A 459,030-nucleotide genomic window follows, 5' to 3' on the forward strand; every position below is an offset into this window, starting at 1 on the left:
TTGATGATACAGATCTTTGGCACTCCGTGCCTACGAATCCGCACGGAGTGCCAACATTCAGCCTGTGTTTATTCGGCCGACATGTGGCTCAACCACAGCGTCACGCCGCTTGACAGCCGGTTACGCGTCCTGACGTCCCGTACGTCTGGGTTTGGCCTTCTGCGGGGGCTCCTGCGGGCCGCCCGCGCCCAGCCAGCCCGCGAGCTTGCCGCCCTGGCCGACCGCGCGCAGCCGGGACTCGGCGGCGTCGCGCACCGGGTCGGTCGCGACCACCAGGAGTTCGTCTCCGTGGCGCAGCATGGTCGTGGGCCCCGGCACGAAGCTCGTGCCGTCGCGCACGACGAGGGTGACGGCGGCGCCGGGCGGCAGCCTCAGCTCGTGCACCTCGACGCCGTGCATCCGCGACTTCGCCGGGATCGCGACGGACAGCAGGTGGCCGCGCAGCCGCTCCAGGGGGGCGGATTCCACGCCCAGGTCCGCGGCCTCGTCGGAGTCCGAGAGCTGGAGCTTGCGCGCCAGCCAGGGCAGCGTCGGCCCCTGGATGAGGGTGTAGACGATGACCAGGATGAAGACGATGTTGAAGATCTTCTCGCTGCCCTCGATCCCGGCGACCATCGGAATGGTGGCGAGGATGATGGGCACCGCGCCGCGCAGGCCCGCCCAGGACATCAGGGCCTTCTCCTGCCAGGGCACCCGGAAGGGCACCAGGCTGAGCAGGACCTCCAGCGGCCGGGCCACCATCGTCAGGACGAGGCCGATGATCACGGCGGGCCAGAAGTCGGCGGCCAGGTTGTGCGGGGTGACCAGCAGGCCCAGCAGGACGAACATGCCGATCTGGGCGAGCCAGCCGAGCCCGTCGGCGAAGCCGCGGGTGGCCGGCCAGTGGGGGAGCTTGGCGTTGCCGAGCACCATGGAGGCGAGGTACACGGCGAGGAAGCCGGAGCCGTGGGCGATGGCGCCCGCCGCGTAGGCGCTCACCGCGATCGCCATCACGGCGATCGGGTAGAGGCCGGAGGCGGGCAGCGCCACGTGACGCAGTCCATACGATCCGAGCCAGCCCACCGCGAGCCCGATCGAGGCGCCGATGGCCAGCTCCAGGGCTATCTTCCCGACCAGGAGGTACCAGGAGTCGACCGGGCCGGGCGTCGAGAAGGCGACGACCAGGATGACGACAGGGGCGTCGTTGAAGCCGGACTCGGCCTCCAGGACACCGGTGACGCGGGAGGGGAGCGGCACCTTGCGCAGCACGGAGAAGACGGCCGCCGCGTCCGTGGACGACACCACCGCGCCGATGATCAGCGCCTGCCGCCACTCCAGGCCCACCAGGTAGTGCGCCCCCGCCGCCGTCACGCCCACGCTCACCGCGACGCCGACGAGCGACAGCACCACGGCCGCCGGCAACGCCGGTTTGATCTCCTTCCACTTGGTGCCCAGGCCGCCCTCGGCCAGGATCACCACCAGTGCGGCATAGCCGATCACCTGCGTCAGTTCGGCGTCGTCGAACCGGACGTTGAAGATGCCGTCCTGCCCTATCGCGATCCCTATGCCGAGATACAGGAGCAGGCTGGGAAGCCCGCTGCGCGAGGAGATCCGCACCGCCGCCACGGCGATGAGCAGAACGAGCGAGCAGATGAGCAGGAGTTCGTTGAGCTGGTGGACAGTCAGTGGCCGATCCTTCCCCTCAGGCGCCGCAGGCACCCCATGAAAATCGTGCATCCCCAGGCACGTGGTGCGCATCCGGGGGCTCCCTCGGACGCACCTGGTGAAACGTTCCGTCGCCCAAGGTACTTCGTTACCTTACCTAATCTTTGACGCTTTCTTTACGCGCGGGATCCCCTGTTTGCCGTCCCGGTATGTGAACGCCGACACCGCGTCAGGGGCTCTCGGCGGCTGCGCCTATGGTTGCTCCCAGTACTCCTGGACCACCCTGCCCCTCGAAGGACAGCGATGCCCGCCACCACAACCGCCCCTTCCGCCGGTACGACGGCCGGCAAGACGAGCAGGAAGAGGGGACGCCGCCTGAGGCTGTTCGTCCTCGTCCTGGTGCTGGCTCTGGTCGCGGGCGTCGCCTACGGCGCGTACTGGGGAGTGAGCACCGTGCGTGCCTCCTTCCCGCAGACGACGGGCACCCTCAAGGTCCCGGGCCTCGCCGGCCAGGTCGAGGTCAAGCGAGACGACTACGGCGTTCCGCAGATCTACGCGGACAGCGACGCGGACCTCTTCATGGCCCAGGGCTACGTCCAGGCGCAGGACCGCTTCTACGAGATGGACGTCCGCCGGCACATGACCTCGGGCCGCCTCTCCGAGATGTTCGGCAGCGGCCAGGTCGACACGGACGCCTTCCTGCGCACACTGGGCTGGCGCAAGGTCGCGCAGCAGGAGTACGACACCAAGCTGACGCCCGCCACGAAGAAGTACCTCCAGGCGTACTCGGCGGGGGTGAACGCGTACCTCAAGGGCAAGGACGGCAAGGACATCTCCGTCGAGTACGCGGCGCTCAACCTCACCAACGACTACACGCCCGAGGCCTGGACGCCGGTCGACTCGGTGGCCTGGCTCAAGGCGATGGCCTGGGACCTGCGCGGCAACATGCAGGACGAGATCGACCGCTCCCTGATGACGAGCCGGCTCAGCCCGCAGCAGATCAAGGACCTGTACCCGGCCTACCCGGCGGCCACCCACCGACCCATCGTGGACCAGGGTTCGTACAACAAGGCGACCGGCAAGTTCGACCCGCAGCGTGCCTCCACCGCGTCCGACGGCACCTCGGGGACCGCGCAGGGCGCCCTCCAGGGCATGCAGAGCCAGCTCTCCTCGCTCTCCGACACCCTCGACAAGATCCCGGCGCTGCTCGGCCCCAACGGCAGCGGCATCGGCTCCAACTCCTGGGTGGTGTCGGGCAAGTACACGACGACCGGCATGCCGCTGCTCGCCAACGACCCGCACCTCGCGCCGATGATGCCCTCGCTCTGGTACCAGATGGGCCTGCACTGCCGGACGCTCTCCAGCACGTGCTCCTACGACGTGGCGGGCTACACCTTCTCCGGCATGCCCGGCGTGATCATCGGGCACAACCAGGACGTGTCGTGGGGCTTCACCAACCTCGGCGCCGACGTGACCGACCTGTACCTGGAGAAGATCTCCGGCAACAACTACCTCTACGACAGCCAGGAGAAGCCCCTCGCCACCCGCGAGGAGGTCATCAAGGTGGCCGGAGGGTCCAGCAAGACCATCACCATCCGCGAGACCAACAACGGCCCCCTGATCTCCGACCGCGACGACGAGCTGGAGAAGGTCGGCCAGAAGGCGCCGGTCAACTCGGCGGCCCCCGACCGGGGCACCGGATACGCGGTCGCCCTGAGATGGACGGCGCTCGAACCCGGCAAGTCCATGGACGCCGTGTTCGCGCTCGACAAGGCCGACGACTTCAAGTCCTTCCGGGCCGCCGCCAAGGACTTCGAGGTGCCCTCGCAGAACCTGATCTACGCCGACACCAAGGGCAACATCGGCTACCAGGCGCCCGGCAAGATCCCGGTGCGCGCCGATGGCGTCGACGGCACCATGCCGGCGCCCGGCTGGGACTCCAAGTACACGTGGAAGAAGGGCTACGTCCCCTTCGACGCGCTGCCGTACGAGTACAACCCCAAGCGGGGCTTCATCGTCACCGCCAACCAGGCCGTGATCGACGAGAAGAAGTACCCGTACCTGCTCACCAAGGACTGGGGCTACGGCACCCGCAGCCAGCGGATCAACGACCTCATCGAGTCGAAGATCAAGGGTGGCGGGAAGATCTCCACCGAGGACATGCAGAAGATGCAGATGGACAACAGCAGCGAGATCGCCGCGCTCCTGACGCCCGCCCTGCTGAAGATCGACGTGTCCGACCCCTCGGTGCGCGAGGCGCAGAAGCTGCTCGAAGGCTGGGACTACACCCAGGAGAACGACTCGGCGGCAGCCGCCTACTTCAACTCGGTGTGGCGCAACGTCCTGAAGCTGGCGTTCGGCAACAAGCTGCCCAAGGAGCTGCGTCCCAAGGGCGAGTGCCTGTACGTGACGCCGCCGATCGGCACCGGGCCCGTCGACGACCCCGACAAGAAGGTCCAGGAGTGCGGCGAGCGCGACGGCGACTCGGCGCAGCCCGACGGCGGTGACCGGTGGTTCGAGGTCGTGCGCAAGATCTTCAACGACCAGAACAACAGCTGGTGGAAGTCGCCCGCGACCCGTCTGGACAAGGCCACCACCACCCGCGACCAGCTGCTGGCGCGAGCCATGAAGGACGCACGCTGGGAGCTGACGGCCAAGCTCGGCAAGGACACCACGACCTGGACCTGGGGCCGGCTGCACCAGCTCATGCTGAAGAACCAGACCCTCGGCAAGGAGGGTCCGGGCGTCCTTCAGTACATGCTCAACCGGGGCCCGTGGAACCTGGGCGGCGGCGAGGCCGCGGTCGACGCCACCGGCTGGAACGCCGCGAGCGGCGACTACGGCGTCACCTGGGTGCCCTCGATGCGCATGGTCGTCAACCTCAAGGACCTCGACAAGTCCCAGTGGATCAACCTGACCGGCGCATCGGGCCACGCCTACAGCGCGCACTACTCGGACCAGACCGAGAAGTGGGCCAAGGGCGAACTCCTGGACTGGTCGTTCAGCGGCAAGGCGGTCGACGCGTCAACCGTCGACACGCTGAAGCTCACGCCGTAGTACGGCCGCTCACGCGGTAAAGCGCGTTACCCCGGCCGGGGTGACGACAGCCTGCACGGGGTGGTCGTGCGGTTCCTCCGGGACCCGCGCGACCACCTCGTTCGCGTACAGGAGCACCACCAGGGCCGGCGCGCTGCCGGACGTCTCGATGCGGGCGAGGACCCGGTCGTAGGAGCCGCCGCCGCGGCCGAGCCGCATGCCGCGCGCGTCCACGGCGAGGCCGGGCAGCAGCACGGCGTCCGCGGCCGTCACGGCGGACCGGCCGAGCCGTTCGCCGTCGGGTTCCAGGAGGCCGCGCCCGGCCGGCAGCAGGTGCTCGGGCCCGGCGTAGACGGCCCAGTCCAGGTCGTTGTCGGGCAGCAGCACCGGAAGCAGCACCCGTACACCCCGGGCGTACAGCGTGTCGACGAGGGCGCGGGTGCCGGGCTCGCGGCCGACCGAGATGTACGCGGCCACCGTGCTCGCCCCGGCGAGTTCGGGCAGCGCCAGAGCCTGGTCGGCGAGGCGCGGGGACGCGGTGCGCAGCTCGTCGTCGCTCAGCTGCTTCCTGGCGTCCAGAAGGGCGCGCCGCAAGAGGGCCTTTTCGGACATGTGATCACACACCGTGCTTCTGTAATCCCCTCAAATGCGTGGATAAGAGAGCGAATTCACCCGAGAATAATCTTCCGCACATACGCAACGGATAGGGTGCCCGCATGACTCAGTCGCCCCCACGGATCACCAAGGCTGTCATCCCCGCCGCCGGGCTCGGCACCCGGTTCCTTCCGGCCACCAAGGCCACACCGAAGGAAATGCTGCCGGTGGTGGACAAGCCCGCCATTCAGTACGTGGTGGAGGAGGCGGTCGCGGCGGGTCTGTCCGACGTCCTGATGGTCACCGGCCGCAACAAGCGTCCCCTGGAGGACCACTTCGACCGCAACTACGAGCTGGAGTCGGCGCTGACCCGCAAGGGCGACGCGGACCGGCTCGCCAAGGTGCAGGAGTCCAGCGACCTGGCGGCCATCCACTACGTACGCCAGGGCGACCCGCGCGGCCTCGGCCACGCGGTGCTGTGCGCGGCGCCGCACGTGGGCGAGCAGCCCTTCGCGGTCCTCCTCGGCGACGACCTCATCGACGAGCGCGACCAGCTCCTCTCGCGGATGGTGGAGATCCAGGAGCACGAGGGCGGCAGCGTGATCGCTCTCATGGAGGTCGACCCCGAGCAGATCCACCTCTATGGCTGCGCGGCCGTCGAAACCACCGCCGAGAGCGACGTCGTGCGGGTCACCGGTCTCGTCGAGAAGCCGGAGCCCGCCGAGGCGCCCTCCAACCTCGCCGTCATCGGGCGCTACGTCCTCGACCCCGCCGTCTTCGGCGTGCTGCGCACCACCGAGCCCGGCCGGGGCGGCGAGATCCAGCTCACCGACGCCCTCCAGCACATGGCGGCGGACGAGTCGATCGGCGGCCCGGTGCACGGAGTCGTCTTCAAGGGCCGTCGCTATGACACCGGTGATCGCGGAGACTATCTGCGAGCCATTGTCAGACTGGCGTGCGAACGTGAAGACCTGGGCCCGGACTTCAAGGCCTGGCTTCGCCGGTACGTCACCGAGGAGATGTAGGCACCCGTGAGCAACACGACCTGGTCGGTGGACGAGCACCTCGACGACATCCTCGCCGCGGTCCGCCCGCTCGAACCCATCGAGCTGCAACTGCCCGACGCCCAGGGCTGCGTCCTGGTCGAGGACGTCATGGTGCCGGTCGCCCTGCCTCCCTTCGACAACAGCTCCATGGACGGCTACGCGGTACGGGTCGCCGATGTCGCGGGCGCCAGCGAGGAGTACCCGGCCGTGCTCACCGTCATCGGTGACGTCGCGGCGGGCAGCGGCGACCTGCCGACGGTCGGCCCCGGCCAGGCCGCCCGGATCATGACCGGCGCCCCGCTGCCGCCCGGCGCCGAGGCCGTCGTCCCCGTCGAGTGGACCGACGGCGGCAGCGGCCGGGGCGCCGCCACCTCCATGCGCCCGGCGGGCTCCGCCCCCGAAGGGGCGAGCGGCGAGGTGCGGGTGCACCGCGCCGCCGAGGAGCGTGCCCACGTCCGTGCCCGGGGCAGCGACGTCCAGGCCGGCGACCTCGCCCTCGCGGCGGGCACCGTGCTCGGCCCGCCCCAGATCGGGCTGCTCGCCGCGATCGGCCGCGGCACCGTCACCGTACGGCCGCGCCCGCGCGTGGTGGTGCTCTCCACCGGCAGTGAACTGGTGCAGCCCGGCGAGCAGTTGGGCGAGGGCCAGATCTACGACTCCAACAGCTTCGCGCTGGCCGCCGCCGCCAGGGACGCGGGCGCCATCTCCTACCGGGTCGGCGCCGTCACCGACGACGCGGCGGTGCTCCGCGACACCATCGAGGACCAGCTGATCCGCGCCGACCTGCTCGTCACCACCGGCGGGGTCAGCGTCGGCGCGTACGACGTCGTCAAGGAGGCGCTGTCCTCCGTGGGAGACGAGGACGAGCCGGGCAGCGGCATCGACTTCCGCAAGCTGAAGATGCAGCCCGGCAAGCCCCAGGGCTTCGGCTCGATCGGCCCCGACCACACTCCGCTGCTCGCGCTGCCGGGCAATCCGGTCTCCTCGTACGTCTCCTTCGAGCTGTTCGTGCGCCCCGCGATCCGCACCCTGATGGGCATGGCCGACGTGCACCGGCCCGTCGTCCGCGCCGTCCTGAAGACCGGCAAGGCCCTCTCCTCGCCCGCCGACCGGCGCCAGTTCCTGCGCGGCACCTACGACCAGGAGGCGGGCACCGTCGCCCCCGTGGGCGGCTCCGGATCGCATCTGATCGCGGCGCTCGCGCTCGCCGACTGCCTCATCGTCATCCCCGAGGACACCACGTCGGCGGAGCCCGACAGCGAGGTGGATGTGGTCCTGCTCGGCTGAGTGTCAGTCGATGGGGGTACGGTGTCTGCCCACAGAAGCCGTACCGGGAGCGCCACCGAATGAGTACGACGCAAGGCAGGCTCACGCACATCGACGAGGCGGGGGCGGCCCGCATGGTCGACGTCTCGGAGAAGGACGTCACCGCCCGCACCGCCCGCGCCAGCGGCCGCGTGCTCGTCTCGCCCCGCGTGGTGGAGCTGCTGCGCGGCGAGGGCGTGCCCAAGGGCGATGCCCTCGCCACCGCCCGCATCGCCGGGATCATGGGTGCCAAGCGCACCCCCGACCTCATCCCGCTCTGCCACCCCCTCGCGGTCTCCGGCGTGAAGCTCGACCTCGCGGTCGCCGACGACGCGGTGGAGATCCTGGCGACGGTGAAGACCACCGACCGCACGGGCGTCGAGATGGAGGCGCTGACGGCGGTGTCGGTGGCCGCGCTCACCGTCGTCGACATGGTCAAGGCCGTCGACAAGGCCGCCGTCATCACCGACATCCGCGTCGAGGAGAAGACCGGCGGCAAGTCCGGCGACTGGAACCGGCCCGGGGCGGACGCGTCATGACGCCCCCTCAGGCCGCCGGCGCCCACCGGCCCCCCGAGCCGCCCCGGCCCGACGCCGCCCCGGCCCGGCCGGGACCGCAGGCCGAGGTGCCCTTCCCGCAGGGCGGCGAAGGCCTCGGCGAGGCGCTGCGCGCGCCCTACGCCGCGCTCGTCGTCACCGCGTCCAACCGCGCGTCCGCCGGGGTGTACGCGGACCGGGGCGGGCCGCTGCTCGCCGAGGGCCTGGCCTCGATCGGCTTCGCCGTGGACGGCCCGCTGGTCGTGCCCGACGGCGACCCCGTCGAGCAGGCGCTGCGCGCGGGGACGGCCGCCGGGTACGACGTGATCGTCACGACTGGCGGCACCGGCCTCTCGCCCACCGACCGCACCCCCGAGGTCACCCGCGCCGTCATCGAGTACGACGTGCCCGGCATCCCCGAGGCCATCCGCGCCGAGGGCCTGGCCAAGGTCCCCACCGCCGCCCTCTCCCGAGGCCTGGCCGGGGTGGCGGGCGGCCGCACTCTGATCATCAACCTGCCGGGCTCCACCGGCGGAGTACGCGACGGGATCGCCGTCCTGGAGCGGATCCTGCGGCACGCCGTGGACCAGATCCGCGGCGGCGACCACCCCAGACCGGGGAGTTCGAGCTGAACGTTCCTTCGTGGCCGGTCGTGCTGGCGGAGGGCGACGTGGTCCTTCGCCCCATAAAGGTGCGCGACCAACGGGCCTGGCGCGAGGTCAACCGGCGCAACCGCGACTGGCTGCGGCCCTGGGAGGCGACGATCCCGCCGCCCGCCCCCGGCGCGCCCTTCCCGCAGCGCCCCACGTACCGCCAGATGGTCCGCCACCTGCGCACCGAGGCGAGCGCCGGCCGGATGCTGCCCTTCGTCATCGAGTACCAGGGGCATCTGGTGGGCCAGTTGACGGTCGCCGGAATCACCTGGGGCTCCATGTGCTCGGGCCACGTCGGGTACTGGGTGGACCGTGAGGTGGCGGGCCGGGGCGTGATGCCGACGGCCGTCGCGCTCGCCGTCGACCACTGTTTCCGCGCGGTCGGACTGCACCGCATGGAGGTGTGCATTCGACCCGAGAACGGGCCGAGCCGCCGGGTGGTGGACAAGCTGGGATTCCGCGAGGAGGGCCTGCGCCCGCGCTATCTGCACATCGACGGCGCCTGGCGCGACCATCTCGTGTACGCCCTCACCGCGGAGGAAGTCCCCGAAGGGCTCCTCGCCAGGTGGCGGCGGGGGCGGCAGTCCCACCCCGGTAAATAAAATAAATGTTCGAATTCTATCGGGTTCCGGTCCCTTCGTCTCGTCCAACGATCTGAGAAATCACAAAAAAAGCCGGTGATATCAGCCAGATCGTGCGACACACCGGCTCAATTGGCGTATCCCCGCGCGCCGGTCCCTCTACGGTGTGATGTGTGAGCAGCAGCGGCCTCATTTACGCAGTCATCGTCGGGGCCTGGGCCGCCTACTTGGTGCCGATGTGGCTCCGCAGGCAGGACGAGCTCAACGAGGCACGCCCGACGGAACGCTTCAGCACCGCCATCCGGCTTCTTTCCGGACGGTCGGCCATGGAGCGTCGCTACGCCAAGGAGCTGCGCCAGCGGGCCACCGGGGAGGCGGCACCGGGGGCGGAGCCTTCCGCGGACGCCCTGACGGAACCCCTCGCCGCGGCGGGGGAGTCCACGGGCGGCCGCGAGTTCTCGGTACCCCAGGCCCGCGGCAGGCGCCCGGCATCCCCGGAGCGCGCGGACCACCGGGACCACGGGGACCATCACCGGGACCACGCGGACCACCGGGACCCCAGGGATCATCAGGCGCACCCGGACTCTCAGGGACACCAGGGGCATCCGGGGCAGCACTTGGGGCACCCGGCGCACCACGGTCACCAGGGCGCGCGCCCCGACCGGCGTGACGACCGGCGCGAGCACCCGGCGGGGGAGGCCCCTCGCCGCGAGCCCGGCGCGCGCCCCGCATCCGGCGCCTCGGCCGAACGAGCCCGGCGCGCCCAGCGCAGTGCGGTGCTCGCGCGCCGCCGGCGCACCACCGTCGTCCTCTTCCTCGCCTTCACGCTGGGCGCGATCGTCGCGGCCGTCGGCGGCTTCGGCTTCCTGTGGGCGCCGGCGGTCCCGGCCGCCCTGCTGAGCGCGTACATCGTTCATCTGCGCATCCAGGAGCGGCGGCGCTTCGCCTTCACGATGGACCGCCGCCGGGCGGAGGTGGCCGCGCAACGGCTGCGCGAAAGCCGGCCGCGGGCGAGGGCGACGGCGCCGGGCGTCGAGGCCGACGACGAAGCGGAGTCCCACCAGCCGGCCCCCGTGCCCGAGCCGGCGCCCGCGCCCGCGCTCTCCCCGCAGGAGGCCGGACGGCGCGCGCTGGTCGAGCAGACCGACCACGCCGAGTGGGTCGACCAGCAGCGCGAGCGCGGTCCGGAACGCGGCGCGAGCTGGGACCCGGTCCCGGTCCCGCTGCCCACCTACGTCACCGCGCCGGTCGCCCCGCGCGCCACCGGCAGCATCGATCTGGGCGCCCCGGACACATGGTCGTCGGCCCGCTCCTCGACGGCGGACCCGACGCCGCCCGCGGAGCCGGCCCCCGCGGCCGAGGAGCCTCCGCGGCGCCGCGGAGGCTCAAGTCGCCGCCGTACACCGCTCTTCGACCAGTACGAGGGCGAGGACCGGCCCCGCGCCGCCAACGAATGAGCCCCCCGCGCGTCCCCTCTCGCTGACCAGCGAGGACCGGATTTCCAACCACTCCCATCCGGGTGCTAAAGTTTCACTCGTTGCAAGGGCCTGTGGCGCAGTCCGGTAGCGCACCTCGTTCGCATCGAGGGGGTCAGGGGTTCGAATCCCCTCAGGTCCACAACAGGTCAGAGCCCCTGTCGGAGAAATCCGGCAGGGGCTCTTTCCGTGCGCGTACAACGGCGGGCTCCCCCTCGGACGAGGGGTTGTCCCGGCCGCTCATCCTCCGGCTCGCCGGTGTCGTATAGCGATGGCCGTCCCTCGTCGCCGAGTTGGGGCACCACGGGCACCGCGAACGGTCAGGGGTTTCCCAGCGCCTTCGCGAAGCAGCGGCTCGACTCGTACGTGCGGTAGTGGCCGAACTTCTCGCAGGGCTCGTATCCCGTCGAGGTGTACAGGGCTATGGCCTCCGGCTGCTTGATGCCGGTCTCCAGGACCATGCGGGTGCGGCCGGCCGCGCGGGCGTCGGCCTCCAGGGCGGCCAGGATGCGGCGGGCCAGGCCGAGGCCCCGGGCCTCGGGGACGACGTACATCCGCTTCAGCTCCGCGTCGCCGTCGCGGTAGTTCTCCTCGTTGGCCTCCTGGCCGCGCCAGCCGCCCGTGGCCACCGGGCGGCCCGCGCCGTCGTACGCGATCAGGTACAGGCCGCGCGGGGGCAGGAACATCGCGGGTTCCAGGTAGGTGACGTCGCCGCCGTCCCCGTACCGCTCGACGTATTCGAGCTGCACCTGGTCGTTGAGCTTCCGGGCGTCGGGGTGGTCGTACGAGAGCTGGCGGATAATCATGCGTTGCATCGTACTTCTATGCGTAGGGTGGGTGGCGCCGGGTCGGTAGGGTTCCGGGATGCTCACTGTTACCTCTGTGAATGTAAACGGGCTGCGCGCCGCCGCCAAGAAGGGCTTCGTGGAGTGGCTCGGGGGCAGCGAGGCCGACGCCGTCTGCCTGCAGGAAGTGCGGGCCGAGCCCCACCAGCTGCCCGCCGAGGCCGGCGCCCCCGAAGGCTGGTTCGCCGTGCACGCCCCGGCCGCCGCCAAGGGCCGGGCGGGTGTGTCCCTCCTCACGCGGCGCGAGCCCGACCGGGTGCGGACCGGGTTCGGGAGCGCGGAGTTCGACGGCAGTGGGCGGTACGTCGAGGCGGACCTGCCCGGGGTGACCGTCGCCTCCCTCTACCTGCCCTCCGGCGAGGTCGGCACCGAGCGGCAGGACGAGAAGATCCGCTTCATGGCCGAGTTCCTCGAATACCTCAGGGAGCTGAAGGTGCGGGCCGCCGCCGACGGCCGCGAGGTCGTCGTGTGCGGCGACTGGAACATCGCCCACCAGGAGGCCGACCTCAAGAACTGGAAGGGCAACAAGAAGAACTCCGGCTTCCTGCCCGAGGAGCGGGAGTGGATGACCCGGGTCTTCGACGCCGCCGACGGCGGATACGTCGACGTCATGCGCGCCCTGCACCCCGGCGTCGAGGGGCCCTACTCCTGGTGGTCCTACCGGGGTCGCGCCTTCGACAACGACACGGGCTGGCGCATCGACTACCAGGTCGCCACCCCCGGCCTCGCCGGGCGCGCCGTCAAGGGCTTCGTCGAGCGCGCCGCGACGCACGGCGAGCGGTGGAGCGACCACGCGCCGGTGACGGTCGTGTACGAGCTCTAGGGGCCCGTTACGTGCTCCACGGCCCCGGGGCCCCAGGGCGCCGTCCCGCCCGCCGGGGCCGCGCCCGCTAGTGCTCCTCGGACAGCCTTCGGTCCAGTGCCAGCGACAGCTCGGCGTCCACCACCGCCTTGGCCAGCGGGCGCAGGCGGTGGGTGTCCTCCGGGGCCGCGTGGGTGGCCAGCAGATCCGTGAACAGGGCCGCCAGCGCCTCCGCGTGCTCGCGCACCTCCCGGCCGGCCGCGAGCACCGCCGCCAGCGGGACGCCCTCGCGCACCAGGGACGCCGAGACGTCCAGGAGGCGGCGGCTGATGTGCACGATCTCCTCGCCCGACACCGCGAGGTAGCCGAGGTCGAGCGCCGCCGCCAGGTTCTCCGGCGTGACCTGCCCCGCGAAGTGGTCGGCGAGCGCCTCCGGGGTGAGGCGGACCGGGGTCTCCTCGGTGGGCTCGACGAGGCCGAGCGCCTCGCCCGCGTCGCGGCCCGACTCGAAGGCCGAGGTCAGGTCGGCGATGCCGGACAGGGTGTGGCCGCGTTCGAGGAGTGCGGAGATCGTCCGCAGCCGGGCCAGGTGGTGGCCGTCGTACCAGGCGATCCGGCCCTCGCGGCGCGGTGGCGGGATCAGGCCGCGCTCGCGGTAGAAGCGCAGGGTGCGTTCGGTGATGCCGGCCTCGCGGGCCAGCTCCGACATGCGGTACTCACGGACACCCGGGTCGTCGTTGTCTGCCTGCTCTTCTGCCACGGGCCTCAGCCTATGCGGTGCCCGCCGGGTTGTACCGGCGGTAACTTCCCCGCCCGTACCCCTACCGCTCGGTATGTGACTGCTCTACTCTCCCAACAGTGCCAGTGATTGCTGGCAACGTTGTGGGACCGATCGTGGAGGCAGTGGCATGGCCCAGCACGAGGACGAACGCGAGCATGTACGGGTGGGCGAGCGCGAGCACGTACGTGTGGCGGTGATCGGGTCGGGGTTCGGCGGGCTCGGGGCCGCGGTCCGGCTGCGCCGTGAGGGGATCACCGACTTCGTCGTCCTGGAGCGGGCCGGCTCCGTCGGCGGCACCTGGCGCGACAACAGCTACCCCGGGTGCGCCTGCGACGTGCCTTCGCACCTCTACTCCTTCTCCTTCGCGCCCAACCCCGACTGGCCCCGCACCTTCTCCGGCCAGGAGCACATCCGGGCCTACCTGGAACACGTCGCCGACACCTTCCGGCTGCGCCCGCACATCCGCCTCGACCACGAGGTGACGATGATGCGCTGGGACGCCGAGCGGCTCTGGTGGGAGATCGAGGTCGCCAACGGCACCTCGCTCACCGCCGACGTCGTCGTCTCCGCCACCGGGCCGCTCTCCGACCCCAAGATGCCGGAGATCCCCGGGCTCGACACCTTCCCCGGCAAGGTGTTCCACTCGGCGCGCTGGGACCACGACTACGACCTGCGCGGCAAGCGCGTCGCCATGGTCGGCACCGGCGCCTCGGCCATCCAGATCGTGCCCGCGATCCAGCCCGACGTCGCCCGGCTCACCCTCTTCCAGCGCACCCCGCCCTGGGTCATGCCGCGCATGGACCGCGCGATCAGCGGTGCCGAGCGCTGGCTCCACCGCCGGCTGCCCTTCACCGGCGCCGCCCGGCGCGGACTCCTGTGGGGCATCAGGGAGTTGCAGGTCAGCGCGTTCACCAAGCGTCCCAACGAGCTCGGGCTCGTCGAGTCGATCGCCAAGTCCAACATGGCGCGCGCCATCAAGGACCCGGCCCTGCGCGCCAAGCTGACGCCGGACTACCGCATCGGCTGCAAGCGGATCCTGCTCTCCAGCGCGTACTACCCGGCGCTCGCCCAGGACAACGTGGACGTCGTCGCCGCCGGGCTCACCGAGGTGCGCGGCTCCACCGTGGTGGCGGCCGACGGCACCGAGAGCGAGGTCGACGCAATCGTCTTCGGTACGGGCTTCCACGTCACCGACATGCCGATCGCCGACCGCGTCGTCGGCGCCGAGGGGCACACCCTCGCCGAGTCGTGGAAGGACGGCATGCAGTCGCTGCGCGGCGCGACCGCGGCCGGGTTCCCCAACTGGATGACCATCATCGGGCCCAACACCGGCCTCGGGAACTCCTCCATGATCCTGATGATCGAGTCCCAACTCTCCTACATGGCCGACTACTTGAGGCAGCTGAACGTGCTGGGCGGGCGCGCCGCGCTCACCCCCAGGAGCTCCGCCGTCGGCGCCTGGAACCGGCGGGTGCAGGAACGCATGAAGCGCACCGTGTGGAACACCGGCGGCTGCACCAGCTGGTACCTCGACGCCAACGGCCGCAACACCACCGTCTGGCCGGGCACCACCGGCGAGTTCCGCCGCGCGACGCGCGAGGTCGACCTCGGTGAGTACGAGGTCGTACGGGCCCGCGCCGCCCACGCGGGGGCCCAGGCCGAGCCCGTGGCCGGCATCGCCGGCGAGGCCGCGGCGGTGTCCGCGTGAGCCGGGCCGGGGCGGGAGCCGGGTCCGGGCGGCGCGGGACGGGCGCCGTGCGGGGCGGGGTGTACGCGCCGCCCGAGCCCGACCGCGTCCTGACCGCGCACTCCGCCGACGGCGCCCCGCTCCACGTGGAGGTGCACGGGCCCGCCGACGCGCCCGCCGTCGTCCTCGCGCACGGCTGGACCTGCTCCACCGCGTTCTGGGCGGCGCAGATCCGGGAGCTGGCCGGCGAGTGCCGGGTCATCGCCTACGACCAGCGCGGCCACGGGCGTACCGCGCCCGCCGCGGTCTGCTCCACCGAGGCGCTCGCCGACGACCTCGAAGCGGTGCTCGACGCGACGCTCGCGCCGGGGGAGCGGGCGGTGCTGGCCGGGCACTCCATGGGCGGCATGACGCTCATGGCCGCCGCGGGCCGGCCGGGCCTGCGCGAACACGCCGCCGCCCTCCTGCTGTGCAGCACCGGAGCCTCGCGCCTGGTGGCCGAGTCGCGGGTGGTGCCGCTGCGGGCCGGGCGCCTGCGCACCGGGCTGACCGGGCGGGTGCTCGCGTCCAGCGCGCCGCTCGGGCCGGTCACGCCGCTCGCCAAGAAGGTCCTGCGGTACGCCACGATGGGGCCCGGGGCCTCCCCGGACAAGGTCGAGGCGTGTGCGCGGATCGTGCACGCCTGCCCGCGCCGGGTGCGCCAGGCCTGGTCGCATGTGCTGGCCGGGCTCGAAGTGGACTCGTCCGTAAGGGAGTTGACGATGCCGACCGTCGTGGTCGCCGGCAGCGCGGACCGGCTCACGCCGCCCGTGCACGCGCGACGGCTCGCGGCGGCGCTGCCCGACTGCCGCTCGCTCGACGTGCTCGCCGGCGTCGGGCACATGACGCCCGTCGAGGCGCCCGAATTCATCACCGGGAAGATCCGCGCGCTGGTGGCCGCGCATCTGGCCGCCCCGGCCACCGGCGCCACCGTCGACTCCGAGGAGAGTGCCGTATGAGCAGGTTCGGACTTGAAGGACAGGTCGCGGTCGTCACGGGCGCGGCTCGCGGTGTCGGCGAGCTCCTCGCGCGCAAGCTGTCCGCGCGCGGGGCGAAGGTCGCGCTCGTCGGGCTGGAACCGGACGAGCTGAAGCGGGTCGCCGCGCGGCTGCACACCGAGGCGGAGTCCTGGTACGCGGACGTCACCGACCACGAGGCGATGGCGCGGGTCGCCGCCGAGGTCAAGGAGCGGTTCGGCAAGGTCGACCTCGTCGTCGCCAACGCGGGGGTCGCCTCCGGCGGGCCATTCGTCGATTCCGACCCCGACGCGTGGCGCCGGGTCATCGAGGTCAACCTCATCGGCGGCGCGGTCACCGCGCGGGCCTTCCTGCCCGTCCTGATGGAGTCGCGCGGGTACTTCCTCCAGATCGCCTCGCTCGCGGCGATCACCCCGGCGCCGATGATGACGGCGTACTGCGCCTCCAAGTCCGGGGTCGAGGCGTTCGCGCACAGCCTGCGGGCCGAGGTCGGCTACAAGGGGGTGCGGGTCGGGGTCGGGTACCTGTCGTGGACCGACACGGACATGGTGCGCGGGGCGGACCAGGACGACGTGATGCGGGAGCTGCGCTCGCGGCTGCCGTGGCCGTCGAACCGGACGTATCCGCTCGGGCCCGCGGTCGACCGGATCGTCGCGGGGATCGAGCGGCGGTCCTCGCATGTGTACGCGCAGTGGTGGTTGCGGGGGATGCAGTCCGTGCGGGGGTATTTGCCGGGGGTCATCGGGGCGGTGGGGGCGCGGGAGATGCGGCGGTTCGAGCCGCGGCTGGGCTCCGTCTCGCGGGGGCTCGTCGGGGCGGGCGGCGCCGCCGACACCGAGTCCCGGACCACCCGCCCCACCCGCCCCTGAGCGAGCGGCCGGGCGCGGCCGCGTGGCTCGGTGCCGGGTGCCCTACGGGCTCCGCCGCGGTGGGTGCGGGCGGTGGGCGCGACGCCGGGTGCCCTACTAGGGGCGCGGGGAACTGCGCGAGACGCGGGCACGGTCCGCAGACGAAGGCCGGGGTTGCTGGGGCTCCGCCCCAGGCCCCGGGAGGCCCCACCCCACCCCTTCCCGAAACCCTCCGGGGGTTATGAACGGCTGAGGTTCAGGACCTGGGGCTCCGCCCCAGACCCCGTTCGCGCCTGAAGGGCGCTCGTCCTCAAACGCCGGACGGGCTGAAAGCGCGCTCGCCCTCACGCGCCGGACGGGCTGAGGGGGCGCTCGTCCTCAAACGCCGGACGGGCTGAAAGGGCGCGCTCGTCCTCAAGCGGCGGACGGGCTGAAAGGGCGCGCTCGTCCTCCGGCGGCGGACGGGCTGAAAGGGCACGCTCGTCCTCAAGCGGCGGACGGGCTGAAGCGTGGCGCCCGGCGCCGGGATGGGACCCCGGCATCGTTACGACGCGCCCTCCCTCGGGGGGAGTGGGGGGCGTTGGCGGTTGGGGGTCGTCGTGTAGCCCGGTGGGGTGGACGCGGGGCGGGTGGTCAGGAGGTCCAGGGCCAGCTGGACCGCGTCGTCCAGCTGGGCATGGCGCCCCTCCGCCCAGTCCAGCGGCGTGCGCAGGATCTCCAGATCCGGCTCGACCCCGTGGTTCTCCACGGACCACCCGTACGCGTCGAACCACGCCGCGTTCATCGGCACGGTGATGACACTGCCGTCGCCCAGCGTGTGACGGCCCGTCATCCCCACCACCCCGCCCCACGTGCGCTGCCCCACCACCGGCCCCAGCTTGAGCAGCCGGAACGCCGCCGTGATCATGTCGCCGTCCGACGACGTCGCCTCGTCCGCGAGGGCGACCACCGGGCCCCGGGGGGAGTTGGAGGCGTACGACACCGCCTGGGCGTCCCGCGTCAGGTCCCAGCCCAGGATGCGCCGGGTCAGCTTCTCCACCACCAGCTCGCTGATGTGGCCGCCCGCGTTGCCGCGTACGTCGACGATGAGTGCGGGACGGCTCACCTCCAGGCGCAGGTCGCGGTTGAACTGGGCCCAGCCCGAGCCGCCCATGTCGGGGATGTGCAGATAGCCGCACTTGCCGCCGCTCAACTGCCGTACCACCTCCCGCCGTTTGGCCACCCAGTCCTGGTAGCGCAGGGGGCGTTCGTCGACCAGCGGCACCACCGCGACCCGCCGCGAGCGGCCCTCGCCCTCGCTGGGGCGGAACGTCAGCTCCACCGTCGTGCCGCCGGCGCCCGCGAGCAGGGGATAGGGGCCCGCGACCGGGTCGACGGGGCGGCCGTCGACATGGGTCAGGGCGGCGCCCTCACGGATGCCCGCGCCCGCGAGCGGCGAACGCGCCTTGGAGTCCGAGGAGTCGCCGGGCAGAATGCGCCGGATCACCCAACTGCCGTCCCGGCAGACCAGGTTGGCGCCGAGCAGGCCCTGCGCACGCTGGTAGTGCGGAGGGCCTTCGTTGCGCCGGGCCGCGGTGACGTACGCGTGCGACGTGCCCAGTTCGCCCAGCACCTCGCGCAGCAGATCCGCGAACTCGTCGGGCGACGCCACCCGTTCGACGAGCGGCCGGTACTGGTCGAGGACGCCCGACCAGTCGATGCCGCACATCTTCGGGTCCCAGAAGTAGGAGCGGATGATGCGGCCCGCCTCGTCGTAGGCCTGGCGCCACTCCGACCCCGGGTCGACGTCGTGCAGGATGCGGCGCAGGTCGAGGTAGACCGTGGAGTCGTTGTCGCCCGGCTCGGTGGAGGGGACCGCGCGCAGTTCGCCCTCGTCGACCACGACGAGTCGGCTGGCGTCGCCGCTCAGCGCGAAGTGGTCGAGGTGGTCGACCAGTTCGGTCCTGCGCGCCTTGGAGATGTTGAAGTGTTCGAGGGTGGGGCGGCCCGAGGTGTCGGCCGGGTTGGCGAAGGTCTCGCCGAGCGCGCCGGAGATGGGCCAGCGCAGCCAGACCAGGCCGCCGCCGGCGACCGGGCGCAGGGCCGAGTACTTCGACGCGGAGACCGGGAACGGCGTCACCCGGTTCTCCAGGCCCTCCACCTCCACGGTCACCGTGCCGTCGCCCGAACCGTCCAGCGGATCGAGACCGCCCGCCGCGGGCCGGCCGTCCGGCGAGAGCGCGAACGGGGACGGCGTCGCCGAGTTCAGCGGTACGAGGTAGGGGCGGCAGCCCAGCGGGAAGGACAGGTCGCCGGTGTGCACGTCGTACACCGGGTCGAAGCCGCGCCAGGACAGGAAGGCGAGGTAGCGGCCGTCGCTGGTGAACGCCGGGTTCTCGTCCTCGAAGCGGCCGTTGGTGACGTCGACGACGGTGCGCGCTCCCGGGCCCGCGATCCGCGCCATCTTGATCTGGCGCAGCGAGCGGCCGATGCCGGGGTGCGACCAGGTCAGCCACGCCCCGTCGGGGGAGAAGGCGAGGTCGCGCACGGGTCCGTTGAGGGAGCGGATCAGCTCGGTCACCTCGCCCTCCCCGGACACGGTGACGGAGGCGGGCGGCACCGCCGCCGCAGCCGGACCGGGGAAGGGGTCCGTCGTCCCGGCGCCGGACCCCGCACCGGGCCCCGCGCCGTCCGGGGCGGAGCTCGCGCCCCTGCCGTCCGGCCCCTCGCCGGAGCCGGCGTCCCGGTGCGTCCCCCCGTCGGGGTCCCGCTCCGTGTCGAGGCGCAGCCGGGTCGCGCCGGTGGGGGCCGCGACGGCCGCCGCTTCCTCCGTCACGTCGATGAGCAGGAGCCGGCCGTCGTTGGAGGCGATCGCCAGGCGTTCGCCCGCCGGGTCGGAGACCATTTCCTGCACGCGCCCGAGCCGGCCCGCCGCGAGGCGGCGCGGGCGGCGCTCGCCGCTCGCGCGGGGCAGGAAGGCGATCTCGACCGCGTCCTCGCCGTCCGCGTCCGTGATGTAGGCGACCTGGCCGCCGCTGCCCAGCATCTCGGGCAGCCGCACCCGTACGCCTGGGGTGTCGGCGATGGTGCGGGCCGGGCCGTCGCGGTGGGTGAGCCAGTACAGGCTGCCGCGCACCACGACGGCGCTGGCCCGGCCGGTGGTGTCCACGGACAGCGCGTCGACATGGTTGGCGGCCGGCACCTGGTAGCTGCGCCGCCCGGCGCGCGGCCCGCCGAGGCGTACGTCGAGTTTGCGCGGCACCGAGCCGGGGGTGAGCGTGTCCACGATCCACAGGTCGCCGGCGCACTGGTACACCACGCGGCGGCCGTCGCTGGAGGCGTGCCGGGCGTAGAACGCGTCGTGGTCGGTGTGGCGGGTCAGTCCTGAGCCGTCCGGCAGACAGGAGTACAGGTTGCCGACGCCCTCGTGGTCGGAGAGGAAGGCGATGCGGCCGTCGACGAACATCGGCGCGTCCAGGTGGCCGCCGATGTCGGCGAGGAGCCGCTCGCCGTGCAGCCACAGACGGCCGGTCGCGCCGCCGCGGTAGCGCTTCCACGCGGCCGGCTCGTGCGGCGGCTTGCCGGTGAGCAGCAGGGTGCGGCGCTCACCGTCCACGTCGGCGACGGCGATGTCGGAGACCGGGCCCCACGGGAGCTTGCCGCCGGGGGAGCCGTCGGCGGGCACGCTGTAGGCCCAGGAGAAGTACGAGAACGGCTGGCCGTGCGAGGACACCGCGAGGATGTGGCCGTCCGGCGCCCAGCCGCACACCCGCGCGTCGGACGAGCCCCAGTAGGTGAGGCGCCGGGTCGGTCCGCCGGTCACCGGGGCGAGATGGATCTCCGGGTCGAGGCTGCGCCACGTCGTGTACGCGATCATGCTGCCGTCGGGCGAGAAGCGGGGGTGGCCGACCTTCGTGCGGTCGACGGTCACCCGCCACGCCCGCGAGGGGCTGTGCCCGGCCGGCACCAGCGGGGCGACCCACAGGTCGTCCTCGGCGGCGAAGCACAGCAGGTCGTCGTGGAGGTGCGGAAACCTGAGGTACGCGGCGTCGTCACTCACCCCCCAATGCTTTCCGCGGGGAGGGGGTGCGGCAACTTGTGGGAGGGGTTTATTCCGTTCCGACTTATCCCGTTCCGACACTTGTGGTCGAGAACACAAGCGAAACGGTTCCGTTTCGCTTCGGGCCGAGGTTACCTTCGTACGGTACGCAAAAGGAGAGGAGGTCGACATGGCCGGCAGGCTCACCCCGGAACGCGAGGCAGAGCTCTACGCAGCCGTGCTCGACCTGCTGCGCGAGGTCGGTTACGACGCCCTGACCATGGACGCCGTCGCCACCCGCACCCGCTCCAGCAAGGCCACCCTCTACCGCCAGTGGGGGAACAAGCCCGAGCTGGTCGCGCGGGCGCTGCGGCACAACAAGCCGGTCAGTCTCGCCGAGATCGACACCGGCTCGCTGCGCGGCGACTTCCAGGCGATGGTCGCCCGTGAGGACGACTGTCAGATGGAGAAGGACTCCGCGCTGATGCGGGGTCTGATGCGGGCCGTCCACGACCACCCCGAGCTGCACCAGGCGCTGCGCGAGGTACTGATCGAACCGGAGATCACCGGTCTCGACACGGTGCTGCGGCGTGCGGTGGAGCGCGGCGAGGTCAGCGCGGACAACCGCGCGCTCCCCTACGTCGTACACATGATGGTCGGCGCCTTCGCGGCCCGGCAGTTCATCGAGGACCGGCCGGTCGACCAGGCCTTCCTCGCCGACTACTTCGACGCCGTGGTCCTCCCCGCCCTCGGCGACCCGCGCTAGGCACCCCAGCAGCACCCCCGCCCGGCGCTCCCCACGCAGTACCCGCCCCACCTGACGTACGCCGCTCTCGTCGTCGGGCTGGTTCCCCATGCCCTGCTGTTCCCACGACTCGACCGGGAGTACGCCCTCGTGGCCACGTTCCTCTACCGCCTCGGCAGGTTCGCCTTCCGGCGCCGCCGCTATGTCGCCCTGGTGTGGGTGGCGCTGCTCGCCCTCGCGGGCTTCGGCGCGGCGTCCGCCACCACCGCCACCTCCTCCTCGTTCTCGATCCCGGGCACGGAGGCGCAGCGCGCCTTCGACCTGCTCAAGGAGCGGTTCCCGAACGCCACGGCCGACGGGGCCACCGCCCGCATCGTCTTCAAGGCGCCCGACGGCCAGAAGATGGCCGACCAGGCCAACAAGGACGCGGTGGAGAAGACCGTCGCCGGCCTGAAGGCGGGTTCGGACCAGGTCGCCTCGGTCACCGACCCCTACACCGCGGGCGGCGTCTCCAAGAACGGCCAGGGCCCGGTCGCGTACGTCCAGGTGTCGTACAAGGCCAACGCGATGCAGCTGACCGACTCCACCCGCGACGCGCTCAAGAAGAGCGGCGACGAGGCGAAGAAGTCGGGGCTCACCGTGGAGATCGGCGGTGACGCGCTCCAGGCCATGCCGGAGACGGGCTCCGGCGAGATCGTCGGTGTGGTCATCGCGGGACTCGTCCTGGTGATCACCTTCGGCTCGCTGGTGGCGGCGGGGCTGCCACTGCTCACCGCGATCATCGGCGTAGGCATCGGCGTCTCCACCATCACCGCGCTGGCCAACGTGCTCGACCTCGGCTCGACCACGTCCACGCTGGCGATGATGATCGGGCTCGCGGTCGGCATCGACTACGCGCTGTTCATCGTCTCGCGCTACCGTGCCGAACTCGCCGAGGGCAGGGAGCGCGAGGAAGCCGCGGGACGGGCCGTGGGCACGGCCGGATCCGCGGTGGTGTTCGCCGGTCTGACCGTGGTCATCGCGCTCGTCGGCCTCGCCGTCGTCAACATCCCGATGCTCACCAAGATGGGCGCGGCCGCGGCCGGCACGGTCGTCATCGCCGTCCTCATCGCGCTCACCCTGATACCCGCGCTGCTCGGCTTCGCCGGCCGGCGGGTGCTCGGCCGCAAGGCCCGCAAGGCGTACGACAAGGGCGAGCAGGCCGCCGAGTCCAAGCCCAACATGGGCACCCGCTGGGCGAGCTTCGTGCTGCGCAAGCCGGTGTGGGTGCTGCTCGTCGGCGTCATCGGCCTCGGCGCGATCGCGCTCCCCGCGAGCTCGCTCCAGATGGGTCTGCCGGACGACGGCTCGCAGCCGACCTCCACCACCCAGCGCCGCGCCTACGACACCCTCTCCGAGGGCTTCGGGCCCGGCTTCAACGGGCCGCTCATGGTCGTCGTCGACGGCAAGGGCAGCAAGGACCCCAAGGCCGCGGCCGACCGTACGGTGGCCGAGATCAAGAAGCTGCCGGACGCCGGTCCGGTGATGCCCCCGATGTTCAACAAGGACACCGACAACGACACGGCGACCATCACGGTCATCCCGAAGTCCAAGCCGTCCTCCACCGAGACCGAGGACCTCGTCCACTCGATCCGGGACACCAGCTCCGCACTGAAGGCCGACACCGGCGCGAAGCTCCTGGTCACCGGCTCGACCGCGATGAACATCGACTTCTCGCAGAAGATGAACGACGCGCTGCTGCCCTATCTGGCGCTCGTGGTCGGCCTCGCCTTCCTGCTCCTGATGGTGGTCTTCCGCTCGGTCCTGGTCCCGCTGAAGGCGGCCCTCGGCTTCCTGCTCTCCGTGGTCGCCGCCCTCGGCGCGGTCGTCGCGGTCTTCCAGTGGGGCTGGCTCGGCTCGCTCTTCGGCGTCCAGCAGACCGGCCCGATCATGTCGATGATGCCGATCTTCATGGTGGGCGTGGTCTTCGGTCTCGCGATGGACTACGAGGTCTTCCTCGTGACGCGGATGCGCGAGGCGTACGTCCACGGCGAGCGGCCGGGGCAGGCGATCGTCACCGGGTTCAAGCACGGCGCCCGGGTGGTCACCGCCGCCGCGGTGATCATGATCGCGGTCTTCTCCGGCTTCATCGGCTCCAGTGAGCAGATGATCAAGATGATCGGCTTCGGTCTCGCGATCGCCGTCTTCTTCGACGCGTTCGTCGTCCGCATGGCGATCGTGCCCGCGGTGCTCGCACTGCTCGGCGCGAAGGCCTGGTGGCTGCCGCGCTGGCTGGACCGGGTGCTGCCCAACGTCGACGTCGAGGGCGAGGGCCTGCGCAAGCAGGAGCAGGCCGGCGACGCCGACGGCGACCGCGAACTGGCGCGGGTCTGACCCCGCCCCCCTGAACGCCGGGGCCCCTCGAACCGAGCGGCCGAGGGTCCCGGCCGACGCCAACGGCCTGTGGGGACGGGACCGCTGGCGCCACTCGGCCCCCCGTGCGCACCGCGCGCGGGGGGCCTTCGCGTGGTCGTTGGGACGTGCTGCCGGGCTCCGCCCTCAGGGGCGGCCGGCGGCCGGTGACGGGGCGGCGCGCGCGTCGGTCGCGTAGGTGTGGCGCAGGAAACGCACCAGGGGCGAGCTGTCGAACTGGACGACGGCCACTCCGTCGGGCGAGTGGAATTCGAGCACCGTCTGGGCCCGGCCGCACGGCCAGACGCTGACATCGCCCCGGCTGGCCGGGGCGCGCAGCCCCGATTCGAGCAGCGAGCGCGGGAAGATCCACTCGTTGCCGCCGGGGAAGGCGAAGCAGACGGCGCCCGAGGTGTCGGCGGGGTCGTAGCGCATGGCGACAGGGACGGGGTTGGAGAGCGGGGCGTCCGTGACGACGCGGGCTCGTGCGTGGTCCTCGACGGAGCGGCGGCCGGCGGTGTGGTCCTCGGCGTGGTCCTCGACTGCGGGGGACATCGATCGCTCCTCACCCTTGATGCTGTCGGATACCGGAATACCGGTTCGCGCTATTTGTTCTCCAATGTCCCATATTTCCTGAGGGAACCCCCAGTGAGTCGCCTTGGCACCTGGCGTCCGGACGCTTTTGCAACCGGTTCGCAACAGGGCACTATCATCAAACGGTTCTGCGCACGCCCGCGCAGGGAAGAGGGCGCCCACGGGAAATCGGAGTCCACCCATGCACGTACCCGATGGATTCATCAACGCACCTGTATCGGCGGTCACAGGTGTGGTCGCCGCCGCTGCCGTCGCCGTCAGCCTGCGGGGCGCGCGCCGGGAACTCGACGAGAAGACGGCGCCGCTCGCCGGCCTCGTCGCCGCGTTCATCTTCGCCGTGCAGATGCTGAACTTCCCCGTCGCGGCCGGCACCAGCGGACACCTCCTGGGCGGCGCGCTCGCGGCGATACTCGTCGGCCCCTATACGGGCGTGCTGTGCGTGTCCGTGGTCCTGCTCATGCAGGGCATCCTCTTCGCCGACGGCGGCCTCACCGCGCTCGGCGTCAACATCACCGACATGGCGATCACGACCACCGTCGTCGCGTACGTCCTGTTCCGCGCCCTGGTCAAGGTGCTGCCCCGCACCCGCCGCTCGGTGACCGTCGCCTCCTTCGTGGCCGCGCTGCTCTCCGTGCCGGCCGCCGCCCTCGTCTTCACCGCGATCTACGCGCTCGGCGGCACCACCGACGTACCGATCAGCAAGGTGCTCACCGCGATGGTCGGCGTGCACATCCTCATCGGCATCGGCGAAGCCGTCATCACCGCGCTCACCGTGGGCGCCGTCATCGCCGTACGCCCCGACCTCGTGCACGGCGCCCGCGGCCTGACCGCGCCGCTCAAGCTGCGCGTGGGCGGCGCACTCATCGACGCCCCGGCCGCCCCGGCCCCGGTCCCGGCGGCGGCCCGCACCCGCTCCACGCGCAAGGTCTGGGGCTTCGGCATCGTCACCGCCCTGCTGCTCGCCGGATTCGTCTCGTTCTACGCCTCCGCCAGCCCCGACGGCCTGGAGAAGGTCGCCCACGACAAGGGCATCGACGCCAAGACCACCCAGCACGCCAGCTCCGACTCGCCGCTCGCCGACTACTCCGTCAAGGACATCGGCGACGCCCGCCTCGCCGGTGGCCTCGCCGGAGTGATCGGCGTCGGCGTCACCGTCGCCGTCGGCAGCGGCGTGTTCTGGGCGGTCCGCAGGCGCCGGGCCGAGCCGGCCGCCGACGAGCGCGCCCCCGAAAGGGTCTGACATGGGAGCGGGCCACTCCCATCGGCTGTACCGGCACGGCCACTCGCCGGTCCACGCGCTGCCCCCGCACTGCAAACTCGCGGCGGTGTTCCTGTTCGTGGTCGTCGTGGTGTCCACACCGCGCGAGGCGATGTGGGCCTTCGCGCTGTACGCCGTGCTGCTCGCCCTCGTGGCGCGGGCGGCCCGCATCCCGGCCGGCTACCTCCTCAAGCGGCTGCTCATCGAGATCCCCTTCGTGGCGTTCGCGGTGCTCATGCCGTTCGTCGTGCCCGGCGAGCAGGTGCACGTCCTCGGCCTCTCGCTCAGCGAGAGCGGGCTGTGGGGCGCCTGGAACGTCCTGGCCAAGGGCACGCTGGGCGTCGCGGCGTCCGTGATCCTCGCCTCCACCACCGAACTGCGCGCCCTGCTGCTCGGCCTCCAGCGCCTGCGGCTGCCGCCGCTCCTCGTGCAGATCGCCTCCTTCATGATCCGGTACGGGGACGTCATCACCGACGAGATGCGGCGGATGTCCATCGCCCGCCGCTCGCGGGGCTTCGAGGCGCGGGGCGTGCGCTCCTGGGGCGTCCTCGCGAAGTCGGCCGGCGCGCTGTTCATCCGCTCCTACGAGCGGGGCGAACGCGTCCACCTCGCGATGGTCAGCCGCGGCTACGCCGGGACGATGCCGGTGATCGACGAGGTGACGGCGACGCGCGGCCAGTGGACGAGGGCGGTCGCCCTGCCGGGGGTGGCGCTGGTGGTGTGTGTGCTTGGCTGGGCGGTGTGAGCGGCGGGGCGCGTTCGGCGACGGCACGGGTTGCGCGTGCGACGCCTTCACCGACTCCGACTCCGACTCCGACTCCGACCATGACGACTACGACCGCTGAGGCTCCTGTGAACGTCCCGTCCCTCGAAGTGTCCGGGCTGGCCTTCGCCTACCCCGACGGCCATCAGGCGCTGTTCGGCGTCGACCTGACCGTGGGGCGCGGCGAGCGGGTCGCGCTGCTCGGCCCCAACGGCGCGGGCAAGACGACCTTCGTCCTCCACCTCAACGGCATCCTCGAAGGCGGCGCGGGCTCGGTGACGGTGGCGGGGCTGCCCGTCGCCAAGAAGAACCTCGCGGAGATCAGGCGCCGGGTCGGGATCGTCTTCCAGGACCCCGACGACCAGCTCTTCATGCCGACGGTGCGCGAGGACGTCGCGTTCGGTCCGGCGGCGTCCGGGGTGCGCGGGGCGGAGCTGGAGGAGCGGGTGATGGGGGCGCTCGCGCGGGTCGGGATGGCGGAGTACGCGGACCGGCCTCCGCACCATCTGTCCTTCGGGCAGCGGCGCAGGGTCGCTGTCGCGACGGTGCTCGCGATGTCCCCGGAGATCCTGGTCCTGGACGAGCCGTCGTCAAACCTCGACCCGGCGTCGCGGCGTGAACTGGCGGACATTCTGCGGGAGTTGGATGTGACGGTGCTCATGGTGACCCATGACCTGCCGTATGCGCTGGAGCTCTGCGAGCGGGCGGTGATTCTGAGTGAGGGGGTCATTGCGGCGGACGGGGCGACGGGGGATGTCCTGTCGGACGCGGCGCTGATGCGGGCGCATCGCCTGGAGCTCCCCTTCGGCTTCGACCCGACCCGAGCCGCGCGCTGACCCAGCGCCCTTGGGTTGCCCTCGGCAGGGTGCCCAGCACTGGCATCCCTCCTCCCCCTTGGCAGGGTGCCTGGCATCTTCAGCCCGTCCGGCGTTTGAGGACGAGCGCGCCCTTTCAGCCGGTCCGGCGTTTGAGGACGAGCGCCTTTCGGGCGCGAACGGCGTCTGGGGCGGAGCCCCAGGCTCCTGAACCTCAGCCGTCCACAACCCCCGGAGGGTTTCGGGAAGGGGTGGGGTGGGGCCTCCCGGGGTCTGGGGCGGAGCCCCAGCAACCCCGGCTTTCGTCTGCGGACCGTGCCCGCGTCTCGCGCAGTTCCCCGCGCCCCTAGTAGGGCACCCGGAGCCGCAGCCCGCAGCCCGCAGCCCGCGCCCACCGCGGCGGAGCCGCGCGAAAGGCACAGCCCCGCGCCCCTGAAGACGTAGGGCACCCGGAGTCGCAGCCACGGCCCGCGCCCACCGCGGCGGAGCCGCGCAAACGGCACAGCCCCGCGCCCCTGAAGACGTAGGGCACCCGGCGTCGCAGCCCGCAGCCCGCGCCCACCGCGGCGGAGCCGCGCAATGGGTGCAGACCGCCCCTGGTGGGGCACCCGGCATCGGGCACCATGGTGGGGGTGCCGGATGGCGCCGCGCAGCGAGGGAGCGGATCGTGGTCGACGTACAGGGCGCCGTAGCACCGGGCTACGAACCGATCCGGGACGCCTTCGTGCGCAACTTCACGCAGCGAGGCGAGCGCGGCGCAGCCGTGGCCGCGTACCGCGACGGCCGGAAGGTCGTGGACCTCTGGGCCGGCACGAAGGACGTGGACGGCACGGCCAACTGGGCGCTCGACACCGCCCAGATCGTCCGCTCGGCCACCAAGGGCGTGGCCGCGGCCGTCCCCCTCCTCCTCCACCAGCGCGGCCGCCTCGACCTGGACGCCCCGGTCTCCACGTACTGGCCCGAGTTCAAGGCCGCCGGCAAGGACCGCACCCTCGTACGCCACCTCCTGGCCCACCGCGCGGGCGTCCCCGCACTCGACCGCCCGCTGACCCCCGCGCAGGCGGCCGACGGTGAGTCGGGCCCGGCCGCGGTCGCCGCGCAGGCCCCGTTCTGGGAGCCCGGCACCGCGCACGGCTACCACGCGCAGACGTACAGCTGGCTCCTGGCCGAACTGGTCCGGCGGGTCACCGGCCGCACCACCGGCCGCTGGGCCGCCGAGGAGATAGCCGGGCCGCTCGGCCTGGACTTCTGGATGGGCGTGCCCGCCACCGAGGCGCACCGGGTGGGCCGGGTCGGCCCCGTCGAGCCCCCCGAGGACGGCGCGGGCGCGCTCCGGCTGCGCCCCAAGCGGAACGTCGCCGAGGCATACGCCGACCCGGACTCGCTGACCCGGCGCGCGTTCGGCGCGATCGACCCGCTGCCCGACGAGAACGACCCCGCCTACCGCGCCGCCGAACTCCCCGCGTCCGCCGGGATCTCCACCGCCCGCGCCCTGGCCCGTTTCTACGCCGCCACGATCGGCGAAGTGGACGGCGGGGAGCGCCTGTTCGCGCCCGCCACGCTCACCCTGGCCCGCACCGAGGAGAGCGCGGGGCCGGACCGGGTCCTGGTCGTGAACACCCGCTTCGGCCTCGGCTACATGCTGCACGGCCCGGCGTCCCCGCTGCTCGCCCCCGGCTCGTTCGGACACCCCGGCCGCGGCGGCTCGCTCGGCTTCGCCGACCCCGAGTCGGGCATCGCGTTCGGCTATGTGACCAACGGGCTGCAGAGGGGCGTCACCGCCGATCCCCGTGCCCAGGCCCTGGTGCGGGCGCTACGTTCGACCCTATGACGCATCCTCAGACGGCCCCGGGCATCGCACGCTTCCACGGACACACCGCGCTCGTCACGGGCGCGGGGCGCGGCATCGGCGCCGCCATCGCCCGCAGACTGACCGACGAGGGCGCGCGCGTCCTCGTCGCGGACATCGACGTGGCGGGCGCGGAGGCCGTCGCGGCGGAGCTGAAGGGGGCCGTCGCCCGGCACTGCGACGTCGCGTCCCGCGCCTCGGTGGAGGCCGCGGTGGCCTTCGCGGCGGAGGAGTTCGGGCGGCTCGACGTCCTCGTCAACAACGCGTACTCCTGCACTCCGGACGCCGCGCGCTTCGAGGACGAGGACGACGGGGAGTGGGCGCGCGACCTGGATGTCACCCTCACCGGTGCCTTCCGGTGCGCACGTGCCGCGCTGCCGCTCCTGGCGGCGTCCGGGCGGGGCGCGATCGTGAACATCGGCTCGGTCAACGGGGAGCAGGACTTCGGCAACCACGCCTACAGCGCGGCCAAGGCGGGCCTCGCCTCCCTGACCCGTACGCTCGCCGGGGACGCGGCGCCGCGCGGGGTGCGCGTCAATCTCGTGCACCCCGGCACGATCCGGACGCCTGCCTGGGCCGACCGCGCGGACCAGCTGGACCGGCTGTCCGTGGCCTACCCGCTCGGCCGGGTGGGCGAGCCCGAGGACATCGCGGCGGCGGTCGCCTTCCTCGCCTCGGCCGACGCGGCGTGGGTGACGGGGACGACCCTGCGCGTCGACGGCGGTCTGCTCGCCGTCAACACGGGCTTCCGGGCTGTCGCGGAGGAGGGTTAACTCCTCCGGCGCCGGGCGGCATGCGCACCCTCAGCCTGTCCGGCGTTTGAGGACGAGCGCCTTTCGGGCGCGAACGGGGTCTGGGGCGGAGCCCCGGCCGCCCCGCTTTCGTCTGCGGATCGTGCCCGCGTCTCGCGCAGTTCCCCGCGCCCCTGAGGTACTTGGTGCCGGGCGGCACGGGAAAGCTGGGCGGGGTTATTCCCCCGTGTCGCGGAAGACCGCGTCCCGCAGCCACCCGCTGTGCGCCGCGGTCCGCAGGACCCCGCGGAACAGCGTCCGGGCCAGCCGGTTGTCGGAGGCCGCGGAGCGCGTCGTGCGCAGCGACCTCATGACCGCTTCGGCACCGTACGCGCGCATCTCGCTCTCGTACGCCGCGATCGCCCGCACCGGATCGCGGCGCCGGGCGAGGAGCCGGCTCAGGAGGCGCGCGTCGCGCAGGGCGGTGGTCGCGCCGCTGCCGCCGAGCGCGGGCATGCCGTGGATCGCGTCACCGAGCAGCGTGACGGGTCCCGGCGTCCAGGCGTCGACCGGCGCCAGGGCGAGCATCCGTACCGGCACCACCGTCTCCGGGTCCGCCTCGGCGACCAGGCGGACCAGTGCCGGATGCCAGTCGGCGATCCGCTCGGCGACCACCGCGCGCAGCGCCTTGCCGTCGAGGTGCGCCACCTCCCTGGGGAAGGTGGCGGCCTTGGCGACGTACGTCCACACCAGGTGGGAGCGGGTGCGGGCGAGCAGCGGTCCGCCCGCGTAGAGGCCGAGGTCCGCGGCGGCGCCCGCGCTCCGCGCGAAGCCCCCGCGCCACCCGGCCGCCGTGACGTGCCGGGCGGTGCAGAACATCGCGTCGGAGCGCGGCGTGAGGACGGAGGTCGACGCGGCGGTCAGGGGCTCGGGCAGTTCGTCGGCGCGCGCGCCGGTCAGTTCGAGGCTGCCGGTGACGGCGAGCACCAGGGTGTCGGCGCGCACCGCGTGCGGCAGGAGCTGGCCGCGGACCCGGGAGTCGGCTCCGTCCGCGCCGGCGAGGAGGTCGCCGTAGGCGGTCGACCCGTCGGCGAAGTGCGCGCGGATGCCGCCGCCCATGCCGCCCGCGCCGTCGCCCTCGGTGTGCTCGTACCGCGTGAACTCCCGGTCGTAGTGGACCAGATGACCGTCGAGGCCCGTCAGCAGGATCCGGCGCAGGGCGCGGGCGCTCGTCGAGTGCGTGGAGTGCTGGGGCGCGGCGCCCGCGGCCGGCTGGGGCAGGACGAGCAGCTCCCGCAGCCGCTCGGTGACGAACGCGGAGCGCCCGCCGCCCTCCGCGCCCGCGGTGAACTCCTCCCACGCCTCCGGCGGCAGGCACGCGTACAGTGCCCGCGCGCCCTGCGGGCCGATGCGGACGCGGTGGTCGTCGCCGTCGGCGTCGTCGCGGTCGTCGAGGCGGGCCGGGCCGCGCTCGTACACCGCGAATCCGAGGCCGGCCTTGCGCAGTCCCTGAGCCAGACAGAGCCCCCCGATGCCGCCGCCGATGATCAGGACGTGCGGTGTGCCGGTCATGGCGCCCCCTTCGTCGAGGCGCAACCTAGCGTGGGGCGGCCGGGTGTCAACCCGCCCGCAGCATCAGGCCGATGCCCACCACGAGCAGGGCCGCCGCGGCGATCCGCGGGGCGCCGAAGCGTTCCTTGAAGAAGACCGCGCCGATCGCCGCGCCCACGATGATCGACGATTCGCGCAGCGCGGCGACCGGGGCGAGCGGCGCCCTGGTCTGCGCCCACAGGACGAGCCCGTAGGCGATGACGGAGAGGGTCGCGCCGAGCAGGCCGCGCGCCGCGAACGGACGCAGCTGCGCGCCCAGTTGACGGCCGCGCGCGTACAGGGCGTAGGCGGGGATCGCGAGCCCCTGGAGGATCATCAGCCAGGCGATGTAGCCGAACGAGGAGCCCGAGGCGCGCACCCCGACGCCGTCGACGACGGTGTATCCGGCGATGGCGAGCCCGGTGGCGAGGGCCGCGAGGATGGCGGCCCAGGGCGGCCGCGTGCCGCGCAGACCCCACAGCGCGACCCCGACGAGCCCGGCGCACGAGACCGCCACGCCCGCCGTCTGCCAGGGGCTCGGCATCTCGTGCACGAACACCGCGGCGAGCACGGTCACCACCAGCGGCGCGGTGCCGCGCGCGATCGGGTACATCTGCCCGAAGTCGCCCAGCGAGAACGAGCGCATCAGCAGCAGCATGTACGTGACGTGCAGCACCGCGGAGACCAGCAGGTACGGCCGGGCGCCGGCGGCGGGCAGCGACACGAACGGCAGCGCGAGCAGGCCGATCAGCGCGCCGCCGCCCCCTATCAGGGTGAACGAGAGGAGCTGGTCCTTGAGGTGGTGGGCGAGCGCGTTCCAGCCCGCGTGCGTGACGGCGGCGAGCAGCACCGCGCAGGTGACGGTCACGGTCATGGGCGCCGCCCGCCTTCGCCGGCGGGGTGTTCCGATGCGTTCATGGCCCGCACGCTAGTTGTCCGTGTACGGGCCATACGATCCGGGGTTCGACGCCGCCCACCGGGCCGGGATCAGCCCGCCCGGAGCACCTGCGCCACGATGGGCCCCGCCGCGTCGCCGCCGTGCCCGCCGGACTGGACCAGGCCCGCGGCCGCGAGGTCGTCGCTGTACGCGGCGAACCAGCTGTCCGACTTGTTCTGCCCGTCCTTCTCGGCGGAGCCGGTCTTGGCGCCCTTGTCGCCGTGCACCCCGCTCATAGCCTGGGTGGCGGTGCCGTACGACGCGGTCGCGGTGAGGTGCATCATCTTGCGCAGCTGGGCGTCGATGCCCGCGGGCAGCGGGGAGGCCTGGGCCAGGGCGCGGCCGTCGAGCGACTGCGGCACGATCACCGGCTGGCGGAAGCGGCCCGACTGCGCGGTGGCGGCGATGGACGCCATGTCGAGCGGGCTCATCTGCACCTTGCCCTGTCCGATGTACGCGGCCGCCGTCTCGGCGCCCTCGGACGCGGGCACGCTGCCGTCGAAGGACGGCACGCCGACCTTCCAGTCCTGGCCGATGCCGAAGTAGCTGGACGCGACCCGGCCGAGCGCGCCGTTGTCCTTCACGTCGTCGACCTTCTTGATGAAGGCGGTGTTGCAGGACTTGGCGAAGCTCTTCGAGAACGGCTGGTCGGTGAGGGAGAAGTTGTCCAGGTTGTGGAAGGTGACGCCCTGCCACACCACGCTGGAGGGGCACTCGGCCGGCTGGTCCGCGGAGACCTGGCCCTTCTCGATCAGCATCGCCGCCGTGACGATCTTCATCGTCGAGCCGGGGGCGACCCGGCCCTGGAGCGAGGCGGGGAACGCGTCGGTCCGGTTGTCCGCCACCGCCCGTATCTCCCCGGTGCTCGGCTTCACGGCGACCACCGACGACTCGCCGAAGCGCTTCACCGCGTTCTCCGCCGCGGCCTGCACATCCGCGTCGAGGGTCGTCTTCAGCTTGCCGGGGGAGCCCTTCTGGAGGGTGATCAGGGTGCGCGCAGGGGTGTTGGCGCCCTTGATCTGGAGCTCGATGCCGGCCGTGCCGTTCACCTTCGCGCCGTACTTCTCGCGCAGACCGTCCAGGATCGCCCCGAGCGAGGGGTACTTCTCCTTGGTCAGCGGGCGGTCCTTGTAGTCGACGGCCTCGATCTCGGGGTTGGCCGCCCCGCCCGTCACCAGGTGCTCGCCCGCCTTCAGCTGCGGGTGCAGTACCGCGGGCTGCCAGTCGACCAGCGGCTTGAACGTGGACTGGCCGCGCACGACGGTCAGTTGGGAGGCGTACGACAGCGGAGCCGTCTTGCCCTCGAAGGAGACCTGGGCCTTCACCGTGTACGGCACGACCGCCCCGCTGGGCGTGCCCGGCGTGACCACGACGTCGGTGATGTGCGCGTCGTCGCGGTACCCGGTCAGGGCCGTCGCGGCCACCGACTGGTTGTTGGTCAGCGCGCCGGCGGCGGCCGTGTCCCCCTTCGCCCACGCCTGAAGGAAGGCGGTGGACGTCTCCTTGATCTCGTCCGCGCTCAGCGGGCCGGTGCGGGCCGGCGCGTTCTGGGTGCGGCTCTGCGTGGAGCCGGAGCCCCCGTCGCCGCCCACCAGCGTGTAGCCCCCGTACGCCACGCCGCCGGCGACCACCACGAACACTCCGCCTGCGATGGCGACCTTCGCTCCACTGCGCATCCCGCAGTTCCCCTCCCCAGGAGTCCCCCGAACCCCTTGAACGCGTTCAAGGGGTTACTTGCGGGTGACTCTACGGGACGACACCGACAGCGGGACCGGCAGTTGTCCCAACGGTTACCGGAACGCGACCGGTGTCACACCCAGCTGTCCAGCCACATCCGGCTGCGCCAGGCGTCCACGGGGATCGCCGCGCCGGTGTAGATCGGCCAGAAGTAGATGAAGTTCCACACGATCAGGAGCACCAGCACCCCCGCGCCGATCGCCCCCACCGCGCGCCTGCGCTCCCCGGCGCCGAACCCCGGCTCCGCCGGAGCGGCCGCGCCGCCCGTCCCCGGGGACGGCCCGATGATCGCGCCGATCATCATCGCCACCGCCAGACACAGGAACGGCACGAAGACGACCGCGTAGAAGAAGAAGATCGTCCGCTCCTGGTACAGGAACCAGGGCAGGTATCCGGCGCCGATGCCGCACGCGATCGCGCCGGCCCGCCAGTCCCGCCGGAAGATCCAGCGCCACAGGACGTACAGGAGCGCGAAGCAGCCGGCCCACCACAGCAGCGGGGTGCCGAGCGCGAGGACCTCGGAGGCGCACTTGCCGGCCGCGTCCGAGGGGCAGCCGCCGGTGCCGGGGCTCGGGCTCTCGTAGTAGTACGAGACGGGCCGGCCGTCGACCAGCCAGCTCCACGGGTTCGACTGGTAGGTGTGGCCCTCGGTGAGGCCGACGTGGAAGCTGTAGACCTCGGTCTCGTAGTGCCAGAAGCTGCGCAGCGACGCGGGCACCCAACTCATGTCGAACTGCGGCAGGTTGTTGATGGTGCCGATGACGGGGAGCTTGATGTGGTCGGGGGAGAGGCCCGCGCGGCCGTCCGCCCAGTGCCGCCCGTACCCCTTGTCGGTGACGAACCAGCCCGTCCACGACACCATGTACGTGACGATCGCGACCGGCACGGTGGAGAGGAACGCCCAGAACGCGTCCCGGCGCAGGACCGCCCGGTAGGGGCTGACCGCGCCCGCCGTGCGCCGCGCGCCCACGTCCCACAGGACGGCCATCACGCAGAAGAAGACCAGGATGTAGATGCCGTTCCACTTGGTGCCGCAGGCCAGGCCCAGCATCAGGCCGGCCGCGATCCGCCAGGGCCGCCACCCGAACCGCAGGCCCGCCGCGATCTCCGCGTCGGGGCGCAGCTGCCCGTCCTCGTCCTCGGGCAGCGCCGCCGCGAGTCTGGCTCTCGTACGGTCGCGGTCGACCAGGAGGCAGCCGAAGGCGGCCACGACGAAGAACATCAGGACGGTGTCGAGCAGCGCGGTGCGGCTCATCACGAAGTGCAGTCCGTCGACCGCGAGCAGGGTTCCCGCGAGGCAGCCGAGGAACGTCGAGCGGAACAGGCGCCGCCCGATCCGGCAGATCAGCAGCACCGACAGGGTGCCGAGCACGGCCACCATGAAGCGCCAGCCGAACGGGGTGAAGCCGAAGTGGAACAGCTTCTCGCCGATGCCGATCACGTACTTGCCGACCGGCGGGTGCACCACATAGCCGGGTGCGGTCGGCACCGGGACCTGGTCCGGATGGTCGAGGATCGCCTTGTCGACGTCCTTCGGCCAGTCGCCCTCGTAGCCGTGGTTGATGAGCGCCCAGGCGTCCTTGGCGTAGTACGTCTCGTCGAATATCACCGCGTGCGGGGAGCCGAGGCCCCAGAACCGCATGATCCCGGCGACCAGCGTGACCAGGAGCGGTCCTCCCCACGCCGACCAGCGCACGATGCGCGCCCCCCACAGCGGGGGGACGCCGAGCACCGTCCACAGCTGTCCCGGGGGCCGCGTGAACGGCGGCACCAGACGCTCCCGCAGTCCGGTTCTCGGCCGCACGACATGGCCGAACCGGCGCATGCGGTGCTGCCAGGAGGGCGGGTCTTCCCCGGCGTCGTGGCCCGGCAGGGTCGGTGGCGCAGTACTGGTCACCGCGCCATCGTAGGGAACTCACCTATGGGAGTCCCGTGGCCGGGCCCGGCGACCTCGGCCCCGGCGGGCTGCGAGGATGGTCGGTGTGACAGGAACACTCGTACTCGCAGGCACTCCCATCGGTGACACCGCGGACGCCCCGCCGCGGCTCGCCGCCGAGCTGGAGCGGGCCGATGTCGTCGCCGCCGAGGACACCCGGCGGCTTCGCCGGCTCACCCAGGCGCTCGGGGTGCACACCCAGGGGCGGGTGGTGTCGTACTTCGAGGGCAACGAGTCGGCGCGCACGCCGGAGCTGGTCGAGGCGCTCGAAGGGGGCGCGCGGGTGCTGCTCGTCACCGACGCCGGCATGCCCTCGGTCTCCGACCCCGGCTACCGCCTGGTCGCGGCCTGCGTCGAGAAGGACATCAAGGTCACGGCGGTGCCGGGCCCCTCGGCGGTGCTGACCGCGCTCGCCCTGTCCGGGCTCCCGGTGGACCGCTTCTGCTTCGAGGGGTTCCTGCCGCGCAAGGCCGGCGAGCGCCTCGGGCGGCTGCGCGAGGTCGCCGACGAGCGCCGCACCCTCGTCTACTTCGAGGCCCCGCACCGCCTCGACGACACCCTCGCCGCGATGGCCGAGGTGTTCGGCGCCGAGCGGCGCGCGGCCGTGTGCCGGGAGCTGACCAAGACGTACGAGGAGGTCAAGCGCGGCCCCCTCAAGGACCTCGCGGCGTGGGCGGCCGAGGGGGTGCGCGGCGAGATCACCGTGGTGGTCGAGGGCGCCCCCGACACCGGGCCCGCCGACCTGGACGCGGCCGAGCTGGTGCGGCGGGTGCAGGTGCGCGAGGAGGCGGGGGAGCGGCGCAAGGAGGCCATCGCGGCCGTCGCCGTCGAGACCGGTCTACCCAAGCGGGAGGTCTTCGACGCGGTGGTGGCGGCAAAGAACGCGGCACGTCAGAGCCCTGCGGACGGTAAAGGACTATCGTAAAAAGTAAAACGCAGGCCGTGCGCCAGGGCGGGTAAAAGGACGCAGCTCTAGGAAAGGCCAAGTCCACGCCAACTCTCGACAGCACCTGATGCGTTTTGGCAGCGAAAGGCGTCTCCTGGATCGGGGAACCTTTCGCCCCCGCTCGCAAGAGCGCTCGCAAGAGCTTGTCCAGCGGACAAGAGGAGCCGGCACATGAGTGAGATCGCTGAGACCACGGCACACGAGGCGTATGCCTTCGCGTGCATGAGGTGTGGATACGGCTGGGAACAGGCGTACGAGATAGAGCACCACGTAGACGCCACGGGCCAGGCGTTCGTCATATACAAGGCCAATGGCGACCGGGTGCCCTCCCCGCTGTCCTCCCCCACCTGCCTCAACTGCGGCGGACACGTGGTGCGCATCATGCGCTCCGGACGGGTGTCCTCGGCCCAGCAGGGGATGATCCAGCACCGCGCGCCCGCTCCCGCACAGCCCGCACCCGCCCCCCAGGACGGGGCCGCGCCGCACGACGGGACCGATGCCGCCGTGAAGCCGGAGCACCACTGGCACCTGTCGGACCTCCTCCACCCCTTCCACCGGAAGTAGCCCGGACGCCTACGAGGGGCGCGCGCGAGCGGCACGGCGCGCCCCTTTCGTAGGATCGGCCGTATGAGTGCCGCAAAAGATGCCCCGCCACCGCTGCCCGAGCCCCTCGGCGTGACGGTGGCCGATTCGCACACCCACCTGGACATGCAGGACGGGACGGTCGAACAGGCCCTGGATAAGGCCGCGGCCGTCGGCGTCACCACCGTGGTCCAGGTGGGCTGCGATGTGAAGGGCTCCCAGTGGGCCGCGGAGACCGCCGAGGCGTACGCGGCCGTCCACGCCGCCGTGGCCCTGCACCCCAACGAGGCGCCCCGCATCGTCCATGGCGACCCGGACGGCTGGTCCCGGCAGGGCGCGCGCGGCCCCGGCGGTGACGGCGCCCTCGACGAGGCGCTCGCCGAGATCGAGCGGCTCGCGGCGCTCCCCTGGGTCAAGGGCGTCGGCGAGACCGGCCTCGACTACTTCCGTACGGGTCCCGAGGGCAAGGACGCCCAGGAGCGGTCCTTCCGGGCGCACATCGAGATCGCCAAGCGCCGGAACAAGGCGCTCGTCATCCACGATCGCGACGCGCACGCCGATGTGCTCCGCATTCTGCGCGAAGAAGGCGCACCCGAACGCACCGTCTTCCACTGTTATTCCGGCGACGCGGAAATGGCCGAACTCTGCGCGAAATCCGGGTACTTCATGTCCTTCGCGGGAAACGTGACCTTCAAAAACGCCCAGCCGCTGCGCGACGCGCTCGCGGTCGCGCCGCTGGAGCTCGTTCTGGTGGAGACGGATGCGCCGTTCCTCACGCCGGCGCCGTACCGCGGACGGCCCAATGCGCCGTATCTCATTCCGGTCACAGTGCGCGCCATGGCGGCGGTGCGGGGCATCGGCGAAGACGCGCTGGCTGCGGCGATCGCGGACAACACCGCGCGCGCGTTTGATTACTGAGAGATAACGAATTCCGGCCGCCGCGGGGCGGCCGGAGGCGTCGCACAGGGTAGTGCCACGACACTGCGTAGTCGAGTTGCTTTGGAGAGTGACCGCCGCTCCGCTAGTGTCCCGGCCCGCACCATCGGACCGGACCCTGGAGCGTCGTGAGCAATCCGCAGGGCAGTCACCGCGCCGCACGCGGCGGTCAGGACGGTTACGCGCGTGCGTACGCCGACCTCGACACCCAGATCGCCCCTCTCCCCCTCGCCCCCCTGCCCGGCGCCTCCTTCCCCGGCGCCCCGCTGCCCGTGCCCGAGCCGCGCGCACCCGAGGGGCCGCGCCGGGGCGCGGACGGCGCCGGGCGGGCCGGGGCGCGGCGCGCCGCGCGGCGCCGCAGGTCATCGGGGGCGCCCGGACTGCGCCGGCTCATCCCGCAGGCCCTGGTCGTGGCGTTCCTCGCGGGCGGCACCTCCGCGTTCCTGGTCAGCGACAAGGCGGTGAAGCTCACCGTCGACGGCGTGCCCCGCACCATGCACACCTTCGCCGACAGCGTCGAGGAGCTCCTCGACGACGAGCACGTACCGGTCGGCGCGCACGACATCGTGGCGCCGGGCCGGGACGCCGAACTCGCCGCCGGGGACGAGGTCGTGGTCCGGTACGGCCGCCCCGTGCAGCTCACCCTCGACGGGCAGCGCCGCCAGGTGTGGACGACGGCCGACACCGTGGAGGGCGCCCTGCGCCAGCTCGGCGTGCGCGCCGAGGGCGCCTACCTGTCGGCGTCCCGCTCCTCGGCGATCGGCCGCGCGGGCCTCGCCCTCGACGTCCGCACCGAACGCTCGCTGACCTTCCTCGCGGACGGCCGCGAACACACCCTGCGCACCAACGCGGCCACCGTCGCCGAGGCGCTGGACGAGGCGGGCATCGCGCTCCAGGGCCAGGACACCACCTCCGTCGCGCCCTCGTCGTTCCCGCGCGACGGACAGACCGTCACGGTCATGCGGATCAGCGGCACCAAGGAGGTGCGCGAGGAGCCCATCCCGTTCCGGGTCGAGAAGACCAAGGACGCGACGCTCTTCGCGGGCACCCAGGTCGTGGCCCGTCAGGGCAGGCCCGGCGCGCGCCGCGTCACGTACGCGCTGCGGACCGTCAACGGCGTCCGGCAGAAGCCGAAGAAGATCGCCGAGGAGATCGTCCGGGCGCCCGTCACGCAGCAGGTCAAGGTCGGCACCAAGGCGCTGCCGGCGTCGGTGGGCGGCGCCGACCACCTCAACTGGAGCGGCCTCGCGCACTGCGAGTCCGGCGGCCGGCCGCGCGCCCTCGACCCGTCGGGGACGTACGGCGGCCTCTACCAGTTCGACCCGGGTACCTGGCACGCGCTCGGCGGCAGCGGCCGGGCGGAGCAGGCACCGGCCGGGGAGCAGACGTTCCGGGCGAAGAAGCTCTTCGTGAGCCGGGGGTCGAGTCCGTGGCCGCACTGCGGCCGTAGGCTGTATCGGTGAGCACCACTGAGCCCGACGCGCTTCTTACCCCCGCCGACGTCCGCGAACTGGCCGCAGCGCTTGGCGTACGCCCCACCAAGCAGCGCGGCCAGAACTTCGTCATCGACGCCAACACGGTCCGCCGGATCGTCCGGACCGCCGGGGTCCGCCCCGACGACGTGGCGGTGGAGGTGGGGCCGGGTCTCGGCTCGCTGACCCTGGCGCTCCTGGAGGCGGCGGACCGGGTCGTGGCGGTGGAGATCGACGACGTACTGGCGGCGGCGCTCCCCGCGACGATCGCGGCCCGCATGCCGACCCGGGCCGACCGCTTCTCGCTCGTCCACTGCGACGCGATGCAGGTCCAGGAGCTCCCGGGCCCGCCGCCCACCGCCCTGGTGGCCAACCTCCCCTACAACGTGGCGGTCCCGGTCCTCCTGCACATGCTGGGCCGTTTCCCGAGCATCGAGCGCACCCTGGTCATGGTCCAGGCGGAGGTCGCGGACCGCCTCGCGGCGAAGCCGGGCAACAAGGTGTACGGGGTGCCGTCGGTGAAGGCGAACTGGTACGCGGACGTGAAGCGGGCGGGGTCGATCGGGCGGAACGTGTTCTGGCCCGCGCCGAACGTCGACTCGGGGTTGGTCTCCCTGGTGCGCCGGTCCGCCCCGGTCGCGACGACCGCGTCGAAGGCGGAGGTCTTCGCGGTCGTCGACGCGGCGTTCGCGCAACGCCGCAAGACCCTGCGGGCGGCGCTGTCCGGCTGGGCGGGGTCGCCTGCGGCGGCGGAGGCGGCGCTGGTGGGAGCGGGGGTCTCTCCGCAGGCGCGGGGTGAATCCCTCACGGTGGAGGAATTCGCCGCCATCGCCGAAAACAACCCCGCGCGCGGTTAGCCCCGCCCCCGAACTTCTCGCTGCCGGGCGGCATGGGCATTTTCAGCCTGTCCGGCGTTTGAGGACGAGCGCCTTTCGGGCGCGAACGGGGTCTGGGGCGGAGCCCCAGGCAACCCCGCCTTCGGCTGCGGACCGTGCTCGCGTCTCGCGCAGTTCCCCGCGCCCCTGGGTGGGCTGCTCTTGGCGGGATGCCCAGCTTCGGCATCTTCAGCCCGTCCGGCGATTGAGGACGAGCGCCCTTTAGGCGCGTTCGGGGTCTGGGGCGGAGCCCCGGGCACGCCGTTTTCGCCTGCGGTCCGTGGGTGGCTGGTCGCGCAGTTCCCCGCGCCCCTGGGTGGGCTGCTCTTGGCGGGATGCCCAGCTTCGGCATCTTCAGCCCGTCCGGCGTTTGAGGACGAGCGCCGTTCAGGCGCGTTCGGGGTCTGGGGCGGAGCCCCGGGGGCTGGGTGGGGGAAGATGGGCGGGTCCGCACCTGAAGGAGTTCGCCCCGTGAAGCCCCGTACCGTCACCACCCGCACCCCCGCCAAGGTCAACGCCCAGCTCGGCGTGGGTCCCGCGCGGTCGGACGGGTTTCACGACCTCGCCAACGTCTTCCTCGCGGTCGGCCTCTACGACACCGTCACCGTGACCCCCGCCGAGACGCTCCGCGTGACCTGCACCGGACCGGACGCCGACCAGGTCCCGCTCGACCGGACCAACCTCGCCGCCCGCGCCGCCGAGCTCCTCGCCGCCCGCCACGGCATCGAGCCCCACGTGCACATCCACATCGACAAGGACATCCCCGTCGCGGGCGGCATGGCCGGCGGCAGCGCGGACGGCGCCGGCGCACTCCTCGCCTGCGACGCCCTGTGGGGTACGAACGCCTCCCGCGTCGAACTCCTCGACATCTGCGCCGAGTTGGGCAGCGACGTCCCGTTCGGTCTCGTCGGCGGCGCAGCCCTCGGCACCGGGCGCGGCGAGAAGCTGGCCCCCCTGGAGGTCGGCGGCACCTTCCACTGGGTCTTCGCCGTGGCCGACGGCGGGCTCTCCACCCCCGCCGTCTACCGCGAGTTCGACCGGCTCACCCCCGCCGCCCCCGACCCCGCCGCCTCGCCCGACCTCCTCGACGCGCTGCGCACCGGCGACGCCAAGGCGCTCGCGGCCACGCTCAGCAACGACCTCCAGGCCGCCGCACTCTCCCTGCGCCCCGCCCTCGCCGACACCCTCGCGGCGGGCACCGCGGCCGGCGCGCTCGCCGCCCTGGTCTCGGGTTCGGGCCCCACCACTGCGTTCCTGTGCGCCGACGCGGAAACCGCCGACACCGTCGCCGCCGCCCTCACGACGTCCGGCACGTGCCGCACGGCGCGGACCGCCACGTCACCGGCCCCCGGCGCCACGGTAGTCCCCGCGTAACCGAACCCCCTCTCACACGCCGAGCCCCCTCACCGCCCCAGCGCCACCAGCCCCTTCGTCGTCGTGCCGTAGACCCGGCCGCCGCCGGCCCAGATCGGGGTTCGGGTGGCGAGCACGCCGCCGCTCAGTTCGTACTTCCAGCGCGCCTTGCCGTCCTGCGCGTCAAGTGCCCACAGGATGGCGCCCGTTGTGACGTACACCGTGTCGTCGGCGTACTCGACGGCCACGTCGACGCCCGTCGTCATGGGCAGCGAACCCGCCCACCGCACCGCGCCGCTGCCCGCGTCGAAGGCATACACGAACGCGTGGAGCTTGTAGTCGGGGGCGACGCCGTAGACCGTGCGGCCGTCCGGCGCGGCCACCACGGACTGGAAGGGGACCGCGGGGGACTTCCACGCGATCTGGCCGGTGTCCGGGTCCAGGACGTACAGCCGGTCCGACAGGTAGAGGAACCGGCCCCCCGCCGAGCTGTGCCGGCCGTCGCGCCACGGGGCGAGGCCCCCCTCGATCATGACGGAGGCCTTCGCGTCCCCGTCGCCGGGCGAGGGCTGGTCCCACACCGCCTTCCCTCGCGCGGTGGTGTCGAGGCCGGCCATGGTCCGCGCGCTGCCGTCCGTGTTGCTGCTCGCCCACAGCAGTCGCTTGCCGGATGAGGGCACGTACAGCTTGCCCTGGCCGTACGAGGTGTCCGTGATCAGCGTGCGCCAGCGGATCGACCGGGTCGCCGGGTCCACGGCCCACAGGGCCATGCCCGACTTGATGGTGACGGGCGACTTGGGGTCGTTCGGCGTCGCGACCGTCGCCGACGTCTGGCCGGTGACGTACAGCAGGCCGTCGAGGACGCCGACCACCGCCATCGAGTACATCAGCTTGTCCGGTGACGGCAGGGTCCACGCGATCTTGCCGGTGTCGAGGGACACGGCCCGCAGCTCGTGCTGGAGCGCGCCCGCACCGGTCGCGGCGGCCGTGAACAGCAGCCCGTTCGCGATCGCGGCCGGGGCGCCGGTGAGGTTGGGGCCCGGCTGGGCCGACGCGTTGTCCAGCGGGCCCCATGCGGGTCGGCCCGTGGCGTCGAAGGCGGCCAGGTGTTTGCCGCCCACCGCGACCACCGTCCCCGCGCCGCCCGTTCCGCCCGCGCCCGTTCCGCCCGCCCCCGCGGCCCCGCCCCCGCCGACGATCTGCGTGAGCGGCTCCGCGACGGCCGCCGACCACAGCTCCTTCGCCACCACAGTCGTGTCCAGCGGGCGCAGCGGGTCGGTCAGGGCGGGGGCCGAGGAGGACGGCTTCGCGTCGCCCGCCGCCTTCGACGTGCCGCCGCCCAGCCACAGCCCGAGCCCCACCCCGCCGCCCGCGAGCGCCGCCGCACCCCCGGCGAGGCCGAGCACCAGCCTGCGGCGGCCGAGGAGGGAGGCGCCCGAGGGGGCGGTGGAGGGTGGAGCGTCGTCAGGAACCGGCGGCGGCAGCGGGGGAGTCGCGGGCAGGCGTACGGTCCCCGCCTCCTGGTGCGGGGTCAGCACCGCCGCCGCCCGCTCGATCGCCGCGGTCACCGCGGGCGGCAGCCACGCCCCGGCCGTCGGCACGGCCCCCTCCCGCTCCACGAACGCGACCAGTTGGCGCGGGGTGGGCCGGTCGGCCGGGTCCTTCGCGAGGCAGGCCGCCACCATCAGGCGCAGATCCTCCGGCACCGCCGACAGGTCCGGCTCGTCGCGCACCACCCGCCGCAGCACGTCCGACACATCGCCGCCACCGAAGAGCCCCGAGCCGCGCGCGGCGAACGCCAGGGTCGCGCCCAGCGAGAACACGTCGCTCGCCGGGGTCAGCGGGCGCGCCATGGCCTGCTCGGGCGACATGTACTCCGGCGTGCCGAGCACCATGCCCGTCGCGGTGAGCGCCGTGCCGTCGGCGGCCCGAGCGATGCCGAAGTCGATGACGTACGGACCGTCGAGGGCGAGCAGCACGTTGCCCGGTTTGAGGTCGCGGTGGGTGAGGCCCGCCGCGTGGATCGCGGCCAGCGACTCGGCGATCCCGGCGGTCAGCGCCCGCAGCGTGCCCGGCGGCAGCGGACCACCGGCCGCCACGGCCTCGCCCAGCGAGACGCCCGGCACGAACGCCGTTGCCAGCCAAGGGAGTTGACCGTCCGGGTCGGCGTCGACCACCGGCGCCGTGAAGGCCCCCGACACCGAACGCGCCGCCGCCACCTCCACCCGGAAGCGGTCCCGGAACCCGGCGTCACCGGCCAGCTCGGGGCGGATCACCTTCACCGCGACGGTGCGTCCGCCCGCCGACCGGCCCAGGTACACCGCGCCCATGCCGCCCGCGCCGAGCCGCCCCAGCAGTACGTACGGGCCGATCCTGGGCGGGTCGGAAGGGTCCAACTGCTCCATGGTCAGGCTCCGTTCGCGTGCAGGGCGGCGACCGTCGTGGCGGCCGTGTCGGAGATGCACAGGCGGCCGTCGCCGGCGGCCCAGGCGAGGTTCGCGGGGTCCGTTCCCCGCAGGCCCGTGTACTTCCACAGCGGTCTGCCGTCGGCCGGGTCGCAGGCCCACACCACCGCCGTGGAGTCCATCCGGTACAGGGTCTTATCGGCGTACAGGAGCCGGGCGCGCACGGTGGAGCTCTTGGTGCCGTCGAGCGGCAGCGGCGCCGTCCAGCGCTTGGTGCCGTTCGCGGTGTCCAGGGCGGCCAGGGTGAGCCCGCCGTCGCCGTCGGCGAGCAGGGCGTACAGCACGCTGCCGTCGGGGTTGGCGGCCACGACACCGCCGCGCAGGGCCGCGCCCTCCACCCCCGGCATGCTCCACACCTTCTTGCCGGTCGCCGGGTCGAGGACGGTCAGCGTGCCGGAGGTGTCCACCACGACGCCGTACCGGCCCACCGCGCCGACCGCCGCGCTCGTCACGCTCTGCGTCCAGGCCTCGGCGCCCTTCGCGTCCAGCCCCTTCAGGTGTCCGGTGTCGCCGATCAGCATCCGGTCGCCGGCCGGCGGCAGCGCGAAGTGCGCCAGGAGCGGCTCACCGCCGTGGAACCACGCGGTCTTGCGCGAGGCGAGGTCCAGCGCCCAGATGCCGTAGCCGGTGGGGGTGGCGGCGCTGCCCGCGGTACGCAGCATGACGGCCACGTACGCCTTGCCGTCCCGGATGCCGGGCAGGAACATGGCGCCCATGGTCGGCGGTGTGTCGAGCCCGGCCGTCCACACGTCCTTGCCGTCGCTCAGGCCGAGCCCGAGCACCGTGCTGCGGAAGCTCAGGTCCGCCGCCGTCGGCGCCGCCAGCGCGGCGACGTACAGCCGGCCGCCGTCGACCGCCGCGATGGCCTTGGGCGTGGGGCCCTGCACGGAGAACTGCACGCCGTGGTCGGGGCCCTTGACGCTCCACCGCGTACGGCCCTGGTCGTCGAGCCCCCAGATCTCGTTGAGGGACACGCACGCCACCACCCCGCCCGCGGAGACCACCTGCGGGCACGTCGCGGGCTGCTTCACCTGCCAGGCGACCTTGGCCTCGGTGACGTCGTTCCCCGACGGGCGGCTGCGGGCCCCCGCCGGGCGGCCCGACACCCCGGAGGACGCGCCGCCGTCCGACCCCGATCCGTCTCCGTTCAACGCGACCGCCGTGCCGACCCCGGCCGCCGCGAGCGCCCCGGCGGCCAGGCCCAGGATCAGGTTCCGCCGACCGGGCCCCCGGCCGGACGACCCGCCGCGAAGGTCCTGGGTCGGCGGGTCGAGGACCCGGGTCGGCTCGGGTGCGGGCAGCGCGGTCATGACGGCCCGCACCGCGAGGACGTCCGCCGCGACCGCCCCGGGGAGCCAGCCCTCGTGCGGGGACGTGCGGTCGCCCCGCTCCACGAAGTCGATCACCTCGCGCGGCGTGGGCCGCTCCCGGGGCTCCTTCGCCAGACACCGCGCGATCAGCGGACGCAGCTCCGGCGGCAGCGCGTCCAGGTCCGGCTCGGTGTGGACGACCCGGAACAGCACCCCGGCCGCCGCGCCGCCGTCCCCGAACGGGCTGCGCCCGCCCGCCGCGAACGCCACCGTCGAGCCCAGCGCGAACAGATCGCTCGCCGCCGTCAGCGGCTGTCCCGTCGCCTGCTCGGGCGACATGTACGGCGCCGAGCCGATGACCGCGCCGGTCGAGGTGAGCGCCGTGCCGTCGGTGGCCCGCGCGATGCCGAAGTCGATGACGCGCGGCCCGTCGAGCGCGAGCAGGACGTTGCCCGGCTTGAGGTCGCGGTGGATCACCCGGGCGCCGTGCACGGCGGTCAGCGCCTCCGCGAGCCCCGCCGTCAGCATCAGCAGCGCGTCCTTCGGCAGCGGGCCGTGCGCCGCGACCGCCTCGTGCAGCGAGACCCCGACCACGAACGCGGTCGCCATCCACGGCACGTCGGCGTCCGTGTCGGCGTCCAGGACCGGCGCGGTGAACGCGCCCGACACTCGCCGCGCCGCCGCGACCTCCCGCCGGAACCGGTCCCGGAACCCGGCGTCGTTCGCCAGCTCCGGCCGCACCACCTTCACCGCGACCGTCCGTCCCCCGGCCGACCGGCCCAGGTACACCGCGCCCATCCCGCCCGCGCCGAGCCGCCCCACCAGCGCGTACGGTCCGGCCGTGCGCGGATCGGCATCGCCAAGACGCTGCATCGAAAGCCCCACCCTCCCCCGGATCATCACAGGCTAGGGGAGACGCACCGGCCGGGGCCATCGTTCCCCGCACAGCGTCAATTCAGCTCTGCGGGGCGGGAGTTGCCGGGGAGGTCAGCCCCGGTGCGCCGCGACGAACGCGGTCCACGCCTCACTGGAGAGGGCGAGGTGGGGGCGGGCCTTGTCCTTCGAGTCCCGCACATGAACCGTGGCGGGACAGACGGCCACCTCGACGCAGCTGTCGCCTTCGGTGCCGCTGTAACTCGACTTGTGCCAGCCGAGGGCGACCTCGACGCAGTCGTCGCCTTGGGTGCCGCTGTAGCTCGACTTGTGCCATTCGAGGGCGACTTCGACGCAGCTGTCGCCCTGCGTGCCGCTGAAGCTGCTCTTGAACCAGGTGAGTTCGGGGGTGCTCATAGGGCTCCTCGGATCTGCTCCAACAGGCCCCGCGACTTGGTTGAGTTGAGAGCCTGCGATCGCAGTGTGTCATAAGCCTGCTGGAGTGGGACTACCTCTTTTCGATCGCTGATCAACCTGCCGTTGCGCTGCCCTTCCGAGTACGCATAGCGCTTTCCGTCAGGCCCCTCCAGCAGTTGCAAGGGTCCGTCCAAACATGCGTGCAGCTCGCAGCCGAGGGGCATGACCTGGAGCGTCACATTGCGAGGCTTCGTGCTCTCCAGCACGTGGTCCAGCATGCTGACCGTGATGTCCCGGCCACCCAGGCGCTCGCGGAACACGGCCTCGGACACGATGAAGCTGAACGGCACGTTCGGCCGTTCCCGGAGCAACCGCTGGCGCTCCATCCGCGCGTCGAGCTGCCTCGCGACCTGCCCGTCCGTGAGGGGCGGCACCGCGTTCTCGAACAGCGTGCGCGCATACGCCTCCGACTGCAAAAGCCCCGGCACCATCCGGCACTCGTAGGTGCAGAGGCTCACCGCCGTACGCTCGCGCCGCGCCCACTCCCTGAACCACGCCGCAAGCCCCGGCTGCCGCGTCAGATGCCCGTACGCCCGCCGAAGCGCCCCCGTATTGCCAAGGGCAACCTCCGCGCGCTCCACGAACTCCTCGTCCGGCATGCGGCGGCCCTGCTCGACCGATTCCACCGTGTGTTTGGAGAAGCGGACCAGCGTCGCGAAGGCGTCGCGCGTGAGGCCGGCGTGTTCGCGCAGGCCCTGCACGAACGCCCCGAACGTCTTGAGGCTGTCGGACGGCACGGGTTCGCCCGCACCCGCGCCGCCCCCGCCCCGTTCACAGTCGTCGGTCATGTGCCGCCGCCTTCCGGTGAGTTGATCTCCCCGCTCAACTCACCCAGGGTGACGGTTCGTGACCGTACCGTCCACCCTCCGTGTCCGTACGCTCGCTCAGCGTACGGACCGCTGCTGTCGGTAGCTGCGACTACTCTGGATGACGATCCATCCCCGCGCTCAGGAGTGAAATGGCCGTCAACCTGGTCAATGTCGAGGCAGTCAGCAAGGTGTACGGGACCCGTGCCCTGCTCGACGGCGTTTCCCTCGGCGTCTCCGAGGGGGACCGGATCGGGGTCGTCGGGCGCAACGGCGACGGCAAGACCACCCTCATCCGGATGCTCGCGCAGCTGGAGGAGCCGGACACGGGCCGGGTCACGCACGTGGGCGGGCTCCAGCTCGGCGTGCTCACCCAGCACGACTCGCTCGACCCGAAGGCCACGATCCGGCACGAGGTCATCGGCGACCTCGCCGACCACGAGTGGGCCGGCAACGCCAAGATCCGCGACGTGCTGACGGGCCTGTTCGGCGGGCTCGACCTGCCGGGGTTCGCGCAGGGGCTCGACACGGTGATCGCGCCGCTGTCCGGTGGCGAGCGGCGCCGCATCGCGCTCGCGAAGCTGCTGATCGGCGAGCCCGACCTGATCATCCTCGACGAGCCCACCAACCATCTCGACGTCGAGGGCATCAGCTGGCTGGCCCGCCACCTCCAGGCGCGGCGCTCGGCCCTCGTGTGCGTCACCCACGACCGGTGGTTCCTCGACCAGGTCTGCACCCGCATGTGGGACGTGCAGCGCGGCTCGGTCTTCGAGTACGAGGGCGGCTACTCCGACTACGTCTTCGCGCGCGCCGAGCGCGACCGCATCGCCGCCACCGAAGAGGTCAAGCGGCAGAACCTGATGCGCAAGGAGCTGGCCTGGCTGCGCCGCGGCGCCCCGGCCCGCACCTCCAAGCCGCGCTACCGCATCGAGGCCGCCAACGAGCTGATCGCCGACGTGCCGCCGCCGCGCGACACCAGCGAGCTGATGAAGTTCGCCAATGCGCGGCTCGGCAAGACCGTCTTCGAGCTGGAGGACGTGACCGTACAGGCCGGCGAGAAGCTGCTGCTCAAGCACTTGACCTGGCAGCTCGGCCCCGGCGACCGCATCGGCCTGGTCGGCGTGAACGGCGCGGGCAAGACGTCGCTGCTCCGCGCCCTGACCGAGGCCTGGAACACCGGCGGCGAGGCGCAGCCCGCCGCGGGCAAGGTCGTCGTCGGCAAGACCGTACGGCTCGCCTACCTCTCGCAGGACGTGGCCGAACTGCCGCCCGCCCTGCGGGTGTTGGAAGCGGTGCAGCAGATCCGCGACCGGGTCGACCTGGGCAAGGGCCGCGAGATGACCGCGGGCCAGCTGTGCGAGCAGTTCGGCTTCGCGAAGGAGAAGCAGTGGACGCCGGTCGGTGACCTCTCCGGTGGTGAGCGCCGCCGCCTCCAGCTGCTGCGCCTGCTGATGGACGAGCCGAACGTGCTCTTCCTCGACGAGCCCACCAACGACCTCGACATCGAGACGCTGACCCAGCTCGAAGACCTCCTCGACGGCTGGCCCGGCTCCATGGTCGTCATCTCCCACGACCGGTTCTTCATCGAGCGCACCACCGACCACGTGTGGGCGCTGCTCGGCGACGCCACGCTGCGGATGCTGCCGCGCGGCATCGACGAGTACCTGGAGCGCAGGCAGCGGATGATCGAGTCCGCGCCGGCCCCGGTGGCGTCCTTCGCCGCCAAGGCCGCGCCCGCTGTCTCCGCGCAGGACGCGCGGGCCGCGAAGAAGGAGCTCCAGAAGGTCGAGCGGCAGCTCAACAAGATCTCCGACCGCGAGACCAGTCTGCATGCGCAAATCGCTGATAACGCCACGGACTTCGGGAAGGTGGCCAAGCTCGACGCCGAGCTGCGCGAACTGATCGTCGAGCGGGACGAGTTGGAGATGCGCTGGCTCGAACTGGCCGAGGAGGCCTGACACACATACCCGTACGTACGTCTTGCGGCGCTTGCGTAGAGACGGCGTACAGAGTCCATAACGGCAGCATCACGGGCCGGTTCTCCCTTGGGAACAGGGGTGGACCGGCCCGTGGTGCGCGCTGCTCCGAGTGATAGAAAGTAGCTCCGTTCGACTGACGTAAAGACGCAAAGACGCAAATTCGGGGGTATCTCGCTGTGACCCAGCCGCCCAGTTCTCAGCCACCGCAGGGGGGCTTCGGGGCACCGCAGGACAAGCCCCAGGGCCCCCCTGCCCAGCCGCAGGGACCGCCGCCGCAGCCGCCGCAGATGCCGGCCGCGCCGCCCACGCCGCCCGCGCAGCCGCCGCAGATGCCGCCGGCCGCGCCGCAGCCCGGCTACGGAACCCCGCAGCCCGCGCCGGGTTACGGCTATCCGCAGACGGCCCCGGGCCAGCCGGGTTACGGCTACCCCCAGACGGCGCCGGGCCAGCCCGGTTACGGCTATCCGCAGGCGGGCGCGCAGGGCGGACCGTACGCCCAGACCCAGCAGGGCGGCTACGGCTACCCGGGCCAGCCGCCGTACCCGGGCGGGCCGGTGCCTCCGCAGGGTGACGGCGGCAAGAACCCCTTCAAGGGCAAGCCCGCGGTGATCGTGGCCGCGGCGGTCGCGGCCCTCCTCGTCATCGGCGGCGGCGTGTACTTCGCGACGAGCGGCAGCGACGGCGGCAAGAAGCCCGTCGCCGACACGAGCCACAGCGCCGTACCGAGCGGTTCCGCCTCGGTCGACCAGGGCGACGGCAAGGGCAACGGGCGCGGCGACGGCAGCGACGACCTCAACTCCGGGGCCAAGGCCGGCGACGCGAAGGTCTGGCTGCACGAGAACGACACCCCGCTGCCGCAGGGCGGCGCCGACCAGTACGGCCCGTGGGCGCTCGGCGACACCGTCGTCAAGGCCATGTACAAGGAGATCGTCGGCTACGCGGTGGCCGACGGCAAGCAGAAGTGGTCGGTGCCGTTGGACACCCCGATCTGCGGGGCGGCGCCGAAGCCCACCGCGGACGGCAAGGTCGTGCTCGGCGTCCAGGAGAACAACACCAAGGACGCCAAGTGCAACCAGCTCCAGCTGGTCGACCTGGCCACGGGCAAGCTCGGCTGGAAGGTGCAGGTCCAGGCCGAGGGCCTCTTCGACTCCATGGTCAGCCTCGACCTGGCCATCAGCGGCAACACCGTGGCGGTGTCCCGCATGGGCGGCGCGAGCGGCTACTCGATGACGGACGGCAAGAAGGTCTTCGGCAACCCGAAGACCGGCAACTGCCACCCCGAGGCGTACGCGGGCGGCACCAAGCTCATCGCCGTGAGCAGCTGCACCGACCCCAACAACAACGACCTGGACGCCCCGTCGTCGGAGGTCCTCCAGGAGGTGGACCCGGCCACCGGCAAGGCCAAGTGGAGCTTCCAGTACGACAAGGGCTGGACCGTCGCCCGCGTCTACTCCATGGACCCGCTGGTCGTGTACGCCACCAACAGGGACAAGAAGGCGTCGAACATCTCCGCCTTCGGCCCGGACGGCAAGCTCCGCTCGTCGGTCAAGACCAAGTCGTCGCTCACCGCCAACTGCGTGGGCCTGGGCATCGTCGAGCGTTCGCTCGGCGGCTGCTGGGGCGTGACGGCCGACGCCAACACCCTCTACATGGCGACCGAGGGCAAGGACAGCGGCGAGCTGGGTGTCGGCCGCAGCAACGAGGTCGTCGCCTTCGACCTCAACTCCGGTGCGGAGAAGTGGCACGCGGCGGCGCCCAAGGGCCGCACGATGGAGCCGCTCGCCCTGGAGAACGGCAAGCTCACGCTCTACGTGGAGCCCGGCGTCGAGGAAGCGGCCTCCATCGCGTCGCTCCCGCTGACCGGCGGCACCCCGCAGATCACGATGCAGAGCCCGACATCGGCCGGCTCGACCGAACGCAACTTCTACGACCCCGCGGCCGCGTGGGTCGGCGGACGGTTCTTCCTCATGAACACCATGGTGAAGGGCCCCAAGGGCGACAACAAGGACAACTCCATCCTGTCCTTCGGCAAGTGACGCCCCAACTCCCCGTCTCCGCGCCCTTCTTGAAGCCAGAGGTCACCACAGCATGAGCCAGCCACCCCAACCGCCCCAGCCCCCGCAGCAGCCCAATGACGCGCCCAAGGGGTTCGGCGCCCCGCAGGAGCCCCCGGCGTCCGGCTTCGGCGCGCCCCAGCAGCCCCCGGCCGGCGGCTACGGCACGCCTGCTCCGCCGCCGCCCGCCGGGCCGCCGAGCACCCCGCCGCCCGCGGGGCCCCCGGCCTACGGCTACCCGCAGACGCCCCCGCAGCAGCCGGGCTACGGCTACCCCAACACCCCGCCGCAGCAGCCGGGTTACGGCTATCCGAACGCCGCGCCGCAGCAGCCGGGTTACGGCTACCCGGGCCAGCCCGGCCAGCCGCCCACCCAGCCGATGCAGCCGGGACAGCCCGGCTACGGCTACCCGGGCCAGCCGCCGACCCAGCCCATGCAGCCGCAGTACGGAACGCCGGGCGCGCCCGGCCCCGGCGGCCCCGGAGGCGGCAAGAAGCCCAACACCCAGCTCATGATCATCATCGCGGCGGTCGTCGCGGTGGCCCTGATCGTCGGCGGCGGCATCTGGTACGCCACCGGCAAGGACGACGGCAAGAGCGAGGCCAAGACGGGCGACACCGGCGGCGCCAAGGGCGACGGCGGCAGCGCGACCGGAGGCGGCGGCAAGGAGAAGGCGCCCGCCAACACCTCCGCCAAGGTGCTCTTCCAGACCCCCCAGCCCAAGGTCACCGACCTCACCTCGGTGCACGGCTCCTGGCTCACCGACAAGGTGTACGTCAAGGCCGGCGTCAAGCAGATCGTCGGCTACGACCCCGCCAAGGGCACCCCGCTCTGGACGCTCCCGCTGACCGGCAACGTCTGCGAGGCCAGCTCGCACGCCTCCGCCGACGGCAAGACCGCGTTCGCCTTCGAGAGCACGGAGAGCGGCTCCAAGTACCCCTCCTGCACCGAGGTCGCGGCCCTCGACCTGAACACCGGCAAACTGCTGTGGCAGGCCGACGTCAAGGGCGCCAGCGGCGACCGCAAGTCCCGCTTCGACGAGATCACCGTGGGCGCCGGAACCGTCGCCGCGGGCGGACTCGACGGCGGTGCGGCCTGGGACCTGACCACCGGCAAGGAGCTGTGGAAGCCCACCACCACGGCCGACCAGTGCAAGGACGTCGGCTACGGCGGCGGTGACGCGCTCGTGGCGGTCCGCAAGTGCGGCGACTACGACAAGCCCACCATCAACGTGCAGACCCTCGACCCGAAGACCGGTCAGCCCACCTCCACGTACAAGATGATGCCGGGCATCGACTACGCCCACATCGTCTCCAGCAAGCCCCTGGTGCTCGCCGCCGACGTCGGCGACAGCGCGGGCGACGGCAGCGGGATCTCCGACTTCTTCTCCGTCGACGACAAGACGGGCAAGCTGCTCGCCCGCATCCCGGCGCCCGGCGACAAGTACTCCGCCAGCTGCGACAGCACCTCCGTCGAGAAGTGCACGATGGTCGTCGCCGGCAACGGCAAGCTGTACGTGCCGACCGAGGAGCACGACAACGCCGGCGGCACCGGCTCCATCGGCCGCACCAACGAGATCATCGCCTTCGACCTCACCACGGGCCAGCCCGTGCCCGGCAAGGCCGACGCCGGTGACGGCTACACGGCGTACCCGCTGCGCATGGACGGCAACAACGTCATCGCGTACAAGGAGGGCCCGTACGACAAGGGCAGCCAGGTCGTCAGCATCGACGGGGGCAGCCTCAAGTCGACGCTGCTCCTGGAGAACCCGGCCGAGCGGTCCGTACGCGACGCGATCCAGTCCTTCTCCGGGAAGTACGCCGACATCCTGTACGGCAACGGGCGGCTGTACCTGGGCGCCCAGCTCCTGAGCAAGCCGTACTCCGACAGCGACTCCGAGAAGAAGTTCCTGTTCATGGCGACCGGCACGAGCTGATCCGGGACCGGCGCGAGCCGCGGTCCGCACGGGGCGGGAAGAGGGCGTGCGCCCCCTTCCCGCCCCGCGCACTTCCTCAACCGGTCCCGCATGCCGGAGAATTCGGCCTTCCGGGGGCATCTCTCCGGTAAGCGGAGCGTGACGTCGAACAAGCGTGTAGCTTGCCGGGGCAAGAGGGGCGGGCCGGGGATGGGGGTAGCTCGATGGGCGTGCGGCTCATGGTGGTCGACGACCACCGGCTGCTCGCCGAGGCACTCGCCTCGGCGCTGAAACTACGAGGCCACCGGGTGCTCGCCGCGACGGCTCCGGTCGCCGGCGCGGCCGAGCTGGTGGTGAGCCGGGCGCCGGAGGTCTGCCTCCTCGGCACGGCCTCGCCCGCCGAGCCGGGGGTGTTCGACCCGATCGTGCGGATCAAGCGGGAACGGCCTCAGGTCGCGGTGGTGGTGCTGGGTCCGGTGCCGAACCCGCGGGGGATCGCGGCGGCGTTCGCGGCGGGGGCCTCCGGGTACGTGCGGCACGACGAGCGCATCGAGGGCGTCGAGCGGGCGATGGCCAAGGCTCGGGCGGGGGAGGCGGCGGTCGCGCCGCAGCTCCTCCAGGGCGCGTTCGCCGAACTCCTCAACCCCGCGGCCCAGCCGGACGACGAGGGGCAGCGGCTCCTGTCGTTGCTCACGCCTCGGGAGGTGGAGGTGCTGGTGCGGGTGGCCGACGGGGAGGATACGCGGGTGATCGCGGCGGGGATGGGGATCGCGCCCTCCACGGCGCGCACGCATGTCCAGCGGGTGCTGATGAAGCTGGGCGTCGGCTCCCGCCTGGAGGCGGCCGCCCTGGCCGCCAGAACCGGCCTCCTGGACCGAGCCACACCCTGACCCCTGACGCGGGGTGCCCTACAGGGGCGCGGGGCTGCACCTTCTGCGCGGCTCCGCCGCGGTGGGCGTGGGTCGCGGGTGCGATGCCGGGTCACCTACTAGGGGCGCGGGGAACTGCGCGGGTGCCCCAGCACGGTCCGCACCCGAAGTGCGGCGGGGTCACTGGGGCTCCGCCCCAGGCCCCGGGATGCCCCACCCCGCCCCTTCCCGAAACCCTCCGGGGGTGGTGAACGGGCTGGGGTCCAGACTCCTGGGGCTCTGCCCCAGACCCCGTTCGCGCCCGAAAGGCGCTCGTCCTCAATCGCCGGACGGGCTGGGGAGGTGCATGCCGCCCGGCACCGATCCCGCCAGGGGCGCGGGGAACTGCGCGAGACGGGGAGGGCCTTTCGGCTGGGCCGGGGTCAGGGGGTCTCGGGGTCCGGCGGAGCCAGGGGGCGGAGTTTCAGCCACGTCAGGAAGAAGACGCCGAGCGCCAGCATCCCCAGGCCCGTCCACAGGTTGATGTTGATCCCCTGCGCTTTCTTGAGGTCCGCGTCGGACGCCATCACCCCGGCCACCGTCACGATCACCCCGTACAGGGTGAACAACCCCCCGATGATCCGACGGATGTCGAACAGCCGCGCCGCAGACGCCGACTTCCGCTCCAACTCCGTTACCTCGTCGTGCAGTTCGGACATTGCGTTGACTCCAGTCAGTCAGTCAGTCAGTCAGGCGGTCAGCAGGGGGCTTCAGAACGAGTACGGGACATAGCACAGCGCGGCCAGCGCAATCGCGCCCCAGCCCAGCAGCGCCGGCCGCCGGTACCACGCGCTGTCGCCCTCGGCGGGCGGCTCCTCGATGCCGGGGGACTTCGTCCCGTACACCAGGCCCGCCAGCTCCGCCGCCGGCTTCGGCGCGGTGAAGAGCGTGACCGCCACCATCACCACCGCGCCGGCCACGAACCCGACGATCGCGGAGACGAAGTTCGCGCCCTGGTCGGTCGGGATCGAGATCACGCCCTGCTTGTAGATCCAGAAGTAGTTGACCATCGCGGCCGACGTCCCCGCGAAGAGCCCCCACACCCCGGACTTCACCGACGCCCGCTTCCAGAACATGCCGATCACGAAGACCACGAACATCGGCACGTTGAAGAAGGAGAACAGCGTCTGGAGGTAGCCCATGATGTTGGAGAAGGACGACGCGATGAAGGCCGTGCCGATCGAGGCGAGGACACCGATCGCCGTGATCAGGCGGCCGAACCGCAGGTAGTAAGCGTCCGGCCGGTCCTTCTTCACGTACTTGGCCCAGATGTCGTACGTGAACACGGTGTTGAAGGACGACACGTTCGCCGCCATGCCCGCCATGAACGCCGCGAGCAGACCGGTCACCGCGATGCCGAGCACACCGTTGGGCAGCAGGTCCTGCATCAGGAGCGGGATCGCGTCGTTGTACGTGAGCGACGAGCCCGGGGTGCCGATCTTCGGGACGAGGACGGCCGCGACCAGACCCGGGATCATCACCAGGAACACGATGAACATCTTGGGGAAGGCGGCGATCAGCGGGGTCCGCCGGGCCGCGCTGAGGTTCTTGGCGGAGAGCGCGCGCTGCACCTCGGCGAAGTTGGTGGTCCAGTAGCCGAAGGAGAGCACGAAGCCGAGGCCGAGCACGATCGTCAGCCAGTTCGCACCGAGCGGGTTGGACTCGCCGATGCCGGTGCCGCCCCACGCGGAGAGGAAGTTGTGGCCGTGGCTGGCCTTGAGCGAGCCGGTCAGGCCGTCCCAGCCGCCGACGCGCTTGAGGCCGAGGATGGTCAGGGGTATCAGCGCGGCCAGGATCACGAAGAACTGGAGCACCTCGTTGTAGATCGCCGAGGAGAGCCCGCCGATGGTGATGTAGGCGAGCACGAAGAGCCCGGCGACCACGATCGCCACCCACTGCGGCCAGCCGAGCAGCGCCTCCACGACGATCGACAGGGCGTACAGGTTGACGCCCGCGATCAGCACCGCGGCGAACGCGAAGAGCGCCGACGCCAGCAGGTGCGCCGACTTGTCGAAGCGCTGGAGCAGGAACTCCGGCACCGAGCGCACCTTCGAGCCGTAGTAGAACGGCATCATCACGAGCCCGAGGAAGACCATCGCCGGGATCGCGCCGATCCAGTACCAGTGCACGACCGCCACGCCGTACTGGGCGCTGGTCGCGGACATGCCCAGGATCTCGGTCGCGCCGAGGTTGGCGGCCACGAACGCGAGCCCGGTCACCCAGGCCGGCAGCGAACGGCCCGAGAGGAAGAAGTCGAGGCTGGTCTTCACGCTGGCGCGGGCGGCGAAGCCGATGCCCAGGACGACGATGAAGTAGATCGCCAAAATCGTGTAGTCGAGCCCATTGGTGGGGAGCCGGAGCCCCGCGGCCAGAGATTGCATGCGTACCCGCTTCGTCGCGCTTACCGATCCGGTCGTGCTGATCCGGACGTACCGATCCGGGACGGGAACCTACGCCTCGATGTTCAGAAACTGAACACTTTTGATGAGATTGTTTGTTTGATTGTGATCGGGCGTGGGTCCGCAGGTCGGCCTGCCGCCGTTCGCGTGGTCTCGTGCAGGGCCATTGACGGTGACTGTTGGCTTGTGGTTTGTTGTGTGCGATTCTGTTGGATGGTGGAGGTTCAGGTGAAGAAGACGTCGACCCGGCTCGCCGACGGTCGTGAGCTGCTCTACTACGACGCGCGGGACGACCTGGTGCGGGACGAGAGCGACCGCCGCCCGCTCGACCCGGTGTCCACCGCGTCCGAGCTGCGCCGCGACCCGCTGCTCGGCGACACCGTGGTCGTCGCCTCGCACCGCCAGGGCCGCACCTATCTGCCGCCCGCCGACGCCTGCCCCCTGTGCCCCTCGCGCGAGGGCCTCGACAGCGAGATCCCGGCCGCCGACTACGACGTCGTCGTCTTCGAGAACCGCTTCCCCTCCCTCGCCGGCGACTCCGGACGCTGCGAGGTCGTCTGCTTCACCCCCGACCACGACGCCTCCTTCGCCGACCTCACCGAGGAGCAGGCCGCCCTCGTCCTGGAGGCCTGGACCGACCGCACCGCCGACCTCGCCGAACTCCCGCAGGTGGAGCAGGTGTTCTGCTTCGAGAACCGCGGCGCCGAGATCGGCGTCACCCTCGGCCACCCGCACGGCCAGATCTACGGCTACCCCTTCACCACCCCCCGCACCGCCCTCATGCTCCGCTCGCTCGCCGAACACCGCGAGCGCACCGGCGGCAACCTCTTCGACGACGTGGTCCGGCGCGAGCTCGCCGACGGCGAACGGGTGGTTCTGGAGGGCGAACACTGGGTCGCGTTCGTGCCGTACGCCGCGCACTGGCCCTACGAGGTCCATCTGCACCCCAAGCGGCGCGTCCCCGACCTGCGCGCCCTCGACGACGGCGCGCGCACAGAGTTCCCACAGATCTACCTGGAACTCTTGAGGCGCTTCGACCGGATCTTCGGCCCCGGCGAGCCGCCCACCCCCTACATCTCCGCCTGGCACCAGGCGCCGTTCCGGGGCGAGGGAGCCGTCGACCGCGAGGAGTTCGGGCTCCATCTGGAGCTTTTCACCATCCGACGTACTTCCGGCAAGCTGAAGTACCTCGCCGGTTCCGAATCCGGCATGAACGTGTTCATCAACGACGTGCCGCCGGAGACCGCGGCCGAGCGACTGCGAGAGGTGGCAAGCACGTGAGCAAGTACCTGGTGACGGGCGGCGCGGGGTATGTGGGCAGCGTGGTGGCGGCCCACCTCGTCGAGGCCGGCCACGACGTGAGCGTCCTCGACGACCTCTCCACGGGCTTCCGCGCAGCCGTCCCGGCCGGCGCCGCCTTCATCGAGGGCCGCGTCCAGGACGCCGCGCGGTGGCTCGACCCCTCCTTCGACGCGGTCCTCCACTTCGCGGCGTTCTCGCAGGTCGGCGAGTCGGTCGCGGTGCCCGAGAAGTACTGGGCCAACAACGTCGGCGGCACCATGGCGCTGCTCGCCGCGATGCGGGAGGCGGGCGTGCGCCGCCTCGTCTTCTCCTCCACGGCGGCCACCTACGGCGAACCCGCCTCGGTCCCCGTCACCGAGACCGCGCCCACCGCGCCGACCAGCCCCTACGGCGCGTCCAAGCTCGCCGTCGACCACATGATCGCGGGGGAGTGCGCCGCGCACGGCCTCGCCGCGGTGTCGCTGCGCTACTTCAACGTGGCGGGCGCGTACGGCACGTGCGGCGAACGCCACGCGCCGGAATCCCACCTGATCCCGCTCGTCCTCCAAGTGGCCCTGGGGGAAAGGGAGTTCATCTCCGTATACGGTGACGACTACCCGACCCCCGACGGCACCTGCGTGCGCGACTACATCCACGTGGCGGACCTCGCCGAGGCGCACCTCCTCGCCCTCGACGCGGCGACCCCCGGCGACCACCTCGTCTGCAACCTGGGCAACGGCAACGGGTTCTCCGTGCGCGAGGTCATCGAGACCGTCCGCAAGGTCACCGGCCATGAGATCCCCGAGGTCGTCGCGGGCCGCCGCGGCGGCGACCCGGCGGTCCTCGTCGCCTCCGCGCTGCGCGCCCACGACCGGCTCGGCTGGCGGCCCACCCGCGCGGACCTCGCCGGGATCATCGCGGACGCCTGGGCGTTCGCACGCACCGTGCGGGGGGCCCGCGATGAGTGAGGTGGCGCTCGCCTTCCGGGAGTTGTACGGGTACGAGCCGGACGGGGTGTGGGCGGCGCCCGGCCGGGTCAACCTCATCGGCGAATACACCGACTTCAACGAGGGCTTCGTCATGCCGCTCGCGCTGCCGCACACCGCGGTGGCGGCGGTCGCCCTGCGCAGCGACGGGGTGCTGCGGCTCCACTCGGCCGACATCGAAGGCCCGGTCGTGGAGTTGCGCACCGACGAGCTGGAGCCGCGGTCGGGGGCGGGCTGGGCGGCGTACCCGGCGGGCGTGGTGTGGGCGCTGCGCGAGGCGGGCCACGACGTGAAGGGCGCGGACGTCCACCTCACGTCCACGGTGCCGACGGGGGCGGGGCTCTCGTCGTCGGCGGCGCTGGAGGTGGTGACGGCGCTGGCCCTGCGCGACCTGCTGGAACTCCCGCTCTCCATGGCGGAGTTGGCGTCGCTCGCGCAACGGGCGGAGAACGCCTTCGTCGGCGTGCCCTGCGGAATCATGGACCAGACGGCGTCGGCGTGCTGCGCCGAGGGCCACGTCCTGCACCTGGACGCTCGTGATCTGACCCGGCGTCAGATCCCCTTCGACCTGCCCGCGCACGGGCTGCGGCTCCTCGTCGTCGACACGCGGGTGCAGCACGCCCTCGGTGACGGCGCGTACGCCGAGCGGCGCGCCGGCTGTGAGCGGGGCGCGCGGGAGCTGGGTGTACGGACCCTGCGCGAACTGTCCTCCGCGCGACTGCCCGACGCGCTGCGCGAGCTGTCCTCGCCGACGGTGCGGGGCTATGTGCGGCACGTGGTGAGCGACAACGAGCGGGTCGCGCGGGTCGCGGGGCTGCTCGCCGCGGGCGACGTCCGGGGGGTGGGCCCGGTCCTCACCGAGGGCCACGCCTCCCTGCGGGACGATCTGCGGGTGTCCTGCGCTGAGCTGGATCTGGTGGTGGGGACGGCGGTCGGTGCGGGGGCGTTGGGGGCGCGGATGACGGGTGGGGGGTTCGGGGGGTCGGCGATCGTGCTCGTGGAGACGGCGGGGGTCCAGCGGGTCTCGGCCGCGCTGAACTCCGCGTTCGCCTCGGCGTCCCTGACCCCGCCCCGCCTCTTCGAAGCGACCCCGTCCCGGGGAGCCCACCAACTTCTGTGAGGGCGCTGCCCCCGGCCCCGTTTTCGTCTGCGGACCGTGCTGGCGTCTCGCGCAGTTCCCCGCGCCCCTGGGTGGGTGGGCCTTGGCAGGGTGCCGATCTCGAGCATCTTCAGCCCGTCCGGCGATTGAGGACGAGCGCCCTTAAGGCGCGACACGGGGTCTGGGGCGGAGCCCCGGGCAACCCCGCTTTCGGGTGCGGATCGTGCTCGCGTCTGGCGCAGTTCCCCGCGCCCCTAGTAGGGCACCCGGAGTCGAGCTCCCTGCTCGCGCCCACCGCGGCGGAGCCGCGCGAGAGACACAGCCCCGCGCCCCTGGGTGGGTGGGCCTTGGCGGCATGCCCAGCATCGGCAACCTCAGCTCGTCCGGCTCTTCGGCCCCGGCCTGTGGAGGCCACCTCAGCCCGTCCGGCGATTGAGGACGAGCGCCCTTAAGGCGCGACACGGGGGCTGGGGCGGAGCCCCGGGGGTTAGGGGAGGGGCTTGGTCAGGGTGTATTCGGTTACGCCCGGGGGGTAGTCGGGGATCGCCGCCACGACCTCGTACCCCCGTCTGCGGTAAAACTCCGGCGCCTGGAAGTCCCACGTCTCCACCCGGGAGAACACACAGCCCCGCTCGGAGCGCGCCAACTCCTCCGCAGAAGAGAGGAGTTGGCTGCCCAGCCCCGCCGCCCGCAACCCCGCGTCGACCCACAGCAGGTCCACATGGAGCCAACCCGCCCAGGTGCGCCCCACCAGACCCCCCGCCACAAGCCCCGCCTCGTTCAACCCCCAGACCTGAAGCGGCACTTCCCGCTCCGCCGGAGTCCCCCGCATCGCCCGCAGCACCGGCGAGCGCTCGGTGTTGGTGTCGCGCAGCCGCCGTTGCAGCTCCACCTGACGGTCCTTGTCCACTTCTGTCTCGATACGAAACATGGAACTCACCTTAAACATCTGCGTACGCCACGTAGCCGTCCGGGTTCAAACAGTTCTGCAAAGTGCCTTCCCCGCACCGCCGACGGCCCTACGCTGATGCACAACACCGGTGGGGGCCGGTGTTGATCAGGGGGCGAGACAGTCGGGTACGTCGCCCGGGGTGGGGTACTACTCAGTGCATGGCGGCGGCCGTGCGTCTGTGGTGATCCCGGCTCCGGGCGCCGTACCCGTACCGGTCCGTCCTCCGACCCTGGGGGTGTCACTTGGTACGGATCCGAGTTCTCGTGGTGGACGACCATCGCATCTTCGCCGAGTCGCTCGCCGCGGCCCTGGCGGCGGAGCCCGACGTGGACGTGGCCGCGGCCGGCAGCGGCCCCGCCGCGCTGCGCTGCCTGGAGCGGGGCGCGGCCGAGGGCCGCAGGTTCGACGTGATGCTCGTCGACGCCGACCTGGGCGCGTCCGCCACGGTCCCGGTGGCCCGCGCGGTCCCCGACGGCGGCGGCGCGGACGGGCTCGTGGACGGCATCTCGCTGGTCGCGGGCGTCCGCGCGGGCCAGCCCGCGGTGCGTACCGTCGTCCTCGCCGAGAAGGACGACCCGCGCCGCGCGGCGCTCGCGCTCCAGGCCGGCGCGTGCGGCTGGGTCGCCAAGGACTGCTCCCTGCAACGGCTGCTCGCCGTGATCCGGGGCGTCCTGCGCGACGAGACGCATCTGCCGCCCGCGCTGCTCACCGGCGTCCTGCGGGAGCTGACGGCCGCGCGCAAGCACCGTACGGAATCGGAGCGGCTCGTCGAGTCGCTCACCCCGCGCGAGCGCGAGGTGCTGCGCTGCATGGTGGCCGGGCTCGGCCGGAAGGCGGTCGCCGAGCGGCTGTTCCTGTCCCCGCACACCGTACGGACCCATATGCAGAACGTGCTCGGCAAGCTGGGCGTGCACTCCACCCTGGCCGCCGTCGCCCTGGCCCGCCGGGCGGGTGTGGGCCCCGCCGACCTAGCCGGGGATGTTGTCGAACGGGGCGGTCAACTGGCGTAGCAGCGCCGCCAGTTCACCCCGCTGCTGGCGGCTGAGCTCGCCGAGGATGGCCCGCTCCTGTTCGAGGAGGCCGGCGAGCGCCTGGTCGGCGCGGTCGCGGCCCTCGGGGGTGAGCCGCACGAGCACCCCGCGGCGGTCACTGGGGTCGGGCAGCCGCTCGACCAGGCCCTTCTTGGCGAGCCTGTCGATCCGGTTGGTCATGGTGCCCGAGGTGACCAGGGTCTGGGTCAGGAGCTGACCCGGCGAGAGCTGGTAGGGCGCGCCCGCGCGCCGCAGCGACGTCAGGACGTCGAACTCCCAGGGCTCCAGGCTGTGCTCGGAGAAGGCGAGCCTGCGGGCCCGGTCGAGATGCCGGGCCAGCCTGCTGACCCGGCTGAGGACCTCAAGCGGTTCCACGTCGAGGTCCGGGCGCTCTCGGCGCCATGCTGCGACCAGTCGGTCGACCTCGTCCTCCATGTCGATCAGTGTAGAGGGTCCCTCGACGTGAAGTCTCTTGACGTCAAGATATATATCGAGCCACCATTGGGCATGGAGGGGCCGGGACCCTGTTCCGCTTCGCTCAGCCGTACCTGCAAGGGGGCTCGAACATGTATTCCGATTCATCGTCGACCGCACCATCAGGGCCGCCGGTCTGGGACCCGCAGCAGTATCTGCGCCACGCCGGCCACCGCACCCGCCCGTTCCTCGACCTGCTCGCCCGCATACCCGACCTGCCGTCGGCCGACGGGCTCTCACCCCGGATAGCCGACCTCGGCTGCGGCCCCGGCAATGTCACCGTCCGCCTCGCCGACCGCTGGCCCGACGCCCGCATCACCGGCTTCGACCTCTCCCCGCAGATGCTCGCGCAGGCCGACAAGGACTACGCCGGCACCACCGCGGGCGGCGGCTGGCTCGACTTCCAGGTCGCCGACGCCGCGCACTGGGTGCCCGGCGAACCGTACGACCTGATCGTCTCCAACGCGGCCCTGCAATGGGTGCCCAACCACCCCGATTCCTTCCCCGCCTGGATCGACGGGCTCGCCCCCGGCGGCACCTTCGCCTTCCAGGTGCCGGGCAATTTCACCTCGCCCAGCCACGCCATCCTCGCCGAACTCTGCGACTCCCCGCGCTGGCGCAGCCGCCTCGACGACCACGGCCGGCGCTACGTCCATATCCTCGAACCCGCCGACTACCTCACCAAGCTCGCCGATCTCGGCTGCGAGACCGATGCCTGGGAAACCGTCTACTGCCAGCTGCTCACCGGCCAGGACCCCGTCCTCGACTGGGTGAAGGGCACCGCCCTGCGCCCCGTGCTCACCGCCCTCGACGGGGACCAGGAGGCCATTGACGCCTTGCTCACCGAATATCGCGACCGGCTCCGCGAGGCCTACCCGCCGGGCCCGCACGGCACGGTCTTCCCCTTCCGCCGCATCTTCGCCGTCGCCAGGAAGAAGTAGGCCGGGACGCGGGGGAGAAGGAGAGGCCCGGCGATGCTCGCCGCTGTCGACCACGTTCAACTCGCCGCCCCGCCGGGCAGCGAGCCACTGCTGAGGGCGTACTACGAGGACGTGCTCGGCATGACGGAGATCCCCAAGCCGCCGCCGCTCGCGGCCCGCGGCGGCTGCTGGTTCCAGTACGGGAGCGTCCAGCTCCACCTGGGCGTTGAGGAGGAGTTCCGGCCCGCTAAGAAGGCCCACCCCGGGCTCCGCGTCACCGCGATCGAGGCGTACGCCCGCCGTCTGGAAGGGCACGGCGCCCCGGTCGTGTGGGACGAGAACCTCCCGGGCCACCGGCGGTTCTACTCCGAGGACCCGGTCGGCAACCGCCTGGAGTTCCTGGAGCCGCTGCCGCCGTCGGCGCGGGCCTGAAACGGGGAGCGCCCCGCCCCCTCACGACGAGGGGGCGGGGCGCCCGGTACCGCTGGGGTCGGCCTAGTAGATGCCGTACTTGTAGGTGTTCCAGCCGAAGCCGATCTTCACCCGGCTGTTGAAGCCGCCGGAACCGTTGGAGTCGTAACGCCACAGGTTGCCGGAGGAGTCCACCGCGACGATGTCGGAACGGCCGTCGCCGGTCAGGTCGCCGGGAGCGGCGATCATCTTCGCGCCGTACATGTTCCAGCCCGTGCCGATCTTGACCCGGCCCTTGAACGGGGCCTTGGCGTTGCCGGTGCCCGCGTACAGGTAGAGGGTGCCGTCGGGGGTACGGGCCAGCAGGTCCGCCAGGCCGTCGCCGTTGACGTCACCGGCGCCGAAGAGCTTGTCGTACGCGTTCCAGCCGGCGCCGATGTCGATGCGCGAGTACACGCCGGTGGCCTGGCCGTTGCCCGGGTACAGGTACAGGTGGCCGTTGCCGCCCTGGCGGGCGATCAGGTCGCCGTTGCCCTCACCGGTGAGGTCGCCCACACCGATCACGGTGTTGTAGATGTTCCAGCCGCCGCCGAGCTGGTTGCCGTTGACGTAGAGCTCGCCGGCACCATCGAGGAAGAGCAGGCTGGCCCAGCGGTCGCTGACATCGAGCGAGGAGGGGGCGGCGAGGTAGGGGACGCCGTCCCAGTCACCGGCGGTGCCGGGGGAGACCGCCGACAGGTAGCCGTCGCCCTGGCCCCAGTAGTAGTTGAGGGCTCCGGCGCCGGTGAGGCCGTACAGCTCCTGCTTGCCGTAGGCCGGGTTGCCGCCCGACCCGGTGAGCTGGGCGGACTGCCATCCCTTGCCCATGGCCAGGCGGGAGTTGAGCTGGCCGTCGGAGTTCGAGCCGTAGAACCAGAGCTGCCCCGACAGGTCGCGGCCGACCAGGTCGCCCTTGCCGTCTCCGTTCAGGTCGTCGACGCCGAGGATCTGGTTGTACGTGTTCCAGCCCCAGCCGACCTTCACGCCCGCCTTCAGCGGGTCCGCGGCGTTGCCGGTGCCCGCGTAGAAGTACAGGTCGCCGCTGGGCGTACGGCCGTAGACGTCGCCGATGCCGTCGCCGTTCACGTCGTTGGCGCCGACGATCTGGTCGAACATGTTCCAGCTGCTGCCGACCTTCTTGCCGGCCGAGAACGGGGCGTTCAGGTCGCCCGTGCCCGCGTACAGGTAGAGGTCACCGCCGGGGGTGCGGGCCAGCAGGTCGTTGTGGCCGTCACCGGTGAGGTCGGCGGCCGAGACGACCTTGTTGAACATGTTCCAGCCGGAGCCGGACCAGCCGCTGGAGTAGATGCCGGAGCTGGTGACGTCCGCGTGCAGCGTCAGGACGCCGGTCGGGGACAGGTCGAGCACCTCGGGGGAGGTGCCGCCGCCCAGGTCACCGGGGAGGATCAGGTCCTTGTAGGAGCCGAGGGTGTTGTAGAACTCGGGGTTCTGGGCGCTCCGCCAGTCCTCCCAGTACAGCTTGTTGTTGGGCTCACGGGCGAGCATGTCGGACTCCCCGTCGCCGCCCAGGTCGAAGCGGGGCTTCGCCACGCCGGTGACGGCCGCGCCGGCCGCGAGGGACCGCTGCTTCGCCTTGAGCGGGGCCTTGGTGTGGGGCAGCGTCGCCGACGGGTTGATCGTGGGCTTCGGCGTCGAAACGGGGCCGTGCGGTCCCGCCGGAGCGGTGTCGGCCGAGGCCGGACCGGCGAGCAGCATGCCCGCCGACAGGACGATGGCGGTGCAGGCCGCGAGGCGGCTCGCGCGCTTGGTGCGCACAGAGGACAAAATTCCCCCCATGGGAATAAGCGGGTAGACCCGGGGGGAACCAAGTCGCTGCGTATGCGTCGTCGCGTGGGCGCGCTGAAAGGAGCGCGGCACATGCACCCCGACGGCCTGTACGGCGTTCCGTACGGCAGTCATGGGTGAGGGCACGCGAGGAAAGGCGAAAATCCCCCCCGGGATTGTGCGTGAAGACTACCGCTGATTCTTGTGCAGTTGAAGTGAAAATTGTGGCCCGAGTTGAACGATCTCGGCCGAGGAGGCATCAAAGAAGAAACGGCGGGGTAACGAATCAGCTTTTACGGTGCCCTATGAGACGCGGTTTCGGTTCAAGACCGTCCAAACCGTGCCAGGCCAGATTGACCAGGTGAGCGGCGACTTCCGCTTTCTTCGGCTTCCGCACGTCCAGCCACCACTGGCCGGTGAGCGCGACCATGCCGACCAGCGCCTGCGCGTACAGCGGCGCCAGTTTCGCGTCGAATCCACGGGCCTTGAACTCCAGGCCCAGAATGTCCTCGACCTGGGTGGCGATGTCGGAGATCAGGGAAGCGAACGTTCCGGTCGACTGGGCCACCGGGGAGTCGCGCACCAGAATGCGGAATCCGTCCGTATACGTCTCGATGTAGTCGAGCAGCGCGAATGCCGCCTGCTCCAGGAGCTCCCGCGGATGGCCCGCGGTCAGCGCGCCCGTCACGCCGTCGAGCAGTGAGCGCATCTCCCGGTCCACGACCACCGCGTACAGGCCCTCCTTGCCGCCGAAGTGCTCGTACACCACCGGCTTGGAGACCCCGGCCTTCGCCGCGATCTCCTCCACCGAGGTGCCCTCGAAGCCCTTCTCGGCGAAGAGTGTGCGACCGATGTCCAGCAATTGCTCGCGGCGCTCGGCCCCGGTCATCCGGGTCCTGCGGGTGCGCCGTGGCTTCTCGGCCGAGCCGGAGGCCCCGGCCGAGCCGCGGCCGGCGGCCCTTGCCGAGCCGCCGGTGGAACCAGTGGTGCTGGTGGTACGGGTGGTGCTGGAGTCGGTCGCCACGTCGTCCATCATGCCGCCTCGGCGGCCTTCTCCTTGCGCCGGGACCGGCCGCCCTCATTCCGCTTGGAGTCGATCCGGGCCGCGCTCGGCCAGCGCACGTCGTACGCCAGACCCAGCTGCTCGCACCAGCGGATGATCCGCGCGCTGGAGTCGAGCTGCCCCCGCATCACCCCGTGCCGGGCCGATGTCGGGTCCGCGTGGTGCAGGTTGTGCCACGACTCGCCGCACGACAGGACCGCGAGCCACCACACGTTGCCGCTGCGGTCGCGCGACTTGAAGGGACGCTTGCCCACCGCGTGACAGATCGAGTTGATCGACCACGTCACATGGTGCAGCAACGCCACCCGCACCAGGGAGCCCCAGAAGAACCCCGTGAACGCCCCCCACCACGACATCGTCGCCAGGCCTCCCACCAGCGGCGGGATCGCGAGCGACAGGATCGTCCACCACACGAAGTCACGCGAGATGCGGCGGATCGCAGGGTCGGCCAGAAGATCCGGCGCGTACTTCTCCTGCGACGTCTGCTCCTCGTCGAACATCCATGCGATGTGCGCCCACCACAGGCCCTTCATCAGGGCCGGCAGCGTCTCGCCGAAACGCCACGGCGAATGCGGGTCGCCCTCGGCGTCCGAGAACTTGTGGTGCCTGCGGTGATCGGCGACCCAGCGCACCAGCGGCCCCTCGACCGCCATGGACCCCGCGACCGCCATCGCGATCCGCAGCGGCCGCTTCGCCTTGAACGAACCGTGCGTGAAATAGCGGTGGAAGCCGATCGTGATGCCGTGGCAGCCCAGGTAGTACATGAAGACGAGGAGGCCGATGTCGAGCCAGCTGACGCCCCAGCCCCAGGCGAGCGGCACCGCCGCGACCAGGGCCACGAACGGCACCGTGATGAAGAACAGCAGGGCGATCTGTTCGATGGAGCGTTTGCTCTCGCCGCCCAGCGTCGCGGACGGAGGGGGAGATCCGTCCGGAGACTTGAGCAGATCGGGACTGGTGGTCATGGGGAGTACCCCCGGCAGGGTGAGGAAAACGAGCGGATTCGCCCGGCTACGGGTGCGTAACCTACGGCAACGTAAGTATGGCAGTGCCGTGGCCGGGGACAAGAGCCCGTGACGGCGGGGCGGAATGGGACACCTATCCTGGGTGTCGTCGGACAGCGCGGTCCGCAAGCCTCCAGAACCCTCCAGACGTGCTCAAACACTGCAAGGAGCCGCACCTGTGAGCAGTGCCGACCAGACCCCCGCCGCCAGCAACGAGCTGCGCGCCGACATCCGCCGACTGGGTGACCTCCTGGGCGAGACCCTCGTCCGACAGGAGGGCCCCGAGCTCCTGGAGCTCGTCGAGCGGGTCCGCGCGCTGACGCGGAGCGACGGCGAAGCCGCCGCCGACCTCCTCGGCGGCACCGAAGTGGAGACCGCCGCCAAGCTGGTGCGCGCCTTCTCCACCTACTTCCACCTCGCCAACGTGGCCGAACAGGTCCACCGCGGCCGCGAACTGCGCGCCCACCGCGCCGCCGAGGGCAGCCTCCTCGCCCGCACCGCGGACATGCTCAAGGACGGCGACCCCGAGCACGTCCGCCAGAGCGTCAAGAACCTCAACGTGCGGCCGGTCTTCACCGCCCACCCCACCGAGGCCGCCCGCCGCTCCGTCCTGAACAAGCTGCGCCGCATCGCCGAACTCCTGGAGACCCCGGTCGTCGAATCCGACCGGCGCCGCCACGACCTGCGCCTGGCCGAGAACATCGACCTGGTCTGGCAGACCGACGAGCTCCGCGTCGTACGCCCCGAACCCGCCGACGAGGCCCGCAACGCCATCTACTACCTCGACGAGCTGCACGCCGGCGCCGTCGGGGACGTACTGGAGGACCTCGCCGCCGAACTGGAACGCGTCGGCGTCGAACTGCCGCCCGGCACCCGCCCGCTGACCTTCGGCACCTGGATCGGCGGCGACCGCGACGGCAACCCCAACGTGACGCCCAAGGTCACCTGGGACGTGCTGATCCTCCAGCACGAGCACGGCATCAACGACGCGCTCGAAATGATCGACTTCCTGCGCGGGCTGCTCTCCAACTCCATCCGCTACGCCGGCGCGAACGAGGAACTCCTCACCTCGCTCCAGGCCGACCTCGAGGCGCTCCCCGAGATCAGCCCCCGCTACAAGCGGCTCAACGCCGAAGAGCCCTACCGGCTCAAGGCCACCGCCATCCGGCAGAAGCTCGTCCACACCAAGGACCGGCTCGCCAAGGGCACCCCGCACCAGCCCGGCCGCGACTACCTCGGCACCGCCGAGCTGCTCGCCGACCTCACCCTCATCCAGACGTCCCTGCGCGACCACCGCGGCGCTCTGTTCGCCGACGGCCGCATGGACCGCACCATCCGCACCCTCGCGGCGTTCGGCCTCCAGCTCGCCACCATGGACGTACGCGAACACGCCGACGCCCACCACCACGCGCTCGGCCAGCTCTTCGACCGGCTCGGCGAGGAGTCCTGGCGCTACGCCGACATGCCGCGCGACTACCGGCAGAAGCTCCTCGCCAAGGAGCTCCGCTCGCGCCGCCCGCTCGCCCCGGTCCCGGCCCCGCTCGACGCGGCGGGACACAAGACCCTCGGCGTCTTCGGCACCATCAAGGAAGCCTTCGAGCGGTTCGGCCCCGAGGTCATCGAGTCGTACATCATCTCGATGTGCCAGGGCGCCGACGACGTGTTCGCCGCGGCCGTCCTCGCCCGCGAGGCAGGCCTCATCGACCTGCACGGCGGCTGGGCCAAGATCGGCATCGTGCCGCTCCTGGAGACCACCGACGAGCTGCGCGCCGCCGACGTCATCCTCGACGAGATGCTCGCCGACCCCTCCTACCGGCGGCTCGTCTCGCTGCGCGGCGACGTCCAGGAGGTCATGCTCGGCTACTCCGACTCCTCCAAGTTCGGCGGCATCACCACCTCCCAGTGGGAGATCCACCGCGCCCAGCGCCGGCTGCGTGACGTCGCGCACCGGTACGGGGTGCGGCTGCGGCTCTTCCACGGCCGCGGCGGCACCGTCGGCCGCGGCGGCGGCCCCTCGCACGACGCGATCCTCGCCCAGCCGTGGGGCACCCTCGAAGGCGAGATCAAGGTCACCGAGCAGGGCGAGGTCATCTCCGACAAGTACCTCATCCCCTCCCTGGCCAGGGAGAACCTGGAGCTGACCGTCGCGGCCACGCTCCAGGCCTCCGCCCTGCACACCGCGCCCCGCCAGTCCGACGAGTCGCTCGCGCGCTGGGACGCGGCGATGGACACCGTGTCCGACGCCGCGCACTCCGCCTACCGGCGGCTGGTCGAGGACCCGGACCTGCCGGCGTACTTCTTCGCCTCCACGCCCGTCGACCAGCTCGCCGAGCTGCACCTGGGCTCGCGGCCCTCGCGCCGACCCGACTCCGGGGCCGGACTCGACGGGCTGCGCGCCATTCCGTGGGTGTTCGGCTGGACCCAGTCCCGGCAGATCGTGCCCGGCTGGTTCGGCGTCGGCTCCGGGCTCAAGGCGCTGCGCGAGGCGGGTCTTGAGGAGGTGCTCGGCGAGATGAGCGAGCGCTGGCACTTCTTCCGCAACTTCCTCTCCAACGTGGAGATGACGCTCGCGAAGACGGACCTCAGGATCGCCCGGCACTACGTCGACACGCTCGTGCCGGACGAGCTGAAGCACGTGTTCGCGACGATCGAGGCGGAGCACGAGCTGACGGTGCGGGAGGTTCTGCGGATCACGGGGCGGGATGAACTGCTCGGCGCCAGCCCGGTGTTGCAGCAGACCTTCGCGATCCGGGACGCGTATCTGGACCCGATCTCCTACCTCCAGGTCGCGCTGCTCGCGCGCCAGCGGGCGGCGGCCGACCGGGGCGAGGCTCCGGACCCGCTGCTGTCCCGTGCGCTTCTCCTCACGGTGAACGGCGTGGCGGCGGGCCTCCGCAACACAGGCTGACCCACCAGGGCGGAGCCCCCCGGGGCTCCGCCCCCCACCCCGCTCGGCGCCGTGCCGGGTGCCCCGCAGGGGCGCGGGGCTACAGGGCGATGAAGGTCCAGGCCATGGTCGCCGCGCCCAGCAGGCCCACCGCCCACGCCGTCCGCGGCATCCGCAGACCCCCGGCCACCAGCAGGGAGGCCAGCAGGAGCGCCCCCGCCAGGGGGAGCCAGGCGTACAGGAAGCCCGCCGTGCCGCTGCGTACCGCCTGGGTCGTGCCGGGCTTCAGGACCACCGGCAGGTGATCGCCCCGCTCCGCCGCCACCGACTCGGGAATCGTCACCCGCGCGTGCGGCGCCGAGTCGCCGACGGGCGCGAAGGGCCCGGCGCAGACGTCGTCCGCGCAGCCCGTCACCGTCAGCGTCCCGTGGTCGCGGCCCTTCGCGAGGACCACGTGCTGGGCCGTGCCCCACGACGACCAGAACCCGGCGACCACGAGCACCGCGACGACCAGGGCCGACGCTGCCCGCCGCACAAACATCAGGAAGGTACGGCTCCGCTTCACCATGGGGCGCGATCCTGACGCCCCTGACCGCGAACGGTCAAACCGGGGGCGCCGGTTCACCCCCCAAAAGGAGCCTTGTCAGGAGTTGTACGTCGTCTGGGCCCGCTCCAGGCCCTCGATCACCAGCGCCTCGGCCGCGTCCGCCGCCCGGTCCACGAAGTAACCCAGCTCCTTGCGCTCCGTCGAGGAGAAGTCCTTCAGGACGAAGTCCGCCACCTGCATCCGCCCCGGCGGACGCCCGATCCCGAACCGCACCCGGTGATAGTCCGGACCCAGCGACTTCGTGATCGACTTCAGACCGTTGTGCCCGTTGTCCCCGCCGCCCAGCTTCAGCCGCAGCACCCCGTAATCGATGTCCAACTCGTCATGGACCGCGACGATGTTGGCGACCGGCACCTTGTAGAAATCGCGCAGCGCCGTCACCGGACCGCCCGACAGGTTCATGTACGACAGCGGCTTCGCCAGCACCACCCGGCGGTTCAGCGGCCCCGGCGGACCGATCCGCCCCTCCACGACCTGCGCCCGCGCCTTGTGCGCCTTGAACCGGCCGCCCATGCGCTCCGCCAGCAGGTCCACGGCCATGAACCCGACGTTGTGCCGGTTCGCCGCGTACTCGGGCCCCGGATTGCCCAGGCCCACGATGAGCCAGGGCGCGTTCGCGTGGTCGGTCGTCGTCATGGGGGCTGCGTCTCCTCGGTCACGTACAGCGGGAACAACACGTACAGCAAACACGTGCACAGAAAAACGGGGCGGCGGGCCACGTGTGGCCCGCCGCCCCGTTCAAGACCCGTGCCCGGCACGGAATCTCAGGCAGAGCGTGCGGCTCAGGCCTCGGCGCCCTCGGCGGCCTCGGTCTCGGCAGCCGGCTCCTCGGCCTGAGCCGACAGGATCTGGATGACGACGGCCTCGGGGTCGGTGGCCAGGGTGGTGCCCGACGGCAGCTTGATGTCCTTGGCGTGGATCGCCGCGCCGGCCTCAAGGCCCTCGATGGAGACGGTGACCGAGGTCGGGATGTGGGTGGCCTCGGCCTCGACGGAGAGCGTGTTCAGCACGTTCTCGACGAGGAAGCTGCCCGGAGCCAGGTCGCCCTCGGTCTCCACGGCAACCTCGACCGTGACCTTCTCGCCCTTCTTGACGAGCAGCAGGTCGACGTGGACCAGGTAACCCTTGATGGCGTCACGCTGGACGGCCTTCGGGATCGCGAGCTCGGTCTTGCCGTCGATGTCCAGGGAGAGCAGGACGTTCGCCGTACGCAGCGCGAGCAGCAGCTCGTGGCCCGGCAGGGTCACGTGGACCGGCTCGGTGCCGTGACCGTAGATGACGCCGGGAACCTTGTTCTCGCGGCGGATGGTGCGCGCAGCACCCTTGCCGAAGCTCGAACGGACGTCGGCGGCAATCTTGACCTCGGACATGTGCACTCCTCGTAGAAGGTGAAACCAAAAAAAAGGGGGTCACCCGGCCACGACTGGCCTGCTACGAAGAGCGCGTCGATAACGGACCGCCGTACCTCAGGTACGGCCTCCCTCGCCGAGCAACTGCCCCAGACTACCCGGCGACCCCCCGACGACCCAATTGGATCAATCCCGGGCCGGGGGCAGGCAGCCGCCTATCGGGTCGGTACGGATAGGCATTCCCCTATCCTTGCTGCTCATGGACCTGCTGCTGCACCTCAGGTACTTCCGCACCGTCGCCGAAGAACAGCACTTCGGCCGCGCCGCCGAACGCCTGCGCGTCGCCCAGCCCTCCCTCTCGCAGCGCATCCAGCGCCTCGAACGCGAACTCGGCGTCCGCCTCCTCGACCGCGGCCGCACCGGCGCCACCCTCACCCCCGCCGGCCGCCTCGTCCTCGCCGAAACCCACACCCTGCTCGACGCCGCCGACCGGCTGCGCACCCTCGTCGGCCGCGTCCAGGGCGGCGCCGCCGGCACCCTGCGCGCCGCCGTACCGCCCCAGCTCGGCGGCGCCACCGTCGCCGCCCTCCTCACCGCCTACCGCGACCGCAGCCCCGGCGGCACCCTCGACCTGCGCGAACTCACCACCGCCGAGCAGACCGCCGAACTCACCGCGGGCACCCTCGACGCCGGCATCGTCCGCCACCCCTGCCCCGCCACCGGCCTCGGCTTCGGCCCCCAGCTCCACCAGCCGCTCGGCGCGCTCCTCGCCGCCGACGACCCCCTCGCCCAGCACCCCGAGATCGACGTACGCGACCTCGACGGCCGCGAGCTCCTCCTCTTCCCCCGCCCCACCGCCCCCGCCCTCCACGACGAAACCCTCACCGCCTGCGCCCGCCACGGCTGCACCCCCGGCGCCGTACGCGAGGTCACCGGCAGCGAGTTCACCCACGCCCTCATCCTGTCCGGCACCCACGTCGTCGCCCTCGTGCCCCGGCCCGCCCCCGAACCCGGCACCACCTGGCGCCCGTTGCGCGGCACCCCCCTCACCTGGCGCACCTCCACCGCGTGGCCCGCAGGACGCGACGGACCCGCCGTCCGCCTGTTCACCGAAGCGGCCCACGACGTCCTGCGCGACCACGCCGGGCTCGTCCCCACCGCCCCCCAACGGCGCCTGTTCCCCCGCCCCGCATCGGAGTTCCCGCTGTGACCGTGAACATCCCCGGCCCCGGCCCCGGCCCCGTACGCGGCCGCATCACCGCCGCCTTCACCGACGCCGGGACCACCGGAGCGCTCTGCGCCACCGACATCGACACCGGCGACACCGTCGCGCTGGGCGCCGACACCCCCGTCTCCACCGCCAGCGTCCACAAGCTGTGCCTCGTCGCCACCCTCTACCGCGAAGCAGCCGCCGGCCGCCTCGACCCCGCCGCGCCCCTCGACATCCCCGCCGAAGGCCGCGCCCCCGGACCCACCGGGCTCGCCGTCATGCGCGACGCCGCCCGGCTCTCCGCACGCGACCTCGCCTCGCTCGCCATCGCCGTCAGCGACAACGCGGCGGCGGACGTCCTCTGGGCGTACGTCGGCCTCGACACCGTCAACGCGACCATGCGCGCCCTCGGCCTGACCCGCACCGTCGCCGTCCACGACCAGGCGGCCCTCTACGCGACGATGCTCACCGACGCCGGCTCCGGCGGACCCGCCGCCCTCGTCGACCCCGCCGCCGTAGCCCGCCTCACCGTCCTCGACCCCGCCCGCACCAACCGCTCCACCCCGCGCGAAATGGCCGCCCTGCTCCGCGCGGTCTGGCGCGACGAGGTGTGCGGCGGGGTGTGGGGCGACGAACTCCGCGCCGTCCTCGGCGTCCAGGCCTGGAGCCACCGGCTCGCCTCCGGCTTCCCCTTCGACGACGTACGCGTCAGCGGCAAGACGGGATCGCTGCCGACGCAGCGGCACGAGGCGGGGGTCGTGGAGTACCCCGACGGCGGGCGGTACGCCGTCGCCGTCTTCACCCGGGCTGCGTCCACGGCGGCGACGTTGCCGGCGGCGGATGCGGCGGTGGGCCGTGCGGCGCGCATCGCGGTAGACGCCCTACGAGCCCGCCCCTCGCACTAGCCCAACCCCGCGGGGGCCCGCGCCCCAACCCGCTTTCGTCTGCGGGGGCGCGCCCCCAACCCCGCCTTACGTCTGCAGACCGTGCTGGGGCACCCGCGCAGTTCCCCGCGCCCCTAGTAGGGCACCCGGCACCGAGCCCATCGCCCGCGCCCACCGCGGCGGAGCCGCGCAGAGGGGGGGCAGTCCCGCGGCGCTGATAGGGCGCCCGGCATGGGGAAGGGCCGCGTCCACCTGCTCGGCGCGGCCCTTCACTCCGTACAGCTACGTGCTAGTTCTCCTCGAAGAGGCTCGTGACCGAACCGTCCTCGAACACCTCACGCACCGCCCGAGCGATCGACGGCGCGATGGACAGCACCGTGATCTTGTCGAGCTCCAGGTCCGACGGGTCGGGCAGCGTGTTCGTGAAGACGAACTCGCTCACCTTCGAGTTCTTCAGACGGTCCGCCGCCGGCCCCGACAGGATCCCGTGCGTCGCCGTCACGATGACATCCTCCGCACCGTGCGCGAACAACGCGTCCGCCGCGGCGCAGATCGTGCCACCCGTGTCGATCATGTCGTCGACCAGGACGCAGACGCGGCCCTTCACGTCACCGACGACCTCGTGCACCGTCACCGTGTTCGCGATGTCCTTGTCACGGCGCTTGTGCACGATCGCCAGCGGCGCGTCCAGACGGTCGCACCAGCGGTCGGCGACCCGGACACGACCGGCGTCCGGAGACACGATCGTCAGCTTCGAGCGGTCGACCTTCGCACCCACGTAGTCCGCGAGGACCGGAAGGGCGGTGAGGTGGTCCACCGGGCCGTCGAAGAAGCCCTGGATCTGGTCCGTGTGCAGATCGACCGTGAGGATGCGGTCCGCACCCGCGGTCTTCAGGAGGTCCGCGACCAGACGCGCCGAGATCGGCTCGCGGCCCTTGTGCTTCTTGTCCTGACGGGCATAGCCGTAGGACGGGATGATCACGGTGATGGACCGCGCCGACGCCCGCTTCAGGGCGTCGATCATGATCAGCTGTTCCATGATCCACTTATTGATCGGAGCCGTGTGGCTCTGGATCAGGAAGCAGTCCGCACCACGCGCCGACTCCTGGAAACGAACGTAGATCTCACCGTTCGCGAAGTCGAAGGCCTTCGTCGGCACGAGGCCCACACCCAACTGGTGTGCAACCTCCTCGGCCAGCTCGGGGTGGGCGCGGCCGGAGAAGAGCATCAGCTTCTTCTCGCCGGTCGTCTTGATCCCGGTCACAGCACAGTCTCCTCAGACAAGTTCGATGCTGCTGCACCCGCGCGGTCCCTCTCGCCGCGAGCCAGCCGAATATGTGCACCTATCACGGTAGCCCGTGAAAGACGCGCCCGAATCCGGTCAGTTCTCGCCAACCGGCTGCTCGGCCGCAGCCTGAGCGGCCTGCGCGGCGGCACTTCCCGGACGCTTGCGCTCCACCCAACCCTCGATATTCCGCTGCTGGCCCCGGGCCACGGCCAGCGAACCCGCCGGCACGTCCTTCGTGATCACCGAACCGGCGGCGGTGTAAGCACCGTCCCCGACTGTGACGGGCGCAACAAACATGTTGTCCGAACCCGTCTTGCAATGTGAGCCGATCGTCGTGTGGTGCTTCGACTCACCGTCGTAGTTCACGAACACACTGGCCGCGCCGATATTCGTGTACTCGCCGATCGTCGCGTCCCCGACGTACGACAGGTGCGGAACCTTGGTCCCCTCACCGATCGTCGCGTTCTTCGTCTCGACGTACGTACCGATCTTGGCCTTCACGCCGAGCCGCGTACCCGGACGCAAATAGGCGAACGGACCGACCGTCGCGCCCTCGCCCACCTCCGAGTCGTACGACACCGCGTTGTCCATCCGCGCGTCCCGGCCCACCACCGTGTTGGTCAGCCGCGAGTTCGGACCGACCTCCGCGCCGGAAGCCAGATGCGTCGTACCGAGGAGCTGCGTCCCCGGGTGCACCACCGCGTCCTGCTCGAACGTCACCTGCACGTCCACGAACGTCGTCGCCGGGTCCACCACCGTCACGCCCGCGAGCATCGCCCGCTCCAGGAGACGGTCGTTCAGCAGCCGGCGCGCCTCCGCCAGCTGCACCCGGTTGTTGATCCCGAGGATCTCCCGGAAGTCCCCCGCCAGCGACGCGCCCACCCGGTGCCCCGCCTCCCGCAGGATCCCGAGAACGTCCGTCAGGTACTCCTCGCCCTGGCTGTTGTCCGTACGCACCTTGCCCAGCGCGTCCGCGAGGAGCGCGCCGTCGAACGCGAACACACCGGAGTTGATCTCACGGATCGCGCGCTGCGCGTCGGTCGCGTCCTTGTGCTCGACGATCGCGGTGACCGCGCCCGACGCGTCGTCCCGCACGATGCGGCCGTAGCCGGTCGAGTCGGCGACCTCGGCGGTCAGCACGGTGACGGCGTTGCGCTCCGACTCGTGCGTACGGGCCAGCTCGGCCAGCGTGGCGCCGGTCAGGAGCGGGGTGTCGCCGCACACCACGACGACCGTGCCCTCGATGGACTGGCCCAGCTCCTCCAGCGCCATCCGCACCGCGTGCCCGGTGCCGTTCTGCTCGTACTGGACGGCGGTGCGCACACCGGCGTCGACGGCACCCAGGTGCGCGGTGACCTGCTCACGGGCGTGGCCGACGACCACGACGAGGTGCTCGGGGTCGAGCTCACGGGAGGCTGCCACGACGTGGCCGACGAGCGAGCGCCCGCAGATCTCGTGCAGAACCTTGGGAGTGGCCGACTTCATGCGGGTGCCCTCACCCGCGGCGAGGACGACGACGGCGGCCGGGCGGGTTGCGCTCACGGAGGTGCCCTTCGGCTTCGGGGGGTGGACAACCGAAGGATACCGGGGGGTTTCGCGGATGAAATCGGGGTGGGGGGCGGTGAAATGCGGCGGGTCCTGACGAGAATCGCCAGGACCCGAAACCACGAAGCTCCCCCGCCAGGACTCGAACCCGGACATAGGGCACCAAAAGCCCCAGTGCTGCCAATTACACCACAGGGGATGGAAACCGGCTAAACCGGACATTAGGTCAGGTCGCTGGATTGGCACTCAACACTATGCCGTACCAAGCGCCTTCCACGCGACGATAGAGGTCGGCACTCTTGGTCACATAGATCACCAAGCAGCCCTGATACGCCTCGGCGGTGTTCTTCCGCGAGGTGCGCGGGTTGTGCCTCTTGAGGGTGGCCCGCTGGAAGGCCGACGGGTCGACTCCGGCCAGACCGGCCCAGAACCGCTCGGCCCCGGCGACGTCCGCGGACTCGTGAATGCTGACCCGGAAGCGCATCCGCTCGCGCGGGACCCCCAGGAGGCCGAGCCAGTCGAGGTAGACCTTGACCATGTTCGGGTCGCTGTTGACGAACTGCAGCATCTCGCTGCGTCGGTACGTCTTGTCCTTGGCACCCTCGGCCCAGTAGAGCCCCACTCCGACGAGGAACAGCTCTCGATCCGAGAGCTCCCCTATCTCGTCCCGCGCGGCCGCCTTGATCCGCCTGCGCTCCTCCTCCTGGGACGCGCGCAGCCGCGCGAGCCCCTCGTTCATCAGGGCGCGCCGTTCCTCCTCGGAGTAGCGGGGCCGGGGCTTGGGGAGGTCGCGTACCCACAGGGATATGGAGCTCTTGGAGCAGCCGAGCTCGACCTGGATCTGGTCGTACGTCATGCCCTGGGCGCGTAATTCGCGCGCGCGGGCCCGGAGGTCGTCCCTCGCGTTCGGGCGCTTGGTCCACTCCGGCGGTGGCTCGCCCTTCACCAGCCGGTGGAGGAGGTCGTTGTTGTCGACGTGCAGCCGGTCGCGGATCTGGCGCAGGCTGAGCCCCTCGCGGCGCAGGGCGACGGCCTGGCGGCGGAGGCCCTCGAAGTCGGCGTATTTGCCGGGTGTGGTCGATGTCATACGGACACCGTTGTCCGCAATGCGGACGTCCGCTCGAAGAATCGGTGGATTCATTCCATCGTGGGATGGACGGCGATTCCCGGCGTGTTCGAGGTGATTTCGTGCTGCCTGACCTGAGGAAAAGCCGAAGGAAAAACGTTCGCGCCCGCCCGTAGGCTGGGAGCCATGACCGCAACGGGGGCTTACCAGGAAGCCACGGGGTTGACCTCCCGTGGCTGGTGGTGGTGGGAGCGCAGGCGCAGCGCGGTGCTGGACGTCTCGCTCGGGGTGTTCTCCGCGCTGGAGTGCGCGCTGGAGGGGGTGAACTTCGCCGGGGACTCGGGGCTGCCGGTGCCGGCCGGGGTGCTGCTCGGGCTCGTGGCGGGGGCGTCGCTGGTGCTGCGGCGCCGGTGGCCGATCGCCGTGGTGCTGGTGTCGATCGCGGTGACCCCGGCCAGCATGGGTTTCATGCTGAGCGTGGTGGGGCTCTACACGCTGGCCGCGTCGGAGGTGCCGCGCCGGATCACGGCGGCGCTGGCGGGGATGTCGGTGGCGGGGACGTTCATCGTCACGTTCGTACGGATGCAGCAGAGCGTGGCGGGGGGCGATTACGACCCGGGGCGCTGGTACGTGCCGCTGGTGTCGGTGGTGATGTCGGTCGGCATCTCGGGTCCGCCGTTGTTGTACGGGCTCTATATAGGGGCGCGCCGGCGGCTGATGGAGTCGTTGCGGGAGCGCGCGGATTCGCTGGAGCGGGAGTTGTCGCTGCTCGCGGACCGGGCGGAGGAGCGGGCGGAGTGGGCGCGTACGGAGGAGCGGACGCGGATCGCCCGCGAGATGCATGACGTGGTGGCGCACCGGGTGTCGTTGATGGTGGTGCACGCGGCGGCGCTGCAGGCGGTGGCGCGCAAGGATCCGGAGAAGGCCGTGAAGAACGCGGCGCTCGTGGGCGACATGGGGCGTCAGGCGCTGACGGAGCTGCGGGAGATGCTCGGGGTGCTGCGGGCGGCCGATCAGCAGCCGGCGGCGCGGGTGGACGCGGTTCCGCTGGCGGCGGTGGGGGCGGCGGCCGCGGTGGCCGCGGCAGCCGCGGAGGAGGGGCCGTGTCTGGCGGACATCGAGGCGCTGGTGGAGCAGTCCCGGGAGGCCGGGATGGTGGTGGAGCTGGCGGTGCAGGGGGAGGCGCGGGGGTGTGAGGCGCTGGTGGAGCAGACCGCGTACCGGGTGGTGCAGGAGGCGCTGACCAACGTGCACAAGCATGCGGCGGGCGCGAAGGTGAGGGTGCGGCTCGCCTACCGGGAGGCGGAGGTGGCGATGCAGGTGGAGAACGGGCCTGCGGACGGGGGGACGGCGGATGCGGGGTTGCCGAGTGGGGGGAATGGGCTGGTGGGGATGAGGGAGCGGGTGCTGGGGCTTGGCGGGGTGTTCGTGTCGGGTCCGACGGACGAGGGTGGCTTCCGCGTCTCGGCGATCCTCCCCGACCGTCGCCCCGACTAGCCCTTTCCCGCGGTTCCGCCGCGGTGGGGGCGGGTGATCCGTTCGGTCCCGGGTGCCCTACAGGGGCGCGGGGCTGTGCCGTTTGCGCGGCTCCGCCGCGGTGGGCGCGGGCGGTGGGCTGCGGTGCCGGGTGCCCTACGTCTTTAGGGGCGCGGGGAACTGCGCGAGACGCGGGCACGGTCTGCAGACGAAAGCGGGGTTGCTGGGGCTCCGCCCCAGACCCCGGGGGATGCCCCACCCCACCCCTTCCCGAAACCCTCCGGGGGCGGGAAGAGGGGGCTGAGGTCCAGGCTCCTGGGGCTCCGCCCCAGACCCCGTTCGCGCCCGAAAGGCGCTCGTCCTCAAACGCCGGACGGGCTGAAAGGGCGCGCTCGTCCTCAAACGCCGGACAGGCTGAAGCGCGCTCGTCCTCCGCCGGGCGGGCTAAAGAGGACAGGGTTCAGCCCGCTGTCAGGCGTACCGGCTGCGTGCCCGTGATCAGCGTGGACAGCGCGTGATCGATGTCCGCCCCGAGGTACCAGTCGCCCGTGTGATCGAGCGAGTACACCCGCCCCTCCGAGTCGATCGCGAGCACCGCCTGCTGATCGCCCTCCTCGCCGAGCGGAGCGATGTCCGTGTCGAGGGCCCGTCCGAGGTCGGCCAGGGTGCGGGCGAGGTGGAGGCCGGCGAGGGGGTCGAAGCGCAGGGCGGCCGGGGCGTTGCGGCGGCCGGGGCCCGGTGCGGTGAGGCGGAGGCCGCCGAATTCGGCCCAGGCCTCGACGGCCGCGGGGAAGACGGTGTGGCGGTGGCCCGCGGGCGAGGCGTGGCCGCGCAGCACGTCGGCCCAGGCCTCGGCCTGGCGGATGTCCCAGCGGCCGGGCTGCCAGCCGGCGGAGCGCAGGGCGGCGTCGACGGGGACGGGGAAGCGGGTGGTGGAGATGTCCGGCATCGGCCGCGGCCTTTCGGTGGGAGGGGGCGGGAGCGCCGGGTCTACGGTTCGACGCTGCGGACGCCGAAGTGGGCCAGGAGCGCGGTGCAGGAGCGGCAGGGCGGTGCGTAGCTGCCGTGGAGGGGGTCGCCGTCCTCGCGTATGCGGCGCGCGGTCAGCTTGGCGTGTTTGAGGGCGCGGCGGGCTTCGCCGTGGGTGAGGGGTTTGCGCTGGGCGCGTTTGGAGCGTCCCGTCTCGACGGCGGTCAAGTGCCGGGAGAGCAGGATCGCTTCGGGGCAGCGGCCGGTGAAGCGTTCGCGCTGGCCGCTGGTGAGGGTGTCGAGGTAGTCCTGGACGAGGGTGTGCAGGACGGGTGGCTGTTCGCCTTTGCCCGCGGTGCAGGTGAGGGTTTCGCCGCGTACGGAGAGCGCGGCGGCGATGGCGGGGAGGATGCCGTCGCGGCGGTGGCGGAGTAAGGGCGCGGCGGTGCCGGCCGTCGCGCTCCAGGTGAGGCGAGGATCACCGGCGGAGGCCGGGCCTCCGCGTGCCGTGCCCAGCGCCGTGCCTGACGCCGGTCCCGGTGCGGTGCCCAGCGCCGTCCCCGGCACCGGTCCTGTGCCAAGTGCCGACGCCTGCCCCGTACCCCGTGCCGTACCCGGCACCGGTCCTGTGCCAAGTGCCGACGCCTGCCCCGTACCCCGTGCCGTACCCGGCACCGGTCCCGTGCCCCGTGCCTGCCCCGGGGCCGTCCCTGGTGCCGGTCCCGGCGGGCTCGGGGTTCCCGGGGTGCCCCCCGGCGCCCCCGGCGCCCCCCGTGTCGCGGATGTTTCGTCTGCTGCGGTCTGCATGGTGCTGGTGTTCCTCCCACTGGCGGCGGCTTCAGCCGCACGTGTCAGCGCCCCCGAGTTGCGGGGACAGCCTGCCAAATGTGGGTGGTGGTACGGAAGCTGGGGCGCGATAAGCGACGTATCACCGGCGCAGGGTGATATGTGCGTGACGGTTGGTGACCGGATCGCGGGGCCGGTTCCCGGTATTGCACCACCGCATAGGCTGGTCCTCACCAGCCGGACGCAGGAGTACGCAGCAGGGGGCAACCGCCATGACGACAGGTCGGCTCGGGCAGCATGCCGCGCCACCGAACGCGGCCTACGCCGGGCAGGTCGTGCACTTCCCGGACCCGGTAAGGGCCGCCCGGCATCCCAGAGGGGTGCGGGTGGACGAGAACGGCTTCCCGGTCTTCTCCGCGTACGCCCGCGCGGCGGTGGAGATCGCCGAGCCGCCCGAGGGGTTCGGGGTGGACGAGCTACGCCTGACCGACTACGTGTCGGCGAACGCGGCGCTGGCCGCGTCGGGGCACGAGCTGTGGGACACGATCGCCGCGGTGGCGACGCCGCACGGCTGGACGTGGCACCACGTGGCGGGCGGCCGCCGGCTGGAGCTGGTGCCGGTCGAGGTGAAGGCGCTGTTGCGGCACTTCGGCGGTCTGGCGACGGCGCAGGTCGAGCACGGCAAGCGGGGCACGCGTCCGTTGCAGGAGACGCGGCCCGCGCACTTCGGTCTGCCGAAGGGTTCGGTGGCGGTGTCGGAGTCCCAACTCCTCGGTGTCGAGGAGGACTTGGGGTACCGGCTGCCGGGTGCCTACCGTTCGTTCCTGAAGGCGGCGGGCGGCTGCGCCCCGGTCGGCGCGGCGCTCGACGCGGAGCTGGGGCTCCTGGTGGACCAGCCGTTCTTCACGGTGCGCGACGAGGCGGCCGTCAATGACCTCGTCTACATCAACAAGTGTCTGCGTGATCACCTCACCAAGGACTATCTCGGCGTCGCCTTCGTGCAGGGCGGGATCCTCGCCGTGAAGGTGCGCGGGGCCGCGACCGGTTCGGTGTGGTTCTGCGCGTACGACGACGCCCGGGACCAGGACGGGCTGAGTGTGAACGAGCGGGTGGAGCGGCTGCTGCTGCCCTGCGGTGACGACTTCGACGCGTTCCTGGCGCGACTCGCGGGCAATCCGCCGGAGCTGGAGACCGTGGCGAACCTGATGGTGGACGGCGGCTTCGCGCGCGTCGTCGAGACGACCTCGGTAGGGGAGTGAGCCGGCCGATGGTGACTTTCGCTCAGGCGCAGGAGCGCGCGGAAGAGTGGATCAACGGCGATGTGCCCGCGTATCAGCACCGTGAGGTGCGGGTGCGGGAGTTCGAGCTGGGTTTCGTGGTGTGGGCCGAGGACCGGGAGAACGGGCCCTCGGTCGACGGTGGCGCGCAGCGCCTGGTGATCGCCCGGGACAGCGGGGACGCCTCGCTGTGGCCGGCGCTGCCGGTGGGTGAGGTGATCCGCCGGTACGAGGAGGAGTACGGGGTGCCCGAGAACGCGCCGGCGGCGCCGGAGCCTCCGGCACGCATCGATCTGAACCAGACGTCGTTCCTGCTGAGCCCGCCGGAGTGGTTGCAGGAGGCGGCCGACCGGCTGGGCATCCCGGACCGGCGGGGCGAGGGCGCCGCCGCCTCCGGTGCGGCCGGCAGCCCCGCGGGGCCCGTGGGCGCCGCGCCGTCGGCGCCCGCCGAGCCCGCGTGGCCGGCCGCCGCCGCTTCCCCGTCCGGTTCCGCTTCCGGTTTGGGTGCGAGTGCGGGTGTGGGTGTGGGTGCGCCGCAGGGTCCGGGTTCCGGTGCGGACGTTTCCGCCGGGGCCACTCCTTGGGCCGGCACGGACACCAACGCCGGGTCGGACGACGGCTCGGTGCCGTTGCCCGCCACGGTGTACGCGCCCGCCCTGTCCGGTTCGGACGGTGCCGACGCGGCCCCGCCCAGGGTGCTGCCCGAGGCGAAGACGGCGCTGATGTCGGGCGGCAGCCAGCTGCCCCCGACCGCGGTCGCGCCCGCCTACGACCCGCAGCAGGGCGCGCAGGGCATGCCGGGTGCTCCGGCGCAGGGTGCGACCCCGCCGCCCGCGGCGCCGTCCGCGTACGACCCGCAGCCGGGCGCGACCCCGTCGCCCGTCGGGCCCGCGGCCCCGCCCGTCGCGCACCCCGCGCCCTCGGCCGCCGTGCCGCCGGGCGCCGGGGACATCGCGGACGCCGCGACCAGCAAGGCGGTCGGTCCGCCGCCGGGTGCGCGGGCCTCGCGCGGCGGGGGTTCGACGACTCCGCCGCCGCCCGGCGCGCCGGGAACTCCGGGTGCCCGTCCGGGCGTTCCCACGGCGGGCCCGGTGCCGGGTTCGACGCCGCCGCCGGGTGCGTCGAGCGGCGGCTATCTGCCCACGCAGCTCGTGTCGCAGCTCGGGCCGGAGGGGCAGGGGGCGCAGCCGCCCCGGCCGCCCGGCTCGCCGACCCCGCCGCCCGCGCGGGGCGACGTGCACCATGCCGCGACGATGTTCGCGGACCCGAGCCTCGGCGGTCAGTCGGGCCTCGCGGCGCCGGTGCCGCCGGGTCCGCCCGGTGCCCCTGTGCCGCCCGGCCCTCCGGGGGCCCCGGGCCGGCCGGGTGCTCCGGTGCCGCCCGCGCCTCCCGGTGTGCCGCAGACGCCGCCCGGCGGTGTGCACCATGCCGCGACGATGTTCGCCGACCCCGGCCACCTGGGCCCCGCGGGTCCCGGCGGGCCGGGCGTGCCGATGCCCCCGGGTCAGCCGGGAGCCCCGGGCGCGCCGCTGCCGCCCGGTCAGCCCGGTGCCCCGGGTGGGCCCGGTGCTCCGCTGCCGCCCGCCGCTCCCGGCGCGCCGGGTGCTCCCGGCGGCGGTGTGCACCACGCGGCCACGATGCTGGCGGGCCCCACGCCGATGGGTCCCGGGCAGATGGGTCCCGGTGGCGGGGTGCCGCAGCCTCCCGGGCCGCCCGGCATGCCGCCCGGTGGCGCGGTGCCGCAGCCGCCGCCCGCGTACGGCTATCCCCAGCAGCCCCCGGCGGGGCTGCCCACGGTGGGCCCCGGCTACCAGGCGGTGCTGCGCTACCGTGCGCCCGACGGCTCCGAGCAGCAGCTCATCCGCCGTTCGGCGCCGGGCATTCCGCACCCGGAGTGGCAGATCTTCCATGAGCTGCGGTCGATGAACGTGCCCGCGGACCACGTCCTCGAACTCCACACCGAGCTGGAGTCGTGCGAGCTGCCGGGCGGCTACTGCGCGCGGATGATCCGTGAGCAGTGGCCGCAGGTGCGGATCACGCATGTCGCCCCGTACGGCAAGGACCACGGCTCGCGCCGTCAGGGCGTGCAGCATCTGCTCACCCACCAGGGCGAGTTGGCGCAGGTCGCGGACGGGCCCGCCCGGCCGCAGCCGGTGCGGGCGCCGATTCCGGCGGTGCAGCCGGTGCCACCCCTGCCGCCGGAGGGAGTGGCGCACGAGCTGGCGGGCGCGTTCGGTGCGCAGGGCGTGTTCCGTTTCGACCAGCGCGCGGTGTCGCGTCAGGGCGTGCCGGAGGTCGTCGCGGTCACGCTGGTGTGGGCGGGGCTTCCGGTGGACCTGGGCCCGTTCTTCTGGGCGCAGGCCGTGCCGGGCCAGCCGGTGCCGACGCTGGCGGAGCTCGCGCAGCAGCGCGGGGTGCAGCCGGCCGCGGACGCGGGTTCGTACCTGGTGATGGGCTCCGACTTCGGGCGGGCGATCTGTGTCCAGTACGGGACCGCGAACATCGTGGCGGTGCCGGTGGAGGCGGGGCCCGGCGGTCAGTCGGTGCCGCCGCAGTTCGTGAACTCGGGGCTGCCCGAGTTCGTACGGTCCCTCGCGCTGCTCGGCCGGATGTGGCGGCTGCGGTTCGGACTCAACCCGGAGCAGGCGGGCCGCTGGACGGTCGACTTCCAGGCGCAGCTCGCGGCGCTCGACCCGGCGGCGCTGGCGTCGCCGGAGAGCTGGTGGTCGGTGCTGCTCGAGCAGATGTGGGACGGGCTGCTCTGACCGCTGCCGCGGCCGTCGCTGCTGCCGTGGTCGTGGTCGTGTCGAGGCGCTCACCGCGCGGGTCGTGGTGGGCGCCTCGGCCGTTCCGGCGGCCGGTGCGGTGGTCGTTTCGGTGGTCGCTCCCCTCGTCCGTCGTCCCGCTTTCACGCGATGTCCCTTTCTGACGCCGATTGACGCATCCTTGACCGTGTCATGTGGGCGGAGTGTCGCCATATCGGCCCCTTCGTTTCGATCGGCCGGGGTGCGGGAGAGAGGGCTTTCGGGATGAGCGCAGCATCGGTGCCGTCGTCGGCGCGGCCGTTCGGGACCGGCCGGGGTCGTGGCTACCGTCCCGACCAGGTCGACCCCGCGGTGGCCCGGCTCGTACGGGAGGCGGAGGCGGCGCGGGAGCGGGAGGCGCGGCTCGCCGTGCTCGCCGACGAGCTGACCGAGCGTGCGGCGCGGCTGCGCGAGCAGGTCGCCGGGCTCGCGCCGCAGACGTACGAGGCGCTCGGCGGACAGGCCCGTGAGCTGTACGCGCTCTGCGCCGAGGAGGCCGACGAGCTGCGGGCCGCGGCGGAGGAGGCGGCGGCCGACGAGGTACGTGCCGCGGAGGATGCGGGCCGGGCGGCGCGGGACGCGGCGCGGGCGCACAGCGAGGCGGTGCTCGCCGACGCGCAGGAGTGGGCCGAGCGGCGGCTGCTCGCGGCCGGTACGGAGGCGGACGAGGTACGGGGCTCCGCGCGCGGCGAGGCGGAGCAGATGCGTACGGAGGCGGCCGGAGAGCTGGCCGCCGCGGTCCGCCGCTGCGAGGCGCAGCTGGCCGAGCTGGAGCGGGACCATGCGGAGGCGCTGGTCGCGGAGGAACGCGAACGGGCGGCGCGCGAGGGGCAGTTGGAGGCGCGGGTCGCGGAGCTGACGCGTGCGGCGGAGGCGGCGCTCGACGGCGCGCGGCGTGGTTTCGCCGAGGCGGAGGAGGGTGCGCGGCGCGCGGAGGAGGCGGCGCAGGCGCGCGCGGACGAGCTGCTGGCGGAGGCGGGTGCGAGTGCGGGGCGGGTTGTGGGGGAGGCGGAGGGGGTGGTGGCTGAGCATGAGGTTGAGCGGGTGGCGATGCGGGCGCACATGGCGCACGTACGCGACGCCCTGTCCTCCCTGACGGGCCGCCGCCCTTCGCCCTGACGGGCCGCCCCCCTTTGCCCTGACGGGCCGCCCCCGAACCGCTCCAGTCCCTTCGGCCCCATGCCCCCTTGCCCCCCTGCCCCTGGTCGGCACCGGCCGCAGACAGCCGACCGAGGGTGCCGGCCCGGCCCCTGAAGCTGCCTCCGCCTGCGGACCGTGCCCACGTCTCGCGCAGTTCCCCGCGCCCCTGAGGCCTCGTTTGTCTGCAGTCCGTGCGTGGTTGCTCGCGCAGTTCCCCGCGCCCCTGGCTACGCCGTGCGAACCGGCATGCACAGTGCCCGCGCCCTTGGCACGTCGTGCGAACCGGCACGCACAGTGCCCGCGCCCCTGGCACGTCTTGCGCACCCGGCGTGCACAGCGCCCGGTCCCCTCACCCCGTCGACCACCGCCAGAGCTAAGGGGCGCGGGGAACTGCGCGAGCACCCCCCACCGGCTCGCGGTCGAAGTCGGGTTTTAGGGGCGCGGGGAACTGCGCGAATGCCGGGCACGGTTCGTAGGCGTACCTGCGGCGCACCCGCACCCCCCGGACGGGAGCCCCTAGGGGGTGGGCCCTACTCCGGGGCAGGGGGCGGTCGTCCCGGCGGAGGAGGTGACGCGCCCCGCCCTCTCCTTACCTTGGTTTTAGGGGGAGCGAGCCCACCGGGCGGGGTGGGGAAAACCCCACCTCAAGACTGCGCTGGGCACCAGGGCGCAAGGCCCCGCGTTGCCCGAGACTCAAGACGTACGTCAGCGACTGGCTGAAAATGACCTAGGAGAATCACCGTGACAACGGCTGTGACCATTCCCCGGCACGGGGGCACCGGCGGCACCGGAGGACGTACGGCGGTCGCGGCTCGGGCGCGCCAGGTCGTGAAGGCGTACGGGGCGGGGGAGACCCGGGTCGTGGCGCTCGATCACGTCGATGTCGACATAGCCCGGGGGCAGTTCACCGCGATCATGGGCCCGTCGGGCTCCGGCAAGTCCACGCTCATGCACTGCCTCGCCGGCCTCGACACCGTGACGAGCGGTCAGATCTACCTGGACGAGACCGAGATCACCGGCCTCAAGGACAAGAAGCTGACCCAGCTGCGCCGGGACCGGATCGGGTTCATCTTCCAGGCGTTCAACCTGCTGCCGACGCTGAACGCGCTGGAGAACATCACGCTGCCGATGGACATCGCGGGCCGCAAGCCCGACGCGCAGTGGCTGGACCGGGTGGTGGAGACGGTGGGCCTCGCGGGGCGGCTCAAGCACCGGCCCACCCAGCTCTCCGGCGGCCAACAGCAACGCGTCGCCGTGGCACGGGCGTTGGCGGCGCGGCCGGAGATCATCTTCGGTGACGAGCCGACCGGAAACCTCGACTCGCGGGCCGGCGCCGAGGTGCTCGGCTTCCTGCGCCAGTCCGTCGACGAGCTGGGTCAGACCATCGTGATGGTCACCCACGACCCGGTGGCCGCCTCCTACGCGGACCGGGTGCTCTACCTCGCCGACGGCCGCATCGTCGACGAGATGCTCCGCCCCACCGCCGAGGCCGTCCTCGACCGGATGAAGGACTTCGACGCGCGGGGGCGTACGTCATGAGCGTGCTCAAGACCTCGCTGCGCAACTTCCTCGCGCACAAGGGGCGGATGGCGCTGTCGGGCGTCGCGGTCCTGCTGTCCGTGGCGTTCGTCTGCGGCACGCTCGTCTTCACCGACACCATGAACACCACCTTCGACAAGCTGTTCGCGGCGACCTCGGCCGACGTGACCGTCAGCCCCAAGTCGGCCACCGCGGACGGCGCCCCGTCGCAGACGGGCAAGCCCGACGCACTGCCCGGCTCGCTCGTCGCCAAGGTCGCCAAGGTGCCCGGCGTGCGCACGGCGCAGGGCGCGGTCGGCAGCACCGGCGTCACCGTCGTCGACGCCAAGAACGAGAACGTGGGCTCCACCAACGGCGCCCCGACCATCGCCGGCAACTGGACCGACAACGACCTCAAGGCGATGGAGATCACCTCGGGCCGTGCCCCGCGCGGGCCGACCGAGATGATGGTCGACGCCGACACCGCCGACAAGCACCACCTCAAGATCGGCGACGAGCTGCGCACCATCGCCGTCACCGGCGACTTCACCGCGAAGATCACCGGCATCGCCACCTTCAAGGTGACCAACCCCGGCGCGGCCGTCGTCTACTTCGACACCGCGACCGCGCAGCGTGAACTCCTCGGCGGCACCGGTCAGTTCACCCAGATCAACGTCACCGCGGCGGACGGCGTCAGCGACCCCCAGCTCAAGCGGGACGTGGCGGCGGCGCTCGGCTCGGGCCCGTACAAGCTCCAGACGGCGAAGGAGGCGGCGGACGACAGCCGCGCCAGTGTCGGCTCGTTCCTCGACGTCATGAAGTGGGCGATGCTCGGCTTCGCCCTGATCGCCTTCCTCGTCGGCATCTTCCTCATCGTCAACACGTTCTCGATGCTGGTCACCCAGCGCACCCGCGAGATCGGCCTGATGCGCGCCGTCGGCTCCAGCCGCAAGCAGGTCAACCGGTCCGTGCTGGTGGAGGCGCTGCTGCTCGGCGTGGTCGGCTCGCTCCTCGGGGTCGGCGCGGGCGTCGGTCTCGCGGTCGGTCTGATGAAGCTGATGGGCTCCATCGGCATGGAGCTGTCGACCGGCGACCTCACCGTGCGGTGGACGACGCCCGTCATCGGGCTGGTCCTCGGCGTCGTGGTGACCGTCGTCGCCGCCTACGTCCCGGCCCGACGCGCGGGAAAGATCTCGCCGATGGCCGCGCTGCGGGACGCCGGCACCCCGGCCGACGGCAAGGCGGGCGCGATCCGTGCCGCCATCGGGCTCGTCCTGACCGGCGCGGGCACCGCCGCCCTGTTCGCCTCCGCCAACTCCTCGAAGGCGGCGGCCGGTTCGGGCCTGCTCGGGCTCGGCGTGGTGCTCACCCTGATCGGCTTCGTCGTCGTCGGACCGCTGCTCGCGGGCGGTGTGGTGCGGGTGATCAGCGCCCTCGTCCTGCGGATGTTCGGCCCCGTCGGGCGGATGGCCGAGCGCAACGCGCTGCGCAACCCGCGGCGTACCGGAGCGACGGGTGCGGCCCTGATGATCGGGCTCGCCCTGGTGGCCTGCCTGTCGGTGGTCGGCTCCTCGATGGTCGCCTCGGCCACCGACGAGCTCGACAAGTCGGTCGGCGCGGACTTCATCGTCTCCTCCGGCGCCGACCAGCCGATCGTGCCGCAGGCCGCGGACGCCGTGCGCAGGACGCCGGGCCTCGCCCACGTCACCAACTACAAGTCGGTGGACGCGAAGCTGACCGCCCCCGACGGCAAGGCCGCCGACGACCAGGTCACCGCCGCCGACCCCACCTACCAGCAGGACCTGCGGCGCACGACCGTCGCCGGTGACCTGGCGGCGGCGTACGGCAACGGCGCCATGTCGGTGGGCGACGCCTACGCCAAGGAACACGGCGTCAAGGTCGGCGACACGATGACCGTCGCCTTCAAGGGCGGCAGCACCGCGAAGCTGAAGGTCGCGGCGATCACCTCGGACGACACCAACGTCGACAAGGGCGCGATGTACACCAGCATCACGACCGTCGCGCGGTACCTGCCGGCCGACCGGATGCCCAAGAACGCGATCATGTTCGCCAAGGCCGAGGACGGCGGGGCGAAGCAGGCCTACGCCGCGCTCAAGGAGTCGCTCAAGGCCTATCCGCAGTACAAGGTGCAGGACCAGACCGACTTCAAGAAGGGCCTGAAGGACCAGATCGGCCAGCTCCTGAACATCGTGTACGGGCTGCTCGCCCTCGCCATCGTCGTGGCGGTGCTCGGTGTGGTGAACACCCTCGCGCTGTCGGTGGTCGAGCGGACCAGGGAGATCGGCCTGATGCGGGCGATCGGCCTCTCGCGCCGGCAGCTGCGCCGCATGATCCGCCTGGAGTCGGTGGTGATCGCCCTGTTCGGCGCGCTGCTCGGACTGGGGCTCGGCATGGGCTGGGGCACCACCGCGCAGAAGCTGCTCGCCCTGGAGGGCATGGGGGTCCTGGAGATCCCCTGGCCCACCATCGTCACCGTCTTCGTGGCCTCCGCGTTCGTGGGTCTGTTCGCCGCGCTGGTCCCGGCGTTCCGGGCGGGCCGCATGAACGTCCTGAACGCCATCGCGACGGACTGACGCACCGCACCACCGCGGCGCCCGTCACGACTGGAGCTTCATCAGCACATAGCCCCCTGCCACCCCGGCGACCGTGTAACGGGCGCCGGGGTGCAGCGTCGTGGCGTACTCGACGGGGTCGCCCGCCCACCCGTCGGAGTTGTCGATCGCGATGTACCGCGGGGTGACCGGGCGGGCGGAGCCCACCCAGAAGACCCGGCAGCGCGAGGTGAGACGGGCGATCGGGCCGATGTCCGCCTCCACGGTCGCCCCGTCCGGGATCCGCGCCAACAGGGCTTCCGCCGCGGCCACTTGGGGCTTCTTCTGGTACGTACCCGGCTCGGTGAGCGCTTCGAGGGGCAGCGACGGGGTGAGCGCGAGGGCCGCGACGGCCGCGCACAGCGGCAGCTTCGGGGCGTGGGTGCGCAGCCAGGCGCGCGGGCTGTGGCGCGCGGTGGCCACCGCATCGGTGAGCGCGAGCGCGACGACCGGCATCAGGACGGCGCTGTAGTGCCAGGCCGTCGACCAGTAGTGGTCGTCCGACGACAGGAAGCGCCAGCCCAGGGTGGGCAGCGCGGCGAGCAGCAGCGGGGAGCGCAGGGCGAGCAGGCCGGTGGTGGGGAGCAGGATCCAGGTCAGGGTGCGCAGCTTGAGGTGCCAGGCGGCGAAGGGGCCCGCCGCGTCGCCCCCGTCCACCTTGCTCCAGTAGTCGTAGCCGCCCGTGGTGTTGAAGGAGGGGATGACGACGGTGAGGGTGACCAGCGTCGCCACCACCCCGAGGACGGCCACGGCGAGCGCCCAGCGGGCGGCACGGGGCGAGACGCGGCGGGCCCGCACCGCGACGACGACGGCGAGCGCGGCCGTCGTCATGCCCAGGTCCTCCTTCACGAGGACCAGGGGCACCGCGTACAGGAGCGCCGCGCGCCACCGGCCGCGCAGCACCGCCTCCAGGCTGAAGGCGATCAGCGGGACGGCGAAGCAGATCTCGTGGAAGTCGAAGTCGGCGGCGCGCTGGATCCCCCAGGACAGTCCGTACGCGACCCCGACCGCGAGGCCGGGGCCGCGCCCCAGCAGCCGGGCCGAGACGCGGGTCACCGGGACGGCGGCCAGCGCGAACAGGGCGGCCTGCGCGACGAGCAGGGTGACCGGGGTGGGGAAGAGCCGGTAGGCGGGCGCGAGCAGCGCGGTCACCGGGCTGAAGTGGTCCCCGAGGATGTTGGTGCCGGGCCCCTTCAGATCGGCGACCGGCGCCTGGAGGTGGGCGTAGGCGCGCACGGCCTGCTCGAAGATGCCGAGGTCCCAGGAGAGGGTCTCCATCCGTCGGTAGCGCTCGACCCCGAGCACGGTGTACGCGGCGAACAGTGCGGCGGCGAGCAGATAGGGGTCGGCTGCCCGCCGCGGGAGTATTCGCCCCCGCAGGCGGCCTTGTCGCCGGTGTTCACCCGCTCCGGAGGAGCCGTCGGCGGTCCCTTGGTCGGGCAGCGTGAGCAGGACTCCGGACATGGTGGGCTCCTCGGATCAGCGGGCGGGGAAGGTCGGGGTGGCGGTGCCGGTCGGGGTGACGGGCGGGGTGGACGCCGAGGGGGAGCCGGCGGGCGGCACGGGCCGTGAGGCGTGCACGGTGTCCGGCAGTGCGGACGACGACGGGGAGCCGCCGTCGGTTCCGGACGACGACGGGGAGCCGCCGTCGGTTCCGGGCGACGACGAGGGCAGGCCGTTCGTCCCGGGCGTGGGCGACGACGCCCCCGGGTCCGGCGACGCGGACGGCGACCCCTGCCCCGGCGCGGGCGAGGCCGACGCGGAACCCGCGCCGCTGGGTGTGGCGTCGGCCGGGACGGTGGCGGGCGGCACCGGCGCGCTCTCCTGGAGCCGTACGCCGAGCGCGGCGCCGGACCCGGCGAGCAGGCACACCGTGCAGGCGGCGAGCGCGGCGAGGTTGCGCCGGCGGCGGCGCAGCCCGCGGGCCGCGACGTGTCCGGCGGGCTCGGCCACGGCGTGCCGGGCCCCCGTCTCGGCCGCCCGCTTCAGGGCGCGGGCCAGGAACTCCTCGTCCCGGTGGACGTCAGACACCGTGTTCCTCCTCCAGGAGACGGGGCGCGAGGGCGGCCCTGGCGCGTGACAGGTGGGTCTTGACGGTGCCGGCGGAGATGCCGGTCTCGTGGGCGACCTGGTCCACGCTCAGGTCGCACACGTAGTGCAGGACGGCGACGCGGCGCTGCCGGTCGGAGAGGGTGCGCAGGGCGTCGACGAGGGCGACGGTGCCGGGGTCCGGTTCGGGGGCGGGGTCCGGGTGCGCGCGGTCGTGGCGGCGCCAGGCCTCGGCGGCCCTGCGGGTGCGGCGCCAGCGGCTTATGGCCAGGCGCCAGGCCACGGTCCGCACCCATGCGTCGGGGCCGGCGCCCGTGTCCAGGGCGGCTCTGCGGCCCCAGGCCCGCACGAATGCCTCCTGGACGACGTCCTGGGCCTCGTGGAGGTCGCCCGTCATCAGGTACACCTGGCCCACCAGCGGTTTCACGGCATGCGCGTAGAACTCCTCGAACTCCTCGTCGGTCAATGCGGCTCCCGTGGCGCTGGACAGGTCTCACGGGGTATACGCCCACCACCCCCTCCCCGGTTGACACCCCACCCCAACTTTCCCCCACCCCCCTCGGCCCCCCTCGGCCCCCCTGCGCCCGACCGGTCGACTCCGGGTGCCCTACTGGGCGTGTCCGGCCGGCTCCGGGTGCCCTACAGGGGCGCGGCAGGTCGACGCCGGGTGCCCTACCAAGGGCGCGGGCCTGTGCCGTTTGCGCGGCTCCGCCGCGGTGGGCGCGGGCGATCCGCTCGGTGCCGGGTGCCCTACCGGGCGCGACCGGTCGGCGCCGGGTGCCCTACGTCTTTAGGGGCGCGGGGAACTGCGCGAGACGCGGGCACGGTCCGCAGACGAAAGCCGGGGTTGCTGGGGCTCTGCCCCAGGCCCCGGGGGATGCCCCACCCCACCCCTTCCCGAAACCCTCCGGGGGTTATGGAACGGGCTGAGGTCCAAGCTCCTGGGGCTCTGCCCCAGACCCCGTTCGCGCCCGAAAGGCGGTCGTCCTCAAACGCCGGACCGGCTGAAGATGCCGATGCCAGGCACCCTGCTAAGGGGGAGGGATGCCGATGCCGGCCACCCTGCCAAGGGCAGCCCACCCAGGGGCGCGGGGAACTGCGCGACCGGGGCGAGGGGCAGGGGCCCAGGGGGGCCCGGGGCGCAGGGGGCCCGGGGATGCCCGGGGCGCAGGGGCCCCAGGGGTGGCCCGGGGCGCAGGGGGCCCCGGGGCGTCGTACGCTGGGAGACCCGGCCCGTACGACGTGTCGGGCAGTTCGCGTTGCCCACTCCCCGGGACGGATGCCCTCCATGAGCCTGCACGGTCTGCTGGACGCAGTTGTACGAGACCCCGCGCTCGCCGACGCGGTGAAGGCCGCCACCGACGGCCACCGGATGCACATCGACCTGGTCGGACCCCCCGCCGCCCGCCCCTTCGCCATCGCGGGCCTCGCGCGCGACGCGGGGCGCACGGTGCTCGCCGTGACCGCCACCGGCCGCGAGGCCGAGGACCTGGCGGCGGCGCTGCGCGCGATGCTGCCCGCCGACGAGGTCGTCGAGTACCCCTCCTGGGAGACGCTGCCGCACGAACGCCTCTCGCCGCGCAGCGACACCGTGGGCCGCCGCCTCGCCGTGCTGCGCCGCCTGGTGCACCCCAGCAAGGACGACCCCGCGGCGGGCCCGGTCTCCGTCGTCGTCGCACCCATCCGCTCCGTACTGCAGCCGCAGGTCAAGGGGCTCGGCGACCTCGTCCCCGTCTCCCTGCGCACCGGGCAGAGCGCCGACCTCGGCGAGATCGTCGAGGGGCTCGCCGCCGCCGCGTACGCACGGGTCGAACTCGTGGAGAAGCGAGGGGAGTTCGCGGTCCGCGGCGGCATCCTCGATGTGTTCCCGCCCACCGAGGAGCATCCGCTGCGCGTCGAGTTCTGGGGCGACGACGTCGAGGAGATCCGCTACTTCAAGGTCGCCGACCAGCGCTCCCTGGAGGTCGCCGAGCACGGCCTGTGGGCGCCGCCCTGCCGCGAGCTGCTGCTCACCGACGACGTGCGCACCCGCGCCGCCGCCCTCGCCGAGGCGCACCCCGAGCTCGGCGAGCTGCTCGGGAAGATCGCCGAGGGGATCGCGGTGGAGGGCATGGAGTCCCTCGCGCCGGTCCTCGTCGACGAGATGGAGCTGCTCATCGACGTGCTGCCCAAGGGCGCGATGGCCGTGGTCTGCGACCCCGAGCGGGTGCGGACCCGGGCCGCGGACCTCGTCGCGACCAGCCAGGAGTTCCTCCAGGCGTCCTGGGCGGCCAGCGCCGGCGGCGGCGAGGCGCCCATCGACGTGGACGCCGCGTCGCTGTGGGGCATCGCCGACGTACGGGAGCGGGCCCGAGAGCTCGGCATGATGTGGTGGTCGGTCTCCCCGTTCGCCGCCGACGCCGCGGACCTGGACGACGAAACCCTCAAGCTCGGCATGCACGCCCCCGAGACGTACCGCGGAGACACCCAGCGCGCCCTCGCCGACACCAAGCAGTGGCTCGCCGACGGCTGGCGCACGGTGTACGTGACGGCGGGCCACGGCCCGGCGTCGCGCACCGTGGAGGTCCTCGGCGGCGAGGGCATCGCGGCCCGCCTCGACCCCGAACTCGACGCGTTGACGCCCTCCGTCGTCCAGGTGACGTGCGGCGCCATCGACTACGGGTTCATCGACCCGGCGCTCAAGCTCGCCGTCCTCACCGAGACCGACCTCACCGGCCAGCGCTCCGTCACCAAGGACCTCGGCCGCATGCCGGCCCGGCGCCGCAAGACCATCGACCCGCTCACCCTGGAGGTGGGCGACTACATCGTGCACGAGCAGCACGGTGTGGGCCGCTACATCGAGATGGTGCAGCGCACGGTGCAGAACGCGACCCGCGAGTACCTGCTCGTCGAGTACGCGCCCGCCAAGCGCGGCCAGCCCGGTGACCGGCTCTACATCCCCACCGACCAGCTGGAGCAGGTCACCAAGTACGTCGGCGGCGAGGCCCCGACGCTGCACCGGCTCGGCGGCGCCGACTGGACCAAGACCAAGGCGCGCGCGAAGAAGGCCGTCAAGGAGATCGCCGCCGATCTGATCCGCCTGTACAGCGCGCGCATGGCGGCGCCCGGTCACGCCTTCGGCTCGGACACGCCGTGGCAGCGCGAGCTGGAGGACGCCTTCCCGTACGCGGAGACCCCCGACCAGCTCTCGACGATCGCCGAGGTCAAGGAGGACATGGAGAAGACGGTCCCGATGGACCGTCTGATCTGCGGCGATGTCGGCTACGGAAAGACGGAGATCGCGGTGCGCGCCGCGTTCAAGGCCGTGCAGGACGGCAAGCAGGTCGCCGTCCTCGTGCCGACCACCCTCCTCGTGCAGCAGCACTTCGGCACGTTCACCGAGCGGTACGCCCAATTCCCCGTCAACGTAAGGGCGTTGAGCCGGTTCCAGACCGACACCGAGGCCAAGGCGACGCTCGAGGGGCTCAAGGACGGCTCGGTCGACCTCGTCATCGGCACGCACCGCCTGTTCTCCTCGGAGACCAAGTTCAAGGACCTGGGCCTGGTCATCGTCGACGAGGAGCAGCGCTTCGGCGTCGAGCACAAGGAGCAGCTGAAGAAGCTCCGCGCCAACGTGGACGTCCTGACCATGTCCGCGACCCCCATTCCCCGTACGCTCGAAATGGCCGTCACCGGCATCCGCGAGATGTCGACGATCACCACGCCGCCCGAGGAGCGCCACCCCGTCCTCACCTTCGTGGGCCCGTACGAGGAGAAGCAGATCGGCGCGGCGGTGCGGCGCGAGCTGCTGCGCGAGGGCCAGGTCTTCTACATCCACAACCGGGTCGAGTCCATCGACCGGGCCGCGGCGCGGCTGCGCGAGATCGTGCCGGAGGCGCGCATCCAGACCGCGCACGGGCAGATGGGCGAGACTCAGCTGGAGCAGGTCGTCGTCGACTTCTGGGAGAAGAAGTTCGACGTGCTGGTCTCGACGACGATCGTCGAGTCCGGCATCGACATCTCCAACGCCAACACCCTCATCGTCGAGCGCGGCGACAACTTCGGCCTCTCCCAGCTGCACCAGCTGCGCGGCCGGGTGGGCCGCGGCCGGGACCGGGGCTACGCCTACTTCCTGTACCCGCCGGAGAAGCCGCTGACGGAGACCGCGCACGAGCGGCTCGCCACCATCGCCCAGCACACCGAGATGGGCGCGGGCATGTACGTGGCGATGAAGGACCTGGAGATCCGTGGCGCGGGCAACCTGCTCGGCGGCGAGCAGTCCGGGCACATCGCGGGGGTCGGCTTCGACCTGTACGTGCGGATGGTCGGCGAGGCCGTCGCCGACTACCGGGCGCAGATGGAGGGCGGCGAGCTGGAGGAGGCGCCGCTCGAAGTCAAGATCGAGCTGCCGGTCGACGCGCACGTACCGCACGACTACGCGCCGGGCGAGCGGCTGCGCCTCCAGGCCTACCGGGCGATCGCGTCGGCCAACTCCGAGCAGGACGTCAAGGCGGTGCGCGAGGAGCTCACCGACCGGTACGGCAAGCTGCCGGAGCCGGTCGAGAACCTGCTCCTGGTGGCGGGCCTGCGCATGCTGGCGCGGGCCTGCGGGGTCGGCGAGATCGTGCTCCAGGGCCCCAACATCCGCTTCGCGCCGGTGGAGTTGAGGGAGTCGCAGGAGCTGCGCCTCAAGCGGCTCCACCCGCGCACGATCATCAAGGCGCCGACCCGGCAGATCCTGGTGCCGCGCCCGACCGCGGGCAAGATCGGCGGCAAGCCGGTGGTGGGCCGGGAACTGCTCGCGTGGACCGGCGAGTTCCTCACCACGATCCTGGGGTCGTGAGACAGCTGGGGTGAACGGGTTACGAGGGGCGGTCCGCGCGGTGCGGGCCGTCCCTCGTCCGTGTCCGGGGCCGTTGACCGGCGTCCGTCCGGGTAGGAGTACCTAGGATTGCGAGGTTCCGCCAACTGCTGCCAGGATGGCCTGCTTTGATGCGTATCTACCGAATTGCCCTGCCCGCGACCGCCCTCGCGGCCTCCCTCGTCGTCACCGGCTGCGGGCCCGGCACCACCGCGAAGAGCGGCGCCCCCGGTGCCAAGGGCGCCGCCGGATCCGCGCTCGCCGCGGTCGACTCGCTCACCGTGAAGGGGCGGGCGCCCAAGACCGGGTACAGCCGGGACCAGTTCGGCAAGGGCTGGAGCGACACCGACCACAACGGCTGCGAGACCCGCGAGGACATACTGAAGCGGGACCTGACGGACGTGAAGTTCAAGGACAAGTGCGACGTCTCGTCCGGCACGCTCGCGCACGACCCGTACACGGGGGAGTCCATCACCTTCAAGCGCGGCGCCAGCAAGATCGACATCGACCATGTGGTGGCCCTGTCGGACGCCTGGCAGAAGGGCGCCCAGCAGTGGGACAAGCAGAAGCGGACGGAGTTCGCCAACGATCCGCTCAATCTGATCGCCGTCGACGCGAGCGCCAACCGCCGCAAGAGCGACGGTGACGCGGCGACCTGGCTGCCGCCGTACAAGGCGTACCGCTGTACGTACGTGGCGGACCAGGTGGCGGTGAAGAAGAAGTACGGGGTGTGGCTGACCGACGCCGAGAAGACCGCGATGAAGTCGGTCCTCGACGGGTGCCCCGACCAGAAGCTTCCGGCGGGCTGAGCGTCGTCAGCCCGCGGCGATCTGGGACTTCGGCGGGGCGACCGCGTGGACCGGCCGGCCGAAGTCCGAGAATTCGAGGGTTCCGGGCTCGTCGCCGCCCACCGTGACCATCTTCAGGAGGTAGTGCGTGCCGGTGGTCGCCACGTCGAGCGTGTAGACCGAGCCGCTGTCCTTCTCCGTGAGCACCATCGCGGGGACCCCGCCCACCGTGATGATCGGCCCCTTCTCGGCCGCGTTGTCCTCGCCCTGGTCCGCGAGGAAGGTCTTCACGTCGCACATGGGGGCCAGGTCCTTGCCCTGACCGGTCGTGGTGTCGCTCTTGATCCACTTGTGTGTGCCCGTGGGCCGCAGATAGGCGGTCTTTCCGACCTTGATCATGGCGACGGCGTCCTTGCCCGCCCCGATGGTTCCGGTGCAGTCGCCCTTGGAGTTCATGGTCAGGTCGACCTTGGTGGGGCCGTCCTTGGCGTCGGTGACGTTCGCCTTGAGGCGCAGCGAGGGGGCCATGCGGTCCGCCTTCATCGCGTCGGTGAATATCTGGCCCCCGCTGCGGCCCCCGAAGGGGTCCTTCTTCGCGGCCGGGGTCGCCGCGGCCGGCGTCTTCGCGGCGGGCGAGTCCTTCGCGGTGCTGGAGCCGGAGCTCGAACAGGCCGTCAGGGCCGTGGTGGCACAGACGAAGAGCGCGGTGGTGGTGACGATCGTGCGGCGGCGCATGGTGTGAACTCCCCCTGGGGGCGTGGTGGTGCGAGGTGGTGGTGGGGCCGGGCGGGACGGCAGGTGCGGTGGCCCGCGGCACATCAGAGCAGAGAGTTGTGAACCGGGTCAACACCAGTACATTGATCGTTATGGTTCACGGCGTGTATGGAGTGCTTCCGCGGTATTCGGTAGGCTCTGCGCACAACGCCACGAGGGGAGCGGCCAAGTGCCGGAGCACGCAGCAGAGGTGACCGCGGCCACCATCGCCCGGCTCGCGGGGGTCGGCCGGGCGGCGGTCAGTAACTGGCGGCGCCGGCACGCCGACTTCCCCAAGCCGGTCGGCGGCACCGACACCAGCCCCTCCTTCGCGCTCCACGAGGTCGAGCAATGGCTGCGTGAGCAGGGAAAACTCGTCGAAGTCCCGCTGCGTGAACGGATCTGGCAACAGCTGTCGGGCCACCCCGCGGGCGCCGTCACCGCGCTCGTGCACAGCGGCTGCGTGCTGCTTCTGCTGCGTCACCGGCCCGGCTGCTGGGTCGAGTTGGGGCCGCTGTCCGACGCGCGCCTCGCCCGTCGGCTGCCGCACCTCCTCGACGAGGTGCTGGACGAGCGGTTCGGCCGGGACGGCGCACGACGCCGCGTCCCCGGTGTTCACGGCCGCACTGTGAACACCCCCGGCGCCGCCGACCTCACCCCCTCGGTGCCGCTGCTGCGCGGGGTCGCCGAACTCGCCGCCGAGACCGGCCATCAGGACGCCTTCGAGTTCCTCCTCGGCCGCCACCTCGACGCCAACCCCCGCCAGTACACGCTCACCCCGCAGGGCCCCGCCGAGCTGATGGCCGCGCTCGCCGGCCCCGCCGCGACCGTCCTCGACCCGGCCTGCGGCACCGGCACCCTGCTCGGCGCGCTGCCCGGGGCCGACGCCCTGCACGGCCAGGACGCCGACCCCGACCTCGCCGCCCTCACCGGACTCCGGCTCGCCCTCACCGGCCCCGCCGGCATCCGTACCGCGGCCGCCGACTCGCTGCGCGCGGACGCCTTCCCCGAGCTGACCGCCGACGCCGTGCTGTGCCACCCGCCGTTCAACGAGCGGGCCTGGGGCCACGACGAACTCGCCTACGACCCGCGCTGGGAGTACGGCCTCCCGGCCCGCACCGAGTCCGAACTCGCCTGGGTGCAGCACGCGTTGGCCCGACTGCGCGAAGGCGGCACCGCCGTCCTCCTCATGCCGCCCGCCGCCGCCTCACGCCGGTCGGGCCGCCGCATCCGCGCCGACCTGCTGCGGCGCGGCGCCCTGCGCGCCGTCGTCGCGCTGCCGCCCGGGGCCGCGCCCCCGTACGGCATCCCGCTGCACCTGTGGGTGCTGCGCAGGCCCGGCGCCACCACCCGGCCCGCCGCCGAACTCCTCCTCGTCGACACCGCGGGCGTCGAGGGCGCCGCCGTCGACGGCGGCCGCGACCGGCTGCCCTGGCCCGCCCTGCGCTCCGCGGTGCTCGACGCGTGGACCGCGTTCGACCGCGCCGGCACCGTCACCGAGCAGCCCGGCGTCAGCCGGTCCGTGCCGGTCATCGAACTCCTCGACGAGGACGTGGACCTGGCCCCCGCCCGCCATCTGCCACCGCCCGCGGCCGAAGGCGGCACCGCCGCGCTCGACGCCGTACGCGAACGGCTCGACGCCACCCTGAGCCGCGCCGCGGACCTGACCCCGGCACCCGCGGCCCCCGCCCCCGGCGCCCGCTGGCCCCTCACCACCGTCGGCGAACTCGCCCGCGCGGGCGCGCTGCTGCTGCGGCCGGGCGGCGCCGGAACCGCGGGGGACGGCGCCCCGCTCCCCGTCCTCACCGAGCACGACGTGCTGGCCGGCACCGCCCCCTCGGGCGTCCTGCCCGAAGGACCCGCCGAGGAGCCGGTGCTCACCCGGGCCGGCGACGTCGTGGTGCCGGTGCTGGGCGGCGGCGCGATCGCCCGGGTCGTGGACGCCGCCCACGCGGGCGCCGCGCTCGGCCGCAACCTCCAGCTCCTGCGGCCCGAACCCGCCGCCCTCGACCCGTGGTTCCTCGCCGGGTTCCTGCGCGGCACCGCCAACAACCGCCAGGCCAGCAGCCACGCCACCACCGCCACCCGGCTCGACGTACGCCGGCTCCAGCTGCCCCGGCTGCCCCTGGCCGAGCAGCGGTGCTACGGCGAGCGGTTCCGCGCGCTCGCCGCGTTCGAGGACGCGCTGCGGCTCGCGGGGCGGCTCGGCGACCAGCTCGTGCGCGGGCTGCACGACGGGCTGACGGACGGCACGTTCGACCCGGCGGCCGAACCGGCGCGGAAGGCGCGGCCCGCCCGCTCCTGATGACGGTTGGATACCGGCCCGGGGATCGCCGGGGCCGGTGTCAGTGACGGTGTATACGCTCATGACACCGGTCGCGGCACGGCACGGCCCGCCACCCGTCCCGACCCGGTCCGAACCGATCCGTCCCAGTGTCAGGAGCAGCGATGCACGGCCCCGGCTATGGACCGCCGCAGCCCCGCCCCACGGGGGCGGTGCCGATGGCGCTCCGCGTGCTGTTCGCGGTGGTACCGCTGGCCAGTTGCGGACTGCTGTCGTGGACGGCGCTGCTGCGGCTCGCGATCGTGACGCGGCGCCGGGCGCACTGGGCGCTGTTCTGGAGCCAACTGACGCTGTACGTCGTCTTCTTCGCCTTCGTCGTGGCATCGGGCGACGACGAGAACGACTGGAAGTCGAACTTCGGCATGATCGGCCTGCTCTCGCTCGCCACCGTCACCACGGCCTACTTCCTGTACGCGGACATCCGGCACGGCGCGCGTCCGGCGCCCGCGACCGGCACCTACGGCCCGCCCGTCGGATACGCGCCGCCGCACATACCCCGCGCCACGGCCCCGCAGTTCGGTCCCTACGCCAACCCCTACGCCGAGACCCCCGTGCCGGGCGCGTCCCCGGCGCCCGCTCCGATGCCCGCCGCCCCGGCACCGGGCGCCCCCGTGCCGCCACAGCTACGCACGCCTGCCGCGCCCAGGATCGACCAGGTCAGGGCCGAGCTCGACGAACTGTCGCAGTACCTGCGCAAGGGGACCGAGGGCGAGGCCCGGTGACCGTGGGGCGGGTCGTCGCCGGACGGTACGAGCTGGCGGCGCTGCTCGGCCAGGGCGGCATGGGCCAGGTGTGGACGGCGTACGACCGCCGCCTCGACCGCCGGGTCGCGGTGAAGCTGCTGCGCCCCGACCGGGTAGCCGGATCGGGCCGGGCCGACGAGGCGGAGGAGCTGCGGCGCCGCTTCGTGCGCGAATGCCGGGTGACCGCGCAGGTCGACCACCCCGGGCTCGTCACCGTGCACGACGCGGGCAGCGACGGCGACGACCTGTACCTCGTCATGCAGCACGTCGCGGGCTCCGACCTCGCCGACCACCTCGCCGAGCACGGGCCCTACCCCTGGCCGTGGGCGGTGGCCGTCGCGGCCCAGCTGTGCGCGGTGCTCTCCGCCGTGCACGCGGTGCCGATCGTCCACCGGGACCTCAAGCCGCGCAACGTGATGGTGAAACCGGACGGCACCCTGACCGTCCTCGACCTGGGCGTCGCCTCCGTCCTCGACTCCGACACCACGCGCCTGACGCATACCGGCTCACCCATCGGCTCGCCCGCCTACATGGCGCCCGAGCAGGCGATGGGCGGCGCGGTCGGCCCGTACACCGACCTGTACGCGCTCGGGGTGCTCCTGCACGAACTGCTCAGCGGCGACGTCCCGTTCGCGGGGTCCACCGTCCTCGGCGTGCTGCACCGCCATCTGTACGAGGCGCCCGTCGCGGTCCGCGGGCTGCGGCCCGAGGTGCCCGAGCCCCTCGAAGCGCTCGTCCTGCGGCTGCTCGCCAAGGACCCGCAGGGCAGGCCGAGTTGTGCGCAGGAGGTGTACGAGGCGCTGGCGCCGCTCCTGCCGCTGCGGGGCGGGCCGGGCCCGACGGCCTCCCGCCCGCCGGGGCCGCTCGACCCGACCCGCCCCTTCCTGCGCCCGCACGCGCCCTGGCCGGACCGCGTCGCCACCCCCGCGCCCGGCCCGCTCCCCGTGGCGCCGCCCGTGCCGACGGCGCCGCCGAGGCCCGATGTGGCGGGCGCGGTCGACGAGGTCAAGCGGCTGCTCGGCGAGGGACGCATCACCCAGGCCGTCGACATCCTCGGCTCGATCCTGCCCGCCGCGGCGGCCGAACACGGCGAACGGTCGCCGGTGGTACGGATCCTGCGCAAGCAGTACGCGGCGACGCTGATGGACGACGGGCAGTACCGGCGCGCCCTGCCCGAGCTGCGCCGGCTCGCCGCGGACCGCGCGGCGGAGGCGGGCCCCGCCGACCCGCAGGCCCTCGACTTCCGCCACGACGTGGCGCAGTGCCTCGAACAACTCGGGGAGACGGCGGGGGCACTGGCGGAGTACCGGGCGGTGCTGCCCGGCTTCGAGGCGCTGTACGCGGCGTCCGACCCGTCCCGCCCGTTCGCCGTGCGGCACCGGATCGGAGACCTGCTCCTCGCGGTGGGGGAGCATGCGGCGGGGCATCAGCAGCTCCAGGGGCTGCTGTGGGACGTGGAGCGGGTGTACGGGGCCCAGCACCCCTATCCGGCGGAGCTCCGCCGCGCCCTGAGCCGCCAACGCGAGGTCCGCGGGGCGTAGCGCCGCCTGCGTGTACCCGCGCCCTCATCTCGCGCAGTTCCCCGCGCCCCCGACTACTCGATGCCAGCCCGCATGAGCCTCTTCAGCCTGTCCGGCGTTTGAGGACGAGCGCCTTTCGGGCGCGAACGGGGTCTGGGGCGGAGCCCCAGGGTTTTGGACCTCAGCCCGTTTCCCAGCCCCCGGAGGGTTTCGGGAAGGGGTGGGGTGGGGCATCCCCGGGGTCTGGGGCGGAGCCCCGGCAACCCTGCTTTCGGGTGCGGACCGTGCCCGCGTCTCGCGCAGTTCCCCGCGCCCCTGGCGGGGCTGAGCCTGGCGGCATGGGCAGTTGGGGCTACCGACCCCGGTGGCGGCGTAGGCGGGGCCAGAGGTGCAGGGTCAGGAGGGTCAGCGCGGCCAGGGCGGACACCGCCGCGCCCGAGCGCAACCCCGGCGGCCGGAAACCGCACTCCACCACCTGAGCCCCAGCAGGGAGCGAAACCGACGTCAGGCCCAGGTAATCGCCCGCGGGCGCGAATCCGCCGCCGTCCACGCGGCACGTCCACCCCGCGATCCGCGGCATCGCGAACACCGCCGTACCCCCCGCCCCGTCACCCCGCAGCTCCGCACGGATGGAGCTGTCCGAGACCGACACCCGCGCCGCCCCCGCCGCCCTCAGCCGGTCGACCGCGCGGGCCAGCGCCGCCCGGTCCAGGCATCCCAGCTCCGCCGCGCGGTCCGCGGGGGAGAGCGTCACGTGCGAGGCGCGCCCGGGGCCCGCGGACGTACCGAACGGGATCAGCGGCGCCCGCCGGCTCGGCGCACCGCCGCGCATCTCCACGGCAGGACCGCCGCCGAGCCGCGCCGTGCCGAAGTGGTCCGGAGCCCACAGGAAGATGTCGGTCCCGGCCGGGCACCCCTGCGCGAGGGTGCGGGTCGTGTACACCCGGGCGCCGAGCAGGAGTTCCTGGTTGCGGAACGGGTTGGTGCCGTACGCCGGGGGCGGCCCGGCGGCCCGGAGCGTCACCAGGGGCGGAGTCGCGGCGGCCCGCACCAGGCCCGGCGCGCCGTCCTTGCCCTCGACCCGCACCCGCGCCCCCACGGCGAAGATCGCGTCGGTCACCGGGTTGTCGAGGCTCTGGAGCGCCCGCCCCCGCGAGGTCCAGCCCCCGCCGAGCGCCGTCATCGTACGGTTCAGGACCTCCGGGGTGAGGCTGGAGTAGTAGGCGCCGCCCTCGCCGCCGAGCAGCAGGGGGTCGTTGTTGGTGATCTGGCGCTGCCCGGGGTCGGTGCGGGAGGCCGGCCAGTCGGCGGCCTCCGATGCGAGCGCGGCCCGCTCGGTGTGCGCGGAGCCCCAGGCGGGGTAGCCGTCCATGCGGGCGGCCCGCTCCCGGTCCCCGTACGCCTGCGTGACACCGGCCTGCGCGATCTGCGCCCCGGCGAGCAGGGCGAGCGCGGCGATCGTGAGCCCGCGCCGGCCCCGGCGGGCCAGCAACAGCCCGCCGACCACCGCGGCGACGCCGAGCGCGAGCAGCGGATACGTCCACGCGGAGATCAGCTCGCTGAAGGCCGCGCCCGCCGCGATCAGTGCGACGACACCGCCCCCGCCGAGCAGCGCGCGGCGCCCGGGAACCCCGTACGACAGACAGATCCAGGCGGCGATGACGAGGATGCCGCACAGGACGAACGTCTGCCGGTAGGGACTGCCGTTGGGGGTGACGAAGGCGTGCCAGGCCAGATGGGTCGGCTTCCACTGGAAGGAGAGCGCGACGGCGAGCGCGAGCCCGGACCAGGCATACCGCTCGCGGCGCGGCACCGCGCGGTGGAAGGCGAGGGCGCCCGCCAACAGCAGCGCGCCGGTGCCGAGGAAGACGGCGGGGGAGGAGAAGGAGTACGTGCCGGGCAGGGTGCGGGCCAGGTAGTCGGGCCAGGACACTGGCGCGAACTCCCGCACCCACCCCGGGTGGGCGTGCTGGGTGCCGAGGTAGACGGTGAACAGGACGGGCGCCGAGAGCCCGATGCCGATGGCCACCGACCGGCCGGCCACCAGCACCGCCCGCACTCGCGCCCGCCCGTCCAGGGCCGGGTCCACGTACAGGAGCAGGAGCAGCACGAGTCCGGCCCCGATGGTCGCCATGTACGCGGTGTAGAAGTTGGCGGTCCAGGCGAGCGCCACGACCAGCGGGCCGAGCACCGGCCGCCGCCGGCCCCTGGCCCAGTGCCCGACCAGGCACAGCAGCGGGAAGGCGATGAGCCCGTCGAGCCACATCGGGTTGTACGTGGCCTCCAGGACCGACCAGCCGCACAGCGCGTACGAGGCGCCGAGCACCCCCGCCGCCCAGCGGTGGCGGACGGCGGGGCGCAGCGCGAGCAGCAGCACCGTCATCGCGACGGCCGCCGCGGCCGTCTTCAGGACGGTGATGACGTACACCGCGAGGTCGATCCGGTCGCGCGGGAAGACGCCGACGAGGAGCGCGAACGGGCTGCTGAGGTAGGTGCCGAGGTCGGGCAGGAACGAAGTGCCGTACCCGGACTGCCAGTTGAGGAGCAGCCCGCCTTCGGCGCGGCCGTGCAGCAGGTCCCACAGGTGGGCGTGGAAGGGGATGAACTGGTTGCCCAGGTCGTTGATGCTGCGCGTGTGCCGTTGCAGCGGGCCCAGCGGGATCACCCCGGCGACGGCGTCCGCGCCGCACACCGCGATCAGGGTGATCAGCGCGGACAGGGCGGCGGCACGGGTGCGGGGGCGGCGGGCGGCCGGCGTCCGTGCGGGGGCCACCGGCGGGGCGGGGGCGGCTGCGAGGGTCGGCATGGTCGGCATCGGGGTCCTTTGCTGTGCGCTGCCGACGAATATGCCGGACCGCGGGGCGCAACACGGCGGGCCCGGACGTCAGTTCACGCGATGGACGGCACGGCTTCATCCGGCGTCACCCCCGCGACCGATGGGGGTTGCGAATCGTTGGGCGAATCAGTGGCCCCGGCCACGCCGACTGCCTACCATCGATCATCGCAAGGTCTTAGCAAGGTTCGTCGCCATGCCGCACGTATCTGCTCCGCCGGGAGGCTCCTTTGCACCGCCGTCGTCGTACCGCGCTCTCCGTCTCCGTCGTCCTGCTCGCCGCGGGTCCTTTCCTGGCCGCGTGCGGCGGTACGGCCCATCCGGGGGCCGCGGCCGTCGTCGGGGGCGAGCGGATCGAGGTCTCCGCGCTCCAGGCCGAGGTGAAGGACGTACGGACGGCGCAGCAGGGCTCCCCGCAGTCCGCCCAGCTGATCAAGGACTCGGGTCAGCTCGGCAAGGTGAAGCTCAGCAACATGATCTTCGACCGGGTGCTGGCGCGCGCCGCCGAGCAGTCCGGGGTGAGCGTCAGCCGCAAGGAGACGCAGGACGCGCGGGCCGCGATGGTGCAGCAGGCCGGCGGCGAGGACCAGTTGCGCGAGCAGGCCCTCACCAACGGCGGGCTCGCCCCGGACCAGATCGACACGTACGTCCGGCGCCAGGTCCTCGAACAGAAGCTGGCCGCGAAGATCGGCGCGCGTACGCAGCAGGATCTGCTGCCCGTCCTGGTCAAGGCGTCCAAGGACCTCCACGTGGACGTGAACCCGCGCTACGGCAGCTGGAACGCGAGCCAGATCCAGCTCGCCGACTACCAGGCGCCGTGGATCGCCAAGGCGAAGCAGCCGGCCGCGCCGCAGGCCGGCACCGACCAGCAGGGTGCCCCGCAGGACCAGCAGGGTGCGCCGCAGGACCAGCAGGACGACCCGGGGGACTCCGCCGCGACCGGCTGAGCGGGCGGGGCGGCTCTTCGGGTGGAGGTAGGTTCGACAGGTGACTGCTGTCGAAGAAACCGGCCGAATCGTTTTGCTCACGGCGAGCCACCGGGTCGCGCCGGGGCTCCTGTCGTGGCCCGCGTGGGAGACCCTGCGCACCGCCGACCTCGTCCTGTGCCCCGACCCCGCGCATCCGCAGCTGCCGTACCTGCGGGAGGCGGGGGTCTCGGTGGAGCTGTCGGAGCCGGACGCGCAGGGGCTGGTCGAGACGTGTACCGGGGGCCGCACCGTGGTGGTGCTCCCCTCCGGCGAGGGTGACCGGCGCCTGACCGACGGGCTCGCCCGGCTTGCCGGTTCGGGCCGTGTGAGCATGCCCGACCTGGAGCTGCTGCCCGGCTCCTACGACCTGCCGGGCGCGCGCCTGCTCGACCTCGTCCAGGTCATGGACCGCATCCGGCGCGCATGCCCCTGGTCCTCGCAGCAGACCCACAAGGGGCTCGCCAAGTACGCCTTGGAGGAGGCGTACGAACTCGTCGAGGCGGTGGAGGACGGCGACCGGGACGAGTTGCGCGAGGAGCTGGGCGATGTGCTGCTCCAGGTCGTCTTCCACGCGCGGATCGCCGAGGAGGACGGCGAGGAGCCGTTCTCCATCGACGACGTCGCGGGCGGCATCGTGGACAAGCTGATCCACCGGCACCCGCACGTGTTCGGCTCGGAGCGGGCGGACACGCCGGAGGAGGTCAAGGAGCACTGGCTGCGGATGAAGGCGGTCGAGAAGCAGCGGGCGTCCGTGACGGACGGGGTGCCGGTGGGGCAGCCGGCGCTCGCCCTCGCGGCCAAGCTGTCCGCCCGTGCGCGGACGGCGGGCCTCGATGTGCGGCTTCCCTCCGGGGAGGGGGTGGGCTATCGGCTGCTCGCGCTCGCGGTGGAGGCGGAGGCGTCCGGGGTCGACCCCGAGGCCGCCCTGCGGGCTGCGGCCCGCGCGTACCGCGAGGCAATCCGCGCGGCCGAGTGACCCTGGGCGGGCGGGGTCTCGCCCGCGAGTTCCCCGCGCCCCTGGGTGGGTTGCCCTTGGCAGGGTGCAGAGTCTCGGCCACCTCAGCCTGTCCGGCGTTTGAGGACGAGCGCCCTTCAGGCGCGAACGGGGTCTGGGGCGGAGCCCCAGGGGTCTGAACCTCACCCTTTACGGCCCTGGGGTGCCCCACCCCAGCCCTTTTCCCCTTCTCCCACCCCCGGAGGGTTTCGGGAAGGGGTGGGGTGGGGCATCCCCCGGGGTCTGGGGCGGAGCCCCAGTGACCCCGCTTTCGGGTGCGGACCGTGCCCGCGTCTCGCGCAGTTCCCCGCGCCCCTAGTAGGGCACCCGGCGCCGACCCCGCGGCTCGCGCCCACCGCGGCGGAGCCGCGCAGAGGGTGCAGCCCCGCGCCCCGGGGAGGGCACCCGGAGTCGCGGCGTCCGGCAATGGGGGCCGGGCGAAACCCCTCGTACCCCAGCGATCACCTGTGCCACACTGCCCACGACCGCAGGGGAGCGGTCACTACCCCCGCCGAGCCGAACCCGCCGCGCGGGTCGACGCCGCGGCCCCGAGGGGCCGTCGGCCAGGGGAGGGGACAACAGGAATGGCGCAGAGGAACCGCTCGCTCAGACGGGCCGCGCAGATCGCGACGGCCGGCACGGCGAGTCTCGCCCTGATGACCGCGTTCGCGGGCGCGGCGCAGGCCGACCCGTCCGGAACGACGTCCACGCCGCACCACGTCTCGACGCCGGCCTGGGCGCTGGCACAGGGCGGCGACACACTCGACCAGTCGCTCACCTCGGTGTCCTCGGTGGACGCCGACCACGCGTGGGCGGGCGGCTGGAAGACCGGGGACAAGGGCATGGACGGCCGCATCGCCCGGTGGGACGGCACGACCTGGTCCACCGTCACCGATCCCGCGCTGCCGCACGTCATGCAGTGGTCGGCGGTCAGCGCGGTGTCGGCCACCGACGTGTGGGCGTACGGCCTGACCGAGACCGATCAGTACCTCGTCCACTACGACGGGGAGAAGTGGACGGTCGTGCCCACCGCGGGCGCCTACGACCGGGCCTGGCCCGAGGTGCCCCTCAAGGCCGTCCCGGGCCGCCTCTTCAAGGGCGGCAACGCCCTCTATACGTACAGCGACGGCACCTGGCAGACGTTCGCCGTGCCGGAGGGAGTGGACATCCAGGGCATCGACGCCCTGTCCGCGAACGACGCGTACGCGACCGGCACGCAGTTCCAGGGAGAGGGCGGCCACCCCGTCACGTACCACTGGGACGGCACGACGTGGACGCTCATGCCACAGATCCCCGCGCCCAGCGGCGTCACCGTGTCGCACATCGCGGCCCAGTCCCCGAAGAGCGTGTACGCGGCCGGGTGGGGCCAGTCGTCGGCGCTCCCGCCGCGGCCGCACGTCGAGCACTGGGACGGGACCGCGTGGCACGACATCACCGGTGATCTCGCCGCGTTCGTCGTCCAGGCCATCCGTCCGGACGGGCACGGCGGCCTGTGGGCGGTCGGCGGTGACGACGCGACGCAGAACGCCGCGCCGGCCTTCTGGCACTACGACGGCACCTCGTGGACGAAGCAGGCCGGCGAGTCCGCGACGGAACCGACGTCGCGGAGCTACGAGTTCACCGACATCACCCCCGTCAACGGCACGGCCGGCGGCGGCCTCATCGCGGTCGGCCGGTACGTGGTGCCGGCCGTGAACCCGTCGGACCTCGACACCTCGCGGGCCCTGATCGAGCAGACCCGGACCTCCCTCGACGTCACCACCACCGACCTCACCGTCTCCTCGACGGCCACGCACACCGTGCGCGTCCACGCCGAGGGCGCGGGCCGGCTCACCGTCGGGTTCCGGCCCGAGGAGGGGCAGCCCGCGTGGGACCGGAGCGCGGTCGACCTGAAGGTGACCGCGGTGGACGGCGGGCCGCAGACGGTCTGCGACCACGCGGCCGGGCCCGTCAACGCCGCGGCCGAGGCCGTGTCGTGCACCCTCCCGGCGGGCGACCACACCCTCACCTACACGCTCGCGTCGGGCGCGTACACCGACGCCTGGCAGGTGGAGACGGACGTCCGGTTCACCGCGGCCGACGAGAACGCCGCCAGCCCGAAGGCGACCGCGGGCTTCGTCGTGAACAGCCTCTACCCCGTGCCGACCGGCAGCCGCTTCCTCGGCCGTGACGCGCAGGGGACGCTGTGGCGCTACGACGGCACGGGCGACGCCTCGGCTCCGTACCGCGGCCGCGTGGCCGTGAGCGACGGGTGGCAGGGCTACACCGCCATCACGGCGCTGTCCGGCCTGACCGTGCACGGCGCGGGTGACGTGGTCGCCCGGGACGCGAGCGGTGTCCTCTGGTACTACCGCGGCGGCGGCGACACCGTCCCGTTCGCGGCGCGCACCAAGGTCGGGGCCGGCTGGAACATGTACGACGCGCTGACCGGCGCCGGCGATCTGACCGGCGACGGCCGGGCCGACCTGGTGGCCCGTGACACGGCGGGCGTGCTGTGGCTGTACCAGGGCACGGCGAGCGCCTCCGCGCCGTTCGCGCCGCGCGTGAGGATCGGCGCCGGGTGGGACGCGTACACCGTGCTCACCGGCAAGGGCGACCTGACGGGCGACGGCCGCGCCGACCTGCTGGCGCGTGACGCGTCCGGCGTGCTGTGGCTGTACCAGGGGACGGGCAACGCGGCGGCGCCCTACGCCCCGCGCGCCAAGGTCGGCACCGACTGGAACCTCTACAACGCGCTCCTGGTCCCCGGCGACCTGACGGGCGACGGCCGGGCCGACATCCTCGGCCGTGACGCGTCCGGTGTGCTGTGGCTGTACAAGGGGACGGGCAACGCGGCGGCGCCCTACGCCCCGCGCGCCAAGGTCGGCACCAATTGGTCCCTCTACAACGGCCTGATCTGATCTGATCTGATCCGCTCCGGTCCGCTCCGCTCCGGTCGGCTCCGGTCCGCTTCGGTCCGGTCCGGTCCACCGTCCCGCCCGCCCCGCCCCGCCCCGCCCCGCACCGTGCGCGGGGCGGGGCGGGCGGGTGCGTGCGGCCCCGGCACCGGCGCCGTCGAAGGGGGAGCGCCGCCCGGGATACGGTCGGGGCGTGCAGGACGACTCCCCTCCTTCCCCCGCCCCCGAACTCTTCACCTGGGAGTTCGCCACCGACCCCTACCCCGCGTACGCCTGGCTCCGCGAGCACGCCCCCGTGCACCGCACCCGGTTGCCGAGCGGCGTGGAGGCCTGGCTCGTGACGCGGTACGGGGACGCCAAGCAGGCCCTCGCCGACCAGCGGCTCTCCAAGAACCCCGCCCATCACGCCGAGCCGGCCCACGCCAAGGGCAAGACGGGCATCCCGGGGGAGCGCAAGGCCGAGCTGATGACGCATCTGCTCAACATCGACCCGCCGGACCACACCCGGCTGCGCCGCCTGGTGTCGAAGGCGTTCACTCCCCGTACCGTCGCCCAATTCGCGCCCCGGGTGCAGGAGTTGACGGACCGGCTCATCGACGCGTTCGCGGCGAAGGGCGAGGCCGACCTCATCCACGACTTCGCCTTCCCGCTCCCCATCTACGCCATCTGCGATCTGCTGGGCGTCCCGCGCGAGGACCAGGACGACTTCCGCGACTGGGCGGGCATGATGATCCGGCACGGCGGCGGCCCGCGCGGCGGCGTCGCGCGCTCGGTGAAGAAGATGCGCAACTACCTCGCCGAGCTCATCCACAAGAAGCGCGAGAACCCCGGCGACGACCTCATCTCGCGGCTCATCGAGGCCAGCGACCACGGCGAGCACCTGACGGAGAACGAGGCCGCCGCCATGGCCTTCATCCTCCTGTTCGCCGGATTCGAGACGACCGTCAACCTCATCGGGAACGGGGTGTACGCCCTGCTGCGCAACCCCGGCCAGCGCGAGCGGCTCCAGTCCTCGCTCGCCGCGGGCGAGAGCGGCCTGCTCGAAACCGGCATCGAGGAACTGCTGCGTTACGACGGCCCCGTCGAGCTGGCGACCTGGCGGTTCGCCACCGAGGCGCTCTCCCTGGGCGGCCAGGACATCGCGGTGGGCGACCCGGTCCTGGTGGTGCTCGCCGCCGCCGACCGCGATCCGGAGCGCTTCGACGATCCGGACACGCTCGACCTCGGCCGGCGCGACAACCAGCACCTCGGATACGGGCACGGCATCCACTACTGCCTCGGTGCGCCGCTCGCGCGGCTGGAGGGCCAGGCCGCGCTCGCGACCCTGTTGCGGCGCCTTCCTGACCTGCGCCTCGCGGTGGAACCTGATGATTTGCGCTGGCGCGGCGGGCTCATCATGCGTGGACTGCGCACCCTGCCGGTCGAGTTCACCCCGCCCGCGGGCACATCCCATGACAAACGGAATCCCGGCGTCATCTGACGTTCCGTCAAGACTGTGACTTTTACGTGATCGCGGTGCCATCGACTTGTGACAGGCGTTCGAGTACGGCTACGTTCACCGTTCATTCGGCTCAGCAGTCACACGGAAGGCTTTTCGCATGCGCTCCGGGAATGGACGGCACCGTCGCCCCCGCCAGGCACCCGCTCTCGTCGTAGCGGCGGGAGTGACCGGGTCCGCGATCGCGCTTCCCCTGCTCGCCGCGACCGGCGCGAGCGCCGCGGACGCCGGCACCTGGAACCAGGTCGCCTCCTGCGAGTCCGGCGGGATGTGGAGCGCCGACTTCGGCAACGGCCTGTACGGCGGCCTCCAGCTCTCGCAGGCCACCTGGGAGGCGTACGGCGGCAACGAGTACGCGCAGCGCGCCGACCTCGCCAGCCGGGCCCAGCAGATAGCCGTCGCCGAGAAGGTGCTCGCGGCCAAGGGCCCGGACGCCTTCGCCGGCTGCGGCGCCGGCGCGGGTCTCGCCAAGGGCGGCGGCTCGGCGGACGTCGACCCGGGCGTGCCCGACACCTCCGACGGCACGCCGTCGTCCGCGCCGTCGGCCCCGGCCGACCCCGCCGCCAAGTCGCCCGACGCCACCGCGACCCCGGGGGGCGCGACCCCCGGCACCCCGGCCCCGGACGCCACGAAGCCGGGCGAGCCGGCCAAGTCGCCCACTCCCTCCGCCTCCACCCCGGCGAGCCCCGGCAAGCACCGCGGGACGCCCGCGCCGGAGGGGAGCACCGGCGCCACGCCGGGAACCGGCACGCCGTCGGCCCCGGCCGGCCAGTCCGGTGCGGGCACCCCGGGCTCCACCGGCACCTCGTCCGACTCCCGCGACGCGGGACGGCACGCCTCGCGGGGTGACGGTGCCTCACGCGAGACCGGCAACGGCCCTGCCGCGAGCGGCTCCTACACCGTCCGCCCCGGCGACAACCTCTCGGTCATCGCCGACGCGAACAAGGTCGAGGGCGGCTGGCCCGCGCTCTACCACGCCAACGAGCAGCTCATCGGCACCGACCCGAACCTCATCCTTCCTGGCCAGAGCCTGGACCTGAAGGACGCGACGGCAGCCAAGGCGGCTCCGGGAACCACCGCGGCGACCCCGGGATCCGGGTCGGCCGCCACCCCGAACTCCGTGCCGACGCAGGGTTAGTTCGCGGGTTTATGTCCGTTGTGTGCAAGTGAGACATGGGTCTCTTCGCTCCAACTGGCGTGTCCCGTCTGCCCGGTCCGTCCGTCCCGCCCCTCACCTGCGGAAACGTCCGTTCTGTGGCCGCAAGCAGGGGGGATTTCTCCCCGATGTGCGTCTTTGAACATTGGCGGGGCGTGTGTTTTCGTCGGACTCGCTCGTCACCACGAGCCCCGTCGACCGAGCACGCCGAATCCTGCCGTCGGCCGATGGGAACAGTCGACGCTTATGCGCCGTAGGCAGGAGCGGGGGACCCAAGGTAAGTGCCGGGCCCGGCAGTTCACGTGAACCGCCGAACCGGCTTGGGGTGAAGACGAGCGCATCGACGCTCGGCCGGGCAGCTCACGCCCGAACCCGACAGCTCACCTCGCAGGCGTCGGTGAGGAGAACTCCATGCTGCTTTCCGGCAAGGGCAAGCACCGCCGCCCGTCCAAGGCCGTCCGTGTCGCCACGCTGGCCGGTGTCACCGGTGCCGCCGTCGCCGCCCCGCTGATGGCGGCCGGCAACGCCTCCGCCGCCTCCGTCCAGACCTGGGACGCCGTCGCCCAGTGCGAGTCCGGCGGCAACTGGTCCATCAACACCGGCAACGGTTACTACGGTGGCCTCCAGTTCTCGAACTCTTCCTGGGCCGCCGCCGGCGGTACCCAGTACGCCTCGCGCGCCGACCTGGCCACCAAGGGCCAGCAGATAGCCGCCGCCGAGAAGCTGCTCGCGATCCAGGGCCCGGGTGCCTGGTCCTGCGCCGGCGCCGGCAACCTGACCTCGGGCGGCGCCAAGGCCGACGTCGACACCTCCGGTTCGTCCTCCTCGTCCTCGAAGTCCGCCAAGCCTTCGAAGCCGAAGAAGCAGGCCCAGCCGCAGCAGAAGTCCGAGCGCACCGAGTCCGCGCCGGCCAGCCGCAGCGAGCAGCGCAGCCAGCCGGTCAAGCAGGGCGACGGCGAGTACACCGTCAAGTCCGGCGACACCCTCGGCTCCATCGCGACGGCCAACCACACCGCGGGCGGCTGGCAGAAGGTGTTCGACCTGAACAAGGACATCGTGAAGGACGCGAACCTGATCTTCCCCGGCCAGAAGCTCCACCTGAGCTGAGACCGGGCCACCCCCAGGCCGCCCCGGCCCGGCGCGCATTCCCCCGTACGCGCCGGGCCGGGGTTTTCGCTGTTACCGGGCAGTAGTGTTGTGGTCCTTTGCCCGGGAATCGAGGTCCTTGGGCCCTTTTTCGTCCCAGGACGCGGGCACTCGGCTGGCCGGACCTCCAGAGCCGGTTAGGCTCTTGTCGCAAGGCCAACGCGACCCCGCATGTCCCTGCACCGCTTGCGTCACATCTAGCTTCACATCCCAGAAGGAGATGCTCGTGCCGTCCATCGACGTCGTCGTAGCCCGGGAAATCCTGGACTCCCGAGGCAACCCCACGGTCGAGGTCGAGGTCGGCCTCGACGACGGCAGCACCGGCCGTGCTGCAGTTCCGTCCGGCGCCTCCACCGGTGCCTTCGAGGCCATCGAGCTCCGTGACGGCGACCCCAACCGCTACGGCGGCAAGGGTGTAGAGAAGGCCGTCCTCGCCGTCATCGAGCAGATCGGCCCGGAGCTCGTCGGCTACGACGCCACCGAGCAGCGCCTGATCGACCAGGCCATGTTCGACCTGGACGCCACGGACAACAAGGGCTCGCTCGGCGCCAACGCCATCCTCGGCGTCTCGCTCGCCGTCGCGCACGCCGCCTCCGAGGCCAGCGACCTGCCGCTGTTCCGCTACCTCGGCGGCCCGAACGCGCACCTGCTGCCCGTCCCGATGATGAACATCCTCAACGGTGGGTCGCACGCCGACTCCAACGTCGACATCCAGGAGTTCATGATCGCCCCGATCGGCGCGGAGTCCTTCTCCGAGGCCCTTCGCTGGGGTGCCGAGGTCTACCACACGCTCAAGGGCGTCCTGAAGCGCAAGGGCCTGTCGACCGGCCTCGGCGACGAGGGCGGCTTCGCGCCGAACCTGGAGTCCAACCGCGCCGCCCTCGACCTCATCGTCGAGGCCATCAAGGAAGCCGGCTACGCCCCGGGCAAGGACATCGCGCTCGCGCTCGACGTCGCCGCGTCCGAGTTCTACAAGGACGGCAAGTACGAGTTCGAGGGCAAGTCCCGCTCGGCCGCCGAGATGACCGAGTACTACGAGGAGCTCGTCTCCGCGTACCCGCTGGTCTCCATCGAGGACCCGCTGTTCGAGGACGACTGGGCCGGCTGGAACACCATCACCTCGCGTCTGGGCTCCAAGGTCCAGATCGTCGGTGACGACCTGTTCGTGACCAACCCCGAGCGCCTCGCCCGCGGCATCGAGGAGGGCTCGGCCAACGCCCTGCTCGTCAAGGTCAACCAGATCGGCTCGCTGACCGAGACGCTGGACGCCGTCGAGATGGCCCAGCGCAACGGCTTCAAGTGCATGATGTCCCACCGCTCCGGCGAGACCGAGGACGTCACCATCGCCGACCTCGCCGTCGCGGTGAACTGCGGGCAGATCAAGACCGGCGCCCCGGCCCGCTCGGACCGCGTCGCCAAGTACAACCAGCTGCTGCGCATCGAGGAGATCCTCGACGACGCCGCGGTGTACGCCGGCCGCAGCGCCTTCCCGCGCTTCAAGGGCTGAGGCCATCCGGCTGAGCAGCATCAACGGCTGACGCCCTCGCCAGTCGTCCGTACGTCCCCGGCCGCGGTCCCGTACCGTGTCCGGGGACGTACGTGTGTGACGGGGAGGCGGGAGAGCGATGGGCAACGACGCCAAGGTCAAGGACCGCGACCGGTTCTCCACCGCGGCCCGGCTCAAGGTGCTCGGCGAGCAGACCGCGGCCCGCGTCTACCGCTCGCAGAACAAGCGCCAGGCCCGCCGCTCCCGGCTCACCGGCCGCGCGGCGCTGCTCGCCCTCGTCCTCTGCTCGCTGATCGTCGCGCTCGCCTATCCCATGCGGCAGTACGTGTCGCAGCGCGCCGACATCTCCGACCAGCAGCGCAAGGCCGCCGACGCCCGGACCGCGGTCGAGCAGCTGCGGGACGAGAAGGCGCGGCTCCAGGACGACGCGTACATCGAGAAGCTGGCCCGCGAGCACCTGCACATGCAGTTCCCGGGGGAGACCGGCTTCACCGTGGTCGACCCGGACGCGGCGGCCAAGCACCGCGAGGACAAGGGCGCCACCGGCCGCGCCTGGCACTCCAACCTCTGGGACGGCGTCGACAAGGCCGACCGTTCCGCCAACTGACCACCGCTAGCGATAGAGACTGACCCAGGCATGGAAACGCCCCCGCCCCAGACCGACCGCACCGAGCCCACCGACGCGGACATCGCCGCCTTCAAGCAGCAGTTGGGCCGCCCGCCGCGCGGCCTGCGCGCGATCGCGCACCGCTGCCCCTGCGGCAACCCGGACGTCGTCGAGACGGCGCCGCGCCTGGAGGACGGCACGCCGTTCCCGACGACGTACTACCTGACGTGCCCGCGCGCCGCGTCCGCGATCGGCACCCTTGAGGCCAACGGTGTCATGAAGGAGATGACGGAGCGTCTGGCGAGCGATGCCGACCTCGCCGCCGCCTACCGCGCCGCGCACGAGGACTACATCGCGCGCCGCGACGCCATCGAGGTCCTCGACGGCTTCCCGAGCGCCGGCGGCATGCCCGACCGGGTCAAGTGCCTGCACGTGCTCGTCGGCCACTCGCTGGCCGCGGGACCGGGCGTCAACCCGCTGGGCGACGAGGCGATCGCCCTGCTCCCCCAGTGGTGGGCGAAGGGCCCGTGCGTGACGCCGTGCGCCGAGGGTGAGGCGCCGTGCGCCGAGGGGGAGACCGCGTGACGCGCGTCGCCGCCATCGACTGCGGTACGAACTCGATCCGTCTACTCGTCGCCGACGCGGACCCGGCCACCGGTGAGATCACCGACCTGGACCGGCGCATGACCATCGTGCGGCTCGGCCAGGGCGTGGACCGCACCGGCCGGCTCGCCCCCGAGGCCCTGGAGCGGACGTTCGCGGCGTGCCGCGAGTACGCCGCGGTCATCAAGGAACTGGGCGCCGAACGCGTCCGGTTCGTGGCGACCTCCGCGTCGCGCGACGCCGAGAACCGGGACGACTTCGTCCGCGGGGTCCTCTCCATCCTGGGCGTCGAGCCCGAGGTGATCACCGGCGACCAGGAGGCCGCGTTCTCCTTCACCGGCGCCACCAAGGAACTCGACGGCGACGACGAGTACCTGGTCGTCGACATCGGCGGCGGCTCCACGGAGTTCGTCGTCGGCTCCAGGAGCGTCGAGGCCGCCCGCTCGGTGGACATCGGCTGCGTCCGGATGACGGAGCGTCACCACCCCGGCGATCCGGCGACGCCGGATCAGATCGACGCGATCCGCGCCGACATCGAGGCGGCCCTGGACCTCGCGGGGCAGAGCGTGCCACTGACCGAGCCGCGCACCCTGGTCGGCCTCGCGGGCTCGGTCACCACCGTCGCGGCGATCGCGCTCGGCCTGCCCGCGTACGACTCGGCCGCCATCCATCATTCACGGATCCCTTACGAGGACGTCGCCGCGGTCACCGGGCGGCTGCTCGCCTCGACGCACGAGGAGCGCACCCGCATCCCCGTGCTCCACCCCGGGCGCATCGACGTGATCGCCGCCGGAGCGCTGGTCCTGCTCGCCGTGATGGAGCGCGCGGGGGCCCGCGAGGTCGTGGTCAGCGAGCACGACATTCTGGACGGAATCGCCTGGTCGATCGCGTGATCGCGCTCCGCTGACGGCCTTCGGAGCACGTCTCCGAAGAAAGTTCGTGAAGTTCTTCACAAGGAAAAGGGGCCCTCGGGCCGAGGAATGTGGTTCCAGGACCGCTTTCTGAGGCCCGAGGGCCCCTCGCGTACACATTCCAGACGGTCCCGTCCGTGCTGTGCCTGCGTTTCCAACGGCGGTGGTCCACCATGCGCGAGGCGGGGGAGGCCAGTTCAGGAGGGGTGAACAACGTGTGCACCCCCGCCGTGGTTCCCTCGCGGCACCATGACCTCGCTCACGTGGGCCGCGCAGTGTAGCAGAGCCCCCTGCGATCCTTGTGAAGGGGCGCACGAGCAGGGGTCCACGGGCAGGGGGATACTCGATGGCATGAGCACCACGGAGCGTCCCAGGATCCTCGTAGTAGGTGGCGGGTACGTAGGCTTGTACGCAGCGCGACGCATTCTCAAGAAGATGCGTTACGCGGAAGCGACCGTCACGGTCGTCGACCCGCGCTCGTACATGACGTACCAGCCCTTCCTCCCCGAAGCCGCCGCAGGCAGCATCTCGCCGCGCCACGTCGTCGTCCCGCTGCGACGCGTCGTGCGTGGAGCCGAGGTGCTCACCGGCCGAGTCACCAGCATCGACCAGGACCGCAAGGTCGCCACGGTCGCGCCGCTCGTCGGCGAGGCCTACGAGCTGCCCTTCGACTACCTGGTCATCGCGATGGGCGCGGTCTCCCGCACCTTCCCGATCCCCGGCCTCGCCGAGCAGGGCATCGGCATGAAGGGTGTGGAAGAGGCCATCGGCCTGCGCAACCACGTCCTGGAGCAGCTCGACAAGGCCGACTCCACCACGGACGAGGACGTCCGCCGCAAGGCGCTCACCTTCGTCTTCGTGGGCGGTGGCTTCGCCGGTGCCGAGACCATAGGCGAGGTGGAGGACATGGCGCGTGACGCGGCCAAGTACTACACCAACGTCAAGCGCGAGGACATGCGCTTCGTCCTGGTCGACGCCGCCGACAAGATCCTTCCCGAGGTCGGCCCGGAGCTCGGCCGCTGGGGCAAGGAGCACCTGGAGGGCCGCGGCGTCGAGATCTACCTCTCGACCTCCATGGACTCCTGCGTCGACGGTCACGTCGTGCTGAAGAACGGCCTTGAGGTCGACTCCAACACCATCGTGTGGACCGCGGGCGTCAAGCCCAACCCGGCGCTCTCCCGCTTCGGTCTTCCGCTCGGCCCGCGCGGCCACGTGGACGCCCAGCCGACGCTCCAGGTCACCGGCACCGACTACATCTGGGCCGCCGGCGACAACGCCCAGGTTCCCGACCTCGCCTCGCGCAAGGCCGGTGTGGAGAACGCCTGGTGCCCGCCGAACGCCCAGCACGCGCTGCGTCAGGCGAAGGTCCTCGGCGACAACGTGGTCTCCGGCATGCGGGGCTTCCCGCAGAAGGAGTACTCGCACGCCAACAAGGGTGCGGTGGCCGGTCTCGGCCTCCACAAGGGCGTCGCGATGATCGTCATGGGCAAGATGAAGATCAAGCTCAAGGGCCGTCTCGCCTGGTACATGCACCGTGGCTACCACGGTCTCGCCGTGCCGACCTGGAACCGCAAGATCCGCGTCATCGCCGACTGGACGCTCGCGATGTTCCTCAAGCGCGAGGTCGTCTCCCTGGGCGCCATGGAGACCCCGCGCGAGGAGTTCTACGAGGCGGCCAAGCCCGCCCCGGCTCCCGCGGCCAAGTCCGCGGACAGCACGGACAAGGCCGAGGCGAAGGCCAAGGCCTCCTAGCACCACCCGTTTCCTCCCCGAAGGGGCCGTCCGCCATCCGTGGTGCGGGCGGCCCCTTCGGCGTACCCGGGGCGCGGCCCGCGCGCGGGGCGCACGGCCGGGAAGGGCTGCCGGAGGGCGGCCGGAAACCTCTGCCGAAAGGGCGGTTTCCGGCCAGGAAGATGGTGTATACAGACATCGTGGCGCTCCGGTGCGCGGTAGCGGGATTGCCCAGGGGGCGGGCACTGTTGTGCGGGGTGTTGGGACATTTCTGCGAAGCACGGAGGTGTGCACCATGGCCGACGCGGCGCTGCGGCTGACCGCTCTAGCCGAGGAATTGCTGGGAGAGCCTCTCCCGGTACGCATCCGCGCCTGGGACGGCAGCGAGGCGGGACCGCCCGGCGGACCGGTGCTCGTCGTACGCCACCGCCGCGCCCTGCGCCGCCTGTTGTGGAAGCCGGGCGAACTGGGGCTCGCCCGCGCCTGGGTGGCCGGGGAGATCGACGTCGAGGGAGACCTGTACACGGTCCTCGACCGGCTGGCGGGGCTCATCTGGGAGCGCGGCGGCGACCCCAAGGACGCCGTCCACCCCGTGCGCGATCCGAGGCTGCGCGCCGCGGCCAGGGCCCTGGTGAAGCTGGGCGGCGCGCTGCCCCCGCCGGCCCCGCCCGCCGAGGAGATGCGCCGCCGCACCGGACGGTTGCACACCAAGCGCCGCGACAAGGACGCGATCAGCCACCACTACGACGTCGGCAACGACTTCTACGAGCTGGTGCTCGGGCCGTCGATGGTCTACTCGTGCGCCTACTGGGAGCATCCCGGCTCGACCCTGGCCGAGGCCCAGCGCGACAAACTCGACCTGGTCTGCCGCAAGCTGGCCCTCAAGGAGGGCGACCGGCTGCTCGACGTCGGCTGCGGCTGGGGCTCGATGGCCATCCACGCCGCCCGCGAGTACGGCGCCCGCGTCGTCGGCATCACGCTCTCGCGCGAACAGGCCGCGTACGCCCGCAAGCGGATCGCCGAGGAGGGGCTCACCGACCGCATAGAGATCCGCGTCCAGGACTACCGGGACGTCAAGGACGGCCCGTTCGACGCGATCTCCTCGATCGGCATGGCCGAGCACGTCGGCTCCGTACGGTACGCGGAGTACGCGGACATCCTGTACGGACTGCTCAGAGAAGGCGGCCGGCTGCTCAACCACCAGATCGCGCGGCGGCCCGAACGCGACGAATCTGCTTACCACGTCGACGAGTTCATCGACGCGTACGTCTTCCCCGACGGCGAACTCGCGCCGCTGGGCCGCACCCTGGCCACCCTGGAGGAGGCCGGCTTCGAGGCCCGCGACGTCGAACCCATCAGGGAGCACTACGCCCTGACGCTGCGTCAGTGGGTGGCGAACCTGGAATCCGACTGGCCCCGCGCGGTGCGCCACACCAGCCCCGGCCGGGCCCGGATCTGGCGCCTCTACATGGCGGCCTCGGCGCTCTCCTTCGAGCGCAACCGGATCGGCGTCAACCAGATCCTCGCGGTGAAGACGCCGGAGAGCGGGGCCTCGGGCATGCCGCTGCGGGCCCGTACCTGGAACTGAGCGCGCGAAGGGCCCCGGAGCACTCCTCCGGGGCCCTTCGACTGCCGTGCCGGATCAGCCGGTTGCCGCCTATTCCGTCTTGATGGCGGTCAGCATGTTGAGCTTCGCGGCGCTGCGGGCCGGCCACATCGCGGCGAGCACGCCGACCAGGCCGGCGAGGACCAGGAAGATGCCGATCCGGCCCCACGGCAGCACCAGGGCGTAGTGCGGGATCGAGGTCTTGATGGTCTGGCCGATGGCCCAGGCGAGGAAGGTGCCGAGGCCCACACCGATCACCGCGCCGAACAGCGAGATGACGACGGCCTCCAGGCGGATCATGGTCTTGACCCGGCTGCGGTCCAGGCCGATCGCCCGCAGCATGCCGATCTCCTGCTGACGCTCGAACACCGACATCGCGAGGGTGTTGATGACTCCGAGGATGGCGATGATCAGGGCCATGCCGAGGAGCCCGTACATGATGTAGAGCATCGTGTTGATCATGCCGCCGAGCTCGTTGCGGATGTCCTGCCGGTCCATGATGCTGATCGCCGGGTTGTCACCGAGCGCCGCGACCAGGGCCTTCTCGTTGGCGCTCGTGGCCCCGCCGTCCATCTTGATGTAGATGTTCGGGATGTAGGGCTTGGCGTCGTGCGGAGCGAGCAGGGCCGACGGCACGAGGAAGGAGTCCAGCGCCTCGTTCTCCTTGAACGTCGCGCCGATCGTCACCCGGCCCTTCTTCTTGTCGGTGAACTCGACGGGGAGCTGGGTGCCGGGCTTCCAGCCGTGCTTGGCGGCGGTCTTCTCGTCGACGGCTATCCGCCCCTGGCCGAGCGTGGCGAGGGAGCCGGCCACCGGCTCGACGTTGATGACCTTCTCGATGTCGCCGGGCGTGACCCCGGCCACCGACTGACCGGTGCCGTCGATCTGGAGGTACGCGCTCTCGTTGGGAGAGACGGCCGAGACACCCGGAGCCTTGCGCAGCGCGGGCAGCACGTCCTTGTCGAGGCCGGAGCCGTTCGCCGCGTTCTGGACCATGTAGTCGGCCTTGATGTTGGCCGTGGTCGACTTGTCCATCGCCGTGCCGAGCGTGACACCCAGTACCGAGAGGCCGGTGACGAGGGTGAGGCCGATGGCGAGCGCGGAGGCGGTGGCGCCGGTGCGGCGCGGGTTGCGCACCGCGTTCTGGCTGGCGAGCTTGCCGGAGACGCCGAACACCTTGCTCAGGCTCGGGCGTACGAGGGCGATGACCGGCCGGGAGAGCAGCGGGATCAGGATGATGATGCCGATCAGGGCGAAGAAGGCGCCGGCACCGATGATGTACTTGCCGTCCTTGCCCGCTGCCGCGCCGGCCACGATGGCGGCGGCGCCGGCGAGGGTGATCACGCCGCCGATGGAGTTCCGTACGACCAGGGACTTGGTGGTGGCCACGCCGTGCACGCTGTTCATCGCGGCGACCGGCGGGATCTTCGCGGCGCGCCAGGCGGGCAGCAGCGCAGCGATCACGGTCACGAGGATGCCGACCGCCAGCGAGGCGATGACCGGTGTGGACGAGACGATCAGTGGGCCTGCGGGGATCTTGGCGCCGAACAGGCCGATCGCGGAGCGCAGCGCGGTGGCGAGGCCGATGCCGAGCGCGAATCCGATGGCGGAGGCGACGGTGCCGACGACGAGCGCCTCGGCCAGCACCGAGCGGCGGACCTGGCCGCGGGAGGCGCCGACGGCGCGCATCAGGGCGAGCTCGCGGGTGCGCTGGGCGACCAGCATGGTGAAGGTGTTGGAGATCAGGAAGATGCCGACGAAGAGCGCGATGCCGGCGAAGACGAGCAGCATCTGGTTGAGGCCGCTCAGCCCCCGCTCGATGTCCTTGGCCTCCTCGGCGGCGAGCGCCTTGCCGGTCTTGGCGCTCGCGTTCTCGGAGAGCAGCGGCTTGACCTCGTCGAGGATCTTCTGGGCGTCGGCGCCGGGGGTGGCCGTCACGCTGGCGTTCTGGAACCAGCCGGGCTTGAGGTAGAGCTTCTGGGCGACAGCGGTGTCGAACAGGACGAGGCTGCCGCCCGCGTTGACCGCGCCGTCCTCGGTGGTGAAGACGCCGGTGAGCTTGTAGGTCTTGACCGGCCCGTTGGTGGCGACCCGCACGGTGTCGCCGACGTGGTACTCGCCCTTGGCGGCGGTGTCCTTGTCGAGGGCGATCTGGTCGTCCTTCACCGGGCCCGTGCCCTGGGCGAAGGTGTACGAGGGGTCCTTGCCGTCCTGGCCGGGCGCGAAGTTGCCGCCCTTGTTGGCCCAGCCCTGCCCGATCAGCTTGCCGTCGGTGCCGGCGACTCCGGCGAACCCGTCGACCCGGCCGGTGACGGAGGCGACCCCGTCGAGCTTCTCCACCTTCTGGAGCGTCTGCTTGCTGACGCCGGGGTCGCGCTCGGTGTCGTCGGCGCTGCCGTACGAGGTGACGGCGACGGCCACCTTGTCGTAGCTCTTGGCCGACTGGTTGCGGAAGGCGTTGCCGAGGGTGTCGGTGAAGACGAGCGTGCCGGACACGAAGGCGACGCCGAGCATGACGGCGAGCACCGTCATCAACAGCCGGGCCTTGTGCGCGAGCACGTTGCGCAGGGCGGTCTTGAACATGGGGTTTCTCAGTCCTGGGGTGAAGGTCGCGATGGGCCTGGTGTCAGCGGGCCGGGTCCGGGGCGGAGCCGCGGCGGCTCGGGGTCAGCTGGTGCGGCCCTTCGCCTCGAACGCCTTCATCCGGTCCAGCACCCCGTCCGCGCTGGGCCGCAGCATCTCGTCCACGATCCGCCCGTCGGCGAGGAATATGACCCGGTCCGCGTAGGACGCCGCGACCGGGTCGTGGGTCACCATGACCACGGTCTGCCCCAGCTCCCGCACCGAGTTCCGCAGGAAGCCCAGGACCTCCGCGCCGGAGCGCGAGTCCAGGTTTCCGGTCGGCTCGTCACCGAAGATGATCTCCGGCTGGGAGGCGAGCGCGCGGGCCACGGCGACGCGCTGCTGCTGGCCGCCGGAGAGCTGGGTGGGCCGGTGACCGAGCCGGTCGGAGAGGCCCACCATGGAGATGACCTGGTCGAGCCACTCCTTGTTGGGCTTGCGGCCCGCGATGTCCATGGGGAGCGTGATGTTCTCCAGGGCGGTCAGCGTGGGCAGCAGGTTGAACGCCTGGAAGATGAAGCCGATCTTGTCCCGGCGCAACTGCGTGAGCTGCTTGTCCTTGAGCGAGCCCAGCTCGGTGTCGCCGATGCGGACCGCGCCGGAGCTGAACGAGTCGAGACCCGCCACGCAGTGCATCAGCGTGGACTTGCCGGAACCCGAAGGGCCCATGATCGCGGTGAACTCGCCCTGCCGGAAGTCGACCGTGACCTGGTCGAGGGCGACCACCTGGGTCTCGCCCGTGCCGTAGACCTTCGACAGCTCGATGGCGCGGGCGGCCACCGCGGTCGCGCGGTGTGCGGTGGGGATGGTGGTCACGGAGGTACTCCTGTCGAGCGGCTTTCGGGGACGTCTCCATCCTTCCGGCCGCCGGCCGCCACATCGTCAGCCCCTGTGCCCGTTCACCGGCCCTCTCGAGTCGGACGGCACGGGGCCCTCCGTCCTCCTGAGGTATGACGGCGCCCCTGAGACGCCGCCCGGAGCCGAGCCGGGGTCCAGCCGGAGCCGAGCGCCGCTCCGGCCGGGCTCCGCCGAGCCGTGCCAGCGTCTCTCACTGGGCGGAACGGGGCATCGACTTTCCGTCATTCCATAGCCGCATATCGGGGTACCCCGGACGCCCTGCCAACCGCCTCCGGCATGTGCCAACACCGCTCCGAGCTGTGCTGACACACCCTCAGGCGTCAATAAAATAAGACAACATCGGATGGTTGTTCCGCTGTTCGGGGGATGCGTCGGGCTAGGCTCGTCCCGCGAAACGCGGAGCCGCGCGCCCTGGCCCGGATGGTGGAACGCAGACACGGCGAGCTTAAACCTCGCTGGCCTTCGGGCCGTGCCGGTTCAAGTCCGGCTCCGGGCACTCCCAGCAGGATCCGGCTTCCCGCGCGTCGGGGTGCCGGACCCTTGCACCACCCTCCTCCCCGCGTGAAGATCCTCCCTAGGCAGTACGTGGTTTCTTTGCATGCCCATTACCCTTGACGGCAAGGCCGCGCAGGGCGGCCATGGAGGAGTGAGATGAGGAGCAGCAACCCGGTCTTCTCGCGACGGGGCTTCAGCCGCGACAACGGCTACGCCGGTTTCAACACCGCGCAGCAGCCGCAGGCCGGGGGCAACCCGTACGCGCAGGCGCCCAGCAACCCGTACGCGACGAATCCGTACGCCCAGCAGGACACGCAGCTCGGCGCCCCGCAGGCGCCGGCCCGTTCCGGTGTGATGACGATCGACGACGTGGTGACGCGCACCGCGCTCACGCTCGGCACCGTCGTCGCCGGTGCGGTCGTCGCCTGGCTGGCGCTGCCGGTCGACGCGGCGAACATCGGCAAGTCGTACGGCATCGCCATCGGCGCCGCGCTGATCGCGTTCGTCCTCGCGATGGTCCAGTCGTTCAAGCGCAAGCCGGTCCCGGCGCTGATCATCGGGTACGCCGCCTTCGAGGGCGTCTTCCTCGGCGTGATCAGCTCGGCCGTCACCACCCATGTGTCGGCGGGCGCGGTGCCCCAGGCGGTGCTCGGCACGATGGCGGTCTTCGCCGGTGTGCTGATCGCCTACAAGACCCGGCTGATCCGGGTCAACCGCCGCTTCACCGGCTTCGTCATGGCCGCGGCCATCGGCTTCATGCTGCTGATGCTGGTCAACCTGCTGTTCTCGGCGATCGGCGGCGGTGACGGCCTCGGCTTCCGCAGCGGCGGCCTCGGCATCGCCTTCGGCATCATCGGCATCGTCCTCGGCGCCTGCTTCCTCGCGATGGACTTCAAGCAGGTCGAGGACGGCATCACCTACGGCGCTCCGCGCGAGGAGTCCTGGCTGGCCGCCTTCGGCCTCACCATGACGCTGGTGTGGATCTACCTGGAGGCGCTGCGGCTGATCTCCATCCTGCAGGGCAACGACTGACGCCGACCCCGGCGCACGTCACGAGGGGCCCCGCCCGGCACTGCTGCCGGGCGGGGCCCCTCGCCGTGTGCGGGCCGGAGCCCTACCAGCCGATCGAGAGCGTCAGATCCGTCGGCGGGTTCGCGTTGCCCAGGATCTGCACCGACGACTGGTCATTGATGTCGTCGTACGGGAAGCCGTACGCGCGCCCCGCGAGGCCCACCGTGTGGAAGAAGGCCGCGTAGTCGTTCTTCGGGGTCGCGCCCTGGTAGTAGGCGGACGGGGTGTGCCACAGGGAGGTGTTCTGCGCCACGCCCCGGTTGAACGCGGCGCAGAACTCCGCGCCGAGCCGCTTCTCCACGTCGCCGCCCGAGGCGAGCGCCCCCGAGCAGGCCATGACCTCGCGCGAGGTCGGCTTGTTCAGGGTGTAGGGCCCCGCGCCGTTCCTGGTGAAGGTCAGGGCGGACCCCGTGACGTGCCCGGAGAACGTCTCGCCCGGTGCGCTCAGGGTGAAGGGGTGCGCGGCGTAGTAGCTCCAGGTCTGGTCGATGGCGGCGGTCAGGTAGTCGCCGGGGAAGCCGGCCGCCGAGCGCGGGGCCACGATCCGGTAGGCCGACTGGAGCGGCTTGAAGGCCGCCCCGACGCTCGACGCGTACGCCGCCATGACGTCGGCGCGCGACCGGCTGATGCCCCGGGTCGTGTCGTAGCCGCTGGAGCTCTGGCGGAGCCGGGCGGTCATCGGGAAGCCGAACTGGTCGACCTGGGTGGTGTTCCCGCCGTACGCCGCCTGCCCGTTGACGAAGGTGTACTCGTACCAGTCGTAGTAGACGTCGTTGTTGGGGTCGGTCGGGTTGTTCGGGTCGGGGCCGCCCCAGCCCTGGTCGTCGGGCGAGACCGGGATGTACAGCGGCGAACCGAGCGAGAGGTAGATCCGGCCGCCGCGGATCGAGGACGGCGACGGCACCCGGCCGCCCACCTGGGCCAGCGTGAACGACATGTTCGGGTAGTTCACGCCGTGCTTGGAGAGGTGGCCCGGCGCGGTCGCGTCGAGGTGGCTGATGTGGGCCGTGCTGCCGTCCGGCTTGAGGTACGACCACTGGCCGGGAGTGATCTGGCCGAGCACGGTGACGTAGATCCGCGCGTCGGCGTACGCGCCATGGGTGTTGTTCTGGAAGACGATCGGGAAGCCGGCCGCGTCGGCGCGCGGGGCGGTCGTGGCCGGCGGGGTGCCGGCGGCCGTCGCCGTGCCGCCGCCCGCGCCGAGGAACAGGAGCGCGCTCGCGGTCGCGGCCGCCAGGAGGAGCCGTACGGTCTTCATGTCTGTCCGCCCTCCTGTCAGTGGCCGAAGCCGAACCAGTTGACGTTCACGAAGTCGGCGCCCTGGCCGCTGGTGAAGGTCAGATAGACGTCGTGGGTGCCGGTGACGCCACTGATGTTGGCCGGGACGGTCCGCCAGCTCTGCCAGCCGCCCGTGTTGGCCACGGCGAAGCTGCCGATCGGCGCGCTGCTCCGGCTGTCCAGGCGGACCTCCACCAGACCGCTGACCCCGCCGGCCGCGCCGCTCGCCACCCTGGCGGAGAACTGCCTGGCCGCGTTCGTACCGAAGTTCACGCCCTTGTAGAGCGCCCAGTCACCGTTGGCGACCGAGCCGATGTCCTGGCCGCCGCCGCTGTCCGTGGTGGCCTCCGCGGACACGCCGGACTGCTGGTCGTACGACTCGGCCTGGACGGTGCCGTACGCGTCACGGCTGCCCGACGGCGGGGGTGTGGTGGGCGGGGTGGTGCCCGAGCCGCCGGCCTGCCGCACGGTGACGTAGTCGACGACCAGCGGGTGGCCCGGCTGGGTGCCGGCGTCGGGGCCGCCGCCGAACGCGTCGGGGAAGCCGCCGCCCATCGCGACGTTCAGGATGACGAAGTAGCCGTGGTTGGTGGCGTTGGTCCAGGTCGCCGCGTCCACCTGGTTCTGGCTCACCGTATGGAAGTTGACGCCGTCCAGGTAGAAGCGCATCTGCTCGGTGGCGCCCGAGCGGTCCCACTCGACGGCGTACGTGTGGAAGCCGCCCTGGCAGGTGGCGCCGGAGCAGGCCTGCTGGCCGCCGATGCCGGTGGTCTCGTTGCAGGGGCCGCCGGGGCTGGTGCCGCAGTGCATCGTGGACCAGTTGTTGTTCAGGCCCTGCACGTTCTCCATGATGTCGAGCTCGCCGATGCCGGGCCAGTTCCAGTAGTTGCCGCGGAACGGCGCGCCCAGCGCCCAGAACGCCGGCCAGTACCCCTTGGCGGCGGCGCCCGTCACGTCGGGCATCTGGAGCCGCGCCTCGATGCGCAGCTTGCCGCCGGCCGGGGGCTGGAAATCGGTGCGCTTCGTCTCGATGCGGCCCGAGGTCCAGTGGCCGGAGGCGTCGCGCTGCGGGGTGATGCGCAGGTTGCCGGCGCCGTCGAGGGCGACGTTGCTGGTGGCGGAGGTCATCGTCTCGACCTCGCCGGTCCCGAAGCCCGCCGGGCCGCCGGGGTAGCTGGTGCCGGTCGTGTACTGCCAGTTGGCGGTGTTGACGCCCGAGCCGGCCGGGCCGTCGAAGTCGTCGGTGAAGACGGTGGTCCAGCCGGCGGGGGGCGGCGGGGCGGAGGCGCTGGCGGGCAGCGCGACGACGGCGGCGCTCGCGGCAGCGAGGCCGAGGGTGGCGAGCACGGCGGTCAGGGCTCGCCTGGCGGGGTTTCGTCTGTGGGGTGACGGGCGCATGTGGGGGTGCCTCTCTCGGAAAGAGAGCGCTCTGAGAGCGCTCTCAACGACGGGCTGCGCGGTCACTGTGCTCCCCGGCGTCCGGAGCGTCAAGAGGTAAAACAGTGAAAGGCCTTGCGGGGAAGGGGAGTTCACGTTGTGAAGGCGGTACGGTCCGGGCCGGGCGCGGCGGGTTCCCGCATGCCGTGCTCCGCAGCCGACCGGCCCAGGCAGCACGACGCCCCGCCGACCGGGGGTCGGCGGGGCGAAGGGGCGGTGCGCTTCCCACGGGGGTGCGGGGAAGCCGTGCTATTCCTCCCGGAACTAGAGCAGGCGGCGCGCGGCGCGCCTCATGTCGTACTCATGGATGATCGCCTTGGCGTGCCCATAGGCGAGATCGTGCTCGCTCCGGAGCCAGCTGACCTTCTCCTCGAAACGGAAGAGGGAGGGGCCTTCCTCGACGGTGCGGAGCCAGTCGGACACTTCACGACCGGTGCAGTGGGGGATGCGGGAGAGCAGGTTGCGGTGGGTCTCTTCGGAGAAGACTTGGGACATCGGCGCCTCCGGAGGCGTTGCGCTGCGTGGTCCTTCACTGCACCGTGCCTCAGCGTTCGCGTATTGGCAACAGTGCGGGACGGGCGCGTAGGGTCGCGGCGTGCTCGATGTGAACCCCTTGATCTTGGCCGTGGACCGCTTCGCCGACCGGCTGCGCGCCGCCCCCGAAAGCCGCCTGCGGCGCGGCGCGGCGGCCGAAGGGCTCGCCCTCGCGCGCGAGTTGGCCCTGCGGGCGCAGCGCGTGGAGAGCCCGGAGCGCGAGCCCCTGCTCATGCCGGACGCGGGGATGTTCTCGGTGGCCGACCAAGTCAAGGTCGCGGGGCGGGACTTGGCCCAGGCCCTCCACGCGACGAAGGCTCCGCCGGCGGGGGAGCCGGAGGGGGCGGTGCGGGTGGTTGAGGCGGCGGAGGGTCGAGCGTTCGGGTAGCCCCGGGCGGCTCGGGGTGTTCCGGCCCCTCCCGGGGCCAGGCGCCACCTCAGCCCGTCCGGCTGCCCGCCGCGGGGCCGTGCGGCCACCTCCGCAGCCCCGCTTTCGGGTGCGGACCGTGCTCGCGTCTCGCGCAGTTCCCCGCGCCCCCTGGCGGGGTTGGGCCTTGGCAGGGTGTTCAGCAGAGGTCACCTCAGCCTGTCCGGCGTTTGAGGACGAGCGCCCTTCAGGCGCGACACGGGGTCTGGGGCGGAGCCCCGGGCAACCCCGCTTTCGTCTGCGGACCGTGCTCGCGTCTCGCGCAGTTCCCCGCGCCCCTGGTAGGGCACCCGGAGCCGGGCCCGCCGCTCGCGCCCACCGCGGCGGAGCCGCGCGAAAGGCACAGCCCCGCGCCCCTGTAAGGCACCCGGAGCCGAGGTCACCTCAGCCTGTCCGGCGTTTGAGGACGAGTGCCGTCAAGGCGCGACACGGGGGCTGGGGCGGAGCCCCAGGGGGGCGGGGTCAGAGGGAGGCGATTACTCGGTCCGCGAGGATGTACACGCTTTCCTCGCCGCACAGGAACGTCAGCGCATACGCACCCGACACACCCGACCCGCCGAGCAGAACCGGCGTCAGGCCGTCGCGCAGGGCGCTCGCGAGGCGCTCCGAGGTCTCGCGGTGGCCCGGGGTCATGCAGAGCGTGGTGCCGTCGGCGAAGACGTACACGTCGAGCGTGCCGAGCGGGCCGGGCCGCACGTCCGCGAGGGCGGTGCGGGACTCGGCGAGCTCCTCGAGGCGCGACACCGTGGCCTCGTGGTCGGCGACGACGGGCGTCTGGACCGGCACGAAGTCCGGGTGCGAGGGGTGGCGGCGGCGGGCCGCGGCCAGCTCGGGGGAGTCCTCGGGGAACTCCTCCACCATCTCCAGCGCTTCGGCCTCCAGGCCCACGAAGTCCGCCTGGCGGGGCAGGAAGAGCGCGGCGTCGTCGCCGAGGCCCGCGAGCCCGCCCAGCATCGGGGAGGGCGCGTCGGCGGCGTCCCTGGCCTCCTGGGCGGCCCAGAAGGCACGCGCCTCGGCCAGCTCGCGCTCGCGCTCCTCGGCGAGCGCCTCCGCGACGGCGGCCCGTATGTCGGCGGCCGGTGTCGCGGAGGAGCGGGCCTGGTGCGGCAGGCTCACGCCGTGGTCGGCGCGGTGGTCGGAACGGGCGGCTGCCAGGTCTTCGCGCAGAGCCACGACCTGCTTGCGCAGCCCGTGGGCGGCGTGCAGGGCAGCGGCGCCCACGGCCGTGGCAGCGGCCGTGGTCAGCAGCAGGGCAAGAGGCATGGCGCTCACTGACGTACTCCCGGATTCAAACGATTCCCCGACTTCCTACATCAGCTTGTCGTGAGCCCGCCCTCGGTGTCAGTGCATTACGTCACGAAATGGACAGGTCTTTGGGCCTCGGGTTTACCGGCACACCGGCCCTGACCTGGGAAAAGGGTCTCCGGGCAGGAGATACGTCACATCCTGGGGGAGATTCGGTCACGGTTAGGACGCGGAACGATTGGCTGTGAGCGCCCTGTGGGACGCGAGAGCCCAGGTCAGGGCAGCAGGGGGCGCTTTCCCCGGCCGACCGGTGGCGGCCGGGGCGTCAACGCTGCGTCGACGAAGGGTCAACGCAGCGCTCCCGGCCGCCCGGTGGGGTTTCAGCTGAGGCGCTCGATGACCATCGCCATGCCCTGGCCGCCGCCGACGCACATGGTCTCCAGGCCGAACTGCTTGTCGTGGAACTGGAGGCTGTTGATCAGGGTGCCGGTGATGCGGGCGCCGGTCATGCCGAAGGGGTGGCCGACCGCGATGGCGCCGCCGTTGACGTTCAGCTTGTCCAGCGGGATGCCGAGGTCCTGGTAGGACGGGATCACCTGGGCGGCGAACGCCTCGTTGATCTCGAAGAGGTCGATGTCGTCCACGGTCAGGCCGGCGCGCTTGAGCGCCTGGCGGGACGCCTCGACCGGGCCGAGGCCCATGATCTCGGGCGAGAGGCCCGTGACGCCGGTGGAGACGATGCGGGCCAGCGGGGTCAGGCCCAGCTCGCGCGCCTTGGTGTCGCTCATGATCACCAGCGCGGCGGCGCCGTCGTTCAGCGGACAGCAGTTGCCGGCCGTGACGAGTCCGTCGGGGCGGAAGACGGGCTTGAGGCCCTGCACACCCTCGACCGTGACGCCCGCGCGGGGGCCGTCGTCCTTGCTGACGACCGTGCCGTCGGGGGTCGTGACCGGGGTGATCTCGCGCTCCCAGAAGCCGTTCTTGATGGCTTCCTCGGCGAGGTTCTGCGAGCGGACGCCGAACTCGTCCATCTCCTGGCGCGAGATGCCCTTGAGGCGGGCCAGGTTCTCGGCGGTCTGGCCCATCGCGATGTACGCGTCCGGGATCAGACCGTCCTCGCGCGGGTCGCGCCAGCTCGCGCCCTCGGACTGCGCGACGGCGGCGGTGCGCGCCTCGGCGTCGGCGAAGAGCGGGTTGTGGGTGCCGGGCATGCCGTCGCTGCTGCCGTTGACGGAGCGGGAGACCATCTCGACACCGGCCGAGATGAACACGTCGCCCTCGCCGGCCTTGATGGCGTGCAGCGCCATGCGGGAGGTCTGCAGCGAGGAGGAGCAGTACCGGGTGATGGTGCAGCCCGGCAGGTGGTCCATGCCCATCTGCACGGCCACGATGCGGCCCAGGTTGTGGCCCTGCTCGCCGCCGGGAAGGCCGCAGCCGAGCATCAGGTCGTCGATGTCGCGCGGGTCGAGGCCGGGGACCTTGGCGAGCGCGGCCTGGATGATCGTGGCGGTCAGGTCGTCCGGGCGCAGGTCCTTGAGGGAACCCTTGAAGGCGCGGCCGATGGGGGAACGGGCGGCAGAGACGATCACGGCTTCGGGCATCACGGCTCCAAGGGATGGGAAGGCAGGACTCCTTGGGAAGTTACCCGTACGTAGTGGATTGGTCATCCGGGGTGGCGTGTGATGCGGGACTCTTTTCTAAGCGGTTGCTCAGCGGCCCCGGCGCACCCCGGGTGCCGCTGCGCGTCAGGGCCGTGTGTGCGAGCCGTTGGGGGTCGGCTCCACCGGACTGGGCAGGCGCCGCCTGCGGCGGTACTTGAGCAGCGCCCACGGCGCCCGCGCGCCCGTGACCTCCGTGCCCGCCTGCGCCGCCGCGGCCGAGGCCGCCTTCGCCACCGGCAGGATGTCCTCGTTGCGCGAGGCGTCGGGGTGGTCGGACTCGGGCCACAGGGCGAGCGAGGCGCACAGCGTGGGCAGCACGGCCATCGCCGCCGTCGCGTACCCCTCGGCCGACGGGTGGTAGTTGTCGGGTCCGAACAGTTCACGCGGATTGGCCTCGAACTCCGGGCCGAGCAGATGGCCCAGCGACACCGTGCGGCCGCCCTGCTCCACCACGACGATCGTCTGCGCCGCCGCGAGCTGGCGCGACACGCGGCGGGCCAGCCAGCGCAGCGGCTGGTAGACGGGCTCGATGGTGCCGAGGTCGGGGCAGGTGCCGACCACCACTTCGGCGCCCGCGGTACGCAGCCGGCGCACCGCTGTCGACAAGTAGCGCACCGACGTGGTGGGCGCCATGCGGGTCGTGACGTCGTTGGCCCCGATCATGATCACGCAGACGTCGGGGATCCGGTCGGGGTCGGCGAGCAGCAGGGACACCTGGCGTTCCAGATCGTCCGAGCGGGCCCCGGGCAGTGCCACGTTGCGCAGCGTGACCATGCGCTCGGCGACCGCCGCGAGCCCGGAGGCGAGCAGCGCGGCCGGGGTCTGGCCCGCCCGGCGCACGCCCTGGCCCGCGGCCGTGGAGTCGCCCAGCATGCCGAGCCTGAGCGGCGGCGTACCGTCGGCGAAGGCCGTCCCGTACAGTCCGTCCGCGTTCGGCACCTGGGGGGAGCCGCCGCCCACCGTGCGTTTAGCGAGGGCCAGCTCGGCCAGCACGACACCGACCGCGGCCCCGGCCAGCAGCCCGATGCCGCCGCCGCCGAACGCCGCGCCCGTCGCGATCCGCCGTGCCACCCTCGCCCTCGACAGAGTGCCCGCCACCGCCACCTCCCAGGAGCTTGCAGTCGTACACCAGCTAACTGCCCGGTAGCGGGTGTCGCTCAATCCAGCGCAAAGGTGAACACCCCCTCGCGGTCCGCATACGCTGGCCGTACCTAATCGGAGACCCGGAGACAACGGTGCGATTCCACGACTCGATGATCAGCCTCGTAGGCAACACCCCGCTGGTGAGGCTCAACAGTGTGACCCAGGGCATTCAGGCGACAGTCCTGGCCAAGGTCGAGTACTTCAACCCGGGCGGCTCGGTGAAGGACCGGATCGCCGTCCGCATGATCGAGGCGGCCGAGCAGTCCGGCGCGCTCAAGCCCGGTGGCACCATCGTGGAGCCGACCAGCGGCAACACGGGTGTCGGCCTGGCCATCGTGGCCCAGCAGAAGGGCTACAAGTGCATCTTCGTCTGCCCTGACAAGGTCTCCACGGACAAGATCAACGTGCTGCGCGCGTACGGCGCCGAGGTCGTGGTCTGCCCGACCGCCGTCGACCCCGAGCACCCGGACTCGTACTACAACGTCTCCGACCGCCTGGTGCGCGAGACGCCCGGCGCCTGGAAGCCGGACCAGTACAGCAACCCGAACAACCCCCGTTCGCACTACGAGACCACCGGTCCCGAACTGTGGGACCAGACGGAGGGGAAGATCACCCACTTCGTCGCGGGCGTCGGCACCGGCGGCACCATCACCGGCACCGGGCGCTACCTCAAGGAGGCCAGCGACGGGAAGGTGCGCGTCGTCGGCGCGGACCCGGAGGGCTCCGTCTACAGCGGCGGCTCCGGCCGTCCGTACCTGGTCGAGGGCGTCGGCGAGGACTTCTGGCCGACCGCCTACGACCGTACGGTCACCGACGAGATCGTCGCCGTGTCCGACAAGGACTCCTTCCAGATGACCCGTCGCCTCGCCAAGGAGGAGGGACTCCTGGTCGGCGGCTCCTGCGGCATGGCCGTCGTGGCCGCGCTCAAGGTCGCCGAGGGCCTCGGCCCCGACGACGTGGTGGTCGTCCTGCTTCCGGACTCCGGCCGCGGCTACCTCTCGAAGATCTTCAACGACGAGTGGATGGCCGACTACGGCTTCCTGGAGGAGGGCACCCACTCGGCGCGCGTCTCCGACGTGCTCGGCTTCAAGGAGGCCGGCCACCTGCCGTCGCTGGTGCACATGCACCCCGAGGAGACGGTCGGGCAGGCCATCGAGGTGCTGCGGGAGTACGGGGTCTCGCAGATGCCCATCGTGAAGCCGGGCGCGGGGCACCCCGACGTGATGGCGGCGGAGGTCATCGGCTCGGTCGTCGAACGCGAGCTGCTCGACGCGCTGTTCGCCCAGCGGGCGCTGCTCGACGACCCGCTGGAGAAGCACATGAGCGCGCCGCTGCCGCAGGTCGGCTCGGGTGAGCCGGTGGGTGACCTGATGTCGGTGCTGGGGAAGGCGGATGCGGCGATCGTGCTGGTGGAGGGCAAGCCGACGGGTGTGGTGAGCCGCCAGGACCTCCTGGCCTTCCTGGCCCGCACCCCCCAGTAGCCTCCGCCCGGCCCCGCCGACACCCGGCGGGGCCCTGGGGGCTCGCCGCTTTCGCGCAACCGGTACGCGGACGACATGTTCGCGCAGCACCGGCTTAACACGGGACGTGCACAGTGGTGGCTGTCGGCGGCCCCGGGCAGGGGACCGGCCGACGCCACCAGTGGCGCCAGGGTCTTCCGGAGCGGCTCCCGGACCTCCCCGGGCGCCCGGGACGCTCCAGTCCGGCCCACGCCGGGGGCGGCGTCCCACGCGGGGACCGTCGCACGTCCCGGCCCCCGGGCGACCGGGGGTGAGCGACGGTCCCCGCAGCCACGTCCTGCCCCGGACGCAGCGGCCCGAACAGCGAGGTCCGCACAGCCGGCGGCCGCGACCGACCGACGTTGTCCCCCGCCCGTGTGCTCAGAGCCAGCCCTTCTGGGCGGCCTTGATCCCCGCTTCGAAGCGGCTGGAGGCGCCCAGGCGCTCCATGATGGAGGCGACCTGGCGCCGGATCGTGCGGTCGGTGAGGCCGAGGCGCTGGCCGACCGCTTCGTCGGTGAGGCCGGTGCCGAGGAGCCGCAGCAGTTCGCGTTCGTGGTCGGTGAGGCCCGTGGACGGGTCGTCCGGGTGCGCCGCCCCGAGCGGCACAGCAGTGGTCCAGGCCTGCTCGAACAGCTCGATCAGCGCGGTGACGATGCCGGGCTCCCTGACGTGGAGTGCGCCCACCCGGTTGTCGGCGGGGTCGGTGGGGACGAGGGCGTGGGCGCGATCCACGATGACCATCCGCTGGGGGATGGCCGGGGCCGTGCGGACCTCGCCGCCCTGACTCAGCAGGGCGTGGCTGTAGGCGGCGATGTGGCCGTGACCACGGGCGTGGTCCTGGTAAAGGGTGCGCATCGCGATGCCGCGTCCGAGGGCGGCGAGGTCGTGCTCGCGTGCCGCGTCGAGGTCGTCGGGCCGCTGGATGCCGGGCTGCACGCTCATGATCTCGGCACGGGCGTCACGGCCCAGACGTTCGAGCCGGCTGTGGATGGCGTCCATGCCGTGCAGGCGCTCGCCATGCGTGGAGCGTTGCTGTGCGCGGTCCGCGACGATCCGGCTGACTGCGGCGCGGGATGCGGCCAACTGCACCTGACGCTCGGCCAGTTCGGCCTCCTGACGGGCCACGATGTCGGCCAGGCCGATGTCGGGGTCGACGGCCCGCAACTGCCCCGGGTACTCGCTGGAGGCGCGGATCAGCATGAGCTGACCGAGCTCGTCGAGCCCCTCATGGACCTGTGTGGGCGTCAGGCCGCACAGGCGCGCGATCTGCTCGACGCCGTGGCTGGGATGGTCGAGCATGGCCCGGTAGACAGCGGCGGCGTCGGTACTGACGCCGAGTGCTTGCAGCATGGTGGTGAAACCCCCTCCGGCACACCGCCCCCCCGGCGGTGCTTCGCGCTCATGATCGCACTCGGCCACGCCGTCCTTCAAGCGTTCGACGTGCCATCGATGCAGGCCAGGGCGTAAGTGCAGCCGATTTTGCGGGGTGTCGCGGGGTGCTGCAGGGTGCTGCCCGGTCGTGTCCGCAGGGGGACCGCGCGTGGCCCGACCGGCACCGGAGACCGCGCGCGGCGCCACCGGTTCCGGACACGCGGGCCGGCCGGTGCCCTGTCCTGATCCGGATAAGCCCTGTTCAGGACCGTCGGAAACCCTTCCACGGGCCTTGATCTGCGGCGAAGCTGTTCATCGCCGCCAGGGAACAGCCCGAACGGCAACCGGACGAAGCGTCACCCGCGGGACGTCAGACCGGAGCAGAGCCACCGCCACCTCGATCCGTAAGGGACGATCACCATGATCCGCATCCACCTCCCCCAGGCAACCGCGGCCGTCGCACTCGTGCTGGGCGCCGCGCTCCTTCCGCTGGCGGCCACGGCGCCGGCCGCCCCCCACGTGGCCGCCGGGGCGTCCACAGCGCCCTCCGCCCCGGTCGCCTCCACGGACAGCCTGAGCTGGGGTGGCTGAGGTCGCATGGACATCGTCTACGCCCACCTGGACCGCCGTGCCGGGCTCGGCGCACAGCCGTCCGGCGAGGCGTCCGAAGTTCTGGGAGCCCTGTGGGCCCACGCGATGCCGGAGGACGGCCTGGAGCACGCCTCCGTCCGTAGCCAGGGAGACCGTGTCGACCTGCTGATGTACCTGCTCACCCTCGACTCGGCGGCCCCGGACTTCCGACCCGGGACACACCGCGCGGACACCCTGCTCCGCCGCTGCTACTCCACCTCGCCGCTGCTCCGGCGCCGCTACCTGCCGCCGTCGCCGCTGGGCTAGCCGGACCGGAACCGCCACCGAGGCGCACCGGCGCCGATGGCCACCGCGATCCGTGTTGCGCGACCGCTGTACCCGCAGGGCAGCCGTCCGTATACGTCACCCAAGTCCCTTGCGTGCCACCTCCGTTGACGGCGCAGCCGAACCGAGCCGTACCGCCCACCTGGCGACAGCGCCGGCAATTCGCCGTGCCGAAGCCGCGCCACCGACACCGAATCGCCGCGCGTCATGCGTCACCGCGCCATGCGTCACCGCGCCATGCGGCACCGCGCCGCGACGCCGCCGTACCGAAGCCGCTCCAGGGCTCGCCGAGTTCCTGGCGATGGCTGTTCCTGCAGGGCAGCCACGAGCGTACGACCTCCTTGTCCTCCACCCTCCGCCCCGGGAAAGGGCCGATCCTCCATGCCTGCCATCCGCCGCCGCACCCTCGCCGTCACCGCCGTGCCGGCCGTCGCCGCCGTCGTCTTCGCCGCCCTTCAGTACGACTCCGTCTCGGCAGCCGCACCCGCCCCGGCGCCGCGTTCCGCCGCCGCAGTGGTCGGAGCACCGGCCCCCACCACCGCACCCACCCCCTCCCAAGAGGCGGCGAGACCGCACGCCGCGCCCTCCCCGACGGCTTCCTCCGCCGCGTCGGCCCCGGCCTCTGCCCGGGTCCCGGCCGGCGCCTCGGCGGCCGGGCACTCGGCACCCGCTCCTCCGCTCGCCGCCCAGCAGCTGCCCAACGCCGCCAACGCCGCCTGGAAGCCAATGGGTTCACCCGTCGGGCGTCCTGCCGTCCAGCACATCGGGCTCAACGAATGCGTCGGCGTGGACGGCGCCACGGCCTGGCTCCAGCAGGGGTGGGTCAGTGCCGCGAAGACGCCGGCGATCCAGGACGCCTTCACCTTTGCCACGTCCGGCGCGGCCGAGGAAGCGTTCGAGCAGGCCGGTGCCGGCATGAAGAACTGCGCGGCTCCGCTGATCGCCCTGCAGAAGAAGAACGGCGGCGCCGCCGACGCCTCGGTGGCCTCCACGGCCACCGCCACCGACGCCACCGCCTGGCGCTACCGCTGGAACGCGGCGCCCGGCATGTCGGCCCCCGGGCCCCAGACCCACCACGTCTACCTCGCGGTCTCCGGCAACGAGCTGACGGTTCTGCAGTACACGGACCTGGCATCGGCCCAGCAGGCCGACACCGCGACCCCGGCCTCGGACCAGCAGTTCCTGGCCGTCCTCTCGGGGCAGCTCCGCGCGGCCCGCTGACGTCGCGCCGCCCGGCACGACGTCAGCGCCCGGTCGCCGAGCGCCACGTACGCCGCGCATCACACACAACAAACCTCGTACGCAACGCACTTGACACATCAGCAGTACGCACACCACGCACCACGCACATACACACCACGCACGCGCACACCACGCATGCCCCGCAGACCACTCGCATCGTCACAGAAGGAGCCGTCATGGCCCGCACTCAACGCACTTTCCTCGTTTCACTCGCCGCCGTCACCGCGCTGACCGCTACCGGCACACTGGTCGGCCTCGCCGCCGGTCCCGCTGCCTACGCCGCGTCCTCGGCCGGTGGCACGATCAGCCGCAGTGAGGTCCTGGCCCGCGCCCAGTCCTGGGTCGACGAGGGCGTCCCGTACAACAAGGGCGGCTACAAGACCGACGCGAACGGCACGTACAGAGAGGACTGCTCCGGGTACGTCTCCATGGCCTGGCACCTGACCAGCAGCCTGGTCACCCAGACGCTGCCCGATGTGTCCAGCCAGGTCGCCTTCTCCGCCCTCAAGCCCGGGGACGCCCTCGACTACACCGCGGAGCACACCTTCCTCTTCGCGGGCTGGACGAACCAGAGCAAGGGCGACTTCACGTACTACGCGGAGTCCAACCCCAACAACCCGACTCACGGCCCCACTTCGGCGAACATCAACAGCTCCAGCCTGGAGGGCTGGCCCACCAGCTACTACCAGGGGCTGCGCTACGACAACATCGTCGACGACCAGCAGACGCACGACCTGACGGGGGACGGGAAGGCGGATCTGATCGGGCTGGAGACGGATGGTTCGTTGACGCTTGCGGTGGGCACTGGTGACGGGTTCTCCAATTACCACACGATTGCGACGGGGTTCGGTCTGCACACGAAGGCGGATCGTTTGAGTTATGTGGATGCGGATGGTGATGGGAAGGCGGATCTGATCGGTCTGGAGACGGACGGGTCGTTGACGTTGGCGACGGGTTCGGGGAATGGGTTTTCCAACTACCACACGATTTCGAGTGGTTATGGGAAGTTCGTGAACAACAGTCGTTTGAAGTTCGCTGATGTGACGGGTGACGGTAAGGCGGACATTCTCGCGGTGGAGGATGACGGGACGATCACGATGGGTGTGGGTACGGGGAACGGTTTCAAGGACTTCCACACGATTGCGTCGGGCTTTGGTGGTTACCTGACGGGGAGTCGGCTCAAGTTCGCGGATGTGACGGGTGATGGTAAGGCGGATCTGGTCGCTCTGGAGACGAATGGTTCGCTGACGCTTGCGGCAAGCAATGGTGATGGGTTCTCCAACTACCACACGATTTCGAGTGGTTATGGCTCTTACGTCAATGACGACCGGCTGCGGCTGGGTGATGTGACGGGTGACGGGAAGGCTGATCTTCTCGCGGTGGAGAGCGATGGCACGCTGACGCTCGGGGTGGGTACGGGCAACGGTTTCAAGGACTTCCACAAGGTGGCCTCGGGCTTCGGCGGCTATGTGAACGACCACCGCCTCCAGCTCGCCGGCTGAACCGATACGGCAGGGCGATCGAGCCCAGCTCCGCGTCCCCGGCCGCACCGCCGGGGGCCTGTCCCTTCCGTCCCCGGGCCACCCGGCCCGGGGCCCTCTTCCCTCCCCGACTCCGTAAAGGTGCCCTTCCGTGTCGCTTTTTCCCCGCTCCTCTCGCCACGTCTCGCTCGCTGCCGCCGCGGGCGCCGCGCTGGTCTGCACGCTGACCCTCTCCGCCACACCGGCCGCCGCCGCGTCCGTCGAGACCTGGGACAAGGTCGCCCACTGCGAATCGACCGACAACTGGCAGGCCAACACCGGCAACGGGTACTACGGCGGTCTGCAAATCTCCGCATCCACGTGGAACGCGTTCGGTGGTCAGGCGTATGCCGCCTATCCCCACCAGGCCACAAAAAAGCAGCAGATCCTCATAGCCGAGAAGATCCTGGCGGGACAGGGTGCCGGGGCATGGGCGTGCGCTCCCGGAACGGGGCTCGCCACCGACACCGCGGTGCCCTACCCGCAGGGCTACGACCTGACGGGGGACGGGAAGGCGGATCTGATCGGGCTGGAGACGGATGGTTCGTTGACGCTTGCGGTGGGCACTGGTGACGGGTTCTCCAATTACCACACGATTGCGACGGGGTTCGGTCTGCACACGAAGGCGGATCGTTTGAGTTATGTGGATGCGGATGGTGATGGGAAGGCGGATCTGATCGGTCTGGAGACGGACGGGTCGTTGACGTTGGCGACGGGTTCGGGGAATGGGTTTTCCAACTACCACACGATTTCGAGTGGTTATGGGAAGTTCGTGAACAACAGTCGTTTGAAGTTCGCGGATGTGACGGGTGATGGTAAGGCGGACATTCTCGCGGTGGAGGATGACGGGACTATCACGATGGGTGTGGGTACGGGGAATGGTTTCAAGGACTTCCACACGATTGCGTCGGGCTTCGGTGGTTACCTGACGGGGAGTCGGCTCAAGTTCGCGGATGTGACGGGGGACGGGAAGGCGGATCTGGTCGCTCTGGAGACGAATGGTTCGCTGACGCTTGCGGCAAGCAATGGTGACGGGTTCTCCAACTACCACACGATTTCGAGTGGTTATGGCTCTTACGTCAATGACGACCGGCTGCGGCTGGGTGATGTGACGGGTGACGGGAAGGCCGATCTTCTCGCGGTGGAGAGCGATGGCACGCTGACGCTCGGGGTGGGTACGGGCAACGGTTTCAAGGACTTCCACAAGGTGGCCTCGGGCTTCGGCGGCTATGTGAACGACCACCGCCTCCAGCTCGCCGGCTGAACCGCGGGCAGCGACAGCGAAGAGGCCGGCGCCCCGTCAGGGCGTCGGCCTCGGGCACGTCCGCCATCCGGTACGCCGCGACCGTGCGGCGACCATGTGCGGAAGGCGGGCTCAGTCCGTCTCGTTCGACCGCCGGTCCTTGAACCGCGGCCACCGGTGCGCCGCGTGCACCGCGTTGACCGCGACGATGCCGCACCACGTCACGACCAGGCCCTTGAGCCCGCCTTGGACCCCGCCGATCGCGGAGAGCGGCACCGCCAGGATCAGGGAGATCATGGCGAAGCCGAAGCGTTCGCCGAAGTGGCTGTCGCCGTCGCGGGCCGGCCGGCCGCCGCGGGCCACGACCATCTGCTGCTCGGCCAGTTGGCGCCGCACCCGGCGGTCCACCGAGCCGTCGACCCGCTGCTCGACCTTCTCCAGGAAGGAGTCGACCAGCGCCGACTCGTAGTCGGGGCCGAGCTCCCTGCGGGCGTGGAGGGTGGCGTCCAGTTCCTTCTTGAGCTCGGGGTCCTTCAGCAGACTGGACCGGGGCTCGGTGTCACGGGCATCCATGCCGTTCACGGTACGGAGCGCCGGCCTCCTCCACAGTGGGGGTACCCCCCGTATTGCGGCCCCGCCGCCCCACCGCGAAGTACAACCCCGCCGGCACTGCGAGGCCCACCAGCCAGGAGATGTCCGCGCCGCCGAGCGGGTCGACCAGGGGGCCGGTGTAGAAGCTCGTTGCCAGGAACGGGAGTTGGGCCAGGACGCCGATGACGTACACCGCGAGCGCGTCCCAGCGCCACGCGCCGTAGCGGCCCCGCGCGTCGAACAGGGCGGGGACGTCGTAGCGCTCGCGGGAGATCAGGTAGTAGTCGACCAGGTTGACCGCCGACCACGGTGTGAAGAAGGTCAGCAGGAACAGCAGGAAGTCCTTGAACGAGGTCAGGAACGAGTCCTTGCCCGCGAGCGCCACCGCCGTGCCGGCCAGCATGATGCCGCCGATGTAGAGCGCGCGGGCGCGCGGGCCGACCGTCCGGTGGCCCCGGAACCCGCCGATGCCGGTCACCATCGACATGAACCCGCCGTAGGTGTTCAGGACGTTGATGGTGAGCTTGCCGAGCGCGATCGTGAAGTACAGGAACGAGGCGATCAGGCCCGCGCCGCCGAGCCCGACGACGTACCCCACCTGGTCGTCCAGGAACGCGTCGCCCGCCGTCGCGGCCACCAGGACGCCGAAGGTCATCGACCACTGCGAGCCGAGCGCCGAGCCCGCGAGGGTCCACCAGAACGTGGCGCGGGTGCTGGTCGTGCGGGGCAGATAGCGCGAGTAGTCCGCGACGTACGGGCCGAACGCGAGCTGCCACGACGCGGAGAGCGACATCGCGAGCAGGAACATCGGCAGGTGGAAGGCGCGGTCGTGCAGGACCGCCGTCAGGTCGATCCGGTCGAGCAGGCGGATGCCGAGGTAGACGAAGGCCAGCGCGCAGACCGCGCTCGCCACCCGGCCCAGCGCGTGGATGACCCGGTAGCCGATCGTCGCCGTCACCGCGGTGATCACGGCGAAGATCACGATGCCCGGGGTCTCGCCGAGATGGGTCAGCTCACCGACCGCCTGGCCCGCGAGCACCGTGCCGCTGGCGAAGAACCCGACGTACATCACGATCACCAGGAGCAGCGGCACCACCGCGCCCTTCACGCCGAACTGGGCCCGCGAGGAGATCATCTGCGGCAGTCCGAGCCGCGGGCCCTGCGCCGAGTGCAGCGCCATCACGGCGCCGCCGACGAGGTTGCCGGCGACCAGGCCGATCAGCGACCAGAACGCGCCGCCGCCGAAGACCACCGCGAGGGCGCCCGTCACCACGGCGGTGATCTGGAGGTTGGCGCCGAGCCACAGTGTGAACTGGCTGAAGGCGGTGCCGTGGCGCTCGGCGTCCGGGACGAAGTCGATGGAGCGGCGCTCGACGAACAGCCCGTTCGGCCGTCCGTCGCGGTCGCCGGCTCCGGTGGGCTCGGGTGATGCGGCCATGGTGAGGATGTGCTCCTTCGAGACGAGGAGGCGTCCGGGCTTGCCCGGCTGTATATCGTCATGCAGAGTTCTGGGTGGCTGAATAATTTGTCAATGGTTCGCGCCGGAGCCATGCGTTCCGCGTCCCGAAATGGTGGTGTTCGCGCATGTTGTCGTCCCACGACGTGGACGCCTTGACGGAGAAGTCCAGGGAGAAGTCCGAAGAGAAGTCCGAGGCGAGGTCCAGGGCGTCCCGGCCTTCGCCGGGGCCGGGAGCCCAAGGTGTCGTGCTCGACGGTGTGACCCTGGCCGTCGCCGACGTCGTGCGCCTCGCGGACGGCGCCGCACGGCCCGAGGCCGCCGCCGACGCGCTGCGGCGGGTCGAGCGCGCCTGGCACACCGCGCGCGAACTCGCCGCGTCCGGGCGGGTGTACGGCCGCTCCACCGGCGTCGGCGCCAACCGCAACGAGGCCGTGCCGACCGAGGCCGCCGCCGGGCACGGCCTGCGCCTGCTGCGCAGCCACGCCGGGGCCATCGGCGATCCGCTGCCCGACCGCGAGGTCCGCGCCATGCTCGCGGTACGCGCCAACCAGCTGCTCGCGGGCGGCGCCGGACTGCGCCCCACCGTCGTCACCGCGCTGTGCGAGGCGCTCGGGGCCGGGGCGCAGCCCGTGGTCAACGAGTTCGGCTCGGTCGGCACCGGCGACATCGCCGCCCTCGCCCAGGTCGGCCTCGCGCTCGCCGGCGAACACCCCTGGCGTGGCGGGCCCGCGCCCGAGCCGCAGCCCCTCGACAACAACGACGCGCTCGCGCTCATCAGCTCCAACGCGCTCACCCTCGGCCAGGCCGCGCTCGCCCTCGACGAACTGCGCCGCCTGATCTCGGCCGCCGAGACCGTCGGCGCTCTCTCGCTGCTCGCCGTGGACGGGTCCTACGAGGCGTACGCGGAGCCCGTGCACGCCGCGCGCCCGCACCCCGGGTCCCGTGCCACCGCCGCCCGGATGCGCGCGCTGCTCGGCGCCCCCGCGCGCCCCACCCCGCCGCTCGGCCGCATCCAGGACCCGTACGGCTTCCGCTGCCTGCCGCAGATCCACGGGCCCGCGCACGACGCCGCCGACGCCCTCGAAGCCGTCCTCGCGATCGAGGTCAACGCCGCCGCCGAAAACCCGCTGATCTCCCCGGACGACCTCGCCGCCTACCACCACGGCGGCTTCTACCTCGCCCAACTCGCCCTCGCGCTCGACCACTTCAGGCTGTCGGTCACCCAGGTCGCGCGGCTCTCCACCTCGCGCCTCTCCGCGCTCAACGAGCCCGCGTACACCCGCCTCAAGCCCTTCCTCGCCGACGCCGAGGCCGCCTCGTCGGGCGTGATGATCCTGGAGTACGCGGCCGGCGCCGCCCTCGGTGATCTGCGGGCCTTCGCCGCCCCGGCCTCGCTCGGCCACGCTGTACTCTCTCGGGGCGTCGAGGAGCAGGCCAGCTTCGCCTCGCTCGCGGCCCGCCAGACCCTGCGGATCGGCGGGGCGCTGCGGCTGGTGGTGGGGTGCGAACTCGTTGCTGCGATAAGGGCGTTGCGCCAGCGCGGGCTGCGTCCGGACCCGGAGCTTCCGGTGGGACGGGCGTACGCGCTCGCCGACGCGGTGCTCGACGAGGATGTCACCGACCGGCCGCTGACCGACGACGTCGACCGGGCGGCCGCACTGCTCGACCGGTTCAAGGACGTGGACGTATGAAGGGGGACGGCATGAGCGAAGGCCCTGCCGCACGGCTGCAACAGCTCTTCGAGGGGCGCCGGCTGACCCCGACCCAGCGGCGCATCGCCCACTGCATGGTGCGCCAGGCCTCCGACGTGCCGTTCCTGTCCAGCGTCGAGCTCGCCGAACTCGCCGGCGTCAGCCAGCCCTCGGTGACCCGGTTCGCCGTCGCGCTCGGCTTCGACGGCTATCCGGCGCTCCGCCGTCATCTGCGCGAGGTGGCTCCGGCGCCGGCCGACACGGTGGCCGAGGCCTCGTACAACGAGTACCAGCAGGCGGTGCGGGCCGAGATCGAGAACCTCCAGCACCTCGCGGCGCTGCTCGCCGACCCGGGGCCGGTCGAGGACGCGGGGCGCCTCCTCGCGGCGTCCCGGCCGCTGCCCGTGCTCGGGCTGCGCGCCGCCTCCTCGCAGGCGCGCGGGTTCGCCTACTTCGCGGCGAAGGTGCATCCCGATGTACGCCTCCTCGACGAGGGCGGCACGATGCTGGCCGACCGGATCGACGCGGCGCTGCGGGCGGGGGCGTCGGCGCTGCTGTGCTTCGCGCTGCCGCGCCATCCGAGGGAGGTCGTGGAGGCGCTCGCGTACGCGCAGTCGGTGGGGCTGACGGTGGTGACCGTCGCCGACTCCGCGTTCGCGCCGGTGGCCAAGTACAGCGATCTGCTGATTCCGGCGGCGGTCGGGACGGGGCTGGCCTTCGACACCGCGTGTGCGCCGATGCTGTTGGGGCGGGTGTTGCTGGAGGCCATGTGTGACGGGTTGCCCTACGCGCAGGCCCGCCTGGAGGAATTCGACGCGAAAGCCGCGTCCCGCGGCCTGTTCGTGGAGTAGCCCCGGCCCCGCCCGCCGGGGGTGACTGCCCGATGCCGGGTGCCCTACGTCTTTAGGGGCGCGGGGCTGTGCCGTTTGCGCGGCTCCGCCGCGGTGGGCGCGGGCCGTGGGCCCGACCCCGGGTGCCCTACGTCTTTAGGGGCGCGGGGAACTGCGCGAGACGCGGGCACGGTCCGCAGACGAAAGCGGGGTTGCTGGGGCTCCGCCCCAGGCCCCGGGATGGCCCCACCCCACCCCTTCCCGAAACCCTCCGGGGGTTATGAACGGCTGAGGTTCAGGACCTGGGGCTCTGCCCCAGACCCCGTTCGCGCCCGAAAGGCGCTCGTCCTCAAGCGCCGGACGGGCTGAGGGGGCGCTCGTCCTCAAACGCCGGACGGGCTGGAGACGCCGGATGGGCTGGAGACGCCGGACGGGCTGGCTATGCCGGACGGGCTGGAGATGCCGGGAACGGGCGCCCTGCCAAAAGGCGTGAGGACGCCGAGACCAGGCACCCTGCCCAAGGGCAGCCCACCAGGGGCGCGGGGAACTGCGCAGGGCGGGCTGAGGGGTGCGTGCCGGCCGGCATCGAGGGGTGGGCCCGCTCTCACCAAGCGCTCAGATTGGGTCGTTAACCTCCGCCCGGAGACGAACAAGCGCAGGGAGGTGCGACGTGGGTCGCGGAGGGCAGGCGCTGGCGCGCGTGGCGGTGGTCGTACGGGCCGGAGCGGCCCCACTCTGGTGGCTGGGGCTGACCGCCGCCGCCCTGGGGGCCGCGCTCCCCGTGAGCCTCACCGGCCGCCGGATCGGGCTGCTCGCGGGCGCCGCCGCGTTCGTCGTCGCCGCGGCCGTCGTCCCGCTGGCCCGGCGCCGCCGCTACGCGCACTTCGCCGAGGCCGCCTCGCGCGCCGCCAAGGCCGACTTCCTCCAGGACCGCGCCGTCACCGTCCGCACCTGGCGGCGCGCCCGGCGCTGGTGGCTGCTGCTCGCCTTCCTCGCCGCTGCCGCGTCCTGCCTCGCGCTGCCCGGCGCGGCCGGCCTCCTGATGGCGGGTGCGGGCGCCGGACTCTGGCTCAAGGCCACGTGGCTCGGCCGTCTGGAGCGTACGGCCGACGCGCTGCTCTGGGTCCGTACGGACTGGGTGCCCCGGGGCGCACCGGTGGGCGGGGCGGTGCGCGGCTTCCGGGCGACCGGCCTCGGCGCCGGGGACGCGGCGCCCGGCGGATCCCGCCGCCGCTGAGCCACCCGCCCCCGCATCCCGCACGGGCCCGCGCTCAGAGCAGCGCGTCCGTGTGGTCGCCGCCCGCCTCCGCCACCAGCTCCGCCACCGGCTGCGGGCTGCGTACCGTCGCGAAGCGCACGCCGTCGGGTTCCGCCGTGAAGCCGTAAACGCCGGGCCGGACAAGGGAGTTGTACGAGTAGTGGTGGGCGAAGTAGTACGCCCCGGTGTCGAGCACCGCCGTGTGGTCGCCCTGTTCGAGCAGCGGCAGCGGCCGGTTCTCGGCGAGCAGGTCACCGGCGAAGCAGGCCGGCCCCGCGACGTCCTGTGCGACGGCGGGCCCCGGCTTGGGGCGGCCCTTCGCGTCGTACGCCTCGATCCTGAGCGGCCAGGACGCGGGCGCGTACACGGTGCGGGCGGCGATCTGCACGCCGGCGTGGGTGACCGCGATGGGCCGGCCGCCCGAACGCTTGGCGTACTCGACCCGCGCGAGCACCGTGCCGTGCTTGGCCAGCGATGAGCGGCCGAACTCCGTCACCAGCGCGTACCGCCCGTCGAACAGGCCGGGCACCGTCTCCTTGAGGACGCGCGCGTACGTGGCGTACGTGGGGGTCTCCTCGTCCGAGCCGAAGTTGACCGGGAGCCCGCCGCCGATGTCGAGGGTGTCGACCTGGCGCCGGCCCACCGCCGCGTTGATCTCCTCGGCGAGTTCGTAGGCGGCCAGGACCCCTTGCGCCATGAGGGGGAGCGCCACGCCCTGCGAGCCGGTGTGGGTGTGCAGCCGGGTCAGCCAGGGGCGCGCCGCGTACGCCTTGACGACCCAGTCGCGGGCGCCGTCGTCGAGGAGCGCGACCCCGAACTTCGACGTCGCGGTCGCCGTGGACAGCGCGTCGATCGACCCCGCGCCCACCTGCGGGTTGACGCGGAGCCCGAGCGGCGAGGAGGTGTCCGCCGACGCCACGAGCGCGTCCAGGCGGGCCAGCTCCTGCGGGTTGTCCGCGTTGACGGCGATCCCCAGCGCGAGCGCCTCGCGCAGCTCGGCCGGGGTCTTGGCGGGGGAGTCGAGCACCGTGGCGGTGGGGTCGACCCCGGCGGCCCGCGCGAGCGCCAGTTCGCCGGGGCTCGCGACCTCGGCGCCCAGGCCCTCGGCGCGCAGCAGGCGCAGCACCGGGACGAGCGGGCAGGCCTTCACGGCGAAGGCGTGCAGCACCGGCGCGTCGGTGACCTCGGCGAACGCGGCGCGCAGGGCGGCGGCGCCGGCGCGGATGCCGGTGATGTCGAGGAGGGCGACGATGGGGTCGTCGGGCCCGGTGAGGCCCTGCTCCACCGCGGCCCGCACGGCCTGTGCGCGACGCTCGGCCGCGGCGGCCCCGGCCGTGGGGGACGTTGCCTGGGAACTCATGCGATCAAGCCAATCACCGGGAGGGCCGGAGCGCAGGGGCGCGTTACGTATTGACTAGTTCTATTCAGTGACCCAGGATGTGAATATCTGGATCAGGTCACGAGGAGGCATCGCCATGTCAGGACCCCGCCCCGTACGGGCACCGCGCGGTACGGAACTGAGCGCCCTGGGATGGCAGCAGGAAGCCGCGCTGCGCATGCTCCAGAACAACCTCGACCCCGAGGTCGCCGAACACCCCGACCAGCTCGTCGTCTACGGCGGCACCGGCAAGGCCGCTCGTGACTGGCGCTCCTTCGACGCGATGGTGCGGACGCTGCGCACCCTCAAGCAGGACGAGACGATGCTGGTCCAGTCCGGCCGTCCGGTCGGCGTCATGCAGACGCACGAGTGGGCGCCGCGCGTGCTGATCGCCAACTCCAACCTCGTCGGCGACTGGGCCAACTGGGAGGAGTTCCGCCGCCTGGAGGCGCTCGGCCTCACCATGTACGGCCAGATGACGGCCGGCTCGTGGATCTACATCGGCACGCAGGGCATCCTCCAGGGAACGTACGAGACGTTCGCCGCGGTCGCCGCGAAGAAGTTCAACGGCACGCTCGCGGGCACGATCACGCTCACCGCGGGGCTCGGCGGCATGGGCGGCGCCCAGCCGCTCGCCGTCACGATGAACGACGGCGTCGCGATCTGTATCGACGTCGACCCGCGCGCCATCGAGCGCCGCATCGAGCACCGCTACCTCGACGTGAAGGCCGACTCCCTGGAGCACGCGCTCCAGCTGGCCGTCGAGGCGCGCGACGCCCGCCGCCCGCTCTCCATCGGCCTCCTCGGCAACGCGGCGGAGCTGCTGCCGCGGATGCTCGCCGAGGGCGCCCCCGTCGACATCGTGACCGACCAGACCTCGGCCCACGACCCGCTGGCCTACCTCCCCGTCGGCGTCGACTTCGACGACATGGCGACGTACGCGGCGAAGGACCCGGCGGGCTTCACCACCCGCGCGCGTGAGTCCATGGCCAAGCACGTCGAGGCGATGGTCGGCTTCATGGACGCCGGCGCCGAGGTCTTCGACTACGGCAACTCCATCCGCGGCGAGGCCCAACTTGCGGGCTACGAGCGGGCGTTCGCCTTCCCCGGCTTCGTGCCGGCCTACATCCGTCCGCTCTTCTGCGAGGGCAAGGGCCCGTTCCGCTGGGCGGCCCTGTCGGGCGAGGCGTCCGACATCCACAAGACCGACAAGGCGCTGCTCGACCTCTTCCCGGAGAACGAGTCGCTGCACCGCTGGATCAAGATGGCCGGCGAGCGGGTCCACTTCCAGGGGCTGCCCGCGCGTATCTGCTGGCTCGGCCAGGGCGAGCGGGACAAGGCGGGCGACATGTTCAACGACATGGTCGGCAACGGCACGCTCGCGGCGCCGCTCGCGATCGGCCGCGACCACCTCGACTGCGGGTCGGTGGCGTCTCCGTACCGCGAGACCGAGGCGATGCTCGACGGCTCGGACGCGATTGCCGACTGGCCGCTCCTGAACGCCATGGTGAACGTCGCCTCCGGCGCGTCCTGGGTCTCCATCCACCACGGCGGCGGGGTCGGCATGGGCCGGTCCATCCACGCGGGGCAGGTGTCCGTGGCGGACGGCACCAAGCTGGCGGGCGAGAAGATCCGCCGGGTGCTCACCAACGACCCCGGGATGGGCGTCATCCGGCACGTCGACGCCGGGTACGACATCGCGGAGCGGGTCGCCTCGGAGAAGGGCGTACGCGTCCCGATGCGAGAGGGCGCCCCCGAGTGACCCCGGACGCGACCAGCCGCCCACGGTCCGCAGCCGGGCACGTTCCCCCGGAGGGTCTCGGGAAGGGGCGGGCCGGGGAAGGACCCTCCTTCCAGGAGATGTGGCGCGAGCTCGCCCCCATCGGGCGCGACAGCGAAACCCGCGGGTACCGCCGCCACGCCTGGACCGCCGCCGACGCCGACTGCCGCGCCTGGTTCCGGGCGCAGGCCGAGTCCCGCGGGCTCACCTACGAGCTCGACCGCAACGGCAACCAGTGGGCCTGGGCCGGCGACCCGGAGGCGGGTGACGCCGTCGTCACCGGCTCGCACCTCGACTCCGTCCCCGACGGCGGCGCCTTCGACGGCCCCCTCGGCGTCGTCTCGTCCTTCGCCGCGCTCGACGAACTCCGGCGCAGGGGCGCGGAGTTGAACCGCCCCCTCGCCATCACCAACTTCGGCGACGAAGAGGGCGCACGGTTCGGTCTCGCCTGCGTCGGCTCCCGGCTCGCCGCCGGACAGCTCACCGTCGAGGCCGCGCACCGCCTGCGCGACCAGGACGGGATCAGCCTCCCGCGGGCGATGGAGCGGGCCGGGTACGACCCGGACACCATCGGCCCCGACCCCGAACGCCTCGCCCGTATCGGCGCGTTCGTCGAGCTCCACGTCGAACAGGGCCGCGCGCTCGACCTCAGCGGCGACGCCGTCGGCATCGCCTCCGCGATCTGGCCGCACGGCCGCTGGCGGTTCGACTTCGCGGGCGAGGCCAACCACGCGGGCACCACCCGCCTGGTCGACCGGCGCGACCCGATGCTGACGTACGCCGAGACGGTCCTGGCCGCCCGCCGCGAGGCCGAACTCGCGGGCGCGGTCGCCACGTTCGGCAAGATCTCCTGCGAGCCCAACGGCGTCAACGCGATCCCGTCGATGGTGCGCGGCTGGCTCGACTCGCGCGCCGCCGACCAGTCCACCCTGGACACCGTCGTCACCGCGATCGAGCGGGCCGCCAAGGAGCGCGCCGAGCGCGACGGCGTGGACCTCGCCGTCGTACGCGAGTCGTTCACGCCCGTAGTGGAGTTCGAGCACGCGCTGCGCGACGAGATCGCCAAGATCCTCGGCGGCGGCGCACCGGTCCTGGGGACGGGCGCGGGACACGACGCCGGAATCCTCTCCGGTTCGATCCCGACCGCCATGCTGTTCGTACGCAACCCGACCGGCGTCTCGCACTCGCCGGCCGAGTACGCCGGCGAGGACGACTGCGTCGCCGGCGTGCTCGCACTCGCCGATGTACTGGAGGGCCTGGCGTGCAGGTGACGTACTGGCTGGAACACGCCTGGCTCGACCCCACGGTCGAGCCGGGCGTGGTCGTGGAGGTGTCCGACGACGGCCGGATCTCCGCCGTCCGCACGGGCGTCGAGGCGCCGCCGCCCGACGCCGTGGTGCTGCGCGGATTCACCGTCCCCGGCCTCGCCAACACCCACTCGCACGCCTTCCACCGCGCCCTGCGCTCCACCGTGCAGGTCGGCTCGGGCACGTTCTGGACCTGGCGCGAGATCATGTACCAGGTCGCGTCCCGGCTCACCCCGGACTCGTACTACGCGCTCGCCCGCGCGGTGTACGCGGAGATGGCGCTCGCCGGGATCACCGCGGTCGGCGAGTTCCACTACGTGCACCACGCGCCGGGCGGCACCCCCTACGACGACCCCAACGCGATGGGCGAGGCGCTGATCGCCGCGGCCGCCGACGCGGGCATCCGGATCACGCTGCTCGACACGGCGTACCTCTCCTCCGGCTTCGGGGCCGCCCCGGACCGCCACCAGCTGCGCTTCAGCGACGGCACGGCCGAGGCGTGGGCGGAACGCTGCTCCTCGCTCAAGGAGCGGACGCACGCCCGGATCGGCGCGGCCGTCCACTCCGTACGGGCCGTCCCCGCACGGGAGTTGGCCACGGTCGCCCAGTGGGCCGAGGCGCGCCGCGCCCCGCTCCACGTCCATCTCTCCGAGCAGACCGCGGAGAACGCCGCCTGCCTCGACGCGTACGGGATGACGCCCACCCAGCTGCTCGCCGAGCACGGGGTGCTCGGCGCGCGGACCACGGGCGTGCACAACACGCACCTCACCGACGGGGACATCGCGCTCCTCGGCTCCACCTCCACCGGCACCTGCATGTGCCCCACCACCGAACGCGACCTCGCCGACGGCATCGGGCCCGCGCCCGCCCTCCAGCGGGCCGGCTCCCCGCTCTCGCTCGGCAGCGACAGCCACGCCGTGATCGACCTCCTCGAAGAGGCGCGGGCGATGGAGCTCGACGAGCGGCTGCGGACGCGGACGCGGGGGCACTGGACCGCGGCGGCGCTGCTGCGCGCGGCGACGCTGGACGGGCACGCGGCGCTGGGGTGGGGGGAGGCCGGGCGGATCGAGCCCGGTGCGCTCGCCGACCTCGCCACGATCGCCCTGGACTCCGTGCGGACGGCGGGGGCCGTGGCTCGGCTCGCCGCGGAGACGGCGGTGTTCGCGGCTACCGCCGCGGATGTGCGGCACGTCGTGGTGGGGGGCCGCCAGGTCGTCCGCGACGGCGCCCACACCCTCGTCCCCGACGTCCCGTCGGCCCTCTCCAAGGCCATGACCACCCTACGAACCTGACCCCCGGGGCCGGATGGTGCCGCCCGGCACCGAGCAGCCAGGGGCGCGGGGAACTGCGCGACCAGCCACGCACGGCCCGCAGCCCGGATCCATCCCCCGGAGGGTCTCGGGAAGGGGCGGGGCGGGGAGCGGAAAGGAATCCATGAGCACCACCCTCGTACGCAACATCGCCACCCTCGTCACCAACGACCCGGAGCGGGAGGACGGCCCCCTCGGTCTCATCCGGGACGCCGCCCTCGTCGTCGAGGGCGACCGCATCGCCTGGGCGGGCCGCACCGCCGACGCCCCCGCCGCCGACACCGCCGTCGACGCCCGGGGCCGAGCCGTCGTCCCCGGCTTCGTCGACTCCCACTCCCACCTCGTCTTCGCGGGCGACAGGACCCAGGAGTTCAACGCCCGCATGAGCGGCCAGGCCTACGCCGCCGGCGGCATCCGCACCACCGTCGCCGCGACCCGCGCCGCGAGCGACGAGGAGCTGGGGGCCAACGTCGCCCGCTACCTCGCCGAGGCGCTGCGCCAGGGCACCACCACCCTGGAGACCAAGTCCGGGTACGGCCTCACCGTCGAGGACGAGGCCCGCGCGCTGCGCATCGCCGCCGAGCACACCGACGAGGTCACCTACCTGGGCGCGCACATCGTCGCCCCCGAGTACGCCGACGACCCCGCCGGGTACGTCGCCCTGGTCACCGGCGAGATGCTGGACGCCTGCGCCCCGTACGCCCGGTGGATCGACGTGTTCTGCGAGAAGGGCGCCTTCGACGGCGACCAGGCGCGGGCGATCCTCACCGCCGGCCAGGCCAAGGGGCTGCTCGCGCGGGTCCACGCCAATCAGCTCACCTACGGGCCCGGCGTGCAGCTCGCCGTGGAGCTGGGCGCGGCTTCCGCCGACCACTGCACCCACCTCACCGACGCGGACGTCGACGCCCTCGCCAACGGCAGCACCGTCGCGACCCTGCTGCCCGGTGCCGAGTTCTCCACCCGGGCCCAGTGGCCGGACGCCCGGCGGCTGTTGGACGCGGGCGCCACCGTCGCGCTGTCCACCGACTGCAACCCGGGCTCGTCGTTCACGTCCTCGATGCCGTTCTGCATCGCCCTCGCCGTACGCGACATGAAGATGACCCCGGACGAGGCGCTCTGGTCGGCGACCGCCGGTGGCGCCGCCGCGCTGCGCCGCACCGACATCGGCCGGCTCTCCCCGGGCGCCCGCGCCGACCTGGCGTTCCTCGACGCGCCCTCGCACGTCCACCTCGCCTACCGGCCCGGTGTCCCGCTGGTGAGCGAGGTCTGGCGGGCCGGCCGCACGGTCTGAACGTGCCCGGCGTCCGTCCCGGCTTCGAGGGGGCCCGGCCTGATGGCGTGGAAGGACCGGGCCCCGGCGTGGCCGAAGGGGACGCGGGGCGGCCGTGGCGGCGGTGGCGGCCGTCGCCACTGAACGCGGTGCGGTGGCCGTCGCCACCGTGACCGCCGTGCGGTGGGCGCCGCCGGATCCGGCAAACCCGGGCGGGGTCCGGCCCGTACCGGCGCCGCACACCGCCCCGCACACACCCCGCGGGCACGGCCGCTTCTCCCACGGCTGTGCCCCCTTCGTCCGCGCGGCCCTCCCCGGACCGCTGCGCCTCCGGTTACGTGTCCAGGGACGCCGGGAACCCCCGTCGCCGGTTGCGCGGGGCGGACGGCGCTCGGGAGTGCGCCGGCCGCGCGGACCCGCGCCGCACGCCCCTGTGCCTCCCGTCGACCGCGCCCGCCCGTGCGGCCGTCAGGAGCCGGCCAGACGCTCGATCTCCGCGGTGTCACCCGTCGCGAGCACCGTGAACAGGCGCACCACCTCGTCCTTGGAGACACCGGCGATCTGGCGCGGGGACGCGTCCGGGTCGTCCAGGTTCTCCCACAGGAGCCAGAGCAGCTCGCCGCTGGGGAAGGCGCTCAGCGACCAGCCGTTCTCGTGGGTGAGGGAGACATCGGGGTGCTCGTCGTCGGCGTCGGCGAGGCCGTCGAGGATCGTACGCATCGTCGCTTCGTCGGGTGCCTCGACGGAGGTGCCCGACAGGTCGGTCATGAAGTAGCTCATACCGTGCATTAGCTCACGCACGCGCCTCCCGCGTGCCCCCGGCCCCGTCCGCCCCACCGGTCCCGTGGTCCCGGAAGGGGGCGAAGCGACATCGGTGGGGCGCCCTTCGCCGTAGGGTCACAAACTGCGGGTGGGTACCTACCGGCGGGTGAAATCGACCGGTACCGTCCTGGGGCATCGGGGGCGCGGCAGGAGACCGGGGGGTCGAGCGGTGAGCGGTCTGCGCGGGACCGGCGGCGGTGCGGACGCGCCGCGCCGGATACGAGTGGTGCGGCCCGGCGATCTGAGCGCCGGCGAGCTCCAGGTCTGGCGCGATGTGCGGTCCGCCTCGCCGACGCCGCGCAACCCCTTCATGGAGCCGGAGTTCACCCTTGCCGTCGGCCGTGTACGGGCTTCCGCGCGGGTGGCCGTGGTGCACGGGGAGAAGGAGGGGGGCGCGCCCTCGGGCTTCTTCCCCTTCCACAAGGGCGCGTTGGGGCAGGGGCGGGCCATCGGGTTCGGGGTGTCGGACTGCCAGGGCATCGTCGGACACCCCCAACCGGCGCTCACCGAGGGCGAGTTGCTGCGTGCCTGCGGAGTGTCGTCGTGGGCGTTCGACAACCTGGAGGCCGGCCAGTCGCTGTTCGTGCCGACCGCCTCCGCCGCGTACGCCTCCTTCGTGATCGACGTGGGGGACGGCTACGCGGCGTACGAAACGATCCTGCGCCGGCAGTCGCCGAAGTTCTTCAGGACCACCACCGCCAAGGAGCGCAGGCTCGGACGGCAGGCCGGGGAGGTCCGGTTCGTCTTCGACGAGCGGGACCCGGCGGCGCTCGCCCGGCTCATGGAGTGGAAGTCCGCGCAGTACCGCCGCACCGGGCGGCGCGACCGGTTCGCACGGCCGTGGATCAGCGCCCTGGTACGGCAGCTCGCGCACACCCGCGCGCCCGGCTGCTCGGGGGTGCTCTCCGTCCTGTACGCGGGGGACCGGCCGGTCGCCGCACACTTCGGACTGCGCTCGCGCACGGTGCTGGCCTGCTGGTTTCCCGCGTACGACCCGGAGTTCGCCAAGTACTCGCCCGGTCTCGTGCTGCACCTGCGGATGGCCGAGGCCGCCGCGGCGGCGGGCATCACGGTGCTGGACCTCGGGCGGGGCGCGGCCGAGTACAAGGACGCCCTGAAGACCGGCGAGGTACCGGTGTACGAGGGCGCCGCGACACGGCTCGGCGCGGGCGCGGCGCTGCACTGGATCGCCCGCGAGCCCTCGCGCCGGGCCCACGGTTTCGTACGGAACAGGCCGCGGCTCGCGGAGTTCGCGCAGCGCGGCCTCAAGCGGGCCGGGCGGTTGCGCGGCGCCGGACAGTAGCCCCGGTGGGGCGCAGCCGTCGCAAGGCCCGGAGCACGGGGGGAACGCAGTGTCGGACAGAGCAGCACACACGCCGCGTCGCACGTCGCGTACGGCGGACGGTTCGCGGGCCCGGGGGCCGGTGGGGGCGCAGGTGCGGGACGGCGCGGGGCCCGGCATCGGCGTGGGCGAACTGGATCTCGACGGGCTCGACGGGGACGTCCTGTCCCTGACCCCCGCGCCGGGCGCGCCACCGCTCGGCCCCGGCGAGGTGTACGTCCTGGTGAGGCTGCGGGGCCGACCGGTCGGCACGGTCCTCGCCCACGTCGGCGAGGGCGAGGACGCCGCGCGGACCCTCGCGGCGGCGGCCCGCGAGCAACTCGCCGGATTCGTGTCCCGGCGGGGGGAGGCCCCGGGCCCGTCCGGGCCGGGCTCCGGACCGCGGACGGAGGGCCCGGCCGCGGGGGAGGCGGAGAGGGTGGTGCGGCCCGCCCGGGGCGGCAGGGGCGCGGGGGAGCCCGGAGTGAGCATCGTGGTCGCCACGCGGGAGCGGGACGCTCAACTCGCCCGCGCGCTCGACTCGTTGCTCGGGCAGGACCACCCCGACCACGAGATCCTCGTCGTCGACAACAACCCCGCCACCGACCGGACCCGCGTCCTCGTGGAGCGGCACTACGCCGCGCGCGGCGTGCGCTACGTCGTGGAACCCGTCCCCGGGCTCGCCGCCGCCCACAACCGGGGCGTCGCCGCCGCGCGCGGCGCCGTCCTCGCGTTCACCGACGACGACGTGGTCGCCGACCCCCGCTGGCTCTCCGCGCTGGTCGCGCCCTTCGCCGACGACCCCCGGCTCGGCTGCGTCACCGGCCTGATCCTGCCCGCCCGCCTCACCACCCCCGCGCAGATCCTCCTGGAGAGCCACGGCGGCTTCACCAAGGGCTTCGCGCCCCGCCACTTCGACCCGCGCAGACCCCCGCCCGACGAGCCGCTCTTCCCGTTCACCGCGGGCCGCTTCGGCTCCGGCGCCAACATGGCCTTCCGGGCGGACGCGCTGCGCGCCGTCGGCGGGTTCGACCCGGCGACCGGCACCGGCACCCCCGCGCGGGGCGGCGACGACCTGTACGCCTTCGCCCGCATCGTCGTCGCGGGCCACCGCCTGAGCTACACGCCCGACGCGCTGGTCTGGCACCACCACCGCGAGACCTGGCAGGACCTGGAGAACCAGGCGTACGGGTACGGCGCCGGGCTCACCGCCTACCTCACCGCGATCATCGCCCGCCGCCCCGCGCTGCTGCCCGCGCTGCTCGCCCGGGTGCCGCGGGGCCTCGCGCACGCGCTCGCCATCAGCGCCCACCGCGACGCGGGCGACCAGTCCGTGCCGGGCGGGCACGGCGCCCGGAGCCACCCCTGGCCGCGCTCGCTCTCCCGCCTGGAGCGCCGGGGCATGCTGTACGGGCCGCTCGGCTACCTCCGCGCCCGGCGCCGGGTGCGCGGCCACCGGCTGCCGTGGGAGGTGGCCCGATGAGCGCCGGCGCCGCCCGCGTCCCGGTGCTGCTCTACCACGCGGTGATGGACGACCCGCCCGCCTGGATCGCCGAATTCACCGTCACACCACGGCAGTTCGCGGCGCAGCTCGACGCGATCCGCGACAGCGGACGTACGCCCGTGACCGTCGGCGCCCTCGCCGCCCACTTCGCCGGGCGGGGTCCGCTGCCGCCGAGGCCCGTCGCGCTCACCTTCGACGACGGCTTCGCCGACCTGCCGGGCCGCACCGCCGAAGCCCTCGCGGCCCGCGCGCTGCCCGCCACCGCCTACCTCACCACCGGCGCGCTCGCACCCGGCGGCACGAGCCTGCTGCCGCCCGCCCCGATGATGCGCCTCGACCAGGCGGAGCTCCTGGAGGAGTACGGGATGGAGATCGGCGGGCACACCGTCTCGCACGCCCAGCTCGACACCCTCACCCGGCGCGCCCTGCGCCATGAACTCACCACGTCCAAAGCCGTGTTGGAGGACGTGCTCGGCCACCGGATCGCCCACCTCGCCTACCCGCACGGCTACAACAGCCGCGCCGTGCGCCGGGCCGCGCGCGCCGCCGGGTACGAGACGGCCGTCGCGGTGCGGCACGCGCTCAGCTCCGAGCGCGACGAGGCCTACCGCATCGCCCGGCTCATCGTGCGCCGCGGCCACACCGTCGCCGACGTCGAGGCGTGGATGCGCGGCGAGGGGGCGCGAATCGCGCCGTACAACGACGGTTTCCGCACGGTGGGTTGGCGGCTCTACCGCCGGACCAGGGCCGCGGTGAAGGGGCCCGTCTTCGCCGGGTGACGGAAGCCGGGGGCGCCCGCGTGGTAGCCACACGGACGCGAAGAGTGTTCCTATACTTCTAATTCGCTCAACGGGACAGCCTCGGACAACAGCCAGGGGACGGCGGCGTGACGGCCGCGACCACATCTGTGGGGGGAGTCGTACTGTGCGGCAACGCGGGCCCACGCCGGTCCAGGGGAGTGAGCAGTACCCCGAGGACGCGGTGGACCGACGGTCGGCGGAAGAGCGGGGTGCGGCCGGGGCCCCGGTGAAGGGCAAGCGACGATGGCGGCCCGCGTCCTCTCCGCCCTCGGCGGCGTCGGCGCCGGACCTGATGTCCCCTCAAATCCTGTTCACCTGGCTGCCGTTGGCCGTCGCCATCGCCCTGTGGGTGTACGCCCTGCCGGGCATCGACTACCTCCACATGGGCGACTGGGGGCTGATCGACAAGCTTCCGGCCGCGTTCTACCTCTCCCTCGCCGTCCTCACCGGCGGCTTCGTGGTCAGCCTGCGGCGGGCCGGCACCGCGCCCTGGTGGCCGGGGCTCTACAGCGTCGCCCTGCTCTTCGCGCTCAAGGCGCCCACCGCGATCCTCTACAACGCGGTGCGCTACCCCTGGGCGTCCAAGCACGACGCGGTCGTCAACCACCTGCTCGCCAACCAGGAGCTGCGGCCCGGCGTCCCGCTGTCCGGCAACATGGCGGCGTACGACCAGTGGCCCGGCTTCTTCACGCTCAACGCCGGGCTCGTGCGGGCCTTCGGCGTGGACACCGCGGCCTCGTACCTCAACTGGGCGCCGCTGTTCTACGGCGTGGTCCTCATCCCCGTACTGGTCCTGATCTACCGCACCTTCGCCGAGGACTGGCGGCTCGTGTGGACCGGCGTGTGGATCTTCGAGGTCGCCAACTGGGTCGGGCAGGACTACTTCTCGCCCCAGGGCATGGCGCTGATCCTGCACCTGGCCGTGCTCGCCGTGGTCTTCCGGCACTTCGTACGCCCCGGGGCGGCGGGCGGGCTGCGCTCGCGGGCCAACCTCGACCCGGCGGCGGCCAGTGTTCCGCCGCCGACCACCGGGCGGCAGCGGGCCGTCTGCGTCGCGATCCTGGCCCCGATGATCGCCGCCATCAACTTCACCCACCAGCTGACCCCGGTGATGCTGTGCGTCGCCCTCGTCGCGCTCAACCTGACCCGGCGCTACCGCAACCCCGGGCTCCTCGTCGTGACCGCCCTGATCATGCTGATCTGGGACCTCACCATGGGCCGGCCGCTCTTCGTGGAGACGCTCGCGTCCCTCAAGGAGTCCGTGGGCAACCTCCTCAACAACTCGCGCGCCGGGTACGCCGGTGAACTCACCGGCCCCGGGCCGGTGTTGCAGGGCCGCGCCGACATCGTCATGGTCCTGGTGGTCGCGGGGCTCGCGGCGGTCGCCGTCGTACTGCGGCGCAAACTGGTCAGGAGCGCGCTGCCGCTGCTCCTGGTGTCCGTGGCGCCGGTGCCGCTCTTCGCCGTCAACGACTACGGCGGCGAAATGCTCTTCCGCGTCTACCTGTTCGGGCTGCCCGGCGCGGCGTTCTTCGCTGCGGCGGCGCTGGTGCCGGCGGCGGGGCGGGGGCGGGTGCGGGTGCGGATGGGGGTGCGTGTGCGGTGGAGGGTGCCGGCCGCCGTGCGCCGGCGGGGCGCGGCCGTCGCGCTGCCGGTGGTGCTCGTGCTGCTCGTCGCCGGGTTCGTCCCGGCGTACTACGGCAAGGAGCGGATGTACTACACGCCGCCCGCGGAGACGGCGATGGTGACCCGGGTGCTCGACAACGCGCCCAAGGGCTCGATGATCCTCGCCGTCACCGGGTCCTTCCCGCAGGCACTGCACCGCTACGACCAGCTGGAGCACTGGTACGTGGCCGAGCAGGAGGAGCCGCAGAACGCGATCATGCTGCGGGATCCGGTGGGGTATCTGGAGCCGCAGCTGCCGAAGGACGGGCGGCCGGTGTACTTCATCCTCACGCGCACGCAGGACATCTACTCGGCGGGGGAGGGGTTGCTTCCGGCCGGGGGCTTCCAGAGGCTGAAGCGGGAGCTTGAGGGGTCGGGGAGGTTTCGCGTGATCGACGCGAACGAATACGGCACGATCCTCCAATACGCCCCACCTACTCCACGGTGACCCCGACCCCCCTGGGGCTCCGCCCCGGGCCCCGCCCGCGCGTTCTCCCACCCACCTCCGTGCGGCGACACCAATGAGGCCCGGCCCCCTGGGGCTCCGCCCCGGGCCCCGCCCGCGCGTTCTCCCACCCGCCTCCCGTGCGGCGACACCGATGAGGCCCGGCCCCCTGGGGCTCCGCCCCAGACCCCGTTCGCGCCTGAACGGCGCTCGTCCTCAATCGCCGGACGGGCTGAGGTGGCCTGAACCGGGCATCCTGCCAGGGCCCAACCCACCTGGGGGCGCGGGGAACTGCGCGAGTCGCGGGCACGGTCCGCGGACGAAGGCGGGGTTGCCGGGGGTGCCGATGCTGGGCATCCTGCCAAGGGTCAGCCCACCTGGGGGCGCGGGGAACTGCGCGAGTCGCGAGCACGGTCCGCACCCGAGGGCGGGGTTGCCGGGGCTCCGCCCCAGACCCCGTTCGCGCCTGAACGGCGCTCGTCCTCAATCGCCGGACGGGCTGAGGTGGCCTGAACCGGGCATCCTGCCAGGGCCCAACCCACCTGGGGGCGCGCGAGGGGGGCCCGGGGTCGGGAAGATGGTCCGCGTCCGAGAGGAACAGCCGTGATGCTCACCCAGCCGCACACCCGCCTCACCACCGCCGCATCCGGCTGGCTGGCCCTCGCCGCCACCCAGCTCCCCGCAGGGGTCCCGCTGCGATGGATCCCGGTCCTCCTCTTCGTCTCGCTCGGCCCCGGCTTCGCGTTGCTCTATCCGCAGGCCGCCTCCCTGCGCCCCGGCGCCCGACTGGAGGCGCTCGCGCTCGTCGCGCCGCTCAGCCTGTCGTTCGGGGCGCTCGTCTCCACCTGCCTCTTCCTCGTGCACGGGTTCTCGGCGACCGCGTTCCTCGTCTCCCTGGCCGGCTTCTCCACCCTCGCCAGTGCCTTCCCGGGGCTGCCGCTGCCGGCCGCCACCCGGGGCGCAGCCGAGCGGGACAAACGGATCAAAGCCCCGTGACGGCGCGGCTACCGCCCCCGCGCCGCCCGGTACACCAGAGCCGCCCCCGTCGCCACGAACAGTCCCGCGAAGACCGGCAGCGCCACCGTCGCGAAGGTGTGCTGGGCCGCCCAGCCCGTGACCGCGAGGAGCCACACCACCACCGCGGTCACCCTCCAGTGCGCGCCCAGGGCACGCAGCAGCACCGTAGCGAGGGCCAGGCACAGCAGGTGGAGGGCCGGGGGCAGCCAGCGTCCGACGCCGCCCGGGGCGGCGAGTCCCGCGGTCTCGGAGAGGAAGCGGGTGAGCTGGGTGTGCCAGGGGCCCGACAGCGGGTCCGGCAGGACGCCCAGGATGACCGGGGCGGTGTGCAGGGCCGCCACCGTCACCCACAGCCCGGCCACCAGGAGGCCGGGGCGCGGCCGGTACAGCGACACCGCCGCGCTGCACACCACGATGAGCAGCACCCCGGCGGTCAGGCTCACCGGCGGCAGCGCGTGCAGCAGTCCCGCGCCGTTGAGGTCCGGGCCGCCGCCCACCGGGTCGGCGGCGCGCGACAGGGGTACCCAGAACAGCCCAGCCGCCAGGCCGAGCAGGAGCCACAGGGCGGTGACCAGGAGCGATTCGTCGCTCTCGGGGGCCGAGGGGTCCGGCGGCAGGCGCAGGTGCAGGGTGGTCGCCGAGCCCTGGTCGGGGTCGACCGGCCGCGCATCGCGTGCGCCCGGCGCGTACACGGGGATGCCGAGCGCGGGCGTCGCCGTGTCCATGCCGCCGCGCAGATACGCGGTCTGCGTCGCCCAGCGCGTCCCGTACTCCCGCGCCTCCTCCGTCCGTGCCGCCTGCGCCCGCATCGCCCAACTCGTGCCGAAATCAGGGGGCTTGACGGCGCTCGGCGTACGGACGGTGGCGCGGGCCGCGAGGGCGCCGCGCAGTCCCGGCACGCAGCACAGCGCCATCACCGTCATCGCGCACAGCTGCGCCCAGCCCGCGCCGGAGATGCCGAGCGGGCCGAGCAGCACCGCGGCGCTGCCGAGGACCAGCGTGCACATCGCGCCCTGGAGGAGGGCGAGCACGCCGGTGCGGCCCTGGACGCGGAGCACCCCGATGTACAGCTCGACGGCGACCCGCGGGATCGCGGCGGCGGCCAGCAACTGGAGTACCAGCGTGCCGTGTTCGGCGTAGTCGTCGCCGAACGGGCGGAGGATCTGGCGGGCGAGGACGAGCAGGAAGAGCACCACCGGGATCAGCAGCAGCGCCATCCGGCGCAGCGCGCCGCGCACCCCGTCGGCGAGCCGGTCGGGGCTGTGCGAGGAGTGCGCGGTGAGCGAGGAGGCCATGTTGATGGCCATGAACTCCATCGTCCCGCCGACGGTGTACGCGATGAAGAAGAAGCCGTTCTGGGCGGCGGGGAAGCGCACCGCGACCATCACCGGGAGCAGGTTGATCATGGCGAGGGAGAACAGCGCGCCGACCGAGTCCCCGGCCAGGAAGCGGCCGATCTCGCGCAGTTCGGGGACGGGACGGTCGCGGTCGGCGGCGGCCTGCGCGGGGATCAGCCGGCGGAAGACGAGCCAGCCGAGCGGCAGGATGGACAGCGCGGTCGCGGCGGCCCAGGAGACGAAGACGCCGAGGGCGAGCGCGGAGAAGACGGCGAGCAGGAGCAGCTTGCCGAGGGAGAAGACGGCGTTGCCGAGCGGCACCCAGATTGCCTTGCGCAGGCCGGTCAGGACGCCGTCCTGGAGGGTCAGGACCGCCCAGGCCACCGACGACGCGGTGAAGACCGCCCCGGCGGTGAGCCCGGAGAGCGGTGCGTACGAGGGGCCCCACAGCGGCAGCGTGAACAGGAAGCCGACGCAGGCCACCGTCACCACGACGGTGCTGGCCACGTAGGCGCGGCGCACCAGGAGCCCGGTGGAGCGGCCGGCCCGCGGCACGTAGCGGACCACCGCGCCGATCATGGTGGTGGCGGTGATCGAGGCGAGCAGCTTCATCGCGGCGATGGCGGCCGAGCCCTGACCGACCGCCTCCTCGCTGTAGTAGCGGGCCGCGACCAGCCAGAAGCCGAGGCCGAGCGCGGCCGACACCGCTGTCGACAGCATCAGGGCGTAGGCGTTGCGGAACATCGAGTCGCCGCCGCCCGTGGGCGGGGCGCTGTCCGTGACGGCCTGCTCGGACGGCACCGCGGCGCGGTCCTCGATCCCGGATCCGGCCGTGTCAGCCACCGGTGGGGCCGCCCCTCGCGGGCCGTACGCCCGCCGCGCGCAGCACGGCGATGGTGCGTTCGGCCTTCAACGGGTCGACGGGCAGGGCGTGCCGGGCGAACCAGCGGGCGGGCTCGGGCGCGGGGGAGGGGTCGGTGAAGGCGGCGCCCGCGTAGTCGTCGAGCGGCGGGTCGTACAGGTAGCCCACCGTGATCCGCTCGCGGGCGAGCGCCGCGCGGGCCGCGTCGCGGTCCTCGACGAGCAGCGGCACCCGGAACAGCGGCTGCACCGGCCCCGGTCCGGGCCGCGCCCACTCGGTGGCGAGCAGGGTGCGCGTGCCCGCGCGGTGCGCGTCGAGGACGGCGTCGAGCCTGCCCACCTTCCGGGCGATGCGGGCGAGCCGGCCCCGGCCGGGAGTCGCCCGGTAGTCGTGCATGTCGACGCGGGCCCAGGAGTGGAAGGCGCCGAGGTTCGGCGCGACGGAGAGGGCGCGGGTCAGGTCGGCGGGGCGCAGCGGCATGCGGATGTCGTCGCGTTCCTGCTGTCCGAGCAGGCGCAGGGCGGCCCAGGCCGCCGGGGCCAGGCGCAGCCCGCGTACGGTCGCCTCGGCGTACGGGCGGGCCCAGTAGGCGAGTTCGGCGCCGGCGCCGCGGGGTTCCAGGAGTTCGTCCCGGGCCTTGGTGAGCGCGTCGCGCAGCCCCGGGTCGGCGATGGTGAGGAAGCCGCCGGCCTTGGCCGCGGTGTGTTTGGAGAGGCTGAAGACGGAGGCCTGCCCGAAGGTGCCGACCGGGCGCCCGGCGCTCTCGCTGCCGATGGCGTGGGCCGCGTCCTCGATGAGGGGGATGTTCAACCCGGCACAGCGGGCGGCCAGTTCGGGTGCCGGGTCGGGATTGCCGTACAGGTTGGTGGTGAGGACGGCGGAGAGCCGGGGCCAGAGCTCCTCGGGCACGGCGGCCGGGTCGAGGGAGCCGTCGCGCGGGTCGAGCGGCGCCTGCACCGGGCGCAGTCCCGCCGCGAGGACCACGAAGAAGATGACGTCGTCGTTGACGGGGGACATCAGGACCAGGCCCCCGGGCGGGCACCAGTGTCTGAGCGCCACGTACAGGCCGAGCCGGCAGGACGGCACGTAGAGGCACTCGCGCCCCAGCCGTCGGCGCATCGCTGCTTCGAGCTCTTCGTACGCCATGAAGTCCCCCCGGGCGCCCCCGCGTCCCCCGCCCAATGTGGCCCAGTGCGCCCCGCCGCGTCAACAACGCGGAAGGGCCCGTTCCTTGACGGAACGGGCCCTTCGGACGGGTGTACGTCACTCTTCGACGGTCAGCCCCTTGCGGAGCTTGCGCAGGGTGCGCGAGAGCAGCCGGGAGACGTGCATCTGGGAGATGCCGAGCTCCTCGCCGATCTCGGACTGCGTCATGTTGGCGACGAAGCGCAGCGAAAGGATCTTCCGGTCCCGCGCGGGCAGCCCGGCGATCAACGGCTTCAGCGACTCGACGTACTCGACGCCTTCGAGGTCGTGGTCCTCGTAGCCGATGCGGTCGCTCAGGGCGCCCTCGGAGTCGTCCTCCTCGGGCTGTGCGTCCAGCGAGCTCGCGGTGTACGCGTTGCTCGCCGCCATGCCTTCGACGACTTCTTCCTTGGTGATGCCCAGGCGTTCGGCGAGCTCGCCCACCGTGGCCGAGCGGTCAAGCTGCTGGGCGAGTTCGTCGCCCGCCTTGGCGAGGTCCAGACGGAGCTCCTGGAGCCGGCGCGGAACCCGCACGGACCAGGAGGTGTCGCGGAAGAAGCGCTTGATCTCACCGACGATGGTCGGCATGGCGAAGGTGGGGAACTCGACGCCGCGGTCGAACTCGAAGCGGTCGATCGCCTTGATCAGGCCGATGGTGCCGACCTGGATGATGTCTTCCATCGGTTCGCTGCGGGAGCGGAAGCGCGATGCGGCGAACTTCACCAGGGCCAGGTTCAGTTCGACCAGGGTGTTGCGCACGTACGCGTGCTCGTGCGTGCCCTCTTCGAGCGAGTCGAGGCGGGCGAAGAGCGTCTTCGACAGGGCCCGCGCGTCGACGGGGCCGACTTCGGCGAAGGGCGGGATCTCGGGGAGGCCCTCAAGTCCCTCTCGTGCGTACTGTCGTGCCTGTGGGGGGCGGATGTCCTGCGGTTCCTGCTTGATCGACGTATCCGCTTGCGATTCGTCGAGCCGGGGTGACATGGGTCTCCTCCATCGTTCTCGGCATATGGCTGCCGATGCCCATACGTGTTGTCCGCGGTGTGCGGCGCCTCCGTGGCCGGTCGTGTTGAAATAACTGTCGCTACTACCCCTACCCGCTTTGAGTGGGCTCTTGCAAGGCTTCTTTGTCCCCATATGTCCGCTTTGCAGGGTTGTTTGGCTTTCAGATGTCGCAGGGAAGGCGTAGTGTTCTTGAGAAGTTACGACGAATCGGCGAAGAGGGACGGCATGGACCGCGGCACGGTCGGCAGCACGAATCGGGGCCGGCTCCGGGTCGGAGTCCGTACCGAGGGCGCCAGTGAGGTCCTGACTCCGGCGGGTGAGCTCGATCACCACACGGCGGATCTGCTCAGGGAACCTCTGGAGGCGGCCATCGCCCAGGGGCGCACCAGGCTGGTCGTCGACTGCTCGCAACTGGAGTTCTGCGACTCCACCGGACTGAACGTGCTGCTCGGCGCCCGCCTCAAGGCGGAGGAGCTGGGGGGCGGGGTGCACCTGGTGGCGATGCAGCCGGTCGTTGCGAGAGTTTTCGAGATCACAGGGGCGGAGGCAGTCTTCACCGTGCATGATTCGCTCGATACCGCTCTGCGTGACTGACCCCGATTCGTCCGGGCAGGAGAGCAGACTCAAGACATTGGCGAATCGGTGAGGTGAAGCGCTGATGAGCACCACCCGGGAGCAAGCTCCGGGCGACCGTGGGCCAGAGCCCCATGGGGCCCGGCCCGGCGCCGTGCCGTCGAAATCCGACGACACGGGCTCTGTCACGTCCGCGCGCGTACTCGCGCTCAACGGGGCGAGCGGCATCGTCCCCATGGCACGGGACTTCACCAGGCAGGCCCTCTACGACTGGGGCTGGCTCCCGGCGGCGACGGCCGAGGGCCGCGCCGCCGCCGAGGACGTCCTGCTCGTCGTCTCCGAGCTGGTGACCAACGCGTGTCTGCACGCCGAGGGGCCCGAAGGGCTGAGGGTGTCGCGCACCGCGAAGGTCCTGCGTCTGGAGGTCAGTGACCTCGGCTCGGGCCAGCCGGCGCCCCGCACCCCGCACCGCGCGGGCCGGCCGGGAGGGCACGGCATGTTCATCGTGCAGCGCCTCTGCCTCGACTGGGGCGTGGTGCGCACGCCGGGCGTGACCGGCAAGACGGTCTGGGCGGAACTCGCGGCACCCGCGTAACTCCCGTTCACGGTTACCGGCGGTTCGGACCCGCCGGTGCACTGGCATGTCCGCACCTCGATCCGCCCTGTTCTTTGTCTTCCCTCGACAAGGCCCCCGGCGTACCTTGACGCCCTATCTGATGAGCCGTCAGGAACGTGGCGGCCTCCGGCAGAACCGGCATAAGGGGAATTCGAGGTGTCGTACCCGAAGCGGACAGCTCTCGCGCTGGCGACGGCGGTGGCGGGCTCGGTGGTGCTGATCACCGCCCCGACGGCCCAGGCCTCCGTCGTCGACGTCAACTACAACTGCAAGACGCCGATCGGTGCCAAGAGCGCCGTGTCGCCCATCGACATCAAAGCGGTGCCGAGCGGCAGTTCCTACAAAGTCACCATGTCCTTCCAGAAGGGCGTCTCCTCCAGCCCGGTCGCCCTGGGCGCCGGCGCGATGAACCCGAGCGCCACCATCGTCCTCGGCGGCGCCGACAAGGGCACGGTCGCCGTGAGCGGCCCGGCCAACTCCGCGGAGATCCCCGCCAACTCCCCCATCAAGATCAGCGACTTGTCGGGCACCTACGTGCCGAAGGCCAACGGCAAGGTCACGCTCACCGCGGGCGTCCTCACCATCAAGGCGCTCGGCACCGTCACGACCTGCACCGCGAGCAACAGCCCCGGCCCCTCCCTGGAGCTCCAGGTCACCGGGGCGAGCGGCTCGACCGGCGGCGGCTCGACCGGTGGCGCGGCCCCCGCGGCGCTGCCCAAGACCGGCCCCCTCGACTCGGCCGTCGCGCTCGGCACCCTCGGCGGCACGGTCGTCCTGGTCGGCGCGGGCGGAGTGCTCTGGCTGACCCGGCGCAACCAGCGGGCCTGACCCGCCCTTTGCGTACGCCCCCGAAGGGAGCCCCTCGCGCTCCCGTACGCCCCGCAAGGGGACCCCCTCGCACCCGAGGAGCCGCCGATGCGTCCGATCCGCCCGGCCCTGCCGGTCCTGGCCCTGCTGCTGTGCGCGCTCTCGGCGCCCGCCGCGCAGGCCGCACCGCCGGCGAGCGGGGAGTGGACCGCCGCGCCCGCATCCGGCGGCGGGACCCGCCCCAGCGCCGACGGGAGGCCCTACTTCTACCTGGAGGGCGCGCCCGGCGCGGTGCTCCAGGACACGCTCTCGCTGAGCAACCCCTCCGGCACCCCCCTCACCCTGCGACTGCGCGGCGCCGCCGCCCACAACACCCCCGACGGCTCCTTCGCCGTACGCGCCGACCCCGACCCGTGGATCACGCTCGCCGCACCCGAGGTGAACATCCCGGCGCGCACCCGGGCCGACGTGCCGTTCTCGGTCACCGTCCCGGCCGGCGCGCAGCCCGGCGACCACCCCGCGGCGCTCGTCGCCACCACGGGCGGACGCGCTGTGGGCGTCCGCCTCCAAGTCCGCGTGGCGGGGCCGACGTTGAGCGCCCTGACCGTGGAGTCCGTACGCGTCGACCGGGGCCGCCACGTCATCCGCTACGCCCTGGTCAACCGGGGCAACACCACCCTCGCCCCGCGGCTCGCGGTGCACGCGGACGGCGTGTTCGGGCGCGCCGTCGAGCGCGCCGCCCGGCCGCTGCCGGTCGAACTCCTGCCGGGGCAGCGCGTCGAACTGAGCGAACCCTGGCCCCATCCGCCCGCCCTCGACCGGGTCGACGTCCGCCTCGACGTCACCGCCGAGGGCGGCGCCCGCGCGAGCGGCTCGGCCGAGGTGTCGTTCGTGCCGTGGGGCCCCGTCGCCGGGGTGGGCCTCGTGCTGCTCGGCGGCGCCGCCGCCGCATGGACCGGCACGCGCCGGCGTCGCGCACGCCGTGCCGAACCGGATGAACCGCTGCTGGAGGAACGCGAGTTGGCGCAGACAGGAGCTCTTCAGTGAAGCCACGCCTGAGGGGCGCGCCCCCGGCCCTGCCGCCGGCTCTGCTCGCCCTCATCGCCCTGCCGCCGGCCCTCCTGGCGCTGCTCGCCCTTCTCGTCCTGCCGACGGCCGGACCCTCGTACGCCGACGACGCCGGGCCCGCGGTCACCCTCTCCACGGCCGAGGCCGCCAAGGGCGCCGACGTCACCGTCACCGGCAGCGGCTGGCGGCCCGGCGCGCTGCTCATGCTCCTCGTCTGCGGGCAGTCCGACCCCACCCGGGGCGTGATCGGCGGCACCAACTCCTGCTCCAACGCCGACGGTCAGGCCGTCACCACCGACGCCAAGGGCGCCTTCACCAAGGCGCTCCCGGCGGCCCCGCCGCCCAAGCCCTGCCCCTGCGTCGTCCACGTCGCCACCGTGCAGGGCGAACCGGCTCTGGTGGACGCCGAGTTGAAGATCACCGGCCACCCGGTGGCGCCGCTGCCCGACCAGAGCGGCGACGGCAGACTCGCCGTGCTCGCCGAGCCCCGTCTGGACGGCAGCAGCTCCCTGCTGACCTGGTTCGGCGCGCCACCCGCGCGCACCCTGGTCTTCACCGTCGGCAACCTGGGCTCGGCCCCGGTCAAGGACCCCGTCTTCCAACTCGGCACCGCCCACGGCGTGTTCGCGCCGCAGTGGGAGGACCGCCAGTGGAAGGGCACCATCGGGCCGGGCCAGAAGGCCGAGATCAAGCTCGACTTCGAGCTGTCGGCGGGCGCCCACGGCGACTACCAGGTCTCGCTCCAGTACGCGAAGAAGCTGCTCGCCACCGAGCCCTGGGGCGTGGACCGGCCCTGGGGCGTCACCGTCTTCTGGATCCTGCTCTGCCTGGTGGTGCCCGCCGCGGTCTTCCGCATCGGCATGGCCGTCGTCGACCGGCTCCGCCCGCGCGAGGCGCAGCGGGCGCGCACGCCCCGCCACCGCGGCGGGGGCCTGGCCGGCCTGACCGTGCGCCTGCCGCGGCCCGGCCGCGAACGTGCCGGGCCCGTGGCGCCCGCCGCGGCCCCGGAGCACGGGCCGGGCCCGGAGGGCACCCCGCAGACCACCACGGCGCCGCTGCCGTGGTTCACCCCCGACTCCGCACCGTCAGAGAACCACCCCAACCGTCCGTACGGCCCCACGACGAAGGGAAATTCGTGACCACGCAACGGAGGATGAGCGCGGCCGGTATCGCGCTGATGCTCGGCGGCGCGGGGATCGTGCTCGCCGCAGGCCCCGCACAAGCAGCCGAAGTCTCGTACTCCACCGAGTGCATACCGCCGTCCATCTCCGGCCTGCCGCCGGTCGAGGGAACGACGAAGGTGCAGATCACGGCGCCCGCCACGGCCAAGGTGGGCGACGAGGTGGATGTCGTCTGGAAGTTCACCCAGGCCGCGTCGAACAACCCCAACGTGCTCGACCTCAACAAGGACGTCGTCCAGCCGACCGGCACCCTCAAGGCGGCGGGCGCGCAGAGCGCCGACATCGCCATGAAGGGTCCGCGGACCAATCCGCCGATCCCCAAGAACAGCCCGATGGTGCTCTCGGACATGACGGCCAAGCTGAAGCTCACCAAGGCCGGCGACGTCACCCTGACGCCCGACGCGTACAACATCAACGTCAACCAGATCATGTCGACGGACACCAAGTGCACCCCCAAGGTGGCGGTCGGCGTCGGCGCGACGATCAAGGTGACGGACGCGGGCGGCACCACCGGGGGCTCGACCACCGGCGGCACCACCGGCTCCACCACCTCCGGCGGCACCACCGGCTCGACCACGACGGGCGGCACGACCTCGGGCGGCACCACCGGCTCGACCACGTCGGGCGGCACCACCACGGCCGGCACCACCGGCGGCTCGACGTCCGGCGGGTCCACCTCGGGCGCCACCACCGGCGGCAGCGGCGGCCAGAGCGACTTCCCCGGCAAGGAGGTTCCCGTCACCTTCGCCTGCACCGCGCCGGGGCCGGCCGGCATCCAGGGCAAGGCCACCATCAACGCCAAGAAGAGCGGCGGGAGTTACGCCCTCACCGTCACCATGGGCAAGGGCGTCATGAACAGCCCGGCCGACCTGCCGGCGGGCGCGCTCAAACCGTCCATGCAGGTCGTCGTCGGCGGCGCCGACAAGGGCGCGGTGTCCGTCACCGGCCCGGCCAACCCCGACCCGATCAAGTCGGGGGCGCCGGTCAACCTGACCGACATGACCGGCACCTACAAGCCGGGAGCCTCCGGCAAGTCGACGCTGAGCCCCGGCGACCTGTCCATCGACGTCACCCTGGGCGGCGCCCCGATCCACATCCCGTGCAAGGTCTCCGGCACCGCGCCGGTCTCCCTCGAACTGGACACGGCGGCCCAGCCGGGCGGCGCGGCCGGCGGCACCGGCTCGTCCGGCGCGGCCACCACCGCGGGCTCGGCGGGCGCCGCGTCCTCCTCCGGCGGCCTCGCCCAGACCGGCGCGAGCGACACCGGCGCCCTGCGCGCGCTCGGCCTGGTCGCGGGCACGGTCGTCCTGCTCGGCGGCGCGATCTTCACCTTCACCCCGTGGCGGCGGCTGCGCGGCACGCGCTGACTCCCCGAGAACGGCGAAAGGGCCGCCGCACCGGGAGGTGCGGCGGCCCTTGACGTGCCGGGGCGGTGCTAGTGCACGCCGCCCATGAGCGGCTGGACCTTCCTGCGGTACATGAAGATCGCCACACCGGCGAGGACGGCGAGGCCGCCCTGGCTGGCGAACCAGTACGAGGAGTCGGTCGGCGCGCCGATCAGCTGGAGCAGCGCGATGACGGAGTCGCCGGCCGTGACGGCCAGGAACCAGACGCCCATCATCTGCGAGGCGTACTTCTCCGGCGCCAGCTTGGTGGTGAGCGAGAGCCCGACCGGGGAGAGCGTCAGCTCACCGACGGTCTGGATCAGGTAGACCATGCACAGCCACAGCGGGGTGACCTTGACGCCGCCCGAGGAAGCGGCCTGGGCCAGCATCATCACGAAGAACGACAGGCCGATGAGCGTGAGGCCGAAGGCGAACTTCGACAGCGTGGTCGGCTCCTGGCGGCGCTTGTTCAGGTAGACCCAGAGCCAGGCGAAGACCGGGGCGAGGGCCATCACGTACAGCGGGTTCAGGGACTGGAACCAGCTGGACGGGAAGTTCAGGCCGAACAGGCTGTTCGCGGTGTTGTCCTGCGCGAACACGCTGAGCGTCGAACCGGTCTGGTCGTAGATGCCCCAGAAGACGGCCGCGGCGACGAAGAACCACACGTACGCCGACATCCGCGACTGCGAGACCTCGTCGAGGTCCTTGTCCCGCTTGATGCGCAGCAGGTACCAGGCCGGGATGACGAGGCCGGCGATGGTCAGCGGCCAGATGGCCCAGTCGACCGTGAAGTGGCCCGACACCGCGAGGGCGCCGTAGGCGACGACCGCGACGCCCAGCCACATGACGATCTTCTTGATGATCGAGGCGCGCTCGGTCTCGGACATCGGCGTCGGGACGACGTCGCTGTCGGCCGACATGTGGCGCGAACCGAGGAAGAAGAACAGCAGACCCAGGGCCATGCCGACACCGGCGAGGGCGAAGCCGAAGTGCCAGTTGACCTTCTGGCCGACCGTGCCGATGGTCAGCGGGGCGGCGAAGGCACCGAGGTTGATGCCCATGTAGAAGACCGTGAAGCCACCGTCGCGGCGCGGGTCGTTCTTGTCCGGGTACAGGTGGCCGACCATCGTGGAGATGTTGGCCTTGAGGAGACCCGAACCGAGGGCGATGGCCGCGAGACCGATGAAGAACGAGATCTCGACCGGCACGGCCAGGAGGAAGTGACCGATCATGATGATCGTGCCGCCGACGGCCACGGTCTTGCGGGCACCCCAGGCGCGGTCGGCGAGCCAGCCGCCCGGCAGGGCGAGCAGGTACACCATCGCGTTGTAGACCGAGTAGATCGCGGTGGCCGTGGCCATGTTGAACCCGAGCCCGCCCTGGGACGCCGGGGCGACCAGGTAGAGCACGAGCAGGGCCCGCATGCCGTAGAAGCTGTAGCGCTCCCACATCTCCGTCATGAAGAGGTTGGCCAGGCCGCGGGGGTGGCCGAGGAAGGTCTTCTCGACGCCAGTGGTACTGGCCGAGTCCTTCGTCAGGCTGGACGCCATGGTCGATCCTTGCTTGCTCGGGACGCGCGCTTCGTGAGCGTTGAATCGCGCCCGGTGGGGGAAGGCCGGCACCGGCATGGCGGCTGTCCCCCCAACGCCTTTGGGGTCCGGCTCCGTGGGGGAGACCGGGAAGGACAGACCACACCGGGATCCACACCCCGTGCGCAGGTGTGCGCTGGGGCCCGGCCCGTAGGTCATTCACTGAATCTCAAGACTGGCAAAGCCGGCCCTGTGCAGAAAAGAGACCCTTGGCGCGCCAGGCAGGCCAAAGGTCCACGAGTAGTGCTATAGGCGTTGAGACACCATACGTCACGAGGACGCAGCATATGGAAGGACTTGAGAGATGGATCACAGGCTTCCATGGAACCACTCACCCTGATTCGAAGGTGTTAAACAAGATCGCGTCATAGACCCGCAGGGTGGGTGGATCACCTGACGGATTGCCTCCGCCGCGGACTACCATCACCCCCATGACCCGTGTACTGCTCGCCGAGGACGACGCGTCCATCTCGGAGCCGCTGGCCCGCGCCCTGCGCAGGGAGGGTTACGAGGTCGAAGTCCGCGAGGACGGCCCGACCGCCCTCGACGCCGGACTGCAGGGGGGCGCCGACCTGGTCGTGCTCGACCTGGGGCTTCCCGGCATGGACGGCCTCGAAGTCGCCCGGAGGCTGCGCTCCGAAGGCCACACCGTCCCCATCCTGGTGCTCACCGCCCGCGCCGACGAGGTGGACACCGTGGTCGGCCTCGACGCCGGCGCCGACGACTACGTGACCAAGCCCTTCCGCCTCGCCGAACTGCTCGCACGGGTCCGGGCGCTGCTGCGGCGCGGCGCCACCGAGCCGGCGCCCCAGCCCGCCACCCACGGCGTGCGGATCGACGTCGAGTCGCACCGGGCCTGGATGGGCGACGAGGAGCTCCAGCTCACCGCCAAGGAGTTCGACCTGCTCCGGGTCCTGGTCCGGGACGCCGGCCGGGTCGTCACCCGCGACCAGCTGATGCGCGAGGTCTGGGACACCACGTGGTGGTCCTCGACCAAGACGCTCGACATGCACATCTCGTGGCTGCGCAAGAAGCTCGGCGACGACGCGGCCAACCCGCGCTACATCGCCACCGTCCGCGGAGTGGGCTTCCGCTTCGAGAAGAGCTAGAGCACCAGGGCACATGCGCCGTCGACTGATCAACTCCACACTCGCGGTCGTTCTCGTGGTGATCGCGGTCTTCGGCGTCTCGCTCGTCATCGTCGAGACACGGACCATCAGCAGCAGCGCCCAGGAGAGCGTCGACTCCGAGGCGGTGCGGCTGGTCTCCGTCGTCGACAGCCGCACCCTGGCCAACGAGACCGTCAACGCGCAGGTCCTGGCCGAACAGATCGACCCCAAGCGGTACGCGCGCATCGCGATCCCGGGCCGGCCGGTGATCGAGCTGGGCAAGAAGCCCGAGGGCACCGTCATCAAGGGCACCGCCACCGGTGAGCGCGGCGAGTCCGTCCTGGTCCAGGAGCCCCGCTCCACGGTCACCAAGGAGGTCGGGCGCACCCTGCTGATCATCGGCGCGGTCGCCCTGCTCGCCATCGTCTCCGCGGTGCTCCTCGCCGTACGCCAGGCCAATAAGCTGGCCTCCCCGCTCACCGACCTCGCCGAGACCGCCGAACGGCTCGGCTCGGGCGACCCGCGCCCGCGGCACAAGCGGTACGGGGTGCCCGAGCTCGACCGGGTCGCCGATGTGCTCGACTCCTCGGCCGACCGGATCGGCCGGATGCTCACGGCCGAGCGCCGGCTCGCCGCGGACGCCTCGCACCAGCTGCGGACACCGCTGACCGCGCTCTCCATGCGCCTGGAGGAGATCGCCCTCACCGACGACCTCGACACGGTCAAGGAAGAAGCGATGATCGCGCTCACCCAGGTCGAGCGGCTCACCGACGTGGTGGAGCGCCTGCTCACCAACAGCCGTGATCCGCGCACCGGTTCGGCCGTGGTCTTCTCGCTCGACGAGGTCGTCAAGCAGCAGCTGGAGGAGTGGCGCTCGGCCTACCGCAGCGCGGGCCGCGCGATCGTGCGCTCCGGCAAGACCGGCCTCAAGGCGGTCGGCACGCCGGGCGCGGTGGCCCAGGTGCTCGCCGCGCTGATCGAGAACTCGCTGATGCACGGTGGCGGCACGGTCGCGGTGCGCACCCGCGTCACCGGCAACCAGGCCGTCGTCGAGGTCACCGACGAGGGCCCCGGGGTGCCGCCGGACCTCGGCGCGCGGATCTTCGAGCGGACCATCAGCGGCCGCAACTCCACCGGGATCGGCCTCGCGGTCGCCCGGGACCTCGCGGAGGCCGACGGCGGGCGTCTGGAGATGCTCCAGCAGCAGCCGGCGGTGTTCGCGCTCTTCCTCAGCAGGGAGGCGCGGGGGCGCCGCGAGCCGCAGAGCACGACGACGATCCGCTGACGCCCGAGAGGGCGCTCGGCGGACGCGGGCCGGAGCCGGAGTCAGCGCTCGGCGGGGTCGGCGCTCTGTCCGGTGCGGTCAGCGCTCGGCGGGGACGGCGGGGACGGCGGGCCGGGGGTCGCCGAGAAACGATTCGGCCGTCTGTACTGCCTCCCGGGCCGGGAGGGCGCGGAACACCCAGGTGCGGTAGGACCAGAACCGGAACAGCGTGCCGATTCCGATGCCGAGGAACTTGAAGAAGTTGTTCTGCCACGGGCTGTTCCAGCCGAAGCCGTACGTCGCCGCGTACAGGATGCCGTTCTCGATCACCGCGCCGACCGCGCTGAACAGCAGGAACAGCGTGAGCTCACGGGCCCGGCCGCTCTTCTCGCGGTCGCGGTAGGTGAAGTAGCGGAACCCCACGTAGTTGAACGCGATCGCGATGGCGGTGGCGAGCAGGCTGGCCCGCACCACCTGGAGCTCGGTCGCGTGCCGCAGCAGGTTGAAGGCGCCCATGTTCACGAGCACCCCGAGCCCGCCGACCGCGCCGAACTTGGCGACCTCGCGTACGAGCAGTCGCAGCCGCGATGGCGATGCGCCCTGTGCACTCATGGTGATCGCCCAGCCCCGTCCGAGTAGGTGTGCTTTTCGTGCCAGTCAACCCGCCCATGCTAACCACCCCCTCGCCGCGACGCCCCGTGCGAGCCCCCGAAGGCCGCCGGAACCCGGCCCCTACGGGCGGCGCGGAAGCGGCGGATACCCTGGAGGCGTGACGTTCCCGGTAGTCGGCATGGTCGGCGGCGGTCAGCTCGCCCGCATGACCCACGAGGCGGGCATCCCCCTCGGCATCAGATTCAAGCTCCTCAGTGACACCCCGCAGGACTCGGCGGCCCAGGTGGTGAGCGAGGTCGTCGTCGGCGACTATCGCGACCTGGACACGCTGCGTGACTTCGCGCGCGGCTGTGACGTGATCACCTTCGATCACGAACATGTGCCGACCGAGCATCTGCGGGCCCTGGAAGCGGACGGCATCGTCGTCCGGCCGGGGCCCGACGCGTTGGTGCACGCCCACGACAAGGGGGTGATGCGCGCCCGGCTCACCGCGATCGGCGCGCCCTGCCCCCGGCACCGCATCGTGGCCGACCCGGCCGACGTGACGCGGTTCGCCGACGAGGGCGACGGCTATCCCGTCATCCTCAAGACGGTGGTGGGCGGGTACGACGGCAAGGGCGTGTGGTTCGTGCGCTCCGAGGCGGACGCGCACGACGCCTTCAAGGCGGGCGTCGACGTCCTCGCCGAGGAGAAGGTGGACTTCGTGCGGGAGCTGGCGGCCAACGTCGTCCGCTCGCCGCACGGCCAGGCGGTGGCCTACCCCGTCGTCGAGTCCGTCCAGGTCGACGGCGTGTGCGACACGGTGATCGCCCCCGCGCCCGACCTCGACGACGAACTCGCGGGCGGGGCCCAGCAGCTCGCCCTGCGCATCGCGTCCGAACTCGGCGTCGTCGGCCACCTCGCCGTCGAGCTCTTCGAGACGCGCGACGGACGGGTCCTCGTCAACGAGCTGGCCATGCGCCCGCACAACTCCGGCCACTGGACCCAGGACGGCGCGATCACCTCGCAGTTCGCCAACCACGTCCGCGCCGTCCTCGACCTCCCCCTGGGCGACCCGCGCCCTCGGTCGAAGTGGACCGTGATGTGCAACGTGCTCGGCGGCGACTACCCGGACATGTACTACGCGTACCTGCACTGCATGGCCCGCGACCCGCAGCTCAAGATCCACATGTACGGCAAGGAAGTGAAGCCCGGCCGCAAGGTGGGCCACGTCAACACCTACGGCGACGACCTCGCCGACGTCCGTGAGCGGGCCCGCCACGCGGCCGACTACCTCAGAGGAACGATCACCGAATGAGCACCACCACTGGTCCCGTCATCGGCATCGTCATGGGCTCGGACTCCGACTGGCCCGTCATGGAGGCCGCCGCCAAGGCGCTCGACGAGTTCGAGATCCGCTACGAGGTCGACGTCGTCTCGGCGCACCGGATGCCGCGCGAGATGATCGCGTACGGCGAGCACGCCGCCGAGCGCGGCCTCAAGGCGATCATCGCGGGCGCGGGCGGCGCCGCCCACCTGCCCGGCATGCTCGCCTCCGTGACCCCGCTCCCGGTGATCGGCGTGCCCGTGCCGCTGAAGTACCTGGACGGCATGGACTCGCTGCTGTCCATCGTGCAGATGCCGGCCGGCGTGCCCGTCGCCACCGTCTCCGTGGGCGGGGCGCGCAACGCGGGCCTCCTCGCGGCGCGCATCCTCGCCACCCAGGACGCCGAACTCCTCGCCCGCATGCGGGAGTTCCAGCAGGAGCTGAACGACCAGGCCACCGAGAAGGGCAAGCGGCTGCGGACGAAGGTCGAGGGTTCGGGCGCCTTCGGTTTCGGAAAGTGAGTGCCATGAGCCACCTCGACGAAGCCCGCGACCTGCTCGCCCGCCACCCCGTGGTCGACGGCCACAACGACCTGCCCTGGGCGCTGCGCGAGAAGGTCCGCTACGACCTGGACCGCTGCGACCTCACGACCGACCTGACCGGCCGCACCCACACCGACATCCCCCGGCTGCGGGCCGGCGGGGTCGGCGCGCAGTTCTGGTCCGTGTACGTACGCACCGACCTGGCCGGCGACCAGGCGGTCAGCGCGACCCTGGAGCAGATCGACTGCGTCGACCAGATGCTCGCGCGCTACCCCTGCGACCTGGCGCCCGCGCTCACCGCGGACGACATGGAGGCGGCCCGCGCGGAGGGCCGCATCGCCTCCCTCAAGGGCGCCGAGGGCGGCCACTCGATCAACGAGTCCCTCGCCACGCTGCGCGCCCTGTACGCGCTCGGCGTGCGCTACATGACGCTCACGCACAACTCCAACCTGGCGTGGGCCGACTCGGCGACGGACGTGCCGAACGTGGGCGGGCTCTCGCCGTTCGGCCACGCCGTCGTCCGCGAGATGAACCGCATCGGCATGCTGGTCGACCTGTCGCACGTGGCGGCGACGACGATGCGGGACGCGCTGTCCACGTCGGTGGCGCCGGTGATCTTCTCGCACTCCTCCGCGCGGGCGATCTGCGACCACCCGCGCAACGTGCCGGACGACGTGCTGGCCCAGCTCCCCGCCAACGGGGGCGTGGCCATGGCCACGTTCGTGCCGAAGTTCATCCTGCCGGCGGCGGTGGCGTGGACGCAGGCCGCGGACGAGAACCTGCGGGCGCACGGGCTGCACCACCTGGACACCTCGCCGGAGGCGATGAAGCTCCACGAGGCGTTCGAGGCGACGAATCCGCGGCCCGTCGCGACGGCGTCCACGGTCGCGGACCACCTGGACCACATGCGGGAGGTCGCCGGGGTCGACCACGTGGGCATCGGCGGCGACTTCGACGGCACCGCCTTCACCCCGTCCGGCCTGGACGACGTCTCGGGCTACCCCACCCTGGTGGCCGAGCTGCTCTCCCGGGGCTGGTCCTCGGCGGACCTGGCGAAGCTGACGTGGTCGAACGCGGTACGGGTGCTGCGGGACGCGGAGTCGGTCTCGCGCGAGCTCCGCCCGCTGCGGGGCCCGTCCAACGCGACCCGCCAGACCTTGGACTCCTGAGCCCCGCGGGACGCTGCGCTTGGCAGCCCGGTTTCGTCGGGTGCGGACCGTGGTGGGGCGCCCGCGCAGTTCCCCGCGCCCCTGGCGGGATCGGTGCCGGGCAGCATGCGCATCCTCAGCCCGTGCGGCGTTGGACCCCGGTTTCGTCTGCGGGCCGTGTGGGGTTGGGCGCGCAGTTCCCCGCGCCCCTGGCGGGATCGGTGCCGGGCAGCGTGCCGGGCTGGGCGCGCAGTTCTCCGCGCTCCTGGCGGGATCGGTGCCGGGCAGCGTGTGCATCCTCAGCCTGTCCGGCGTTTGAGGACGAGGGCCGTTCAGGCGCGAACCGGGGTCTGGGGCGGAGCCCCAGGATCTTGTCCCCCCGGGAGGGTTTCGGGAAGGGGTGGGGTGGGGCGCGTGTTCCTGGAGTCCCCCGAACGGCTCGTTCGTCGCGACCCCGCCGACACCCCGTGAAACGGTGACCGTACTGCCGTCCACCGCCGATCCCGGGAGCCCGTCATGGCAGATCTGCAGGACGACCCCCAGAACACCTCGGCGATCGGGGAGCTCGATCAGCCGAGCCCCCCTCCGGCCCCCGAGCCCCCGCAGCCGCTCGACGACGACGGCCTGGACCGCGCCCGCGCGCTCCTCGCCGCACACCCCGTCGCCGACGGGCACAACACCCTGGCGAAGGCGCTCGCCGCGACCCCCTGGCACGATCTGGAGGTCGGCGAGAGCGCCCTCGACACCGACATCCCGCGGCTGCGGGCCGGCGGCGTCGGCGCGCAGTTCTGGGCGCTGACCGCCGAGCCCGACGGCACCGACCCGGCCGGCACCACCCTGGAGCGCCTCGACCGGATCCGCTCGCTGATCGCGTCGTGTCCCCAGTGGCTGCGACTCGCGCTCACCGCGGGCGACCTCGCCGACGCCCGCAACTGCGGCCGGATCGCCTCGTTCCTGGGGCCGGTCACCGCGCAGGCGCTGGGCGATTCGCTCGGCACCCTGCGGGCGTACCACGTCCTCGGGGTGCGGGCCCTCGCGCTCGGCCCGGGTACCCGCTGGACCGAGCCCGGCCTGACCCGCTTCGGCCTGGAAGTGGTGCGCGAGGCGAACAGGATGGGGATACTGCTCGACCTGTCCGGCTCCACCGAGGGCACCTGGCGCCGCACGCTCGACGCGTCCACGGCACCGTCGCTGCTCTCGCGTTCGGCGGCGGCCTCGCTCACCCGGCACCCGCTGAACGCCAGTGACGAGCTGCTCGCGGAACTCGGCGCGCACGGCGGGGTGTGCCTGGTGAGCTTCGCCCCCGAGCAGATCGAACGGAGCGGCTCCGCAGTCTCCGTACGGGACGTCGCCGATCACATCGAGCGGGTGCGGGACGTGGCGGGCCCGAGCCACGTGGGCCTCTCGGGAACGTACGGCCTGACCACCGGCGCCCCGCGCACCACCGGCCTCGAAGACGCCTCGTGCTATCCCAACCTGATCGCGGAACTCCTCGACCGTGGCTGGACCGAGACCGAGATCGCGGCGCTGACCTGGGACAACCTGGTACGGGTGGTGCGGGACGCGGAGTTCACGGCACGGGCGACGGCGACCCGCAGGGCCCCGTCGAGCGCCACCATCGAGGAGCTCGACGGGCCCTGAGCGGGCGGGGCGTCAGGCGCGCGGGCGGCCCATCGCGCGGTACGTCCAGCCGGCGTCACGCCACGTGGCCGGGTCGAGCGCGTTGCGCCCGTCCAGGATGATGCGGGACGCGGCGGCCCCGGCCAGCACGGCGGGGTCGAGGTCGCGGAACTCGCGCCACTCGGTGAGGTGCAGGACGACGTCGGCGCCGCGTACCGCGTCGAGCGCGGTGGGTGCGTAGCCGAGCGTGGGGAAGACGCGGCGGGCGTTGTCCATGCCCTTCGGGTCGTACACCGTGACCTGGCCGCCCTGGAGGTGGATCTGCCCGGCGACGTTGAGGGCGGGGGAGTCGCGCACGTCGTCGGAGTCCGGCTTGAAGGTGGCGCCCAGCACCGCGACCCGCTTGCCGAGGAAGGTCTCGCCGCCCACCGCCTCGCGGGCCAGCTCCACCATGTGGCCGCGGCGGCGCATGTTGACCGAGTCGACCTCGCGCAGGAAGGTCAGCGCCTGGTCGGCACCGAGCTCGCCGGCGCGCGCCATGAACGCGCGGATGTCCTTGGGCAGACAGCCGCCGCCGAAGCCGATGCCGGCCCGCAGGAACTTCTTGCCGATCCGCTCGTCGTGGCCGAGCGCCTCGGCGAGCTTCACCACGTCGCCGTCGGCGGCCTCGCACACCTCGGCCATGGCGTTGATGAAGGAGATCTTGGTGGCGAGGAAGGAGTTGGCGGCGGTCTTGACCAGCTCGGCGGTGGGGAAGTCGGTCACCACGAACGGCGAGCCCTCGCCGATGGGCCCCGCGTACACCTCGCGGAGCAGCTTCTCCGCGCGCTCGCTCTCGACGCCGACCACGAGCCGGTCCGGGTGCAGGGTGTCGTCGACGGCGAAGCCCTCGCGCAGGAACTCCGGGTTCCACGCCAGCTCCACGCCGTCGGGCAGCACGGCCGCGAGCCGGGCCGCCGAGCCGACCGGCACCGTGGACTTGCCCACGACGAGCGCGCCGTCGCGCAGATGTGGGGCGAGCGAGCCGAAGGCGGCGTCGACGTAGCTCATGTCACAGGCGTACTCGCCGTGCTTCTGCGGGGTGTTCACGCAGACGAAGTGCACATCGCCGAACGCGCCGACCTCCTCCCAGGAGGTGGTGAAGCGCAGCCGGCCCGTGGCGCCCTCGATGCCGGCGACGTGCTTGCCGAGCAGCTCTTCGAGACCGGGCTCGTACATGGGGACGCGGCCCTGGCTCAGCATCTCGATCTTCTCGGGCACCACGTCGAGCCCGAGCACCTCGAACCCCAGCTCGGCCATGGCCGCGGCATGGGTGGCCCCGAGATATCCGGTGCCGATCACGGTGATCTTGAGGGCCATGCGTGCTCCTGGAGGTGCGGGCTCGGAGAGGGGCGGCAAACGCGCTGCCCGAGCATAGTCGGCACCGGGCGTGGCCTCTTTTCCGGGCTGTTCCCGCGCTGTTCCCAGGTTCTTCCCGGGCTGTCGCCAAGCTCACGTATGCCTGAGGCGCCCCGGCCCCCTAAAATTAGGTTACTTAACGGTAGTTAGCGTCCCTTGGGGAGTGAGAGACCTTGGCCGGAACGGCTGGCAACTCGGATTTCGACCTGTACCGCCCGTCCGAGGAGCACGACATGCTCCGCGACGCCATCCGCTCGCTCGCCGAGGCGAAGATCGGCCCGTTCGCGGCCGAGGTCGACGAGCAGGCGCGCTTCCCCCGGGAGGCGCACGACGCGCTGGTCGCCAACGACCTGCACGCCGTGCACGTGCCGGAGGAGTACGGCGGCGCGGGCGCCGACGCGCTGGCGACCGTCATCGTGATCGAGGAGGTCGCGCGGGTCTGCGCCTCCTCCTCCCTCATCCCGGCCGTCAACAAGCTCGGCTCGCTCCCGGTGATCCTCTCCGGCTCCGAGGAGCTGAAGAAGAAGTACCTCGGCCCGCTCGCCAAGGGCGAGGGCATGTTCTCGTACTGCCTCTCCGAGCCGGACGCCGGCTCCGACGCGGCCGGCATGAAGACCAAGGCCGTGCGCGACGGCGACTTCTGGGTCCTCAACGGCGTGAAGCGCTGGATCACCAACGCCGGTGAGAGCGAGTACTACACGGTCATGGCCGTGACCGACCCGGAGAAGCGCTCGAAGGGCATCAGCGCCTTCGTCGTGGAGAAGTCGGACGAGGGCGTCTCCTTCGGCGCCCCCGAGAAGAAGCTCGGCATCAAGGGCTCGCCGACCCGCGAGGTCTACCTCGACAACGTCCGCATCCCGCTCGACCGCATGATCGGCGAGGAGGGCACGGGCTTCGCGACCGCGATGAAGACCCTGGACCACACCCGCATCACCATCGCGGCCCAGGCCCTCGGCATCGCGCAGGGCGCCCTCGACTACGCCAAGGGCTACGTCCAGGAGCGCAAGCAGTTCGGCAAGCCGATCGCCGACTTCCAGGGCATCCAGTTCATGCTCGCCGACATGGCCATGAAGCTGGAGGCGGCCCGCCAGCTCACGTACGCGGCCGCCGCGAAGTCCGAGCGCCTCGACGGCGACCTGACGTTCTTCGGCGCGGCAGCCAAGTGCTTCGCGTCCGACGTCGCGATGGAGGTCACCACGGACGCCGTGCAGCTCCTCGGCGGCTACGGCTACACCCGCGACTACCCGGTCGAGCGCATGATGCGCGACGCGAAGATCACGCAGATTTACGAGGGCACGAACCAGGTCCAGCGCATCGTGATGTCGAGGAACCTGCCGTAGCAGGGTTTTCGCAGGTCAGCTGCCTTATCGGGTAATCGGGGAGTGGCTGTCGGCTTCCGCTCCGTTCGGGTTCGTTGCCGGCTGTTCCTAGGCGTCATGCTGGGGTAATCCTGGTCGGCGACTGGGTGCGAAACGCGCGCTGACCTGCAAAACAAAGAGGCCCCCGGCATGACGCCGGGGGCCTCTTTCGTGTAGCTGTCTCAGGCAACTTCGTCTCGCTCGGTGGGGTCGTCCGCGCCGGGGGTCGGCATGCTTGCGATGGCTGCCCGTCCGCGCTGCTCGGCTCCTTCGAAGATGTAGTGGTAGTGCTCGCGAATACTGGGTGAGGTTCGCGCGGAGTACAGCGAAGGTATTGGAACTCCCAAAGAACCACGGCGTGTGGGGGCCGGAGAGCCTGTTGTTCCCGAACGTCACCCGGACCGGATGCGTGTACGCCTCGTACTTCTACCGGCAGATCTGGCTGCCAGCGACAGACCGTTCTGCGTCCCTAGTGCTCTGACCGCAAAGGTCCACCTGGTTTGCTGCACTCCTGGTGGGGTCTTTTCCTGGGCTCGTTCTCGATCTCGGCAGAGAGCACGACCATGTTGTGCAGATGCGTGTAGTACCTGGCCGCGTACTCGTCTTCGATCGATGGAATGACCTTTGCGAACGCCGACGTCAGCCTTGTCAGGCGCACGCGGGCCTGTTCGCTGCTGAACAAGCCTTCGTGGACGCAGGCGGCGTAGTCATAGGCGTCCGAGTCGAGCATCACCATGTCCCAGCCCTCGACGTCCAAGCCGCGGAAGCCGGGTGGGAACGGCCTGACCATGTGCTCTGCCATCATCTGTGCAAGAACGTCGAGCTTCTCATCAAGCATGGGGAGATCCTGCCAGGCAACTCGGCGAACCTTTGCGGGCACAGCACTAGAGAGGCCCCGCCACCCTGAGAAGAGGAAGGGTGACGGGGCCGGCCCCTCACCGCCGCAGGCAGGTACCAGCCGCCTGCGGCGGCACCCTATTGGGGCGGACCGGGCCGGGAGCTTGAGCGCGTCTTCTCAGTGAGGGGACACGACCTGTCCCTACTCCGGGTTGTCCGGTCGGGGGAATGAGGCCCGCTCCTGCCACATCGCGCCGCCGCGACCATGGAAAGAGCGGGTGTATCAGGCGCCGATCAGGTCGGCGCAGAAGTGGAGGACCCACATCACGAGGGCCCAGCAACACACCGCCAAGAGGAGTACGACACCGAGGCTGATGTGCACAACGGGGCCCGGGACGTGCTCGGCGGCTTCCTTTGCGGCCTTCTCCTCCTCCTGCTTCTCCCAACAGGAATGGCAATGGCCGGGCTTGCCAGCCTTGGGTATCTCACCGTCCATATCCACCGTCCCGATAGGCGTCCGGGATGCACAGGCACGTCCAGTAGTCCCATGCGCCCCCGTTCACCATGTCGATGAACACGCAGTTGCGGACGCCGTGGCACTTGGGGCAGTGGAGCGAGCCGCCTATGTACGCCTTCTTGAAGAACTCCACGACGTCCGCGTAGCGCGGATCAATCCATTCGGTCACGGCGCCTGGCGGTCGAGGAAGCGGACCACCACACCCCGGCGCCGAACCTCCGCCATGAACGCATACGGGCCGAGGCCACGGGCCCCGGTCGTCACCGTCGCCCCGTTCTCCTGGGCCACCTTCAACGCCAGCCGATACAACTCGGCCATCGTCTCGTCAGGACTCAACTCCTCGGGCGTGTAGGGCGCCTGCTGACTCATTAGGGCCCGATGTTGTCGAGGCTCCCGACCCTGATCACATCCGCCAGCTTCGCGGCCAGATCGGCGGGCAACTGCCCCACATCCACCCACGCCGTCCCTCGGCGGTTCACCATCGGCCGCAGATGCGTGACCTGGGTCTCTCCGGCCCCCATGTCGCTCAGGGCCGTTCTGAGCGTGTCCGTGGCGTCCTGGGCGCGATCCCACGCCGCACGCCACTCCTGCATGTCCATCATCGACGGCCCCGCTTCGCGTGCGGGTGATTGCGCACCTCCGCCGCAGCGTTGTAGGCACCGCTCCACATGTTGGCCTTCTTTGCCTCTTCCAGCTCCCTCACGAGTGCCGCGCAGACCCCGCAGCCGTCAGCCGGAGCGCAGTCGTACAGAAAGGCCTCCACCGCCCCAGGCAACTCCACTGGCGGCTGTGGGTACTTGAATGGAGTAGTCATGGCTTCCCCTCGCGCTTCGTTGCGGTGAGTCCCAGTCTGGGAGGGCCGGTCGAGCCGGAGAAGCGGTGTTGCGGGATGTTGCACGAGTCCCTTCGTTTGCGTGACCATGGCTGTCCTGCTCCGGCAGAGTGAGTGCCGTGCAACAGCACACAACGACTCTCTCCAGGGAGGCGCACTGTGGGTTACACCTTCATCGGCAAAGATCCCGAGTCGGGCGAAGAGGGCTGTCCGGCCGTGTGGGTTGGCGACGATGGGCAGTTGCTTGTCCAGGGCCGCCTTGCGGACGCTGAGGCCCAGTCGCGGACCGTATCGGACTCGCCCCGAGCTGAGGATGAGTCGCTGATCGTTCTGGAACCGAGGATGATCCCGCTTCTCAAGGAGGCTATTCGTGCCGCAGAGTCCATCGAGGTTCGCTGAACTCCTCGGCCAGACTCGCCGATATGCGCTCCATCTCGAAACCCGAGATTCCTACGCGGTGCCCGGCGAGTCGCCCCGGTTCGATGCCTGGCTGTCTGGTGAGCGCACTGATTGGGAGGACCGCGCGTCGTGGTGGGGCAACTGGCACACCATGGTCAAGGACGCGACAGAACGTGGCGTCGTTGTACGTCGCGCCAGGGTGGTCGGTGAGCCCGTATCGGACTACATCCGGTGGGAACACTTCATCACGTACGGGAACGTCGCATGTGGTGAGGAAGTCCGTTGGCTCCCGCGCCGACGGGCGTCGGACCTGTCCCTGCCGGGAAACGACGTGTGGATCTTCGACGACAAGGTCGTCCAGTTCAATGTGTTCGACGGCAATAGCCGGTGGGTGCACACGGACTTCGCCGAGGACGTGGACCTGATCACGCGGTGCACGGACATGTTCGAAGCCGTCTGGGAGCGTGCTATCCCGCACGACGAGTACAAGATCGTCTAACAGAACAGCGGCCAGTCGATGACCTCTCCACTGTCTACGTCCCAAGCGGCGCACAAGGCAGTTGCCGAACGCCTCAATCGCATGATGCAGGAGGCTGAGCTATCAGGGGCTCAACTGGCCGCTCTCTGCGGATGGCACAGGGCCAAGACGCATCGCATCATCCAGTTGAAAGTCCTGCCCAAGCCTGCCGACATCCGTGCGTGGTGCGCCGCTTGCGGGCGCCTTGGGGAGGCCGATGCGATCATCGAGACCTCACGGAACGCCAGGAACCTGTACGCCGAGTGGAAACAGGTCTACAAGGCGCGTGGCGGCATGGCTCAGACGCAACGGACCACCAATCTCTACCGCGACACTCAGATGTTCCGCGTCTACAGCGGAAACGTCTATCCGGGCACGCTCCAGACACCCGAGTACAGCCGTTCAGTCCTCCGCAAGCTTCAACGCTTCTTCCTCCTGCCCGATGAGGTGGAGGAGGCCGTCCAGGCCCGCCAGGAGCGTTCCCGCGTTGTCTTGTGCGAAGGTCGTCACGTGCTCTCTGTCGTGATGGAGGAAGCGACCCTCTACGTGTCGATCCTTCCTGGCAATCTGCACGCCGAACAACTTCGATACATGCTCTCTGTCATGGGGCGTCCGAACGTATCGATCGGGATCATTCCCTCGGGTGCGTCGCGCGAGATCTGGCCCCTGGAGACCTTCTATGCCTTCGACTCGACCGAGGTCCGTATCGAGACACTGACGGCGCAGGTGAAGGTGACCAGCGGCCACGAGGTGCAGGAATACCTTCGGGCCTTTGCCTCGCTGTCACGGAGCGCCGTCTACGGCGACGCGGCACGGGAGCTGATCCACAAGGCTGCTCAAACCGCTGAGGGAACGGTGTAGGCGTGCAAGCCAGAGCCCTAGAAGCTTGGTGGTGATCATGGGGAAATGCTGGAGGGAGCCGCGCTAGACCGAGTCGAAGAAGGGCCCGCACCCGGTATGTGCCACGGATGCGCGCCCTTCGGCCCGGGGTGGGGGCGTCAGCCCCGGTCGGCGGAGCTGCGGCGGCGGGTGGCGACGACCGCTCCCGCGCCGAGCACCACGGCCGCCGCGCCCGCGAGGGCGAGCTGCGGGGTCGCCGAGGACGAGCCCGTCGCGGCCAGGGCGCCGGTGGGCGGGGTGCCCGTGGTGGTCAGCGGGGTCGAGCCGCCCTGCGCGGTGGGCGTCGAGCCGCCGGACGCGGGCTGCGCGGGCGGCGTCGGCCGGTCCTTGTCCTCGGTCGGCTGCGGCTTCGCGGCGTCCCCGGCCGGCTTGCTCCCGGCGGGCAGCACCTTGAACTTGTAGCCCTTCATCGGGCCCAGGATGCAGGGGCTGTACGCGTCGGACGCGTCGCCCGCGATCACCGCGTCGCCGTGGTCCGCCGTGGACGCGGAGTCCACGGTCAGACGGGCCTTCACCTCGATCGAGGAACCGGGCTTGACGCCGGTCGCGGACGCGACGTGGTTCTCCATCGGCTCCAGGACCTTCCAGACCGTGCCGTCGAGCCACTGCGTCTTGGCGCCCTTCCCCGCGTGGACCTCGAACAGCGGGCGCACGTCGAGAGTGCGGTCGGTGCCGTTGGACACCTGGAACGAGAAGTCGACCGAGGAGCCGGCGACGACCTCCGCGGGCAGGCCCTTGATCTGCGAGGTCAGCCCCGTCAGGCGCACGCACTCGCCGGCCGCCCTGAGCGCCGCGTCGGCGTCCTTCTTCGCCTTCTCGGCCTTGTCCTTGGCCTCGCTCGCGGCGTTGCCCTTGCGCAGGGCGGCCATCCGCAGTTCGGTGAGGGCGTCTCCCTCGGTCTTCTTCCTGGCGTCGGCCGCCGTCAGGGCCGTGGCGGCCTCCTCGGCGGTGGCCTCGGCGTCGGTGACCGCGTTCTGCGCGGCCGCCTTCTCCTCGGCGCTCGCGCTCTCGGGGAGCGCGTCGAGCTTCGCCTTCGCCTCGGTGACCGCCTTGTCGGCGGTCGCCTTCGCCGCCTTGGCCTCCTCGGCGGCGGCGAGCGCGTCCCGGAAGGGCTTGGCCTCCGGGGCGTCGATCTTCATGAGTTGGTCGAGGACGGCCTGCTGGTCCTCGTGGGCCTTGAGGGCCGCGTCGTACGCCTTCGCCGCGTCGGCCGCGGCTTTCTCCAGCTCTGCGTACGTGGGCTTCTGCGCCTGCGCCGCGGGCTTCGCCTCGGCGGCGGACGCGGGGGACACGGAAAGCAGCACGGCCGGGGAGGTCACGGCGGCGGCGACGGTGGTGGCGAGAATGCGACGGATATTCAAGTGAGCCCTTTTCTGGGTCCGAAAAGCTGTGCCGTCAGCGCCGCGGATGAGGTCACGCCGCGCGACGGCAGTGATCGTATGGCCGCAATTGAGCGAGAGAAAAGGCAGTTGATCCGGGGGTGAAAGTGGTACCTAGCACTCCGGGGGAGTCAATAGGGACATAGGTGGACAGTTGTGCAGGGTTCCTGTGGTTCTGCTGTGAGCCATGTCATGCGCCCGGGTCCGTCGGATGCCCGGCGTACGGAAAAGGCCCGGCCCGCCGCGTGCAATGCGGCGGGCCGGGCCCGAATACCCTGCGGGGCGGCCTACTTGACCGTCACCGCGTCGTCGTTCTTCAGCTCCTTGACCAACTGCGCCACCTTGGTCTTGTCCCAGAGCAGCGAGGTCTGCGGGCCGTCGCCCGCCACCGGCATGTTCATCGAGATGCCGTCGCCGCTCGTGATGCCCTTCATCGCCCAGAACATCGACCCCAGATCGAACAGGCTCATGTCCTTGTCGACGATCAGGGTGTCGAGGCCCGCGCCCATCACCGGATACAGCTTGAAAGGATTGAGCAGGGTGGTCGGCGTCGCCGTCTGGCTGGCGAGCGCGGAGAGGAACTTCTGCTGGTTCTTCGTGCGCTCCAGGTCACCGGCGGCATATCCGTGCCGGTTGCGGACGAACGCGAGGGCCTGCTGGCCGTCGAGGGTCTGCTTGCCCTTCTTGAAGTCCGCGCCGGAGTCCTTGTCCTTGATGTCCTGCGGAATGTCGATGTCCACTCCGCCGACCGCGTCCACGATGTTCGCGAATCCCGCGAAGCCGATTTCCGCGTAGTGGTCGATGTGCAGCCCGGTGTTCGCCTCGATGGTGCGGACGAGGAGTTCGGGGCCGTCGATGGAGAACGCCGCGTTCAGCTTGTTCTTGCCCTTGGCCGGGATCATGTGACCGCTCTCGGATCCCTTGAAGTTCGGGATCGTCACCCATGAGTCGCGCGGCAGCGAAACCATGGTGTTCCCGTTGTCGCCGGTGTGCAGCAGGATCATCGAGTCCGTGCGCTTGCCGTCGGCCGAGCCGGTGTGCAGCTTCTTCTTCTCGTCGGCGGACATGCCGTCGCGGGAGTCGGAGCCGACGATCAGGTAATTGGTGCCCTTGCCCGCGTCGGGCCGGTCTATGACCTTGGACAGGTCGACCTCGCGGCGCACCTTGCCGTCCGCCCAGAAGTACGTGGCGACCGACGTGACCAGGAGCACGACCACCAGGGACAGCACGCCGACCGTGATGCGCTTGCGCCAGTTCGGCGGCGCCCCCGGCCTGCGCCCGCCCCCGCCGCCGGGGCGGCCGGGGCCGCCGGGTCCCGCAGGACCCCGGCCCGCGGGGCTGCCGTAGACGTGGCCCTCGCTGTAGCCGTTGTCGTACGAGCCCTGGGCGGGCACGCCGCTCTGGCCGTACGGGGGCTGTCCGTACCCGTCGTCGTAGCCGGGCTGCTGCTGGGGGACGGGGCGCTGGACGTGCCGCATCCGGCGCGCGCCCTCGGGCTGCGCGGCGGAGCTGCCGCGGCCGTAGGCGTCGCGGTCACCGGTTCCGCGGGCATTGCTGCCGGCGTCGGGCCAATCGTTCATACGGTCCAGCATGCACGGCGGCCCCCCGCCCCTGACAGAGCGGGGGTGATTTCGGGGCAGGGCTGTTGCAAGGCTGATGCAATGAGCCCGAAAGCGTCCGGCGCCTAAAGTAGTACGCATGACTGATCTTCCGGGCAAGCCGACCTCGGCCTCCCGAACCACCCTGAGCCACATCATGACCACCCACGACACCAACCTCCTCGGCACGGTGCACGGCGGCGTGATCATGAAACTGGTGGACGACGCCGCGGGCGCGGTCGCCGGACGCCACTCGGGCGGGCCCGCCGTCACCGCCTCCATGGACGAGATGGCGTTCCTCATGCCGGTCAGGGTCGGCGACCTGGTGCATGTGAAGGCCCAGGTCAACTGGACGGGCCGGTCCTCCATGGAGGTCGGCGTACGCGTCCTCGCCGAGCGCTGGAACGAGTCGACCCCGGCCCAGCAGGTGGGCTCCGCCTACCTCGTCTTCGCGGCCGTCGACGCCGACGGCAAGCCCCGTCGGGTGCCGCCCGTGCTCCCCGAGACCGAGCGGGACGAGCGCCGCTACCAGGAGGCCCAGATCCGCCGCACGCACCGGCTCGCCCGGCGCCGCGCGATCATGGACCTGCGCGAGAAGCGCGCCGCCGAGGGCCTGGACGACTAGTCGCCCGATCCGGTCCGAAGGCCTGCGACGTCGCAGGTCAGGGGCAGACCACCCGGTCTCCGGTCACCGTGCCGAAGTCACCCTGCGGCTGCTCCTCGGCCCGTACCGGCACGACGTCCTTGAAGTCGGCGCCCGCCGTCACCTTCATCGTGGCGCCGAGCCCCTTGACCGCACGCAGCTCGCTGCCCGGCAGGGCCAGCGCCAGGGACTTCGCCGAGCGGTCCCAGCGCGGGTCGTACTCGATGAGGGTGCGGTGCATGTCGAGGTTGGCGCTGGCCAGCGGGGCGCGGCTGGTCCGGAACCCGGTGGCGTGCAGTGCGTCGTCGACGCGGCGCCCGAGCCCGTCGGTACGGGTCCCGTTGTAGACCTGCACCCTGATCTGCTCGGGGGCGACCTCGACCACCGCGCCGGGCTCCTTGTGCGGCGGCTTGGCGTCCTTCGCGGCCGGCGGCGCCGCGGGCTTCGCCGGGGCCGGCTTCGGCGGGGCGTGCGGGGCGAGCGGCTTGTCGTCGCGCAGCAGCTGGAAGAGCTTCTTCGCCTTCGCGTCGTCCCACTTCACGGTCGACCCGACGCCCTTGACCTGGAAGCCGAGCTGGCCGAGCGGCACCGTCGTGAAATCCGACGACGAGGGCGAGAACCCCTTCATCGCGGCGGTGAAGCTCAGCATCTCCTCCACCCCGAAGCCCTCGTCGGTCCGTACGGAGGAGAGCAGGGACGAGGCGACCTCGCGGAACTTCACCGGGTTCAGGAGCACCCCGTTGCTCGTCGCCTTCTCGACGAGCGCGGCGAGGAAGCGCTGCTGGCGCTGCATCCGGCCGAGGTCGGCGGAACCGTCGGTGTGCCGGGAGCGCACGTACTGGAGCGCCTCGCCGCCGCCCAGCTGATGGGTGCCGGCCGCGAGGTCGAGGCCGGTGTAGGAGTCCTTCATGGGGCGGGCCGTGCAGATCTGCACGCCGCCGACCACGTCGACCGTCTTCATGAAGCTGGTGAAGTCGACCTCCATGTAGTGGTCGATCTTCAGGCCCGTCATGCCCTCGACGGTGCGCACGGTGAGCGAGGGGCCGCCCTCGGCGTACGCCGCGTTCAGCTTCACCGGGTGCCGGGCGTGCTTCTCGCCGGTCGCCCCGTCGGTGTGCTCGGGGACCTCGGCGTAGGAGTCGCGCGGCAGGCTCACCACGCTGACCCGGTCCCGCTCCGCCGACACGTGCACCATCATGATCGTGTCCGTGCAGTGGCAGGGCGCTCCACCGAGCCGGTACTTCTGCTTCTCCTCCGGGGTGATCTTGTCCCGCCCGTCGGTGCCCACCAGCAGGATGTTGGTGCCCCGGCTGCCCTGCGGCCGGTTCTTCATGTCGCGGAACGGATCCACCCGGCCGATGCCGCCGTCCAGGCTGGTCACCACCGCGTGCCCGACCCCGCCCGCGCCGAGCACCAGGACGGACAGCGTGGTGGCGAGCCGCATGCCCCAGCGGGGCCGCTCGTCCTGCTGTCTGCTGCGGGGCTGACCGGGTCGTACGGCTCGCTGGCGGGGCGGCGTGGGCACGGGGACCTCCGCGGGTGACAGGGGGATCTTGAGCACCGTAGGCCCATACGATCAGCTGGCCCGTGCACCGCCCCGGCCGCCGCGCGACCTTGTCCCCCGTTCGCGGTAACGTGACCACCGATGAACGCCATGCCTGCTGTCTCCGTGATCATGCCGGTCCTCAATGAGGAGCGGCATCTGCGCAACTCGGTCCGTCACATCCTGGAACAGGAGTACGCGGGCGAGATGGAGGTGGTGATCGCGCTCGGCCCGTCCACGGACCGCACCGACGAGATCGCCGCCGAACTGGTGCGGGAGACCGCATCCGATGAACGGGCCCGGGTGCACACCGTGCCCAACCCCACCGGCCGCACGCCCGCCGCCCTGAACGCAGCCATCAAGGCCTCGCGCCACCCGATCGTGGTACGCGTCGACGGCCACGGCATGCTCTCGCCGAACTACATCGCCACCGCCGTACGTCTCCTGGAGGAGACCGGCGCGCAGAACGTCGGCGGCATCATGCACGCCGAGGGCGAGAACGCCTGGGAGGACGCGGTCGCCGCCGCGATGACGTCGAAGATCGGCGTCGGCAACGCGGCCTTCCACACCGGAGGCGCGGCCGGCCCGGCCGAAACCGTGTATCTGGGTGTCTTCCGCCGCGAGGCCCTGGAGCAACAGGGCGGCTACAACGAGGAGTTCATCCGCGCCCAGGACTGGGAGCTGAACTTCCGGATCAGGGAGGCCGGCGGCCTCATCTGGTTCTCGCCCGAGCTCAAGGTCCAGTACCGGCCGCGCCCTTCGGTCAAGGCGCTCGCCAAGCAGTACAAGGACTACGGGCGTTGGCGCCATGTGGTGGCCCGCTACCACGAGGGCTCCATCAACCTGCGCTATCTCGCGCCGCCGACCGCCGTCTGCGCGATCGCGGCCGGCGTCGTGGTGGGCGCCCTCGTCACACCGTGGGGCTTCGTGATCCCGGCCGGCTACCTGGCCGCGATCGCCGCGGGCTCCCTCCCGGCCGGCAAGGGGCTCTCGCTCAAGGCCCGCGCGCAGATCCCGGTGGCGCTCGCCACCATGCACATGTCGTGGGGCTTCGGCTTCCTCACCAGCCCGAAAGCGCTGGCCCGCAAGGTCATCGCGAGCCGCCGCCCGGCCGTGCGGACCACATCCGTCTGACCCGTACGCGACGCCCGTACGCGACGCCCGTACGTGAGGCCCGTGGGTGACGAACGCGAGGGGGCGCCCGGTGCTTCCGGCACCCGGCGCCCCCTCGTCCGTACGCCCGCCGGCTAGAAGCGGTACGGCGCGTACACCTCCATGCAGGCGCCCTTGTCCGCTCCGTTGACCGTCTCGGTGTCCTTGAGCGGGTCGGAGGCCTTGGCGTTGGACTTCGGGTAGCTGTCGCCAGTGCGCCAGTCGCCGCCGACCACCAGGGTCAGGGCCTTCACGTCGGTCGCCTTGACGGCGCTCGTCGGCAGGCCGAGGGCGGTGGCGACCGACTCGGCGTCCGCCTTGCCCTGGGCGCCCGCGCCCTTGGGGTAGTCGACCTCGCTGGCGGCGGCCGGGTCGCTGGAGCCCGTCGCGGACTTGGCGAAGCCCTTGGCCTTGAGGGCGGTGACCACCTCGGTGGCGCGGCCCTTGACGGCGACCCGGCCGTTGGTGCCGGTGCCGTTGACCACGGTCACCGCGAGCGAACCGGGGGCCGCCGCGGCCGGTCCCTTGGCGGGGGTCGCCGAGGGCTTGGCGCCGCTCTTGCCGTCGTCCTTGCCGTCCAGCGGCTTGTCGTCGCGCAGCAGCGCCCACAGGGCGTCCGCCTTGATGGTGTCCGGCACCACGTGCGCGTCCGGGTCCTTGGGGTCGGGCAGCCGCGGCATGGTCAGCATGTTGATGCGGTCCATGGGGATGTCCTTGAGCTCCATGCCCAGGTCGAACAGCTTCTTGACGGTGCCGAGTTCCGAGGAGACCTGGAGCGACTTGGTCGCCGTCTCCGCGATGTCCATGAGGCGGCCCGTGTCGGTGAACGCGTTCTGGTCCTTGAGGTTGCGGATCACCGAGTTCATGTACATGTGCTGGGCCTCGGAGCGGCCGATGTCGCTGCCGAAGGCGTGCCGGGTGCGCAGCCACTGGAGGGCCTGCTCGCCCTTGACGGTGTGGTTGCCCGCCGTCAGGTGGAGGTGCGAGCCGCCGGGCTGGGCCTTGGTGGGGTGGTCGTCGATGTTCTGCTTCACACAGACGTCGGCGCCGCCCACGGCGTCCGATATCGCGACCACACCCGCGAAGTCGACCATCATCCAGTGGTCGATGTAGATACCGGTGAGCTTCTCCCAGGTGTCCAGGACACAGCCCGCGCCGCCGCGCCCGAGCGCCTCGTTGATCACGTTGTCGGTGGGCGCGTTGACCTTGTTCGTGTCGGGGTCCTTGCACTCGGGGATGTTCACCCGGGTGTCGCGCGGGATGCTCACGACCGAGGCGTTCTTGCGGTCGGCGGAGACGTGCAGCAGCATCTGTACGTCCGCGTGGGGCGCGCTGCCCCGGTTGTCCTTGGCGCCGCCGAGCGCGACGTTGGCGTCGGTGTTGCGGCTGTCGGAGCCGATCAGGAGGATGTTCAGCGGGGTCTGGCCCTGGGCGTTCGGCGCGGCCTTCTTGGCGTCGCTGCCGCCCGCACTGCGGTCGCCCTTGCGGATGTTGCCGTTGAGGTGCTGGTAGTACAGATAACCGGCGCCGGCCGTCCCGAGTATGAGCAGCGCCAGCGCGATCGCGGTCCACTTCACTATCCGGTGCTTGCGTTTGCTCCGTCTGCGGCGGCCGCCCTTGCCGGAGCGCCCGCCGTCGGACGCCGAGCCCGGTTCCGGCTCGGGCTTCGATGCCGGTTCCCTAGCGGATCGCGCCCCGGCCGCCGGCGGAGCGTCGTGGCCCCCGGCCGCGCCGGAGCCTTCCGGCCCGCCTGCCCGGCCGGGCACGCCGGGTCTGTCCGTCGCGGTCCCGCCGGACGTGTCGTCCCCGTACAGGCTCTCGTCCCAGCCGAGTTCGCCCGCGTGCTCGACACGGCCGTGCGTCCCCTCCCCGCGCACGCTGTTCTTCCCCACCCCGATACCCCCCTGTTGTTCAGACTCCCCCTGAGGCCCGGACGGGCCGTGAGTCTGCTGTGTGGCGCACGCCGGTTATTTGGCGCACACCGACTTGTCGGCTTCGACCTTCTGAATGCCCTCCGGTGCCTTGGCCGGAGGGGCGATGGGTGTTCCCGCCTGGCTGAAGTCGGGGCCGAGGGTCAGCACCATGGGCTGCTTGCCCACGGCGTCCTTCGTGCCCGGCTTCAGCGCCGACGCGGACAGACCCAGCAGGTCCGCGAGCTTGCGGGCCTGGTCGGCCTGGTTGGGCGCGTAGGCGAGCTCGGTGGCCGGCACCTTCTGCGGTGCGTTGGAGCCGTTGCTCGACTTGAGTACGCCCTGCTGGTTCTGGAGCCAGGTCAGCATGAATCCCGCCGCGCCCGCCTTCGCGCCGCCGTTGAGCACGGTGACCCGTACGTCGGAGGCCTTGGCGCGGGGGCCGTTCAGCCGGGCCGCCGTCTCGGCCTCGGCCGCGCTCTTGGACGCCGCCTCCTTCTGCTTCACCTCGGTGAGCGAGGTGTCGGCGCGCATCATCGCGAACAGCGGGTCGGCCTTCGACGGGTCCGGCACCACCGTGATGTGGTTCTTGCCCTCGGCCGGGTTGTCCATGACCGGCAGCGTGGTGAAGGTGATGTTCTTGGCGTCGATCTTGCCGAGGACCTGGGCGAGGTCGGTCAGCTTCTTGATACTGCCTATCCCCGAGTCGACCGTGAGCGCCTTGGTCGCCGCGTCCGCGAGTCCGTACAGCTTGGTCGGGCTGCCCAGGGTGTCGTCCGACTTCATCTGCCGGATCATCGAGCCGATGAACTGCTGCTGCTGCTTGATCCGGTCGAGGTCGCTCTCGTTGCCGAAGCTGTGCCGGGTGCGGACGAACGCGAGGGCCTGCTCGCCCTTGACGGTGCTCTGACCGGCGGGCAGCTTCAGATGCGACTTGGGGTCGTTGACCGCCTTGGCGAGGCAGATCTTGACACCGCCGACGGCCGTGGACAGCTGCTTGACGGCGTTGAAGTCGGCCATCATGAAGTGGTCGACGGTGAGCCCGGTGATCGCCTTGACCGTACGCATGGTGCAGCCCGGGTCGCGGCCCTCCTGGCCGAGGCTCGTGTTGAACCGTACGTTCTTCTCGCCCGCCACCGTCTTGGTGGAGCCGTCCTTCTGCTTGGTCGGGCAGGCCGGGATGTCGGTGATCATGTCGCGCGGGATGGAGAGCGCCGTCGCGTTGGTCCGGTCCGCCGAGACGTGGAAGAGGATGTTGGTGTCGGCGTGGCCCTCGCTGCCGGCGTCGCCGTACCCCTCGTTGCCCTTGCCGGTCCGCTTGTCGGTGCCGATGACGAGGATGTTGAACGCCCCGTCGGGCACCGAGCTCTTGCTGCCCGCGTCGCCCACGTCGACGGTGCTGATGTTGCCGTTGAAGTGCTGGTAGAGCCAGTAGGCGCCGCCCGAGCCGACGACGAGGACGAACCCCATCACGCCGCCCGTCCACAGCAGGACCTTCTTCTTGCGGGTCGCCCTTGGCTTGCGCTTGCGGCGGCCCTGCGCGTCGGGGGACTCCCCGGAGGGGGCCTTGCCGGAAGGGGCCTTGCCGGCCCGGCGGTTGCGCTGGCCCGGCACCTCACGGCGCCCGGAACGCCCGGACTGCCCCGGTTCCGACTCCGGTGCCCGGCGCGACGAGGGACGGCGGGGGCCGGGGGGCGACTGCGGTCCGGAGGGGTTCAGTCGCAGTTCGTAAGTGCCGGTCTCCGGGTTGAGGACCCACTGGTCTGCGGGGTCGACGTCATCGGCCCGGCCACGGCTCTGCGCATCCACGGTTGCTTCTGTCCTCCGTCGGTGCGAGTCGCTTCCCCCAAAGCGCGCTCAATCATTCGCTCCTGCAGTGCGCGGCCCGCCGGCCGGTCGCACCGGATCGCGTCACACTATCTGGCCAGTTCGTCCCGGAGCGACGGCCGTGACACATTCCACGCCCTTTATAACCGGGCATTTGACGCCAATCCGCCGCCGGTCACGCGGAATTCACAGGTCGCTCACGCCCCGGTGGCGCCTAGGCGCACGGGGATGAGGCCGCGTTCGTGCCCGGGTAGACGGGGGTCGCCGAGGCGCTGGGCGAAGGGTCCGGATCGTCGGGCTTGTCATCCCCGCCGGAGCCGGTCCCGTCCGTGCCGCCCTCCTTGGATCTGGCCACGTCCGCGGCGGGCGCCACCTTGATGGGCTGGTCCTGTCGCAGCTGGGTGAAGAGCCGGTCCGCCTCCGGTTGGACCAGTTCGTCCCGATTGCGGTCGTATACGTACGGCTGGCGCGGAACCGTGAGGAAACGGATGTTCTCGGTGGGAACGTCGCGCATCGAACTCACCAGGTCGTAGAGGTCCTTGAGGCTGTTCAGACCGGCGTCCGTCGTGATCGACCGGGTCGCCGCGTCCAGGACCGGGACGAGCCGGGCCGGGTTGAGCAGCACCCCGTTGCTCTGCACCTTCTTCATCAGCGAGCCGAGGAACTGCTGCTGGCGGTCCATGCGCTGGGTGTCGCTGCCGTCCCCGAAGCCGTGCCGGGACCGTACGAAGCCCAGCGCCTGCTCGCCGCGCAGGAGTTGGCGCCCCGCGGGGAGCTTGAGGTGCGCCTGCCGGTCCTCGACCGGCTCCTTGAGGCAGACCTCGACGCCGTCCACCGCGTCGACCATGTCCTTGAACCCGCTGAAGTCGACGACCATGTGGTGGTCGATCCGCACCCCGGTCATCTTCTCGACCGTACGGATCGTGCAGGCCGCGCCGCCGATCTCGAACGCCGAGTTGAACTGGGCGAACTGTGCCTTGGACGTGGTGCCGTCCGGCTCGCCGCAGGCCGGGAGGTCGGCCATCAGGTCGCGCGGCAGCGAGACGGCGGTGGCGCTCTGCCGGTCGGCGGCCAGGTGCAGCAGGATCGTCGTGTCGGAGCGCTGGCTGCCGCCGTCGTCCCTGCCGTACGAGGAGTTGCTGCCGGCGCGCGAGTCCGAGCCGATGAGCAGCAGGTTCTCGGCGCCGCGCACGACCGGGTCCGGCCGGTCCCGCTCGTACTTGTCGAGCTCGCGGGCGGTGGAGGTGTCGGTGTGGATGTTGCCGTTCAGCTTGCGGTAGAACCACCAGCCGGTACCGGCCGCCGCGAGCACGACGACGGAGACCCCGAGCGCGGTCCAACGCAGCCAGTGGCGACGGCGGTTGGGGGTGGCGGCGCCCTCTTCGGCGGCCGCGGCTCCGTCGGGTGCCGGGCGGCCGTCCTCGGCGCGGGTGTCGCCGGTGTCGCTGGTGTCGCTGGTGTCGCGGTTGTCTTCCCCGCCATCGGGGCCGGGGTCCGGCTCGGGGCCGGTGGGCGCGGTGGACTCGGACGTGGTGCCGCCGGTCTCGCCGGTGTCGTGTCCGGCCGGGCGCTCCGGGTCGGAAGGCGTGCCAGCACTGTCGGTCACGTCGGCGTCCATCCTCACGGGCCCTCGCGGGCCATCACGGGGTCGGCGGCACGCTGCGCCGCCGGGGCACCCCGGTAGACGGCCGAATCGCGCGCATGGTTGTGCGTACGGTCGATCATGTACCGAGGGCGCCGCGGTAGCCCGGGAGCCGGGCCCCGTGTGGGCCACAAGGGTGGAGATCAGTGCCGGGCCGGGGGACGGACGGTCACAGCGCGCGGTGCGTGACCCGCTCGCTCTCGGCGCGCTTGTCGAGCCCGCCGTCGGCGAGTTGGCCGAGATTGCGGCACAGGACGACCGAACCGCCCGCGGCGAGCGGCGCGTAGAGACCGCTCGCGAGGCCCTCCCAGCTGTCGTACGCGAGCCCCGACAGCAGCCGGGACCCGGGCGCGAGGCCGAGCGCCGCCGCCTCCTCGCGGGCGCGGGCGACGAGTTCGGCCGCGCTCAGATCCGTCTCCCCGACGGCGAGCGCCGGCCCCTCGGGGTCGACGGGTGCGAACGGCGCGAACCGGTCGCCCTGGCTCGGCACCTCGACCGCGTAGTCCGCGAAGCCGGCCGGGGGCTGCGGGAAGCGGCCGCCGAGCGGGCGCAGCGCGAGCGCGACCCGCTCGCCGGTGCAGGCGAGGGCCGCGTCGAGGGTGTCGGGACCGCTGACCACGAGGTCGGCGGCGGCCGGGTCGCCCCCGATCTCCACGGCCACGCCCACCGAGTGGCAGGCCATCAGCCACACGGCGCTCTGCCAGTGCGCGGGGAGCAGCAGCGCGAGCCGGTCGCCGGGCTCGGCGTTCAGGTCGCCCTGGAGCAGATTGGCGGTCTTGGCCACCCAATTGGCGAAGGTGGCGACGGACAGTTCGACGCGTTCGCCGGTGGCGTCGTCGTAGAAGGTGATGAGGGGGCGGCCCGGGTCCGCGGCGAGCGCGGATCGCAGCAGGTCGGCAGGGGTGCGGTCGCTGGCGTTCACGCGGCCAAGGCTACGTGGCGCACCCGGGCGGCACCGGTACCGGTGGGCCCGGTGCGTACACCGGTTTGGCCGACGGACCGTCAGTTCCGCATTGGACAGATTTGAACCAGTATGTCCACGATCGTCACCATGCGTAGCTTCCTTGCGTCTTCCATCGGCGTCGCCGCGATCGCGGCCCTCGCACTGCCCCTCGCGGCCACCGCGCCCGTCGTGGTCCCGGCCGCCGCCGCGGAACCCGCCGGCTCCACCCAGTCGCTGCCGCTCGCGCCGCTGCCCGGCGCGAACCGGTCGGCGGGCGGTGCCTCCCAAGAAGGCCTCGCGGTACGGGAGGTACGGCCGTTCTCCCTGGTCGGCGTCGTCTGGGACAACGCCGACGACGAACTGCACGGCAGCGTCCAAGTCCGCACCCGGGCCCGTGCCGGCGGCGCCTGGTCCGCCTGGCAGGACCTGGAAACCCACAACCACGACCACGGAGCCGACCCGGGAACCGCCGAAGCGGCGCGCCCCCTGCACGGATCCACCGCGCCCCTGTGGGTCGGCGACTCCGACGCCGTGGAGGCACGGGTGGACGCCGAACCGGCCGAGGAAGGGCAGGAGGCCGCGCCGCTCCCCGGCGGGCTGCGCCTGGATCTCGTCGACCCCGGCGCGGACCCCGCCGAGCAGGACGCCGGCGGGAGCACCCGCGCCGCGGGCACCCCCGACGTGCTGCCCGCCCTCGACGAGGCCGCCACCCAGGCGGAGGCGGCCGAGGCGGCCGGCTCCGACGAGGCCGGCCTGGCCCGGCCGTACGTCGGACCGCGGCCGCGCATCATCACCCGCAAGGGGTGGGGCGCCGACGAGCGGCTGCGCGAGCGCGGCTTCGTCTACACCAGGAGCGTCAAGGTCGCCTTCGTCCACCACACCGCGTCCGGCAACGGATACAGCTGCGCCCAGTCGGCCTCCGTCCTGCGCAGCATCTACCGCTTCCACGTCAAGAGCAGCGGCTGGCGGGACATCGGCTACAACTTCGCGGTCGACAAGTGCGGAAACATCTTCGAGGGCCGGGCCGGCGGAGTGACCAAGGCGGTGCTCGGGGCGCACACGCTCGGCTTCAACACCGACAGCACGGGCATCGCGGTCCTCGGCACGTACAACAGGGTCAACCCGTCGGCCGCCGCCCTCAAGGCCGTGGAGCAGCTCGCCGCGTGGAAGCTCGGACTGTACGGAGTGAACCCGAGGGGCAAGAGCACCCTCGTCTCCGGCGGCGGCAACCGCTACAGGAAGGGACGCAGCGTGAAGTTCAACGCCATCGCCGGTCACCGCGACGGGTTCGCCACCGATTGCCCGGGGGCCCGCCTGTACAGCAGGCTCGGCACGGCCCGGGTCACCGCGGCCCACTACCAGGGCCGGCGCTGACCGGGTAGCGGACGCGTCCGGGGGGTCTGCATAAACTGGCCGGCCGGGAGATCCGCCGAACACGCGACGGAATCCGAAGGCCGGCCCCAGCAGGAAGCAGAGACGACAGGTGACTGAAGCGATCCTCCTGGTCGGCGGCAAGGGCACCAGGCTGCGCCCGCTCACGGTGAACACGCCCAAGCCGATGGTTCCGGCGGCGGGCGTCCCCTTCCTCACCCACCAGCTGGCTCGGGCCCGTGCGGCCGGGGTGGACCACATCGTGCTCGCCACGTCGTATCTGGCCGAGGTCTTCGAGCCGCACTTCGGGGACGGCTCCGCGCTCGGCCTCAGCATCGAGTACGTCACCGAGGACGAGCCGCTCGGCACGGGCGGGGCGATCCGCAACGTGGCGTCGCGGCTCCGCTCGGGACCCGACGAGCCGGTCCTGATCTTCAACGGCGACATCCTGACGGGCCTGGACATCCGGGCCCTCGTGGACACCCACCGCACCTCGGGCGCGGACGTCTCCCTGCATCTGACCCGGGTCGACGACCCGAGGGCGTTCGGTCTCGTGCCGACCGACGCGACGGGCCGGGTCACGGCGTTCCTCGAGAAGCCCCAGACGCCCGCGGAGATCGTCACCGACCAGATCAACGCGGGCGCGTACGTGTTCCGGCGGTCGCTCATCGACACCATCCCGGCGGGCCGGCCGGTGTCGGTGGAACGCGAGACCTTCCCCGGCCTGCTGGCGCGCGGCGCCCACCTCCAGGGCATGGTCGACTCGACGTACTGGCTCGACCTCGGCACCCCGGCGGCCTTCGTCCGCGGCTCGGCCGACCTGGTGCTCGGCCGCGCCCCGTCCCCCGCGGTCCCCGGCCGCTGCGGCGACCGCCTCGTCCTGCCGACCGCGACGGTCGCCCCCGACGCGAAGCTGACGGGCGGCACGGTGGTGGGGGAGGGCGCGGTGGTGGGCGCGGGCGCACGCGTCACCGGCAGCACGGTGCTCGCCGGGGCGGTCGTGGAGGCGGGGGCGGTGATCACGGATTCGCTGGTGGGGGCGGGTGCGCGGATCGGCGCGCGGACGATCCTGGACGGCGCGGTGGTGGGCGACGGCGCGCACGTCGGCCCCGACAACGAGCTTCGCTCGGGGGTGCGGGTCTGGTGCGACGCCGCCCTGCCGGCGGGGGCGGTCCGCTTCTCCTCGGACCAGTAGGAGTTTTCGACCCCGGGTCGGGTGGGGGTGCGTCTTTGGCCTCGGGCCGGGTGGGGTGTGCTTTGACCTCGGGTCGGGTGGGTGTGCTTTGACTCCGGGTCGGGTGGGAGTGCGTCTTTGGCCTCGGGTCGGGTGGGGTGTGCTTTGACCTCGGGCCGGGTGGGGAGCTTTCGACCTCGGGTCGGGTGGGGTGTGATTTTGGGTGCGGGTCGGGTGGGGTTGCTCGCGCAGTTCCCCGCGCCCCTGGGTGGGCCGCCCTTTGGCAGGGTGCTTGGCATCGGCATCCCTCCCCCTTGGCAGGGTGCCCGGCATCTCCAGCCCGTCCGGCGTTTGAGGACGAGCGCCCTTCAGGCGCGAACGGGGTCTGGGGCGGAGCCCCAGGGGTTTGGACCTCAGCCCGTTTCCTAACCCCCGGAGGGTTTCGGGAAGGGGTGGGGTGGGGCCTCCCGGGGTCTGGGGCGGAGCCCCAGCAACCCCGGCTTTCGTCAGCAGACCGTGCCCGCGTCTCGCGCAGTTCCCCGCGCCCCTAAAAGTAGGGCACCCGGCGCCGCGCCCACGGCCCGCGCCCGCCGCGGCGGAGCCGCGTAGAAGGTGCAGCCCTGTGCCCCTGAGTAGGGCACCCGGCACCGAGCGGGTGGCTCGGTTAGGCTCGGGGGGCAGCCCACTCTTCGAGGACCCACCCCGTGGCAGGACGATTCAGCCCCCGCACCCCCACCCGACCCGCCCGCGCCCCCCACCCCGCCGGAGGCAGGACGCGGGTGTGGGCCGCCCGCAGGGGCCCGCTCGACCTGCCGCTCGTCCTCGGCCCCCTCAGGCGCGGCCCCGGCGACCCCACCTACCGCACCACCCCCGACGGCGCCGTGTGGCGCACCTCCCGTACCCCCGCCGGCCCCGCCACCCTGCGCGTGACCGCCGCCAAGGACACCGCGCACGCCGAGGCGTGGGGCGAGGGAGCGGAGTGGATGCTCGACCAACTCCCGGCGATGCTGGGCGAGTTGGACGACCCGGACGTCTTCGAGCCCCGCCACCGTCTCGTCGCGGAGACCCACCGCAGCCGCCCCGGCCTGCGCCTGACCCGTACCGGCCTGGTCCTGGAGTCCCTGATCCCGTCCGTCCTGGAGCAGAAGGTCACCGCGACCGAGGCCTACCGCGCCTGGCGGCTCCTGGTGCGCGGCTTCGGAGAGCCCGCGCCGGGCGGAGCGGCCCCCGAAGGCATGTACGTCATGCCGGACGCCCGGCAGTGGGCGATGATCCCGTCCTGGGAGTGGCACCGCGCCGGCGTCGACTCGAAGCGTTCGGACACCGTGATGCGCGCGGTGCGGGTGGCCCGCCGCATGGAGGAGGCCGCCGCGATGGAGCAGACGCAGGCCGCCGAACGGCTCCGGCTCATCCCCGGCATCGGCCCCTGGACGGCCGCGGAAACCCTCCAACGGGCCATCGGCGCGCCCGACTTGGTGACGGTGGGCGACCTCCACCTGCCCGGAATCATCGGCCACGCCCTGGCCGGCAACCGCAACGCCGACGACGCCGAGATGCTCTCCCTGCTTGCGCCGTACGCGGGCCAGCGCCACCGGGCCGCCCGCCTGATCCTGCTCAGCGGACGTACCCCGCCCCGCCGCGCCCCGCGCTTCCAGCCGAACAACATCGGCGTGCTGTAAGGGAGTCGGGGCAAGGACTGACGATATCTGTCAGCTGTCCGTCAGCTATCTGTCAGCCGTCCGTCAGCGCACCTCGATGAACGCCGATGTCTCGCGCGCCGGGCGTTCCCTGGGCGGCTCGGCCGCATGCCCCACCGCCACCGCACCCATCGGGTCCCAGTCGTCGGGCAGGCCGAGGACGTCGCGGACGACATCGCGGCAGAACATCGTCGAGGACACCCACGCCGAGCCGAGCCGCTCGCCCGCGAGGGCCACCAGGAGGTTCTGCACCCCGGCGCCCATGGCGACCACGAACATCTCGCGTTCCGCGCCGTCCCGGCGGGCGTCGCCGTAGTGGTGCGAGCCGTCCGTCACCAGGCACGGCACCACCAGGTACGGCGCCGCGCGCAGGACGTCGCCCCGGGCGACCCGCTTGGCGACCGACTCCTCGGACTTGCCGTCGCGGCGCAGGTCGGCGATCCACGCGTCCCGCATCGCGTCGAGCAGCCGGGTGCGCGACTCCGCCGATTCGAGCAGCACGAATCGCCAGGGCGTCGTGTGGTGCGGGGCCGGCGCGGTCACCGCCGCCGCCACCGCGCGCCGCACCGCGCCGGGGTCGACCGGCTCGTCCGTGAAGGCCCGTACGGTACGGCGCTGGGTCACCGCTTCCCGTACCGCCTCCGAGGTGCCGAGCCGGAACATGTCGTCGGCGGCGCTGCGCACCATCTCACGGGCCGAACCGTCGCCCGCGAGGTGGGCGAGGCCGCGGACCACCGCGACCGGAAGGCCGCCCGCCTTGCCCTTCACCAGGTCGCCGGCGGCGGCCAGCTCGTCGGCGAGCGAGATCACGGTGGCGCTCAGCGGGTTGCCGTGCGCGTCCGTACCGCCGCGCAGGTCGTCCAGGACGCGTACGCCGCTGGCGCCGATCGCGACGTCGGTGAGGCCGTTGCGCCAGGGCCGGCCGAAGGTGTCGGTGACGACGACGCCGACCTCGACGCCGAGGGTGTCCCGCAGCCCGGCGCGGATCGCGGCCGCCGAGGCGTCCGGGTCCTCGGGCAGCAACAGGACCGTTCCGGCGGGGGTGTTGGAGGCGTCGACCCCGGCCGCGGCCATGACCAGGCCCTGCCGGTTCTCGACGATGCGCAGGGTGCCGCGCCGCGCCACCACCCGTACCGTCTCGGCGTCGATGGCCGCCTCGCGGTCGGCGGCCTCGGTGATGCGGCCCTCCGCCTTCGAGACGATCTTCGAGGTGACGAGCAGGATGTCGCCGTCGACGAGGCCCGGCTCGGTCGCGGCGATCAGCTTCGCCAGGTCGTCGCCGGCCCGCACCTCGGGCAGGCCGGGCAACGCCCACACCCGGAAGGAAGGGGCACTCACGCGCGGACCTCCTCCGCGAGCGTGAGGGCCTCGCGGGCCATCGCGGCGGTGGCGTCGAGGTCCGTCATCATCAGCGGCACCGCGCGGCAGCGGATGCCCGCCTCCTCGACGCGGGCCGTCGTGCCCGCGTCGACCGTGTCGACGAGCCATCCGTCGAGCAGCCCCGAACCGTAGTGCTCGGCGACCGCCGCCGCCGTGGACTCCACGCCGACCGCCGCGAGCACCTTGTCGGCCATGCCGCGCACCGGGGCGTCGCCCACGATGGGGGAGAGGCCGACCACCGGCACGCCCGCCTCGGCGATCGCCTCACGGATCCCCGGCACCGCCAGGATGGTGCCGACGGACACGACCGGGTTGGACGGCGGGAAGAGGATGACGTCGGCCGCGGCGATGGCTTCGAGGACACCCGGCGCGGGCTTGGCCTGCTCGGCGCCGACCGGGACGACGGCCTGCGCGTCGACGGAGGCGCGCAGCTTCACCCAGTACTCCTGGAAGTGGATCGCCTTGCGCTCGCCGTCCACGTCCACGGCGACATGGGTCTCGACGCGGTCGTCGGACATCGGGAGGAGGCGGACGCCGGGCTGCCAGCGGGCGCACAGCGCCTCGGTGACGGCGCTCAGCGGGTAGCCCGCGCCGAGCATCTGCGTACGGACGATGTGCGTCGCGAAGTCACGGTCGCCGAGCCCGAACCACTCGGGCCCCACCCTGTACGCCGCGAGCTCCTCCTTGACCTTGAAGGTCTCGTCGGTACGCCCCCAGCCCTGCTCCTCGTTGATGCCGCCGCCCAGGGTGTACATCACGGTGTCGAGGTCGGGGCAGACCTTCAGGCCGAACAGATGGATGTCGTCACCGGTGTTGCCGATGACGGTGATGTCCGCGTCGGGGGCGGCGGACTTGAGACCTCGTAGGAAGCGGGCACCACCGATGCCGCCTGCCAGAACCACAATGCGCATGCACAGAGTTTGTCAGGCGGGTACGACATCCTGGCTCGCCGGGGCGGACTGGCTCGGGTGCATGGGCATGTCGGTCAGGCCCGGGTAGTAGATGTGCAGGCTGACGGCCGGTTCGAGGGAGTCGTTGGCGACCTCGTGGACATAGCCCGGAGCGAAGATCCGCTGGGAGCCGGCGGCCAGCCGCCGCACGCCCCGGTCCGTGCGCTCGGTCAACTCGCCCTCCAGGACGGTGAGCGCGCCCGAGGACGTGCCGTGGTCGTGGGCGCCGCTGCCCTGTCCGGGGACCCAGGACAGCAGCCAGACCTCGTAGCCGGGCCCGGTGCGGAGCCGGTGGTACCAGCGGGAGGCCGCGTCGTACTGGACGAGGTGGGCCCACTGGGAGCGGTCGGCGGCGATGGAGCGGGCGAGGCCGGCGAATTCGGCGACGGTGACCGGGTGCTCGCGGGCGGGCTGGAGGAGGTGCTGGACCTCCAGGATGTCGCCGGCGATCTGGAGGTCGCTGTGGCTGCTGTTCATGGTGCGGGGGTTCCTCGGCAGGAGTGCTGGGGTGTCGCAGATGAGGTGTTCCGCGCGGGTCGAGCCGATGCGGAGACGGCGGCCGCCCGGACGCGTGGCGCCTCGGGGCAGGCGAGGGAGAAGCTGGATCGCACGGGAAGGAAGAAGTGCGGGATCAACAGCTGGAACAGCAACAGCGAGCCTGGACAGCGCTGCGGAACCCACGGACGTGGGTCGCTCGGTGCGCTGCGGTCACTGACATGGGGTCCAGGAGACCGGGCCGATGGGTGTGTTGTCAACCCAATGACCGATTTGGCGGCAATGTTTCACCTTATCCGGTTACTGCGGCCGGAGAAAGGTTTGTGCACTGGCGGGGCGGGAGATGTGGCGCAGCAGGTGTGCAATCAAACACCGTCGCCTTCTCGTGATCTGAATGTGATCCGGGCCGCTTTCTGGGTACGGGCGCAACAAGATCAATGTTCGCCTCGTCCTCCTCTGTGATCGGACCGTGATCACAGTCGAGCGGGAGTCGAGTGGATCCGTGCGGAGAGGCGATGGCGTGAGCCAGTGGCATGTGTCAGCTTTTTGGCGATTTGAACACTTTCCGCATAGCCTTGGTTCCGCAGAGTGAATACGGGGCCCAATAGCAGATCTCGGCTTGACTGGCCCGGATCCACGCACTTGTAATTTCACTCGTGTCGTTCGGCCGGATTCGGTAACGGCAACATCACGGGGCAGCAAAGACAGACGAGGGGCGCACATGACCGAGCTGTTTCAGGAACTGCTGGTCGACGAGGCCGAAGAGGAGCTCGGCTGGCAGGAACGGGCCCTCTGCGCCCAGACCGACCCCGAATCCTTCTTCCCCGAGAAGGGCGGCTCCACGAGAGAGGCCAAGAAGGTCTGTCTCGCCTGCGAAGTCCGTTCGGAATGCCTTGAGTACGCACTCGCCAACGACGAGCGGTTCGGCATCTGGGGCGGCCTCTCCGAGCGGGAGCGTCGCCGCCTGAAGAAGGCGGCCATCTAGCGGGACGCGGCACGCCGCGTTCGGAGCGACCGCCTTCGCCGGGACGGCACCGCGCAGTTCCCCGCGCCCCTGACTACTCGGTGCCGGGCGGCACGTCAGCCTGTCCGGCGTTTGAGGACGAGCGCCCTTCAGGCGCGAACAGGGGTCTGGGGCAGAGCCCCAGGGGTTTGGACCTCAGCCCGTCTCTCACCCCCGGAGGGTTTCGGGAAGGGGTGGGGTGGGGCCTCCCGGGGTCTGGGGCGGAGCCCCAGCAACCCCGCTTTCGTCTGCGGACCGTGCCCGCGTCTCGCGCAGTTCCCCGCGCCCCTGTAGGGCACCCGGAGTCGAGCAGCCGCACCCCTGGCGGCACGGGTGCCGGGCGGCACGCACACCGGCCGGGCGGCATCCGGGAGCGCCCAAACCGCCCAACTCCGTACACAATCAACGGTCCGTCGCCCGCGCCCCGTCCGCGAGCGGCGGACCGTCTGTGTGGCAGCCGTTAGTGTGGGGCGCTGTCCACGGCACTCCGGTCACGTCAGAGCCCGTCTCGCACCGCCGGCCGCGCCGACCGCAGTCCGCACAGCAGCCTTCCGGGGCGGAGGGGCCCGTACCTCGATGTCCGTGCACAGCCAGTCGACGGCCCCGTACGAGGCGGCCGCGACACCCGAGTTCCCCCGACATGTCGTCACCGCCGTCGTCGTCGCGCACGACGGCGCGCGCTGGCTCCCCGACGTCCTGTCCGGACTCCTGGGCCAGGAACGCCCCGTCCAGAACGCGTACGCCGCCGACACCGGCAGCGCCGACGACTCCGCCCGCCTGGTCACCGAGGCGCTCGGCGCCGACCACGTGCTGCACCTCGCGCGCCGCACCGGCTTCGGCGCCGCCGTCGAGGAGGCCGCCCGCACCGCTCCCGTGCTCGGCCCCGAGGACCTGCCCTACCTCAAGCGCCCCAGCGGCTGGGACCCCGTCTCGCGCAGCTGGCGCGACGACAGCTACGACCTGCCCGAACTCCCGCACGGCGAGCCCGTGCAGTGGCTCTGGCTGCTCCACGACGACAGCGCGCCCGACCCCGGCGCGCTCGCCGAACTGCTCCGCGTCGCCGACTCCAACGCGCACGCCGCGATCGTCGGACCCAAGCTCCGCGGCTGGTACGACCGCAAGCAGCTCCTCGAAGTGGGCGTCTCCATCGCCCACAGCGGACGCCGCTGGACCGGCCTGGACCGGCGCGAACAGGACCAGGGCCAGCACGACCAGGTCAGGCCCGTCCTCTCGGTGTCGTCGGCGGGCATGCTGATCCGCCGCGACGTGTGGGACGAACTCGGCGGCTTCGACCGCAGACTGCCCCTGATGCGCGACGACGTCGACCTGTGCTGGCGCGCCCACGCCGCCGGACACACCGTGCTCGTCGCCCCCGACGCCACCGTCCGCCACGCCGAGGCCGCCGCCCGCGAACGCCGCACCGTCGACTGCGCGGGACGCTCCGTCGTCAACCCCCACCGGGTCGACAAGGCCGGCGCCGTCTACACCATGCTCGTCAACTCGCGTCCCGCGCTGCTCCCTTACGTGGTGCTCCGGATCGTGATCGGCACCCTGCTGCGCACCGTCGCCTACCTCGTGGGCAAGGTGCCCGGCCAGGCCGTCGACGAGGTCATGGGCCTCTTCGGCACCCTGCTGAGGCCCGGCCGGATCCTCGCGGGCCGCAAGCGGCGCGGCAAGAGCGGCATCGAGGCGAGCGAACTGCGCCCGCTCTTCCCGCCGCCCGGCGCCACCATCCGCGCCACCGTCGAATCGGTCGCCTCCAGCCTCGGCGCGGGCACCGAGGACACCGGCGGCTCCCGGCACGGCGCCGTCGAATCGGGACCCGGCGGCGACGACGCCGACTTCCTGGAGATCGAGCAGTTCGCGCGCCTCAAGAAGATCGCCGGCAAACCCGCGCCGGTCCTCTTCGCACTGCTCCTCATCGTTTCCCTCGTCGCCTGCCGCAACCTGCTCGGCGGCGGCTCCCTCATGGGCGGCGCCCTGCTCCCCGCGCCCGACCACGCCGGCGCCCTGTGGGACCGCTACGCGGACGCCTGGCACCCCATCGGCGTCGGCGGCACCCAGACCGCGCCGCCCTACCTCGCGATCATCGCCACCCTGTCCGCGCTCTGCTTCGGCTCCACCGGCTTCGCGCTGACCCTGATCCTCGTCTGCTCGGTCCCGCTGGCCGGGCTCACCGCCTACTTCGCGGCCCGACCCCTCATCGCCTCGCGCCAGCTGCGCTCCTGGGCGGCCATCGCCTACGCCTTCCTGCCCGCCGCCACCGGCGCCCTCGCCGCCGGCCGGGTCGGCACCGCCGTCCTCGCCTTCCTGCTGCCGCTCATCGCGCGGGCCGGCGCCTCCGCCGCCGGGTTCCGCGGCGACGGCGCCCGCGGCAGCTGGCGCGCCACCTGGACGTACGCGCTGCTCCTGACCGTCGCCATGGCGTTCACCCCGATCGTGTGGCCCCTCGCGGTGCTGCTCGGCCTCGGGGTGCTCGCGCTGCGCCGCACCGACCTCACGGCGTACGGAGTGCGCTTCCTGGCCGCCGTCGGCACTCCGCTGCTGATGCTCGCGCCCTGGTCGCTGAGCCTGCTCACCGGCCCGTCCGGCTTCTTCAAGGAGGCCGGCCTCGCCTACGGCAACGGCTCGGCCGGGGCCCTCGACCTGCTCGGGGCCAGTCCCGGCGGGCCGAAGACGGTCGGCGGTCTTGTGCTCATCGGGCTCGTCGGCGGTGCGCTCGCCGCCCTGCTGCGCTCGGAGCGCACCTTCGCGATCCGCGCCGCCTGGGTGGTCGCGCTCACCGGGTTCCTCTTCGCGGCCCTGTCCAACCGCAGCGGCTGGGCGGGCCCCGCGACCCTCGTGTACGGGCTCGCGCTGCTCGCCGCCGCCGGGCTCGGCGCCGAGTACGGCCGCACCCGCGTCGCCGGCCACGGCTTCGGCTGGCGCCAGCCGGTCGCCGCCCTGATCGCCCTCGTCGCCGTGCTCGGCCCCGTCTACTCCGCCGCGCACTGGATGATCGGCGGCGCCGACGGCCCGCTGGAGCGGCGCGACCCGGCGCAGGTCCCGGCGTTCGTCGCCGAGGAGAGCGGCACCCGCGACCAGGCCCGCACCCTCGTCCTCGGCGGCACCTCGCCCGCCAAGGTCGCGTACACACTGGTACGGGGCTCGGGCGGACAGCTAGGCGACGCCGAACTCGCCGCGTCCGGCGGCGACGACACCCGGCTCGGCAAGGTCGTCTCCAACCTCGTCGCGGGCTCCGGCGCCGACCAGTCGAGCCAGCTCAGCGGGTTCGCCGTGCGCTACGTGCTGGTGCGCGACGGCGCCCCCCGCTCCTTCGCCCGCACCCTGGACTCGACGCCCGGCCTCAGCCGGCTCAGCCAGCTCGACGGCAGCGCGCTGTGGCGGGTGGACCGCCAGGTCGCCCGCGCCGTGATCGTGCCGGCGAAGGGCGGCGAGAGCCTGCCGGTCGCCGCCGACCCCGTAGAGCTCCACACCAAGATCCCGGCCGGCGACGCGGGCCGTGTCCTGCGCATCGCCGACAAGGCCGCCCCCGGCTGGACCGCGACGCTCGACGGCAAGGCGCTCAAGCGGACCACCGTCGACGGCTGGGCCCAGGGCTTCGAACTCCCCGCCGACGCGGGCCGGCTCGACGTCACCTACGACGCCCCGATCCTCCACACCCTGTGGATCTGGGTCCAGGCCGCGCTCGCCGTCGTCCTCCTGGTGCTCGCCCTGCCGGGCCGGCGCCGCCGCGTCGACGACGACCTGCCCGAGGCGGAGGCGGCGGCGGCCCCCGTGCCCGCGCAGCCCGTCGCGGGCGAGGGCCGCCGGGCCCGCAGGCTCCGCGCGCAGGCCGACGCCGACCCCGAGACCCCGGCCGACGAGCCGCCCGGCCAGGCGGACGTGCCGCAGCAGCCGGCGTACGGGGAGTGGGACGCGGCGCAGTACGCCACCACCGCCCCGGCCGACGCCGCCCACCACGACGAGCAGGCGCAACAGCAGTACGACCCGTACCAGCAGCAGTACGGCGGCTACCAGCCGTACCCCGAATACCCCGAAGGCCAGCCCGCGCAGAACCAGTACCCGGACGGGCAGCCCGCGCAGGGCCAGTACCCGGACGGGCAGTACGTCCAGGACGCCTATCCCGGCCAGGGCTACCCGGAGCAGCAGCCCTACCCCGGCCGGCCCTACCAGGACGGCTCGGACCCCCAAGTGCCGGGTGCGGACGGCTCGTTCGACCAGGGCCGGTACGCCGACGGCGGGACCGGCGAGGGGCAGTACCCCGAGGGGCAGTACCCCGAAGGGCCCTACGGCGACGGGCAGTTCGGCGAAGGCTCCTTCGGCGACGGGCAGTTCGGTGCGGGGGCGGGGCAGCCGCCCTACGACCCCTACCAGCAGCCGCCCGCGCCCCACCGGCCGCAGGACGGCCCGTACGACCCGTACGGCTACGGATATCCGCCCGAGCAGCCCGAGCAGCAGCCGCACCGCCCCGACGGGAGCCAGCAGTGAAGCGCACCACCCTCTCCCTCGCCGCGGGGGCGGTCGCCCTCGCCGCGCTGACCGGCTTCGCGTCGCTCACCGCGCCCGCCGGCTCGGCGGACACCGGCGCCAAGGCCGCGGCGCGGCTGCCCGTCGAGCGCTCCAGCCTGCTCTGCCCCGCGCCCAGCAACTCCGATCTCGCCCAAACGACATACACCGCGATCACCCCCAAGGGCGCCGCGCAGGGCGGAGCCCAGGGCAAGCCGGGCACGGCGGTGCTGACCCCCGCGGTGCCGGCGCCCGCCGACGGCGGTGACACCTCGTCCCCCGACCCGGGCAAGGACGGCAAGGGCAAGAAGACGTCCGGCAAGCCGGCGTCCGACAAGCCCGTCCTCACCCTGAAGGAGCCGGGCAAGCCGGTCGCCGCCACCGCGTCCGGCGCCGACGCTCCCGCGCTCACCGGCTCCGCCGACGGGCTCCTCGCCCCCGGCTGGGCCGCCCAGCAGACCACGCAGATCACCGGCGGTGTCGGACGCGCCCTGCTCGGCACCAACTGCACCGCGCCGGACGCCGACTTCTGGTTCCCCGGCGCCTCCACGGCCAAGGACCGCCAGGACTACGTCCACCTGACCAACCCGGACGACACCGCGGCCGTCGCCGACATCGACCTCTTCGGCAAGGACGGCCCCGTCAAGGCCGACATCGGCGAGGGCATCACGATCCCCGCCAGGTCGAGCGTTCCCGTACTCCTCTCCACGTTGACCGGCACGGTGGCCGACGATCTGACGGTGCACGTCACCACCCGGGCGGGGCGGGTCGGCGCGGTGGTCCAGGCCACGGACGCGAAGGCGGGCGCGGACTGGCTGCCCGCCTCGGCGGACCCGGCCGTCTCCCAGGTGTTCCCGGGCATCCCGGGTGACGCCACCGACGTGCGCCTGATCGTGCACGCCAAGGGCGCCGACGACGCGGACCTCAAGGTCAAGCTGGCGAGCAAAGGGGGCAGCTTCGCTCCTGCGGAACTCGACACCGTGCACGTGAAGTCGGGGATGACGGCGTCCTTTGATCTGAAGAACGTCACGAGGGGCGAGGCGGGTTCCCTGGTTCTCACCCCAGATGCGGACGGTGGCACTCCGGTCGTCGCGGCGCTCCGGGTGGTCCGCGGCACCGGCGACAAGCAGGAGATCGCCTTCATCCCGGCCGCGGGGCCGGTCGGCACCCGCGCCACGGTCACCGACAACCGGGACAAGGCGTCCACCCTCGCCCTGACGGCGCCGGGCACCAAGGACGCCACGGTGAAGGTCACCTCCTCCGCGGGCACCGAGGGCGGCGAGCCGCAGACGAAGACGTACACCGTGAAGGCGGGCACCACGCTCGCCGTCGACCCGCCGGTCCCGGCCGGCCTCAAGGGTTCGTACGCGCTGACGGTGGAGCCCGATCCGAACGGCGGCCCGGTCTACGCCTCGCGCACGCTCGCCGTCACCCAGGACGGCGTGCCGATGTTCACGGTGCAGACGCTGACCGACGACAAGGGCACGGTCGCCGTGCCGGCCGCGTCCCAGGACCTCACGGTCCTCGGGAAGTAGCGCCGCGGGGGCCGGAACCGGCCGGTCATTCCTGCCCGTACCGGGGATCGACCGACTCCGGGGCGAGGCCCAGGAGTTCGGCGACCTGCTCGACCACGACCTCGTGGACCAGCATGGCCCGCTCGTCCCGGTTCTTGGTGCGGATCTCGACCGGCCTGCGATAGACCAGGATCCGGGCCGGCCGGTCCTTGCCCGCGGCCACGGCGCGGCCCAGCGGCACCGCCTCGTCGCTCCAGGCCGCCGAGTCCCCGTCGTCGCTCGCCGCGCCGGGGGATTCCTTGAACGGTACGTCGGTGACCAGGAACTCCACCTCCTGGAGCTGCGGCCAGCGGCGCTCAAGGCGCTCCACCGAGTCGAGCACGAGATCGCGGAAGGTCTCCGCCCTGCTGACCGAGAGCGGCACCTGGGGCGGCGCCACGGGTCCGCGCATGCCACGGCCGTGCCGGTCGCGGCGCCGAGGACCCGAGCGGGTGCCCGTACCCTCGCCGGTCCCTTCGGCGGTGCCTTCGCCCGTACCTTCGGCTGAGTGGGAGCTGTCCATCACTGACGCAGCGTAGCCCTCCGGGGCGGGTTGCGATCGCGGCGACGGCCCGGGATGCGCCATGTCGCGGGATGACCGTTCCGGTCGCGCGTGAGAGCGGTTGCCGGCGCGCCCGAGGCTAGGGATTTCACCTACTTTGACCGAATCGTTCCCAAGTGGCGCCCGCCAGAAGGCCGGTCACCGCCCGCGACCCCCTGTTCCTTTGCAGGTCAGCGCAGTTGCTCCAGAGCTCCTGTGCCCGAGCTCACAGCGCGACACGGTGGAGTGAGCTGGTGGAGAGTCGTCGCGGCCCGGTCAAGAGTGCGGTACCGTCCAACGTCGTGAGCCCTGTACGTCGCTGTTCGCGCACCGCGTGCGGTCGCCCTGCCGTCGCGACGCTGACGTACGTCTACGCGGACTCGACCGCAGTCCTCGGTCCGCTCGCCACCTACGCCGAACCCCACTGCTACGACCTGTGCGCCGAGCACAGCGAGCGCCTGACCGCGCCCCGCGGCTGGGAGGTCGTCCGCCTGACCGACGGCTCCGCTCCGGCCCGCCCCAGCGGCGACGATCTGGAAGCGCTTGCCAACGCGGTACGGGAAGCGGCCCGTCCGCAGGAGCGCGCCGCGGGAGCCGGCGGCACGCGCTCGGCGGACCCGGTCGAGGTGGGCCGCCGAGGCCACCTGCGCGTCCTGCGCTCGCCCGAATCCTGAATCCCACCGGCCGTGCGGCCGAGTTGGCGAAGTTGAGTCTCCCGACCCCTGAAGTCCACCGAAGCTGTGTTCGGCAGCGAGGTGGTGGCGGGTAGTTTGGGAGCCCGGCCGGTGCCCCGCGGAGGGCATCGGCGACGACATCAGGGAAGGTTGGGCCGTGGCTGCTGATCTGTCGCAGATCGTGAAGGCGTACGACGTCCGCGGAGTGGTGCCGGATCAGTGGGACGAGTCGCTCGCCGAGCTGTTCGGCGCCGCGTTCGTCACCGTGACGCAGGCCGACGCCATCGTCGTGGGCCACGACATGCGGCCCTCGTCGCCCGGCCTCTCGGGGGCCTTCGCGCGCGGCGCGGCCGCCCTGGGTGCCGATGTCACGCTCATCGGCCTGTGCTCCACCGACCAGCTGTACTACGCGTCCGGCGCCCTCGACCTGCCCGGCGCGATGTTCACCGCCTCGCACAACCCGGCCCAGTACAACGGCATCAAGATGTGCCGCAAGGGCGCCGCCCCGGTCGGCCAGGACACCGGCCTCGCCGAGATCCGCGCCTTGGTCGAGCAGTGGTCCGAGCAGGGCGCCCCGGCCGTCGCGCCGAAGGCGGGCACGATCACCGAGCGCGACACGTTGACGGATTACGCGGCCCACCTCAAGGCCCTCGTCGACCTCAGCGCCATCCGCCCCCTGAAGGTCGTGGTCGACGCGGGCAACGGCATGGGCGGGCACACCGTGCCCACCGTGTTCGACGGGCTGCCGCTCGACCTGGTCCCGATGTACTTCGAGCTCGACGGGACCTTCCCCAACCACGAGGCCAACCCGCTCGACCCGGCCAACATCGTGGACCTCCAGGCCCGCGTCATCGCCGAGGGCGCCGACCTCGGCCTCGCCTTCGACGGCGACGCCGACCGCTGCTTCGTCGTCGACGAGCGCGGCGAGCCCGTGGCGCCCTCCGCGATCACCGCCCTGGTCGCGGCCCGCGAGCTCGCCCGCCACCCCGGCGGCACCGTGATCCACAACCTCATCACCTCGTGGTCCGTCCCCGAGGTCGTCCGCGAGAACGGCGGCACCCCCGTCCGCACCCGGGTCGGCCACTCCTTCATCAAGCAGGAGATGGCGGCCACGGGAGCGATCTTCGGCGGCGAGCACTCCGCGCACTACTACTTCGCCGACTTCTGGAACGCGGACACCGGCATGCTCGCCGCGCTCCACGTCCTGGCGGCGCTCGGCGGCCAGGAGGGCACGCTCTCCGCGCTCGTCGCCCAGTACGACCGCTACGCCGCATCCGGCGAGATCAACTCCACGGTCGACGACCAGACGGCCCGCGCGGCAGCGGTCCGCGCCGCGTACGAAGGCCAGGCGGGCCTCGACCTGGACGAGCTCGACGGCCTGACCGTCACGGCCGAGGACTGGTGGTTCAACCTGCGCGCCTCCAACACCGAGCCGCTGCTCCGCCTGAACGTCGAGGCGCGCGACGCCGCGACGATGGCGAAGGTACGCGACGAGGTCCTGTCCCTCGTCCGCGCGTAGCGCCTCCGGCGCGGGGAGGTTGCTTTTCGGGTGCGGCGGGGCTCGGTGGCGCGGGGGAGGCTGCCGTTCGGGTGCGGCGGGGCTCCGGGGGAGGTTGCTGCTCGGGTGCGGCGGGGCTCGGTGGCCCGGGGGCGAGTCGTCGAGGCGGCTGCTCCCGGCGCCGCGGGGCTCGGCGGCACGGGGCTCGGCGGTACGGGGCGGCCCAGTACGGTGCCTGCTCCGGTGCCGCGGGTGAGGGCGGATTGCTGAGACGCCCGCTCTCGACACCCCCGAGCACGAGGGCGCGGCGGCTGCCCCGCGGCCAGGAGGCGGCCCCGGCCCGCACGGAGCACGCCCGCCCCGGCCCGCTCCTTCTGCACAAGGCCGGTCCACCCCGGCAGCTCCTCCCTGGACAGGGCTGGCCCGGCCCCGGCCCACGCGGCGGCGGGTACGCCCCTCCCGGCCCGCACGGAGCACGCCCGCCCCGGCCCGCTCCTCGCGCACAAGGCCGGTCCACCCCGGCCCGCTCCTTCCGCACAAGGCCGGTCCACCCCGGCAGCTCCTCCCTGGACAGGCCCGACCCGGCCCGCTCCTCCCGCACAAGGCCGGCCCACCCCGCCCGCTCCTCCCTGGACAGGGCTGGCCCGCCCCCGGCCCGCACGGCGGCGGGTACGCCCCGCCCCGGCCCGCACGGCGGCGGGTACATCCCTCCCCGGCCCGCGCTCCGCCGGGTACGCGCGGTCCCCCGGCCAGCCCGCGCTCAGGCCGTATGGCGCCCGGCTCGCACGAGGCCGCCCGGCTCCCGGCCGGCCCGCAACGCCCGGACGCCTGGCTCGCCCGGCACCCGGCCCCGCACAGGGCCGCCTCGCGCCCGACCCGCCCTCGGCGCCCGCTCGCACGAGGCCGCCCCGGCCCCCACCCCGCTCGGCCCCCCGGACGTCAGCCCACTCCCGGCTCACCCCCCCCGCCCCGCCCCGCGCAGGCACCGCCCCCACCCCCCTCGCCGAAAGGCGTCACGGGAGCCCCCTCCGCAGGCACGCACCCCGTCCACCCCGGCGGTAGGCTGACCAGGCCCCACCCGTGCGCGCCCGTGTGCGGCCGCACGGAACCGCACGCGAAGCACAGCACGTACGCCGAAGGGAATCTCATGCCGCTCGAAGCCGGCCTCCTCCAGATCCTCGCCTGCCCGGCGTGCCACGCCCCGCTCACCGACGCCACTTCGGCGGACGAGCCCGAGCTGATCTGCACCGGCAAGGACTGCGCTCTCGCCTACCCCGTGCGCGACGGCATCCCGGTCCTCCTCGTGGACGAGGCCCGCCGCCCCGCGTAACCGGGACGCGAGCATCCAGCGCCCCAAGTCCCGGTAACCCGTCCCAGTAGAGCCGGAGGCCGACCCCATGCTCGACGAGTCGCTGCTCGACGCACCGGAAGCCCTCGCCAGGGCGGACCGCCGCGGACTCCTGCGCGGCGCCGCGGAGGCGGGCGCCCGCGTCCGTACCGCGGCCCGGCACGCGCAGGAGGCCGGCATCGCCGAGCTGAAACCGGAGGGCCGCCCCCGCTCCGTGCTGATCGCGGGCCCCGGCACCGCAGCCGCCGGTGTCGCCGACCTGATCACGGCGCTCGCGGGCGCCTCCGCGCCGGTCACCCGCCTGGAGTCGAGCGGCGTCGCACCCGCCGCGGGCGCCCTACGCTGGACCCTGCCCGGCTGGGCCGGCTCCGTCGACCTGCTGCTCATCACCACCACCGACGGTTCCGAGCCCGGCCTCGCCCTCCTCGCCGAGCAGGCGTACCGCAGGGGCTGCAACGTCGTCGCGGTCGCCCCCCAGCGCTCCCCGCTCGCGGAGGCCGTCGACGGCGTGCACGGCCTCGTCGTCCCGATGGCCGCGGGCCCCTTCGAGCCCGACGAGGCGGAGATGTCCGCCGCGAGCCCCGGCGCCCTGTGGTCCCTGTTCACCCCGCTGCTCGCGCTGCTCGACCGGGTCGGCCTGCTCAGCGCGCCTCCCGAGATCATCGAGAAGGTCGCCGCCCGCCTCGACCGCACCGCCGAGCGCTGCGGCCCCGCCATCGCGACCTACAGCAACCCCGCCAAGACCCTCGCATCCGAGCTCGCGGAATCCCTCCCGCTCATCTGGACCGAGGGCGTGGCCGCGGCCCCCGCCGGGCGCCGGTTCGCCGCCGTACTCAGCGAGCTGTCGGGCCACCCCGCGCTCGCCGCCGCGCTCCCCGAGGCGCTGCCCGCCCACGGCGTCCTGCTCGCCGGCTCGCTCGCGGCCGGCGCCGACCCCGACGACTTCTTCCGCGACCGCGTCGACGAGCCCGAGCGGCTGCACGCCCGGGTCGTCCTCCTGCGCGACCGGCCGACCGGCGGGCTCTCCGCCGCCCCCGCCGCCCGCGAACTCGCCCTGAGCCACGACGCCCCGATCAGCGAACTCGAACCCGAGGAGGGCAGCGAGCTCGAATGCCTCGCCGAACTCCTCGCCATCGCCGACTTCGCGACCGTCTACCTGACGATCGCGTCCACCTGACCCCTGAGCCCGCTCCGTCACCACTGACCCGTACACCTCACCGGTACGCCCGATCACGTACCGGTCCCGTACGCCCGACCCTCCCCGTACGCCCGACCCTCCCCGTACGCCCGACCCTCCCCGCACGCCCGGCCGGAGTCCGCACCCGGCGGCCGACAGAGAACACAGGACCCATGGACCGTCTCACCAACACCATCCGTCCCTACGCCTGGGGCTCCACCACCCTCATCCCGGCGCTCCTCGGTACCGAGCCCACCGGCGAACCGCAGGCCGAGATGTGGATGGGCGCCCACCCCATGGCGCCTTCCCGGCTCGACCGGGGCGCAGGAGCGACATCGTTGTCAGACGTGATCGCGGGGGACCCGGCGGGTGAACTGGGCCGCGCGTCGGTGGCCCGGTTCGGCCCCCGCCTGCCCTTCCTCCTCAAGCTGCTCGCCGCCGACGCCCCCCTCTCGCTCCAGGTCCACCCCGACCTGACCCGCGCGAAGGAGGGGTACGACGCCGAGGAGCGGGCCGGCATCCCCCTCGACGCACCGCACCGCAACTACAAGGACAGCAACCACAAGCCCGAACTGCTCTGCGCGCTCACGCCGTTCGAGGGCCTGTGCGGCTTCCGCACCCCCGAGGACGCCGCACGGATCCTGGCCGCCCTGGAGGTCGACTCCCTCAAGCCGTACGTCGACCTGCTCGGCGCCCACCCCGTCGAGGCCGCCCTCCGCGAGGTCCTCACCGCCGTCCTGACCGCCGACCGCGCGGAGATGGCGGCCACGGTCGCCGAGACGGCCGCCGCCTGCGCACGGCTCGGGGGAGCGCACTACGCCGCGTACGCCTCGCTCGCCCACCACTACCCCGGCGACCCCGGCGTCATCGCGGCGATGCTCCTCAACCACGTCCAACTCCAGCCCGGCGAAGCCCTCTTCCTCGGCGCCGGAGTGCCGCACGCCTACCTCGGCGGCCTGGGCGTGGAGATCATGGCCAACTCCGACAACGTGCTGCGCTGCGGTCTGACCCCCAAGCACGTCGACGTCCCCGAACTGCTCGAAGTCGTACGGTTCGAGCCGACCGACCCCGGGGTGCTGCGCCCCGAGGCGTCGGTGACGGGGGAGGAGCTGTACGAGACCCCGGCCGACGAGTTCCGCCTCTCCCGTTTCGTACGGGCCGACGGCGCGGCCCCCACCCGGCTGACTGCCCCGACCCCGCAGATCGTCCTCTGCACGGCGGGCAGCCCCTCGCTGGGGGAGCTGACGCTCGCCCCGGGTGCGGCCGTCTTCGTTCCCGCGGAAGAAAAGTCCGAACTGTCCGGTACGGGAACGGTGTTCCGTGCCACCGTCGTCGCCTGATGTAACAATGTGCCGCTTGCGGGGTCCTGCCATCGGCCGGCCCCCGCCGATGGCAACCGACGAAGGGAAGACGGCACCTCCATGAGCGCGTCAGGCGGAACCAAGGCCATCGTGGCGGCACTGAGCGCCAACCTCGCCATCGCGGTGGCGAAGTTCGTGGCGTTCCTGTTCAGCGGTTCGTCGTCGATGCTCGCGGAGAGCGTCCACTCGCTCGCCGACTCGGGCAACCAGGGCCTGCTGCTGCTCGGCGGCAAGAAGGCCAAGCGCGAGGCGACACCCCAACACCCCTTCGGCTACGGGCGCGAGCGCTACATCTACGCGTTCCTCGTCTCGATCGTGCTGTTCTCGGTGGGCGGCATGTTCGCGGTCTACGAGGGCTACGAGAAGATCAAGCACCCGCACGCCATCGAGGCCTGGTACTGGCCCGTCGGCGTCCTGGTCTTCGCGATCATCGCGGAGGGCTACTCGTTCCGTACGGCGATCAAGGAGTCCAACGTCACCAGGGGCCGGCTCTCCTGGAAGGAGTTCATCCGCCGCGCCAAGGCACCCGAACTCCCCGTCGTCCTCCTGGAGGACTTCGGCGCCCTGATCGGCCTGGTCCTCGCCCTCTTCGGCGTCGGCCTCGCCCTGCTCACGGACAACGGCGTCTGGGACGGCATCGGCACGCTGTGCATCGGCATCCTGCTCATCCTGATCGCCCTCATCCTCGCCGCGGAGACCAAGTCGCTGCTGCTCGGGGAGTCGGCGGGCACGGAAGAGGTGGAGAAGATCCAGGCCGCGATCGTGGCCGGCTCCGAGGTGACCTCCGTCATCCACATGCGCACGCTCCATCTCGGCCCCGAGGAACTCCTGGTCGCCGCCAAGATCGCCGTGCAGCACGACGACACCGCCCAGGAGATCGCCACGGCCATCAACGCGGCCGAGGCCCGCATCCGCGCGGCCGTCCCGATCGCCCGCGTCATCTACCTCGAACCGGACATCTACAACGCCGAGGAAGCCGCAGCCGGCCCCGACCCGGCCGCCACCCCGGGCGGCCGCTGAGACCCGCCGCTCCGGCGCGGCCGGGGGCCCGGCCGCGCCGGACGTCGCCACGGCCGGCTCCGGCTCCGGCTTCGGACCTGGCCGCCACTGGCGACGTGCCCGGCGTTCAGGATGTGGCTGACCAACCGTCCGCCGAACTCGACGGCGACCCTCGCGGGCGGTGCGGCGAACCCGGCAGCGACGCCTTCGTCGAGCAGATCCGAGCACTGGCCGCTGACAGCGACGAGGGCGTGCGCGAGGAAGCCCGCCGGATGATGGCAGCGCACCCCCCCGCACGACCGCTGAATCCCCAGCCGCCTCGCCCCGCCTCCGGAGCCGGGACCCGTCGCGGCACGCCACGCCCATCGGGAAGCCGGGGCGAGCCGAGCCGGGGCGTGCCGCGGCACCGAACAGGTCAAGCCTTTCACCGGGGACGCTGGGGCCCACTGGGCCGATCGGTGTAGATTCGTGACCAGAGCCAGACGTCGCTGCTGATGGCGGTCGGTCGGTAACCCCTGCGGGTCCGGCCGAGGGAGAGAGGGCCTCCGACGGACTGCGCTGCGAGCGCGTTCGGGCACCTTCATGCCTGCCGCCGCCCGCAGACCAGCCGTACCCACCCTCGACACCCCATCAACGAGGAGCAGCTCACCATGACGACTGACGCCACCGGCGCCGGCCAGGACTTCAAGGTCGCCGACCTCTCCCTCGCCGCCTTCGGCCGCAAGGAGATCACCCTCGCCGAGCACGAGATGCCCGGCCTGATGTCGATCCGCAAGGAGTACGCCGCCACGCAGCCGCTGGCCGGCGCCCGCATCACCGGCTCCCTGCACATGACCGTGCAGACCGCCGTCCTGATCGAGACTCTGGTCGCCCTCGGCGCCGACGTCCGCTGGGCCTCCTGCAACATCTTCTCCACCCAGGACCACGCCGCCGCGGCCATCGCCGTGGGCCCGAACGGCACCCCGGACGCCCCCGCCGGCGTCCCGGTCTACGCCTGGAAGGGCGAGACGCTCGAAGAGTACTGGTGGTGCACGGAGCAGGCGCTGACCTGGCCGAACACCCCCACCGGCGGCCCGAACATGATCCTGGACGACGGCGGCGACGCCACCCTCCTGGTACACAAGGGCGTCGAGTTCGAGAAGGCCGGCGCGGCCCCGGACCCCTCGACGGCGGACTCCGAGGAGTACGCCCACATCCTCACCCTGCTGAACCGCACCCTGGGTGAGAACCCCCAGAAGTGGACCCAGCTCGCCTCGGAGATCCGCGGCGTGACGGAGGAGACCACCACCGGCGTCCACCGTCTCTACGAGATGATGCGCGACGGCGACCTCCTCTTCCCGGCGATCAACGTGAACGACGCCGTGACGAAGTCGAAGTTCGACAACAAGTACGGCTGCCGCCACTCCCTCATCGACGGCATCAACCGCGCCACCGACGTCCTCATCGGCGGCAAGACCGCGGTCGTCTGCGGCTACGGCGACGTCGGCAAGGGCTGCGCCGAGTCCCTGCGCGGCCAGGGTGCGCGGGTGATCATCACCGAGATCGACCCGATCTGCGCGCTTCAGGCGGCGATGGACGGCTACCAGGTCACGACCCTGGACGAGGTCGTCGACAAGGCCGACATCTTCATCACCACGACCGGCAACAAGGACATCATCATGGCCGCCGACATGGCCAAGATGAAGCACCAGGCGATCGTCGGGAACATCGGCCACTTCGACAACGAGATCGACATGGCCGGCCTGGCCAAGATCCCGGGCATCGTCAAGGACGAGGTCAAGCCCCAGGTGCACACCTGGACGCACGCCGACGGCAAGGTCCTGATCGTCCTGTCCGAGGGCCGTCTGCTGAACCTCGGCAACGCGACGGGTCACCCCTCCTTCGTCATGTCGAACTCCTTCGCGGACCAGACCCTGGCCCAGATCGAGCTGTTCACCAAGCCGTCCGAGTACCCCACCGACGTGTACGTGCTGCCCAAGCACCTCGACGAGAAGGTCGCCCGCCTCCACCTGGCGTCGCTCGGCGTGAAGCTGACCGAGCTCCGCCCGGAGCAGGCGGCGTACATCGGCGTCGAGGTCGAAGGCCCGTACAAGCCGGACCACTACCGCTACTGACCGACCCCAGGCCATCCAGGCCTTCCGGGCAGACCGCAGCCACCCTCCCCTCCACCCCGCCCGGGTGGGGGCGGAGCCGGTGCCCGCAGTCCCCGGTGCTTGCAGGCCTGTCCGGTAGAGCTCCGGCCGGGCCTGCAGTCCCATCCGGACAGGGCGCTCTGCAGTGACTGTGGTCCCGGTCGGGTCAGGGATTCGAGCGGGTTCCTGTGGCCCAGGGCCAGGCGAGGACTCGGGCCGGTGTCTGCAGCCCAGATCCGATGCAGGATCCGAGCCGGTACTCGCAGTCCCGGCCCGGGTGCGGATCCGGGGTGGTGTTTGCAGTCCCAGCCTGGGTACGGGTTCTGGCCGATGCCTGCAGGCACCGCCTGGACGGGGACCCGGTGGCGATGGGTCGCTCGGCCAGCACAGGGTGTCGGACGCTTCGAGGCCACCCGTTGTCCGGATGCTTAGCGGCAGCGGCAGCGGCATCTGCACCGGCCATCGGGCTACGACCCACTGGGCCGGGGCGCGGGGAGACGAGCCATCAGGCCATCGGGTCCCGCAACGCCCGCAGGAGGCGAGCAGCCCGCCGGCATAGGAGCAGGCCCCCGCACCCCCGTGCCGGGGGCCTGCTCGTACCGACCGCTCCTGCTACTGCCACCAACACCACCACCAGCGCCACCGACCCACCGAGTCAGCGCCCGACTCCCGAGGACCTCAAGACCCCATGCCCCGCGGCCGTTATTCGCTTCACGATCCCCACGACCACACCCCTCTCGGCGAAGAACACTTCCACTGCGCGCCCGGCCCCTCCGGCTGGCGCTACGTCTCCCAGCTCATCACTCCCTCCGGAGACCAGACGGGCTCCGTAGATCTCGCACTCGACGAACTCGGCCGCCCCATCCGCCTCGAACTCCATGCCGGCGGCTGGCAGGTGCGAGGCGCCGCGCTCGACGGCGTCACCTGGGTCCGTACGGACCCGTCCGGGGTTCACGCCACCGAAGGCAATGTCGGCGCTCATGCCTTCGCGGCCGGCTCCCCCTCGTTCCTCGTCGCCACCTCCCGTCTGTTGCGGCTCACCCCCCAGTCCCCGACGACGCGCGTCCGCCTCGTCCTCTTCACGGACCCGGTCCTCGCCCCCCGGACGATCGACCAGTCCTGGGCCCTGATGAAAAGTGAAGCGCACGCCACTGACAATGGCCCCCTGATCGTGGACGAATACCAGGTCAACGCCCTGGACACGGGCGAACAGCACACCGTCCACATCGCCGGAGACGTCGTGCTCGCGGCGCCCGGGATCGAGTTGGAAGCCCTGGAATCCCCGCCCTCGACGTTCCCCACGCCCTGACCCCGCGACGGCGTGGCGGACGCCGTACAACCGCTCGACATAGGGCAGTTGAGGCGCGCCACCCACCCGAGGTCGCTCGACGCACGAGACACACCGGCCCGGCGGCGCGCGAAAGCTGCTCCAGCTCGACAGAGCGCCGCGTCAGCGCAACCCGACTCCCCTCGATCGCACCACGAGCCGATCTGCGCACGCGGCCCGCACCCACGTCCGGGTCGAGCAGCACCAACGCCCTTCACTGGAACCCGACTTCGGGGCCGGTCTCGGGGTGGCCGGAACAATGACATCCGCCGCCCCACCCTGCCGACGGCAAACCTCCCAGCCTGCGATGGTCCCCTGAGCCACGCCAGCCCCCGCTCCATCGCATCCACGCGCGAGCCAACCCGCGACCGCTAAGCAGGCGGCGCGAACCCCGTCGAACGGGTCGGCTCCCCAGCCCGGCCCGCTCCCTCGACACCCGGCGCCTGCGCACCCGCCGCCCCAGCAAGCGGAGTTGAGGCGGACGCAGCAACCGCCCCCTCGACGGAAGCGTCAGCCGGAGAGCCGCCCGGAGCGGGAGCGGGAGCCGTTGCCGGAGCCGAAACGCCGCCCGGGGTGTGAGCCGGAGCCCAACCCGGCGCAGGGGCAGGCCCTGAGAGGCCAGGCGCCGGCGTCCAGCCCGGCGCCGCACCCGAAGCCACGTACCCGGAGGGAACCCCCGGGCCACCCGTCGGCGCGCTCACCCCAAAACCCGAAGCCGGGGCCGAAGCCGAAGCCGAAGCGGGACCGTAGACCGAAACGGGAACTCCCGCCCTCCCGCCACCGGCGACAACCCCCCGCCCGGCGAACGCCCGGCGCGCATCCCGAGCCTGCCGCTCGCTCACCACGGCGGCCAGGTACGCGGCCGGCTGCACCCCGTCGGGGCGCGGCGCCCCGGTACGGGCCGACAAGTCCTCGGCGAGCCGCGTCGCCATCGTCCAGCCGACCTGCGGATCGAGCTGTCGCATACGCATCAGGTACTGCCGCACCGCAAGCCACAGCTCGTCGGGCACCCGCGAGAGGTCCAATGAGGCGAAACGTCCCACCAGCCACGGAGGCGGAGGCGGAACAGCCCCGGCCGACCCCGACGAGACCCGCTCGCGCACGACCAGCGTCCCCGCGAACACGTCACCGATCCGCCGCCCCCGCTCGGAAACGAGCGAAGCGACGCACGCCACGACACCGAAGGTCATCAGGATCTCGACGACCGCCATGGCCCCACGCATCAGCGCGTGCCGGAACCGGATCGGCCCGCCGTCGTCCCGCACGACCCGGAGCCCGCAGGCGAGCTTGCCCAGGGACCGCCCGTGGCTCAGCGTCTCGACCGCGATCGGCGCCCCCACCAGCACCAACAGGAACAAGGCCACAGCGATCGCGGCCCGCGCGGCGGAATCCATGGAGGCGGTGGCGAACAACATCACCAGCGAGATCGCTATATACGCCGCCCACACCACCGCCAGGTCGATCACCAACGCCATCGCCCGACTCGGCAACCGCGCGGGCCGCAGCCCCAGTACGACCGCATCTCCCGTGACCAGCGCGCTCACCGATACCCCACCCTCCGCAGACGACGACCTTCCACACCCCTTAGAGCCCCCAGTCTGCCAAGCTGACCCGCAGCGCGCCGCAGTAGTACGGACCGTCCGCACCCAGTGCCTGGAGCAGCAGCAGAACATGGACCTCGACGTCTTCGTGACCGCCCACCACGCGGAGTGGGACCGCCTCGAACACCTCCTGCACCGAAGCCGCCGCCTCACGGGCGCCGAAGTGGACGAACTCGTCACGCTCTACCAGCGCACCTCCACCCACCTCTCCCTCATCCAGTCCACCGCCCCGGACCCCCTCCTCACGACCCGCCTGACGCAGCTGGTCGCCCGCGCGCGCTCCACCGTCACCGGCACCCGCCGCGCGACCTGGCGCGATGCCGCACGCTTCTTTACGGAGGGCTTCCCCGCGGCGGTCTACCGCTCGCGACGGTGGTGGATACCCGCAGCCCTGATATCGGTCGCGGTCGCTGTGGTCATCGGCTGGTGGATCGGCGCGCACCCCGAGGTGCAGTCCTCCATCGCCGCCCCCGACGCGCTGCGTCAGATGACCAGACCGGGCGGCGAGTACGAGACGTACTACTCGAGCCACCCGGCCGGCTCCTTTGCCGCACAGGTATGGACGAACAACGCCCAGGCGGCAGCCATGTGCCTCGTCCTGGGCGCGTTCCTCGGCATCCCGGTCCTGTGGATCCTCTTCCTCAACATGCTCAACCTGGGCGTGGGCATCGGCCTCATGTCCTCGGCCGGCCGCCTCGACACCTTCCTCGGCCTGATTCTTCCGCACGGCCTCCTGGAGCTGACCGCGGTGTTCGTCGCCGCCGGTACGGGCATGCGCCTCGGGTGGACCGTCATCGACCCGGGCCCGCGCACCCGCCGTGCGGCGCTCGCCGAGCGGGGCCGCGCGGCCGTGGGCATGGCCATCGGCCTGGCCCTGGTCCTGTTCGTCTCCGGCCTCATCGAAGGCTTCGTCACCCCCTCCGGCCTGCCGACCTGGGCCCGCATCACTTTGGGCGTCGCCGCCGAGGCGGCCTTCCTCGTGTACGTATACGTCCTCGGAGGCCGAGCCGTCCGTGCGGGCGAGCTCGGCGACGTCGAGGAGGCCGCCCGCAGCGCCGAACTCCCCACGGCCGCGTGATGTGCGGGCGCGCCCTCTGACCTGCTACTGTCCTCTTCGCCCACAAAAATCGTTGACACGGTTCGCGTGGGGAGGTAGATTCAAACGGTTGCCTGAACTGGACAAGTTCGGGGACGCTGACTAACATCTCTCTCGCTCTCACCGGAAATAACCTTTCCCGTGATGAGCCATTTCGATTGATTATTCGAAGCCAGTGAAGCCGATTCGGTCGGCGGAAATGCTTCTGATAGAGTCGGAATCGCCGAAAAGAAAAACGCGAAAGCGAAGAACTCAAGGCGAACCCCAATTCGACGGGGAATCGGACACGAAAGAGTCTGATAGAGTCGGAAACACGAAATACCGAAGGGAAGCGCCCGGAGGAAAGCCCGAGAGGGTGAGTACAAAGGAAGCGTCCGTTCCTTGAGAACTCAACAGCGTGCCAAAAGTCAACGCCAGATTGACAACCCCGTCTCCACTTCGGTGGGACGAGGTTCCTTTGAAAAGTCCTGCACGCCCTTGTGGTGGGCAGGCAATTACACAGCGAGGACGCTGTGGACGGGCCGCCTTATTCCGGTGGTTCCGTCCCGCTCTTACGTGATGTGTGCACCCGATTACGGGTAAACATTCATGGAGAGTTTGATCCTGGCTCAGGACGAACGCTGGCGGCGTGCTTAACACATGCAAGTCGAACGATGAAGCCCTTCGGGGTGGATTAGTGGCGAACGGGTGAGTAACACGTGGGCAATCTGCCCTTCACTCTGGGACAAGCCCTGGAAACGGGGTCTAATACCGGATAACACTCCTCAGGGCATCTTGAGGGGTTAAAAGCTCCGGCGGTGAAGGATGAGCCCGCGGCCTATCAGCTTGTTGGTGGGGTAATGGCCTACCAAGGCGACGACGGGTAGCCGGCCTGAGAGGGCGACCGGCCACACTGGGACTGAGACACGGCCCAGACTCCTACGGGAGGCAGCAGTGGGGAATATTGCACAATGGGCGAAAGCCTGATGCAGCGACGCCGCGTGAGGGATGACGGCCTTCGGGTTGTAAACCTCTTTCAGCAGGGAAGAAGCGAAAGTGACGGTACCTGCAGAAGAAGCGCCGGCTAACTACGTGCCAGCAGCCGCGGTAATACGTAGGGCGCAAGCGTTGTCCGGAATTATTGGGCGTAAAGAGCTCGTAGGCGGCTTGTCACGTCGGATGTGAAAGCCCGGGGCTTAACCCCGGGTCTGCATTCGATACGGGCTAGCTAGAGTGTGGTAGGGGAGATCGGAATTCCTGGTGTAGCGGTGAAATGCGCAGATATCAGGAGGAACACCGGTGGCGAAGGCGGATCTCTGGGCCATTACTGACGCTGAGGAGCGAAAGCGTGGGGAGCGAACAGGATTAGATACCCTGGTAGTCCACGCCGTAAACGTTGGGAACTAGGTGTTGGCGACATTCCACGTCGTCGGTGCCGCAGCTAACGCATTAAGTTCCCCGCCTGGGGAGTACGGCCGCAAGGCTAAAACTCAAAGGAATTGACGGGGGCCCGCACAAGCAGCGGAGCATGTGGCTTAATTCGACGCAACGCGAAGAACCTTACCAAGGCTTGACATATACCGGAAACGGCTAGAGATAGTCGCCCCCTTGTGGTCGGTATACAGGTGGTGCATGGCTGTCGTCAGCTCGTGTCGTGAGATGTTGGGTTAAGTCCCGCAACGAGCGCAACCCTTGTTCTGTGTTGCCAGCATGCCCTTCGGGGTGATGGGGACTCACAGGAGACTGCCGGGGTCAACTCGGAGGAAGGTGGGGACGACGTCAAGTCATCATGCCCCTTATGTCTTGGGCTGCACACGTGCTACAATGGCCGGTACAAAGAGCTGCGATGCCGCGAGGCGGAGCGAATCTCAAAAAGCCGGTCTCAGTTCGGATTGGGGTCTGCAACTCGACCCCATGAAGTCGGAGTTGCTAGTAATCGCAGATCAGCATTGCTGCGGTGAATACGTTCCCGGGCCTTGTACACACCGCCCGTCACGTCACGAAAGTCGGTAACACCCGAAGCCGGTGGCCCAACCCCTTGTGGGAGGGAGCTGTCGAAGGTGGGACTGGCGATTGGGACGAAGTCGTAACAAGGTAGCCGTACCGGAAGGTGCGGCTGGATCACCTCCTTTCTAAGGAGCACAGCACCGTCTGCAGACAAATGTTCTGCACGGTCAGCTCATGGGTGGAACGTTGACTATTCGGCACGATTCTTCAAGGTCACTAGTACTGCTTCGGCGTGGAACGTGAACCAGGGAGGATCGGGCCGGGCACGCTGTTGGGTATCTGAAGGTACGGGCTTAACCGCCTGGTCTTCGGTCGCCGGCCCCAGTGAACTCCACTGAATGGTGGGGGTGATGGGTGGTTGGTCGTTGTTTGAGAACTGCACAGTGGACGCGAGCATCTGTGGCCAAGTTTTTAAGGGCGCACGGTGGATGCCTTGGCACCAGGAACCGATGAAGGACGTGGGAGGCCACGATAGTCCCCGGGGAGCCGTCAACCAGGCTTTGATCCGGGGGTTTCCGAATGGGGAAACCCGGCAGTCGTCATGGGCTGTCACCCATACCTGAACACATAGGGTATGTGGAGGGAACGAGGGGAAGTGAAACATCTCAGTACCCTCAGGAAGAGAAAACAACCGTGATTCCGGGAGTAGTGGCGAGCGAAACCGGATGAGGCCAAACCGTATGCGTGTGATACCCGGCAGGGGTTGCGCATGCGGGGTTGTGGGATCTCTCTTTCACAGTCTGCCGGCTGTGAGGCGAGTCAGAAACCGTTGATGTAGGCGAAGGACATGCGAAAGGTCCGGCGTAGAGGGTAAGACCCCCGTAGCTGAAACATCAACGGCTCGTTTGAGAGACACCCAAGTAGCACGGGGCCCGAGAAATCCCGTGTGAATCTGGCGGGACCACCCGCTAAGCCTAAATATTCCCTGGTGACCGATAGCGGATAGTACCGTGAGGGAATGGTGAAAAGTACCGCGGGAGCGGAGTGAAATAGTACCTGAAACCGTGTGCCTACAAGCCGTGGGAGCGTCGCTGTGTGTGCTTGCACATACAGTCGTGACTGCGTGCCTTTTGAAGAATGAGCCTGCGAGTTAGCGGTGTGTAGCGAGGTTAACCCGTGTGGGGAAGCCGTAGCGAAAGCGAGTCCGAATAGGGCGATTGAGTTGCACGCTCTAGACCCGAAGCGGAGTGATCTAGCCATGGGCAGGTTGAAGCGGCTGTAAGAGGTCGTGGAGGACCGAACCCACCAGGGTTGAAAACCTGGGGGATGACCTGTGGTTAGGGGTGAAAGGCCAATCAAACTCCGTGATAGCTGGTTCTCCCCGAAATGCATTTAGGTGCAGCGTCGTGTGTTTCTTGCCGGAGGTAGAGCACTGGATAGGCGATGGGCCCTACCGGGTTACTGACCTTAGCCAAACTCCGAATGCCGGTAAGTGAGAGCACGGCAGTGAGACTGTGGGGGATAAGCTCCATGGTCGAGAGGGAAACAGCCCAGAGCATCGACTAAGGCCCCTAAGCGTACGCTAAGTGGGAAAGGATGTGGAGTCGCAGAGACAACCAGGAGGTTGGCTTAGAAGCAGCCACCCTTGAAAGAGTGCGTAATAGCTCACTGGTCAAGTGATTCCGCGCCGACAATGTAGCGGGGCTCAAGCGTACCGCCGAAGTCGTGTCATTCCAGCACATACCCCCAACGGGGGCTGGGATGGGTAGGGGAGCGTCGTGTGCCGGGTGAAGCTGCAGCGGAAGCTAGTGGTGGACGGTTCACGAGTGAGAATGCAGGCATGAGTAGCGATACACACGTGAGAAACGTGTGCGCCGATTGACTAAGGGTTCCTGGGTCAAGCTGATCTGCCCAGGGTAAGTCGGGACCTAAGGCGAGGCCGACAGGCGTAGTCGATGGACAACCGGTTGATATTCCGGTACCCGCTTTGAAACGCCCAATACCGAGCCCATTAATGCTAAGGCCGTGAAGCCGCCCTGATCTCTTCGGAGTTGAGGGGAGTGGTGGAGCCGCCGACCCAAGGTGGTAGTAGGTAAGCGATGGGGTGACGCAGGAAGGTAGTCCAACCCGGGCGGTGGTTGTCCCGGGGTAAGGGTGTAGCCCGTCATCTAGGCAAATCCGGATGACATATAAGGGTGAGACCTGATGCCGAGCCGATTGTGGTGAAGTGGATGATCCTATGCTGTCGAGAAAAGCCTCTAGCGAGTTTCATGGCGGCCCGTACCCTAAACCGACTCAGGTGGTCAGGTAGAGAATACCGAGGCGTTCGGGTGAACTATGGTTAAGGAACTCGGCAAAATGCCCCCGTAACTTCGGGAGAAGGGGGGCCATCACCGGTGATGAGATTTACTCTCTGAGCTGGGGGTGGCCGCAGAGACCAGCGAGAAGCGACTGTTTACTAAAAACACAGGTCCGTGCGAAGCCGTAAGGCGATGTATACGGACTGACGCCTGCCCGGTGCTGGAACGTTAAGGGGACCGGTTAGTGACCTTTCGGGGTTGCGAAGCTGAGAACTTAAGCGCCAGTAAACGGCGGTGGTAACTATAACCATCCTAAGGTAGCGAAATTCCTTGTCGGGTAAGTTCCGACCTGCACGAATGGCGTAACGACTTCTCGACTGTCTCAACCATAGGCCCGGTGAAATTGCACTACGAGTAAAGATGCTCGTTTCGCGCAGCAGGACGGAAAGACCCCGGGACCTTTACTACAGTTTGATATTGGTGTTCGGTTCGGCTTGTGTAGGATAGGTGGGAGACTTTGAAGCGGCCACGCCAGTGGTTGTGGAGTCGTCGTTGAAATACCACTCTGGTCGTGCTGGATGTCTAACCTCGGTCCGTGATCCGGATCAGGGACAGTGTCTGATGGGTAGTTTAACTGGGGCGGTTGCCTCCTAAAGAGTAACGGAGGCGCCCAAAGGTTCCCTCAGCCTGGTTGGCAATCAGGTGTTGAGTGTAAGTGCACAAGGGAGCTTGACTGTGAGACCGACGGGTCGAGCAGGGACGAAAGTCGGGACTAGTGATCCGGCGGTGGCTTGTGGAAGCGCCGTCGCTCAACGGATAAAAGGTACCCCGGGGATAACAGGCTGATCTTCCCCAAGAGTCCATATCGACGGGATGGTTTGGCACCTCGATGTCGGCTCGTCGCATCCTGGGGCTGGAGTCGGTCCCAAGGGTTGGGCTGTTCGCCCATTAAAGCGGTACGCGAGCTGGGTTTAGAACGTCGTGAGACAGTTCGGTCCCTATCCGCTGCGCGCGCAGGAACATTGAGAAGGGCTGTCCCTAGTACGAGAGGACCGGGACGGACGAACCTCTGGTGTGCCAGTTGTCCTGCCAAGGGCATGGCTGGTTGGCTACGTTCGGAAAGGATAACCGCTGAAAGCATCTAAGCGGGAAGCCTGCTTCGAGATGAGTGTTCCCACCTCCTTGAGAGGGTAAGGCTCCCAGCAGACGACTGGGTTGATAGGCCAGATGTGGAAGCCCGGTAACGGGTGGAGCTGACTGGTACTAATAGGCCGAGGGCTTGTCCTCAGTTGCTCGCGTCCACTGTGTTTGTTCTGAAGCAATGAACTCCCGCATGCCCTCTGGGTGTGTGCCGGTCGAGTTCAACTTCATAGTGTTTCGGTGGTCATAGCGTTAGGGAAACGCCCGGTTACATTCCGAACCCGGAAGCTAAGCCTTTCAGCGCCGATGGTACTGCAGGGGGGACCCTGTGGGAGAGTAGGACGCCGCCGAACAAATTTTAGGGGAAAGCCCCGCACCAGATCCGTTTAGACGGGTCACGGTGCGGGGCTTTTTCGCGTTCGCCTGCTGCGGATGCTCATGAAGGACCTATATACAAAAGGGGGCTGCCGACTCTTCCGAGTCGGCGGCCCCCTTTTGTATGGATCCTCTCCGTCCCGGCTACAGCCGGCCCGCCGCCTTCAGTTCGAGATAGGCGTCGGCCAGGGCGGGGGCCAGTTGCTCCGGGGTGGCGTCAACGACGGTGACGCCGTGGCGCATCAGTTTCTCTGCAGTGCGACGGCGCTGTTCCTGGGTCTGACCGGCCGCTGCGGATTCGTAGACGGCGTCCACATTGCCGCGGCCCGCCGCCATCCGCTCGATGTGGGGATCGGCCACCGACGCGACCAGGACGGTGTGGCGCCGGGTCAGCTGTGGCAGAACCGGGAGCAGGCCCTCTTCGGTCGCCGCGGTGTCCAGGCTGGTCAGCAGGACGATCAACGACCTGCGAGGGGCGTGGGTCAGGGCTGCCGCGCTAAGACCACGCGCGTCCGTCTCGATCAGCGAGGGTTCGAGCGTGGCCATGGCGTTGACGAGGGCCGGCAGGAGCTCGCCCGTGGCTCGGCCCTGCACCTGGGCGCGAACCCGGCGGTCGTAGGCGAGCAGGTCGACGCGGTCGCCGGCTCGGGACGCGAGGGCGGCGAGGAGCAGACCGGCGTCCATGGAGGCGTCGAGCCGAGGGACGTCGCCGACGCGGCCCGCCGCCGTGCGGCCGGTGTCGAGGACGATCAGGACGTGGCGGTCGCGCTCCGGACGCCAGGTGCGTACGGCGACATTGCCCTGGCGGGCGGTGGCACGCCAGTCGATGGAGCGGGTGTCGTCGCCCGGAACGTACTCGCGGAGGCTGTCGAACTCGGTGCCTTCACCACGGGTCAGCACACTGGTGCGGCCGTCGAGTTCACGGAGCCGGGCCAGCCGGGACGGCAGGTGTTTGCGGCTGGTGAACGGCGGCAGAACGCGGACGGACCAGGGCACCTCGTGGCTGCCCTGGCGGGCGGCCAGGCCGAGGGGGCCGTACGAGCGGACCGTGACGCGGTCCGCGTGGCGGTCGCCGCGACGGGTCGGCTGCAACACCGTGGATATGCGCCTGCGTTCACCGGCCGGGACTGTCAACTCGCGGCGAGACACGACTTCTTCCGCACCCGCGGGCCAACTGCTGGGCGGCCAGGCGTCTCTGAGCTGGGCGCGGAGCCGGCGCGGCGACGGGTTGGTGACGGTGAGGGCCACTTCGGCCGCGTCACCGAGTCGAACTGACGTATCACCAGTTCGAGTGAACTGGAGCTTTCGCACTGGCGCGGCGCAGGCGTAGTCGCACAGAATTGCGAGTGCAAGGGGGGCGTTGACCGCCAGCATTCCGGTCCAGCCCGGGGCGAAGGCGCCGATCGGGACGGACCCGAGGGCGGCCAGGAGTGCTGAGCGTCCGGTGAGGGCCATGGCGTCGCCTCAGCGGGGCACGGGGACGTGGGCGAGGACCGAGGTGATGACGGAGTCGGCGGTGACACCCTCCATCTCCGCCTCGGGGCGCAGGTGGATGCGGTGGCGAAGGGTGGGCAGGGCCAGGGCCTTCACATCGTCGGGGATGACGTAGTCCCGGCCGGTGAGCCAGGCCCAGGCGCGGGCGGTGGAGAGCAGGGCAGTGGCGCCTCGGGGGGAGACTCCGAGGCTGAGCGAGGGGGATTCACGCGTGGCACGACAGATATCGACGACGTAGCCGGTGATCTCTGCCGAGACCGAGGTCTTGGCCACGGCGGCACGGGCGGCTTCGAGGTCGGCGGGGCCGGCGACGGGGCGTATGCCTGCTGCCGCGAGGTCGCGGGGGTTGAAGCCGTCCGCGTGGCGAGAGAGCACGTTTATCTCGTCCTGGCGTGAGGGCAGCGGAACCGTCAACTTCAGCAGGAAGCGGTCCAGTTGGGCTTCGGGCAGGGGATACGTGCCCTCGTACTCGACCGGGTTCTGGGTGGCGGCCACCAGGAACGGGTCGGGCAGCAGGCGGGGGGTTCCGTCGACCGTGACCTGACGCTCCTCCATCGCTTCGAGGAGGGACGACTGGGTCTTGGGCGGGGTGCGGTTGATCTCGTCCGCGAGCAGCAGATTGGTGAAGACCGGACCGGGCTGGAAGGAGAACTCCGAAGAGCGGGCGTCATAGATCAGGGAGCCGGTGACGTCGCTCGGCATCAGGTCGGGGGTGAACTGGACGCGCTTGGTGTCGAGTTCGAGGGACGCGGCCAGGGCGCGCACCAAGAGGGTCTTGGCGACGCCGGGCACACCTTCGAGCAGCACGTGGCCGCGGCAGAGGAGGGCGACGACGAGGCCGGTGACGGCGGAGTCCTGGCCGACCACGGCCTTGGAGATCTCGGCGCGCAGGGCTTCGAGGGAAGCGCGGGCGCTGTCCGGGTTCGCTGCGGTCTCCGGGGTGCGGTCGCTCATGAAGTGCGTACCTCTCTTTCGAGGGCGTCAAGTTCGTCCGCGAGGCGGACAAGTGCGGTGTCGTCGGCCGGTGTCGGGCCGAAGAGCAGGGAAAGGGGGTCGCGGCCGGCTGCGGGGAGCCGGGCGGAGACGGCCGGCACGAGTACCTCGGGGGAGTGCGCCGCCGAAGAGGACACGCCCAGGAGGGGCGCCAGCCGGGCGCGGGTGGTCGCGCGGAGGGTGTCGGCGGCGCGGTCGCGTGCGTTCGCCTTGCGGTAGAGCCGGGCGCGGCCCTCCGTCGCCTCGGAAGCGCGGATGGCGACCGGGAGGTGTTCGGTGACGAGGGGGCCGAGGCGGCGGGCTCGCCAGAGGGCGGCGAGCACGGCGGCGAGGGCGAGTTGGAGGGTGGCCCAGCGCCATCCGGACGGGATCAGATCGAAGAACGAGCGGTGGCCGCCGTCGGTGGCCGACGTGTCACCCAGTGAGGGGAGGTACCAGACCAGATGCTGACGAGTGCCGAGCAGTTGGAGGGCGAGCGAGGCGTTGCCCTCTTCGTCGAGACGGTGGTTGAAGAGAACGTCGGGGGCGCCGAGCAGGACGGTGTCGCCCCGGCCCGGGGCGGGGACGGTCAGCAAGGTGGGAAGACCGTCGACCGGGTAGCAGCCGGGGTTGTCGTCGTCCGGGGTGGAGTAGCGGATTCCGCCGGCATCGGCGCGGCCCGCTCGGTCGGCGACGGGCTCGGAGCAGCCGGGGTCACGCGGCTTGACGGGGGCGGAGCCCTCGGAGCGTACGCCGGGGGCGAGGGTGCCGAGGGACGGCGATTCGGGGGCTACGAGGACGGTGCGGCCTCCGGAGCCGGCGGTGGCCGCGCGGAGCCGGTGCTGCTGGCTCTCGGTGAGGAGGTCGGGGACAGTGATCAGGAGGGTGGTGTCGGGCCCGGCTGCGGCGGTCGCCTCGTCGAGCGTGCTGACCACGCGGGTGGAGACGCCCTGGCCCTTGAGGAGTTGGGCGACGGCACGGCTGCCGTACTCGTCGGGGGAGCGCGGGTCGAGGCTGCCGTGCCGGCTGTCGGAGTGCATCGCGGCGAGAGTGATGCCTCCGGCGATCAGGACGGCGAGGGCGAGCAGGAGTCCGCGGGTGCGGGTCCACAGGTGCCGGGGTGTGGCCGCCATCGAGGTGGTGGCGGGGGCGGCCGTGGTGGCGGTCATCCGGCGGCTCCCCGGGCGGCGTCGCTCAGTGCGGGCTTGGTGCGTTCGAGATCGTGGTCGAGGTCGCGCAGCGCCAGGTACGCGGTCTCGTCGGCGGTGCGGCCGCCGTATGTGACGTCGTCGAACGTGCGGGCCGCCGCGCGCAGGCGGTCCGCGTGGGCGGGGAGCGGGCGGCCGGCTTCCGCGGCTGCCTCATCGGCGGTGCGACCGGGGCGCGGGTCGAGCAGGGCGCGTTCCTCGAGGGAGCGGACGATGGCGCGCATCCGTTCCTGGACCGCGTCGTTCCAGCGGCGGGCGGCGGCATGCGTGTCGGCGGCGGCGCGGTGTTCGGCGGCGCTGCGCGGGCGGTCGTCGAAGATGGTGCCGCCGGTGGTGAAGGCGCGTTGCGGTGTGCCGAGCCGCCACCACAGCGCGCCGATCAGCGCCAGGACGGCGACGACGATGACGACCAGGCCGAGCGGACCGCCGGGGGTGGCGCCGGATGCCGAGTCGAAGAGCGAGCCGATCCAGTCCCAGAACTTGTTCATGGCTCGCTGGAGGAGGCTCGGGTCGTGCTGGTGGTATGCCGGATCGGACAGTTCGCGGTGCGCGGCCTCGCGGGCCGCGTCGCGCGGAACGTCCACCGGCGGGCCGTCGGATGCTGCGCCGAGCAGTCGTGCCGTTATGAAGCCCCCCGCTTCTGACACTGCATCAGCTCCCGGGGTTGGCGTGACCGGGAACGCCTGCGGCGCGGGCCAGTTCGAGGTCGAGGGCCTCGCGGCGGATGCGCTGGTCGATGTAGAGCAGCGCGGTCACGCCGCCGACGAGGGGATAGGTGACCGCCGACGCGATCACGCCCCCGATGCCGGAGACGATCAGGTAGGACCAGCCGAAATCAGGGGTGCTGCCGTTGAGGATGGAGTCGAAGGAGCTGCTGTCCAGCGCCATCGCGATCGCGGTGAAGGGCAGCGCGATGATCATGGCGACGATCATCGACAGGAGCCACGCCAGCATGCTGATGCCGAAGATGCGCCACCAGGAGCCGTTGGTCAGCTTGGCGGAGCGGCGCAGGGACTGTCCGATGCCCTGACGTTCCAGCATCAGGGCTGGCCCCGCGAAGATGAAGCGGATGTACAGCCAGAGGGTGACGGCACAGGCGGCGAGGCCGCCGAGCGCGGCGAGTGCGGCACCGCCGCCCCCGCCCAGGAGCACCCCGGGAAGGACACCGACGGCGGTGATCGCGCCGAACATGACGATCAGCAGGCCGAGCAGACCGCACAGGCTCAGCAGACGCGGGCGCGCCTCGGCCCAGGTGTCACCCAGGGTCGTCGGCCGGCCCAGTACGGAGCGGCTGGCCACCAGGGCCAGGACGGCCGTCGTCAGCAGCGTGGCGAGCTGACCGATGATCAGGGGCGGCGTCAGGCTGAGCAGGCTCGACTGCATCGAGTCCAGGGCCTGGTTGACGGCCTCGGTGCCGGTGGCGTGGGGGTCGATCGTGGTGGGCTCCGGCAGCAGGAACCGGGTGGCGGCGAGCTGCGCGACCTCGGCGACCACGGCCACCGCCAGCGTCAGGCCGAGCACGGTGCGCCAATGGGCCCGCGCGGTGGAGACGGCGCCGTCGAGGATCTCGCCGACCCCCAGCGGGCGCAGCGGGATGACTCCGGGCTTGGCGGCGGGGAGGCCGCCGTAGTTCTGGTTCCAGTTGGTGCCCGGAGGCCGCCCCTGTCCGGGGACCGGGCCCCAGCCGCCGGGCCCCTGCTGGGGGCCGGGCCGGCCGGGAGGCCCCGGCGTGGGCGTCGGGCCCTGCCCGGGGGAGGACCACTGGGCGGCCGGGGGCTGGTTCTGGGACCACTTCGAGGAGGCGTGGGCCCGCTCCGGCGGCTCGGAGACCGGGGGCTTGCCGGAGTTCTCGCCGTCGGAAGGGGCAGATCCGGGCGAGGCCCAGCCCGGAGAGTCGTTCACGGTCGTCCACCTCGTGGATTTGGTCGCGGAACCGGCTCTGCGAGCCGATTCCTTCGGGTTGGCTGCCATCGTGCCATGTGGATCCCGGCCATGGACGGGCCCCTGTATCTCGTTCGCACCTTCATTTGTCGGTGGCTCACGGGGCAGACTGGGCGAATGGCTGATCAGGACGTGCGAACGACCATGGGGCCCGGACCTTCGGGGATACCTTCGCTGCGCTGGGACGAGCCGCCGGAGGGCCCCGTGCTGGTCCTCCTGGACCAGACCCGGCTGCCCGCCGAGGAGGTGGAGCTGGTCTGCACCGACGTGCCGGGCCTGGTGCGGGCCATCCAGACCCTGGCGGTACGCGGGGCGCCGCTGCTCGGTCTCGCGGGGGCGTACGGGGTGGCGCTGGCCGCGGCGCGCGGCTATGACGTGGACGAGGCCGCGGAGCACCTCGCCGGGGCGCGGCCCACCGCCGTCAACCTCGGCTACGGGGTGCGGCTGGCGGCCGGGGCGTACCGGACCGCGATCGAGAAGGGCGCCGGGACGGCCGAGGCCGGGGCGGCGGCGCTCGCCGCGGCCAAGGAGCTGCACCGGACGGACGCCGAGGGCAGCGTGCGGATGGCCCGGCACGGGCTAGCGCTGCTCGACGAGCTGCTGCCGGGCGGAAGTCACCGCGTCCTCACCCACTGCAACACCGGCAGGCTGGTCTCCGGCGGCGAGGGCACGGCGTTCGCGGTCGCCCTGGCCGCGCACCGGGCGGGCCGTCTGCGGCGGCTGTGGGTCGACGAGACACGGCCGCTGCTGCAGGGCGCGCGGCTGACGGCGTACGAAGCCGCGGGGAGCGGAATGGCGTACAGCCTGCTGAGCGACAATGCGGCCGGGTCGCTGTTCGCGGCGGGTGAGGTGGATGCTGTCCTCATCGGAGCCGATCGAATAGCCGCCGATGGCTCGGTGGCGAACAAGGTGGGAAGCTATCCGCTCGCCGTGCTCGCCAAGTACCACCACGTGCCGTTCATCGTGGTCGCACCGGTCACCACGGTGGACCTCCACACCCCTGACGGCGCCTCGATCGAGGTCGAGCAGCGTCCCGGCCAGGAGGTGACGGAGTTCACTGCCCCGCAGATCCCGGGGGGTGTCTGGGGGTCCGGTTCAGGACTCCCGGTGGCACCGCTGGGGACGCAGGCGTACAACCCCGCCTTCGATGTGACACCGCCGGAACTGGTCACGGCGATCGTCACTGAGGAGGGTGTCCTGTCCCCCGTGACAGGCGGCGGGCTGAGGGAGCTGTGTGCCAGGTCACGCCAGGTAACGATTAGCTAATGGGATGATGACGTTTATGAAGGGACGCGTCCTTGTCGTCGACGACGACACCGCACTGGCCGAGATGCTCGGCATTGTGTTGCGTGGAGAAGGTTTTGAGCCGTCGTTCGTAGCGGATGGCGACAAGGCACTGGCGGCATTCCGTGACGCCAAGCCCGACCTGGTGCTGCTCGATCTCATGCTGCCCGGACGGGACGGCATCGAGGTCTGCAGGCTGATCAGGGCCGAGTCGGGTGTGCCGATCGTCATGCTCACCGCGAAGAGCGACACCGTGGACGTGGTGGTCGGCCTGGAGTCCGGGGCCGACGACTACATCGTGAAGCCGTTCAAGCCGAAGGAGCTGGTAGCCCGGATCCGGGCCCGGCTGCGCAGGTCCGAGGAGCCGGCGCCCGAGCAGCTCGCCATCGGCGATCTGGTGATCGACGTGGCCGGCCACTCGGTGAAGCGGGACGGGCAGTCGATCGCGCTGACCCCGCTCGAGTTCGACCTGCTGGTCGCACTCGCCCGCAAGCCGTGGCAGGTGTTCACTCGAGAGGTGCTCCTCGAGCAGGTCTGGGGCTACCGCCACGCGGCCGACACCCGCCTGGTCAACGTGCATGTCCAGCGGCTCCGCTCGAAGGTCGAGAAGGACCCCGAGCGGCCGGAGATCGTAGTGACCGTCCGTGGAGTCGGTTACAAGGCAGGACCGAGCTGAGATGACCCACATGGCTGGGCGCAAGACGTCCTGGGGCGGCCGGTTGCTCCAGGACGGAGCGCCCGGCGGTCCGGTGCTGCGGCTCGTCGTGCGCTGGCTGCGGCGTCCGCTGCTGCCCGCCGCGCGGCTGTGGCGGCGCAACATCCAACTGCGGGTGGTCGCCACCACCCTGCTCATGTCGCTCGGCGTGGTCGTGCTGCTCGGCTTCGTCGTCATCGGCGCGGTCCGCAACGGCCTCCTCGAAACCAAGGAGAAGGCGGCGGAGAGCCAGTCCGCGGGCGGGTTCGCGGTGGCGAAGGACAAGGTGGGCACCCCCGTCTCGTCCGGTTCCGACGACCCCGCGTCGGGCGGGCGCGGCTCCGGCTCCTCGGTGAGCTGGCGCAACGACCTGGTGACCCAGCTCGCCAGCAGCGGCCAGGGCGCCTTCTACGTCGTCGCCCTCGGCTCGGCCTCGTCCGACTCGGCGTCCAGCAACCGCGGGCCGCGCGCCTCCGGGTACGTCGATCCCCGGGCGAGCGTTCCGCAGAGCCTGCGGGACGACGTCGACGCGGGTACCGGCGCGTTCAAGACGTACACCTCGATCAAGTTCACCGACGGCCAGGAGGCCGAGCCCGGCCTCGTGGTGGGCACCCGGCTCAAGGACGTCGACGGGCAGTCCTACCAGCTGTACTACCTCTTCCCGCTGGCCCAGGAGGAGAAGTCGCTCACCCTCGTCAAGACGACCCTGGCCACCGCCGGTCTCTTCGTCGTGGTGCTGCTCGGAGCGATCGCCTGGCTCGTGGTGCGCCAGGTGGTGACGCCGGTGCGGATGGCGGCCGGAGTGGCCGAGCGGCTCTCCACGGGCGTCCTCAGAGAGCGCATGAAGGTCACCGGCGAGGACGACATCGCCCGGCTCGGCGAGGCCTTCAACAAGATGGCGCAGAACCTCCAGGTCAAGATCAACCAGCTGGAGGAGCTGTCGCGGATGCAGCGGCGGTTCGTCTCCGACGTGTCGCACGAGCTGCGCACCCCCCTGACGACCGTGCGGATGGCCGCCGACGTCATCCATGAGGCACGGGTCGACTTCGACCCGGTCACGGCGCGCTCGGCCGAGCTGCTCGCCGGGCAGCTCGACCGGTTCGAGTCGCTGCTCGCCGACCTCCTGGAGATCAGCCGGTTCGACGCGGGCGCGGCGGCCCTGGAGGCCGAGCCGATAGACCTGCGCCAGGTCGTACGCCGCGTCATCGAGGGCGCCGAGCCGCTCGCCGAGCGCAAGGGCACCCGGATACGCGTCTCCGGCGACGAACAGCCCGTGGTCGCCGAGGCCGACGCCCGCCGGGTCGAGCGCGTGCTGCGCAACCTGGTGGTCAACGCGGTCGAGCACGGCGAGGGCCAGGACGTCGTGGTGCGGCTCGCGGCGGCCGGCGGCGCCGTCGCCGTCGCCGTGCGGGACTACGGCGTGGGGCTCAAGCCCGGCGAGGCCACCCGGGTCTTCAACCGCTTCTGGCGGGCCGATCCGGCCCGCGCCCGCACCACCGGCGGCACCGGCCTCGGCCTGTCGATCGCCGTCGAGGACGCCCGGCTGCACGGCGGCTGGCTCCAGGCCTGGGGCGAGCCGGGCGGCGGCTCCCAGTTCCGTCTGACGCTGCCGCGCACCGCCGACGAGCCCCTGCGCGGGTCACCGATACCCCTGGAGCCCGAGGACTCGCGGGCCGCCCGCGAACGAGCCAGGACCGAGGCCACCGCCGGGCAGACGCAGGGCAACCGGCTCTCCACCGTGCCGACGCCGCGCCTGGACCGTTCCACGCTGCCGGTGCCGCCCAGCGCCCCCGCGCGCCCGCGCACCACGGGGCCCGCGGCGAGCCCGGCCGGGCTCCCCGGCGGCGGCGGGGCCCGGGTGGTGGGCCACTTCGGCGAGCCGGAACCGGGCGCGCGTCCCGGCGCCGAACGCCCGGACGACACGGCGCGCGAGATGCTCGCCGAGACCAGTGAGCACGAGACCAGCGAGCAGGAGGGATCGGCCCGTGGGCGCTGACCGGGGGAGGGCCCGCGGCAAGCTGCTGGGGCCCGTGGTGGTGCTGGGCTGCGGCTCGCTGCTGGTCTCGGGCTGTGCGTCCATGCCGAGCAGCGGCGACGTGCACTCCGTCTCCGCGTCGCAGCGGGCCGACTCGCAGGTGCAGGTGTACGCCGTGCCGCCGCGCCCCGGCGCCGAGCCCAACGAGATCGTCGCCGGCTTCCTCGAAGCGATGACCAGCGACGACCCGCAGTTCGCGATGGCCCGCCAGTATCTGACCGTGAAGGCGGCGAAGGACTGGCAGGCCGACCAGGTCACCGTCCTGGCCGAAGGCCCCGACCCGCAGCCCAACCGGACCGGTGACCGGGGCGCCGACTCGACCGGATTCACGTTCACGCTCTCCGGCAAGACCATCGCGACCGTCGACAAGCAGCGCGCCTACCAGCCGGCAAAGCCGCAGGAGCCCTACAGCCAGACCATTCACCTGGTGCGGCAGAGCGGCCCGGACGGCACCGGCAAGGAGTGGCGCATCGACGCGCTGCCGGAGGGTCTGCTCCTTGGCCAGTCCGACTTCCAGCGCATCTACCGTTCCGTCAACAAGTACTACTTCGCGGCGGGGCAGGACCGTCTCGTCGCGGACCCGGTGTACGTGCGTCAGCGCACCGACCCCGAGACGCAGATGAACCTCATCACGCAGACGGTCCAGTCGGTCCTCGACGGCCCCACCCGATGGCTCGAACCCGTCGTCACCTCGAAGTTTCCTTCGGGAACGGCGTTGAAGGGCGACACCAAGTCCCTTGCCTTCGACGACCGCAACGCGCTGAAGATCCCGCTGAACGAGCGGGCCTCCAACGCCGGTGAGGCGCTGTGCAAGCGGATGGCCGCGCAGCTGCTGTTCACCTTGCGGGATCTGACGACGACCCGGGTCGGCTCGGTGGAGCTCGACCGGGCCAACGGGTCCCAGCTGTGCGTGCTCAGCGGCGACCAGGCCGAGACGTACGCGCCCGACCGCATGTCGACCAGCCCCGGCCAGTACTTCGTGGACGCCGGCGGCCATGTCGAGCGCATGCGCGCCGACGCGGGTTCGGACGGTTCGGGCGGTCCCGCGCACGGGGCGAGCGGCCCCGACGACGGTGACGGCTCCGACGACTCGGTGGTGACGGAGCCGGTGCAGGGCCCGTTCGGCAAGGGCACGCAGCAGGTCCGTACGGTCGCGGTCTCGCGGGACGAGAAGCGCGCGGCCGGGGTGTCGACGGACGGCAAGTCGCTGTTCGTGGCTCCGCTCGCGGCGGGCGGCGAACTGGTCCGTACGTCGGTGACCAGCGCCGACAAGGACGCCAACGGGGGCCTTTCGGCGCCGAGTTGGGACGGCCGCGGCGATCTGTGGGTGGCGGACCGCGATCCGGCCAAGCCGCGGCTGCTGCGTCTCGCGCAGGGCGCGGGGCAGCCCCAGGTGGTCGATGTCGCCGGGCTCGGCGAGGGCCGCATCCAGCAGGTGCGCATGTCGGCCGACGGGGTGCGGGCGGCCCTGCTCGTCCTTCAGGGCGGGCGTACGACGCTGCAGATAGGCCGCGTCGAGCGCAGTGACGACGGCGCCAACAGTGTGCTCTCGGTCGTCGGACTGCGGCCCGCCGCACCGCAGATGGAGGACGTGGCCGCGGTGTCCTGGGCCGGGCGCAGCCGTCTCGTCGTCGTCGGCAAGGAGGTCGGCGGGGTCTCGCAGCAGTTGCGCTATGTGCAGACGGACGGCTCCACCTCCGCGGCGGGCACCCTGCCGAGCGTCAACAAGGTGACGGACGTGGCCGCCACGGACGACGACCGCATGCCTCTGGTGGCGCACTCGCAGGAGGACGGCATCGTCCGGCTGCCGCCGGGAGCGAACTGGAAGACCGCCGTCAAGAAGGGCTCCGCGCCGGCCTATCCCGGCTGAGCCGGCCAAAGCGCGCCGGACGCACGCCGGTTGACCCGGGCGCGTCCGGTCACTTCGGTCACTCCGGGTGCGGATGGACTGTCTGCCGCCGACAGGGCGACCCGGCCTGCCCTCCCTGCCCTCCCTGGCGTCCAGACACGGCTCGGTCCGGCCCGCCCCCGGGTTGTCCACAGGCGCGGCTCGGCCCGCCCTCCCCGTTGTCCACAGGGGTGGCCGGGTGCGGCACCCGTTGGCACAGTGGAGGCATGCGGGGGTGGTGGCGGGAGTTCTCCGGCCTTGTGCTGCCGGCCGCCTGCGGCGGCTGCGGCGAGGAGCGTACGGCGCTGTGCGAGCGGTGCCGGGCGGCGCTGCTCGGCGCGCCGGCACGCCGGGTGCGCCCGGCGCCCGAGCCCGCCGGGCTGCCTGTGGTGTACGCCTCGGCGGGCTACGAGGACGCCGTGCGCGCGATGCTGCTCGGCCACAAGGAGCGGGGCGCCCTGGGCCTCGCCGGGGTGCTCGGCCAGGCCCTCGCCGCCGCGGTGCGGGCCGCCGCGGGGCACCCGTGGCCGGGAGACCAGCGGCCCGGCGGGTGGCTCCCGCGCGTCCGGGGCTTCGGCGCACAGGACCCCGGCACGCGGGGCCTCCGCCCACGGGACCCAGGCGTCCGGGATCCGCGCGCGGGGGTCGTCCGCGTACAGAATCCCCGCGTGCTCGGCTCCCGCGGGAGCCTCGTGCTGGTCCCCGTCCCGTCGTCGCGGCGGGCCGTACGGGCCCGCGGGCATGACGCGACCCGCCGGGTGGCGTTCGCGGCCGCCGCGGAGCTGAGGCGTACCGGGACGGACGCGCGGGTGGCCTCCGTGCTGCGCCAGCGCCGCGCGGTGGCCGACCAGGCGGGGCTGAGCGCCCCGCAGAGGCTCGCGAACCTCTCCGGAGCCCTGACGGTGGCGGGCGGCGGCGCGCGGCTGCTGACGGGCGGCCAGGTGGTCCTGGTGGACGACCTGATGACCACGGGAGCCTCGCTCGTGGAGGCGGCGCGGGTGGTCCGTGGCGCGGGGAGCGGATCGGGGATACGGGAACCCCGTACGGGTTTACCCGACGGAGATGGATGCCTCAGGCAGGGAATTCCGGGATTTTCACTGCCGGGACCCGCGCATCATCGGCGGAGAACAGGGGAGGCGCAGAGCGATGCAGGCCAACCGCCGCTCGTGGCAGCGGTTGTCGCGGTCACTCCGGAATCGTTCGCAATAAACCGGAACTGACCGAGAATCTGCATCGTTGCAGGTAGTGAGAGGAGAGAAACACCTGACTGGAGGTACGTGCCAGTAGCGGGTGCCGACATCGCGTCGGGCGAGCTATGTTCGGTTGTGAGGAATGGCGAAAGCCCGTTCACTTAATGCATGGCTGAGCTCCGGCGCGTTTTCACTTACCCCCGACGGGGTGGGGTGGGGATCTTCTCGACGGGGGAGGAGGAGGTGATACGTCACCGAGTCCGAGGCTCCGGCACTCACCGGGGCCTGGTGCAAAAGGGAGCAGCTCCGCGTTGAGGCGGAGCGATCCGGGAACGGAGTTCTGCGTGGACATCGTCGTCAAGGGCCGCAAGACCGAGGTGCCCGAGCGGTTCCGCAAGCACGTGGCCGAGAAGCTGAAGCTGGAGAAGATCCAGAAGCTCGACGGCAAGGTAATCAGCCTCGACGTCGAGGTGTCCAAGGAACACAACCCGCGGCAGGCGGACCGTTCGGACCGGGTGGAGATCACGCTCCACTCGCGGGGCCCGGTCATCCGCGCGGAGGCGGCGGCGGCGGACCCGTACGCGGCGCTGGACCTGGCGACCGGCAAGCTGGAGGCGCGGCTGCGCAAGCAGCACGACAAGCGCTACACGCGCCGCGGCAACGGCCGGCTCTCGGCCGCCGAGGTCGTCGACGCCGTGCCGGGTGTCGCGGAGTTGAACGGAAACGGTGAGCTGGTGGCCACCGTGAAGGACGAGGCCGTACCCACCACCAGGATCGGCTCGCTCGAAGTGCAGGGCGAAGGACCGCTGGTGGTGCGCGAGAAGACGCACAGGGCGGCGCCCGTCACGCTCGACCAGGCGCTCTACGAGATGGAGCTGGTCGGGCACGACTTCTATCTGTTCGTCGACTCGGAGACGAAGCAGCCCAGTGTCGTCTACCGGCGACACGCCTACGACTACGGCGTCATCCACCTGGAGACCGACCCGCTGGCCGGAGACGACGTGGGCGGCGCGGGCGGTGCGCTGGGCGGCTGACCCCGCCCGGTGGAACCCACGGCCGGAACCGGCCGACCGGCGCGCTGAACGCTCGCGGACGGCGTGCCGTACCAACGAGTGGTGGTGCCCCTGGAGCGCTTGTGCGCCCCCAGGGGCACCATCGTGCGACCACTGGATCACCTTTCTGTCGGCCGGGCATGAAATCATGGCGTCGCACGCCAACCGCAGCTCCCTGGAGCGTGGTTGGTGCAGCACACCAACTCGGGCCACGGCCTTCAGGGGGAGGAACGATGGCGGACAGCTTCGGGCCGGTGCATGACGGTTCCCGTGCCGACAGCCCGAACAGTGGGGAGTGCGAGAGCGGCATGGGCACCGGGGGTTCCCGCAAGGAGCCGATCCGGGTCCTGGTGGTGGACGACCACGCCCTCTTCCGCCGGGGTCTCGAGATCGTGCTCGCCGCCGAGGAGGACATCCAGGTCGTCGGCGAGGCGGGGGACGGCGCGGAGGCGGTGGACAAGGCGGCCGACCTGCTGCCCGACATCGTCCTCATGGATGTGCGGATGCCCCGGCGCGGCGGCATCGAGGCGTGTACCTCCATCAAGGAGGTGGCTCCCAGCGCGAAGATCATCATGCTGACGATCAGCGACGAGGAGGCCGACCTCTACGACGCGATCAAGGCCGGCGCGACCGGCTACCTCCTCAAGGAGATCTCCACCGACGAGGTGGCCACCGCGATCCGGGCGGTCGCCGACGGCCAGTCGCAGATCAGCCCCTCGATGGCCTCCAAGCTGCTCACCGAGTTCAAATCGATGATCCAGCGCACCGACGAGCGCCGCCTGGTGCCCGCGCCCCGGCTCACCGACCGTGAGCTGGAGGTCCTCAAGCTCGTCGCGACGGGAATGAACAACCGGGACATCGCCAAGCAGTTGTTCATCTCCGAGAACACCGTGAAGAACCATGTGCGCAACATCCTGGAGAAGCTCCAGCTGCACTCCAGGATGGAAGCGGTGGTCTACGCGATGCGCGAGAAGATCCTGGAGATCAGGTAGCGAGTGCGGCGGTCAGTGCGGCCGCCTCCTGGGGTGTCCCGGCCCGCTCGATCCGTACGGCGTCGCACCGCACCCACTGGGCCGCCTCCACCAAGGCCTGGGCCATGGGGCCGACGGCCTTCGGCGAGGCCAGCGAGACCTGACGCGCGACCAGGGTGCGCCCCTCGCGCGCCGGGTCGACCCGGCCGATCAGCCTGCCGCCGGAGAGCAGCGGCATCGCGAAGTACCCGTGGATCCGCTTGGGTTTGGGGACGTACGCCTCCAGGCGGTGGGTGAAGCCGAAGATCCGCTCGGTGCGGGCGCGCTCCCAGACCAGTGAGTCGAACGGCGACAGCAAGGTGGTGCGGTGGCGGCCGCGCGGCGCGGTGGCCAGCGCCTCGGGATCGGCCCAGGCCGGCTTGGACCAGCCTTCCACGGCGACCGGCACCAGACCCGAATCGGCGACCACCGCGTCGAACTGCTCGCCCTTGAGGCGGTGGTAGTCGGCGATGTCCGCCCGGGTGCCGACCCCGAGCGACTGCCCGGCGAGCCGCACCAGGCGGCGTACGCACTCCGTGTCGTCCAGGTCGTCGTGGAGCAGCGCGCCCGGAATGGCACGCTCCGCCAGGTCGTACACCCGCTTCCAGCCGCGCCGTTCGGTGCAGACCACCTCGCCGTACATCAGCGCCCGCTCGACGGCGACCTTCGAGGCCGACCAGTCCCACCATTCGCCCTTGTTCTTGGCGCCGCCCAAGTCCGTTGCCGTGAGCGGCCCCTCGGCGCGCAGCTGCTTGATCACCTGCTCGTAGGCGCCGTCCGGCAGGTCGTGGCCCCAGTGCGGCCGGGCGCGGTAGGCGCGGCGGCGGAAGGCGAAGTGCGGCCACTCCTCGACGGGCAGGATGCACGCCGCGTGCGACCAGTACTCGAAGGCATGGCTGCCGCTCCAGTACGCCTCCTCGACGGGTTTGCGGCCGACCGCGCCGAGGCGGGCGTAGGCGACGAGCTCGTGCGAGCGGGCGAGCACGGAGATGGTGTCGAGCTGGACCGCGCCGAGATGGCGCAGCACCCCGCGCACCCCGCCCTTGCGGTCGGCCGCGCCCAGGAGGCCCTGCGCGCGCAGGGCGATCCGGCGGGCCTCGTCGGCGGACAGTTCCACGGCGGGGGACGGCAGGCTGGTCATGCTCCGCACGATAGTGGCCGCCACTGACAGCGCTCCAGGGTCCGCCGACCGGGTTCAGTCCCGCGCGGGCAGATGCGGAAGCACGCTCGGCAGGCCCAGGTCGGAGGGGAGCAGGGCGCCGATCCAGGTGTCGCGGCGGGTGCCCTTGTTGACGCTGCCCGCGCGCAGGGTGCCCTCCAGGGTGAACCCGGCCCGTTCGGCGACGGCCCGCGAGCCGGTGTTGCCGACCTCGGCCCGCCATTCGAGACGGTCGATCCCGGCCTCCGTGAACGCCCAGCGGGCGAGCCGCACCACGGCCTCCGTCACATAGCCGCGTCCCCTGTGCTCGGCCACCGCCCAGAAGCCGATCTCGGCGGTGCCCGAGCCGCGCGCCATGACGCCCGTGACGGCGAGCAGCGGACCGCCGTCCCTGGGGAGGACCGCGAAGGAGTACTCGGTGCCGGACTTCCAGGCCTGCGGCGCGATCTCCCCGGCGAAGGTCTCGGCGTCGGAGCGCGCGTAGGGGGACGGGATGGTCGTCCAGCGCTGGACCGCCGGGTCCTGCGCGCCCTCGTGGACGGCGTCGATGTCCTGCGGGCCGAGCGGACGCAGCAGCAGCCGCTCGGAGGTGAGCGTGACGGGTTCCATCGCCCGATTCTGCGCGGGTCCAGGGCCGCCGGGCCACCCCATTTCCGCCTCAGCCCGGCACCTTCGGGGAGTCCTGTCCGTTGTCGTAACAGCAGACTCCCGGCGCGGCCGGGTCCTCGCATACGATGACCGTTGCTGTATCCACACCCATAGCCACTCGACCGCGCCAGGCCCGACCGGCAAGGAGACCAACCCCCGTGTCCGTCCTCTCAAAGATCATGCGTGCAGGCGAAGGCAAGATCCTGCGCAAGCTGCACCGCATCGCGGACCAGGTCAACTCCATCGAAGAGGACTTCGTCAACCTCTCCGACGCCGAGCTGCGAGCCCTCACCGACGAGTACAAGGAGCGGTACGCGGGCGGCGAGAGCCTGGACGACCTGCTCCCCGAAGCCTTCGCGACCGTGCGTGAGGCCGCCAAGCGCGTCCTCGGCCAGCGCCACTACGACGTCCAGATGATGGGCGGCGCCGCGCTGCACCTCGGCTACGTCGCCGAGATGAAGACCGGTGAGGGCAAGACCCTCGTCGGTACGCTGCCGGCCTACCTCAACGCGCTGTCCGGCAAGGGCGTGCACCTGATCACGGTCAACGACTACCTGGCCGAGCGCGACTCCGAGATGATGGGCCGGGTGCACAAGTTCCTCGGTCTCGAGGTCGGCTGCATCCTCGCCAACATGTCGCCCGCCGAGCGTCGCGCCATGTACGCGTGTGACATCACGTACGGCACGAACAACGAGTTCGGCTTCGACTACCTCCGCGACAACATGGCGTGGTCCCAGGACGAGCTCGTCCAGCGCGGCCACAACTTCGCGATCGTCGACGAGGTCGACTCGATCCTCGTCGACGAGGCGCGTACGCCGCTGATCATCTCCGGCCCGGCCGACCAGGCCACCAAGTGGTACGGCGACTTCGCCAAGCTGGTGACGCGCCTGACCAAGGGCGAGGCGGGCAACCCGCTGAAGGGCATCGAGGAGACCGGCGACTACGAGGTCGACGAGAAGAAGCGCACCGTCGCCATCCACGAGCCGGGCGTCGCCAAGGTCGAGGACTGGCTGGGCATCGACAACCTCTACGAGTCGGTGAACACCCCGCTCGTCGGTTACCTGAACAACGCCATCAAGGCGAAGGAACTGTTCAAGAAGGACAAGGACTACGTCGTCATGGACGGCGAAGTCATGATCGTCGACGAGCACACCGGCCGTATCCTCGCCGGCCGCCGCTACAACGAGGGCATGCACCAGGCGATCGAGGCGAAGGAAGGGGTGGACATCAAGGACGAGAACCAGACGCTCGCCACGATCACCCTGCAGAACTTCTTCCGCCTCTACAAGCGCCACGACCAGGAGGGCAAGGAAGGGCCCGGCCTGTCCGGCATGACCGGTACGGCGATGACCGAGGCCGCCGAGTTCCACCAGATCTACAAGCTGGGCGTCGTCCCGATCCCGACCAACCGGCCCATGGTCCGCAAGGACCAGTCGGACCTGATCTACCGCACCGAGGTCGCCAAGTTCGAGGCGGTCGTCGACGACATCGCCGAGAAGCACGAGAAGGGCCAGCCGATCCTGGTCGGCACCACCTCGGTCGAGAAGTCCGAGTACCTCTCGCAGCAGCTCTCCAAGCGCGGCATCCAGCACGAGGTGCTCAACGCCAAGCAGCACGACCGTGAGGCCACCATCGTGGCCCAGGCCGGCCGCAAGGGCGCCGTCACCGTCGCCACCAACATGGCCGGACGAGGCACCGACATCAAGCTCGGCGGCAACCCGGACGACCTCGCCGAGGCCGAGCTGCGCCAGGCGGGCCTCGACCCGGTCGAGCACGTCGAGGAGTGGGCCGCCGCGCTGCCCGCCGCCCTGGAGAAGGCCGAGCAGGCCGTCAAGGCCGAGTTCGAAGAGGTCAAGGACCTCGGCGGTCTGTACGTGCTGGGCACCGAGCGCCACGAGTCCCGCCGCATCGACAACCAGCTGCGCGGCCGCTCCGGCCGTCAGGGCGACCCGGGCGAGTCCCGCTTCTACCTGTCGCTCGGCGACGACCTGATGCGCCTGTTCAAGGCCCAGATGGTCGAGCGCGTCATGGCGATGGCCAACGTGCCGGACGACGTGCCGATCGAGAACAAGATGGTGACGCGCGCGATCGCGTCCGCCCAGTCGCAGGTCGAGCAGCAGAACTTCGAGACCCGCAAGAACGTCCTGAAGTACGACGAGGTGCTCAACCGCCAGCGCGAGGTCATCTACGGCGAGCGCCGCCGCGTCCTGGAGGGCGAGGACCTGCACGACCAGGTGCGCCACTTCATGGACGACACGATCGACGCCTACATCCAGGCCGAGACCGTCGAGGGCTTCGCCGAGGAGTGGGACCTGGACCGGCTGTGGGGCGCCTTCAAGCAGCTCTACCCGGTGAAGGTCACCGTGGAGGAGCTGGAGGACGCGGCGGGCGACCGTGCGGGCATCACGGCCGAGTTCATCGCCGAGTCCGTCAAGGACGACATCTACGAGCAGTACGCCTCCCGTGAGGAGCAGCTCGGCTCCGACATCATGCGTGAGCTGGAGCGCCGCGTGGTGCTCTCGGTCCTCGACCGCAAGTGGCGCGAGCACCTCTACGAGATGGATTACCTCCAGGAGGGCATCGGCCTGCGGGCCATGGCGCAGAAGGACCCGCTGGTCGAGTACCAGCGCGAGGGCTTCGACATGTTCAACGCCATGATGGAGGGCATCAAGGAGGAGTCGGTCGGCTACCTGTTCAACCTGGAGGTCCAGGTCGAGCAGCAGGTCGAGGAGGTCCCGGTCGTGGACGCCGCGCTCACCGACGCCCCCTCGCTCACCAAGGAGGACACCATCCCGGCCGCGCGTCCGGAGATCCGGGCCAAGGGCCTGGACGCCCCGCAGCGCCCGGACCGGCTGCACTTCTCGGCGCCGACGGTGGACGGCGAGGGCGGCATCGTCGAGGGCGACTTCGACAACGGTGACGACGAGCAGGCCCGCTCCGAGGGCGACGGCCTGACGCGCGCCGAGCGCCGCAAGGCGCAGAAGACGACGGGCGGCCGCCGCCGCAAGAAGTAGCGGCGCGGTACGCGATCGAGGGGCCCGGCACCGGACAGGTGCCGGGCCCCTCGCCGTACCCCGCTACGCCGGTACGCGTTCACCGCCCAGCTCCACGGCGGCGCAGCGCCAGCGCAGGTCGGCGCCCTGCTCCAGCCGGAAGGCCATGGCACGCACCTGCTCGCCCGCGGCGATGCAGGCGGCCGCCTCGACGATCCCGCGGGCCGGCGGGGCCGCGCGGCAGGACCGTACGACGGGACGGGCGCCGCGGGTGCGGAAGGGGGTGCCCGGGGCGAGCCGCACCAGCTGCTCGTACGCCTCGCCCACGGTGAGGCCGAGCATCCAGTGCACCGGACGCTCGCCGCTGAGCACCGCGAGCAGTTTCTGCGCGAACAGCTCGTGCGGGGTCAGCCGCTCGGGCCGCCGGCTTCCGGCACCGCCGGGCCCGCGCTGATCGTCGCGTCCCGCCGGCCCGGTCGTGGTCCTGCTCATGGCTGCCGCCCCCTTCGATACCAGTGGGTCAATACCAGTCGGTAACCTCTGTTGGGGATCTTGTACGGGGACGGCGGGAGCCGCCGCAAGGACCGTGCCCGGGGTGCGGGGCACCCACCCCGGTTCACCTATCCGGATGAGCGCGCCCGGTGTCTTCCCAGGTGGGACCCGCTCGGAACGGCCCGGCGGGGGAGCGGAGCCAAGGGGGCACCGGCAGCTCGAAGGGGGACTCCCGCGCGTATCCTGAAGCCGTCTCCCGACCCGATGAGACGACGAGAAGAGAGCGGTCTGTCATGCGCGTCTACGTACCCCTGACCATCTCCGGTCTCGCGACGGCGCACCGCGCCGGAGAGCTCGGCCCCGCGCCGCTCACCGCCTACGCCGTCACGCCGGGCCTGCGCGAGTGGTACGTCTCGGACGACATCGAGGAGCTGGAGTACGCGGCGCTCAGCCGGGCCGCGGCCGCCTCGCTGCGCCTGCTCGCCGGGGAGCCCGGCACCGTCAGGCGCCGCGTCGTGATCGCCGCCGACGTGCCCGACGACACCGCGAGCGCCGACCCGGACAGCGCCCTGGACGCGAGTTCGCTCGGCGAGGTCAGGATCGCCTCCGCGATCGCGCTGGCCAAGGCGGCCGCCGTCCACGTGGACGCCGAGGACGCGGTGACCGACGTGACGGCCGCGGCGGAGGCGCTCGGCGCCGCCGATCACGGCGACGACGACGCCCAGTTCACGGTGGACGGGGCCGACGACCACGAGCTGCTGTGGTTCGGGGTGCAGGAGATCCCCAACCTGATCGCCTGATCCTCCCCCCCCCCGGGGCCCCGACCGACCCTCCCCGGCCTCCTGACCGGCCGGAACACCGGCGCACGGTCGATTGTCAGTGGGGATGGGTACCTTTTGTGCATGGGGAACGGCATGGGGAACGGCATGGGGACCAGCAGGCGGGAAACGGGCGGGCGCCCGGCTCATCTGGTCTGGGACTGGAACGGCACACTGCTCGACGACATCGCGGCGGTCATCGAGGCGACCAACGCCGCCTTCGCGCAGCTGGGCATCGAACCGATCACGCTGGAGCGCTACCGCGACCTGTACTGCGTGCCGATCCCCCGGTTCTACCAGCGCCTGATGGGACGCCTGCCCACCGACGCCGAGTGGCTGGTCATGGACGCCGCCTTCCACGAGCAGTACTGGGCGCGCGCGGACGGCTGCGGGCTCACCGAGGGCGCGGCGGAGCTCCTCGCCGCGCGGTACGCGGCCGGTCTCGGCCAGTCTCTGCTCTCCATGGCGCCCCATGAACACCTGGTGCCGATCGTGCGCCGGCACGGCATCACGGAGCACTTCCTGCGCGTCGACGGACGCACCGGCCCCTCGCACGGCAGCAAGGCCGAGCACATGGTGCGCCATCTCACCGCGCTGCGCGCCGCCGACCCGGAGATATCCGGCGAGCGGATCGTGGTGATCGGGGACGCGGTGGACGACGCGGTGGCGGCGGACGCCGTGGGCGCGCGGGCCGTGCTGTTCACCGGCGGCTCGCACAGCCGGACCAGCCTCGCGGCCGCCGGTGTTCCCGTCGTCGACACCCTCGCGGAGGCGGTGGCGGTGGCCGAGGAGCTCGTGGGCCGACGGCGCGCGTGACCGCGGTCGGGCGCGTGTTCGGTCGCGCGGCCGGTTCGCGTCGGTGCCGCCTGTCCAGAGTGTCCAACTACGGGCCCGTCTTTTGTACACAAGAGGCTCATGACGAGCCGGGGTGCAGGAGCGATAGCCTTGTCCCGTGATCAGCGCGATATGTCGCGGAGGCACTGCCGCCTCTGCCCTGCGCCCGGAGCGCCACGGCGTCCGGGCAGTCGCTGGTCCCCTCCACCCGGAATCAAGGCCCGAAGCCACAAAATTGGCCGGTATGCGCCCGGGTAACTCTCATCGCGGCATAGCGTCGACACCGACCGGACACCCCGCGTCGTGGCGTTGCGTCGCTTCTTTCCCCTACGTCACGCAACGGCGCGCGACAGGAGCCAGAGGACATGCAGACCAAGCTGGACGAAGCCAAGGCCGAGCTGCTCGCACGGGCGGCCCGGGTAGCTGAGAACAGCCCGGCCGGGGGGCCCGGAGCCCTGGGGGACACCCCCAGGAGCGACCGGGCGGCCACGACCGAGGCCACGAGCGAGGAAGGTCCCGACCAGGGCGTCCTCCTCGGATACCTCCAGCGCTACTACCTGCACACCGCGCCCGAGGACCTCGCCGACCGCGACCCGGTCGACGTCTTCGGCGCCGCGCTCTCCCACTACCGCCTCGCGGAGAACCGGCCGCAGGGCACCGCCAACGTTCGGGTGCACACCCCGACCGTCGAGGAGAACGGCTGGACCTGCAGCCACTCCGTGGTGGAGGTCGTCACCGACGACATGCCCTTCCTGGTCGACTCGGTCACCAACGAGCTGTCCCGGCAGAACCGCGGCATCCACGTGGTGATCCACCCGCAGGTCGTCGTGCGCCGCGACGTCACCGGCAAGCTCATCGAGGTGCTCGACACCGCCGACCAGACCACCGAGCTTCCGCACGACGCGCTCACCGAGTCCTGGATCCACGTCGAGATCGACCGCGAGACCGACCGGGCCGACCTGAAGCAGATCACCGCCGATCTGCTGCGCGTCCTGTCCGACGTGCGGGAAGCCGTCGAGGACTGGGAGAAGATGCGCGACGCCGCGCTGCGCATCGCCGACGAGCTGCCCAAGGAGCCGAAGGCCGGCGACCTCCTCGACGAGGACGTCGACGAGGCCCGCGAGCTGCTGCGCTGGCTCTCCACCGACCACTTCACCTTCCTCGGCTACCGCGAGTACCAGCTCACCGACGACGACTCGCTGTCCGCCGTCCCCGGCACCGGCCTCGGCATCCTGCGCTCCGACCCCAAGCACGGCGAGGACGACGCCCACCCCGTCTCGCCGTCCTTCAGCAGGCTGCCCGCCGACGCCCGCGCCAAGGCCCGCGAGCACAAGCTGCTCGTGCTGACCAAGGCGAACAGCCGCTCCACCGTGCACCGCCCGTCCTACCTCGACTACGTCGGCGTGAAGAAGTTCGACGAGCAGGGCAACGTGATCGGCGAGCGCCGCTTCCTCGGCCTGTTCTCCTCGGCCGCGTACACAGAGTCGGTGCGCCGGGTGCCCGTCGTGCGCCGCAAGGTCCAGGAAGTCCTCAAGGGCGCCGGCTTCTCGCCCAACAGCCACGACGGCCGCGACCTGCTCCAGATCATGGAGACCTACCCGCGCGACGAACTGTTCCAGACCCCCGCCGACCAGCTGCGCTCCATCGTGACCTCCGTCCTGTACCTCCAGGAGCGCCGCCGGCTGCGGCTCTACCTGCGCCAGGACGAGTACGGCCGCTACTACTCGGCGCTGATCTACCTGCCCCGCGACCGCTACACCACGGGCGTCCGGCTGCGGCTCATCGACATCCTCAAGGAGGAGCTCGGCGGCACCAGCGTCGACTTCACCGCGTGGAACACCGAGTCGATCCTGTCCCGGCTCCACTTCGTGGTCCGCGTCCCGGCCGGCACCGAGCTCGCCGCGCTGACCGACGCCGACTCCGAGCGCATCGAGGGCCGCCTGGTCGACGCCGCCCGCTCCTGGGCCGACGGCTTCTCCGACGCGCTGAACGCCGAGTGCGGCGAGGAGCGCGCCGCCGAGCTGCTGCGCCGCTACGGACACGCCTTCCCCGAGGGCTACAAGGCCGACCACTCGCCGCGCGCGGCCGTCGCCGACCTCGTCCACCTGGAGCAACTCACCCACGGGCGGCGGGACTTCGCGCTCTCCCTGTACGAGCCGGTCGGCGCCGCCCCCGGTGAGCGCCGCTTCAAGATCTACCGGATCGGCGAGCAGGTCTCGCTCTCCGCGGTGCTCCCGGTGCTCCAGCGCCTGGGCGTCGAGGTCACCGACGAGCGCCCCTACGAGCTGCGCTGCGCGGACCGTACGCACGCCTGGATCTACGACTTCGGCCTGCGCATGCCGAAGAAGGCCAACGGCACGGGCGACTACCTGGCCGACGACGCCCGCGAGCGCTTCCAGGAAGCCTTCGCCGCGACGTGGACCGGCGCCGCCGAGAACGACGGCTTCAACTCCCTGGTGCTGCGCGCCGGCCTCAACTGGCGCCAGGCGATGGTGCTCCGCGCCTACGCCAAGTACCTGCGCCAGGCCGGCTCCACCTTCAGCCAGGACTACATGGAGGACACCCTCCGCGACAACGTCCACACCACCCGGCTGCTGGTCTCGCTCTTCGAGGCGCGCCTCTCGCCGGAGCGCCAGAAGGCCGGCACCGAGCTCATCGACGGCCTGCTCGAAGAGCTCGACGGCGCCCTCGACCAGGTCGCGAGCCTGGACGAGGACCGCATCCTGCGCTCCTTCCTCACCGTCATCAAGGCGACGCTGCGGACGAACTACTGGCAGAAGAACGCCGAGGGCAACCCCCACGCGTACATCTCGATGAAGTTCGACCCGCAGGCGATCCCCGATCTCCCGGCGCCCCGCCCGCAGTTCGAGATCTGGGTCTACTCGCCGCGCGTCGAGGGCGTCCACCTGCGCTTCGGCAAGGTCGCCCGGGGCGGTCTGCGCTGGTCCGACCGGCGCGAGGACTTCCGCACCGAGATCCTCGGCCTGGTCAAGGCGCAGATGGTGAAGAACACCGTCATCGTGCCGGTCGGCGCCAAGGGCGGCTTCGTCGCCAAGCAGCTCCCCGACCCGTCGGTGGACCGCGACGCGTGGCTCGCCGAGGGCATCGCCAGCTACAAGACGTTCATCTCGGCGCTGCTCGACATCACCGACAACCTGGTCGCGGGCGAGGTCGTCCCGCCGGCCGACGTGGTCCGCCACGACGAGGACGACACCTATCTGGTGGTCGCCGCCGACAAGGGCACCGCGACGTTCTCGGACATCGCCAACAACGTGGCGATCAGCTACGACTTCTGGCTCGGCGACGCGTTCGCGTCCGGCGGCTCCGCCGGCTACGACCACAAGGGCATGGGCATCACCGCCCGCGGCGCCTGGGAGTCCGTCAAGCGGCACTTCCGCGAGCTGGGCCACGACAGCCAGAGCGAGGACTTCACGGTCGTCGGCGTCGGCGACATGTCGGGCGACGTGTTCGGCAACGGCATGCTGCTCTCGGAGCACATCCGCCTGGTGGCCGCCTTCGACCACCGGCACATCTTCATCGACCCGCAGCCCGACGCGGCGGTCTCCTACGCCGAGCGCCGCCGCCTGTTCGACCTGCCGCGCTCCAGTTGGGCCGACTACAACACCGAGCTGCTCTCGGCCGGCGGCGGCATCCACCCCCGCACCGCCAAGTCGATCCCGGTGAACGCGCACATCCGCGAGGCCCTCGGCATCCCGGCCGGCGTCACCAAGCTGACCCCCGCCGACCTGATGCAGGCGATCCTCAAGGCCCCGGTCGACCTGCTGTGGAACGGCGGCATCGGCACGTACGTGAAGTCGTCGGCGGAGTCCAACGCCGATGTCGGCGACAAGGCCAATGACGCGATCCGCGTCAACGGCGAGGACCTGCGGGTCAAGGTCGTCGGCGAGGGCGGCAACCTCGGTCTCACCCAGCTCGGCCGCATCGAGTTCGACCGCAAGGGCGGGCCCGAGGGCGAGGGCGGCAAGATCAACACCGACGCCATCGACAACAGCGCCGGTGTGGACACCTCCGACCACGAGGTGAACATCAAGATCCTGCTCAACGGGCTCGTCACCGACGGCGACATGACCGTCAAGCAGCGCAACAAGATCCTCGCGGCGATGACCGACGAGGTCGGCCACCTGGTGCTGCGCAACAACTACGCGCAGAACGTGGCGCTGGCCAACGCGGTCGCGCAGTCGCCCTCGCTGCTCCACGCCCACCAGCGCTTCATGCGCCGCCTGGGCCGCGACGGCCACCTGGACCGGGCCATCGAGTTCCTGCCCAACGACCGTCAGATCCGCGAGCTGCTCAACGGCGGCAAGGGGCTCAGCCAGCCCGAGCTCGCCGTGCTACTCGCCTACACCAAGATCACGGTGGCCGACGAGCTCATCCACACGGTGCTCCCGGACGACCCGTACCTGGCCGGCCTGCTGCACGCCTACTTCCCCGAGCAGCTCCGCGAGAAGTTCACCGAGGCGGTCGACGGGCACGCGCTGCGCCGCGAGATCATCACCACGGTCCTGGTCAACGACACCGTCAACATCGGTGGTTCGACCTTCCTGCACCGGCTGCGCGAGGAGACCGGGGCCTCCCTCGAAGAGATCGTGCGGGCGCACGCCGCGGCCCGCGAGATCTTCGGCGTCAACGGGGTGTGGGACGCGGTCGAGGCGCTCGACAACAAGGTCGCCGCCGAGGTCCAGACCCGGATCCGGCTGCACTCGCGCCGCCTGGTGGAGCGCGGCACCCGCTGGCTGCTCAACAACCGGCCGCAGCCGCTCCAGATCGCCGAGACGATCGAGGACTTCTCGGCCGGCGTGGCCCAGGTCTGGGACGCGCTCGCGGGTCTGCTCAAGGGCGCCGACCTGGAGTGGCACCAGAACATCCTGGACGAGCTGACCGGCGTGGGCGTGCCCGAGGAGCTCGCGCGGCGGGTCGCCGGGTTCTCCTCGGCCTTCCCTGCGCTCGACATCGTCGCCATCGCGGCCCGTACCGGCAAGGAGCCGCTCCAGGTCGCCGAGGTCTACTACGACCTGGCCGACCGGCTGCGGATCACCCAGCTGCTCGACCGGATCATCGAGCTGCCGCGGGCCGACCGCTGGCAGTCGATGGCCCGCGCCGCCATCCGCGAGGACCTGTTCGCGGCCCACGCCGGGCTGACGCAGGACGTCCTGTCGGCCGGCAACGGCGAGGGCTCGCCGGAGGAGCGCTTCAAGGCGTGGGAGGAGAAGAACGCGGCGATCCTGGGGCGTGCGCGCTCGACCCTGGAGGAGATCCAGTCCTCCGACGCGTTCGACCTGGCCAACCTGTCGGTCGCGATGCGGACCATGCGGACGCTGCTGCGCACGCACACCTGAGCGCCGTAGGGATCTGAGCGCCGTACGCGTCCGAAAGGGGCGCCCACCGTTCGTGGTGGGCGCCCCTTTCGCGTGCCGGGCGCTCGGCCGCGCCGCAGGCGGGCTCCCGGGAACACCGGGTACGTGGCCTCGTGGCCTCAGGCGTCGGAGGCGCTCGCGTCGCGTCGGCCGGACGGTGCGGTGCCGGTGACGGTGGTCGTGGACGCCGTGGCCGTCGCGGTCCACAGTCTGCGGCAGGAGATCAGGGCGGCTGCCAGGAGCAAGGTGTTGCGGGCGGCCATGACCGCCGTGCCCAGGGCGCTGCCCGCGATGACCTCGTCGTACAGGCAGGGAAAGGCGAGGGCGCTCAACGCCGCCGCGGGGAGCAGGAGGTGGGCCACCGGGCGCTGGGTGGTGCGGCCCGAGGTGAGGCAGACCGCGGCGAGCCCGAGGAGCCACACGAGGTACTGGGGGCTGATCACCCGGCTCGTCACGGTGAACAGGAGCACCGCGCACAGCGCGGCGTCCAGCGGCACCGCCACCGTCCACCGCCGGGCGCGCACCCGCCAGAACACCAGCCAGCAGACGGCGAGTCCGGTCAGGACCAGGCTCACGGTGGCGAGCGCGGAGGCGTACGACCCGGTGAACTCCATGGCGCCGTAGCGGTAGACCACCTGTCCGGGGCGGCCCGTCGCCAGGTGGGCGAGTTGGAGGGCGGTGCCGCCGAGGGACTCGATCTGGAGCCCCCGGCCGCCCTGCTGGCGCGCGAAGTCCAGGGCGTGGTCGAAGGCGAGGGCCAGCACGGTGAGCAGGGCGGCCGCCGCACCGAGCGCGCCGAGCAGGGCGCGCCGGGTGCTGCGGCCGGGCGGGGCGCCGACCAGGGCGAGCAGCGGCCACACCTTGACCAGGGCGCCGAGACCCGCGAGCGCCCCGCCGAGGCCCGGCCTGCGGCGCAGCGCGAGCAGGGCGCCCACGGCGAGGGCGGTGACCTGTACGTCGTAGCGGGCGTACGGGACGTGGAGCAGGAGCGGGAGGCCGCCGACCCACAGCCAGGCCCCGGCCGCGCTGCCGCCGGGGCGGGCGCCGGCCCGCACCAGGGCGAGGGCGATCAGCGCGTCGCAGCCGAGGGTGACGGCGGTGAAGGCCTGGAAGAAGGTGAGGAAGGGGAAGAGCGAGGGGGTCAGCAGCACCGCGCCCGCGCCCGGCGGGTACTGCCAGGTGGGGTCGCCGAAGGGGAACGTGCCGGTGGTGAGCTGGTCGTACCAGCGGCGGTAGAGGACGTACACCTCGCCGCTCACGCCGCCGACGCCGAGCCGGTCGGTGACCAGGAGGTGCAGCATCAGCGCGCGGGTGGCGACCCAGCCGGCGGCGAGCGCCGCGTACCGGGTCCGGCGGCCGAGGGCGCCCGGGTCGGGCGCGGTCGCGGGGGCCGGGATGCGGACCCGGGCGGGCGGCGGGGGCATCTGAGAGGGCGTCATCGCGCGAAGTTTATGCGCGCTATGTCGCGATTGACGGGGCGCCGCGACGGAGGATGCGCGCAGCGCCGTACGCCCTTGTGGTGCGGGACACCACAAGGGCGCGCCGCACCCTGTGGGGTGGGGAGGCCGCCTACTTCTTCTTCGTGTACTGCTCGTACGCCGCGAGCACCTCGGCCGTGGGGCCGTCCATCCGCAGGGTGCCCGACTCCAGCCACAGGGTGCGCTCGCAGGTCTCCCTGATCGAGGCGTTGCTGTGGCTGACCAGGAAGACCGTGCCGGCCTCCTCGCGCAGCTCGGTGATGCGCTCCTGGCTGCGGCGCTGGAACCGGGCGTCACCGGTGGCCAGGGCCTCGTCGATGAGCAGCACGTCGTGGTTCTTGGCGGCGGCGATGGAGAACCGGAGGCGGGCGCCCATGCCGGAGGAGTACGTACGCATGGGGAGCGAGATGAAGTCGTCCTTCTCGTTGATCCCGGAGAAGTCGACGATGTCGTCGTAGCGTTCGCGCACCTCCTCGCGGGACATGCCCATGGCGAGGCCGCCGAGGGTGACGTTGCGCTCGCCGGTCAGGTCGTTCATCATCGCCGCGTTCACGCCGAGCAGCGAGGGCTGGCCCTGCGTGTAGATCTTGCCCCGGGCCGTCGGGAGGAGGCCCGCGACCGCCTTGAGCAGGGTCGACTTGCCCGAGCCGTTGGAGCCGATGAGGCCGATCGCCTCGCCGCGCCGGGCCACGAAGCTCACGCCCTTGACGGCGTGCACCTCGCGCATGCCGGGGCGCTCCTTGCGGGAGACGATCCGGTTGAGCGCGGCGGTGGCGCCGCCCCTGCCCTTGGATCCGGCCCCGTTGACCTTGTAGACGATGTGGACGTCGTCGGCGATCACGGTCGGTGTGCCGAGCGCGTCGCCCGTGCCGGGTGCGTCCGGCGCGGTGTCCCGGCTCAGGATGGCGGGGTCCGCCGTCTTCGTATCAGCCACGGCCGTACTGCTCCTCTGCCTTCCAGAAGTAGATGAAGCCCGCCGCCAGCGCGATGACGGCCCAGCCGCCGGCCACCGCCCACACGTGCGGGGGCAGCTGCTTGGCGTGGAAGCTCTTGATCATCGCGAAGCGGACCAGGTCGATGTAGACCGCGACCGGGTTGAGGCCGAGCAGCCGGCCCACGATGTGCGGCAGCTTGTGGAGCTGCGGGGCGAGGTTCCACATCACGCCGGACATGTACATCCAGGTGCGCAGGATGAACGGCATCACCTGGGCGATGTCCGGGGTCTTCGCGGTGATCCGGGCCATCACCAGGGCGAGGCCCGTGTTGAACATCGACTGCAGGACCAGGGCCGGGACCAGCAGCAGCCAGGAGACGCTGGGCAGCTGGCCGAAGCTCATGATGATGATCGCCAGCGCGGCCAGCGAGAAGAGCAGCTGCTGGAGCTGCTGGAGGGCGAGCGAGACCGGCAGCGAGGCGCGAGGGAAGTGCAGCGCGCGCACGAGGCCGATGTTGCCGGTGATCGCGCGGGTGCCCGACATGATCGAGTTGGCCGTGAAGGTCCAGATGAACACGCCCGTGACCAGCCACGGGATGTAGTCCGGGGTGCTGGACTTGTTGCCCATCAGGATGCCGAAGATGAAGTAGTACACGGCCGCGTTCAGGAGCGGCGTCATCAGCTGCCAGATCTGGCCCAGCTTCGCCTCGCTGTACTGCGCGGTCAGCTTGGCCGTGGCGAAGGCGGTGATGAAGTGGCGCCGGGCCCACAGCTGACGCGTGTAGTCGGGCAGCGTCGGGCGGGCGCCGCTCACCTTCAGGCCGTACTTGGCGGCCAGTTCGGCCGGGGTCAGGGCCTGGTCGCCGGTGCGGCGGCCGGACTGCATCGGGATGGAGGCCGATGCTGCCGATGGTGCTGCGGTCGGGCGCGCAGCTGCGGTCTGGCTCACTACGGTCGCTTTCGCCGGGACCCGGGAGGCTTCCCGGGGCGGAGGATCACCCGCGGCGGGAGGATTCCCGGAGCGGGGGACGGGCGCGACGGGACGGAACCGTATCGTCGCTTCGGCGAGAGTAGGACGCGATGGCGTCGCAACGCAACCGTCTCGTCGCAACGCTATGCTCAAGCCATGACCAAGACGGACCCGGAGACCGCCGCCACCAGCCGCCCGCCGTCACGTCGCGCACCCGCCGGGGCCGCCGTGCTGCGCGAGGACGTGACGGACGCCATTCGGGGGGCCGTCTTCCAGGAACTCGCCGCGGTCGGCTTCGCCCGGATGTCCATCGAGGGCATCGCGCGGCGCGCGGGCGTCGGCAAGACGGCGGTCTACCGGCGCTGGAAGTCGAAGCTCGCCATGGTGCTCGACCTGGTGTCGGTCTTCGCCGAGCAGGGACTCCCGGTGCCGCACACGGGGTCGCTGTACGGGGACATCCGCGCGCTGCTCGCCGTGGCCTCCATGGCCCTGCGCCACCCCATCGCCTCGCAGGTCATTCCCGACCTGCTCGTCGAGTCGGTGCGGCACCCCGAGATCGCCGACGCGATCAAGGCGGCGCTGCTCGACGGGCAGCAGGGGGTTGCGGTGGTGGTGGTACGGGAGGCCGTCGAGCGGGGCGAGCTGCCGCCCGGGGCGGATCCCGACCGGGCGCTCGATCTGATCGTGGGGCCGCTGTACTGGCGGCTCGTGGTGGTGAAGGGCGGGCTGCCCAAGGGCTACCTCGACGACCTGGCGAAGTCGGCGGTGGCCGCGCTGACGGCTGCCGCCTAGCCGGTACGGTGCCGGGGGCCCTACCGGGGGCGGGGGGCTGTGCCGTTTGCGCGGCTCCGCCGCGGTGGGTGTGGGTGGTGGGCTGCGGCTCCGGGTGCCCTACAGGGCGTGGCCTGTCGACTCCGGGTGCCCTACGTCTTTAGGGGCGCGGGGAACTGCGCGGGTGCCCCAGCACGGTCTGCTGACGAAGGCCGGGGTTGCTGGGGCTCCGCCCCAGGCCCGGGATGCCCCACCCCACCCCTTCCCGAAACCCTCCGGGGGTTAGGAACGGGCTGAGGTACAGACCCCTGGGGCTCCGCCCCAGACCCCGTTCGCGCCTGAAGGGCGCTCGTCCTCAAATGCCGGACGGGCTGAAGATGCCGGGCCCAAGCACCCTGCCACGGGGGGGGAAGGGTGCCGGGACGGAGCTCCCTGCCAAAGGGGGAGGGTGCCGAGGCCGAGCTCCCTGCCAAGGGGGGAGGCCGGGCCCAAGCGCCCTGCCGAGGGCGGGCCGCTACTTCACCGCCCCGGCCATCACCCCCGACACGAACTGCCGCTGGAAGGCGAAGAACACGGCGAGCGGGATGACCATCGAGACGAAGGCGCCCGGCGCGAGGACGTCGATGTTGTTGCCGAACTGACGGACCTGCTGTTGCAGGGCCACCGTGATCGGCGGGTGCTTGGAGTCGGCGAAGATCAGCGCGACGAGCATGTCGTTCCAGACCCACAGGAACTGGAAGATGCCGAGCGACGCGATCGCCGGGCCGCCGAGCGGCATCACCACCCGCGTGAACAGGCGGATCTCGCCCGCCCCGTCGAGCCGGGCCGCTTCGAGGAGCTCCCTCGGGATCTCCGCGAAGAAGTTGCGGAGCAGGAAGATCGCGAAGGGCAGACCGAAGGCGACATGGAAGATGATCACGCCGATCGTCGTCTCGAAGATCCCGATCTGCCCGAAGAGCTTGGCGACCGGCACGAGGGCGACCTGCACCGGCACGACGAGCAGGCTCACGACGACCATGAACCACCAGTCGCGCCCGGGGAAGTCCATCCACGCGAACGCGTAGCCGGCGAGCGAGCCGATGACGACGACCAGCACGGTGGCCGGGACGGTGATCGCGACCGTGGAGAGGAGCGAGTTGGTGATCGTGCTGTTGTCGAGCAGGTTCGCGTAGTTGTGGAAGGTCAACTGGGACGGGTCGGCGAACGTCTTCCACCAGCCGGTCGAGGCGATGTCGGCGGGGCTGCGGACCGAGGAGAGCAGCAGCCCCACGGTCGGCATCAGCCAGAACAGGCCCACGAGGATGAGGAACACGCGCAGGACGCCGCCGCCCGCCCGCGAGGCGATGCGCGCGGGCAGCGACTGCCGCGCCTTGACGATCCCTTCGACTGTGGTCATCGCAGGGCCTTTCTGTGCGCGCGGAGGTGAGTCATCGCTTGCCCTCCCTGCGCATGCGCCGGATGGTGCTGTGCTGTCCCGGGGGGCGACCCCCGGACCCCCGGCCGGAGGCGGCTGTCGTGCGGGCGGTCATCGCTTGCCCTCCCTGCGCATGCGCCGGATGTTGAAGAGCATCACCGGGATCACGAGGAGCAGCAGCAGGACCGCGATCGCGCTGCCGATGCCGAGGTCCGCCTCGGTGCCGAAGGAGGAGCGGTAGAGCTGGAGGGCGAGGACGTTCGCGTCGGCCTGGCTGGAGCCGGGCGCGATGATGAAGACCAGGTCGAAGATCTTCAGGACGTTGATCATCAGCGTGACGAGGACGACCGCGAGCACCGGCGCGAGCAGCGGGACCGTCACGCGCCGGAACACCTGCCACTCGTTCGCGCCGTCCACCCGGGCCGCTTCGAGGAGTTCGCGCGGCAGACCCGCGAGGCCCGCCGCGATGAGCACCATCGCGAACCCGGCCCACATCCAGATGTACGAGCCGATGATGGCCGGGGTGACCAGGGCCGGGCCCAGCCACTCGACGCCGTTGTACGGGGCGTGGAAGTTGCTCTCGGGGAGCCGGAGTTGGGCCCCGTCGGCCGCGGCGGGCAGCGTGAACGTACCGTCGGCCGCGGCGGTGGCGGATGCGACCACCTTGCCGCCGCGCACCGCCTCCACCTTCATGCCCTTGAGGCCGAGCTCCTTGGGGTCGATGACGGAGGGATGGCCGCCGCCGCCCTTGGTGAAGTCGAGCCAGACCGTGCCGGTGACCTTGCCCGGGGTCCTGGGGGCGGCCTTCGCGGGCGCGGCCGACGACGGCATCGTGTCGGCGGCGACCCCGACCAGGGGCAGCAGCGCCGGGGTACCCGCGCTCACCGGGCCCCGGGTGACGAACGTGCCGCCACCGCCGTCCTTCAGGGGTGCGGTCGGCAGCGGATGTGCCTTGGGATAGCCGGCCGCGTCGGTGAACGTGTCGTGCACGCCCACCACCACGGCATTGGCGACGCCGCGCGCCGGGTCCTGCTCGTACACCAGCCGGAAGATGATGCCCGCGGCGAGCATGGAGATCGCCATCGGCATGAAGACGACGAGCTTGAACGCCGTTCCCCAGCGCACCCGTTCGGTCAGCACCGCGAAGATCAGACCGAGCGCGGTGGCGATCGTCGGGGCGCAGACGACCCAGATCGCGTTGTTCTTCACCGCGGTGCGGATGGTGGGGTCGGTGAACAGCGTCTTGTAGTTGTCGAATCCGGCGAACGAGTTCCCCGACTGGTCGAAGAACGACCGGTAGACGGAGAAGCCGATCGGATAGACGACGAGCGCACCGAGCAGTACGAGCGCGGGCAGCAGGAACACGGCCGCGATCCACTTGCGCGTGGCGGTGACGCTCTTGCGGGTCCTGGGCGCGGGGGGCGTGGCGGGAGGCGGGGCGCCTCCCGCCGTGGCGGTGGTCATCGCCGGGTCAGTTCTTGAACGCCGCGGCCGCGTCGGCCTCCAGCCTGGACTGGGTGCCCGCGATGTCGGACGGGTTCTTCAGGAAGTCCTGGAGGTCCTTCCACTCGCCCTTGCCCGGGGTGCCGCCGAAGGACTGCGGGGCCTGGTCCGACATGTCGAAGCGCACGTTGTCACCGGCGCCGATCAGCGCCTTCGCGATGCCGCGCTGCACGTCGTTGGGGTACGCGCCGAAGTCCAGTGCCTTGTTCGGCGAGATGAAGCCGCCCGAGCCGGCCGCGATCTTCGCGGCGTCCGTCGAGCCCAGCCAGGTGAGCAGCGCCTGCGCTCCCTTGGTGTCCTTCAGGGCGACCGCCGCGTCGCCGCCGGTGACGACCGGCGCCTTGTCGCCGACCGCGGGGAACGGGAACGCCTTGGCGTCGGTGCCGAGCTTGGCGGAGGTCTCCGCGATGTTGACCGCCGCGAAGTCGCCCTCGAAGACCATGCCCGCCTTGGGCTGGTCGCCGCCGGTGAACGTCTGGGTGACGGAGGCGGGGAACTCGGTCTGGAGCGCGCCGTTGGCGCCGCCCGCGATCAGGTTCGGCTTGCCGAAGAGCTGGGCGAGCGTGGTGAGGGCGTCCTTGACCGACGGGTCGGTCCACTTGATCGCGTGCTTGGCCAGCTGGTCGTACTTGTCGGGCCCGGCCTGCGAGAGGTAGACGTTCTCGAACCAGTCGGTGAGGGTCCAGCCGTCCGCGCCGCCGACCGACACCGGGGTCACGCCGGACGCGGAGATGGTGTCGGCCGTGGTGAGGAAGTTCTTCCACGTCGCGGGCGGGGTGGCGCCCGCGTTGTCGAAGACCTTGGTGTTGTACCAGACCAGGGACTTGTTGGCGGCCTTGAAGTACACCCCGTACTGGGTGCCGTCGACCGAGCCCAGGTCCTGCCACACCTTCGAGTAGTTCGCGGTGAGCTGCGCCTTCGCCTCGGCGCCGGCCGGCTTGGCCCACTTCTTCGCCACGGCCTGCTGGATCGCGCCGACCTGGGGGAGCATCGCCACATCGGGCGGGCTGCCGCCGGCGATCTTCGTACCGAGGAAGTTGACGATCGGGTCCTGGGCGGGGACGAAGGTGACGGTGGCGCCGGTCCGCTTCTCGAACTCCTTGAGCACCTTCACGAAGTTGGCCTGCTCGGCCCCCGTCCACACCGCGGCGACCTCGATCTTCTCCCCGTCGAGCTTGGGGAGTTGGACACCGCCCGCCGAGGTCGTGGCGCCGCCGCTCGCGGACGGAGTGCTCTTGCTGTCGCCGCTGCCGCACGCGGCGGCGCTCAGCGCCAGTGAGCCGACGGCCAGCGCGGCCAGCAGGGTGCGCCCCGTCGTGCTGCGTGTGCCGGTGCGTGTCGTGGTGCGGCCTGTGCGAGTGGTGCGCATGCGTGCCCCGTCTCTCCCGTGCGCGTACGAACCGCCGCGCCCGGTGACGCAGGCGCCGCCGCTCTCGTCCCGTGCGACAGTCCTACGCCGGGTGCGGGGGCGCCGCAATACCGCCTTCGCCGTCACCCTGATGATCGTGATGGGCTTGTGACGTTGGGTGATGCGGGATGTCCCAACTACGCTCCTTTACTGACGTGTTGATCACCGCGGCGCGCCGCGGTGGAGCGCTCGCCCTCAGGTCAGCGGCGCCACGGGCAGCGCGTTGACCAAGGACGCCGCACGGTCGAGGGCGCTCGCGAGGAGGGCGAGATCGGTCGGGCCGTTGCCGAGCTCGCGGACCGGACGGCGAGCCGGCGGGTCGCCCATCCGCTCCCACTCCAGGACCACGACCGTCGGCCGCTGTGTCGCGGTGCGCGGTATCCGCCCGGTGACCCGGCCGCCCTGGAACGGAACGGACACTCCGTCCGCCTGGTGGAGCCGGCCGCGCCCGGGGGAGGGCTCGTCGGGCGAGGGGGTGGCGGGCGGCGCGTCGAGCACCACCCGGTGCCGGGCGCCGCGCGCGAGCTCCGTCTCCGCGGTGCGGTCGGGCCGGGCCGAGGCCGCCACGAGGTGCACCCCGAGCCGCTCGCCGTCCCTGGCCACCGCTTCGAGGGCGCGCACCACCGACCCCGCGGCCGGCCGGCCGGGGCTGCCGAGGGCGGGCGCGACGAGCGCGTCGAGATCGTCGACCAGGACCACCAGGCGGGGCAGCGTGGGGCCTTCGTCGGTGCGGCTGCGCGCGACCGGGCGCAGCCGGAGGGTGCTGCTGCCCGGCGGGTCGAGATCGCCGCGGCTCTCCGCGGGCGGCGCCTGCCGCTGCCCCACGAGGCGCCCCGCGACCTCGCGCCGGCTCTGCCACTCGGCGAAACCGAGCCCGCCGAGCAGCTCGGCCCGGCTCTTCAGCTCGGCCCCGAGGGCCTGGGCGAACTCCCGCATCCTGACCGGATCGGAGGCGACCAAGTGGGTGGACACGTGCGGGAGTTCGGTACAGGGGCGCAGCCCCTCGCCGCGGTCGCCGCCCGCGCCGTCGACCAGGATCATGCCGAGCCGGTCGGGCCGCGCGCCGGCCGCGAGCGAGGCGGCGACGGCCCGCAGCAGCTCCGTACGCCCGCTGCCGGGCGGCCCTTCGATCAGGAGGTGGGGGCCGTCGGACGCGAGGTCCACGCCGACCGGGCCGCGCGGCCCGGTGCCGAGCACGACCGCCCCGTCGGGCGCCGACTCCCAACGGGCCATCAGGGAGGCGGGGGTGGCCCGCGCGAGCCCCAGCTCGTCGAGGAGGCGCGAGGTCGCGGGCAGTGAGGAGGCGATGCGGCCGGCCGACGACGCCGAGCCGTCGACGGTACGCAGCGGGGCCAGCGCCCGCGCGAACCGCTCGGCCCAGGGCCGCGACACCGCGTCGACCGTCGCCACCGTGCCGTGCCCCGCGGGGCGGCCGCCGGCGATGCGGACCAGCCGCAGGGCGGTGGCGACATCGCCGCTCAGCAGGGCGACCGCCCCGCACTCCCGGAAGGCGAGCGAGGCCGCGCACGCCGTCTCGTACGTGGCGTCGACGGGGGACGCGGGGGACGCGGCCGGGGTGTCGGCCAGGCACAGCAGGTGGATGCCGGCGGCTGCGCCGGCCGAGGCGAGCCGCGCGGTGGTCTCGCGCAGCGGCGCCGAGCCGGGGTCGCCGTCCACCACGACCACCGTGAACGGGCCGGTGTGGCGCGCGGCCGCGTCGGCCACCGCCGCCCGGTCCGCCGAGGCCCAGCCCGGCCCGAGCGGTCCCGCGTCGAGCCGTCTGACCAGCTCGGCGGTGCGGGCCGTCGCCTGGTCGCGGTCGTAGGCGAGGAGCAGCCGGCAGTCCTGGCCGTGGGCGGGGCGCACCTGGGGGAGCCGGCCGAGCCACTCCCACTCGGCGGTACGCGCCTGGAGGCCGCGCGCCCGGTCGGTGCTGATGAGGACGATCTCCAGGGTGGCCGGCGCGTGCAGCGCGGCGAGCTGGGCGATCACCGAGCGGGCCAGGCCGGCCAGGCGCTCGCGGGGCCCCGCGAGGCCCAGTGAGCCCGCCTCGCGCAGCCCCACGGTGACCGGCACGGCCGCCAGCTCGCCCCGGTCGGCGGTGCCGACCCGGACGGCGAGGGCCTCCGGATGGCCGGGCTCGCGCTCCCACAGGCGGGGGCCGGGGCCGAGCGCGGTGAGGAGCAGCGCGGCCGGGTCGGGCCAGCTCTCCGGCGCGGGCTCGGGGGCGCGGCGCGGTGGCTCCTCGGGCGCCGGCTCGGGCAGGGGCTCGCCGCGGCCGCCGGTCAGCCGCCGCGCCCAGGCCCCTATCCCGCCCCGCCTGCGGCCCGCGTCGCTCTGCTCGGCGCTGGTGTCCTCTGCCTCGGGTGCCCGCGGCGGAACGCCCTCGGGCAGGCGGGTGCCGCGCATCGGGGTGCCCTGGCGCCGGCCGGCCCGCGCCTCGCTCCCCTCGTCCTCGCCGTCGTACCCGTGTCCCCGGGGCGCCCCGGGTGCGTGGCCGCGGTCGCCGTAGGCGCTCTCGTACGGCTCCTCGTACCGGTCCTCGTGCGGGCCGGTACCCCAGGAAGCGGCGCGGGCGGCGGGCGCGGGGCGCGGGTCCGTACCGGAAGAAGGGCGCGAATCCGTGCCCGAAGGGAGAAGGGCGCCGTGGGTGGACGAAGCGCCGTGGGGTGGGGTCGTGCCGAACGCGTACGAGGCGTCGCCCGGCGCACGGGCGCCCGACTGGGCTGCCGCGCCCGCCTGTTGGGCGCCCAGGTGCGGGGCCGCCGGGGCCGGGGTGATCCGCAGATGGCCCTCGCCGTCCGGCGTGGTCGCCAGCGACGGCTCCGTGTCGGGGCCGCCCGGTGCCAGGCGCAGAGCGGACTCGCCGATCCGCAGCAGCGCCCCGGGGGCGAGCCGCACCGGCCGTGCGCCGATCTCCCTGCCGTCGACCCGGGTGCCGTTGGTCGAGTCGAGGTCGGCCACGCTCACGCCGCCGTCCTCGCCGACCGTCACCGTGCAGTGCCGGCGCGACACGTCGGGATCGTCGAGCGCGACATCGGACTCGGTGGAGCGGCCGATCGTGATCCGGCCGCCGTGCAGGAGGTGGACGCCGCCCGCGTCGGGCCCCGCCACCACATGGAGCCGGGCCGGGGCCGGCCCGTCGTGGGCCGGCTCGTCCTGTGCGGGGGCCCCGAGCGACAGCACCGCGCCGTCGACCAGCGGCGGCTCGCCCAGCACGCGGCGCTGGGCGTCGAGCCGCTCGCCGCCCGCGTACAGCACCACGGAGGCGCCCGAGACCTCGGCGCCGGAGGCGGCCGAGGCCAGGCCGGAGGCGACGGCCGCGAGTGCCGTCCCCGCCGGGGCGGTGACGAGCACGTCGCAGGCGCGCGCCACAGCGTGGCCGCTGCGCGGCGCGAGGACGGTCAGCCGGATCTGCATCGCCTCGGCGGTCCCTTCTGCGCGGGGGTGCCAAGAAGGGGGAGCAGCCCTGTGATTCCCCCCACCCGGCACACAATTCGTGCTGGGGGCATCCTCGCACCTGCCACTGACAACACGCCCGTCGCCCACCTCGAATTGATCTTGATTGGTCGGCTCGCGACGCAAATGTGGACGGAAAAGTGGCTGGTTGCGACCGAGTGGGGCATTCGCAAGGGATGCCGGGCACGACCGTTCGGCAACCTTCTGTGCGAATGCCGCGTCTTCCCGGAGAAGCATGAGAAGACGGTGAACAACCTGGTGGCGCCGGAGCCACGACCCGTCGCCGCCCTCGGGAGCGGCACTAGAGTGGGCCGGAAACCCACAGCAATCGACGCGAGCAGCAGGGAGCGCATGACGTGCGGCCGGTAGGCAGTAAATACCTGCTTGAGGAGCCGCTCGGACGCGGCGCCACGGGCACCGTCTGGCGGGCCCGCCAGCGAGAGACCGCCGGCTCCGAGGCATCCGTCGCGGGCGAGCCGGGCGAGACCGTGGCGATCAAGGTCCTCAAGGAGGAGCTCGCCAACGACGCGGATGTGGTGATGCGCTTCCTGCGGGAGCGCTCCGTGCTGCTGCGGCTGCGCCACGACAACATCGTGCGCACCCGCGACCTGGTGGTCGAGGGCGATCTGCTCGCTCTGGTCATGGACCTGATCGACGGCCCGGACCTGCACCGCTACCTCCGGGAGAACGGCCCGCTCACCCCGGTCGCCGCCTCGCTGCTCACCGCGCAGATCGCCGACGCGCTCGCCGCGAGCCACGCCGACGGCGTGGTCCACCGCGACCTGAAGCCCGCCAACGTCCTGCTCGACGAGCGCGACGGCGTGATGCGCCCGATGCTCACCGACTTCGGCATCGCCCGCCTCGCCGACTCCCCGGGCCTGACCCGCACGCACGAGTTCGTGGGCACCCCCGCCTATGTGGCACCCGAGTCCGCCGAGGGCCGCCCGCAGACCTCCGCCGTCGACATCTACGGCGCCGGAATCCTGCTGTACGAGCTGGTCACGGGCCGTCCGCCGTTCGCCGGCGGCACCGCGCTCGAAGTGCTGCACCGGCACCTCAGCGAGGAGCCCCGCAGGCCCACCACCGTGCCGGCGCCGCTGTGGACGGTCATCGAGCGCTGCCTCAGCAAGGACCCGGACCGGCGCCCGAGCGCCGAGAACCTGGCGCGCGGGCTGCGCGTCGTCGCCTCCGGCATCGGGGTGCACTCCACCCCGGCCCAGGTCGAGGCCGCCGACGGCGTGGGCGCGCTCCTCGCGCCCGACCCGGCGCCCGCCCCCGTCCCGGACGCGCCGGGCGCCGCCGACCCGACCCAGGTCCTCCCGACCAACGCGGGCTCCTACGACCCGGCCGCGCGCACCTCGGTGCTGCCCCAGACCGGCCAGGGCCCCCACGCCGACCCGACGGCCGTGCTGCCGCCGGTGCCGCCGGGGCAGCCCTCCCCGCAGGACCCGCACCCCTGGCAGTCCCAGCTCCAGGCGGCGCGCGACCGCAACGAGCAGACCCAGGTCGGCTACCTCTCGCCCGACCAGGACCCGCTGCGCCGCCGCCCGCACCGCCAGCAGCAGCCCCCGCAGGGCTACGACCAGCAGGGCCAGCAGGGCTACGGTCAGCAGGGCCAGCAGGGCTACAACCAGCAGGGCCGGCAGCAGGGCTACGGTCAGCAGCGCCCGCCGCAGGGCCGGCAGCGCCCGCCCCAGCACCAGCAGTACGCCCCGCCGCCGCAGCCCTACCAGCAGCCGCAGCAGCCCGCGCCGCAGCGGCAGCAGTACGCGCCTCCCCAGCAGCCCCAGCAGCCGCAGGCCCCGGCGCGCGAGCCGAGGGAGCCGCGCCGGCGCAGCCCCAACCGGATGCGCATCCCCGGCCTCGGCTGCCTCAAGGGCTGTCTGTTCACGTTCGTGCTGCTCTTCGTGGCCGGCTGGCTGATCTGGGAGCTGACGCCGCTCCAGGACTGGGTCGCCCAGGGCAAGAGCTACTGGCAGGCGATCGGTGACGGGATTTCGACGGTATCCGGCTGGATCAAGAGCATCGGCGACTCGACAGGCCAGTGATCACCGGCCCGTGCCCGGCCGGAGAACACCCCGGCCGGGACACGACTTCATGGATTTGTCGACTTCCAGAGGGTGATTTCGGCGCCGGAAGTGAAGGTTGGCGTCCCGGCCGCGTAGCCTCAGCGTGCACAGCCAGCCGCTGAGGGAGCAGTCTTGGCACGGAATATCGGCAGCCGGTACACCGCCCACCAGATCCTGGGCCGGGGGAGCGCCGGCACGGTGTGGCTCGGCGAGGGGCCCGAGGGCCCCGTCGCCATCAAGCTGCTGCGCGAAGACCTCGCGGCCGATCAGGAGCTGGTCGGACGCTTCGTCCAGGAGCGCACCGCCCTGCTCGGCCTCGACCACCCGCACGTCGTGGGCGTCCGCGACCTGGTGGTGGACGGCAACGACCTCGCCCTCGTCATGGACCTGATCCGGGGCACCGACGTCCGCACCCGCCTCGACCGCGAGCGCAGGCTCGCCCCCGAAGCGGCCGTGGCCATCGCGGCCGACGTGGCCGACGGGCTGGCCGCCGCCCACGCGGCGGGCATCGTGCACCGCGACGTCAAACCCGAGAACATCCTCCTGGACATGCAGGGCCCGCTCGGCCCCGGCGGCGCCCACCCCGCGCTGCTCACCGACTTCGGCGTCGCCAAGCTCATCGACACCCCGCGCCGCACCAAGGCGACCCGGATCATCGGCACCCCGGACTACCTGGCCCCCGAGATCGTCGAGGGCCTCCCGCCGCGCGCCGCCGTCGACATCTACGCCCTCGCGACCGTCCTGTACGAACTGCTCGCCGGCTTCACGCCGTTCGGCGGCGGCCACCCCGGCGCCGTCCTGCGCCGCCACGTGACCGAGACCGTGGTTCCGCTGCCCGGTATCCCCGACGAGCTGTGGCAGCTGATCGTCCAGTGCCTCGCCAAGGCCCCGGCCTCCCGCCTGCGCGCCTCCGAGCTGTCGGTCCGGCTGCGCGAACTGCTCCCCCTGATCGCGGGCATGCCCCCGCTCGACGTGGACGAGCCGGACGCGGAGGGCGCCGAGGACGAGGAGCCGTACGAGGACCCGTACCCGACCGCCCCCACCACCCCCCGTCGCGGCGCGGTCCCGCTGGTGCCCGGGGCGCCGCACGACTCCGCGAACCGCGACACCCACACCAGCATGCGGGTGCCCGCCCCCGACGAGCTGGCCGGCGGCCCCCTCGGCACCGCCCGCGCGCCGCGCTCCGCGGGCGCCCCCCGGCCCGGTTCCGCCCGGCACCGGGCCGAGCAGGTGCGCAAGCGCAGGCTGGTCCTGACGACGGCCGCGGTCGTGCTCGCCGCGGCGGTCGGCGTCGGCGGCTGGCTGGCCCTGAGCGACGACTCCGGCACCCAGTCCCCGCCGCAGGACACCGAGAACTCGGCGCCCGTCGTCCCCTAGCGGGCCCCGTCGGCCAGTGGGCCGGGGAACGCCGGAGCGCGCAGCCGTTACGCTGGACCCGTGGCAGTCGTCGATGTATCCGAAGAGCTGAAGTCCCTCTCCTCGACCATGGGGTCGATCGAGGCCGTCCTGGACCTCGACACGATGAGGGCAGATATTGCTGCGCTCGAAGAGCAGGCGGCCGCCCCGTCCCTCTGGGACGACCCCGAGGCGGCGCAGAAGATCACCAGCAAGCTCTCGCACCTCCAGGCGGAGCTGCGCAAGACCGAGGCCCTGCGCTCCCGGATCGACGACCTCGCGGTGCTCTTCGAGCTCGCCGAGGAGATGGACGACCCGGACACCCGCACCGAGGCCGAGACCGAGCTGCAGTCCGTGCGCAAGGCGCTGGACGAGATGGAGGTCCGCACCCTCCTCTCCGGCGAGTACGACTCCCGCGAGGCACTGGTCAACATCCGCGCCGAGGCCGGCGGCGTCGACGCCTCCGACTTCGCCGAGCGCCTCCAGCGCATGTACCTGCGCTGGGCCGAGCGCCACGGCTACAAGACCGAGGTGTACGAGACCTCGTACGCGGAAGAGGCCGGCATCAAGTCGACCACCTTCGTGGTCAGCGCGCCCTACGCCTACGGCACGCTCTCCGTGGAGCAGGGCACCCACCGCCTGGTGCGCATCTCGCCCTTCGACAACCAGGGCCGCCGCCAGACGTCCTTCGCGGGCGTCGAGGTACTGCCGGTCGTCGAGCAGTCCGACCACGTCGACATCGACGAGACCGAGCTGCGCATCGACGTGTACCGCGCCTCCGGCCCCGGCGGCCAGGGCGTCAACACCACCGACTCCGCGGTCCGCATCACGCACATCCCGACCGGCATCGTGGTGTCCTGCCAGAACGAGCGCTCCCAGATCCAGAACAAGGCGAGCGCCATGAACGTCCTCCAGGCCAAGCTCCTCGAGCGCCGCCGCCAGGAGGAGCAGGCGCTGATGGACTCGCTCAAGGGTGACGGCGGCAACTCCTGGGGCAACCAGATGCGTTCGTACGTCCTGCACCCGTACCAGATGGTGAAGGACCTGCGCACCGAGTTCGAGGTCGGCAACCCGCAGGCCGTGCTCGACGGCGAGATCGACGGCTTCCTGGAAGCGGGCATCCGCTGGCGCAAGCAGCAGGAGAAGTAGCCCGTTCGACCGCGTCCCTTACGCATCCGAAGGCGTCGGCCCCCTGTCGGGGACCGGCGCCTTCGCCGTGTGGGGGTCGTGTGCGCCTTCCGTGGCGGTTGTGCGGAGGGGGCCGGGTGAACGGGGGCGCCACCACCGGATTCGCTGGCGCAAGCGGCAATTGACCTGTTCGGCGCTTTGTCGACATCGCAACTCGCCCGTGGGGGGCGCCAGTTCGGGGTTTCTGTCACAGTCGTATTCCCGTACGCCCGGCAAGTGAGTTGATTTCGGACATTGCGTGCGCAACGACCTTGACGCCCTCTTTAAAACTGGCAAAGCTAACGCGCGGCATGCGTAACTCTGGGGCGCGTGTGACGCGGGAGGGCCTCATGGTCCGCCCGGTGTTGCCGCCCCGGGCGCTGCTCCATGACGAGATCGGCTACTGGGGGTAGCAAGCAGATGACCACGAACACGCGGGTCCGCTTCGCGCGGATCGCTGCCGGTGCGGTGATAGCCGCCGGCGCGTCCTTGACCGCGGCGGGGGCGGCCCAGGCCGTCGGCTCCGACGACAGCACCCCGCCCGCGATCAGCCTCGACGGCACGTGTGCCCCGACCGACCCCCTGTGCAGCACCACGGGCGGCTCGAACTCGGGCTCCACCACCGAGGGCTCCACGGGCTCGACGACGGACGGCTCGACGGGCTCCACCACGGCCGGCTCGACCGGTTCGACGACCGACGGCTCCACGGGCTCGACCACGGACGGCTCCACCGGCTCGACCACGGCCGGCTCGACCGGTTCCACCACGGACGGCTCCACGGGCTCGACCACGGCCGGCTCGACCGGTTCGACGACCGACGGTTCCACGGGTTCCACGACGGCGGGCTCCACCGGCTCGACCACCGCGGGCTCGACGGGTTCGACCACCGCCGGTTCGACGGGTTCGACCACCGCGGGTACCAGCGGCTCCACGACGGCCGGCTCCACCGGTTCGACGACCGGCGGCTCGACCGGCTCGACCTCGCAGGGCACCTCGGGCTCCGGCGGCTCGACCGGCACCTCGGGCTCCACCGGCTCGACCTCGCAGGGCACCTCGGGCTCGACCGGGTCCACCGGCACCACGGGCACGACCGGCACCACGGGGTCCACCACCGGCACCACCGGTGAGACGGGCACCGGCACCAACCCCGACACCGTCGGGTCGCAGCCCGTCGAGCAGGGGCAGCAGAAGGAGGAGCTGGCCGCCACCGGTGCGGGCGGGACCACCTTCCTGATCATCGGCGCCGCGACCATGATCGCGGGCGGCATCGGCTTCCGCTTCATGCCGCGCCTGGTCAACAGCCGCAACGTCGCGTAACCCTCGGCAGCCGTAGGCAGCGCCACGCAAGAGGGCCCCGGATGCGATCACGCACCCGGGGCCCTCTTCGCGTACGGCTACGACGTGAGGACCGCCGCTCAGACGGTCTGGTGGGCCAGCAGGGCCAGCGCTCCCACCAGCACGATCAGCAGCATCACCAGCATGGCCGGGCTCAGCGCCCCCCACTGGCTCTCCTGCTGGAGGCGCTCCCGGTTCGCCCGGCAGACGCGACAGCGGCCCTCACTCACGGGCGCCGCGCAGTTGGCGCACACCAATCGGTCATAGGTCATGCGCTCTCCTCCTCCCGCGCGGCGGAGCCGGCGCATACAGCAGTCAAACCGCTATCTCTCCGCTCAACGCTCAGGGAAACGCAACCGTTCCCCCTACCACTGTGCCAGCTCCCGCGCGTTTCGGCGCGCCCGTCCGGATTCACCCCGCGCCCCGGGCCCGGCACCGGACCCGGCACCGGGCCGGGGCTTCGGGGACATAAGGGGCATCCCCGGACGGGGCCTGCGCGGGCTCGTCCCGTTCGCGTAAGGTCACGCACACCTATACTCCCGGCCGACCCGTGGTGCACCCGTGATCCGATTCGACAACGTCTCCAAGACCTATCCCAAGCAGAACCGACCAGCCCTGCGGGATGTCTCCCTCGACATCGAGAAGGGCGAGTTCGTCTTCCTCGTCGGCTCGTCCGGTTCCGGGAAGTCGACCTTCCTGCGGCTCGTCCTGCGTGAAGAGCGTGCCAGCCAGGGGCAGGTGCACGTGCTCGGCAAGGACCTGGCCCGGCTCTCCAACTGGAAGGTGCCGCACATGCGGCGCCAACTGGGCACCGTATTCCAGGACTTCCGGCTGCTCCCCAACAAGACCGTCGCGGAGAACGTCGCGTTCGCCCAGGAGGTCATCGGCAAGCCGCGCGGCGAGATCCGCAAGGCCGTGCCGCAGGTCCTCGACCTGGTCGGGCTCGGCGGCAAGGAGGACCGCAGGCCCGGCGAGCTCTCCGGCGGTGAACAGCAGCGCGTGGCCATCGCCCGCGCCTTCGTCAACCGGCCCATGCTGCTGATCGCGGACGAGCCGACCGGCAACCTCGACCCGCAGACCTCCGTCGGCATCATGAAGCTGCTCGACCGGATTAACCGGACCGGCACGACCGTAATCATGGCGACCCACGACCAGAACATCGTCGACCAGATGCGCAAGCGCGTCATCGAGCTGGAGTCCGGCCGTCTCGTACGCGACCAGGCGCGCGGCGTCTACGGCTACCAGCACTGAGCGCCGTAGAGCACTCGTCGAGCACTGAAAGGCTGAAATCGTCGCCATGCGCGCCCAGTTCGTACTCTCGGAGATCGGGGTCGGTCTCCGCCGCAACCTGACCATGACGATCGCCGTCGTCGTGTCCGTGGCCCTCTCGCTCGCCCTGTTCGGCGGCACGCTGCTGATGCGGGACCAGGTCAACAGCATGAAGGACTACTGGTACGACAAGGTCAACGTCTCCCTCTTCCTCTGCAACAAGGCGGACGCCGAGACCGTCTCGCAGTGCGCCAAGGGCGCGGTGACGGCGCAGCAGAAGAAGGACATAGAGGCCGACCTCAAGAAGCTCGACATCGTGCAGAGCGTCCTCTACGAGTCGCAGGACGAGGCGTACAAGCACTACAAGGACCAGTACGGCTCCACGCCGATGGCCAGCTCCATCACCCCCGACCAGATGCCGGAGTCCTTCCGGGTCAAGCTCAAGGACCCGCAGAAGTACAAGGTGGTGGCGACCGCCTTCGCCGGCCGGGACGGCATCGAGTCGGTGCAGGACCAGCGCGGCACCCTGGACACCCTGTTCAAGATCCTCAACAGCATGAACGCGGCGGCCATCGTCGTCATGATCATCATGCTGACCGTGGCCGTGATGCTGATCGTGAACACCGTGCGGGTCTCGGCGTTCAGCCGCCGCCGCGAGACCGGCATCATGCGCCTGGTGGGAGCGTCCAGCTTCTACATCCAGGCCCCGTTCATCATGGAGGCCGCGTTCGCCGGGCTGCTCGGCGGCATCGGAGCGGCCGGACTCCTGGTCCTGGCGCGCTACTTCATAATCGATCACGGCATGTCGCTGGCGCAGAACCTGAGCCTCATCAAGTTCATCGGGTGGAACGAGGTGCTCGCCAAGATCCCCCTGGTGCTCGCCTCCAGCATCCTGCTGCCCGCAGCGGCCGCCTTCCTGGCCCTGCGCAAATACCTCAAGGTCTGACCCACGTGTGACGAACACCCCGGGCGCCGTAGGAGCAACACCCCCTACGGCGCCCGACCCGTGTCCTAGACTCGGCGCCATGCTCGGCCCGGACCTTTGTCCCAGGCCCCGCGGCGTGCGCCGCGGGGCTGCTCTGGCATTGGTCTTCGTGACCGTCCTCGCGACCGCCGCCGCCACCAACTGCCTGCCGAGCGCCGAGCGCAGGCCCACCGCGTTACCGGCCGGGACCGCCGCCCACGACCCGGACGCGCGGCAGGGGCACACCACCCGGGGCGGCGACCGCACCGCGGAGGACGTGACGCGCGCGGCGGCCGAGGCCGAGGCCGACGGGAAGTCCGGCACCCGGGCCGCCGAGGACGCGGTGGGGCGCAGCGGTGACCGCTGGGGCGCGGTGTACGACAAGGCGGAGTACGAGCAGTACGCGGACGCCCTCGAAGGCCGCTACACGGGTGTCGGCCTCTGGCTCGCCGTCACCGGTGACGGCAGGACCGAGGTGACCCGCGTCCAGGCCGGCGGCCCCGCCGCCCGCGCCGGCATCGAGCCGGGCGACGTCCTGCACAGCGTCGACCACTGGTCCGCGGACGGCCAGCCCGTCACGGAGGCCGTCGCCCGGCTGCGCGGGGACGCGGCCGGCAGCAAGGTCGTCGTCGGCCTGAGCCGGGGCTCGCGCAGCTGGACCCGGGCCCTGGACCGGGCGGTCCTCGGCACCCACGACGTGTCCGTCACCGCCCTCTCCGCCAAGGTCGTGATGATCAAGGTGGCCGCCTTCAGCAAGGGCTCCGGCGAGCAGGTGCGCACCGCGGTGCGCCGGGCCCCGAAGGGCGCCGGGGTCCTGCTCGACCTGCGGGGCAACAGCGGCGGCCTGGTCACCGAGGCCACCACGGCCGCCTCCGCCTTCCTCGACGGCGGTCTGGTCGCCACGTACGACGTGCACGGCCGCCAGCGCGCGCTGTACGCGCAGGGCGGCGGCGACGGCGCGCGGCCCCTGGTGGTGCTGATCGACGGCGGCACCATGAGCGCGGCCGAGCTGCTGACCGGCGCGCTCCAGGACCGCGGCCGCGCGGTCACCGTGGGCTCGCGCACCTTCGGCAAGGGCTCGGTCCAGATGCCGACCGGGCTCGCGGGCGGTTCGGTGGCCGAGCTGACCGTGGGCCACTACCGCACCCCGGCCGGCCACGGCCTCGACGGGTCGGGCATCACCCCGGACCTGCCCGTCACCGAGCACGCCCTCGAACACGCCGAGACGGTCCTGAGCGGCCTCGGCGGCGCGACGTAAACCGCTTGCGCCGGGGTGAGAAAATGGCCGCACTATGGCTAAGAACACGGGCAAGGACAAAGAGAAGGACAGCAAGCGCAAGATCGTCGCGCAGAACAAGAAGGCACGGCACGACTACCTCATCATCGACACCTACGAGTGCGGTCTCGTGCTCACGGGCACCGAGGTGAAGTCGCTGCGGCAGGGCCGGGCGTCGCTGGTCGACGGGTTCGTGCAGATCGACGGCGGCGAGGCGTGGCTGCACAACGTGCACGTGCCGGAGTACGCGCAGGGCGCGTGGACCAACCACAGCGCGCGGCGCAAGCGGAAGCTGCTGCTGCACCGGGTCGAGATCGACAAGCTGGAGTCGAAGTCGGGGGAGTCGGGTCACACGATCGTGCCCCTCGCGCTCTACTTCAAGGACGGCCGCGCCAAGATCGAGATCGCGCTCGCCAAGGGCAAGAAGGAGTACGACAAGCGGCAGACCCTGCGCGAGAAGCAGGACCGGCGCGAGACGGACCGGGTCATCTCGGCGGCCAAGCGCAAGGAGCGGGCCAGCCTGCGGTAGGACCCGTATCCGGCCCGTATCCGGCCCGCGTACCCGGACCGTGTCCGGCCCGCGCGGAATAGGCTGGCACCGTCGGGCGTTGGTCACGTACGATGGCACTGCACCTCAGCGAAGGTGTGGCACCACCTTGAAAACACCACATGGGGATGATCGGTTTCGACAGCGGATGTCGAAGCAGGGGAAGCGTGTCGAGGAAGCGGCAATGATCTCGTAAACCATATGTCGCAAACAATAATCGCCAACACCAAGCGCGATTCCTTCGCCCTCGCTGCCTAAGTAGCGACTTGCGAAGTGTCAGCCCGGGGCTGTTCCCGACCCGGATCCTGGCATCAGCTAGGGAACTAAACTTCTAGACCCGGTCACGGGGTCTGGAAGGAAATCAAACAGTGACTGGGCCCGTCGGCGACTTGTTCGCGTGATTGCCGGGGCCGAGAAAATCGCAGCGAACTGCACACGGAGAAGCCCTGTTTTTGCACCGTTGGACGCGGGTTCGATTCCCGCCATCTCCACCGTCGAGGAGAACCGGATTCATCCGGATCCCCTCGCCCCATGTAGGCAGAGGCCCGGTCGCTTTCGAGCGGCCGGGCCTTTGTCGTGTCCGCGGCCGGATCCCGGGCCGAGCCGCGGCGGGGCCGGACGGCCGGGTCGGACGGCCGGGTCAGACGGTCGGCTGTCCGGTCAGCATGCCGAGGAGCTGGTCCATCTCGTTGCGCCAGATGCGGTGCACGTTCATGCGGATCGGCTTCGGCTGGCCGGGCAGCTGGCAGCGGAACGAGCTCCACAGCGTGTTGCGCCGGACATCGCTGATCATCTGCAGCGCCTCGTTCGGCGGGATCGCCGTCACGAGCTCCTGCGGGCGGTTGCTCATCCGGCTCGCCCGGTGCAGCAGCACGGCCTGCTGGGTCACGGTGATGAAGTAATACGTCAGGAACGCCTGGCCTATGACGCCGATGAGGCTCATCAGCCACACGCTCGGGCCGGCTATCGCCTGGATCGTGACGATCGGGCGGTCCTGCGGATTGGCCTGCGCGATCGCCTCGGCGACCTGGCGCTGAATCGTCGACTTCTTCATGGCCATGGGGATCGGCCTTTCCTGACACAGGGTCATACTCAAGCGGAGGGGGACGCCCGCTCATCTGCGGGGCGGTGCAGCGTACCGCCCGCGTCCGACGGCGCCGACCACCAGGGCGAGGGACGCCGCGCAGAGCGGGACCAAGTAGCCCGTCCCCGCGCCGGCCCGCTCGACGACCTGCCCGCCGAGGGCCGATCCCGCGGCGATTCCGCCGAGGATCGCGGTGACGGCGAGGGTCATGCCCTCGTTCAACTGGCCCGGCGGGGTGAGCCGCTGGACCAGCGTCATGCCGGTGACCATGGTGGGCGCGGTGGCCGCGCCCGCGCAGAGCAGGGCCGCCGCGAGCAGGGGCAGCGAGCCGCCCGCCCGCGCCGCGAGCAGGGGCAGGCACATCAGGACGCTCATCGCCCCGACGCACAGGACGAGCCGCCCCGGCACGCTCCGCGCGGGGCGCACCGTGCCGTAGACGAGCCCGGCGGCGCAGGACCCGGCCGCCTGGAGTGCGAGCACCGCGCCCGCGGCGGAGCGGTGGCCGAGCCCGTCGGCGTACGCGATCGTCGCGATCTCCAGGGCGCCGAACACCGCGCCGGTGGCGAGGAAGACGGCGAGCAGGGCCGTGAACCCCCGTGTTCGTACAGGAGAGTTGGAGGCGCTCGTACGCGGCGAGGCGGGCGGCTCGGTCGAGCGCTGGGCGGCGAAGAGCAGCACGCCCGTCATCAGCAGGACGGCGCCGACGAGGGTGCCGGCCTCGGGGAACAGGGCCGAGCACAGGAACGCGGCGACGACCGGGCCGATCATGAAGCACAGCTCGTCGGCGGCCTGCTCGAAGGAGTTGGCGGTGTGCAGTGCGGCCGCGTCCCGCGGTGAGGGGCCCCGGTGCAGATGGGCCCAGCGGGCGCGGGACATGCCGCCGGTGTTGGGGGTGGTGGCGGTCGCGGCGTAGGCGACGAACAGGGTCCAGTCGGGGGCGTCGAAGCGGACGCACAGGAGCAGGGCGAGCGAGCCGAGCACCGCGATCGCCGTGGCCGGCACGGCGACCCGGGCCTGGCCGTGCCGGTCGACGAGCCGGGCCGTCCAGGGGGCGACGAGCGCGGTGGCGGCGAGCCCGGTCGCGGTGACCGCGCCGGCCAGTGCGTACGAGCCGCGCGCCCCCGCGATCATGAGCACGGCGCTGACGCCGAACATGCCCATGGGGAGCCGGGCGATGAGGTTGGCCAGGGTGAAGGCGCGGGCGCCGGGGGTGCGGAAGAGACGTATGTAGGGGTTGGAGCGGCGGGAGAGCGGGGGTGTTCGCGGCATGCGCCGATCCTTGCCGGGGCTGCGCGCGGCGGTCCAACACCTGATCGGAGCCGATTCACGCACTCTTGTTGTCAACGCGTCCGATGCGGTTGACTGCGCCGGTGCCCCGCGATGCCGACCCCCGCCTGCTGCGCTCCTTCGTCGCCGTCGCCGAGGAGCTGCACTTCACCCGCGCCGCGGCCCGGCTCTTCGTGGCCCAGCAGGCCCTGAGCCGCGATGTGCGGCGCCTGGAACGGGAGTTGGGCGCCGAGCTCCTCGTCCGCACCACCCGCGCCGTGGCGCTCACCCCGGACGGGGAGCGGCTGCTGCCGTACGCCCGCCGGGTGCTCGCCGCCCACGACGAGCTGCGCGACGCGTGGCCGGCCCAGGGCAGCGAGCGGCCGCTCCTGGTCGACGTGTCGGCGCCCGTCGGCACCGGCGCGCGGGTCCTCGCGGCGGCCCGCGCCGAGGCCCCCGGGGCCGAGTTCGTGGCCCGCTACATCAGCGGGCTCACCGGCGCCGCCGCCGAGATCCTCGCCGGGCGGCTCGACGTCTCCTTCGGCCGGGTGGCCGGGCTCGACCCCGCCGTCCGCGCCGCGCTGTGCCACCAGCCGGTGCGCTTCGAGCGGATGGCGGTGCTGCTCGACGCGGAGCACCGGCTCGCGTCCCTGGCCGAGGTGCCCCTGGCGGCGCTGGCCGGCGAGACGCTGTACGTGGCGGCGGGCAATCCGGCCACCCTCGAATGGACCGACCTGGCGGAGCGGCTCTTCGCGGGGCGCGGCATCGCGGCGGCCGCGCCGTTCCCGGAGATCGCGGGCGAGGAGGAGTTCGTCCGGGTGGTGCGCAAGCGGGGCTGGTCGGTCCTCGCCAGCACCGAGTTCATGGAGGTGCCCGGCATGGTGGTGCGTCCGCTGACCTCGCCCGTGCCGCTCGCGCCGGTCTCGATGGTGTGGCGCAAGGGGCTCGCGCACCCCGGAGTCCGCGTCCTGCGGCGGGTCGCGGAGCGCTGCGCGGCCACGCACGGATGGCTGACGAGGCCGCCCGGCAGCTGGCTTCCCGAGCCCGACTTGTCCCTGATGGCGGCTGATGCCCCGGATGCGGGTCGGCCAAGTCGAACATCACGCGATACGTGGACACATGTCCACAGCAGCGTGCGCTACATTCAACGCCCGGGTGCGGCGGGATAGTGGGGGCGCGAGGAACGGGTGGGGTTTTCCCCGTTCCGGATGTGGCGTCCGGGAGTCGTGCGCGCAACCCGCGGAACACATCAGGGAGTGCGTACGAACATGGACAGTCGGATACAGAGCGGGCCGGGCGGTCAGGCCCGCACCGGCCGCGCGGCCAAGGAACACCCTCAGCACGACGCAACGATGCAACTGGGCGTCTTCGCCGAGCAGTTGATCAAGCCCGGTACCACGGAGCGGGCGACGGACCGGCCGACGACCGGGCGTGAGCCGGCGGACCGGACCGTGAGGACCGAGACCCTGGACCGGATGGTCGCGTCCGAGCGGACCGAGCGGACCGAGCCCGCGCCCGAGCCGGTGGAGCGCTCCGCGACGCAGAAGATCCCCATCTTCCGGCCGCTCGCCGCCATCCCGAGCCAGCGGGGCCACGACCGCCCCGTGTTCGTCGACGCGAGCGGACGCCGCGGCAAGAAGGTGCGCTGGCTCGGCTGGGCCTTCGGGCTCGCCGCCATCGCCTTCGCCGTGGCGCTCGTCGGCTCGCTGCTCGGCGGCAGCGCCAGCGCCCCCGGCCTGACCATCCCCGACGACAAGACCGACGCCGTGACGGCCCCGCCGAAGGCGACCGCCTCGCAGGCCGCCGAGGCCCCGCAGCCCAAGGCGTCCGCGAAGAAGATCGTGGCCCCCACGCACAGCGTCCCCAAGGCGCCGTCGTCCAAGGCCTCCAAGGCCTCGGCGCCCGCCAGGGCCCCGCACGGCGCGACCCCCGTCACCGGGCACAGCCCCGTGAACACCAAGGCCTCCCCGCCCGTCGGCTCCTCCACCAAGCCGACCGGCCACACCGTCTCCCCCTCCGGCGGCAAGACCGGCGCCTGAGCCCCGCCGCCCCGGCCCGCCCGCGGCGGCCGGAACCGCACGCGCCGCCGGCCCCTCCCGGCGCACCCCGCCCACGCCGGCCCCTCCCGCGCGTGAACACCACCGGCACCGCCGGCTCCCGAGCAACGCCGGCCCGACCGGCGACTGACACCGTCCCGAAGGCCCGCCCGCAGCGGTCCGGACCGGCGGCCCTCTGCACCAACCCCGTACGGCCCCCACGGCGTACCGGCCCGAAGGCGTAACGACACCTGCCATGAGAACCACCCAGGCCAAGCCGCGGCCGACGCGGCGCAAGCGGCTGCCCATGCGGTACCTGCTGCCGCTCCTGCTCCTCGTCGCGCTCGTCGCGATGCTCATGCTGCGCGGCTATGTGCACAGCGAGATCTCCGCGGACCACCGCGTGCGCGACCCCGCGCCCACCGACAAGGTGCCGGACAAGATCATCGACGGTGGCCCGGTCATCGACGCGCGCGACCCCGGCAAGCCGGTCAGCCTGCAGATCCCGGACCACAAGATCGTCATCACCTTCGACGACGGCCCGGACCCGACCTGGACGCCGAAGGTCCTGGACGAGCTGAAGAAGTACCACGCGCACGCCGTCTTCTTCGTCACCGGCACCAACGCCTCGCGCTACCCGGACCTCATCAAGCGGATGGTCGCCGAGGGCCACGAGGTGGGGCTGCACACCTTCAACCACCCCGACCTGTCCTACCAGTCGAAGTCACGCATCGACCGCGAGCTCTCCGAGAACCAGCTCGCCCTCGCGGGCGCCGCAGGCGTGCACAGCTCGCTCTTCCGGCCGCCGTACTCCTCCTTCGCCGACGCCATGGACAACGACACCTGGCCGGTCGTCCAGTACGTCGGGAGCAAGGGCTACGTCGTGGCGCTCGACTCCACCGACAGTGAGGACTGGCAGCGGCCCGGCGTCAAGAAGATCATCCACAACGCGACCCCGGAGGACGACAAGGGCGCCATCGTGCTGATGCACGACTTCGGCGGCGACCGCTCGCAGACCGTGGCCGCGCTCGACAAGTTCCTGCCGGACATGCAGGAGTCGGGGTACACCTTCGTCAACCTCACCACCGCGCTCGGCGCGCCCAGCGCGCTGACCCCGGTCACCGGCATGGACCTGTGGAAGGGCCAGGCGTTCGTCGGCGCCGTACAGGTCGCCGAGCACACCACCGACTTCCTCGTCGTGGGCCTCGCCATCGTCGGCGTGCTGGTCTTCGCCCGCTTCGGCCTGATGCTGGTGCTCTCCTTCGTACACGCCCGCAAGGTGCGCAAGAAGGACTTCCGGTGGGGGGCGCCGGTCACCGAACCGGTGTCGGTGCTCGTGCCCGCGTACAACGAACGCGAATGCATCGCCAACACCGTCCGCTCGCTCATGGCCAGCGACCATCCGATCGAAGTGATCGTGATCGACGACGGGTCGAGCGACGGCACCGCCGACATCGTCGAGGCGCTCGGCTACCCCAATGTGCGCGTGGTGCGCCAGGAGAACGCCGGCAAGCCCGCCGCCCTCAACAACGGCATCGCGCACGCCCGGTACGAACTCGTCGTGATGATGGACGGCGACACCGTCTTCGAGCCGTCGACCGTACGCGAACTCGTGCAGCCCTTCGGCAACCTGCGCGTCGGCGCCGTGGCCGGCAACGCCAAGGTCGGCAACCGCAACTCGCTCATCGGCGCCTGGCAGCACATCGAGTACGTGATGGGCTTCAACCTCGACCGCCGCATGTACGACCTGCTGGGCATCATGCCCACCATCCCCGGCGCGGTCGGCGCCTTCCGCCGCCAAGCCCTTGAGCGGGTCGGCGGCATGAGCGAGGACACCCTCGCCGAGGACACCGACATCACCATGGCCATCCACCGCGACGGCTGGCGCGTCGTCTACTCCGAGAACGCGCGCGCCTGGACCGAGGCCCCCGAGTCCGTCCAGCAGCTGTGGTCGCAGCGCTACCGGTGGTCGTACGGCACCATGCAGGCGATCTGGAAGCACCGCGGTGCCATCAAGGACCGCGGCGCATCCGGCCGCTTCGGCCGCGTCGGCCTCCCGCTCGTCGCCCTGTTCATGGTCGTGGCGCCGCTGCTCGCACCGCTCATCGACATCTTCCTGCTCTACGGGATCGTCTTCGGCAAGACCGAGCAGACCATCGTGGCCTGGCTCGTCGTCCTCGCGATCCAGGGGGTGTGCGCGGCGTACGCCTTCCGGCTCGACAAGGAACGCCTCACCCACCTGCTCTCCCTGCCGCTCCAGCAGGTCCTGTACCGGCAGTTGATGTACGTCGTGCTGCTCCAGTCCTGGATCACCGCGGTCACCGGCGGCCGGCTGCGCTGGCAGAAGCTGCGCCGCACCGGCGTCGTCGAGGCCCCCGGCAACCCGGCCGAGCGGAAGGCCGCCCGATGAGCTCGTACGTGGAGGTGCCGGACACGGTGGCGACGCCGCCCGCCCCGGCACCCCGGGCGCCCGTGCGCGATAGGTACTTCGACTTCCTGCGCGCCCTCGCCCTGTTCCGGGTGGTGCTCTACCACCTGATGGGCTGGGCCTGGCTGCCGATCGCCTTCCCGTCCATGGGCGTGATGTTCGCGCTCGCCGGCAACCTGATGGCCCGCTCCCTCAAGAGGCCCGCCGTCCAGGTCGTCCGCGGCCGGATGCGCCGCCTGCTGCCGCCGATGTGGCTGCTCGGCGCGGTCGGCGTCACCGGCATGCTCGCCCAGGGCTGGGGCCCCGACTCCGAGGGGCACCCCGCCTGGTGGTGGGGGCACCTGCTGTTCTGGGTGGTCCCGCTCAGCGATCCGCCGTACGCGGCCGGCCTGCCCGGCATCCACCACGTCCTCGGCGACGACTGGGGCGCCAACCTTGCCGAACCGCTCTGGTACCTGCGCGCGTACCTGTGGTTCGTGCTGCTCTCGCCGCTCTTCAGGGCGATGCTCCGCCGCGCCGCATGGCCGACCGTCCTCGCGCCGGTCGCGCTCTCCGCGCTCCTGGAATTCGTCGACCTCGGCCTGCCCGAACGCATCGACTCCGCGGTCACCGACTTAGCCACCTTCGGCGCCTGCTGGATCCTCGGCATGGCCCACCAGGCGGGCGTGCTGCGGAAGGTGCCGAACTACCTGGTGCCCTCGCTCGCCCCCATCGTCATGGCCGTCGGCTACTGGTGGGCGGTGCACGGCGGATACTCCCTGTTCGGCTCCACCGAGCTCGACTCGATCCCGCTCGCGCAGACCCTGTGGTCGCTCGGCGCGGTGCTCCTGCTGCTCCACATCAGCCCCTCGTGGGCCCAGTGGCCGGCCCCGCTGCGCCGCTGGGACCGGCTGATCACCCTGCTCAACTCCCGTGCCGTCACGGTCTACCTGTGGCACAACCTGTGCATCCTGGTCGCCGCCACCGTCTGGGACGACCTCTGGAGCATCGACGCGCTCGCGGGCTGGGGGAAGTTCCTCAACAGCTCGTGGCCGGTGCTCCTGGTGACCTGGCTCCTCGTCGGCCTGTGCGTGCTGTGCTTCGGCTGGGTCGAGGACGTGGCGGCCAAGCGCCGCCCCCGGCTCTGGCCCGTCTGACCCGGGGCGCGGGCGGCGGTCTCACCGCCGCCGCCCGCACCGCGTGAAGACACGGTTGCACCCCGGTCACCGGGCGGCACGCGGCCGAAACCCGCCCTCCCTACGGTCGCTCCCACCAGTGGCGGACCGACCGTGGAGGCATGATGACCGGCCGTTGGATCGAACGGTGGGAGCCGGAGGACGACACCTTCTGGCGCGAGGGCGGCGCCCGCGTCGCCCGGCGCAACCTGTACCTCTCCGTGTTCTGCGAACACATCGGCTTCTCCGTCTGGAGCCTGTGGTCGGTCATGGTCCTGTTCATGGGCCCGGCCTACGGAGTGGACCCCGCCGGCAAGTTCTTCCTGATCTCGCTGGCGACCCTCGTGGGCGCCCTCGCCCGCATCCCCTACACCTTCGCCGTCGCCCGCTTCGGCGGCCGCAACTGGAGCGTCTTCAGCTCCCTGCTGCTCCTGGTCCCGGCCGGCGCCGCCTGGCTCGCGATGGAGCCCGGCACCTCGTACGGCACCTTCCTGCTCGTCGCGGCTCTCGCCGGTGTCGGCGGCGGCAACTTCGCCTCCTCGATGACCAACATCAACGCCTTCTTCCCGCTGCGCGAGAAGGGCTGGGCGCTCGGCCTCAACGCGGGCGGCGGCAACATCGGCGTACCCGTCGTGCAACTCGTCGGGCTGCTCGTCATCGCGACCGCCGGCGCCGCCCACCCGCGCGTCGTGCTCGCCGTCTACCTGCCGCTCATCGTGGCCGCGGGCCTCGCCGCCGCCCTCGGGATGGACAACCTCGCCCCGGTGCGCAACGACACCGGCGCCGTCACCGCGGCGCTGCGCGAGCCGCACACCTGGCTCATGGCCTTCCTCTACCTCGGCACGTTCGGGTCGTTCATCGGCTACAGCTTCGCCTTCGGCCTGGTGCTCCAGACCCAGTTCGGCCGCACCCCGCTCCAGGCCGCCTCGCTCACCTTCATCGGGCCGCTGCTCGGCTCCCTGATCCGGCCCCTCGGCGGCCGTCTCGCCGACCAGTACGGCGGCGCCCGCATCACGCTCGGCGCCTTCGCCGCGATGGCCGCCGCGACCGGCGTCGTCCTGTACGCCTCCGTCCACACCTCGCTGCCCGTCTTCCTCACCGGGTTCATCGCCCTGTTCGCGCTCAGCGGGCTCGGCAACGGCTCCACGTACAAGATGATCCCCGCCATCTTCCAGGCGCAGGCGCACGCCCGCGGGCTCGCCGGGGAGGCCGCGGCGGCCCACGGGCGGCGCCTGTCGGGGGCGGCCATGGGTCTGGTCGGAGCGGTCGGCGGGCTCGGTGGGCTCGCCGTCAACCTCGCCTTCCGCCAGTCCTTCCAGAGCTCCGGCACCGGCACCGCCGCCTTCACCGCCTTCCTCGGCTGCTACGCCGTGTGCTCCGCGGTGACCTGGGCGGTATACGTCCGCAGGCCCGCACACACCCCCGCCCGCGCCGAATCAGCGCCCGCCGGAGCGAACGTGTGATCCTGGTCGGCGGGGCCGGACGTAACAGCGGGGAAACCGGGGCGAACCCCGCACGTCACGCCCCGTTGGCAGGCTCGGCCGTCACCGCACCACCGGGAGAGTCATGACCGCAGCACCCCAAGCGGCCGCACCCCACGGGCCGCTCGCCGGGTTCACCGTCGGGGTCACCGCCGCCCGCCGCGCCGACGAACTCACGGCGCTGCTCACGCGCCGCGGCGCCTCCGTGCTGCACGCACCCGCGCTGCGCATCGTGCCGCTCGCCGACGACAGCGAACTCCTCGCCACCACACGGGAGTTGATCGCCCGCGCGCCCGACACGGTGGTGGCGACCACCGCCATCGGGTTCCGCGGCTGGATCGAGGCCGCCGACGGCTGGGGGATGGGCGACGCCCTCCTCGGCACCCTCAAGGGCGTCGAACTCCTCGCCCGCGGGCCCAAGGTCAAGGGCGCGGTGCGCGCGGCGGGGCTCACCGAACGCTGGTCGCCCTCCTCCGAGTCGATGGCTGAGGTCCTCGACCGGCTGCTCGCCGAGGGCGTCGCGGGCCGGCGCATCGCGCTCCAGCTGCACGGGGAACCGCTGCCCGGCTTCGTGGAGTCGCTGCGCGCCGGCGGCGCGGAGGTCGTCGGGGTGCCGGTGTACCGGTGGATGCCGCCGCAGGACATGGCCCCCCTCGATCGGCTCCTGGACGCGGCCGTGACGCGCGGCCTCGACGCCGTGACCTTCACCAGCGCCCCCGCCGCGCTCTCCCTCCTGAACCGGGCCGGGGAACGCGGCCTGCTCGACGCGCTGCTGCTCGCCCTGCGCGACGACGTGCTGCCCGCCTGTGTCGGCCCCGTCACCGCCCTCCCGCTCCAGTCCCGCGGCGTGCCCACGTACGCCCCCGAACGCTTCCGCCTCGGCCCTCTCGTCCAGCTCCTGTGCACCGAACTGCCCTCCCGTGCAGCGGTGTTGGCCATCGCGGGGCACCGCGTCGAGATCCGCGGCCACGCCGTCGTCGTCGACGGGGAACCCCGCCCGGTCCCGCCGGCCGGCATGGCGCTGCTGCGCGCCCTGGCCCGCCGCCCCGGCTGGGTGGTGTCCCGCGCCGACCTGCTGCGCGCCCTGCCGGGCTCGGGCACCGACGAACACGCCGTCGAGACGGCAATGGCGCGATTGCGCACGGCACTTGGCGCGCCGCGCGTCGTCCAGACCGTCGTCAAACGCGGCTACCGGCTGGCGCTCGACCCGGGGGGTTCCGAGGGCGGTGCCCGAGGGGCACTCTAGGGGGAGCACTCACCGGTAACCCCTAGGCGGTGACAGGCGCATGGTGCGGTTCGAATCGGGGCGGCTCTGTCTTGATCTGCTGGCGACCGGCGCGTACGAGGGCGAACAGCTCTGCGGTGCGGCCCAGTTGGACCAGTGGCTGCTCGACGCCGGACTCCTGCCGTGCGCCGCACCGCGCGCTGCGGCACGCGACGACTGGCCCGGCCGCTTCGTCGAACTGCGCCGCTGCGTAGGCGCGTTGGTCCACGCCGAGCTGGGCGCGCGGGTCGACGGCGCCCCGGCCGCGCTCGACCGGGTCAACGCCCTGGCGGCCGTCCCGCCCCCCGGCGTACGCGCCGTCAGGGGCCCCGACGGCAGGCTCGCCCGCGCCCCGGAGGGCGCCCCCGAGTGCGGCGCGCTGCTCGCCGCCATCGCCCGGGACGCCCTCGACCTGCTGACCGACCCCACGGCCCGGACCCTGCTGCGCCAGTGCGAGGGCGACTCCTGCCGGCTGCTCTACCTCGACACCTCGCGCGGGCGCCGGCGCCGCTGGTGTTCGAGCGAGGCGTGCGGCAACCGCGAGCGGGTGGCCCGGCACCGGCGGCGCGTCGCCGCGCTCTGACGGGACCGCGGGGCGGCCCGCCGAGAAAATCGCCGCTGTTTTGAATGGTTCCGGACAACCGTCCGTATGGAGAGACGTACCGGCTCGCGGTCGCGCGCCGGATGGTCTCGACCTGGAGGTGCCGGTTGCGCAAGGATGCCGCCGTGGCCGATGACCGTCCGCGCGGCGCCCGACACCGCTCCGTGCCCGACGAGGAGCTGATGCGGGCGCTGTACCGCGAGCACGCGGGGCCGCTGCTCGGGTACGTCATGCGTCTCGTGGCCGGCGACCGCCAGCGGGCCGAGGACGTCGTGCAGGAGACGCTCATCCGTGCCTGGAAGAACGCCGGTCAGCTCAACAGGGCCACCGGTTCGGTCCGCCCCTGGCTGGTGACGGTCGCGCGTCGCATCGTCATCGACGGCCACCGCAGCCGGCAGGCCCGGCCGCAGGAGGTCGATCCGTCGCCGCTGGAGGTCATGCCCGCGGAGGACGAGATCGACAAGGCGTTGTGGCTGATGACCCTCTCCGATGCGCTCGACGACCTCACCCCGGCCCACCGGGAGGCCCTCGTCGAGACGTACTTCAAGGGACGTACGGTCAATGAGGCGGCCCAGGTGCTCGGCGTGCCCAGCGGGACCGTGCGGTCCCGGGTGTTCTACGCCCTGCGCTCGATGAAGCTCGCACTGGAGGAACGGGGGGTGACGGCATGACCGGGGAGTACGCCGAGGGCTCGGTGCACGAGGCGGTCGGGGCGTACGCGCTCGGCATCCTCGACGACGCCGAGGCCACCGCCTTCGAGGCCCACCTCGCGGGGTGCGACTGGTGCGCCGCCGAACTGGACGCCCTGGCCGGCATGGAGCCGATGCTGGCCGCCCTCAAGGAGTTCCCGGGCCCCGCCGCCCAGCCGCTGCGGCCGGTGCCGCCCGGGGTGACCGAGACACTGATCAACGAGGTCGCCGCCCAGCGCGCCCGGCGCAGGCGCCGCACCACGTATCTGGTGGCGGCCGCGGCCGCGCTGATCATCGGCGGCCCGGCGGTCGCGGTGGTGGCGACGTCGTCGGGGAGCGGCACCCACCAGAGCGCCGAGGCCAACCCGACGAGCCCCGCCGAGGACGCCTTCGACCACATGGCGCGGAAGGTCTCCGCGACCGACCCCACGACGGGGACCACCGCCACCGTCGGCACCGAGGCCAAGGCGTGGGGCACCAACACCGTCCTGGAACTCAAGAACGCCAAGGGCCCGTTGAAGTGCAGCCTGATCGCCGTCGGCAAGAACGGCGACAAGGAGACCGTGACGTCCTGGGCGGTGCCGGCCTGGGGGTACGGCATCGCGGACAGCCCGCACGTGTCGGCGCGCCATCCGCTCTACGTGTACGGCGGCACCGCGATGAACCGCGACCAGATCGACCACTTCGAGGTCCGTACGTTCGACGGGAAGGCCCTGGTGGACGTGCCGGCGTAGGCCACCTGCCGGGACGGCCGTCCCGACATGCGGTGCCGCGCCGGATTGTGGCCTGACAAGGGGTCCCCCTTCGCGTACGGTTGACGGCTGCCCAATGCACGTCAGAAGGGGGCCTCGGTGGCCGCGCAGGATGCCGCTGTCGATTCCGCTTCCGGTACCTCCGAATCCGCGGTGGATTCGGTCCGGGAACGCGAAATCGCTGGTGAACAGGTACATCTGGACCAGGTGTACCGCCGCCTGGAGGAGAAGATCCATGAGGCGGAGTTCCTGATGAACGACGCCGCCAAGCGCGGTCAGGTCGGCACGCCAGGCGCGCTCGCCGAACGGGACGCCCAGGTCTTCCGGGCGGGGGTCCATCTCAACCGTCTCAACAACGAGTTCGAGGACTTCCTCTTCGGCCGGATCGACCTGCTGCTCGGCGAGGACGGCAAGAAGGGACCGGACGGCGCGTACACCTCGGTCGAGCCCGCCGAGGACGCCGTGCGTCCCGACGGCACGGCCGACATCGCCGAGACGCTGCACATCGGCCGGATCGGCGTCCTGGACTCCGACTACTCGCCGCTCGTCATCGACTGGCGGGCGCCGGCCGCGGCGCCGTTCTACCGCTCGACCCCGGTCGACCCCGGCCGTGTCGTACGCCGTCGCGTCATCCGCTCCAAGGGCCGCAAGGTGCTCGGCGTCGAGGACGACCTGATGCGCCCCGAGCTCACGGCGACCCTGAACGGCGCCGGGCTGCCCGTCATCGGCGACGGCGCCCTGATGGCGGCGCTCGGCCAGGCCCGCAGCCACACCATGCGGGACATCGTCGCCTCCATCCAGGCCGAGCAGGACATGGTGATCCGGGCGCCCGCCGCCTCCGTCACCTACGTCGAGGGCGGCCCCGGCACCGGCAAGACCGCCGTCGCGCTGCACCGCGCGGCCTACCTGCTCTACCAGGACCGGCGCCGCTACGCGGGCGGCATCCTGATCGTCTCGCCGACGCCGCTGCTCGTCTCGTACACCGAGGGCGTGCTGCCCTCGCTCGGCGAGGAGGGCCAGGTCGCGATCCGCGCGGTCGGCAACCTGGTGGACGGCGCGGAGGCCACCGCGTACGACGAACCCGCGGTCGCCCGCGTCAAGGGCTCGTCCCGCATGCTCCACGTGCTGCGCAAGGCCGCCAGGGGTGCCCTCGAAGGGCCTGGGGAGCGCCCCGCACGGTCCAGACGGCGCGGCGGCGAACAGCTCGCCCTCGGCGAGCAGGAGCCCGCGCAGCGGCTGCGGGTCGTCGCGTTCGGCGCCCGCGTCGAGCTGGAGGCCGACGAGCTGCGGCGCATCCGCCAGACCGTGCTCAGCGGCACCGCGCCCGTCAACCTGCTGCGCCCGCGCGCCCGCAGGCTCCTGCTCGACGCGCTGTGGTCCAGGTCCGGCGCCAACGGCCGCCACACCGACCCGGAGCTCGCCGCCGAACTGCGCTCCTCCTTCGACGACGACATCGCCTCCGAGGACGCCTTCATCGCCTTCCTCGACGCCTGGTGGCCGGAGCTGACCCCGCGCGGGGTGCTCGCCGCGATGGCCGACGAGCGGCGCCTCGCGCGCTGGTCCCGCCGGGTCCTCAACCAGGGCGAGGTGCGCCGCCTGGCCCGCTCGCTGGCCCGCGCCGCCGAGGGCGCATACTCGGTGCACGACGTGGCCCTGCTCGACGAGCTGGAGACGCTGCTCGGCGCCCCGGCCCGGCCCCGGCGCAAGCGCGAGTACGACCCGCTGGACGCGCTCACCGGCCTCGAAGAGCTGATGCCGCACCGCGAGGAGACCCAGCGCGAGCGCGCCGAGCGGCTGGCGCTCGAACGCACCGAGTACGCGCACGTCATCGTCGACGAGGCGCAGGACCTCACGCCGATGCAGTGGCGCATGGTCGGCCGGCGCGGGCGTACCGCCACCTGGACGATCGTGGGCGACCCCGCGCAGTCGTCCTGGTCCGACCCGGACGAGGCGGCCGCGGCCCGCGACGAGGCGCTCGGCAGCCGCCCGCGCCGCCGCTTCGAGCTGACCGTCAACTACCGCAACCCCGCCGAGATCGCCGAACTGGCCGCCAAGGTGCTGGAGTTGGCGATGCCGGGCATGAAGTCGCCGGCCGCCGTCCGCTCCACGGGCGTCGAGCCCCGGTTCGCGGTCGTGCGCGACGGTGACCTCGCCCGCTCGGTGCGCGAGGAGGCGGCGCGCCTGCTCGACCAGGTGGACGGCACGGTCGGCGTGGTCGTCGCGATGCGGCGCCGCGAACAGGCCGCGCGCTGGCTCGCGGCGCTCGGCGACCGCGTGGTGGCGCTCGGCAGCCTGGAGGCCAAGGGGCTGGAGTACGACGCCACGGTGGTCGTGTCGCCGGCCGAGATCGCGGACGAGTCCCCGGCCGGACTGCGGGTGCTGTACGTGGCGTTGACCCGGGCGACGCAGCAGCTCACGGTCGTCTCCGGGGACCGGGACGAGCCCGACGTGGACGGGGTGCCGGACCTGCTCCGCGATTAAATTCCGGGTCAACTCGCGATGCGGGGATCACTTCCCGGGGTGGTTTGTTAGCCTGGTTGTGGCACCGGCTCGATCCAAGCCCCCGGGCCCAACCTTAGTCGCTCAGAGCGACCACTTGCCGCGAGGCGAGCATGGCGGGCCGGTGTCATCAACGTGAGCGACAGGCCCACGTCATCTTCGGATGGCGTGGGCCTGTTGTCGTTGACGGGGGCCTCCGGCGGGGCCTCCTGCGGGGGTCTTCCGGTTGGGGCTTCCGCCGGACCACCACTTTCTCGTATGGTGGAAACAACTTTCCGAAAAGGGTTGCCCATTATCGGCTACCAGCCAGTAGGTGCGACCATCGGATGGCACCGCCGCGCCACAGCCGGGGCGGTGCTAGCAACGAAGCTAGGGAAAGCAGAGGAACACGGTCATGGCAACGGCGCCCAGCGTCTCGTACTCGATGACGGTCCGCCTTGAGGTGCCCGCCAGCGGCACGGCGGTATCCCAGCTCACCACGGTGGTCGAGTCCTCGGGCGGTTCGGTGACCGGCCTCGACGTGACCGCCTCCGGCCACGAGAAGCTGCGCATCGACGTCACCATCGCGGCCACCTCCACCTCGCACGCCGACGAGATCGTCGAGGAGCTGCGCCGCATCGAGGGCGTCACCCTCGGCAAGGTCTCCGACCGTACGTTCCTGATGCACCTCGGCGGCAAGATCGAGATGCAGTCGAAGCACCCCATCCGCAACCGTGACGACCTCTCGATGATCTACACCCCGGGTGTCGCCCGGGTGTGCATGGCGATCGCCGAGAACCCCGAGGACGCCCGGCGCCTGACCATCAAGCGGAACACCGTCGCAGTCGTGACGGACGGCTCCGCGGTGCTCGGCCTCGGCAACATCGGCCCGATGGCCGCCATGCCGGTCATGGAGGGCAAGGCGGCCCTCTTCAAGCGCTTCGCCGACATCGATGCCTGGCCGATCTGCCTGGACACCCAGGACACCGACGCCATCGTCGAGATCGTCAAGGCGATCGCCCCCGGCTTCGCGGGCATCAACCTGGAGGACATCTCCGCGCCGCGCTGCTTCGAGATCGAGGCCCGGCTGCGCGAGGCCCTCGACATCCCCGTCTTCCACGACGACCAGCACGGCACCGCGATCGTGGTGCTCGCCTCGCTGACCAACGCCCTGCGCGTGGTGGGCAAGGGAATGGGTGACGTACGGGTCGTCATGTCCGGCGCCGGCGCGGCCGGTACGGCCATCCTCAAGCTGCTGCTCGCCGCCGGTGTCAAGAACGCGGTCGTCGCCGACATCCACGGCGTGGTGCACGCGGGCCGCGCCGACCTCGTCGACGCGGACCCCGAGTCGCCGCTGCGCTGGATCGCCGACAACACCAACCCCGAGGGCCTCACCGGCACCCTGAAGGAGGCTGTGGTCGGCGCCGACGTCTTCATCGGCGTCTCCGCCCCCAACGTCCTGAACGGCGACGACGTCGCCGCGATGGCCGACGGAGCGATCGTGTTCGCGCTCGCGAACCCGGACCCCGAGGTCGACCCGGCGATCGCCCGCGAGACCGCGGCCGTTGTCGCCACCGGCCGTTCGGACTTCCCCAACCAGATCAACAACGTGCTGGTCTTCCCGGGTGTCTTCCGCGGCCTGCTGGACGCGCAGTCCCGCACCGTCAACACCGAGATGATGCTGGCCGCGGCCGGAGCCCTCGCCGACGTCGTCGCCGAGGACGAGCTGAACGCGAACTACATCATCCCGTCGGTCTTCAACGACAAGGTGGCCGGAGCGGTCGCCGGAGCGGTCCGCAACGCCGCCAAGGCCGCGGGTGCCGCTGTGACGGGCCCCACGTCGGCCTGAGCTACGGCGCGTCGCGGGATGCGGGCCCAGTAACGCCCCCTTAGGGTGGCGGACCATGACCCGCATCCGCACCGGCCCCGGCCCGGGAGTCCTCACCCTGTCGACGGAGCGTCACCTTGATGAGGCAGTGGCGCTTTTCGTGTGACTGAGGGTGACCCGGGAGAGTGCCGGATTGGCTTTCCCGCCGTAGGTGGGGGCAGGATGCTTCCCCAAGGACTTCGTCCAGGGGGGACCCCCAGGACGCGAGGGTCGTGACCCGGGTGCGGGGACTGTCCGAGGGCCCTGGCAGCATCGGCTTCGCTGTACCCAACATGCGGCTTCCGCCGCGTGGCACGCCTCACAGGCAAGAAGAACACGGGAGTAAGAACATGAACCGCAGTGAGCTGGTGGCCGCGCTGGCCGACCGCGCCGAGGTGACCCGCAAGGACGCCGACGCCGTGCTGGCCGCTCTCGCCGAGACCGTCGGCGAGATCGTCGCCAAGGGCGACGAGAAGGTCACCATCCCCGGCTTCCTGACCTTCGAGCGCACCCACCGTGCCGCTCGTACCGCTCGTAACCCGCAGACCGGCGACCCGATCAACATCCCGGCCGGCTACAGCGTGAAGGTCTCGGCGGGCTCGAAGCTCAAGGAAGCCGCCAAGGGCAAGTAAGCGGTCCTTGCTCTGCAAGGTCGCTCAGCAGCAAACGCTGAGGGCGGCCACCCTGTTCACAGGGTGGCCGCCCTTTCGCGTGCCGCGTGCTCTCTTCGCCTGCGGACCGTGCGCGGCCGGTCGCGCAGTTCCCCGCGCCCCTGACGCCCCGGCCCGGCAGAGTGCCTCGCTGAGGCATCCTCAGCCCGTCGGGCGTTGATCCGGCGCCCTGCTGAGGCATCCTCAGCCCGTCGGGCGTTGATCCAGCGCCCTGCTGAGGCATCCTCAGCCCGTCCGGCGTTTGAGGACGAGCGCCCTTCAGGCGCGAACGGGGTCTGGGGCGGAGCCCCAGGAGCCCCGCTTTCGTCTGCGGGCCGTGCTGGGGCACCCGCGCAGTTCCCCGTGCCCCGGGCGGCGTCGGCCCCGGCGGGGTGTCCTGCTGGAGCTAGACCAGGGAGCCGTTGGGGAGTTCCACCTTCGCGCCGAGGCTCTCCAGCTTCTCCATGAAGTTCTCGTACCCCCGGTTGATGAGGTCGATCCCGTGCACCCGGGACGTCCCCTGCGCCGCCAACGCGGCGATGAGGTAGGAGAACCCGCCCCGCAGGTCCGGGATGACCAGATCGGCGCCCTGGAGCTTCGTGGGCCCGCTCACGACCGCCGAGTGGAGGAAGTTGCGCTGACCGAAGCGGCAGTCCGAGCCGCCCAGGCACTCCCGGTACAGCTGGATGTGCGCCCCCATCTGGTTGAGCGCCGAGGTGAAGCCGAGCCGCGACTCGTACACCGTCTCGTGGACGATCGAGAGCCCGGTGGCCTGCGTGAGGGCGACGACCAGCGGCTGCTGCCAGTCCGTCTGGAAGCCCGGGTGGACGTCCGTTTCGAGGGCGATGGACTTGAGCGAGCCCCCGGGGTGCCAGAAGCGGATGCCCTCGTCGTCGATCTCGAAGGCGCCCCCCACCTTCCGGTAGGTGTTCAGGAACGTCATCATCGAGCGCTGCTGAGCGCCGCGGACGTAGATGTTGCCCTCGGTCGCCAGCGCGGCGGACGCCCACGAGGCGGCCTCCAGGCGGTCCGAGAGGGCGCGGTGGGTGTAGCCGCCGAGGGTGTCGACACCGGTGACCCGGATGGTCCGGTCGGTGTCCATGGCGATGATCGCGCCCATCTTCTGCAGCACGCAGATGAGGTCCTCGATCTCCGGCTCGACCGCCGCGTTGGACAGCTCGGTCACGCCCTCCGCGAGCACGGCCGTCAGGAGCACCTGCTCGGTCGCGCCGACCGAGGGGTACGGCAGCGTGATCTTGCAACCGCGAAGCCGCTGCGGGGCCTCCAGGTACTGGCCGTCCGCCCGCTTCTCGATGGTCGCGCCGAACTGGCGCAGCACCTCGAAGTGGAAGTCGATGGGCCGGCCGCCGATGTCGCAGCCGCCGAGGCCCGGGATGAAGGCGTGACCCAGACGGTGCAGCAGCGGGCCGCACAGCAGGATCGGGATCCGGGAGGAACCCGCGTGCGCGTCGATGTCGGCCACGTTGGCGGACTCGACGTGGGAGGGGTCGAGGATCAGCTCGCCCGGCTCGTCGCCGGGGCGGACCGTGACGCCGTGCAGCTGCAGCAGGCCCCGTACGACGCGCACGTCGCGGATGTCGGGCACGTTGCGCAGTCTGCTCGGGCCGCTGCCGAGGAGGGCGGCGACCATCGCCTTCGGCACGAGGTTCTTCGCGCCGCGGACGCGGATCTCGCCCTCAAGCGGGGTTCCGCCGTGGACAAGCAGTACATCGTCAGTGCCGGTCATGAATCTCGCGTTCCGGAGTCGTCGGGCAGGGGGCAGGGATAAAGGGTAAGGGGCTTTTACCCCTGCCCCGTAAGGCCAGGGACGGTTCACGTACGTAATGAATTCGCTACAGCACGCTCCGCGCAGGTCAGCTCTGCGGAGGGTCACGACCGTGCGCGCTTTCCGGCCCGCGTGGCGGACGCCCCGTCTCCCGCGCGGGCCGGTTATGCGGGATCATGTCGGCATGACCGAGGTGTCCTCGCTCACAGGGCGGCTGCTCGTCGCGACTCCCGCCCTGGCGGATCCGAACTTCGACCGCGCGGTGGTGCTGCTCCTCGACCACGACGAGGAGGGCACGCTCGGCGTGGTCCTGAACCGTCCGACGCCGGTCGGCGTCGGCGACATCCTGGAATCCTGGGCGGAGCTCACGGGCGAGCCGGGGGTGGTGTTCCAGGGCGGCCCTGTCTCGCTCGACTCGGCGCTGGGCGTCGCGGTGATCCCCGGCGACGACGGCCCTTCCCCAGGCTCCCGGCACCGGTCGGGCAGGGGAGACCCCATTGGCTGGCGCCGGGTGTACGGGGCGATCGGCCTGATCGACCTGGAGACGCCGCCGGAGCTGCTCGCGGCGGCGCTCGGCTCGCTGCGGATCTTCGCCGGGTACGCCGGCTGGGGGCCGGGCCAGCTGGAGGACGAGCTCTCCGAGGGGGCCTGGTACGTGGTCGAGTCGGAGCCCGGCGACGTGTCGTGCCCGGAGCCGGAGGGCCTGTGGCGGGCGGTGCTCCGCCGCCAGCGCAGCGAGCTCGCGATGGTGGCCACCTATCCGGACGATCCCTCGCTCAACTGACCCCCGGCAGGGCCTCGCGGCCGCCACCGGGACGGACAGGCGGCGACGCCCCTCCACTCAATCCGGTCGCCTTCAGTACCCTTGGTGGTTATGAGCACTCTTGAGCCCGAGCGCGGGGCAGGTACGGGGACCCTCGTAGAGCCGACACCCCAGGTGTCGAACGGCGACGGCGACCACGAGCGCTTCGCCCACTACGTCCAGAAGGACAAGATCATGGCGAGCGCGCTCGACGGCACGCCCGTCGTCGCGCTCTGCGGCAAGGTCTGGGTGCCGGGGCGCGACCCGAAGAAGTACCCGGTCTGCCCGATGTGCAAGGAGATCTACGAGTCCATGAGCGCCGGCGGCGACAAGGACAAGGGCGGCAAGGATAAGAAGTAGCGCGCGAGCGGTAGCGCGCCCAGCAGCGCTTCCTGCTGGAACAACGGCCCCCGGGGTGTGCGTCACGCACACCCCGGGGGCCGTTTTGTGTCGGTCGGTGCCCCTGGGTTGTCCAGACCTCTTGCCGTGGCCTTTGCCTCCGCCATAACCTCCTCCCTGTTGTGCAGTATGCGAAACGCTTGTTGCGTATGTTGCAACGCCTGGGGAGGATTTCTGTCGTGAAGCTGCCCGAGATGTCTCAGCTCTCTGCCCGAACCGCCGCGCCGCTGGCGGCACTTGCCCTCGTCGCTCTCGCCGCGTGCGCCCCGCAGACATCGGGACCCGGGGCGAAGGGCGACGACAAGAGCGGCACCCTGCGGGTCTGGCTCTTCCAGGAGGTGAGCAACGGGCCCAAACAGAAGGTGGTGGACAAGGCCGTGGCCGCCTTCGAGCAGGCCCACCAGGGCGCCGACGTGAAGGTCGAGTACATACCCGTCGACACCCGCGCCCAGCGGATCAAGGCCGCCTTCAACGACCCCGGCTCCGCTCCCGACCTCATCGAGTACGGCAACACCGACACCGCCGGTTACGTGAAGGACGGCGGACTCGCCGACGTCAGCGCCGAGTTCGCGGCCTGGGACGAGGCGAAGGACACCGACCCGACCGCCAGGCAGTCCGTCACCGTCGGCGGAAAGGTCTACGGCGCCCCGCTGTTCGTCGGCGTACGCGCCCTCTACTACCGCACCGACATCCTCAAGGACCTCGGCGTCGCCGTGCCGAAGACCCAGGACGAGCTGATCGCGACCGCCAAGAAGATCCACCGGGCCGACCCCGGCCTGTACGGGCTCGCGGTGGGCGGCGCCTACACCTACGGCGCGCTCCCGTTCCTCTGGGCCAACGGCGGCGAACTGGCCACCGAGAACGGCGGGAAGTACACCTCGGCCGTCGACGCAGAGGCCGCCCGCAAGGGCATCACCGCCTACACCTCGCTCTTCGGCGACGACAACTGCCCCGCCGCCAAGTGCGCCCAGATGGGCGGCAACGCCACCGTCACCGCGTTCGCGAACGGCAAGGCGGCCATGGCGATCGGCGGCGACTTCAACCACGCCGCCGTCGAGGCGGGCACGATCAAGGGCAAGTACGCCGTCGTGCCGCTGCCGGGCCTGACCCCCGGCTCGGTGGCCCCGGCCTTCGCCGGCGGCAACAACATCGGCGTACTGAAGAGCAGTTCGCACCGCACGCTCGCCGTCGGCCTCATGGAGCAGCTCACCGGCAAGGCGACCCAGCGCGAGATGTTCGACGCGATGGGCTTCCTGCCGACCTACACCGACGTACGGGCCGACGTCGCGAAGAAGCAGCCCTTCGTCGAGCCCTTCGTCCGCACCCTGGCCGCGGGCGCCAAGTTCGTACCCGCGTCGCCCGGTTGGGGCCAGATCGACTCCTCGCTCGTGCTGCCCACGATGTTCCAGGAGGTCGTCAGCGGCAAGAAGGACGTGGCGGCGGCCTCGTCGGACGCGGCGAAGAAGATGAACGAGGCGTTCGGAGCGGCGGGTTGAGCTCATCCACGGGCCTCGGCCGGATCGAACCGTCGGCCGCCGAGCGGGGCGCGGCCCGGACGGCACCGGCCCCGAAGGCACCGCGCCGACGCCCGCGCGGCCACCCGCTCGGCGGGTCCCGCTGGACCCCGTGGCTCTACCTGGCCCCCGCCCTCGCCGTCCTCGCCGCGCTGCTCGTCTACCCGGTCTACCAACTCGGCCTGATCTCCTTCCTCCAGTACACCCAGGCCCAGGTCAGCGGCGGCGAACCGACCAGCTTCCAGGGCCTGGACAACTACGCCACGCTGTTCTCCGACAGCCAGTTCTGGTCGGTCCTGCTCGCCACGCTCGTCTTCGCGGCGGCCTGCGTCATCGGCACCCTCGCGGTCGGCTGCACGCTGGCCGTGCTCCTGACGCGCGTACGCGCACTGCCGCGGCTCGCGCTGATGCTGGCCGCGCTCGGCGCCTGGGCGACCCCCGCGATCACCGGCTCCACGGTGTGGATGTTCCTCTTCGACCCCGACTTCGGCCCGGTCGACCGCCTCCTCGGCCTCGGCGACCACTCCTGGACGTACGGGCGCTACAGCGCGTTCCTGCTCGTCCTGCTCGAAGTCGTGTGGTGCTCGTTCCCGTTCGTGATGATCACCGTGTACGCCGGGATCCGCGCCATCCCCGGCGAGGTCCTTGAGGCGGCCGCCCTCGACGGCGCCTCGCAGTGGCGCATCTGGCGCTCCGTCACGGCGCCGATGCTCCGCCCGATCCTCACGGTCGTCACGATCCAGTCCGTCATCTGGGACTTCAAGGTGTTCACACAGATCTACGTCATGACCAACGGCGGCGGCATCGCGGGACAGAACCTGGTCCTCAACGTGTACGCCTACCAGAAGGCGTTCGCGTCCTCGCAGTACAGCCTCGGCTCGGCGATCGGCGTGGTCATGCTGCTGATCCTGCTGGCGGCGACGCTGGTCTACCTGCGGGTGCTGCGCCGGGGCGGTGAGGAGCTGTGAGGGCCGGACGCCGTACGGGCGCCTGGGCCGGGGTGCTCCGCATCCGCCGGCCGGGGCGGCTCGCCGCGGAGGCGGGCGCGCTGCTCGTGGCCGTGGTGGTCGCCTTCCCCCTGTACTGGATGGTCCTGTCCGCCTTCAAGCCGGCGGGGGAGGTGCAGTCGGCCCACCCGCGGCCCTGGACGCTCTCCCCCTCCCTCGACTCCTTCCGGCGGGTCTTCACCCAGGAGGACTTCGGGCGGTACTTCCTCAACAGCCTCCTCGTCGCGGGCAGCGTGGTCGTCCTCTCCGCGCTGATCGCCTTCCTCGCGGCGACGGCGGTGGCCCGCTTCCGCTTCAGGTTCCGCACCACGCTGCTGATCATGTTCCTGGTGGCGCAGATGGTGCCGGTCGAGGCGCTGACGATCCCGCTGTTCTTCCTCATGCGGGACCTGGGGCAGCTCAACACCCTGGGGTCGCTGATCCTGCCGCACCTCGCGTTCTCGCTGCCCTTCGCGATCTGGATGCTGCGGGGGTTCGTGAAGGGGGTGCCGGTCGCCCTGGAGGAAGCGGCGGCCCTCGACGGCGCGAGCCGCACGCGGTTCCTGTGGCAGATCCTGTTCCCGCTGGTCTTCCCCGGGCTCGTGGCGACGAGCGTCTTCTCCTTCATCTCCGCGTGGAACGACTTCCTGTTCGCGAAGTCCTTCATCATCAGCGACACGTCGCAGTCGACGCTGCCGATGGCCCTGCTGGTCTTCTTCAAGCCGGACGAGAACGACTGGGGCGGAATCATGGCGGGGTCCACGGTGATGACGCTGCCGGTGCTCGTGCTCTTCGTACTGGTGCAGCGGAGGCTGGTCCTGGGGGTGGGCGGTGCGGTCAAGTGAGCCGGGGGGTTTGCCCACCCACCGGCCCGTGCGGCTACGTGTGGGTGCCGCTCCCCGGGGCTCCGCCCCGGACCCCGACGCGCTTCCCCACCCGCCCGCCTGTGCGGCGGCGTTGGACGGCGCGGCCACCTGGGGCTCCGCCCCGGACCCCGTTCGCGCCTTGAGGGCGCTCGTCCTCAAACGCCGGACGGGCTGATTGTGCCGCCCGGCGCCCAGTAGTCCAGGGGCGCGGGGAACTGCGCGAGCGGCCCCCCACGGTCCGCGCCCGAACGTGAACCTCCCGCCCCCGGAGGGTCTCGGGAAGGGGCGGGGTGGGGGAATCTCCCGCCCCGCCCGACCCACCCGCACCATCGAAAGGAACCACCCCGTGGACGACCACACCCTCATCCCCGCCCCGCGCACCATCCACCCCGCGCCCGCCCGCAGCGCCCCCTCCGCCCTCACCCCCGCCACCACCCTCCACACCACCCCCGACACCGAACCCCTCGCCGCCCTCCTGCGCGCCACGGTTGGTGCCGCGACCGGGCTCGGGCTGTCCGCGGGGGACGCGGGAGCCGACCGCGTCGTGCTGCGGGTCGACCCCGGCATCGCGCGGCGACACGGTCCCGAGGGCTACCGGCTCTCCACGGACCGCTCCCTCGAAGACGTCGCCGTACTCATCGAGGGCGGCACCCCCGCCGGCGTGTTCCGCGGCATGCAGACGCTCCGTCAGCTCCTCGGCTCCGACGCCTTCCGCCGCGCCCCGCTGCACCCGCCCCGCGACGCGCGGTGGGAGCTGCCCGGCGTCACCGTCGAGGACGCGCCCCGGTTCGGCTGGCGCGGGCTCATGCTCGACGTGGCCCGGCACTTCATGCCGAAGGACGGCGTCCTGCGCTACCTCGACCTCATCGCCGCCCACAAGCTCAACGTCTTCCACTTCCACCTCACCGACGACCAGGGGTGGCGGATCGAGATCAAGCGCTACCCCAGGCTCACCGAGGTCGGCGCGTGGCGCGGGCGCACCAAGTGGGGGCACCGGGCCTCGCCCTTGTGGGACGAGAAGCCGCACGGGGGTTACTACACGCAGGACGACATCCGCGAGATCGTCGCGTACGCCGCCGAGCGGCACATCCGCGTCGTCCCCGAGATCGACCTCCCCGGCCACTCGCAGGCCGCCATCGCCGCGTACCCGGAACTCGGCAACACCGACGTCGTCGACACCGCCGCGCTCTCCGTCTGGGACACCTGGGGCGTCAACCCGAACGTCCTCGCCCCCACCGACACCACCCTCCGCTTCTACGAAGGGGTGTTGGAGGAGGTGCTCGACCTCTTCCCCGAGGACGTGTCGCCGTTCATCCACATCGGCGGCGACGAGTGCCCGAAGGAGCAGTGGCAGAAGTCGGACGTCGCGCAGGACCGCATCCGTGAACTCGGGCTCGCCGGCGAGAACGAGCTCCAGTCCTGGATCATCCGGCACTTCGACACCTGGCTCGCTGCCCGGGGGCGCCGGCTCATCGGGTGGGACGAGATCCTGGAGGGCGGCCTCGCCCCCGGCGCCGCCGTCTCGTCCTGGCGCGGCTTCGGCGCCGGGGTCGCCGCCGCCGAGGCCGGGCACGACGTGGTGATGTGCCCCGAGCAGTACGTGTACTTGGACCACCGGCAGGCCGCGGGGGAGGACGAGCCCGTGCCCATCGGCTTCGTCCGCACCCTGGAGGACGTCTACCGCTTCGAGCCCGTTCCGCCGCAGCTCGGCCCGGAGGCCGCCGCCCACATCCTGGGCACCCAGGCCAATGTGTGGACCGAGGTGATGGAGAACCAGTCCCGCGTGGACTACCAGACCTTCCCCCGTCTCGCCGCCTTCGCCGAGGTCGCCTGGAGTGCGCTGCCCGCCCCCGCCGACCGCGACTTCGCCGGCTTCGAACGCCGAATGACCGCCCACTACCGGCGCCTTGACGCGCTCGGCGTCGACTACCGGCCGCCGGCCGGCCCGTTGCCGTGGCAGCAGCGTCCCGGTGTGCTCGGACGCCCGATCGAGGGGGCGCCCCCAAACAGGTGAGCCCCGGCCCAAGGTGGCGGCCGGGCGGCCCGCGCCCTGGGACCGTGGCCCCGGGGTCCGGCCGCCCGGCCGCGACCGGCTGCGAGGAAGACCGCTGTGACCCATACCCGGCGTGCGGAACAAGGCGTACCGCATAAGTCGTACAAGGCTTGCGAAACCGGAACATTCCCCAGGTCGGGGACGGAAACGCGCTTCGTGGACCCTCCCGTCGGCCGGTACGGAAGATGTGCCAGAGTTGCCACGTCCGGGCTGTGAGCACGTACGGTACGGCCATCAGCAGGTGGCCACAGACGGCACAGTCGTACGGCCGGGACACCGGGAAGGGGCAGCTGGGTTGACCACGCACGCACCGCAGGCGGCGCAGTCGGTGACGCTGCCTGCCTCACTGGACGAGGCCGTGGCGGCGCTCGCGGCCATGCCTGCCGCCGTGCCCGTCGCGGGCGGCACCGACCTGATGGCGGCCGTCAACCGGGGCCTGCTGCGCCCCGCCGGCCTCGTGGGACTCGGCCGCATCAACGAGATCCGCGGCTGGCAGTACCAGGACGGCCACGCCCTGCTGGGCGCCGGGCTCACGCACGCGCGGATGGGGCGCCCCGACTTCGCGGCGCTCATCCCGGCGCTCGCCGCCGCCGCGCGCGCCGCGGGCCCCCCGCAGATCCGCAACGCCGGCACCCTCGGCGGCAACATCGCATCGGCCGCCCCGACCGGCGACGCGCTGCCCGTGCTCGCCGCACTCGAAGCCACCCTCGTCATCGCGGGCCCCGACGGCGCCCGCCGCGAGATCCCCGTGTCGCATCTGCTCGCCGGCCGCGACATGCTCGCCCCGGCCGAGTTGATCGGATATGTCCGGGTGCCTCTGCTGCACGCTCCCCAAGTTTTCCTCAAGGCGACGGGCCGCACCGGCCCCGGCCGCGCCACCGCGTCGGTCGCCGTCGTCCTCGACCCGGCCCGGCGCGGCGTGCGCTGCGCGGTCGGCGCCATCGCGCCGATGCCGCTGCGCCCCCTCGAAGCCGAGCACTGGATCGCCTCGCTCATCGACTGGGACGGCGAACGCGCCGCGCTCGCGCCGGAGGCGCTCGGCGCGTTCGGTGAGTACGTGGCTGCCGCCTGCATCCCGGACCCGGCGCCACCCGCGGACGGCTCACCGCCCCCGCCCCTCTCGCCCGCCGTACTGCATCTGCGGCGTACCGTCGCCGCGTTGGCCCGACGAGCACTGGGGAGGGCGCTGTCGTGACCGACCGCAACAATGAGCACGAGCCCGAGCGCGCGCCCGACCACGGGCACGAGCAGGGCCGTGCGCCCGACCACGGGCACGAGCAGGGCCGTGCGCCCGACCAGGGGCACGATCAGGGGTACGACCAGGGCTACGGCTACGGCCAGGCGCCCCGGCACGGTGCCTGGGAGCCGGTTCCGCACGGCGGCGAGTACGAACCCGACGCGACGGCGTTCGTCCAGTTGCCCCCGGACATGGACATGATGGGCGCCCCGCTGGCGGCGCCCGGCCACGGCTACGTACCGCCGATGATCGTGCCGCTCACCCCGGCCGCCGCCACGGACCCCGGCGCGACCGGTGTCTGGCGCATCCCGACGGAGCTGACCGGTCAGGGTGCGCCCGGCGCGCCCGGCACCGACCCCGCGCCCGGCGCGCAGACCGTGGTGTGGCCGGAGCCCCCCGCGCCCACGCCGCAGCCCGCCACTCCGACACAGCCGGCGCACGACCCGTCCGCGACGGCCCAGTGGAACTTCGCCGACGATCCCTCCCTCGCGGGCACCGGCCAGTGGACGATCCCGGTCGCGCAGGACGAACTCCCGGAAGAATCGGGCGAGTTCACCACGTCGTCGCTGATCGAACAGTGGGGCTCCACGCCGCCCGCCACGCTCCCGGGCGGCGCCCCCGCCCCCTGGGCCGACCAGTTCCCCGAGGCCACGCCCGAGCCCGCGCCCGCGTCTGCGGCCGATGAGTTCCCGCCCGCGCCGCAGGAGTTCACGCCGGAGCACGCGCCGGGCACGGCCGACCCCGTGGGTCCCGCGGACCCCGCCGGCCTCCCGGCTGTGCACGGCGTGCGCGATGACGCACGGCACGACCTACCCGAGCAGCACGAGACGGCTCCGCTCGCCCCTGAGGTTCCGCGGGCCCCGGCGCCCGAGCCGGCCCGGGACGAGCCCGGCGCCGAGGAGGCGGCAGGGGAGAGCCCCGTCGAGCCCGTCGCCGAGGAGGCCGCCCCGGAGCCGTCCGCCCCGGCCGGCGACCCCGGCGTACGGGAAGCCCCCGACGGCCGCACGCCGCCGGAGCTCCCGCAGGCCGCCGCCCCCGAGCCGGAACCGGAGCCGGAGGCCTCGCCGGAAGCGACACCGCCACCGGCGCCCGCGCCGGAGCCCGAGGCGGCCGTCCCGGACACCGAACCGGCCCCCGCCCACGACCTCGAACACCCCCGCGCCTCCTACGTGCTGCGCGTGAACGGCGCCGACCGGCCCGTCACCGAGGCCTGGGTCGGCGAGTCGCTGCTGTACGTGCTGCGCGAGCGGCTCGGGCTCGCCGGAGCCAAGGACGGCTGCTCGCAGGGCGAGTGCGGCGCCTGCAACGTCCAGGTGGACGGGCGGCTCGTCGCCTCCTGCCTGGTGCCCGCCGCGACCACCGCCGGGAGCGAGGTCCGTACCGTCGAGGGGCTCGCCACCGACGGCGAACCCTCCGACGTGCAGCGCGCGCTCGCCGAGAGCGGCGCCGTGCAGTGCGGCTTCTGCATCCCCGGCATGGCGATGACCGTGCACGACCTGCTCGAAGGCAACCACGCGCCCACCGAGCTCGAAACGCGCCAGGCGCTCTGCGGCAACCTGTGCCGCTGCTCCGGCTACCGCGGCGTGCTCGACGCGGTGAAGGACGTCGTGGCGGGCCGCGAGGCGGCCGGAGCCGTGGCCGACGAGGCCCGCATTCCGCACCAGGCACCCCCAGGGGCCGGCAGCGCCAAGCCCCCGCACACGCACGACGGAGGCATGGCGTGAGCAACGACGCAGCCACCGCGACGGCCGAAGGCGCCACCTCGGTGGCGGGGCCGGAGCAGCAGCCGCCCGCGCACGGGATCGGCGCGTCGCTCGCGCCCGTCGACGCGCGGTCCAAGACCGAGGGGACCTTCCCCTACGCGGCCGACCTGTGGGCCGAGGGCCTGCTGTGGGCGGCCGTGCTGCGCGCCCCGCACGCGTACGCCCGCATCGTCTCCATCGACACCGCCGCTGCCGCCGCCATGCCGGGCGTGCGGGCCGTGGTGACCCACGCCGACGTGCCGGGCGACCCGGCGTTCGGCCGCCGCATCGCCGACCGGCCCGTCTTCGCGGCCGAGTTCGTACGCCACCACGGCGAGCCCATCGCGGCCGTGGCCGCCGACCACCCCGACACCGCGCGCCTCGCGGCCGCGGCCATCGCCGTCGAGTACGAGGTGCTGGAGCCGGTCACCGACCCGGAGAAGGCGTTCGCGGCCGAACCGCTGCACCCCGACGGCAACCTGATCCGGCACATCCCGCTCCAGTACGGCGACCCCGAGGCGACCGGGGAGGTCGTCGTCGAGGGCCTGTACCGGATCGGCCGCCAGGACCCGGCCCCGATCGGCGCCGAAGCCGGCCTCGCGGTGCCGCGGCCCGACGGCGGCGTCGAGCTGTACACCGCCTCCACCGACCCGCACAGCGACCGCGACCTGGCCGCCGCCTGCTTCGGCCTGGAGCCGGACCGCGTCAAGGTCGTCGTCACCGGAGTGCCCGGCGCGACCGGCGACCGCGAGGATCTGGGCTTCCAACTCCCGCTCGGACTGCTGGCGTTGAAGACGGGCTGCCCGGTCAAGCTGACCGCGACCCGCGAGGAGTCCTTCCTCGGCCACGCCCACCGCCACCCCACCCTGCTGCGCTACCGCCACCACGCGGACGCCGAGGGCCGCCTCGTCAAGGTCGAGGCGCAGATCCTCCTCGACGCCGGCGCCTACGCCGAGGCGTCGTCGGAGTCGCTCGCCGCCGCCGTCGCGTTCGCCTGCGGCCCGTACGTCGTGCCGCACGCCTTCGTCGAGGGCTGGGCGGTGCGCACCAACAACCCGCCGTCCGGGCACGTCCGGGGCGAGGGCGCGATGCAGGTGTGCGCGGCGTACGAAGGCCAGATGGACAAGCTGGCCGCGAAGCTGGGCATCGAACCGGCCGAGCTGCGGATGCGCAACGTCCTCGCCACGGGCGACCTGCTGCCCACCGGCCAGACCGTGACCTGTCCGGCCCCGGTGGCCGAACTCCTGGGCGCGGTACGGGACTTCCCGCTGCCGACGCTGCCCAAGGACGCCCCCGAGGACGACTGGCTCCTGCCGGGCGGCCCCGAGGGCGCGGGCGAGCCCGATGCGGTGCGCCGCGGGGTCGGCTACGCGCTCGGCATGGTCCACATGCTCGGCGCCGAGGGCACCGACGAGGTCTCCACCGCCACGGTCAAGGTGCACGACGGCGTCGCCACCGTCATCTGCGCGGCCGTCGAGACCGGCCAGGGCTTCACCACGCTCGCCCGCCAGATCGTCCAGGAGACCCTGGGCATCGAGGAGGTGCACGTCGCGCCGGTCGACACCGACCAGCCTCCGGCGGGCCCCGCCACGCACGGCCGCCACACCTGGGTGTCCGGCGGCGCGGTCGAACGCGCGGCCAAGATGGTCCGCACCCAGCTGCTCCAGCCCCTGGCGCACAAGTTCGGCATGTCCACGGAGCTGCTCCAGATCGCCGACGGCAAGATCACCTCGTACGACGGTGTCCTGTCGACCACGGTCACCGAGGCCATGGACGGCAAGGAACTGTGGGCCACCGCCCAGTGCCGCCCGCACCCCACCGAGCCGCTCGACGAGACCGGGCAGGGCGACGCGTTCGTGGGGCTCGCGTTCTGCGCGATCCGCGCGGTCGTCGACGTCGACATCGAGCTCGGCTCGGTCCGCGTCGTCGAACTCGCCGTGGCCCAGGACGTCGGCCGTGTCCTGAACCCCCGCCAGCTCGCGGCGCGCATCGAGGCCGGCGTGACCCAGGGCGTGGGCGCCGCCCTCACCGAGAACCTGCGGACGTCCCGCGGCCGGATCCGCCACCCCGACCTCACCGGGTACGCCCTGCCGACCTCCCTCGACGCGCCCGACATCCGCATCGTGAAGCTGGTCGAGGAGCGCGACGTGGTCGCCCCGTTCGGCGCGAAGGCCGCGAGCGCCGTCCCGGTCGTCACCTCCCCGGCGGCGATCGCCGCCGCGGTCCGCGCGGCGACCGGCCGCCCCGTCAACCGCCTCCCGATCCGGCCGCAGGCGGCGGTGGTGCAGTAGCCTCCGGCGGGCGGGTGTGTGCGTACCGGCGGGGTTGCCCGGGGCTCCGCCCCAGACCCCGTTTCGGCCCTGGACGACCCTCGTCCTCAATCGCCGGACGGGCTGGCTGTGTGCATGCCGGGCGGCACCTATTCCGCTGGGGGCGCGGGGAACTGCGCGGGACGCGGGCACGGTCCGCAGCCGTAGGCGGGTTGCCCGGGGCTCCGCCCCAGACCCCGTTCGCGCCTTGAGGGCGCTCGTCCTCAATCGCCGGACGGGCTGGGGATGTTCGCGCTGCCCGGCATGGATCCCGCTGGGGGCGCGGGGAACTGCGCGAGACGCGGGCACGGTCCGCAGCCGTAAGCGGGTTGCCCGGGGCTCCGCCCCAGACCCCGGTCGCGCCTCAACGGCGCTCGTCCTCAATCGCCGGACGGGCTGGGTATGCCGACGTTGCCCGGCATGGATCCCGCTGGGGGCGCGGGGAACTGCGCGAGAAGCGGGCACGGTCCGCACCCGAAAGCGGGTTGCCTGGGGCTCCGCCCCAGACCCCGGTCGCGCCTCAACGGCGCTCGTCCTCAATCGCCGGACGGGCTGGGTATGCCGACGTTGCCCGGCATGGATCCCGCTGGGGGCGCGGGGAACTGCGCGGGACGCGGGCACGGTCCGCAGATGGCAGCCGGGGTTGCCGGGGCTCTGCCCCAGCCCCCCCTACGGGGTATCTGTCCGGATACCCATGGCGCCCACCGCACAAGCTCCGTAGGGTATGCGATCGGTAAAGATCTGGCCCGCACGGGGAGTTGGCATGGGTTTCGAGGACGAATGGCGCCGGTCGCACACCAACGTCGCCATGAGACTGAACCAGGTGCCGGGGGACCCGGGCAGCACCGCCGGTACGGCCGGTACGGGCGGTACGCCCGACACGGCCAGCACCCGCGGCGCCGACCTCGTGGCGCACGCCGACGACCTCGGAGTGGTGGGCGGTGACGCCTACAAGCTGTACGACGCCCTGCGGGTCGACGGCGACCACGCCCGCCAGTCCACCTTCGAGGCGGCGCGTGCCCTCAGCGCGGACAACTTCACCAGCGGCGACGCCCTGATGAAGGTCCACGACCTGTGGCAAAGCCAGTTCTCCACGCTGAAGGACGCCTGCGCGCAGATCTCCAACCACCTCGACTACTCGGTCGCCCAGCACACCAAGGACGACGCCGAGGTGCTCGGCGCACTCGCCCAGGTCTCCGTCATCAGCGGATACCTCAAGTAGCGCCGAGGGGAAACACGTTCATGCTGACGTACGCGGATGTCCTCAACGCGCCGGTGGACAAGGTGAAGACGGCCGTCGACGACTGGTCGGAGATGGCGACCCGGCTCAGAAGGCTCGCCGGCGAGGCGCACGACGGAATGCGGGCCCACGCGGAGCGGGCCTCGTGGGCCGGGGTGAACGCGGGCGTCACGCGCGACTTCATCACCCGTACGGCCAAGGAGTTCGACGACGCCGCCAAGGAGGCGGCCGGCGTCCACCAGGTGCTCCTCGACGGCTACGGCGCCTTCAAGAAGGCCAAGGACGAGCTCCAGTCGATCGTGGACGAGGCCGGCAGGAGCGGCATCGCGATCGACGCGTCCGGCACCGTCACCGCCCGCCACCCCCTTCAGGACGACGTCGCGGCCCGGCACGACCCCGACTACCCGCAGGCGCTGGAAAAGCAGACCAGCGCCATCGAGGCGTGGCAGAAGCGGGTCACCGCGGCCGTCGAGACGTGCGCCGACGCGGACGAGTCGCTGCGGCTCGCGCTGAGCGGCAACGTCACCGACGCCCACGACTTCTCCGCGCCCAAGTACGCGAGCCTCGCCGACGAGGAGGCCGCGCGCGCCGCCGACCTCGCGAAGAAGGTCACGGGGCCGGGCGGCACCGCCCGCAACGTGGAGGCGCTCAAGCAGCTCCAGGAGCTGATGGACGACCATCGCGGCGAGCCGGGGTTCGCCACGTCCTTCTACCGGCGCATGGGCGCCGAGGGCACCCTGGAGTTCTACTCCCGGCTCTCCCTCGACGCGACGGGCCTCGGCCCGGCCGGCGCGGACCGAGCCGCGTCCGTCCTGCGCATCCAGGACGACATGGGCCCGATGCTCGGCCTCGCCACCAACCCCCGCACCCCGGGCCACCTCGACGCGAACTGGACCCTCGACCTGATGCGGGCCGGCCGCAAGCCGATGGACGTCAGCCGCTTCGCCGGCGTGACCACCAAGGTGTACGGCTACCAGGCGCTCGGCGCGCTGCTGCGGCACGGCACGTACGACAGGGAGTTCCTGCTGCCCGTCGCCCGCGACATGGTGGGCTTCGAGCACCAGAACCCCAAGGCGTTCCAGCAGGCCATGCCGTACAACAACGCGATGGCCTTCAACCTGGACAAGGACGGCGGCCGCGGCTTCGACCCCCTCACCGGCCTGATGACGGCGATGAGCAACAACCCGCAGGTGGCATCGGAGTTCTTCAACGAGCCGGTGCGGCAGGACTCCGACGGCAACGGCATCATCACCAAGGACGACAAGCCGGTCACGGTCAAGGACGACAAGGGCGTGTCGTCATCGCTCGGCATGGTCGACTACCTGCTGGACAAGGACCCGGCCGACGACTGGTACGACACCCCCCGAGGCACCGGCGCCGCCTCGACCCCCTTCCAGTCCGCCATGGGCAACGCCCTGGAAGCCGCGGTAACGGGCCGCACCCCGGGCGACACGGACGCGAAGCCGGTGCAGCACACGGCGGCGATGTCCCATGTGATGGAGAAGGTAGTCGAGAAAATCGGCTCGGACCCCGGCCTGGTCAAGGAAGGCGACGACGGAACCCCGGGAAAGCTTTCGGGACTTGTGGGGCACTTTGGGGACATGGCGGCGGAGTACATGCCGGATCTCCAGGCCATCTCGGAGAACGGCGCCCAGCAGGCGAAGCCGTTCGGGGTGCTTGCCGAATTCAAAATGGGCAACGTCGGCCGCTTCCTGGCCGCAGTGGCTCAGGATCCAGGGGCGTACGGCGCGATCACCAATGCACAACAGGCTTATACGACACTCCTGGTACGAGATGTCTTCGCGCACCCCGAGCTCCACGGCCACGATGTGGGCGAGGCAGTGCGAAACGCTGTTCACCCGGGCGGGCTGATCGCCGGAATGATGGCCGAGGCGCGGGTGGAGGCCGTCTGGGAGAAGCACGCCGCCGAGGACGAGGAATTCAACAAGGCGATCGAGGACAAGTCCAAGTGGACGAACCGGATCATCGACTCGTTCGGCGGCAAGTACATCGAACTGCTGCCGGCCGGCGACGCGGTCGAGTGGCTGAAGGAGGACATCTCCGAACGCCTGGTGGACGAGGCTCAACAGGACTCGTCGGATAAGGCGGGCAAGGAGGCCACGGACGGCTACTTGAACGCGGAGTCGGGCGCCAAGAAAGCTGCCGCGAACGCGGTGCACAGCGCCGGACGCAGCGCGGGCCTGGGGCAGCGCGACATCGCCGAATACGCAGGGACCGCGTCCACCAGCATTGCCAATGCCTACGCGGACGGGCATGCCGCCGCCACGACCGCTGCGCCCCGAGGGGGCAAGAAGTGATGCGGGTCGGGGGCCGGGTGAGGGCTGCCGCAACAGTTGGACTATTGCTGATGGCTCTGAGCGGTTGTTCGCAGGAACCGGCTGTGCCGAATATTCCGCAGAGCCTGTGTTGGGGGGCGTTCCGTGGCGAACAGGTCGTGCCGCTCCTACCCACAGGAGATGAGGCTCAACTGTCCACGTCCGGACCTGACTTCGACTTGGTCTCTGTCCACAGCAGCAGGGCCTGCCGGGTCTTCGTGGATCAGAAGGAGGGCTTTCTGGCCTGGGCGGAGGTGAGGAGTACCGGCAAGGGGACAGCCTGGGACCACTGGAGCGGCACGGATCCGACGACTCCCATTGATGTAGGCGACGAAGGGTTTCTTTTCCGCGACGGAGCCGACGCCGTCATGCTGTGCGAGCGCCCCGGCCTGCCACGAAGCTCCACGCTGAGCGCGGCAATGAAGTACGTCTCCATGGCGATTGTCGTGGAGCACGCCCCTAACGACGAGATCGTCAGGACCACCGCGCCTGCGCTCCTGCGGCAATACGTCCAGTTCGTGAAGCAGAAGCTGCAGTGCAGCACTGCGTAGCGCATAAAACTGTTGGAGGCCGTGGCGGGAATTGAACCCGCGTACCTCGCTTTGCAGGCGAGTCCCTGGGCCACTCGGGCACACGGCCAGGTGTTGGTGCGTTGTGATGACCGTAGGGGCGGGGGTGCCGGGCGGGGAAGGGGTCGGCGGGGGGTGCAATGTGACTGCCATGTGGCGTTCACAGGGGTTCATGAAGGGACCCGCGGCCTACGTCCATCGGACCAGGGCGGGATCCGTCTTTCGACAGGGGCCAGGGGCGCGCATGCCCCTTACTGTGTGCGGATGAGCACGCTTGAACCGTCCGATGCCGGACTCGTCGACCTTTCCCCTCAGGGCACCGGGGACGTCGACGAGGGCGGGATTCTCGGGCGGGAGCGGCGGGCGCTGAGCTTCGGGATCATCACCGTCGTCCTGCTCATCGCGTTCGAGGCGACCGCCGTAGGGACGGCGATGCCCGTCGCGGCGCGGGAGCTCGACGGGGTGTCGCTGTACGCGTTCGCCTTCTCCGCCTACTTCACGACGAGCCTGTTCGGGATGGTCGTCGCGGGGCAGTGGGCCGACCGGCGCGGACCGCTCGGGGCGCTCGGCCTCGGCATCAGCGGGTTCGCGGCGGGGCTGCTGCTGTCCGGGACCGCGGTGAACATGTGGACGTTCATCGCCGGCCGCGCGGTACAGGGGCTCGGCGGCGGGCTGGTGATCGTCGCGCTGTACGTCGTCATGGGGCGGGCCTACCCCGCCCGGCTCCAGCCGACGATCATGGCGGCGTTCGCGGCGGGCTGGGTCGTGCCGTCGGTGGTCGGGCCGCTCGTCGCGGGGACGGTCACCGAACAGCTGGGCTGGCGCTGGGTGTTCATCGGCATCCCGGTGCTTGTGGTCTTCCCGCTGGCGCTCGCGCTGCCCGCGACGCGGCGGATGGCGTCCGGCCCCGCCGACCCCTCCGCACCCGTCGAGCCCTTCGACCGGCGCCGGATCAAGCTGGCGTTGAGCATCTCGGTCGGCGCGGGGCTGCTCCAGTACGCGGGTCAGGACCTGAGGTGGCTGTCCGTGCTGCCGCTCGTGGCGGGCGTCGCGCTGCTCGGGCCGGCCGTCACCGGACGGCGGGCCCTGCTGCCGCACGGCACGTGGCGGGCGGCGCGGGGGCTGCCGTCGGTGGTGCTGCTGCGCGGGATCGCGGCGGGGTCGTTCATCGCGGCGGAGTCCTTCGTGCCGCTGATGCTCGTCACGCAGCGCGGCCTGACGCCGACGATGGCCGGGCTCTCGCTCGCCGTCGGCGGGGCGACGTGGGCGCTGGGTTCGTACGTCCAGGCGCGGCCCCGGATGGAGGCGCACCGGGAGCGGCTCATGGTGGCCGGGATGGTCCAGGTCGCCCTCGCGATCGTGGCGGCGCCGAGCGTGCTGGTCGCGGCGGTGCCGGTGTGGGTGGTGGCCGTCGCGTGGGGCGTGGGGTGCTTCGGCATGGGCATGGTCATCACCTCGACGAGCGTGCTGCTCCTCAAGCTCTCGGCGCCGCACGAGGCGGGGGCGAACTCCGCGGCGCTCCAGATATCGGACGGGCTGTCCAACGTGCTGCTCCTCGCGGCGGGCGGCGCGGGGTTCGCGGCGCTCGGGGGCGGGGCGGTCGCGGGGGTCACCGGGTCGCACCCGGGGGCGTTCCTGATGGTGTTCCTGCCGATGGCGGTCGTGGCGGCCGGCGGGGCGTGGGTGGCGACCCGGGTCAGGTAGCCCGGCCCCGTCCCGCGTGGGCGTGTCCCGCGCAGTTCCCCGCGCCCCTGACTGCTCGATGCCGGGCAGCATGCGCATCCTCAGCCCGTCCGGCGTTTGAGGACGAGCGCCGTTCAGGCGCGTTCGGGGTCTGGGGCGGAGCCCCGGGCGACCCCGCTTTCGTCTGCGGACCGTGCCCGCGTCTCGCGCAGTTCCCCGCGCCCCCAGGTGGGCTGAACTCGGCGGCATGCCCAGCATGGGCGTACCCAGCCCGTCCGGCGTTTGAGGACGAGCGCCCTCAAGGCGCGAACCGGGGTCTGGGGCAGAGCACCAGGCAACCCCGCCTACGGCTGCGGACCCTGCCCGCGCCCCGCGCAGACCCCTCCCCACCCCCCTGTGAGCCAGGTCTCAACCCCGCCCCGCCACCCCGCCGCACCCCGGCCCCGCCGCCCCGCGCCGGTAAGGTGGCCCGGTTGTCGTACGTAAGCGCCCGAGATCCCGTACACCGAGAGCCCCGAACCCGTACACCGAGAGCCCCGAACCGGAGACCGTGACTACTACCGCCTCCCACCACCTCTCACCCGCCTTCCCCGGCCGTGCCCCCTGGGGTACCGCCAACAAGCTGCGTGCCTGGCAGCAGGGCGCCCTGGAGAGGTATGTCCAGGAGCAGCCGCGCGACTTCCTCGCCGTCGCGACGCCCGGCGCCGGCAAGACGACGTTCGCGCTGACGCTCGCGTCGTGGCTGCTCCACCACCACGTGGTGCAGCAGATCACCGTCGTCGCGCCCACCGAGCACCTGAAGAAGCAGTGGGCCGACGCGGCCGCCCGCGTCGGCATCAAGCTCGACCCGGACTACAGCGCGGGTCCGCTGAACCGCGAGTACCACGGCGTGGCCGTCACGTACGCCGGTGTGGGCGTCCGCCCGATGCTGCACCGCAACCGGTGCGAGCAGCGCAAGACGCTGGTGATCCTGGACGAGATCCACCACGCCGGAGACTCCAAGTCGTGGGGCGAGGCGTGCCTGGAGGCGTTCGATCCCGCCACCCGGCGGCTCGCGCTCACCGGCACCCCGTTCCGCTCGGACACCAACCCGATCCCGTTCGTGACGTACGAGGAGGGCAACGACGGGATCCGGCGTTCCTCCGCCGACTACACCTACGGCTACGGCAACGCGCTCGCCGACGGTGTCGTGCGGCCGGTCATATTCATGAGCTACAGCGGCAACATGCGCTGGCGCACCAAGGCGGGCGACGAGATCGCGGCCCGGCTCGGCGAGCCCATGACCAAGGACGCCATCTCGCAGGCCTGGCGCACCGCGCTCGACGCGCGCGGCGACTGGATGCCCAATGTGCTGCGCGCCGCCGACCGGCGGCTGACCGAGGTCCGCAAGGCCATCCCGGACGCCGGCGCGCTCGTCATCGCCTCCGACCAGGACTCCGCCCGCGCCTACGCCAAGCTGATCCGCGAGATCACCGGCACGAAGGCGACCGTCGTGCTTTCCGACGACACCGGCGCCTCGAAACGGATCGACGAATTCAGCGAAAGCGACGACCGGTGGATGGTCGCCGTCCGCATGGTGTCGGAGGGCGTCGACGTGCCGCGCCTCGCCGTCGGCGTGTACGCGACCACCATTTCGACTCCCCTCTTCTTCGCCCAGGCCGTCGGCCGTTTCGTGCGGTCCCGCCGGCGCGGTGAGACCGCTTCCGTTTTCCTTCCGACCATTCCGATGCTCCTCGGCTTCGCCAATGAGATGGAGGTCGAGCGCGACCACGTGCTCGACAAGCCGAAGAAGGAGGGCGAGGAAGACCCCTACGCCGAGTCCGAGCAGGAAATGGACGACGCGAACAAGCAGGAGGACGAGGACACCGGGGAGCAGGACATGCTGCCCTTCGAAGCCCTCGAATCCGACGCCGTCTTCGACCGCGTCATGTACAACGGCGCCGAATTCGGCATGCAGGCCCACCCGGGGAGCGAGGAGGAGCAGGACTATCTCGGCATTCCGGGACTGCTCGAACCCGACCAGGTGCAGATGCTGCTCCAGAAGCGGCAGGCCCGGCAGATCGCGCACAGCCGCCAGAAGCCGGCCGACGAGGCCGACCTGCTCGAAATGCCCGCCGAGCGGCGGCCCGTGGTTTCGCACAAGGAGCTCCTCGAACTCCGTAAGTCGCTCAACACGATGGTCGGCGCGTACGTCCACCAGAGCGGCAAGCCGCACGGCGTCATCCACACCGAGCTGCGCCGGGTGTGCGGTGGGCCGCCGAGCGCCGAGGCCTCGGCCGGGCAGCTCCGTGAGCGGATCAAGAAGGTCCAGGAGTGGGCCACCCGCATGAAGTAGCGGGCGGCGGCGGGGAGAAGTGAGCGGGGCCCGGCACGTGCGTTGCCGGGCCCCGCTCGACCCCGCGGGTGCAAGGCCCGCGGGGTCGGGATGTGCACGAGGACCGGCCCCCACGGACGCCCCTCGAACGTCTGCCACGGTAATGTCCCGGCAAATCTGTGGTGCTCGCCCAAGGTCCCCGGTGATACGGACTTAGGTCCCGAAGGTGATCGAACGGGGATCAAACGGGGGCCAATTTCATCGTTTCCGGTGTTTGTTTGTCCATCCGCCGGGGCCCTTCCGTCCATTCCGTACGGATCGGAATTCTGCTCGCGCCCGGATTCTGGACGAGGTCTTCCGCTGAGCGGTGTCCGCTCGCTACTGTCCCCGCCATGCAAACGCCCCGTGGCAGTGTCGCCGCGGAGCGCAGCCGGTGCCTTGGCCTCGCCGGCGGGCTCTGCGCGCGATGCCGATGGGACCGGCATGGCGAACCACGTGAGAGTGCCGCCGCGACTCGCCACTTAAGGAGTGGGTCGTGACCGCGGAGACCTCCCAGACGCTCGACCGGGGACTACGGGTCCTCAAACTGCTCGCCGACACCGACCACGGTCTGACGGTCACCGAGTTGTCCAACAAACTCGGCGTCAACCGCACGGTCGTCTATCGCCTGCTCGCGACCCTGGAGCAGCACACGCTGGTCCGCCGTGACCTGGGCGGCCGCGCCCGGGTCGGGCTCGGGGTGCTGCGGCTCGGCCGCCAGGTGCATCCGCTGGTCCGTGAGGCGGCGCTGCCCGCGCTGCGCTCGCTCGCCGAGGACATCGGCGCCACCGCCCACCTCACCCTGGTCGACGGTTCGGACGCGCTCGCCGTGGCCGTCGTCGAGCCGACCTGGACGGACTACCACGTCGCCTACCGGGCCGGGTTCCGCCACCCCCTGGACAAGGGCGCCGCGGGCCGGGCGATCCTCTCGGCCCGGAAGAACGGCGGCCTCGGCGAGCCCGGCTTCACCCTCACCCACGGCGAGCTCGAAGCCGGCGCGAGCGGAGCCGCCGCCCCGCTGGTCGGGGTGACCGGGATAGAGGGCAGCGTGGGCGTGGTGATGCTCGCCGACGCGGTGCCGGAACGGGTCGGCCCGCGCGTGGTGGACGCCGCGAAGGAAGTCGCCGACGCGCTGCGCTGAGCACGGGGCTCCCCGGGGGAGGCCGAGGGGCGTGCGGCCGGGGGCCGGGGGCGTACGGCTAGATTGGAGCCGTGCTCTCTCGTCACCCCCGCCTCCGCAACCTCGCCATTGGCGCCGCGCCGGTCGTCGCGCTGCTCGCCGTCGCCTGCTTCGCGCCGCTGCCGTTCGCGGTGGCGCAGCCGGGGCCGACCGCGAACGTGCTGGGGAACGACGAGGGCAAGCCGGTGATCACCATCACCGGCGCGCCGACCCGCCCCACCAGCGGCCAGCTGCGGATGACCACCATCCTGGCGACGGGACCCGACGCGGACGTCGGCATCTCCGACGTCGTCGACGGCTGGTTCCGCACCGACCGGGCCGTGATGCCCCACGACTCGGTCTATCCCGGCGGCGGCAGCGAGAAGGACATCTCCGAGCACAACCAGGCCGAGATGAAGCAGTCGCAGGACGCCGCGTCGGTCGCCGCCCTCGGCTATCTCGGCCTCAGCCCCGACAAGGTCAAGATCGACCTGCACCTCGCCGACGTCGGCGGCCCGAGCGCGGGCCTGCTCTTCACGCTCGGCATCATCGACAAGCTGAACGGCGACGGTTCGGGCGGCGACCTCACCGGTGGCCGCACCATCGCCGGCACCGGCACGATCGCGGACGACGGCGGTGTCGGAGCGGTCGGCGGCGTGGCGCTCAAGACCCAGGCCGCCGCGCGGGACGGCGCGACCGTGTTCCTCGTCCCGAAGGGCGAGTGCTCGGACGCCAAGTCGGAGCTGCCCAAGGGGCTGCGTCTGATTCCGGTGACGACGCTGAAGGGCGCGGTCTCCGCCCTCCAGTCCCTGCAGAAGGGCGCCCCGGTCCCGTCCTGCTGACGCCGTCCCTCACACCAGCCGCACCGACCGCCGGGGCGGCTGCTGGCGCGCCATCCGCGTTCCCAACTCGACGAGGAACAGGCCGACTTGAGTGCGCAGTCGGTGTTCGCCGGGGAGCGCGGAGCGTGCCTCGGCGATCAGGTCGGCGGAGCGCAGGTGGTGCAGCAGGTGGTGGACGTCGCTGTGCATGACGCAGGTCCCTTCTACGGGGCTGGATTCGGCGGCGGTGGCGCGGGACGGGGCCGGGCGCGGGTTCAGCGGGGCGGGGCCGACCGGGGGAAGGCGTGCAGGTGCACGCGGACCTGGGCGGTCTCGGCCTCCGCCGCGACGGCCCGGTAGGGCTCGACCACGGCGTGCAGCTTGTCGTTGAGCTCCTGCAGCTGGGCCGGGGTCAGGTTCAGGGTGAAGTCGCTCAGGTCGCTGCTGGCGGCCCACGCCTGCGGCCAGTCCTGCTTGGTCCCGAGCCACGTCGAGAGCTCCTGGGTGTGGATGGTGGCGACCTCGTGCAGGAAGAGGTCGGCGGCGCCCCGCACCTCCGGGTCCCTGCTGGTGTGCAGGTCCTCCGCGAAGGTCGTGCCGTTGTGCACCGGCTTCCACCAGCGCTCGCGGCCCTTGCCGCGCCCCGGGTCGTCCTCCACGAAGCCGTGCGCGGCCAGCTGGCGCAGGTGGTAGCTGGTGGCGCCGCTCGACTCGCCCAGCCGCTCGGCGAGCTGGGAGGCGGTCGCCGAGCCGTCGTGCCGCAGCGACTTCAGGATGCGCATCCGCAGCGGGTGGGCGAGGCCGCGCAGGGAGCGGGCGTCGAGGATGCGCTCCCCGCTCGCGTTCTCCAGGGGCGGGACGTCGGACCGCTTGTTCTCGGGCATGGTCCAAAGATAGCTATGCAAAGAGAACGTTGCAACGCTTTCTTTGCAACGAGTTCTTTGTGCGGGTCCTCAGCCCTTCTTGATGAACCCCTCCCGCACCAGCCACGCGAGGGCGACGTCGTGCGGGTCCTCGCCGTCCACGTCGACCTTCGCGTTCAGCTCCCGGGCCACCTGCGTCGTCAGTTTCGCGCTCAACGGGTCCAACAGCCCTGCGATCGCCGGGTACTTGGCGTACGTCTTGCTGTGCAGCACCGGCGCCGCGTTGTAGTTGGGGAAGAAGTGCCGGTCGTCCTGGACCGTCGCCAGGTGCATCGCCTGGATGCGGCCGTCGGTGGTGAACACCTCGCCGAGGAGACACGAGTCGGACTTGGAGACCTGGGTGTAGATGATCCCGGCGTCCATCTTCTGGATATTGCCCGCGGGGATCGACATGCCGTACGCCTTCTCCATGCCGGGCAGCCCGTCCTCGCGCGAGGCGAACTCGTTCTCCACGCAGATCGTCACCGCGGAGGGGTCCTTCTTCGCGAGCGCGGCCACGTCGGAGAGCGTCTTGAGGTGGTACTTGGCGTTGTTGGCCTGGCTGATGCCGAGCGAGTAGGTGTTGTCGAGGGTCGACTGGGGCAGCCAGGTCACGCCGTGCGCCAGGTCGGCGTCGCGTACCGCCCGCCACTGCGCCTGCGGGTCGACGATGGGCTTGCTGTGCCCCAGATAGGTGATCCACGCCGTGCCCGTGTAGTCGTACATCGCGTCGGCGTCGCCCTTCACGATCGCCTCGCGGGCGCTGATCGACCCGGGCAGGTTCGTGCGGTCGAGGACCTCCGCGCCCGCCGCCTTGAAGACCAGGCCGACCATCTGGCCGAGGATGATGTTCTCGCTGAAGTTCTTCGACGTCACCGTCAGGGAGGCACCCTTCAGCGGCAGGCCCGTGCCGATCGAGCCGGGCACCACGTCGTCCACCATCGGCGAACCGGACTTGAGCCCGCAGCCCGACGCCACGGCCAGCAGCGCCAGGGCGCCGCCGGCGGCTGCCAGTGCCGTACGCAGACGCCGGGCCGCCCCGCCTTCCGTCCGGGCCGCCCCGGCTCCCGTGCGCATCACGGCTCCTCCAGTCCGCGCGGCGTCAGCGCCAGTTCGGCCAGTGAGGCGAGCCAGTCCACGAAGAGCGCGAGCGCCACCGTCAGGATCGAGCCGAGGATCAGGACCGGCATGCGCTGGGTCTGGATGCCGGAGGTGATGAGGTCGCCGAGCCCGCCACCGCCGCCGAACGTGGCGAGCGTGGCCGTGCCGACGTTCAGGACGAGCGCCGTACGCACCCCCGCGAGGATCAGCGGCACCGCGAGCGGCAGCTCGACCTTGCCCAGGGTGCCGAACCCCGACATGCCGATGCCCCGGGCCGCCTCGACGAGCTGCGGGTCGATCGCCTTGAGACCCGCCACGGTGTTGGAGAGCACCGGCAGGACCGCGTAGATCACCATGCCCACGATCGCCGTGCCGGGCCCGATGCCGAGCCAGATCACCAACAGCGCCAGCAGACCGATGGCCGGGGTGGCCTGCCCGATGTTGGCGAGCGCCGTGACCGGCGCGGCCGCCCTGCTCACCCCGCGCCGGGTCAGCGCGATGCCCAGCGGAATCGCGATGATCAGCACCCAGAACGTCGAAATCGCCGTCAGCTTGACGTGCTGCCACAGACGCAACTGGACGTTGCCGTTGTCGAGGGAGTTCCGCGCGATGGCGTCCAGATGGACATGGGTGATCCAGATGTACGTGATCACGAGGGCCACCACCAGCACGGCCGGCAGGAGGACCAGCTTCTGCCAGGTGATCCGCCGGACCGGCCTGCCCGGGACCGGGCCCGCCTGCTCCTCGGGCTCCATCAGCGGATCGGGCAGCTCGTCGCGGAAGGCGTGGCCCTTGACGTCGTGCTCACCCGGCGGGCGTCCGGCGGGCACGGGGTTCTGAGGCGTCATGACGGCTCCGCACCGCCCTCCAGCTCCTGTTCGGTCTGGTGGTGGCGGAGCTCCGCGAGGTCGTGCTGGTGCTCGATGGCGGCGAGCCGGTCGGCCTCCAGGAGCTCGTGCACCGAGGTCATCAGCGTCTCCATGTCGACGACGCCGATGTACTCGCCGCGCCGCCCGGTCACCGCGACCCGCCCGCCGGAGTCGGTGAGCACCGCCTCCAGGGCGTCGTGCAGCGTCGCGTCCCGCGTCACCGTGTCGTGCACCAGCTGCCCGGCCCGCGCGAGGGAGCCCTTGGCGCGCATCAGGTCGCCGCGCCGGAGCCACTTGTAGGGGCGGTTGTGGCGGTCCAGCATGAGCAGTTCGTTGTGCGGGCCGCTGCGCAGCTTGTTGAAGATCGACTGGAGCGGGTCGTCGACGGTGACCGTGGGAAATCCGGCCATCTCCACGTCCCGTACGCGCGTGAGGTTGAGCCGCTTGAGGGCGGCGCCCGCGCCCACGAACCCGGAGACGAAGTCGTCGGCGGGGTTGGTGAGGATCGCCTCCGGGGTGTCGAACTGGGCGATGTGCGAGTGCTCGCGCAGCACCGCGATCCGGTCGCCCAGTTTGATCGCCTCGTCGAAGTCGTGGGTGACGAAGACGATCGTCTTGTGCAGCTCGTGCTGGAGACGGATCAGCTCGTCCTGGAGGTGGTCGCGGGTGATCGGGTCGACCGCGCCGAACGGCTCGTCCATCAGGAGCACCGGCGGATCGGCCGCCAACGCCCGTGCCACGCCCACGCGTTGCTGCTGTCCGCCGGAGAGCTGGCGCGGGTAGCGGTCGTGGAACTCGCGCGGGTCGAGCCCCACCAGGTCGAGCATCTCCTCGACCCGGTCCCGCACCTTCGCCTTGGACCAGCCGATCATCCTGGGTACGAGCGCGATGTTCTCGGCGACCGTCATGTGCGGGAAGAGACCGGACGACTGGATCGCGTACCCGACCTTGCGGCGCAGCTTCACCGGGTCGATGTCGGTGACGTCCTCGTCGTTGATCCGGATGCGGCCCGAGGTCGGCTCGATCAGCCGGTTGATCATCTTGAGGGTGGTCGACTTCCCGCACCCCGAGGGGCCGACGAAGATGACCGTCTCGCCCGCCTTGATCTCCATGGTGACGCCGTCCACGGCCGGGGTGGCGTTGCCCGGATAGCGCTTGGTCAGGTTCTCCAGGTGGATGGAGGCCCCGGAGGTGGGGCCGCCCGGCCCGGACGAGGGCGCGCCGGACGTCGGCGTACCGGGCAGGGAGGCGCCGGACGCGGACGGCCCGGACACGGGGCGCTCAGACACGGATCCCCCTCGGGATGGTGAGACGGCCGATCAGCACGTACGCCGCGTCGAAGAGCAGGGCGAGCACCACGATGCCGAGGGTGCCCGCGAGCACCTGGTTGAGGGCGTTGGCGCTGCCGAGCGAGGCGATGCCGCGGAAGATCTCGTTGCCGAGCCCGGGGCCCGACGCGTACGCGGCGATCGCCGCGATGCCCATCAGCATCTGCGTGGAGACCCGGATCCCGGTCAGGATCGGCGGCCAGGCCAGCGGGAGCTCGACCCGCAGGAGCCTGGCGGCGCGGGACATCCCGATGCCCTTCGCGGCGTCCACGAGGGAGGGGTCGACACCGCGCAGGCCCACGATGGAGTTGCGGACGATCGGCAGCAGCCCGTAGAGGGTCAGGGTGAGGACGGTGGGCGCCACGCCGAGGCCGACCAGCGGGATCAGCAGACCGATCATGGCGAGCGAGGGGATCGTGAGGATCGTCGAGGTGGAGGTGATGGCGAGCCCCGCCGCCCAGCCGCTGCGGTAGGTCGCCACGCCGATCACGACACCGATCACCGTCGCGATCACCATGCACTGGAACACCGCGCTCGCGTGCTGGTAGGCGTCGGTGAGCAGCTGCTGGTGCCTGCTGGACAGATAGCTCCAGAAGCCCACGCGCTCACCCCTGTCGGTCTCCGGTCAGCCACCGCCGGGCACGGGGTCCTGACCCGCCTGCTCCACCAGCGGGATGATCCGCAGCGGGACCGGGTTCTCCATGACGATCGCCGTCGCGGCCCGGACGATGCCATCAAAACCGACAACCCGGTCGATCACCCGCTGGAGATCGGCGTTGGAACGGGCCACGAGCCGGCACAGCATGTCGCCCTGGCCGGTGGTGGTGTGCAGCTCCAGGACCTCGGGCACGGACGCCAAGTGCGCCCGCACGTCGGCCCCCTGGCCCTGTTTGATCTCCAGGGTGGCGAAGGCGGTGACCGGATAGCCGAGCGCGGCCGGATCGACGTCGGGGCCGAAGCCGCGGATGACTCCATTCGACTGAAGCCGGTCGAGCCGCGCCTGGACCGTGCCCCGGGCCACCCCGAGCCGCCGGGACGCCTCCAGGACACCGATGCGGGGCTCGCGGGCGAGCAGCACGATCAGCCGCCCGTCCAGATGATCGATCGCCATGGCCGCCCTCCGGATGGTCATCGTGTACAGAACGCCCCCCTATCGTGACCGTCCACTGTGCAGATTGACCAGTGAATGTGCGAACTATTGCGCAGCTTGCGGGACGGAGGGACTCTCCTCGCATGACTGAGACCCTGGATCAGACCCCCGGAACCGCGCGGCAGGCCGACCCCTTCCCGGTGAAGGGCATGGACGCGGTCGTCTTCGCCGTGGGCAACGCCAAGCAGGCCGCGCACTACTACTCGACGGCCTTCGGCATGAAGCTGGTCGCCTACTCCGGACCGGAGAACGGCAGCCGCGAGACCGCCAGTTACGTGCTGACCAGCGGCGGCGCCCGCTTCGTCCTCACCTCCGTCATCAAGCCGGCCACCGACCACGGCCGCTTCCTCGCCGATCACGTCGCCGAGCACGGCGACGGCGTGGTGGACCTCGCCATCGAGGTGCCGGACGCGCGGGCCGCGTACGCGTACGCCACCGAGCACGGCGCCACCGGCATCGAGGAGCCGCACGAGGTCACCGACGAGCGCGGCACCGTCGTCCTCGCCGCGATCGCCACGTACGGCAAGACCCGGCACACCCTGGTCGAGCGCGCCGGCTACACCGGCCCCTACCTGCCGGGCTTCGTCGAGGCCGCCCCGATGGTGGAGACCCCGAAGCGCTTCTTCCAGGCGATCGACCACTGCGTCGGCAACGTCGAACTCGGCAAGATGAACGAGTGGGTGGCGTTCTACAACAACGTCATGGGCTTCACCAACATGAAGGAGTTCGTGGGCGACGACATCGCCACCGAGTACTCCGCGCTCATGTCGAAGGTCGTCGCCGACGGCACCCTCAAGGTGAAGTTCCCGCTCAACGAGCCGGCCATCGCCAAGAAGAAGTCGCAGATCGACGAGTACCTGGAGTTCTACGGCGGCCCCGGCGTCCAGCACATCGCGCTCGCCACCAACGACATCGTCGCCTCGGTACGCGCCATGCGCGCCGCCGGTGTGCAGTTCCTCGACACGCCCGACTCGTACTACGACACCCTCGGCGAGTGGGCCGGCGAGACCCGGGTGCCGGTCGAGACGCTGCGCGAGCTGAAGATCCTGGTCGACCGCGACGAGGACGGCTACCTGCTCCAGATCTTCACCAAGCCGGTCCAGGACCGCCCCACCGTCTTCTTCGAGATGATCGAGCGACACGGTTCGATGGGGTTCGGCAAGGGCAACTTCAAGGCCCTGTTCGAGGCCATCGAGCGCGAGCAGGAGCGGCGGGGCAACCTCTGAGCAGTCGCCGACCGGCGGCCGACCGGCCGCCGACCTGCAACTGGTCACGCCCGTACGGTAATTGAGTTACCGTCATGAGTCCCACGGCCCCACGGACCTGACCCGTGGGGCCGCGGCCTGTGCGCCCGCCGTCGTGGCCGGCGCGCCGCCGTCGGGAAGGCCGCGCCTCAGTGCCGCTGCGACGGCTTCGCCGGCCTGGCGGGCCGTGGCCGCACGGGGTGCTTGGTGCCCTGGTTGGACGACATGCCGGACGACGCGGAACCCCCGCCGCCCGAACCCGAACCGCCGCCCGAACCGCCGCCCGACCCCGAGCCGGAATCCGCGCCCGAGCCGGCACCGCCCTGCGCCGCGGCCGCCACATGGCCGTACACGTCCCGCGGCCCGCCCCCCGGCGGATCGCCGAGCGCCGCGAGCGCCTCCTTCGCCTTCGGCCCCCACACCGGCGAGAAGGACGGGTTGGTGCGCAGCGCGTCCTGCAAGTGGCGCCGCGCCGCGCCCGGCTGGCCCAAGTCCCGCTCGATCATGGCCTGGTGGTAGGAGAACAGCGCGCTGCGCACCCCGGAGTCGGTCGCCTTGCGCACATGCGCCATCGCCTCCTCCGTCTCGCCCGCCCGGTACATCGCCCAGCCCAGCGCGTCCTCCGCGGCCGGACTCGGATGCGCCTTCCACTCCGCTTCGAGCCGGTCCACCGCCGAGTGCACCGCACCGTGGTCGGCCTCGAACCGGCCGAGCACCAAGGCGTCGTCCACCCCGTTGGAACCGTCCCGCGCGGCCAGCTCGCGCAGCTTGTCGAACCAGGTCCGCGCGTCGCCGTCCAGACCCTGCGCCTCGTACAACTCGCCGAGTTCCAGGGCGTATTCGGGCCGGGGGAGCCGCAGAATCGCCGCCTGGTAGTCGCGCTGCGCGTCCGCCGTGCGGCCGAGCGCCGCCTTGGCCCTGGCCCGGCCCGCGAGCGCCTCGGCGGCGCCGGGGTCGGCGTGCAGCGCCGCCTCGTACCGCGCGAGGGCGCCCTCCGGCTCGCCCCGCTCCCAGGCGAGGTCCCCGGCCGCCACCAGTGCCGCGGCCTTCTGCACGGGCGACGTGGCGTGCGCGACGGCCTCGTCGGCGGCGACCGACGCGTCCTCGCGCCAGCCGTGCGCCCGGTAGACCTCGGCCGCCTGCGTCAACGAGGCCGCCCCGTCGCGGAGTTCGAGCAGCCGCTCCACCGCCTTGGCCGCGCCCTTCGCGTCGCCGAGCCCGTTGTACGCCTCGATCAGCGGCGGGTACAGCGTCCAGCGGTTGCCCGCGCGGGCCCGTACCCCTTCGGCGAGGGTGCGGGCCGCCGCGTAGTCGTGGCGGGCGTTGGCGAGGGCCGCGAGCCCGATCTCCGCGTCCTGGTTGTCCTGCGGGCGCACTTCGAGGGAGCGCTTGAGCGCCCACTCCGCCCGCGGATAGAACGACGGGTCCGCGGCCCGCTCGCCGCGCTCCACATACGCCGAGCCGAGCACCGCCCAGGACGCCTCGTCCTTCGGGTGCGTGCGCACCCAGGCCGCCCGGTCGGTGATGAGCGCCGTCAGATCGCCCACCGCGGCCGGCGCGCCCGCGGTCACGGCGGTCAGGGCGCGCGCCGCCGGCCCCGGGGCCGGCGGCGGCGCCTTCGGCCCCCGGTGCTCCGGCATGATCAGCAGGACGCCCCCGACCAGCACCCCCGCCGCGAGCGCCACCACGACGGCCCGCCGCAGGACCGGCCGCGGCCCCGTCCGCCGCACGGTCCGCCGCTGCGCCGCGGCCGACGCCGAGAGCCAGGCCGCCCGCCGGGCCGCGTCCGGATCCTGTTCGGTCTTAGCGATCTCCATGGCGTTCACTGTGCGTCAATACGAAGAGCCCACCCCGCCCCGCCCGACCGACCGGGGAAAGGGTTCACACCGATGGCCCCGGGTGCCAGGCTGAGACCATGGACGATCTTCTCGAACGGCTGCGTGAGGGCCTCCCGACTGACGCCGTCGTCACCGACCCCGACATCACCGGCTCCTACGCCCACGACATGGCGAGCTTCTGCACGGCGGGGAGCCCGGCGGTGGTGGTGCTGCCCCGCACCGTCGAGCAGGTCCAGCACGTGATGCGCACGGCCACCGCGCTGCGGGTGCCCGTCGTGCCGCAGGGCGCGCGCACCGGACTCTCCGGCGCGGCCAACGCCAGCGACGGCTGCATCGTCCTGTCGCTGGTCAAGATGGACCGCATCCTGGAGATCAGCCCGGTCGACCGGGTCGCGGTCGTCGAACCCGGCGTCGTCAACGCCGCACTGTCGCGCGCCGTCCACGAACACGGGCTCTACTACCCGCCGGACCCGTCCAGCTGGGAGATGTGCACCATCGGCGGGAACATCGGCACCGCCTCCGGCGGCCTGTGCTGTGTGAAGTACGGGGTGACCGCCGAGTACGTACTCGGCCTCGAGGTCGTCCTCGCGGACGGGCGCCTCATGAGCACCGGGCGGCGCACCGCCAAGGGCGTCGCGGGATACGACCTGACCCGGCTCTTCGTCGGCTCCGAAGGAAGCCTCGGCATCGTTGTCAAGGCGGTCCTCGCGCTGCGGCCCGCGCCGCCGCCGCAGCTCGCGCTCGCCGCCGAGTTCGGCTCGGCCGCGGCCGCCTGCGACGCCGTCGTCGCGATCATGGAGCGCGGCCACACCCCGTCCCTGCTCGAACTCATGGACCGCACCACCATCCAGGCCGTCAACCGCATGGCGAACATGGGCCTGCCCGAGACCACCGAGGCGCTGCTGCTCGCCGCGTTCGACACGCCCCACGCGGCCGCCGACCTCGCCGCCGTCGGCGCCCTGTGCACCGCCGCGGGCGCCACCGACGTCGTGCCCGCCGAGGACGTCGCCGAGTCCGAACTCCTGCTCCAGGCGAGGCGGTTGTCGCTCACGGCCCTGGAGACCATCAAGTCGGCCACGATGATCGACGACGTGTGCGTGCCGCGCTCCCGGCTCGCCGCGATGCTGGACGGCACCTCGGCGATCGCCGCCAAGTACGGCCTCACCATCGGGGTCTGCGCCCACGCGGGCGACGGCAACACCCATCCCGTCGTCTGCTTCGACGCCGCCGACGAGGACGAGTCGCGGCGCGCCCGCGAATCGTTCGACGAGATCATGGCGCTCGGCCTGGCGCTCGGCGGCACCATCACCGGCGAACACGGCGTCGGCGTCCTGAAGAAGGAGTGGCTGGCCCGCGAACTCGGTCCGGTCGGCGTCGAGATGCAGCGCGCCGTCAAGCACGCCTTCGACCCGCTGGGTCTGCTCAACCCCGGCAAGCTGTTCTGACCGCGCCCCCGCACCGCTCCCCTCGCCCGCCCCCTCACACCCCCTCCTCCGGGCGGGACTCGTCGCGGGGCCAGGGGTCGCGCAGCCACAGCTCGTCGGCGCGGCCCCGGCCGGAGGTGGCCGAAAGCAGCTCGGCGAGGCCGTCGTCGATGCCGAGCTGCTCGGTCTCCGAGCCCGGCACCACCACCCGCAGCGTGCGTTCGAGCCACGCCGAGACCGGCACGGCGGGCGCCTCCAGGAGGGCGTCGCCGTCCGGCGAACTGAGCGCCATCAGGACCACGCTGCGGCCCTCGACCTTCGTCGGCCAGATCCGCACATCGCCGTGGCCGCACGGCCGGAACACCCCCTCGACCAGCAGCTCCCGCGCGAAGGTCCAGTTCACGGGGGTGTCGGAGCCGATGTGGAAGGCGATGTGCACGGCGTACGGATCGTCCGCACGGTAGGTGAGCCGGGCCGGCACGGGGATGCTGCGCTCCGGCGACAGCACCAGCTTGAGCTCCAGTTCGCGCTCCACCACGGTGTGCATGGGGTTCCTCGTCTCTTCTCGGTACGGGGCCCACGAGCGGGCCGTACCGGATGAGAGCGCGTCCGGCGGCGGTCATGACGCGACTTCGGGAAAGTTTTTTCGCGGGCCGGGGGAGCGCCGGGCGCGGGGCGGGCGAGGGGGCCGCCGGCTACGGCGGGCCCGAGCCGCTCAGCCAGGTCGCCCCGTACACCGCGGAGCCGAGCGCGAGCGCGGCCACCACCGACGCCGCACGCGCCGCCCGCACCCGCGACAGCGCGAGCGCCACCGGCAGCAGCAGCGGGAACGCCGGAAGCAGCAGCCGGGGCTTCGAGCCGAAGTAGCCCGAGGAGCACAGCGCGAGCGCCACCACGATGCCGGTGTAGACGAGCAGCGGCAGCGGCTGGCGCTGCCGCACGCAGACTCCGTACGCCCACAGCGCGAGCGCCGTGCCCACGATCAGGCCGAGACCGGCCAGCACGACGGGCCAGCCGCCCAGGTGCGCCACGATGAACTTCGCGTACGCCAGCCCCCCGTCGAAGCCGTTTCCCCACTCGGCCTGCACCTCCAGATAGGCGAGCGGACCGCCGCGCCGCAGCCCCACCCACAGGATGAAACCGGCCGCGCCGAGCGGCGCGAGCACCACCCCGGCGAGCATCCGCGTCCCGATGTGCCGGGTGCGGCGCGCCTCCACCGCGGCGCCCGCCCACAGCGCCGCCGCGACCGCGAGTCCCACCGGCCGGGTGAGCCCCGCGAGCGACGCCAGGAGTCCGGCCTCGATCCAGCGCCGCCGGGCCACCGCGTACAGGGCCCACGCGGCGAGCGCCACGAACAGGGCCTCGCTGTACGCCATCGACTGGACGATCCCGACCGGCACCGCGGCCCACAGCGCCACCAGGAGGAGCCCCGCCCGGTGCCCGTGGAGGTGATGGCCGATCAGGTACATGCCCCATGCGGCGAGCGGCCCCGCGACCCCGCTCACCAGGAGCCCCGCATCGCCGGGGCCGAGCGGGCTCACCGCGCCGACGGCCCGCTCCAGCCAGGGGAGCAACGGGAAGAACGCCTGGTCGGACAGGACCCGGCCGTCCGGCGCGGTCAGCGTGAAGTCGTAGCCCGACTCGGCGACCCGTACGTACCAGAGCGAGTCCCAGCGCGCCGAGAGCAGTTCGTGGGCGCCGGCGCCGTTGGCACGCGGCCACACCGCGAGGACCAGCACGCCGAGCGCGCGGACCGCCGCGAAGGCCGCGACCGCCGTCCACGCCCGCCGGAGCACGGGAGCCGAGGCCTCGGGGGCGTTCACCGGGGTGTCGTGGCCGGTCAGGACGGACCCCACGTGCATCGCTCACCCACTTTCCTCACCGGCAGGGCCGGGCGCATCAGTTCGACGCCCGACGACTGTACGCACTGCCGCGCACCGCCCGTGCGGCGAGGACCCCGGTGCCGTGCGGCGCCCCCGCGTCGCTCGTACGCGGGCTTCCTGCCCGGCTTCCTCCTACCGGCCGCGCGTTCTTGGTTAGGGTCTCTCCCACGGGCCCGGCAGGGGCGGGCGGAAGCGCGCGGCGGGTGCCCGGTCCGGCGGGGTGCCGCGGCGGAGATCAAGTGTGCTGGATCGAAACGGAGTTGGGGACATGGCGACGGTTCCTCCTGACAGCGACGGGAGCGCGGCGCGCGAAGGGTATTACCCGGACCCCTCCATTCCCGGATATGTCCGGTACTGGAACGGGGTCTCCTGGGTGCCCGGCACGAGCCGGCCCGCCCCCGCCGCCGACGAGGCCCCGCCCACCCCGCCGCCGGGCGCAGCTCCCGCCCCGGCCCCCTCGCTCGCCGCCGTGCCCCCGGTCCGCAGCGCGCCGGCCGAGGAGACGGGCCCGGTCTTCCTCGACGAGCCCGAGGCCACGTCCGCTCCGGCCGCACCCGGACAGGGCGCCCAGCCGCAGCCCGCCTGGCACGCGGACGCCGCCCACCAGTCCGGCTTCGGCGGCGACCAGGACCGGCGCGTCTCCTGGGGCCGGCCGGTCGACCCGCGCGGGCTGCCCGAGGCGGACCCCCGCCTCCCCGACCCCCGCCGCCCGGAACCGGCCGGAACCCCCCACCCGGTGCCGAACCAGCAGCAGCATCAGAACCAGCAGCAGCAGTCGAGTCGGCAACACCAGCCGAACCAGCAACAGCCTCAGCACCAGCCGAATCCGCAACAGCCGCAGCCGCAGCCGCAGCCCCAGCCCCAGCGCGGACGGCTCGCCGGGACGCTTCCGCCCGCCGCCGTCGAGCCCTCCCCCGTCAGGGACCAACTGGCCGCAACGGCCGACCCGTTGGTCCCGGCGTCCACCGGCCGCGCGGACGGCTCGTACACCGCGCAGGCCCGGCCGTCCGCGCCCGCCGCGGCCCGGCCGTCCCCGCAGCAGGCCGACGCACAGGCCGACCCCGTGCCCGGTTCGCCGATGACGGCGGGGCCCGGGGGAGGGGCCGCGTCCTGGGCGCAGCAGGTGCACCGGCTCGCGCAGCCCGATCCGCAGGGGCCGGCGCAGGGGCAGCCGCAGGAACCCGTCGTGCCGTGGAAGCCCCCGGTCGCCGATCCGTTCTTCGCCGCCGCGCAGGCGCAGGCAGCGGCACGGCCCGCGGGGCTCGGCAGACGGCTCATCGCCAGGCTCGTCGACACCGTGCTGCTCGGCGCCCTCGTCGGGGGCCTCGCGGTGCCGCTGCTCACCCAGGTCGGCGACCACATCCAGGAGAAGATCGACGCGGCGAAGCTGTCGGGCCGTACGGTCACCGTCTATCTGCTCGACGGCACCACCGCGGGCTTCCTCGGGATGGTGCTCGGCGGCTTCCTCGTCCTCGGCCTGCTGTACGAGGCGGTGCCCACCGCGAAGTGGGGGCGCACCCTCGGCAAGCGGCTGTGCGGGGTGCAGGTGCGCGGCATCGAGTCGTACGAGCCGCCGACGTTCGGCCAGGCCGCGCGGCGCTGGCTGGTCTACGGGGTGCTCGGGCTGCTCGCGGTGGGCGTGGTCAATGCGGCGTGGTGCCTCTTCGACCGCCCGTGGCGCCAGTGCTGGCACGACAAGGCGGCCCGTACGTTCGTGGCGCAGGGCTAGCCGCAGAGCCGGGCGGGCACATGGCCCCGCGAACGGCGCCCCCCGAACGGCGTCCCTCCGCTCGCGGAGGGCTCGCGCGCGCGGTGCACTACCGGCATGAGTACCGATCAGCCGCCGCCCGGTCAGCCGCCCGAGGACGACCCGTTCCTCAAGAAGCCGTCAGAGCCTCCGCAGAGCGGTTCTCCGTACGGCGGCGCGCAGCCGCCGCCCGGCGGAGGCGGCCCGTACGGCGGCGGGGGTGGTCCGTACGGCGGGCCGCCTCCCCCCGGTGGCGGCTCGCCGTACGACAGCGCGCCGCCGCCCTCCGACCCGTACGGGGGTCAGTACGGCGGTGTCGACCCGCTGGCCGGGATGCCACCGCTCGCCGACTTCGGCAAGCGGTTCCTCGCCCGCTTCATCGACTTCCTGATCATCGCGATCCCGCTCGGCCTGATCGAGTGGGCGACGACCAACCGGGTCGTGATCTCGACCACGGACAACGGCGACTCCGGCACCGAGGTGATCAGCAAGGCGTACTCCGGCAGCGGTCTGCTGTGGCTGCTGATCACGCTCGTGGTCTACATCGGCTACGACACCCTGATGGTGTCGAAGTCGGGCCAGACACTCGGCAAGAAGTGGCTGGGGCTGCGGGTCGCGATGCTCAATGACGGCGCGGTGCCGACGACCAACGCGTCGCTCGCGCGGGCCGCCGTGCTGTGGGCGCCGTTCGTGCTCTGCTGCTACTGCCTGTGGGACATCGTCCTGATCATCACGATCGTGGCGGACAAGCCGTACCGGCAGGGCTGGCACGACAAGGCCGGCAAGACGGTGGTGGTGGTCTCAACCCCGCAGTGAGTGCTCGCGCGTGACGGCCCGCCGGGTGCGGGGGGCCGGAACACGCGCCGCGGCGGAACTCTCGACGGCCGCACGGTTCACCGGTGCCGCATCAGCGGCCGGTGCCGTGCGGCCGCCCGCGTCCGCCCGCGAGCGGCGGGGCAGCGGCATGGGGACCGTCACGGCGACGAGCAGGCCGAGCAGGAGCGCGGCGAGCACGATGACCGCGACTCCGACGCCGGACTCGGTGCGGGAGAGCAGCAGCATGGCGACGGTCGAGAAGACGACGGTGGCCGAACCGTAGGAGAGCTGTGCGGCAGTGGGACGCGGCATGGCGTTATCCGTCCTCAAGGTTCGGATAGGGGATGAGCTGCTCGACCGATCTCAACCGGCGGGCGCTGCCACCGGATCGCACTGCCAAGCGACTCTACGTCGGTCCATGCCCGAGCGGAACTGTTGGTAAGCGTGACCTAACCCACGGTGCCGGTGCACAGGGGGCGCACGGAGTCATTCCGGGATGCGCCCCGGTCCGGATGGCGAGACGTGTGCACCTGTTGTCCCGGTCTGTTAGCACACCTGTCACGTTCGGATAGCGGAACTCGCCTTCTGCATAATGTACTTGGCACGAACAAGTCAAGATCTGTCTTTTCTTTGGTAACTCCGGTCCAATGTCGTCACTTGAGACGCGTGTCGTGACCGGAACCAGCCCCTCACCCCCCGGTTCCTGCCGGCCGCGGGGGAGGAAAACATCAAGTGACCAGCAGCAGGAGGGCGGCAAGAGCCGCCGCCGTGCTCGTGGCTCTCGCCACGGCCGGCGCCACGGGCTCGGCATACGCCACGGCCCAGGCGGACACGAAGGCCCCGGCGGCCGTCCAACGTCAGGACCCGTCGAGGGCCAGCGGCCAGGAGCACAACCTCAAGGGCCCGTTCAGCGACCAGCAGGCCCAGCAGCGCCAGGCGGCGCTGGAGCAGGTCATCTCCGGCAAGAAGCAGGTGGAGAAGCGCGGCGGCTCCGACGTCGTCAAGCTCAGCGACAAGAAGTACGTCGAGCTCGGCCGCGAGAAGACCGACAAGATCTTCACGATCCTGGTGGAGTTCGGCGACCAGGTCGACAACACCACCATGTACGACCCGGACGGCCCGGACGGCCCCAAGCCGCCGCAGCCCAAGTACGGGGGCACCCCCGGCCCGGCGCACAACCAGATAGCCAAGCCGGACCGGTCGAAGGACAACTCGACCGCCTGGCAGGCCGATTACAACCAGAAGCACTACCAGGACCTGTACTTCGGTACCGGCAAGAACGTCAACTCGCTCAAGACGTACTACGAGAAGACGTCCTCGGGCCGCTACTCGGTCGACGGTCAGGTCACCGACTGGGTCAAGATCCCGTACAACGAGGCCCGTTACGGCTCCAACTACTGCGGCCAGACCAACTGCGCCAACGTGTGGGACACCGTCCGCGACGGCGTCAACGCCTGGGTCGCCGACCAGAAGGCCAAGGGCCAGACGGACGCGCAGATCAAGGCGACCCTCGGTCAGTACGACCAGTGGGACCGCAACGACTACAACAACAACGGCAACTTCAACGAGCCCGACGGCTACATCGATCACTTCCAGATCGTGCACGCCGGCGAGGACGAGTCGGCGGGCGGCGGCGCCCAGGCCACCAACGCCCTGTGGGCGCACCGCTGGTACGCCTACGGCACCGACGCGGGCAAGACCGGCCCCGCCAACAACAAGGCCGGCGGCACCCAGATCGGTGACACCGGGATGTGGGTCGGCGACTACACGATGCAGCCGGAGAACGGCGGCCTCGGTGTCTTCGCGCACGAGTACGGCCACGACCTCGGTCTGCCGGACCTCTACGACACCACGAACACCGCCGAGAACTCGGTCGGTTTCTGGTCCCTGATGTCGGCCGGCTCCTGGCTCGGCACCGGCAAGGACTCCATCGGAAACCTGCCCGGCGACATGACCGCCTGGGACAAGCTCCAGCTGGGCTGGCTCGACTACGCCTCGGTGAAGGCGGGTTCGAAGATCACCGCCAAGCTGGGCGTCTCGGAGTACAACACCAAGAACAACCAGGCGCTCGTCGTCGAGCTGCCCAAGAAGGAAGTCACCACCACCGTCGTGAAGCCCGCCGAGGGCTCCAAGCAGTGGTGGAGCGGGATGGGTGACAACCTCAACAACACCCTGACCCGCTCGGTCGACCTCACCGGCAAGTCCAAGGCGTCCCTGGACCTTTCGGGCTGGTGGGACATCGAGAAGGACTACGACTTCCTCTACACCGAGGTCTCCACGGACAACGGCGCCAGCTGGAACGCGATCGACGGCACCGCCAACGGCAAGGCCATCACCCGCGACTCCAGCGACAAGCCGGCCCTGACCGACGCCTCGGGCGCGTACCAGAAGCTGTCGTACCCGCTGGACCAGTTCGCGGGCAAGCAGATCCAGCTCCGCTTCCGCTACCAGACGGACGGCGGCGCGGGCGGCAAGGGCTTCACCGCCGACGCGATCACCGTCACCGCCGACGGCACCGCCGTCGTCACCGACGGCGCCGAGGGCGGCGACAACGGCTGGGCGGCGAAGAACTTCACCCGCATCGGGGAGTCCTCCACCAACGACTACCCGCAGTACTACCTCGCGGAGAACCGCCAGTACGTCTCGTACGACACGACCCTCAAGGTCGGCCCGTACAACTTCGGCTTCTCCAAGACCCGTCCGAGCTGGGTCGAGCACTACCCGTACCAGAAGGGTCTGCTCATCTGGCTCTGGGACACCTCCCAGAAGGACAACAACGTCTCGGCCCACCCGGGCCAGGGCCTGATCCTGCCGATCGACGCGCACGCCAAGCCGCTCAAGTGGGCCGACGGCACGTTGCTCCGCAACAAGATCCAGCCTTTCGACGCGCCGTTCAGCCAGTACCGGACGGACGCCTTCACGCTGCACAAGGCGGACGTGGCGACGAAGATCAAGTCGCAGGCCGGCGTCCCGGTCTTCGACGACCACCAGGGCACGTACTGGTACGCCGAGAACCCGACGGGCAGCGTCAAGGTTCCTGACACCAAGACGCGGATCTCGATCGTCGACCAGCCGTCCAACGGCCAGACGATCACGGTGAAGGTCGGCACCTCCACCAAGTAATTGTCAAAACCGCAGGTCAAACCATGATCGGCCGTCGCCCTCTAGCGGGCGGCGGCCGATCGTGTTTAGGTGCGTCCTACGAGTCCTTATTGACAGCGGGTCCAATGCGTCGTCTTGCAGGGGGAGTGGTCCGGCATGCCCGGCGGAGGTTATTGCAAGTTGCCAGGAGGCAGCGTGGTCGTCGCGCTGACCCTGCCGAACCCGGCGGCACCGGGTACCGACGTGCGCGTCCTGGTGCACGCCGTCAACCGGGCGCGGGCCCTGACCAGGCTCCGCAACCTCGGCCTGAGGGCGGTCTATCTGCGGGGCCAGACCGCGCCGCCCACCCTGGACGAGATCACGGCCGTCCTGCACCATCCCGACGGCCTGCTGTGGCGCACGGCCCCGGAGACCACCGAGGAGCTCTGGCATCCGATACGGGCGCTCCTGAGATAGCCGCGCCGACAGCCGCGCCCGCTCCGGGGCCCGGCTACACCACGGGCTTGCCGGACAGCTCGATGCCCGCGGCCCGCATCTCCTCGATCGCCGCGGACGTCGTGTGCTGCGCCACCCCGGCCGTCAGGTCGAGCAGGACGGTGGTGGCGAACCCGGCCCGCACCGCGTCGAGGGCGGTGGCCCGCACGCAGTGGTCGGTGGCGATACCGACCACGTCGACCTCGGACACCTGCCGCTCCCGCAGCCAGTCCGCCAGCGAGAGCCCGTTCTCGTCGAGCCCCTCGAAGCCGCTGTACGCCGCCGCGTACGCGCCCTTGTCGAAGACCGCGTCGATCGCCCCGCAGGCGACGGCCGGCGCGAAGTTGGGGTGGAAGCCCACGCCCTCGGTGCCGGCCACGCAGTGCACCGGCCACGAGTGCTCGAAGTCGGGCGTGTCGGAGAAGTGCGCGCCCGGGTCGATGTGGGCGTCGCGCGTGGCCACCACGTGGCGGTAGGCGGATCCGGCCGCCTGGCCCACCAGGTCGGTGATGGCGGCGGCGACATCGGCGCCGCCCGCGACCGCGAGGGAGCCGCCCTCACAGAAGTCGTTCTGGACGTCCACGACGATCAAGGCGCGGTGCATGTCGGCTGTCCTTAGGTCTGCGGGCCCGGGGCCGGCGGGGGCTGTTCCTTGAGCGTAGAGACTTCGCGCGGCGCACGGCAGGGGGCAAACGGGGGCGGAAGACCCCGCCGCCCCCGGGACGCCCGTACGGCGCCGTGGCTCACACGTACTCGGTCGGGATGACCGGCTCGCCGCGCGAGAGCTGGCTCGCGGACATCGGCAGCGCCGCCAGCGCGTCGATGTGCCGCTCGCGGGCGGTGTCCAGCGGCTCGCGGGCCACCACCGTGCCGCCCTTGACCAGCTCGACCAGGAGCTGGCGCTCGACGAGTTCGGTGGGGACCGCGCCGGTGCCGATGACCTCCGCCTCGGCGATCCCGTACGCGTCCGAGCGGCGCGCGGCCCACTTGCGGCCGCCCATCGACGACTTCGCGCCGAGCGACTTCTTGGCGACGGGGAGCAGCGGGGCCTTCGGGTCCGCGGACTGGGCGCGGGCGACCAGCTTGTAGACCATCGAGCAGGTCGGGTGCCCGGAGCCGGTGACCAGCTGGGTGCCGACCCCGTACGCGTCGACGGGCGCGGCGGCCAGCGAGGCGATGGCGTACTCGTCGAGGTCGGAGGTGACCACGATCTTGGTGGCGGTGGCGCCCAGCTCGTCGAGCTGCTGGCGCACCCGGTGCGCGACCAGGAGCAGATCGCCCGAGTCGATGCGGACCGCGCCGAGCTCCGGTCCGGCGATCTCCACGGCGGTGCGCACGGCCTCGGCGACGTCGTAGGTGTCGACGAGCAGGGTCGTGCCGCGGCCGAGCGAGTCGACCTGGGCGCGGAAGGCGTCCCGCTCGCTGTCGTGGAGCAGGGTGAAGGCGTGGGCGCTGGTGCCGACGGTGGGGATGCCGTAGCGGAAGCCGGCCGCGAGGTCGGAGGTGGTGCTGAAGCCGCCGACGTAGGCGGCGCGCGCGGAGGCGACCGCGGACAGCTCGTGGGTGCGCCGGGCGCCCATCTCGATCAGCGGGCGCCCGCCGGCCGCCGCGGACATCCGGGAGGCGGCGGCCGCGATCGCGGAGTCGTGGTTGAGGATGGAGAGGATCACCGTCTCCAGGAGCACGCACTCGGCGAAGGAGCCCTCGACGCGCAGGATCGGCGAACCCGGGAAGTAGACCTCGCCCTCGGGGTAGCCCCAGATGTCGCCGCTGAAGCGGTAGGAGGAGAGCCAGCGCAGGGTGGGCTCGTCCACGATGCGGTTCTCGCGCAGGAAGCCGAGCACGCCCGCGTCGAAGCGGAAGTTCTCCACGGCGTCCAGGACGCGTCCGGTGCCGCCGACCACGCCGTAGCGGCGGCCCTCGGGCAGCCGGCGGGTGAAGACCTCGAAGACCGAGCGCCGGTCGGCCGTGCCGGCCTTCAGGGCGGCCTGGAGCATCGTGAACTCGTACTGGTCGGTGAAGAGCGCGGTCGACGGCACGTCCACCGGCAGACCGAGGTCCGGGGCATTCACAGCGAGCTACCTCGCACTTTCGTCCGGGCCGGGCACACGCCGGCCGGGGGTCCGCGGGATGGCCCCCGGGAGGGGGCATGCGGGGATGCTACCCCGAATACTCGTCACTCTGACGATTTCTAGGGGCCCGTTTGTGCGATGACCGGTCCCTGGTGGCAGCATGGAGGCCGTGGCTGTGATTTTCGGGGGCCGACCCCGCACCCCCGGCAGGCCGCCTTTCCGGGGGACCGATCCCCGGTCCACCGGCAGAAGAGACGAAGGTCGCCCAGAGTCGTGAGCGTTGCCCCCGTAGAGATCGAACGCCCCGAGTCGGCGGAGTCGAGCCTTCCCGTCGCCGAGCCCGACGTGCCCTGGGTGACGCTCGTCCACAACGACCCCGTCAACCTGATGAGCTACGTGCAGTACGTCTTCCAGTCCTACTTCGGCTATTCGAAGGACAAGGCCCACAAGCTGATGCTCGACGTGCACCACAAGGGGCGGGCCGTGGTCTCCAGCGGCAGCCGCGAGGAGATGGAACGCGACGTGCAGGCGATGCACGGCTTCGGCCTGTGGGCCACGCTCACCCAGGACCGCGGCTGATGGCCGGGACCGTCAGCGGCTTCGAGCCGCTGCCCCGCGGCGGCGCGGCGGCCGCGTTCGACGAGGTCGAGATCGCCATCCTGCGCTCGCTCGCCGTCCAGCTGCTCGAACTGATCGGGCCCGGCGACGAGCCCGATCAGGACGCGGACCCGCTGGCCGCCCTGTTCGCCGAGGGGCCGAGCGCGCCGCCCACCGACCCCGCGCTCGCCCGGCTCTTCCCGGAGGCGTACGCGAGCGGGGAGAGCGACGAACTGCGCGCCAAATCCGCCGAGTTCAGGCGCTTCACCGAGAACGACCTGCGCGCGCGCAAGCGCGCGGACGCCCTCGCGGTGGTGCACGGACTGGACGCCCTGACGCCCAAGGGCGACGGTGGGGCCGTCCTCGAGCTGACCGCCGAGGACGCGCGGCACTGGCTCGGCGCCCTCAACGACCTGCGCCTGACCATCGCGACCCGTCTGGAGATCACGGACGAGGACGAGAGCGGCGAGCTGTACCGGCTGCCGGACGACGACCCGCGCAAGCCGATGGTGATGGCCTATCTGTGGCTGGGTGTGTTGCAGGAAACACTCATCGAAACGCTCATGGCCTGAGCGATCGACCGATAAAAGGCCGTTCGCTCAGCGGACGCTCAAATCCGTATAACGATCCCGTTACCACATCGACCTGCTTTGTCATATTGACGGCCCTTTGTCCGCTTCTTCCTGTGGTCTGCGCCACAAAGCCAGCTGGGGATCACCCATAAGGCCGTGATAAATCTTCACGACCACCCGGGGACGCCACCCATGTTCCCGGGGGCGCTTCGACCGGCAGACCGCCGGTGGCACTCCATCCACATCCGGGGGGATCAGGACCTGATCCGACGCTTCGTGACCGAGGCGGGCGGGTCAGCATGGAGAAAGGCGCACCACCATGACCTCAGCGCAGGTCGACCAGCACGGAGACCGTCCTGCCGGCAATGAGGCCGCGGGGACCGCCCAGGCTCCGGGCGAAGGCTCGGGCGAGGGATACCAGCGGGGCCTCGGGGCCCGGCAGATCCAGATGATCGCGATCGGCGGTGCCATCGGCACCGGCCTCTTCCTCGGCGCGGGCAAGGCCATCTCGAAGGCCGGCCCCAGCCTCATCCTGGCCTACGCCATCGCGGGCCTGGTCATCTTCTTCATCATGCGCGCCCTCGGCGAGCTGCTCATGTACCGCCCGGTGTCGGGCTCCTTCTCGGAGTACGCCCGCGAGTTCGTCGGCCCGTTCTGGGGCTTCGTGACCGGCTGGACGTACTGGCTCTTCTGGGTCGTCACCGGCATCACCGAAGTCACGGCGGCCGCCCAGTACATGTCCTTCTGGACCCACGGCAGCATCCCGCAATGGGCCTACGCGCTGATCTTCACCCTCATCCTGTACGCCGTGAACCTCATCTCCGTGAAGCTCTTCGGTGAGCTGGAGTTCTGGTTCTCGATGGTCAAGGTGACGGCCATCGTCGGCATGATCCTGATCTGCGCCGGCATCCTGACCGTCGGTTTCTCGGACGCCGCGGACACCGCCACCGTCGCCAACCTCTGGAACGACGGCGGGTTCTTCCCCAAGGGCATCGGCGGCACGCTGATGACGCTCCAGATCGTGATGTTCGCCTTCCTCGCCGTCGAGCTGGTCGGTGTCACCGCGGGCGAGTCCAAGGACCCCGAGAAGACCCTGCCCAAGGCCATCAACACCGTGCCGTGGCGCATCGCCGTCTTCTACATCGGCGCCCTGATCATGATCCTCTCGGTCGTCCCGTGGCACGAGTTCCAGCCCGGCGTCAGCCCCTTCGTCGCCGCCTTCCAGAAGATGGGCCTCGGCATCGGCGCGGGCATCGTCAACTTCGTCGTGCTGACCGCCGCGCTGTCCTCCTGCAACTCGGGCATGTACTCCACCGGCCGCATGCTGCGCGACCTCGCGCTCAACGGCCAGGGCCCGAAGGCCTTCACCAAGCTCACCAAGAGCGGCACCCCGCTGATCGGCACCTCGGTCTCCGCGGCGCTCATGCTGGTCGGCGTGTGGATCAACTACGTGGCGCCCGGCAAGGCCTTCGACTACGTGGTCTCCTTCGCCACCATCTCCGGCATGTGGGCCTGGATCATGATCCTGGTCTGCCAGATCCGCTACCGCCGCCTGTCCGACTCCGGCGCCCTGCCCCGGTCCAGCTTCCGCGCCCCCGGCGCCCCGTGGACCAGCTGGTTCGCGCTGGTCTTCATCGGCATGGTCATCGTGATGATGGGCATCGACAAGGACTCCCGCGTCTCGCTGTACTGCGCGCCGCTGTGGGCCCTGATCCTCGGCGTCTCCTTCCTGGTCCTCAAGGCCAAGAACCCCGAGAACAAGGCGTTCGCCAAGCAGAGCTGAGCCTCCGACGCCTCGCTGACCAGCAGGTTCTCACCATGCGGGCCGTTCCGTATCGCACCTCGATACGGGATGGCCCGTCTGCTTATCCTTGCCGACATGCTGACCATCACCCAGGCCCTGTACGACCAGCTCGTGGCGCACGCCCGCGCCGACCACCCCGACGAGGCGTGCGGAATGGTCGCGGGCCCGGCCGGCACCGGCCGCCCCGAGCGCTTCATCCCGATGCTCAACGCGGCCCGCTCGCCCACGTTCTACGAGTTCGACTCGCAGGACCTCCTCAAGCTCTACCGCGACCTCGACGACCGCGACGAGGAGCCGGTGATCGTCTACCACTCCCACACCGCGACCGAGGCCTACCCCTCCCGCACCGACGTGACCTACGCCAACGAGCCCGGCGCGCACTACGTCCTGGTCTCGACGGCGGACACGGACGGGGCGGGCGAGTTCCAGTTCCGCTCGTACCGCATCGTGGACGGCGTGATCACCGAGGAAGATGTAAGGGTCGTAGAGGCCTACTGACGAATACGCGTACGGGCGGATCTCGCGCATACTGTCCGTACGCAATTTCGATCACTGGGCGGCAGGACCCAGGAAGCCGGTGCGAATCCGGCACGGTCCCGCCACTGTGACCGGCACCGGGGGAAACCCTCCGGTGCCGGAAGCCAGGAACTGGCCTGCCGCCTTCTCCCATCGACAGGGGACGTGGAAATCCCCTTGGAGGAGCTAGGTCATGCTCTGGCGCCGCGCGGCACTCGCCGCCGCCCTGCTGTTCCCGCTCGCCGCGTGCACCACGCCGGCGCAGCCCGATGCCGCGGGCCCCGCCGCCCCCGGCTTCCCGTACACCGTCACCAACTGCGGCGTGACGACGACGTACACCGCGCCACCGAAGCGGGCGGTGACGATGAACCAGCACACCACGGAAGTGATGCTGGAGCTCGGCCTCGCCCAATCCCTCGCCGGGACCGCCTACTTGGACGACGCGGTCCTGCCGAAGTACGCGGCGGACTACCGCTCGGTCCCGGTCCTGGCCGCCGAATACCCCTCGTACGAGAAGCTCCTGGCGGCCAACCCCGACTTCGTCTACGGCGGCTACGCCTCGGCGTTCGCCGCCAACGAGGGCCGCGGACGCGAAGCCCTCGCCAAGAGCGGCATCAAGACCCGCCTCAACGTGGAGAACTGCCCCAGGGCCGCGGCCACCACCATGGACGACGTGTACGCGGAGGTCCGCGAGGTCGGCCGCACCTTCGGGGTGCCCGACCGGGCCGAGGCCTGGGTGAAGTCGGCCGAGGCCACCAACGCGAAGGCGGCCCCCGCGGGCGCGGCGCCCGTCCCGGTCTTCGTCTACGACAGCGGCGACGCCAAGGCGTTCACGGTCGGCGGCAAGGGCATCGGCAACGACATCGTGACGCGGGCGGGCGGACGCAACATCTTCGCGGACGACCTGAAGACGACGTCCTTCGGCGACGCGAGCTGGGAGAACGTGGTGGCCCGCGCCCCCGAGACCATCCTCGTCCTGGACTACGGCGGCACGAGCGTGGAAGCGAAGAAGAAGCGCCTGCGCGACGACCCGGCCCTCGCGTCCGTCCCCGCCGTCAAGAACAACAGCTTCGCCGTCCTGGCCCTGTCCGACATGGTCACGGGCGTCCGCGCCCCGGACGCCGTGGCCAGGCTGGCCGCGCAACTGCGGGCGGGCCGGTGAGGGGCGCCCGCGCGCCCCGCACCCCGGGCGCCACCGGCACCGAAGGGCACCTCCCATGACCGCGCGCGGACGCTACCCCCTGCTGCTCGCCGCGCTCATCCTCGTGCTGCTGGCCGCGGCCACCGCGGGGCTCGCGCTCGGCTCCGTACGGATACCGGCCCGCGACGTGCTGGCCATCGTCACGGGCGCCGCCGAACCCGGCCCGTACCGCACGATCGTCCTGGAGGTCAGGGCGCCCCGCGTGGTGCTCGGCGCGGTCACCGGCGCCGGCCTCGCCGTCATCGGCACCACGCTCCAGGCCCTCGTCCGCAACCCGCTGGCCGACCCGTTCCTGCTCGGCGTCTCCAGCGGCGCGTCCGCCGGAGCCGTCGCCGTCATCGTGCTCGGAGCCGGAGCGGGCGTCGCCACCACCGTCGCCCTGCCCGCCGCCGCCTTCGCCGGCGCCCTCGGCGCCCTCGTCCTCGTGTACGCCCTGGCCCGACGCGCCGGCTCGATGACGGGCGGCCGGCTCGTCCTCGCCGGCGTCGCCGTCTCCTACGTCCTGTCCGCGCTGACCAGCCTCATCCTGGTCACCTCCGCCCGCGCCGAACACGCCCAGGAAGTCCTGCACTGGACGCTCGGCGGACTCGGCGGCGCCCGCTGGGACATGCTCGCCCTGCCCGCCGCCGCCCTCACCATCGGCACCCTCGTCCTGATCACCCTGGCCCGCCCCCTGGACCTGCTGCTCGTCGGCGAGGAGGGCGCCACCGTCCTCGGCCTCGACGCCGGCCGCTTCCGCGCCGCCGCGTTCGTGCTCACCTCCCTGCTCACCGGCGTCCTCGTCGCGTACACCGGGGCGATCGGCTTCGTCGGCCTGATGGTTCCGCACGCCGCCCGCATGGCCGTCGGCGCCGCCCACCGCACCCTGCTCCCCGTCGCGGCGCTCGGCGGCGCCGCCTTCCTCGTCGCCGCCGACCTCGCCGCGCGCACCGTCGCCGCCCCGCAGGACATCCCCGTCGGCGTGCTCACCGCGCTCACCGGCGGCCCGTTCTTCCTGTGGATGCTGCGCGGCCGCGGCGCCCGCGCGGAAGGCGGCCCCGCATGACGGCCCTGCGCGCCGAATCGCTCTCGTACACCACACCCCAGGGCCGCACCCTGCTGCACGACATCACCCTGGACGCCGCCGACGGCGAGACCGTCGGCCTCGTCGGCCCCAACGGCAGCGGCAAGACCACCCTGCTCCGCTGCGTCTACGCCACCCTGCGCCCCACCACGGGACGCGTCCTGCTCGACGGCGCCGACCTGCACGCGCTGCCGGCCAAGGCCCGCGCCCGCCGCATCGCGACCGTCCCGCAGGACGCCGACGCGGGCGGCATCGAGCTGAGCGTGCGCGAGATCGTCGCCATGGGCCGCTCCCCGCACCACCGCTTCTGGGAGTCCGACACCGCCGCCGACGACACCCTCGTGCGCGAGGCGCTCGCCCGGGTCGGCATCGCCGGCCTCGCCGAGCGTCCCTTCCCGTCCCTGTCCGGCGGCGAACGCCAGCGCGCCCTGGTCGCACGGGCCCTCGTCCAGCAGCCGGACATCGTCGTCCTGGACGAGCCGACCAACCACCTCGACATCCGCTACCAGCTCGAAGTCCTCTCCCTCATCAGGGAGTTGGGGACGGTCAACCTCCTCGCCCTGCACGACCTGAACCTCGCCGCGTACTACTGCGACCGCCTCTGCGTCCTCGCCGCGGGCCGGATCGTCGCGGCCGGCCCGCCCGCGGAGGTCCTCACTCCCGAGCTGCTGCGCGAGGTGTACGGGGTCGATGCCGAGGTGCGCGACCACCCGGCCACCGGCGCCCCCACCGTGGTCTATCTGCCGCCGACCGGGGCCACGACCACATACTGAGCAGGATCTATCCAGTATGCGAGATCACATTCCGGGAAGCGGACCGGGAATCTATACGATGACCCCATGGTTTCGAACGACGTGAGCGACAAGACGCCGAGCAGCGGCCCCGCCCTGCTGCTCGTGGCGCGGCTGCACGTCGACCTGTGCCGCCTCGCCAGCGCGATCTGTACGGCCCGCGCCGCCGCCCTCTGACGCCGCGGCGCCCCGCACCAACGCACCATCCGCACGCACCGGCGCGTGCGGCGCGCGGACCCGAGCCGCGCCCCCTGCCTCTCCCTTCCGATCAGGAGCCCACGCCATGGCCATCGAGGTCCGCATCCCGACCATCCTCCGCACCTACACCGACGGCGCCAAGGCGGTCCAGGGCGACGGCGCCACCCTCGCCGAGCTGCTCCACGACCTCGACGCCCGGCACACCGGCATCCGCGAGCGCATCGTGGACGGCGACAACCTGCGCCGCTTCGTGAACGTGTACCTCAACGACGAGGACGTCCGCTTCCTGGACGGTATCGACACCAAGCTGGCCGACGGCGACAACGTCACGATCCTGCCCGCCGTCGCGGGTGGCTCCGTCTGACATGCGCTACGACTCCGCTCTCGCCGCGGTCGGCAACACCCCGCTGGTCCGCCTGCCGCGGCTGTCCCCCTCGGACGACGTACGGATCTGGGCCAAGCTGGAGGACCGCAACCCGACCGGCTCCATCAAGGACCGGCCGGCGCTCCACATGGTGGAACAGGCCGAGAAGGACGGCCGGTTGACGCCCGGCTGCACCATTCTCGAACCGACCAGCGGCAACACCGGCATCTCGCTCGCGATGGCGGCGAAGCTCAAGGGCTACCGCATCGTGTGCGTGATGCCGGAGAACACCTCGCAGGAGCGTCGCGACCTGCTCGCGATGTGGGGCGCCGACATCGTGTCGTCCCCGGCGGCGGGCGGCTCCAACACGGCCGTACGGGTCGCGAAGGAGCTGGCCGGGCAGAACCCGGACTGGGTGATGCTCTACCAGTACGGAAACCCGGACAACGCGGGCGCCCACTACGCCACGACCGGCCCGGAGATCCTCACCGACCTGCCCTCCATCACCCACTTCGTGGCGGGCCTCGGCACCACCGGAACGCTGATGGGCGTCGGCCGCTACCTGCGCGAGAACGTCCCCGGCATCCAGATCGTCGCCGCCGAACCCCGCTACGACGACCTGGTCTACGGCCTGCGCAACCTCGACGAGGGCTTCGTGCCCGAGCTGTACGACGCCTCCGTCCTCACCACCCGCTTCTCGGTGGGCTCGGCCGACGCGGTGACCCGCACCCGTGAACTCCTCCAGGAGGAGGGCATCTTCGCGGGCGTCTCCACCGGCGCGGCCCTGCACGCGGCGATCGGCGTGGGCAAGAAGGCCGTCAAGGCGGGCACCCCCGCCGACATCGTCTTCGTCGTGGCCGACGGCGGCTGGAAGTACCTGTCGACGGGCGTCTACACCGCGCCCACGACCGAGGCCGCGATCGAAACCCTGCACGGCCAGCTCTGGGCCTGATCCCGCGCCCCGCCCCACGCGGGCGGGACCGGAAGCAGGCCACCGGCTCCCAGCGTCCCGGGGGCGGCGGCCGGCCCCGGGTGCGTCAGCCCGCCAAGTGGCGGACCTGGTCCCACAGGGCCGGGTCCACCACCCCCACCCGGCGCCGGAACGCCCACACCCCGACCTCGCGCAGCTCGTCCGTCTCCAGGAAGCTGGGCCGGCCCTGCGCGTCGGCCACCGTGCCGGGCGGCAGCGGAATGACCCCGGCCCGCTCGTCGTGGTACTTGCTGGTGATCTTCGCGACGGTCACCGCGTCACCCCGTACCCGCAGCACCAGACACGGGCGGTCCTTCCCGCCCGGAACATCCTCGTAGGGCACCTCGGCCCACCAGATCTCCGCCGCCCTCGGCGCCTTCGCCGCCCGGCCCCCCGGCCGCGCCGGCCCGGCCGGACGTGCCGGCGGCGCCGTCCGCCCGCCCGGCCGGCGCCGCGAACGCCCCCGCCCGTCGGCGAGCACGGCCACCAGCGCGAGCGCCACCACGGCGCCGAGCGCCAGCCACCACGACGTGTCCATACCGCAGACGGTACCGGCGCACCACCCGCGCCGCCCTCTCCTCACCTCGAACCCCTGTACTGACTTTGGTCCGGCCCCGCCCCACGCCCGTACACCTGCACCCTTGGCGCTACGGGGGAAGAGTGGTCTTGGCGGTGACTTCCCCCACAACGGCACGCTCCGAAGGAGCGAGGGGCCTTGACGCGCCTTACGCTCGACGCACCGCAAGCCCTTACCCGCGGTCTCCCCCCGCCCCGTCCGCCCCGCAGCGACAGGCTTCGCCTGGCCCCTCTGTTCCGGAGGTTCACGCTCCATGAAGCTCACCGTCGTCGGCTGCTCCGGGTCGTTCCCGTCCGCGGAATCGGCCTGCTCCAGCTACCTCCTTGAGGCAGACGGCTTCCGGCTGCTCCTCGACATGGGCAACGGGGCCCTCGGTGAGCTGCAGCGCCACATCGGTCTGTACGACCTCGACGCGATCTTCCTGTCGCATCTGCACGCCGACCACTGCATCGACATGTGCGGCTACTTCGTCGCCCGCTACTACCGCCACGAGGGCGGCCGCTGCGCCCCGATGCCGGTGTACGCGCCGGAGGGCGCCGAGCAGCGCCTGACCACCGCGTACGCGGACACGCCCTCCGCGTCCTCGATGAGCGAGGTCTTCGACTTCCACACCCTGAAGCCGGGCTCCTTCGACATCGGCCCCTTCTCGGTGCGTACGGAACGCGTCTGCCACCCCGTCGAGGCGTACGCCATCCGCGTCGAGCACGCCGGGCGCTCCCTCACGTACTCCGGCGACACCGGCCCGTGCGCCGCCCTCGACGAACTGGCCGGGGGCGCCGACCTGTTCCTGTGCGAGGCCTCCTTCACGTACGGCAAGGAGGACATCCCGGCGCTCCACCTCAACGGCCGCGAGGCCGGCGAACACGCGGCCCGCGCCGGCGCCGGGCGCCTGGTCCTCACGCACATCCCGCCGTGGACGGACGGCGAGGTCAATCTGGCGGACGCCCGCGCGGTCTACGCCGGCCCCACCGAGCTGGCCGCGCCGGGCGCCGTGTACGAGATCTGACCCCGCCCGGACCCCGCCCACGGGAAAGGCCCCCGGAACCGTTCGGTTCCGGGGGCCTTCGCCGTGCGCCGCGCGCGAGGCCTACGCCTTGGTGAGGTCCTCGACCTCTTCCTCGGGCTCACGGCCCGGGGTGGTGAGGTTGAACTTCGTGATGGCGAAGCGGAACAGCACGTAGTAGATGGCTCCGAAGACGAGACCGACCGGAATGATCAGCCAGGGCTTGGTGGCGAGGTTCCAGTTCAGCAGGTAGTCGATCGCGCCCGCCGAGAAGGTGAAGCCGGCGTGCACGCCCAGCGCCCAGGTGACGAGCATGGAGAGCGCCGTGAGAACCGCGTGGATCACGTAGAGCAGCGGCGCGATGAACATGAACGAGAACTCGATCGGCTCGGTCACACCGGTGACGAAGGACGTCAGGGCGAGCGAGATCATCATGCCGAGCACGGCCTTGCGGCGCTCGGGACGAGCGGCGTGCGCGATGGCGAGCGCGGCGGCCGGGAGACCGAACATCATGATCGGGAAGAAGCCCGACATGAACTGTCCGGCGGACGGGTCACCGGCGAAGAAGCGGGTCAGGTCACCGTGGACGACGGAGCCGTCGGGCTTCGTGAAGTCGCCGATCTGGAACCAGGACACGGTGTTGACGAACTGGTGCATGCCGATGGGCAGCAGACCGCGGTTGATCAGACCGAAGAGACCCGCACCCACCGCGCCGAGGCCGGTGATCCACTTGCCGAAGCTGGTGATGACGTCGCCGATCGGCTCCCAGCCGATGACGACGAGGATGCCGAGGGCGGTGCCCACAAAGGCCATGATGATCGGGACGAGGCGGCGGCCGTTGAAGAAGCCGAGCCAGTCGACCAGCTTGGTGCGGTGGAACCGCTGCCACAGCACGGCGCTCAGCAGGCCGAGGATGATGCCGCCGAGGACACCCGGGTTCTGGAAGGAGGCCGCGGTGACCGCGCCGTCCTTCAGGTATGCGCCGCCGAAGAGGCCGGTGCTGGTGTACTTGGCGCCCGCGACATCGATCGGGAACTGGTGGATCACGGCGTAGTACGTCATGAATCCGACCACCGCCGCGAGCGCGGTGGATCCGTCGGCCTTCTTGGCGAAGCCGATCGCCACGCCTATGCAGAAGAGCAGGGGCAGGCCGAACGAGGCGTCGAGCAGGGCGCCGCCGGCCCCGCCGAAGACCTTGGCGACGTTGTCCCAGCCGAGACCGTCGGCACCGAACACATCGGGCTGGCCGAGACGGAGCAGAATGCCCGCCGCGGGCAGCACGGCGATCGGCAGCTGCAAGCTGCGGCCGACCTTCTGCAGACCCTGGAACAGGCCGGAGCCCCGCTTCTTCGCGGGCGCCGCCGTAGCGGTGGCCGTACTCATCAACATCCTCCAGTAGGGCAAGGCGCCGCCCGGGGGCATGGGAAAATACGGGGGGACGGCGGCGTCTCAGGGGAACGCGGTCAAGCCCGCGTGGTCTACACCAATGAGTGGTGTAGACCAGTTGTAGCACGGTGAGGGTTAGATAAGGAACCTTCGTTTTTTGTGGCCTGAGCCATAACCGGCAAACGGCACGGGACCGACTCCGCGCCGTGACCGATTCGTTGTCCGGAGAGGCCCTCGGGACATGCCGAAGGCCCCCGGGCCGCGAGGTCCGAGGGCCTGGTCGAAGCCGGCCGAAAGGGCGGAGCTACGCCTTGGTGTTCTCCTGCTCCAGCTCCTCCGCGTCCGGCTCCCGCCCCGGCGTCGGCAGGTTGAACTTGGTGATCGCGAAGCGGAACACCGCGTAATAGACGACGCCGAAGCACAGCCCGATCGGAATGATCATCCAGGGCTTCGTCGCCAGGCTCCAGTTGATGACGTAGTCGATCAGGCCGGCCGAGAAGCTGAAGCCGTCCTTGACGCCGAGCCCCCAGCTCACCGCCATCGACACACCCGTGAGCACCGCGTGGATCGCGTACAGGAGCGGCGCGATGAAGACGAAGGAGTACTCGATCGGCTCGGTGATGCCGGTGACGAACGAGGTCAGGCCGACCGAGAGCATCATGCCGCCGACCTCCTTGCGGCGGTGCGGCTTGGCGCAGTGCGCGATCGCGAGGGCGGCGGCGGGCAGCGCGAACATCATGATCGGGAAGAACCCGGTCTGGAACTGGCCGGCCGTCGGGTCGCCCGCGAGGAAGCGCGGGATGTCGCCGTGCACGACCGTGCCGTCCGGCTTGGTGAAGTCGCCGAACTGGAACCAGACGAAGGTGTTCAGGAACTGGTGCAGGCCGATCACGAGCAGCGCACGGTTGGCGACACCGAAGATGCCGGAACCCAGCGCGCCCAGATCCACCAGCCACTTGCTGAAGCTGGTCAGCGCGTCACCGACCGGCGGCCACACGAACAGGCACAGCACGGCGAACACGATCGCGACGCCGGACATGATGATCGGCACGAGCCGGCGCCCGTTGAAGAAGCCCAGCCAGTCGACCAGCTTCGTACGGTGGAACCGCTGCCAGAAGTACGCGGTGAGCAGGCCCATCACGATGCCGCCGAACACACCCGGGTTCTGGTACGTGGCGAGGACCGCCGAGCCGTCCTTCGCGATGCACGCACCAGCGGTGAGCTTCGCTCCGGCGGCGCAGTCCTTCGGGAACTGCAGGAGCACCCCGTTGTAGACGAGGAATCCCGCCACCGCCGCGAGCGCGGTCGAGCCGTCCGCCTTCTTCGCCATGCCGATGGCGACACCCACGCAGAACAGCAGGGGCAGCCCCACCGAACCGTCCAGCAGCGCGCCGCCCGCACCCTTGAACACCTTGGCGACGTCGTCCCAGCCGAGCCCGGTCTTGCCGAACATGTCGTCCTGGCCGAACCGGTTGAGGATGCCCGCCGCGGGCAGCACCGCGATCGGCAGCTGGAGGCTGCGGCCCATCTTCTGCAGCCCCTGGAACAGCCCGTTCCACCATTGGGGCTGGGGCGGCGCGGCCGCGCTGCTGGTGCTCATCGGCAACCTCCAGGCTTGCGGAACAAGCCGGCTCGGACGGTCGTTGCAGGGTGGTGTAGACCAGTTGCGGTATCGTCCGGAGAGGCCCCTCGCGGAACATGGCTCCGGTGATCGCCATCCTTGGCCAGGCAGAATGCGCCCGCGCGCATAGCTGGGCCAAACGTGGGTTACCGTGACAAAGCGGACCTACCGTGGGCCGACACAGCGTTCTTCAGAACCAGGAGAGACACATGGCCAGCAAGGCTGAGAAGATCGTCGCCGGCCTCGGCGGTATCGAGAACATCGAAGAGGTCGAGGGCTGCATCACGCGCCTGCGCACCGAGGTCATCGACCCGAGCAAGGTCGACGAGGCCGCCCTGAAGGCCGCCGGCGCCCACGGCGTCGTCAAGATGGGCACGGCGATCCAGGTCGTCATCGGCACCGACGCGGACCCCATCGCCGCGGACATCGAAGACATGATGTGAGTCGCTGACCCCTCACACCGTAAGGCCGGCCCCCACCCAGGGAGCCGGCCTTACGCATACCCGGGCCCACGGACGGACGCGCGCGGAGGCCCCGGGCAGGTGAGGGGCGCGGGGAACTGCGCGGGAAGCGGGCACGGTCCGCAGACGAAGGCGGGGCCGCCCAGGGCTCCGCCCCGGACCCCGTACGCGTCCGAAAGGCACTCGTCCGCAAACGCCGGACAGGCCGAGACTGCCCGCAGGGGCCCGGCGCCGACCAACCGACCCGACCGAGGTGCCCCGCAGGGCCTCGCGCCGGACAGGGGCGCAAGCGCCCCACCCGAATCGCCTAGGCTCATCCCCATGTCTCGAATCGACGGCCGCACCCCCGAACAGCTCCGCCCCGTCACCATCGAACGCGGATGGAGCAAGCACGCCGAGGGCTCCGTCCTCGTCTCCTTCGGCGACACCAAAGTCTTCTGCACCGCCTCCTTCACCGAGGGCGTACCCCGCTGGCGCAAGGGCAGTGGCGAAGGCTGGGTCACCGCTGAATACTCGATGCTGCCCCGCTCCACCAACACCCGCGGCGACCGCGAATCCGTCCGCGGCAAGATCGGCGGCCGCACCCACGAGATCTCCCGCCTGATCGGCCGCTCCCTGCGCGCCGTCATCGACTACAAGGCCCTCGGCGAGAACACCATCGTCCTGGACTGCGACGTCCTCCAGGCCGACGGCGGCACCCGCACCGCCGCCATCACCGGCGCCTACGTCGCCCTCGCCGACGCCATCACCTGGGCCCAGGGCAAGAAGCTCGTCAAGCACGGCCGCCGGCCGCTCACCGGCACCGTCGCCGCCGTCTCCGTCGGCATCGTCGACGGCGCCCCCCTCCTCGACCTCTGCTACGAGGAAGACGTACGCGCCGAGACCGACATGAACGTCGTCTGCACCGGCGACGGCCGCTTCGTCGAGGTCCAGGGCACCGCCGAAGCCGAGCCCTTCGACCGCAAGGAGCTCAACGCACTGCTCGACCTCGCCACCGGAGGCTGCGCCGACCTCGCCGCCCTCCAACTCCGCGCGCTGGCCGCGGTGTCCGGCGAGTAAAGAGGCAACCAAGCGGGGCGCTCCCCGCGTCACCACGAGTACGGGCGTACGGGCCTACCGTGCGCCCGTCCGTATCTTCCGGACGACTCCCGCGTCGCCCGGAACCCCTGGGGGAGGACCCGACCGATGCGCCGAACCGTGCTCGCCCTCGCCACCGCGGCCCTGGCCGTCACCGCCACCGCGGGCTGCGGAGCCATCGACAAGGCCATCGACTGCGTCAACACCGCCCAGGCCATCGGGACCAGCGTCGACAACCTCGGCAAGGCGGTCGGCAACGCCACCGACAACCCCACCCAGGCCGACCAGGCGCTCAACGACATCGACCGGCAGCTGTCGACCCTGAAGAACACGACCGGCAACGCGGACCTCTCCAAGGCGGTGGACGACCTCAACAAGGCCGTGGACAACGTGCGTTCAGCCATCAAGAACGGCGACAACACCCCCGACATCAGCGGCGTCACGGACGCGGCCAAGGAAATCGGCAAGGTCTGCACCCCCTGAGCCACGGCCGGGCCGCGCCGCCCCCCGATACTGGTGGACATGACCCGCCTGATCCTCGCCACCCGCAACGCCGGCAAAGTCACCGAACTCCACGCCATCCTCGCCGCGGCCGGCCTGCCCCACGAACTCGTCGGCGCCGACGCCTACCCCGAGATCCCCGACGTCAAGGAAACCGGCGTCACCTTCGCCGAGAACGCCCTCCTCAAGGCCCACGCCCTCGCCCGAGCGACCGGCCTGCCCGCCGTCGCCGACGACTCCGGCCTCTGCGTCGACGTCCTGAACGGCGCCCCCGGCATCTTCTCGGCCCGCTGGTCCGGCACCCACGGCAACGACCGGGCCAACCTGGACCTCCTCCTGGCCCAGCTCTCCGACATCGCCGACGAACACCGCGCGGCCCACTTCGCCTGCGCCGCCGCCCTCGCCCTGCCCGACGGCACGGAACGCGTCGTGGAAGGCCGCCTCCTGGGCACCCTGCGCCACACCCCGGCCGGCACGGGCGGCTTCGGCTACGACCCGATCCTCCAGCCGAACGGCGAGACACGCACGTGCGCCGAGCTGTCCCCCGCGGAAAAGAACGCGATCAGCCACCGCGGCCAGGCCTTCCGAGCGTTGGTGCCGGTGGTACGTGAGCTGGTGGGCTGACCACGCGATGAAGGGCCTGACGCCGTTGTTCCGAAGGCGTCAGGCCCTTTTTCCCGTGGGCCCGGTGGGACTTGAACCCACGACGCACCGGATCTAAACCGGCGTCCTCTTGCCAGCTGGGATACGGGCCCCTGCGCCGCCTACTCTACTGGGCGTTGTCCCGGCGCTCCGAGAAGGTGCCGGTCTGGCTGTGGCAGGAAGGACAGAGATACCGCAGGTTCTCCCTGCGGTTGTCGAGACGGTCACCGCTGACGTGGTCGATCTCCAGAACGAGCCGCCCGCCCTGCCAGAGGTCCCCCACTCCGCAGGCGCCGCAGACGTGCGCGACCTTCAGGTCGTCGAGCGCCCGTCGAAGCTGCGCCGTCTTCGTGCGGGCGGATCCCGGCGGCAGAAGCACCAGGATCTCGTCCGCCGACTTGCGTCGGGTGGACGGCACTCCACGCTTATGGCCTTGGCCGACGAAATGGCCGGTGCTGATGCCGTACATGCGCAGGTCCCGGTTGATACGGGCCCGGCCCGCGCCGTTGTCGACGATATCGAGTTGCCTCAGCACCCCGGCGAGAGTCCGGGAAGAGGCCACGGCGGATTCGAGCAGGTCGCGGCGCACGTTTTTGGGCCCGTGGCTGCGGCCCGACAGGAAGTGCGACGTGTCGATGCCGAAACGGTCGAGCCTCTTGCGGATGTACCCGGCCGGGCAGTCGCGCGGGGAGAAGCCCAAGTACTCGATCACTTCGCGGATGCTGTGCGAACGAGCCGCCGCCTGCGCCAGCAACTCCTTCGGATAGGAGCGGGGGGCTCGCTCGGGCAGCGGTTCCTCCTCGAAGTGGGAGGTGTCTGTCCCGTAGTGCTCGACCCGGCCGCGGAGGTAGCGGAGGGGGCGGCTGCCCATCGGAGCGCCGAGCCTTCTCAGCATGTCGACCAGACTGGTGGACGCCCGCGCCGTGCGCGTGAGCAGGTCAGGTGTGTACACCGGCGAGGTCACGATTCCGCTCGGCTCCGCCTGCGGCCCCGGTAAGTGTCGGTCACCGCATGGCAGTTGGGGCAGAGGAGCCGTAGGTTCTCCGTGCGGTTGTCCCACCATCGGCCATTGACGTGGTCGACTTCGAGGCGAAGCGGGCTGCCGTTCCATTCCGGGCCGGTGCCACACATCGTGCAGCGCTCATCGACCCCCTTGCCCAGAAGGCCGCGACGAAGGCGCTCGCCGGGAACCCTGCCATCCCCGGGGTCACGCAGGCCGAACAGGTCCCCCAGGGAGCCTTTCGGACGGCCTTGGCGCGTACGGACGAAGTGGCTGGTGTCGATTTCGAGGGCGGTTATCCGTCGCCGGATGTGGGTCTGATTCCCGCCGACCTGACTGATGCCCAGGTGGCGCACGACGTCCTTGATGTTGGACGACACCATCACCGCCGCCCGCAGGCGCTCCTCGGTGTGCCGGACCTGGTTCGTGGTGAGGTGAGAGATGTCGATCCCGGCCTCCGCCATCCGCTGCCGCAGATAGCGCCTGCTGCCGGGCGTCGGTATGCCCCCGCACCAGCGGACCGCGTCGTCCATGTGCTGTGTTTCCCGTGCCGCCTCCGCGAGCAACTCCGGGGTGTACCTGGGTGCCATGCCCTGCTCCGTCCCGGCCACGCGTTCGCGGCCTCGTACGGAGTAACGAACCGTATAGCGGACAGTCACACCCGATATGCGGAACGGCCCGTGCCGCTTGCGGGGCCGGGCCGTCTGTGGGGTGGGTGGGGCGGGGTCAGATGGCGAGGTCCTTGATGATTTTGGCTACGTGGCCCGTCGCCTTCACGTTGTACAGGGCGCGCTCCACCTTGCCGTCCTCGTCCACCACGACCGTCGAGCGGATGACCCCGGTCACCGTCTTGCCGTACAGCTTCTTCTCGCCGTACGCCCCGTACGCCTCCAGGACCTCCTTCGACGGGTCGCCCACCAGCGTGACCTTCAGGGACTCCTTCTCGCGGAACTTCGCGAGCTTCTCCGGCTTGTCGGGGGAGACGCCGATGACGTCGTAGCCGGCGCCGGCGAGCAGCTCCAGGTTGTCCGTGAAGTCGCACGCCTGCTTGGTGCAGCCGGGGGTGAGGGCGGCCGGGTAGAAGTACACGATGACCTTGCGGCCCTTGTGGGCGGCGAGCGAGACCTCGTTGCCGTCGGCGTCGGGCAGGGTGAAGGCGGGCGCGGTGTCGCCGGGCTGAAGTCGCTCGCTCATGGGGTTTCCTCCGGAATGGCCGAGGGCGGGGTGTACACCGACAGAGCCTAATGGGGGCCTGTGACAGTGCATCGGCCACAGAGCTGACAGACTGTGGAGGACGGATGACCCCATACGACCACCGGAGGCGGCGCAGTGTCGGAAGCCAGGACCCCTGCGCAGATCGAGGCGGACATCAGGAGCCGGCGGGACCAGCTCGCGGTGACCCTTGACGAGATCGGGGTGCGGCTGCACCCGTCCACGATCGTCGGCGACGCGAAGGCGCGGTTCGTCTCGACGGTGGACCACACCGCGGGGCGCGCGTACATCGCGGTGAACCGTGCGGTGAGCGATGTGAAGGCGCAGTTCGTGTCCGAGGACGGGGCGCCCCGGGTGGGGCGCATCGTGCCGGTCGCGCTCGTCGCGGTCGGCGTGGTGGGGCTGTTCGCCCTGTCGTCGAAGAAGCGGCGTGCCTGACCCTTCGGCGTACGCGTGGCGCCGGTGCGGGTAGGTTCGACCTCGTGAGCGAGAACACCCACGACAAGCTGCCCATCCGGATGTTGCACGACCGTGTGCTCGTCAGGTCAGACACCCCCGAGGGCGAGCGGCGTTCGGGCGGCGGCATCCTCATTCCGGCGACCGCCGCCGTCGGCAAGCGGCTGGCCTGGGCCGAGGTGGTCGCGGTCGGCCAGAACGTACGCACGGTGGAGCCGGGCGACCGGGTCCTGTACGACCCCGAGGACCGTGCGGAGGTCGAGGTGCGGGGCGTGGCGTACGTGCTGATGCGGGAGCGCGATCTGCACGCGGTGGCGTCCGAACGGGTGTCGGTGGACGCGACGGGGCTGTATCTGTAGCGCCGCGCCGCCCGCTCGGCCGAGCCTTCGAAAAGGGCTGGTGACCACGGTCACCAGCCCTTTCGCATGCCTTTTGTTACGGTGGTGGGACCCCGACGAGACGCGTCGTACCGGGTCAGGACAAGACGACGCACCCGCTCACGTTCCGTACGCGTCTCGGAGGTGCCGTCATGGCATGGGTCCTGCTTGTTGTCGCCGGTCTGCTCGAAGTCGGCTGGTCGATCGGGATGAAGTACACCGACGGCTTCACGCGTCCGCTGCCCAGTGTGCTGACCGGCCTCGGGATCGTCGCGTCCATGATGCTGCTCTCGCAGGCGGCCAAGACGCTGCCGATCGGCACCGCGTACGGCGTGTGGGTGGGCATCGGCGCCGCCGGTGCGGCGGTCCTCGGCATGGTGGTGCTGGGCGAGCCGGCCACCGCCGCCCGGATCTTCTTCGTCTGTCTTCTCCTCGTCGCGGTAGTGGGACTCAAGGCGACCAGCGGCCACTGATCACGGGCCCGCCGCGCTTCGTCACGGGCGGGTGGGGCTCCACGGGATCCGGGGGCTCTGGGGGCGGTCGGCGGCGCCGGCCGTGGTGCCGCCGACTCCTTCGGTGGTGCCGCCCTGGGTGCCGCCGTTGTCGGTGCCCGCGGTGGCGCCGCCGTCCGTGGTGCCGCCCTGGGTCTGGCCTTGGGTCTGGCCCTGGTTCTGCCCCTGGGCGGCGCCTTGGTTCTGCCCTTGGGTGGCGCCCTCGTTGTCGGCGCCGCCCTGCGTCCCCTGGTTCTGGCCCTGCGTCTGGCCCTGGTTCTGTCCTTGGCTCTGGCCCTGGGTGCGGCCTTGGTTCTGGCCTTGGGTCTGTCCCTGGTCGCGGCCCCCGGTGCCGCCCTGGTTCTGCCCCTGTGTCTGTCCCTGGTCCTGTCCCTGGCCCTGGGTCTGTCCCTGGTTGACGCCGGGGGTCGGGGTCTGGAACGGGTTCGGCGGCGACGGCGGCTCGACCGGGATGTTCGCGCCGTCCTGGAGCTCCAGATCGAAGTCCTTGACCTCGGTGCCCTGGAGGGCGCCCTTGGTGTACTGGGCCCAGATCTGCGCGGGCGGCCCGCCGCCGTTCATGCGGGGCAGGCCGAGCGCCCCGTACAGCGGCTGCTGCACCGCCGTGTCGGGGTCGGCGCCCATCACGGCGACGACGGTGGCCAGGTCGGGGGTGTAGCCCGCGAACCAGGCGGCCTTGTCCTGCTCGGCGGTGCCGGTCTTGCCGGCGGAGGGGCGTCCGGAGGCCTGCGCCGCGGTGCCGGTGCCGCCGTCGACGACGCTCTGCAGCATCGACGTCGTGGTGTCGGCGGCCTCGCGGCTGACGGCCTGCTCGGTGTCCTGGGAGGGCAGGTCGGTCTTCTCGCCGTCCTTGGTGACCGAGGCGACCATCGTGTACGTGCCGTGTCGGCCGTGGCCGGCGAGCGTCGCGTACGCCTGGGTCATGTCGAGCACGCTCGCCGTGGCCGGGCCGAGCGCGATGGAGGGGGTGGCGACGAGGTCGGGCGTGGTGGCCGGGATGCCGAGGTCGATGGCGCTCTGCTTGACCTTGGCGGGGCCCACGTCGACGGCCATCTGCGCGTACACCGCGTTGACGGACTTGTCGGTGGCGGTGCGCACGGTGATCTGTCCGTAGGAGATGTCGTCCTCGTTGGCGGGGGCGTAGTAGCCGCCCTTCCAGCCCTGCACGGGGCGCTTGTTGGTGCCGTCGTAGAGGGTGTTGGGGGTGATGACCCGCCCCTCCTGCGTGGTGGAGCCGTTGGCGACCGCCGAGGTGAAGACGAACGGCTTGAAGGTGGAGCCGACTTGGAAGTCGCGCCGGGTCGCGTTGTTGACGTACTGCTTGGTGTAGTCGATGCCGCCGTACATCGCGACGACGTTGCCGGTCGACGGGTCGATGGAGGCGCCGCCCACGCGTACGGTGCGGTCGGCCTTGCGGACGCTGCTGAGCTTGGAGTTGACCTTGTCGTCGACGGCCTTGACGAAGGCGTCCTGCTTGTCCTTCTCGATGGTGGTGGTGATGCGGTAGCCGCCGGTCGCGAGGGTGTTCTCGTCGATGATCTTGTTGCTGGTGAGGTAGTCCTTGACCGCCTCGACGAGGTAGCCGCGCTGACCCGCGAGGCCCGCGCGGGGCTTGACCTTTCCGGGGACGGGGAACGTGGTCGCGGCCCGTTCGGCGGGGCTGAGCCACTTCTTCTTGACCATGCCGTCGAGCACGTAGTTCCAGCGGGCCAGCGCCCGGGGCTTGTTCTCGGGGTGGGAGATCACGTCGTAGGCGCTGGGGGAGTTGAGCAGCGAGGCGAGGTAGGCGCCCTCGCCGGTGGTGAGCTGTTCGACGTTCTTGCTGTAGTACGCCTGGGAGGCGGCCTGGATGCCGTACGCGTTGCGGCCGAAGTAGCTGGTGTTGAGGTACCCGGCGAGGATGTCCTCCTTGGTCTCCTCGCGGTTGAGCTTGATCGCGATGAAGAACTCCTTCACCTTGCGGGTGACGGTCTGTTCCTGGCCGAGGTAGTAGTTCTTCACGTACTGCTGGGTGATGGTGGAGCCGCCCTGGGTGCCCTTGCCGGTGAGCGTGTTCCAGGCGGCGCGGACCATGGCCTTGGGGTCGACGGCGCGCTCGGAGTAGAAGTCGCGGTCCTCGGCGGCGAGCACGGCGTGCTGCACGGTGAGGGGGATCTGGGCGAGCTGGACGTTCTCGCGGTTGACCTCGCCGTCCGAGGCGAGCTGGGTGCCGTCGGCGTACAGGAAGACGTTGGACTGCGCGGTGGCGACGGCGTTGGCGGGCGGGATCGACACGAGGGTGTAGCCGGCGATGAACGCGCCGATGAGCAGCAGCGCGCAGACCAGGAAGACGCCGAGCACCACGCGCCAGCGCGGGACGAAGCGGCGCCATCCGGTGCGGCGGGGGCGCCTGCCGCCGGCGCCGGCGCCGTTCTGAGCGGGCCCGCTCCCGTCGGCCCCGTCCCCGGCGGGTCCGTCGTCCGGCGCGCCGGGCTCCGTCCCGGTCCCGCTGCCGGCCGCGCCCGCCGCTCCGGCTCCGGCTCCTGCTTCGGCTCCGGCGGGTCCGAGATCCCGGGGCGTCCAGGTTCGCGGCGGCTGGGGTCCGGGGTGCGGTGACTCCGGCTGCTCGTCGTCGCTCATGTCTCTCCGGCCAGTGCGTCTCGATCACGTGCGGGTGCGGGTGCGGGTGCGGGTGCGGTGCGGCCGCGGGCGGGGGCCCGGGGCGCGGCTGCGGTGCGGTCGTGCCGATGCGAGGGGTCTCGTGCAAACGATTCAGTTGATGGAAAGCGATTCGTCTTATTAAAGCGTTTCGTTCCCGTTTTCGACCGATTCACCGACCGCGACATGGCCGGCATGCCGGGCGGCGAAATTCCGTCGCGCAGGCCCGGAGCGCTGGGCTAGGCTCCTGCGCTTCGGTGCCGACGGCGTCGACGGAGACGAGGGGGCGTGCGTGCGGCTGTACGGAGTCGTGGCCCTGGGCGGGTTCCGGCGCTATACGACCTACCGGGTCGCGACCGCGGCAGGGGTCTTCACCAACACTGTTTTCGGCGTCATCGTGGCGTACACCTATATAGCCCTGTGGGAGCAGCGCCCCCACCTCGGCGGCTACGACCAGTCCCAGGCCCTGACCTATGTGTGGGTCAGCCAGGCCCTGCTGATGACGGTCAATCTGTTCGGCGGCGGCTTCGCGGACGAGCTCGTGGAACGCATCCGTACGGGTGACATCGCGATCGACCTCTACCGCCCGGCCGACCTCCAGCTGTGGTGGCTCTCGGCCGATCTGGGCCGGGCGCTCTTCCACTTCCTGGGGCGCGGCGTGATCCCGCTCGCCTTCGGCGCGCTGGTCTTCGACCTCGCCCTGCCCGCCGACCCGGCGACCTGGCTCGCGTTCATCGCGGCGGTCCTGTTCGGCGTGGTGGTGAGCTTCGCGCTCCGCTTCCTGGTGGCGCTCTCGGCGTTCTGGCTGCTCGACGGCGCGGGCGTCGCCTCGCTCGTCTCCATCGCCGGCCTGTTCTTCTCCGGGATGCTGCTGCCGCTCAACGCCTTCCCCGGCCTGCTCGGCGAGGTGGCCCGCGCGTTGCCCTGGTCCTCGCTGCTCCAGATCCCGGCCGACGTCCTGATGGGCCGCCACCGGGGCTGGGGCCTGCTCGGCGCGTACGCCTTCCAGCTCGGCTGGGCGGCGGTCCTGCTCGGCGCGGGCCGGCTCCTTCAGTCCGCGGCGGTCCGCAGGGTGGTGGTGCAGGGTGGGTGAGGTGCGCGAGGCCGGGCCGGGCGCGTGGAGCGCGTACCGCATGATCGCCGGGATGTGGATCCGCTCCACCCTCGCCTACCGGGCGTCCTTCGCGATGATGCTGCTCGGGAACTTCCTGGTGACGGCCTTCGACTTCGTCGTGATCGTCCTGATGTTCTCGCAGGTCCGCTCGCTCGGCGGCTACTCGTTCGCCGAAGTGGCGTTCCTGTACGGGACGTCGACGACCGCGTTCGGGCTGACCAACGCCCTCCTCGGCTCCATCGACAAGCTGGGGGCGCGCATCCGGGACGGCACGCTCGACACGCTCCTCGTGCGCCCGGTCCCGGTCCTCGCCCAGGTGGCGGCCGACCGGTTCGGCCTCCAGCGCCTGGGCCGGCTCCTCCAGGGCGTGCTGGTCCTGGCCGGCTCGCTGGTCGCCCTCGATGTGCACTGGACCGTACTGAAGGCGGCCCTGGTGCCGGTGATGCTGCTCAGCGGTACGGCGCTGTTCTGCGCGGTGTTCGTGGCGGGCGCGGCGTTCCAGTTCTGGGCGCAGGACGCGGCGGAGGTGCAGAGCGCGTTCACGTACGGCGGCCAGACCCTGCTCCAGTACCCGCCGACGGTGTTCGCCAAGGACATGGTGCGGGGCGTCACCTTCGTCCTGCCGCTGGCCTTCGTCAACTGGCTGCCCGGCCTGTACGTCCTGGGCCGCCCCTACCCGCTGGGCGTGCCGCAGTGGCTGGCGTTCGCGCCTCCGCTGGTCGCGGCCGGCTGCCTGGGCCTCGCGGGCCTGGCCTGGCGGGCCGGTGTGCGGGCGTACCGCAGCACGGGGAGCTGAGCCGTGGCCGGTCCCCACTCCGCCCGCGGCCCCGGATCCGCCGGGCCCCACCTCATCGCACCGCGTATCAAAGGAGGTTGACCAGTGGAAGAAGTGGACCTCATCGAACTCGACGACGTCGAGAAGGTCTTCGACGTGCGACGCAGAACGGGCCGGCTCCGCCGGGAGAAGCGGCAGGTCAGGGCGGTCGACGGGATCAGTTTCCGGGTGCCGCGCGGCGAGATGGTCGGCTACATCGGCCCCAACGGCGCCGGAAAGTCGACCACCGTGAAAATGCTGACGGGCATCTTGACGCCGAGCGCGGGACGGCTGCGTGTGGCGGGCTTCGACCCGTCCCGCGAACGCACCAGGCTGGCGCAGCACATCGGTGTCGTCTTCGGTCAACGCACCACCCTGTGGTGGGACTTGCCGCTGTACGACTCCTACCGCCTGGCCCACCGCATGTACCGCATCCCCGACGCCCGCTTCCGCGACAACCTCGACCGTTGCGTCGAACTGCTCGATCTGGCAAGCCTGTTGGATGTTCCCGTACGTCAGCTCTCGCTCGGCCAGCGCATGCGCGGCGACATCGCGGCGGCGCTCCTGCACGACCCGGACGTCCTCTACCTGGACGAGCCGACGATCGGCCTGGACGTCATCAGCAAGGCGAAGGTGCGGCAGTTCCTCCGCGACCTGAACGCCGAGCGGGCCACCACCATCCTGCTCACCACCCACGACCTGACCGACATCGAGCAGCTCTGCAAGCGGGTGATGGTCATCGACCACGGACGCCTGATGTACGACGGGGCGCTCGCCGGGCTCCACGAGGCGGGCGAGAGCGAACGCACCCTGGTGGTCGACCTGGAGCGCGAACTGCCGCCGGTGGAGGTGGCGGGCGCCCGCGTGGTGAAGATCGAGGGCCCGCGGCAGTGGCTGGCGTTCCCCGCGTCGGCGTCGGCGGCACCGCTGGTGGCGCACATCGCGGCGGCGTACCCGCTGGTGGACCTCTCGGTGCGGGAGCCGGACATCGAGGCCGTGATCGCCCGCATGTACGAGGGCGAGGGCGTTCACTAGTCTTCACGGCATGACGAGTGAACCAACGGGCGGACTGCCGGAGATGCGTGCTTCGGACGCGGAACGCGAGCGCGTGGCGGAGTCGCTGAGGGAGGCCGTGGCCGAGGGGCGCCTCGACATGGAGGAGTTCGAGCAGCGCCTCGACGCGGCCTACAAGGCGCGTACGCACGGGGAGTTGGCGCCCCTGGTCCGCGACCTGCCGGCGCCGGGCACCGCGGGGCCGGCCGCGGCGGCTCCCCGCCGTACGCAGGACGACATCGAGGTCCACTGGCCGTCCCGGATCGGCCACCCGCCCACCTCCAGGGGAGGCTTCGCCTTCTGGGGCGGGTTCGCCCGCAAGGGCAACTGGACGGTGGCCAGGAAGTTCACCGCGTTCGCGATGTGGGGCGGCGGCGACATCGACCTGCGCGAGGCCCGCTTCGAGGACCGCCACACGGTGCTGCGCCTCTTCACGATCATGGGCGGCATCGGCGTGACCGTACCGCCGGAGCTGAACGTCCAGGTCAAGGGCTTCGGCCTGATGGGCGGGGTGGGCGGCAGCAAGGCCAACGGCGAGGGCACGCCGGGCTCGCCCGAGGTCACCATCGTGGCGTTCGCGCTGATGGGCGGCATCGGCGTGGACCGGAAGCTGAGAAGGGCGCAGAAGGAGCGGCTGCGGCTGGAGAAGCGCGGCGAGGAGAGGGGCCGCAAGGAGCTGGGCTGAGGCGGGGCCGGGGCGGGGCGGTAGGGAGTCGGCCCGGGGCGGGGTCGGGGGCGCCCGCCGCCGGCGCCGCCCGTGGCCCCCCTCCACCCGAACGAGTGGACGTACGCACGTACGGCCACATACGGGAACTGAACGCGTGCCTCGTCAGTACTTCATGGGGAAGGCGTCACTCCACGGGGAGGACGTCAGGCGGACCGCCCACGGGAAGGCCGCTTCCGGCAAGAACGGTGGAGTCAATGGAACGCAGGGGATCGGGGCCCGAGCTGGAGCGGCCGACAGGGGTGGACGCGGGGGCCGGGGCGCCCCGGCCTTCGGCGTCCCCCTTCGCGTACACGGCGGCGGACGAGGAGAAACGCCGGGGCGTGCGCCGCATGAAGGCCACGGCGACGGGCCTGCTGATCCTGGTCGCGGTGGTCTTCGCCCTGGCGACCTGGGCGGACCGCAGGGGAGCGGGCGCGTGGGCCGGATATGTCGCGGCGGCGGCCGAGGCGGGCATGGTGGGCGCGCTGGCCGACTGGTTCGCCGTGACGGCCCTGTTCCGCCGCCCCCTCGGGCTTCCCATCCCGCACACGGCGATCATCCAGAACAAGAAGGACCAGTTCGGGGCGTCGCTCGGCACCTTCGTGGGCGAGAACTTCCTGTCCGCGGCGGTGGTGCGCACCCGGCTGCACGCGCTCGGTATCGGGCAGCGCCTGGGCACGTGGCTCGCGGAGCCCGAGCACGCGGACCGGGTCACGTCGGAGCTGGCCACGGCATTGCGCGGGGCGTTGACGGTGCTGCGGGACGCCGACGTCCAGGCGGTGGTGGGCGAGGCCATCACCCGCCGGGCGGACGCGGCGGAGATCGCGCCGGGCCTCGGCAAGACGCTGGAGCGGATCGTCGCCGACGGCAGCCACCGCAAGGCGGTGGACCTGGTGTGCGTACGGGCCCACGACTGGCTGGTGCTGCACGGGGACTCGGTGATGGACGCGGTGCAGGGCGGCGCCCCCGGCTGGACCCCGCGGTTCGTGGACCGCAAGGTGGGCGAGCGCGTCTACAAGGAGCTGCTGCGCTTCGTGACGGAGATGCGCGACATGCCGGCCCATCCGGCACGCGGCGCCCTCGACCGCTTCCTGGCGGACTTCGCGACGGACCTCCAGTCCGACACGGAGACACGGAGCCGGGTGGAGCGGTACAAGTCGGAGGTGCTGGCCCGGCCCGAGGTGCAGGACATCATCGCGTCGGCATGGTCCTCGGTCCGCTCGATGATCATCGCGGCGGCGGAGGACGACCACAGCGAACTGCGCCTGCGCGCCCGGGAGTCCCTGCTGTCGCTCGGCACCCGCCTGACCACGGACCCGCGCCTGCAGTCCAAGCTGGACGGCTGGCTGGAGGACGCGGCGGCGTACGTGGTGTCGACGTACCGAGCGGAGATCACCTCGCTGATCACGGACACGGTCGCCTCGTGGGACGCGAACGACACGTCCCGCAAGATCGAGGCGAACATCGGCCGCGACCTGCAGTTCATCCGCATCAACGGGACGGTGGTGGGGGCGTTGGCGGGGTTGGTCATCTACACGGTGTCGCATGTGGCGGGCGGGTAGGGCTGCGCCGGGGAGGGAGGGGGTGGGGTGCCGTTGCTGTGGCGGCCTCGGGTGGTTGGGGTTCCTCGAGTCCTGACTCCGCCGGGGCGCACGGCCGGACTTGCCTGTCCCTGCCGTACGGCCGTGCGCCCGACCACTGCGGGGAGTTGCCCGTGAATACGGGGCGGGGCGGGGCCGCGTTCAACGCCGCGAAACGTTTTCTCCGTCCCGGGGCCCGGGGCCTACTTGGCGGAGCTGCGGGTGACGGCCCAGGAGGCCACGGCGACGGCCCCGGCGACGCCGAAGACGGAGGGCCAGGCGCCGACCTTCTTGGCGAGCGGATGCGAGCCGGCGAAGGCGGCGACGTAGGCGGTGGTCAGCCCGACGGCCGCCTTGGTCCCGGCCGCCTGCTGCCACTGCCGCGCCGCGAGCGCCCCGGCCCCGGCCAGCGCCACCCCGCCGAGCGGCCGCCTCTTGGTCCACCGGGCCACCCCATACCCCCCGATGAGCCCGCCGGCCGCGATCGCAGTTGCGGGAACCTTTGCCATGGTTTGCCTCCTGAAGTGCGGTTTCTTTGAGGCTAGCGCGGGGGTTTCGGGAGCCGTCCAGGGGGTCGAGGCGTGGGGGCCGGCCCGGCTCACCACCGCCTCACGGCGTAGCGGGCTCCGGCATCGCCGCCTCGATTTCGTGCACGGTGATGGCGACCGGGGAGGTGCCCGAGGGGTGGACGACGATGACGGTCCGTGCCGCGCCCTGCTGGACGTTGACGGAGGTTGCGGCGTTCTTGTCGAACTCGATGGTGCACTCGATGCGCGGCGTGCCAGACATGAGGGGCAGCCCTTCTGAGAGGTCCTGGGGTCCGATGGAGCTGAGTGACGCGAGGAAACCGTAGCATCGCGTTCGAGGCTCCCGTCAACTCCTATTTGACTGACCTTCGCTGTCAAATGTAGTCTACTTGGTAGTGCTGGGACGGCTGACGTGCGGAGAGATGCGATGGGTGAGGGCACCACTTTCGGTGAGTGGCTCGAACGTCAACTGGCGCGCAGGCGGGTGCAGCAGGTGGACCTGGCCACGGAGCTCGGGGTCAGTCGGGCGGCCGTTTCGGCCTGGGTCAATGGGCGGGCCATGCCACGAGCCGACAAGTTGAGGGCGATCGAGGAGTATCTGCAGCTGGAGCTGGGGGCGAGTACCGCGCTCGACGAGGGGCCCAGGGACGGGGTCCGTCTCGAGTGGTACCACCGCTCGGCCCACAGGGACGGCGGGCGGGAGTTCGGCAACGCCGCGGCTTTCGCGTTCGATGCCGACGTTGCGGTCCTTGCGCGCGAGGCGACACAGAACAGTCTCGACGAGCAGCAGGACAGGGACCGACCGGTTCGCGTGCGCTACACCCTGCACGAGTTGTCGGGCGAGCACCTGCGATCGTTCCGGAGCGCCGTGCAGTGGGAGGAGATCGAACCGCACTACGAGGCAGTCGCCTCCGACGGCCACAAGCAGAAGGTCGGGCGGGTGATCGCGGAGGGGCTGCGCGAGATGCGCGACTCCGACACGCTTCTCCTGCTGAGGGTGGACGACTACAACACCACCGGCCTGACCGGTCCGGACTACGGGGACGACAGCAAATTTGCCGCTGTCCTGCGCGACCAGCTCAACAGTCAGAAGTCCGGCCGCGGCGCCGGAGGCTCGTACGGTCTGGGAAAGGCGACGCTGTGGGCGACGAGCCGCCTCGGTCTCGTTCTCGTCAACAGCACGCTGTCCCGTCCGCACGAGGGCCGTACGGAGCGCCGGCTTTTCGGTCGGCTCGAACTGCCGTGGCACGAGATCGACGGGCGACCGTTTGCCGGGCTTGCCGGCTTCGGAGAGCTGGACACCGAGCGGGGGCGCGAAGGTGTGGCCCGGTCGTGGTGGGCGGACGAAGAGACGACGAGGGCGCTGCACCTGGAGCGCGAGAGCCGTGACCCGGGTACCTCGTTCCTGATCGTGGGCGCACACGATGCCGCGGGCGACGCGGAGAGCCTTCAGGAGATGCACGAGAAGCTCGTGAAGGCCCTCGCGGACAACTTCTGGGCGGCGATGATCTCCGGGCGGGATGCACATCCCGTCCTGGAGGCGTCCGTCACCACGTTGCGCAACGGGCAGGTCCTCATCTCGGAGCAGCGGGTCGATCCGGTACGCCATCAGCCCGCTCGCGCAAGGGCGTTGAAGGCCTACTTGGACGGCGACACGGTGGAGCAACGAACCGAGAGCAGCCACGTGGCAGTGACGTCCGTGCCGTTGCTCGTGCCGCCGGAGAAAGGGGCGAAGGGGCGTGGTGCCGGCGTGGAACACTCCGCCGTCCTGCTGGTCACGGCAGCGGACGACAATGATCCCGAGCCGAACCGGCTGGTCTGCATGCGTGGTAACCGGATGACGGTCATGACGCGCCGAGTGACGGACCTGCCCCTCGGCACGGACGCCTTCCAGGCGGTGCTGCTGGCGGGGTTGGCGACGGGTGTGTCGGGTTCGGACGCGGACATGGCCGAGAGGTTCCTCCGGGCCTCGGAGCCGCCGGAGCACAACGACTGGACCAAGACCGAGGATCTCGTCACCTCCTACGCGCGCGGTGCGCGGAGCCGGCTCGACGATTTTCGCCGGGACATGACAGCGGGAGTGCGCAGGCTGGTCGGCCGCCGAGCGTCCAGGAGCGAAGGCGGGCCGGCGGCCCTGCGAGAACTTCTGCAGATCGACGCGTACAAGAAGGGCGCCCGTAGGCCGGAGAGCCATCCGACCGTGCGCCACGTCGAGGGTGCGGTCGACGCACGAGGTGCCTGGACCGTCACGGTGGAGGTCAAGTTGCCGCAGCGTGACGACGCATGGGTCCTCGCCCCGGTGGCCAAGTTCGACGTGCGGTCGGGCAGCAGGCCCACCGTCGGCTGGGCCGAGCTCATCGCGGGGGAGAGCTGTCGCGTGCTCGACGGGGTTCTGCACTTCGAACCGGGGGCCCGCAGCGCGTCCTTCAGCGGTGTCACCGACGTGGCCAGTCACCCGGTGACGGCACACCTTGCACGCCTGATCGTGGACCTGCAGAAGTCGAAGGGAACTGTCGCGTGAACATCGTGTTTCCCTATCCCACGCTGGGCGGCGAGGTCACCTTCGAGGTCACCGGAGCCAGGCTCGACGGACGGCCCCTGCCGCTGGGCATGTTGTCCCGGGAGCAACGCGTTGTCGCGCTGCACGAGGCCGAACTCTCCGATTGGGGCGAGGCCCGACTGTCGGTGGAGGCGAAGCTTCCGGAGAGGGATCTGGCGGAGGGCCCCTGGACCGATGTCGTCTGTGTGGCGATCCTCTCGGAGGCGGCGACCAACGCCCGTACGGTGGGCCGACTCGACCCCGTCGGGGAGGGGGTGTGGCGGGGGAGCGTCACTCTGATCAAGGACGAGCACCACACGCGCGCCGCGCTGTCGGTGTCCGTCGTCGCGACCGTCGACGGTGAAGCGGGCAGGCTCATCGGAACGGCCGAGGACCCGTGGTCCGTCGAGCTCAACGAGCGGGAGCCCACGCGCAAGCAGGAACTCAACATTCAGGAAGTCGACTTCAGGGAGGGGCCCCACGAGTGGCTCCGACCGTTCAAGGACGCCCCCTGGTTGGTGGAGACCACCGGCGACATGCCGACCGTTCACCTCAACACCGGCTTCGAGGGGCTGTCGGAGTTCCTCAACGGCGGGGGCGGCGCTCTGGACAGGGCGATGAGGGGCATGCTTGCCGCTCAGATCGCCACGGAGGCGTGGATCGCCATGTTCCATGCGGCGGTCGGTGACGTCGAGCCGGGAGACGACGGCGTACCGCAATGGCCCACGGGTTGGAAGGACGGGGTACTTCGGTCGATGCTCCCCGACGTTCTGCCCGAACTGTCGCCCGCGGACGCCTTGTTGGAGATTCACCTTCGGCGTTCCGAAGGCGGCTGGCAGGATCTTCAACCTCGAATTCAGTACGCGGCCGGTCGGCGGTCGCGAGTGGCGAGGAACGTGGGCACCGGCATCAGAGCCCTGAGCCGGACGGGTGAGGGGACGCAGGGATGAAGTACGGATTGCTGGATCAGCCGGAGCACATCGCCCTCCTCCCCGACATCGTGGCCGCCAAGTACCTGACGCACAGCGTGCTTTCCGGAAAAGAGCTGCCTCCCAGGCTCGCCCTCCTGAAGGCGAGCGCACCCGTGAAGTCTGCCGGCGCGCGATGGGACGCGAAGGCCGTGCGCGTGCTCTTCGACGAGGCCAAGCGTCGCCACGAGCACGAGCGGACAGCTGCCGATGCCTGGCTGGCGCCGCGGCTGCATGCCACGCTGCGGATGACTCGGCGTGAGGCCGCCGAATCCGGCCTCTGGAATTTCCTCGCCATGGTGGTGGCGCCGGACTACGTCCTGTGGCGCCACAAGGGTGCGACGCAGGAGGGCGAGCGCGCCACCGCCGACCGCTTCGTCGGCATTCACTACAAGCAAACGTTCGCCCGGCTGTGGTGGGCCGCGGAGCTGTTCCGGGACGGTGACGACTACCGGCCCGCAGTCAGCGCCTGCAAGAATCAGGACGTCCTGAACACCGTGCTGCGCTTCGACATCATCGACCACCGCCCTGCAGCGCGCGCCCTGGTGACCCTGCTGGACCAGCGGCTGGTCCGGACAGGTCGTGATGTGAACGGCCTGGGGCAGGCGGTGAACGCCGCCGGCAGCACCCTGATGTACGACGTGCTCGCCCCGGACACCGGCCCCGATTTCGAGGCTCGGCGCTTCTGGATCGAGGAAGCGGAGAACATGGGCCCCATGCCGTTGGAGGGGCTGCCGGACGGGCCGAATGACGGGCCTGTCCCAGCCGATTCGGTCGACTGTCTGGTGCGTCTTTTCGAGAAGCTCTTCTCCGAGGCTCCGGTTCGGGGAAGGAAAGCCGCCGAGGCGAAAGCTCCCTCGGCGGCTGCGGGAGGGGTCAGCCTCGAAAAGACGTATTCAGTGGGCTAGCCGACGATGAATGGCCTCGGCAAGCGCGCGCCCCAGGCCGATCGGCACGGCGTTGCCGATCTGGCGGGCGATCTGAATCTTGCTGCCGAACCACTTGAAGTCGTCGGGGAAGCCCTGGATGAGAGCGGCCTCGTAGTGCGTGATCGGCCGGGGCTCGACGGGGTGCAGATAGCGGCCCTTCTCGGGCTTGTAGAACTCCGTGCGGATGGTCACGGACGGCCGGTGTGCGTGCATGCGGCCCATGACGTCGCCGGACCCGTTGTTGTGCCCGTCCCAGCTCTCGGTCGAGAGGTAGGTCTTCTCGCCGTTGACCATGGCCCACTTGTTGCGCAGGTCGTGACGGTTTCCGCCCTCGGAGATCGCTGCGTACCGGGCCTTCGAAAGGTCGGTCGGCGTACGCCCGATGTGGAGCTCCCTGGTGCGGAAGGGGCCCGGGAGCTTCACGCCCAGAGGCTCGTCGACGCGACCCTCGGGCAGATCCTTGACGGGCGCGTCCTTCGGCGTCAGATCGAAGACCGCCTTCCCGACCGGCTCCCACGGAAGCAGCTGATCGGCGGCTTCCGCCTCGTCGAAGGTCGGCTGCTGCGCTTGCGCAGTGCGGGAGTGCGTGGGGCGCGGGTGTTCCAGAGCGGCGCCGAGGTCCTTGCGGGTCGCGATGACGATGGCACGCCGCCGAGCCTGCGGAACGCCGTAGTCCGCGGCGTTCAGGACCTTCCACCGCAGTTCGTAGTTCTCCAGCCTGCCCCCGTCGGCCGTCGACTTGAGGAGGTCCTCGAACTGCTGGGACTTCAGGAAACGATCGACGTTCTCCAGGACGAAGATCTTGGGCTGGATCGTCGTGACCACACGCATGTACTCCGTCCAGAGCAGGTTGCGCGGGTCGTCGGGGTCCTCCTTGCCCAGTCCGGAGAAGCCCTGGCAGGGCGGTCCGCCCATGATCACGTCAACCTGCCCCGCGTACGGGGCGGCGTCCCAGTCGACGATGTCCTTGGCGTAGACGTTGGTCTCCGGGAAGTTGGCCGCGTACGAGGCAGCCGCCGCCTGATCGAATTCGACAGCGGCGAGGGTCCGGAACGGCGAGCCGTCCGACCCCTCGGGCTTGTAGGTGTGGAAGCCGGCGGAGAAGCCGCCGGCGCCCGAGAAAAGATCTACCACCGTGATGGTCGAGTCGGCCGGGGAAGCTCCGGCAACGGCGTCGTGCGAGGTGGTGGTCATGGTGCCAGATTCTAGTAGAGCGTCGTCGGTGGAGAGACGTGTCGAGTGGTGTCCGCCCGACATGCGTGTCTCCTTACTGAACGTGTGCGTGGGGGAACCGAGCGTCGGGTCGCGCCGGGTCATGGTGACGACCGGGGGACGGATCCGCCGAGTGTCAGCGCGGTGGCGATGGATCGTCCGAGCGCGGCGGCGACCTGGGGAGGCGTCGTCTGGCTGATCTGTCGATACGCGGACGTCTTGCGGCCGCAGATCTGCCAGGATGAGGAGAACCCTTGGAGCAGAGCCACCTGTGCCACGGTCAGTTTCGGCAGCCCCTCCCGCGACTCGCCGTCCGGGTCGGGAGCCAGGACGAAATCGGGACCGGGTACTTCGTTGCCGATGCTGTTGCCGTTGACCCACCACTGGGCCCATTGGCGCTTGGCCCGGGTCGCCCCGAGGTCCGCGCCGCCGCGCCCCGTGGCACCGCCCATGATCAGAGGGGCGGGTTCCACCGCGTGTGCGGCCCACGCCTCGGCGGCCGGCCATCCTCCCGAGGCCATCGACTCCTTGAGCGTCGCGCCCATCGAAGGGCAGCCGGAAGCAGCGGAGGAAGGTGTGGGCCACACGAAGTGGGCCATGTCGTCGGCCGCCATGGCGACGAAGAAGGCGTGCAGGCGAAGCTGCGGTACTCCGAAGTCGGTGGCCGACAGCACGGAGCCCTGCAGTTCGTAGCCGAGATCCTTGGCGGCCTCCTCGACACGTGCTCGCTGGGCCTCGAACTTCGCCGCCTTCAGGAAGGTCGGAATGTTCTCCAGGAGGAGCACTCGGGGCCTGATGTAGGAAGCCATGTCCAGAGCTGCCTGAAGGGCATCGCGTTCGTCATCAGTGGCACGTTGCTTACCGGCGACCGTGTACGGCGATCGCGGGAGCCCGCAACTCAAGACGTCCGCATAGTCCATCGCAGGGTGTTCGGCCGGATCGATGAGTTTGATGTCGCCGTGGATGGGTGACCACTGGGGCCGGTTGGCGGCCAGGGTGGCGCAGGTGTCCCTGTCGATGTCCACGGCGGCGGTGATCTCGAACCCGGCCTCCTCCAGGCCGAGCGCCTGGCCGCCGACCCCTGCGCATAACTCGATGGCTGTGAAAGCCTGTTCTTTCATTTCCGTGTCCCCCGCTGCCTTGTGTGGTGTCGTCGGGCTTCGTGTCGGTCGATGCCCGGGTGTTCGACACCGGGTGGCCCTGGTGGACCACCCGGCGCATTCCTGGTCAGCCTGCCGTCCGGTCGATGATCGCTGCGTCCTCCTGCGACGAGTCGATCGTGACGAAACGAACGACCTGTCCGTCGCTGCCTTCGGCGGAAGCGGGAGCGACGAACGCGAATGCCATGACGACGTCGCCCGCATCGAGTGCTCGGGCGGCGACCGCGGTGTCCCGATGGGGACCTTCGACGAGCGGATAGAGGACCACTACACCTCTGCGCTCCGCCGCGAATTGCTCCGTTGCCGGATCTCCGCAGGAGGGCACTGCCCCGGCCACCCGGTGCGCCGCGGGGCGATGCTTAGGTTCGCTGATCGCACCGAACAGCGGGCCGCGGCGGCGGTCACGTGCGAACCAGGAAAGCTCCCGATTCATGTCACCGATACGAATGCGCTTGCCCGGTGTTGCGTGCTGGGGAGCCAGGACGAGCCAGTCGTCGACCTGACCACTCTTGGAGATGCTCTCCAAGTAGGTGAGGTGGGGCGCGAAGACCTGCTCGGAACTCCACTTCAGGGATCGCAACAGGGCGAGGAGATCCTGGGTCCCCAGGTGCCCGGTCAGCGCATCGAAGCGATAGGCCTTCTCGACGCCGTCGGGCGTCGTGAAGCAGTGCCTGAACGCCGTGGTGTCGGGGGACAGTCCGTTCAGGACCGGAGTCCAGAGCCCGACATTGTGCCGGAGCTGTGCGGGACTGCTCGGATACGCGGTCGGCTCCTCCCACTTACCCGGTGAACGGACCTCTTCGAGACGCGCGTTGTACATCTTGTTCGGGCTCGTGGGCTTCAACCAGGGGAGGTGCTGCGAGACCAGGGGCGGCACCTGGGCCGGCGTGACCTGCGGGTGACCGTCGATGAGGACGGAATACTGCTTCAGCTGCTCGCGGAATTTCTCCTCGTCACGGCAAATGGCTTCGAAGGCTTCATACAGATCGATCTCCTTCGGTCCCATGGTCTCGCTCCGGCCGAGATACAACCGGACCAGATCCTGATATCCGCGCCGGAAACCGAACCAGCGACCCATCTGCATCAGCGTGGACGCATTGTTGGTGCGCCGTCGGTAGTACGTGACGGTGAGACCTTCGACCGTGAATCCGCGTGCAAGCTTCTGGCCACCGATGAGGATCTTCCAGATGCCGCGCCGGTCGAAATCCGCCACTCCCTGTTCGATCTCCTTGTCCCCGTTCACGACGATGACGGGGCTTTCGCTGCCGCCGATGCGCATGTACGCGGCCCCGATGTACGGGGCGAGGTCGTCGTCGAACGAGGAGGGAACCGCGAAGCCGTCGGACCGGACACGGGAAACGGGGGCGACGTCCTTCTCGAACAGGATACGGAGCCGTTCGCGGCCCGCGGGGCCGGCATAACCGCCGTTGTGCCAGAGCTGGAGGAGCTTGCCGGCCATGTCACGGTGGTCCGCCGTGAGTCGGGATTCGTGGACCAACATGGTGTGGTGCCGGAAATGACCGATGCCCAGCGGGGCGGGGCCCGCCGTCTCGCGGTAGATCTTCATGGCGGCGGTGAGTACGAACATGTCCATGGCCTCGCGCAGGCACGTGTCGTCGTCCTCGTCGGTGAGGACCACGTCGCGAACGTGGGCCTTCTCCTGCGAATTGCCGACGTTCCGGTCCTCCGGCGCGATGTCGGAATCGATGTCGTGGAAGTCCTGGACCCCCATGTAACCGTCGGGGCGGTCGAGCGAGATGATGAAGTCGCGAGGAAAAATGTCCTGCGTGTCGCTGGGATCGACGAATACGTTCGCGAACGGGGTGGCCGTGTAGCCCACGTACTGGGCGCGGGGAAGCACCTGCAACAGCTCGGAGATCTTCTCGTTGATCGCCGTCCGATTGGCGTCGGGCTTTCCCGTATTGACGGACGCCTCGTCCGACTCGTCGTCGATGATCAGCACCGGAATTTCCGCCCTCAGGTCACCGATCTTGGCGAGATCCTTGAGGAGCTTGCCGAGCACCGTCTTGTTCTTCTTGACCACCATGAGGCGGGCGGCGCTGCGGTGGAGATTGGCCGGCGCGAAGAGGGGGGCAGACGGGTCCTGCTTCTCGATCTCCAGCGCCTGGATGCCCTGGGCGAGCGACTTGTAGTCGTTCTCCCGCGTCGTGAGACGAATGATGTCGAATGAGCCGAGCAGCGAGGGTCGGTCGCCGTGCGCCAGGAACTTCCCCTGGGCCCAGGCCTCGTCGTCGGCATAGTCCGACTCGGCCTCGCTCGTGTTGCGCAGGATGTTCTCGCGTCCCACCAGTTCCATGTCGAGGCGTCGCTGCGTCTGCGCCCGGAGCAGGTTCAGCGTGCCTCCGAGGACGATGACGAGGCGATAGCCCGCGTCGACGGCCTTTGCGATGACCCCGGTGAAATTGGCAGTCTTGCCTGATTGGACGTAGCCGACGACGAGGCCGCGCGACTGGTAGGGCTCGACGTCTATGGGATTGGCGAGGCGCTGTACCACCTGCTCGGCGGCGTCCTCCAGATCGGCGACCGCGTCCGCCCGCCAGCCCTTCTCGGCCAGGAGGCCCGCGTACTTGGGCCAGTAATGGTCCTCCGGTGTGGTCGCCGCCGAGCGCCATGGTTTGAAGATTCGACTGATGACCACCGGGCCCGCCAGCTTCGTCACCGGTACGAGTTCCGTCAGCAACTTCCGGGTGGGCTGTTCCAGCTCCAGACGGTCGTATATGGCCGCCCGCCGCTCGTCGGTCCGCGGTGGTGTCTGCGTCCAGGCCAGATCGGTCCCGAAGTCCCACTGGGTGAGGTCCTTGCGCCAGCGCCAGAGCAAGGGGTCGTCGCTGTGAGCGGCGAGCAGCGCTTCCCGAAAGGCCGCTTCCGAGATGTCCGACGCGAGCGACCGGCTTTCGGCATGGAAGGCGACGTGTCTGGCGAGTCGCTGAGGACCGGACTCCTGCATACCGGCCAGGGCGGACTTGTGGAGCGAGGTCAGAGCGGAAAGGTCGAGAGCCGGGCTGTTCATGAAGTTCCTCGGGGCGGCGGAGTCAAGGGATGCGGAAGGCTTGGAGGGCCTCCGGTGGGTCGTCGGCCGGGGGCAGATCCGTCACGTCGATCCGGTAGCTGTCGATGGCGACCAGCCCCCTGACCTCGGGCGGGAGTGAATCGAGGAGGGAGCGGTCCAGGCGTGGCAGGTGACTGTCGGACGTGAGCACCAAGGGGGCGCTGCGCAGCGCCCACCGTTCGTCGTCGAGCGCGGCGGGAGACCAGCCGAAGGCGGTGATCCGATGCTCGAACAGCCCCAGGGCCGACGGTGCCGCATCGGCGATCCGAGTGCGTACGGCGCGAACGGCCTCGGAGAGGGTGTGGCCTGCTGCCCCGCCCCGGGTGAACTGCACGGAAGTCAGCCACAGCGGCCTGCCCGGAGTCGGAGTGAGCTGATCCAGTCCGTGCACGACGTGCGTGCGCCGCTCCGAGACCGTGCTCTTCACCTCGATGTCGAAACCCGGCAGGCCGAAGTCGTGTTCCTCATGATCGGTTCCGCGCCACGCGGTGGCAGCGACTTCCCAACCATGAGTACTCGCAAGCGAGTTCATGACGACCAGCTCTCCGAGCAGGCCGATCCGCTTGTCCGCGTGGAGGGCCCGGGGACTTTCGAGCAGGGCGCTCCACGCCCGTACCGTTTCGTTGAATGCCTGATCGGGTGTGCGGTCGTGGGCGACCACGCGGTCGGCCACGGCGTTCAGCAGATCGTGGAAGTCGCGCTGAAGGTGGCGTTGGGTCAGGCGTAGCCGGGCCATTCTGATGCCGTCCTGGGCGATCTCCTCGATCCGGACCAAGGGCAGGGGCGAGCGCGGGACCCGCTGGCGGGGACCGAGCTGCAGGTGCAGGGCGATGTCCCCGGTCTCCCACACGACATAGTCGACCCGAGGCGTACGGGAGCCGTTGAGCCGCAGGGTGGTGGCCCGCTGCGACGCGAGGAAGGCTTCGACGTGCGACCACGAGGCGTAGGGGTGCGACGGGCCTGCCGCCCCTCCGGAACTACTGCTCATCGTCGTTCATCCTGCCCAGTTCGGATCGTGCCGCGGCGACCAGGACGGACTGCCACAACTGAAGATTGTCCTTCTCGCGCGGCCCCGCGTACTCGGACTCGAAGACCTTGTGGAGCAGGAGATACATCAATGTCTTCACCATCGGGGCATCGTTGAGGCCGCCGGATCGGCCTCCGAGGACGGCGGAGCGGTAGCGCTGGTTGAGCACGATCGTGCGGCTCTCCCGCTCGACGTCGAAGAAGACCTCGTTGTCCAGGCGCTGCCAGCGCACAGAGATCGGGGTTTCGAGGGGGAGGGGAGGCAGCTCTTCCTCGATCACCTCACGAACGGATGGTGCGATCCCCTTGCCCGGCGGTAGCACGGGCTTGCGCGTCGTCCCGGAACGCTTGCGGGCCTCGCGGTAGACCGAGTCGGCATCGGCCAGATAGGCGAGGAACGTGTGCCCGTCCCGAGCCGTTGCGGCTTCCAGGGCGGACGTGTAGTCCGGCGACGCCTCCACACCTGATTTCTTGACCGTGAGACGAAAGACGTCGCCGGTGTCGTCGGGCAGGTCGACGGCGACGCGTGCGAGTGAGAGGTGCTGCTCCGGCTGCCGGAAGTTGTTCCAGCCGCCGGCCTGTACGAGACGATCGTGTCGATAGAAGTAGAAGCCCTGCCGATCGATCACGGAGCCGAGCGCTTTGTACTCGTCCCGATTCGACTTGGGGGTCCAAATGTGGGCGTCGAGCTGCACCTCTCCGACACCGTCGACGCTCGCGCTGAAACGACGAGGGTAGGAAGGGCTGCCGGAGACGGGGTAGTCGAAGGGGTCCAGGGGGTCGACTCCGAAGTCGAGGAAGACCGTGCCCGACCGCACGTCCTCGACTGCGATGGTGATGTTGAAGTCGTCGCGGGCGAGGAAGCGGTGCAGGTAGAGCCCGAGATGCAATCCGAGCTTGTTCAGCGTGCGCTGGAGGTAGCGATCGGTCTGGCCACCGCCCCCGTGCTTGGGGAAGTCCTTGACGCCGTCCCAACGCACCACAGTGCCCTGCCACATGATCGGCCTGTCCGCGTATCGATCGATCAACGTCTGGGCGTAGTCGGGATCGACGATGTCGCACTGGAAGCCGGACACCGCGCGTTCCATCAACCACCGGCGCCCCACGGTGCGGGTCCGCTTGGTGGTGCTCACGACGGTGACCGAGGAAGCGTGGCTCAACGAGGCGGACTTGAGGCCCGTGCCGAACATGCCGAGGGAGTCGGGTGCGTAGTCCCGCCGTCCGCCGACCGTCATCGCGATGTCCAGCGTCGCGTCGTCCATACCGCGCCCGTCGTCCACCACGAGGAGGCTGACGAGTTGATCGCCGTCCCGCAGGAAGTGGATGACGACGTCCTTGGCTCCTGCGTCGATGGAGTTGTCGACCAGGTCGGCGATGGCGACCTCGAAGCCGTACCCCTGGTTGCTCAGCGCTTCCATGTACCGGGCGTCCGGGGGAAGGAGCTTGCTCCCCGTGGTGGGAACCTCGAACTGCCAGGCCTGGGTCATTTCCGCCTCGATGATCACTGCATGTCGACACGATCACTGGTGACCGTAGCGGAAGGGTCTGACAAGGACGCACCCTTCACGGACGAGATGGCCGAATCTGCTCGAACTCGGTTTCGCTCCGTGTTCGTCAGGGCTTCTGAGCTGCAGCTTGTCGGGCTACGGCGATCTCTTGGGCCACGATTTCCGGACTCTCGTGTTCCCAGAACCGGAGCACCGTCCACCCGGCCGCGATCAGGTGCTCGGACGTCTCCCGGTCACGGGCCATGTTCTTGTCGAGCTTTGTGCGCCACCACTCGGCGTTCGCCTTCGGGTGGGTGGCGTGCTGGGGACAGCCGTGCCAGAAGCAGCCGTCCATGAAGACCGCGATCTTGGCTCGGCCGAAGGCGATGTCGATCGTGCGGCGGGGCATGCCGGGGACCGGGACGTTCACGCGGTAGCGCAGGCCCGCGGCGTGGAGCAGTTTGCGTACGGCCACCTCCGGCACGGTGTCGCGGGAGCCCTGGCGGCTCATGCGGGCCGAGACGGAGGCGGAGGACGGGACGGCGTCGGGCATGGCGGCATTCTGTCAAAGGACGGGCGGATCAAGCCGCCCCGTGGCAGTCCCCATAGTTGACCCCCGAGCCGCACCAGCAGTCCGCGCCTCGGCCCGGGGGCCAGGAGGTGGCTCGGCCTCGGGCTGCGAGGGTGGTGGCGTATTGGGGGAGGAGGTCGGCGTTGGCGGGGGAGGAGGACTCCGAGGCGGCGAAGGCCTCGTAGGAGGGGACCGTGGCCGTGACGATGCCCAGGTTCGGGGTGCCGGCCGCGGCCAGTTCGCGCAGGGACGCCTCGATGTCCAGCAAGTGGGCCGTGTGCGTGGGGTATTCGGACTGGAGCTCCGGGTACGCCGTGAGGAGTTCGTCCAGTTCCGGCTCCGGCCAGTGCAGGACCGCGACCGGGAACGGGCGGGACAGGGCGAGCCGGTAGTTGCCCAACTCGGCGCGCAAGCGGGCCAGTTCGGCCTGGAGTTCGGCCGGGTCCTCCGAGCCCAGGGACCACAGGCGCTTCGGGTCGTGCAGCTCGTCCAGGGAGATCGGCGCGGTGTGCAGCTCGTCGGCGAGGCTGTCCCACGTGTCGTGCGGCAGCGCCAGCAGGCGGCGCACCCGGTGGCGCGTGGTCAGCAGGGACTGGGTGCTGTAGGGGAGGGCCGCGGCCTGGTCGATGGTCGCCTCGGCCACGCCCAGCAGCGTCAGGGCCGTGGTCAGGGACGCGTGGGCCAGGTCAAGCTCGTCATGGGACTCCAGCGTCTCCGCGACGATCCCCCACGCCGCCGGGTCGAGCGGGGCCGCCGCGCGGATGCCGTCGATGATGGCGCGCGCCTCCGGCTCGTGGCCGTACTCCCACAGGTTCGCCGCCTTGAACGCCTTCACCAGGTGGGGGTGGTCCATCTTGGTGGACGAGGACAGCAGGCGGTCGTAGAGCGTGGTGGCCCTGGGGCGGTCGCCGGCGAGTTCCAGATGGGCCGCGGCCTGCAGGAGCAGGGGCTCGTGGTCCTCCGGGTACTGCGCAGCGGTGCGCAGCAGACGCTCGGCTTCGGCAGTGTGATCGGCAGGCGTGTCAGGGCGCATGAGGGACACCGTACTGCTGTACGGGGGCGTGGCGGAGGGCGCTTTTGACCCTGGGGAGTCGACTCCGTCACGTTGCGGGCCTGGTGAGTTGCGGGTGCGGGGCCTACCCTGCGCGCGTGCGCACACGGATGCCGGTGGTGGTACGGGGCGGGCGGGGGCGGCGGGCCTGGGCGGCCCGGGGGCTGTGGGCCGGGGCCGAGCTCGCCGTGACCTGCGGCCTCGTCGTCCTGCTGCTCGTCGTGCACCAGCTGTGGTGGACCAACCGCGAGGCCCGCGCCGAGGCCGGGCACACCGTCCATTCCCTTGAGGAGACCTGGGGCGCTCCGGGGAGGGCCGGGGGCGAGCCGAGCCCCGAGACCCCGGGCGCCGGGGACGAGCAGGTGTCGGTGAGCCAGGGCGGGGATGCCGGTGCACCGCTTGGCCGGAGGGCGGGCGGCGGCAGCGGGAAGAGTGTGCCGCGCGGGGATCAGGCGTACGCCGTCATCCGGATCCCGCGGATCGGGGTCACCGCGCCCATCGCGCAGGGGATCAGCAAGGCCGGGGTCCTCGACAAGGGGTACGTCGGGCACTACGTGCAGAGCGCCCAGCCCGGTCAGGCCGGCAACTTCGCGCTCGCCGGGCACCGCAACACCCACGGGGAGCCGTTCCGCTACATCAACCGACTGCGGGCGGGCGACGAGGTGGTGGTGGAGACGCGGGACACCCTCTATACGTACGTCGTCGACTCGGTGCTGCCGCAGACCTCCGCCCGCGACGGCGGGACCATAGCCGCCGTTCCCCGGAGTGATGTCAAGCCCTCGTACGGGTACAGCGAGCCGGGCCACTACATCACGCTCACCACCTGCACGCCCGAGTTCACCTCCACCTACCGCCTCGTCGTGTGGGGCAAGTTGCGGTCGAGCCGGCCGCGCTAGCGTTCGGGTATGCGTCGTCGTCGATCTCATGTGCTCTGGCTGGGGGTGCCCTATCTGCTCTACCTGGGGGCGCTGCCCTTCGTGAACAAGGTGCGGCCCCTGGTGTTCGGGGTGCCGTTCCTCTTCTTCTGGCTGTTCGCCGCGACGCTGCTGACGCCCCTCGCCATCTGGTTCACCTGGCGGGGCGATCACCGGGCCGGCAGGGGGAGTGGCGCGGGAGGCGACAAGGGGAGCGCCACCGGGAGCGGTACGGGGGGCGGACGATGAGCAGCGCCGCCGTCGCCACCACCATCTTCGGCGTCTTCATGGTGGGCGCCGTCGCGCTCGGCCTCTTCGCCGTACGCGGCCGGGGCGGCGGAGGCGGGCTCGCCGAATGGTCCGTAGGCGGGCGCAGCCTCGGCACCGTGTTCATCTGGGTGCTGATGGCGGGCGAGAGCTACACCAGTTTCAGCTATCTCGGTGCCGCGGGCTGGGGATACAACTACGGCGCCCCGGTGCTGTATGTGGTCGCCTACATGTCGTGCGGATACGCCGTCGGATATGTGGTCGGGCCCATGTTGTGGGCCTACGCCAAGAAGCACGGCCTCGTGGGCATCACCGACATGGTGGCCCACCGTTACGGGCGGCCCTGGCTGGGCGCGCTGGTCGCGGTGCTCGCCACCGTCTTCCTGCTGCCGTACATCCAGTTGCAGATCACCGGCATGGGCGTGGTCGTCTCGACCATCTCCTACGGTGCGATCTCGCTCAACTGGGCCTATTTCATCGCCTTCGCGGTCACCACCGGGTTCGTGGTCGTCAGCGGGCTGCGCGGCAGCGCCTGGGTGTCGGTGCTCAAGGACGTCCTCGTCATCGCCACCCTGGCCTTCCTCGCGATCTATGTGCCGCTGCACTACTTCGCCGGGTACGGAGACTTCTTCCACCGGGTCGTGAGCGAGAAGAGCGACTGGCTCACGCTGCCCGGACACGGCGGCGCCTTCGGGGAGGCGTGGTTCGCCACCACATCCGTACTCAACTCCCTCACGGTCGTCATCTTCCCGACCACCGTGGCGGGCTACCTCGGAGCGCGCAGCGCCGACGCCCTGCGGCGCAACGCCATGCTGCTGCCCGCCTACAACGTGCTGCTCTTCGTGCCGATGCTGCTCGGCATGGCCGCGATCTTCGTCGTGCCGGGGCTCGTCGGCGCCGACTCCAACCTCGCGCTCTTCAAGCTGGTCGTGGACTCGCTGCCCGCCTGGACCGTCGGGCTCATCGGGGTGGCCGCGGCGCTGTCGTCGATCGTGCCGATGGCCGTGTTCATGCTGGTCATCGGCACGATGTGGGGGCGCAGTGTGCTCTCGCTCGTGCCCCGGCTGCGGGAGCGGCAGAAGGGCGCGTCGCAGATCGTGGTGGTCGTCGCGGGCGCGCTCGCGCTGCTCATGACGTACACCGTGCCCAACACCCTCGTGCGGCTCTCGCTCATCTCCTACGAGGGGATGGCGCAGCTTCTGCCGATGCTGCTTCTGGGCCTGGTGTGGCGGAAGCTGACGTTGCTGGGCGGGCTCTCCGGGCTCGCGGTGGGGGTGGGGACGGTCTGCGGGTTCGTGTTCACCGACCACGACCCGGTGTGGGGAGTGAACGCCGGGATCGTCGCGCTCGGGCTCAACCTCCTTGTGGCGCTCGCCCTTTCGCTCCTCGGACCGAAGGGGGCGCCCGTCTCGGACGACGTACTGGCGCGGGATCCCATCCATGAGGAAGATGAGGACGAGGGCGATGAGGAGGGCGAGCACGCCCGGCGTTCTACGCGCGGGAACGCAGCACCATCGTGAGGGCGGCCGCCGCCACCGCGAGGGCCGCCGACACCACGATCACCGTGTCCGGGCCCGCCGGGGCGAGCGCGACCGTCAGGGCGACGCCCGCCGACGAACCGATGTAGCGAGCCGTGTTGTTGGCGCCCGAACCCATCGCCGCGCGCTCGGCCAGCACCGATTCGACGGCGAGGCGGGGGAGCGCGGCGTTCAGGAGGCCGCTGCCGATGCCCGCGAGCAGCAGGCCGGGCAGCAGCCGGACCAGCGGGCCCGAGGCGAGCGCGCCCAGCATCGTGAGGACGCCGGCCGCGTGCAGGACGAAGCCGGCGGCGAGCTGGTGGCGGGCGGCGACCCGGCCCGTCAGGCGCCTGGCCTGGAGCGCCACCACGAACGCGGAGCCCGACCACAGCACGAACAGCCACGCCGCGTCCATCGGCGAGGTGCCCAGGGACTGGCTGAGCAGGGCGGGCAGGAAGCTGAAGAAGCCGATCACCGAGAGGCCGGTGAACAGGGCGCCCGATGACGCGGCCAGGAAGGGCGCGCGGCGGAAGAGCGTCAGGTCGATCATGGGGGCGGCGGCGCGGCGCTCCACGTACACGAAGGCCGTGGTCAGGGCCGCGGAGGCCAGCAGCAGGGCGAGCACCCAGGGGTGCAGCCAGCCGTCGCGGCCCAGGGTGAGCGCGCCGATCAGCGCCGTGAACGCGAGGCCCAGGGTGACGGCGGCCGGTACGTCGGGACGCCCGCCGCGCGGGGCCCGTGACTCGGTGAGGGCGCGCGGCGCGATCGCCGCGGTGACCAGGGCGGGGACGGCCAGCACCCCGTACACCAGGCGCCAGTCGACGGTGGCGAGGGCGCCCGCGAGGAGCGGTCCGACGGCGATGCCGCCGCTCACGAAGGCGCCCCACACTCCGGTGGCCCGGATACGTGCGGCGCCCACGGGGAACGCGGCGACCAGGAGGCCGAGGCTGCTCGCGAGTATGGCGGCGGACGCCATGCCCTGGGCGACCCGGGCGAGGGTGAAGGCCAGTGTGGTGGGGGCGAGGGCGCCGAGCGCCATGGTGACGCCGAGGGCGACGGTGCCGGCCAGGAACACCCGGCGGCGCCCGTGGTCGTCGGCGAGGCTGCCCGCGATCAGGAGCAGCGCGGCGAGGCCGAGCGGAGCGCCGTTGAGCAGCCAGGCCTGGGCGGAGAGCGCGGTGTGGAAGGACGCGGTCATGCCGGGCAGGGTCAGCATCGGGGCCGTGTAGTTCATCAGCGCGACGGCGGTGGCGGCGCTGGTGACGGCGAGCGTGGGTCCGGGACGTATGCCGGTGGTGCCGGTAGTGCCGGTGGGGGATGTGGTGCCGGTGGGGGCTGTGGGGAGGGCGGTGCGGGTGGTGTCCGGGGCGGTCGCGGTGTCGGGGGCGGTGGTCGCGGCGGTGGGTATCGCGGCTGCCGGGGTCGGGGTGCGTGCTGCCTGCGTCATGGCTTCCCTCGCGGAGGCGTGGATCCGAGTCGGACGCGCATCGAGTTCAGTGAATGAACCTTGGTGATTCCGACCCTAGCACCGAAGGTTCGTTCAGTGAACCCAGGCGGTAGAATCGGGGGCATGGCTCTGGGCAAGGACTACGACTACGCCGCGCAGGAGTGCTCCATCGCCCGCGCGCTGGAGATCATCGGCGAGCGCTGGACGCTGCTCGTCGTACGGGACGCGCTCTACGGGGTGCGCCGCTACAACGACTTCCTCGTCCACCTGAAGATCCCGCGCGCCGTGCTCGCCGCCCGCCTCCAGGCGCTCACCGACGCCGGGGTGCTGGAGAAGCGCCGCTACCAGGAGTCGCCGCCGCGCGAGGAGTACGTGATCACCGAGCTGGGCCGGGGGCTGTGGCCGGCGCTGCGCGCGCTCGGGCTCTGGGGGAGGGCCTTCAATCCGGACGCGCGGCCGATGCGGACCTTCCACCACGCCGAGTGCGGGACCGAGCTCGGGCCGTACGGGGAGTGCCGGGCCTGCGGGCGCGTCGTCGACCCCGAGGACGTCGAGATGCGGCCCGGCGCCGGGCTCGGGCCGGCCGAGGACGCGGTGAGCCGCGCCCTGCGCGAACCCAGGCGGCTGCTGCAACCGCTCCAACTCCAGGCGAGCTGAGGGCCCGCGGCGGCGCCGGGTCCGGGTGGGACGGGTTTTGCGGCGGCGCCGGTTCCGCCCGTGGTCTTCCTCGCACCACCGGTCACCCCCGCCGAAGCGTCGTGTATAACGGCTGGAGGTGTCATCGCGGACCTGCGCGGCTGACGAGGGAGCGAGGGGAGGGCAGTGACATGAGCGGCGTCGTCGCACGGTGCGCACGTCTGACCCGGCCCCTGCTCGGCCCCTTCCTCTTCCTGCTCGCCCAGGTCGTCCTCGTCGAGGGCGGCATGCTCTCCGCCGCCGTCGCGCTCGCCGCGACCGCCGCCGCGGGCTCCGCGCTCGCCGTCTGCGCCACCCTCGCCTCGCGCGCGGTGCCGCACGTGGCGCGCACCCGGGTGCGTACCGCGATCCGCGACCGGGAGCGGCGCACCGCCTTCCTTCCGCAGCGCGATCCCGACGCGTCCGGACGGCCCCGGCCCCGAGCGCCCGGCCGTCTCGTCCCGACGGCCGCGTAGGGCACCCGTACCCCCGCGTACCACCGCCCCACCGGCTCGTCACCTCACGCAGAACCGCACGCCACGCGCGTGCGCTCACGTGTACCTCCCTGACGAGACGCCCCGGAGGGCCTCCCCATGTTCAGCTCCCTTTTCAGCGCCTTCGCGAGCCTCACCGAACACCTCGCGGCCCTGCTCGAACCGGTCTTCCACGGGGCTTCCACGGCCGCCGCGATCGTGCTCTTCACCGCACTCGTACGCCTCGCCGTGCACCCCCTGTCGCGGCAGGCGGCGCGGGGCCAGAAGGCGCAGGCCCGGCTGAGGCCGCAGATGACCGCGCTGCGCGCGAAGCACGGCAAGGACAGCAAGGCGCTCCAGAAGGCGGTCATGGAGCTGCACGCCGCCGAGAAGGTGTCGCCGCTGTCCGGCTGCCTGCCCGGCCTGCTCCAGATGCCCGCCTTCTTCCTGCTCTACCACGTGTTCTCCAGCACCAGCATCGGCGGAAAGGAGAACGGTCTGCTCGACCACGCCCTCTTCCAGGCGCCGCTCGGCGGGAACTGGACGGCCGCGCTCGCGCACGGCGGGGTGTTCGGGGCGCGGGGGCTGGTGTACGTCGTGCTGTTCGCGATCGTCGCGGCCGTGGCCACCTTCAACTACCGGCGGATGAAGCGGCAGATGGCGGCCACGCCCGTCGTGGCGCCCGGCGGGCAGGACGCGGTGCCGGGCATGGCGGCGATGAGCAAGTTCATGCCGCTGCTCTCCTTCGGCACGCTGATCTCCGTCGGCGTGGTGCCGCTCGCCGCCGCGCTCTACCTCGTGACCAGTACGACATGGACCGCCGTCGAGCGGGCGTTCCTCTACAAGGACATGGTGCCCGCGCCGGCCGCGCTCGCGACGGCGGCGTAGGGCCCTCCGGGCGTCGGCGCACGCTCGGAGGTCGCCCTCTCCGGGCGCGGTACGCGTCCGCCCGGGGTGTGCGCAATAGCATCCCGCGACCCGGTTACGGTCCAGTTTGTGAACGGGGTCTTGCGGAGTGGACGTCTTCCTTGGAGGATCGGACGATCCTCCGATGGCCGCTACCCATCGGCCGGGCCCCGCTCGACCAAAGGGAGACTGACCATGAAGCTGCTGCGCGTAGGCGACGCCGGTGTAGAGCGTCCGGCGCTGCTCGACGCCGACGGGACCCTGCGGGACCTGTCCGGCCTTGTGAACGACATCGACGGTGAGCTGCTCGCCGACGAGTTCGCCCTGGACCGGATACGGGCCGCGGCCGCCACCGGCGTGCTGCCCGCGCTCGACGACACCGGGGCGCGCATCGGGCCGCCGGTCGCGCGGATCGGGAAGGTCGTGTGCATCGGGCTGAACTACCACGACCACGCCGAGGAGACGGGCGCGGCCACCCCCGCCGAGCCGGTCATCTTCTTCAAGGCGGCGGACACGGTGGTCGGGCCCGAGGACACGGTGCTGGTGCCGCGCAAGTCGGTCAAGACCGACTGGGAGGTCGAGCTCGCCATCGTCATCGGGCGCACCGCGCGGTACGTGAGCGACGACGAGGACCCGCTGGCGTACGTCGCCGGGTACGCGGTGTCGCACGACGTGTCGGAGCGGGAGTTCCAGATCGAGCGCGGCGGCACGTGGGACAAGGGCAAGAACTGCGAGACGTTCAACCCGCTCGGGCCGTGGCTGGTCACCCGGGACGAGGTGCCCGACCCGCAGGCGCTGTCCCTGAAGCTCTGGGTCAACGGGGAGCTCAAGCAGGACGGCACCACCGCGCAGCAGATCTTCTCCGTCGCGGAGGTCGTGCGGTACGTCAGCCAGTTCATGACGCTGTACCCGGGTGACGTCATCAACACGGGTACGCCGGCGGGCGTGGCCATGGGGCAGCCGGAGCCCAAGCCGTATCTGCGGGCGGGGGATGTCGTGGAGCTCGAGGTCGCGGGGTTGGGGCGGCAGCGGCAGGTGCTCAAGGACGCGTAGCGCTTCCAGCGGGGTGGGGGGTGGGGGGGGCGTTGGGCCTGCGGCCCTCGCCCCCTTTTCCCACCCGCCCGCCCGTGCGGCGGGGCCGGAGGGCTCGGCCCCACCCGCGGGTGGCCGGCGTCTCGTCGTCGGCCCGCCCCCGGTGGGTCGTGACGCCCGCCTTCGGCGGGCCCCTTCCCGCCCGCCCGTTCGGCGACGTCGCAAGGTCCGGCCACCCGCGAGCGATGCCGCCTCGTCGGCGGCTGCCGACCGGTGGTCGTGACGCCCGCCCACCGGCGGGCCCCCTTCGCGGCACCGGATGCCCCGGCCCCGCCCCCCGCCGCGGAGCCCCCCTCATGCGCCCCGTCTGCGCCGGATGGGGCGCCCCTGTGCGTGTCTCAAGAAAAGCGTGCGGCAAATTTCGCATATTGCGTAAATGCGAAATACGCCAGGTATGCGGAGAAGGGCGGCCACCGCCTCGGCCGTTGTCGTGGGGGCCGCCGTCGTCGTCGGGGCCCTGGCCTCCCTCGGGGTGGCCGACCCGTTGCCGGACGGGCTCGGGCCCTGCAAGGGCAGCAACTGTCCGGTGGTGCCCTACCCGAACCCCAACAACGGGTCGCTCGCCGGGCGGGACAACAACATCAACATCTTCGTCGGCGGGGACTTCCTCGTGCGACAGTCCGCCGCCGAGGCGGAGGGCAAGATCGTCGTGCTCGGCGCGTTCGACCAGCACAAGGCCACCGGCGTCTCCCAGGTCTACAACGTGGGCGTCGCCGGCGTCGGCTCCCGCGTGCCGCCGGACAACGGCACCGACTTCCTGACCACCGGGAAGAGCGTCACCGTCGCCCCAGGCCAGCGCCTCCTCGCCGAAGAGGGCTCCGTCTTCGGTGTCGTACGCCACGGCGGCGCACTCAGCGGCACCGTCCGGCCCCAGGCCATCCACGACCCCGACGCGGCCGCCCCCTACGCCCGGCTCCGGCCGAACCTCGCCGCCGCGAGCCACTGTTACGCCTACGTCGACGGCAAGCCGAGGACTGCCACCGGCACCGCACGGAACAACGGCAACGAGACCGTGTTCACCGGGGACGGCAAGTCCGCGATCCAGGTCTTCAACGTCGACTTCGACCTCGCCGGTTCGAGCGGCGGCGCCCAGGGCTTCCTGTTCGACGGGATTCCCGCCGGGGCCACCGTGCTGGTCAACCTCACCGGTGAGGCGCGCGAGATCAACACGTACATGGGGATGCTCCCGGCCGCCCTCCGCGACCGGCTGCTCTGGAACTTCCCCGACGCCGAGACCGTACGGCTGCGCGGCAGCGGACAGTTCTCCGGCAGCGTCCTGGTGGGCAACAACGACAGCACGACCACCGTGACCCTGCCCGGCATCAACGGGCGCTTCTTCACGGTCGGTTCGCTCGTCCACACCTCCGTGGTGGGAGGCGGGGGCGGCCAGGAGTTCCACGCCTACCCCTTCAACGGGGACCTCCCCACCTGCCGGGGCGAGGAGCCGACCCCGACCCCGGAACCGCCCACACCCACCCCGGAACCGCCCACTCCGACACCCGAGCCGCCCACTCCGACACCCGAGCCGCCGACCCCGACCCCCGAGCCCCCGACCCCGACCCCCGAGCCGCCCACTCCCACCCCCGAGCCGCCCACTCCCAGCCCCACGGACTCCGAGGGCATGACCAACGGCGGCACCTCGGGCGGGAACGACGGCGGCAGCGACTCCGGCGGGTACGGCACGGACGGCGGAGGGAGCGACGGCGGCGGCGAACTGCCCGACACCGGCACGCCCTCCGACACGATGGTCCTGGTCGGCGGGCTCGCGGTGGTCCTCGTCGCGGCCGGCGGCATCACCTTCGTGGTGACCCGCAAGCCGAAGGGGCTCGGCTAGCGCCCGGCTCCCGGTGGCCGGGCGCCGGCGGCGAGTTCGCCGAGTGCCCCGGCCACCAGGGCGTGGTCCTGCGCCTGCGGCAGGCCGGAGACCGTCACCGTGCCCACGACCCCGACGCCCTCGACCGTCACCGGGTACGAACCCCCGTGTGCGGCATAGGAGTCGGGATCGAGGCGGGACGCCTCCTCGAACGTGGTGCCCTTGGCCCTGAACCGTGCGCCGACCAGGAAGGACGGCGCCGCATAGCGTTCGGCCACCCGGCGCTTGCGGTCGATCCAGGCGTCGTTGTCGCCGCTCGACCCGGGCAGCGCGCACCGGAACACCGTGCGGGCGCCGTGCCGTACGTCGATGACGACCGGCGCACCGCGCTCGACGGCGCGCGTACGCAGCAGCATGCCGAGCTCCCACGCGTCCTCGTAGGTGAACCGGCGCAGAACCAGGCGCTGTTGCTCCGCTTCGAGGGCGGCCACGTCGTCCGGGGCCGGGCCGCCGGAGGAGGCGCCCGCACCGCCCTCCGCCGGCTCCGGTCGCGCCGTCGTGTCCCGCGCCCTCACAGCGCGACCTCCACCGTCACGCCCTCGCGGGCCGAGCGGCGCGCCGCCTCCAGGACGTCGAGCGCGGCCGCCGCCTCGTGCGCGGTGACCGGCGGCTCACCGCCCCCGCGCAGCGCCTCGCCGATCGCCGCGTAGTACGCGGGATAGTCGCCCGGCACCGTACGCACCGGGCAGCCGCCGCCGGTCAGCGGGGAGTCGCCGCTGCCGACCCGGCCCCACAGGGACTCGGGCTCCTCGCCCCACGGTTCGCCCGCCGCGGGGCGCCGGCCCTCGCGCAGCGCCGCCTCCTGCGGGTCGAGACCGTACTTCACGTAACCGGCCGACGATCCCAATACCCGCATGCGCGGCCCGAGTTGAGCGGTGGTCGCGCTGACGTACAGGTGCGAGCGGACGCCGCTCGCGTGGGTGATCGCGATGAACGTGTCGTCGTCGGCCTGCGCGCCGGGACGGCGCACGTCGGCCTCGGCGTAGACGCGCAGCGCCGGGCCGAACAGGACGAGCGCCTGGTCGACGACGTGGCTGCCCAGGTCGTAGAGGAGGCCGCCGATCTCCGCCGGGTCGCCGGACTCGCGCCAGCCGCCCTTGGGCTGCGGGCGCCACCGCTCGAAGCGCGACTCGAAGCGCTGGACCTCGCCGAGTTCGCCGTCCGCGAGGAGCCGCTGGAGGGTGAGGAAGTCGTTGTCCCAGCGGCGGTTCTGGAAGACCGAGAGCAGCAGGCCGCGTTCCTCGGCGAGGGCGGCCAGCTCGCGCGCCTCGGCGGCCGTGCCGGCCAGCGGCTTGTCGACCACGACCGGGAGGCCCGCCTTGAGCGCGCCGGTCGCGATCGGCACGTGCGTCTTGTTCGGCGACGCGACCACGATCAGGTCGAGCCCCGCGTCGTACAGCTCCTCCGGGGAGCCCGCGAAGCGCAGCGCGCCGCCGTGCTCGGCGCGGGCCTGCGCCTGGCGCTCGGGGTTCGAGGTGACGACCGTGTCGAGGGTGAGGCCCTCGGTCGCGGCGATCAGCGGGGCGTGGAAGACGGAGCCCGCGAGGCCGTAGCCCACGAGTCCCACGCGGAGGTCGGCGGTCGGGCGCCCGCTCCCGCCGTTACCGGCGTGCGGGGCGTTCCTGACGGTCGCGGGGGGCGCGGGGGTCACGGCGTCCACGGGGGGCTTGGCGTTCATGGGGTCCTTCATGCGATCCACTTAAGCAACGCTGTTGCCAAAGTGCAAGCAAGAGGGACAATGGGTCGGTGAACAGGAGCAATACGGGTGTGAACCTGCCGACGCTGCGCCACCACAATGCCGCGCTCGTCCTCGACCTGCTGCGGGGCGCGGGCGAGGCGGGCATCAGCAGGCTCGAACTGGCCGAGCGCACCGGGCTCACCCCGCAGGCGGTCAGCAAGATCACCGGGCGGCTGCGGGACGAGGGCACGGCCACCGAGGCGGGCCGCCGCGCCTCCACCGGGGGCAAGCCGCGCACCGTGCTCAAGCTGGTGCCCGCCGCCGCGCACGCCATCGGGCTCCACCTGGACCGCGACGAGCTGACCGCGGTCGTCGTCGACCTCGCGGGCACCCTGGTCGGCGCGCGGACCGTACCGCTCGACCTCGGCGCGGAGCCCTCGTGCGTGGTGGAGGCCGCGGCCGCCGAGGCCGAGGCGCTGACCGGCAGCCGCCGCGTGCTCGGCGTCGGCGTCGCCATGCCGGGGCCGCTCGACCACGACAGCGGGGTGCTCCACCGCGTCACGGGGTTCGCGCACTGGAACGGCTTCCCGCTGCGCGACGCGCTCGCCGAACGGCTCGGCCAGAAGGTCTTCCTCGACAAGGACACCAACGCCGCCGCCCTCGGTCTAGCCCTGCGCGACGGCACCGGGACCGGCTCCTTCGCCTACCTCCACCTGGGCAGCGGGCTGGGCGCTGGCCTCGTGCTCGGCGGCGCCCTGCACCGCGGGGCGCGGACCGGCGCGGGCGAGTTCGGCCACCAGACGATCCTGCTCGGCGGCCCCGCGTGCGGCTGCGGCGGGCGCGGCTGCATCGAGGCGCTGTGCCTGGCGGCGGTGGCCCGCGGCGACATCGCGGCCGCGGCCCGCTTCCTCGGGGTGGGCGCGGCCAACCTGGTGGGGCTGCTCGACATCGACGAGATCCTGCTCGGCGGCCGTACGGTCACCGCCGACCAGTCCACGTTCGTGCGGGGTGTGGGCTCGGTCGTCGAGGAGCGCGCTCGGCGCGGCGGCGCCCCCGCGATCCCGGTCCGCCCGGCGGCCGGCGGCCCCCACGCGGTGGCCGAGGGCGCGGCCCAGCTGGTCCTCGTCCCCGTCTTCGGCCGCGCGAACGTGGCGTATCCGTAGGCGTGACCGGGCGGCGAGGGTCCGGGCCGCCCGGCGGTGACCGGCGCCCGGCCGGGCCGATATTGGGCTGATAGGGCGGTCTTACCGGCGGCGGCGGGCGTGCCGGGCCGCGCCGTGCCGGGAGCGGGGCCGGTGCGTGGCAGGCTCGCGGGCCACGGCCGCGGCCGGCCGGAGGGTGCCGAGCGGCTCCGGACGGGCGGCGGCCACCGAGCCACCGCCGCGAGCAGCAAAGGTCCCGCATGCGACTGCGCACTGCCCCCGTCGCCCTGGCCACCCTCGTCACCGCCGTGGCCGCCGCCACGGTCGCCCCGCTCGCGGGGGTCGCCGCGGCCGGCGACGGCGGGCTCCCGCACGGGCGCCACGATGTCGCGCCGCGCAAGCCGGTCGTCGCCATGGGGCCCGTGGCCCGGCCGCTCGCCGAGAAGCCGGCCACGTGCGAGCTGCGGACCGGCTCGGCGTTCCCGCTGGACACGAAGGTCCAGGGCGGGCCGGAGGAGTACGTGCCCGGGGGCGGCAGCGAGGAGTGGTCGCTCGACCTCACCAATACCTCGGACCGGACGTGCGACGGCATCCATCCGGTCCTCGTCCTGGTCGACCGGGACCGCACCCTGAACAACGCGCAGCTGCGGATGGAGTTCGACGACCCGGTCACCGGGCGCAGCCACCCGGTGCCGTTCATCAAGACCGACGAGGACGAGCACATCGGCGTCTTCGACGACGGCTTCCCCGGGTTCGTGATCGGCGCGGGCCGCACCGTCACCGTGCGGGTGCGGCTCGGCTTCACCGCGGACACCGTGCCGGGCCCGGTCACCGCGACCGCCGCGATCGTGCAGCGCCGGGGCGGCGACGGGCAGTGGGTGGGGGAGTCCGGCGAGTACCGTTTCGACGTCGTGGACGAGGGCGACCTGCTGCACGAGCTGGACACCGAACTCGCCGCGACGGGCGCCGGCGGCGCGCTCACCGGGCTCGGGGCCGGCGCGGCCGTCCTGCTCGTCGCGGGCGGGGCGCTCCTGATGGGGGCGCGGCGGCTGAGGGCGCGCTGAGGCGGGGCGCCGGGTGCGGGGGCCGGGTGCGGGGGCCGGGTGTTCACCCGGCCGTGCGAGCATCGACCCGTGGCTCACCCGAACGACGCGCCGACCGGCCCCCTCGCCGGCCCCCTCACCGGCTCCTTCACCGGCCCCCTCTCCGGCCCCCCGAACGACCCGCCGTCCGGCTATCCGGAGAACCAGGCGCCCGGCGCCCCCGTACGCTCCGGCATCCCGGACCATGGGCGCATCCCCAAGTACTACGCCGTCAAGGCCCAAGTGACGCTGCTGGTCGACGAGTTGGGGGAGGGTGGACTGCTGCCGACCGAACGCGACCTGGCGCTACGGTACGAGGTCGCGCGGGAGACGGTGCGCCAGGCGCTGCGCGAGCTGATCCTCGAAGGGAGGCTGCGCCGCCAGGGCCGGGGCACGGTGGTGGCGGGGCCCAAACTGGAACAGCCCCTCTCGCTGGCCAGCTACACCGAGGGGGTGCGCCGCCAGGGCCGCACGCCGGGGCGCCACCTCATCACCCTCGAACGCTTCCCCTGCCCGCCCGCGCTCGCCGACGAGACGGGGCTGCGGAGGGGTGAGCCGGTCTGGCACATGGAGCGGGTGCTGCTGGCGGACGAGGAGCGGGTGGGGCTGGAGTCCACGTACGCCCCGGTGGCCCGAATGCCGGGGCTCGACCGGGAGTTCGCCCCGGACTCCTCCTTCTACGCGTATCTGCGGGACCGGCTGGGGGTGACGCTCGGCGGGGTCGACGAGCGGATCGAGACGGTGCTGGCGACTCCGCGGGAGGCGTTGCTCGTCGGTACGCCGCCGGGGTTGCCGATGCTGCTGATCCATCGGGTGTCGCGGGACGCGGAGGGGGCTCCGCTGGAGCGGGTCCGGACGCTGTACCGGGGCGACCGCTTCTCCTTCACCACCCACCTCGGCGGCCCCGGGGCCCCCGCCCCCACCCAGGCCTGCGGCCCGCACCCCTGAGTGGCTCGCCCTTGGCAGGGTGCCCAGTCTCGGCCTCCTCGCGTCCCCTTGGCAGGGTGCCTGGCATCGGCATCTCTCCCCCTTGGCGGGGTGCCTGGCGTCGGTATCCCTCCCCCTTGGCAGGGCGCCTGGTCTCGGCCGCCTCAGCCCGTCCGGCGTTTGAGGACGAGCGCCCTTCAGGCGCGAACGGGGTCTGGGGCAGAGCCCCAGGTCCTGAACCCCAGCCCCCCTTTCCCGCCCCCGGAGGGTTTAGGGAAGGGGCGGGGTGGGGGCATCCTCCCGGCCCCCGGCCGTCGGGTGCGGACCGTGCTGGGTCACCCGCGCAGTTCCCCGCGCCCCTAGTAGGGCACCCGGAGCCGAGCCTGCCACCCGCGCCCACCGCGGCGGCGCCGCGCAAAAGACACAGCCCCGCGCCCCTGTAGGGCACCCGGCACCGAGCGGATCACCCGCGCCCACCGCGGCGGCGCCGCGCAAAAGACACAGCCCCGCGCCCCTGTAGGGCACCCGGCACCGAGCGGATCACCCGCGCCCACCGCGGCGGAGCCGCGCAAAGTGCACAGCCCCGCGCCCTCGTAGGGCACCCGGCACCGCGCCCACCGCTCCGGCAGGGGGTTCCGGGACCCCCGGGAGTAACGGAAGCATAACGGGTCTAGGCCAAGTTTGGGGGTGCGTTCACCCCGGGGTCGCCGGGTGGACCGGCGTGCGACACCCGCTCCTACGACCGTTGCCGCCGTGAGAGTCATCGTCGTTGGAGCCGGCGTGGTGGGAACCATGCACGCCTGGCACGCAGTGAACCGCGGCCACGAGGTCGTCCACATCGAGCGCGAGAGCGAGGCAAGAGGGGCCTCCCTCCGAAACTTCGGCCAGATATGGGTCAGTGGCCGCGCGGGCGGCGCGGAACTGGACACCGCCCTGCGCGCCCGCGAGCTGTGGGAGGGCATCGGCAGGCGCGTCCCCGGCGTCGGCTTCCGCGCCAACGGCTCGCTCACCCCCCTGCGCACCCCGCTCGAACGCGCCGTGGCCGAGGCCGCGTTGGCCCGCGAGGACGCCGCCGCCCGCGGCTACAAACTGCTCACCGCCGACGAGGCCCGCGCCCTCAACCCCGCCCTGCGCGGCGACTTCACCGCCGCCCTGTGGTGCGAGCGGGACGCCGCCGTCGAGCCTCGTACCGCTCAACTCGCCTTGAAGGAAGCCCTGTTGGAATCCGGGCGATACACCTTCCTCGGGGGGCGCGAGGTCCGTGACGTCGTCGAGCGGGCACACGGCGCCGCGGTCCGTGACGACCACGGCGCCGTGCACACCGGCGACGCCGTGGTCCTGTGCACGGGCGCCTGGCTCGGCGGGCTCGTCCGCGAGCTCGCCCCCGACCTGCCCGTGCGCCGCGTACGCCTCCAGATGATGCAGACCGCGCCCCTCGGTGAGCCGCTGACCACCTCCGTCGCGGACCCCGACAGCTTCCGCTACTACCCGGCGTACGCCGGCGAGGCGCTCGACGCGCTCAACGCCGGGCAGGCCCAGGACGCGACCGCCGCCGCGCACAAGATGCAGCTCCTCATGGTGCAGCGCGCGGACGGCGGCCTGACCATCGGCGACACCCACGAGTACGAGCACCCCTTCGCCTTCGACGTCGTCGAGGAGCCGTACGACCACCTCGTCCGGGTCGTCGAGTCCTACCTCGGCCGGCCGCTGCCGAAGATCCGGCACCGCTGGGCCGGGGTCTACGCCCAGTGCACCGACACCACGCAGGTCGTCCACCGCCGGCAGGTGCGGGACGGGGTGTGGCTGGTGACCGGGCCGGGCGGACGCGGCATGACCTGCTCGCCCGCCATCGCCGAGCAGACCGCCGACGAGCTGAACTGGTAAGGGAGTTGACCACCGTGAACACGTACAACCTGGTCGTGCTCGACATGGCGGGCACCACCGTCGCCGACGGCGGGCTCGTGGAGCGGGCCTTCGCCGCCGCCGCCGACCGCCTCGGCGTCGAGCCCGGCTCCGCCGAACACGCCACCATGCTCGACTACGTCCGCGCCACCATGGGCGAGTCCAAGATCTCCGTCTTCCGGCACCTCTTCGGCGACGAGACCCGGGCCCAGACCGCCAACACCGCCTTCGAGGAGGCGTACGGCACCCTCGTCGACGGCGGGCTCATCGCGCCCGTGCCGGGCGCCCGCGAGGCCGTCGAGCGGCTCACCGCCGAGGGCCGCACCGTGGTCCTGTCCACCGGCTTCGCCCGCGTCACCCAGGACGCGATCCTCGCCGCGCTCGGCTGGCAGGACCTCGTCCCGCTCACCCTGTGCCCGGCCGACGCGGGCGGCCGCGGACGTCCCTACCCCGACATGGTGCTCAGCGCCTTCCTGCGCACCGGCGCCGTCGACTCGGTGCGCTCCGTCGCGGTCGCCGGCGACACCTCGTACGACATGCTGAGCGGCGTCCGCTCCGGGGCCGGCCTCGTCGCCGGTGTGCTGACCGGCGCCCACGGGCGCGAGGACCTCGCGGCCGCGGGGGCCACCCATGTGCTCGGCTCCATCGCCGAACTCCCCGCTGCCATAGCCGAGTCGGAGGCCGCCGAGTGAGCGGCGGCCCCGCGCGGGACGCGTCCCGCGGCGGCATCCGCTTCGACGGCGTCACCGTCGCCTACCACGGCACCGTCGTCCTCGACTCGCTCGACCTGACCGTCGAACCCGGCGAGGTCATGGCCCTGCTCGGCCCCTCCGGATCGGGCAAGACCACCGCGCTGCGGGCGGTCGCCGGGTTCGTGCGGCCGGCCGCGGGGCGGGTGTTCCTCGGCGACCGCGACGTGACGCGGCTGCCGCCGCACCGGCGTGGCATCGGCATGGTCGTCCAGCAGTACGCGCTCTTCCCGCACCTGCGGGTCGAGGACAACGTGGCGTTCGGGCTGCGCGCGCAGAAGGTCCCCCGGGGCGAGATCCCCGCCCGGGTCGCCGAGGCGCTCGCCATGACCGGCATGGACGCCTACGCCCAGCGGTATCCGCGCGAGCTCTCCGGCGGCCAGCAGCAGCGCGTCGCCATCGCCCGCGCGCTCGCCATCCGCCCCGGCGTCCTCCTCCTCGACGAGCCGCTGTCCGCCCTCGACGCACAGCTGCGCTCCGGCATGCTGGCCGAACTGGCGCGCCTGCACCGCGAGTTGCCGGACGTGTCGATCCTGTACGTCACCCATGACCAGATCGAGGCGCTCACCCTCGCCGACCGCATCGCCGTCATGGACCGGGCCCGGCTCCAGGACTGCGGCACCCCGCAGGACCTGTACCGCAGGCCGCGCACGGAGTTCACGGCGTCGTTCGTCGGCAACGCGAACCTCCTGCCGGTGCGGGTGGGCGCGGGGTCCGTCCTGTTCGGGCAGACCGAGCTGTCCGTCGCCACCGGCCGGGCCGCCCGCGGGGCGATGGCCACGCTGTGCGTGCGCCCGCACCTCGTCGGGCTCGGCGCGGGCCCCAACGCGCTGCGCGGCAGGATCGCCGAGGTGCAGTGGCGGGGGGCCACGCATCGGCTGTACGTGGATGTGGGCGGCCACCAGGTGAAGGCGGACGTACGGGAGCTTCGCACCACCCCGGCGCTGGGCGACGAGGTCACCCTGCACTTCGCCCGCGAGGACGCGGTGCTGCTCGGCGCGGGGGTGAGCGGTGGATAGCGCGGTGAGCACGCCGGCACCGCGGGCCGCGCCGGCCCGCCCCGGCCCGAACGGCGGCCCCCGACGGAGCGAGGACGCCCGACGACGTCAAGTACCCCCCTTCATCTGGGCGTTGGCGCCGGTGATCCTCCTCTCCGCCGTCTTCCTCTACCCCCTCGCCCTCGTCGTCCAGCAGTCCTTCTCGCCGGACTCGGGCGGCACCTCCCTCCAGCCGTACGCCGACGTCTTCGGCTCGGCCGCGTTCCGGGACGCACTCGGTACGACCGTCTGGCTCGCGGTCGGGGCGACGGCCGGATGTCTCGTGCTCGGGTTCACGCTGGCGCTGGTCATCGCCTTCGTGCCGTTCCCCGGCGGGAAGGCCGTCGCGAAGTTCATCGACGTGTTCCTGTCCTTCCCGTCCTTCCTGATCACGCTGGCCCTGCTCTTCGTCTACGGCACGGTCGGCATGGCCAACGGGCTGTGGACGGACGTCACCGGCGCGCACAGCGGGCCCTTCCAGTTCCTGACCACGCCCTGGGGCGTGCTGCTCGCGGAGATCACGTACTTCACGCCGTTCGTGATGCGGCCCCTGCTCGCCGCCCTCTCCCAACTGGACACCGCACAGCTGGAAGTGGCGTCCTCGCTCGGCGCCCGGCCGGCCAGGATCGTACGGCAGGTGATCCTGCCCGAGGCGCTGCCCGCGCTCGCGGCCGGCGGCGCGCTGGTCCTGGTGATGTGCCTCAACGAGTTCGGGATCGTGCTGTTCACCGGCGCGAAGGGCGTCACCACGCTGCCGATGCTCGTCTACAGCAAGGCGATCCTGGAGTCGGACTACCCGGCCGCCTGCGTCGTCGCCGTCGTCAACATCGTGATCTCCGTGGGCCTCTACGGCCTCTACCGGGTGGTGAGCCGTCGTGTTGGTGCATAGCCGGGGCGGCCGCTGGGCCACCTGGACCGTCTTCTTCCTCCTGTTCCTGCCGGTGTTCGCGCTGCCGCTGCTCGTCATCGTGGCCGCGTCGTTCGCCACGAACTGGTCGGGCGCCTTCCCCTCCGGGTTCACCGCGTCCCACTACGCGGCGGCGACCACCGGAGACTCCCTCCAGGCGCTCACCACCAGCCTGGTCACCGCGCTCGCGGCGAGCGCCATCGCGCTGACGGCCGGCGCGTGGGCCGCGCTCGCCGCGGCCGCCCTGAAGAAGGGCGGACGGCGGTTCATGGACGCCCTGTTCGTGCTGCCGGTCGCCGTGCCGTCGGTGGTCGTCGGGCTCGGCGTCCTCGTCGCGTTCTCCCGGCCGCCGGTGCTGCTCAACGGGACGCGCTGGATCGTGATCCTGGCGCACACCGTTCTTGTCATGGCGTTCGCCTACCAGTCGGTCTCCGCTGCCATCCTGCGGCTCGACCCGATGTACGAACAGGCCGCCGCCAGTCTGGGCGCCCGCCCGCTGGTGGTCCTGTGGCGGGTGCGGCTGCCCCTGCTGCTGCCGTCCCTGACCGCGGCCGCCGGGCTCTGCTTCGCCCTGTCCATGGGCGAGTTGAGCGCCACGATGATGCTCTACCCGCCGGACTGGACGCCGCTGCCGGTGCAGATCTTCGCGGCGACCGACCGCGGCTCGCTGTTCACCGGAGCCGCCGTCGCCGTGGTCCTCATGGGCACGACGCTGCTCGTCCTGCTCGCCGTCTCCCGCATCCGCACCAGAGCCTCCTTCCGCTGACCCGCCCGTCGCCCCTTTCGCCCTTTCTCCCCGCTCTGTCCGCCGACCCCCGCGACAACCTCAGGAGCCCCGAACGTCATGCACAGAAACACCCGCGTCACCGCCGCCCGCACCGCGGTCAAGCCGGCCGCCGCCGTCACCGGCGCCCTCGTGCTCGCCGCCACGCTCTCCGCCTGCGGCGGCGACTCCTCGGCCGACTCCGGCGCGAAGACCGTCACCGTGTACAGCGCCGACGGCCTCAAGGGCGAGAAGGGCGACGGCTGGTACGACCAGGTCTTCAAGGACTTCGAGGCGAAGACCGGCATCAAGGTCAAGTACGTCGAGGGCGGCTCCGGCGAGATGGTGCAGCGCGCGGTCCGCGAGAAGTCCAACACCCAGGCCGACGTGCTCGTCACGCTGCCGCCCTTCATCCAGCAGGCCGAGGACAAGGGGCTGCTCCAGAAGTACGTGCCGGCCGGCGCCGACAAGGTCGACGGGGGCGCCAAGTCGCCCGACGGCACCTGGACCGCGGTCGTCAACAACTACTTCGGGTTCATCTACAACAAGAAGGAACTGAAGGAGGCCCCCAAGAACTGGGAGGACCTCCTGGACGCCAAGTACAAGAACAAGATCCAGTACTCCACGCCGGGCGTCGCGGGCGACGGCACCGCCCTCGTCATCAAGGCCATGCACGACTTCGGCGGCAAGGAGGCCGCGATGGAGTACCTGCGCAAGCTCCAGGCCAACAACGTCGGCCCGTCCGCCTCCACCGGCAAGCTCGCGCCCAAGGTCGACAAGGGCGAGCTGCTCGCGGCCAACGGCGATGTGCAGATGAACTATGCCCAGGCCGCGACCATGCCCAACCTCGGCATCTGGTTCCCCGGCACCACGAGCGGCACCAAGCCCTCCTCCTTCGCCCTGCCCTACGCGGCCGGCCTGGTCAGCAAGGCCCCGCACAGCGCCAACGGCAAGAAGCTCCTCGACTTCATGCTGAGCGAGCGGGCGCAGCAGCAGGTCAGCGAGATCGGCGGCGGTTTCGCGGCCCGCACCGACATCAAGGCCACCGACGCCAACGCGGTCGCGCTCGGCAAACTGATGCAGGGCGTCGACGTCTTCCAGCCCGACTGGATGGACATTTCGAAGAACCTGCCGAAGTACGTCGAGGCGTGGAAGACGGCCACCGGCAGCTGAACCGTGAGCGGCCGGGCCGCGGGGGACGGGGGCTGGCTAGGCTAAGGGCGCCGGCAACGCACAGTGCGGTGCGCCGGCGCCCCCAGCTGATCGCTCATCAGCGCGAGAAGACCGCGCAGAACGCAGGAGTCCGCACCCATGGCAGAGCGCAAGCCGATCGAATCCTGGCTCACCGACATGGACGGTGTCCTCATCCACGAGGGCACCCCCATCCCCGGTGCGGACGCCTTCCTCAAGACGCTCAGGGAGTCGGGCCGCCCCTTCCTCGTCCTCACCAACAACTCGATCTACACCCCGCGCGACCTGCACGCCCGCCTGATGCGCATGGGGCTCGACGTGCCGGTCGAGAACATCTGGACCTCCGCGCTCGCCACCGCGAAGTTCCTCGACGACCAGCGGCCCGGCGGCACCGCCTACGTCATCGGCGAGGCCGGGCTCACCACCGCGCTGCACGACATCGGGTACGTCCTGACCGACCACGAGCCGGACTACGTGGTGCTCGGCGAGACGCGCACGTACAGCTTCGAGGCGCTCACCAAGGCGATCCGGCTGATCAACGGCGGTGCCCGGTTCATCTGCACCAACCCGGACGAGACCGGGCCGAGCCAGGAGGGCCCGCTGCCCGCCACCGGCGCGGTGGCCGCGCTGATCACCAAGGCGACCGGCAAGAAGCCCTACTTCGCGGGCAAGCCCAACCCGCTCATGATGCGCACCGGCCTCAACGCGATCGGCGCGCACTCCGAGACCAGCGCCATGATCGGTGACCGGATGGACACCGATGTGCTCGCGGGCCTGGAGGCGGGCATGCAGACCTTCCTCGTCCTGACGGGTCTGACCCGGCCCGAGGACGTGGAGTCGTACCCCTTCCGGCCGTCGAAGATCGTCGACTCGATCGCCGATCTGGTGAAGCTGATCTGACCTTCGTCGCTCCCCCTGGGCGGGCGTGTCGTGCGCCCGTCCGGCGGAACGGGCCGACCTCCCGGGATGCGGAACCGGGCGTCACACGTGACGCTCGGTTGCAGGAGGTTCACGATGCGCATCCGTCCCATGACACTCTGTGCGGCCGTGGCGGCCGCCGCCCTGACCGTGCTGCCCGCGTCCCCCGCGGTGGCCGAGTCCGAGCCGCACGGATCGGTGCGGGTGACCCCTGGCACCACGGCCCCCGGCGGGGAGGTGGATCTGAGGGTCAGCGTGTGCAGCGGGCGCGAGGCGGTCGGCTCGTCGGACGCCTTCGTCTCGGAGGCCCGCTTCACGCCCGCCGCCGACGGCGGGCTGTACGCCCAGGCCCGTATCCGCTCGGACGCCCAGGACCGTGACTACGACATCTGGGTCACCTGCAAGGACAGTCACGGCAAGGCGAGCGGCCGGCTCACCGTGGTGCACGGCGACCGCCGCGACGACCACGACCGTGACCACGACCACGGCAGGCCCACCCCGTACCACCCGGTGCACGCGGGCGGCGGTGGCGCGGCGACGCTCGCCGCCGACGGGGCCAAGGAGGAGGGGCCCGGCACCCGGCACGCGGTGATCGGGCTCGCGCTCGCGGCGGTCGCGGCGGTCGCCGTGGCGTCGCGCAGCGTACGCCGTCGGCGCGGCGGCGACTGACATGTCGTCGGCGCGCGGCAGCGGACGGTTCGTCACCGGCCTCGCCTGGGCGGTGCTGTTGCTCGGCCTGTGGCTGTGGGGCCGGGACGTACCCGACGGCACCGGCAGCACGTCGGCGCCGACCACCGGTGACATCGCGGCGGTCGGCCGCCCGCCCGGTGTGCCGCTGCCGCCGGCGCACGACCCGCTCAAGGGCGCTCCGCCGCAGCGGGTGGAGATACCGTCCATAGGCATAGCGGCGCCGGTCGTGCCGCGCGGCCTCGACGCCGACGGCGCGGTCGATCCGCCGCCCTTCGCACAGTCCGGCACGGTCGGCTGGTTCGACAGCGGGGCCCAGCCGGGCCAGGCGGGAGCCGCCCTGCTCGTCGGACACGTGGACACCCAGAGCAAACCGGCCGTCTTCTACGGTCTGAGCGCGGCCCGTGCCGGTGAGCGGGTCAAGGTGACCGGCGCCGACGGCACGGTCGCCGAGTTCACCATCGACGACGTCCAGGTCTTCCCGCGCAAGCACTTCGACGCGGCCAAGGTGTACGGGCCCCGAAGGACCGGGCGCGCCGAGTTGCGCCTCATCACCTGCGGCGGAACGTACGACCGCACGACGAAGGCCTACACCGCCAACGTGGTCGTCTCGGCCTACCTCACCGACGCGAGGGACCCGGCCCCTTCAACGCCGCGAGCGTCCTGACCGCCCGCCCCGGCTTCGACGTCGGTCCTCGACCGCCGGTGCGCGGGCTGCGGGAGAGGTCCGGCACCGCCGCGGGAGGTTCAGTGCGGCCGGGTGGCCGTGGGGCGGCCGGCGCGGAGACCGGCCACACCACTCCAGAACCGCCGCGCGTCACGGGCCCAGGCCCGGATGACGCCAAGTCGACCGGTGGACGTACCGGTCAGGGAGGGCCCCACGGTGGCCGGGACGGCTCGGCCGCGCGGGCACGAAACGGGGCCAAGAGGCAGCTTATGTACGGGAGTCGGGCAGGTTCAGGGGTACGGATCCGGGTGCCGGCCGTCGCGCTGGCTCTTCTCGCGGCGGGGTGCGGCGGCGGTGACGGGGGCGGTGGCGCGGAGGCCGGTGAGAGCGCGGCGCCGTCCGGGCTCGCCCAGCCGACGTCGTCCACCAGCCCGTTCTGGGTCGACCCCGACACCAACGCCGCGCGTCAGCTCGCCGCGTACACCCGGGCGGGAGACAGCGAGAAGGCCGCGCTCATCAGGAAGATCGCCGAGCAGCCGGCGGGAGAGTGGATCGCGGGGGAGAACCCCGAAGGGAGGGTCCGCGGCTACACGCAGGCCGCGACCAGGGCGGGCCGGACGGCGCTGCTGGTCCTCTACAACATCCCGCACCGCGACTGCGGCCAGTTCTCCCGGGGCGGCGCACCCGACGACGACGCCTACCGCGACTGGGTCGACCAGGTGGCCCGGGGTATCGGAGAGCGCCCCGCCGCGATCGTCCTGGAACCGGACGCGCTGCTGCACGTCGTCGACGGCTGCACCCCCGCCGAGTTCCGCGAGGCGCGGTACGCGCTCCTGAAGGGCGCCGTCGACCGGCTCAAGCGGCAGCCCGGGACGCGGGTGTACGTGGACGCGGGGAACGCCGGGTGGCGTTCGCCGGACGCGCTGGACGAGCCGCTGCGCCGGGCGGGCATCGCGGGCGCCGACGGGTTCGCGGTCAACGTGTCCAACTTCCAGACCACGCGGGCGAGCCGGGAGTTCGGCGAGCACCTCTCGGCGAAGGTCGGCGGCAAGCACTTCGTGATCGACACCAGCCGCAACGGCAACGGCCCGTACGCCGAGGGCGACCCGGCGGAGCGCTGGTGCAACCCGCCCGGCCGCGCGCTCGGCGAACGGCCGACGGCGGACACGGGGGGCGGCCCGGTCGACGCCTATGTGTGGGCGAAACGCCCGGGGGAGTCGGACGGCCCCTGCAAGGGCGGCCCCCCGGCGGGCAAGTGGTGGCCGGAATACGCCCTGTCGCTCGCGGGCAACACCCGCTGACGCCTTCCGGCCGGCTCCGCACGGGAACGACCGAGGCCCCCTCGCGCTGGGCGAGGGGGCCTCGGTGGTGCGTGCGCCGCCAGGGACTCGAACCCCGGACCCGCTGATTAAGAGTCAGCTGCTCTAACCAACTGAGCTAGCGGCGCCTGCTGACACGGAAAACTTTACCGGACTCCTGAGGGTGGTTTTGACCAGCGCCACGCTGTCAGATGTTCGTTTTATCGGTACTAATCGGTCAAAATGTGACGTGTTTGGGCAGTGTGGACGCTGTCCTGGGCGTGACGGCGCGGAAGCGATCGCCGAAGTCTCCGATTGCGGAACGAACGAGGGGCAGCGGATGGAAGCCAGTACACCCGGACCGGTGTTCGAGGACTACGAGCCCACGGCCGAGTGCGGCTGCGCCGGCTGCGCCGACGGGCGGCGGCTCCGGCTGCTCCCGGTGCGCGACGGCGGCCACCCCGCCGCCAACGGCGGCGCGCGGCGCGCGCTGGTCGCGGCGACGGCCGCCTCCATGGTGCTCGGCGCGGGCACGGTCGCCGCGGCCGCCCCCGTCCCGGCGAGCGACGGCCCCGGTGCGAACAGGGCCGCCGACCCGGGGCCGCCCACGGAGCAGGGCAGCACGAGCGGACTGCACGGCGCGCCCGGCCATGCGGCGCACGGCCCCGAGAAGCCCCGGCCCACCACCCGGGCCGAGATCATCAACCGGGCCAAGACCTGGGTGGCCGCGACCGTGCCGTACGACATGGAGACGTACTGGACGGACGGGTACCGCCAGGACTGCTCCGGCTACGTCTCGATGGCGTGGGACCTCGGCACCAACGAATGGACGGGCAGCCTCGCGGAGTACGGGGTGCGGGTGACCAAGGACGAACTCCAGCCCGGCGACATGCTCCTCTTCCACAACCCGGGCAACCCCACCAAGGGCTCGCACGTGGTGATCTTCGGCGGCTGGACCGACTACACGCACAGCTACTACACCGCCTACGAGCAGACTCCGCCCGGCACCCGCAAGCAGGCCACCCCGTACGCGTACTGGAAGAACTCCGCGAACTACCTGCCCTACCGCTACAAGGGGCTCACCGCGGGCAGCTCCGGAGCGGTGCCCGCCGTCGACCACACCGCCGACACCGGGGCGGGCAGCGGCAGTACGGCGTTCCCCGGGGCCGACAAGTTCGGGCCCGGCGCCGACAACAGCTACGTCACCCGGCTCGGCCAGATGCTGGTGGCGCGCGGCGCCGGCCGCTTCTACACACAGGGCCCGGGGCCGCGCTGGGGCACGGCCGACCTGAACGCGACCCGCGCCTTCCAGCAGGCCCAGGGCTGGACCGGCGCCGACGCCGACGGCATCCCCGGGGCCCGCACCTGGGCGCTGCTCGTGCAGGGCACCGGCAAGAACATCCCGCCCGCCGCGCCCGCCCCCGCGGGTGCGGTGCCCGCGGTCGCTCCCACCGGCGGCGCACAGGCGGCACGCCCCGCCTACCCCGGCCCGAGCCTCTTCCGTACGGGACAGAGCGGTCCGTACGTCACCCGGCTGGGGCGGCAGCTCGTCCTCAAGGGCTTCGGCTCGTACTACACCTCGGGTCCCGGACCGCGCTGGGGCGAGGCCGACCGGCGCAACGTCGAGGCGTTCCAGCGCGCCCAGGGCTGGCGGGGCGCCGAGGCCGACGGATACCCCGGCCCCGAGACATGGCGGCGGCTCTTCGCATGATGGAGGGACAGACGAGCATGCAGACCCCGACTCCCGCCCCGATCCAGGGCGATCCGGCCGGCCCCGGTGGCGGCGCCGAGCCGCCGTCCCGCGTCCCGGCCGCCGACCCCGCCGTCGTCGCGCCCTCCGCCCCGGACGGCGGGCGCAGGGTCGCGGTCATCCGCAACGAGCACACCGCGGAGATCCCGGTCCACCTGCTGTTCCGCGACGACACCGGGCCCGGCCCGGTGGTGCGCGCGGCCGATCCGCCGGCCCCGCGTCCCGTCGCCCGGCCGCCCAAGCAGGCCGGCGCGCGGACCCCGGTCGCCGTGCCGGTGAGGCCGGCCACGCCGGTCGACCCGCGGATCTCGGAACGGCCGGGACCCGCCGTGCCGGGCGGCACTGCGGTGGCCGTCGGGATCCTCGCGCTCGCCGGCTGCGGCGCGGTGGCCTGGTGGGCCGGGGTCCTGCCGCGCGCCGTCACCTCCCTGCTGCGGCTGCCCGCGCTCCCGTACCACGGGGTGCGGCCCGAACAGTGGGGGCTGCTCGGGGTCGGGGTGGCCCTGGTGGTCCTCGCGTTCGGCGGGCTCGGCCGGGGACACGTCGGCCACGCCTGGGTCCTCTCGCTCTTCGGCGACTACCGGGGGAGCGTGCGGCGCACCGGCCTGGTGTGGACGAGCCCGCTGCTGCTGCGGCGCCGGGTCGACCTGCGGCTGCGGCACTGGCGCAGCGAGCCGATGGGCGCGGTCGACGCGCGCGGCACCGCGCTCCGGGTGGTGGTGCTCGTGGTGTGGCGGGTCAAGGACACCGCGCGGGCCACCCTCGCCGTCGCCGACCACGAGACGTATCTGCGCGAGCAGGTGGAGGCGGCGACGGCGCGTGTGCTCTCGCAGCTCCCGGCCGACGCCTTCCACGACGACGCGCCCACGCTCAGGAACGCGGAGGCCGTCGGTGACGCGTTGACGCGACTGCTGAAGGCGGAGGCGGAGCCGGTCGGCATCGAGCTGTACTCGGCGCAGCCGACCCGCATCGAGTACGCGCCCGAGGTGGCCGCGGCGATGCGCCGCCGTCGGGTCGCGGCGATCGACGCCCAGCACCGCGACGCGGTGCTGACCTCGGTGGTGGACGCGGTGGACGACACCGTGCACCGGCTGACCTCGCGGGGCCTGGTGGAGCTCGACGCGTACGAGCGCAAGGCGCTGGTGAAGGACCTGACGGTGGCCTTCTACACGGGGCGGGGGTCGGGGGAGGGCGGCTGAGGGGGCCCGAGCTCCTCCCGATTGGCCTGGACCAACACCTGGACACGCTCAACTCCCTTCCATAGGCTGGTAGTTGGTCTAGACCGGAACATGACATACCGCACGCGTGCAGCTCCACCCCAAGGAACTCCCCCACGGTCTCCAGGAGTGTCAGCATGCGAAAGAAGCAACGGCTCGGTGCCGTCGTGGTGGGGCTCGCCGTCGCCGGCGCGTCCCTGCTCGCGACCGGCAGCGCGAGCAGCCACGGCTACACCGACCAGCCGATCAGCAGGCAGAAGCTCTGCGCCAACGGCACGGTCAAGAACTGCGGCGACATCCAGTGGGAGCCGCAGTCCGTCGAGGGCCCCAAGGGCTTCCCGGCGGCAGGCCCGGCGGACGGCACCATCTGCGCCGGCGGCAACAGCAGGTTCGCCGAACTGGACGACCCGCGCGGCGGCACCGGCTGGCCCACCACCCAGCTGACGGGTGGTCAGACCTACACCTTCCGCTGGCAGTTCACCGCGCGCCATGCCACGACGGACTTCCGCTACTACCTCACCAAGCAGGGCTGGAACCCGGCGCAGAAGCTGACCCGCGCCGCGCTCGACACCCAGCCGTTCCTCACCGTGCCCTACGGCGGGAAGCAGCCGCCGGCCACGGTGTCCCACCAGGGCACCATCCCCACCGGCCGGACCGGACGCCAGATGATCGTCGCCGTGTGGACGATCGCGGACACCGGCAACGCCTTCTACGCCTGCTCGGACGTTCAGTTCTGACGCTCCATCAACTACGGTGCGGCGCCATGACGAAGAGGGCGTCCAACGGATCCACGGCGCACCGGACCGGTGCGGACCGGGCCGCGCCGACCGTCGCCGCGTACGTGCGGCGGCAGTGGGGCGACGCGCGGACCGCGCTGCGCTGCGGCGACCTGGAGCTCACCCACCACCAGGTCGCCGCGGGCGCCGCCGCCCGCGCGGCGCTCCTCGCCGAGCTGCTGCCCCGGGGTGCCGAGCCGCACCTCGGGGTGCTGCTCGACAACACCCCCGAATTCCCGCTCTGGCTCAGCGCGGCGGCCCTCGCCGGGGCAGCCGTGGCGGGCATCAACCCGACCCGGCGCGGCCCCGAACTGGCCCGCGACATCCTGCACACCGCATGCGGCGTCCTGATCACGGGCCGCGCCCACCTCCCCCTGCTCGACGGGCTCGACCTGCCGGGCGTACGCGTCCTGGTGACCGGCACGGAGGCGTACGAGCAGCTCCTCGCCCCGTACGAGGGCGCGGTGCCGGGCGAATCGACGGTGGGGCCGGTCGGGCCGCGCAGCCGGCTCCTGCTGTACTTCACCTCCGGCTCGACCGGCGCCCCCAAGGCCGCGATCTGCACCCAGGGCCGGCTCGCCGCGGCGGGCGAGTCGCTCGCCGCCCACTTCGCGCTCGGCCGCGACGACGTGCACTACATCTGCATGCCGATGTTCCACGGCAACGCGGTGATCGCCAACTGGGCCCCGGCGCTGACAAGCGGCGCGACCGTGGCGCTCCGCGACCGCTTCTCGGCGTCGGGGTTCCTGGACGACGTACGGGCGTACGGCGTCACGTACTTCACCTACGTGGGCCGGGCGATCCAGTACCTGCTGGCCACCCCCGAGCGGCCGGACGACCGCGAGCACGCGCTGCGGACCGGGTTCGGCACGGAGGCGGGGGCGGCCGACGCGGACCGGTTCGCCGAGCGGTTCGGCGTGCGGCTCGTCGAGGGGTACGGATCCTCCGAGGGCGGCGCGGCGATCCAGCGCACCCCGGGCACGCCGCCGGGCGCGATCGGCAGGGCCGCGCCGGGCGGCGACCTCGCGGTGGTCGACCCGGAGACCGGCCGCGTCTGCGCACCGGCGCGGTTCGACGGGGCCGGCCGGCTCCTCAACGGGGCCGAGGCGATAGGGGAGTTGGTGAACCGGGCGCCGAACCCCTTCGAGGGGTACTGGCGCAATCCGCAGGCGGAGGCGGAGCGGCGCAGGGGCGGCTGGTACTGGACCGGTGACCTGTTCTTCCGCGACGCGGACGGCTTCCTCTACTTCGCGGCGCGCACCGACGACCGGCTGCGGGTGGACAGCGAGAACCTGGCGGCGGCGATGATCGAGAACATCCTCGCGCGGTGGGAGCCGGTGCGGGGCGTGGCGGTCTACGCGGTGCCCGACCCGGTGACGGGCGACCAGGTGATGGCGGCGCTCGCCCTGCCGGACCCGGCCGCCTTCGACCCCGCCGCCTTCACCGCGTTCCTCGCCTCCCAGCCCGACCTGGGTACGAAGATGGCGCCGCGGTTCGTGCGGGTGATGGCGGGGTTGCCGGTGACGGCGACGAACAAGGTGGCGCGGGCGGGGCTGCGGCGGGAGGGGTTCTGGTCGGGCGGCCCCGTGTGGTGGCGCCCCCCGGGCACCACCACGTACCACCCCCTTCCCCCGGCCATGTGCGTGCCGCCCGGCACCGAGTAGTCAGGGGCGCGGCCCACGGACGCCAGCCGGGTGCCCTGGGGCTCCGCCCCAGACCCCGTTCGGGCCTGAAGGGCCCTCGTCCTCAATCGCCGGACGGGCTGGGTATGCGCATGCCGGGCGGGATCGAGCAGCCAAGGGGCGCGGGGAACTGCGCGACCAGCCACGCACGGTCCGCACACGAAGGCGGGGTTGCCTGGGGCTCCGTCCCAGACCCCGAACGCGCCGGAACGGCCCTCGTCCTCAATCGCCGGACGGGCTGAGGTTGCCTCGACCGGGCACCCTGCCAAGGCCGGCCCCGCCAGGGGCGCGGGGAACTGCGCGGGACGCGGGCACGGTCCGCAGACGTAGGCCGGGTCGCTGGGGCTCCGCCCCGGCTACTCGGGTGGGTGAATTGTCGGCCAGCGTCCCCCCGCACCCCACCCACCAATGGCTGGATGGGCCCGTGAACCCCCGCCTCCTTCTCCACACCCTCGCCGCCGCCCTGCTCACCCTCGCCCTCCCTGCCACCGCCACCGCCACCGCAGCGGAACGCCCCCACTTCCACGAGTACGTCGCCCTCGGCGACTCCTGGTCCGCCGACGTCACCGTGCTCGGCATCGATTCCACCTACGCCCCCAGCGGCTGCGCCCAGAGCAGCTGGAACTACCCCAAGCAGGTCGCCGCCCGGCTGCACGTCGAGACGTTCCGGGACGCCACGTGCGGCGGCGCCACCACCGCCGAGATGACCGCGCCGCAGAACGTCGGGCGCGTACCGCTGCTCGCACAGGGCGTGAACCCGGCCCAGTTCGACCGGCTCACCCCCACCACCGACCTCGTCACCGTCGGGATCGGCGGCAACGACATCGGGCTCGCCACCGCCGTCATGGGCTGCGTCAACCCGCTGCCCGCACCCCTCGGCACCCCGTGCCGCGACCGGTTCGCGCGCGCCGACGGCACGGACGTCATGTCCCGGCGGATCGCCGACACCAGGTCCCGGATCGCCGGAGTCCTGGCCGGCATCAGGCACCGCTCGCCCCACGCCACCGTCCTGGTCGTCGACTACCTCGCCGGTGTCGCCGCCGACCACGGCTGCTACCCCCTGGTGCCGATCCTCGATGAGGACATGACCTGGTTCGGCGCGCGGCTGCGGGAGTTGAACGGCATGCTCGCCTCCACCGCCGCCGAGAACGGGGCGTCCTTCGTCGACACCTACGACGGGAGCCGGGGTCACGACGTCTGCGCGCCGGCCGGTACCCGCTGGGTGGAGGGCCTGGTGCCGCTGAGCACCGACCCGCCCGGACTCGCCGTGCCGTTCCACCCCAACCGCCTCGGCGCCGACCACCAGGCCTCAACTGTGCTCTCCGTACTGGGCAGTTGAGCGGTCCTCCATGCCGAAGGGGCCGGCCATCGTCATGATGGCCGGCCCCTTCGGCTGCACCCCCCTCGGCGCCGTACGCGTCGCTCACACCGCGGGTTGTGTGACCCGGCCCGGCGCCGCCTCCCGAACCCCGGCTTCCTCGACTCCGGCGTCCTGAGCCTGCGCCCCCGCCGCTCCCACGCCCCGCAGCAGCGCCGCCGCCAGTACCGCCGCGGCCACCAGGACCACCGTGCCGCCGAGCGCCGCGTACTGCATGCCGTGCACGAACGCCTCCCTGGCCAGGACCGCCAGGCCGTGGTCGGCGCCCGCGACCGCCGTGCCGAGGGTCTGCCGGGCGGCGGCCGGCGCGGTGGCCGGCATGTCGGCGCGGTAGACCGCCGTGCCGATCGAGCCGAGCACCGCCATGCCGAGCGCCCCGCCGAACTCCTGCCCCGTCTCCAGGAGCGAGGCCGCCGAGCCGGCCTTCTCGACGGGCGCCGAGGCCAGCGCCATGTCGGAGACCAGCGCCATCACCGTCACGATGCCGCATCCGATGACCGCCGCCCCGGCGAGGACCATCGCCAGGGAGTCCGTGCCGGACAGGGCGAGCAGGGCGTATCCGGCGGCAGCCACGGCGAAGCCCGTGGCGATGACGTACGCCCGGTTCACCTTGCGGGCCACGGCGGAGGCGGTGGGGGCGGCGATGCCGACGGCGAGCGAGGGGGCGACGCTCCACAGCGCGGCCCGCATCGTGCTCATGCCGAGCACCGACTGGAGGTACTGCGTGGTGAAGTAGGCCGAGCCCATCATCGCGAACGCCGCGATGGTGTTGAGCGAGATCGCCGCACCGAACCGGCGTCCGGGACGGAACAGTTCCCGGCTGATCAGCGCGGAGCGCCGGGTGCGCTGACGCTGGACGAAGACCGTGCCGACGACCAGGCCCACCGCGATCCAGACCACGTACGACCAGGCGAAGCCGTCCGCCGCGAACTCCTTGAGCCCGTACACCACCGGCAGCACCGATCCCATCGACAGCGGCACGCTCAGCATGTCGAACTTCCCCGGCGCCGGGTCCTTGAACTCCGGGACCAGCACCGGCGTCAGGACCAGGAGCAGCACCATCGCGGGCACGTTGATCAGGAAGACCGAGCCCCACCACAGATGCTCCAGCATGACGCCGCTGAGCACCGAGCCGAGCGCGATCCCGCCGGCCATGGCCCCGGACCAGATGCCGACCGCCTGACCGCGCTGCTTGTCGTCGTGGAACATGTTGCGGACCAGGCCCATGGTCGAGGGCATGAGGGTGGCCCCGCCGATGCCGAGGAGCGCGCGGGCCGCGATGAGCATCTCGGCGCTGGTGGCGTACGCGGCGGTGACCGAGGCGACGCCGAAGGCCGCCGCACCGAACAGCAGCAGCTTGCGCCGCCCGATCCGGTCGCCGAGCGAGCCCATCGTGATCAGCAGCCCGGCGAGCGCGAAGGCGTACACATCGATGATCCACAGCTGCTGCGTGGCGGTGGGGTGGAGCTCGCTGCTGATCGAGGGGAGCGCGAAGTAGAGGACGGAGACGTCCATCGAGACGAGGAGGAGAGGCAGCAGGAGGACCGTGAAGGCGGTCCACTCCTTGCGCCCGGCGCGGCGGGAGACGCCGCCGGTGGTGCTCGCTGTGGTGCTCGTCGTGTTCGTCATGGCAGTAATGTACGAGCGTCTTAAACGCTTGTCTAGTACTTACGTTTAAGACGTACGTATGGATCTGTGGGCGTGGCTCGGCGCCTCGTGGGTGACGGGTGTGTGGAGCGCCCCGCTCCGGGCGGGTTCCGGCCCGGCGGGCCCTGGGCCGGAACACGAAGAAGCCCCCCGCTTGCGCGAGGGGCTTCTTCTGTCTGTGCGCCGCCAGGGACTCGAACCCCGGACCCGCTGATTAAGAGTCAGCTGCTCTAACCAACTGAGCTAGCGGCGCGTGCTGACAGAGAAAATACTACCTGGTCCCGTGGGGTGCTGATGACCACCCCGGGGCGGGGTGCGCGGGGTGCTCAGATGGCCAGGGAGAGCACCACCGGGGCGGCCCCGCGGTTGAGGGTGTCGGCCGCGGCGCGCAGCCGGTGGGCGTGCTCGATCGGCATCGACAGGGCCAGGCAGCCCACGGCCGAGCCCGCGGTGAGCGGCACCGCCGCGCAGACCGTGCCGACCGCGTACTCCTGGAGGTCGAGCACCGGCACGGTGGCCGGCTGGCTGTCGAGCTTGGAGAACAGGACCTTCTCGCTGGTGATCGTGCGCGAGGTGAGCCGGGCGATCTTGTGGCGCGAGAGGTGGTCGCGGCGGCCGTTCTGGTCGAGCTGGGTCAGCAGGCACTTGCCGACCGCGCTCGCGTGCGCCGCCGACTTGAAGTCGACCCACTCGTTGACCTTCGGGGCGCGCGGCCCGTCCGCGTACTGGGTGATCTTGACCTCGCCGTCGATGTAGCGGCTGATGTAGACCGCCGCGCCCACCGTGTCGCGGAGCGACATGAGGGTGTTCTGGAGCTTGGTCTCCAGCGCCTGCTGGCGAGCGGCGCCCGAGCCGAGCAGGACCATCGAGTCGCCGATCACATAGGCCCCGTCGGCCACCTGCTCCACATAGCCCTCGCGCCGCAGCATGAGCAGCATGGAGGCCAGATGGGCGGTGGGCAGACCCGTCTCGCGCGCGACCTGGACATCGGTGACGCCCCCGCCGTGCCTGGAGATCGCCTCCAGGACCCGCAGGACGTAGTGCACCGAGTGGAACGGCGCGGTCGGCTCCGGCTTCAGCGCCACGGTTTCCCCCTAGCAGGTCGAGCTGCGAAGGTGGCAGGTCTGCACCTCCACGATAGCCGCCAAGACCCGTCTGCGGTGGGGGTGTTGACAACATTGGTGGCGCGCTCCAGGGCCCTGTCCTGGGACGCGCCACCCTGGCATATGCCAGAGTCAAGGTCCGTCACCGCGCGGGCGACCGGAACCTCAGGTCAGCGCCGTGCACACCGCGTGGTCACGCGATCGCTCCGAGAAACTCCCGCGTGCGCTCGTGCTCGGGTGCGCCGAAGATCTGCTCCGGCGGACCCGACTCGATGACCTTGCCGGCGTCGAACATCATCACCTCGTCGGAGATGTCCCGCGCGAAGCTCATCTCATGGGTGACACAGAGCATGGTGATGTCCGTGGTGCGGGCGATGTCGCGCAGCAGGTCGAGCACCCCGGCCACCAGCTCCGGGTCGAGAGCGGAGGTCACCTCGTCCAGGAGCAGCACCTCGGGACGCATCGCGAGGGCACGCGCGATCGCGACCCGCTGCTGCTGCCCGCCGGAGAGCTGCGAGGGCTTCGCGTCGCGCTTCTCGTCGAGGCCCACCAGGTCGAGCAGTTCGCGCGCCCGCTGCTCGGCCTCGTCGCAGGAGAGCCCGAGCACCCGCACCGGCGCCTCGGTGATGTTGCGCAGCACGCTCATGTTGGGGAACAGGTTGAACTGCTGGAAGACCATCCCGATCTTCTTGCGGGCCTCTCTGCGTTCCTTCTCGTCCGCCGGGAACAAGCGGTTCCCGTTGACCTGGATGGTGCCGGAGTCCGGGGTCTCCAGCGTCATGAGCAGCCGCAGGATCGTGGTCTTGCCGGAGCCCGACGGGCCGATCAGGGTGACGTGTTTGCCCTTGCGGGCGGTGAAGCACAGGTCGTCGAGGACGGTGTTGTCACCGAAGCTCTTGGTGACGTTCTCGAAGCGGATCAGTTCGGTGCCGCTCTGCTTCTTCACGGGCATCTCGATCTGGGTGTCAGCGGACAAGGCGGCGCTCCAGGGCTCGTACGAACAGCGAAGCCGGATAGGCGATGAGGATGAAGGCGACGCCGACGACGGTCAGCGGCTCGGTGTACTGGAAGGTGCTCGCCCCCGCGAGACGGGACTGCTGGAGCATCTCCAGGACGCTGATGCCGGCGAGCAGCGGCGTGTCCTTCAGCATGGAGATGACGTAGTTGCCGAGCGCCGGGGCGATGCGACGCACGGCCTGCGGCAGGATCACCGCGAACCAGGTGCGGTGCGCGGGCAGGCTCAGCGCCGTCGCCGCCTCCCACTGGCCCGGGGGCACGGCGTCGATGCCGGCCCGGTAGACCTGCGCGGTGTACGTCGAGTAGTGCAGGCCGATGGCGATGATGCCGGTGGTCAGCGCGGAGAACTTCACGCCCCACTCGGGCAGCACGAAGAACAGGAAGAACAGCTGCACCAGCAGCGGGGTGGTGCGGATGAACTCGGTGATCAGGTTGACCGGCCAGCGTACGAAGCGGGTCGGCGCCCGGAAGGCGAACGCCCACACCAGGCCGAGGGTGAAGGAGATGAGGGAGCCGAGCGCGAGGATCTCCAGCGTGGTGACCACGCCGTCCCAGAAGCGCGGCATGAAGTCCCAGACGGCGGACCAGTCCCAGTTCACTTGACCGTCACCCCCAGATTGGCCTTGGTGCGGCGTTCCAGCGCCTTCATCCCGCGGGTGAGGCCGAAGGCGAGCACGAAGTAGATGACGAGCGTGACGGTGTAGATCTGCGCGCTGTCCTGCGTCGCGAGCCGCACCAGGTACGCCGCGAACGACACGTCGCCCACGCCGAGCAGGGAGACCAGCGCGGTCCCCTTGAGCAGCTCGACGAGCAGGTTGCAGAACGGCGGGATCATCTCCGGCACCGCCTGCGGCAGCAGCACGAGCCGCATCCGCTGCCAGGGCGTGAAGCTCAGCGCGACGCCCGCCTCACGCTGGGCGGGCGCCACCGCGTTCAGGGCGCCGCGGACGATCTCCGCGCCGTACGCCCCGTAGGACAGGCCGAGCGCGAGCACCGCCGCCCACATCGGGACCAGCTGCCAGCCGGCCAGCGGCGGCAGCACGAAGAACAGCCAGAACATCAGGACCAGGGCGGAGGTGCCCCGGAAGATCTCCGTGTACGCCGCCGCGAGGAAGCGCACCAGGCGCGAGCGGTGGGTGCGCGCCATGCCCACGCCGAAGGCGACCGCGGCCGCGAGCGCGGCGCTGTAGACGGTCAGCTGGACCGTGATCCATATGCCAGGCAGCACCCAGTGCTGCCACAGTCCCGCCGTCATCGGCACAGCTCCTTGGCGGTCAGGGTGGTCATCTCGGCCTGCGTGAACCCGAAGGGCTGCAGGATCCGGAAGAGTTCGCCGCTCTGCTTCATGCGGTGGATCTCGGCGTTGAAGGCGTCGCGCAGCGCGCCGTCGGTGGGGCGGAAGGCGAAACCGCCGCCGTCGATCTTCTTCTTGCCGTCGACGACCGCGGCGAACGGCTGCGTGGCCTCGGCCTTCGCGCTCTTCTTCGCCACTTCGCGCACGGTGAGCGCGGTGCCCGCGAACACGTCGACGCGGCCGGACTCCACGGCGTTCAGGCCCGCCACCTGGTCCTGGAGGATGACGATGTTCTTCTCGGGGTAACCGGCGGCGGTCGCGTACGCGATCTCCGCGTACCCGGTGCCGGTCGCGAACCGGGCCTTGCTGCGGACGACGTCCTCGTAGGTGTGCAGGTTCTTCGGGTTGCCCTTGCGGACGATGAAGGCGTCCAGCATCTGGTACTCGGGGTCCGCGAACAACACCTGGGCGCAGCGGTCCTTGTTGATGTACATACCGGCCGAAACGACGTCGAACTGCTGCGAGTTGAGGCCGGGGATCAGGGAGGAGAAGTCGGTGGCGACGGGCTGGACGCGGCCGATTCCGAGCCGTTTGAAAATCACCTTGGCGAGTTCGGGAGCCTCGCCGGTGAACTCGCCCTGCTCGTTCACATACCCGTAGGGGACTTCACCGGCGATGCCGAGGCGGACCGTGCCCTGCGACGTGAGCCGGGCGAGCGCGTCGCCGTCGGGGACTCGGGAGCAGGCGGCGGCGCCGGTGAGGGCGACGGCGGCGGCGCCGGTGAGCAGGGTCCGCCTGGGTATGGAGGGTCTGGGGCGTGAGGTAGCTCGGGCCATGGCGGCGCGGCTACCCCTCTTCATCCGGCCCATGCCTCTTATTTTTTCGGACACCGGCCGGGTCCGCGCCCCGGACTCACCCCATCGGGGAGCCGGGGAAGGCCGCGGCGGCCCGCAGCACCACCGCGTCGCGGTGGCGCGCGGCGATCAGCTGGAGGCCGATCGGGAGCCCGTCCGCGTCGAGGCCGACGGGGACGGTCGCCGCCGGCTGCTGGGTCAGATTGAACGGATACGTGAACGGCGTCCACCCCGTCCAGCGGTGCGGCGCCGAACCCTCCGGCACCTCCCGGCCCGCCCCGAACGCGGTGAGCGGCAGGGTCGGCGTCACCAGCAGGTCGTAGCGCCGGTGGAAGCGGGCCGTCCGGCGGCCGAGCTCCAGACGGGCGTCCCGCGCTGCGAGCAGGTCGCGGGCGGAGAGCCGCGCGCCGCGCGCCGCGATCATCCGCAGCCCCGGGTCGACCAACTGCCTCTTCTCCGGCGCCATGTGGTCGAGCAGGCGGGCCGCCCCCGCGTTCCACAGGGTGTGGAAGACGTCGACGGGGTCGGCGAAGTCGGGGTCGGCCTCCTCGACGTACGCGCCGAGCCCGGCGAGCCGGGTCACCGCCGCCCGTACCGCCGCGGCCACCGCGGGGTGCACCGCGACCTGGCCGCCGAAGGAGGGGGAGTAGCCGATGCGCAGCCCCTTGACGCCGGCCGCCGCGTCCTCGGCGAGGGTGGCGGCGTAGGAGTGGGCGGGGGGCTCCAGGGCGGTGGGGTCCCGGTCGTCCGCACCGCTGATCACGTCGAGGAGCAGCGCCGCGTCCGCCGCGTCCCGGGCGATCGGGCCCACGTGCCCCAGGGTGCCGAAGGGGCTGGCGGGGTGGAGCGGGACCCGGCCGTACGTGGGCTTGAACCCGACGACCCCGCAGAACGACGCCGGAATGCGGACCGAGCCTCCGCCGTCCGTGCCGAGCGAGAGCGGCCCCGCGCCGGCCGCGACCGCCGCCGCGCTGCCGCCGCTGGAGCCGCCCGCGGTGCGCGCGGGGTCGTACGGGTTGCGGGTGACGCCGGTACGGGGTGAATCGGTGACGCCCTTCCAGCCGAACTCGGGGGTCGTCGTCTTGCCGACCAGGACCGCGCCGTGCTCGCGCAGCCGCGCCACGGCCGGTGCGTCCTCGTCCCAACGTCCTTGTTCCGAGGTGGTGTTGGAGCCTCGCAGGGTCGGGCCGCCGGCCTGGAGGAGCAGATCCTTGACCGATACGGGCACGCCGTCGAGGAGCCCCCTCGGCTCTCCCGCGTGCCAGCGCTCCGTGGCGGCGCGGGCCTGGGCGAGGGCGCTCGCGGTGTCGACGCGCACGAAGGCGTTGAGGCGGGGCTGGACGGCCTCGATCCGGGCCAGGACGGCGCGGGTCGCTTCGGTGGGGGAGAAGGTGCCCGCCCGGTATCCGGCGAGGAGTTGACGTGCCGTCAGGTCCGTGAGTTCGCTCGGCTCAGTCATGGGGGGTGTCGTACCCATGTTTCTCCCGGCCCACGTGGCGGTACGGCCGCCGCGGCCGGACGGGAATAAACGGAGAGTGCCTCCTGTTGGTGGCGGTGTACGTGAACGATGACGACCCGGAGGCGTGGAGCGGTGGACGTGGATGCGATTCGAGGAACGGCGCTCGGGACCGCGCCCGTGCCCCTGTCGGTGCTCGACCTGGTGACGGTGGGCTCCGGCTACACCGCGCACCGGGCGCTGCGCACCAGCGTGGAGATCGCGCAGCTCGCGGAGCGGCGCGGCTTCCACCGGCACTGGGTGGCCGAGCACCACTCCATGCCCGGGGTCGCCTCGTCGGCGCCGGCCGTGATCCTCGCCCACCTCGCCGCGCACACCTCCCGCATCCGGCTCGGCTCCGGCGGTGTGATGCTGCCCAACCACGCGCCGCTGGTGATCGCCGAGCAGTTCGGCACGCTGGAGGCGATGGCGCCGGGCCGCGTCGACCTGGGGCTCGGGCGGGCGCCCGGCACGGACGGCGCGACGGCCGCGGCGCTGCGCCGCGGGCTCCACGAGGGTGCCGACGACTTCCCTCAGCTGCTGGCCGAGCTGACGCGCTTCCTCGACGACGACTTCCCCGACGGGCACCCCTACGCCCGCATCCACGCGGTGCCGGGTCCCGTGCAGGGTCCCGCGGGCCGCCCGCCGATCTGGCTGCTCGGCTCGTCCGGCTTCAGCGCGCGGCTCGCCGGCACGCTGGGGCTGCCCTTCGCGTTCGCGCACCACTTCTCGGCGGCGAACACGGTGCCGGCGCTCGACCTGTACCGGGACTCCTTCCGGCCCTCGGCGGTGCTGGACGCGCCCTACGCCCTGATCGGCGTCTCGGCGCTGGCGGCGGACGACGAGCGCGAGGCCCGGCGCCAGACGCTCACCAACGCGCTGTCGATGGTCCGGCTGCGCACCGGGCGCCCCGGCCTCGTCCCGACTCCTGAGGAGGCCGAGGCCCACCAATTCAGCGCGCTGGAGCGGGAGTTCGTGGACAGCTGGCTGGCCAATGTGATCTCCGGTACGGCGGAGGAGGTGCGGGCGGGGCTCGACGACCTCCAGAAGCGGACGGGGGCGGATGAGCTGATGCTCACGGCGAATGCGCACGGTCCGTCGGTGCGGGTCCGCTCCTACGACCTCATCGCCGACGCCTACGCCCTCCCCACCGAGGCCTGACCCACACCCCCTGCGAGCGAGGCTCACGCCAGGGGGTTGGGGCGCAGGGCACCCATGCGAATGAGGCCCACCCCAGGGCGCTAGGGGCGCAGGGCACCCATGCGGATGAGGCCCACCCCAGGGGGTTGGGGCGCAGGGCACCCATGCGGATGAGGCTCCCCCCGACCCGCTAGGGGCGCGGGGAACTGCGCGAGCAACCCCGCACGGTCTGCGGGCAAAGACGGTCCGGGTTCCGCCCGTTCGCCTTCGGGTGCGGACCGTGGGTGTCTGGGTGCGCAGTTCCCCGCGCCCCTAGCGGGCTGGGGGTGCCCTGGCCCCACAGATGGGCTCCCCGCGCCCCTGGCGGGGTTGGGGGTGGCCCGGATTTCGACGCTGGTGGGGTTGGGGGTGGCCCCGGGTTTTTCGCGTTGGTCGAGGGAGTGGTACAGGACGGATCGGGGGCGGGCGGCGGGTCCCGGGGGCCCGGGGTGGCTGGATCCGGCGGGGCCGAAACGTACAACTCGGCCTCTGACAAGCGGGTTCGGCGCCAAATTGGTCTAGTCCTCAATTTGGTTCAGACCATTGACGTGGCCGGGATGAGATCGCTATCACTTCCTCAACCGCCCTTCCCCGCACCCCCTCGTGCCCCACCGCCCCGGAGGCCCGCCTTGCAACGCCGCAGACCCCTCGTCGCCGCCCTGAGCACCGCCGTGCTCGCCGCCGGCGCCCTGGCCGCCTTCGCGGGCCTCGGTACCGCGTCCGCCGCCGACTCCGCCCAGAACTCCGCACAGAGCGCCGCCGCCCCCTCCACCGGCGGCGTGAAGATCGCGTACTACGACCAGTGGAGCGTGTACGGGAACGCCTTTTACCCCAAGCACCTCGACACCCGCGGCATCGCCGGCAAACTCGACGTCCTGAACTACTCGTTCGGCAACATCGACCCCACCAACCTCACCTGTTTCGAGGCGAACAAGGCCGCGGGCGACGACAGCAACCCCAACGCCGGTGACGGCGCGGGCGATTCGTTCGCCGACTACCAGAAGTCGTTCTCGGCCGCCGACAGCGTCAGCGGCGTCGCCGACACCTGGAACCAGCCGATCGTGGGCGTCTTCAACCAGTTCAAGGAATTGAAGGCGAAGTACCCCAAGCTGAAGATCAACATCTCGATCGGCGGCTGGACGTACTCCAAGTACTTCCACGACGCCGCGCTCACCGACGCCAGCCGCAAGAAGTTCGTGTCGTCCTGCATCGACCAGTACATCGCCGGCAACCTGCCCGTCGACGCCGGCTACGGCGGCGCGGGCTCGGCGGCCGGGATCTTCGACGGCGTCGACATCGACTGGGAGTACCCGGGCTCGCCCGACGGCCACCTCGGCAACCACTACGGCGCCGAGGACAAGGCCAACTACACCGCCCTGCTCGCCGAGTTCCGCAAGCAGCTCGACGCGTACGGCAGTGCGCACGGCGGCAAGCACTACCTCCTGACGGCGGCGCTCCCGGCCGGCCAGGACAAGATCAAGAACATCGAGACGGACAAGATCGGCGCGTCCCTCGACTACGCCAACATCATGACGTACGACATGCACGGCGCCTGGAACGCGACGGGACCGGCCTACCACCAGTCCCCGCTGGTCTCGCCCGCCAACGACCCGACCGACGTGATCAAGCCCGGCACCCAGAAGTACTCGATCTCCAACGCGATCGACTCCTGGATCGACGGCAACCCGGCCTACGGCATAGCCGGCGGCTTCCCCGCCAACAAGATCACGCTCGGGTACGAGTTCTACTACCGCGGCTGGAAGGGCGTCCCCGCCACCAACAACGGCCTCGGCCAGAGCGCGACCGGCCCCTCCAACGCCCGGCCCACCAGCCAGGTCGCGGGCACCGCGCTCTACAAGGAACTCGGCGGCATCGTCGACAACCCGGCGACCACCTTCTGGGACGCCGACGCCAAGGCCTCGTACTTCTACAAGGACGGCGAGTTCTTCACCGGCCTCGACAAGCAGTCCATCCAGGCCCGCGCCGACTACGCCCACCAGCGCGGTCTCGCCGGCGCCATGATGTACAGCCTGCTCGGTCTCGACGACAAGACCACCCTGCTCAACCAGATCGTGGACGCGGTCGGCTCCTCGCCGTCCTCGACTCCGGACCCGACGCCGACGGCCACCAACTCCCCGTCGCCGTCGCCGACACCGACCGCCCCCACCAGCCCGTCCCCGACGCCCGGCGGCTGCACCGCCGCCGCTTGGGACAGCGCCGCCACCTACACCGGCGGCAACCAGGTCTCGTACGGCGGTCACACCTGGAAGGCCCAGTGGTGGACCAAGGGCGAGCAGCCCGGCACCACCGGACAGTGGGGCGTCTGGGTGGACCTCGGCGCCTGCTGACCACCTCACCGCCCCGCACACGCGGCCGCCCCGCTCCTCGCGACAGAGGAGCGGGGCGGCCGTCATGGCGCACCGTGCCGGCTCAGACCTGCTGAGGGCTGAGCGCGATCATCTTGGCGATCCGGTCCGGGGTGACCGCGCGCGAGTACAGCCAGCCCTGGCCCGTGTCACAGCCGATCCGGGCCAGCCGGGACGCCTGCTCGGTGGTCTCCACGCACTCCGCGGTGACGGTGAGGCCGAGCCGGTGCGCGAGCTGGACCATGGCCTCGACGATGGTCTCGTCGGCCGGGCTGGGATGGGCGCCGCCCTCGTCGTACTGGAATCCGCGCACGAACGACCCGTCCAGCTTGAGCACCGAGACGGGCAGCCGGCTCAGATAGGCGAGGTTGGAGTAGCCCGTTCCGAAGTCGTCGATCGCGATGTGCACGCCCATGTCGGACAGGTCCTGAAGCGCCTGGAGCGGCCGGCCGGCCGAGCCCATCACCGCGGACTCCGTGAGTTCCAACTGGAGCAGTTGTGGGGCGAGTTGGGTCTCTTCGAGGATCTCCGCCACATCGGCCACCAGGTCGGAGTCCCACACCTGGCGCACCGCCACATTGACGCTGACGAAGACCGGCGGCACCCCGGGGTGGTCGACCTGCCAGCGCTTGGCCTGCCGGCACGCGGTGCGCAGCACCCAGCGGCCGAGCTGCACCACCGAGCCGTCCTCCTCGGCGATCCCGATGAACCGATTCGGCGGAAGCATCCCGAATTGGGGGTGGTTCCAGCGCACCAGCGCCTCGACGCCGTGCACGACGCCGTCGGCCATCCCGACCAGCGGCTGGTACTCAAGGGTGAACTCGCCGCGCTCCACGGCCGGGCGGAGCGTGGAGGAGAGCGCCTGGCGGGTCATGCGGTGGGCGTTGCGCTCGGGGTCGAAGAGCGTCCAGCGGGCCTTGCCGTCGGCCTTGGCCCAGTACAGCGTGGTGTCGGCGGCCTGCATCAGACCGGTCGCCGAGGTGCCGGCGCCGGCCCGCTCCACCACGCCGATCGAGGCCGACACCGACAGGCGCTGACCCGCCAGGTCGAAGGGCTGCTGGAGCGCGGTGAGTACGGAATTGGCCAGCTCGGCCAGTTGCTCCGTACCCGTGGAGTCCTCGACCAGGACGGCGAACTCGTCGCCGCCGAGCCGCGCCACCAGATGCCCGCCGTTGCGCGCGTACCCGGACTGGTCGGCGCATTCGGTGAGGCGGGCCGCGACGGCGCTCAGCAGCCGGTCGCCGACGCGGTGGCCCAGCGTGTCGTTGACGGCCTTGAACCCGTCGAGGTCGAGGTAGCAGATCCCGATGCGGCCGGTGCCGCCGTTGTCGTACGCGGACGCCTCGAGCGCGGAGGTGAGCCGCTCGAAGAAGAGGGTTCGGTTGGGCAGGCGCGTGACCGGGTCGTGCATCTGGAGGTGGCGCAGGCGCGCCTGGAGTTCGCGCCGGTCGCTGATGTCCGCGATGGAGAGCAGCACGCTGGAGCTGTCCGGTACGGGCGCGACGGTGACCTCGGCCCAGAGCGAGTGCCCGTCGGGGTGCTTGAGGCGACGGGTGCAGCGGAACCGGTTGCGGGCGCCGCGCAGCACCTCGCGGTAGGCGTGCCAGGTGCGGTGGTCGGCGGCCAGGTCGACGAGGTCGGCCGCTTCCTGGTGCCGCAGCGCGGCCGGGTCGGTGCCGAGGAGTTCGGCGAGCGCGTCGTTGGCCGCGACGACGCTGCCCTCGCGGTCGACGACCGCCATCGCGAGGTGGGCGGCGTTGAACGCGGCCCGGAAGTCGCGTACTTCGGAGGGGGTGCGTCCCGCCGCGTAGCGCTCGGACCGTGCGGCGCGCTCGGTCTGCGCGGCGCGCTCGGTCTGCGCGGCGCGTTCGGTCCGCGGGCCGGGATTTTCGGCGTGTTCCGGGGGGCGTTCCGCCAGGACGCCCGCGATCCGGTCCGTATGACGCTCCGTGACGGGCGGCCGGATGGTCCCGGGTGCTCGACCCGGTCCTTCGGAGGTTCCGCTCACCGCTGGCTCCCGCAGTGCATTCGAGTCGTGCAGAGGTAGTACGGAGGTGGCCGGGGTCTTCGGCCGGGATGGACGCCGGCCCAGGAGGCCGGATCCACGCTGGAAAGTGTGCCGATCATAGAGGTTGGCGCACGGCGCGATCCAGCTTCACCGTCGTGATCAAGAGCACCCGGAGTTCCGTGTCGATCGCTGACCGATCGTTTCTGCGCGGGTGTGGCCGGGCTCGGGCCCTCGGTGATCGGTCGTGACTTTGCGTAAGTCATCGGGGTGTCGCCGTCCTCACCCTTCTGGGGCATCGAAACAGGGCATATCCATATAAACCTGCACAAAGTGGGTGGGACGTTCCGCATCCCGCTCCCGGAGGTTGCCGTGCAGGGTCCGCTGACACCCGGGGGAGTGGAGCGTGTCCGGCTGCGGAGCGCGGCCGCGGCCCTCACCTCGTTCGCGGCGCTCGCCGCCATCTCGCTGGTGTCGGGACCCGCGGTCGCGGCCAACTCCGAGGTGCCCTGCGCCCTGCCGAGGACCGACGCCCACCACTCGCTCGGCGTCGACACCTGGAACTCCGCCTATCCGCGCCCGGTCCGCGCCCTCAAGGCGGTGATGGTCTTCCTGTCCTTCCCGGACTCCCGGCCCGCCACCACCCCCCAGGACCTGGCCGCCGACTACTTCCCCGCGACCAGCCGCTTCTTCGAGCAGGCCTCGTACGGCAAGTTCCGGCTCGACGCCGAACCGCAGCGGGCCTGGGTGCGCATGCCGGCCGCGTCGACCTCGTACCGCATAGAGCGTGACTGGGACCCGCGCCAGCGCACCCGCTACCTCATGGACGCCATCCACGCGGCCGACCCCACCACCGACTTCTCGCGGTACGACATCGTCTATCTCGTCGCCGATCCGGACGCGCCCGGCGTCGACTCGGACGCCACCAAGGTGGTCAACTTCGACCGGCCGGTGCGCGCCGACGGGCGGGACATCAACCGCGCCGTGACGGTCTTCGAGCACCACCCGCCGGACCGCAACGTGCTGGCCCACGAGACCGGGCACGTCTTCGACCTGCCGGACCTCTACCACCGGCCGCAGGACGGCAAGAGCGGCGACTGGGACACGTACGTCGGCGACTGGGATGTGATGGGCAGTCAGTTCGGCACGGCGCCCGACCTGTTCGCCTGGCAGAAGTGGAAGCTCGGCTGGATCGACCGGCGCGAGGTCGGCTGCGTGACGGGGGACGGCACGACCAGGATCACCCTGGAGCCGCTGTCCGCGTCCCCCGCGAAGGCGGGCGCCGCCGGCAAGCGGCTCGCGGTGGTCCGCACCGGCGAGGACCGCGCCATCGCCATCGAGGTCCGCGAACCGGCGGGCCTCGACCGGGCGAGCTGCGCCTCCGGACTCCTGGTCTACCGGGTCCGCAGCGGCTCCGGGTCCGGCGGCGGACCGGTCGAGGTGCTCGACGCGCATCCGGACACGGAGGGGTGCTGGGAGAAGTCGGTCTACCCGGCACTCGCCGACGCGCCGATCGGCGTGGGCGAGACGTTCACCGTGCCCGACGAGGGCATCAGGATCGAGGCGGAGGGCCGGACGAAGTCGGGCGCGTGGACGGTCAAGATCTCCCACTGACCGGGACGAGCCGCGACGGGGCGGGTCGTGTGTGCGGGGGGCTCGCAGGGAGGGCGGCGTCGCGCGGCTGGCGTCGGGTCGCCCCGGTCGGGGCTCACGCCGGCCCGTCGGTCCCGCGTTCGCGGTTTCTCCGCCCCGGGCAGGGCAGCAAAGAAGCCCCCCGCTTGCGCGAGGGGCTTCTTCCGTCTGTGCGCCGCCAGGGACTCGAACCCCGGACCCGCTGATTAAGAGTCAGCTGCTCTAACCAACTGAGCTAGCGGCGCCTGCTGACGTCGTAGACATTAGCATCCTGATCGGCGCGAGGAAAAATCGAAATCCGGGGAGCGTCCGAGGGCCCGCTCGCCGTCTCGTTCCGGGCGGCCCGGACGCAGGCCCACAGCAGGACATCGGGTCCGGGCAGCCACGGGCGGCGGGTGTCGGGGGCGACCAGCCAGCGGGCCGCACCCGAGTTCTCCCGCCCCGGGGTCACCAGCGCCGGAACGGTGACGGCGTCACCGGCGCCGTGGCACAGCAGCGGCGGCACCGGAGCTTCGGGGCGGTGCCACTCCTCCCACTCCAGGAGTGAGGGCAGGCGCTGCGCGGTGCCGGGGGCGGCGAACAGGAGCATGCGCCCGCGGTGGATCGCCACCGGGCCCGAGCCGGGGCCTTCGGCCCATAACCGGTCGAGCATGCGGCGCCCGAACATCGAGGGCACGTTGACCACGTCGAAGACCGAGCCGCAGGGCAGCACCCCGGGCGCGGTGGGCCGGGCCTCCCACAGCGCGAGGGTGCTGCGCGGGTGGCCGGACGCGGACGACAGCCAGGCCGCGCCCGCCGCGGTCACGTCGCCGGCCTGATGGCCTCCCTCGTCCCGCAGGACGGAGAAGATGTCCAGGGCCTCGTCCGTCCCGGCCTGCCCGCTGCGCTCGCCCACCGCCGTGAGGGCGCCACCACCCGTCTCCGTCCGCCGCACGCCACCGATCCCGCCGTTGCCATCGCCGCTGCTCATGCTCTACGTCTACCGGCCGGGCGGACCCCGCCCGTGCGGCTTGGCGGAAACCGGGACAGGGCGGGGCGGTAGGGCGTATCTTGCGCCCCGGCATATGCCCCGGGCGCGCTCGCCCGCGGGGACCGGGGCGTGTCAGCCGTGGGAGCCGGAGCGTGTCAGGGGACGTCGGCGTTGCGCAGCAGGTCGCGGCCGAACTCGATCATCTTCTTCGCGTAGTCCTCGGTCCACTGCGCCCGCTGCGCCACATCGGCGGGGGTCAGCCGGTCGAAGCGGCGCGGATCGGCGAGCTGGGCCGCCGCGATCGCCTGGAACTCGACGGCGCGGTCGGCCGCGGCCCGGAAGGCCAGGGCCAGCTCGGTCGAACGGCTCAGGAGCGCCCGGGGATCCTCCATGGACTCCAGGTCGAAGAAGTGCTCCGGGTCGGCGGTGGCCTCGGACGGCTCGAAGAGCAACGGCGCCGGCCTCAGCCGCTGCCGCTCCTCGTTCCGCTCGTGCTCCGGCATCTCTGTCCTCCCAGGGCAGGTCGACACTCAGGCTCCGGGCGCCCCGGGCCACCGTCCATTCTCCCGCCTCCGCGCAAGAGGGCCCTGCGGGGGAACGCCGGGGGCGCCCCCGGTCACGGCCGCCAGGTGACCCGGTGTTCCGAGAGGTGGGACAGGACCGCGTGGTTCGCCTCCCAGCCGTCCGGGAACTTCACCGTCACGCCGAGCTGGACCGGCTCCGTCGAGGGGTGGTCGTCCAGGAGGTCGCTCACGCCCGCGCGGCACACCACGATGCAGGCGTGCCGGTGGCGCGAGGCCAGGACGCACAGGCGGCCCGTCTCCAGGTGGAACGCCGTCGCGTCCGGGCGGCCCGACAGGGGGTGCAGCACGACCGTCACGTCGAACTCCCTGCCCTGGAGCCGGTTGGCCGTGTCGACCGCGACCCCGCTCACGCCGAGCTCCGCGAGCGCGGCACGGACCGAGGCGGCCTGGTCGCGGTGGGCGGTGCCGACCGCGATCCGGTCCGCGGTCAGCGGCACCGGGTCCGGCGAGCGCTCGCTGGTCGCCGCGCCGCCCCGGTCGAGGAGGCGGCGTACGACGAGTGCGACGGCGTGCACCGCCTCCGGGTCGGTGCGCGGGGTGTGCCGGGCCGGCAGTTCCAGGAGGGCCCAGCCCGACACGGCGGCCTCGTCGACCGCGCGGTCCGCCGCCGAGCCGTCGGACGCGACACCGAACGCGAGCCGCCGGTCGCCGTGGCCGGTGCCGCTGCGGAACGGCGTGAACGGATAGAACGCGTCCGACACCAGCGGCGCCGCCGATGCCGGGAGCCGCCACGAGACGGGCAGCCGGTGCTGCGGCAGCTCGGGGTTGTGCGCGAGGAGCGTCGAGACCGCGCTGGCCGACGGGTCGTAGGACAGGCCCGCCCACTGCTCGGCGTCGGCGATCGCGAACGGGTCGAGCTGGCCCGGATCGCCCACGAACAGCGCCCGCTCGAAGAGCCCGGCCACCGCGAGGAGCGCGTCCGAGCGCATCTGGTACGCCTCGTCCACGATCGCGTGGCCCCACGGCTCGACGTCCTTCACGTGCGCCCACTTCGCGGACGTCGAGATCACCACGTCGAGCCCCGCGAGGTCGCCAGCCTTCGACGACTTCCGTACGTTCTCCAGGTCGTCGAGGGCCTTGTCGTACGGGTCGCTCTCGCTGCTGTGCAGCCGGCCGACCGGCAGCTCGGGGGCCTTCTCGGCGAGGCGCACCACGAGGTCGTCGACCTGGGAGTTGGTCTGCGCGACCACCATCAACGGGCGCCCCGCGGCGGCCAGTTCGAGCGCGGCGCGCACCACGAGCGTCGACTTTCCGGCGCCGGGCGGCGAATCGACGACGATGCCGCGGGCCGAGCCGTGCAGCGTGTCCGCGAGGATCGCGTCCGTGGCCTCGGCGGCGGCCGTGCCCGGATCGAAGACGGTCACAGGAGGTCCTCGGGGGTGAGCGGGTCGGGCTGTTCGGCAGGGGAGCCGGGGGGACCGCCGTGGGTCCACGGCGTGGCCTCCGGGTCCGGCAGCTTGGGGGCGCCGCGCTGGTCGTGCTCGAACAGCGTCCAGCACAGCCGGTCGCCCTTCTCGGGCACGGAGCCCGGCGCCGGGTCCTTGCCGCGCCCCATCTTGTCCAGGACACGCAGCACCAGGGTGCTCTCGCCGCCGGACGCGTCCGCCGCACTCTCGTACGCCACCAGCTCGGCCTTCTGCGGCTTGCCGTCCAGGGTGCGGTAGACCTTCGCGCCCTCCGCGAGGTGCGGGGCGTCGTCCGTGCGCAGGGTGAGCAGGGGGCGCGGGCTCGGTCGCTTCGACTCCGACCACGCCGGGGTCACCTCGACCACCTCGCCCGCGAACGCCTCGCCCGCGAGCCTGCGGCCCGCCATCACCAGCGGATCGTCGAGCGCCTCGCCCGCCTCCAGCTCGGCCTGGGCGCGCTCGCGGCGCAGCAGCTTGGTGGCCGCGGTCACCGCGTCGTCACGGCGTGGCTGGGGCGGCTCGCCCGCGGCGATCCGGTCCCGATGACCGGTGAACGACCAGCGGTCGCTCGTCCAGCGCGCGGCCGCCCGCTCGCCCTCGGGCAGGTCCCGCAGCAGGTCCAGGGCGTGCCACACCGCGGACCAGGTGGGCATGAGCTGGGCCGAGAGCAGTCGGCGGATCTCCCGCTCCGCCGCGGCCAGTTGACCCAGGTGGTCGTCGGCGGCCAGGCCGTCCTCCGCCCTCTGGAGGGCTTGGCGCGCCCGGTCGTGGCGCTCCACGGCCGGGGCGAGCAGCCGGTTGTCGAACGCCGGGTCGGTGGCGGGGCCGGCCGGCGGGCACAGGAGCTGGCCGTCGGCGCCCCGCGCGAGCTCCGCGCGCAGCGCCGCGTCGGCGCCCGACTCGCCGTCGGGCGGGTCGATCCAGGCGAGCAGGGCGCCCAGGTGCTGGTCCTCAAGGCTGGACTGGCCGGTCGCCCAGTGCCGGTTCAGAAGGTCGGTGGCGGCGAGCAGCAGCGCGGAGCCGGGGGTGCGGGCGCGCTCGGCGTAGTGCGTGAACCAGCGGCCCAGCAGCGGGACCCGGGGCGGCGCCGGATGGGGCGCGTCGGGATCCTGCTCGGCCGTCCGGCGGAATCGCATCGAGCGGCCGAGGAGCCGCACGAAGTCGATGCCGGCCCGGCCGGGGACGATCAACTGCGGCGCGTCGGCGCACAGTTCGACCTCGACCTTGGTCTTCTTTCCCGTCTCCGGATCGGTCTCGGAGCGCTCGGTGAGCTCGATGACGCCCGCGTACGCGTCGAGGTACGGCAGGACGGCCTCGGCGAGGTCGGCGAGGAAGGCGAAACGCAGGTCGCGGTCGCGGGGCTGGGGGACCACGAGCAGTGTCGGCGCGTCGCGGTCGGTGCCGACCAGGGCGCCGAGCGGCGCGCCCGCCTCGCCCGCCGTGGTGAGCGGCACGAACACGAGCGGCCGCTCGGACAGGTGGCGGTGGCGGACGGTGGTCAGCGGCTGGGCGCGGCCGCACTCGACCGCCTCCAGCCGGGCCAGGGTGGAGATCAGCGACACGGGGTTCCCTCCGGGGCGGACGCGTCGGGGGAGGCGGGGCCCGGGGCGCGGGACGCGGCGGGGGTGGCCGTGGCCGGGGCTTCGCCGGGGGAGCTGCCCGGGGTGGTTTCCGTGGTCGTACGCGGGGCGGACACCGCGGGGTGCGTGCTCGCTCCGGTCTCCGCGGGGCGCGTGCCTGCGCCGGTCTCCGTGGGATTGGTCTTCGCGCCGGTCTCCGCGGGGCGCCTGCTCGTGGCCGCCGCGGTGGCCTCCGCGCGCAGGGCGGCCGCGCGGCGCACCGCCGCCACCGTCGGATCGGCGGGGTCGCCCGCCTCGCCGCGCGCCGCGGCCAGGACCTCGCCGACGGTCGTCAGGCCGCCCAGCTCACCGCGCAGCGGGCGGCCGAGCGCGGTCACCAGGTCCTGCTCGCGGGCCCGGCCACGGCAGTGGAAGGCCAGCTCGCACGCGGAGAGGCACTCCGGCGCGTACACCGCGGGCACCGCCTCGACCGCCGAGGTCAGGGCCGCGCCCGACTGGGCGTCGAGGTCGAAGGTGGTGCCGGGCGGCAGGGCGTCCGCGATGGACTCGACGTGGGTGAGCCGGGTCAGCTGGCGGCGGGTGACCGACAGCTGTTTGCGTACGTCGACCACCGACGCGGTCGGCAGGTTGGAGAAGTCCTTGGGGCAGACGAGCAGCACCGAGTGGTCCACCGACGCGCCCTCGGTCAGCTCGGCGACCCGCTCCAGGGCGAGGACGTACACCGCGGACTGGCGGGCGGCCGCGCCGACCTTCGACGGGTCGGCCGCCGCGTCGATCATGGGGAAGGACTTGATCTCCACGACCGTCCAGCGGCCGTCGGGGTGCACCACCACCGCGTCCGGCTCCAGGTAGGCGGGGGAGCCGGCCACTTCGAGGGCGAGCATCGGGTGGTCGAGCAACGCCCAGGCGCCGGCCGCCGTCGCCTCGCGCAGGGCGAGCGCGGTGCGGGCCGCGCGGCCTTCGGGGCCGGCCGCCGCGAGATCGGGCGAGGCAGCGGGGCCGGGCGGCTCGGCGCCGCCGCTGCCCATCCGCTCGTACAGCAGGCGGAGCAGCTCGGTGCCGCCGTCGCCCTTGACCTTCGCCTCGAAGGCGTTGCCCCGCATGAACGCGAACTGGGACTGGCCGAACGCGGCCGACGGTGAGCCGATCGCCTCCGCGAGGGCGCCCTTGTCGACCCCCGCGCCGTCGAGCAGGGCGCGTCTGCGGCACCCCGGGTTGGCGGCGAGCGCCGCGAGGGCGCGGGCGTCGAGCGGCCTGGCCGGGACCGCCGGGCCGCGTAGCTCAGCGAGCCTTCGACGGAGCGCCGTCGACGGCTTCTGCGGGGATGCGGGAGGAGGTCCGCTGCCCAGGGATTGGCTCACCCGGGGAAGTCTGGCATCCGGGACTGACAATCGGGGCGCGGGTGGTGGAAGGGGCGGGCGCGAATCGGGCGCGCACGCGCTCCGCGAGCCGGAGCAGGGGCTTGGAGACCAGCAGGCCGATCCCCATCACGGCGACGCCCGCGACCGCGTCGAGGAGGTAGTGGTTGGCGGTGCCCATCACCACGAACGTGATGGTCAGCGGGTACGCGACGGCGGCGATTTTGGTGATCCGGCTGCCGCCGAACCGCCACAGCATCACCCCGGACCACAGCGCCCACCCGACGTGCAGGCTGGGCATCGCGGCGAACTGGTTGGTCATCCCGCCCATGCCGCGCGGAGCGCTCGCCTCGCCGCCCCACCAGCCGTACGAGGCGTACTGCGCCATCGTGTCGGTGAAGCCGTGCACCGCGGGGAGCAGCCGGGGCGGGCACGTCGGCAGGAACGTGAAGCCGATGAGACCGAGCAGGGTGGACGTCATCAGCCAGCTGCGGGCCGCCCGGTACTGCGTCGGGCGTCGGCGGAACAGCCAGATCAGCACGGCCGGGGTTATCAGGTAGTGCAGCGAGGCGTAGATGAAGTCGGCGGGTATGCCCAGGGCCGGGGTGTGCGTGAACAGCCGGTTCAGGGGGTGCTCGGCGTTGAGGTGGAGCGCCTTCTCCAGACGCAGGAGGGACAGGCCGTGCTCGGTGGCCCGTGCCTCGTCGCCGCGTACGATCAGCCGTCCCAGGGAGTACGCCCCGTACATGATCGCGATCAGGGGGAGTTCGGTCCACCAGCGCGGTCGCGTGGCATGGTGCGGCGGCTGCATCCGGAAGGGTCCCCCCACTTGGTCATCGGGCTGCCCTCTGGGGGCCAACGGGTTTTCGACGTGCGTTCAACCGTACGGTGTAATCGGTCGCGTTCGCACAGCACCCCGGTGCGAGGGGTGCTCGGGGTCAGACGTCGGGGCCGGGCCCCGGGTTGCCTCGGCGGTGCGGGATGATGGAAGCGGAGCATTTGGCGGGATTCGCCCGACCTGGGCGTGGTTTCCCGGCATCTCGGACCACCCCGCTTCACCTGGCTTCACCCCGCTTCACCTTGTTACATCTCGTACGGCATCGGGAGAGAACACCCATGGCAGCCGCCGCACCGCGCATCCTGCTGGCCCGGCACGGGCAGACCGAGTGGTCGCTCGCGGGCAAGCACACCGGCCGGACCGACATCCCCCTCCTCGACGAGGGCCGGCGCGGCGCGAAGCTGCTCGGCGAGCGGCTGCACCGGTCGCCGTGGGACGGGCTGCCCGGTGTCGAGGTCCGCACGAGCCCGCTGGTCCGGGCCGCGGAGACCTGCGAACTCGCCGGGTTCGGCGAGCGGGCCGAGCCGTGGGACGCGCTCATGGAGTACGACTACGGGGCGTACGAGGGCATGGCGCCGCCCGAGATCCAGGCGGTGCGGCCGGGCTGGTTCATCTGGCGCGACGGGGTGCCGGACGGGGAGGCCCTGGCGCAGGTCTCCGCTCGGGCGGACGAGGTGGTGGCGTGGGCGCGGTCTGCCGGGCGGGACGTGCTGGTCTTCGCCCACGGGCACATTCTGCGGTCCATCGCGGCGCGGTGGATGGGCGAGCCCATCTCCTTCGCGGCCCGGATCCGGCTCGATCCGACGTCGCTGTCGGTGCTGGGGTGGGCGTACGGGGCGCCGGCGCTTGAGCGGTGGAACGACACGGGGCACCTTGAGCGGTGAGCTGCGCGGCGGCGGGTTTTCCCACCCACCCGTGCAACGAATTCGAGCGTCCCAGCCCCCTGGGGCTCCGCCCCAGACCCCGTTCGGGCCTTAAGGGCCCTCGTCCTCAAACGCCGGACGGGCTGGGGATGCCGATGCTGGGCATGCCGCCAAGTTCCGCCTACCTAGGGGCGCGGGGAACTGCGCGGGACGAGGGCACGGTCCGCAGACGAAAGCGGGGTTCCTGGGGCTCCGCCCCAGACCCCCGTATCGCGCCCGAAAGGCGCTCGTCCTCAATCGCCGGACGGGCTGGGGATGCCGATGCTTGCATGCTGCCAAGGCCAACCCCGATAGGGGCGCGGGGAACTGCGCGGGACGAGGGCACGGTCCGCAGGCGGAGACGGAGGCGGCGGCGGGGTTGCCGGGGCTTCGCCCCGGGCCTCTTTCTGCGGCGGGCTACACCGCCACCGCCGCCCTCCGTTCCAGGAACGCCGCCACCTCCGGCGCGGCCCGGTGCGGGGTCAGGAGGCGGGACGTGTCCGCCAGCATGGCCTGGATGCGGGTGGACCGGACCTGGGTCAGGAGGTCCAGGACCTGCTGCCCCGCCGCCGCGGACTCACCCGGCGCCCCCGCACGCGCGAGATCGTCGGCGAGCTCCGCCCGGTACAGCGCCAAGTTCCGCGTGAAGTACGGGTCCTGCAGCGCCGCGGCCCGGCGCGCGTGACGGGCCGCCCGCGCCCAGTCGCCCAGCGCCGAGAAGCACTGCGCCTGGAGCATCTCCAGCTCCGCCTCGACGAAGAAGCTCATCCACTCGGGGTCGGCGCCCGAGGCGCCCCGCGCGAACATGCCGTGTGCCCGCCCGAGCGCCTCCTCGCACGCGGAGCGGTCGCCGAGCCCGGCCCAGCCGCCCGCCTCGCGCAGCGCGAGCAGGGAGAGCAGCCGGGCCGAGCCGAGCGACTGCGCCGCGCGCTCGCCCGCCTGGGCCGCCCGCATCGCCTCGCGCGGCCGGCCCATGTCCCGCGCCAGGAACGACATGTTGCAGAACGCGTGCGCCTCAAGGGCCGGGTCCCCGGCGAGCCGCGCCGTGGCGAGCGCCTCCGCGTAGTGCGAGCGGGCCTCGCCGAAGCGGCCCGAGTCGTGCGCCAACCAGCCGACGGAGATGGCCAGTTCGCCGGCTCCCGCGTGCAGCCGCTCCTGGGTGGAGCGCCGGGAGGCACTCGCGTCGAGCAGCGCGTACGCGGTGCGCAGCGGCTGCGCGGCACGCTGGTAGAGCGTGTCCGCGCCGTGCCGGTCGTCCAGGAGTCTGATCCGGCGCACCGCCTCCTCGACGGCGCTCACCTCGGCCTCGCCGACGCGCTGGACGGAGTGGGCGGGTACCGGGCCGAGGCCCAGTGAGACGGCCGCCACCGCGGCGGTGGAGCCCGTCATGAATGCGCGACGCAGCACGTCGCTCTCCTCGTGGTTCTGGTGGTGCCGGTGGTCGTCGGGGTCGTTCGGTGGCTCGGGGCGGGGTGCCAGACGGATGAGGGGAGTCGTGGGGGGAGGGGAGTCGGCGAGGGGGCGGGCCCCTCGGCCTCGTACCGTCTCCCGTGCCGAGAACCCCAAGTCCGCCAGGGTCAAACCCGGGAACATGTGCCGGAAGACCCTTTCGTACGCATAGTTGGGGCAGCGGATCTCGCCGTTCTCCACCCGCCCGATGTAGCGCGCGTCGCAGGCGACCTGCTCGCCGATCTCGCGGGCGGCGCGCCGGACCGCAGCCGCGAACTCGCCCGGGGAGCGGGCACCCCGCACCTGCCGGAAGGCCGCGTTGGGCTCCCGGGGTTCCCGGGCCTCCCGCGTGAGCCGGCGCGGCGGCCGCGGGTTCCGCGTATTCACCCGGGGGTCTGCCTGGGGATCTGGTGACGGCGCCATGGCTCGACAGCTCTCTCTGGCGGGGTGGTGCGGAGCAAGAACGTACCTTCTGTGACGGCCTGTTCACACAGCGTTTGCCTACAAAACGGATATCTCACCCGCGATCCGCCATGAACTGCCATCCTTTGCGGCGGCGTGCCGCCGTTCCCCTTGACGCGCAGGGGCGTTGAACCATGTGGAGAGCGCCAGACACCGCGCAGACGCGGAGGGCTTGCCTTGTTGGAGGACTGCGTGAACACCGACACCCCCACCGACTTCACCGTCTCCGGTACGCAGACGACGGCCGTCCACCCGCCGAACGCACCGCATCCGAACGCACCGCATCCGAACGCACCGCGACCGAACGCGTGCGCTGAGGAGCCCTGCGACCTGGTGACCGTGCCCGCGCGCCAGGGGCTCGAAGCGGTCGACATCATCCGCCGCGGCGCCGCCCCCGCCGCCGTCGGCCCGGTCCTGCACGACGGGGCCTGCGACACCCTCGGCTTCCTGGTGCCGCCCGGCACCGCCGCCGCCTGGGACGTGCCGGGCAGTGCCTGTACGGAGACCAACGGGCGCGGTCTGCGCATGGCGGGGCTCCCCGTGGAGCCGCCCGTCACCGGCTCGGGCTGGCTGCTCCCGCCGGACACCACCGAGGTCACCGACCCCGGCCTGCTGCGGGCCGCGCTGGGTGAGGCGGCCCGGATGATCGAGGCGGCCGACGGCATCTGCGAGGCGGGCGTCCGCATCGCGCCGGTGCGGGAAGGCGGCCCCCGCGCGGCCGGTCGATAATGGCCGGATGGCGAAGAGCAGCAGGCGGCGGGGGTCGGGCCCGGAACCCGTCGTGGAGGCGGTGGACGGCGGGCTCGCGGAGCTCATACCCGACCGGGACCGGTCCGGCGGATGGACACTGCTGCTCGACGGGGCGCCCCAGTCGCACGTGGACCTCGACGCGCCGGACCGGCTGACCTTCGAGTACCAGCGCCGCCTCGGCCACGTCATCGACCTCGTCGCCGCACCCGGCCGGCCCCTGAACGTCGTGCACCTCGGCGGCGGCGCCTTCACGCTGGCCCGCTACATCGCGGCCACCCGGCCACGCTCCAGCCAGCAGATCGTCGAGCTCGACGCCGCCCTCGTCCAACTGGTGCGCCGCGAGCTGCCGCTCGACCCCGGGGCCCGGATCCGGGTGCGCGGCGGTGACGCGCGGGCCGGGCTCGCCAAGCTCCCCGACGCCTGGGCCGACCTCGTCATCGCGGACGTGTTCAGCGGCGCCCGCACCCCGGCGCATCTGACCAGCGCCGAGTTCCTCGACGACGTACGCCGTGTGCTCAAGCCGGACGGCACGTACGCCGCGAACCTCGCCGACGGGCCGCCGCTCGCGCATCTGCGGGGCCAGATCGCCACCGCCGCCGGTGTCTTCCCCGAGCTGGCGCTCGCCGCCGATCCGACGGTGCTGCGCGGCAAGCGGTTCGGCAACGCGGTGCTCGTCGGCTCCGCCGTGCCGCTGCCCGTCGCCGAGCTGACCCGGCGGATCGCGGGCGACCCGCACCCCGGGCGCGTCCAGCACGGCCGGGAGCTCGCCGACTTCACGGGCGGGGCTGCGGCGGTGCGCGACGCGAGCGCCAAGCCCTCGCCCGCGCCGCCCGCCTCGGCCTTCCGGTAGGCGGCGGGGCCCGTCCCCGCCGGGTCAGGTGTTGTTGATCTCCACCATGGGCGGATGGCCGTTCCACGTGCAGAACACCGAGACGGTCTCGCCGCCCCGCGTGAACGTGACCCGTATCCACTGCGCCTGGATCCAGCGCTCCATCTGCCAGCCGGACGCGGGCGTCGCCGAGACCAGCTGGGCCGAGCTGGCGCCGAGGTCGAAGACGACCCGGCCGCCCGACACGTTGTAGCCCTGCACCGCGCCCGAGTTGGCGGAATTGTCCGAACTGCCGGACGGCGGCGCGGACTTGGCGGAACCGGACGCCGTGTGGCCGCCCGGCGGCTTCCCGCTCCCGGCCCCCTTCGACGCCTTCGGCGAGGCCGAGACCGACGGCGCGGGCGGGCTCTCCTCGGCCCGACGGGTCGAGGAGGCCTCCGGCTCGGAGCCCTGAGTGATGCGCGCCTCGCCGCTGATCGGCAGGGCGCGCGGCGGGTCGTACGCCGTGCCGGCCATCACCGTGTGGACACCCCACCAGGAGAGCGTCACCGCGGCTCCCGTGGCGAGCGACCACGCCAAACCGTGTACGAGTCCTCTGTGCATCCGGGCCATACTGCACCACGCGCCCCACCGGTGTCCCGCCACCTCCGAGTCCACTCCCGCGGGGGACTCCGCTCCTCCGGATGGCGTACGGTGCGGCCCATGGCAAGTGTGCTCGTGGTCGAGGACGACCAGTTTGTCCGCTCCGCCCTCATCCGCCACCTCACCGAGGCCTCCCACACCGTACGGAGCGTCGGCACGGCACTCGAGGCGCTGCGCGAAGTCGCCCATTTCCGTTTCGACGTGGTCATCCTGGACCTCGGACTCCCCGACCTGGACGGGTCCGAGGCGCTCAAGATGCTGCGCGGCATCACCGACGTACCCGTGATCATCGCGACCGCGCGGGACGACGAGACGGAGATCGTGCGCCTCCTCAACGACGGCGCCGACGACTACCTCACCAAGCCGTTCTCCGTGGAGCACCTCTCCGCGCGGATGGCCGCCGTGCTGCGCCGGGCGCGCGGAGCCGCCGGGGCCGAGCCGCCGTCCACGGTGCTCCAGGTCGGCGGGCTCCGCGTGGACCCGCTGCGCCGCCAGGCCGAACTCGACGGCGCGGGGCTCGATCTGACCCGGCGCGAGTTCGACCTGCTGGCCTTCCTCGCGGGCCGGCCCGGCGTGGTCGTACCGCGCAAGGAACTCCTCGCCGAGGTGTGGCAGCAGTCGTACGGCGACGACCAGACCATCGACGTCCACCTGTCGTGGCTTCGCCGGAAGTTGGGCGAGACGGCGGCCCGGCCCCGCTATCTGCACACCCTGCGCGGTGTCGGGGTGAAACTGGAGCCGCCGCGATGAGGTGGGCGCTGGTCAAGGTCTGTCTCGCCGTGACCGTGATGGTCGTCGTCGCCTTCGCGGTGCCGCTCGGCATGGTCATCAAGGAGATGGCCCGCGACCGGGCGTTCTCCAACGCCGAACGCCAGGCCGCGGCGATCGGGCCCACGCTGTCCATCACCACCGACCGCGACGCCCTGGAGCGGGCCGTCGCCTCCACGCAGTCCGGGGCCGAGGACCGGATGGCCGTGCACGTACCTGCCGACCCGGCGGTGCCGGGCAGCGCGCCCGTCGAGATCGGCCGGCAGCGGGCCGCGGACAAGGACCTCGACGCCACCCGCAAGGTCATCAAGGCCTCGATCTCCGACGTGTCGGGCGGCTCCACCCTGCTCCAGCCGACCGCCCTGAGCTCCGGACAGATCGCGATCGTCGAGGTCTTCGTGCCGGAGGCCGAGGTCAGCAACGGCGTCGCGACGGCCTGGCTGGTCCTCGCCGGGGTCGGCATCGCGCTGATCATCGGCTCGGTCGCGGTCGCCGACCGGCTCGGGGTGCGCATGGTCCGCCCGGCCCAGCGGCTCGCGGGCGCGGCGCAGGACCTCGGCGAGGGGAAGCTCGGGGCGCGGGTGCCGGAGGAGGGCCCCACCGAGCTGCGCTCCGCGGCCGTCGCGTTCAATTCCATGGCCGACCAGGTGGTCCAACTCCTCGCCAACGAAAGGGAGTTGGCGGCCGATCTCTCCCATCGGCTGCGTACGCCGCTCACCGTGCTGCGGCTCAACGCGGCCTCCCTCGGGGACGGGCCGGCGGCGGACCAGACGCGGGCGGCGGTCGAGCAGCTGGAGCGGGAGGTCGACACGATCATCCGTACGGCGCGGGACGCCAAGCCGAAGACGCAGCCGGCGGGGCCGGGGGCGGGGTGCGACGCCTGCGAGGTGATCCTCGACCGGATGGCGTTCTGGTCGGCGCTCGCCGAGGACGAGGGCCGCGAGGTGCGGCTCGCCGGCGTGGACCGGCCCGTCCGCATCCCGGTGGCCCGCGCCGACCTCGTCGCGGTGCTCGACGCGCTGCTCGGCAACGTGTTCCGGCACACGCCGGAGGGGACGGCGTTCTCGGTGGACGTCCACAACGGGGAGGAGGCGGTGATCGTGCTGGTCTCCGACGCGGGGCCGGGCATCGCCGATCCCCGGGCGGCGCTGGCCCGGGGCAACAGCGGGGGCCGTCCCGGCTCGACGGGGCTCGGGCTCGACATCGTGCGGCGGGTCGCGGAGTCGACGGGCGGGGACGTCCGTATCGGCCACTCCGTCCTCGGTGGCACGGAGGTACGCCTCTGGATCGGCCTGGGCCGCCCCACCCCACCCCGCCGAGGCCACCGCCTCCGCCGCCGCCCCCACGCCTGACGGGGTTGCCGGGGCTCCGCCCCAGACCCCGAACGCGCCTGAACGGCGCTCGTCCTCAAGCGCCGGACGGGCTGAGGATGCGCATGCCGGCTGGCGTCGAGTAGTTCAGGGGCGCGGGGAACTGCGCGGGACGCGGGCACGGTCCGCAGATGGCAGCCGGGGTTGCCGGGGCTCCGCCCCAGACCCCGAACGCGCCTGAACGGCGCTCGTCCTCAAGCGCCGGACGGGCTGGCTATGTGCGTGCTGCCCGGCATGGAGTAGCTGGGGGCGCGGGGAACTGCGCGGGACGCGGGCACGGTCCGCAGATGGCAGCCGGGGTTGCCGGGGCTCCGCCCCAGACCCCGAACGCGCCTGAACGGCGCTCGTCCTCAAGCGCCGGACGGGCTGAGGATGCGCATGCCGGCCGGCATCGAGTAGTCAGGGGCGCGGGGAACTGCGCGACCAGCCACGCACGGTCCGCAGACGTGAGCCTGGGCGCCGGGGCTCCGGCAGAGCGCTCCGGGCGATCCGGGGGCGCACCCGGAGGCACCGGGGGGGGGGCGGGGCTTAACCTCCCCCCATCGCACCCTTAAGGCGACCCTAAGATCCCCAACCCCCGCCCCGAACCGGGCATTTGTCCGATTCCCCAGAGCTAGCGTGCTGCCCGCACCCCAGAACACCCCGCAAACGCAGAGGCAGGCACGGCATGGGCACCAGGACGCACCGGCGCAGGGCGAGCGGCAAGACCAAGGTGATCGGCGGCATCGTCGCCGCCTCGGTCGTCGGCGGCACCGCGTTCGCTCTCACCGGCACCGCACAGGCCGCCTCGGTCGGCGCCGCGTACACGAAGACCAGCAGCTGGACCGGTGGTTACACCGGGCAGTACGTCATCACCAACGACACCGGCAAGACCCTCGCCGACTGGACCCTGGAGTTCGACCTGCCGGCCGGCACCACGCTCTCCTCCCTCTGGAACGGCGACCAGAGCGTCAAGGGACAGCACGTCACCGTGAAGCCCCCGAGCTGGGACAAGGGCGGCCTCGCCGCCGGCAAGTCCGTGACCGTCGGATTCGTCACCTCCGCGAGCGGCACCGCGGGTGACCCCACCGGCTGTCTCATAGACCAGGAGAAGTGCTCCGTCGACACCGGCGCCACCCCGCAGCCGAGCGGACGCCCCACCGGGCAGCCCACCCCCGCGCCCTCGCAGTCGGCGGGCACCGGGTCCACCGCCAAGCCCACCACCAAGCCGACCGCCACCCCGTCCAAGACGGCCACCGCCACCCCGAGCACCCCGCCCGGCACCGGCACCGGCACCGCGGGCGGCGCCGCCGGGTTCTCCCCGTACGTCGACACCTCGCTCTACCCGGCGTACGACCTGCCCGGCACCGCCGACAAGACCGGCGTCAAGCAGTTCACCCTCGCCTTCGTCACCTCCGGCGGCGGCTGCACCCCGCTGTGGGGCGGCGTCACCGACCTGCCGGGCGACAAGGTCGCCTCGCAGATCGGCGCGCTGCGCGCCAAGGGCGGCGATGTCCGCGTCTCCTTCGGCGGTGCCTCCGGCTCCGAGCTGGGCCTGGTCTGCAAGAGCGCCGACGACCTCGCCGCCGCGTACGGCAAGGTCATCGACGCCTACAAGCTCACCAAGGTCGACTTCGACATCGAGGGCGCCGCGCTGCCCGACACCGCCGCCAACGCCCGCCGCGCGCAGGCCATCGCGAAGCTCCAGAAGTCCCACCCCGGGCTCGACGTCTCGTTCACGCTGCCCGTGATGCCGGAAGGCCTCACCCAGCCCGGCGTCGACCTCGTCGCCGACGCCAAGAAGAACGGCGTCAAGGTGTCCGCCGTCAACATCATGGCGATGGACTACGGGCCCTCGTACAGCGGCGACATGGGCGGCTACGCGGTGCAGGCCGCCACGGCGACCCAGGCGCAGATCAAGGGAGTCCTCGGCCTGTCCGACGCCGCCGCCTGGAAGGCCGTCGTCGTCACGCCGATGATCGGCGTCAACGACGTCAACGTCGAGAAGTTCACCGTCGCCGACGCCACCCAGCTCGTGGAGTTCGCGAAGTCCAAGGGCCTCGGCGGGCTCGCCATGTGGTCCGCCGCCCGCGACCAGCAGTGCCCGGGAGGCGCGAAGAACTCCGCCGACCCCACCTGCTCCTCGATCGCCCAGGAGCCGCTCGCCTTCACCAAGGCCTTCGCGGCCTTCAAGTAGCGCCCCGCACAACCCCGTTGACCAGCGTCCCGGCCGGTGCGCACCTTCCCCCACGTCGGCCGGGGCGCTTCAGCGCGTGAGCACCCCGACCACCAGGGCGAGGACGGCGACCGCCACCACCACCGCGGCCACCACACCCCATCCGAGCACCCCGCACGCCGCGAGCACGCACATCAGCGGCGCCACGACCAGCAGGAACGGCAGGGGTGAGAACCGGTTGAATCCCCTCGTGCTCATCGTGCCGCCGCCAGGTACTCCGTCAGCGAATCCCACCGGCCCGGCCGCGCCGAGGCGTCGCCGGAGAGGGCCGCCGGGTCCTCGCGCCACGCGGCCCGCACACCCGCCGAGAGCGTGCGGTCGCCGCCGCTGAACAGGGCGCTCAGCTCGTCCATCCGGGCCGCGATCCTGCGTACGCGGGGATCGGTCGGCGGGGTGCCCGACACCCTCGACTCCTCGGCCCGCCGGTACAGTTCGGGCCATTCGACTTCGAGCAGGTAGTGCGCGGCCGGGCCCACCGCCGCGGCGTGCCGGCCGAGGGCGGTCATCTGCTCGTCGTCCAGATGGCGGCGTACCGCCCCCTCCGCGGCGCCCGTGGCGCGCAGCGCGTCGAGGACCGCCGCGGTCGTGCGCGGCCTGCCGTCCGCCACCTCCTCCTCGATGTGCAGGAGCCGGTCCCGCAGCGTGGTGAGCGCGGCGAGATGCGCCTCGACGCTCTCGCGGTGGTCGCGCAGCACCCGCGTCGGGTCGACCCCCGCCTCCAGGCAGACGGCGATGGTGTCGAGCCCGAGCCCGAGGCCACGCAGCGCGAGCACTTGGTAGAGGCGCTCGACGTCGTCCTCGGTGTACTCGCGGTGCCCGCCCGCCGTGCGGCGCGACGGCGTGAGCAGCCCGATGGTGTCCCAGTGGTGCAGGGTGCGCACGGTGAGCCCACAGGCCTCGGCCAGTGGGCCCACCTTCCAGGTGGATTCGCTCATACGGCCACTGTGCATCCTCACGCCACGTGAGGTTCAAGCCCCGCGCGCCCGGCGTCAGACGCGGGCGGCCCGCCACTCCTCCGCGTAGTCGTTGAAGATCGCCCGCAGATGGTGGCCGATCTTCAGGTAGTCCAGGTCGTCGAGGTTGGCCAGCGAGACCCGCACCGACCACTGGGGCCCCTCGAAGCCGCCGCCGTTGAGCAGCACCACACTGGTCTGCTCGGCGAGCCGGAACAGCGGGTCGACGGGCTCGTAGTTCTTCTCCAGGAAGTCCGCGAAGTCCTTGCCGTGGACGCGTTCGGCCTCGGCGAGCAGATCGAGCTCGATGTAGTACCCGGCGCGCTTCGGATCGTCCGCGATCTTCATCTGGGCTCCTTCCAGGAGGAGTTCGAGCCGCTGGTTGACGATCGCGCGGATGCGGTGCTTGTACGCCTGGCCCTCCTCCAGGAGGTCGAAGAGCGAGAACAGCGTCATCATCACCTGCTGCGGCAGCGAGAGCCCCGCGGTGTGGTTGAGCGCCACCTGACGCGAATCGGCGACGAGCCGGTCGATGAACCGGATCTTCGCCGGCTCCAGGGTCAGCGTCCCGTACCGCTTGGCCAGGCGCTCCTGCTCCTGCGGCGGCAGCGCGGCGATCAGCTCGTCGATGACGTTGTCGTCGTGCAGCCCGATCACGCCGAGCCGGTGGCCGGTGCAGCCGTAGTGCTTGGAGTACGAGTAGACGAGCAGGGTGTTGCGGGGCGCCTCGGCGGCGATCGAACGGAAGCTCTCCACGAAGGTGCCGTACACGTCGTCGGTGACGATCAGCAGGTTCGGGTTGGGCCCGGCCACGATCTCCTTGATCTGCTGGGTGACCCGGTCGCTCAGCGCCAGCGAGGGCGGGTTGGACGGGTTCACCATGCAGACCAGCTTCACCGACGGGTCGGCCAGCTTGGCGACCTCCTCGGCGGGATAGCGCCACTCGCGCACCCCGGTCTCGGTGAACAGGCTCGCCTCGACGCGCACCACGTCGAACTCGTACGTGTCGAGCTCGGGGATCTCCACGTACGGCGTGAACACCGGCACCATCAGCGCGATCCGGTCGCCCTTCCTGAGGACCCCGTTCTTCATGAGGGAGTCGAAGATGTAGCACATGGCGGCGGTGCCGCCCTCGGTCGCGAAGAGCGACAGAGTGCCCTCCGGCGGACGCTTGTCGAACATCTCGTCGGCGAGGTAGCCGCGGACCACCTTCTCGGCGTGGACCAGCATCCGGTCCGGCACCGGGTAGTTGTCGCCGATCGAGCTGTCGGTGAGCTCGTGCACGAACTCGTCCCGGTCGAAGCCGAACCGCTCCACGGCGTACGCGACGCACCGCTCCAAGAGCTCGATGCCGGGCAGGTCCGGGTGCTGGCGCACATACGCGTCGAAGCGGGCGGCCGCGCCCTGCTTCTCGGGCATGCCGCCCAGGTTGTCGGCGGTCCACACCCGGCGGGACTCCGACAGGGCGAAGTAGCCGAGCGCGTAGAACGCCTCGCGGGGGCCGGTGGCCACCCAGTTCGGGTTGCCGCGGCCCGCGTTGAGCATCTGCCGCGCCGACTTCTCCTTCTGGCCCGGCTCGTCCGCCTGTACCGCCTGCGCGATCTGGATGAACTTGTCCTTCAGCTCGAACGGCGAGAGCTGGGCGAAGGACTGGATTTCCTCACGGGTGAAGGTCGTCTTCGGCACGGAACTTCCTTACGTACGTCGGTGATGGAACCTGTTCAGTGGTTGAGGAGGATGATCACGGCGCCCCAGATGGTGAGCAGCACGTTGCTCATCGCGTAGGGGATGGTGTAGCCGAGGGTGGGGATCTGGGACCGGGACGCCTCGTTGACCGCGCCGAACGCGGCGGTGGTGGTCTCGCCGCCCGCCAGGACGCCCAGCAGGATCGGGAAGCGGATCTTCTGGATGTAGTGGCCCACCAGGAAGCCGACGAGCAGCGGGACGACGGTGACGACCACGCCCCACAGCAGCAGCGACCAGCCCGCCGTGGCGAGCCCGCTGGTGAAGCCGGGCCCGGCGTTGAGGCCGACCACCGCGATGAACAGGCAGAGCCCGAGCGTGTCCATGAACCACTGGGCGCCGGGCGGGACGTTGCCGTACGTCGGGTACTTGGAGCGGATCCAGCCGAAGACCAAGCCCATGATCAGCGCGCCGCCCGAGGTGGAGAGCGAGATCGGGACGCCGCCCGCCTTCAGGGCCGGGATGCCGATGAGGGCGCCGAGGAAGATGCCGAGGCACACCCACACCATGTCGGTGGCGAAGCTGGTCGGCACCGGCTTGCCGATCGCCTTGCCGGCCGGGCCCACCAGGCGCCTGGGCCCGGTCAGGATGAGCGTGTCACCACGCTCCACCGGGGTGGAGAGCCGGTAGGGGAACTCGGCGCCCGAGCGGTACAGCTTGTCCACGTACACCCCGACCATGAACGGCTCCTGCCGCAACTCCCCGATGGTCTTGCCCAGTTGGGTCTTCTCGGAGGCCACCACGTGCAGGGTCTCCGTCTGGTAGCCGAGCAGCTCCACGTCGTCCGCCTCGCCGCCGACGTGGGTGCGGGCGTCGTAGCCGACCAGGTCGCCGCGGATCGCGCTGATCGCGACGGTGTCGCCGAGACGCAGGACCGTCTGCTGGTCGTGCGGGAGCACGGCGCCGTCCCGCCGCACCGCGGTGATGTAGACGCGGCGGCCCAGCTGCTTCTGCTGCTGTTCGAAGTCGTCGATGGTGCGGCCGACGATGTCGGGGCGCTCCACCGTGTAGGCGCGCAGCACCACCTCGTAGTAGCCCGCGCCGAGGTCGGGGTCGTCGCCGGGCGCGTCCAGCTCCCTGGCCAGCTGGGCGCTCTCCGCGGCGAGGTCCCTGCGGTAGAGGCGGGGCAGCACCGACGCCAGGAGCAGCGCCGCGCACACGGTGCCCAGCGGGTAGCAGACGGCGTACCCGATGGCGACGAGGTTCTCCTCGCGCCGGAGCTCCGCCGGGCCGAGCCCCGGCAGGTTGCCGATGGCGTCCTGCGCGACACCGATCACCGCCGACTGGGTGAGGCCGCCGCCGAGCAGCCCGGCCGAGAGGCCGGGACCGTAGCCGAGCGCCGAGGCCAGGCCCCAGGAGACCAGCAGGCCCGTGACGCAGACGACCAGCGCGTTGGCGACCTGCGGCAGGCCGTCCTTCTTCAGGCCGCGGAAGAACTGCGGCCCGACCCGGTAGCCGAGCGCGAACAGGAACATCGTGAAGAAGAGGTTCTTGACCGTCGCGTCGATCGGCACCTTGAACTGGGCGCCCAGGAACAGGCCCACGATGAGGCAGCCGGTGACCGCGCCGAGCCCGATCGCCCGGTAGCGGACCTTCCCGAGCAGGAAGCCGAGCGCGATGGTGACGAAGATCAGGAGCTCGGGGTGGGGCTGGAAGATGTTCCGGTCGAGGAAATCGATCATGTTCAGGCTCCGAGGACGCCGACGAGGACCGGGCCGGTCAGGGGCAGCAGGAAGTTGGAGAGCGTGTACGTGATCGTGTAGCCGAGCATCGGTACGGAGCTCTGGGCGACCTGGGTGATGGAGGTGATCGCGGGCGTCGAGCACTGCTGCCCGGCGATCGCGCCGATCAGGAGCGGCTTCTCGATCTTCAGCAGGGTCCGCCCGACCACCAGCGACAGGGTGGCGGGGATCAGCACCATCGCGATCCCGGCGAACGGGAGCAGCGCACCGTACTGCTTGAGCAGCGGCCAGGCCTGCGGCCCCGACACCAGGCCGGTGCAGGCGATGAACACTGCGAGGCCCATGTCCTTCAGGGTGGTCGCGGCCTGCGGCGGGAACGCGCCGAAGGTCTGCTTGCGGGAGCGGAACCAGCCGAAGACGAGACCGGAGATCAGACAGCCGCCGCCGGTGCCGAGGGAGAGCGGGATGTCACCGGCGCGGACCACGATCTGCCCGAGCAGCGAGCCGCACACGATGCCCAGGCCCAGGTAGATGAAGTCGGTGGAGTCGTTCTTGACCACCGCGCCGATCTTCGCCACGAGCTTGTCGAGCCCGGAGCGGGCACCGGCCAGGGTGAGCACGTCGCCCCGCCGCACCACGGTGTCCGGCGTCGCGGGCAGATGCTGGTCGTTGCGCAGGACGTCGGTGACGTACACGCCCTGGCGCAGGAACTCCGGGTGGTCCTGCTGGAGCTGGTCGAGGCTCTTGCCGTCGGCGGACTTCTCGGTCATCGCGACCTGGGCGGTGGCCAGCGGCGAGTCGAGGCCCGGGATCCCGGGCGTCTCGGGGCCGATCTCCCGGCCCGCCTCGATGGTGTTGGCCCGTCGGCCGACCACGAGCACGAGGTCGGACAGGGTCAGCTCGGTCTCCGGCTGCGGGGTGAGGGTGCGGCTGCCGCGGCGCAGCGCCTCGATGGTGATCCGCCCGCCGAGCGAGGACTCCAGGTCGCCGATGGTGCGGCCGTCGGCCGTCGTCACCAGATAGGTGCGGCCCACCAGACCCGGCAGCGCCTCGCGTTCGTCGGCCTCCAGGCCGCGCTCGCCCCCGCCGCCGCGCATCTTCTCCCACAGCTGCCGGGACGCGTCCCGCAGGTTGATGCGCAGCAGCATCGGCATGATCTGGCTGGTGTAGATGACGATGGTGATGAGGCCGAAGAGGTAGCAGACGGTGTACGCGGTGGCCACATGGCCCTGGTAGTCGGTGATCTGGGCGGCGCTGAGGCCGCCGAGTTTGCCGATGGCCTCGGTGGCGGTGCCGACGACCGCGGACTCGGTGGCGGCGCCGGCCAGGATGCCGGACGCGGTGCCGACATCGAGCCCGAACGCCTTCGCCATGCCGTAGGCGATGCCGAGCACACAGACCAGCTCGATCAGGCAGAGCGTGAAGAAGCGCAGGCTGCCGCGGTTGAGGTTGGCGAAGAACTGCGGCCCGGCGAGATAGCCGAGCGAGAAGATGAAGAGGGCGAAGAAGACCGTCTTGACGTCGTCGGAGACCTGCACCTTGGCCCAGGCGCCCATCAGGAGCGAGACGATGAGGGTGCCGCAGATCCCGCCGAGCGTGATGGGCCCGGCCCGCAGCTTGCCGACGAGGTAGCCGAGCGCGAGGCAGAGGAAGAGGGCGAGCTCCGGGTGGTCCTTGAGGATGCCCATCGCGGCTCAGCCGAGCCGGAGGACGTGTCGTGCGTACCGGGCATATATGGGCATAAGGCGCATGAACGTGAAACTAACAGCGGGCGGGGGCGGCGGCATCCCGGTCCGCCGCCCCCCGCCGCCCCTTCCGCCGCCCCTCCCGCCGGTCCTCCCGGGGTGTCAGGCCCCGGGCGCCGGGGGCAGTTCCCCCGTTCGGATCAGCTCCGCGTACCAGCGGGCGCTCGCCTTCGGGGTGCGGGCCAGCGTCGCGTAGTCCACGTACACCGCGCCGAACCGCTTGCCGAACCCGTACGACCACTCGAAGTTGTCCATCAGGGACCACAGGTAGTAGCCCCGCACGTCGGCGCCCGCCTCGATCGCCCGGCGCACCGACGCGAGGTGGCCGTGCAGATAGCGGATGCGGTCCGGGTCGTGCACGGCGCCGTCGGGGCCCGGCGCGTCATCGCAGGCCGCGCCGTTCTCGGTGACCAGGAGCGGCAGCCCCGGGGCCTCCTTGGCGTAGCGCAGCAGCAGGTCGTACAGGCCGGACGGGTCGATGGTCCAGCCCATCGCGGTGCGCTCGCCGGGCGGCTGGTGGAAGGCGACCGCCCCGGCGCCGGGCCACGGCGAGTGCGGGCTCGCGCCGTGGCCGTCGGCGCGGGCGTCCGCGCCGTGCGGGTCGGCCGCCGAGACGAGGGAGGTCGTGTAGTAGTTGAGGCCGAGCGCGTCGAGCGGCTGGTGGATCGCGCGGGGATCGCCGTCGTGCACGAAGGACCAGTCCGTCACGGACGCGGTGTCCGCGAACAGCCGCTCCGGGTACGCGCCGTGCAGCATCGGGCCGTGGAAGATCCCGTTGGCCAGGTCGTCGATCCGGCGCACCGCGTCCAGATCCGCCGCGTCCTGCGAACGCGGCCTGACAACGGCCGAGTTGAGGCTGACCGCGATCTGGTTGCGGGCCGGCATCGCGGCCCGCAGCGCCGACGTCGCCTCACCGTGCGCGAGGTTGAGATGGTGCGCGGCACGCAGCGAGGCCGCCGGGTCGGTGCGGCCCGGCGCGTGCACCCCCGAGGCGTACCCCAGGAAGGCGCTGCACCAGGGCTCGTTGAGGGTGGTCCACCGCTCGACCCGGTCGCCGAGCGCGGCCCCGACGAGCGCCCCGTACTCGGCGAAGCGGTACGCGGTCTCGCGGGCGGGCCAGCCGCCCGCGTCTTCCAGCTCCTGCGGCAGGTCCCAGTGGTAGAGGGTGAGCGCGGGCGCGATGCCGTGGTGGAGCAGCTCGTCGACGAGCCGCCGGTAGAAGTCGAGGCCCCGCTGGACGGCCGGCCCGCGCCCGGTGGGCTGCACCCGGGACCAGGAGACGGAGAAGCGGTACGAGGTGAGGCCGAGCTCCGCCATCAGCGCGACGTCCTCGCGCATCCGGTGGTAGTGGTCCACGGCCACATCGCCGGTGTCGCCCCCGGCGGTCCGGCCCGGGGTGTGGCTGAACGTGTCCCAGATGGAGGGGGTGCGGCCGTCCTGGGCCGCCGCCCCCTCGATCTGGTAGGCGGAGGTGGCGGCACCCCAGAGGAACCCGGGCGGAAAGCGGTCGGACATGCGGCACTCCCAACGAGCTGAGGAATAAGGAGAATTGAGGAGCGGCAACCGGACGCGTACCGGCTAGCCCTTGACCGCGCCCTGCATGATCCCGCCCACGATCTGCCGCCCGAACAGGACGAACGCGAGCAGCAGCGGCAGGGTGCCGAGCAGGGCGCCGGCCATGATGACCGACTGGTCGGGGATGTAGCCGCGGCCGAGCCCGGTGAGGGCGACCTGGACGGTGGGGCTGCCGTTCTGGGTGAGCGCGATGATCGGCCAGAAGAAGTCGTTCCACGCCATGACGAAGGTCAGCATCCCGAGCACCGCCATCGCGGGCCGGGCGACGGGGAACACGATGTGCCACACCACCCGCCAGCTGCTCGCCCCGTCCACCCGGGCCGCCTCGACCAGCTCGGTGGGGAGCGCCTCCACGAGGTACTGCCGCATGAAGAACACCCCGAACGCGCTGACCAGGGTGGGCAGGATGACCGCCTGGAGCTGGTCGGTCCAGGAGAGCTTGGCGACCATCATGTACAGCGGTACGACGCTGAGCTGCGGCGGCACCATCATCGTGCCGATCACCAGGAGCATCAGCAGGTTCTTGAAGCGGAACCGCAGCTTGGCGAAGGCGAAACCGGCGAGGGTGGAGAAGAACACCGTGCCGGCCGCGACGCAGCCCGCCACGATCACCGTGTTGAGCAGGGCGGTGCCCATGTTGGCGTCGGTCCAGGCGATCCGCAGGTTCCGGAACAGGTTGCCGCCGAACCAGAACGGCGGCGGTGTCTGGGCGAGCCGGGTGTTGGTGCGGGAGGCGGCCACCGCCGTCCAGATCAGCGGGAAGAGCGATCCGGCGGTGAACACGATCAGTACGGCGTAGGTGAGACGGCCGCCGTGCAGCTGGCGGCCGGCGCGCTGGGCCTTCAACTCGTCATCCCCTTACGCAAGGTACGGGAGACGAGCCAGTTCACCGCGCCGATGAGGAGCAGGATCAGGAACATCGCCCAGGCGATCGCCGAGGCCCGGCCCAGGTGCAGATTGACCCAGCCCTGCTCGTACAGGTAGAGGCCGAGCGTC

Annotated in this window: 371 protein-coding genes, 8 tRNA genes, 3 rRNA genes, 1 other RNA gene, 1 pseudogene and 3 riboswitches (1 of these 387 only partly in view); of the genes and pseudogenes, 234 read left to right on the forward strand and 150 right to left on the reverse strand. The window is 71.8% G+C overall.

Annotated features, from left to right (window positions below):
* Window positions 1-120: 120 nt before the first annotated feature.
* Window positions 121-1,698, reverse strand: a complete 1,578-nt coding sequence (locus OOJ98_RS01310) for a potassium/proton antiporter (RefSeq protein WP_267052749.1) — start codon at window positions 1,696-1,698, stop codon at window positions 121-123.
* A 249-nt stretch (window positions 1,699-1,947) separates the two neighbouring features.
* Between OOJ98_RS01310 and OOJ98_RS01315 the strand changes: the two genes are divergently transcribed.
* A complete protein-coding gene (locus tag OOJ98_RS01315) occupies window positions 1,948-4,701 on the forward strand; it encodes a penicillin acylase family protein (RefSeq protein WP_267052750.1) in 2,754 nt (917 codons plus the stop codon).
* Between the two features lie 9 nt (window positions 4,702-4,710).
* Here OOJ98_RS01315 and OOJ98_RS01320 read toward each other — a convergent pair whose 3' ends face one another.
* Window positions 4,711-5,292, reverse strand: a complete 582-nt coding sequence (locus OOJ98_RS01320; protein ID WP_267052751.1) for a 5-formyltetrahydrofolate cyclo-ligase — start codon at window positions 5,290-5,292, stop codon at window positions 4,711-4,713.
* A 104-nt stretch (window positions 5,293-5,396) separates the two neighbouring features.
* Between OOJ98_RS01320 and galU the strand changes: the two genes are divergently transcribed.
* The 7 genes from galU (at window position 5,397) to OOJ98_RS01355 (ending at window position 11,012) form a co-directional block, all read left to right on the forward strand.
* Window positions 5,397-6,299: a UTP--glucose-1-phosphate uridylyltransferase GalU gene (galU, locus tag OOJ98_RS01325; protein WP_267052752.1), complete on the forward strand. Its 903-nt coding sequence runs from the start codon at window positions 5,397-5,399 to the stop codon at window positions 6,297-6,299.
* A 6-nt stretch (window positions 6,300-6,305) separates the two neighbouring features.
* Window positions 6,306-7,607, forward strand: coding sequence for a gephyrin-like molybdotransferase Glp (gene glp / locus OOJ98_RS01330; protein ID WP_267052753.1), 1,302 nt, complete (start codon window positions 6,306-6,308; stop codon window positions 7,605-7,607).
* 59 nt (window positions 7,608-7,666) lie between these two features.
* Window positions 7,667-8,164 (forward strand): cyclic pyranopterin monophosphate synthase MoaC, encoded by a 498-nt coding sequence (moaC, locus tag OOJ98_RS01335; protein WP_267052754.1) that lies wholly within the window; start codon window positions 7,667-7,669, stop codon window positions 8,162-8,164.
* Window positions 8,161-8,793 carry a molybdenum cofactor biosynthesis protein B gene (locus tag OOJ98_RS01340; RefSeq protein WP_267052755.1) on the forward strand — a complete coding sequence of 211 codons (633 nt, stop codon included), beginning with the start codon at window positions 8,161-8,163 and terminating at the stop codon, window positions 8,791-8,793. The genes moaC and OOJ98_RS01340 overlap by 4 nt, the downstream gene beginning before the upstream one ends.
* On the forward strand, window positions 8,790-9,416 hold the full coding sequence (locus tag OOJ98_RS01345; protein WP_267055459.1) for a GNAT family N-acetyltransferase: 627 nt from the start codon (window positions 8,790-8,792) through the stop codon (window positions 9,414-9,416). Before OOJ98_RS01340 ends, OOJ98_RS01345 begins: the two co-directional genes overlap by 4 nt.
* Window positions 9,417-9,568: 152 nt before the next feature.
* Entirely contained in the window at window positions 9,569-10,852 is a 1,284-nt protein-coding gene (glpR, locus tag OOJ98_RS01350; RefSeq protein WP_267052756.1) for a gephyrin-like molybdotransferase receptor GlpR, read from the forward strand.
* A gap of 86 nt (window positions 10,853-10,938) precedes the next feature.
* Window positions 10,939-11,012 (forward strand) — tRNA-Ala (locus tag OOJ98_RS01355).
* A gap of 178 nt (window positions 11,013-11,190) precedes the next feature.
* Here the strand turns inward: OOJ98_RS01355 and OOJ98_RS01360 are convergent.
* The gene (locus OOJ98_RS01360; RefSeq protein WP_267052757.1) at window positions 11,191-11,676 is read right to left on the reverse strand and encodes a GNAT family N-acetyltransferase; all 486 of its coding nucleotides are present in this window, start codon (window positions 11,674-11,676) and stop codon (window positions 11,191-11,193) included.
* Between the two features lie 58 nt (window positions 11,677-11,734).
* Here OOJ98_RS01360 and OOJ98_RS01365 point away from each other — a divergent pair, with 58 nt between their 5' ends.
* Window positions 11,735-12,538 carry an exodeoxyribonuclease III gene (locus OOJ98_RS01365; protein ID WP_267052758.1) on the forward strand — a complete coding sequence of 268 codons (804 nt, stop codon included), beginning with the start codon at window positions 11,735-11,737 and terminating at the stop codon, window positions 12,536-12,538.
* Between the two features lie 67 nt (window positions 12,539-12,605).
* On the opposite strand, the gene OOJ98_RS01370 is transcribed toward OOJ98_RS01365, so the two are convergent.
* Entirely contained in the window at window positions 12,606-13,226 is a 621-nt protein-coding gene (locus OOJ98_RS01370; RefSeq protein WP_267055460.1) for a MerR family transcriptional regulator, read from the reverse strand.
* A 235-nt stretch (window positions 13,227-13,461) separates the two neighbouring features.
* On the opposite strand from OOJ98_RS01370, the gene OOJ98_RS01375 reads away from it, so the two are divergent.
* The 3 genes from OOJ98_RS01375 to OOJ98_RS01385 are packed head-to-tail and all read left to right on the forward strand — an operon-like array spanning window position 13,462 to window position 16,870.
* Window positions 13,462-15,006 carry an NAD(P)/FAD-dependent oxidoreductase gene (locus tag OOJ98_RS01375; protein WP_267055461.1) on the forward strand — a complete coding sequence of 515 codons (1,545 nt, stop codon included), beginning with the start codon at window positions 13,462-13,464 and terminating at the stop codon, window positions 15,004-15,006.
* Entirely contained in the window at window positions 15,003-15,983 is a 981-nt protein-coding gene (locus OOJ98_RS01380) for an alpha/beta fold hydrolase (protein ID WP_267052759.1), read from the forward strand. Before OOJ98_RS01375 ends, OOJ98_RS01380 begins: the two co-directional genes overlap by 4 nt.
* Window positions 15,980-16,870 (forward strand): SDR family oxidoreductase, encoded by an 891-nt coding sequence (locus OOJ98_RS01385; RefSeq protein ID WP_267052760.1) that lies wholly within the window; start codon window positions 15,980-15,982, stop codon window positions 16,868-16,870. The genes OOJ98_RS01380 and OOJ98_RS01385 overlap by 4 nt, the downstream gene beginning before the upstream one ends.
* Before the next feature lie 523 nt (window positions 16,871-17,393).
* Here OOJ98_RS01385 and OOJ98_RS01390 read toward each other — a convergent pair.
* Window positions 17,394-20,888, reverse strand: coding sequence for a S41 family peptidase (locus OOJ98_RS01390; RefSeq protein ID WP_267052761.1), 3,495 nt, complete (start codon window positions 20,886-20,888; stop codon window positions 17,394-17,396).
* A gap of 169 nt (window positions 20,889-21,057) precedes the next feature.
* Here OOJ98_RS01390 and OOJ98_RS01395 point away from each other — a divergent pair, with 169 nt between their 5' ends.
* Both OOJ98_RS01395 and OOJ98_RS01400 read left to right on the forward strand, forming a co-directional pair.
* Window positions 21,058-21,633 carry a TetR/AcrR family transcriptional regulator gene (locus OOJ98_RS01395; protein ID WP_267052762.1) on the forward strand — a complete coding sequence of 192 codons (576 nt, stop codon included), beginning with the start codon at window positions 21,058-21,060 and terminating at the stop codon, window positions 21,631-21,633.
* A 129-nt stretch (window positions 21,634-21,762) separates the two neighbouring features.
* Complete coding sequence (locus OOJ98_RS01400) at window positions 21,763-23,985, forward strand: efflux RND transporter permease subunit (RefSeq protein ID WP_267052763.1); 2,223 nt, start codon at window positions 21,763-21,765, stop codon at window positions 23,983-23,985.
* A gap of 165 nt (window positions 23,986-24,150) precedes the next feature.
* Here the strand turns inward: OOJ98_RS01400 and OOJ98_RS01405 are convergent, their stop codons facing one another.
* Complete coding sequence (locus OOJ98_RS01405) at window positions 24,151-24,558, reverse strand: SsgA family sporulation/cell division regulator (RefSeq protein WP_267052764.1); 408 nt, start codon at window positions 24,556-24,558, stop codon at window positions 24,151-24,153.
* Between the two features lie 220 nt (window positions 24,559-24,778).
* On the opposite strand from OOJ98_RS01405, the gene OOJ98_RS01410 reads away from it, so the two are divergent.
* From OOJ98_RS01410 to OOJ98_RS01430, 5 genes are all read left to right on the forward strand, one after another.
* Window positions 24,779-25,837, forward strand: a complete 1,059-nt coding sequence (locus tag OOJ98_RS01410; protein WP_267052765.1) for an energy-coupling factor ABC transporter permease — start codon at window positions 24,779-24,781, stop codon at window positions 25,835-25,837.
* A gap of 1 nt (window position 25,838) precedes the next feature.
* Window positions 25,839-26,600, forward strand: coding sequence for a cobalt ECF transporter T component CbiQ (cbiQ, locus tag OOJ98_RS01415; protein ID WP_267052766.1), 762 nt, complete (start codon window positions 25,839-25,841; stop codon window positions 26,598-26,600).
* A gap of 80 nt (window positions 26,601-26,680) precedes the next feature.
* The gene (locus OOJ98_RS01420; RefSeq protein ID WP_267052767.1) at window positions 26,681-27,454 is read left to right on the forward strand and encodes an energy-coupling factor ABC transporter ATP-binding protein; all 774 of its coding nucleotides are present in this window, start codon (window positions 26,681-26,683) and stop codon (window positions 27,452-27,454) included.
* A gap of 643 nt (window positions 27,455-28,097) precedes the next feature.
* Entirely contained in the window at window positions 28,098-29,264 is a 1,167-nt protein-coding gene (locus tag OOJ98_RS01425; protein ID WP_267055462.1) for a serine hydrolase domain-containing protein, read from the forward strand.
* A complete protein-coding gene (locus OOJ98_RS01430) occupies window positions 29,261-30,055 on the forward strand; it encodes an SDR family NAD(P)-dependent oxidoreductase (protein WP_267052768.1) in 795 nt (264 codons plus the stop codon). The genes OOJ98_RS01425 and OOJ98_RS01430 overlap by 4 nt, the downstream gene beginning before the upstream one ends.
* Window positions 30,056-30,250: 195 nt before the next feature.
* Here the strand turns inward: OOJ98_RS01430 and OOJ98_RS01435 are convergent, their stop codons facing one another.
* From OOJ98_RS01435 to OOJ98_RS01450, 4 genes are all read right to left on the reverse strand, one after another.
* The gene (locus tag OOJ98_RS01435) at window positions 30,251-31,585 is read right to left on the reverse strand and encodes an NAD(P)/FAD-dependent oxidoreductase (RefSeq protein WP_267052769.1); all 1,335 of its coding nucleotides are present in this window, start codon (window positions 31,583-31,585) and stop codon (window positions 30,251-30,253) included.
* 46 nt (window positions 31,586-31,631) lie between these two features.
* A complete protein-coding gene (locus OOJ98_RS01440) occupies window positions 31,632-32,477 on the reverse strand; it encodes an EamA family transporter (protein ID WP_267052770.1) in 846 nt (281 codons plus the stop codon).
* Between the two features lie 113 nt (window positions 32,478-32,590).
* Window positions 32,591-34,216, reverse strand: a complete 1,626-nt coding sequence (locus tag OOJ98_RS01445) for a penicillin-binding transpeptidase domain-containing protein (protein ID WP_267052771.1) — start codon at window positions 34,214-34,216, stop codon at window positions 32,591-32,593.
* A gap of 134 nt (window positions 34,217-34,350) precedes the next feature.
* Window positions 34,351-36,174 (reverse strand): dolichyl-phosphate-mannose--protein mannosyltransferase, encoded by a 1,824-nt coding sequence (locus tag OOJ98_RS01450; protein WP_267052772.1) that lies wholly within the window; start codon window positions 36,172-36,174, stop codon window positions 34,351-34,353.
* Between the two features lie 76 nt (window positions 36,175-36,250).
* On the opposite strand from OOJ98_RS01450, the gene rsmI reads away from it, so the two are divergent.
* The 6 genes from rsmI (at window position 36,251) to OOJ98_RS01480 (ending at window position 42,398) form a co-directional block, all read left to right on the forward strand.
* Window positions 36,251-37,138 carry a 16S rRNA (cytidine(1402)-2'-O)-methyltransferase gene (rsmI, locus tag OOJ98_RS01455; RefSeq protein WP_267052773.1) on the forward strand — a complete coding sequence of 296 codons (888 nt, stop codon included), beginning with the start codon at window positions 36,251-36,253 and terminating at the stop codon, window positions 37,136-37,138.
* Window positions 37,139-37,330: 192 nt separating this feature from the next.
* Window positions 37,331-37,723: a hypothetical protein gene (locus OOJ98_RS01460; protein WP_267052774.1), complete on the forward strand. Its 393-nt coding sequence runs from the start codon at window positions 37,331-37,333 to the stop codon at window positions 37,721-37,723.
* Between the two features lie 63 nt (window positions 37,724-37,786).
* Window positions 37,787-38,659 (forward strand): TatD family hydrolase, encoded by an 873-nt coding sequence (locus OOJ98_RS01465; protein WP_267052775.1) that lies wholly within the window; start codon window positions 37,787-37,789, stop codon window positions 38,657-38,659.
* 284 nt (window positions 38,660-38,943) lie between these two features.
* A complete protein-coding gene (locus tag OOJ98_RS01470; RefSeq protein WP_323177904.1) occupies window positions 38,944-40,140 on the forward strand; it encodes a ubiquitin-like domain-containing protein in 1,197 nt (398 codons plus the stop codon).
* Window positions 40,137-41,006 carry a 16S rRNA (adenine(1518)-N(6)/adenine(1519)-N(6))-dimethyltransferase RsmA gene (gene rsmA, locus OOJ98_RS01475; protein ID WP_267052776.1) on the forward strand — a complete coding sequence of 290 codons (870 nt, stop codon included), beginning with the start codon at window positions 40,137-40,139 and terminating at the stop codon, window positions 41,004-41,006. The genes OOJ98_RS01470 and rsmA overlap by 4 nt, the downstream gene beginning before the upstream one ends.
* A gap of 489 nt (window positions 41,007-41,495) precedes the next feature.
* Window positions 41,496-42,398 carry a 4-(cytidine 5'-diphospho)-2-C-methyl-D-erythritol kinase gene (locus tag OOJ98_RS01480; RefSeq protein ID WP_267052777.1) on the forward strand — a complete coding sequence of 301 codons (903 nt, stop codon included), beginning with the start codon at window positions 41,496-41,498 and terminating at the stop codon, window positions 42,396-42,398.
* Window positions 42,399-42,427: 29 nt separating this feature from the next.
* Here OOJ98_RS01480 and OOJ98_RS01485 read toward each other — a convergent pair whose 3' ends face one another.
* The 4 genes from OOJ98_RS01485 to OOJ98_RS01500 all read right to left on the reverse strand — a co-directional run bounded on the left by OOJ98_RS01485 (window position 42,428) and on the right by OOJ98_RS01500 (window position 48,290).
* Window positions 42,428-44,782: a serine/threonine-protein kinase gene (locus tag OOJ98_RS01485; RefSeq protein ID WP_267052778.1), complete on the reverse strand. Its 2,355-nt coding sequence runs from the start codon at window positions 44,780-44,782 to the stop codon at window positions 42,428-42,430.
* Window positions 44,783-44,784: 2 nt separating this feature from the next.
* The gene (locus tag OOJ98_RS01490) at window positions 44,785-47,025 is read right to left on the reverse strand and encodes a protein kinase (RefSeq protein WP_267052779.1); all 2,241 of its coding nucleotides are present in this window, start codon (window positions 47,023-47,025) and stop codon (window positions 44,785-44,787) included.
* Window positions 47,026-47,139: 114 nt separating this feature from the next.
* A complete protein-coding gene (locus OOJ98_RS01495; RefSeq protein ID WP_267052780.1) occupies window positions 47,140-47,442 on the reverse strand; it encodes a DUF397 domain-containing protein in 303 nt (100 codons plus the stop codon).
* A complete protein-coding gene (locus tag OOJ98_RS01500; RefSeq protein ID WP_267052781.1) occupies window positions 47,439-48,290 on the reverse strand; it encodes a helix-turn-helix transcriptional regulator in 852 nt (283 codons plus the stop codon). Before OOJ98_RS01500 ends, OOJ98_RS01495 begins: the two co-directional genes overlap by 4 nt.
* A gap of 170 nt (window positions 48,291-48,460) precedes the next feature.
* Between OOJ98_RS01500 and OOJ98_RS01505 the strand changes: the two genes are divergently transcribed.
* From OOJ98_RS01505 to OOJ98_RS01520, 4 genes are all read left to right on the forward strand, one after another.
* A complete protein-coding gene (locus OOJ98_RS01505; protein ID WP_267052782.1) occupies window positions 48,461-50,266 on the forward strand; it encodes an ABC-F family ATP-binding cassette domain-containing protein in 1,806 nt (601 codons plus the stop codon).
* A gap of 308 nt (window positions 50,267-50,574) precedes the next feature.
* Window positions 50,575-52,323, forward strand: coding sequence for a PQQ-binding-like beta-propeller repeat protein (locus tag OOJ98_RS01510; protein ID WP_267052783.1), 1,749 nt, complete (start codon window positions 50,575-50,577; stop codon window positions 52,321-52,323).
* A gap of 52 nt (window positions 52,324-52,375) precedes the next feature.
* Window positions 52,376-54,277, forward strand: a complete 1,902-nt coding sequence (locus OOJ98_RS01515; RefSeq protein ID WP_267052784.1) for a PQQ-binding-like beta-propeller repeat protein — start codon at window positions 52,376-52,378, stop codon at window positions 54,275-54,277.
* 203 nt (window positions 54,278-54,480) lie between these two features.
* The gene (locus OOJ98_RS01520; RefSeq protein ID WP_267052785.1) at window positions 54,481-55,146 is read left to right on the forward strand and encodes a LuxR C-terminal-related transcriptional regulator; all 666 of its coding nucleotides are present in this window, start codon (window positions 54,481-54,483) and stop codon (window positions 55,144-55,146) included.
* Between the two features lie 401 nt (window positions 55,147-55,547).
* Here the strand turns inward: OOJ98_RS01520 and OOJ98_RS01525 are convergent, their stop codons facing one another.
* Together OOJ98_RS01525 and OOJ98_RS01530 are read right to left on the reverse strand one after the other, a co-directional pair.
* Window positions 55,548-55,823 (reverse strand): hypothetical protein, encoded by a 276-nt coding sequence (locus tag OOJ98_RS01525; protein WP_267052786.1) that lies wholly within the window; start codon window positions 55,821-55,823, stop codon window positions 55,548-55,550.
* A gap of 51 nt (window positions 55,824-55,874) precedes the next feature.
* Window positions 55,875-57,545 carry a sodium:solute symporter family protein gene (locus OOJ98_RS01530; RefSeq protein WP_267052787.1) on the reverse strand — a complete coding sequence of 557 codons (1,671 nt, stop codon included), beginning with the start codon at window positions 57,543-57,545 and terminating at the stop codon, window positions 55,875-55,877.
* 246 nt (window positions 57,546-57,791) lie between these two features.
* Between OOJ98_RS01530 and galT the strand changes: the two genes are divergently transcribed.
* The 3 genes from galT to galK are packed head-to-tail and all read left to right on the forward strand — an operon-like array spanning window position 57,792 to window position 60,950.
* On the forward strand, window positions 57,792-58,844 hold the full coding sequence (gene galT / locus OOJ98_RS01535; RefSeq protein ID WP_267052788.1) for a galactose-1-phosphate uridylyltransferase: 1,053 nt from the start codon (window positions 57,792-57,794) through the stop codon (window positions 58,842-58,844).
* Window positions 58,841-59,812 carry a UDP-glucose 4-epimerase GalE gene (gene galE, locus OOJ98_RS01540; protein ID WP_267052789.1) on the forward strand — a complete coding sequence of 324 codons (972 nt, stop codon included), beginning with the start codon at window positions 58,841-58,843 and terminating at the stop codon, window positions 59,810-59,812. The genes galT and galE overlap by 4 nt, the downstream gene beginning before the upstream one ends.
* Window positions 59,805-60,950 (forward strand): galactokinase, encoded by a 1,146-nt coding sequence (galK, locus tag OOJ98_RS01545; RefSeq protein ID WP_267052790.1) that lies wholly within the window; start codon window positions 59,805-59,807, stop codon window positions 60,948-60,950. Before galE ends, galK begins: the two co-directional genes overlap by 8 nt.
* Window positions 60,951-61,416: 466 nt before the next feature.
* Here the strand turns inward: galK and OOJ98_RS01550 are convergent, their stop codons facing one another.
* On the reverse strand, window positions 61,417-61,860 hold the full coding sequence (locus OOJ98_RS01550; RefSeq protein ID WP_267052791.1) for an N-acetyltransferase: 444 nt from the start codon (window positions 61,858-61,860) through the stop codon (window positions 61,417-61,419).
* A 263-nt stretch (window positions 61,861-62,123) separates the two neighbouring features.
* Between OOJ98_RS01550 and OOJ98_RS01555 the strand changes: the two genes are divergently transcribed.
* Window positions 62,124-62,891 (forward strand): response regulator transcription factor, encoded by a 768-nt coding sequence (locus OOJ98_RS01555; protein WP_267052792.1) that lies wholly within the window; start codon window positions 62,124-62,126, stop codon window positions 62,889-62,891.
* Here the strand turns inward: OOJ98_RS01555 and tamR are convergent.
* Window positions 62,850-63,347, reverse strand: a complete 498-nt coding sequence (gene tamR, locus OOJ98_RS01560) for a MarR family transcriptional regulator TamR (RefSeq protein ID WP_267052793.1) — start codon at window positions 63,345-63,347, stop codon at window positions 62,850-62,852. The genes OOJ98_RS01555 and tamR overlap by 42 nt on opposite strands.
* 131 nt (window positions 63,348-63,478) lie before the next feature.
* On the opposite strand from tamR, the gene OOJ98_RS01565 reads away from it, so the two are divergent.
* Together OOJ98_RS01565 and OOJ98_RS01570 are read left to right on the forward strand one after the other, a co-directional pair.
* Window positions 63,479-64,327 carry a trans-aconitate 2-methyltransferase gene (locus OOJ98_RS01565; RefSeq protein WP_267052794.1) on the forward strand — a complete coding sequence of 283 codons (849 nt, stop codon included), beginning with the start codon at window positions 63,479-63,481 and terminating at the stop codon, window positions 64,325-64,327.
* A 33-nt stretch (window positions 64,328-64,360) separates the two neighbouring features.
* A complete protein-coding gene (locus tag OOJ98_RS01570; protein WP_267052795.1) occupies window positions 64,361-64,738 on the forward strand; it encodes a VOC family protein in 378 nt (125 codons plus the stop codon).
* Window positions 64,739-64,801: 63 nt separating this feature from the next.
* On the opposite strand, the gene OOJ98_RS01575 is transcribed toward OOJ98_RS01570, so the two are convergent.
* The 3 genes from OOJ98_RS01575 to OOJ98_RS01585 all read right to left on the reverse strand — a co-directional run bounded on the left by OOJ98_RS01575 (window position 64,802) and on the right by OOJ98_RS01585 (window position 68,569).
* Window positions 64,802-66,532 (reverse strand): VCBS repeat-containing protein, encoded by a 1,731-nt coding sequence (locus tag OOJ98_RS01575; RefSeq protein ID WP_267052796.1) that lies wholly within the window; start codon window positions 66,530-66,532, stop codon window positions 64,802-64,804.
* A gap of 295 nt (window positions 66,533-66,827) precedes the next feature.
* Window positions 66,828-67,577 (reverse strand): TetR/AcrR family transcriptional regulator, encoded by a 750-nt coding sequence (locus OOJ98_RS01580; protein ID WP_267052797.1) that lies wholly within the window; start codon window positions 67,575-67,577, stop codon window positions 66,828-66,830.
* Window positions 67,574-68,569: a fatty acid desaturase gene (locus OOJ98_RS01585; protein ID WP_267052798.1), complete on the reverse strand. Its 996-nt coding sequence runs from the start codon at window positions 68,567-68,569 to the stop codon at window positions 67,574-67,576. Before OOJ98_RS01585 ends, OOJ98_RS01580 begins: the two co-directional genes overlap by 4 nt.
* Before the next feature lie 217 nt (window positions 68,570-68,786).
* On the opposite strand from OOJ98_RS01585, the gene ppc reads away from it, so the two are divergent.
* Window positions 68,787-71,516 carry a phosphoenolpyruvate carboxylase gene (gene ppc / locus OOJ98_RS01590; RefSeq protein WP_267052799.1) on the forward strand — a complete coding sequence of 910 codons (2,730 nt, stop codon included), beginning with the start codon at window positions 68,787-68,789 and terminating at the stop codon, window positions 71,514-71,516.
* Between the two features lie 79 nt (window positions 71,517-71,595).
* Here ppc and OOJ98_RS01595 read toward each other — a convergent pair whose 3' ends face one another.
* From OOJ98_RS01595 to OOJ98_RS01605, 3 genes are all read right to left on the reverse strand, one after another.
* Window positions 71,596-72,063, reverse strand: a complete 468-nt coding sequence (locus OOJ98_RS01595; protein WP_267052800.1) for a hypothetical protein — start codon at window positions 72,061-72,063, stop codon at window positions 71,596-71,598.
* Between the two features lie 75 nt (window positions 72,064-72,138).
* Window positions 72,139-72,738 carry an aminoacyl-tRNA hydrolase gene (gene pth / locus OOJ98_RS01600; protein WP_267052801.1) on the reverse strand — a complete coding sequence of 200 codons (600 nt, stop codon included), beginning with the start codon at window positions 72,736-72,738 and terminating at the stop codon, window positions 72,139-72,141.
* 146 nt (window positions 72,739-72,884) lie between these two features.
* Entirely contained in the window at window positions 72,885-73,472 is a 588-nt protein-coding gene (locus OOJ98_RS01605) for a 50S ribosomal protein L25/general stress protein Ctc (RefSeq protein ID WP_267052802.1), read from the reverse strand.
* A 238-nt stretch (window positions 73,473-73,710) separates the two neighbouring features.
* On the opposite strand from OOJ98_RS01605, the gene OOJ98_RS01610 reads away from it, so the two are divergent.
* Window positions 73,711-74,661, forward strand: coding sequence for a LysR family transcriptional regulator (locus tag OOJ98_RS01610; protein WP_267052803.1), 951 nt, complete (start codon window positions 73,711-73,713; stop codon window positions 74,659-74,661).
* Window positions 74,658-75,566, forward strand: a complete 909-nt coding sequence (locus OOJ98_RS01615; RefSeq protein WP_267052804.1) for a serine hydrolase — start codon at window positions 74,658-74,660, stop codon at window positions 75,564-75,566. Before OOJ98_RS01610 ends, OOJ98_RS01615 begins: the two co-directional genes overlap by 4 nt.
* A gap of 268 nt (window positions 75,567-75,834) precedes the next feature.
* On the opposite strand, the gene OOJ98_RS01620 is transcribed toward OOJ98_RS01615, so the two are convergent.
* From OOJ98_RS01620 to OOJ98_RS01635, 4 genes are all read right to left on the reverse strand, one after another.
* Window positions 75,835-76,809, reverse strand: coding sequence for a ribose-phosphate diphosphokinase (locus OOJ98_RS01620; RefSeq protein WP_267052805.1), 975 nt, complete (start codon window positions 76,807-76,809; stop codon window positions 75,835-75,837).
* A gap of 117 nt (window positions 76,810-76,926) precedes the next feature.
* Entirely contained in the window at window positions 76,927-78,375 is a 1,449-nt protein-coding gene (gene glmU, locus OOJ98_RS01625; protein WP_267052806.1) for a bifunctional UDP-N-acetylglucosamine diphosphorylase/glucosamine-1-phosphate N-acetyltransferase GlmU, read from the reverse strand.
* Window positions 78,376-78,505: 130 nt separating this feature from the next.
* A tRNA-Gln gene (locus OOJ98_RS01630) sits at window positions 78,506-78,577 on the reverse strand.
* 27 nt (window positions 78,578-78,604) lie between these two features.
* Entirely contained in the window at window positions 78,605-79,465 is an 861-nt protein-coding gene (locus OOJ98_RS01635; RefSeq protein ID WP_267052807.1) for a hypothetical protein, read from the reverse strand.
* A 165-nt stretch (window positions 79,466-79,630) separates the two neighbouring features.
* Between OOJ98_RS01635 and OOJ98_RS01640 the strand changes: the two genes are divergently transcribed.
* Window positions 79,631-80,941 carry a sensor histidine kinase gene (locus OOJ98_RS01640; RefSeq protein ID WP_267052808.1) on the forward strand — a complete coding sequence of 437 codons (1,311 nt, stop codon included), beginning with the start codon at window positions 79,631-79,633 and terminating at the stop codon, window positions 80,939-80,941.
* A gap of 439 nt (window positions 80,942-81,380) precedes the next feature.
* Here OOJ98_RS01640 and OOJ98_RS01645 read toward each other — a convergent pair whose 3' ends face one another.
* Window positions 81,381-81,869 carry an SUKH-3 domain-containing protein gene (locus OOJ98_RS01645; protein WP_267052809.1) on the reverse strand — a complete coding sequence of 163 codons (489 nt, stop codon included), beginning with the start codon at window positions 81,867-81,869 and terminating at the stop codon, window positions 81,381-81,383.
* 41 nt (window positions 81,870-81,910) lie between these two features.
* Entirely contained in the window at window positions 81,911-82,405 is a 495-nt protein-coding gene (locus tag OOJ98_RS01650; protein ID WP_267055464.1) for a YwqJ-related putative deaminase, read from the reverse strand.
* A 542-nt stretch (window positions 82,406-82,947) separates the two neighbouring features.
* On the opposite strand from OOJ98_RS01650, the gene OOJ98_RS01655 reads away from it, so the two are divergent.
* The 5 genes from OOJ98_RS01655 to OOJ98_RS01675 all read left to right on the forward strand — a co-directional run bounded on the left by OOJ98_RS01655 (window position 82,948) and on the right by OOJ98_RS01675 (window position 92,008).
* On the forward strand, window positions 82,948-83,934 hold the full coding sequence (locus OOJ98_RS01655) for an HNH endonuclease (protein ID WP_267052810.1): 987 nt from the start codon (window positions 82,948-82,950) through the stop codon (window positions 83,932-83,934).
* Between the two features lie 8 nt (window positions 83,935-83,942).
* Window positions 83,943-86,717 carry an SUKH-4 family immunity protein gene (locus OOJ98_RS01660; protein ID WP_267052811.1) on the forward strand — a complete coding sequence of 925 codons (2,775 nt, stop codon included), beginning with the start codon at window positions 83,943-83,945 and terminating at the stop codon, window positions 86,715-86,717.
* 264 nt (window positions 86,718-86,981) lie between these two features.
* On the forward strand, window positions 86,982-87,875 hold the full coding sequence (locus tag OOJ98_RS01665) for a cellulose-binding protein (RefSeq protein WP_267052812.1): 894 nt from the start codon (window positions 86,982-86,984) through the stop codon (window positions 87,873-87,875).
* A gap of 762 nt (window positions 87,876-88,637) precedes the next feature.
* Window positions 88,638-89,435 carry an ABC transporter ATP-binding protein gene (locus OOJ98_RS01670; RefSeq protein WP_267052813.1) on the forward strand — a complete coding sequence of 266 codons (798 nt, stop codon included), beginning with the start codon at window positions 88,638-88,640 and terminating at the stop codon, window positions 89,433-89,435.
* Window positions 89,432-92,008 (forward strand): ABC transporter permease, encoded by a 2,577-nt coding sequence (locus OOJ98_RS01675; RefSeq protein WP_267052814.1) that lies wholly within the window; start codon window positions 89,432-89,434, stop codon window positions 92,006-92,008. The genes OOJ98_RS01670 and OOJ98_RS01675 overlap by 4 nt, the downstream gene beginning before the upstream one ends.
* 24 nt (window positions 92,009-92,032) lie before the next feature.
* On the opposite strand, the gene OOJ98_RS01680 is transcribed toward OOJ98_RS01675, so the two are convergent.
* The 3 genes from OOJ98_RS01680 to OOJ98_RS01690 are packed head-to-tail and all read right to left on the reverse strand — an operon-like array spanning window position 92,033 to window position 94,541.
* The gene (locus OOJ98_RS01680; RefSeq protein ID WP_267052815.1) at window positions 92,033-93,490 is read right to left on the reverse strand and encodes a DUF2079 domain-containing protein; all 1,458 of its coding nucleotides are present in this window, start codon (window positions 93,488-93,490) and stop codon (window positions 92,033-92,035) included.
* A gap of 15 nt (window positions 93,491-93,505) precedes the next feature.
* Window positions 93,506-94,057 carry a hypothetical protein gene (locus OOJ98_RS01685; RefSeq protein WP_267052816.1) on the reverse strand — a complete coding sequence of 184 codons (552 nt, stop codon included), beginning with the start codon at window positions 94,055-94,057 and terminating at the stop codon, window positions 93,506-93,508.
* Entirely contained in the window at window positions 94,050-94,541 is a 492-nt protein-coding gene (locus OOJ98_RS01690; RefSeq protein ID WP_267052817.1) for a SigE family RNA polymerase sigma factor, read from the reverse strand. Before OOJ98_RS01690 ends, OOJ98_RS01685 begins: the two co-directional genes overlap by 8 nt.
* A gap of 822 nt (window positions 94,542-95,363) precedes the next feature.
* Here OOJ98_RS01690 and mfd point away from each other — a divergent pair.
* Window positions 95,364-98,897, forward strand: a complete 3,534-nt coding sequence (gene mfd, locus OOJ98_RS01695; protein ID WP_267052818.1) for a transcription-repair coupling factor — start codon at window positions 95,364-95,366, stop codon at window positions 98,895-98,897.
* Between the two features lie 149 nt (window positions 98,898-99,046).
* Window positions 99,047-99,724, forward strand: a complete 678-nt coding sequence (locus OOJ98_RS01700; RefSeq protein WP_267052819.1) for an HNH endonuclease family protein — start codon at window positions 99,047-99,049, stop codon at window positions 99,722-99,724.
* A 6-nt stretch (window positions 99,725-99,730) separates the two neighbouring features.
* Here the strand turns inward: OOJ98_RS01700 and OOJ98_RS01705 are convergent, their stop codons facing one another.
* Complete coding sequence (locus OOJ98_RS01705; RefSeq protein WP_267052820.1) at window positions 99,731-100,438, reverse strand: hypothetical protein; 708 nt, start codon at window positions 100,436-100,438, stop codon at window positions 99,731-99,733.
* A 208-nt stretch (window positions 100,439-100,646) separates the two neighbouring features.
* Between OOJ98_RS01705 and OOJ98_RS01710 the strand changes: the two genes are divergently transcribed.
* From OOJ98_RS01710 to OOJ98_RS01720, 3 genes are all read left to right on the forward strand, one after another.
* Complete coding sequence (locus OOJ98_RS01710; protein ID WP_267052821.1) at window positions 100,647-102,761, forward strand: N-6 DNA methylase; 2,115 nt, start codon at window positions 100,647-100,649, stop codon at window positions 102,759-102,761.
* 143 nt (window positions 102,762-102,904) lie between these two features.
* Window positions 102,905-103,522, forward strand: a complete 618-nt coding sequence (locus OOJ98_RS01715) for a hypothetical protein (RefSeq protein ID WP_267052822.1) — start codon at window positions 102,905-102,907, stop codon at window positions 103,520-103,522.
* The gene (locus tag OOJ98_RS01720; RefSeq protein ID WP_323177873.1) at window positions 103,519-105,084 is read left to right on the forward strand and encodes a serine/threonine-protein kinase; all 1,566 of its coding nucleotides are present in this window, start codon (window positions 103,519-103,521) and stop codon (window positions 105,082-105,084) included. Before OOJ98_RS01715 ends, OOJ98_RS01720 begins: the two co-directional genes overlap by 4 nt.
* A gap of 331 nt (window positions 105,085-105,415) precedes the next feature.
* Here the strand turns inward: OOJ98_RS01720 and OOJ98_RS01725 are convergent, their stop codons facing one another.
* Window positions 105,416-107,869 (reverse strand): YfhO family protein, encoded by a 2,454-nt coding sequence (locus OOJ98_RS01725; protein ID WP_267052823.1) that lies wholly within the window; start codon window positions 107,867-107,869, stop codon window positions 105,416-105,418.
* 257 nt (window positions 107,870-108,126) lie between these two features.
* Here OOJ98_RS01725 and OOJ98_RS01730 point away from each other — a divergent pair, with 257 nt between their 5' ends.
* The 12 genes from OOJ98_RS01730 to OOJ98_RS01785 all read left to right on the forward strand — a co-directional run bounded on the left by OOJ98_RS01730 (window position 108,127) and on the right by OOJ98_RS01785 (window position 123,502).
* Window positions 108,127-108,843, forward strand: coding sequence for a SurA N-terminal domain-containing protein (locus tag OOJ98_RS01730; protein WP_267052824.1), 717 nt, complete (start codon window positions 108,127-108,129; stop codon window positions 108,841-108,843).
* Window positions 108,844-108,883: 40 nt separating this feature from the next.
* Entirely contained in the window at window positions 108,884-109,840 is a 957-nt protein-coding gene (locus OOJ98_RS01735) for a nucleoside triphosphate pyrophosphohydrolase (protein ID WP_267052825.1), read from the forward strand.
* A gap of 602 nt (window positions 109,841-110,442) precedes the next feature.
* Window positions 110,443-112,758 (forward strand): FG-GAP-like repeat-containing protein, encoded by a 2,316-nt coding sequence (locus tag OOJ98_RS01740; RefSeq protein ID WP_267052826.1) that lies wholly within the window; start codon window positions 110,443-110,445, stop codon window positions 112,756-112,758.
* A gap of 190 nt (window positions 112,759-112,948) precedes the next feature.
* Complete coding sequence (locus tag OOJ98_RS01745) at window positions 112,949-114,235, forward strand: cytochrome P450 (RefSeq protein WP_267052827.1); 1,287 nt, start codon at window positions 112,949-112,951, stop codon at window positions 114,233-114,235.
* Window positions 114,236-114,353: 118 nt separating this feature from the next.
* On the forward strand, window positions 114,354-115,391 hold the full coding sequence (locus OOJ98_RS01750; RefSeq protein ID WP_267052828.1) for a transglycosylase family protein: 1,038 nt from the start codon (window positions 114,354-114,356) through the stop codon (window positions 115,389-115,391).
* A gap of 257 nt (window positions 115,392-115,648) precedes the next feature.
* Window positions 115,649-115,818: riboswitch (cyclic di-AMP (ydaO/yuaA leader) on the forward strand.
* Window positions 115,819-115,820: 2 nt separating this feature from the next.
* A complete protein-coding gene (locus tag OOJ98_RS01755) occupies window positions 115,821-116,516 on the forward strand; it encodes a transglycosylase family protein (protein WP_267052829.1) in 696 nt (231 codons plus the stop codon).
* 259 nt (window positions 116,517-116,775) lie between these two features.
* Window positions 116,776-118,062: a phosphopyruvate hydratase gene (gene eno, locus OOJ98_RS01760; protein ID WP_053725044.1), complete on the forward strand. Its 1,287-nt coding sequence runs from the start codon at window positions 116,776-116,778 to the stop codon at window positions 118,060-118,062.
* Window positions 118,063-118,180: 118 nt separating this feature from the next.
* Window positions 118,181-118,669, forward strand: a complete 489-nt coding sequence (locus OOJ98_RS01765) for a septum formation initiator family protein (protein WP_267052830.1) — start codon at window positions 118,181-118,183, stop codon at window positions 118,667-118,669.
* Window positions 118,670-118,699: 30 nt separating this feature from the next.
* Window positions 118,700-119,254, forward strand: coding sequence for a DUF501 domain-containing protein (locus OOJ98_RS01770; protein ID WP_267052831.1), 555 nt, complete (start codon window positions 118,700-118,702; stop codon window positions 119,252-119,254).
* Window positions 119,251-120,165, forward strand: coding sequence for a Ppx/GppA phosphatase family protein (locus tag OOJ98_RS01775; protein WP_267052832.1), 915 nt, complete (start codon window positions 119,251-119,253; stop codon window positions 120,163-120,165). The genes OOJ98_RS01770 and OOJ98_RS01775 overlap by 4 nt, the downstream gene beginning before the upstream one ends.
* A 369-nt stretch (window positions 120,166-120,534) precedes the next feature.
* Complete coding sequence (locus tag OOJ98_RS01780; protein WP_267052833.1) at window positions 120,535-121,935, forward strand: NAD(P)/FAD-dependent oxidoreductase; 1,401 nt, start codon at window positions 120,535-120,537, stop codon at window positions 121,933-121,935.
* 274 nt (window positions 121,936-122,209) lie between these two features.
* A complete protein-coding gene (locus OOJ98_RS01785; RefSeq protein ID WP_267052834.1) occupies window positions 122,210-123,502 on the forward strand; it encodes a cyclopropane-fatty-acyl-phospholipid synthase family protein in 1,293 nt (430 codons plus the stop codon).
* A gap of 69 nt (window positions 123,503-123,571) precedes the next feature.
* Here OOJ98_RS01785 and OOJ98_RS01790 read toward each other — a convergent pair whose 3' ends face one another.
* Both OOJ98_RS01790 and OOJ98_RS01795 read right to left on the reverse strand, forming a co-directional pair.
* On the reverse strand, window positions 123,572-126,103 hold the full coding sequence (locus tag OOJ98_RS01790; protein WP_267052835.1) for an ABC transporter permease: 2,532 nt from the start codon (window positions 126,101-126,103) through the stop codon (window positions 123,572-123,574).
* Between the two features lie 84 nt (window positions 126,104-126,187).
* A complete protein-coding gene (locus tag OOJ98_RS01795) occupies window positions 126,188-126,958 on the reverse strand; it encodes an ABC transporter ATP-binding protein (protein ID WP_267052836.1) in 771 nt (256 codons plus the stop codon).
* A gap of 456 nt (window positions 126,959-127,414) precedes the next feature.
* On the opposite strand from OOJ98_RS01795, the gene OOJ98_RS01800 reads away from it, so the two are divergent.
* Window positions 127,415-127,496, forward strand: a tRNA-Leu gene (locus tag OOJ98_RS01800).
* Between the two features lie 155 nt (window positions 127,497-127,651).
* Complete coding sequence (locus OOJ98_RS01805) at window positions 127,652-128,527, forward strand: Bax inhibitor-1/YccA family protein (RefSeq protein WP_267052837.1); 876 nt, start codon at window positions 127,652-127,654, stop codon at window positions 128,525-128,527.
* Between the two features lie 82 nt (window positions 128,528-128,609).
* Here OOJ98_RS01805 and OOJ98_RS01810 read toward each other — a convergent pair whose 3' ends face one another.
* From OOJ98_RS01810 to OOJ98_RS01820, 3 genes are all read right to left on the reverse strand, one after another.
* Window positions 128,610-129,824, reverse strand: coding sequence for a glycoside hydrolase family 64 protein (locus OOJ98_RS01810; protein WP_267052838.1), 1,215 nt, complete (start codon window positions 129,822-129,824; stop codon window positions 128,610-128,612).
* Window positions 129,825-129,841: 17 nt separating this feature from the next.
* Entirely contained in the window at window positions 129,842-131,242 is a 1,401-nt protein-coding gene (locus tag OOJ98_RS01815; RefSeq protein WP_267052839.1) for a glycoside hydrolase family 16 protein, read from the reverse strand.
* 303 nt (window positions 131,243-131,545) lie between these two features.
* Complete coding sequence (locus tag OOJ98_RS01820; protein WP_267052840.1) at window positions 131,546-131,776, reverse strand: DUF4287 domain-containing protein; 231 nt, start codon at window positions 131,774-131,776, stop codon at window positions 131,546-131,548.
* 100 nt (window positions 131,777-131,876) lie between these two features.
* Between OOJ98_RS01820 and OOJ98_RS01825 the strand changes: the two genes are divergently transcribed.
* Window positions 131,877-132,203, forward strand: a complete 327-nt coding sequence (locus tag OOJ98_RS01825; RefSeq protein ID WP_267052841.1) for a hypothetical protein — start codon at window positions 131,877-131,879, stop codon at window positions 132,201-132,203.
* A 501-nt stretch (window positions 132,204-132,704) separates the two neighbouring features.
* On the opposite strand, the gene OOJ98_RS01830 is transcribed toward OOJ98_RS01825, so the two are convergent.
* The 3 genes from OOJ98_RS01830 to OOJ98_RS01840 form a co-directional block, all read right to left on the reverse strand.
* Complete coding sequence (locus OOJ98_RS01830) at window positions 132,705-133,505, reverse strand: hypothetical protein (RefSeq protein WP_267055466.1); 801 nt, start codon at window positions 133,503-133,505, stop codon at window positions 132,705-132,707.
* Between the two features lie 362 nt (window positions 133,506-133,867).
* Entirely contained in the window at window positions 133,868-135,088 is a 1,221-nt protein-coding gene (locus OOJ98_RS01835; protein ID WP_267052842.1) for an acetyl-CoA C-acetyltransferase, read from the reverse strand.
* A gap of 144 nt (window positions 135,089-135,232) precedes the next feature.
* Window positions 135,233-136,219: an SGNH/GDSL hydrolase family protein gene (locus OOJ98_RS01840; RefSeq protein ID WP_267055467.1), complete on the reverse strand. Its 987-nt coding sequence runs from the start codon at window positions 136,217-136,219 to the stop codon at window positions 135,233-135,235.
* 164 nt (window positions 136,220-136,383) lie between these two features.
* On the opposite strand from OOJ98_RS01840, the gene OOJ98_RS01845 reads away from it, so the two are divergent.
* Window positions 136,384-137,772, forward strand: a complete 1,389-nt coding sequence (locus tag OOJ98_RS01845) for a cystathionine beta-synthase (RefSeq protein WP_267052843.1) — start codon at window positions 136,384-136,386, stop codon at window positions 137,770-137,772.
* A 399-nt stretch (window positions 137,773-138,171) separates the two neighbouring features.
* On the opposite strand, the gene OOJ98_RS01850 is transcribed toward OOJ98_RS01845, so the two are convergent.
* Window positions 138,172-139,143 carry a LuxR C-terminal-related transcriptional regulator gene (locus tag OOJ98_RS01850; RefSeq protein ID WP_267052844.1) on the reverse strand — a complete coding sequence of 324 codons (972 nt, stop codon included), beginning with the start codon at window positions 139,141-139,143 and terminating at the stop codon, window positions 138,172-138,174.
* A 441-nt stretch (window positions 139,144-139,584) separates the two neighbouring features.
* On the opposite strand from OOJ98_RS01850, the gene OOJ98_RS01855 reads away from it, so the two are divergent.
* From OOJ98_RS01855 to OOJ98_RS01880, 5 genes are all read left to right on the forward strand, one after another.
* Entirely contained in the window at window positions 139,585-139,755 is a 171-nt protein-coding gene (locus OOJ98_RS01855) for a hypothetical protein (protein ID WP_267052845.1), read from the forward strand.
* A gap of 6 nt (window positions 139,756-139,761) precedes the next feature.
* Window positions 139,762-140,061 carry a hypothetical protein gene (locus OOJ98_RS01860; protein WP_267052846.1) on the forward strand — a complete coding sequence of 100 codons (300 nt, stop codon included), beginning with the start codon at window positions 139,762-139,764 and terminating at the stop codon, window positions 140,059-140,061.
* A gap of 399 nt (window positions 140,062-140,460) precedes the next feature.
* Window positions 140,461-141,300 (forward strand): hypothetical protein, encoded by an 840-nt coding sequence (locus tag OOJ98_RS01865; protein ID WP_267052847.1) that lies wholly within the window; start codon window positions 140,461-140,463, stop codon window positions 141,298-141,300.
* A 197-nt stretch (window positions 141,301-141,497) separates the two neighbouring features.
* Window positions 141,498-142,823: a VCBS repeat-containing protein gene (locus OOJ98_RS01870; protein WP_267052848.1), complete on the forward strand. Its 1,326-nt coding sequence runs from the start codon at window positions 141,498-141,500 to the stop codon at window positions 142,821-142,823.
* A gap of 130 nt (window positions 142,824-142,953) precedes the next feature.
* Complete coding sequence (locus OOJ98_RS01880; RefSeq protein ID WP_323177874.1) at window positions 142,954-144,105, forward strand: FG-GAP-like repeat-containing protein; 1,152 nt, start codon at window positions 142,954-142,956, stop codon at window positions 144,103-144,105.
* Between the two features lie 111 nt (window positions 144,106-144,216).
* Here OOJ98_RS01880 and OOJ98_RS01885 read toward each other — a convergent pair whose 3' ends face one another.
* Window positions 144,217-144,657, reverse strand: coding sequence for a hypothetical protein (locus tag OOJ98_RS01885; protein WP_267052849.1), 441 nt, complete (start codon window positions 144,655-144,657; stop codon window positions 144,217-144,219).
* Window positions 144,644-146,113, reverse strand: coding sequence for a cytosine permease (locus tag OOJ98_RS01890; RefSeq protein WP_267052850.1), 1,470 nt, complete (start codon window positions 146,111-146,113; stop codon window positions 144,644-144,646). The genes OOJ98_RS01885 and OOJ98_RS01890 overlap by 14 nt, the downstream gene beginning before the upstream one ends.
* A gap of 266 nt (window positions 146,114-146,379) precedes the next feature.
* On the opposite strand from OOJ98_RS01890, the gene OOJ98_RS01895 reads away from it, so the two are divergent.
* From OOJ98_RS01895 to OOJ98_RS01905, 3 genes are all read left to right on the forward strand, one after another.
* A complete protein-coding gene (locus tag OOJ98_RS01895) occupies window positions 146,380-147,825 on the forward strand; it encodes an aromatic amino acid ammonia-lyase (protein WP_267052851.1) in 1,446 nt (481 codons plus the stop codon).
* Between the two features lie 11 nt (window positions 147,826-147,836).
* The gene (locus OOJ98_RS01900) at window positions 147,837-148,676 is read left to right on the forward strand and encodes a MurR/RpiR family transcriptional regulator (RefSeq protein WP_267052852.1); all 840 of its coding nucleotides are present in this window, start codon (window positions 147,837-147,839) and stop codon (window positions 148,674-148,676) included.
* Between the two features lie 649 nt (window positions 148,677-149,325).
* Window positions 149,326-149,892: a hypothetical protein gene (locus OOJ98_RS01905; RefSeq protein WP_267052853.1), complete on the forward strand. Its 567-nt coding sequence runs from the start codon at window positions 149,326-149,328 to the stop codon at window positions 149,890-149,892.
* A 34-nt stretch (window positions 149,893-149,926) separates the two neighbouring features.
* On the opposite strand, the gene OOJ98_RS01910 is transcribed toward OOJ98_RS01905, so the two are convergent.
* Window positions 149,927-151,273, reverse strand: coding sequence for a diaminopimelate decarboxylase (locus OOJ98_RS01910; RefSeq protein WP_267052854.1), 1,347 nt, complete (start codon window positions 151,271-151,273; stop codon window positions 149,927-149,929).
* A gap of 115 nt (window positions 151,274-151,388) precedes the next feature.
* On the opposite strand from OOJ98_RS01910, the gene hutU reads away from it, so the two are divergent.
* The 4 genes from hutU to hutI all read left to right on the forward strand — a co-directional run bounded on the left by hutU (window position 151,389) and on the right by hutI (window position 156,979).
* Window positions 151,389-153,053, forward strand: coding sequence for a urocanate hydratase (gene hutU, locus OOJ98_RS01915; protein ID WP_267052855.1), 1,665 nt, complete (start codon window positions 151,389-151,391; stop codon window positions 153,051-153,053).
* Window positions 153,054-153,151: 98 nt separating this feature from the next.
* Window positions 153,152-154,342, forward strand: a complete 1,191-nt coding sequence (locus OOJ98_RS01920) for an allantoate amidohydrolase (RefSeq protein WP_267052856.1) — start codon at window positions 153,152-153,154, stop codon at window positions 154,340-154,342.
* Window positions 154,333-155,670, forward strand: a complete 1,338-nt coding sequence (locus OOJ98_RS01925; protein ID WP_267052857.1) for a formimidoylglutamate deiminase — start codon at window positions 154,333-154,335, stop codon at window positions 155,668-155,670. The genes OOJ98_RS01920 and OOJ98_RS01925 overlap by 10 nt, the downstream gene beginning before the upstream one ends.
* A gap of 142 nt (window positions 155,671-155,812) precedes the next feature.
* Entirely contained in the window at window positions 155,813-156,979 is a 1,167-nt protein-coding gene (gene hutI, locus OOJ98_RS01930) for an imidazolonepropionase (RefSeq protein WP_267052858.1), read from the forward strand.
* A gap of 447 nt (window positions 156,980-157,426) precedes the next feature.
* Here the strand turns inward: hutI and OOJ98_RS01935 are convergent, their stop codons facing one another.
* Complete coding sequence (locus tag OOJ98_RS01935; RefSeq protein ID WP_267052859.1) at window positions 157,427-157,738, reverse strand: hypothetical protein; 312 nt, start codon at window positions 157,736-157,738, stop codon at window positions 157,427-157,429.
* Window positions 157,739-157,949: 211 nt separating this feature from the next.
* Between OOJ98_RS01935 and OOJ98_RS01940 the strand changes: the two genes are divergently transcribed.
* From OOJ98_RS01940 to OOJ98_RS01960, 5 genes are all read left to right on the forward strand, one after another.
* Window positions 157,950-159,083 (forward strand): GNAT family N-acetyltransferase, encoded by a 1,134-nt coding sequence (locus tag OOJ98_RS01940; RefSeq protein ID WP_267052860.1) that lies wholly within the window; start codon window positions 157,950-157,952, stop codon window positions 159,081-159,083.
* A gap of 157 nt (window positions 159,084-159,240) precedes the next feature.
* Window positions 159,241-160,584: a glycosyltransferase family 2 protein gene (locus OOJ98_RS01945; RefSeq protein ID WP_267055469.1), complete on the forward strand. Its 1,344-nt coding sequence runs from the start codon at window positions 159,241-159,243 to the stop codon at window positions 160,582-160,584.
* Window positions 160,581-161,384, forward strand: coding sequence for a polysaccharide deacetylase family protein (locus OOJ98_RS01950; protein ID WP_267052861.1), 804 nt, complete (start codon window positions 160,581-160,583; stop codon window positions 161,382-161,384). The genes OOJ98_RS01945 and OOJ98_RS01950 overlap by 4 nt, the downstream gene beginning before the upstream one ends.
* Before the next feature lie 145 nt (window positions 161,385-161,529).
* Window positions 161,530-163,518: a hypothetical protein gene (locus OOJ98_RS01955; protein ID WP_267052862.1), complete on the forward strand. Its 1,989-nt coding sequence runs from the start codon at window positions 161,530-161,532 to the stop codon at window positions 163,516-163,518.
* A 603-nt stretch (window positions 163,519-164,121) separates the two neighbouring features.
* Complete coding sequence (locus OOJ98_RS01960) at window positions 164,122-164,511, forward strand: hypothetical protein (RefSeq protein WP_267055470.1); 390 nt, start codon at window positions 164,122-164,124, stop codon at window positions 164,509-164,511.
* Between the two features lie 8 nt (window positions 164,512-164,519).
* On the opposite strand, the gene OOJ98_RS01965 is transcribed toward OOJ98_RS01960, so the two are convergent.
* From OOJ98_RS01965 to OOJ98_RS01975, 3 genes are all read right to left on the reverse strand, one after another.
* Window positions 164,520-166,670 (reverse strand): lipopolysaccharide biosynthesis protein, encoded by a 2,151-nt coding sequence (locus OOJ98_RS01965; protein ID WP_267055471.1) that lies wholly within the window; start codon window positions 166,668-166,670, stop codon window positions 164,520-164,522.
* 34 nt (window positions 166,671-166,704) lie between these two features.
* Window positions 166,705-167,877, reverse strand: a complete 1,173-nt coding sequence (locus OOJ98_RS01970; protein WP_267052863.1) for a DegT/DnrJ/EryC1/StrS family aminotransferase — start codon at window positions 167,875-167,877, stop codon at window positions 166,705-166,707.
* A 117-nt stretch (window positions 167,878-167,994) separates the two neighbouring features.
* Window positions 167,995-168,897, reverse strand: coding sequence for an RNA polymerase sigma factor SigF (locus OOJ98_RS01975; protein ID WP_267052864.1), 903 nt, complete (start codon window positions 168,895-168,897; stop codon window positions 167,995-167,997).
* A 246-nt stretch (window positions 168,898-169,143) separates the two neighbouring features.
* Here OOJ98_RS01975 and OOJ98_RS01980 point away from each other — a divergent pair, with 246 nt between their 5' ends.
* From OOJ98_RS01980 to OOJ98_RS02005, 6 genes are all read left to right on the forward strand, one after another.
* Complete coding sequence (locus OOJ98_RS01980; protein ID WP_267052865.1) at window positions 169,144-169,512, forward strand: STAS domain-containing protein; 369 nt, start codon at window positions 169,144-169,146, stop codon at window positions 169,510-169,512.
* A 64-nt stretch (window positions 169,513-169,576) separates the two neighbouring features.
* On the forward strand, window positions 169,577-170,086 hold the full coding sequence (locus tag OOJ98_RS01985; protein WP_267052866.1) for an ATP-binding protein: 510 nt from the start codon (window positions 169,577-169,579) through the stop codon (window positions 170,084-170,086).
* A 177-nt stretch (window positions 170,087-170,263) separates the two neighbouring features.
* Entirely contained in the window at window positions 170,264-170,935 is a 672-nt protein-coding gene (locus OOJ98_RS01990) for a peptidase (protein WP_267052867.1), read from the forward strand.
* Between the two features lie 87 nt (window positions 170,936-171,022).
* Window positions 171,023-171,961, forward strand: coding sequence for a hypothetical protein (locus OOJ98_RS01995; RefSeq protein WP_267052868.1), 939 nt, complete (start codon window positions 171,023-171,025; stop codon window positions 171,959-171,961).
* A gap of 8 nt (window positions 171,962-171,969) precedes the next feature.
* A complete protein-coding gene (locus OOJ98_RS02000) occupies window positions 171,970-173,121 on the forward strand; it encodes a hypothetical protein (protein ID WP_267055472.1) in 1,152 nt (383 codons plus the stop codon).
* 14 nt (window positions 173,122-173,135) lie between these two features.
* A complete protein-coding gene (locus tag OOJ98_RS02005) occupies window positions 173,136-174,530 on the forward strand; it encodes a hypothetical protein (protein WP_267055473.1) in 1,395 nt (464 codons plus the stop codon).
* Window positions 174,531-174,598: 68 nt separating this feature from the next.
* On the opposite strand, the gene OOJ98_RS02010 is transcribed toward OOJ98_RS02005, so the two are convergent.
* Window positions 174,599-176,098, reverse strand: coding sequence for a peptide MFS transporter (locus OOJ98_RS02010; RefSeq protein ID WP_267052869.1), 1,500 nt, complete (start codon window positions 176,096-176,098; stop codon window positions 174,599-174,601).
* Window positions 176,099-176,568: 470 nt separating this feature from the next.
* On the opposite strand from OOJ98_RS02010, the gene OOJ98_RS02015 reads away from it, so the two are divergent.
* Complete coding sequence (locus tag OOJ98_RS02015) at window positions 176,569-177,246, forward strand: response regulator transcription factor (protein ID WP_100574199.1); 678 nt, start codon at window positions 176,569-176,571, stop codon at window positions 177,244-177,246.
* A 13-nt stretch (window positions 177,247-177,259) separates the two neighbouring features.
* The gene (locus tag OOJ98_RS02020; RefSeq protein ID WP_267052870.1) at window positions 177,260-178,531 is read left to right on the forward strand and encodes an ATP-binding protein; all 1,272 of its coding nucleotides are present in this window, start codon (window positions 177,260-177,262) and stop codon (window positions 178,529-178,531) included.
* Between the two features lie 78 nt (window positions 178,532-178,609).
* On the opposite strand, the gene OOJ98_RS02025 is transcribed toward OOJ98_RS02020, so the two are convergent.
* On the reverse strand, window positions 178,610-179,122 hold the full coding sequence (locus tag OOJ98_RS02025; protein ID WP_267052871.1) for a GtrA family protein: 513 nt from the start codon (window positions 179,120-179,122) through the stop codon (window positions 178,610-178,612).
* 157 nt (window positions 179,123-179,279) lie between these two features.
* On the opposite strand from OOJ98_RS02025, the gene OOJ98_RS02030 reads away from it, so the two are divergent.
* From OOJ98_RS02030 to OOJ98_RS02045, 4 genes are all read left to right on the forward strand, one after another.
* Window positions 179,280-180,419, forward strand: a complete 1,140-nt coding sequence (locus OOJ98_RS02030) for a 5-(carboxyamino)imidazole ribonucleotide synthase (protein WP_267052872.1) — start codon at window positions 179,280-179,282, stop codon at window positions 180,417-180,419.
* Complete coding sequence (purE, locus tag OOJ98_RS02035; RefSeq protein WP_267052873.1) at window positions 180,416-180,949, forward strand: 5-(carboxyamino)imidazole ribonucleotide mutase; 534 nt, start codon at window positions 180,416-180,418, stop codon at window positions 180,947-180,949. Before OOJ98_RS02030 ends, purE begins: the two co-directional genes overlap by 4 nt.
* Window positions 180,950-180,954: 5 nt before the next feature.
* On the forward strand, window positions 180,955-182,139 hold the full coding sequence (locus tag OOJ98_RS02040) for a dipeptidase (protein WP_267052874.1): 1,185 nt from the start codon (window positions 180,955-180,957) through the stop codon (window positions 182,137-182,139).
* Between the two features lie 495 nt (window positions 182,140-182,634).
* Entirely contained in the window at window positions 182,635-183,759 is a 1,125-nt protein-coding gene (locus OOJ98_RS02045; RefSeq protein ID WP_267052875.1) for a dipeptidase, read from the forward strand.
* A gap of 12 nt (window positions 183,760-183,771) precedes the next feature.
* Here OOJ98_RS02045 and OOJ98_RS02050 read toward each other — a convergent pair whose 3' ends face one another.
* Window positions 183,772-185,097: a UDP-glucose/GDP-mannose dehydrogenase family protein gene (locus OOJ98_RS02050; RefSeq protein ID WP_267052876.1), complete on the reverse strand. Its 1,326-nt coding sequence runs from the start codon at window positions 185,095-185,097 to the stop codon at window positions 183,772-183,774.
* 212 nt (window positions 185,098-185,309) lie between these two features.
* Between OOJ98_RS02050 and OOJ98_RS02055 the strand changes: the two genes are divergently transcribed.
* A complete protein-coding gene (locus tag OOJ98_RS02055; protein WP_267052877.1) occupies window positions 185,310-186,476 on the forward strand; it encodes an acyl-CoA dehydrogenase family protein in 1,167 nt (388 codons plus the stop codon).
* A gap of 487 nt (window positions 186,477-186,963) precedes the next feature.
* Here the strand turns inward: OOJ98_RS02055 and OOJ98_RS02060 are convergent, their stop codons facing one another.
* The 4 genes from OOJ98_RS02060 to OOJ98_RS02075 all read right to left on the reverse strand — a co-directional run bounded on the left by OOJ98_RS02060 (window position 186,964) and on the right by OOJ98_RS02075 (window position 188,441).
* Complete coding sequence (locus tag OOJ98_RS02060; RefSeq protein ID WP_267052878.1) at window positions 186,964-187,332, reverse strand: hypothetical protein; 369 nt, start codon at window positions 187,330-187,332, stop codon at window positions 186,964-186,966.
* 484 nt (window positions 187,333-187,816) lie between these two features.
* Window positions 187,817-188,017 (reverse strand): hypothetical protein, encoded by a 201-nt coding sequence (locus OOJ98_RS02065; protein WP_267052879.1) that lies wholly within the window; start codon window positions 188,015-188,017, stop codon window positions 187,817-187,819.
* Complete coding sequence (locus tag OOJ98_RS02070) at window positions 188,014-188,217, reverse strand: hypothetical protein (RefSeq protein ID WP_267052880.1); 204 nt, start codon at window positions 188,215-188,217, stop codon at window positions 188,014-188,016. The genes OOJ98_RS02065 and OOJ98_RS02070 overlap by 4 nt, the downstream gene beginning before the upstream one ends.
* Entirely contained in the window at window positions 188,217-188,441 is a 225-nt protein-coding gene (locus tag OOJ98_RS02075; RefSeq protein WP_267052881.1) for a hypothetical protein, read from the reverse strand. Before OOJ98_RS02075 ends, OOJ98_RS02070 begins: the two co-directional genes overlap by 1 nt.
* A 398-nt stretch (window positions 188,442-188,839) precedes the next feature.
* Here OOJ98_RS02075 and OOJ98_RS02080 point away from each other — a divergent pair, with 398 nt between their 5' ends.
* From OOJ98_RS02080 to OOJ98_RS02090, 3 genes are read left to right on the forward strand one after another with little or no spacing between them, the layout of a single operon-like run.
* Window positions 188,840-189,079, forward strand: coding sequence for a hypothetical protein (locus tag OOJ98_RS02080; protein ID WP_267052882.1), 240 nt, complete (start codon window positions 188,840-188,842; stop codon window positions 189,077-189,079).
* Window positions 189,051-189,578 (forward strand): DUF6879 family protein, encoded by a 528-nt coding sequence (locus tag OOJ98_RS02085; protein ID WP_267052883.1) that lies wholly within the window; start codon window positions 189,051-189,053, stop codon window positions 189,576-189,578. Before OOJ98_RS02080 ends, OOJ98_RS02085 begins: the two co-directional genes overlap by 29 nt.
* An 18-nt stretch (window positions 189,579-189,596) precedes the next feature.
* Window positions 189,597-190,457 (forward strand): helix-turn-helix transcriptional regulator, encoded by an 861-nt coding sequence (locus OOJ98_RS02090; protein WP_267052884.1) that lies wholly within the window; start codon window positions 189,597-189,599, stop codon window positions 190,455-190,457.
* A 137-nt stretch (window positions 190,458-190,594) separates the two neighbouring features.
* On the opposite strand, the gene OOJ98_RS02095 is transcribed toward OOJ98_RS02090, so the two are convergent.
* Together OOJ98_RS02095 and OOJ98_RS02100 are read right to left on the reverse strand one after the other, a co-directional pair.
* Window positions 190,595-191,857: an LAETG motif-containing sortase-dependent surface protein gene (locus tag OOJ98_RS02095; RefSeq protein ID WP_267052885.1), complete on the reverse strand. Its 1,263-nt coding sequence runs from the start codon at window positions 191,855-191,857 to the stop codon at window positions 190,595-190,597.
* A 305-nt stretch (window positions 191,858-192,162) separates the two neighbouring features.
* Window positions 192,163-193,455 carry an LCP family protein gene (locus OOJ98_RS02100; protein WP_267052886.1) on the reverse strand — a complete coding sequence of 431 codons (1,293 nt, stop codon included), beginning with the start codon at window positions 193,453-193,455 and terminating at the stop codon, window positions 192,163-192,165.
* 118 nt (window positions 193,456-193,573) lie between these two features.
* Between OOJ98_RS02100 and OOJ98_RS02105 the strand changes: the two genes are divergently transcribed.
* The gene (locus OOJ98_RS02105) at window positions 193,574-194,098 is read left to right on the forward strand and encodes an acyl-CoA thioesterase (protein ID WP_114039347.1); all 525 of its coding nucleotides are present in this window, start codon (window positions 193,574-193,576) and stop codon (window positions 194,096-194,098) included.
* 37 nt (window positions 194,099-194,135) lie between these two features.
* Here OOJ98_RS02105 and OOJ98_RS02110 read toward each other — a convergent pair whose 3' ends face one another.
* Window positions 194,136-195,560, reverse strand: a complete 1,425-nt coding sequence (locus OOJ98_RS02110; protein WP_267055474.1) for an LCP family protein — start codon at window positions 195,558-195,560, stop codon at window positions 194,136-194,138.
* Between the two features lie 201 nt (window positions 195,561-195,761).
* Between OOJ98_RS02110 and OOJ98_RS02115 the strand changes: the two genes are divergently transcribed.
* Window positions 195,762-196,793 carry a glycosyltransferase family 2 protein gene (locus tag OOJ98_RS02115; protein WP_267052887.1) on the forward strand — a complete coding sequence of 344 codons (1,032 nt, stop codon included), beginning with the start codon at window positions 195,762-195,764 and terminating at the stop codon, window positions 196,791-196,793.
* A gap of 113 nt (window positions 196,794-196,906) precedes the next feature.
* On the opposite strand, the gene OOJ98_RS02120 is transcribed toward OOJ98_RS02115, so the two are convergent.
* The 4 genes from OOJ98_RS02120 to OOJ98_RS02135 all read right to left on the reverse strand — a co-directional run bounded on the left by OOJ98_RS02120 (window position 196,907) and on the right by OOJ98_RS02135 (window position 203,112).
* Window positions 196,907-198,703: an LCP family protein gene (locus tag OOJ98_RS02120; protein ID WP_267052888.1), complete on the reverse strand. Its 1,797-nt coding sequence runs from the start codon at window positions 198,701-198,703 to the stop codon at window positions 196,907-196,909.
* A 75-nt stretch (window positions 198,704-198,778) separates the two neighbouring features.
* Window positions 198,779-200,530 carry an LCP family protein gene (locus OOJ98_RS02125; RefSeq protein WP_267052889.1) on the reverse strand — a complete coding sequence of 584 codons (1,752 nt, stop codon included), beginning with the start codon at window positions 200,528-200,530 and terminating at the stop codon, window positions 198,779-198,781.
* A gap of 232 nt (window positions 200,531-200,762) precedes the next feature.
* Entirely contained in the window at window positions 200,763-202,154 is a 1,392-nt protein-coding gene (locus OOJ98_RS02130) for an LCP family protein (protein WP_267052890.1), read from the reverse strand.
* A gap of 205 nt (window positions 202,155-202,359) precedes the next feature.
* Window positions 202,360-203,112 (reverse strand): TIGR03089 family protein, encoded by a 753-nt coding sequence (locus OOJ98_RS02135; RefSeq protein ID WP_267052891.1) that lies wholly within the window; start codon window positions 203,110-203,112, stop codon window positions 202,360-202,362.
* A gap of 129 nt (window positions 203,113-203,241) precedes the next feature.
* Between OOJ98_RS02135 and OOJ98_RS02140 the strand changes: the two genes are divergently transcribed.
* The 3 genes from OOJ98_RS02140 to OOJ98_RS02150 all read left to right on the forward strand — a co-directional run bounded on the left by OOJ98_RS02140 (window position 203,242) and on the right by OOJ98_RS02150 (window position 207,357).
* A complete protein-coding gene (locus tag OOJ98_RS02140) occupies window positions 203,242-204,507 on the forward strand; it encodes an N-acetylmuramoyl-L-alanine amidase (protein WP_267052892.1) in 1,266 nt (421 codons plus the stop codon).
* A gap of 109 nt (window positions 204,508-204,616) precedes the next feature.
* A complete protein-coding gene (locus OOJ98_RS02145; protein WP_267052893.1) occupies window positions 204,617-205,699 on the forward strand; it encodes an NDP-sugar synthase in 1,083 nt (360 codons plus the stop codon).
* Between the two features lie 683 nt (window positions 205,700-206,382).
* A complete protein-coding gene (locus tag OOJ98_RS02150; RefSeq protein WP_267052894.1) occupies window positions 206,383-207,357 on the forward strand; it encodes a DNA-3-methyladenine glycosylase in 975 nt (324 codons plus the stop codon).
* Window positions 207,358-207,420: 63 nt separating this feature from the next.
* On the opposite strand, the gene OOJ98_RS02155 is transcribed toward OOJ98_RS02150, so the two are convergent.
* From OOJ98_RS02155 to OOJ98_RS02165, 3 genes are read right to left on the reverse strand one after another with little or no spacing between them, the layout of a single operon-like run.
* A complete protein-coding gene (locus OOJ98_RS02155; protein WP_267052895.1) occupies window positions 207,421-208,713 on the reverse strand; it encodes a coenzyme F420-0:L-glutamate ligase in 1,293 nt (430 codons plus the stop codon).
* Window positions 208,710-209,666, reverse strand: a complete 957-nt coding sequence (cofD, locus tag OOJ98_RS02160; protein ID WP_267052896.1) for a 2-phospho-L-lactate transferase — start codon at window positions 209,664-209,666, stop codon at window positions 208,710-208,712. The genes OOJ98_RS02155 and cofD overlap by 4 nt, the downstream gene beginning before the upstream one ends.
* A gap of 12 nt (window positions 209,667-209,678) precedes the next feature.
* On the reverse strand, window positions 209,679-210,182 hold the full coding sequence (locus OOJ98_RS02165) for a cysteine dioxygenase family protein (protein WP_267052897.1): 504 nt from the start codon (window positions 210,180-210,182) through the stop codon (window positions 209,679-209,681).
* A 739-nt stretch (window positions 210,183-210,921) separates the two neighbouring features.
* Here OOJ98_RS02165 and OOJ98_RS02170 point away from each other — a divergent pair.
* From OOJ98_RS02170 to OOJ98_RS02180, 3 genes are all read left to right on the forward strand, one after another.
* Entirely contained in the window at window positions 210,922-211,185 is a 264-nt protein-coding gene (locus OOJ98_RS02170) for a WhiB family transcriptional regulator (RefSeq protein ID WP_267052898.1), read from the forward strand.
* 594 nt (window positions 211,186-211,779) lie between these two features.
* Complete coding sequence (locus OOJ98_RS02175) at window positions 211,780-215,694, forward strand: glycosyltransferase (protein WP_267052899.1); 3,915 nt, start codon at window positions 211,780-211,782, stop codon at window positions 215,692-215,694.
* The gene (locus tag OOJ98_RS02180) at window positions 215,691-217,247 is read left to right on the forward strand and encodes a DUF5719 family protein (protein WP_267052900.1); all 1,557 of its coding nucleotides are present in this window, start codon (window positions 215,691-215,693) and stop codon (window positions 217,245-217,247) included. Before OOJ98_RS02175 ends, OOJ98_RS02180 begins: the two co-directional genes overlap by 4 nt.
* 25 nt (window positions 217,248-217,272) lie before the next feature.
* Here OOJ98_RS02180 and OOJ98_RS02185 read toward each other — a convergent pair whose 3' ends face one another.
* Window positions 217,273-217,851, reverse strand: coding sequence for a metallopeptidase family protein (locus OOJ98_RS02185; protein WP_267052901.1), 579 nt, complete (start codon window positions 217,849-217,851; stop codon window positions 217,273-217,275).
* A 209-nt stretch (window positions 217,852-218,060) separates the two neighbouring features.
* Here OOJ98_RS02185 and OOJ98_RS02190 point away from each other — a divergent pair, with 209 nt between their 5' ends.
* The 8 genes from OOJ98_RS02190 to OOJ98_RS02225 all read left to right on the forward strand — a co-directional run bounded on the left by OOJ98_RS02190 (window position 218,061) and on the right by OOJ98_RS02225 (window position 228,304).
* Window positions 218,061-218,480, forward strand: a complete 420-nt coding sequence (locus OOJ98_RS02190; RefSeq protein WP_267052902.1) for a DUF3499 domain-containing protein — start codon at window positions 218,061-218,063, stop codon at window positions 218,478-218,480.
* Between the two features lie 157 nt (window positions 218,481-218,637).
* Window positions 218,638-219,999, forward strand: a complete 1,362-nt coding sequence (locus OOJ98_RS02195) for a phosphomannomutase/phosphoglucomutase (RefSeq protein ID WP_267052903.1) — start codon at window positions 218,638-218,640, stop codon at window positions 219,997-219,999.
* Between the two features lie 1,126 nt (window positions 220,000-221,125).
* Window positions 221,126-221,308, forward strand: coding sequence for a Trm112 family protein (locus tag OOJ98_RS02200; protein ID WP_267052904.1), 183 nt, complete (start codon window positions 221,126-221,128; stop codon window positions 221,306-221,308).
* A gap of 67 nt (window positions 221,309-221,375) precedes the next feature.
* Window positions 221,376-222,503 carry an SIS domain-containing protein gene (locus OOJ98_RS02205; protein ID WP_267052905.1) on the forward strand — a complete coding sequence of 376 codons (1,128 nt, stop codon included), beginning with the start codon at window positions 221,376-221,378 and terminating at the stop codon, window positions 222,501-222,503.
* 173 nt (window positions 222,504-222,676) lie between these two features.
* Window positions 222,677-223,843: a mannose-6-phosphate isomerase, class I gene (gene manA, locus OOJ98_RS02210; RefSeq protein ID WP_267052906.1), complete on the forward strand. Its 1,167-nt coding sequence runs from the start codon at window positions 222,677-222,679 to the stop codon at window positions 223,841-223,843.
* A gap of 81 nt (window positions 223,844-223,924) precedes the next feature.
* Window positions 223,925-224,884, forward strand: a complete 960-nt coding sequence (locus OOJ98_RS02215; RefSeq protein WP_267052907.1) for a cation diffusion facilitator family transporter — start codon at window positions 223,925-223,927, stop codon at window positions 224,882-224,884.
* A 629-nt stretch (window positions 224,885-225,513) separates the two neighbouring features.
* Entirely contained in the window at window positions 225,514-226,977 is a 1,464-nt protein-coding gene (gene ahcY, locus OOJ98_RS02220; protein WP_267052908.1) for an adenosylhomocysteinase, read from the forward strand.
* 706 nt (window positions 226,978-227,683) lie between these two features.
* Entirely contained in the window at window positions 227,684-228,304 is a 621-nt protein-coding gene (locus OOJ98_RS02225) for a hypothetical protein (protein WP_267052909.1), read from the forward strand.
* A 389-nt stretch (window positions 228,305-228,693) separates the two neighbouring features.
* Here OOJ98_RS02225 and OOJ98_RS02230 read toward each other — a convergent pair whose 3' ends face one another.
* On the reverse strand, window positions 228,694-229,866 hold the full coding sequence (locus OOJ98_RS02230) for an RDD family protein (RefSeq protein WP_267052910.1): 1,173 nt from the start codon (window positions 229,864-229,866) through the stop codon (window positions 228,694-228,696).
* 127 nt (window positions 229,867-229,993) lie between these two features.
* Between OOJ98_RS02230 and OOJ98_RS02235 the strand changes: the two genes are divergently transcribed.
* The 4 genes from OOJ98_RS02235 (at window position 229,994) to rrf (ending at window position 236,738) form a co-directional block, all read left to right on the forward strand.
* On the forward strand, window positions 229,994-231,001 hold the full coding sequence (locus tag OOJ98_RS02235; protein ID WP_267052911.1) for a stage II sporulation protein M: 1,008 nt from the start codon (window positions 229,994-229,996) through the stop codon (window positions 230,999-231,001).
* A 603-nt stretch (window positions 231,002-231,604) separates the two neighbouring features.
* Window positions 231,605-233,130, forward strand: a 16S ribosomal RNA gene (locus tag OOJ98_RS02240).
* Window positions 233,131-233,406: 276 nt separating this feature from the next.
* Window positions 233,407-236,532, forward strand: a 23S ribosomal RNA gene (locus OOJ98_RS02245).
* Between the two features lie 89 nt (window positions 236,533-236,621).
* A 5S ribosomal RNA gene (rrf, locus tag OOJ98_RS02250) occupies window positions 236,622-236,738 on the forward strand.
* Together the 16S, 23S and 5S rRNA genes form the textbook arrangement of a ribosomal RNA operon.
* Before the next feature lie 166 nt (window positions 236,739-236,904).
* Here the strand turns inward: rrf and OOJ98_RS02255 are convergent.
* Genes OOJ98_RS02255 through OOJ98_RS02275 form a run of 5 tightly spaced genes read right to left on the reverse strand, consistent with a single transcriptional unit; the run spans window position 236,905 to window position 242,336 of the window.
* Window positions 236,905-238,215 (reverse strand): DUF58 domain-containing protein, encoded by a 1,311-nt coding sequence (locus tag OOJ98_RS02255; protein ID WP_267052912.1) that lies wholly within the window; start codon window positions 238,213-238,215, stop codon window positions 236,905-236,907.
* Between the two features lie 9 nt (window positions 238,216-238,224).
* Complete coding sequence (locus OOJ98_RS02260) at window positions 238,225-239,208, reverse strand: MoxR family ATPase (RefSeq protein ID WP_267052913.1); 984 nt, start codon at window positions 239,206-239,208, stop codon at window positions 238,225-238,227.
* Complete coding sequence (locus OOJ98_RS02265) at window positions 239,205-240,395, reverse strand: DUF4350 domain-containing protein (RefSeq protein WP_267052914.1); 1,191 nt, start codon at window positions 240,393-240,395, stop codon at window positions 239,205-239,207. The genes OOJ98_RS02260 and OOJ98_RS02265 overlap by 4 nt, the downstream gene beginning before the upstream one ends.
* A complete protein-coding gene (locus OOJ98_RS02270; RefSeq protein ID WP_267052915.1) occupies window positions 240,392-241,081 on the reverse strand; it encodes a DUF4129 domain-containing protein in 690 nt (229 codons plus the stop codon). Before OOJ98_RS02270 ends, OOJ98_RS02265 begins: the two co-directional genes overlap by 4 nt.
* Window positions 241,082-241,085: 4 nt before the next feature.
* The gene (locus OOJ98_RS02275; RefSeq protein WP_267052916.1) at window positions 241,086-242,336 is read right to left on the reverse strand and encodes a glycerophosphoryl diester phosphodiesterase membrane domain-containing protein; all 1,251 of its coding nucleotides are present in this window, start codon (window positions 242,334-242,336) and stop codon (window positions 241,086-241,088) included.
* A gap of 156 nt (window positions 242,337-242,492) precedes the next feature.
* Here OOJ98_RS02275 and mtnA point away from each other — a divergent pair, with 156 nt between their 5' ends.
* The 7 genes from mtnA (at window position 242,493) to OOJ98_RS02310 (ending at window position 251,510) form a co-directional block, all read left to right on the forward strand.
* Window positions 242,493-243,641 (forward strand): S-methyl-5-thioribose-1-phosphate isomerase, encoded by a 1,149-nt coding sequence (mtnA, locus tag OOJ98_RS02280; RefSeq protein ID WP_267052917.1) that lies wholly within the window; start codon window positions 242,493-242,495, stop codon window positions 243,639-243,641.
* Window positions 243,642-243,645: 4 nt separating this feature from the next.
* Window positions 243,646-244,335 (forward strand): two-component system response regulator MtrA, encoded by a 690-nt coding sequence (mtrA, locus tag OOJ98_RS02285; RefSeq protein WP_189389435.1) that lies wholly within the window; start codon window positions 243,646-243,648, stop codon window positions 244,333-244,335.
* A 10-nt stretch (window positions 244,336-244,345) separates the two neighbouring features.
* Window positions 244,346-246,349 carry an MtrAB system histidine kinase MtrB gene (mtrB, locus tag OOJ98_RS02290; protein WP_267052918.1) on the forward strand — a complete coding sequence of 668 codons (2,004 nt, stop codon included), beginning with the start codon at window positions 244,346-244,348 and terminating at the stop codon, window positions 246,347-246,349.
* 82 nt (window positions 246,350-246,431) lie between these two features.
* A complete protein-coding gene (locus OOJ98_RS02295; RefSeq protein WP_267055475.1) occupies window positions 246,432-248,258 on the forward strand; it encodes an LpqB family beta-propeller domain-containing protein in 1,827 nt (608 codons plus the stop codon).
* 245 nt (window positions 248,259-248,503) lie between these two features.
* Window positions 248,504-249,496, forward strand: coding sequence for a ComF family protein (locus OOJ98_RS02300; RefSeq protein ID WP_267052919.1), 993 nt, complete (start codon window positions 248,504-248,506; stop codon window positions 249,494-249,496).
* A gap of 281 nt (window positions 249,497-249,777) precedes the next feature.
* Complete coding sequence (raiA, locus tag OOJ98_RS02305; RefSeq protein WP_267052920.1) at window positions 249,778-250,500, forward strand: ribosome-associated translation inhibitor RaiA; 723 nt, start codon at window positions 249,778-249,780, stop codon at window positions 250,498-250,500.
* A 251-nt stretch (window positions 250,501-250,751) separates the two neighbouring features.
* The gene (locus tag OOJ98_RS02310) at window positions 250,752-251,510 is read left to right on the forward strand and encodes a response regulator transcription factor (protein WP_267052921.1); all 759 of its coding nucleotides are present in this window, start codon (window positions 250,752-250,754) and stop codon (window positions 251,508-251,510) included.
* Here the strand turns inward: OOJ98_RS02310 and OOJ98_RS02315 are convergent.
* The gene (locus tag OOJ98_RS02315; RefSeq protein ID WP_267052922.1) at window positions 251,503-252,669 is read right to left on the reverse strand and encodes a winged helix-turn-helix domain-containing protein; all 1,167 of its coding nucleotides are present in this window, start codon (window positions 252,667-252,669) and stop codon (window positions 251,503-251,505) included. The genes OOJ98_RS02310 and OOJ98_RS02315 overlap by 8 nt on opposite strands.
* 54 nt (window positions 252,670-252,723) lie before the next feature.
* Window positions 252,724-253,296 (reverse strand): GNAT family N-acetyltransferase, encoded by a 573-nt coding sequence (locus OOJ98_RS02320; protein ID WP_267052923.1) that lies wholly within the window; start codon window positions 253,294-253,296, stop codon window positions 252,724-252,726.
* 197 nt (window positions 253,297-253,493) lie between these two features.
* On the opposite strand from OOJ98_RS02320, the gene secA reads away from it, so the two are divergent.
* Window positions 253,494-256,349 (forward strand): preprotein translocase subunit SecA, encoded by a 2,856-nt coding sequence (gene secA, locus OOJ98_RS02325; RefSeq protein ID WP_267052924.1) that lies wholly within the window; start codon window positions 253,494-253,496, stop codon window positions 256,347-256,349.
* A 63-nt stretch (window positions 256,350-256,412) separates the two neighbouring features.
* Here the strand turns inward: secA and OOJ98_RS02330 are convergent, their stop codons facing one another.
* Window positions 256,413-256,820: an Rv3235 family protein gene (locus OOJ98_RS02330; RefSeq protein WP_267052925.1), complete on the reverse strand. Its 408-nt coding sequence runs from the start codon at window positions 256,818-256,820 to the stop codon at window positions 256,413-256,415.
* 293 nt (window positions 256,821-257,113) lie between these two features.
* Here OOJ98_RS02330 and OOJ98_RS02335 point away from each other — a divergent pair, with 293 nt between their 5' ends.
* The 3 genes from OOJ98_RS02335 (at window position 257,114) to OOJ98_RS02345 (ending at window position 263,829) form a co-directional block, all read left to right on the forward strand.
* A complete protein-coding gene (locus tag OOJ98_RS02335; RefSeq protein WP_267052926.1) occupies window positions 257,114-257,620 on the forward strand; it encodes a hypothetical protein in 507 nt (168 codons plus the stop codon).
* A gap of 126 nt (window positions 257,621-257,746) precedes the next feature.
* The gene (locus OOJ98_RS02340; protein WP_267055476.1) at window positions 257,747-258,454 is read left to right on the forward strand and encodes an HAD family hydrolase; all 708 of its coding nucleotides are present in this window, start codon (window positions 257,747-257,749) and stop codon (window positions 258,452-258,454) included.
* Between the two features lie 383 nt (window positions 258,455-258,837).
* Window positions 258,838-263,829 (forward strand): NAD-glutamate dehydrogenase, encoded by a 4,992-nt coding sequence (locus OOJ98_RS02345; protein ID WP_267052927.1) that lies wholly within the window; start codon window positions 258,838-258,840, stop codon window positions 263,827-263,829.
* 137 nt (window positions 263,830-263,966) lie between these two features.
* Here the strand turns inward: OOJ98_RS02345 and OOJ98_RS02350 are convergent, their stop codons facing one another.
* The 3 genes from OOJ98_RS02350 to OOJ98_RS02360 form a co-directional block, all read right to left on the reverse strand.
* Window positions 263,967-265,286, reverse strand: coding sequence for a glycosyltransferase 87 family protein (locus OOJ98_RS02350; RefSeq protein ID WP_267052928.1), 1,320 nt, complete (start codon window positions 265,284-265,286; stop codon window positions 263,967-263,969).
* A gap of 130 nt (window positions 265,287-265,416) precedes the next feature.
* Window positions 265,417-266,226 carry an ABC transporter ATP-binding protein gene (locus tag OOJ98_RS02355; protein WP_267055477.1) on the reverse strand — a complete coding sequence of 270 codons (810 nt, stop codon included), beginning with the start codon at window positions 266,224-266,226 and terminating at the stop codon, window positions 265,417-265,419.
* Between the two features lie 25 nt (window positions 266,227-266,251).
* Window positions 266,252-267,145, reverse strand: coding sequence for an ABC transporter permease (locus OOJ98_RS02360; RefSeq protein ID WP_267052929.1), 894 nt, complete (start codon window positions 267,143-267,145; stop codon window positions 266,252-266,254).
* A gap of 240 nt (window positions 267,146-267,385) precedes the next feature.
* Here OOJ98_RS02360 and OOJ98_RS02365 point away from each other — a divergent pair, with 240 nt between their 5' ends.
* Window positions 267,386-268,021: a TetR/AcrR family transcriptional regulator gene (locus OOJ98_RS02365; protein WP_267052930.1), complete on the forward strand. Its 636-nt coding sequence runs from the start codon at window positions 267,386-267,388 to the stop codon at window positions 268,019-268,021.
* A gap of 493 nt (window positions 268,022-268,514) precedes the next feature.
* Here OOJ98_RS02365 and OOJ98_RS02370 read toward each other — a convergent pair whose 3' ends face one another.
* The 4 genes from OOJ98_RS02370 to OOJ98_RS02385 form a co-directional block, all read right to left on the reverse strand.
* Window positions 268,515-269,396: a carbohydrate ABC transporter permease gene (locus tag OOJ98_RS02370; RefSeq protein WP_267052931.1), complete on the reverse strand. Its 882-nt coding sequence runs from the start codon at window positions 269,394-269,396 to the stop codon at window positions 268,515-268,517.
* Between the two features lie 129 nt (window positions 269,397-269,525).
* On the reverse strand, window positions 269,526-270,878 hold the full coding sequence (locus OOJ98_RS02375) for a carbohydrate ABC transporter permease (RefSeq protein WP_267052932.1): 1,353 nt from the start codon (window positions 270,876-270,878) through the stop codon (window positions 269,526-269,528).
* Window positions 270,879-270,885: 7 nt separating this feature from the next.
* Window positions 270,886-272,217: an ABC transporter substrate-binding protein gene (locus tag OOJ98_RS02380; protein WP_267055478.1), complete on the reverse strand. Its 1,332-nt coding sequence runs from the start codon at window positions 272,215-272,217 to the stop codon at window positions 270,886-270,888.
* A 303-nt stretch (window positions 272,218-272,520) separates the two neighbouring features.
* Window positions 272,521-275,745, reverse strand: coding sequence for an FtsK/SpoIIIE domain-containing protein (locus OOJ98_RS02385; RefSeq protein WP_267052933.1), 3,225 nt, complete (start codon window positions 275,743-275,745; stop codon window positions 272,521-272,523).
* Between the two features lie 395 nt (window positions 275,746-276,140).
* Here OOJ98_RS02385 and OOJ98_RS02390 point away from each other — a divergent pair, with 395 nt between their 5' ends.
* The 4 genes from OOJ98_RS02390 to OOJ98_RS02405 all read left to right on the forward strand — a co-directional run bounded on the left by OOJ98_RS02390 (window position 276,141) and on the right by OOJ98_RS02405 (window position 281,732).
* A complete protein-coding gene (locus tag OOJ98_RS02390) occupies window positions 276,141-277,832 on the forward strand; it encodes a serine/threonine-protein kinase (protein WP_267052934.1) in 1,692 nt (563 codons plus the stop codon).
* Window positions 277,833-277,985: 153 nt separating this feature from the next.
* Complete coding sequence (locus OOJ98_RS02395; protein ID WP_267052935.1) at window positions 277,986-279,230, forward strand: serine/threonine-protein kinase; 1,245 nt, start codon at window positions 277,986-277,988, stop codon at window positions 279,228-279,230.
* Window positions 279,231-279,290: 60 nt separating this feature from the next.
* A complete protein-coding gene (gene prfB, locus OOJ98_RS02400; RefSeq protein ID WP_267052936.1) occupies window positions 279,291-280,397 on the forward strand; it encodes a peptide chain release factor 2 in 1,107 nt (368 codons plus the stop codon).
* Between the two features lie 438 nt (window positions 280,398-280,835).
* Window positions 280,836-281,732 carry a hypothetical protein gene (locus tag OOJ98_RS02405; protein ID WP_267052937.1) on the forward strand — a complete coding sequence of 299 codons (897 nt, stop codon included), beginning with the start codon at window positions 280,836-280,838 and terminating at the stop codon, window positions 281,730-281,732.
* A gap of 98 nt (window positions 281,733-281,830) precedes the next feature.
* Here the strand turns inward: OOJ98_RS02405 and OOJ98_RS02410 are convergent, their stop codons facing one another.
* Window positions 281,831-282,022, reverse strand: a complete 192-nt coding sequence (locus tag OOJ98_RS02410) for a hypothetical protein (protein ID WP_267052938.1) — start codon at window positions 282,020-282,022, stop codon at window positions 281,831-281,833.
* A 289-nt stretch (window positions 282,023-282,311) separates the two neighbouring features.
* Between OOJ98_RS02410 and ftsE the strand changes: the two genes are divergently transcribed.
* The 5 genes from ftsE (at window position 282,312) to ssrA (ending at window position 286,300) form a co-directional block, all read left to right on the forward strand.
* The gene (ftsE, locus tag OOJ98_RS02415) at window positions 282,312-283,001 is read left to right on the forward strand and encodes a cell division ATP-binding protein FtsE (protein WP_267052939.1); all 690 of its coding nucleotides are present in this window, start codon (window positions 282,312-282,314) and stop codon (window positions 282,999-283,001) included.
* 46 nt (window positions 283,002-283,047) lie between these two features.
* Complete coding sequence (gene ftsX, locus OOJ98_RS02420; protein WP_267052940.1) at window positions 283,048-283,965, forward strand: permease-like cell division protein FtsX; 918 nt, start codon at window positions 283,048-283,050, stop codon at window positions 283,963-283,965.
* A gap of 79 nt (window positions 283,966-284,044) precedes the next feature.
* A complete protein-coding gene (locus tag OOJ98_RS02425) occupies window positions 284,045-285,241 on the forward strand; it encodes a S41 family peptidase (RefSeq protein ID WP_267052941.1) in 1,197 nt (398 codons plus the stop codon).
* 34 nt (window positions 285,242-285,275) lie between these two features.
* Complete coding sequence (gene smpB / locus OOJ98_RS02430) at window positions 285,276-285,788, forward strand: SsrA-binding protein SmpB (protein WP_267052942.1); 513 nt, start codon at window positions 285,276-285,278, stop codon at window positions 285,786-285,788.
* Window positions 285,789-285,930: 142 nt separating this feature from the next.
* Window positions 285,931-286,300: a transfer-messenger RNA gene (gene ssrA / locus OOJ98_RS02435) on the forward strand.
* 146 nt (window positions 286,301-286,446) lie between these two features.
* Here ssrA and OOJ98_RS02440 read toward each other — a convergent pair.
* Together OOJ98_RS02440 and OOJ98_RS02445 are read right to left on the reverse strand one after the other, a co-directional pair.
* Window positions 286,447-286,866, reverse strand: a complete 420-nt coding sequence (locus tag OOJ98_RS02440) for a hypothetical protein (RefSeq protein WP_267052943.1) — start codon at window positions 286,864-286,866, stop codon at window positions 286,447-286,449.
* A 54-nt stretch (window positions 286,867-286,920) separates the two neighbouring features.
* Window positions 286,921-288,159, reverse strand: a complete 1,239-nt coding sequence (locus OOJ98_RS02445; RefSeq protein WP_267052944.1) for an MFS transporter — start codon at window positions 288,157-288,159, stop codon at window positions 286,921-286,923.
* Window positions 288,160-288,260: 101 nt separating this feature from the next.
* Between OOJ98_RS02445 and OOJ98_RS02450 the strand changes: the two genes are divergently transcribed.
* The 12 genes from OOJ98_RS02450 to OOJ98_RS02505 all read left to right on the forward strand — a co-directional run bounded on the left by OOJ98_RS02450 (window position 288,261) and on the right by OOJ98_RS02505 (window position 303,538).
* Window positions 288,261-289,325 (forward strand): LysR family transcriptional regulator, encoded by a 1,065-nt coding sequence (locus OOJ98_RS02450; protein WP_323177875.1) that lies wholly within the window; start codon window positions 288,261-288,263, stop codon window positions 289,323-289,325.
* 99 nt (window positions 289,326-289,424) lie between these two features.
* Entirely contained in the window at window positions 289,425-290,195 is a 771-nt protein-coding gene (locus OOJ98_RS02455) for a hypothetical protein (protein ID WP_267052946.1), read from the forward strand.
* A gap of 304 nt (window positions 290,196-290,499) precedes the next feature.
* The gene (locus OOJ98_RS02460; protein WP_267055479.1) at window positions 290,500-292,602 is read left to right on the forward strand and encodes a bifunctional polysaccharide deacetylase/glycosyltransferase family 2 protein; all 2,103 of its coding nucleotides are present in this window, start codon (window positions 290,500-290,502) and stop codon (window positions 292,600-292,602) included.
* Window positions 292,599-293,756 (forward strand): acyltransferase, encoded by a 1,158-nt coding sequence (locus OOJ98_RS02465; protein ID WP_267052947.1) that lies wholly within the window; start codon window positions 292,599-292,601, stop codon window positions 293,754-293,756. The genes OOJ98_RS02460 and OOJ98_RS02465 overlap by 4 nt, the downstream gene beginning before the upstream one ends.
* A 143-nt stretch (window positions 293,757-293,899) precedes the next feature.
* Complete coding sequence (locus OOJ98_RS02470; RefSeq protein ID WP_267055480.1) at window positions 293,900-295,237, forward strand: NarK/NasA family nitrate transporter; 1,338 nt, start codon at window positions 293,900-293,902, stop codon at window positions 295,235-295,237.
* A 103-nt stretch (window positions 295,238-295,340) separates the two neighbouring features.
* Window positions 295,341-296,501: a uroporphyrinogen-III synthase gene (locus OOJ98_RS02475; RefSeq protein ID WP_267052948.1), complete on the forward strand. Its 1,161-nt coding sequence runs from the start codon at window positions 295,341-295,343 to the stop codon at window positions 296,499-296,501.
* A 40-nt stretch (window positions 296,502-296,541) separates the two neighbouring features.
* The gene (locus tag OOJ98_RS02480) at window positions 296,542-297,102 is read left to right on the forward strand and encodes an ABATE domain-containing protein (RefSeq protein WP_267052949.1); all 561 of its coding nucleotides are present in this window, start codon (window positions 296,542-296,544) and stop codon (window positions 297,100-297,102) included.
* Window positions 297,103-297,203: 101 nt separating this feature from the next.
* Window positions 297,204-297,791, forward strand: coding sequence for a sigma-70 family RNA polymerase sigma factor (locus OOJ98_RS02485; protein ID WP_267055481.1), 588 nt, complete (start codon window positions 297,204-297,206; stop codon window positions 297,789-297,791).
* Window positions 297,788-298,543 (forward strand): anti-sigma factor, encoded by a 756-nt coding sequence (locus tag OOJ98_RS02490; RefSeq protein WP_267052950.1) that lies wholly within the window; start codon window positions 297,788-297,790, stop codon window positions 298,541-298,543. The genes OOJ98_RS02485 and OOJ98_RS02490 overlap by 4 nt, the downstream gene beginning before the upstream one ends.
* Window positions 298,544-298,768: 225 nt before the next feature.
* Window positions 298,769-301,042: a UvrD-helicase domain-containing protein gene (locus tag OOJ98_RS02495; RefSeq protein WP_267052951.1), complete on the forward strand. Its 2,274-nt coding sequence runs from the start codon at window positions 298,769-298,771 to the stop codon at window positions 301,040-301,042.
* Between the two features lie 412 nt (window positions 301,043-301,454).
* Window positions 301,455-302,888, forward strand: a complete 1,434-nt coding sequence (locus tag OOJ98_RS02500) for an NAD-dependent malic enzyme (RefSeq protein WP_267052952.1) — start codon at window positions 301,455-301,457, stop codon at window positions 302,886-302,888.
* 368 nt (window positions 302,889-303,256) lie between these two features.
* Entirely contained in the window at window positions 303,257-303,538 is a 282-nt protein-coding gene (locus OOJ98_RS02505; protein ID WP_003968811.1) for an HU family DNA-binding protein, read from the forward strand.
* Between the two features lie 424 nt (window positions 303,539-303,962).
* Here OOJ98_RS02505 and murA read toward each other — a convergent pair whose 3' ends face one another.
* On the reverse strand, window positions 303,963-305,303 hold the full coding sequence (murA, locus tag OOJ98_RS02510; protein WP_120723134.1) for a UDP-N-acetylglucosamine 1-carboxyvinyltransferase: 1,341 nt from the start codon (window positions 305,301-305,303) through the stop codon (window positions 303,963-303,965).
* A 223-nt stretch (window positions 305,304-305,526) separates the two neighbouring features.
* On the opposite strand from murA, the gene OOJ98_RS02515 reads away from it, so the two are divergent.
* From OOJ98_RS02515 to OOJ98_RS02570, 12 genes are all read left to right on the forward strand, one after another.
* Window positions 305,527-306,126, forward strand: coding sequence for a YqgE/AlgH family protein (locus OOJ98_RS02515; protein ID WP_267052953.1), 600 nt, complete (start codon window positions 305,527-305,529; stop codon window positions 306,124-306,126).
* A 90-nt stretch (window positions 306,127-306,216) separates the two neighbouring features.
* Window positions 306,217-306,504 (forward strand): DUF3039 domain-containing protein, encoded by a 288-nt coding sequence (locus OOJ98_RS02520; protein WP_267052954.1) that lies wholly within the window; start codon window positions 306,217-306,219, stop codon window positions 306,502-306,504.
* Between the two features lie 233 nt (window positions 306,505-306,737).
* Window positions 306,738-308,039 (forward strand): extracellular solute-binding protein, encoded by a 1,302-nt coding sequence (locus OOJ98_RS02525; RefSeq protein WP_267052955.1) that lies wholly within the window; start codon window positions 306,738-306,740, stop codon window positions 308,037-308,039.
* Between the two features lie 23 nt (window positions 308,040-308,062).
* The gene (locus tag OOJ98_RS02530) at window positions 308,063-309,025 is read left to right on the forward strand and encodes a carbohydrate ABC transporter permease (protein ID WP_267055482.1); all 963 of its coding nucleotides are present in this window, start codon (window positions 308,063-308,065) and stop codon (window positions 309,023-309,025) included.
* Window positions 309,022-309,888 (forward strand): carbohydrate ABC transporter permease, encoded by an 867-nt coding sequence (locus OOJ98_RS02535; RefSeq protein WP_267052956.1) that lies wholly within the window; start codon window positions 309,022-309,024, stop codon window positions 309,886-309,888. Before OOJ98_RS02530 ends, OOJ98_RS02535 begins: the two co-directional genes overlap by 4 nt.
* Before the next feature lie 367 nt (window positions 309,889-310,255).
* Window positions 310,256-311,923 (forward strand): beta-N-acetylhexosaminidase, encoded by a 1,668-nt coding sequence (locus OOJ98_RS02540; protein ID WP_267052957.1) that lies wholly within the window; start codon window positions 310,256-310,258, stop codon window positions 311,921-311,923.
* A 334-nt stretch (window positions 311,924-312,257) separates the two neighbouring features.
* Complete coding sequence (locus OOJ98_RS02545; protein ID WP_267052958.1) at window positions 312,258-313,157, forward strand: xanthine dehydrogenase family protein subunit M; 900 nt, start codon at window positions 312,258-312,260, stop codon at window positions 313,155-313,157.
* Entirely contained in the window at window positions 313,154-314,923 is a 1,770-nt protein-coding gene (locus tag OOJ98_RS02550) for a (2Fe-2S)-binding protein (RefSeq protein WP_267052959.1), read from the forward strand. Before OOJ98_RS02545 ends, OOJ98_RS02550 begins: the two co-directional genes overlap by 4 nt.
* Entirely contained in the window at window positions 314,920-317,232 is a 2,313-nt protein-coding gene (locus OOJ98_RS02555; protein WP_267052960.1) for a xanthine dehydrogenase family protein molybdopterin-binding subunit, read from the forward strand. The genes OOJ98_RS02550 and OOJ98_RS02555 overlap by 4 nt, the downstream gene beginning before the upstream one ends.
* A gap of 781 nt (window positions 317,233-318,013) precedes the next feature.
* A complete protein-coding gene (locus OOJ98_RS02560; RefSeq protein WP_267052961.1) occupies window positions 318,014-318,472 on the forward strand; it encodes a hypothetical protein in 459 nt (152 codons plus the stop codon).
* Between the two features lie 20 nt (window positions 318,473-318,492).
* Window positions 318,493-320,808, forward strand: coding sequence for a DUF6571 family protein (locus OOJ98_RS02565; protein WP_267052962.1), 2,316 nt, complete (start codon window positions 318,493-318,495; stop codon window positions 320,806-320,808).
* 236 nt (window positions 320,809-321,044) lie between these two features.
* Window positions 321,045-321,377, forward strand: coding sequence for a hypothetical protein (locus tag OOJ98_RS02570; protein ID WP_267052963.1), 333 nt, complete (start codon window positions 321,045-321,047; stop codon window positions 321,375-321,377).
* Between the two features lie 13 nt (window positions 321,378-321,390).
* Here the strand turns inward: OOJ98_RS02570 and OOJ98_RS02575 are convergent.
* A tRNA-Cys gene (locus OOJ98_RS02575) sits at window positions 321,391-321,465 on the reverse strand.
* 194 nt (window positions 321,466-321,659) lie between these two features.
* Here OOJ98_RS02575 and OOJ98_RS02580 point away from each other — a divergent pair.
* From OOJ98_RS02580 to OOJ98_RS02595, 4 genes are all read left to right on the forward strand, one after another.
* The gene (locus OOJ98_RS02580; protein ID WP_267052964.1) at window positions 321,660-323,099 is read left to right on the forward strand and encodes an MFS transporter; all 1,440 of its coding nucleotides are present in this window, start codon (window positions 321,660-321,662) and stop codon (window positions 323,097-323,099) included.
* 529 nt (window positions 323,100-323,628) lie between these two features.
* Window positions 323,629-325,413, forward strand: a complete 1,785-nt coding sequence (locus tag OOJ98_RS02585; protein WP_267052965.1) for a DEAD/DEAH box helicase — start codon at window positions 323,629-323,631, stop codon at window positions 325,411-325,413.
* Window positions 325,414-325,927: 514 nt separating this feature from the next.
* On the forward strand, window positions 325,928-326,572 hold the full coding sequence (locus OOJ98_RS02590; RefSeq protein ID WP_267052966.1) for an IclR family transcriptional regulator: 645 nt from the start codon (window positions 325,928-325,930) through the stop codon (window positions 326,570-326,572).
* A gap of 71 nt (window positions 326,573-326,643) precedes the next feature.
* Entirely contained in the window at window positions 326,644-327,432 is a 789-nt protein-coding gene (locus tag OOJ98_RS02595) for a S16 family serine protease (protein ID WP_267052967.1), read from the forward strand.
* A gap of 9 nt (window positions 327,433-327,441) precedes the next feature.
* On the opposite strand, the gene OOJ98_RS02600 is transcribed toward OOJ98_RS02595, so the two are convergent.
* The 7 genes from OOJ98_RS02600 to OOJ98_RS02630 all read right to left on the reverse strand — a co-directional run bounded on the left by OOJ98_RS02600 (window position 327,442) and on the right by OOJ98_RS02630 (window position 332,722).
* On the reverse strand, window positions 327,442-327,621 hold the full coding sequence (locus tag OOJ98_RS02600) for a hypothetical protein (protein WP_267052968.1): 180 nt from the start codon (window positions 327,619-327,621) through the stop codon (window positions 327,442-327,444).
* Window positions 327,622-327,686: 65 nt separating this feature from the next.
* On the reverse strand, window positions 327,687-328,295 hold the full coding sequence (locus OOJ98_RS02605) for a transcriptional regulator (protein WP_267052969.1): 609 nt from the start codon (window positions 328,293-328,295) through the stop codon (window positions 327,687-327,689).
* 69 nt (window positions 328,296-328,364) lie between these two features.
* On the reverse strand, window positions 328,365-329,390 hold the full coding sequence (locus tag OOJ98_RS02610; protein WP_267052970.1) for a glycine betaine ABC transporter substrate-binding protein: 1,026 nt from the start codon (window positions 329,388-329,390) through the stop codon (window positions 328,365-328,367).
* Complete coding sequence (locus OOJ98_RS02615) at window positions 329,390-330,262, reverse strand: ABC transporter permease (protein WP_267052971.1); 873 nt, start codon at window positions 330,260-330,262, stop codon at window positions 329,390-329,392. Before OOJ98_RS02615 ends, OOJ98_RS02610 begins: the two co-directional genes overlap by 1 nt.
* Window positions 330,259-331,527: a betaine/proline/choline family ABC transporter ATP-binding protein gene (locus tag OOJ98_RS02620; RefSeq protein WP_267055483.1), complete on the reverse strand. Its 1,269-nt coding sequence runs from the start codon at window positions 331,525-331,527 to the stop codon at window positions 330,259-330,261. The genes OOJ98_RS02615 and OOJ98_RS02620 overlap by 4 nt, the downstream gene beginning before the upstream one ends.
* A gap of 37 nt (window positions 331,528-331,564) precedes the next feature.
* Window positions 331,565-332,212, reverse strand: coding sequence for an ABC transporter permease (locus OOJ98_RS02625; RefSeq protein ID WP_267052972.1), 648 nt, complete (start codon window positions 332,210-332,212; stop codon window positions 331,565-331,567).
* Window positions 332,213-332,236: 24 nt separating this feature from the next.
* Complete coding sequence (locus tag OOJ98_RS02630; protein WP_267052973.1) at window positions 332,237-332,722, reverse strand: Lrp/AsnC family transcriptional regulator; 486 nt, start codon at window positions 332,720-332,722, stop codon at window positions 332,237-332,239.
* 122 nt (window positions 332,723-332,844) lie between these two features.
* On the opposite strand from OOJ98_RS02630, the gene hppD reads away from it, so the two are divergent.
* Window positions 332,845-333,987, forward strand: coding sequence for a 4-hydroxyphenylpyruvate dioxygenase (hppD, locus tag OOJ98_RS02635; protein WP_267052974.1), 1,143 nt, complete (start codon window positions 332,845-332,847; stop codon window positions 333,985-333,987).
* A 167-nt stretch (window positions 333,988-334,154) separates the two neighbouring features.
* On the opposite strand, the gene OOJ98_RS02640 is transcribed toward hppD, so the two are convergent.
* Window positions 334,155-335,822 carry a lipopolysaccharide assembly protein LapB gene (locus tag OOJ98_RS02640; protein WP_267052975.1) on the reverse strand — a complete coding sequence of 556 codons (1,668 nt, stop codon included), beginning with the start codon at window positions 335,820-335,822 and terminating at the stop codon, window positions 334,155-334,157.
* 98 nt (window positions 335,823-335,920) lie between these two features.
* Between OOJ98_RS02640 and OOJ98_RS02645 the strand changes: the two genes are divergently transcribed.
* Window positions 335,921-337,288, forward strand: coding sequence for an FAD-binding oxidoreductase (locus OOJ98_RS02645; protein ID WP_267052976.1), 1,368 nt, complete (start codon window positions 335,921-335,923; stop codon window positions 337,286-337,288).
* A gap of 34 nt (window positions 337,289-337,322) precedes the next feature.
* On the opposite strand, the gene OOJ98_RS02650 is transcribed toward OOJ98_RS02645, so the two are convergent.
* Window positions 337,323-337,814 (reverse strand): SsgA family sporulation/cell division regulator, encoded by a 492-nt coding sequence (locus OOJ98_RS02650; protein ID WP_267052977.1) that lies wholly within the window; start codon window positions 337,812-337,814, stop codon window positions 337,323-337,325.
* 148 nt (window positions 337,815-337,962) lie between these two features.
* Entirely contained in the window at window positions 337,963-339,129 is a 1,167-nt protein-coding gene (locus tag OOJ98_RS02655) for a glycosyltransferase family 39 protein (protein ID WP_267052978.1), read from the reverse strand.
* 289 nt (window positions 339,130-339,418) lie between these two features.
* On the opposite strand from OOJ98_RS02655, the gene OOJ98_RS02660 reads away from it, so the two are divergent.
* Together OOJ98_RS02660 and OOJ98_RS02665 are read left to right on the forward strand one after the other, a co-directional pair.
* Window positions 339,419-340,879, forward strand: a complete 1,461-nt coding sequence (locus OOJ98_RS02660; RefSeq protein WP_267052979.1) for an RDD family protein — start codon at window positions 339,419-339,421, stop codon at window positions 340,877-340,879.
* Window positions 340,880-340,975: 96 nt separating this feature from the next.
* Window positions 340,976-341,713, forward strand: coding sequence for an RDD family protein (locus OOJ98_RS02665; RefSeq protein WP_267052980.1), 738 nt, complete (start codon window positions 340,976-340,978; stop codon window positions 341,711-341,713).
* Here the strand turns inward: OOJ98_RS02665 and OOJ98_RS02670 are convergent.
* Window positions 341,699-342,025, reverse strand: coding sequence for a hypothetical protein (locus OOJ98_RS02670; RefSeq protein ID WP_267052981.1), 327 nt, complete (start codon window positions 342,023-342,025; stop codon window positions 341,699-341,701). The two genes, OOJ98_RS02665 and OOJ98_RS02670, sit on opposite strands and share 15 nt — an antisense overlap.
* 420 nt (window positions 342,026-342,445) lie before the next feature.
* Here OOJ98_RS02670 and OOJ98_RS02675 point away from each other — a divergent pair, with 420 nt between their 5' ends.
* Together OOJ98_RS02675 and OOJ98_RS02680 are read left to right on the forward strand one after the other, a co-directional pair.
* On the forward strand, window positions 342,446-344,836 hold the full coding sequence (locus OOJ98_RS02675) for an immune inhibitor A domain-containing protein (RefSeq protein ID WP_267052982.1): 2,391 nt from the start codon (window positions 342,446-342,448) through the stop codon (window positions 344,834-344,836).
* Window positions 344,837-344,971: 135 nt separating this feature from the next.
* Entirely contained in the window at window positions 344,972-345,271 is a 300-nt protein-coding gene (locus OOJ98_RS02680; protein WP_267052983.1) for a hypothetical protein, read from the forward strand.
* Between the two features lie 34 nt (window positions 345,272-345,305).
* On the opposite strand, the gene OOJ98_RS02685 is transcribed toward OOJ98_RS02680, so the two are convergent.
* Both OOJ98_RS02685 and OOJ98_RS02690 read right to left on the reverse strand, forming a co-directional pair.
* On the reverse strand, window positions 345,306-345,893 hold the full coding sequence (locus OOJ98_RS02685) for an isochorismatase family protein (RefSeq protein WP_267052984.1): 588 nt from the start codon (window positions 345,891-345,893) through the stop codon (window positions 345,306-345,308).
* A 139-nt stretch (window positions 345,894-346,032) separates the two neighbouring features.
* Window positions 346,033-347,361, reverse strand: a complete 1,329-nt coding sequence (locus OOJ98_RS02690) for a nicotinate phosphoribosyltransferase (RefSeq protein WP_267052985.1) — start codon at window positions 347,359-347,361, stop codon at window positions 346,033-346,035.
* A 273-nt stretch (window positions 347,362-347,634) separates the two neighbouring features.
* Between OOJ98_RS02690 and clpS the strand changes: the two genes are divergently transcribed.
* The 10 genes from clpS (at window position 347,635) to OOJ98_RS02740 (ending at window position 355,419) form a co-directional block, all read left to right on the forward strand.
* Window positions 347,635-347,940 carry an ATP-dependent Clp protease adapter ClpS gene (gene clpS / locus OOJ98_RS02695; RefSeq protein WP_267052986.1) on the forward strand — a complete coding sequence of 102 codons (306 nt, stop codon included), beginning with the start codon at window positions 347,635-347,637 and terminating at the stop codon, window positions 347,938-347,940.
* On the forward strand, window positions 347,940-348,530 hold the full coding sequence (locus OOJ98_RS02700; RefSeq protein WP_267052987.1) for a DUF2017 domain-containing protein: 591 nt from the start codon (window positions 347,940-347,942) through the stop codon (window positions 348,528-348,530). The genes clpS and OOJ98_RS02700 overlap by 1 nt, the downstream gene beginning before the upstream one ends.
* Before the next feature lie 319 nt (window positions 348,531-348,849).
* The gene (locus OOJ98_RS02705; protein WP_267052988.1) at window positions 348,850-350,313 is read left to right on the forward strand and encodes an amino acid permease; all 1,464 of its coding nucleotides are present in this window, start codon (window positions 348,850-348,852) and stop codon (window positions 350,311-350,313) included.
* A 96-nt stretch (window positions 350,314-350,409) separates the two neighbouring features.
* A complete protein-coding gene (locus tag OOJ98_RS02710; RefSeq protein WP_267052989.1) occupies window positions 350,410-350,832 on the forward strand; it encodes a M67 family metallopeptidase in 423 nt (140 codons plus the stop codon).
* 26 nt (window positions 350,833-350,858) lie between these two features.
* A riboswitch (cobalamin riboswitch) is annotated at window positions 350,859-351,006 on the forward strand.
* Window positions 351,007-351,043: 37 nt separating this feature from the next.
* On the forward strand, window positions 351,044-352,012 hold the full coding sequence (locus OOJ98_RS02715) for an ABC transporter substrate-binding protein (protein ID WP_267052990.1): 969 nt from the start codon (window positions 351,044-351,046) through the stop codon (window positions 352,010-352,012).
* Between the two features lie 55 nt (window positions 352,013-352,067).
* Window positions 352,068-353,096 (forward strand): iron ABC transporter permease, encoded by a 1,029-nt coding sequence (locus tag OOJ98_RS02720; RefSeq protein WP_267052991.1) that lies wholly within the window; start codon window positions 352,068-352,070, stop codon window positions 353,094-353,096.
* Entirely contained in the window at window positions 353,093-353,887 is a 795-nt protein-coding gene (locus OOJ98_RS02725) for an ABC transporter ATP-binding protein (RefSeq protein ID WP_267052992.1), read from the forward strand. Before OOJ98_RS02720 ends, OOJ98_RS02725 begins: the two co-directional genes overlap by 4 nt.
* A 66-nt stretch (window positions 353,888-353,953) precedes the next feature.
* Entirely contained in the window at window positions 353,954-354,082 is a 129-nt protein-coding gene (locus OOJ98_RS02730; RefSeq protein WP_261710360.1) for a putative leader peptide, read from the forward strand.
* Window positions 354,083-354,188: 106 nt separating this feature from the next.
* On the forward strand, window positions 354,189-354,467 hold the full coding sequence (locus OOJ98_RS02735) for a MoaD/ThiS family protein (protein WP_267052993.1): 279 nt from the start codon (window positions 354,189-354,191) through the stop codon (window positions 354,465-354,467).
* Between the two features lies 1 nt (window position 354,468).
* Window positions 354,469-355,419: a PLP-dependent cysteine synthase family protein gene (locus OOJ98_RS02740; RefSeq protein WP_267052994.1), complete on the forward strand. Its 951-nt coding sequence runs from the start codon at window positions 354,469-354,471 to the stop codon at window positions 355,417-355,419.
* Window positions 355,420-355,504: 85 nt separating this feature from the next.
* On the opposite strand, the gene OOJ98_RS02745 is transcribed toward OOJ98_RS02740, so the two are convergent.
* On the reverse strand, window positions 355,505-355,975 hold the full coding sequence (locus tag OOJ98_RS02745; RefSeq protein WP_267052995.1) for a type II toxin-antitoxin system PemK/MazF family toxin: 471 nt from the start codon (window positions 355,973-355,975) through the stop codon (window positions 355,505-355,507).
* 292 nt (window positions 355,976-356,267) lie between these two features.
* Between OOJ98_RS02745 and OOJ98_RS02750 the strand changes: the two genes are divergently transcribed.
* Window positions 356,268-357,020, forward strand: a complete 753-nt coding sequence (locus tag OOJ98_RS02750; protein WP_267052996.1) for an MBL fold metallo-hydrolase — start codon at window positions 356,268-356,270, stop codon at window positions 357,018-357,020.
* An 81-nt stretch (window positions 357,021-357,101) separates the two neighbouring features.
* Here the strand turns inward: OOJ98_RS02750 and OOJ98_RS02755 are convergent, their stop codons facing one another.
* Window positions 357,102-358,400 carry a PTS transporter subunit EIIC gene (locus OOJ98_RS02755; RefSeq protein ID WP_267052997.1) on the reverse strand — a complete coding sequence of 433 codons (1,299 nt, stop codon included), beginning with the start codon at window positions 358,398-358,400 and terminating at the stop codon, window positions 357,102-357,104.
* A gap of 307 nt (window positions 358,401-358,707) precedes the next feature.
* Window positions 358,708-360,003: a PTS transporter subunit EIIC gene (locus OOJ98_RS02760; RefSeq protein WP_267052998.1), complete on the reverse strand. Its 1,296-nt coding sequence runs from the start codon at window positions 360,001-360,003 to the stop codon at window positions 358,708-358,710.
* A 230-nt stretch (window positions 360,004-360,233) separates the two neighbouring features.
* On the opposite strand from OOJ98_RS02760, the gene OOJ98_RS02765 reads away from it, so the two are divergent.
* The 4 genes from OOJ98_RS02765 to rdgB all read left to right on the forward strand — a co-directional run bounded on the left by OOJ98_RS02765 (window position 360,234) and on the right by rdgB (window position 362,687).
* Window positions 360,234-360,467: a glucose PTS transporter subunit EIIB gene (locus tag OOJ98_RS02765; RefSeq protein ID WP_018517946.1), complete on the forward strand. Its 234-nt coding sequence runs from the start codon at window positions 360,234-360,236 to the stop codon at window positions 360,465-360,467.
* Window positions 360,468-360,806: 339 nt separating this feature from the next.
* Entirely contained in the window at window positions 360,807-361,544 is a 738-nt protein-coding gene (rph, locus tag OOJ98_RS02770; protein WP_267052999.1) for a ribonuclease PH, read from the forward strand.
* Window positions 361,545-361,670: 126 nt separating this feature from the next.
* Complete coding sequence (locus OOJ98_RS02775) at window positions 361,671-362,045, forward strand: hypothetical protein (RefSeq protein ID WP_267053000.1); 375 nt, start codon at window positions 361,671-361,673, stop codon at window positions 362,043-362,045.
* A 39-nt stretch (window positions 362,046-362,084) separates the two neighbouring features.
* Window positions 362,085-362,687, forward strand: a complete 603-nt coding sequence (rdgB, locus tag OOJ98_RS02780) for an RdgB/HAM1 family non-canonical purine NTP pyrophosphatase (protein ID WP_267053001.1) — start codon at window positions 362,085-362,087, stop codon at window positions 362,685-362,687.
* Between the two features lie 56 nt (window positions 362,688-362,743).
* On the opposite strand, the gene OOJ98_RS02785 is transcribed toward rdgB, so the two are convergent.
* The 4 genes from OOJ98_RS02785 to bcp all read right to left on the reverse strand — a co-directional run bounded on the left by OOJ98_RS02785 (window position 362,744) and on the right by bcp (window position 364,899).
* Window positions 362,744-362,818: transfer RNA gene (locus tag OOJ98_RS02785), tRNA-Leu, on the reverse strand.
* 14 nt (window positions 362,819-362,832) lie between these two features.
* Window positions 362,833-363,600: an HNH endonuclease signature motif containing protein gene (locus tag OOJ98_RS02790; protein WP_267055484.1), complete on the reverse strand. Its 768-nt coding sequence runs from the start codon at window positions 363,598-363,600 to the stop codon at window positions 362,833-362,835.
* 65 nt (window positions 363,601-363,665) lie between these two features.
* Window positions 363,666-364,295 (reverse strand): HNH endonuclease signature motif containing protein, encoded by a 630-nt coding sequence (locus OOJ98_RS02795; RefSeq protein WP_267053002.1) that lies wholly within the window; start codon window positions 364,293-364,295, stop codon window positions 363,666-363,668.
* Between the two features lie 136 nt (window positions 364,296-364,431).
* The gene (bcp, locus tag OOJ98_RS02800) at window positions 364,432-364,899 is read right to left on the reverse strand and encodes a thioredoxin-dependent thiol peroxidase (RefSeq protein ID WP_267053003.1); all 468 of its coding nucleotides are present in this window, start codon (window positions 364,897-364,899) and stop codon (window positions 364,432-364,434) included.
* A 135-nt stretch (window positions 364,900-365,034) separates the two neighbouring features.
* Here bcp and OOJ98_RS02805 point away from each other — a divergent pair, with 135 nt between their 5' ends.
* The 3 genes from OOJ98_RS02805 (at window position 365,035) to OOJ98_RS02815 (ending at window position 366,223) form a co-directional block, all read left to right on the forward strand.
* Window positions 365,035-365,355 carry a DUF3618 domain-containing protein gene (locus OOJ98_RS02805; protein WP_267053004.1) on the forward strand — a complete coding sequence of 107 codons (321 nt, stop codon included), beginning with the start codon at window positions 365,035-365,037 and terminating at the stop codon, window positions 365,353-365,355.
* Window positions 365,356-365,399: 44 nt separating this feature from the next.
* Window positions 365,400-365,732, forward strand: a complete 333-nt coding sequence (locus tag OOJ98_RS02810; RefSeq protein ID WP_114036654.1) for a co-chaperone GroES — start codon at window positions 365,400-365,402, stop codon at window positions 365,730-365,732.
* 64 nt (window positions 365,733-365,796) lie between these two features.
* A riboswitch (guanidine-III (ykkC-III) riboswitch) is annotated at window positions 365,797-365,867 on the forward strand.
* Between the two features lie 35 nt (window positions 365,868-365,902).
* A complete protein-coding gene (locus OOJ98_RS02815) occupies window positions 365,903-366,223 on the forward strand; it encodes a multidrug efflux SMR transporter (protein ID WP_267053005.1) in 321 nt (106 codons plus the stop codon).
* Window positions 366,224-366,244: 21 nt separating this feature from the next.
* Here OOJ98_RS02815 and OOJ98_RS02820 read toward each other — a convergent pair whose 3' ends face one another.
* The gene (locus OOJ98_RS02820) at window positions 366,245-368,881 is read right to left on the reverse strand and encodes a transglycosylase domain-containing protein (protein ID WP_267053006.1); all 2,637 of its coding nucleotides are present in this window, start codon (window positions 368,879-368,881) and stop codon (window positions 366,245-366,247) included.
* 310 nt (window positions 368,882-369,191) lie between these two features.
* On the opposite strand from OOJ98_RS02820, the gene OOJ98_RS02825 reads away from it, so the two are divergent.
* The 5 genes from OOJ98_RS02825 to OOJ98_RS02845 all read left to right on the forward strand — a co-directional run bounded on the left by OOJ98_RS02825 (window position 369,192) and on the right by OOJ98_RS02845 (window position 374,148).
* Window positions 369,192-369,992 (forward strand): ABC-2 family transporter protein, encoded by an 801-nt coding sequence (locus tag OOJ98_RS02825; RefSeq protein ID WP_267053007.1) that lies wholly within the window; start codon window positions 369,192-369,194, stop codon window positions 369,990-369,992.
* A 40-nt stretch (window positions 369,993-370,032) separates the two neighbouring features.
* A complete protein-coding gene (locus OOJ98_RS02830; protein ID WP_267055485.1) occupies window positions 370,033-370,809 on the forward strand; it encodes an ABC transporter permease in 777 nt (258 codons plus the stop codon).
* 84 nt (window positions 370,810-370,893) lie between these two features.
* On the forward strand, window positions 370,894-371,862 hold the full coding sequence (locus OOJ98_RS02835; RefSeq protein WP_267053008.1) for an ATP-binding cassette domain-containing protein: 969 nt from the start codon (window positions 370,894-370,896) through the stop codon (window positions 371,860-371,862).
* Between the two features lie 43 nt (window positions 371,863-371,905).
* Window positions 371,906-372,565, forward strand: coding sequence for a DUF1707 domain-containing protein (locus OOJ98_RS02840; protein WP_267055486.1), 660 nt, complete (start codon window positions 371,906-371,908; stop codon window positions 372,563-372,565).
* Between the two features lie 236 nt (window positions 372,566-372,801).
* Window positions 372,802-374,148, forward strand: coding sequence for a DUF445 domain-containing protein (locus OOJ98_RS02845; RefSeq protein WP_267053009.1), 1,347 nt, complete (start codon window positions 372,802-372,804; stop codon window positions 374,146-374,148).
* 221 nt (window positions 374,149-374,369) lie between these two features.
* On the opposite strand, the gene OOJ98_RS02850 is transcribed toward OOJ98_RS02845, so the two are convergent.
* Both OOJ98_RS02850 and OOJ98_RS02855 read right to left on the reverse strand, forming a co-directional pair.
* On the reverse strand, window positions 374,370-374,675 hold the full coding sequence (locus OOJ98_RS02850; RefSeq protein ID WP_267053010.1) for a hypothetical protein: 306 nt from the start codon (window positions 374,673-374,675) through the stop codon (window positions 374,370-374,372).
* A 100-nt stretch (window positions 374,676-374,775) separates the two neighbouring features.
* Complete coding sequence (locus OOJ98_RS02855; protein ID WP_267053011.1) at window positions 374,776-374,955, reverse strand: hypothetical protein; 180 nt, start codon at window positions 374,953-374,955, stop codon at window positions 374,776-374,778.
* A 165-nt stretch (window positions 374,956-375,120) separates the two neighbouring features.
* Between OOJ98_RS02855 and OOJ98_RS02860 the strand changes: the two genes are divergently transcribed.
* From OOJ98_RS02860 to OOJ98_RS02870, 3 genes are read left to right on the forward strand one after another with little or no spacing between them, the layout of a single operon-like run.
* Window positions 375,121-377,214, forward strand: coding sequence for a helix-turn-helix transcriptional regulator (locus OOJ98_RS02860; protein WP_267053012.1), 2,094 nt, complete (start codon window positions 375,121-375,123; stop codon window positions 377,212-377,214).
* Complete coding sequence (locus tag OOJ98_RS02865) at window positions 377,211-378,182, forward strand: hypothetical protein (RefSeq protein ID WP_267053013.1); 972 nt, start codon at window positions 377,211-377,213, stop codon at window positions 378,180-378,182. The genes OOJ98_RS02860 and OOJ98_RS02865 overlap by 4 nt, the downstream gene beginning before the upstream one ends.
* Window positions 378,179-379,108 carry a DUF6339 family protein gene (locus tag OOJ98_RS02870; protein ID WP_267053014.1) on the forward strand — a complete coding sequence of 310 codons (930 nt, stop codon included), beginning with the start codon at window positions 378,179-378,181 and terminating at the stop codon, window positions 379,106-379,108. Before OOJ98_RS02865 ends, OOJ98_RS02870 begins: the two co-directional genes overlap by 4 nt.
* Here the strand turns inward: OOJ98_RS02870 and OOJ98_RS02875 are convergent.
* From OOJ98_RS02875 to OOJ98_RS02905, 7 genes are all read right to left on the reverse strand, one after another.
* The gene (locus tag OOJ98_RS02875) at window positions 379,097-380,323 is read right to left on the reverse strand and encodes a DNA cytosine methyltransferase (RefSeq protein ID WP_267053015.1); all 1,227 of its coding nucleotides are present in this window, start codon (window positions 380,321-380,323) and stop codon (window positions 379,097-379,099) included. The two genes, OOJ98_RS02870 and OOJ98_RS02875, sit on opposite strands and share 12 nt — an antisense overlap.
* A gap of 119 nt (window positions 380,324-380,442) precedes the next feature.
* A complete protein-coding gene (locus OOJ98_RS02880; protein WP_267053016.1) occupies window positions 380,443-381,462 on the reverse strand; it encodes a DNA cytosine methyltransferase in 1,020 nt (339 codons plus the stop codon).
* A gap of 106 nt (window positions 381,463-381,568) precedes the next feature.
* Window positions 381,569-384,532: a Z1 domain-containing protein gene (locus OOJ98_RS02885; RefSeq protein WP_267053017.1), complete on the reverse strand. Its 2,964-nt coding sequence runs from the start codon at window positions 384,530-384,532 to the stop codon at window positions 381,569-381,571.
* Between the two features lie 22 nt (window positions 384,533-384,554).
* On the reverse strand, window positions 384,555-385,559 hold the full coding sequence (locus tag OOJ98_RS02890; RefSeq protein WP_267053018.1) for a PD-(D/E)XK motif protein: 1,005 nt from the start codon (window positions 385,557-385,559) through the stop codon (window positions 384,555-384,557).
* Window positions 385,549-387,084 carry an ATP-binding protein gene (locus OOJ98_RS02895; RefSeq protein WP_267053019.1) on the reverse strand — a complete coding sequence of 512 codons (1,536 nt, stop codon included), beginning with the start codon at window positions 387,082-387,084 and terminating at the stop codon, window positions 385,549-385,551. Before OOJ98_RS02895 ends, OOJ98_RS02890 begins: the two co-directional genes overlap by 11 nt.
* Window positions 387,085-387,211: 127 nt before the next feature.
* Complete coding sequence (locus tag OOJ98_RS02900; RefSeq protein WP_267053020.1) at window positions 387,212-387,637, reverse strand: very short patch repair endonuclease; 426 nt, start codon at window positions 387,635-387,637, stop codon at window positions 387,212-387,214.
* 28 nt (window positions 387,638-387,665) lie between these two features.
* Entirely contained in the window at window positions 387,666-388,688 is a 1,023-nt protein-coding gene (locus OOJ98_RS02905) for an SEC-C domain-containing protein (protein ID WP_267053021.1), read from the reverse strand.
* 128 nt (window positions 388,689-388,816) lie between these two features.
* Between OOJ98_RS02905 and OOJ98_RS02910 the strand changes: the two genes are divergently transcribed.
* From OOJ98_RS02910 to OOJ98_RS02920, 3 genes are read left to right on the forward strand one after another with little or no spacing between them, the layout of a single operon-like run.
* Window positions 388,817-389,602 (forward strand): class E sortase, encoded by a 786-nt coding sequence (locus tag OOJ98_RS02910; RefSeq protein WP_267055487.1) that lies wholly within the window; start codon window positions 388,817-388,819, stop codon window positions 389,600-389,602.
* Between the two features lie 9 nt (window positions 389,603-389,611).
* Window positions 389,612-389,869, forward strand: a complete 258-nt coding sequence (locus tag OOJ98_RS02915; protein ID WP_267053022.1) for a DUF3311 domain-containing protein — start codon at window positions 389,612-389,614, stop codon at window positions 389,867-389,869.
* A complete protein-coding gene (locus OOJ98_RS02920; protein WP_267053023.1) occupies window positions 389,866-391,407 on the forward strand; it encodes a sodium:solute symporter in 1,542 nt (513 codons plus the stop codon). Before OOJ98_RS02915 ends, OOJ98_RS02920 begins: the two co-directional genes overlap by 4 nt.
* Here OOJ98_RS02920 and OOJ98_RS02925 read toward each other — a convergent pair.
* On the reverse strand, window positions 391,379-392,851 hold the full coding sequence (locus OOJ98_RS02925) for an MFS transporter (RefSeq protein ID WP_267053024.1): 1,473 nt from the start codon (window positions 392,849-392,851) through the stop codon (window positions 391,379-391,381). The two genes, OOJ98_RS02920 and OOJ98_RS02925, sit on opposite strands and share 29 nt — an antisense overlap.
* A gap of 123 nt (window positions 392,852-392,974) precedes the next feature.
* Here OOJ98_RS02925 and OOJ98_RS02930 point away from each other — a divergent pair, with 123 nt between their 5' ends.
* The 5 genes from OOJ98_RS02930 to OOJ98_RS02950 all read left to right on the forward strand — a co-directional run bounded on the left by OOJ98_RS02930 (window position 392,975) and on the right by OOJ98_RS02950 (window position 397,831).
* The gene (locus OOJ98_RS02930; RefSeq protein WP_267053025.1) at window positions 392,975-393,508 is read left to right on the forward strand and encodes a helix-turn-helix domain-containing protein; all 534 of its coding nucleotides are present in this window, start codon (window positions 392,975-392,977) and stop codon (window positions 393,506-393,508) included.
* Window positions 393,509-393,678: 170 nt separating this feature from the next.
* Window positions 393,679-394,002: a DUF6412 domain-containing protein gene (locus OOJ98_RS02935; RefSeq protein ID WP_267053026.1), complete on the forward strand. Its 324-nt coding sequence runs from the start codon at window positions 393,679-393,681 to the stop codon at window positions 394,000-394,002.
* Between the two features lie 117 nt (window positions 394,003-394,119).
* A complete protein-coding gene (locus OOJ98_RS02940; protein ID WP_267053027.1) occupies window positions 394,120-394,887 on the forward strand; it encodes a YidC/Oxa1 family membrane protein insertase in 768 nt (255 codons plus the stop codon).
* A 213-nt stretch (window positions 394,888-395,100) separates the two neighbouring features.
* Window positions 395,101-395,958 carry a fumarylacetoacetate hydrolase family protein gene (locus OOJ98_RS02945; protein WP_267053028.1) on the forward strand — a complete coding sequence of 286 codons (858 nt, stop codon included), beginning with the start codon at window positions 395,101-395,103 and terminating at the stop codon, window positions 395,956-395,958.
* A 433-nt stretch (window positions 395,959-396,391) separates the two neighbouring features.
* Window positions 396,392-397,831: a choice-of-anchor A family protein gene (locus tag OOJ98_RS02950; RefSeq protein WP_267053029.1), complete on the forward strand. Its 1,440-nt coding sequence runs from the start codon at window positions 396,392-396,394 to the stop codon at window positions 397,829-397,831.
* Here OOJ98_RS02950 and OOJ98_RS02955 read toward each other — a convergent pair.
* Window positions 397,828-398,301, reverse strand: coding sequence for a heme-degrading domain-containing protein (locus OOJ98_RS02955; RefSeq protein WP_267055488.1), 474 nt, complete (start codon window positions 398,299-398,301; stop codon window positions 397,828-397,830). The two genes, OOJ98_RS02950 and OOJ98_RS02955, sit on opposite strands and share 4 nt — an antisense overlap.
* 80 nt (window positions 398,302-398,381) lie before the next feature.
* On the reverse strand, window positions 398,382-399,548 hold the full coding sequence (locus OOJ98_RS02960) for a Gfo/Idh/MocA family oxidoreductase (RefSeq protein ID WP_267053030.1): 1,167 nt from the start codon (window positions 399,546-399,548) through the stop codon (window positions 398,382-398,384).
* 68 nt (window positions 399,549-399,616) lie between these two features.
* On the opposite strand from OOJ98_RS02960, the gene OOJ98_RS02965 reads away from it, so the two are divergent.
* The 13 genes from OOJ98_RS02965 to OOJ98_RS03025 all read left to right on the forward strand — a co-directional run bounded on the left by OOJ98_RS02965 (window position 399,617) and on the right by OOJ98_RS03025 (window position 412,821).
* Window positions 399,617-400,711, forward strand: coding sequence for an ROK family transcriptional regulator (locus OOJ98_RS02965; RefSeq protein WP_267053031.1), 1,095 nt, complete (start codon window positions 399,617-399,619; stop codon window positions 400,709-400,711).
* A gap of 239 nt (window positions 400,712-400,950) precedes the next feature.
* Complete coding sequence (locus OOJ98_RS02970; RefSeq protein WP_267053032.1) at window positions 400,951-401,754, forward strand: hypothetical protein; 804 nt, start codon at window positions 400,951-400,953, stop codon at window positions 401,752-401,754.
* A 213-nt stretch (window positions 401,755-401,967) separates the two neighbouring features.
* Window positions 401,968-402,720 (forward strand): GntR family transcriptional regulator, encoded by a 753-nt coding sequence (locus OOJ98_RS02975; RefSeq protein ID WP_267055489.1) that lies wholly within the window; start codon window positions 401,968-401,970, stop codon window positions 402,718-402,720.
* Window positions 402,721-403,452: 732 nt separating this feature from the next.
* Window positions 403,453-404,583: a TIGR03364 family FAD-dependent oxidoreductase gene (locus OOJ98_RS02980; protein WP_267053033.1), complete on the forward strand. Its 1,131-nt coding sequence runs from the start codon at window positions 403,453-403,455 to the stop codon at window positions 404,581-404,583.
* A 5-nt stretch (window positions 404,584-404,588) separates the two neighbouring features.
* On the forward strand, window positions 404,589-405,293 hold the full coding sequence (locus tag OOJ98_RS02985) for an HAD family hydrolase (RefSeq protein WP_323177876.1): 705 nt from the start codon (window positions 404,589-404,591) through the stop codon (window positions 405,291-405,293).
* On the forward strand, window positions 405,290-406,369 hold the full coding sequence (locus OOJ98_RS02990) for an ABC transporter ATP-binding protein (protein WP_267053034.1): 1,080 nt from the start codon (window positions 405,290-405,292) through the stop codon (window positions 406,367-406,369). The genes OOJ98_RS02985 and OOJ98_RS02990 overlap by 4 nt, the downstream gene beginning before the upstream one ends.
* A gap of 4 nt (window positions 406,370-406,373) precedes the next feature.
* On the forward strand, window positions 406,374-407,276 hold the full coding sequence (locus tag OOJ98_RS02995) for a 2-aminoethylphosphonate ABC transporter permease subunit (RefSeq protein WP_267053035.1): 903 nt from the start codon (window positions 406,374-406,376) through the stop codon (window positions 407,274-407,276).
* Window positions 407,263-408,060 carry an ABC transporter permease gene (locus tag OOJ98_RS03000; protein ID WP_267053036.1) on the forward strand — a complete coding sequence of 266 codons (798 nt, stop codon included), beginning with the start codon at window positions 407,263-407,265 and terminating at the stop codon, window positions 408,058-408,060. The genes OOJ98_RS02995 and OOJ98_RS03000 overlap by 14 nt, the downstream gene beginning before the upstream one ends.
* Before the next feature lie 78 nt (window positions 408,061-408,138).
* A complete protein-coding gene (locus OOJ98_RS03005; protein WP_267053037.1) occupies window positions 408,139-409,230 on the forward strand; it encodes a 2-aminoethylphosphonate ABC transporter substrate-binding protein in 1,092 nt (363 codons plus the stop codon).
* Between the two features lie 138 nt (window positions 409,231-409,368).
* Window positions 409,369-410,148 carry an HAD-IIA family hydrolase gene (locus OOJ98_RS03010; protein ID WP_267053038.1) on the forward strand — a complete coding sequence of 260 codons (780 nt, stop codon included), beginning with the start codon at window positions 409,369-409,371 and terminating at the stop codon, window positions 410,146-410,148.
* A 114-nt stretch (window positions 410,149-410,262) separates the two neighbouring features.
* Entirely contained in the window at window positions 410,263-410,835 is a 573-nt protein-coding gene (locus tag OOJ98_RS03015) for a hypothetical protein (protein WP_267053039.1), read from the forward strand.
* 1 nt (window position 410,836) lies between these two features.
* Window positions 410,837-411,520 (forward strand): class F sortase, encoded by a 684-nt coding sequence (locus OOJ98_RS03020; RefSeq protein ID WP_267053040.1) that lies wholly within the window; start codon window positions 410,837-410,839, stop codon window positions 411,518-411,520.
* Window positions 411,521-411,789: 269 nt separating this feature from the next.
* A complete protein-coding gene (locus tag OOJ98_RS03025) occupies window positions 411,790-412,821 on the forward strand; it encodes a glycoside hydrolase family 6 protein (protein WP_267053041.1) in 1,032 nt (343 codons plus the stop codon).
* A 72-nt stretch (window positions 412,822-412,893) separates the two neighbouring features.
* Here the strand turns inward: OOJ98_RS03025 and OOJ98_RS03030 are convergent.
* A tRNA-Lys gene (locus OOJ98_RS03030) sits at window positions 412,894-412,967 on the reverse strand.
* Window positions 412,968-413,158: 191 nt separating this feature from the next.
* Between OOJ98_RS03030 and OOJ98_RS03035 the strand changes: the two genes are divergently transcribed.
* From OOJ98_RS03035 to OOJ98_RS03055, 5 genes and pseudogenes are all read left to right on the forward strand, one after another.
* Window positions 413,159-414,529, forward strand: coding sequence for a peptidoglycan-binding protein (locus tag OOJ98_RS03035; RefSeq protein WP_267053042.1), 1,371 nt, complete (start codon window positions 413,159-413,161; stop codon window positions 414,527-414,529).
* 134 nt (window positions 414,530-414,663) lie between these two features.
* Window positions 414,664-415,767, forward strand: a pseudogene (locus OOJ98_RS03040) (SPFH domain-containing protein); the annotation flags it as partial.
* Between the two features lie 155 nt (window positions 415,768-415,922).
* A complete protein-coding gene (locus OOJ98_RS03045) occupies window positions 415,923-416,522 on the forward strand; it encodes a lytic polysaccharide monooxygenase (protein ID WP_267053043.1) in 600 nt (199 codons plus the stop codon).
* Window positions 416,523-416,548: 26 nt separating this feature from the next.
* Window positions 416,549-418,225, forward strand: coding sequence for an AMP-binding protein (locus OOJ98_RS03050; protein WP_267053044.1), 1,677 nt, complete (start codon window positions 416,549-416,551; stop codon window positions 418,223-418,225).
* A gap of 442 nt (window positions 418,226-418,667) precedes the next feature.
* A complete protein-coding gene (locus tag OOJ98_RS03055) occupies window positions 418,668-419,582 on the forward strand; it encodes an SGNH/GDSL hydrolase family protein (RefSeq protein ID WP_267053045.1) in 915 nt (304 codons plus the stop codon).
* 84 nt (window positions 419,583-419,666) lie between these two features.
* Here OOJ98_RS03055 and OOJ98_RS03060 read toward each other — a convergent pair whose 3' ends face one another.
* The 8 genes from OOJ98_RS03060 to OOJ98_RS03095 all read right to left on the reverse strand — a co-directional run bounded on the left by OOJ98_RS03060 (window position 419,667) and on the right by OOJ98_RS03095 (window position 426,995).
* On the reverse strand, window positions 419,667-421,250 hold the full coding sequence (locus OOJ98_RS03060) for an MFS transporter (protein ID WP_267053046.1): 1,584 nt from the start codon (window positions 421,248-421,250) through the stop codon (window positions 419,667-419,669).
* Window positions 421,251-421,447: 197 nt separating this feature from the next.
* Window positions 421,448-421,521 (reverse strand) — tRNA-Lys (locus OOJ98_RS03065).
* Between the two features lie 73 nt (window positions 421,522-421,594).
* Window positions 421,595-422,353, reverse strand: coding sequence for an IclR family transcriptional regulator (locus OOJ98_RS03070; RefSeq protein WP_267053047.1), 759 nt, complete (start codon window positions 422,351-422,353; stop codon window positions 421,595-421,597).
* Window positions 422,354-422,564: 211 nt separating this feature from the next.
* Window positions 422,565-423,323 carry an amino acid ABC transporter ATP-binding protein gene (locus tag OOJ98_RS03075; protein ID WP_267055491.1) on the reverse strand — a complete coding sequence of 253 codons (759 nt, stop codon included), beginning with the start codon at window positions 423,321-423,323 and terminating at the stop codon, window positions 422,565-422,567.
* Between the two features lie 13 nt (window positions 423,324-423,336).
* On the reverse strand, window positions 423,337-423,987 hold the full coding sequence (gene ehuD / locus OOJ98_RS03080) for an ectoine/hydroxyectoine ABC transporter permease subunit EhuD (RefSeq protein ID WP_267053048.1): 651 nt from the start codon (window positions 423,985-423,987) through the stop codon (window positions 423,337-423,339).
* Window positions 423,984-424,643, reverse strand: coding sequence for an ectoine/hydroxyectoine ABC transporter permease subunit EhuC (ehuC, locus tag OOJ98_RS03085; protein WP_267053049.1), 660 nt, complete (start codon window positions 424,641-424,643; stop codon window positions 423,984-423,986). The genes ehuD and ehuC overlap by 4 nt, the downstream gene beginning before the upstream one ends.
* Window positions 424,640-425,518, reverse strand: coding sequence for an ectoine/hydroxyectoine ABC transporter substrate-binding protein EhuB (ehuB, locus tag OOJ98_RS03090; protein WP_267053050.1), 879 nt, complete (start codon window positions 425,516-425,518; stop codon window positions 424,640-424,642). Before ehuB ends, ehuC begins: the two co-directional genes overlap by 4 nt.
* A 76-nt stretch (window positions 425,519-425,594) precedes the next feature.
* The gene (locus tag OOJ98_RS03095) at window positions 425,595-426,995 is read right to left on the reverse strand and encodes an amidase (protein WP_267053051.1); all 1,401 of its coding nucleotides are present in this window, start codon (window positions 426,993-426,995) and stop codon (window positions 425,595-425,597) included.
* 108 nt (window positions 426,996-427,103) lie between these two features.
* Here OOJ98_RS03095 and OOJ98_RS03100 point away from each other — a divergent pair, with 108 nt between their 5' ends.
* Both OOJ98_RS03100 and OOJ98_RS03105 read left to right on the forward strand, forming a co-directional pair.
* Window positions 427,104-428,192 carry an LLM class flavin-dependent oxidoreductase gene (locus OOJ98_RS03100; RefSeq protein ID WP_267053052.1) on the forward strand — a complete coding sequence of 363 codons (1,089 nt, stop codon included), beginning with the start codon at window positions 427,104-427,106 and terminating at the stop codon, window positions 428,190-428,192.
* Between the two features lie 647 nt (window positions 428,193-428,839).
* Window positions 428,840-430,558 (forward strand): glycosyl hydrolase family 18 protein, encoded by a 1,719-nt coding sequence (locus tag OOJ98_RS03105; RefSeq protein ID WP_267053053.1) that lies wholly within the window; start codon window positions 428,840-428,842, stop codon window positions 430,556-430,558.
* Window positions 430,559-430,640: 82 nt separating this feature from the next.
* Here the strand turns inward: OOJ98_RS03105 and OOJ98_RS03110 are convergent, their stop codons facing one another.
* Window positions 430,641-432,584 carry a bifunctional diguanylate cyclase/phosphodiesterase gene (locus OOJ98_RS03110; RefSeq protein WP_267053054.1) on the reverse strand — a complete coding sequence of 648 codons (1,944 nt, stop codon included), beginning with the start codon at window positions 432,582-432,584 and terminating at the stop codon, window positions 430,641-430,643.
* Window positions 432,585-432,953: 369 nt separating this feature from the next.
* On the opposite strand from OOJ98_RS03110, the gene OOJ98_RS03115 reads away from it, so the two are divergent.
* Window positions 432,954-434,195, forward strand: a complete 1,242-nt coding sequence (locus tag OOJ98_RS03115; RefSeq protein WP_267053055.1) for a M6 family metalloprotease domain-containing protein — start codon at window positions 432,954-432,956, stop codon at window positions 434,193-434,195.
* Between the two features lie 189 nt (window positions 434,196-434,384).
* Here OOJ98_RS03115 and OOJ98_RS03120 read toward each other — a convergent pair.
* The 7 genes from OOJ98_RS03120 to OOJ98_RS03150 all read right to left on the reverse strand — a co-directional run bounded on the left by OOJ98_RS03120 (window position 434,385) and on the right by OOJ98_RS03150 (window position 440,922).
* Window positions 434,385-434,458, reverse strand: a tRNA-Lys gene (locus OOJ98_RS03120).
* A complete protein-coding gene (locus tag OOJ98_RS03125; protein ID WP_267053056.1) occupies window positions 434,449-435,183 on the reverse strand; it encodes a bifunctional DNA primase/polymerase in 735 nt (244 codons plus the stop codon). The genes OOJ98_RS03120 and OOJ98_RS03125 overlap by 10 nt, the downstream gene beginning before the upstream one ends.
* Before the next feature lie 155 nt (window positions 435,184-435,338).
* Window positions 435,339-435,686, reverse strand: coding sequence for a hypothetical protein (locus OOJ98_RS03130; RefSeq protein WP_267053057.1), 348 nt, complete (start codon window positions 435,684-435,686; stop codon window positions 435,339-435,341).
* 113 nt (window positions 435,687-435,799) lie between these two features.
* Entirely contained in the window at window positions 435,800-437,131 is a 1,332-nt protein-coding gene (locus tag OOJ98_RS03135; RefSeq protein ID WP_267053058.1) for an AAA domain-containing protein, read from the reverse strand.
* On the reverse strand, window positions 437,128-438,735 hold the full coding sequence (locus OOJ98_RS03140) for a hypothetical protein (protein WP_267053059.1): 1,608 nt from the start codon (window positions 438,733-438,735) through the stop codon (window positions 437,128-437,130). Before OOJ98_RS03140 ends, OOJ98_RS03135 begins: the two co-directional genes overlap by 4 nt.
* Entirely contained in the window at window positions 438,726-440,114 is a 1,389-nt protein-coding gene (locus OOJ98_RS03145; RefSeq protein WP_267053060.1) for a hypothetical protein, read from the reverse strand. The genes OOJ98_RS03140 and OOJ98_RS03145 overlap by 10 nt, the downstream gene beginning before the upstream one ends.
* Window positions 440,035-440,922, reverse strand: coding sequence for a phosphatase PAP2 family protein (locus OOJ98_RS03150; RefSeq protein ID WP_267053061.1), 888 nt, complete (start codon window positions 440,920-440,922; stop codon window positions 440,035-440,037). The genes OOJ98_RS03145 and OOJ98_RS03150 overlap by 80 nt, the downstream gene beginning before the upstream one ends.
* Before the next feature lie 305 nt (window positions 440,923-441,227).
* On the opposite strand from OOJ98_RS03150, the gene OOJ98_RS03155 reads away from it, so the two are divergent.
* On the forward strand, window positions 441,228-441,833 hold the full coding sequence (locus tag OOJ98_RS03155) for a histidine phosphatase family protein (protein ID WP_267053062.1): 606 nt from the start codon (window positions 441,228-441,230) through the stop codon (window positions 441,831-441,833).
* Between the two features lie 435 nt (window positions 441,834-442,268).
* On the opposite strand, the gene OOJ98_RS03160 is transcribed toward OOJ98_RS03155, so the two are convergent.
* A complete protein-coding gene (locus OOJ98_RS03160; RefSeq protein ID WP_267055492.1) occupies window positions 442,269-443,603 on the reverse strand; it encodes a tetratricopeptide repeat protein in 1,335 nt (444 codons plus the stop codon).
* A 351-nt stretch (window positions 443,604-443,954) separates the two neighbouring features.
* Here OOJ98_RS03160 and OOJ98_RS03165 point away from each other — a divergent pair, with 351 nt between their 5' ends.
* Window positions 443,955-444,491: a hypothetical protein gene (locus OOJ98_RS03165; RefSeq protein WP_267053063.1), complete on the forward strand. Its 537-nt coding sequence runs from the start codon at window positions 443,955-443,957 to the stop codon at window positions 444,489-444,491.
* A 7-nt stretch (window positions 444,492-444,498) separates the two neighbouring features.
* Window positions 444,499-445,362, forward strand: a complete 864-nt coding sequence (locus OOJ98_RS03170; RefSeq protein WP_267053064.1) for a spermidine synthase — start codon at window positions 444,499-444,501, stop codon at window positions 445,360-445,362.
* Window positions 445,363-445,386: 24 nt separating this feature from the next.
* Here the strand turns inward: OOJ98_RS03170 and OOJ98_RS03175 are convergent, their stop codons facing one another.
* On the reverse strand, window positions 445,387-445,944 hold the full coding sequence (locus OOJ98_RS03175; RefSeq protein ID WP_267053065.1) for a hypothetical protein: 558 nt from the start codon (window positions 445,942-445,944) through the stop codon (window positions 445,387-445,389).
* A 99-nt stretch (window positions 445,945-446,043) separates the two neighbouring features.
* Here OOJ98_RS03175 and OOJ98_RS03180 point away from each other — a divergent pair, with 99 nt between their 5' ends.
* The 3 genes from OOJ98_RS03180 (at window position 446,044) to OOJ98_RS03190 (ending at window position 450,297) form a co-directional block, all read left to right on the forward strand.
* Window positions 446,044-446,733: a response regulator transcription factor gene (locus OOJ98_RS03180; protein WP_267053066.1), complete on the forward strand. Its 690-nt coding sequence runs from the start codon at window positions 446,044-446,046 to the stop codon at window positions 446,731-446,733.
* Complete coding sequence (locus OOJ98_RS03185) at window positions 446,730-448,103, forward strand: HAMP domain-containing sensor histidine kinase (protein WP_267053067.1); 1,374 nt, start codon at window positions 446,730-446,732, stop codon at window positions 448,101-448,103. The genes OOJ98_RS03180 and OOJ98_RS03185 overlap by 4 nt, the downstream gene beginning before the upstream one ends.
* A gap of 685 nt (window positions 448,104-448,788) precedes the next feature.
* On the forward strand, window positions 448,789-450,297 hold the full coding sequence (locus tag OOJ98_RS03190) for a cellulose binding domain-containing protein (protein ID WP_267053068.1): 1,509 nt from the start codon (window positions 448,789-448,791) through the stop codon (window positions 450,295-450,297).
* Window positions 450,298-450,366: 69 nt separating this feature from the next.
* Here the strand turns inward: OOJ98_RS03190 and OOJ98_RS03195 are convergent, their stop codons facing one another.
* From OOJ98_RS03195 to OOJ98_RS03230, 8 genes are all read right to left on the reverse strand, one after another.
* A complete protein-coding gene (locus OOJ98_RS03195) occupies window positions 450,367-450,534 on the reverse strand; it encodes a hypothetical protein (protein WP_267053069.1) in 168 nt (55 codons plus the stop codon).
* On the reverse strand, window positions 450,531-451,271 hold the full coding sequence (locus OOJ98_RS03200; RefSeq protein ID WP_267053070.1) for a MerR family transcriptional regulator: 741 nt from the start codon (window positions 451,269-451,271) through the stop codon (window positions 450,531-450,533). The genes OOJ98_RS03195 and OOJ98_RS03200 overlap by 4 nt, the downstream gene beginning before the upstream one ends.
* A 54-nt stretch (window positions 451,272-451,325) precedes the next feature.
* Window positions 451,326-452,975, reverse strand: a complete 1,650-nt coding sequence (locus OOJ98_RS03205; protein WP_267053071.1) for a bifunctional aspartate transaminase/aspartate 4-decarboxylase — start codon at window positions 452,973-452,975, stop codon at window positions 451,326-451,328.
* Window positions 452,976-453,010: 35 nt separating this feature from the next.
* Window positions 453,011-454,714 carry an aspartate-alanine antiporter gene (aspT, locus tag OOJ98_RS03210; RefSeq protein WP_267053072.1) on the reverse strand — a complete coding sequence of 568 codons (1,704 nt, stop codon included), beginning with the start codon at window positions 454,712-454,714 and terminating at the stop codon, window positions 453,011-453,013.
* Window positions 454,715-454,716: 2 nt separating this feature from the next.
* On the reverse strand, window positions 454,717-456,402 hold the full coding sequence (gene aspT, locus OOJ98_RS03215) for an aspartate-alanine antiporter (RefSeq protein ID WP_267053073.1): 1,686 nt from the start codon (window positions 456,400-456,402) through the stop codon (window positions 454,717-454,719).
* Between the two features lie 159 nt (window positions 456,403-456,561).
* Window positions 456,562-457,974 carry a GH1 family beta-glucosidase gene (locus OOJ98_RS03220; RefSeq protein ID WP_267053074.1) on the reverse strand — a complete coding sequence of 471 codons (1,413 nt, stop codon included), beginning with the start codon at window positions 457,972-457,974 and terminating at the stop codon, window positions 456,562-456,564.
* A 63-nt stretch (window positions 457,975-458,037) separates the two neighbouring features.
* Window positions 458,038-458,880 carry a carbohydrate ABC transporter permease gene (locus OOJ98_RS03225; protein WP_267053075.1) on the reverse strand — a complete coding sequence of 281 codons (843 nt, stop codon included), beginning with the start codon at window positions 458,878-458,880 and terminating at the stop codon, window positions 458,038-458,040.
* A protein-coding gene (locus OOJ98_RS03230; protein ID WP_267053076.1) for a carbohydrate ABC transporter permease crosses the window boundary here: on the reverse strand, window positions 458,877-459,030 show its end. The gene runs 842 nt beyond the window's last position; the window shows 154 of its 996 coding nt (coding positions 843-996); the start codon falls outside the window, past its right edge; its stop codon occupies window positions 458,877-458,879. Before OOJ98_RS03230 ends, OOJ98_RS03225 begins: the two co-directional genes overlap by 4 nt.

Source organism: Streptomyces sp. NBC_00083 (assembly GCF_026343295.1).
Taxonomy (GTDB): Bacteria; Actinomycetota; Actinomycetes; order Streptomycetales; family Streptomycetaceae; genus Streptomyces.

What these genes read in the sequence shown, in the direction of transcription:
- OOJ98_RS01740 (WP_267052826.1), top strand. Translation starts at nt 110,443, where the DNA reads ATGGCGCAGAGGAACCGCTCGCTCAGACGGGCCGCGCAGATCGCGACG.
- hutI (WP_267052858.1), top strand. Translation starts at nt 155,813, where the DNA reads ATGAGCACCACCCTCGTACGCAACATCGCCACCCTCGTCACCAACGAC.
- OOJ98_RS02330 (WP_267052925.1), bottom strand. Translation starts at nt 256,820, where the DNA reads ATGAGCAGGACCACGACCGGGCCGGCGGGACGCGACGATCAGCGCGGG.
- OOJ98_RS02640 (WP_267052975.1), bottom strand. Translation starts at nt 335,822, where the DNA reads ATGGAGATCGCTAAGACCGAACAGGATCCGGACGCGGCCCGGCGGGCG.
- OOJ98_RS01985 (WP_267052866.1), top strand. Translation starts at nt 169,577, where the DNA reads ATGAGCACCACCCGGGAGCAAGCTCCGGGCGACCGTGGGCCAGAGCCC.
- OOJ98_RS03010 (WP_267053038.1), top strand. Translation starts at nt 409,369, where the DNA reads ATGGCAGAGCGCAAGCCGATCGAATCCTGGCTCACCGACATGGACGGT.
- OOJ98_RS01870 (WP_267052848.1), top strand. Translation starts at nt 141,498, where the DNA reads ATGGCCCGCACTCAACGCACTTTCCTCGTTTCACTCGCCGCCGTCACC.
- tamR (WP_267052793.1), bottom strand. Translation starts at nt 63,347, where the DNA reads ATGGAGGACGAGGTCGACCGACTGGTCGCAGCATGGCGCCGAGAGCGC.
- OOJ98_RS02870 (WP_267053014.1), top strand. Translation starts at nt 378,179, where the DNA reads ATGAAGTACGGATTGCTGGATCAGCCGGAGCACATCGCCCTCCTCCCC.
- OOJ98_RS02480 (WP_267052949.1), top strand. Translation starts at nt 296,542, where the DNA reads ATGGTGCGGTTCGAATCGGGGCGGCTCTGTCTTGATCTGCTGGCGACC.
- OOJ98_RS01770 (WP_267052831.1), top strand. Translation starts at nt 118,700, where the DNA reads ATGGAAACGCCCCCGCCCCAGACCGACCGCACCGAGCCCACCGACGCG.
- OOJ98_RS01865 (WP_267052847.1), top strand. Translation starts at nt 140,461, where the DNA reads ATGCCTGCCATCCGCCGCCGCACCCTCGCCGTCACCGCCGTGCCGGCC.
- ehuB (WP_267053050.1), bottom strand. Translation starts at nt 425,518, where the DNA reads ATGGCCCGAGCTACCTCACGCCCCAGACCCTCCATACCCAGGCGGACC.
- OOJ98_RS02890 (WP_267053018.1), bottom strand. Translation starts at nt 385,559, where the DNA reads ATGAGCAGTAGTTCCGGAGGGGCGGCAGGCCCGTCGCACCCCTACGCC.
- OOJ98_RS01850 (WP_267052844.1), bottom strand. Translation starts at nt 139,143, where the DNA reads ATGCTGCAAGCACTCGGCGTCAGTACCGACGCCGCCGCTGTCTACCGG.
- OOJ98_RS02460 (WP_267055479.1), top strand. Translation starts at nt 290,500, where the DNA reads ATGCGGTACCTGCTGCCGCTCCTGCTCCTCGTCGCGCTCGTCGCGATG.
- murA (WP_120723134.1), bottom strand. Translation starts at nt 305,303, where the DNA reads ATGACCGGCACTGACGATGTACTGCTTGTCCACGGCGGAACCCCGCTT.
- OOJ98_RS02615 (WP_267052971.1), bottom strand. Translation starts at nt 330,262, where the DNA reads ATGACGCCTCAGAACCCCGTGCCCGCCGGACGCCCGCCGGGTGAGCAC.
- galU (WP_267052752.1), top strand. Translation starts at nt 5,397, where the DNA reads ATGACTCAGTCGCCCCCACGGATCACCAAGGCTGTCATCCCCGCCGCC.
- OOJ98_RS03130 (WP_267053057.1), bottom strand. Translation starts at nt 435,686, where the DNA reads ATGCCGGAGCACGAGCGGAACGAGGAGCGGCAGCGGCTGAGGCCGGCG.
- OOJ98_RS01675 (WP_267052814.1), top strand. Translation starts at nt 89,432, where the DNA reads ATGAGCGTGCTCAAGACCTCGCTGCGCAACTTCCTCGCGCACAAGGGG.
- OOJ98_RS01370 (WP_267055460.1), bottom strand. Translation starts at nt 13,226, where the DNA reads ATGTCGGAGCTGGCCCGCGAGGCCGGCATCACCGAACGCACCCTGCGC.
- OOJ98_RS02205 (WP_267052905.1), top strand. Translation starts at nt 221,376, where the DNA reads ATGCTCGACGAGTCGCTGCTCGACGCACCGGAAGCCCTCGCCAGGGCG.
- OOJ98_RS01485 (WP_267052778.1), bottom strand. Translation starts at nt 44,782, where the DNA reads ATGGAGCAGTTGGACCCTTCCGACCCGCCCAGGATCGGCCCGTACGTA.
- OOJ98_RS02665 (WP_267052980.1), top strand. Translation starts at nt 340,976, where the DNA reads ATGAGTACCGATCAGCCGCCGCCCGGTCAGCCGCCCGAGGACGACCCG.
- rsmI (WP_267052773.1), top strand. Translation starts at nt 36,251, where the DNA reads ATGGTCGGTGTGACAGGAACACTCGTACTCGCAGGCACTCCCATCGGT.
- OOJ98_RS03195 (WP_267053069.1), bottom strand. Translation starts at nt 450,534, where the DNA reads ATGAGCACGAGGGGATTCAACCGGTTCTCACCCCTGCCGTTCCTGCTG.
- OOJ98_RS03050 (WP_267053044.1), top strand. Translation starts at nt 416,549, where the DNA reads ATGACGAAGAGGGCGTCCAACGGATCCACGGCGCACCGGACCGGTGCG.
- OOJ98_RS03035 (WP_267053042.1), top strand. Translation starts at nt 413,159, where the DNA reads ATGGAAGCCAGTACACCCGGACCGGTGTTCGAGGACTACGAGCCCACG.
- OOJ98_RS02830 (WP_267055485.1), top strand. Translation starts at nt 370,033, where the DNA reads ATGATCGCCGGGATGTGGATCCGCTCCACCCTCGCCTACCGGGCGTCC.
- OOJ98_RS02050 (WP_267052876.1), bottom strand. Translation starts at nt 185,097, where the DNA reads ATGGCCCTCAAGATCACCGTGATCGGCACCGGATATCTCGGGGCCACC.
- OOJ98_RS01605 (WP_267052802.1), bottom strand. Translation starts at nt 73,472, where the DNA reads ATGTCCGAGGTCAAGATTGCCGCCGACGTCCGTTCGAGCTTCGGCAAG.
- OOJ98_RS01805 (WP_267052837.1), top strand. Translation starts at nt 127,652, where the DNA reads ATGAGGAGCAGCAACCCGGTCTTCTCGCGACGGGGCTTCAGCCGCGAC.
- OOJ98_RS02475 (WP_267052948.1), top strand. Translation starts at nt 295,341, where the DNA reads ATGACCGCAGCACCCCAAGCGGCCGCACCCCACGGGCCGCTCGCCGGG.
- OOJ98_RS02440 (WP_267052943.1), bottom strand. Translation starts at nt 286,866, where the DNA reads ATGGCCATGAAGAAGTCGACGATTCAGCGCCAGGTCGCCGAGGCGATC.
- OOJ98_RS02715 (WP_267052990.1), top strand. Translation starts at nt 351,044, where the DNA reads ATGCTCTGGCGCCGCGCGGCACTCGCCGCCGCCCTGCTGTTCCCGCTC.
- OOJ98_RS01570 (WP_267052795.1), top strand. Translation starts at nt 64,361, where the DNA reads ATGCTCGCCGCTGTCGACCACGTTCAACTCGCCGCCCCGCCGGGCAGC.
- OOJ98_RS02100 (WP_267052886.1), bottom strand. Translation starts at nt 193,455, where the DNA reads ATGAACGATTGGCCCGACGCCGGCAGCAATGCCCGCGGAACCGGTGAC.
- OOJ98_RS03075 (WP_267055491.1), bottom strand. Translation starts at nt 423,323, where the DNA reads ATGCCCGTGAAGAAGCAGAGCGGCACCGAACTGATCCGCTTCGAGAAC.
- OOJ98_RS02735 (WP_267052993.1), top strand. Translation starts at nt 354,189, where the DNA reads ATGGCCATCGAGGTCCGCATCCCGACCATCCTCCGCACCTACACCGAC.
- OOJ98_RS02760 (WP_267052998.1), bottom strand. Translation starts at nt 360,003, where the DNA reads ATGAGCACCAGCAGCGCGGCCGCGCCGCCCCAGCCCCAATGGTGGAAC.
- OOJ98_RS02300 (WP_267052919.1), top strand. Translation starts at nt 248,504, where the DNA reads ATGCGGGGGTGGTGGCGGGAGTTCTCCGGCCTTGTGCTGCCGGCCGCC.
- OOJ98_RS01365 (WP_267052758.1), top strand. Translation starts at nt 11,735, where the DNA reads ATGCTCACTGTTACCTCTGTGAATGTAAACGGGCTGCGCGCCGCCGCC.
- purE (WP_267052873.1), top strand. Translation starts at nt 180,416, where the DNA reads ATGAGCACCACCACTGGTCCCGTCATCGGCATCGTCATGGGCTCGGAC.
- ehuC (WP_267053049.1), bottom strand. Translation starts at nt 424,643, where the DNA reads ATGACGGCGGGACTGTGGCAGCACTGGGTGCTGCCTGGCATATGGATC.
- OOJ98_RS03185 (WP_267053067.1), top strand. Translation starts at nt 446,730, where the DNA reads ATGAGGTGGGCGCTGGTCAAGGTCTGTCTCGCCGTGACCGTGATGGTC.
- ftsX (WP_267052940.1), top strand. Translation starts at nt 283,048, where the DNA reads ATGCGCGCCCAGTTCGTACTCTCGGAGATCGGGGTCGGTCTCCGCCGC.
- OOJ98_RS01980 (WP_267052865.1), top strand. Translation starts at nt 169,144, where the DNA reads ATGGACCGCGGCACGGTCGGCAGCACGAATCGGGGCCGGCTCCGGGTC.
- OOJ98_RS01860 (WP_267052846.1), top strand. Translation starts at nt 139,762, where the DNA reads ATGGACATCGTCTACGCCCACCTGGACCGCCGTGCCGGGCTCGGCGCA.
- OOJ98_RS02235 (WP_267052911.1), top strand. Translation starts at nt 229,994, where the DNA reads ATGGACCTCGACGTCTTCGTGACCGCCCACCACGCGGAGTGGGACCGC.
- OOJ98_RS02315 (WP_267052922.1), bottom strand. Translation starts at nt 252,669, where the DNA reads ATGACCAGCCTGCCGTCCCCCGCCGTGGAACTGTCCGCCGACGAGGCC.
- OOJ98_RS02350 (WP_267052928.1), bottom strand. Translation starts at nt 265,286, where the DNA reads ATGACGCCCTCTCAGATGCCCCCGCCGCCCGCCCGGGTCCGCATCCCG.
- OOJ98_RS01885 (WP_267052849.1), bottom strand. Translation starts at nt 144,657, where the DNA reads ATGGATGCCCGTGACACCGAGCCCCGGTCCAGTCTGCTGAAGGACCCC.
- OOJ98_RS02600 (WP_267052968.1), bottom strand. Translation starts at nt 327,621, where the DNA reads ATGCACAGCGACGTCCACCACCTGCTGCACCACCTGCGCTCCGCCGAC.
- OOJ98_RS02730 (WP_261710360.1), top strand. Translation starts at nt 353,954, where the DNA reads ATGGTTTCGAACGACGTGAGCGACAAGACGCCGAGCAGCGGCCCCGCC.
- OOJ98_RS02970 (WP_267053032.1), top strand. Translation starts at nt 400,951, where the DNA reads ATGCGACTGCGCACTGCCCCCGTCGCCCTGGCCACCCTCGTCACCGCC.
- OOJ98_RS02010 (WP_267052869.1), bottom strand. Translation starts at nt 176,098, where the DNA reads ATGGCGTCCAGCCTGACGAAGGACTCGGCCAGTACCACTGGCGTCGAG.
- OOJ98_RS02310 (WP_267052921.1), top strand. Translation starts at nt 250,752, where the DNA reads ATGGCGGACAGCTTCGGGCCGGTGCATGACGGTTCCCGTGCCGACAGC.
- OOJ98_RS01640 (WP_267052808.1), top strand. Translation starts at nt 79,631, where the DNA reads ATGACCGCAACGGGGGCTTACCAGGAAGCCACGGGGTTGACCTCCCGT.
- OOJ98_RS01595 (WP_267052800.1), bottom strand. Translation starts at nt 72,063, where the DNA reads ATGGTGAAGCGGAGCCGTACCTTCCTGATGTTTGTGCGGCGGGCAGCG.
- OOJ98_RS02935 (WP_267053026.1), top strand. Translation starts at nt 393,679, where the DNA reads ATGAGCGGCGTCGTCGCACGGTGCGCACGTCTGACCCGGCCCCTGCTC.
- OOJ98_RS01490 (WP_267052779.1), bottom strand. Translation starts at nt 47,025, where the DNA reads ATGCAGCGTCTTGGCGATGCCGATCCGCGCACGGCCGGACCGTACGCG.
- OOJ98_RS02165 (WP_267052897.1), bottom strand. Translation starts at nt 210,182, where the DNA reads ATGAACAGCAGCCACAGCGACCTCCAGATCGCCGGCGACATCCTGGAG.
- OOJ98_RS02470 (WP_267055480.1), top strand. Translation starts at nt 293,900, where the DNA reads ATGACCGGCCGTTGGATCGAACGGTGGGAGCCGGAGGACGACACCTTC.
- OOJ98_RS03220 (WP_267053074.1), bottom strand. Translation starts at nt 457,974, where the DNA reads ATGTCCGACCGCTTTCCGCCCGGGTTCCTCTGGGGTGCCGCCACCTCC.
- OOJ98_RS03025 (WP_267053041.1), top strand. Translation starts at nt 411,790, where the DNA reads ATGTACGGGAGTCGGGCAGGTTCAGGGGTACGGATCCGGGTGCCGGCC.
- bcp (WP_267053003.1), bottom strand. Translation starts at nt 364,899, where the DNA reads ATGAGCGAGCGACTTCAGCCCGGCGACACCGCGCCCGCCTTCACCCTG.
- OOJ98_RS02655 (WP_267052978.1), bottom strand. Translation starts at nt 339,129, where the DNA reads ATGCACGTGGGGTCCGTCCTGACCGGCCACGACACCCCGGTGAACGCC.
- OOJ98_RS02950 (WP_267053029.1), top strand. Translation starts at nt 396,392, where the DNA reads ATGCGGAGAAGGGCGGCCACCGCCTCGGCCGTTGTCGTGGGGGCCGCC.
- OOJ98_RS01645 (WP_267052809.1), bottom strand. Translation starts at nt 81,869, where the DNA reads ATGCCGGACATCTCCACCACCCGCTTCCCCGTCCCCGTCGACGCCGCC.
- OOJ98_RS02015 (WP_100574199.1), top strand. Translation starts at nt 176,569, where the DNA reads ATGACCCGTGTACTGCTCGCCGAGGACGACGCGTCCATCTCGGAGCCG.
- OOJ98_RS02200 (WP_267052904.1), top strand. Translation starts at nt 221,126, where the DNA reads ATGCCGCTCGAAGCCGGCCTCCTCCAGATCCTCGCCTGCCCGGCGTGC.
- OOJ98_RS01510 (WP_267052783.1), top strand. Translation starts at nt 50,575, where the DNA reads ATGCCGGCCGCGCCGCCCACGCCGCCCGCGCAGCCGCCGCAGATGCCG.
- OOJ98_RS02645 (WP_267052976.1), top strand. Translation starts at nt 335,921, where the DNA reads ATGGACGATCTTCTCGAACGGCTGCGTGAGGGCCTCCCGACTGACGCC.
- OOJ98_RS03125 (WP_267053056.1), bottom strand. Translation starts at nt 435,183, where the DNA reads ATGAGCAGCGGCGATGGCAACGGCGGGATCGGTGGCGTGCGGCGGACG.
- OOJ98_RS02115 (WP_267052887.1), top strand. Translation starts at nt 195,762, where the DNA reads ATGAACGCCATGCCTGCTGTCTCCGTGATCATGCCGGTCCTCAATGAG.
- OOJ98_RS02855 (WP_267053011.1), bottom strand. Translation starts at nt 374,955, where the DNA reads ATGTCTGGCACGCCGCGCATCGAGTGCACCATCGAGTTCGACAAGAAC.
- OOJ98_RS01960 (WP_267055470.1), top strand. Translation starts at nt 164,122, where the DNA reads ATGCTCACCCAGCCGCACACCCGCCTCACCACCGCCGCATCCGGCTGG.
- OOJ98_RS02490 (WP_267052950.1), top strand. Translation starts at nt 297,788, where the DNA reads ATGACCGGGGAGTACGCCGAGGGCTCGGTGCACGAGGCGGTCGGGGCG.
- OOJ98_RS02040 (WP_267052874.1), top strand. Translation starts at nt 180,955, where the DNA reads ATGAGCCACCTCGACGAAGCCCGCGACCTGCTCGCCCGCCACCCCGTG.
- OOJ98_RS03190 (WP_267053068.1), top strand. Translation starts at nt 448,789, where the DNA reads ATGGGCACCAGGACGCACCGGCGCAGGGCGAGCGGCAAGACCAAGGTG.
- OOJ98_RS03155 (WP_267053062.1), top strand. Translation starts at nt 441,228, where the DNA reads ATGGCAGCCGCCGCACCGCGCATCCTGCTGGCCCGGCACGGGCAGACC.
- OOJ98_RS03045 (WP_267053043.1), top strand. Translation starts at nt 415,923, where the DNA reads ATGCGAAAGAAGCAACGGCTCGGTGCCGTCGTGGTGGGGCTCGCCGTC.
- OOJ98_RS01395 (WP_267052762.1), top strand. Translation starts at nt 21,058, where the DNA reads ATGGCCGGCAGGCTCACCCCGGAACGCGAGGCAGAGCTCTACGCAGCC.
- OOJ98_RS02565 (WP_267052962.1), top strand. Translation starts at nt 318,493, where the DNA reads ATGCTGACGTACGCGGATGTCCTCAACGCGCCGGTGGACAAGGTGAAG.
- OOJ98_RS01460 (WP_267052774.1), top strand. Translation starts at nt 37,331, where the DNA reads ATGAGTGAGATCGCTGAGACCACGGCACACGAGGCGTATGCCTTCGCG.
- OOJ98_RS01525 (WP_267052786.1), bottom strand. Translation starts at nt 55,823, where the DNA reads ATGTCCGAACTGCACGACGAGGTAACGGAGTTGGAGCGGAAGTCGGCG.
- OOJ98_RS02485 (WP_267055481.1), top strand. Translation starts at nt 297,204, where the DNA reads ATGGTCTCGACCTGGAGGTGCCGGTTGCGCAAGGATGCCGCCGTGGCC.
- OOJ98_RS01855 (WP_267052845.1), top strand. Translation starts at nt 139,585, where the DNA reads ATGATCCGCATCCACCTCCCCCAGGCAACCGCGGCCGTCGCACTCGTG.
- OOJ98_RS02700 (WP_267052987.1), top strand. Translation starts at nt 347,940, where the DNA reads ATGGCCGGGACCGTCAGCGGCTTCGAGCCGCTGCCCCGCGGCGGCGCG.
- OOJ98_RS02725 (WP_267052992.1), top strand. Translation starts at nt 353,093, where the DNA reads ATGACGGCCCTGCGCGCCGAATCGCTCTCGTACACCACACCCCAGGGC.
- OOJ98_RS02940 (WP_267053027.1), top strand. Translation starts at nt 394,120, where the DNA reads ATGTTCAGCTCCCTTTTCAGCGCCTTCGCGAGCCTCACCGAACACCTC.
- OOJ98_RS02445 (WP_267052944.1), bottom strand. Translation starts at nt 288,159, where the DNA reads ATGCCGCGAACACCCCCGCTCTCCCGCCGCTCCAACCCCTACATACGT.
- OOJ98_RS02005 (WP_267055473.1), top strand. Translation starts at nt 173,136, where the DNA reads ATGAGCGCGGCCGGTATCGCGCTGATGCTCGGCGGCGCGGGGATCGTG.
- OOJ98_RS01900 (WP_267052852.1), top strand. Translation starts at nt 147,837, where the DNA reads ATGAGCGAAGGCCCTGCCGCACGGCTGCAACAGCTCTTCGAGGGGCGC.
- OOJ98_RS02295 (WP_267055475.1), top strand. Translation starts at nt 246,432, where the DNA reads ATGCCGAGCAGCGGCGACGTGCACTCCGTCTCCGCGTCGCAGCGGGCC.
- OOJ98_RS02070 (WP_267052880.1), bottom strand. Translation starts at nt 188,217, where the DNA reads ATGAGTCAGCAGGCGCCCTACACGCCCGAGGAGTTGAGTCCTGACGAG.
- OOJ98_RS02905 (WP_267053021.1), bottom strand. Translation starts at nt 388,688, where the DNA reads ATGCGCCCTGACACGCCTGCCGATCACACTGCCGAAGCCGAGCGTCTG.
- OOJ98_RS02850 (WP_267053010.1), bottom strand. Translation starts at nt 374,675, where the DNA reads ATGGCAAAGGTTCCCGCAACTGCGATCGCGGCCGGCGGGCTCATCGGG.
- OOJ98_RS02670 (WP_267052981.1), bottom strand. Translation starts at nt 342,025, where the DNA reads ATGCCGCGTCCCACTGCCGCACAGCTCTCCTACGGTTCGGCCACCGTC.
- eno (WP_053725044.1), top strand. Translation starts at nt 116,776, where the DNA reads ATGCTCGTGCCGTCCATCGACGTCGTCGTAGCCCGGGAAATCCTGGAC.
- OOJ98_RS02945 (WP_267053028.1), top strand. Translation starts at nt 395,101, where the DNA reads ATGAAGCTGCTGCGCGTAGGCGACGCCGGTGTAGAGCGTCCGGCGCTG.
- OOJ98_RS01495 (WP_267052780.1), bottom strand. Translation starts at nt 47,442, where the DNA reads ATGAGCACCCCCGAACTCACCTGGTTCAAGAGCAGCTTCAGCGGCACG.
- OOJ98_RS02020 (WP_267052870.1), top strand. Translation starts at nt 177,260, where the DNA reads ATGCGCCGTCGACTGATCAACTCCACACTCGCGGTCGTTCTCGTGGTG.
- OOJ98_RS01820 (WP_267052840.1), bottom strand. Translation starts at nt 131,776, where the DNA reads ATGTCCCAAGTCTTCTCCGAAGAGACCCACCGCAACCTGCTCTCCCGC.
- OOJ98_RS02680 (WP_267052983.1), top strand. Translation starts at nt 344,972, where the DNA reads ATGCCCGGCGGAGGTTATTGCAAGTTGCCAGGAGGCAGCGTGGTCGTC.
- OOJ98_RS02370 (WP_267052931.1), bottom strand. Translation starts at nt 269,396, where the DNA reads ATGACCACAGTCGAAGGGATCGTCAAGGCGCGGCAGTCGCTGCCCGCG.
- OOJ98_RS01920 (WP_267052856.1), top strand. Translation starts at nt 153,152, where the DNA reads ATGTGGCGCGAGCTCGCCCCCATCGGGCGCGACAGCGAAACCCGCGGG.
- OOJ98_RS01680 (WP_267052815.1), bottom strand. Translation starts at nt 93,490, where the DNA reads ATGTCCGGAGTCCTGCTCACGCTGCCCGACCAAGGGACCGCCGACGGC.
- OOJ98_RS01725 (WP_267052823.1), bottom strand. Translation starts at nt 107,869, where the DNA reads ATGCCGACCCTCGCAGCCGCCCCCGCCCCGCCGGTGGCCCCCGCACGG.
- OOJ98_RS01705 (WP_267052820.1), bottom strand. Translation starts at nt 100,438, where the DNA reads ATGCGCCGCCGCACGATCGTCACCACCACCGCGCTCTTCGTCTGTGCC.
- OOJ98_RS02455 (WP_267052946.1), top strand. Translation starts at nt 289,425, where the DNA reads ATGGACAGTCGGATACAGAGCGGGCCGGGCGGTCAGGCCCGCACCGGC.
- OOJ98_RS02140 (WP_267052892.1), top strand. Translation starts at nt 203,242, where the DNA reads ATGCGTAGCTTCCTTGCGTCTTCCATCGGCGTCGCCGCGATCGCGGCC.
- OOJ98_RS02025 (WP_267052871.1), bottom strand. Translation starts at nt 179,122, where the DNA reads ATGAGTGCACAGGGCGCATCGCCATCGCGGCTGCGACTGCTCGTACGC.
- OOJ98_RS02920 (WP_267053023.1), top strand. Translation starts at nt 389,866, where the DNA reads ATGAGCAGCGCCGCCGTCGCCACCACCATCTTCGGCGTCTTCATGGTG.
- OOJ98_RS01815 (WP_267052839.1), bottom strand. Translation starts at nt 131,242, where the DNA reads ATGCGCCCGTCACCCCACAGACGAAACCCCGCCAGGCGAGCCCTGACC.
- aspT (WP_267053072.1), bottom strand. Translation starts at nt 454,714, where the DNA reads ATGATCGATTTCCTCGACCGGAACATCTTCCAGCCCCACCCCGAGCTC.
- OOJ98_RS01440 (WP_267052770.1), bottom strand. Translation starts at nt 32,477, where the DNA reads ATGACCGTGACCGTCACCTGCGCGGTGCTGCTCGCCGCCGTCACGCAC.
- OOJ98_RS03060 (WP_267053046.1), bottom strand. Translation starts at nt 421,250, where the DNA reads ATGACGAACACGACGAGCACCACAGCGAGCACCACCGGCGGCGTCTCC.
- OOJ98_RS02500 (WP_267052952.1), top strand. Translation starts at nt 301,455, where the DNA reads ATGGCAACGGCGCCCAGCGTCTCGTACTCGATGACGGTCCGCCTTGAG.
- OOJ98_RS02720 (WP_267052991.1), top strand. Translation starts at nt 352,068, where the DNA reads ATGACCGCGCGCGGACGCTACCCCCTGCTGCTCGCCGCGCTCATCCTC.
- OOJ98_RS02365 (WP_267052930.1), top strand. Translation starts at nt 267,386, where the DNA reads ATGACCAAGACGGACCCGGAGACCGCCGCCACCAGCCGCCCGCCGTCA.
- OOJ98_RS02880 (WP_267053016.1), bottom strand. Translation starts at nt 381,462, where the DNA reads ATGAAAGAACAGGCTTTCACAGCCATCGAGTTATGCGCAGGGGTCGGC.
- OOJ98_RS03180 (WP_267053066.1), top strand. Translation starts at nt 446,044, where the DNA reads ATGGCAAGTGTGCTCGTGGTCGAGGACGACCAGTTTGTCCGCTCCGCC.
- OOJ98_RS01810 (WP_267052838.1), bottom strand. Translation starts at nt 129,824, where the DNA reads ATGAAGACCGTACGGCTCCTCCTGGCGGCCGCGACCGCGAGCGCGCTC.
- OOJ98_RS01950 (WP_267052861.1), top strand. Translation starts at nt 160,581, where the DNA reads ATGAGCGCCGGCGCCGCCCGCGTCCCGGTGCTGCTCTACCACGCGGTG.
- OOJ98_RS01755 (WP_267052829.1), top strand. Translation starts at nt 115,821, where the DNA reads ATGCTGCTTTCCGGCAAGGGCAAGCACCGCCGCCCGTCCAAGGCCGTC.
- OOJ98_RS01580 (WP_267052797.1), bottom strand. Translation starts at nt 67,577, where the DNA reads ATGATGGACGACGTGGCGACCGACTCCAGCACCACCCGTACCACCAGC.
- OOJ98_RS01785 (WP_267052834.1), top strand. Translation starts at nt 122,210, where the DNA reads ATGGCCGACGCGGCGCTGCGGCTGACCGCTCTAGCCGAGGAATTGCTG.
- aspT (WP_267053073.1), bottom strand. Translation starts at nt 456,402, where the DNA reads ATGGGCATCCTCAAGGACCACCCGGAGCTCGCCCTCTTCCTCTGCCTC.
- OOJ98_RS02410 (WP_267052938.1), bottom strand. Translation starts at nt 282,022, where the DNA reads ATGACCTATGACCGATTGGTGTGCGCCAACTGCGCGGCGCCCGTGAGT.
- OOJ98_RS02060 (WP_267052878.1), bottom strand. Translation starts at nt 187,332, where the DNA reads ATGCTTGATGAGAAGCTCGACGTTCTTGCACAGATGATGGCAGAGCAC.
- OOJ98_RS02255 (WP_267052912.1), bottom strand. Translation starts at nt 238,215, where the DNA reads ATGGCCCTCACCGGACGCTCAGCACTCCTGGCCGCCCTCGGGTCCGTC.
- OOJ98_RS02710 (WP_267052989.1), top strand. Translation starts at nt 350,410, where the DNA reads ATGCTGACCATCACCCAGGCCCTGTACGACCAGCTCGTGGCGCACGCC.
- OOJ98_RS01340 (WP_267052755.1), top strand. Translation starts at nt 8,161, where the DNA reads ATGACGCCCCCTCAGGCCGCCGGCGCCCACCGGCCCCCCGAGCCGCCC.
- OOJ98_RS02340 (WP_267055476.1), top strand. Translation starts at nt 257,747, where the DNA reads ATGGGGACCAGCAGGCGGGAAACGGGCGGGCGCCCGGCTCATCTGGTC.
- OOJ98_RS02110 (WP_267055474.1), bottom strand. Translation starts at nt 195,560, where the DNA reads ATGCGGCTCGCCACCACGCTGTCCGTCCTGGTGCTCGGCGCGGGCGGG.
- galK (WP_267052790.1), top strand. Translation starts at nt 59,805, where the DNA reads ATGAGTGAGGTGGCGCTCGCCTTCCGGGAGTTGTACGGGTACGAGCCG.
- OOJ98_RS01790 (WP_267052835.1), bottom strand. Translation starts at nt 126,103, where the DNA reads ATGTTCAAGACCGCCCTGCGCAACGTGCTCGCGCACAAGGCCCGGCTG.
- OOJ98_RS03170 (WP_267053064.1), top strand. Translation starts at nt 444,499, where the DNA reads ATGGCGAAGAGCAGCAGGCGGCGGGGGTCGGGCCCGGAACCCGTCGTG.
- mtrA (WP_189389435.1), top strand. Translation starts at nt 243,646, where the DNA reads ATGATGACGTTTATGAAGGGACGCGTCCTTGTCGTCGACGACGACACC.
- OOJ98_RS01530 (WP_267052787.1), bottom strand. Translation starts at nt 57,545, where the DNA reads ATGCAATCTCTGGCCGCGGGGCTCCGGCTCCCCACCAATGGGCTCGAC.
- mtrB (WP_267052918.1), top strand. Translation starts at nt 244,346, where the DNA reads ATGGCTGGGCGCAAGACGTCCTGGGGCGGCCGGTTGCTCCAGGACGGA.
- OOJ98_RS01830 (WP_267055466.1), bottom strand. Translation starts at nt 133,505, where the DNA reads ATGCCTCTTGCCCTGCTGCTGACCACGGCCGCTGCCACGGCCGTGGGC.
- OOJ98_RS01910 (WP_267052854.1), bottom strand. Translation starts at nt 151,273, where the DNA reads ATGAGTTCCCAGGCAACGTCCCCCACGGCCGGGGCCGCCGCGGCCGAG.
- OOJ98_RS02320 (WP_267052923.1), bottom strand. Translation starts at nt 253,296, where the DNA reads ATGGAACCCGTCACGCTCACCTCCGAGCGGCTGCTGCTGCGTCCGCTC.
- OOJ98_RS03020 (WP_267053040.1), top strand. Translation starts at nt 410,837, where the DNA reads ATGTCGTCGGCGCGCGGCAGCGGACGGTTCGTCACCGGCCTCGCCTGG.
- OOJ98_RS01765 (WP_267052830.1), top strand. Translation starts at nt 118,181, where the DNA reads ATGGGCAACGACGCCAAGGTCAAGGACCGCGACCGGTTCTCCACCGCG.
- OOJ98_RS02225 (WP_267052909.1), top strand. Translation starts at nt 227,684, where the DNA reads ATGCCCCGCGGCCGTTATTCGCTTCACGATCCCCACGACCACACCCCT.
- OOJ98_RS02515 (WP_267052953.1), top strand. Translation starts at nt 305,527, where the DNA reads ATGACCGAGGTGTCCTCGCTCACAGGGCGGCTGCTCGTCGCGACTCCC.
- OOJ98_RS02750 (WP_267052996.1), top strand. Translation starts at nt 356,268, where the DNA reads ATGAAGCTCACCGTCGTCGGCTGCTCCGGGTCGTTCCCGTCCGCGGAA.
- OOJ98_RS03015 (WP_267053039.1), top strand. Translation starts at nt 410,263, where the DNA reads ATGCGCATCCGTCCCATGACACTCTGTGCGGCCGTGGCGGCCGCCGCC.
- OOJ98_RS02705 (WP_267052988.1), top strand. Translation starts at nt 348,850, where the DNA reads ATGACCTCAGCGCAGGTCGACCAGCACGGAGACCGTCCTGCCGGCAAT.
- OOJ98_RS02170 (WP_267052898.1), top strand. Translation starts at nt 210,922, where the DNA reads ATGACCGAGCTGTTTCAGGAACTGCTGGTCGACGAGGCCGAAGAGGAG.
- OOJ98_RS01975 (WP_267052864.1), bottom strand. Translation starts at nt 168,897, where the DNA reads ATGTCACCCCGGCTCGACGAATCGCAAGCGGATACGTCGATCAAGCAG.
- OOJ98_RS02525 (WP_267052955.1), top strand. Translation starts at nt 306,738, where the DNA reads ATGTCTCAGCTCTCTGCCCGAACCGCCGCGCCGCTGGCGGCACTTGCC.
- OOJ98_RS02610 (WP_267052970.1), bottom strand. Translation starts at nt 329,390, where the DNA reads ATGCGCACGGGAGCCGGGGCGGCCCGGACGGAAGGCGGGGCGGCCCGG.
- OOJ98_RS02775 (WP_267053000.1), top strand. Translation starts at nt 361,671, where the DNA reads ATGCGCCGAACCGTGCTCGCCCTCGCCACCGCGGCCCTGGCCGTCACC.
- cbiQ (WP_267052766.1), top strand. Translation starts at nt 25,839, where the DNA reads ATGGGAGCGGGCCACTCCCATCGGCTGTACCGGCACGGCCACTCGCCG.
- OOJ98_RS02345 (WP_267052927.1), top strand. Translation starts at nt 258,838, where the DNA reads ATGCAGACCAAGCTGGACGAAGCCAAGGCCGAGCTGCTCGCACGGGCG.
- OOJ98_RS02605 (WP_267052969.1), bottom strand. Translation starts at nt 328,295, where the DNA reads ATGCCCGAGAACAAGCGGTCCGACGTCCCGCCCCTGGAGAACGCGAGC.
- OOJ98_RS01715 (WP_267052822.1), top strand. Translation starts at nt 102,905, where the DNA reads ATGCACGGCCCCGGCTATGGACCGCCGCAGCCCCGCCCCACGGGGGCG.
- OOJ98_RS02860 (WP_267053012.1), top strand. Translation starts at nt 375,121, where the DNA reads ATGGGTGAGGGCACCACTTTCGGTGAGTGGCTCGAACGTCAACTGGCG.
- rdgB (WP_267053001.1), top strand. Translation starts at nt 362,085, where the DNA reads ATGACCCGCCTGATCCTCGCCACCCGCAACGCCGGCAAAGTCACCGAA.
- OOJ98_RS02045 (WP_267052875.1), top strand. Translation starts at nt 182,635, where the DNA reads ATGGCAGATCTGCAGGACGACCCCCAGAACACCTCGGCGATCGGGGAG.
- manA (WP_267052906.1), top strand. Translation starts at nt 222,677, where the DNA reads ATGGACCGTCTCACCAACACCATCCGTCCCTACGCCTGGGGCTCCACC.
- OOJ98_RS02820 (WP_267053006.1), bottom strand. Translation starts at nt 368,881, where the DNA reads ATGAGCGACGACGAGCAGCCGGAGTCACCGCACCCCGGACCCCAGCCG.
- OOJ98_RS02520 (WP_267052954.1), top strand. Translation starts at nt 306,217, where the DNA reads ATGAGCACTCTTGAGCCCGAGCGCGGGGCAGGTACGGGGACCCTCGTA.
- OOJ98_RS02265 (WP_267052914.1), bottom strand. Translation starts at nt 240,395, where the DNA reads ATGACCGCCACCACGGCCGCCCCCGCCACCACCTCGATGGCGGCCACA.
- OOJ98_RS01585 (WP_267052798.1), bottom strand. Translation starts at nt 68,569, where the DNA reads ATGACCACCAGTCCCGATCTGCTCAAGTCTCCGGACGGATCTCCCCCT.
- OOJ98_RS02895 (WP_267053019.1), bottom strand. Translation starts at nt 387,084, where the DNA reads ATGACCCAGGCCTGGCAGTTCGAGGTTCCCACCACGGGGAGCAAGCTC.
- OOJ98_RS01890 (WP_267052850.1), bottom strand. Translation starts at nt 146,113, where the DNA reads ATGGCCGCATCACCCGAGCCCACCGGAGCCGGCGACCGCGACGGACGG.
- OOJ98_RS02630 (WP_267052973.1), bottom strand. Translation starts at nt 332,722, where the DNA reads ATGGCGATCGATCATCTGGACGGGCGGCTGATCGTGCTGCTCGCCCGC.
- OOJ98_RS02185 (WP_267052901.1), bottom strand. Translation starts at nt 217,851, where the DNA reads ATGGCGCATCCCGGGCCGTCGCCGCGATCGCAACCCGCCCCGGAGGGC.
- OOJ98_RS01360 (WP_267052757.1), bottom strand. Translation starts at nt 11,676, where the DNA reads ATGATTATCCGCCAGCTCTCGTACGACCACCCCGACGCCCGGAAGCTC.
- OOJ98_RS02425 (WP_267052941.1), top strand. Translation starts at nt 284,045, where the DNA reads ATGCTCGGCCCGGACCTTTGTCCCAGGCCCCGCGGCGTGCGCCGCGGG.
- OOJ98_RS02910 (WP_267055487.1), top strand. Translation starts at nt 388,817, where the DNA reads ATGCCGGTGGTGGTACGGGGCGGGCGGGGGCGGCGGGCCTGGGCGGCC.
- OOJ98_RS01655 (WP_267052810.1), top strand. Translation starts at nt 82,948, where the DNA reads ATGACGACAGGTCGGCTCGGGCAGCATGCCGCGCCACCGAACGCGGCC.
- OOJ98_RS02260 (WP_267052913.1), bottom strand. Translation starts at nt 239,208, where the DNA reads ATGAGCGACCGCACCCCGGAGACCGCAGCGAACCCGGACAGCGCCCGC.
- OOJ98_RS01410 (WP_267052765.1), top strand. Translation starts at nt 24,779, where the DNA reads ATGCACGTACCCGATGGATTCATCAACGCACCTGTATCGGCGGTCACA.
- OOJ98_RS01610 (WP_267052803.1), top strand. Translation starts at nt 73,711, where the DNA reads ATGGACCTGCTGCTGCACCTCAGGTACTTCCGCACCGTCGCCGAAGAA.
- OOJ98_RS02795 (WP_267053002.1), bottom strand. Translation starts at nt 364,295, where the DNA reads ATGGCACCCAGGTACACCCCGGAGTTGCTCGCGGAGGCGGCACGGGAA.
- OOJ98_RS02790 (WP_267055484.1), bottom strand. Translation starts at nt 363,600, where the DNA reads ATGCTGAGAAGGCTCGGCGCTCCGATGGGCAGCCGCCCCCTCCGCTAC.
- OOJ98_RS02105 (WP_114039347.1), top strand. Translation starts at nt 193,574, where the DNA reads ATGACTGATCTTCCGGGCAAGCCGACCTCGGCCTCCCGAACCACCCTG.
- OOJ98_RS02335 (WP_267052926.1), top strand. Translation starts at nt 257,114, where the DNA reads ATGCGCGTCTACGTACCCCTGACCATCTCCGGTCTCGCGACGGCGCAC.
- OOJ98_RS02930 (WP_267053025.1), top strand. Translation starts at nt 392,975, where the DNA reads ATGGCTCTGGGCAAGGACTACGACTACGCCGCGCAGGAGTGCTCCATC.
- OOJ98_RS02560 (WP_267052961.1), top strand. Translation starts at nt 318,014, where the DNA reads ATGGGTTTCGAGGACGAATGGCGCCGGTCGCACACCAACGTCGCCATG.
- OOJ98_RS02875 (WP_267053015.1), bottom strand. Translation starts at nt 380,323, where the DNA reads ATGACCACCACCTCGCACGACGCCGTTGCCGGAGCTTCCCCGGCCGAC.
- OOJ98_RS01835 (WP_267052842.1), bottom strand. Translation starts at nt 135,088, where the DNA reads ATGCCCGAAGCCGTGATCGTCTCTGCCGCCCGTTCCCCCATCGGCCGC.
- OOJ98_RS02685 (WP_267052984.1), bottom strand. Translation starts at nt 345,893, where the DNA reads ATGCACCGCGCCTTGATCGTCGTGGACGTCCAGAACGACTTCTGTGAG.
- OOJ98_RS02925 (WP_267053024.1), bottom strand. Translation starts at nt 392,851, where the DNA reads ATGACGCAGGCAGCACGCACCCCGACCCCGGCAGCCGCGATACCCACC.
- mfd (WP_267052818.1), top strand. Translation starts at nt 95,364, where the DNA reads ATGAGCCTGCACGGTCTGCTGGACGCAGTTGTACGAGACCCCGCGCTC.
- ahcY (WP_267052908.1), top strand. Translation starts at nt 225,514, where the DNA reads ATGACGACTGACGCCACCGGCGCCGGCCAGGACTTCAAGGTCGCCGAC.
- OOJ98_RS01520 (WP_267052785.1), top strand. Translation starts at nt 54,481, where the DNA reads ATGGGCGTGCGGCTCATGGTGGTCGACGACCACCGGCTGCTCGCCGAG.
- OOJ98_RS01405 (WP_267052764.1), bottom strand. Translation starts at nt 24,558, where the DNA reads ATGTCCCCCGCAGTCGAGGACCACGCCGAGGACCACACCGCCGGCCGC.
- OOJ98_RS03150 (WP_267053061.1), bottom strand. Translation starts at nt 440,922, where the DNA reads ATGCAGCCGCCGCACCATGCCACGCGACCGCGCTGGTGGACCGAACTC.
- OOJ98_RS03005 (WP_267053037.1), top strand. Translation starts at nt 408,139, where the DNA reads ATGCACAGAAACACCCGCGTCACCGCCGCCCGCACCGCGGTCAAGCCG.
- OOJ98_RS02215 (WP_267052907.1), top strand. Translation starts at nt 223,925, where the DNA reads ATGAGCGCGTCAGGCGGAACCAAGGCCATCGTGGCGGCACTGAGCGCC.
- OOJ98_RS02765 (WP_018517946.1), top strand. Translation starts at nt 360,234, where the DNA reads ATGGCCAGCAAGGCTGAGAAGATCGTCGCCGGCCTCGGCGGTATCGAG.
- OOJ98_RS02845 (WP_267053009.1), top strand. Translation starts at nt 372,802, where the DNA reads ATGGAACGCAGGGGATCGGGGCCCGAGCTGGAGCGGCCGACAGGGGTG.
- OOJ98_RS02885 (WP_267053017.1), bottom strand. Translation starts at nt 384,532, where the DNA reads ATGAACAGCCCGGCTCTCGACCTTTCCGCTCTGACCTCGCTCCACAAG.
- OOJ98_RS01320 (WP_267052751.1), bottom strand. Translation starts at nt 5,292, where the DNA reads ATGTCCGAAAAGGCCCTCTTGCGGCGCGCCCTTCTGGACGCCAGGAAG.
- pth (WP_267052801.1), bottom strand. Translation starts at nt 72,738, where the DNA reads ATGACGACGACCGACCACGCGAACGCGCCCTGGCTCATCGTGGGCCTG.
- OOJ98_RS02755 (WP_267052997.1), bottom strand. Translation starts at nt 358,400, where the DNA reads ATGAGTACGGCCACCGCTACGGCGGCGCCCGCGAAGAAGCGGGGCTCC.
- OOJ98_RS01550 (WP_267052791.1), bottom strand. Translation starts at nt 61,860, where the DNA reads ATGTTTCGTATCGAGACAGAAGTGGACAAGGACCGTCAGGTGGAGCTG.
- OOJ98_RS02900 (WP_267053020.1), bottom strand. Translation starts at nt 387,637, where the DNA reads ATGCCCGACGCCGTCCCGTCCTCCGCCTCCGTCTCGGCCCGCATGAGC.
- OOJ98_RS01995 (WP_267052868.1), top strand. Translation starts at nt 171,023, where the DNA reads ATGCGTCCGATCCGCCCGGCCCTGCCGGTCCTGGCCCTGCTGCTGTGC.
- OOJ98_RS03100 (WP_267053052.1), top strand. Translation starts at nt 427,104, where the DNA reads ATGACGACCCGGAGGCGTGGAGCGGTGGACGTGGATGCGATTCGAGGA.
- OOJ98_RS01315 (WP_267052750.1), top strand. Translation starts at nt 1,948, where the DNA reads ATGCCCGCCACCACAACCGCCCCTTCCGCCGGTACGACGGCCGGCAAG.
- OOJ98_RS02740 (WP_267052994.1), top strand. Translation starts at nt 354,469, where the DNA reads ATGCGCTACGACTCCGCTCTCGCCGCGGTCGGCAACACCCCGCTGGTC.
- OOJ98_RS01465 (WP_267052775.1), top strand. Translation starts at nt 37,787, where the DNA reads ATGAGTGCCGCAAAAGATGCCCCGCCACCGCTGCCCGAGCCCCTCGGC.
- OOJ98_RS02660 (WP_267052979.1), top strand. Translation starts at nt 339,419, where the DNA reads ATGGCGACGGTTCCTCCTGACAGCGACGGGAGCGCGGCGCGCGAAGGG.
- OOJ98_RS02465 (WP_267052947.1), top strand. Translation starts at nt 292,599, where the DNA reads ATGAGCTCGTACGTGGAGGTGCCGGACACGGTGGCGACGCCGCCCGCC.
- OOJ98_RS02375 (WP_267052932.1), bottom strand. Translation starts at nt 270,878, where the DNA reads ATGACCACCGCCACGGCGGGAGGCGCCCCGCCTCCCGCCACGCCCCCC.
- rph (WP_267052999.1), top strand. Translation starts at nt 360,807, where the DNA reads ATGTCTCGAATCGACGGCCGCACCCCCGAACAGCTCCGCCCCGTCACC.
- OOJ98_RS01435 (WP_267052769.1), bottom strand. Translation starts at nt 31,585, where the DNA reads ATGACCGGCACACCGCACGTCCTGATCATCGGCGGCGGCATCGGGGGG.
- OOJ98_RS01430 (WP_267052768.1), top strand. Translation starts at nt 29,261, where the DNA reads ATGACGCATCCTCAGACGGCCCCGGGCATCGCACGCTTCCACGGACAC.
- OOJ98_RS02505 (WP_003968811.1), top strand. Translation starts at nt 303,257, where the DNA reads ATGAACCGCAGTGAGCTGGTGGCCGCGCTGGCCGACCGCGCCGAGGTG.
- OOJ98_RS02580 (WP_267052964.1), top strand. Translation starts at nt 321,660, where the DNA reads ATGAGCACGCTTGAACCGTCCGATGCCGGACTCGTCGACCTTTCCCCT.
- OOJ98_RS01780 (WP_267052833.1), top strand. Translation starts at nt 120,535, where the DNA reads ATGAGCACCACGGAGCGTCCCAGGATCCTCGTAGTAGGTGGCGGGTAC.
- OOJ98_RS01660 (WP_267052811.1), top strand. Translation starts at nt 83,943, where the DNA reads ATGGTGACTTTCGCTCAGGCGCAGGAGCGCGCGGAAGAGTGGATCAAC.
- OOJ98_RS01935 (WP_267052859.1), bottom strand. Translation starts at nt 157,738, where the DNA reads ATGAGCTACTTCATGACCGACCTGTCGGGCACCTCCGTCGAGGCACCC.
- OOJ98_RS01700 (WP_267052819.1), top strand. Translation starts at nt 99,047, where the DNA reads ATGCGTATCTACCGAATTGCCCTGCCCGCGACCGCCCTCGCGGCCTCC.
- moaC (WP_267052754.1), top strand. Translation starts at nt 7,667, where the DNA reads ATGAGTACGACGCAAGGCAGGCTCACGCACATCGACGAGGCGGGGGCG.
- hppD (WP_267052974.1), top strand. Translation starts at nt 332,845, where the DNA reads ATGACTGAGACCCTGGATCAGACCCCCGGAACCGCGCGGCAGGCCGAC.
- OOJ98_RS01565 (WP_267052794.1), top strand. Translation starts at nt 63,479, where the DNA reads ATGTATTCCGATTCATCGTCGACCGCACCATCAGGGCCGCCGGTCTGG.
- OOJ98_RS02745 (WP_267052995.1), bottom strand. Translation starts at nt 355,975, where the DNA reads ATGGACACGTCGTGGTGGCTGGCGCTCGGCGCCGTGGTGGCGCTCGCG.
- OOJ98_RS02840 (WP_267055486.1), top strand. Translation starts at nt 371,906, where the DNA reads ATGCGTGCTTCGGACGCGGAACGCGAGCGCGTGGCGGAGTCGCTGAGG.
- OOJ98_RS01970 (WP_267052863.1), bottom strand. Translation starts at nt 167,877, where the DNA reads ATGGCGTACGAAGAGCTCGAAGCAGCGATGCGCCGACGGCTGGGGCGC.
- OOJ98_RS02075 (WP_267052881.1), bottom strand. Translation starts at nt 188,441, where the DNA reads ATGCAGGAGTGGCGTGCGGCGTGGGATCGCGCCCAGGACGCCACGGAC.
- OOJ98_RS01385 (WP_267052760.1), top strand. Translation starts at nt 15,980, where the DNA reads ATGAGCAGGTTCGGACTTGAAGGACAGGTCGCGGTCGTCACGGGCGCG.
- OOJ98_RS03175 (WP_267053065.1), bottom strand. Translation starts at nt 445,944, where the DNA reads ATGCACAGAGGACTCGTACACGGTTTGGCGTGGTCGCTCGCCACGGGA.
- OOJ98_RS02915 (WP_267053022.1), top strand. Translation starts at nt 389,612, where the DNA reads ATGCGTCGTCGTCGATCTCATGTGCTCTGGCTGGGGGTGCCCTATCTG.
- OOJ98_RS02090 (WP_267052884.1), top strand. Translation starts at nt 189,597, where the DNA reads ATGACCTCTCCACTGTCTACGTCCCAAGCGGCGCACAAGGCAGTTGCC.
- OOJ98_RS02650 (WP_267052977.1), bottom strand. Translation starts at nt 337,814, where the DNA reads ATGCACACCGTGGTGGAGCGCGAACTGGAGCTCAAGCTGGTGCTGTCG.
- hutU (WP_267052855.1), top strand. Translation starts at nt 151,389, where the DNA reads ATGTCAGGACCCCGCCCCGTACGGGCACCGCGCGGTACGGAACTGAGC.
- OOJ98_RS02405 (WP_267052937.1), top strand. Translation starts at nt 280,836, where the DNA reads ATGACCACGAACACGCGGGTCCGCTTCGCGCGGATCGCTGCCGGTGCG.
- OOJ98_RS02175 (WP_267052899.1), top strand. Translation starts at nt 211,780, where the DNA reads ATGTCCGTGCACAGCCAGTCGACGGCCCCGTACGAGGCGGCCGCGACA.
- mtnA (WP_267052917.1), top strand. Translation starts at nt 242,493, where the DNA reads ATGGCTGATCAGGACGTGCGAACGACCATGGGGCCCGGACCTTCGGGG.
- OOJ98_RS01445 (WP_267052771.1), bottom strand. Translation starts at nt 34,216, where the DNA reads ATGCGCAGTGGAGCGAAGGTCGCCATCGCAGGCGGAGTGTTCGTGGTG.
- OOJ98_RS02815 (WP_267053005.1), top strand. Translation starts at nt 365,903, where the DNA reads ATGGCATGGGTCCTGCTTGTTGTCGCCGGTCTGCTCGAAGTCGGCTGG.
- OOJ98_RS01505 (WP_267052782.1), top strand. Translation starts at nt 48,461, where the DNA reads ATGGCCGTCAACCTGGTCAATGTCGAGGCAGTCAGCAAGGTGTACGGG.
- OOJ98_RS03095 (WP_267053051.1), bottom strand. Translation starts at nt 426,995, where the DNA reads ATGACTGAGCCGAGCGAACTCACGGACCTGACGGCACGTCAACTCCTC.
- OOJ98_RS01635 (WP_267052807.1), bottom strand. Translation starts at nt 79,465, where the DNA reads ATGACATCGACCACACCCGGCAAATACGCCGACTTCGAGGGCCTCCGC.
- OOJ98_RS02960 (WP_267053030.1), bottom strand. Translation starts at nt 399,548, where the DNA reads ATGAACGCCAAGCCCCCCGTGGACGCCGTGACCCCCGCGCCCCCCGCG.
- OOJ98_RS01750 (WP_267052828.1), top strand. Translation starts at nt 114,354, where the DNA reads ATGCGCTCCGGGAATGGACGGCACCGTCGCCCCCGCCAGGCACCCGCT.
- OOJ98_RS01515 (WP_267052784.1), top strand. Translation starts at nt 52,376, where the DNA reads ATGAGCCAGCCACCCCAACCGCCCCAGCCCCCGCAGCAGCCCAATGAC.
- OOJ98_RS02360 (WP_267052929.1), bottom strand. Translation starts at nt 267,145, where the DNA reads ATGCAGTCCGGCCGCCGCACCGGCGACCAGGCCCTGACCCCGGCCGAA.
- cofD (WP_267052896.1), bottom strand. Translation starts at nt 209,666, where the DNA reads ATGCGCATTGTGGTTCTGGCAGGCGGCATCGGTGGTGCCCGCTTCCTA.
- smpB (WP_267052942.1), top strand. Translation starts at nt 285,276, where the DNA reads ATGGCTAAGAACACGGGCAAGGACAAAGAGAAGGACAGCAAGCGCAAG.
- OOJ98_RS01665 (WP_267052812.1), top strand. Translation starts at nt 86,982, where the DNA reads ATGAGCGCAGCATCGGTGCCGTCGTCGGCGCGGCCGTTCGGGACCGGC.
- OOJ98_RS01500 (WP_267052781.1), bottom strand. Translation starts at nt 48,290, where the DNA reads ATGACCGACGACTGTGAACGGGGCGGGGGCGGCGCGGGTGCGGGCGAA.
- OOJ98_RS02385 (WP_267052933.1), bottom strand. Translation starts at nt 275,745, where the DNA reads ATGCAGATCCGGCTGACCGTCCTCGCGCCGCGCAGCGGCCACGCTGTG.
- OOJ98_RS03200 (WP_267053070.1), bottom strand. Translation starts at nt 451,271, where the DNA reads ATGAGCGAATCCACCTGGAAGGTGGGCCCACTGGCCGAGGCCTGTGGG.
- OOJ98_RS01420 (WP_267052767.1), top strand. Translation starts at nt 26,681, where the DNA reads ATGACGACTACGACCGCTGAGGCTCCTGTGAACGTCCCGTCCCTCGAA.